The organism is Lysobacter enzymogenes (assembly GCF_017355525.1).
GTDB classification, from domain to species: Bacteria; Pseudomonadota; Gammaproteobacteria; order Xanthomonadales; family Xanthomonadaceae; genus Lysobacter; species Lysobacter enzymogenes_C.
The window spans coordinates 454,647-916,019 of the sequence record NZ_CP067395.1; the positions used below are offsets into that span (position 1 = coordinate 454,647).

Below are 461,373 nucleotides of genomic sequence, written 5' to 3' on the forward strand. Positions count from 1 at the left end.
ACCGGCCCTCGGGCCACGTGCGACGCGGCGCGGAGCGCGCGCGCGACACAACCATCCTCAGGTCGCTGGCGCCGGCGGCCGACCGGAGCGGGGCACGGGCCCCGACCGGAACGCATAGATACCGAAGGAAACCCACCGTGGCAAAAATTACCAAGACCTTCCAGTACGGCAACCATCAGGTGACCCTGGAGACCGGCGAGATCGCCCGTCAGGCCGGCGGCGCAGTGATCGTCAAGTTTGAAGACACCGTACTGCTGGTGACGGCCGTGGCCGCCAAGAGCGCGCGCGAGGGGCAGGATTTCTTCCCGCTCACCGTCGACTACCAGGAGAAGTTCTACGCCGGTGGCCGCATCCCGGGCGGCTTCTTCAAGCGTGAGGGCCGCGCGACCGAGAAGGAAACCCTGATCTCGCGCCTGATCGACCGCCCGATCCGTCCGCTGTTCCCGGAAGACTACAAGAACGAAGTCCAGATCATCGCGACCGTCATGTCGTTGAATCCGGAAATCGACGGCGACATCCCGGCCCTGATCGGCGCTTCGGCGGCGATGGCGCTGGCCGGCACCCCGTTCCAGGGCCCGATCGGCGCGGCCAAGGTCGGCTACAAGAACGGCCAGTACCTGCTGAACCCGACCGCGACCGAACTGGCCGACTCCGAGCTCGAGCTCGTCGTCGCCGGCACCTCGAACGCGGTGCTGATGGTCGAATCCGAAGCCAAGATGCTGTCCGAGGACGTCATGCTCGGCGCGGTGATGTTCGGCCATCGCGAAATGCAGAAGGTCATCAACATCATCAACGAGCTCGTCGTCGAAGCCGGCACCAAGCCGTCGACGTGGGAAGCTCCGGCCAAGAACGACGCGCTGATCGGCGCGCTCAAGGAAGCCGTCGGCAGCCAGCTCGCCGGCGCCTTCCAGGTGCGCGACAAGCTGCAGCGCCGCGACGCCATCTCGGCGATCAAGAAGGACGTGCTGCTGTCGCTGGCCGGCCGCGCCGAATCCGAAGGCTGGGCCGCGGGCGAACTGTCGAAGGAATTCGGCGAGCTCGAATACCAGACCATGCGCAGCTCGGTGCTCGACACCAAGGTCCGCATCGACGGCCGCGCGCTCGACACCGTGCGCCCGATCGCCTCCAAGGTCGGCGTGCTGCCGCGCACCCACGGCTCCTCGCTGTTCACCCGCGGCGAGACCCAGGCGATCGTGGTCGCCACCCTCGGCACCGCGCGCGACGGCCAGATCATCGACGCCGTCTCGGGCGAGTACAAGGAACACTTCCTGTTCCACTACAACTTCCCGCCCTTCTCGGTCGGCGAATGCGGCCGCATGATGGGCCCGAAGCGTCGCGAAATCGGCCACGGCCGCCTCGCCAAGCGCGGCGTGCTGGCGGTGATGCCGACGATGGAAGAATTCCCGTACACCATCCGCGTCGTCTCGGAAATCACCGAGTCGAACGGCTCGTCCTCGATGGCTTCGGTCTGCGGCAGCTCGCTGGCGCTGATGGACGCCGGCGTGCCGATCAAGGCGCCGGTCGCCGGCATCGCGATGGGCCTGGTCAAGGAAGGCGACAACTTCGTCGTCCTGTCCGACATCCTCGGCGACGAAGACCACCTCGGCGACATGGACTTCAAGGTCGCCGGCACGTCGGAAGGCATCTCGGCGCTGCAGATGGACATCAAAATCCAGGGCATCACCGAGGAGATCATGAAGGTCGCGCTGCAGCAGGCCAAGGCCGGCCGCCTGCACATCCTCGGCGAGATGGCCCACGCCATCACCCAGTCGCGCACCGAGCTGTCCGAGTACGCGCCGCGCCTGCTGACGATGAAGATCCACCCGGACAAGATCCGCGAAGTGATCGGCAAGGGCGGCTCGACCATCCAGGCGATCACCAAGGAAACCGGCACCCAGATCGACATCCAGGACGACGGCACCATCGTCATCGCCTCGGTCAACGCCGCCGCCGCGCAGGCCGCCAAGGCGCGCATCGACCAGATCGTCTCCGACGTCGAGCCGGGCCGCATCTACGAAGGCAAGGTCGCCAAGATCATGGACTTCGGCGCGTTCGTGACGATCCTGCCGGGCAAGGACGGTCTGGTCCACGTGTCGCAGATCTCCAGCGAGCGCGTCGAGAAGGTCAGCGACAAGCTCAAGGAAGGCGACGTGGTCAAGGTCAAGGTGCTGGAAGTCGACAAGCAGGGCCGCATCCGCCTGTCGATCAAGGCCGTGGAAGAAGGCGAGGGCGTGCCGGCGGCGTAAGCCCCGCGCGACATCGCGAATTACGGAGAAAGCGGGCTTCGGCCCGCTTTTTTCGTTTGCGCGGCGGCGCCGTCGTATTCAGATTGTCCGCCGCCGCCTGACGCGGGCGGCGGTCTTGGGAGGCCGCCTCGATGGGCCCTGGCTCGCCGGCGGTCCCGGCGACCTCACAGCGGCCGCGCCCCGCGCCGGGTCCGCGGCGGGCCGGCGCTGGGCGAGCGGCCGCGACATTGCCGTGTCCGTCTGCCGGACCGCGCGGGGGCAGGAGGGCGGAACGTGGATTGTGCGTGTCCTGATTCGGCCATCCCCAACGATTGGGGATAGTCGAAGCCGCCAAATCCGGCGGTTCAGGGGAATCGATCCGATGAGTGTGGCCCTCTTGCCCATAGCCGAGCCTCAGCTTGGGTGCGCAGCAGAATCCGTTGCGGGCGATGGACGGCGGCAGCCCGAAGCCGTCCAGGTCGTCCGCAGTGCAGCCGGCACGGGGGCCGCAAGGCGGATCGGCCGGCGCATTGCCTTGGCGCAGCCGGCCGGACCGGAGCTCGGCGACCTCCTCGCCTGCGATACCGCCGCGACGGCCCAGGGGAGTGCAGACCCATGATCAAGGCAACTGTGTTCCTGGCCGGCTCGCGGATCGGACAGCGCGCGATGTCCTGGTTGAACGGCGCCGGCGCGATCGGGCGCGGCGGCGACTCGGTCGTTTCGTCCGCATCCGCCGCAGCCGCCCAGCCCGAGCGGGCGCCGGCGCTGTCTCGCGCCGTTGCCGCGTGCCTGGCGATTCTTTGCATCTCCTCGCTTCCGATCGCGGCCGCTCAAGCGCAAGTCAACATCTTCACCGAGAACTTCAACAACGGAAACGCGACGTCCACCGGCGCGGTGCGGCAAGCGGCGCCGGGCGGCGGGCGGCCCACGTACATCGGCCCCGCGTCCAACGGCAGCATGACCTATACGGCGGATGCCGGCTGGGTTACGGGCTGCAACGATCTGGTCATTTCCTGGAGCTCGCCGATCGCCGACGCGAACGCGGTCGCATCGTGCGGGTCGCAGTCGTCCTACAACTACGCGCAACAGTTGGTCTATGGCGTCGGCGCGTACAACGCGAACATCGCCACCGGGACCGTGCTCGGCGCCGGCGGCTCAGGCAGCATGGACCTGGGATTGACCGCCTATACCTCGACCAGCACGCCCGGCCCGAACACCCTGATCCTGCAAAATGCAGTGCCGATCGCGCTGCCGACAGCGAATATTCCCGTCGGCGGATCCGGCCGGTTCGTCACGTTCCGCTTCGTCGCCGGCGCGACCAGCTGCCCGGGCATGCCGAACGGCACCGGTGCGCTGTCTCCGGTGGTCCAGTTCCTTTTGAACGGTTCGGCGCTGGGCGCGGGCAACATCAACATCTGCACCGGCGGCGTCGCAGCGCGGACCTATACGTCCAGGCCGCGGGAGAACCTCACGATCGGTCCGGTTCAAGTGCGCGCGGCTACGTTCTATGCGCCGGGCGCCGACCTGGAAACGACCAACCTGACGTTCCGCATCGTCAATCAACAGGGCGCCGGTGGCGGCAACGACTGGTCTTACGACAATCTCGCGCTGCTGGACGTCACCCCGAGCATCACCAAGGCCGCCAGCACCGCGACTTTGAATGTCGGCGCCACGCGCCGGATCACCTTCACCATCACCAATACCAGCGGCGACAACCTGCGCAAGCAGGGATGGGACTTCACCGACACCTTGCCCGGTTCGGTGGTGATCGCGGCGACGCCCAACGTGGCCAATGCTTGCGGCGGCACCGTCACCGCAGCAGCGGGCTCCGGCACCTTCACGCTGACCGATGGCGATCTGCCTGCCGGCACGCCGGGCGGGACTGCCACGACTTGCACCGTCGCGGTCGATGTCGTCAGCAACCGCTCGGGTACGTTCACCAACGATCAGGCCAGCTACACGTCTTCTTCGGGGCTGAACATTCCCGTCCAGAGCGTCGCGATGCCGTGGAGCGGCAACACGCTGACCGTGGTCAAGGTCTCCAGCAACGGTACGGCGAGTTTTTCGTTTACCGGCAACAACGGCATCAACAACCACAACATCACGACGACGGCTTCGGGTGTCCCGGGAACTGCCGGCGCGACTCAAATCCTGACCGGCGCAAGCACGACGAGCCCGACCACCGTTTCCGAGTCGGCCTTGTCCGGTTGGGCCGTTTCGGGCACTCCTTCCTGCACAGGCATGCCCGCGGGGGTATCGAGCACATACACGGCCGCGACCCGAACCATCACGATCGGCGCGATGCCGCTGGGCGCGGGCACCGGCAGCAATGTGACATGCACGTTCACCAATCGTCCTGTGGCGACGGTGACGGTGACCAAGATTTCCAACGGCGGCACCGGCACGTTCGACTTCACCGGCAGCAACGGCATTCAGAACCACAGCATCACCACGACCGCGTCGGGCGGAACCGGCACGGTCGGCGCGCAGCAGACGCTGACCGCTACCGGGACGCAGACGACGGTCACCGAAAGCACGCCGCCGACGGGCTATGCGTTGAGCAACATCCAATGCACCGGCTTGGGAGCGGGCGGCACGGCGACGCCGGACTTGCCGACACGTACCGTAACGCTGAATGCGGCGGCGACGGCGGTGGGCAGCAATATCGCCTGTACGTTCACCAATCAGGCGTCGGCGGGCGTGACGCTTAAGAAGTCTTGGACCAATGGCAAGGCCAACGATGCGGTGAGCTTGAGCATCACCGGCGGCAGCGGCGCGGTCGGTGGCAGCTCGATCGCCGGCGGCACGTCGACCGACGCGACCGCGACGGCGAACGTGGGCGCGACGGTGACTTTGACCGAAGCGTTCACGACCGGCGCGGCGGGGAACTACACGACGACGCTGGCGTGCGTGGATGCGAACAGCGCCACCGTGGCGGTGACGGGCACCGGCCTGTCGCGGACGATTACGATGCCGTCGACGGCGGTGACGTGCACCTACGCGAACAGCCGCATCGCGCAGCAGCTGAATCTGGCCAAGAGCTGGAGCGCGGGCGCGACCAGCGGCCACACCGCCACGGCGACGACGACCGGGGGCACCAACAACGCGACGTTCAACTCGACGGCGCCTTCGACCGGCCTGACGGGTACAGCGGTGACGGTGTATGCCGGCGATTCGGTGACGCTGCCGGCGGAAACCTTCGGCGGCGGCGCGACGGCGGCGAACTACGGCGCCGCGGTGGCCTGTACGGGCGGTACCACGCTGGCGTCGACGACGACGTTGCCGCAGACGATCACGGTGGCGGCGAACACGACGGCGACGACGTGCACGTACACCAATACGGTGGCGACGGCGGGCGTGACGCTTAAGAAGTCTTGGACCAATGGCAAGGCCAACGATGCGGTCAGCCTGAGCATCACCGGCGGCAGCGGTGCGGTCGGCGGCAGCTCGATCGCCGGCGGCACCTCGACCGACGCGACCGCGACGGCGAACGTGGGCGCGACGGTGACTTTGACCGAAGCGTTCACGACCGGCGCGGCGGGGAATTACACGACGACGCTGGCGTGCGTGGATGCGAACAGCGCCACGGTAGCGGTGACGGGCACGGGCCTGTCGCGGACGATCACGATGCCGGCCACGGCGGTGACGTGCACCTACGCGAACAGCCGCATCGCGCAGCAGCTGAATCTGGCCAAGAGCTGGGGCGCTGGCGCGACCAGCGGCCATACCGCCGCGGCGACGACGACCGGCGGCACCAACAACGCAACGTTCAGCTCGACGGCACCGTCCACCGGCCTCACGGGCACGGCGGTGACGATGTACGCCGGCGACGTGGTGACGCTGCCGGCGGAAACCTTCGGCGGCGGCGCGACGGCGTCGAACTACAGCGTCGCGGTGGCGTGTACGGGCGGCAGCCCCTTGGCCAGCGGTGCGGCCGGTCGGCAGGTCACGATCGCCGCGAACACGACAGCTACGACGTGCACGTACACCAATACGGTGGCGACAGCGGGCGTGACGCTGAAGAAGTCCTGGACCAACGGCAAGGCCAACGATGCGGTGAGCTTGAGCATCACCGGCGGCAGCGGTGCGGTCGGTGGCAGCTCGACCGCCGGCGGCACGTCGACCGACGCGACCGCGACGGCGAACGTGGGCGCGACGGTGACTTTGACCGAAGCGTTCACGACCGGCGCGGCGGGTAACTACACGTCGACCTTGGCCTGCGTGGACGCGAACAGCGCCACCGTGACAGTGACGGGCACGGGCCTGTCGCGGACGATCACGATGCCGTCGACGGCGGTGACGTGCACCTACACGAACAGCCGCATCGCGCAGCAGCTGAATCTGGCCAAGAGCTGGGGCGCTGGCGCGACCAGCGGCCATACCGCCGCGGCGACGACGACCGGCGGCACCAACAACGCAACGTTCAGCTCGACGGCACCGTCCACCGGCCTCACGGGCACGGCGGTGACGATGTACGCCGGCGACGTGGTGACGCTGCCGGCGGAAACCTTCGGCGGCGGCGCGACGGCGTCGAACTACAGCGTCGCGGTGGCGTGTACGGGCGGCAGCCTCTTGGCCAGCGGTGCGGCCGGTCGGCAGGTCACGATCGCCGCGAACACGACAGCTACGACGTGCACGTACACCAATACGGTGGCGACAGCGGGCGTGACGCTGAAGAAGTCCTGGACCAACGGCAAGGCCAACGATGCGGTGAGCTTGAGCATCACCGGCGGCAGCGGTGCGGTCGGCGGCAACTCGATCGCCGGCGGCACGTCGACCGACGCGACCGCGACGGCGAACGTGGGCGCGACGGTGACTTTGACCGAAGCGTTCACGACCGGCGCGGCGGGGAACTACACGACGACGCTGGCGTGCGTAGATGCGAACAGCGCCACGGTGGCGGTGACGGGCACGGGCCTGTCGCGGACGATCACGATGCCGGCCACGGCAGTGACGTGTACCTACACGAACAGCCGTATCGCCCAGCAGCTGAACCTGGCCAAGAGTTGGGGGTCGGGCGCGACAAGCGGTCACACCGCCACAGCGACGACGACCGGCGGCACCAACAACGCAACGTTCAACTCGACTGCGCCGTCGACCGGTCTCACGGGTACGGCCGTGACGGTGTATGCGGGCGATTCGGTGACGCTGCCGGCGGAAACCTTCGGCGGCGGCGCAACTGCGGCGAACTACAGCGCAGCGGTGGCCTGTACGGGCGGTACGACGTTGGCCTCGACGGCGACGTTGCCGCAGACGGTGACGGTGACAGCGAGCGCAACGGCGACGACGTGCACGTACACCAACACGGTGGCGACGACCGGCGTAACGCTGAAGAAGACCTGGACCAATGGCAAGGCCAGCGATGCGGTCAGCCTGAGCATCACCGGCGGCAGCGGTGCGGTCGGCGGCAGCTCGATTGCCGGCGGCACCTCGACCGACGCGACCGCGACGGCGAACGTCGGCGCGACCATCACCTTGGTCGAGTCGTTCACAACCGGCGCGGCGGCCAACTACACCACGACCCTGGCCTGTGTGGACGCGAACAGCGCCACGGTGACGGTGACGGGCACGGGCCTGTCGCGGACGATCACGATGCCGGCCACCGCGGTGACGTGTACCTACACGAACAGCCGCATCGCGCAGCAGCTGAATCTGGCCAAGAGCTGGGGCGCCGGTGCGATCAGCGGCCATACCGCTGGTGCGACGACAAGCGGTGGCAGCAACAACGCGACGTTCAACTCGACGGCGCCGTCCACTGGGCTGACGGGTACGGCGGTGACGATGTACGCCGGCGACGTGGTGACGCTGCCGGTCGAAACCTTCGGCGGCGGCGCGACGGCGGCGAACTACGGCGCCGCGGTCGCGTGCACCGGCGGCACCACGCTGGCGTCGACGACGACGTTGCCGCAGACGATCACGGTGGCGGCGAGCGCGGCGGCGACGACCTGTACCTACACCAATACGCTCAATTCGGCCGATCTGTCGGTGACCAAGACCAACGATGCGGCTTCGGTGATCGGCGGCGGCACGACGACGTACTCGGTCGTCGTGACCAACCACGGCGGCAATGCGGTCGTCGGGGCCGTGGTGCGCGATACGCCGGTCGCGGGACTGAGCGCTTGCCAGGTCACGGCGTGCACGCCCGGCGGGGCGTGTCCGGCGCAGCCGTCCGACCTGCTCTCGGCGGGCGGCGCGACCCTGGGAGCGCTCGCGGCCGGCGCGCAAGCGAAGTTCACCGTCACCTGCAACGTGGATCCGTAGAAACGCCTCGGGCGGCGGCGTCGGTCAGACGCCGTCGCCCGGCGACGGTGCGGCGGGATCGAACGCTGTGGCGACACGGCAGGCGGGCCCGCCCGATCGGCGTGCGGCGATTGCGCGCGCCCGGTGCGTCAGCCTGCGGCCAAACCGGGCAGCCGCAGCTTCAATTCGCGCCGCAACAGCCACAACACCGTCAATGCCTGCAGCACCGTGGTGGCCACCGACAGTAACCACAACCGATGCAGTTCGAACCCCGGATGCTGCGACAGCCAGACCGCGGGCACGGCGAAAGTCAGCAGGCGCGAGGCGCTGGCGTACAGCGACGGCCGGGTGTTGCCGAGCGCCTGGAACATGCCCGAGCAGGTGAAGATCAGGCCCGAGGCGACGAAGTTCCACGACACGATGCGCAGGAAACCGACCGCGACTTCGGCGGCCTGGGCGTTGTCGGCGAACGGCCGCATGAACCATTGCGGCTGCCATTGGCACAGCAGGGTCAGCGCGAACATCGCCGCGCTGCCGATCAGCGCCGCGCTGTGGAACGTCGCCAGCACGCGTTCGCCGCGACCGGCGCCGACGTTCTGCCCGGCCACCGGCGCGACCGCGAAGGCGATCGCCATCACCGGCAGGAAGATCGCCTGCATCACCCGCATGCCGATGCCGTAGCCGGCCTGGGCGTCGGTGCCGAGGCCGCGCAGGCACCAGTAGGTGACGCCCATGAACACGAACATCAGCGCGAACTCGCCGCCCGGCGGCAGGCCGATGCTCAGGATCCGCCGCCACACCGGCGGCTGCGGCCGCAGTTCGCGCGCGTCGACGCCGACGAAATGTTCCAGGCGCGCGAAGTACAGCAGCATCAGCGCGACGCCGGCCGCGATCGAAATCGAACTGGCCCAGCCGGCGCCGGCGACGCCGAAGGCGCGGCCGGTCAGCCAGCCGGCGATCAGCACCGGCGCCAGCAGCGCGTTGAGCAGCACGGTGACGATCTGCACCAGCATGGTCGGCTTGGAAATGCCGGTGCCGCGCAAGGCCGCGCCGAGCGTGGCCAAGGCGAACTGCAACGCGAGGCCGGGCAGGAACGCATGCAGGTAGGCGACGCCGGCCGCGGCGCTGGCCGCGTCGGCGGCGATGAGGCGCATGTAGGCGCCGCTGAAGGCATAGCCGGCGATCAAGGTGGCGACCGCGGCCAGCAACGCCAACAGCAGGCTCTGGTTGAACACCCGGTTGGCGTCGGCGGCGTCCTTGCGGCCGCAGGCCTGGGCGATCAGGGCCATGCCGCCGACCGCGAGCACCTGGCTCATCGCCATGACCAGGAATTGCAGATTGCCGGCCGCGCCGACGCCGGCGATGGCCGCATCGCCCAGGCGCGAGACGAAGTACAGATCGATCAGCACGTACAGCATCTGGAACAGCATGCCGACGCCGATCGGGACGGCCAGCGAGATCAGGTGTTTGGGAATCGATCCTTGGGTGAGGTCGCGCATGGCGGGTCCTGGGGTAGGGAAGGGGGGAGGGCGGGGCGCCGCGGCGGTCCGATGCCGCGGCGATGGATCCGACAGCGGGCGCCGCGCGGGACGAGGCGGGTTTCGTTGTCTCGATGGAACCTGCCGCTACGCAGCGCGCGGATGCCCGGTGGAGGACGTGGAATCCGAGCGGGTACGGCGATCGCGGTGCAACGACGCAATCCAGGCAGGCGCGGCGGAGCGCGACGCGTCCGCGCGGATCCGAACGCCGCCTGTTAGCGCAATGCGGCATCCGGCCACGCCGAGCCCGATGCAGCGCGGCCTGCAGGCGAGCCGAACCGTAGCCAGCACGCGGGCGCAGGCGAACGATTCAACGCAAGACAACGCACCCGCGCGCCGGCGCGGGCCGCGCCGCCCGCCGCCGAAGCCCGCGCGCTGCGTTCAGGCCTCGAACGCGTCGCCGGCCAGCGCGTGCAGGTAATCGCGCACGTCGGCCGGCCAGGCGCCGATGCGGCGGGCGAAGCCGTCGCGGTCGCCGGCGAACAATGCGCGGGTGGCGTCCTCGGCGCCCGGCGCGTCGCCGGCCAGGGCGTTGAGGCAACGGTAGGCGGCCTCGCGCGACAGCCGTTGGCGCTGGCCGGCGTCGCCGTGCTTGCGCGCCTGCTCGATCAGCTTGCGCAAGGTCACCGAGGCGCCGCCGGGCTGCGCGGCGAGCCAGTCCCAGTGCCGCGGCAACAAGGTCACCTCGCGCGCGGTCACGCCCAGGCGCGGCCGGCCGCGGCCGCGCGGGGCGTCCTCCGCGGGCGGTTGCGCTTCGGCGTCCTCGCGCGCCGGATCGCCCGGCGCTGGGCGATAACGCTCGGCCACCGCCGCCGCGTCGCCGCCCAGATGCAGGTCGATCTGCTGGCCGTTGCGGTCGTCGAACACCAGCAACTGCGCGTTGCCGCCGCGTTCGGCGGCCGCGTGCGCCGCCACCGCGACCTCGGCGAGGCCGCCGCGGGCGAGCAGGCGCTGGCCGACGAAGGCGGTGTAACCAGGGGTGGGGACAGCGCTCATGGCAGACGGTCGTTGGGCGAGGTAGTAATTATTACCCGGGTATAATTTGGGCCGCAAGTGCCCGTCGCGATTCTCCGGCCCGGTCGTTCGCCGGCCGGTCCAATGCGGCGGCGATCGGCGCGCCCGTCGCTGCGGCCCGTCCGCGTCGCCGCCGCCCGCCGGCGCCGCGGCGAGGTCGCCGCGAACGCACCTTGCGGTAGCGCCCGGCTAGACCCGCCCGGCGGCGCATCGGCGTCGTTGCCGCAGGCTTCCTCGCGCGGCTAGAGTCGGCCGGTCTTCCCACGGAGCGGCGAGCATGGCGGCGGGCATTTCGGCCTTGGAACGGTTCGTCCACGAGGCCTTGTCGAACGGACATTCGCGCCAGGCCACCGAACGCGCGCTGATCGAGGCGGGCTGGAGCGAGGCGCAGGTGCGCGGCGCGCTCGGCGCCTACGCCGACAGCGGCTTCGCCGTGCCGGTGCCGAAGCCGCGGGTCTCGGTGTCGGCGCGCGAGACCTTCGTCTATCTGCTGACCTTCAGCGCGCTGTACGTGGTCGCCTTCCATCTGTGCGACCTGTGGTTCGACCTGATCGGGTTCTATCTGCCCGACGCGATCGAAAACAACGCGTACTGGAGCCAGCGCCTGGACGCGTCGCTGCGTTGGTCGGTGGCATCGCTGGCGGTAGCGTTTCCGCTGTTCGCCTGGCTGTGCCACGTCATCGACGCCGACGTGCGCCGCAATCCCGGCAAACGGCTGTCGCCGGTACGGCGCTGGCTGACCTATCTGACCTTGTTCCTGGCCGCGACCGCGCTGATCTGCGACGCCACCGCGCTGCTGTACCAGTGGCTCGGCGGCGAACTGAGCCTGCGCTTCGCGCTCAAGGCGCTGGCGGTGGCGACCGTCGCCGGCAGCGCGTTCTGCTACTACATCCGCGATCTGCGGCGCGAGGAGACGCAGGCATGACCCCGGGCTTCGGACGCATCCTGATCTTCGCCGCCGGCGCGGCGATCCTGGCCAGCTCGGCGCTGGCGGTCAGCATCATCGGCGGGCCGGGCGATCAGCGCGCGGCGCGCGTGGACCTGCGCCGCACTCGCGACCTGAGCCGGATCGAGGACGAGATCGCGCTGTTCAAGCGCAAGCACAAACGCCTGCCGGCGGACCTGACCGAACTGGCCGCGCAGCCGGGCCTGAACCTGACCGTCGCCGATCCGCTGACCGGCGCGCAGTATCGCTATCTGCCGCTGCGCAGTCAGCCCGATCGCGACGTATCGGAGCGCAAGCCGTCCGCGCCGCAGCGCGCTTACCGGCTGTGCGCGCGTTTCGACACCGACAGCGGCCAACGCGACGCCGCGCGCCGTTCCGACAGCGCGCTCGACCCGCAGTGGCGTCATCCCGTGGGCGAATTCTGCTTCGACCGCGAAGCTCCCGAGGTCGACTGAGCGCGAGCGTCAGAACCCGCGCGGGCACTCTGCAGGAGCGGCGTCCCACGGGATTTGCTTCGGTCACAAGCCGCGACGCGCCACTCCGGACGCCGGCGCTATCCGCACTCGAACGACCGCGAATACGCTAACGGCGGGCGAACGAACCGGGCCGCACCGCCACGCTGCGAAACCCTCGCGCTCAGTTCGCCCCTTCGCACTCCTGCCGCTGCGCATCGGGCACGAAACCGCCCTGCATCACGAACATCGACGACATGTTCGCGCCGGCGTTCGCGCCCGCGGGCGTCGGCATCGACGGCCGCGTCCACTCCTGCGCGCGCTGCGCTGCGCGCTCGCGCGCCTGGCTGGCCTGCTCGGGCGAAAGATCGCGCGACAGCGAACGGATCTGCGCATCGATCATTTCGCGCGAATTGAATTCGCCGCGGCCGCGCGGGCCGCGGCCCGGACCGGTCGGCGCGGCGCCGCCGGCGTCCTGCGCCGGCAGCGAGTCGCGCAATTGCAGGAACAGCGCCAGCGATTCCACCGGATCGGTCTGCACCGACTGGCCGAGGAAATTGCGCCGCATGCCCTCGCGCTGCGGCGAATAGGCGTAGGCCAGCGACGCCAGCATGCGCGCGTCGCCGCGCTGGGCGGCGGCGCGGGCGATGGATTCGGCTTCGCCGCGATACGTCGCCAGCCCGGGCAGATTGTCGAGCACGTCCTGATAGCGGAACGCATTGCCGCTGGCGTAGTGGCGCATCGCCGCCGGCACCCCGGCCAGCGCGGCGCGGCGCCAATACGCGGCGCGTTGTTCGGCGCTGATCGGCGGCACCTGCGCGCAGTGCTCGGACTGGGTCAGCAGACGCTCGGTCATGCCCTGATAGCTCTCGGCCATGCGCTGGCGCTGGTCGCGCTGCTGCTGGGTGTCCTGCGGCATGCTCTCGAGCTGGCGTTCGAACATGTCCAGATTGTTCTCGGCGCCGGCCAGGCGCGTGCGCAGGCCCTCGCAGTACTCCATTTCGGCGGCGAGGCGGCAGGCGGCGGCGGGTTCGCTGGCGGCGCGGCGTTGCAGTTCCGGCAGGATCAGCCGCAGCGGCGTTTCGGTCGACGGCAGCGGCCGCGCGGTGCCGGCGTCGTAGCGCGGAATCGTCGCGGCCGCGCGCGGCGCGGCGCCCGCTGCAGGCTTGGACGCTTCGGCCGCGGGCGCGACGGCGGCCTGCGCGGGCGGCGGCGTATCGGCGCCGCTGCGGCGGCCCCAGTAGTACATGCCGGCGCCGGTCGCGGCGAGCGCGACCAGCCAGATCAGCGAGCGTCCATGCTTGAGCGTTGCGGTCATCGTTGCGCTATGGCTGCGGCCGGGGTTCCGAATCATAAGCAGATTCGGCCTTGCGTGCGGGGCGCTGCGTACGGGGCGGGGCGCGCGCGGCCGGCGGCGCGCGCGGCCGCGGCGGGACTGCGCTTTCTGACAGGTCCCATTGGCAGCGCCGGCGGACGCGGCCAAGCTGCGCGACGAACCTCCCTCTGCCGGCGGCGGCCAGGACGGCCGTCGCCGGTTTTATCTGCGCAGTGGCGCATGGTTTTGGCTGCGTTGCGGGTTTCGCCGTAGTCGGGGTGGCGCGGTCGCGGCTTGTGACCGAAGGAAATCCCGTGGGACGCCGCTCCTACAGGAGGGGCCGGAAGCATCGGGGCTGAGGCGCAACCGGTACTGAAAGGCCGAAGGCTCCGCCGATACCGCGGCGATCAGAAGATGTAGCCGCCGTTGACGCGCAGCACTTGCGAGTTCACCCACTGGCCGTCGGGCCCGACCAGGAACGCGACCGCGGCGGCGATTTCCTCCGGCGTGCCGAGCCGCTCCAGCGGCGCCAGCGACTGGAAATGGGCGATCTGCTCCGCGGTCTTGCCGTTGAGGAACAACTCGGTGGCGACCGGGCCCGGCGCGACCGCGTTGACGGTGATGTTGCGTCCGCGCAGTTCGTTGGCGAGCACGTGCACCAGTCCTTCGACGCCGGCCTTGGACGCGATGTACGGGCCGTAGTTGGGAAAGGCCTTGCCGATCACGCTGGTCGACAGCGCGACGATGCGGCCGCCGTCGCCGAGGTGTTCCGACGCCAGCCCCAACACGATGAAGCTGCCGCGCAGGTTGGTGGCGATGACGCGGTCGAATTCGGCCAGATCGCCGCCGTGGACCGGCACGTACGGCATCACCCCGGCGCTGTTGACCACCGCGTCGAGACGGCCGAACGCGGCCTTGGCGGTGGCGAACACGCGGCGCATGCCGTCGGCGTCGGCGACGTCGCCTTGCAGCGCGACGGCGCGGCCGCCGGCGGCTTCGATCTGCGCCACGACCGCGTCGGCCGCGGCGACGTTGCCGGCGTAGTTCACCGCGACGGCGTAACCGTCGGCGGCCAGGCGCAGGGCGATGGCGCGGCCGATGCCGCGCGAGGCGCCGGTGACGAGCGCGGCCGGGGTGGGGGCGGTGGTGGGGGCGGACATGGCGGACTCCGGTTCGGATGGGAGGAGGAAGCCCCGGTCTGGCGGGGTTGGACGCAGTGTGCGCGTTGGTCTGGGCTGGATAAATCGGCTTGGATTGGCAATACAATTCAAGAATCGCCAACAATCGAGCCGCCGGAGCCCGCCGATGGACCGCCTCGACACCCTGCGCCTGTTCGTCCGCATCGTCGAACTCGGCAGCTTCAGCCGCGCCGCCGCGGTGCTCGACCTGCCGCGCGCCAGCGCCACCCATGCGATCAAGCAGCTCGAAGCGCGGCTCGGCGTGCGCCTGCTCGAACGCACCACCCGGCAAGTGCGGCCCACGCTCGACGGGCAGGCGTATTACGAACGCTGCGTGCACGTGCTGGCCGAGCTCGACGATGCCGACGCCGCGCTGGCCCAGGCGGCCGGCGATCCGCGCGGCACCTTGCGCATCGACCTGCACGGCATCCATGCCACCGGCATCGTGTTGCCGCGCATCGACGAGTTCCATGCGCGCTATCCGCGCATCGCGCTGGAAGTCAGCAGTGGCGACCGCCTCGTCGATCTGGTGCGCGAGGGCATCGACTGCGTGGTGCGTTCGGGCGTGCCGCGCGATTCGAGCCTGGTGGCGCGCCGGATCGCGACCATGCCCGAGGTGGTGTGCGCGAGCCCGGAGTATCTGCAACGCTACGGCGCGCCGCAGCACCCGGACGAACTGAGCGGACACCGCGCGGTCGGCTTCTTCGCCAGCGACCGCGACCTGCGCTATCCGTTCGAACTGACCGTCGACGGCGCGCTGCGCGAATACCAACTGGACAGCTGGATCAACGTCAACGACGCAGGCTGCTACGTCGCCGCCGCGTTGCGCGGCTGCGGGCTGATCCAGCTGCCGCGTCATGGCGTGCAGGCGCATCTGGACGACGGCCGGCTGATCGAAGTACTCGGCGCTTACGCGAGTCCCGGCGTGTCGGCGTGGGCGATGTACCCGCAGCACCGGCAACTGTCGCCGCGGGTGCGCGCGTTCGTCGATTGGGTCGCGGGCGTGTTCGCCGACAAGTTCGGCGCGACGGATTCGGCGCGCGCGGCTGGCGCGGCTACGGGCTGAACTGCGCGTGCGTGGCGCGTCGGTTCGCGCCGACGCGGCCGCAACCGGGCTGCTGGCTCAGGCCGACGCGCCGACCGCGGCCGACAGCCGCGGCCGCTGTTCGCTCAGCGCATCGATCAGCGCGCGCAGCCCCGGCGACACATGGCGATGGCCCGGGTAGTACAGGCACAGCCCCGGCGACGGCGGGCACCAGTCCTGCAGCACCCGTTCGAGCCGGCCGTCGCGCAGCGCATCGGCGGCGAGGTGGTCGGACACGAAGGCGATGCCGATGCCGTCGATCGCCGCCTCGACCATCAGCGGCTGGTCGGTCAGGGTCAGCGGGCCGGCGACGTTGATCCGCTCGACCGCGCCGTGGCGTTCGAATTCCCAGCGATAGATCGCGCCGCTTTCGAAGCGGAAGCGGATGCAGTCGTGACCATGCAGGTCCTGCGGCACCTGCGGCCGGCCGCGCGCGGCCAGGTAGGCCGGCGAGGCGAGGGCGGCGAAGCGCACCTGGTCGAGCACGCTGACCGCGACCATGTCCTGGGCGACCGCTTCGGCCAGGCGGATGCCGGCGTCGAAGCCGTCGCCGACGATGTCGCTGAGGCGGCCGTCGCTGACGATGTCCAGATGCAACTGCGGGTGCTCGCGCAGGAAGCGCGCCAGCATCGGCTTGAGCACCAGCCGGATCGCGCCTTCGCTGGCGTTGATCCGGACCGTGCCGCGCGGGGTGCCGCGGTGGTCCTCGATGTCCAGCACCGCGTCCTCGATCGCCGCCATCGCCGGACGCAGCCGGGCCAGCAGGCGTTCGCCGGCGTCGGTCAGCGCCATGCTGCGGGTGGTGCGGTTGAACAGGCGCACGCCCAGGCGCTGCTCCAGCGCCTTGACCGAATGGCTGATCGCCGACGGCGTGAGTTCGAGTTCGGCCGCCGCGGCGCGGAAGCTGCGCTGGTTCGCGACCGCCAGGAACACGCTGTAGGCGGCGAGGTCGCTGCTCTTGGATTGGTGAGTGGTTTTCATCTTGGCATCCAGGATTGGCGAGATTGTCTCGCCAGTCAACGCTGCCTAGGCTGACCGGGTCCGTCCTTCCCCCTATGCCCAGGAGCGAACCCATGAAGATGAAAGCAGTCGTGATGACCGGCGCCGGCCGTCCCTGGGAAGTCCGCGAGGTGCCGGTGCCCGCGCTCGAAGCGGGGCAGGTGCTGGTGCGCGTGCACGCCTCGGGCATGTGCTACACCGACGTGTGGGCGACCCAGGGCTACGGCGGCGACATTTATCCGCAAACCCCGGGGCACGAAGTCGTCGGCGAAGTGGTCGAGGTCGGCGCCGGCGTGCGCAGCCGGCAAGTCGGCGACCGGGTCGGCACGACCTGGGTGCAATCGGCCTGCGGGCGCTGCCCGTATTGCCGGCAGAACCGGCCGCTGAGCGGCCAGACCGCGGTCAACTGCGCGGCGCCGCGCACCACCGGCTTCGCCGCCCAGGGCGGCCACGCCGAGTACATCGCCATCGCCGCCGAAGGCACGGTGTTGTTGCCGGACGGTCTGGCCTACACCGACGCCGCGCCGATGATGTGCGCCGGCTACACCACCTGGAGCGGCCTGCGCGACGCGCAACCGCAGCCGCACGAGCGCATCGCCGTGCTCGGCATCGGCGGCCTCGGGCATGTCGCGCTGCAGCTGTCCAAGGCCTGCGGCTACGAGACCGTCGCGTTGACCCATTCGCCGGACAAGCACGCGCTGGCGAAGGAACTCGGCGCCGACCACGTCGTCGCCGACGGCAAACAGCTGCGCGAGATCGGCGGCGCCGACGTGCTGCTGGTCGCCAGCAACGATTTCGATTCCGCGCAGGAAGCCGTGGCCGGCGTGCGCGTGGACGGGCGCATCGTGCTGTGCGGACTCGACTTCAGCAAACCGTTTTCGATTTCGTCGGAAGGCGTGCCGTTCCACATGATGCGCCAGCGCGTGATCGGCTCGACCCACGGCGGCCAGCGCTATCTGAGCGAAGTGCTGGAGCTGGCCGCGGAGGGCAAGGTCAAGCCGATCGTCGAGACCTTCAGCCTGGATCGCGCCAACGAGGCTTACGACCGGCTCGCGTCCGGCAAGATGCGTTTCCGCGGCGTGTTCACGCCGTCGCAGAACGCCTGAAGCGCAGTCGGCGCCGTCCGCTGCGGCGGGCGGCGCCGTGCGCGGTTCAGTCGACCAGCTCCTGCACGTAGCGCATCAGCCGCTCCATCAGGTCGGGCTCGTGCGCAGCCGGCGCAGGCGCCGCGCCGAAGCGGCGCACGCCGGGCGCGGGCTTCGGTGCGAGCGTGCCGAAGTCGCGCACCACTCCAAGCGGTGCATACCCGGAGTACCCAGGAAACACATTGGCCAGGTTGCTGTTCCCCATACGCTTGACCAACAGCTCCGACAACACCCGCCGATGATCCGTGGTCACCGGCACGTCGCCGAAATGCGGCGACAGGATTTCCGGATCCAGCCCCGACCACGAACCGTAGAAGCGCCGCCCGTTCACCGCGCCGCCGAGCACCAGCACCGGGTTGCCGTAGCCGTGGTCGGTGCCGCCGTTGGCGTTGGCGCGCACGCGCCGGCCGAATTCGGACTGCACCACCACGGTCACGCGGCCGATGTGGCCGCTGGCTTCGAGCGCGGCGTAGAACGCCGACAAGCCCTGCGAGAGTTCGGCGATCTTGTTCTGGTAGTAGTGATAGCCGCTGCCGGCGGTGCCCTGGCCGTCGTGGGTGTCCCAGCCGCCGACGTCGAGGGTGGCGTAGTGCAGGCCGAGGCCGAACTGGATCGACTGGGCGATGGTCCACAGCTGCTGGGCGAAGCCGGTGGTCGGCCAGCCGGCCGGCACCGCGCTGTAGCTCTGCGTGGCGATCACCTGCAGCGCGCGGTCGGCGCGCTGGCCGCCGAGTTCCAGCGGCGACGCGCCGGTCCACAGGCTGGCCAGGGTTTCGTTGACGCCGCGGAAACCCGCCGGCGCGCCGCTGCGCGCCATCTGCCACGACCATGCGCCGGCGTTGAGGGCGAAGTCCGACGGGCTGGCCATGGTCAGCGCCTGCACCGACGACAGCAGCCCGGCCGGCTGGCGCGCGCCGACGCCGAGCGCGGGCAATCGCTCGCTGCCGTTGAGGTTCGGCTGGGTGTTCATCGCCCGCGCCATCCAGCCGCTGCCGATGCCTTGCGCGCCGGGCGTGCCGAGGTCGATGTAGAGCTGCGCGTCGAAGTGGCTGCGGGTGACGCTGGTCAGCAGGCCGCAGGCGTGGACGATGCCCAGGTGTCCCGCGTTCCACAGGTCGCGCAGGCCGCTCGCGGACGGATGCAGGCCGAAGCCGGTGCCGGCGCCGCTGGCGAGCGTCAGCGGCAGCGCGCCGTACGCGCCGGTCGCGGCGATGGCTAGATTCGGCCGCGCCTGTTCGTAGAACGTGCGGTCGGCGCCGTCGATCGGCACGACCAGGTTGAGGCCGTCGAGGCCGCCGCGCAGGAACAGGTGCACGACGGTGTCGTGGCCGTTGGCCGCGGCGAGGGCGGGATTGGCGAACAGCAGCGACGGGCCGGCGACCGCGGTCGCGGCGGCGGTGGCGCAGGTGCCCTTGAGGAATTCGCGTCGGGTGGTCATGTCGGCACCTGCTCAGCGGGTAAGGAATTCGGGCGACATCAGGATCAGCGAGACCATGCTGCGCAGCCGTTCCTGGTTGTAGTGGCGCTTGAGGTCGGTCGCGGCCCAGGCGTTGGTGTCGGCGACGACGTACGTCGCCGGATCGCCGTTCTGGGCCATGAACGCCACCAGCGTCTGCTTGCGCGCCGCGGTCGGCTGATAGCCGAGGATGCGCTGGCACCAGAAGTCGACCAGCGCATTGGCGGTCCACGACGGCACCTTGCTGCGCGTGGTCGCCAGGATCGGCGCCAGCGGCGCGCCGTTGTCCTGGGTTTCGGTGAACCAGTTGAGGATCTTCCAGGTCATCGCATAGCTGCTGGAACCCGACCAGGCTTCGCGCGTGTCCGGATAGCCGTTCGGCGCCGGCCAGTCGTACGGCGCGTGGCCGGTGAAGCCCATGCGCCAGGCGAATTCGTCGCTCTTGGCGTTGCCGACCGCAATGGTCCAGTCGCTGCCGAGCGTGCGCATCGCCGCCGCCATCGCTTCGAACGGACGCCGCGCTTTCGCCGCCCACACGTTGATGAAGGCGTCGTTGTTGAGGATGTGGCGCAAGGTCTTGGCGATCTGGTCCGGCGCCTGCCAGTTCTGCCGGAACACCGCCGCCGCGCTCGCCACCAGCGCCGGGTCGGGCGTGTCGGACATGAAGCGGCGGACCAGCTTCTTGCAGATGAAGCGGGCCACGCCGGGATGGCTGGCGAGGCGGTCGAGCACGTCGCGTCCGTCCTTCAGCGCCGGCTGCTCGGGATAGAGCATGCGCCCGAGCAGGAACTTCGGCCCGGCGTCGTGCCAGGCCTGGCGATAGACGAAGCTGCCGTCGTTGTCGTTGGGATACTGCCAATGCCCGTTCTTGACCGACCAGCCGGTGAAGGCCGAAGCGGTTTCGTACACGTCGATGTCGGTGTAGCCGGACGGGTAGTTGGGATCGTCGGCGTCCGGCGGCACCTGGAACGGATCCATGAAGCCCAGGTAATGCTCGGCGCCGAGCGTGTGCAGTTCGAGCAGTTCGCGGGCGAAGTTCTCGTTCGGGCCGGCGCGGGTGTTGGCGGCGTTGTCGAGGTAGTAGAGCATCGAGGTGCTCTTGGCCACTTCCTCGAGCATGGCGCGGAAGTTGCCGAACGCGTGCGGGCGCAGCACGTCGCGCTGGTAGTGCACGTAGACCGGGCCGGCGTCGTAGTCGCCGACGGTGACGTTGAAGTGGTCGTGCCAGAAATTGACCATCACCTCGCGCAGCTGGCGCTTGGAGTGGACCGCGCGCACCAGCGCGCCGCGCTGGATTTCCCAGGCCGGGCGCATGCGGATTTCGTAGGCGGGGTTGGGCTTGACGTGGTCTTCCCACAACTGGGTCAGGGTCTTGCCCAGGGTGGTGTAGCCGGCGCTGGCCAGGCGCGCGTCGAGCGCGCTGTCGTCGATGTTCGACCAATCCAGCTGCCAGTCGATCCAGTTGGCCAGGCGCTGCGCGCCGGTCGTGCCGAGCGCGTTGAACTCGGCCACGCTCTGCGCGGTGGCGCCGTAGCTGAGGTTGTTGAGCGCGCGCACCGCGAACGGCGCTTTCGGCAGGTCTTTGGGAATCGCCAACACCGGTGCGGCGCGCAGGTCCGGCGCCGCCGACGCGGCGCCGGCCAGTTTGGCCCGCGCGGCCGGCGACGGCGTGGCGCGGCCGAGCGCGCCGTAGCGCTGCAGCAAGTGGCGGCGCAGCGCGTCGCGTTCGGAATTCGACAACAGACTGGACATGGCGCACTCCGGTTGGGCTGGCGTCGACGCGGCGTGACGACGGCGGGCGAACGGGGGCGCGAGCTTAGGGCGCGGGCAAGCGGCAAAGTCCGGGGCGGGTCACAGAACGCCGTGAACGCGGATGCGCGGCGTCACTGTTTGCGCGCGACTCTCGGCGGCTCGCCGCGCAGCCGCGCAATCGGTGGCGGCTCGCGCGTGATCGCGGCCACGCGGGTTGCGCTTAGCGCGTGTCGCGACGCTCGTGCGCTTTGCCGCACTTGTCGTTTCGAGCCTGTCGCGGCGCGGCTCGCGCGGCTTCGCGATCCGTGCGCGGCGGCACAGGCCGCGTGCAGCGCAGCCGGCAGACTTGCCGGCGAAGAAGCAAATGCCGGCGCGACATAAGCAGATGCGTCCGCTTCATTTCTGCATATGTTGCGCAGCAACAAAGATGCTCCAACGCCGCGGCGCGCATAAGGGGATTCCACCAAGCGCGCTCGCCGGGCCTTCCATTCGCAGAGGATTTCCCCCATGCAAGCCGTGTTCCGGCCGCAGCGTCGGCCGCTGTCCGTTTTTCTCGCGCTCGCGCTGTCGGCGCTGGCCGCGCCCGCCGCGGCGCAAACCGTCGCCGCCGCAGCCGATGCCGATACGCCGCAGAGCGAGCGCCCGGCGACGCTGCTCGATCAAGTCGTGGTCACCGGCTCGCGCATCCCGCGCGCGAGCCTGGAAGGCCCGTCGCCGGTCACCGTCATCGACGCCGCGGAGATCGACAAGCAGGGCTATCGCAACGCCTTCGACGCGCTCGCATCGCTGAGCCAGAACACCGGCTCGGTGCAGGGCGAAGACTTCGGCAACACCTTCACGCCCGCGGCGAACGTGGTCAACCTGCGCGGCCTCGGCCCCAACCACACCTTGGTGCTGATCAACGGCCGGCGCCAGGCCGACTATCCGCTGGCCTACGAAGGCTCGGTCAACGTCGTCAATCTCGCCAACATCCCCAGCGCGCTGATCGAACGCATCGAAGTGCTCGGCGGCGGCGCTTCGGCGGTGTACGGCTCCGACGCGGTCGCCGGCGTGGTCAACTTCATCCTCAAGAAGAAGTTCGACGGCACCCAGGTCAACGTGCGCGTCGGCGGCACCGAGCAGGGCGGCGGGCAGAACCAGCGCCTGCAAGTGGTCAGCGGGCATTCCTGGGACCGTCTCGACGCGGTCTACGGCGTCGAGCTTTCGCACCGGCAGGCGATCTGGGGCGATCAGCGCGACTTCATGGATTCGCTGCTCGACAATCCCACCGGCGCGCGCATCAACCCGACCCAGGTCGGCTATCGCCGCGACGCCACGAGCAACAACTACATCGATCCGGGCGCGGCCTGCGCCGGTTTGTCCGGGCTGTACCACGGCTCGACCTTGCGCTCGAACAACCCGCGCCAGGGCTGGTACTGCGGCAGCAACGAAGCGCCGCCGGCGTTCTGGACCGTGCAGACGCAGAAGAAGAACGCCGACGCCTACGGCCTGCTGACCTGGCACCTGAGCGACCGCACCGAGCTGTTCGCCGACGTGCAGCTGGGCATCGCCAGCATCGAGAACAACACCCGCGCGCCGAGCTGGACCTCGGACAACAACTACTTCTTCAACCAGGCCAGCGGCCTCAACGAAATCTGGTACCGGCGCATCGCGCCGGAGGAAATCGGCTCGGCCCACGCCAACAACAACCGCTTCCTGGAGCGTTCGTGGGCGTTCTCGGTCGGCGCGCGCGGCGCGCTCGGCGACAGCGACTGGAACTACGAGCTGGCCTACAACCACGGCCGCAACGAGAACCGGACCAAGCGCCGCCAGTTCCTGGCCGGCATCAACGAGTTCTACCTCGGCCCGCGCCTGGGCACGACCGCGTCCGGCATCGGCATCTACAACCCCGATCCGGCGCGCCTGTACACCGCGCTGACGCCGGCCGACTACCAGCGCCTGACCGGCTTCTACGAAGGCGTCAACGCCGCCTGGATCCAGAACCTGAGCTTCAGCGTCAACGGCAACCTGTTCGACCTGCCGGCCGGCACGGTCGGTTTCGCCGGCGTGATCGAAGCCGGCACTCAAGGCTATAGCAACCGCCCCGATCCGCGCCTGGGCGACGGCACCTTCTGGAACACCAGCGCCGGCTCGCGTTCCAGCGGCGACCGCGACCGCTACGCGATCGGCGCCGAGCTCAACGTGCCGATCTTCAAGACCCTGACCGCGTCGGCCGCCGCGCGCTACGACGAGTTCCGCTTCGCCGGGCGCAAGTCGGGCAAGGCGACCTGGAACGCCGGCCTGGAATACCGCCCGACCGACACCCTGCTGGTGCGCGCCACCGCCGCGACCAGCTTCCGCGCGCCGGACATGAACTACATCTTCGCCGCCGAAACCCGCGGCTATAACCCGGGCATGACCGACTACTGGCGCTGCCGCACCGCCGGGCAGGCGTACGACGACTGCGATTACTCCGGCCTGGCGATCGACTACACCAGCACCGGCAACACCAACCTCAAGCCCGAGAACGGCAAGTCGTACGGTCTCGGCGTGGTGTGGTCGCCGTCGGAGCACTTCGACCTGTCGGTGGACTACTACTCGATCCGCCTGGAAGACGAGCTCACCAACCTCGACAGCAGCCGCATCCTGCGCGAGGAGGCCGACTGCCGCCTGGGCCGCACCATCGGCGGCGAGCCGCGCGACATCAACTCGCCGAACTGCCGCGAAGTGCTGAGCCGGGTGATCCGCAACCCGTCCGACGCGCCGGTGCAGCCCGACCAGGTGCGGCGCGTGTTGGTCAACGCGATCAACGCCGCGTCCGAACGCAGCGACGGCGTCGACCTCAAGAGCAACGTGCGCTGGAGCGCGGGCCGTTTCGGCGACTTCGCCGCGCGCGTGGCCTACACCCTGGTGATCAAGCGCGAGTACCAGCAGTTCTCCGACGACCCGCGCATCGACCTGCGCAACACGCTCGATCCGCAGCTGGCCGGCGACTGGCGCAGCAAGGTCAACGCCGGCCTGACCTGGAGCATCGGCCCGTGGACCACCAGCCTCACCGCGCTGCGCTACGGCAGCCTGCCCAAGAGCGACGGCAGCGGCCGCTACGGCCCGTACACCAAGTACAACGGCAGCGTGTCGTACCAGTTCGGCGACCGCTCCTCGCTGTCGCTGATCGTCAACAACCTGCGCGATTCGAATCCGCCGCAGGACCGCAACAACGGCGGCTGGCCGTTCTATCCGGTCGGCAACTACGATCCGTACGGTCGCCAGTTCTGGCTGGAGTACGACGTCAAGTTCGATTGAGCCGGCTCGCTCGAACCGGCTGCGGCACCGCGCGAACGCGCACGGAAAAGCGGGCCCATGCGGCCCGCTTTTGTTTGCGCGACAGTTGCGGATCGAGCGGCCCGGTCAGGTCGGCCGCGCGCATTCGCGGTTCAGATCGGCCCGCCGATCGCGACCGTGCGGCCCAGCGTCTTGGCTTCGCCGGTGGCCAGGTTGGTGTAGGTCACCGAGACCAGGTCGACGATGCCGCTGCCGTTGCGGTAGGTGACGTTGCAACGGTTGCTCGTGCACGGCAGGACCATGCCGACTTCGTTGGTCCACACATAGCTGTAGTTGCCGGCCGGCAGGTTGCGCACTTCGAAATCGGCGCGGTAGCTGCTGGCCGGATAGAACGAGGTGCAGCGGCCGAGCGGGCCGTTGCCGGGCTGGTCGTTGGGGCCGACGAAGCACCACAGCAGCGGGTTGCTGCCGATCTGCGCCTGCGCGGTGGCCGGCACCACGGCCGAGCCGACCGAAGCCAGCGCCAGCGCGCCGACCAGGGCCGCGTTGGCCAGCGTCCATCCAATCGTTTTCATGAGGTCCATTCCTGTGTATCGCCAGTCCATTCCTGGCTGAGCGAGCTTAGGACGCCGCCGGCGCGCGTGCGGCCGACTGTCGTTACTGACAGGCGCGCGGGCCGATCCGGGCCGCGCCAGCGCGCGCGAATGCGGCATCGGTGCGGTTCCGCGCCGCGCCGCAGCATGGCCGCGCGCGGCTTCGCGGCGCCCGGGCCGGCGCCGGCGCAGCCGCGCCACCGCGGCGGGTTGCCGCAGCCGCCTTCGCGCAGGCGATGCGATAATCGAGCGTTCCGCCGTCGAGACCCGCCCGTGCTGCAACTGCTGATCTACCTGCGCTACATGTCGGTGGCCGGCCAGATGCTGACCGTGGTGTTCGTCGCCCAGCGCCTGAACCTGCCGATCCCGGCGCAGGCGCTGCTGTCGATCTCGTGCGCGCTGCTGTTGTTCAACGTGCTCAGCCACTGGTGGTGGCTGGCCCACCGCGACGCCGGCCCGCGCGCGCTGGCGCTGCAGTTGCTGGTCGACCTGCTGGCGCTGACCGCGCTGCTGTATTTCTCCGGCGGCCCGGCCAATCCCTTCGTCTCGCTGTACCTGGTGCCGGTGGCGCTGGCGGCGATCGGCCTGGACATCGCGCCGATGCTGGGCCTGACCGTGCTGACCGCGGCGCTGTACACCTGGCTGATGGGCCACCACATCGAACTGCCGCACCTGCACGGCAGCGATTTCCAACTGCACGTCACCGGCATGTGGGTCAACTTCCTGCTCTCGGCCGGGATCATGGTGGTGGTGCTGAGCCGGTTCATGACCATCGTGCGCGAACAGCGCCGGCGTCTGTCGGAAGCGCGCGAACGCGCGATCCGCGACGAGTCGCTGTCGGCGCTGGGCTCGCTCGCCGCCGGCACCGCGCACGAGCTCAACACGCCGTTGGCGACGATGGGGCTGCTGGTCGACGACTGGCTCGGCGGCGAGCAGCCGCCGGCGCGCGAGGACATCGAACTGCTGCGTTCGCAACTGGCGCACTGCCGCGATCACGTGCGCGCGCTGGCCGACATGGCCCGCCGCGGCGCGGCCGGCGAAACCAGCGTGGAAGCGGCCGACGCTTTCGTCCACGCCTGCGTCGACCGCTGGCGGCTGCTGCGGCCCAACGCCACCGCGCGCTTCTTCGGCGCCGCTGCGCCGCGCCGGATCCGGGTCGACGCCGGCTTGCAGCAGGCGCTGATCAACCTCATCAACAACGCCGCCGACGCCAACGCCGCGGCCGGCGTCGACGAACCGGTCGAGGTCGAAACCGCGCTGCGCGAAGGCCGTTTGAACATCGCCATCCGCGACCGCGGCGCCGGGCCCGCGCGCATCGCCCGCCCGCGCCGCGACGGCGAAGGCACCGGCCTGGGCATTGGCCTGATGATTTCCAAATCCAGCATCGAACGCAGCCGCGGCACGGTCAAACTGAGCGAGCGCGAAGGCGGCGGCTGCGTCACCGAAGTCGAGCTGCCGCTGGCGGCGGAGGGCGCGGCATGAGCCTGCCGGCGCGGATCCTGCTGATCGACGACGACCTGGCGTTCTGCCAGGTGCTGGCGCGGATGCTGGCGCGGCGCGGGGTGCAGGCGCAGGCGCGCCACGACGCGGCCAGCGCGCTGGCGCTGCTGGACGAGTTCGCTCCGGACGGCATCGTGCTCGACCTCAAGCTCGGCGCCGACAACGGCCTGCTGATGATCGGCGAACTGCGCCGGCGCTGCCCGCAGGCGCGCATCGTCCTGGCCACCGGCTACGCCAGCATCGCCACCGCGGTCGACGCGATGCGCCGCGGCGCCTGGAACTATCTGCCCAAGCCGTTCGACATCGACGCGCTGGCGCAGGCGTTCGAAGCGCAGGGCGAGGACGCCGCGCCGCCGCCGGCGGCGCCGGTGTCGCTGCGCCGGCAGGGTTGGGAGCATATGCAGCGGGTGCTGGCCGAGTGCGGCGGCAACGTCTCGCAGGCCGCGCGCGTGCTCGGCGTCGACCGGCGCACCTTGCAGCGCAAGCTGGCCAAGCGGCCGGTCAAGGAGCGACCGGAGTAGGGCGTTCGGGATCTCGTCGGAATCCGGCTGAAGCCGGCGGATCGGCCGCCAACGAAAAGACCCCGCGATGGGTTGCGGGGTCTTCGGTGTTCGCGATGCTTCGGCAGGTTCCGCCTGCGCTAAAGCCTTTTGCTGCGCCGATGGACGCTTACGGAATGTCGCACTGCAAGGTCGCGTCGACGTAGTGCTGGCCGTTGCTCAGCGGCTTGTCGAAGGTGACCTTGAACGAGCCTTCGACGATCTTGCCGCTGCGCGAGGTGCAGGCTTCTTCCAGATTCTTCTTGGCCTTGGCTTCGGCATCGGCCTTGCTCGGCCCGGTGCCGTTGTTGCTGAGGTTGCCGACTTCCGCGAGCGCGGGGGCGCTGGCGGCGAGGAACGCGACAAGCGCGAGGCAGGGGAGCTTGTTCATGAACGGGGTCCTTGTGTTCGTTGCGTTCGGGCATCCTAGCGGCGGCGAAATGCGTGCGGGTTAAATCCGGGTTAGTGCGCAACGTTCGAAGCGCGGTAGACGCGCACGGTCACGCGAGTTCGTCGGAATGCCGTGCGTTCGGGCCGGGCGAGGGCGACCCACTGCGCTTGGCTCCCTCTCCCGCTTGCGGGAGAGGGTTGGGGTGAGGGCGCTCCTCAATGAAAATCGCGCGAACTCGTCGCCAACGACCCCAACAACGAAGTCAGATCCTCCATCCGCGCAGCGACGATATGCTGCACGCCGTCGACCCGCTCGAGCTTGCCGTCGATCGCCATCAGCCGCGCTTCCACCAGCACCCGCCGCTGACGCTGGGCCAGATCGCGCCAGACCACCGCATTGACCATGCCGTCCTCGTCCTCCAGGCTCAGAAAGGTCACCCCGCTCGCGGTTTCCGGATGCTGGCGCACCGTCACCAGGCCGGCGAAGCGCACGCGCTGGCCATGCTCGACGTGCTTGAGCTGCGAAGAACGCCGGCAGCGCCGCGCATGCAGCGCGCTGCGCAGCAGCGCCAGCGGATGCGGGCCCAAGGTGGTGCCGAGCATGTCGTAATCGGCGCGCACGTCCTCGCCCGCGCTCGGCAACGGCAGCGCCACCTGCGCTTCGGCGCGGGCGACGCCGGCGAACAACGGCAACTGGGTGTCCACGCCGGCGACCGCCCAGCGCGCGCGATGGCGGTGCCCGACCAGCGCGCGCAGCGCGCCCGCGTCGGCGAGCACGGCGCGCAGGCGCGGGTCCAGCGCGGCGCGCTCGCACAGATCGTCGATATCGCGCCACGGCGCCTGCGCGCGCGCGTCGCTGATGCGGTCGGCGGCGGCTTCGTCGAAGCCGGCAATCAGGCGCAGCCCCATCCGGATCGCGTGCGGATGCTTGCGCTCGCCGCGCCCGGGCAGGGCTTCCAGGGTGCAGTCCCAATCGCTGTAGCGTACGTCCACCGGCAGGATCGTCACGCCGTGGCGGCGCACGTCGTGCAGGATCTGGCCGTGGGTGTAGAAGCCCATCGGCATCGAGTTGATGATGCCGCAGGCGAAGGCGGCGGGGTGGTAGTGCTTGAGCCAGCAGCTGACGTAGGCGATGAGAGCGAAGCTGGCGGCGTGTGACTCAGGGAATCCGTAACTGCCGAACCCTTTTATCTGTTCGAAAATTCGGTTGATGAATTCGATTTCGTATCCGTTCGCAAGCATTCGCTCCGTCAGTTTCTTGCGATGAGGCTCCAGCCCGCCGTGACGTTTCCATGCGGCCATAGACCTGCGAAGCGCATCGGCTTCATCGGCGCTGAATTTGCCTGCGATCATGGCGATCTGCATCACCTGTTCTTGGAAAAGCGGAACTCCGAGCGTGCGCCCGAGCGCGGCTTTTAGTTCTTCTTTCGGATATTCGATCTCGTGGGGTTCTTTCTTTCGGGCAAGGAGATAGGGGTTGACCATGTCTCCCTGGATCGGGCCGGGACGGACGATCGCGATCTGGACGACCAAGTCATAGAACTTCGTCGGCTTGAGGCGGGGCAGCATCGACATCTGCGCCCGCGATTCGATCTGAAACGCACCGATGGTGTCGGCTCTGCAGATCATCTCGTAGACCTTCTTGTCGTCGCCAAGCTCTAGGATTCCCGACATAGCCATGTCGCCGTGCCCTTGGGACTTGAGCAGTTTGAATATCTTGTGGACTGCGGTCAGCATGCCGAGCGCGAGGCAGTCGACCTTGAGTATTCCGAGCTCGTCCAGATCGTCCTTGTCCCATTGCACTATCGTTCGCTTTTCCATCGCCGCGTTCTCGACAGGGACCAATGTGTGAAGCGCGTGTTCGGAAATGACGAAGCCGCCGGGATGCTGGGATAGATGTCTTGGGAAGTTGTTTTCGACCAGAAGATTGCTCAGTTCGACCACTTTTGTGAGTACCGGCGATTCGGGGTCGAAGCCTCGTTCGCTCAGTTCTTGGATCAACAGGGTGCCGTCGCTCCAGCGATCCAAGGTTTTGGATAGCTCGCTAATTTGATCTTGTGGCATACCCAGTGCAGTGGCTACATCGCGTACAGCGCTGCGACCGCGATAACTGATGGCCACCGCCGTCAAGGCGGCGCGATCCCGGCCGTAGTGTTCGAAGACATATTGAAGTACCTCTTCCCGCCGCTCATGTTCGAAATCGACGTCGATGTCGGGTGGTTCTTTCCGCTCACGCGACATGAACCGCTCAAACAGAAGTTTCTGTTTGATCGGATCGATCTCGGTTATGCCGAGGGCATAGCAGACTACCGAGTTGGCTGCCGACCCTCGTCCCTGACAAAGGATGTCTTTGGATCGGGCGAAATTCACGATGTCATGGACGGTGAGGAAGTAAGCCTCGTACCCGTGATAGGCGATGATGGAAAGTTCGCTGTCGATTTGATCGAGCGCGCGTAGGGAAACACCCTCGGTCCATCGCCTTGCGGCGCCTTTTTCAACCAGCTTGCGAAGCCAAGAGGTCGGAGTTTCCTCCCGGGGGACCAACTCGCGGGGATATTCGTATTTCAGATCCCGTTTCAGATCGAAATTGCACTGTGCGGCGATCCGTAACGTTTCGGTCAGCATGTCCCGCGGATAGATCGCCGCCAGTGCTTTACGGATCCGTAGATGCCTTTCGCCGTTGGGGAAGAGTCGCTCTCCGGCCGCATTTACGGTAGTCCGATGTCGAACGGCCGTCAGCGTGTCTTGAAGCTCACGCCGGCCTCGTTCGTGCATGTGCGCATCACCCGCGGCAACGCAAGGGAGGTTGTGGCGGGCGGCCAGTGCCTTCAGATCAGCCAATTGCATGTCGTCGTCGGAGCCGCGGTGCAGTTCGACTGCGATCCATAGCCGGTCGCCGAATTTTCCTTTCAGCCAAGAAGCATGCAGATCGTCGAGTTCGTCGCGTCGAGGTATCCATAAGGCGAGCAAGCCGCCGCAGCGATCGTCGAAATCATCGCGTAAAGACAGGTATTCGCCTTTCTCGGCGCGCATTCTCGCTTCGGTGATGAGGCCGCAAAGCGACGCATAACCGGTCCGATCCTTCACCAACAATACTATTTTGGGGCCGTCGGCTATTTGGATTTCGCTACCCACGATCAGATTCATGCCGGTTTCGCGAGCGGCTTGGAGCGCACGGACGATGCCAGCCAGCGTGCATTCGTCTGTGATCGCAAGAGCGCTGTATCCAAGCAGTTTGGCCCGCTTGAACAGTTCCATGGCGGTGGACGCCCCACGCTGAAAACTGAAAGCCGACAGGCAATGCAGCTCGGCATACTCCGGCAGCGGATCCTGCGCGCCGATGCGGGCGGGCAGGGCGCTCATGCGAACCAGCCGTGCACGATCAGCGCGCCGTCGCCGCCGGCGTCGCGGTAGGCCCAGGCGCGCTGGCCGCGCGCGGTTTCGACCAGGTAATAGTCGCGGCGCACGTCGTCCTGGTCCCACCAGCCCGATTCGATCCGCTCGGGCCCGGCGAGGATGCGCGCGACCGGCTCGCGCAGCGGTTCGGGCTCGCTCAGCAGCCAGCCGGGCCGGGTCGCGGCGGGCGCGGGCGCCGGGTCTTGCTCAGCGCGCGCTCTGGGCGCATCGCCGGGCAGCGCCTTCCACGCGCGTTCGGGCCGATGGTCGGGGTGCGCGGCGAGTCCGTGCACGCGTTCGTCGCCGAGCCGCGCGCGCAGGCGTTCGCGCAGTTGCGCCCACGGCAGCGCTTGCTGCGGGCGCGGGTCGAACAGGTCGCGCGCGGCCGGCACGAACGGCGGCAGTTCCTCGGCCAATAAGCGCAGCGCCACCACCGGCGCCGGCAGTTGCGCGTGCTGCAGGCGGCCGCGCGCGAGTTCGAACAGCATCGCCGCCTCGCGCTCGGGCGCGAGCAGGCCGACCGCGACCTCGCTCGGCGGGTGTTGCAGGCGATGGCTGTGGCGCTCGTGTTCGAGCAGCAGCTTGAACCGCGCCACGCCGCCGTCGCGGCCCGACAGGTACGCGGCCAGGTCGGCGGTGAGGCGGCGCAGCGGGAACAGCAACGCCTGGCTGGATTCGGCTTCGTGGCCGAGCTCGATGCGCGCGTCGAACATATCGGGCGGTTGGTAGAAGCCCAGCGGCGGTTCGGCCTGACCGCGCAGCGCGTCCAGGCGCAGCAGCAGGTCGGGGCCGAAGCGGCGCGCCAGCGGCGCGCGCGGCAGCGCGAACACCGCGCCGAGCCGGCGCAGGCCCATGCGTTGCAACGCCTGCACGGTGGACGCATCCAGGCCGCTGCGTTCGATCGGCAGCTTGGCCAAGGCCGGCAGCAGGATCTCGTCGTCGAAGAACAAGCCGTCGCCGATGTTGGTCAGCGCGCGCGCGGCGAACGGATTCGGCGCGGCGGCCATGCGGTGGCGGAAGCCCAGTTCGGCCAGTTCCGCGGCCAGGCGCCGGCGCAACTGCGGCCAGGCGCCGAACAGGCGGCGGCTGCCGGCGATTTCCAGCACCACGGCGTGGGCGAAATCGGTGCTGACCTGCGAGCTGTAGCGATAAGCCCACGCCGCCAGCAGCTGGCGCGCGCGTTCGGCCGCCTGCGGGTCGTATTCGGCGGTCTGGAAGCCGTCGACGATGGCCTGCGCGGCGACCAGCGACAGCCCGGGCCGCAAACCGAGCGCGCGCGCGGCGGCGTTGACCGAATGCAGGCGGCGGCGCGCGTGCGGGCCTTCGACCAGCGCCAGCGGACGGTCGGGTTCGGGATGTTGGCGAAGGACGACGTCCATCGCCAGTTGCGGCAGCAGCAGGCAGGCCCAGCGCATGGCGCGGCGTCAGCGTTGCGGGGTTGGCAGCGGCTGGGACAAAGGCGTCGGGACGGACGTTCCTCCCGCAAAAGCCGGTGCGGGAAGGATTTCGGTCCCGGCGGCTGCCTGTGCGGGAGTGACTTCCGTCGCGCCGCTCCTGGTGCCGATGGCGGCGAGAGACCCGAGCGACTGCGGCCGCAAGCGGATCACCTCCGCGCTGCGCGTTTCCTGCGCGACGGCCGTTGCGGCCTCGACGCTGCGCGGCGCCCGCAGTTCGCTGTTCTTCAAGCTCTCGCCGCGCGAAGCGGACAGGCGCGCATCGTCGTGGCCGAACGCGATCGGCCGCGTCGGCGCATTGCCGCCGCGGCACTTGAGCACGCGCAACTGCCGCGGCGCGGCGTCGATGGCGATGCGCAGCGCGGCCGGCGAGGGGTTCAACGCCGCGCGCATCTCGCGCAGCGCGAAGCCGAGGCATTGGCCGCTTTCGGCCGCCACCTGCAGGCGCCGCAGGGCGCGGTCGTCGGCGCGCTGCGGCCAGCACAGCACCGCCGCGCACGCGCCCGAACGCAGGCATTGCTCGGCCGCCCACAGCGCGTCGCGCCCGCTCGCGCGCACCACCTGCAAGCGCGACAGGACCACGCCGGCGTCGCGCCAGGCCGGCGCATACGGCAGCAACGGCGGATCGACCAGCACGATCATGCCGGCCTCGTGCCCCGCCGCCGCGCGCGACAGCCGCGCCAGCGCCGGCCACAGCAGCTGCAATTCGCCGACGCCGGCCTGCGCCAGCAGCAGTTCGGTCAGCGCCGCCTCGGGCCAGCCGCCGGTCGGCAGCGCCGCGTCGAGCGCGGCGTGGCCGGTGGGCTGCGCCGACGGCGCGATCTGCGCGTTCTGCCCGCGCCACAGCCGGCGCGAACCGATCAGGCCTTCCAGCGATACGGGCGTGGTGCTCATGCAGGCGTGCTCATGGCCGGCCGCTCAGGCGCTGCGCACCAGGCCGCAGTACAGGCCTTCGATCGCGAAGTCGGCATCGGCCGGCACCCGAATCGGCGCGTAATCGGGATTGCGCGGCAGCAGGGCGATGCCGTCGGCGTCGATGCGCAGGCGCTTGATCGTGACTTCGTCGCCGAGCCGCGCCACCACCACCTGGCCGCTGCGCGCGTCGCGAGTGCGGTGCACCGCGACCAGATCGCCGTCGAAGATGCCGTCTTCGCGCATCGAATCGCCTTTGACCCGCAACAGGTAGTCCGGCCGCGGCGTGAACAGCGTGCGGTCGATCAGCACCTGCGCCTCGACGTCGGCATCGGCGCCGATCGGCGCGCCGGCGGCGACCCGGCCGAGGATCGGCAAGGGCGCGCGCGCGTCGTCGTTGCCGGCGGATGCCGGCCACGCCAGCGCGTCGGCCGGCGCGTCCAGCCCTTCGCGCTCCGCACGCCAGGCCACGGCCTCGCGCACGCCGGCCGCGCGCAGGCGGATGCCGCGCGCGCGGCCCGGCAGCAGCTCGATCAGGCCGTCCTCGTGCAAGGCCTGCAGGTGATAGCCGGCCGAGCGGTTCTGGCGGAAGCCGAACCGCGCGCAGATTTCCTGCTGCGACGGCGGTAGGCCGTCGGCGGCGAGGCGTTCGTGCAGGAAGGCGAGCAGGGCGCGGCGGAGGTCGGTAAGGCTCATGTACTAATTTTAGTAATAACCGGGGCACGCGGATAGTGCAGGGCGGGCATGGCCGACGGATGGGAGGCGACGGATCGGCGCAGAGTGGATCCGCCCGGTCGCAGCCGTTGCGACGGGACCTCCCTGTAGGAGCGGCGCGAGCCGCGACCGCGGACCCGCACGCTCGCCGCGCCAGCAGGAAGCCTGAAACGCAGCTTTCGCCGCGAATCCGTTACCCCGCAGTCGCGGCTCGCGCCGCTCCTACAGGAAGGAAACGGGGCAGCGCTCGCGCGAGGGAGCAGACAGGAAACCGACCAACGGTCGCTGCGGCGTATTGACGCCGTCCTGTTGCTTCATTAATTTCTGTCTAAACAGAAATTAGAGAATTCCCATGCCCCTCAGCCCCCTGCAAGAACGCTTTGTCCTCCATTGGGGCGAGATGGGCAGCCGCTGGGGCGTCAACCGCACCGTCGCCCAGATCCACGCGCTACTGTTCCTGTCCGAGCGCGCGATCACCGCCGACGAGATCTGCGAAACCCTCAACCTGGCGCGCTCCAACGTCAGCACCAGCCTGCGCGAGTTGCAGTCCTGGAACCTGGCCCGGGTCACCCACGTCCTCGGCGACCGCCGCGACCATTTCGAGACCTACAAGGATGTGTGGGACATCTTCCGCGCCGTGGTCCAGGAGCGGCGCCGGCGCGAGATCGAACCGACCCTGAGCATGCTGCGCACCGCCGTGCTCGACGGCGACAACGCCGCGGTCGCGCCCGATCCGGCCGACCCGCGCGACCGCCTGACCCTGGCGCGCATGCGCGAAGTGCTGGAGTTCATGGAGACCGGCACCAGTTGGATCGACGAGATGAACCGGCTCGACCCCAAGACCCTGATCAAGCTGCTGAAGATGGGCGCGCGCATCCAGCAGTTCGTGCGCGGGCCGGTCAAGCCGCTGCCCGAACCGCAGGCGCAGGCCGCCGGCGTGCTGTTCGCCGACGAAGACGCGGCGGGCGAGGGCGGTGCGCACAAAGACCCAGCCGGCGAAGGCGAGGCACGCGACGACGCGGCCGCCGCGCCGCCGGGCGTGCGCTCGTCCTGAGCCCGCGCCCCTTTTTTGCCTGCAAATTTCTGTAATTACCGAAATAACCGTAGGAGTCGATCATGAAGAACGATCCCGCACCACGCCCGCCCACCGAACAGGTCGTCGCGCTGTACGACCGCGCCTGCCCGCTGTGCCGCACCGAGATGCACCGGCTCAAGGCCGGCGACCGCTACGACCGCCTGCGTCTGGTCGACATCGCCGCACCGGATTTCGATCCCGCGCAGTGGGGCTTCGAACTCGAAGCGCTGCGCAACGCGTTGCACGTGCGCGGCGCGGACGGCCAATGGCGGATCGGCGTGCCCGGCATCGCCGAGGCCTATCGCGCGGTCGGCCTGGGCTGGCTGACCTGGCCGCTGCGCGTGCCCGGCGCCGGCCGCGCCGCCGCGCGCGCCTACCGCTGGATCGCGCCGAACCGCCACCGCGTCTCGCGCTGGCTCGGCTATCGCGAAGCCGGCGAAGAACCCGCGCCGCGCTGCGACGACGGCCATTGCCCCACTCACTACTGAGGATGCGGTCATGGACCTGCACACCTTGTTTCTGACGTTGTTGCTGTTGCAGATCGCGATGGGCGCGCTGGACACGATCGCCCACCACGAAGTGATGGAGAAGCTCGCCAACCGCCGCAGCGCGGCGCTGGAACTGAAGCTGCATGCGGCGCGGGGCTTCGTCTACGGCTTCCTGTTCCTGGTGTTCGCCTGGATCCGCCCGCAAGGCCTGTGGCTGGCGGCGGTGTGGGCGCTGGTGCTGGTGGAAGTCGCGATCACCCTGTGGGACTTCGTGGTCGAGGACGCGACCCGCTTGCTGCCGAACACCGAGCGCGTGCTGCACACGATTCTCGCGGTCAACGGCGGCGCGATGTTCGCGGTGTACGCGCTGGCCACGCGCGCCGACTGGGCGCTGCCGAGCGCGCTGGCGCCGGCGGCGCACGGGTGGATGTCGTGGGCGCTCAGCGCCGCCGCGCTCGGCATCGGCGTCAGCGCGGTGCGCGACGGACTGGCCGCGCGCGCCAACGCCGCCGAACCGGCGCCGCGGCCGCTGCTGGCGCAGCATCCGCAGCAGCATTTCCTGGTCAGCGGCGGCACCGGCTTCATCGGCACCGCGCTGGTCGAAGGCCTGCTCGCCGGCGGCCACCGCATCACCGTGCTGAGCCGCGATCCGCGCCGCGCCGCGCTGCGTTTCGGCGGCCGCGCGCGCTGCATCGTCGACACCGCCGAACTGCGCGACGACGAAACCATCGATGTGGTCGTCAACCTCGCCGGCGCGCCGGTGGTCGGCCCGCGCTGGACGCCGCAGCGCAAGCGCGCGCTGCTCGCCAGCCGCATCGGCACCACCGATGCGCTGCGCGCCTGGTGCGACCGCGCCACCCGCAAGCCGGCGCTGTGGCTGCAGGCCAGCGCGGTCGGCCTGTACGGCGCGCACGCGCGCAGCGGCCCGGAACTGCGCGACGTCGCGCCGGTGCGCGGCGATTTCCCCAGCGAACTGTGCGCGGCCTGGGAACGCGCGGCCGCGCCGGTGGCCGAGCGCGGCGTGCGCCTGACCACGCTGCGGTTGGGCCTGGTCCTGCACCGCAGCGGCGGCCTGCTGCCGATGCTGTCGCTGGCGGCCGCGCTCGGCGCCGGCGCGCGCCTGGGCGACGGCAAGCAGTGGTTCGCCTGGATCCACCTCGACGACGTGCTGCGCTTCGTCGAACACGCGGTCGCGCACGCCGGCGTGCGCGGCCCCTACAACCTGGTCGCGCCGGGCGGCTGCACCCAGGCCGGGTTCACCCGCGAGCTGGCGCGTGCGCTGCATCGTCCCGCCTGGCTGGCGATGCCGGCCGCGCCGCTGCGGCTCGCGCTCGGCGAGATGGCGACGATGCTGCTCGACGGCCCCGTCGTCGAACCGCAGCGCCTGACCGACCAGCGTTTCGTCTTCGTCCATCCCGTGCTCGCCAGCGCCCTGGGCGCCGCGCCCGCCGCGGTGGCCGCCGAACTTCGTTTCGACTATGTGGGTGAAGGACACCCGGGTGAGGAACATGGACCTGTTGCAACGCATTGACCTGCCGACGCACGCCGCCGCTGCCGGCGCCCGCGCCGTCGCTCCCGCGGCGGCCGAGCCGCCCGCCACCCACGCGAACGGCGCACGGCCGGCCGCGCACGACCTGGCCGAACTGCTCAAGGCCGCGCTGGGCCCGCGTTGGGCGCTGCTGCATCCGCATATCCAGGCGCGCTTCGCGCTCGCCCAGGGCCAGGCCCGGGCCGAGTACGTCGGCGACATGGACCAGGTGCGCTGCACCCGCCTGGGCGCGCTGTTCGCGCGGCTGATCCGCTACGCGCGGGTGCTGCCGCACCACAACGCCGACGACGTGCCGTTCCGCTTCGATATCGAACCGCTGCAACGCGGGCTGGGTTGGATCAAGACCCGCACCTACCACTTCGCCGAGGAAATCTTCAGCTTCCGCTCGCGCATGACCCTGGGCGCCGACGGCGGACTGCTGGAACACTTCGGCGGCGGCCTGGGCATGCGCGTGCGCCTGGAAGTGCTGCCGAACCGGCTGGTGTTCGTCGACGACGGCTTCTTCCTGCACTGGCGCGGCTTGCGCCTGCCGCTGCCCAGGCCGCTGTGGCCGGGCCGGTTCGTGCTGGTGCACCGCGACCTCGACGCCGAGCAGTTCGAAGTCAGCATCGACGTCGTCCACCCCTGGTTCGGCCCGTTGTTCCACCAGGAAGGCCGCTTCCAGCGCATGCGCGGTTGAGCCGCGAGCGGCCGCGCACTCCGCGGCCGCTCTACCTGTAGGAGCGGCGCAAGCCGCGACCGCGCAGTCGCAAGGTTGCGCCGCGAGCCCGATGCATCGCGTTCGCGGCTCGCGCCGCCCCTACAAAAAGCCCGCGCAGCTCGGAACCGCATCGACTGCGAATCTGCGCCCGCTCCCTGTAGGAGCGGCGCAAGTCGCGACCGCGGAGCCGCAAGATCGCGCCGCAAACGCGACGCGACCGCATTCCAGCCGCCTCAAGGCGCGCGAAACACCACGTTGTACTGAAACTTCCGCCCCGCCGTAGCGCGCAGCTTCTTCGCGTCGCGATGCTCGGGATTGATCAGCGCGTTGTACTCCTCCGGCACGATCACCGAAGGCACCAGCAAGATCGCCGAGTCGCCGCCGCGCAGCCACTGCGCGCCGATGCGCACGCTGGCCAGGCCGGCCGGCACCGCGTCCCAGCCGCCGGGCAGGTCGGCGACGGCGAGCTGGATGCGCGCCTTCCACACCGACGCCGGCACTTCGATCGACACCACATGCCGGTTCAGCGGCAGGCCGTGGGCATCGACATAGGCCGCAGTCTCCAGCGCCGCCAGCGCCAGCGAGGTGGCGGTGTACAGCACGCGCTGGCCTTCGTCGTTCCAGCGCCCGGGGAATTTGGCCGCGCCCGCGCCGCTCATGTCTTCGGCGCGGTAGGCGCGGGTCTCGCCGGCGATACGCCACAGTTTCGTCATCGCGGCGGCCTCGTCCTGGCGCCGTGGCGGCGGGTCATTGGTAGGCGCCGCTGGCCAGCGCGCCGAGCAGGCGCGCGACCACGCTCAAGCCGGTCGGCGTATCCAGCAGGTCGGCCGGCTTCTGCCCGCCGAGCGCCGCCTGCGGCTGCTCGATCCATTGCCCCAGCCAGCGCGCCGCGTCGAACTCGGCCGCGGCCGGATCGGTGCTGTCGTCGACGATGTCGCGGGCGATGCCGAGCAACTGGATCAATCCCAGCGCGGCCTGGCCGCTGGCGCCGGTGATGTGCGCCTGCTGCGCGGCCTTGGCCTCGGCGGTGGCCTTGGCGATGCCGAGGATGTCGAACATGCGCACCGCCGGCAGGTCCATGTCGCTGGCCATGTGTTTGACCATGCGCGCCGGCACGCCTTCGCGCTCGGCCTCGACCCGTTGCAGCGGAGTGGCTTCGCGCAGATACGCGACGTAGCTGTTGAGGGTGGCCGGCGCGGCGGAATAGGCGGGTGCGGCGGAATGCTCGCGCACGCTCAGGCCGCGTTTGGCGGCGGGCGCGGGGTAGGCGCCGTCGCGGACGGCGCGCTGCCCTTCGCGGGCGTTGGCGCGGCTGCGCGCGGGCGGCTTGGCGGCGGCGGTCTTGGCGGCGCTCTTGGCCGCGGCGGGGGGCTTGCTGGCTTTGCTCACGGCGGTCGGCTCGTCTGGATCTGGACGGATCATAGCTCAATATTGTACGAAAATGGCAGGCCGGCTCGCCCGGGTTCAGCTTGGCCGGGCAGGGTCGCGGGCCGTGCGACCGCGGTGCGGGACACTGCCTGGGCGGCGACCCGTCAGAGCTGGCAGTCGACACGAAATCTCACACTTCTGGTTGCTATGCTGCACGGCTGAACGGCCTGCGGCCCGGCGGCCGACGCCCGCGCCGGCCGTTCCGCGTCCCTACGTTTCGTTTCCGGAGTCGTCATGAATTGCAAGTCGCGCATCCTCGGATCTCGCCTGCTCGGACCGGGCCTGCTCGGATCCAGCCTGGGCTTGTTGCTCATCCTCGCCCCGCATGCCGATGCGCAGAAGCGCCGCGCGGCGGCGCCGGCGAAAGACAACGCGGCCCACGCCGCCGCGATGGCGCGTTCGGCCGAGACCTGCCCGGAGCATTCCGACGCCCGCACCCGTCCGGGCGTCGCCGCGGTGCCGGCGGCCGCGCTGAAGGTGTTGGAGTCGCACGGTTACGCGTTGTGCCCGGACACGCGCCTGGACACCACCACCCCGGTGGTCTGGTACGGCAAGCAGGGCGTGTTCGCCTGGAACCCGGCCAACGGCGCGGCGACCAAGGTGCTCGCCGCGCAAGCGGCGGCGTACGCGCGCAGCGACGAGTTCCCGTCGGCGACGGTGGTGTGGAAGGCCAACGGCAAGCTCGCCGAAGGCGCGCTGGTGCCGGCGTTCCGCAAGCGCTGAGCCGCGGAGGCGACGAGGCGCATCCGCGCGCGTCGTTCGCGACCCGAACAACAATACGTGCGCGCACGCTGACACAACAGCGTGCGCGTTTTTATTTGCAGCTGCATTCCTCAGGCGCCGATCGCAAGCGCCGAGCCCTTGCTGCGCTGATTCGCAGCATCGCCCGCTCGTTGCGACTCGAACGACATTGCGTTCGCGCGCGCCGCGATGCGGCATTGCGAGCGATCTTGTACACAGTGCTCACGATGCGAAAAAACACACGAGGCGTGGTAGGGAGCACGCGCGTTGCATGCGTTTAGGTCAGGGATGCGCGTCGGCGGCCTCGTGGTTCCGCCGTCCGCAGCTTTGCCCGCCGCAGCCAGGAATCCCCCATGCCCCGCGTTCCGAACCGTAAGCGTCCCTCGTCCGCTCGCCCGCGTCGCCGCTCGCTCGCCCCGCTGTCCGTCGCCATCCTCTCGGCCCTGCTCGCCGTGCCCGGACTCAGCGCCGCGCAAACGACGAGCGGCCTTCCCGGCGACGCCGACAGCTGGCGCAGCGAGGAATTCGAACGCGATTGGGGCCTGGGCGCGATCAACGCGCACTACGCGTATGCACGCGGCCTCACCGGCGCAGGGGTCGCGATCGGCCAGTACGACACCGGCGTCGGCCTGGACCATCCCGAGTTCGCCGGCCGCGGCCATGTCGCGCTGACCCTGGCCGAACCCGGCTGCTCCGTCGATCCGTCGCTGGCGGTGATGCGCGGGCCGGGCCGTTGCTTCGCCACCCGCGGCGACGTCCCGATCATCGGCACCGAGTACGTCTATCCGTTCAACGGCGCGAACTACAACTACACCGAGTACGGCAACCACGGCACCCACGTCGCCGGCACCATGGTCGCGCAGCGCGACGGGCAGGGCATGCACGGCGTCGCCTTCGGCTCGCGCCTGGTCACCGCGCGCTTCTTCGGCGACACGGTGTATCGCTGGGATCAGGACTCCAGCGGCAAATGGCAGCACAACTACATCGCCGGCAGCGCTTACGGCAGCGAAAAGCCGATCATCGACGATCTTTACGCGCAGATGGGCGCCAACGGCGTGCGCGCGGTCAACATCGAAATCTGGCTGCCGGTGAAGGCCGGCGAGGCCAACACCCGCGCGGCGATCGAGCGCGAGTACCGCAGCGGCCAGGACTATTACGACGCCTACATGAACGGCGCCATCGCCCACGGCATCGTCAACGTGGTCGCGCTCGGCAACGACTCGGGCAACATCGCCAACATCTATCCGGGCATGCCGACGTTCCGGCCGGAAGCGCAGCCGTATTGGCTCAGCGTGGCCAACGTCGCGCGCAACGACGACGGCAGCTACGCGATCGCGCCGAGTTCGAGCATCTGCGCCTACAGCAAGGACTGGTGCGTGTCCGCGCCGGGCACCGACATCTATTCGGCCAAGATCGGCGGCCGGGTCAAAACGACGATGCAGGGCACGCTCGACGGCGACGATCCCCTGGCCATCCTGCTCGACCGCTCCAAGCCGCAGTGGAGCTACGAGAACCTCACCGGCACCTCGATGGCCGCGCCGCACGCGATCGGCGCGCTGAGCCTGTTGTTCGAACGCTATCCGTATTTGAACGGCCCGCAGGTGCGCGACGTGCTGCTGACCACCGCCACCGACCTCGGCGCGCCCGGCGTCGACGAAATCTACGGCTGGGGCCTGATCGACCTGCGCAAAGCCATCGACGGCCCCGGCCAGATCCGCGTCGACACCGACGTGGTCATGGACCGCGCGGCCGGCGGCGCGAAAGTGTGGGACGGGCCGGCCTGGGACGATTGGCGCAACGACATCGGCGGCCCGGGCGTGCTGACCAAGTCCGGCGCGGGTTGGTTGCGGCTCAGCGGCAACAACGCGTTCGGCGGCTTGCGCGTCGCCGGCGGCGTGATGGAACTGACCGGCCGCAACGCCTACGCCGCGCAGGTCGACGGCGGCGCGCTGGTCGTCAACGGCACGCTCGACAGCGCGCAGCTGCCGGTGCATGCCGGCGGCGTGCTCGCCGGCAGCGGCCGCATCGTCGGCGATGTGCGCATGGAAGGCACGCTGTCGCCCGGCAATTCCATCGGAACGTTGAGCGTGCAGGGCGACTACACCCAGGCCGCGGGCTCGACCTATGTCGCCGAAGTCGCGGCCGACGGCCGCGCCGACCGCATCGACGTCGCCGGCAAGGCGCTGCTGCAAGGCGGCACGGTGCAGGTGCTGTACGCGCCGGGGCGCTACGTGCTCGGCCAGAACTTCAATCTGCTCAACGCCGCCGGCGGCGTCAGCGGCCGCTTCGCCGGCGTCGACCAGGGCGCGCTGTCGCCGTTCCTGCAGTTCGGCCTGAGCTATGCGGCGAACGCGGTCGCGCTGGACGTGGTGCGCGGCGCGTCGCTGGCCTCGGCCGCGACCACGCCGAACCAGCGCGCCGCGGCCGCCGCGGCCGATGCGCTGGCGGTCGGGCAGGGGCTGCCGCAAGTGTTGACCCAATTGTTCCCCGCGCAGGCGCCGGCCGCGCTCGATGCGCTCAGCGGCGAAGGCCACGCCAGCCTGCGTTCGATCGCCGTCGACGACAGCCGCCATGTGCGCGACGCCGCGCTGGCGCGCGCGCGCAGCGGCCGCGGCGGGTTCGCCGCGGACGGCGACGGCGCTTCGCAGGGCGCCTGGGTGCAGGCGCTGAAATCCGGCGGCACGCTCGACGGCGACGGCAACGCCGCGCGCAACGAGTACAACGGCTCGGCGACGCTGGTCGGCTACGATTACCGCTTCGCCAACGGTTGGCGGATCGGCGCGCTCGGCGGCGGCGGCCGCATCGACAACAATAACGACCGCCTCGACAAGGGCCGGATCAAGAGCATCCAGATCGGCGTGTACGCAGGCCAGAACTGGGGCCGTTTCGGCCTCAGCGCCGGCTATACGCAAGCCAGCCAAGACCTGACCCTGGAACGCCGCATCGGCTTCGACGGCTTCGCCGACCGCACCCGCGCGGCCTACGACGGCAAGACCCGCCAGGGTTTCGTCGAAGGCGCTTACCGCTTCGGCGGCGCGGCCTGGGGCGTGGAGCCGTACCTGCAGTTCGCGCAGGTGCGGGTCAAGACCGATGCGTTCCAGGAAACCGGCGGCGCCGCTGCGTTGAGCGGTCGCTCGGCGCAGAGCAAGGTCGATGTCTCGACCCTGGGCGTGCGCTTCAATCTCGACCTGAAAGGTTCGCAGCAGGACCAGAGCTGGCTGAGCCTGCGCGGCGGTCTCGGCCGTCGCCATGCCAGCGGCGACCTGACGCCGGTCGCCCAGGTCGCCTGGCGCGGCGGCGCCGCGTTCGACACGGCCGGCGCGCCGCTGGCCGACGACGCCACCGTGCTCGAAGCCGGCGTGGCCGCGCGCCTGAGCGCGAACGGTTTGCTCGAGCTGAACTACAGCGGGCAGTTCGGCGACGAAGCCGACGACCACGGCGTCAACGCGCGCTACTCGCTGCGGTTCTGAACGACCGAGTCACCGGCGCCTCCCGGGGCGCCGCGGGGCCGCAACGGCGCGAGGCCGTTGCGGCCTTTTTCGTTTGCGCGATCCGCAGCGGCCGACGCAGGCGCTGAGCTCGCAGCGATGCACCGTCGCCGGTTCGTGAACGCGAGCTACACCGATCTCGCCGCAACGGCGCGAACAACGGAAATTTAATTCTCCCGCGACCACGCTCCTCGCTATCGTCGCCCCGTTCCGATCTGCGCGCCTCGCGCTGCCCGTATCGCCGCTGCGGTCCCGCCGGCCGCGGCCGCGAGCCGTGGCAGCGCGCATCGGCAGCGCCGGTTCCGCGTTCGCGCCGCGACGCCGGGCGAACGCCGCAGACGCATCGCGCAAACACCGATCTTCGCAACCGAGGCGCCATGCATCACGAGCCATCGCAGGAACTGCCGCTACGGCTCAGCGCGATCGCCATCGCCCTGGCGTCGACGGCGTTCATGGTCTGGCTGCTGATGACGGTGCCGACGCCGTTGCCGCGGGCGACGCAGCTGGACGTGGTCTGGATCGAACGCGTCGCGCCGGCCGACGCGCCCGCAGTCTCGCCCGAACCGCCGCCGCAACGCAGCCAGGCGGCGGCCGCAGCGTCGCCGCGCGCGGCGCGCTCCGCATCGGCCGCGCCAACGCCGCCCACCGCGCCGTCCGCGAGCGCGCCCAAGCTCGCGCCCGCCGCACCGGCCAAGGCCGCGCCGTCCACGCAGCTGTACACCGTCGAAGGCCGCGTCGCGCTCGCCGCGAATCCCGAATTCGATCCGATGAAGCGCAAGACCTACATCCCGGGCAGCGACGAGGACCCGGCGGCGAACAAGGTCCGCAACGCCTTCCAACGCCCCAATCCGTTGCCGCCGGAACCCGCCGGTTTCGCCATGGGCACCGACGGCACCTTGGGCGAGGCCTTGATGGAAAAGCTCGACAATCGCCTGAAGAAAATCGCCGAGAAGCTGCCGGGCCGCAAACAGATTCAAGAAGTGACCGCACGGCCGCCGCCGCCGGTGCGCTTCAACCCGGCCTTGCACGAGCGCCCGTCCGATCTCGGCAGCGAGGCCACCGGCGACGCTTACAAGGCCGCGCCGATCGCGTTCGAACGCGCGCCGGGCCTGAAGGGCGAGGCCAGCGCGCGCATCCGCGCAGCCATCGGCGAACTGGAAACGCGCCGCCGCGAATGCGGCCTGGACCGCTTGCGGCAGTGGCTGGCGCCGGCGCTGGCGGGCCTGGACGAGTTGCAGCGCATCGAATACGCCTACGGCCACGGCGCCGACCCGATCAGCGCCCGGCAGTTGCTGCCGCGTTCGGCCGACATGGCCTACGACCGCGCGCGGCGGGCGATCTGGTACGCGGACAAGCAGGGCGAGAGCTGCGCGAAGTCGTAGCCGCGCGGCGTCGCCGATCTCGTCGCGCTGCCGCGTGGCGCCCGACGCCTTACCCCGCGCCGCCGCCTGCCGTATGCTTCGCGCTCCCACCCAGGAGCGAAAGACACGTGGATCTGGAAACGATCGGTGAAGTGGTGCAAATCGACGACGTGCAGGAAGTGAACCAGCGCCTGCAGGACGGCTGGGTCGTCCTGGCCGTGGCCACCGGCACCAAGAGCGGCGGCGAGCCGTGGCTGCGCTACTCGATGGGCCTGCCCTACGAGGACGAAGACGAGGAAGACGAGGACGAAGAAGAAGGCGACGAGGACGAGGAAGAAGACGAATAAGTCCGCTTCTGTCGCACCGTCTTCGAACCGCGAAGGCCGGCGCAAGCCGGCCTTCGCGTTTTTTGCGTCGAGGCCGCACGCCGCCGCTCAGGGCAGATGGCTGGAGCTGTTGTCCACCATCAACCGCGAGCAAACGCCGTTGGCGTCCGCGGAGAACGCTACGAACGAGGACGGCGAAATGGTCCGGGCGATGTCGACGACGGCCGGATCCACCGAGATGCAATACAGGCTCCCTTGCTAGTTCAGCGCGCGGCAGCTCACGTACACCTGGGTGAGGCCGGGGTAGGGATAGGACGAGTCGGGAATGCCGTATTTGACCGCGCAGCCGATTTCCGCGCGCGGATCGGCGCTGCGCCGCGCCGCGTTGAGCCCGCCCGAGGCCCCGCGCCCCGGCAGGTTGAGCGACACATCGCCGCCGAAGTATTGGTTTCCCGCATGCGCCGCCGGGCAACACGCCAGCGCCGCCGCCAGCGCCAACAGCGCCGATCCGATTTTCATGATGTCTTCCTTTGCGGCGCGCCGGATCGCGATCGGGCGCGCGCTTGCGCGGACCTCGGCCGCAGCCGGGATCGGATGCGGCGGTCCGATGGCTGACTCGGAAAACGCGGCGAAACCGGCTCATGCCGGCGGCGCGAAATCGGCGATCGCTGCTGCGTATAAAGCTCGTTCACGATGCGCGCCCGGCGCGGCAGTAGAGTGCGGCGACGCCGATCGGCGCGACGGTTCGGGCCGATCATCACGACGGGGTTTCACCAGGGAGAGTCGCCTTATGTTCAAGCATCTTGCAGCCGCGTTGTTTCTCGCAAGCTTGGCCCTCGGCACCGCCGCGGCCGCTCAGCCGCAGGCCGTTCGCGTCGACGCGACGAGCAAGCAGACGGCCGAAGCGTCGTACAAGGTCATGATGGACGGCCGCTCCGAAGACGAGCGGCGAAAGCTGTCCTTGGCGATATTGGTGCTGAACCTGGAAGACGTAGGCAGTGCCCGGGACGCGATGCAGAACCCGGAACTCGATGCGCCGTCGATCGGCCGCATCAAGGACAAGGTCGCGGGCCTGACCGCGGACGAGATCATTGCGCTGGCGGCGCGCAGCACCGCGATCCACGTCGAAACCCCGGCGCAGTAGGCGCCGCTGCGATTGCGCAGAGGATGAAACAAGGCCCCGCGATGCGGGGCCTTTCGTTGTCGCGCTGCGGCCGGACCTTTGCGGCGGTCTGGCCGAAGCGGAGTTTACGCCGCGGGCCCGCGGCCCCTGAAGAACGAAATCACCGCCAGAATCAAGAACACCACGAACAGGATCCAGGCGATCTGGCTGGCGGCGCCGGCGATGCCGGTGAAGCCCAGGACGCCGGCGATGAGGGCGATGACTAGGAAAATTACGGCGTAGTGAAGCATGTCGGATCTCCGGAAGTCGTCGACGCGGACGCGTCGGCCAAAAAGAGGGCCCGACGGGGCCCTCTTTGTTGTGTCGATCAGGCGGATGGTTCAACGCTGCGGATTCTGTCCGCCGCCCTGCTGTCCGTCGCGATCCTGATCGCCCTGCTTTTTCTCGCCCGGATTCTGCTCGCGGCGCTCGCGATCCTTCTGGTCGTGTTGATCCTGCTGGCCTTGTTGGCCCTGCTGTCCGGGTTGGCCTTGCTGTTGGTTGCCCATGTCTGCACCTCGCTGATGGATCCGAGCCGGAGTCGATTCGGATGCATCGAAGCTGCGCGTTGCAGGGTTAACGACGGATCGCCGATGCAGGCCGATTGCCTCACCTTGCGGGAACATGCGCCTAACAAGCGAAGCGAAGGCCGGGCGCGTTCTCGGTTCGGCGCTGAATCGTTCAGAAGAAAAATGCGGGCGGCTCGTTCAACGCGCGCGCAGACCGAGCGAGATGCGGCCGAGATGGATGAATTCGGCCGGCGCATCCGCCCGGCATTTCCGGTTCTGCTCCCACACCCGCACCCACACCGCCGCGACCACTTCGCGGGCCTGGTTCCACTCCAGCCGCGACTCGCTCGCCGTGCGGCGATAGCGCACCATCAACTCGTCGAGCATTTCGGTGATGTCGCGGCCATTGGCCTTGAGGCAGGCGTCGATGCCGAGTTTCAGCGCGGGCTTCACATCGTCCCAGCGCACGTGCTTGCAGTGGGGAAGCTCGCGGAAGTTCGCTCTCCAGTGGCTGAGTTCCGCGTCGGAATCGACGACCAATCCGACATCGCGTGCATCGGTTTCGAAAGCGTGCATTCCCATTGGCGATTTCCTTTTGAAGTCTTGCGGGTGTCCCCTGAAGGGGCTGAACCTAGGTAAGCGCGTGTCGCCGATGCGTGAATTTCGCGCAGTCGATAAGTGGAATCCGCGTATGCGTCGTTTCATCTGAACTGTTCAGTTCGTGCGAGTGCGTTGTGTCGGGAAATTCGCGGCGCCGGCGCGTGGCCGCGGCATGTTCACTTCGTCCGAAGCGTCGGCGCGTTAGCTTGGGGCCACGTCAGATTTCGCGAGGCAACTATGGCCAGCAAGTCCAAGCGTGCATCCGTCGACGGCGGCAGCGGCAAGTCCGCATCGACGGATTTCCTCGTCGCGGCAACGCAGACCGCGACGCGGCAGAAGAAGATCCAGTCCAAGGTCGACGCCGTCGACGCGCGCAAGGCCAAGAAAAAGCAAGACGTCAAGCCTGCCGTCCAAGCAGGAGCGCGGCCTCAGCCCAGCAATCCGCTGCCGAAGCAGCATCAGCAAAAGCCCGGACAGGAAAGCCAGCTGAGCCCCGCGCCGCGCTTCAGGGCGCCCGACTACCTGGGCAGCGGCAAGCTGGCGGGAAAAGTCGCGCTGGTGACCGGCGGAGATTCCGGAATCGGCCGCGCGGTCGCGGTGCTGTTCGCGCGCGAAGGCGCCGACGTGGCCATCGCTTACCTGAGCGAGCACCAGGACGCGCACGATACGCGCGGCCTGATCGAAGACGAAGGCCGGCGCAGCCTGGCGATCTGCGGCGACGTGCGCGATTCGAAATTCTGCGACAGCGCCGTGGCCGAAGTGCTGGCCGCGTTCGGCGGCCTCGACATCCTGGTCAACAACGCCGCGTTCCAGCAGCACAGCGATGCGCTGGAGGACCTCAGCGACGAACACCTGCGCGAGACGCTGGAGACCAACATCGCCGGCTACTTCCACATGGCGCGCGCCGCGTTGCCGCATCTGAAGCAAGGTTCGGCGATCATCAACACCGGCTCGGAAACCGGCTTGTTCGGCAACAAGCGCCTGCTCGATTACTCGGCGACCAAAGGCGCGATCCATGCGTTCACCCTGTCGCTGGCCAGCCAGTTGCTGCCGCGCGGCATCCGCGTCAACGCCGTCGCGCCCGGGCCGGTGTGGACGCCGCTGAATCCGGCGGACCGGCCGGCCGAGGAGGTCGCGGATTTCGGCAAGGACAGCGACATGGGGCGGCCGGCGCAGCCGGAGGAAATCTCGCCGGCGTACGTGTTCCTCGCCTCGCCGGTGATGTCGTCCTACGTCAACGGCGTGGTGTTGCCGGTGATGGGCGGGCCGCGCGGCTGAAGCGCCCGTCTGCCGATCCGCGTCCGCGCGCGGCCGCATTGCGCGAACGCGCGCCGGGCTATTGTTCGTCCAGGCGGAAAACGGGGCGTCCGGTGTGGCGCCTGTGCTGGACACCGACCTTCACCCGGCGTCCGGATTCGAACAGCTCGGGGGACCACAGCGACAGTTCCGAGCCGTCGTCCAGGCGCACGACGCAACTGGCGACCGCGTTGGTCGCGTAGCGGCCGACCGGCTTTCGGCAATCGACGATGCGGCCTTCGACGAACGAGACCGGACCCTGCGGCGCGTCTTGTTCCAGCCAGGACAACTGGACCAGCACGATCATCGCCGCGCTGATGCAGACCGCGATCGCTATCGTCGTGGAGATCTTCATCGCGAAAGCTTTGGGCAGCGGGCGGCCGGACGGACGTCAAGTGTAGATGCTACGAGACTGGGCGCAGTGTATCGGCCGCCGCGGCGGGTGCAGGCGGCCGCGTAACAGCCGCGAGCGCCGACGGCGCCGCCCGATCGCCGCAGGCACAAAATAGGCCGGAAACCCTAGAAGGTATTCCGGCCTGTCTTGTCGGATCCTCGCGGATCCGTTTGATGGTGGAGGTGGGCGGAATCGAACCGCCGTCCGAAGGCACTCCATCCCCGGCACTACATGCTTAGCGCTCCGTTGGATCTCGTCCCGGGACAGCACGGCGCGCAAAGCGCATCCAAGGACCAGCCTGCTATAGGTTGACCGGGAGCTGGCAGGCGGCGGCTCCCGGCGATTCCGTGATAGTGACCCTACGCTGCGAGCACGGACACAAGCAGTTTCGGGGCTTACGCCTTAAGCGGCGAGAGCGTAGTTGTCGTCGTTGGCAACTAGAGTTTTGCAGCTGGATTTACGAGGAAAGCTACCCCCTCGGCATGCGCCAAGCGATTTCGCGACCCCCGTCGAAGCCAGTGCACCCCCGGGGAAACTGCGTTACTGCGTTGACCCGTTCAGTATAGGGGCTGCGGGGCGGTTCTCAAGTCCGGCGTGGACGGCGGTGGGGCGGCGCTCAGGCGCAAGCATCGCAGCAAGGCCTTGCGGCCCGAGGCGGTCGGCGCCGGCCAAAGTCGGCGGGCGCGGCGGCATCGGGCCTGAAGGCCCTTCCACAGACGCTTTTACCGATCCGCCGTACCGCGGGCTCAGTTGCCGTCGAGCAACTCGATCAGCGCGCGGCGCTTCTTGCGCGACAGCTTGCGCATCAGGCCCATCAGCCGCAGCTCGTCGGGATCGCTGTACTTGGCGGCGTTTTCGCGCACCGACAGCGACTTGCCTTCGATGGTGCCGCGGCCGGTCGCCAGCCATTCGAAGCTGACGTGCTGCTGCACGGCGATCTGCAGCATCCGCTCCAGTTCGGGCAGGGCCAGGCCGACCAGCCATTTGCGCGCGGTTTCGCGGCTGACGTCGTAGTAGGCGGAGAGGGCGCCGGTGCGGGCGCGGCCCTTGGCGAAGCCGGAGAAATCCAGGGCCTGGTGCAGCCGGTTGGCGAATTCTTGGTGAGGCGCGTTGGTCATAGGTCTCGCCGGAGCATCCTGCAGGGCTAGAACGTGGGGCGCCGGTTGGCGGCCCGGCCGCATGGGGCGGGGCGCGGAACGCGGAGCGCAACTCATTGTTGCGTATTCTCGCGTAAAAACATCACTCTTTTTGCTTGTTGAAAAGAGCAATTTCAAATGGTAATTTTTCCCGGCACGGATGCAGGCAAGGACAGGGCCATGGAACGGCTGAATCGCAGCAACGGCAATACCTGGGCGGACGGGTGCGACGATCGCGCATGCCAAACCGGCATGGCTTCGCGACAGGATCCGCAAAACGGAAGCGGCGTCACGAACCCGCTCGAATCGCAGGTCGAATGTGTGGTGGAAAACGGCTCGCGCGGTGATAACGGGCGCGACCGACGGCGGGCGCCGCCGAGTGCGCGGCCGAATCCGATCGAACGCTATATCGCGTGTTTCGTCACCGTACGCGCGGCCGCGGATGCGGCCGGGGTGTCGACGGCGATGCTGCGGCGGATGCGCGCGCGCGGCTATGTGTCGACCCGGCAGCGGGCGCTGAGGATGGCGCGGGCTTGCGGGTTCCGGCTGCAGGCGGCGGAGCTGCTGGCCTTGCACCTGGGGGCGCCATGAACCCCGGGGTGGCGCAGGCCGCGCAGGCGTTGCCGCCCGGCGCGTGGCTGTGGCTGGCGGCGTTGGCCGCGGTGGCGTTCGCGGCGGCGGTGCTCGGCGGTTGGTTGTGGGGTGCGCGCTGCGCCTCGCGCGCGCGTCTGGTCGAGCGCGCCGACCGCAACGGCCGGGCGCTGCTGGAGCTGGCCGATGAGATCGAGCTGTACCTGTGGCAGCAACGCGCCGCCGGCACGCCGGTGCTGGTGCAGCAGCACTGGCCGCGCATGTGTCGACGGGCGGCGCTGGCGCATCTGGAGTGCATCAACGAGTTGATGCTCGAGCGGCCGATCCGCGATTAGCGTCGACGCGCGTGCTGCTGCGTTGAGCTTGGGGCGGGCCTGCTTCGAGGGGCTTGCTTCGACGGGCAGGCTTCGATGGACCTGCCTCGATGGACGTGCTTCTGCGGGCGCGCCGCTACGGACGCCTCGGCGCGGCCCGCTTCGACGAACCGCGCCGGATCGGGCCTGTCTCGCCTGGCGTGTCCGATGCCCATCCGCGATCCGGCCGCGCGCATCGCCGCGCCGGCCTGCGGTCGACGCGGCCCGCCGCCGCGATGGGCCTGTCCGAGCGCGGCTTGTATGCTTGGGCCGATGACGACGAACGATCCGGCCGCCCGCGCCGCTCCGCCGAACGAACCGGACTCCACGCCGGATTTTGCCGATGTCTCCGGGCTGATGCCGCGGCGCGGCTATGTGCTCGCATTCATTGTGTTCATCGTCGCCCTGGTGCTGGTGTTCACCGCCTGGCGGGTCGCGCGCGACCGCGAGCAGCGCTCGGCCCAGGTCGAGTTCATCGGCCGCACCACCCAGGTCACCGAACTGCTGCAGCAGCGGCTGGTCAACTACGAACTGGTCGCGCGCGGCGGCGTGTCGCTGTTCGCCTCGGTGCAGCGGCCGACCGCGGCGCAGTGGAAGGCCTATGTCGAAGGCATGAACCTGCAGCGCCGGTTTCCCTCGACCCTGGGGCTGGGCTTCACCGGCTACGTGCCGCAGCGGCTGCTGGTGCAGTTGCAGAACGAGTGGCGCGACGCCGGCTACGGCCTGCTGACGGTGCGCCCGTTCGGCCAGCGCGAGGTGTACGGGCCGATCCTGTACCTGGAGCCGAAGACCGCGGCCAATGTCGAGGTGATCGGCTACGACATGTTCGCCGAGCCGGTGCGCCACGCGGCGATGGAGGCGGCGCTGGAGTCGGGGCAGGCGCGGCTGTCGGGCAAGATCGCGCTGCTGCAGGACCGCCACGACGGGATCGAAAGCACCGGGCTGCTGCTGGTGCTGCCGGTGTACCTCGGCGGCGGCCGGCCGCAGAGCCCGAGCCTGCGCCGGGCCGAAATGCAGGGCTGGGTGTACGTGCCGTTCCGCCTGCAGAAGTTCGTCGACACTTCGCTGGCCGAGGGCCACAAGGGCCTGCGTTTCCGCATCTACGACGAGAGCGGCGGCGGCAACGCCTTGCTGTTCGAGACCGCCGGGCCGAAGCCGGCGCAGCCGGCGGCGTTCCTGCACAAGACCACGTTCGAGGTCTACGGCCGCACCTGGCGGATCGAATACGAATCGCCGCCGATCGAGCAGGCGGTGCCGCGCATGGAAGGCCTGCGCAACATGTTCGCGCTGGGCATCTTCACCGCGCTGCTGCTGTACGGCATCGCCCTGGTGCTGGCGCACACCGAATCGCGCGCGCGCCAGATCGCGATGCGCATGACCGAGGACTTCCGCCGCTCCGAGGCGCGCTTCCGCAGCGCCATGCAGTATTCGGCGATCGGCAAGGCGCTGCTGGACAGCGAAGGGCGCATCGTCGACGCCAATCCGGCCCTGGCCAACATCGTCGGCCTGCCGCGCGCGCAGTTGCTGGACCAGCGTTTCGACAGCCTGCTGGAAGACGAGGAAGCCGAGACCCCGGCGACGAACGCCGAGCGCAGCGACGAGGACGGCGTGCACCGCGCGACCCGCCGGCTGCTGCGCCAGCACGGCGTGGCCCGGCAGGTGCAGCTGACCTATTCGCCGGTGCCGGGCAAGGTCGGCCAGGACATCACCGGCCTGGTCCAGGTCGAGGACGTGACCGAACGGCTGCGCGCGGAGGCGCGCGTGCACGCGCTCAACCGCACGCTGGAAGCGCGGGTGGCGCTGCGCACGCGCGAGCTGAGCCAGGCCAACCAGGAGCTGGAAGCGTTCGCCTACAGCGTCTCGCACGACCTGCGCGCGCCGTTGCGGGCGATCGACGGGTTCAGCCGGATCATCGGCGAGAAATACGGCGACCGCTTCGACGAATCCGGCCGCGGCTATCTGGCGCGGGTGCGCAAGGCCGCCGCGCGCATGGGCGACCTGATCGACGCCTTGCTGAAGATGTCGCGCCTGACCCGCAGCGAGCTCAAGCACGAGAACGTCGACCTGAGCCGTTTCGCCGGCGAACTGGTCGAGGAGCTGCGCATGGGCGAGCCGCAGCGCGCGGTCGAGGTGCGGATCGCGCCGGGCCTGCAGGTGGTCGGCGATGCGCCGTTGCTGCGCAACCTGCTCGGCAATCTGCTCGGCAACGCCTGGAAGTTCACCCGCGACCGCGATCCGGCCCGGATCGAGTTCGGCGCCGCCGAGCTGCCCGGCGGCGGGCGCGAGTTCTACGTGCGCGACAACGGCACCGGTTTCCCGCAGGCCTATGTCGACAAGCTGTTCCGGCCGTTCCAGCGGCTGCACAGCGTCGAGGATTTCGCCGGGCACGGGATCGGGCTGGCGTCGGTGAAGCGCATCGTCGAGCGGCACGGCGGGACGATCCGCGCCGAGGGCAGCGAAGGCGAGGGCGCGGCGTTCTATTTCACCTTGCCGGGTGGCGGGCACGGGGGTTGAGGTTTCGCGGTCGCGGCTCGCGCCGCTCCTACAGGTAGCCCATGTAGGAGCGGCGCGAGCCGCGACCGCGCCAATTCGCCAACCGCGAACCTGTCGCCACAGGCGCACGCGAACGCGGCCGGCGCGTCCCCGCGCCAGCCGCCGCATGTTCGATCCGATTGGCCCGGCTACCGCGCCGCCGCCGCAACGAGCCTCACGCGTCGCGGTTGTGCCGCCGCATGACCCGCTGCTTCTCGCGCTCCCAGTCGCGCTCCTTGCTGGCTTCGCGCTTGTCGTGGCTCTGCTTGCCCTTGGCCAGCGACAGCCCGGCCTTGACCTTGTTGCCCTTCCAGTACAGCGCGGTCGGAATCACGGTGTAGCCGTCGCGCTGGACCCGGCCGATCAGGTTGTCGATCTCCTTGCGGTGCAGCAGCAGCTTGCGGCTGCGGCGTTCGTCGGCGACGACGTGGGTCGAGGCGGAGATCAGCGGGACGATCTGGGCGCCGATCAGATAGATCTCGCCGTGCAGCACCACCGCGTAGGCGTCGGTGATGTTGGCGCGCCCGGCGCGGATGGATTTGAGCTCCCAGCCCTGCAGCGACAGGCCGGCCTCGAAGTTCTCCTCCAGGTGGTATTCGTGGCGGGCGCGCTTGTTCTGCGCGATCGTGCCGCCAGCGCCGCCCTTTCCTTTATCCTTGGCGGTCTTGTTGTTTGTCTTAGCCATGCGGCGATTGTCTCCGATCCGGAGGCGGTTTGAGTAGCCGGTCGGCGGGCGGCAGCGGCGCGGGGCGCGTTTTCGCGGCCGGTTGCGGCTGCTTTAACCTGTTGCGGCCCGCTTGCGCCTTGCCCGAGCGGGCGGTCCGTCCCGAACCGGTTGAAACCCGCGCTGCGATCCCAATTAGCGAACACGATGCCTACCATCCGCCGCTCCGCCTTGGTCGAACACTCCGCCGCGCGCATGTTCGCGCTGGTCAACGACGTCGCCGCCTATCCGCGCCGCTTCGATTGGTGCGAGGCGGCGCAGGTGCTGGAGGCCGACGACGCGCACATGGTCGCGCGGCTGGACCTGGGCCTGGGCGCGTTGCGGACCTGGTTCACCACCCACAACACGCTGTCGCCGCCGCACCACATCGAGCTGAAGCTGGTCGACGGGCCGTTCCGCAAGCTCGGAGGGCGCTGGGAGTTCCACGCCCTCGACGAGTCGGCGTGCAAGGTCACCCTGACCCTGGAGTTCGAGCCGGCGGTGAAGCTGCTCGGGCCGGCGATGGCGCTGGGCTTCCAGAGCCTCGCCGACCGCATGGTCGACGATTTCGTCCGCGTCGCCGACCGCGGCGCCGAACCGGCGGTGCCGGTGGCGCCAGCGGGCGCGGGCCAGGGCGGCGGCGGGACGCCTGCGTGAAGATCGAGGTGGTCCGCGCCTGGCCGCGCCGGTTCGAGGCGGTCGCGCTGGAGCTCGACGAGGGCGCCACGCTGGCCCAGGCGCTGGCCGCGGCCGGGTTCGACGGCGACGCCGGCATCGTCGGCTACGCCGTGTTCGGCGTGCGCGCGGACGCCGGCACGGTGCTGCGCGACGGCGACCGGGTCGAGTTGCTGCGCGGCTTGCAGATCGATCCGAAGGAAGCGCGGCGGCGGCGGGCCGAGGAGCGGCCGCTCAAGAAGAAGTGATCGTCCCGGCTGGGGCGGGTCGTCTTTGGCGCTCAGGGAAGGCCTTCAGGTCCGAGGCTGTCGTTCCCGATCACCGCGACCCGAGGCAAGGGCATTGAACCCGAAGGCCCTCCCACAAAGGCGCAGAGCCTCGCGCCTGCAGGCCTCCACGAACGCAAAAGCTTCGGGCTTGTGGGTCTCGCGCAAACGAAACAGCCGCCTTTCGGCGGCTGTTTTCGCTGGACCCGGAGCGCGCCTCAGCGGCGCTTCTTCTTCGCGTCCTTGTCCTTGGCCAGGTTGCGGCCGAACTGCTTGACCGACGCAGCGGCGATTTCCTTGTCCTGCTCGGGGAAGTAGTCGCCTTCCCACTTGGTCAGGGCGTCGTTCTCGAACCACAGGGTCAGGTTCTTGCGCGAGGTGTGGCCGAGGCGGTCGACGCGCTGGGTCGAGGTGTAGTCCCAGCGGTTCTGGTGGAACGGGTCCTCGATCGACGGCGTGCCGATCAGGGTCTGCACCTGCTGCTTGCTCATGCCGGCCTGGAGCTGGTCGACCGCGGTCTTCTCCAGCAGATTGCCCTGATAGATGGGCTGCTTGTAGATGATGCCGCAGCCGGAAGTGACCAGGGCGAGCGAGAGAACGAGCAGGACTTTACGCATCGGATAGGAGTGTCGGCGGCAGTCGAAGGCAACGGGCCCGATGATACACTGAAGGGCGACCCCACCAAGGGCGGATCGCAGCGCGGGGCGGCCCCTCGCGTTCATCCGCCATTCCGGCCCGCCCGCCCAGTACGCCCTTCGCGGCGACGGCCAGCCGGTCTCCACCCGGGCCGGTTGGTTCCGGCCCATCGTCATCGAAGGGAACGCCCTATGGAATCTCAGGACCTGCGCAACGCCGGACTCAAGGTCACCCATCCGCGCATGCGGATCCTCGAGTTGCTGGAAGGCGCCAAGCCGCGCCACATGACCGCGGAAGACATCTACCGGATGCTGCTGGAAAAGGGCGAGGACATCGGCCTGGCCACGGTCTACCGGGTGTTGACCCAGTTCGAGTCGGCCGGCCTGGTGCTCAAGCACAACTTCGAGGCCGGCCAGTCGGTCTACGAGCTCGATCGCGGCCATCACCACGACCACATGGTCGACATCGACAGCGGCAAGATCATCGAGTTCGAAAGCAGCGAGATCGAGGAGCTGCAGCGCAAGATCGCGGCCGAGCACGGCTACCTGATCGAGGAGCATTCGCTGGTGCTGTACGTGCGCAAGAAGCGGTGAAGCGGGGTTGGGGGATGGGGAACTGAAGGCTCGTCCTCTATTTGCGGTTCGACGTTTCGATGCGAAAAAGCCCGCGAATGCGGGCTTTTTTGTGGGCGGCCGGCGCGGCGGTGCGGCTCAGGAGAAGATCGAGCCGCGTTCGTAGCCGAGCGCGCGCAGTTGCCAGTCGACGTAGAACGCCGCCGCCAGGCCCGCGACGAGGCTCAGGCCGAGCAGGACCGCGTTCAACTTGCTGAGCTTGCCGGTGCCCGGGGCGTCGAGCAGGTTGATGCCCTCCGGGCCGCGGATCAGGATGTTGAAGCCGGCGAACGCGAACGCCGGCGCGAGGATGGTGAACTTGCCGTTGTAGAACATCGCATCGGCGTGGCGCGCGGCCGATTCCAGCGCCTCGTACGCCAGCCACGCGCCGAGCGCGCCGGCGCCGATGGCGAGCAGGCCGGCGGTGCAGGACAGCCCGTCGCGCGGCGCGGGCTTGTACGGTTTCGGCGAGGTTGCGCTCATTCGATGTCCCCCTGTGGACACAGCCGGCGACGCGGGTGGCGCCGCGCTCAGATCACATCGGCCAGCAGCCGTCGCGCCGCCGCCCGCACTTCCTTGGTCAGCTCGACGCCGCCGAGCATGCGCGCGAGTTCCTCCTCGCGCTGCTTGGCCGCCAGCACCTGCACCGCGCTCTGGGTGACGCCTTCGCTGGCGGCCTTGGCGACGCGGTAGTGGGCGTGGCCCTGCGCCGCGACCTGGGCCAGGTGGGTCACGCACAGCACCTGGCGGCTGCCGCCGAGCGCGCGCAGCTTTTGCCCGACGATCTCCGCGACCGCGCCGCCGATGCCGGTGTCGACTTCGTCGAACACCATCGTCGGCACCGCGTCGAGGCCGAACGCGGCGACTTCGATCGCCAGCGAGATGCGCGAGAGTTCGCCGCCGGAGGCGACCTTGCGCAGCGGCCGCGGCGGTTGCCCGGGGTTGGCGGCGACCATGAATTCGACCCGCTCGGCGCCGTTCGGGTCGGGCCGGTCTTCGTCCAGCGGCTCGATCTCGACGGCGAAGCGTCCGCCGCCCATGCCGAGTTCGCCGATCAGTTCGGTGGTGCGCGCCGACAGCGAGGCGGCGGCGTTGCGGCGGGCGCGGCCGAGCGCGTCGGCGGCCGCGCGCCAGCGCTTGCGCGCGTCGGCGATTTCGCCGTCGAGCGTGTCCAGGCGCTCGCCGGCGCCGCGCAGTTGTTCCAGTTCGGCGCCGACGCCGTCGCGGGTGGCGGCGAGCTGTTCCGGCGCGACCCGGTGCTTGCGCGCCAGTTCGTGCAGGCGGCCGAGCTTGGCCTCGATGCGCTCGAACTCGGACGGGTCCAGGTCGAGGTCGTCGCGCACGCGTTCGAGCAGCGACAGCGCTTCGTCGATCTGGATCGCGGCGTTGTCGAGCATGGCGTCGACTTCGCTCAGGCGCGGTTCGTGCTCGGCGACGCGTTGCAGGTCGCCGCGCACCTGCTGCAGGTTGCGGGTCAGCGACGGGCCTTCGTCGCCGCCGATGCGCGCGAACGCGCTTTCGCAGGCGGCGATCAGGCCGGCGGCGTGGGCGTGGCGGCGGTGGTCGGCGTTGAGCTTGGCGATCGCCTCGGACTCCAGCGCCTCGCGTTCGAGTTCGGCGTGCTGGTGTTCGAGCCAGCCGATCCGGTCGGAGACGTCGCCCTGGGCGACCAGTCCGTCGCGTTCGCGCAGCAGCGCGCTCCACGCGCGCGCGGCCTGGACGACCGGTTCGCGCGCGCTTTCGTGACGGCCGTACGCGTCGAGCAGGTCGAGCTGGCTGGCGCGGGTCAGCAGCGCCTGGTGTTCGTGCTGGCCGTGGATTTCGACGAGGCGCGAAGCCAGTTCGCCGAGCTGGCCGAGGGTGACCGGGCGGCCGTTGACCCAGGCCCGCGAGCCGCCGTCGGCGCGGATCACCCGGCGGATCTGGCAGACCGGGGCGTCGCCGTCGCCGGTTTCGTCGAGTTCGTTGTCGCCGAGCCAGGCCGCAGCGAGCGGGGCGTCGTCGAGGGTGAAGTCGGCGACCAGCTCGGCGCGGTCGGCGCCGTGGCGGACCACGCCGCTGTCGGCGCGCAGGCCGCCGAGCAGGCCGAGCGCATCGACCAGCAGCGACTTGCCGGCGCCGGTTTCGCCGGAGATGACGGTGAGGCCGGGACCGAAGCTGAGTTCGGCGGCGGTGACGACGGCGAATTGCTTGAGCGATAGATGGGCGAGCATGCGGCGGCGATTGTGCCTGGGCGGGGCGGCGCCTGGGAATGGGCGCGCGGCGTGGGCGAGCGTAAGGGGAGGGCGGATCAGGGGCTGAGACGCGCGGCGGCGTCGATGGGGCATCAGTATGGTGGCGTTGGATGACGGGCGCGGGCGGAGGTTGCCCCGGTCGCGCTTGCGCAGGGCGGCAGGGCTTGGATCCAGGGCTTCGGCCGAAGCTGAGGCATCGAGGAGCCCGCGCATTTTCCCGCCGTCATCCCCGCGAACGCGGGGATCCAGGGCTTCGCCGGGACAATGCGCTGAAGTCTCTGGATCCCCGCCTTCGCGGGGATGACGGCAACAGGCTGGCGCGGCGACAGGTGCGTTGCCGGTCGCCGGCCCGCCCGTAGAGGGCGCACGCCGGCGGCCTTTTTGTATTGCCGGCCTCGGTTCCCGACCGCGCCTCATTCCCCTTTCCCGATCCCGCGCTTGCGCCCAGCCCCCGCCGCGCATATATCGGCGGCATGAACCGCCGAGCCAACGACCCCGCCCTCGACCCGCGCGCGCGCCAGCTGCTGCGCGCGCTGATCGGCCGCTACATCCACAGCGGCGAGCCGGTCGGCTCGCAGACCCTGGCCCGCCACGCCGGGCTCGACGTCAGCGCGGCGACGATCCGCAACATCCTGTCCGACCTGGAGGAGGCCGGCCTGCTCAGCGCGCCGCACACCTCGGCCGGGCGCATCCCGACCGCCCAGGGCTACCGCCTGTTCGTCGATTCGCTGCTGCAGGTGCGCCCGCTGCCGGAAGGCGAGGTGGCGCGGCTGCGCAGCGAACTGCCGTCCGGCTCGGGCACCCAGGCCCTGCTCGGCAGCGCTTCGGAGCTGCTGTCGGCGATGACCCACTTCGTCGGCGTGGTCAGCGTGCCCAAGCGCGAGCAGTTCGCGTTCCGCAAGATCGAGTTCGTGCCGCTGGACGCGCAGCGGGTGCTGGCGATCCTGGTGTTCGCCGATCAGGAGGTGCAGAACCGCATCATCCAGACCCGCCGCCCGTTCGAGACCGGCGAGCTGGAGCGCGTGGGCAACTACCTCAATGCCCACTTCGCCGGCCGCCCGGTCGCCGAGATCCGCGCCACCTTGCTGCTGGAACTGCGCAACGCCCAGTCGGAGATGCAGGCGCTGCTGGCGCAGTCGGTGGAACTGGCCGAGCAGGCGCTGGCCCCCGACAACGACGACATGGTCCTGGCCGGGCAGACCCGGCTGATGGGCGTGCAGGAACTGGCCGACCTGGACCGGCTGCGCGAGCTGTTCGACGCCTTCGCCCGCAAGCGCGAGATCCTGCAGCTGCTCGAACGCACGGTGCGCGCGCCCGGCGTGCGCATCTTCATCGGCGAGGAAACCGGGCTGGCGCCGCTGGAGGGCGTGTCGCTGGTGACCGCGCCGTACACCGCCGGCGGGCGGGTGCTCGGCGTGCTCGGGGTGATCGGGCCGACCCGGATGGCGTACGACCGGGTCATTCCGGTGGTGCAGGCCGCCGCCGATGCGCTCGGCGAGGCGTTTGGTCCAACCGAAGTGGACTAAGCCCCGCCGTCCCCTCCGAAGCCCGGCCCCCCAAGCCCCGCTTTTGCAGCTTCGGCTTTTGCACAAGGCCGTCAGCCCCCGGCCGTTGCGGCAAGCCCCTAGACCCTCCCGCCCAGGCCGACCAGGCCTCGCAAGCCGGCCCCGATTGTCCCAAAACCGCCCCCGAACCCCGACGCTCCCCGCCGATCCCGCACGATCGGCGCAGATGCGCGCCGTTTTGCGCCGCACGCCACTTGAATGCCGCCCCCCCGGCCCCATAGCTGGCCGTGTCGCGGACCACCGCAAGGAACCAGCATGAATCAACACGACCCGAACCCCGATCCGAACCTCGAGACCCAGGACCCGGCCGCCGCCGGCGCCGGCCTGTCCGAGGCCGATGCCCTGCGCGCCGAATTGAACAAGCTGCGCGAGGATTCGCTGCGCGAGCGCGCCGAACTCGACAACCAGCGCAAGCGCGTGGTCCGCGATATCGAAATGGCGCGCAAGTTCGCCAACGAACGCCTGCTCGGCGACCTGCTGCCGGTGATCGACAGCCTCGAAGCCGGCCTGTCCGCTGCCGGCGGCGATGCCGGCGCGCTGCGCGAGGGCATGGAGCTGACCCTGCGCCAGTTGCTCAAGGTCGCCGCCGACAACGGCCTGGTCGCGGTCGACCCGACCGGCCAGCCGTTCAATCCCGAACACCACCAGGCCATGAGCATGGTGCCGGCGCCCGGCGTGGCGCCGAACCATGTGGTCCAGGTCTACCAGAAGGGCTGGCTGCTCAACGAGCGCCTGCTGCGCCCGGCCCTGGTCGTGGTCGCCCAGGACGCCTGAACCGCGCCGCGCGGGCGCCGCGGCGGGGGCCGCGCGCAAGGCGTCCGCAACGGCGGTTTTACGGCTTGTCGGGGGCAGGGCACGGGCGCTTGAACTGCCCGGCACCGGGCCCCAAATAACGAACATCGGCGGCCTGCAGCGTTCCGCGCCGCCCCATACATTCCAGCATTGAGAGAGGGAGCAACAACATGGGCAAGATCATCGGCATCGACCTGGGCACGACCAATTCCTGCGTCGCCATCATGGAAGGCGGCAAGGCCAAGGTCATCGAGAATTCGGAAGGCGACCGCACCACGCCGTCCATCGTCGCCTTCACCAAGGACAGCGAAGTCCTGGTCGGCGCCTCGGCCAAGCGCCAGGCGGTGACCAACCCGAAGAACACCTTCTACGCGGTCAAGCGCCTGATCGGCCGCAAGATGACCGACGCCGAAGTGCAGAAGGACCTGGGCCTGGTGCCGTACGCGATCGTCCCGCACGAGAACGGCGACGCCTGGGTCGCGACCGCCGACGGCAAGAAGATGGCGCCGCAGCAGATCTCGGCCGAAGTGCTCGGCAAGATGAAGAAGACCGCCGAAGCCTACCTCGGCGAGCCGGTCACCGAAGCGGTCATCACCGTGCCGGCCTACTTCAACGACAGCCAGCGCCAGGCGACCAAGGACGCCGGCAAGATCGCGGGCCTTGAGGTCAAGCGCATCATCAACGAGCCGACCGCGGCCGCGCTGGCCTACGGCATGGACAAGAAGGGCGGCGACCGCAAGGTGGCCGTGTACGACCTCGGCGGCGGCACCTTCGACGTGTCGATCATCGAGATCGCCTCGGTCGACGGCGAAATGCAGGTCGAAGTGCTGTCGACCAACGGCGACACCTTCCTCGGCGGCGAAGACTTCGACAAGCGCGTCATCGACTACTTGGTCGACGAGTTCAACAAGGACCAGGGCATCGACCTGCGCAAGGACCCGCTGGCCCTGCAGCGCCTGAAGGACGCGGCCGAGCGCGCCAAGATCGAGCTGTCGTCCTCGCAGCAGACCGAAGTCAACCTGCCGTACGTGACCGCCGACGCCTCGGGCCCGAAGCACCTCAACATCAAGCTGACCCGGGCCAAGCTCGAGTCGCTGGTCGAGGACCTGATCAAGAAGACCATCGAGCCGTGCCGCATCGCGCTCAACGACGCCGGCCTGCGCGCCAGCGACGTGGCCGAAGTGATCTTGGTCGGCGGCCAGACCCGCATGCCCAAGGTCAGCCAGGCCGTGGCCGAGTTCTTCGGCAAGGAACCGCGCAAGGACGTCAACCCGGACGAAGCCGTCGCCGTCGGCGCGGCGATCCAGGGCGGCGTGCTGGCCGGCGAGGTCAAGGACGTGCTGCTGCTCGACGTGACCCCGCTGAGCCTGGGCATCGAAACCCTCGGCGGCGTGTTCACCAAGATCATCGAGAAGAACACCACCGTTCCGACCAAGGCCTCGCAGACCTTCTCCACCGCCGAGGACAACCAGTCGGCCGTGACCGTGCACGTGCTGCAGGGCGAGCGCGAGCAGGCCCGCTTCAACAAGTCGCTGGCGCGCTTCGACCTGTCCGGCATCGAGCCGTCGCCGCGCGGTATGCCGCAGGTGGAAGTGTCGTTCGACATCGACGCCAACGGCATCCTGCACGTCAGCGCCAAGGACAAGAAGACCAACAAGGAACAGAAGGTCGAGATCAAGGCCGGTTCGGGCCTGTCCGAGGAGGAGATCGCCAAGATGGTCGCCGACGCGGAAGCCAACCGCGAGGAAGACCAGAAGTTCCATGAGCTGGTGCAGGCGCGCAACCACGCCGACGCGCTGATCCACAGCACCCGCAGCGCGATCAAGGAGCACGGCGAGAAGATCCCGGGCGAGGCCATCGGCCGCGCCGAGGCGGCGATCGCCGAGCTCGAGACCGCGATGAAGGGCGACGACAAGGGCCAGATCGAGGCCAAGTCGCGCGCGCTGGAAGAAGCCGCGCAGTCGGTGCTGGCCGCGGCCGGCGCCGGTCACGCGGGCGGCGACGCCCCGGCCGGCGACGCCGGCGCCTCGGCCAAGTCCGACGATGTGGTCGACGCCGAGTTCACCGAAGTGAAGGACGACAAGAAGTAAGACGGGATTCGGGATCAGGGATTCGGGATTGGAAAGCGCCGCTTTCCGCCCGAGTCCCTCTCCGATCTGACGACTGCGCTGTTACGAATCCCCAATCCCGAATCCCGAATCCCGGTCAATGAGCAAACGCGATTACTACGAAGTGCTGGGCGTTCAACGCAACGCCGGCGACGAAGACCTGAAGAAGGCCTATCGCCGCTGCGCGATGAAGTTCCATCCGGACCGCAATCCCGGCGACCAGGCCGCCGAAGCCTCGTTCAAGGAATGCAAGGAGGCCTACGAGGTCCTGTCCGATGCGAGCAAGCGCCGCCTGTACGACCAGCACGGCCACGCCGCGTTCGAGCACGGCATGGGCGGCGGTGGCGGCGGCCCCGGCCCCGGTTTCGCCGACATGGGCGACATCTTCGGCGACATTTTCGGCAACATCTTCGGCGGCGGCGGAGCCGGCGGCGCGCGCGGTCCGCGCCGCGGCGCCGACATCGGCTATGTCATGGAGCTGTCGCTGGAAGAAGCGGTCGGCGGGATCGAAAAGCAGATCGAAATCCCGACCCTGGACGAGTGCGAGACCTGCAAGGGCTCGGGCTCGGCCGACGGCAAGATCGAAACCTGCACCACCTGCAACGGCCGCGGCCAGGTCCGGTTCCAGCGCGGCATCTTCTCGATGCAGCAGGCCTGCCCGCATTGCAACGGCCGCGGCCAGACCATCGCCAACCCGTGCGGCGACTGCCACGGCCAGGGCCGGATCGAGCGGACCAAGACCTTGCAGGTCAAGATTCCCGCCGGCGTCGACAACGGCGACCGCATCCGCCTGACCGGCGAAGGCGAAGCCGGCCCGGCCGGTTCGCCGCCGGGCGACCTGTACGTGGAAGTGCGCGTGCGCGAGCACGAGATCTTCCAGCGCGACGGCGACGACCTGCACTGCGAAGTGCCGATCCGCATTTCCCAGGCCGCGCTCGGCGACATCGTGCGGGTGCCCACGCTCGGCGGCGAAGTCGAGCTGCGCATTCCGGCCGAGACCCAGAGCGGCAAGCTGTTCCGCCTGCGCGACAAGGGCGTCAAGTCGGTGCGCAGCCGCAAGCCCGGCGACCTGTATTGCCGGGTCGCGGTGGAAACCCCGGTCAACCTGACCCCCGAGCAGCGCGAGCTGCTGGAAAAGTTCGAGGCGACCTTCGTCGGCGAGGGCGCGCGCAAGCATTCGCCGCGGTCTTCGACGTTCATCGACGGGGTCAAGGGGTTTTGGGACCGGATGACGTCCTGAGCCGCATCGCGCGGCCTGCGCGCGAGTTGCAAACAAAAAGGAGCTTCGGCTCCTTTTTTGTTTGCGCGCGCGCACGGTTGCCGCGGCTATGTGCTAAAAATCGCGCGCGGACGCCGCATCGGCGGCGTCCTTCGTATCGTCATCGCCAATCAAGGATTCGGGAGAAGAAAGGATGCGCATCGCCATGCCGCGGCGCCCGGCCGCACTGTGTCTGGCGCTGGTGGCGGCCCTCGCCGCCAACGCCGCTGCCGCTCAGGACAAATCCGCTCAAGACGCGCCGGCGCGCAGCGCCGCGGCGGCCGCCGCGCCATCGGCCGCGAGCGCCGAGCAACCGTCCGCGCGGCTGGAACGGGTCGATTTCACCTATACCGTGCAGCCCAACGGCGCGTACGTCGAACAACGCGAGTCGGCGTTGAAGATCCTGCGTGAAGAGGCGGTGGAGCGCGCTAAGTATGAATCCATCGACTACAGCGCCAGCCTGCAGACGCTGGAAGTGATCGAGGCCTACACGCTCAAGGCCGACGGCCGCCGCGTCGTCGTGCCCAAGTCCAACTACCAGGTCCAGACCAACGACGGCCGCGGCGACGGCGCGCCGGCGTTTTCCGATATCGCCACCACCCAATTGGTGTTCCCCGACGTCGCGGTCGGCGACACCGTGGTGCTGAATTACCGTCTGCTCGGCAAGCAGCCGATGTTCGAAGGCCAGTTCTCCGACACCGGCAGCTACAGCGATTACGCCTATCTCGGCGAGATGACGCTCAAGTACGACCTGCCGGTGTCGATGAAGATCCGCAAGGAGTCCTACGGCAAGTTCAAGACCGTGCGCGACGAAGTCGTCGGCGACCGCCGCATCGTCGAATGGCGTTTCAGCAATCGCGAGCCGAAGCAGGCGGTGCCGAGCTATACCGCGCCGTTCGACCTGACCCGCAGCAACGGCGCCTCGGTCTCGACCTTCGCCAGCTACGGCGACATCGCCCGCGTCTACGGCGAGCGCGCGCTGCCCAAGGCGGTGCCGGGCGCGCGCGTGCGCAAGCTCGCCGACGAAATCGCCGCCGGCAAGACCGGCCAGCGCGAGATCGCCCAGGCGCTGTACGAATGGGTGTCGCTGAACATCAACTACGCCGGCAACTGCATCGGCCTGGGCGCGGTGGTGCCGCGCGATCAGGACTTCGTCCTCGACAACCGCATCGGCGACTGCAAGGACCACGCCACCTTGCTGCAGGCGCTGCTCGCGGCCAAGGGCATCGAAGCGACCCAGGCGCTGATCAACTCCGGCACCGCGTATACGCTGGCGCCGGTGCCGGTCGCGTCTGCGGTCAATCACGTGCTGAACTATCTGCCGGGCCTGGATCTGTACCTGGACGCCACCGCCAAGGGCATCGCCTTCGGCGAACTGCCGTACTCGATCGCCGGCAAGCCGGTGTTGCGGGTGGATCGCCCGGACCTGCCGGCGCGCACCCCGACGCCGGCCAAACTGGCCAATCGTCAGCGCATGGAGACCCAGGTCGTGATCGCCGAGGACGGCAGCCTCAAGGGCACGATGAAGGTCGAGCTCGCCGGCCGCCCGGCGATGGAGTTCCGCTCCGGCTCGCGCGATCTGACCGAGAAGGACGCCGGCGAAATGGTCAAGAAAGTGTTCGAGCGCATGGGTGTGCGCGCCAGCGGCAGCTTCCGCCAGGACGATCCCAAGCCGCTGCGCAGCCAGCACGCGTATTACGTCGAGATCGACGCCAAGCAGGCCGTGCCGATGCCCGGCGCGTTCGCGCTCGGCGCGTTCTTCGTCACGCCGCAGCCGGTGTTCGCCCTGGTCGGCAGCGCCAACGCGCCGGAAGACATCGCCGACGAAGGCGAGGGCCTGTGCCTCGGCGGCCGTTCGGAGGAGAGCTACCGGATCGAATTCCCCAAGACCGTGAAGGTGTTGGCCAAGCCGCAGGACCTGAAACTGGAATCCAACGGCTCGCGCTACGAGGCGACCTATCGGCTGGAAGGCAATGTGCTGTACGCGCACCGGGTGATCGAGGACGCGACCACGGGACCTGTGTGCAGCATCGCGTACAACAAGGCCTATTCCGATTTCGCCCGCAAGGTGGTGCCGAATCTGAAGGCGCAGGTGGTTTACCAGTAAGCGCGCCGCGCGCGGACCCGCAGCGGACCGGCCCAGCGCCGGTCCGCTTGTTTTCGCCGGGCCGCAGCGGCTAGCCTGCGCGCATGAGCGAATCCCCCAAGACCCCGATCCGTCTCCTGATCCACGGCGCCAGCGGGCGCATGGGCCAGGCCCTGTTGCGACTGGCCGGCGAACGCGACGACGTTCGGGTGGTCGCGGCGTACTCGCGTTCGCAGCCCTCGCAGCGGGTCATCGACAACGTCCCGCACTTCGCCTCGGCCGAACTGGCCGGCGCGCCGGAGTTCGACGTGGCGATCGACTTCAGCCTGCCGGAAGGCTTCGATCCGGTGCTGGCGCTGTGCGCGCAGCGCGGCAAGGGCCTGGTGTCGGGCACCACCGGGCTGAGCTCGGCGCAGAACGCGCAGATCAACGAAGCCGCGGCCGCGATCGCGGTGGTGTGGGCGGCCAACTACAGCCTCGGCGTGGCGGTGCTGACCGAACTGGTGCGCCAGGCCGCCGCGGCGTTGCCGGAGTGGGACTGCGATGTGATCGAGGCGCACCACACCCGCAAGCTCGACGCGCCGTCGGGCACCGCGCTGCACCTGGGCGCGGCCGCGGCGATCGGCCGCGGCCGCGAGCCGCATTACGCCAGCCTGCGCGCCGGCGACATCGTCGGCGAACACACCGTGCAGTTCGCCACCGCCGGCGAACGCATCGAACTGATCCACCGCGCCACCAACCGCGACATTTTCGCCCGCGGCGCGCTGCACGCGGCCGTGCGTCTGGCCGAACGCGCGCCGGGGATGTATCAGTTGCGCGATCTGCTCGGCTGACGGCCTTCGCCGGCGCGCCGCAAGCGCCGTGGCCGCCGGGTCGGACTGAATCCGGCGGCGCCGGCGACTGCGGCTCGACGCGCTCCGGCGGCGGGTCGATCCGGCGCGGCGTTCAGCCCACGGCCGGCTGCGGCCGGCCGGCGCTCGCGCGGGCAGGGCGGCGGCGCGGCTCGGCAACCACGGCGCAAACGGCGGGAAATCGCTGCGGGCGCCTCGCGGACGGCCGCGGCCTGCGCTTCGGCGCCCGCCTCGATGCCTTGTTCAGCAAGTTGCATGCGCCCGGCCGGCCGCACGCCGCCGCCGCACCGAGGCCAGATTGAGACTGGCGCCGACGGCCCTTCGCCGCTAGAATTCCGGCTCGCCTGAATCCCGCACGCCGGACCGGTCCCGCACCGCGTCCGTGTTTTGCTGCAAGTCGGTTTTGCCGATGTCGCGCACGGGATCAGATCCTTCGGCAGCCAAGGCGACCCCCGTGACCCAACCCGCAATCCTCGCTCTCGAAGACGGCACCGTGTTCGAGGGCGTTTCCGTAGGCGCGCCCGGCCTGAGCGTCGGCGAAGTCGTATTCAACACCGCCATCACCGGCTACCAGGAAATCCTCACCGACCCCTCGTATGCGCGCCAGCTGGTGACGCTGACCTATCCGCACGTCGGCAACACCGGCGTGACCGATCAGGACGACGAGGCGCGCCAGGTCTGGGCCAGCGGCCTGATCGTGCGCGACGTGCCGCGCCGCCCCAGCAACTGGCGCAGCCAGATCGCGCTGCCGCAGTGGCTCGCCGACCGCGGCGTGGTCGCCATCGCCGGCATCGACACGCGCAAGCTGACCCGCCTGCTGCGCGACACCGGCGCGCAGAACGGCGCGCTGATGGCCGGCGAGATCGACGCCGACCAGGCGATCGAAGCCGCGCGCAAGTTCCCCGGCCTCAAGGGCATGGACCTGGCCAAGGAAGTCTGCACACGCGAGCGCTACCAGTGGACCGAAGGCCAGCTCGACCTGGACCGCAACGCCTTCGTCAGCGTCGAGCCGCGCTTCCATGTCGTCGCCTACGACTTCGGGGTCAAGCTCAACATCCTGCGCATGCTCGCCGAGCGCGGCTGCCGCATCACCGTGGTGCCGGCGCAGACTTCGGCCGCCGAGGTGCTGGCGCTGCAACCCGACGGCGTGTTCCTGTCCAACGGCCCCGGCGACCCGGAACCCTGCGATTACGCGATCGCCGCGATCAAGGAATTCGTCGCCCGCAAGATCCCGACCTTCGGCATCTGCCTGGGCCACCAGCTGCTCGGCCTCGCCGCCGGCGCCAAGACCCTGAAGATGAAGTTCGGCCACCACGGCGCCAACCATCCGGTCCAGGACCTCGACGGCGGCCGGGTCATGATCACCTCGCAGAACCACGGCTTCGCGGTCGACGAAGCGAGCCTGCCGGCGAACGTGCGGGTCACCCACCGCTCGCTGTTCGACGGCAGCAACCAGGGCATCGCGCTGACCGACGCGCCGGCCTTCAGCTTCCAGGGCCACCCGGAAGCCAGCCCGGGCCCGCATGACGTATCGCCGCTGTTCGACCGCTTCGTGAGCATGCTCGAGCAGGCCAAGGCCTGATGAGCGCCGCGCCGGCCCCGCCGTCGCGCCGACGCCGCTGGCGTCGGCGCGTATTGGCGGCGCTGGTGTTGCTCGGCGCGTACCCCGCGTTCGTGCTGATCGCGGTGTACTCGCAATGGTTCGCCGCGGGCCTGCCGGGCGGACGCAACGGCCCGGCCGATGCGTACCGCCACAGCCTCGCCAGCGCGGTCGTCGCCTACACCTCGTCGCCGCGCTGCGTCGACTGGGTGACCGCGGTGATGGAGCGCGACGGCGCAGGCAACCCGAGCCGGGCGATGGACGCCCACAACAACCGGATCGGCGCGCGCATCGGCGCCGCCGCCGCCACCTGGACCGCGATGCAGCGCGAGGTTCGCGCCGCGGTCGACCACGGCGCGATCGACGCCCGATCGCCCGAGCAAATCACCTGGCTCGCCCCCGCGGCGTGGCAGGACCGACTTTACTGAGGACCTCATGCCCAAGCGTACCGACATCAAAACCGTCCTGATCATCGGCGCCGGCCCGATCGTGATCGGCCAGGCCTGCGAGTTCGACTACTCCGGCGCGCAGGCGTGCAAGGCGCTGCGCGACGAGGGCTACCGCGTGGTCCTGGTCAATTCGAACCCGGCCACGATCATGACCGACCCGAACATGGCCGACGCCGTGTACATCGAGCCGATCAACTGGCAGACGGTCGAGAAGATCATCGCCAAGGAAAAGCCCGACGCGCTGCTGCCGACGATGGGCGGCCAGACCGCGCTGAACTGCGCGCTCGACCTGGCCGACAACGGCGTGCTGGAGAAGTACAACGTCGAGCTGATCGGCGCCAAGCGCGATGCGATCCGCATGGCCGAAGACCGCGAGCTGTTCCGCGTGGCGATGAGCGAGATCGGCCTGGAGTGCCCGCGCGCCGCGGTCGCGCGCACGCTGGAGGAGGCGATCGAGATCCAGGCCACGGTCGGCTACCCGACCATCATTCGCCCCAGCTTCACCCTCGGCGGCAGCGGCGGCGGCATCGCCTACAACCGCGAGGAGCTGATCGAGATCGTCACCCGCGGCCTGGAACTGTCGCCGACCACCGAAGTGCTGGTCGAGGAATCGGTGCTGGGCTGGAAGGAATTCGAGATGGAAGTGGTCCGCGACACCGCGGACAACTGCATCATCGTCTGCTCGATCGAGAACTTCGACGCGATGGGCGTGCACACCGGCGACTCGATCACCGTCGCTCCGGCGCAGACCCTGACCGACAAGGAATACCAGCGCCTGCGCGACGCCTCGATCGCGGTGCTGCGCAAGATCGGCGTCGACACCGGCGGCTCCAACGTGCAGTTCGGCATCAACGCGCAGAACGGCCGCGTGGTGGTGATCGAGATGAACCCGCGCGTGTCGCGCTCCTCGGCGCTGGCGTCGAAGGCCACCGGCTTCCCGATCGCCAAGATCGCGGCCAAGCTCGCGGTCGGCTACACCCTGGACGAACTGCGCAACGAGATCACCGGCGGCGCCACCCCGGCCTCGTTCGAGCCGTCGATCGATTACGTGGTCACCAAGATCCCGCGCTTCGCGTTCGAGAAGTTCCCGCAGGCCGACGCGCGCCTGACCACGCAGATGAAGTCGGTCGGCGAAGTCATGGCGATGGGCCGCACCTTCCAGGAATCGCTGCACAAGGCGCTGCGCGGGCTGGAGACCGGCAAGGTCGGCCTCGACCCGACCGGCCTGGACCTGTCCAGCGACAGCGATCTGGCCGTGCTCAAGCGCGAGCTCAAGGAACCGGGCCCGGAGCGCATGTTCTACATCGGCGACGCGTTCCGCGCCGGCCTCAGCGTCGAGGACGTGCACGCGATGTCGTTCGTCGACCCGTGGTTCCTCGACCAGATCGAGGAACTGATCGCGGCCGAGCGCGAAGTCGCCGACGCCGGCCTGGCCGCGCTCGACAAGGAGCGCATGCGCGAACTCAAGCGCATGGGTTTCTCCGACGCGCGCCTGGCCCAGCTGACCGGCACCGACGAAACCGCCGTGCGCACCCTGCGTCGCGCGTTCGGCGTGCGCCCGGTGTACAAGCGCGTCGACTCGTGCGCGGCCGAGTTCGCCACCACCACCGCCTACATGTACTCGACCTACGAGGACGAGTGCGAAGCCAACCCGAGCAACCGCGACAAGATCGTCGTGCTCGGCGGCGGCCCCAACCGCATCGGCCAGGGCATCGAGTTCGACTACTGCTGCGTGCACGCCGCGCTGGCCCTGCGCGAGGACGGCTATGAAACCATCATGGTCAACTGCAATCCGGAGACCGTGTCGACCGACTACGACACCTCCGACCGCCTGTACTTCGAGCCGCTGACGCTCGAGGACGTGCTCGAGATCGCCGACCTGGAAAAGCCCAAGGGCGTGATCGTGCAGTACGGCGGCCAGACCCCGCTGAAGCTGGCGCGCGCGCTGGAAGCCAACGGCGTGCCGATCATCGGCACCACCCCGGACAGCATCGACCTGGCCGAAGACCGCGAGCGCTTCCAGAAGCTGGTGCAGGAGCTCGGGCTGGCCCAGCCGATCAACCGCACCGCGCGCAACCCCGACGAGGCGCTGGCCCTGGCCAACCAGATCGGCTACCCGATGGTGGTGCGCCCGAGCTACGTGCTCGGCGGCCGGGCGATGGAGATCGTCTACTCCGACGCCGACCTGACCCGCTACATCCGCGACGCGGTCAAGGTCTCCAACGATTCGCCGGTGCTGCTCGACCGCTTCCTCGACAACGCGGTGGAGGTCGACGTCGACGTGATCGCCGACCGCGAAGGCCGGGTGCTGATCGGCGGCGTCATGGAGCATATCGAAGAAGCCGGCGTGCACTCGGGCGACTCCTCGTGCTCGCTGCCGCCGTACTCGCTGTCGCCGGCGACGCAGGAAAAGCTGCGCGAACAGGTCACCGCGCTGGCCAAGGCGCTCAAGGTCGTCGGCCTGATGAACACCCAGTTCGCGATCCAGACCGACGCCGACGGCAACGAAACGATCTACCTGATCGAAGTGAACCCGCGCGCCTCGCGCACCGTGCCGTTCGTGTCCAAGGCCACCGGCATGGCGCTGGCCAAGATCGCCGCGCGCTGCATGGTCGGCCAGACCCTGACCTCGCAGGACGCGGTCGACGAGATCGTGCCGGACTACTACTCGGTCAAGGAAGCGATCTTCCCGTTCGCCAAGTTCCAGGGCGTCGACCCGATCCTCGGGCCGGAGATGCGCTCCACCGGCGAGGTGATGGGCGTGGGCCAGAACTTCGGCGCGGCGATGGCGCGCGCGCAGGAAGCCGGCGGCATCAAGGCGCCGCCGGTCGGCAAGGTGTTCATCTCGGTGCGCGATCCGGACAAGCAGCGCGTGCTGCCGGTCGCGCAGGAACTGCTGCGCCGCGGCTACAGCCTGGTCGCCACCCGCGGCACCCAGGCCTTCTTCGCCGGCCACGGCGTCGCCTGCGAAGTCATCAACAAGGTCACCGACGGCCGTCCGCACATCGTCGACCTGATCAAGAACGGCGAGATCGTCTACATCATCAACACCACCGAAGGCCGCCAGGCGATCTCGGACTCGTTCTCGATCCGGCGCGAGGCCTTGCAGCAGCGGGTGACCTATTCGACCACCGTGTCGGGCGCGCGCGCGCTGGTCAACTCGCTCGACTACCGCGGCCAGGGCCCGGTGTGGTCGCTGCAGGAACTGCACGCGCAGATCGGCGCGCGTTGACCTGAGCCGAGCGGATCGATCGGCCCGCGCCGATCGGTCCCGCCCGGCGCGGCCCGGGCGCGCCGCTGCGGCAGGGCCGTCAGGCCCGACGCTCTGCGCTCGGATCGCGCCGATCTGTGACCGAAGCAGCGGGCCCGAAGGCTCTCCCGCAAGGTTTTCAAGGGGTGTCTTCCGCCGGGCTTCCCCGGCACAATGCCCCCTGGACACATCTTCGAAACATTCGCGCCGGGCCCCACGGACCCGCCCGGCGTCGCACCGCAGAGGAACCAAGGAATGAGAGCACCCATTACCGCCAAGGGCGCGCTGCGCCTGCGCGCCGAACTGGAAGAACTCAAGTCGGTCAAGCGCCCGGCCGTGATCAACGCGATCGCCGAAGCGCGCGCCCACGGCGATCTCAAGGAAAACGCGGAGTACCACGCCGCGCGCGAGCAGCAGGGCTTCATCGAAGGCCGCATCAAGCAGCTCGAAGCCGAGCTGTCGCACGCGCAGATCATCGACACCAGCACCCTCAACGCCGGTTCCAAGGTCGTGTTCGGCGCCAACGTCGAGCTGGCCGACACCGAAACCGACGAGGAGAAGCGCTACCAGATCGTCGGCGACCTGGAAGCGGACATCAAACTCGGCCTGATCGCGATCTCCTCGCCGGTCGCGCGCGCGCTGATCGGCAAGAACGAAGGCGACACCGTCGTCATCGAAGCGCCGGGCGGCACCCGCGAGTACGAAATCGTCGGCGTCAGCTACGACGGCTGAGCCGTCGCAGCCGACCGGACCGCCCGGCATGAACCGCGTCGACCTGCTGCTGCCCGCGCGCGAACGCTTCGGCGGCCAGCGCCTGGGCGAGGATCTGGCCCGCCGCTTCGGCCGCGCCGAGCGCACGGTCGAGGCCGCCGACTACGCCGCGCGCGTGTTCGACCTGCTGCCGCGCGGCTGGCCGGTGGCCGCGGCGACCCGCCAGCGCGACGCCGGCGACGCCGCCCACGGCGCCTGGCTGCGCGCCGATCCGGTGTACGTGCGGCCCGACATCAACGGCGCGCGCCTGCTCGCCTACGGCCGCGCGCTGAGCCTGAGCGAACGCGACAGCGCCGCGCTGCTGCCGGCGCTGAAGCCGCTGTTCGGCGACGCCGGCTTTCCGATCGACGCGCCGGCGCCGGAGCGCTGGTACATCGCGCTGCCGCGCGAAACCAAACTGCCGCGCTTCGTCTCGCCCGAGCAGGCGCTCGGCGAAGACCTGTTCCAGCACCTGCCGACCGGCGACGGCGCCGAAGGCCGCCGCTGGCGTGCCTTGCTCAGCGAAGCGCAGGTGGTGCTGCACAACCATCCGCACAACGCCGCGCGCGCCGCCGCCGGGCTGGCGCCGATCAATTCGCTGTGGTTCTGGGGCGCCGGCGCGCTGCCGGACCATGTGCGCTGCGACTACGCCGGCGTGCACAGCGACGACGAAGCGCTGACCGCGTTCGGCGCCCAGGCCGGCATCGCCGCGGGCGGCTTGCCGCCGCAGTGGGCCGCGCCGGCCGGCGAGGGCGCGTACTTGTACGACCTGCGCGCGCAACGCGACTTGGCGCTGATCCAGCGCGACTGGCTGCAACCGCTGGCCGCCGCGCTCGACCGCGGCGCGCTCGCGCGGGTCGCGGCGATCTGCGCCGACGGCGAACGTTTCGAACTCGCGCGTTCGCAGCGTTGGCGGTTCTGGCGCAAGCCGCTGCGTTCGTTGCTGGATTGAACGCGGCCATGCATCCGGCACTTTCGGCTGCCGATCCGGAGCGGCCGCGTTGAAGCCCGCCGCACGCCTGCGCCGGCGCGAAGCGGCCGCCGACGGGCACTGGCCCGACTCGGTGCCGCCGCTGCTGCGCCGCATCTACGCCGCGCGCGGCGCCGCCAGCCTGGAACAGGCCCAGCCCAAGCTCGCCCAGTTGCTGCCGCCCGACGGCATGCTCGGCCTGGAGCGCGCGACCGAGTTGTTGGCCGCGGCGATCGCCGAGGACCGCCACATCCTGGTGGTCGGCGATTTCGATTGCGACGGCGCCACCGCCTGCGCGGTCGGCGTGCGCGGCCTGCGCATGCTCGGGGCGAAGCGGGTGTCGCATGCGGTGCCGAACCGGATCGTGCATGGGTATGGGTTGTCACCGGCGTTGGTGGAAGAACTGGCGAAGCTGCAACCGTATCTGTTGGTCACCGTCGACCACGGCATCGCCTGCCACGCCGGCATCCGCGCTGCGCGCGAGCTCGGCTGGCAGGTGCTGGTCACCGATCACCATCTGCCCGGCGACGCCTTGCCGCCGGCCGACGCCATCGTCGATCCCAACCAACCCGGCGACGCCTTCCCGAGCAAGATGCTGGCCGGCGTCGGGGTGATGTTCTACGTGCTGCTGGCCTTGCGCCGGCGGCTACGCGAAGCCGGCGCGTTCGGCGCAGGCGGCAACGGTCCGGACCTGAGCCAACTGCTCGACCTGGTCGCGGTCGGCACCGTCGCCGACCTGGTGCCGCTCGACGCCAACAACCGCGCCCTGGTCGCCGCCGGCCTGCGCCGCTTGCGCGCCGGGCAGGGCGGCGCCGGCCTGCGCGCGCTGATCGAAGTCTCCAACCGCGACCACCGCCGGCTCACCGCCGCCGACATCGGCTACGCGCTGGCGCCGCGGCTCAACGCGGCCGGGCGCCTGGAAGACATGGCGCTCGGCATCGAGTGCCTGCTGACCGAAAACCCGGCGCAGGCGCGCGACATCGCCGCCACGCTCAACGACATCAACGCCGAGCGCCGCGCGGTGCAGCAGCAGATGACCGACGAAGCCGAGCGCGCGTTCGCGCGCGTGGCCTTCGACCCGGCCGCCGCGCCGCTGGCGCCGTGCCTGTTCGATCCGGACTGGCATCCCGGCGTGGTCGGCCTGGTCGCGTCGAAGATGAAGGAACGCCTGCACCGTCCGGTCGTCGCGTTCGCCCCGGGCGAGCCCGGCAGCGCGCAATTGCGCGGTTCGGCGCGTTCGATTCCCGGCTTCCACATCCGCGACGCGCTGGCCGATGTGGCCGCGCGCCATCCCGGCTTGATCGAACGCTTCGGCGGCCACGCGATGGCCGCCGGCCTGTCGCTGCACCGCGACGCGTTCGAACCGTTCCGCGACGCGTTCGACGCGGTCGCGCGCGCGGCGCTGACGCCGGAGCTGCTGCAGGCCGACGTGCTCAGCGACGGCGCCTTGCTGCCGGCCGAGTTCGACCGCCGCCACGCCGAATCGCTGCGCGACGGCGGGCCGTGGGGGCAGGGCTTCGCCGAGCCGCAGTTCGACGGCGAGTTCGAAGTGCTGGCGTGGCGGGTGGTCGGCGAGCGCCATCTCAAGCTCGAACTGGGCTGCGAAGGGCGGCGTCTGAACGCCATCGAGTTCGGCGGCTGGGACGGCAATCAGCCGCCGTCGTGGGTGCGCATCGCTTATCGCCTGGAGCCCGACGATTACCGCGGCGGCGATGCGGTGCAGTTGGTCGTGGTGCATCGGGAAGCGCTGTAGACGACGCGCAGGGAGGCGGCATGGCCGAATCGTTCGACCGACAGCTAGCGCGCGATGCGCTGACCCATCTGTTGCGCCACGGTTTGATCGAAATCCGCCTGCGCGCATCGGCGCCGCGGCGCGGCCGGCGCCTGCAGGCCGCGCTGGAGGAGTGGGCCGAGCTGTGCCACGGGATTCCGGCGATCCTGCTGAGCGACTGCGACGAGCGCGCCCTGCGCTGGTTCGTCGAGCGGCACGGCGCCGAGTTCGTGCGGCGCTACCCGAGCCGGGACAACGGCGCGTTTGCGGCCGTGCAAGCGCTGCTGGGCGAGCTGGCGGCGCTGCTGCCGCAAGAGCGGGAGTGATGCCCGCATTCGCGCCTGCCTGAATCGCTGGCCGCCCGCGTTGTCATACGCGCGAAACACAGGCCGCCCCTGCGGCGCTGCGCGCCGAGATTCGAATCCCGGCGCGGTTTTTTCGGCTTTTGAGCCGCGCTCCTACGCCGCGGCTTGTTGAACCGTTCGCTAACGATATGTGCCGGCGGTAGCGCCGTCGCGACGCAGTTCGCGACGAACGGGGAGGCCCCCGGCTAGACTGGCCGGCACTCTTCCCCCGGAGTTTTTCAGCATGTGTGGAATCGTAGGCGCGATCGCCGATCGCGATGTGGTGCCGGTTCTGATCGAAGGCTTGAAGCGATTGGAGTACCGCGGTTACGACTCGGCCGGCATCGCCGTGTTCGACGGACAGTCGCTGCGCCGGGTGCGGCGCACCGGGCGCGTGGCGGAGATGGAATCGGCGGCGCAGTCGGAACGCTTCAGCGCGCAGGTCGGCATCGGCCACACCCGTTGGGCCACGCATGGCGGCGTGACCGAGGCCAATGCGCATCCGCACATCAGCTTCGGCGAACTGGCGGTGGTGCACAACGGCATCATCGAGAACCACGACGAGCAGCGCGAGCGTCTGCGCGCGGCTGGGTATGCGTTCGAATCGCAGACCGACACCGAAGTCATCGCTCACCTGATCCATTCGCATCTCCAACAAGGTCACGACCTGCTGGCGGCGGTGCAGGCGGCGGTGCGCGAGCTGGTCGGCGCGTACGCGATCGCGGTGGTGAGCCTGAAGGAGCCCGGCCGCTTGATCGCCGCGCGCATGGGCTGCCCGCTGCTGGTCGGCCTCGGCGAGGGCGAGAACTTCGTCGCCAGCGACGTGTCGGCGATCGTGCAGGCCACGCGCCGGGTGATCTTCCTGGAAGAAGGCGACACCGCCGAAGTCACCCGCGCCGCGGTGCGGGTGTTCGACGCGCACGGCGCGGCGATCGAGCGCGAGGTGCATCTTTCGGACGTGTCGCTGGCGTCGCTGGAGCTGGGCCCGTACCGGCACTTCATGCAGAAGGAAATCCACGAGCAGCCGCGCGCGATCGCCGACACGATCGAGGCGGTGATGGACAACAACGGCTTCAGCGCCGAATTGTTCGGCGCCGATGCGGCAGCGGTGCTGGCCGACGTCGAAGGCGTGCAGATCCTGGCCTGCGGCACCAGCTATTACGCCGGCCTGACCGCGCGCTACTGGATCGAAGCCATCGCCGGGCTGCCGTGCCAGGTCGAGATCGCCAGCGAATACCGCTACCGCGCGGCGGTGGCGAACCCGAAGCAGCTGATCGTGACGATTTCGCAGTCGGGCGAAACCCTCGACACGATGGAAGCGCTGAAGTACGCCAAATCGCTCGGCCACGACAAGACCCTGTCGATCTGCAACGTGCCCGAGAGCGCGATCCCGCGCGCGAGCAAGCTGGTGTACTACACCCGCGCCGGCGCCGAGATCGGCGTGGCCTCGACCAAGGCGTTCACGACCCAGCTGGTCGCGCTGTTCACCCTGACCGCGACCCTGGCCAAGCTGCGCGGCGCGCTGAGCGCGGAACAAGAAGCCGAGTACGTCGACGCGCTGCGCCACCTGCCGGGCAGCGTGCAGCACGCGCTGAACCTGGAGCCGCAGGTGGCCGGCTGGGCCGAGCGCTTCGCGCCGAAGCACCACGCGCTGTTCCTGGGCCGCGGCGTGCATTACCCGATCGCGCTGGAAGGCGCGCTCAAGCTCAAGGAAATCTCGTACATCCACGCCGAAGCGTATCCGGCCGGCGAGCTCAAGCACGGCCCGCTGGCGCTGGTGGACGCGGCGATGCCGGTGGTGGTGATCGCGCCGAACGACAAGCTGCTGGAGAAGGTGAAGTCGAACATCCAGGAAGTGCGCGCGCGCGGCGGCGAGATGTTCGTGTTCGCCGACCTGGACAGCCACTTCGGCGAATCCGAGCAGGTGCACGTGATCCGCACGCCGCGCCACGTCGGCGTGCTGTCGCCGGTGGTGCATGCGATTCCGGTGCAGCTGCTGGCGTATCACGCGGCGTTGGCGCGCGGGACGGATGTCGACAAGCCGCGCAATCTGGCCAAGGCGGTGACGGTGGAGTAGGCCGCGCGCGTCGCGGCGCCTGAGGCGCAGGCGAATCGCTCACCGCAAGGGTTCCGGCGCGTGCCGGAACCCTTTTGTTTTGCGCGTCGCCCGCCCGTCGCCGCCGGCCGGTGGCGCGGTTCGCCGAAGCGATGCCGCGGCTATGCTGGCGCCGTACCCGCTCCGCCGCGGAGACGGGGCGCCCAGGAGATCGCCGGATGTCGTCTTACAACTGCGTCATGCCGGTCGATTGGCGACGGCTGTGGGGCGAACTCGTTCCCGCGTGGCTGGAGTTGCTGGCCGGGCGGATCGGGTCGATGGCCTTCCGTGCGCGGTATCTTCCGCACGGCAGCGAGTACCCGGAACCGATCGATCCGCAGGAAAGCTATGGCGTGCCCGCACGGTATCTGGCGCTGTTCGCGCAGCGCCCGCTGTCGCCGCCGTACGTGAGCGAAGAACTGCGGGCGTCGTGGGGCCGGGAGCCCATGCGCTGGCAGCTGCCGGCCGAGGTAAGCGAGTTTCTGTTGCTGGATGCGATCCGCCAGAGCGCGGCGGTCGATCTGCCGGGCGAGGACCGGTACGCCAGCGATATCCATGCCGTGTCGACCTACCACGGCGGCCGCAAGCAAGTGGCCGGCGTCAAGAATCTGTTCCCCTTCGTCAGGAGCGCGTACGAGCTGGACTGGCAGCGGGAGAAAACGCTCTATGAGTGCGTGCGTCGGCCGGGTGCAGGCCGCGAGCGCTTGTTCGAGTTGCTGGAGGACTTGTTGCTTTACCGACGGACCTTGCCCGGCGACCACATCGCCCTGCAATCGCCGAGTTGGCCCGCGCACGACTATTTGTCGTACGCAGGCTATCTGGCTCCGGCCGAGGTCGCCGAGCTCGACCTCGAGCTGCAGGGTTGGCAGTCGGCGGACAACGAGGGAGACCTGTCGCTCGCCCTGTTCGCGGATCGGGTCGGCCGCTCCGCCGACGCCGGCTATGGCCTGTTGACGATCCATGCGGGGTGGTAAGCGCGTCGTCGCCACGCCGCGCGGGCGCTGACGCGAGCCGCTCGACGGCGGCGACGAACAGCCTCGGCCCGGTTCGCGATTTACTCGCGTCGCGGGCCCACGCAACGGCGGGTTTATCGTCCGCACTGCAACGATGGCATTCGAGAGGCAGCCGATTCGCCCGCCGCGGACTCTGCGGATATTCACTCGCGCCGCGTATCGCAGGTCTCGGCGATATGCAGCGACGCCGGCGCGGATGGGCGCCAGTCACCGCAGAGACGTGAGCTGCCGCAATCGCGTTCGGTAACTGCGTCAAACAAATGAGCTCCCCGCGCGCGAAAATGCAGTTAGATCACATTTGTTCAGGCACGCGCGAGATTTATTGGTTTATCGTCTGCGCCAGTTCCGGCACAAGCGTTCTATATGCGCCGGAACCGTCAGATGACGATCGCGCCCGCATGGCGTTCGCATCGACGCGCGTTACTGTCACTTAGCCGACGTAAGCTGCGATCCGCGACACCGCGCGACCGGCAGCAGACGATCCGGTGGCGGTGGACGCCCAGGGGGAAATCCCGGAATCCGACAATAGTGTGATGCGATTCGCGCATCACGGGGCGGAGCCTGCCCGGGATCAACGCCGAAGCCGTCGCATTCGCGGCGGCGTTGCAGTTCCGCAACAAATCCCACCCGCAAACCCGGCGCGGCGCCCGATCCTATCAGGCGTCGCGGCGCGCAGTATTCCGCAGTATTCAGACCATTTTTTGTTATCGATGCCAGTTATCGATAGCAATGGCTTCGCCGTGCCTGCGTCTTTTAATCCCCGATTTAGTGGGATTTTCGCCGCCGGTTTTCGCGCGGTTCGAAGGGTATCCGCCCGGCACGATCCGCCCGCCGCAACGCGCGGCCGCGGCCCGCAACGCCTCCGATGTTCCGCTTCGCGCCGGCCCTCGCGGTCGCCGCCGCCACTGCCCGTCCGACATGCTCACTCACGAACAGCTGATCGAACGCACCGAGTCCTACCTCAAGTCCCTGATCGCCGAAGCCGCCGACGGCAACCGCGATGTGGACGTCGCTGCGCCGTTCGGCGAGCTGGGCATCGACTCGTTCCGCGTGCTCAAGATCATCAAGGCGCTGGAAGCGGACTTCGGCACGCTGCCGAAGACCTTGCTGTTCGAGCACTTCAACATCGAATCGCTGGCGCGCTATTTCGCCGACAAGCATGCGCCCACCGTCGCGACCCGACTCGCCGGCGCGGATGCGGCGCCGGCGCCGGCGCCGGCCGCCGCCGCGCCGCGCGCGCCTGCGCCTGTCGCCGTTGTCGCCGCCGCCGCGCCGCCGCGCGGGCCCGAGCCGGCGCGCCTGCTCGAAGCGCATCTGCCGCAGCATCCGCAGCTCGAAGCGCGAGTCGGCGAGTTGTTCGCCGCGCACAAGAACGAAGGCTGCGTCTCGCGCGGCACCCGCAACATCGCGCCGAATCTGTTCGTCGGCAGCGCGCAGGCAGGCTATTTCAACTACGCGCGCAGCGGAAATACCGTACTGGTATATGCATATACCGGCCCGGAAGCGTATTTCGACGAAATCGCCGGAGAAATGAGCGCCTACTGCGCCGGACGCGGCTTCCACCTCAACCTGTTCATCGACCGGCCGCTGGATCGCGTCGCCGGCGCGGCATTCACCGCCACCCCGTTCGGCGCGCTGCAGCGCGTGCACGGGCTGCAGCAGTTCAGCCTGGAAGGCAGCGCGATGAAGCGGCTGCGCTACCAGCTGTCGAAGTTCGAAAAGAGCGGCGAGTGCCGCACCGTCGAGTACGCCTGCGGCAGCGACGCTGCGACCGACCGCGAGATCGCCGCGGTCATCGACCGCTGGTGCGACGGCAAGACCATGGTCAATCCGCTGATCCACCTGGTCCGCGAGGAAATCCTCGCCGGCAAGCTGCATCCGCAGCACCGCCTGTTCCTGACCTACCTGGACGGCGTGTTGCAGAACGCGATCCTGATCTCGCGCATGTGCGACGCGCTCAACGGCTATCTGATGGACCTGGAGTTCTACCCGCGCGAGATGCCGCTGGGCGGGCTGGAATACGCCATCGTCAACATCATGCGCGCGCTGCGCGAGGAAGGCTGCGATCTGTTGAGCCTCGGCGGCACCTACGGCTGCCGCCTGGAGACTTCGGACAACGCCGACCCGGAGGTCGACCGCATCCTCGACGACCTGCATCGCCAGGGCATCTTCAACGACGAAGGCAATCTGCAGTTCAAGAACAAGTTCCGCCCGGAAAACCGCACGATCTTCCTGTGCCGACCGGCCGACGGCGGCGCCAACGACAACGTGCTCGATCTGATCATGATGATCGCCGATCCGGCGCGCGCGACCTCGGAGGAGGGCAATCACACTCATCTGGGCGACGGTACGGTGGCCGCGACGGCCGCTGCCGCCGCTGCGCCGGCTGCGGTCGCCGCGCCGGTCGCCGCCGCAGTCGTCGCCGACGACGCCGCGGCCGTGTGCATCGACGGCCTGCCGCGCTCCGCCGCGCTCGCGCGCAGCGGCTTCAATCCGCTCAACCTGATCGCCGGCGAAGTCGAGTTCGATCTCAAGACCGACTCCTGGGCGCAACTGGACACCGACTACGTGCAGCGGCAGATGAGCCAGTTGCGCGCGCAATGGCCGCAGACCGCCGATCCGATCGCGCAACTGGCCGATATCTTCGGTTTCGAGCACTGCCTGCTGACCGAATCCGGCCGCGCCGCCGAAGCGCTGCTGTGCAAGGCCTGGCCGCGCCGCGGCGTGGTCCTGCAGAACCTGCTGTTCCCCTCGGGCATCTTCCATCAGATCGACCAGGGCTTCGTCCCGCGCGAGATCCCGCATCCGCAGGCCTTGCAGCCGCAGTCCGACGAGCCGTACAAGGCCAACCTGGACCTGCCGGCCCTGCGCGCGCAGCTGGACGCGAACGCCGGCGATATCGCTTTCGTCTGCATCGAAGTCTGCGACAACGCCAGCGGCGGCCATCCGGTCTCGCTGGCGCATCTGCGCGAGGTCAAAGCCTTGCTGCGCGAGCGCGGCATCGCCCTGGTCGTCGATGCGACGCGCATGCTCGAGAACGCGCAGTACCTGATCGAACACGAAGCCGAACACGCCGGGCAGGACGTGTGGAGCGTGGCGCGCCAGATCCTGGACTGCGCCGACGCGGTCACCGCGGCCTTGGCCAAGGACTTCGGCATCGACACCGGCGGCGTGGTCGCGGTGCGCGACGCGGCTGTGTCCGCGCGCCTGCGCGAGCTGTGCGCGCAGGACGGCGGCGGCCTGGACGCGCTGGAAAAGCGTACGGTCGCGCTGGCGTTGTCGCAGCGCGCGCAGACCCAGGCGCGGGTGCGCCGGCGCATGCAGGCCGCGCGCCAGGTCTGGAGCGCGCTGCGCGAGCAGGGCGTCCCCGTGGTCGCGCCGGCCGGCGCGCATTGCGTGCTGATCGAGGTCAAGCGCCTGCCGCAGTTCGCCGGCTTCGCCCATCCGGTCGCCTCGTTCCTGGCTTGGCTGTACCTGCAGACCGGCGTTCGCGCCGGCGCGCACAGCGTCGGCATGCAGAAGGGCACGGCGATCAACGATCTGGTCCGGCTGGCGATTCCGCACGGTTTGAGCCAGGCCCAGGTCGGCGAGCTGTGTTCGCGCCTGCGCAGCGCGTTCGCGCAACCCAGCAATATTCCCGAGATCGCGCCGCTCGACGAGCGCCCCGGCGATCTGCACGGCCGTTACGCGCTGCTGCGCTATCACCTTCCCTCGGCCGGTCTGGTCGCGGCGGAAACGCGCCCCGCCGCGGTCGCGACGTCGGCCGTGCCCGTACCGTCCGCCGCGAACGCCGCGCTCGAACCGATGCGCGCGGACTGCGGCGATTTGGCCATCGTCGGCATGGCCGGCCGCTACCCCAAGGCCGATTCGCTGGCCCAGTTCTGGGACAACCTGCGCCAGGGCCGCGACTGCATCGGCGACCTGCCGGCCGAACGCCTGGCCCGGCGCGCGCGCGGCGCAGGGCTGCGCGAATACCGCGGCGGCTTCATCGACGCGGTCGACAGGTTCGATTCGCTGTTCTTCAACATCTCGCCACGCGAAGCGGAAATGCTCGATCCGCAGGAACGGCTGTTCCTGGAAGTGGCCTGGGAGGCGATCGAAGACGCCGGCTATTACCCGGAGATCCTCGGCGGCGACGACGGCCGCCGCGACGTCGGCGTGTTCGTCGGCGCGGTCTGGGCGATGTACCAGATCCTCGGCGTGGAGGAGAAGCTCGCCGGCCACGGCGTCAATCCCAACTCGTTCCTGTGGAGCATCGCCAACCGCGTTTCGTACTGGATGAACCTGCGCGGCCCGAGCCTGACCGTCGATACGGCCTGCTCGTCGAGCCTGACCGCGCTGCATCTGGCCTGCGAGGCGATCCGCAACGGCGACTGCCGCAGCGCGATCGTCGGCGGCGTCAACCTCGACCTGCACCAGCACAAGTTCGACATCAACTGGGCCGGCGGCGCCTTGTCGCCCGACGGCCTGTGCCGCACCTTCGGCGCCGGCGCCAACGGTTACGTGGCGGGCGAGGGCATCGGCGCGATCTTCATCAAGCCCTTGCGCGATGCGCTGCGCGACCGCGACCAGGTCTACGGCGTGATCAAGGGCGTCAGCGTCAACCACGGCGGCCGCACCAGCGGCTACACCGTGCCGAATCCGAAGGCGCAGGGCGAACTGGTCGCCGCGGCGCTGGCGCGCGCCGGCGTCGAGCCGGCCAGCATCGGCTACATCGAAGCGCACGGCACCGGCACCGAACTCGGCGATCCGGTCGAGATCGCCGGCCTCGACTACGCCTTCGGCGCCGACGCGGTCGCGCGCCAGTCGTGTCCGATCGGTTCGGTCAAGACCAATATCGGTCATCTTGAAGCGGCGGCCGGCCTGGTCGGCGTCAGCAAGGTGCTGTTGCAGATGAAGCACCGCGAGCTGGTGCCGTCGCTGCATTCGGCTGAGCTCAATCCGTACATCGACTTCGCCGGCTCCGCGTTCTACGTGCAGCAGGAGCTGCAAGCCTGGCAGCCGCAGCGCGTCGGCGAGCGCACGCTGCCGCTGCGCGCGGGCGTCAGCTCGTTCGGCGCCGGCGGCGCCAACGCGCATGTGGTGCTGGAACAGTATCTGGCCGAATCCGAGGAGCCGGCGCCGGCGGGCGATGCCGGCTTGCTGCTGTTCCCGCTGTCGGCGCGCAACCCCGAACAACTGCGCGAGATGGCCGCGCGCCTGCACGCGCACCTGCAGCGCGACGCGGCCGCGCCGCGCCTGGGCGACATCGCCTTCACCCTGCAGAACGGGCGCAAGTCGTTCGAGCACCGCCTGGTGGTGCTGGCCGCGAGCGCCGAACGCCTGCGCAGCGGCCTGGCCGCGTTCCTGGCCGCGACCGCCGACGCCGACGTGCTGACCGGCAACGCCAAGAACGCCGAAGGCATCACCAAGCTGCTGAGCCAGAAAGAGAAGGAACAGTTCGTCGAACTGCTGCGCGGCAGCCGCGACCCGCACAAGCTGGCGCAGCTGTGGCTGGACGGGCTGCTGTCGGATTGCCGCGGCTTCGGCCACGGCGGCCACCGGGTGTCGCTGCCGACCTATCCCTTCGCCGACAAGCGCCACTGGTTGGCCGGCGGCGACGCCGCCGCGCCGCTGCGCGCCGGCGCGCGCCTGCATCCCTTGCTCGACAGCAACGAGTCCACCTTCCAGCGCCAGCTGTTCAAGAAAACCTTCCGCGCCGACGAATTCGTGTTGCGCGATCATGTGGTGTCCGGCATCGCGACCTTGCCCGGCACGGCCTATCTGGACCCGGCGCGCAAGGCCGGCGAAATCGCCGCCGGCCGGCGCGTGCGCTGCATCCGCAACGTCACCTGGGCCAGCCCGCTGACGGTCGACGGCGCGGGCGCGACCGAGGCCTGGATCGAACTCAAGCCCAGCGGCGACAGCGCGCTGTTCGAGGTGTTCGGCGAAGACGGCAACGGCGGCAAGCGCCTGTACGCGCAAGGCCGTCTGGTCTACGCCGACGGCGACGAAACCGCGGCCGACGAATACATCGACCTCGCCGCGATCCGCGCGCGCTGCGCGCCGGTGGCGCGGGCCGATCAGGCTTATCCGCTGTTCGCCTCGGTCGGCATGCAGTACGGACCGAGCTTCCAGGTGTTGCGCGAAGTCGCCAAGAACGACGAAGAAGTGCTGGGCCTGCTCGAGCTGCCGCCGGTGCGCGGCGGCGACTTCGATCAATTCCAGCTGCACCCGTGTATGCTCGACGCCGCCATGCAGGCCGGCATCGCCGCCCAGCTCGGCGGCGGCCCGGGCGAGATGAAGGTGCCGTACTCGCTCGGTGAGGTGGAACTGCTGCATCCCTTGACCCGGGTCTGCTACAGCTACGTGACCCGCCAGCCCGGCGCGCGCGCCGGCGGCGTGTCGCGCGACGATGTCGCCATCGTCGACGAAAGCGGCAAGGTGCTGGCGCGTATCCGCGAGACGGTCGGCGTGCCGATCGCCAGCGTGCACGAGAAGCCCGCGGCGGCCGCGCCGGCGCAGGACGGCTTCGAGATGCTGCACTACGTACCGGCCTGGAACGCGGCGCCGCTCGCGCCGGCAGCCGCGCCGATGGCCGACTGGGTGTTGTTCGACCGCGACGCGCGCCTGCGCGACGCCTGCCTGCGCCGCGGCGTGCGCACCGCGCTGGTGCTGCCGGGCGAGGGGTTCCAGGACCGCGGCGAAGGCGTGTATTCGATCGATCCGGGCAATCCGGACGACTACCCGCGGTTGTTTGCGGCCTTGGCCGAGTCCGGCCTGGCGCTGGAGCGGATCTGCTACGGCTGGGGCGATGGCGAGGTCGAAGCCGACGCGCCGGATCACGGCAGCGCTGCGCTCGCCCAGGCGCTGGAGCGCGGCGTGTACGGCTTGCTCGGCGTGTGTCAGGCGCTGATCGAGCGCAAGCCCGCGGCGGCGCAACTGGTGTACCTGTATTCCGGCGCGGCCGACGGTCAGCAGCCGCACAACGAGGCGGTCGATGCGTTCGCGCGGACCCTGCAGCTGGAAAACCCGCGCTTCGCCTGCAAGACGCTGGCGCTGGGCGGGCAGGCGCGCGAGCCCGAGGCGCTGCTGGACCTGTTGTTCGCTGAATTCGCCGACGCCGAGCCGGCCGCGGCGGTGCGCTACCGCGACGGCGAGCGGCAGGTGCGCGGGCTGGCGAGCGTTTCGGCCGATGCCTCGCAGTCCGACAGCGAACTGGTGTTGAAGCACCACGGCGTCTATTTGATCACCGGCGGCGCCGGCGGCCTGGGGCTGATGTTCGCCGAGCATCTGGCGCGCCGCTGCCAGGCGCGGCTGGTGCTGACCGGCCGCTCGGCGCCGACGCCGCAGATGGATGCGCGCTTCGAGGAGCTGCGCGCAATCGGCGCGCAGGTGCTGTACGTGGCCGCGGACGTGTCGAACGCCGAGGATGCGCAGCGCACCATCGCGCAAGCCCGCGCCGAATTCGGCCGCATCGACGGCATCGTCCACGCCGCCGGCGTGCTGCGCGACTCGCTGCTGCGCAAGAAGACCCGCGCGGAAATGCAGGCGGTGTTCGCGCCGAAGCTGTTCGGCAGCCTGCACCTGGACGCGCTGACCCGCGACCAGGACCTCGACTTCTTCGTCCTGTTCTCCTCGTTGGCCGCGGTCGGCGGCAACGCCGGCCAATGCGATTACGCCTTCGCCAACCGCTACATGGACGCGTTCGCTGCGCGCCGCGAGCAGCTGCGCGCCGGCGGCCAGCGGCGCGGGCGCACGCTGAGCCTCAACTGGTCGCTGTGGGCCGAAGGCGGCATGAAGCTCGACGAGCCGACCGAGGCGTTCTTCCGCAAGACTCTCGGCATCCGTCCGCTCGCGACCGAACTGGGCCTGCAAGCGTTCGCTCATGCTTTGCGCAGCGATCACGCGCAGGTCGCGGTGCTCGACGGCGTGCGCGCCAAGATCGAGCTGGCCTGGGGCCTGACCAAGAAGGCGCCGGCCGCCGCGGTCGAAGCCGCGCCGGTGGCCGCGCCCGTGAGCGCGAACGGCGTGCAAGCAGCCGTGGTCGGCCGTCTGACCGACATCGTCACCGACCTGCTCAAGCTGCCGGCCGAAGACCTGGCGCTGGACAGCGTGCTGCTGGACCTGGGCTTCGATTCGATCGGGCTGGCGACCTTCGCCAACGTCATCAACGAGGCCTACGGGCTCGACATCAACCCGGTGCTGTTCTTCGAGTACCCCTCGATCAACGCCATCGCCGGCGCGCTGGTCGCCGAGCATGCGCAGGCGGTAGGCAAGGTCCACGCCGTCGGCAACGCCGCCGCCGCGGCGGCGCCGCAAGCGTCGAAAGCCGCGCCGGCGGCCGTCGCCGCAGAACCCGTCGCCGGCATCGACAAGAGCGGCGGCGAGCGTCGCGCTGCGGCCGCGCCGTCCACGGTGTCCGCGAGCATCGCGTTCTCGCGCGAACGCCGCTTCATCGACGAACCCATCGCCATCGTCGGCATCGCCGGCGTCATGCCGCAATCGCGCGACCTGAGCGAGTTCTGGCAGAACCTGCGCGACCAGCGCGATCTGGTCAGCGAAGTCCCGCGCGACCGCTGGCGCTGGGAGGACGTGCACGGCGATCCGACCAAGGACAAGAACAAGTCGTACTCGAAGTGGGGCGGCTTCATCCGCGACGTCGACTGCTTCGACCCGCTGTTCTTCGGCATCACCCCGCGCGAGGCGGAGATGATGGATCCGCAGCAGCGCATCTTCATCCAGACCGTATGGGCGGCGATCGAAGACGCCGGGCACAAGGTCTCCGACCTGTCCGGCACCCGTACCGGCCTGTTCGTCGGCGTGTCGGCCAAGGACTACATCGACGTGCTGGCGGAGAATGCTTCCGCGCTCGACGGCTACTCGGCCTCGGGCAATTCGCATTCGATCCTGGCCAACCGGGTCTCGTTCCTGTTCAACCTGCGCGGCCCGAGCGCGCCGCTCGACACCGCGTGTTCAAGTTCGCTGATCGCCCTGCACCGGGCGATCGAGTCGATCCACACCGGCAGCAGCGACATGGCCATCGTCGGCGGCGTGCAGGTGATGCTGACGCCGGTGGCGCACATCTCGCTGAGTTCGGCCGGCATGCTCAGCCCGGACGGCAAGTGCAAGACCTTCGACAAGGACGCCAACGGTTATGTGCGCGGCGAAGGCGCCGGCGCGATCCTGATCAAGCGCCTGTCGCAGGCGCAGGCGGACGGCAATCCGATCTATGCGGTGATCCGCTCCACCGCCGAGAACCACGGCGGCCGCGTCACCAACCTCACCGCGCCCAATCCCAAGGCCCAGGCCGAGTTGCTGGTCGAGGCCTACCAGAAGGCGGACGTGGATCCGGCCACGGTCGGCTACATCGAATGCCACGGCACCGGCACCAGCCTCGGCGATCCGATCGAGATCCAGGCGCTGAAGAAGTCCTTCGCCGACCTGTACCGCCAGCACGGCCACGCCGCACCGGCACAGCCGCACTGCGGGCTCAGCGCGGTCAAGACCAACATCGGCCACCTCGAACCGGCGGCCGGCATCGCCAGCCTGCTCAAGGTGCTGCTGGCGATGAAGCACAAGCAGATTCCGGCGCTGCTGCATTTCGACCAGCTCAATCCGTACATCGACCTGTCTTCCAGCCCGTTCTACATCGTCGACAAGACCGCGCCGTGGGACGCGCCGCGCGCCGCCGACGGCAGCGCGCTGCCGCGCCGCGCCGGGGTCAGTTCGTTCGGTTGGGGCGGCGCCAACGCGCATGTGGTGGTCGAGGAATACCCGCTCGCGTCGCGGCCCGCGGCCGCGCCGCACGGCCCGCAGCTGGTGCTGTTGTCGGCCAAGCGCGGCGAGCGCTTGCAGGCCTACGCTGCCGATTGGCTCGAACATCTGCGCCAGCATCCTTGCGACCTGGCCGATCTGGCGTACACCTCGCAGGTCGGCCGCGACGCGATGGACGAGCGGCTGGCGCTGGTCGCGGATTCGTTCGAACAGGTGCTGGCGCAGTTGCAGGCCTTCGTCGACGGCTCGACCGAGGTCGCCGGCCTGCATCGCGGCCGTATCGCACGCCGCCGCGAGGACTTGCTCGCCGCGGCGGTGGATGCGGATACCGCGACGCCGGCGCAACTGGCGCAAGCCTGGATCCTCGGCCATGAGATCGACTGGGCGCGCCTGCACGCCGGCGCCGGGCGCCGGCGCCTGAGCCTGCCGAGCTATCCGTTCGCGCAGGAACGCTACTGGATCGAGATCGCGCCGGCGCGCGAAGAAACCCGCGCCAGCGCTTCGGTGACCGAGCTGCACGCGCCGGAAGTCGGCAGCGTGCTGGCGCAGCCGGTGTGGCAAGCGGCCGTGCAGACGGCCGATACGGGCGAAGCCGTACAGCAGCGCGAAGTGATCCTGTGCGGCCTTGAGCGGTTCGACCTCGAGCGTTTGCGCTCGTCCTTGCCGGCCGGCGCGCAGGCCGCGCGCATGGAACTGCCGCACGGCGACGATCCGGCGCAACGTTATCGCGCCGCGGCGCTGGCCTGCTTCGAACGGCTGCAGGCATGGATGCAGCGCAAGCCGCAGGCGCCGGTGCTGTTGCAGATCGTCGCGGACGGCGAGGGCGGCGATGCGCTGATGGCCGGACTCAGCGGCCTGCTGCGCAGCGCGCGGCTGGAGAATCCGCGCGTGCTCGGCCAGTTGGTCCAGCTCGATGCGGACGGCGACGAGTCGCTGACCGCCCAGCGCCTGATCGCCTGCGGCGCGCTGCGCAGCGAGGCGCACGTCGTCTACGCGCAGGGCCGCGCGCAGGTGCAGCGCTGGCGCGAGGCGCCCGCGGCCGAGGCGGCCCCGGTCGCGTTCCGCGATCGCGGCGTCTACCTGGTGACCGGCGGGCTCGGCGGGCTGGGCCAGGTGTTCGCGCGCGACATCCTGCGCCAGTCGCCGACCGCGCGGGTCGTGCTGAGCGGGCGCGGCGAACTGGACGAGCGCCAGCGCGCCGGTCTGGAACAGCTGGCGGCGGACCTGTCGGTCGGCAGCGGGCAACTGATCTATCGCAAGCTCGATCTGGCCGATGCCGCCGCCGTCGAAACGCTGGTCGCCGAACTGATCGAACGCCACGGCGGCTTGAACGGCGTGCTGCACAGCGCCGGCATGACCCGCGACAGCCTGATCGTCAACAAGACCGCCGCCGATTTCGCCAGCGTGCTGGAACCCAAGGTGCTCGGCACCGCGCATCTGGACCGCGCCACCGCCGCCGTCGACCTCGACTTCTTCGTGCTGTTCTCCTCGGTCAGCGGCGCGCTCGGCAACGCCGGGCAGGCCGACTACGCCACGGCGAACGCGTTCATGGACCGCTTCGCGCACTACCGCAACGCCCAGGTCGACGCGGGCGCGCGCCGCGGCCGCACCGTGTCGCTGAACTGGCCGCTGTGGGAAGAAGGCGGCATGCAGCTCGACGCCAACGCGCGCGCGTGGCTGCTCAAGACCAGCGGCATGTTGCCGATGCGCACCGCCAGCGGCGTGCAGGCGCTGCATCGCGCGCTGGATCTGCACGCCGGGCAGGTGCTGGTGATGGAAGGGCAGGTCGAGCGCTTGCGCCGCTTCCTGGTGCCGGGCCCGGGCCAGGGCGGCGCGACGGCCGCATCCAAACCCGCCGCGGCCCACGCCGAGCGCCTGAAACAGCTGATCCTCGCCGACCTGCGCGGCTTCCAAGCCAAGGGGAACTGAGATGAGCAACGCGAACCCAGCCACCGTGCTCGAACGCTTGACCGCGGTGATCGCGGCGACGCTCAAGCTGCCCGCGCAGCGGATCGAAACCGATGCGCCGTTCGAGAGCCTGGGCATCGACTCGATCATCATGATGGAGCTGATCGCGGCGATCGAACGCGAGTTCGGGGCCGCGCTGACGCCGGCGCAGTTCACCACCGTGAGCACGCTGGACGAGCTGGCCGGGCTGTTGCAGGCGGTGCTGCCGCGCAGCGCCGAGACCGTCGCCGAGCCGGCGCCGGCCGCTGCGATGCCGCAGGCCGCGTCCGACCTGCTCGACTACGTCAGCCGCGAATACGCCATCGACCTGTCCGGCCGCGATTTCGCCTCGGCCGACGCGCTCGCCGACGCCCTGGTCGCCGAGCACGGCGAACGCCTGCTGCGCCATTACGGCCTGGCCGCGCCGGCGCCGGCGCCGGCCGCATCGGGCGATATCGCCATCGTCGGCCTGAGCTGCGCGCTGCCCGACGCGCCGGACGCGCGCGCGTTCTGGCGCAACCTGCTCGACGGCCGCAACAGCGTGCGCGAAATCCCGGACACGCGCTGGCGCTGGCAGGACCACCATGCGCCCGCGCGCGCGCCCGGCAAGACGGTGTCGCGCTGGGGCGCGCTGATCGACGGCGTCGACTGTTTCGACGCGGGCTTCTTCGGCATCGGCGCCGACGAGGCGCAGGCGATGGACCCGCAGCAGCGCCTGCTGCTGCAACAGACCTACCACGCGCTGGAAGACGCCGGCCTGGACGTCGCCGCGCTGGCCGGCAGCCGCACCGGCGTGTTCGTCGGCTACCAGTATTCCGAGTACGAGCAGCGCCTGCGCGCGCTCGGCCACCGCAGCCTCAGCGACGGCCCGGTGTTCAGCTCGTCGAGCCCGACCTATTACCTGTCCAACCGCATCTCCTTCGCCTTCGACCTGCGCGGCCCGAGCGAATCGATCAACGTCAATTGCGCGTCCTCGGCGGTGGCGATCAACCGCGCCTACTACTCGCTGGTCAACGGCGAAAGCGCGCTGGCGATCGCCGCGGGCGTGTCGCTGAACCTGTTCGCCGGCGACTACATCGCCTCCTCGCAGTACGGCCTGCTCTCGGCCGACGGCAGCAGCGGCGTGTTCGACGAGGACGCGGCCGGCTTCACCCGCGGCGAAGGCGTGGCGGCGGTGGTGCTCAAGCGCCTGGAGGATGCCGAGCGCGACGGCGACCGCATCTATGCGGTGATCAAGTCCTGCCACCAGAACTACCGCGGCGCCGCGCGCAGCCTGTCGGAGATCCGCCACGAGCCGATCGCCGACGCGCTGACCCAGTGCTACGGCAAGGCCGCGGTCGCCGCCGACACGGTGCGCTACATCGAAGTCGACGGCTTCGCCACCAAGTGGGCCGATTCGTTCGAGTTCGAAGCGATCAAGAACGCGCTCGGCGACGGCAGCGCCGGCAAGCGCTGCGCCCTGGGCAGCGTCAAGGGCAACATCGGCAACGTCGAGGCGGCCAGCGGCGTCACCAACCTGATCAAGCTGGCGCTGTCGCTGCATCACGGGCGCTTCCCGGCGACCATTTCCAAGCGCCGCATCAACAGCTTCATCGACATCGAGCACGCTGGCCATCCGCTGTACATCGCCGACCGCGCGATCGGTTTCGACGAGCTGCGCGAGGGCGACGCGCCGATCCGCGCCGGCATCAACTCCTGCGCCGACAGCGGCACCAACGTGCATATCCTGCTGGAGGAGTATCGCGGCAGTCGCGCGCCGAAGCCCGACGCCGCCGGCGAGCGCCTGTTCGTGCTGTCGGCGCGCGACGAAGCGCGCCTGCTGGCTTACGTGCGCGCCTACCTGGAGTTCCTCGACGGCGAAGCGCCGGCGGATTCCTTCGAACGGCTGATCTACACCGCGCAGACCGCACGCGCGGCGCTGGACGCGCGTCTGGCCATCGTCGCCGCCGACCGCGAAGACCTCGCGCGCAAGCTGCGCCTCGTCGCCGAAGCCGGCATCGCCGGCTGGAATCGCCTGGACGGGCAGGGCATCCACGTCGGCCACGCCGCGGCGGCGCGCAGCAATCCGCTGGCCGGCGCGATCGGCGCGGACATGGCGCAATTGCAACTGGAACAGGCGCAACGCAGCGGCCAGTGGCGGCAGGCGGCGTTGCTGTGGGTCAACGGCGTGAGCCTGCCGTGGCGGCGCCTGTGGCCGGCGCGCGCACCGCAGCCGGCTGCATTGCCGGGTTATCCGTTCGCGCGCGAGCGGCATTGGCTCGATTTCGCCGAAGACGCGCCGCGCGCCGGCGCCGAACCGGTCGCTGCGCAGGCCGAGCCCGCCGCCGCCGCGCCGGAGCCGGCGATGGCGTGGCGCTTCGTGCCCGCCTCCGAAGCCGGCGCGCGCAGCGCCGACGCGATGGCGATGGCGCCGCAGCGCAAGGCCGAGCTGTTGCTGGCGCAGGAAGTCGCGCGGCAGTTGCGCCGGCCGCAGGAACAGATCGACCGCGACGCCACCCTGATCGCCTTGGGCATGGAATCGGTCGGCGTCGCCCGGTTGATCCTGCTGCTGGACCGGTCGCTGGGTTGCCGCCTGTCGCCGCACGCGGTGTTCGAACATCCCAGCATCGGCGAACTCGCCGCGTACCTGGCCCGCGACCACGCCGAAGCGCTGGAAGAATTGCTGGCGCTGCCGGCCGCCGAAGACGACTCGGCCCAGCTCGATCCGTTCGCCGCGGCGCCCGCGAGCGAGCGCGCCGGCGATGCCGTCGCAGCGGCCAAGCCGCGCGTCGTGGCCTCGGCCGGCACGGTAGTGCCGATGCAGACCCGCGGCGACAAGCCCGCGCTGTTCGCCGTGCCGGGCGCCGGCGGCAGCGCGCTGTCGCTGCAACAGCTCAGCCATGCCTTGGGCCCGTCGCAACCGTTCTATTGCCTGGAACCGGCCGGCCTCGACGGCCGCAGCGCGCCGCACGAACGGGTCGAGGCGATGGCGCAGGAGCATCTGGCGGCGATGGCTTCGATCCAGCGCAAGGGCCCTTACCGCCTGATCGGCTATTCCAACGGCGGCGTGGTCGCGTTCGAAATGGCCCGCCAACTGCTCGAACGCGGCGAGGCCGTGGCCTCGCTGGTGCTGATCGACAGCCTGTGCCCGAACCTGCGCGAAGACGACATGGCCGAGATGACCGCGGCGGTGTTCCGCAACTTCGCCAAGTCGCTCGGCGCCAGCGCCGAGCTCGACGCGCGCCAGCTGCGCCAGATTCCGGAAGGCGAGCGCAGCGCGCATCTGTACGACTATCTCGCCCAACTCGGCGCGGCGGTGCCGCGCGCCCAGTTCATCGCCACCTTCGACGTCGCCACCGCCAGCGAACGCGCCTGCCGCGCGTACCGGCCGCGGCCGTTGCCGCAACCGGTCGACGCGCTGCTGCTGCGCGCCGGCGCCGGTTTCGCCGGCATGCCCGACGACTACGGCTGGGCGCCGTTGCTGTCCGGCGGGCTGCGGGTGAGCCCGATCACCGCCGACCATTTCTCGATCCTGGAGCGCGGCCCGGCGGCCGCGATCGCCAGGAAGCTGCAATCGCGGCCGGGCAAGGCACCGCGCAAGTCCGCGGCGGCGGACCTGGAAGCAGCGAGCCTCTGACCGGCACCGCCCGGGCCGGCAGCGCCGGCGCCGGCAATCGTTCCCTGGAGACAACGATGCGTCTGTTGAACTTGATGGCCGATTACTTCGAAGGCGTCCCCGACGCGCTGCGCAAGCGCAAGGCGCTGGTCTGGCTGTTCTTCGTCGTCGCGACCGCGTTCATGATCGCCGGCTTCGGCCGGGCCAAATTCGACACTTCGATCGAAGGCTGGTTCGACCGCGACGATCCGACCATCGTCGCCTTCGACTGGTTCCATCACGAGTTCGGCAGCGACGACCACCTGTACATCGTCTACAAGCCCAAGGACGGCGACGTCTTCTCGCAGGCCTCGCTGAAGACCTTGCAGGCGCTGCAGCGCGACATCCTCGATCGCGCCGGGCGCGCGCCGGAGACCTCGCCGCTCAAGCACGTGGTCAAGATCACTTCGCTGATCAACGCGCCGGTGCTGCGCGCCGAGGGCGACGTGCTGTACTCGCGCAAGCTGGTCGGCGACACGGTGCCGTCCGATGCGGGCTCGCGCGAGGAACTGCGCCGCATCGCCCAGTCGCAGAAAGCCTTCCCGCTGCTGTACTTCTCCAAGGACTACCGCTACGGCGGGATGCTGATCGAGACCGACTTCGGCGCGATTCCGCTCGACGCTCCGGCCGCGGCGGCGGGCGCCGCGGCGACGAAGCCCGACGCCGAAATCGACTTCGGCGACGTGCGCCTGGACGAACCGGTGACCCAGGGCTACGCCGGCGACCGCCCGCGCTTCAAGCCGACCGACCTGGCCGACTACGTCGCCCTGATGAACGAAATCAAGGCGGTCATGAACAAGCCTGAGTACGCCGGGCAGTTCCAGTACTACCCGGTCGGCGCGACCGCGCTGGCCGAGCACAACCTGGCGATGATCACCGAGATGGGCCTGCTGAACCTGGCCGCGCTGCTGGTGATCGTGGTGATGCTGTGGTTCCTGTTCCGCTCGCTCAGCGCGGTGGTGTGGTCGGTGGCGATCGTGCTGCTGAGCGTGATCTGGACGGTCGGCATCGTGTCCTGGGTCGGCTTGCCGATCACCTCGTTCGTGATGATCAGCACCATGCTGACCCTGGCCATCGGCGTCGCCGACGCGGTCCACGTGATGAGCGATTACATGAGCACGCGCAGCGAGGGCAGCGACCATGCCTCGGCGATGCGCCATGTGTTCCGCCATGTGGCCGCGGCCTGCCTGCTGACCACGGTCACCAACGTGGTCGCGGTGCTGGCGCTGAGCATCACCCCGATCGTGCCGATCCAGGTGTTCGCGGTGATGTGCTCGCTCGGCGTGGCGCTGCCGCTGCTGTTCACCATCTACCTGTTACCGGTGATGCTCGACCTGTGGGCCCCGCAGGGCACGGCCAACGCCGCCCAGCGCGGCTTCAGCGCGCGGGTCGCGCGCTGGATCCCGAACGTCAACCGCTGGCTGGCGCGCAAGCTCGATGCGGTTCTGCCGCTGGTGCAGAAGAACCCGGTCGCGATCATCTGCGTGTTCGGCCTGATGTTCGCCGCCTGCGTCTACGGCGCGACCCAGACCCGGGTCGATACCGATCCGGTCGGCTCGTTCCCGAAGGATTCTTCGATCCGCGAAAGCGTGCGCGTCGTCGACGGAAACATGATGGGCGCGCAAAGTATGGAGATCTTCATCGACCTGGGCCAGGAAAACGCCTTCCTCGACCCGGCGGTGCTGCACGAGATCGAGAAGCTGCAGGACAAGATCGAGCGCGATCATCCGGAACTGGTGGTGCGCACCACCTCGCTGGTGGAGACGGTCAAGAAGTCCTACAAGACCCTCAACGCCGACCGCGAAGACCGCTACGTGATCCCGGCGAACCGGGACGCGGTGTCGCAGACCCTGTTCCTGTTCAACCAGTCCAACCCGGACGACCGCCGCAAGCTGGTGTCGGACAACTACGACAAGTCGCACATCAGCGTGCGCCTGTACAACCACGGCTCGTACGAGTACATCCAGGCCTGGAACGAGATGCAGGCCGACATCGACCGCACCGTGCAGACGCTGCGCCGCACCTATCCCGACGCCAAGGTCTCGATCACCGGCTCGCTGGCGCTGATGATGCAGGGCGCCGACTACCTGAGCCGCTCGGAACTGCAGAGCTTCGCCCTGGCGCTGGTGCTGGTCAGCGTGATCTTCCTGCTGATCTTCGGCACGGTGAAGGCCGGCTTGATCGCGCTGGTGCCGAACCTGATCCCGGCCATGCTCGGTTTCGGCGGGCTCGGGCTGATGGGCATCCCGATGGACATCACCACGATGATGATCGCGCCGGTCATCATCGGCATCGCGGTCGACGACACCGTGCACTTCATCACCCGCTACCGCTTCGAGGTCGAGCGCGACGGCGACATCGAGCGCGCGCTGCGCGACACCATCAGCGGCGCCGGCCAGCCGGTGGTGTTCGCGACCCTGATCCTGGGCCTGGGCTTCGGAATCATGGGCCTGTCTTCGAACGCCGGCACCGCCAACCTGGGCATCTTCGGCTTCCTCGCCATCGCGATCGGCCTGCTCAACGACCTGTTCCTGCTGCCCGCGCTGATCCTGACCTTCAAGCTGCGCTTCGCCCGCAAGGTCGCGGCGCAGCCCGCGTTCGCCTGAGCGCCGCAGTCCCTCTCCGTTCCGATCCCACCTTTACGAGACCGATGACCATGCAGTCGATCAACATGCAGTCGATCAAGCCGAAGTTGCAGGTACTGGCGCTGGCCGCCGCGCTGATTCCGGCCGCCGCGCTGTTCGCGCAGTCCAAACCGGCCGCTGCGCCCGCAGCGCCGGCCGCCGCTGGCGCCGAGACGGCCGACCAGATCATGGTCAAGGTCGACCGCGCCACGCGCCGCGCCTACGACACCCAGGTGGCGACGGTGAAGATCACCACCTGCAAGTACACGCTGAAGGACGGCGCGGTGCGTTGCTCGGAGAAGCCGCGCATCGTCCAGGCCGAGAACGTCAAGAAGAACAACTACGACAACAACCAGTACCACGTGAAGTCGCTGCTGCTGGTGCGCGAGCCGGCCAGCGACCGCGGCACCGGCCTGCTGGTGTACGAATACCCCGAGCGCGGCCGCGACAACGACAACTGGCTGTATCTGCCGGCGCTCGGCAAGGTCAACCGGGTCATCGCCAACAACGACGAAGGCGGCAGCGTGTTCGGCTCGGAGTTCTCGGTGGAAACCTCGGAGAACCCGGAAGCGCGCAAGCTCGAGGACTGGACCTACAAGATCCTCGAGAGCAGCACCTACCAGAACCGCCCGGTGTGGGTGATCGAACTCACCCCGACCGCCGAGAAGGCGCGCAAGACCAGCTACAAGAAGGTCGTGGCCTGGATCGACAAGGAGTACTACCTGGCGGTCAAGGAAGACCTGTATCGCGGCAACAAGATCCACAAGACCCGCACCCAGAGCGACATCAAGAAGATCGACGGGGTGACGGTGGTGACCAAGACCGTGGTCAACAACCGCACCACCTCGCGGGTCAGCCAGATGGACATGCCGGCGATCGCGCACAACCGCGCGGTGCCCGAGGACTTCGTGACCCAGCGCGCGCTGACCGATTTCCCGTACCGCGAACGCAACCTGGCCGTGTTCCGCTCCTACCTCGGTCAGGCGGCGGTCAATTGATGAAACGCGGCCAAGGACTGGCGGGGTTGTTGTGTTGCCTGGCGGCCGCCTCTGCGGCCGCGCAGGCGCCGGTCGAGCCGCCGGCTGCGACAGGCGATGCCGGTGCGGCCGCCGATGCGACCGACATTTCCGACATCGGCGCGGCCGACGCGCCGGCGCCCGAACCCGCGCCGGCCGGCGCGGGGCAGGGGCCGGCCGACGCCTTCGACAACATCGACCTGTCGGAAAAACAGCACTCGCAAGGCTCGGCCCAGACCACTCGCTTCACCTTCAGCCACGAACTGGCGGCGCGCGACAACGCTCCCAGCAGCATGGTCTACAACCGCAGCCGCTTCCGCTTCGAATACTCGCGGTTCTTCATGGAGAACTTCTTCGTCCGCATCGACACCCGGCTCAACGCGTATTGGGGCAGCGACAACCGCGCCCGCGCGCGCGACCGGTCGCTGCTGACCCACACCAACACCCCCGAAGCCTTTGTGCAGTACTCGGTGCCGGGCAAGTCGATGAGTTTCGGCCTCGGCGTGCAGCGGGTGATTTGGGGCGAGTCGCAGGGCGGCGCGATCACCGACGAAGTCAGCCCGCGCAACTTCTCCGAGCTGTTCTTCATTCCGCTGGAGGAATCGCGCGTCGGCCAGTTCATGCTGACCATGGACCGCTTCACCGACGGCGGCGACTACAGCTTCTTCTACGTGCCCGACGCCAAGTACAACGTGCTGCCGGACCCGGGCACCGCGTACTACCTGGACCGCTTCGGCCCGTTCACCCGCGCGGTCAAGCGGCCGGGCGACCTCAACGAGCGCGAGTTCGGCGGGCGCTGGAAACGCGCCTTCGGGCGGTCCGACATCAGCATCATGGCCGCCAGCCTCATCAACAACGACTACTCCTTCACCGACAGCGGGCTGTTCGAAGGCGGAAGAAAGCTCCTGTACCGCGGGCCCAACCGCTTCGCCATGATCGGCACCGCCTTCAACTACGTGAAGGGCGTGCGCCAGTGGACCGGCGAGATCGCCTACAAGAAGGGCAAGGCCTACAACGATCCGCAGTTCAATGTGCTCGAACGCGATTCCATCGACGCCTCGCTGGGCCTGACCTATTCGCTCGGCGAGTCGAACACGGTCGCGGTCGAACTGGTCAACAGCACCATCCTCGACTGGGATTCGCGCATCGGCGCGGCGCCGCGCAACGCTTCGGCGGTCGTGCTCAACGCGAACTTCTTCTTCCTCAACAACGATCTGTCGGTCAACTGGCTGACCATCTACAACAAGCCTTACACCAGCTATCAGTCGTCGCTGCGCACCTCGTACAAGTGGAACGACCGGCTCAGCTTCGGCCTGGACCTGCACGTGATGGATGCCTCGGACCGGCGCACGCCGCTGTACCCGTTCAACAACCAGAACCAGATCATCGTGCGCGCGCAGTACCAATTCTGATCCAGCCCTTTCCGGAACGAACATGAGCACAACCGCCCAGGCGCGCGAATACGACGCCATCGTGATCGGCTCGGGAACTTGCGGAGCGACCGTCGCCCGCGAGCTCAGCCGCCGCAACAAGAAGGTGCTGTTGCTGGAACGCGGCGGCGACGCGCCGCTGAAGGAGACCCTGGGCGGCCTGATCGCGATCGCCGATCAGGTCAAGCTCGGCGAAGGCAAGCTGGCGACGGCGCGCGCGTTGACCGTCGGCGGCTCGACCGCGATGTACTTCGGCGTGGTCAACGAGCCGCCGCTGCACACCTTCCGCGGCCTCGGCATCGAACTCGACGCCGATCTGGCCGCGGTGCGCGCGGAACTGCCGATCGCGCCGCTGCCGGCGCCGCTGCTCGGCCCGCAGGCGCAGCGCCTGCGCGACAGCGCGCAGGCGCTGGGTTACGACTGGAAGGCCAACGAGATGCTGGTCGACGCCGCGCGCTGCGGTTCCGGCTATGCCTACGAAGCCAAATGGAAGGCGCGCCGCTACGTCGAGGACGCGGTCGGCCACGGCGCGACCCTGGTGACCCGCGCCACCGCCGGCAAGATCCTGCGCGAGGGCGACCGCGCCATCGGCGTGGAGTACTCGCACAAGCCCGGCAAGTTCGGCGCGCGCACGCAGCAGGCGTTCGCCAGCCGCATCGTGCTGGCCGCCGGCGAGACCGCGACGCCGAAGATCCTGCGCGACAACGGCATCGGCGGTATCGGCGCGCAAGGTTTTTACTGCAATCCGGGCTATGCGCTGTACGGCCTGGTGCCGGGGCTCGGCGGCACCGAGGGCTTCGTCGGCAATGCCGGCTGCACCCTGGAGGAGGGCATCGAGCTCGGCGACGCGAATGTCGGCCGCGCGATGCACCGGCCGCTGATGCTCAGCGGCCTGCGCCTGCGTCACATGTTCTCGTTCCCGCAGAGCCTCGGCGTCGGCGTCAAGGTCAAGGACGAACTCGGCGGGCGCATGAGCGACGACGGCCGCTTCCACAAGACCTTCAGCGCGCAGGACCAGCGCCGGCTCGACACCGGACGCAAGGCCGCGGTGCGCCTGCTGGAGAAAGCCGGCGCGCAGCGCATCGTCGATTTCGGCCTCACCGCCGCCGGCCGCGTCGGCGGGCTGGTGCGCATCGGCGAGCATGTCGACGCGCAGCTGGAGAGCTCGCTGCGCAACCTGCACGTCTGCGACGGCTCGGTGATTCCCGACGAAATGCGCGGCACGCCGACGCTGACCCTGCTGTGCATGGCGCGTTATCTGTCGCGGCAGTTGTTGACCCGCCTGTAAGCCGCGCGCGACTGCGCGCCATCTCAATTACGGAGAGACCTCATGAATTCGATCGTCATGGATCCGCCCGAGGCCGTCGCGGCCGCGGCCGGCACGCCGCGCGCCAAGCCCCGGCGCCGCTGGCTCAAGCGCCTGGGCTATGTGGCGCTCGCGTTGGCGGGATTGGCGCTGATCTCGCACTTCGTCTGGGTCGGCTCCGGCGACAACCAGTGGAAGCTGGCGCGCGAGCACGACGGGATCAAGGTGTATACGCGTAAGGCGCCCGGCGCGGCGCTGCTGCAGGTGCGCGGCGAAACGCGCTTGAAGTCGCGGCTCGCGCCGATGGTGGATCTGCTGGAGAACGTCAGCAATTGCAGCGATGCCTATTGCTACGATGCGGCGGTGATCGATCGCGTGCCGAGCGTGCCGAACCACTTCGCGTCGTACGTCACCTACAAGTTCAAGATGCCGGGCCTGGCGCCGCGCCAGTACGTGCTGTTCGTGCAGCATGCGCAGGATCCGGTCAGCAAGGAAATGACCCTGAGCCTGACCGCCGCGCCGAACCGGGTGCCGCGCGATCCGTGCTGCGTGCGCGTGACCCACCTCAACAACTTCTGGACCTTCGTTCCGCACCCCGACGGCGCGCTCGACGTCAGCCTGACCCAGGACACCGACCTCGGCGGCCTGCCGTACCCGATGGCCAATCTCGGCCTGATCGAATCCACCGACCTTTTCATGAAGATGCTTCCCGAGCTGATGGCCAAGGACAAGTTCCGCAACGTCCAGGTCGACGGCGTGCTCGAAGCCACGCAAGGCAATCCCTGAGGCCCGCCATGAACACCCAGACCTACGATTCCTCGCTCGCCGCGGCCGGCGCCGCCGCCAAGCCCAAGCCGCGCCGTTCGCGCCTGCGCCGGCTGCTGGTCGCTTTGCTGTACGCGATTCCGCTGTTGGCTTTGATCGTCGCCGGCGCCAACCAGGCCTGGCTGATGTCCGGCTCCAACACCTGGGAGCTCAAGATCGACAAGGACGGCACCCAGGTCTACACGATGAAGACGCCGGGCGCGTACGGCCTGAAGATCCGCGGCGTGACCCAGACCAAGGAGTTCAGCCTCAGCAACCACATCGCCCCACTGCTCGACGAGAGCATCCAGAACGATTGCGGCAAGTGGGTCGAAGGCTGCCTGAGCTACAAGATCGTCCAGCCCTGGAACCCGCGTACCCAAAGCAACGTGACTATGTGGACGGTCAAGCTGCCGCCGCCGTTCTCGCCGCGGCAGATGCTGCTGCAAGGCCAGCTGACTCAAGACCCGGTCACCAAGGTCGTGACGCTCGAGAACGTCGCCGTTCCGAACAAGCTGCCGCCGGATCCTTGCTGCGTGCGCGTGCAGCAGCTGCACAACGTCTGGCATTACACGCCGATGGCCGACGGCAACATCAAGATCGAGCTGCTGTACGACCTGAGCATGGGCGGCGGCTTCCCGCAGCTGCTGCTGAACCTCGGCGCGCCGGCGGCGGTGCACAAGATGCTGACCGAGCAGAACCCGGCGTTGCTGCGCAAGCCGCAGTACCGCAACGCGCGCCTGGACTTCCTGGACGAGACCGCGCCGGCGCCGGGCGCCGCCGCGCCGCAACCGTAAACCGGCGCCGGCCGCGCCGGCGCGATACACCCCGGAACACCCTGAAAACCGCGCGTCCTGCGCGCGGCGACGGCGCTATTTTCCCTGAGGACCCCGTGATGAGCTGGATCAAGGAACGCTTCGAGCGATTCGGCGAGCGCCCGATCGCGATCAACGAAACCGGCACGGTCACCTACGCTCAGTTCGCCGCCAACCTGCAACAGTGGACGCAAGCCCTGGACGGCTGGGGCATCGCGCCCGGCGAACGCGTCGGCCTGGTGTCGGAGTACCACATCGATGCGGTGGCTTTGCTGCAGGCCTTGCTCGAGCGCGGCTGCATCGTGGTGCCGCTGTCCGAGGACGACCGCGCGCTGTTCGGCGAGCGCCTGGCCACGACCAGCGCGACCCGCCTGATCGAAGTGGCGTCGGAAGGCCCGGTGACGCCGCAGACCACGGTCTGCCGCGATCTCTCGGCCAGCGCGCCGCCGCCGCATGAACTCATGGCGCCGATGGTGGAGCAGGGCAGGCCGGGCTTCGTGATCTTCACCTCCGGCAGCACCGGCAAGGGCAAGGCGGTGCTGCTCGACCACGAGCGCATGGTGAGCAAGTACCGCGAGCGCGTGCGCGACTCCTTCCGCACCCTGCTGTTCCTCAAGCTCGACCACATCGGCGGGCTCAACACCCTGTTCGCGGTGATCTTCAACGGCGGCACCATCGTCACCTGCCGCTCGCGCGCGGCGCGCGACATCTGCGCCTGCATCGAGCGCTACAAGGTCGAGCTGCTGCCGACCACGCCGTCGTTCCTGACCATGCTGCTGATGTCGCGCGTGCACGGCGATTTCGATCTGTCCTCGCTGAAGATCGTCACCTACGGCACCGAAGTCATGCCGAACTCGACCTTGACCGGCATGCACCGCACGTTCCCGCAGATCCAGCTCAAGCAGACCTACGGCCTGTCCGAGCTCGGCATCCTCGCGACCCAGTCCAAGGACTCCTCGTCCAAGTGGATGAAGATCGGCGGCCACGGCTTCGAACTCGACGTGCGCGAGGGCGTGCTGTGGATCCGCAGCCGGCAGGCGATGCTCGGCTACCTCAACGCGCCGAGTCCGTTCGACAGCGAGGGTTGGTACAACACCGGCGACCGCGTCGAGACCGACGGCGAGTACTTCCAGATCCTCGGCCGCGAGTCGGAAATCATCAACGTCGCCGGCGAGAAGGTGTTCCCGATCGAGGTCGAGAGCTTCCTGCTGACCCTGGACAACGTGCGCGACGTGCTGGTGCGCGAAAAGCGCAGCCCGGTGGTCGGGCAGATGGTCTGGGCCGAGTTCGTGCTCGAGCGCGAGGAAGACCCGGCCGCGTTCAAGCGCCGCATCGTCGCCGAGTGCCAGGGCCGGCTGAGCCCGTACAAGGTGCCCGGCCACATCACCATCGCGCGCGACGACAGCCTGGTCGGCACGCGCTTCAAGAAGATCCGCAAGGCGCCGGGCGCGGACCCGAGCGCATCGGCGCCGCGCGGCGACACTCAACCGGAAGAGACGAGCGTATGAGCAGTGCGATTGGAATGGATCGAGTCGAGTCCGGGCAGGCGCCCGGCCGCGTCGTCGTCGTCAGCGGCGGCAGCAAGGGCCTGGGCCTGGCCATCTGCGTTTCTCTGCTGGCCGCCGGCTACCGCGTGGCGACCTTCAGCCGCAAGAGCACGCCGGAGCTGGAGCGCGCGATCGCCCACAGCGACGGCCGCCTGTACTGGGAATCGGTCGACATCGCCGACGACGAACAGCTGGCCGGGTTCCTGCGCAACGTGCGCACGCTGTTCGGCCGCGTCGGCTATCTGGTCAACAGCGCCGGCATGGCCAACGAAGGCCTGCTGACGATGATGAAGGGGCGCGACATCGCGCGCATGATCGAGGTCAACCTCGGCGGCGCGATCAGCCTGTCGCAGGCCTGCGTCAAGCAGATGATGGTCGGCGGCGCCGGCGTCATCGTCAACGTGTCCTCGATCGTCGGCGTGCGCGGCTACAAGGGCGTCGGCGCCTACAGCGCGACCAAGGCCGCGCTCGACGGGCTCACCCGCAGCCTGTCCAAGGAACTGGGCTCGATGGGCATCCGGGTCAATTCGGTCGCGCCCGGTTTCATGGAAACCGAGATGACCTCCGAGCTCACCGAGCAGCAGAAGAACCGCATCGTGCGGCAAACCCCGATGGGCCGGCTCGGCACGGTCGAGGACGTATCCTCGGTGGTGAAGTTCCTGCTTTCGGACGAATCCAGATTCATCACCGGCCAGACCTTCGTGGTCGACGGCGGCCTCACCGCCTGACAGGGAAACGACATGAGCCAGGAAGTCAAGAACATCATCGAACGCGCGATCCGCGCCGTGGCCGAGCAGCGCGGCCTGAACCTGCCGGCCTTGCGCGACGACAGCGAGATCGTCGACGAGCTCGGCTTCACCTCGCTGGCGGTGGCGGCTTTGATCGCCAGCCTGGAGGAAGAACTCGGCGTCGATCCGTTCCAGGAGGAGGACGTGATGATCACCGACGTGCGCACGGTCGGCGACCTGCGCCGGGTCTACGCCGGCTGCCTGGAACGCAGCGTGTGAGCTGAGCGGGTTTCGCGGTCGCCGACAGGCGGCCGCTGGTGGTGGACGAGCACGCAGCGCCGGTCGAAGTCTTTCTAGAGATCCAAGACGCATGAACATCAAGGGCGATATCGCGATCATCGGCATGTCCGGCAGGTTTCCGGGCGCCGACGACGTGTCCGGCTTCTGGGACAACCTGCGCGCCGGGCGCGACAGCATCCGCACGCTGTCCGACCAGGAACTGCGCGCGGCCGGCGTGAGCGAGGCCGAGCTGGCCGATCCGGACTACGTCAAGGCGGCGGCGACGTTGAACGGCGTGGACCGCTTCGACCCGGCGTTCTTCCGCATCTCGCCGCGCGAAGCCGAGCTGATCGACCCGCAGATCCGGCTGCTGCTGCAATGCGCCTGGGAAACCCTGGAAGACGCCGGCCGCGCCGGCAAGGGCCCGCAGAACATCGGCGTGTTCGCCGGCGCCGGCGGCGTGGCGACCAGCTACTTCGCCCAGTACATCAACCTGCACGAGCGCTTCGACAAGCTCACCGCCGGCGCGACCCACCTGGGCAACGACAAGGATTTCCTGTCGACCTATCTGTCGTACAAGCTCAACCTGACCGGCCCGAGCATGACCGTACAGACGGCGTGCTCGACCTCGCTGGTCGCGTTGCACCAGGCGCGCCTGAGCCTGCTCAGCGGCGAATGCGACATGGCCCTGGCCGGCGGCGTCAGCGTGCGCGTGCCGCACGGCCACGGCTATCAGTACAAGGACGGCTACATCTTCTCGCGCGGCGGCCGCGTGCGCAGCTTCGACGCCGACGCCGACGGCGTGGTGTTCGGCAGCGGCCTCGGCCTGGTGCTGATCAAGCGCCTGGAGGACGCGCTGCGCGACGGCGATGCGATCCACGCCCTGGTCAAGGGCAGCGCGATCGGCAACGACGGCAAGGGCAAGATGAGCTACGCCGCCAGCAGCGCGAAGGGGCAGATCGCCTGCATCCGCGCCGCGCTGGCGAATGCCGGCGTCGACGCGGCCAGCATCGGGCTGGTCGAGACCCACGGCACCGGCACCGCGATGGGCGACCCGGAGGAGGTCAAGGCGCTGGCCGCGGCGTTCAAGGAACACACCGACGCCAAGGGGTATTGCGCGCTCGGCGCGGTCAAGGCCAACGTCGGCCATCTGGAAGCCGCCGCCGGCGTGGTCGGCCTGATCAAGGCCGCGCTTGCGGTCAAGCACGGCGCGATCGTGCCGATGGCGCATTACCGCGCGCCGAATCCGCGCATCAAGTTCGACAACAGCCCGTTCTACATCGACCCGGCCGGGCGCGAATGGCGTCAGGGCAAGGGCCCGCGCCGCGCCGCGGTCAACAGCCTCGGCGTCGGCGGCACCAACGCTTTCGCGATTCTCGAACAGCACGTGCCGGCGCGGCGCGCGCGCGGCAAGGGCCGGGCGCAGGCGGCGATCGTTCCGCTTTCGGCGCGTACCGACGAGAGCTTGCGCGCGTATGCGCTCAAGCTGGCCGATTTCCTCGACGGGGCGGGCAGCGGGTTGGAGTTGGGCGACGTCGCCTTCACCCTGCAGGAAGGGCGCGAGGCGATGGAATGCCGCGCTGCGTTCGCGGCTTCGTCGTTGACCGAACTCAGCGCAGCGTTGCGCGCGTTCGGCGCCGGCGCGGAACCGCCGCAGGCGCAGGGCGCTGCAGCTTCGTGGTGCGCGCGCGAGGAACTGGACTGGAGCGCGCATCGCACCGGTCCTGCGCCGCGCCGCGTGCACCTGCCGACGTACGTCTTCGCCCGCGAGCGTTGCTGGATCGATCCCGCGCCCGCCGCGACGCCGGCCGCGGCGCAGCTGCATCCCTTGCTGCACACCAACACTTCCGACTTGCGCGAACACCGCTACAGCACCGCGCTGCGCGGCGACGAATTCTTCCTGCGCGACCACCGGCTGCGCACCGCTCCGGGCGCGACCGACGCGCGCAAGGTGCTGCCGGGCGTGGCTTATCTGGAAATGGCGCGCGCCGCGATGCAGCGCGCGCTGCCGGCGCCGGCCGAGGGCGGCGGCTGGCGCTTGCGCGACCTGGTCTGGGTGCAGCCGGTGGTGGTCGATGCGCCGCGCGCGATCGACATCGCCTTGCTCGCCGACGAGGACGACGGCGACACCCTCGCGTTCGAAGTGTTCAGCGACGAGGACACGGTCCATTGCCAGGGCCGCGGCCGCTGGGAGGCGCAGCCGCTTCCGGCGCCGCTCGATCTCGCCGCCATCGGCGCGGGACTGAGCGAGGGCTGGCAGGCCGACGCGCTGTATCCGGCGTTCGCCGCGATGGGCTTGGACTACGGCCCGGCGCATCGTCCGATCGTGTCGACCCGGCAAGACCGCGACCGCCTGTTGGCGACGATGCGCCTGCCTTCCGCGGCGCAGGCCGGCGCCGACGCTTACGTGCTGCATCCGAGCCTGCTCGACGGCGCACTGCAGGCCGCGACCGCATTGATCGCCGATCTGCGCGAGCCGCCGGCGCAGCCGCTGGTGCCGTTCGCGCTCGACGAGCTGCGGGTGTGGGCGGCATGCGAAACCGACATGGTCGCCTGGGTGCGGCGCGCGCCGGGCGCGCAGCGGCTGGCCAAGTTCGATATCGATCTGTGCGATGCGCAGGGACGCGTCTGCGCGCAACTGCGCGGCTTCGTCGCGCGCGCGATGGGCAAGGACTCCACGGCCGCGTTGCTCGCGACTCAGGTGTGGGAAACCGCGCCGGTCGCGACCGGCGCGGCGCCGGCCGGCGACCGCCGCGCGGTGCTGTTCGGGTTCCCGGGCATCGATCCGCAGGCGCTGCCGGGCCGCGCGTCCGCGCAGCCGCTGCCGCAGGGCGACGCGGCCGGGCGCTACGCGCAACTGGCCGCGACCTGCTTCGAAACCTTGCGCGAGGTGCTGCGCGAACGCCCCAGCGCACCGGTGCTGGTGCAGTTCGTGTTGCCCGCGCACGCCGAAAACGACGTGTTCGCGGGCTGCTCCGGCCTGCTCAAGACCGCGAGTCTGGAAAACCCGCTGCTGCGCGCCCAGTTGTTGTTCGTCGCGCCGGACATCGACGCGGCCGGCCTGTCGCGGCTGTTGGACGCCGAAGGCGACGCGCCCGGCGACGTGCTGGTGCGCCACAGCGGCGGCGAGCGCAGCGCCGCACGCTGGCGTTTGCTGGACGACGACAGCGCCGATGCCGCCGATACCGGCGGCGCGTTCAAGGACGACGGGGTCTACCTGATCACCGGCGGCCTCGGCGGCCTCGGCGCATTGTTCGCGCGCGAGATCCTGTCCGCGACCACCCGCGCGACGGTGCTGCTGAGCGGCCGCGCCAGCGCGGACGAGATAGCGACGGCGCCGGAAAAGCAGGCGCTGCTGGCGTCGCTGCGCGCGGCCGGCGGCCGCGTCGAATACCGCCAGATCGACTTGAGCGATGCCGCGAAGGTGCAAGAGGCGATCGACGCCATCGTGCGCGAACACGGCCGCCTCAACGGCATCCTGCACAGCGCCGGCATGGTCGCCGACGAGTTCATCCTCAAGAAATCGCCCGAGACCTTCGCTGCGGTGCTGGCGCCCAAGGTCGCCGGCAGCGCGCATCTGGACGCGGCCACGCGCGAGCTGGACCTGGATTTCATCGCCTTGTTCTCCTCGCTCGGTTCGGCCCTGGGCAACCTCGGTCAGGCCGATTACGCGGCCGCCAACGGCTTCCTCGACGAGTTCGCCGCGCAGCGCAACGCATTGGCCGCAGCCGGGCAGCGGCGCGGCCGCAGCGTGGCGATCCGCTGGCCGCTGTGGCGCGAAGGCGGCATGCAGCTGAGCGGCGACGATCTCGAACGTCTGCACGAGGCCACCGGCATCCGGCCGATGCGCACGCGCACCGGGCTGGCGATGTTCTATCGCAGCCTAGCGGGGCAGCACGATCAGACCGTGGTCATGGAAGGCGATCCGGCGCGCATGCGCATCGCCCTGGGGCTGGAGCGCGCGGCCGCCGCGCCGGCGCCGGCCGCGGCGACCGCGGCGAACCCCGTCGCCACGGGCGATCTGCGCGAACGCACCGAGGACTACCTGCGCCGGCAATTGTCGGCCCTGCTCAAGCTGCCGGCGGGAAAAGTCGATCCGGCCGCGCCGCTGGAGGACTACGGGATCGATTCGATCCTGGCGCTGGACCTGACCAAGGCGCTCGAACGCAGCTTCGGTCCGCTGGCCAAGACCCTGTTCTTCGAATACCTGAGCCTGCGCGAACTGGCCGGCTATTTCGTCGCCGCCCACGCGCCGCGCTTGCACGAGCTGTTCGCCGATACCGGCGCCGCCGTCGCCGCGCCCGCGCCATCGCAGGCGGCCGCGGCCATCGACGACGGCGGCACCGGCCGCCGTCGCCTGCGCGCCGCCGCCGCGCGCCGCGCCGAACCCGCGCGCAGTTTCGCCGGCGAACCCATCGCCATCGTCGGCCTCAGCGGCCGCTATCCGCAGGCGCGCGACATCGACGCCTACTGGGAGGTGCTGCGCGAAGGCCGCGACTGCATCGTCGAAATCCCGCCGGAGCGCTGGGACTGGCGCGAGTACTACAGCGAAGACCGCAGCCAGCCCGGCCGCCACTACAGCAAGTGGGGCGGCTTCATCGAAGGCGTGGACGAGTTCGACGCGCGCTTCTTCAACATCTCGCCGCGCGAGGCCGACACCATCGACCCGCAGGAGCGGCTGTTCCTGCAGCAGGCGTGGATGGCGATCGAAGACGCCGGCTACACCCGCCAATCCCTGCAGACGCCGGGCCCCGGCGGCCTGCCGGCGCCGGTCGGCGTTTACGCCGGCGTGATGTACGGCGAGTATCAGTTGCTCGGCGCCGAAGCGAGTCTGCTCGGCCAGCCGATGGGCTTCGCCAGCAATCCGGCCAGCATCGCCAACCGCGTGTCGTACGCGCTGAACCTGCACGGCCCGAGCATGGTGGTCGATACCATGTGCTCGTCGTCGCTGACCGCGATCCACGTCGCCTGCCAGGACCTCAAGCTCGGGCGCACCTCGCTGGCCATCGCCGGCGGCGTCAACGTCACCATTCACCCCAACAAGTACCTGATGCTCAGCGCCGGGCAGTTCATCTCCGGCGACGGCCATTGCCAGAGCTTCGGCGAAGGCGGCGACGGCTACATTCCGGGCGAGGGCGTCGGCGCGGTGGTGCTCAAGCGCCTGTCCGACGCGCAACGCGACGGCGACCGCATCTACGGCGTGATCCGCGGCAGCGCGCTGAGTCATGGCGGCAAGACCAACGGCTACACCGTGCCGAACCCGCAGGCGCAGGCTGGCGCGATCCGCCAGGCATTGATCGATGCGGGCGTCGACGCGCGCCAGGTCAGCTACCTGGAAGCGCACGGCACCGGCACCAAGCTCGGCGATCCGATCGAGATCGCCGCGCTGACCAAGGTGTTCCGCGAGCACACCGACGCCAGCGGCTACTGCCTGATCGGCTCGGCCAAGTCCAACATCGGCCATTGCGAAGCCGCGGCCGGCATCGCCGGCCTGACCAAGGTGCTGTTGCAGCTCAAGCACCGCGCGATCGTGCCGTCGCTGCATTCGGCCCGGCTCAATCCGCATATCGACTTCGACGCCACGCCGTTCGTGGTCAACCAGCGCCTGCGCGCCTGGGACGCGCCGCGCGTGGACGGCCGCGAGCTGCCGCGCATCGCCGGCATTTCCTCGTTCGGCGCGGGCGGGTCCAACGCGCATCTGCTGATCGAGGAGTACGTGCCGGCGGCGGCGGTCGAACCGGCGGACGAAGCCTGGATCGTGCCGCTGTCGGCGCGCACCGCCGAGCAACTGCACGAGAAGGCGCGCGATCTGCTCGCCTGGTTGCGCGCGGACGCGGGCGCGGCGTCGCTGGCTTCGATCGCGCAGACCTTGCAGGTCGGGCGCGAGGCGATGAACGAGCGCTTGGGCGTGCTGGCGGCGTCGACCGAGGCGTTGAGCGCAGCCTTGCAGGCTTTCGTCGAAGGCCGCGAGCAGGCCGATGTCCGCCGCGGACAAGCGCGCAGCGCGTCGCCGGCACCGTCTGCCGCGGACATGGAAGCCTGGACCGCCGCGCGCGATCTGGCTTCGCTGCTGGCCGCGTGGGTCGACGGGCAGGCGCTGGACTGGGCGCGTTTGTATCCGCAAGCGCAGCCGCGCCTGAGCCTGCCGGCGTATCCGTTCGCGCGCCAGCGGCATTGGATCGACGTGCGCGCCGGCGCGCGCGGCGCGGCCAAGCGCGCCGCGGCCTTGCATCCGCTGCTGCACCGCAACGGCAGCGATCTGCTGCAACACAGCTATACCGCCGACTTCGCCGGCGACGAGTGGTTCCTCGACGGCGAGCCCGGCGCGCGCAGCCTGTCCGCGGCGGCGTGCCTGGAAATGGCGCGCGCCGCGTTCGCCGCGGCGCTGCCGGAGCAGGGCGAGCCGGGCGTGCTGGAACTGCGCGAGATCGCCTGGGCGCGGCCCGGCGTCGCCGCCGCGGGCCAGACCCTGGCGATTTCGCTGTTCGACCGCCGCGGCGATGCATTGCGCTTCGAGATTCACGCGGCCGGAGCGGACGCGGCGGTGCATTGCCAAGGCTTGGTGGAACGCGTGCGTGCGGCGATCGCGCCGCGCGTGGATGTCCAGACGATCCGCCGCGATGCGCCTGCGACGCTGATCCGCTTGCAGCTGGCGGCGGAGCAGGGCGACGAACGCGGCGCTTACGGCCTGCATCCGGCGCTGGCGCAGGCGGCCTTGTCTGCCGCCGGCGCAGGGCTGGCGCCGGTCGCCGTGGCCGTGGCGCGGATCGCGTCCGGCGTCGGCCAGCCGGTCTGGGCGTGGGTGCGGCCTGCGGTTGGCGGCGGTTTCGATATCGATCTGTGCGACGAAAGCGGCGCGGTGAGCGCGCAGTTGCACGGCGTACGTTTTGCGCTGGCCGCTGCGCCGGTGCGCAGCGCGCCGGCGACGCATTCGGATCCGGCCGCCGCGGCGACGCAGGCCGCGTTGCCGCCGGCGATCGCTGCCGGACCGCGGCGCGTGGCCTACGCAATGGCGCGCAGCGCAGCGGGCGGGCCGGCTGCGTTCGCGCCGGCGGCGCTGAAGAAGCCCGATTCGGTCGCGCTGGTTGCGCAAGCCGCGGAACTCCCGGCGCGATCCGCCGCGCAGGCCAAGCCGACCGTGGCGCTGGCGCCGCGCACCGATGCGGACGTGCCGACCGCCGTCGCGCCGGGAGCCGAATCGGCCGACGACGTGCAAGTGTTCGATCACGGGAATGGCGTGTTCGCGATCCGGATCGAATCGAACGAGGGCACCGAGACGTTGACGCCGCAGCGCATCGAGCGGCTGCTCGCGGCGCTGCGCGCGGTCGAAGCGCTGCCGGCCGCGCGCGCGCTGGTGTTGTGCGGCACCTCCGAGCGGTTCCTGGCCGGCGGCCGCGACGCGCACAACGCGGCGACCGCGCAGGGCTTGTACGGCGCCATCGCCGGGTTCGCCTATCCGGTGATCGCCGCGGTGCGCGGCGCGGCGCGCGGCGCCGGCTTCCTCGCCGCGGCGCTGTGCGACTTCATGCTGGTCGGCGAAACCGCGCAGTGCGGGTTCACCGACGCGGACGGCGGCCTGCTGCCGGCCGCGGCCGAATCGTTCCTGCGCCAGCGCTTCGGTACCGCCCGCGCCGACGATCTGCTGTATCTCGACCGCGTCGCCAGCGGCGCCGACTTGCGCGCCAAGGGCTGGCGCTGCCCGGTGGCGCCGTGCGATGAAATCGAAGCGCGCGCGTTCGCGCTGGCCGCCGAGCTGGCGGCCAAGCCGCAGGAGTCGTTGCGGCTGCTCAAGCGCCACCTCGCGCGCGAGTTGATCGACGCGGCTGCCGGCATCGCCGGATCGCCGCCGGCGGTTGCGGTCGCGGCGCCGGCGATGCCGCAGTTCGCGCTGGCTTCGCCGCATCTGGCGCTGCGCGCGGCTGCCCCGGGTGTCGCCATCGCGACCTTGCGCGCCGGCGACAACGGATTCGACCCAGACGCCACGCTCGCCGCGCTGCACGACCTGGCCGCGGAACTCGCCGCTTCGGCGCAGTGCCGCAGCCTGGTGTTGACCAGCGAACATCCCGGTTTCCTGCCTTTGGCCGCGGACCAGGGCGACCTCGCGCTGGCCTGGCGCCAGGCCGTGAGCGCGCTGCCGTGCGCGGTGACGACCGTGCTCGACGGCGACGCCTCCGCCCTCGGCTGGTTCGCCGCGTGGTGCGGCGAGGTCTGCGTGCATCGGGCCGATGCGCGTTATTCGGCGCTGGGTCTGTCCGGCGCAGGCGCGTTGGCCGAGGCGGCCGCGAATGCGCTGTCGCGTCATCTCGACGCCGATGAGGCCGCGCAGGTTCTGCTCGGCATCGACTGCGGCGGCGACGAACTGCGCAGCCGTTTCGGCGCGTTGCGCGTGGCCGAGGCCGGTCGGGAGCTGGACTCGGCATTGCGCGCGGCCGAGGCGCTGGCGGCGTTGCCCGCCGAGACGCTGGTCGAGTGGAAGCGCGTCGCGGCCGCCAGCGCGGATGCGCCTTCCGAAGCCGATGAGTTCCCCGCGGCGGCGACGGCGCTGGTGCCCGGTCCGGTGGCGCTGGATTCGGCCGTGGTTTCCGCGACCGCGCACGCCGACGGCGTGCTCGAACTGCGGCTCGCCGACCGCGACGCGCGCAACCTGTTCTCCGACGCGTTCTCGCACGGGCTGCGCGCGGCGTTCGCCCACGTCGAGGCCAGCGGCGCGTACAAGGCCGTGGTCGTGACCGGCTACGACAACTACTTCTCCACCGGCGGCACCCGCGACACGCTGCTGGCGATCCACCAGGGACGGGCGAAATTCACCGACAACCTGCTGTTCCGCCTGCCGCTGGACTGCGCGGTGCCGGTGGTCGCGGCGATCCAGGGCCACGCCATCGGCGCCGGCTGGGCGCTCGGCATGTTCGCCGATGTGGCGATCCTGGCCGAAGAAAGCCATTACGCCAGCCCGTACATGGGCTACGGCTTCACTCCGGGCGCGGGCGCCACGCTGGCGTTCCCGCACGCGGTCGGCCACGATCTGGCCCGCGAAACCCTGCTGAGCGCACGCGAGTACACCGGCGCCGATCTCGCCGCGCGCGGCTTGCGCCAGCAGGTGCTGCCGCGCGAACGCGTGTTCGCCGCGGCGCTGACGACGGCGCAGGCGATCGCGCGCAACCCGCGCGAGCGCCTGCTCGCGCTGAAGCGGCGGCGCATGCGCGCGTTGCAGCCGCGGCTCGAGGAGACGCTGGCACGCGAGCTGGCGATGCACGAGATCACCTTCGTCGGCCAGGCCGAAACCCTGGCGCGGATCGAAGGCCGGTTCGGCGCGGAATCGGCCGGCGCAGCGTCAGCCAGCGCCGCCGTCGCCGTCGCGGCGCGGATCGACTTGCCCGCGGTCAGCGCGCGCCTGCGCCAGATGCTGTCGCATGAGTTGCGTCTGGCCGAGCACGAAATCGGCGCGGACGAACTGTTCGTCGATCTCGGCCTGGATTCGATCACCGGCGTGACCTGGGTGCGGCGGATCAACGAGGCCTACGGCACCGCGATCGAGGCGATCAAGGTCTACAGCTACCCGACCCTGGCCAAGCTCGCGCAGCATGTGCTCGACGAAGCCGGCGCACACGCGCCGGTGGCCGATGCGGCCTTCGCCGCGACTGCGGCCGCAGCGGCCGCGCCGGCCGCAGCCGCAACCGCAGCGCCCGCGCTCGACGGCGTCGTCGCGCGCCTGCGCGCCACGCTCGCGCACGAGCTGCGCCTGGGCGAGAACGAGATCGGCGCGGACGAGCTGTTCGTCGACCTGGGCCTGGATTCGATCACCGGCGTGACCTGGGTGCGGCGGATCAACGAGGCCTACGGCACCGCGATCGAGGCGATCAAGGTCTACAGCTATCCGACTCTGGGCCAGCTCGCGCGCTACGTCGCGGAGGAAGCGGCTCAGGTCGCTGCGTCCGCGCCCGCAGCGCCGGCAGCTGAACTCGCCGTACCCGCTATCGCCACGGCGGCCGCGGACGACAGCGTCGTCGTGCTGCGCTCCTGGCGCAGCCGCGCCTCGACGCCATCCGCGGGCCGCGGGCAGTCCGCCGATCCGCGCATCGCCGTGATCGGCATGACCGGCCGTTTCGCCGGCGCCGACGATCTGCAGGCGTTCTGGCGCAACCTCGCCGAAGGTCGCGACAGCGTCGGCGAAATCCCGGCCGACCGCTGGGACGTGGACGCCTATTTCCAGGCCGGCGACATCGCGCCGGGCAAGAGCTACAGCAAGTGGATGGGCGCGCTCGACGGCTACGACCGTTTCGACGCGGCGTTCTTCAACATTTCGCCGCGCGAGGCGCGCAGCATGGATCCGCAGCAGCGCCTGTTCCTGCAGGCGTGCTGGCACGGCATCGAGCACGCCGGTTACGACCCGCGCGCGCTGGCCGGCAGCCGCTGCGGCGTGTTCGCCGGCTGCGCGGCCAACGACTACCACCAACTGTCGCAGCGCGAGCGGCTCAGCGGGCAGGGCTTCACCGGCGCGGCGCCGTCGATCCTGGCCGCGCGCATCTCCTATTTCCTCGACCTGCACGGGCCCAGCCTGTCGATCGACACCGCCTGTTCGTCCTCGCTGGTCGCCATCGCCAACGCCTGCGACAGTCTGAGCTCAGGTGCCTGCGATCTGGCCCTGGCCGGCGGCGTCAACGTCATGGCCGGCCCGTCGATGCACATCATGACCGCGCAGGTCGGCATGCTGTCGCCGCGCGGCCGCTGCTTCGCTTTCGACGAACGCGCCGACGGCATCGCCCCGGGCGAGGGTGTCGGCGTGGTCGTGCTCAAGCGCCTGGCCGATGCCGAGCGCGACGGCGACTGCATCTATGGCGTGGTCGAAGGCTGGGGCGCGAACCAGGACGGCAAGACCAACGGCATCACCGCGCCCAACGCCGATTCGCAGGCGCGCTTGCAGCGCGAGGTCTACCGGCGCTTCGGCATCGATCCGGCCGGCATCGGCCTAATCGAAGCGCACGGCACCGGCACCGCGCTGGGCGACCCGATCGAGGTCGCCGGGCTCAAGGCCTCGTTCGCCGATTTCACCCAGCGCCGCGATTACTGCGCGCTGGGTTCGGTCAAGAGCAACATCGGTCACTGCCTGGCCGCGGCCGGCGTGTCCGGCTTCATCAAGGCGCTGCTGGCGCTGCGCCACGCGCAGCTGCCGCCGGCGGCGCAGTTCGAGCGGCTCAATCCGCACATCGCGCTGCAGGGTTCGCCGTTCTACGTCAACCAGCGCTTGCGCGATTGGCCGAGCGAGGGCGGGGCGCCGCGCCGCGCGGCGATCAACTCGTTCGGATTCAGCGGCACCAACGCGCATGCGGTGGTGGCCGAGTATGTAGAAGCCGCGGCAGCCGCGGCAGCCGCCGGCGAGGTGTTGCTGCCGTTGTCGGCGCGCACTGCGGCGCAGTTGCAGCAGCGCGTGCGCGACCTGCTCGCGTTCGTCGCAGCCGATCCGGCGGTCGACCTGCGCCGCGTCGCCCACACCCTGCAGACCGGCCGCGAAGCGATGAGCGAGCGGCTGGCGGTGGTCGCGGGTTCGGTCGCCGAGTTGCGCGAACGCCTGCACGCCTGGCTGGACCGCAGCGACTCGGGCGCGGCGATCGCCGGCGTCTGGCGCGGCGATGCGCTGGCCGACAAGAGCACGCTGACCGCGCTGGCGGCCGAGGCCGACTTCCAGGCGATGATCGACAAATGGTTCGCCCAGCAGGCCTTGCCGCGTCTGGCCGACCTGTGGGCCAAGGGGCTGGCGCTGGATTGGCGGCGTCTGTACCCGGCCGGCGGCGCGCCGCGGCGCATCGGCTTGCCGGTGTATCCGTTCGCGCGCGAACGTTTCTGGATCGACGCCGAGGCCGACGGGGCCGAGGCGGCGCCGGTTGCGAGCGCCGAGCTGCATCCGCTGCTGCACGTCAATATTTCCGACCTGCGCCGTCAGGCCTACCGCACCGTGGTGCGCGGCAACGAGCGCCGCCTGGCCGGCGCGCAGGCGACGCGCCTGCCGGAGCAGACCTATCTGGACATGGCCCGCGCCGCGGTCGCCGACGCGCTGCCGGAACTGCGCGGCGACGGCGGCGCTGCGCTGCGCCTGAGCGCGATCGAATGGTCGCTGCCGGATGGTTTCGCCGATCTGGTCACCACCGTGGCGCCGCTGCGCGGCGGCGCGGTTGCCTTCGAGATCGCCGAGGACGGCGACGACGGACGCGTGCATTGCCGCGGCGTAGCCGACGCCGGCGCCGAGATGGCGATGCCGATAGCCGATCCGGCGACGCCGGAACCCATCGGCGCGGCGCAACCGCCGGCTGCCACCGCTGCGCCCGCGTCTTCGGCCCTGCCGCTGGAACGCCTGCAACGCGAACTGCGCGAGAGCCTGGCCGAAGCGCTGTTGATGCAGGCGTCCGACGTCAACCTCGACAAGTCCTTCACCGAACTCGGCCTGGACTCGATCCTCGGGGTCGAATGGGTCAAGCAGATCAACCGCAGCTACGGCACTGAGCTGGCGGCGACGCGGGTCTACGACTACCCGAGCGTGCGCGCGCTGGCGGCGTACCTGCACACGCAGGTGCGCGGCGACGAGACCACGGTTGCGGCCGCGCCGGTCGCGGCGGCGCCCTTCGCGGCGGCGCAAGCGCCGGCGCCGAGCGGTTCGGTCTCGCGCGAAGCCGTACAGGCCGAACTGCGCGCCAGCCTCGCCGAAGCGCTGCTGATGCAGGTGTCCGACGTCAATATCGACAAGTCGTTCACCGAACTCGGCCTGGATTCGATCCTCGGTGTCGAGTGGGTCAAGCAGATCAACCGCAGCTTTGGCACCGAGCTGGCGGCGACGCGGGTCTACGACTACCCGAGCGTGCGCGCGCTGGCGGCGTATCTGCATCCGCAGGTGCGCGGGGACGAGGCGGAGGTCGCGGCGCCGCAGGCGGCGGCCGTTGCGGCCGCACCGGCCGCGCCGACTGCGGCTGCGCGCGTGTCGGTATCGCGCGAGGCCATCCAGGCCGAACTGCGCGCCAGCCTCGCCGAAGCGCTGCTGATGCAGGTGTCGGACGTCAATCTCGACAAGTCCTTCACCGAACTCGGCCTGGATTCGATCCTCGGGGTCGAATGGGTCAAGCAGATCAACCGTCGCTACGGCACCGAATTGGCGGCGACGCGGGTCTACGACTACCCGAGCGTGCGCGCGCTGGCGGCGTACCTGCATCCGCAGGTGCACGCCGACGCCGAGGCGGTCGCTCCTGCCGTCGTCGCGGCTCCGGTTCTTGTACCGGCGCAACCCGCCCCGATGCCCGCGCCGCGCGCGGCGGCCGCCCGCGCCACGAGCAGCCACCGCTTCGCTCCGCGCGGCGGCTTCGCCTTCGCGCCCAAGTACGACGCGCGCTCCCGCCAGCTGTACTTCTACAGCCCGCACGCCGAAGGCGATTTCGACGCCGACGGCGAGTTCGCCGTGGTCTACCGCCTGAGCCCCGACGACAACGTCTGCCTGCGCGAGCACGTCGTGTTCGGCGAACACCTGCTGCCGACCGACGCCTACATCGACCTGGTGCTCAGCGCCTGCCGCAGCTATTTCGACGCGCCGTCGCCGAGCCTGCGCCAGATCGCCATCGCCAACCCCTTGCTCGGCCGGCCCGGCGAGCAGCGCCCGGTGCGGGTGGTGTTCCGCCGCAGCGGCGAGGAACTGCAGTTCTTCGTCAAGTCGCGCAGCGGCGCCGACGGCGACGACGAAACCTTGCACATGCAGGGCTTCCTGACCGCCGCCGCCGCGCCCGCCGCGCCGCGCTTCGATACGGTCGACGCCGACGCCGGCCTGGAACGCGCGCAGATCCCGACCAACGCCGGCCGCTATTACGCGCCGCTGGAACGTTTGCAGTTCGGCGCGTCCGCGGCGGTCGGCACGGTCCGGCCGCGCGCGCACGAGTTCGCCTTCGCCGCCGATCCGTTCGCGCTCTACGGCGGGCTGTGCACCGTCATCAACTACGCCGCGCATCTGGCCGCGCGCCATTACGGCGCCAGCGACGACCAGTTCCTGCCGCACCGGATCGGCCGGATCGACCTCGTCGGCGAACTCGGCGGCCGCGACTATCGCTGCCTGGCCGAGCTGACCGCGATGCAGCCGGACGCGTTCGAGTTCCGCTTCAGCCTCGTCGACGGCGACGGCCATACCGCGCTGACGGTCGAGGACATCGTGCTGCGCCGGGTCGCCGCCGCCGGCCTGCGCCGGAACGCGCAAGCCGCGCCGCGCGCAATATCGGTCGTCAAGCCGCGCGCAACGGGCGGCGAGGGCGACCAGGTCGCGATCATCGGCATGTCCTGCCGCTATCCGATGAGCGAGAACCTCGACGCGTTCTGGGACAACCTGCTGCACGGCCGCGACTGCGTCGGCGAAGTGCCGCCGGGCCGCTGGTTCGGCGACGCCGACTGGTTCCACAGCGATCCGCGCCACCCGCACACCTCGTACTCGAAGTGGGCCGGCCTGCTCGACCGCATCGACGCCTTCGACCCGCTGTTCTTCGGCATCTCGCCGGCCGAGGCCGAGCTGATCGATCCGCAGCAGCGGATCTTCCTCGAGGAATGCTGGAAGGCGATCGAACACGCCGGCTACGCGCCCGGCGCGCTGTCCGGCGAGGCCTGCGGCGTCTACGTCGGCTGCGCCGCCGGCGACTACGCCCGGGTGTTGAACGGCGCGGGCCAGGACACCGCCGGCGCGGCGTTCATGGGCACCTCCAGCGCGATCCTCGCCGCGCGCATCGCGTACTACCTCAACCTCAAGGGCCCGGCGCTGGCGATCGACACCGCCTGTTCGTCTTCGCTGGTGGCGGTGCATCTGGCCTGCGACAGCATCCGCAACGGCGAGAACCGCATGGCCCTGGTCGGCGGCATCAATCTGCTGACCACGCCGATCGGCCACATCCTGACCTCGCAGGTCGGCATGCCGTCGCGCGACGGCCGCTGCGCCGCGTTCGACGCCTCCGCCAACGGCATCGTGTTCTCCGAAGGCTGCGGCGTGCTGCTGCTGAAGTCGCTGGCGCAGGCGCAGCGCGACGGCGACGACATCCTCGGCGTGATCGAAGGCTCGGGCATCAACCAGGACGGCAAGACCAACGGCATCACCGCGCCGAGTTCGAACGCGCAGGAGCGGCTGCTGCGCCAGGTCTACGACCGCTTCGGCATCGATCCGCGCCGGATTGGCTACGTCGAAGCCCACGGCACCGCGACCGCGCTCGGCGACCCGATCGAAGTCAACGCGCTGAGCGCGGTGTTCGGCGCCGCCGGCGCGCAAAACCGCGCCTGCGTGCTCGGCTCGGTCAAGAGCAACATCGGCCACACCGGCTTCGCCGCCGGCGTCGCCGGCATGATCAAGGCGCTGCTGTGCCTGCGCCAGCGCACCCTGGTGCCGTCGATCCATTACGCCACGCCGAATCCGCATATCGATTTCGTCGCGTCGCCGTTCTACGTCGGCACCGAACGGCGCGACTGGGACAGCGCGCAGCCGCGCGTGGCGACGGTGAGTTCGTTCGGTTTCAGCGGCACCAACGCGCATGTGGTGGTCGCCGAGTATCCCGCGGCCGCCGCGGCCGCGCCGTCGGCGCCGCCGCCGCGGATCGCGGTGCCACTGTCGGCGCGCGCCGCGCCGCAGCTGCGCCAGCGCGCGGTCGATCTGCTCGCGTTCGTGCGCGCGGCTGGGCCGGAGCTGGACCTGGCCCGGCTGGCCGGCACCTTGCAGCTAGGCCGCGATGCGATGGAGCACCGCGCCGGCTTCGTCGCCGTCTCGGCCGAGGATCTCGCCGCCAAGCTGCAGGATTACCTCGACGGCGAGCGCCGCAGCGACGGCGTGTACCGCGGCCCCGCGGTGCGCGACGAGGACGCGCTGGCGATGTTCGCCGGCGACGACGACATGGGCGCGGTGATCGCGCAATGGTTCGCGCGCGGCAACCTCGGCAAGCTGATGGACTTGTGGGTGCGCGGGCTGGACCTGGACTGGAGCGCGCTGTACCCGGGTTCGCGGCCGAAGCCGATGGCGTTGCCGACCTATCCGTTCGCGCGCGAACGCTGCTGGCCCGATGCCGTCGCGCCGGCGCGCACGGCGGCGGCCGCGGCTTCGCTGCACCCGCTGCTGCACCGCAACGCCTCCGATCTTGAACAGCAGCGCTATCTGAGCCGCTTCGACGGCAGCGAGTTCTTCCTCGCCGATCATCGGGTGCAGGGCGTGCCGGTGTTGCCGGCGGTGGCCTATCTGGAAATGGCGCGCGCCGCGATCCTCGATGCGGTGCCCGGCGCGGCCGATCCGAGCCAGCTGCATCTGCGCCATATCGCCTGGCAGCAGCCGATCGCGGTCGCGGGCGAACGCGAGGTCGAACTGGCGCTGTCCGCCGACGACAGCGGAAAGATCCAGTTCGAAGTCCTCAGCGCCGACGGCGAAGGCGAGCGCCTGCATTGCCTCGGCCATGCCGCATGGGAGCCGGCGGCGCCGCCGGCCGCGCTGGATCTGGCCGAGCTGCGCCGGCGCATGACCCGCGGCCGGCTCGACGCGGCCGCGCTGTATCCGCGCTTCGCCGCGATGGGCCTGGGCTACGGGCCGGCGCTGCAAGGCATCCTCGCGGTCGAACACGGCGACGGCGAAGCGCTGCTGGAACTGCGCTTGCCCGACGCCGCCGGCGATCACGGCGCCTACGTGCTGCATCCCAGCGCGATGGACAGCGCCTTGCAGGGCTCCATCGGCCTGATCGCCGATGCGGTCGGCCACGATGCGCCGGCGCTGCCGTTCGCGCTGGAATCGCTGCGCGTGCTGGCGCCGTGCGCGCCGCGCATGCAGGCCTGGGTGCGCTACGCGCCCGGCGGAGTGTCGCCGCAATTGGTCAAGGTCGATATCGACCTGTGCGGCGACGACGGCCGGGTCTGCGTGCAGATGCGCGGATTCTCCTCGCGCCCGATCGACGCCGGCGGCCGCGCCGCCGCGGCGCCGGTCGCGGCCGTGCCCGACGAAAACGAAAACCGCTACCTGTCGATCATCCAGCGCGTGCTCGACCGCGAGCTGTCCATCGACGAAGCCGTGGAGCTGGGTTGAGCTATGAAGCAGGGACTGGAATTCGTTTACCGCGAACTGGCCGCCGGCCGGCTGTCGCAACCCGAAGCGCTGAGCCGGATCCGCGCCTTGCAGCGCGCCGGCCAGGAGCCCGACGACGCCACGCTGCTGGCCGCGCCGCAGTGGCGGCTCGCAGAGCTGACGCCGGCGCCGGCTTCAGCGGCGGATACGCAATGGCTGGTGTTGCTGTACGGCATCGAAGCGGCGACCGCGCAGGCCTTGGCGCCGGCGCTGGCGCCGGCCGAGGTGCGCGCGCTCGCGCGGCCGGCGCAGGCCGCGCCGGGCGAGGCCTACGCGCAGTTGGCGCTGGAGGTGTTCGCCGCGGTGCGCGAAGCGCTGCGTTCGAAACCGCAGACGCCGGTGCGGATACAACTGGCGGTCGCCGGCCAGGACGGCGACGAGTGGGCGGCCGGGCTGGCCGGCCTGTTCGAAACCGCGCAGTTGGAAAATCCGCAGGTCAGCGGCCAGGTCGTGTTCGTGCCGGCCGATGCCTGCGTCGAATCGCTGACGCCGCTGCTGCGCGGCGAGCGCAAGCGCCCGCGCGACCTGCTGGTGCGCCATGACGCGCGCGGCCGCTGGCTGCGCGGCTGGAGCGTGCTGGAACCGGCCGCGCAGGCCGCGCGCGAGCCGTTCAAGGAAGACGGCGTCTATCTGATCACCGGCGGGCTCGGCGGGCTGGGCCGTTTGTTCGCCCAGGACATCCTCGGCCGCACCACGCGCGCCAAGGTGGTCCTCGCCGGCCGCCGCGAAGCCGACGAGGCCGCGCGCGGACAACTGCGCGCGCTGCACGCAGGCGACGACGGCCGGCTGGCCTATCGCGCCTTCGACGTCGCCGACGCGGAACAGGTCGAACGCGCGGTCGCGGACATCGTCGCCGAACACGGGCGCCTCGACGGCATCGTCCACAGCGCCGGCGTGCTGCGCGACGACTTCATCATCAAGAAGGAAGCGCAGGCGTTCGCCGAAGTGCTGGCGGCCAAGGTCGCCGGCAGCGTCAACCTCGACCGCGCCAGCCGCGCGCTGGACCTGGATTTCCTGCTGCTGTTCTCGTCCATCGCGTCGTGGGCGGGCAATCTGGGGCAGGCCGATTACGCCGCCGCCAACGGTTTCATGGAACGCTTCGCCGAGCACCGCAACGCGCAGGTCGCCGCCGGCGAGCGGCGCGGGCGCACCCTGGCGATCGCCTGGCCGCACTGGCGCGACGGCGGCATGCACGTCGACGCCGGCAGCATGGCCGCGCTGGAACGCCGCACCGGCCTGCGCTCGATGCACACCGCCGCGGGCATGCAGGCGCTGTACCTCGCCCTGGCCGGCGACAGCGCGCACGTGCTGGCGCTGCACGGCGATGCAGCGGCGATCCGGCGCGCGCTCGACGGCGACACGGCGGCCGCGCCGGCGCCGGTCGCGAATGCCGCGCCGGCCGCGGCCGCCGCCGCGCCCGTCGAGGACTTGCCCGCGCGCGTGCGCGAGTTCCTGCGCGGCGAGTTCGCCGCGGTGCTGAAGCTGCCGGCCGAGCGCATCGAAGCGCGCGCGCCGCTGGAGAAGTACGGCATCGACTCGATCCTGGCGATGAGCCTGACCGACCGGCTCGAAGCCAGCTTCGGCGCGCTGCCCAAGACCCTGTTCTTCGAATACCTCAGCATCGAGGAACTCGCGCAGTACTTCCTGCGTTCGCATGCGGCGGCGCTGGCGGGACTGTTCGCCGAATCCGCGGCCGCGCCCGTGGCCGCCGCAGCGCAGGTCCCGAGCGCCGCGCCGATACAAGCCGTTCCGCAGCCCGCATCGTCGCGTCGCCGTCAGCGTTTCGCCGCGCCCGCGACCGCATCCGCGCCGGCAGCGGCCGCCAACGAACCCATCGCCATCGTCGGCCTCAGCGGCCGCTATCCCGAAGCGCGCGATCTGCACGCGTACTGGACCAACCTGCGCGAAGGCCGCGACTGCATCGTCGAAGTGCCGGCCTCGCGCTGGAACTGGCGCGAGCACTACAGCGACGACCGCACCCGCGAAGGCGCCCACTACAGCAAGTGGGGCGGCTTCATCGAAGGCGTGGACGAGTTCGATCCGCGCTTCTTCAACATCTCCCCGCGCGAGGCGCGCAGCATCGATCCGCAGGAGCGGCTGTTCCTGCAGCACGCGTGGATGGCGATCGAAGACGCCGGCTACACCCGCGCCAGCCTGCAGATTCCGCACGACGGGCGCCCGGACGGGCAGGTCGGCGTCTACGCCGGGGTGATGTACGGCGAGTACAACCTGTCGGGAAGTCTGGCCAGCATCGCCAACCGCGTGTCGTACGTGCTGAACCTGCACGGGCCCAGCCTGACCCTGGACACGATGTGTTCCTCGTCGCTGACCGCGCTGCATCTGGCCTGCCAGGACCTGCGTTCGGGCCGCACCAGCCTGGCCCTGGCCGGCGGCGTCAACGTCAGCATCCATCCGAACAAGTACGCCATGCTCAGCGGCGGACAGTTCATTTCCGGCGACGGCCATTGCCAGAGCTTCGGCGAAGGCGGCGACGGCTACATCCCGGGCGAGGGCGTCGGCGTGGCCGTGCTCAAGCGCCTGGCCGACGCGCAGCGCGACGGCAACCACATCTACGCGGTGATCCGCGGCAGCGCGCTCAACCACGGCGGCAAGACCAACGGCTACACCGTGCCGAATCCGCAGGCGCAGGCCGACGCGATCCGGCAGGCGCTCAGCGAGGCCGGCATCGACCCGCGCGACGTCAGCTACATCGAGGCGCACGGCACCGGCACCAAGCTCGGCGACCCGATCGAGATCGCCGCGCTGACCAAGGCCTTCCACGACGGATTGCCGGCGCCGCAGCGCGCCACCGGCTACTGCCGGATCGGTTCGGCCAAGTCCAACATCGGCCATTGCGAATCTGCCGCCGGCATCGCCGGGGTCAGCAAGGTGCTGTTGCAGATGAAGCACGGCGCGATCGCGCCGTCGCTGCACTCGGCCCGGCTCAATCCGCACATCGATTTCGCCGCCACGCCGTTCGTGGTCAACCAGCGCCTGAGCCCGTGGCAGGCGCCGTCGCGCGACGGCCGCACGCTGCCGCGCATCGCCGGGGTGTCGTCGTTCGGCGCCGGCGGTTCCAACGCGCATGTGGTGATCGAGGAATACGCCGCGCCGGCGCGGCCGCCGCGAGCGGCCGCCGCGATGCTGGTGCCGCTGTCGGCGCGCACCGCCGAACAACTGGCCCAGCGCGTGGCCGATCTGCTGGCCTGGATCGAACGCGGCGAGCGCTTCGAGCCGGCCGATCTGGCGTTCACCCTGCAGGTCGGCCGCGAGTCGATGGAAGAACGCGTGGCGTTCGTCGCCGAGACGCCGGAACGGCTGTGCGATCAGCTGCGTGCGGTGCTGAGCGGGGGCTCGTTGCCCGCCGGCGCGCATCGCGGCCAGGTCAAGCCGCATCGCGATCTGTTGGACGTGGATTGCGGGACGATCGACGCCTGGTTGAGCCAGGCGCGGCTGGAAGAACTGGCGCAGGCCTGGGTGAAGGGCGCCGCGCCGCAATGGCGGCAGCTGTACCCGGCCGCCGCGATGCCGCGGCTGATGAGCCTGCCGACGTATCCGTTCGCGCGCGAACGCTACTGGGTCGCCCCGCTGGCGTCGCAGCCCGCGGCTGCGACCGCGGCCGCGACGCTGCATCCGTTGGTGCACGCCAACACCTCGGGTCTGGACGGGCTCGGCTACGCTTCCGCGTTCGGCGGCGACGAAGCCTTCCTGGGCGGCGCGCCGGCCGAGCTGCCGCCGTTGCTGGCGCTGGAAATGGTCCGTTTCGCCGCGGCCAACGCGCGTGCGGCGTCTGCGGGCGTGTGGGAGATCAGCGGGCTGGCGTGGGACGAGCCGATGTCCGTCGGCGAGGGACGCGGCCTGCGGGTGGCGGTGTATCCAGTCGCGGAAGACGCGGTCGATATCGAAATCCGCGCCGACGACGATTCCGGCGGTGCGGTGCATGCGCAGGCGCACGCGGCCTGGGTCGGCGACGATGCCCTCGCGTCGCTGGATGCGGCGCAGTTGCGCAGCAACCTGCAGCGCATCGACGGCGCCTTGCCGGCCGGCATCGCCGAAGCGTTCGCCGGGCAGGGCGAATGGCTGCTGCGCTGGTCGCCGTCGGCGCCGCCGGCGGCTGCGGTCGCTTTGCCGCCCGGGTTGCTGGCGGCGCTGTCGGCGTGGTTGCGCGACGCGTTCGGGGCCGTGCAGTTCGAAACGCTGGCGCGGGCGCGCGTGCTGCGCGCTTGCGGCGGCGAAGCCTGGATCCAGATCCGGCGGGCCGCGGCCGATAGCGTCGATATCGAGGTGTGCGATACGCAAGGCGCGGTCTGCGCGCAGTTGCATGGACTGCGCTATCGGACGCTGGCGGCTGCGGCGGCGCCGGTCGCGTCGTTGCCAGCGGCCGCAATCGTGCCCGTGCCCGTGCCCGCGCCTGCGCCCGCGCCGGCAACGGTCGCGCCGCGGGAAATCGATCTTGGCCTCGCGCCTTCGCGCGAAGCATCCGCCGCGCCGGCGATGCCGCCCGCGCGCGGCAAGCCCACCGGCATCGTTCTGGCCGCCAGCGTCGAGGTGCCGCGCGCGCCCGCGGCGGCCAAGGGCAAAGTCGTGTTGAGCCATGCCGCGGTCGCCGATGCCGGCGCGCCCGTCGCCGCCGGCGACGTGCGTCTGTTCGATCTGGGCGAGGGCGTGCTGCGCTTGGAATGGTCCGGTCGCGATCTGGCCGCGCAAGCCGGCGCGCTCGCGCATGCGTTGCGCCGCGCCGCTCAGGAGCCGTCGCTCAAGGCGCTGGTGTTGTCCGGCGCCTCGGCGCAGGCTTGGCGCGGCGACCGCGCCGCCTGCAATGCGGCCGTCGCGCAGAACCTGTTCGCGGCGCTCGCGGCATTCCCGTATCCGGTCGTCGCGGCGTTGCCGACGCAAGCGACCGGCGCCGGCTGGCTGCTCGGCGCGGTCTGCGATTTCATGCTGCTGGCCGGGCAAGGCCGTTACGGTTTCACCGACGCCGAACGCGGCCTGCTGCCGGACGCGCACGAAGACGCGCTGGTGCGCGAGCGCCTCGGCGAACGGTTGGCCGACGATTTCCTCTACGCCGGCCGCGAATTCAGCGGCGCCGAGTTGCGCCGCCGCGGCTGGTCGTGCCGCATCGTCGACGCGGCGCAAGTCGCGAGCGACGCCGAAGCGCTGGCGATGGAACTGGCGCGCAAGCCGCAGTTGGCGCTGCGTCTGCTCAAGGCGCATCTGGCCGAGCGGACGATCGGCCTGGCGGAAGCGCTGGCCGAAGTCGCGCCGCCGGCCGCCCAGCTCCCGCGCGAGGCCGGTCTGGTCGAACTCGATCCGGACGCGGCCGGCGGCGCGGACGTTTTGGCGCAGACGCTGGCCGACGCGATCGAACGCGCGGGCGCCGGGCACAGCGCCCTGGTCGTATCGATTGCGGCGCGCGCCTCTTGGTCGGCGGTCGCGACCGGGACCGCGCAGTCGCTCGCGCAGGCGCTGTCGGCCAGCTGCGTGCCGCTGATCGCCGCCTTCGAAGGCCCGGCCGACGGCGTGGACGCGTTGCTGGGGCTGTGCTGCGACGCGGCCGTCTACCGCGACGACGCGGCTTACGGCGTAGCCGGGCTGACCCTGGATCCCGAACTGGACCGTCAGGCCGCAGTCCTGGCCGAACTGCGCTTCGGCCCGGCGCTCGCGCGCGACCTGTGCCTGAGCGCGCAGGCGCGCAGCGGCGCCGAGCTGCAAGCGCGTTGCGCGACGCTGATCGCCGCAGCGCACGGCGAGACCCTGGCCGCGGCGCAGGCGCTGGCCGGCGCATGGAGCCGCTGGCCGCAGGCGCAGCTGAGCGATTGGGCGCAGGCGCGCCGCGCGCGCGTGCGCGCTGCGCTCGAGGCCGCGCCGCGCTGGTCCACCGAACAGACCGAAGCCTCGTCCGCAGCGCCGGCTGCGCCGACGCCGATCGCGCTGCGCTCCGCCGTCGTCACCGCGACCGCACACCCCGACGGCGTGGTGCTGATCGAGCTGCACGACCGCGATGCCAAGAACATGTTCTCGCCGGCGCTGGTCGACGGCCTCAAGCAAGCCTTCGACTACGTCGCCGCGACGCCGTCCTGCAAGGCGGTGGTGCTGAGCGGCTACGACAACTACTTCGCCACCGGCGGTACCCGCGACACCTTGCTGGCGATCCAGCAAGGCCAGGCGCGCTTCACCGACGAAACCGTGTTCCAGTCGCCGATGGACTGCCCGCTGCCGGTGATCGCGGCCTTGCAGGGCCACGCCGTCGGCGGCGGCTGGTCGTTCGGCATGTTCGCCGACCTCGCGCTGTTCGCCGAGGAAAGCCGCTATCTGAGCCCGTACATGGGCTACGGCTTCACCCCGGGCGCGGGCTCGACCCTGATGTTCCCGCGCCAGCTCGGCCACGACCTTGCGCGCGAATCGCTGCTGACCGCGCAGGAACTGTCCGGCCGCGCGCTGCGCGAACGCGCGCTGGCCTGGCCGGTGTTGCCGCGCCGCGAGCTCGTCGCCGCGGCCCTGGCCCAGGCCAGCGCGATCGCGCGCCAGCCGCGCGGCCGCCTGCAGGCGCTCAAGCGGGTGTGGACGCAGGCGCCGCAGGCCGCGCGCGAGGCGATGTACCGCCGCGAAGTGGCGATGCACGAACGCACCTTCGTCGGCGATGCCGAGACCTTGCAACGCATCCAGAGCCAGTTCGCCGCGCCGCAGGAAGCCGCGCCGGCACCGGCCGCAGCGGCGCCGGCCGGCGACGCGCTGGTGTTGGAGCAAATCCGCCAGATGCTCGCGCAGGAGCTGTTCCTGCAAGCGGAGGAAATCGACGACGACGCCCAGTTCATCGACCTGGGCCTGGATTCGATCACCGGCGTGACCTGGATCCGCCGGATCAACGCGCGCTACGGCATCGAGATCGAAGCGACCAAGGTCTACAGCCTACCGACGCTGACCCGGTTGGGGCGGCACATCGCCGAAGTGGCCGGGCAGGGCGCGCAAGCCGCGCCGGCCGCGGCTGCGCCGGCCGTAGCCGCGGCCGCGCCCGTAGCGGTTGCGGCCGCGACTTCTTCCGCGTCCGACGACGGCGCTGGCCTGGCCGAAGTCGCCGCGGTCCTGCGCGACCTGCTCGCGCGCGAACTGCATCTGCAAGCGCAGGAGATCGACGACGCCACCCAGTTCATCGACCTCGGCCTGGATTCGATCACCGGCGTCACTTGGGTGCGCAAGATCAACGAGCGCTACCGGCTCGACGTCGAGGCGACCAAGGTCTACAGCCATCCGACCCTGACGGCGATGGCGCGGCTGGTGCGCGAGGAAGCCGTGCGCGCGGGCAGTCTGGCGGCGCCGACTGCGCCGGCGCCCGCGCTGTCGGCAGTCGCGGCTGCGCAGCAAGCGGCTGCGTCGGACGCCGCACCCGTGCCCGTGCGCGAACGCGCGAAGCTGGTGTCGTGGCGCCATCGCGCAGCGGCCCCGATGCGCGCTTCGACGTCCGCATCCGCGTCGGCGACCGCTGCGCCGGCGCCGGCATCCGCGCAAGCGTTCGAACCCATCGCCGTGATCGGCATGGCCGGCCGTTTCCCCAAGGCGCCGGATCTGGAAACCTTCTGGCAGAACCTGGTCGAAGGCCGCGACTGCATCGACGAGGTGCCCGAGTCGCGCTGGCGTCTGCGCGACTACTATCAGGCCGGCGCACCCGCGCCGGGCCGCACCAACTGCCGCTGGCTCGGCGCGATGGAAGACGCGGACCGTTTCGATCCGCTGTTCTTCAACATCTCGCCGACCGAAGCCGAGTGCATGGACCCGCAGCAGCGCGTGTTCCTGCAGACCAGCTGGCATTGCCTGGAAAACGCCGGCTACGACCCGCAGGCGCTGTCGGGCAAGCAATGCGGCGTGTTCGTCGGCTGCGGCCCCAGCGATTACCTGCAGGCGGCCGGCGAGCGCCGGCTCAGCGCGCAGGGCTTCACCGGCGCGGCGACCTCGATCCTGGCCGCGCGCATCGCCTATTTCCTCAACCTGCGCGGCCCGTGCGTGTCGATCGACACCGCCTGTTCGTCGTCGCTGGTCGCCATCGCCAACGCCTGCGACAGCCTCAACGCCGGCCACAGCGATCTGGCCCTGGCCGGCGGCGTGTACGTGATGGCCGGACCGTCCATGCACGTGATGACCGCGCAGGCCGGCATGCTCTCGGCCGACGGGCGCTGCCACACCTTCGATCAAGACGCCAACGGCTTCGTCCCCGGCGAAGCGGTCGGCGTGCTGATGCTCAAGCGCCTGCGCGACGCCGAACGCGACGGCGACCGCATCGATGCGGTGATCCAGGGCTGGGGCGTCAACCAGGACGGCAAGACCAACGGCATCACCGCGCCGAACGAAGACGCGCAGAGCGAGCTGCTGCGCTCGGTGTACCGCCGCTTCGGCATCGACCCGGCCGGCATCGGCCTGGTCGAAGCGCACGGCACCGGCACCAAGCTCGGCGATCCGATCGAGATCGCCGGGCTCAAGGCCGCGTTCGCGCCGTTCACCCAAGCCGAGAGTTTCTGCGCGCTGGGTTCGGTCAAGAGCAACATCGGCCATTGCCTGACCGGCGCCGGCGCCGCCGGCGTGATCAAGCTGGCGCTGGCGCTGCGGCACCGGCAGCGGCCGCCGACGATCCACTTCCGCAAGCGCAACGAGCACATCCAGCTCGACGGCAGCCCGTTCTACGTCAACGACCGGCTCGGCGAGTGGCCGGCGCCGGCCGGCGGCGAGCGCCGCGGCGCGATCAGTTCCTTCGGTTTCAGCGGCACAAACGCGCATCTGGTGCTCGGCGAATACCTCGCCCCGCCGCGCGCCGAGGCGGTCGCGATGCGCGCGCCGGACGGCCGCATCGCGGTGCCGCTGTCGGCGCGCAACGAAGAACGGCTGCGCGAACAGGCGCAGCAGCTGCTGGATTTCCTGCGGCGTCATCCGCGCACCGACCTCACCGAACTCGCCTACACGCTGCAAAGCGGGCGCGAGGCGATGGGCGAACGGCTCGGATTGCTGGTCGCTTCCACCGAAGAACTGGCGGCCAGGCTCGAAGCCTTCCTGGCCGGCGACAGCGCCCAGGACGGCGTCTACGTCGGCCAGGTCAAGCGCCATCGCGAAGGCATGCGCCTGATCGGCCAAGACCCGGAAGTGCGCGCGCTGATCGTGGAGAAGTGGCTCGGCCAGCGCCGCCTCGGCAAGTTGCTGGAGCTGTGGAGCAAGGGGCTGGAGCTGGACTGGAACCTGATGTACGGCGCCGACAAGCCGCGGCGCATCGCGTTGCCGGGCTATCCGTTCGCGCGCCAGCGTTACTGGATCGAGGCCGAAGCGGCGGCGGACACGGCGCCGCAGGACGCGCCGCATCCGCTGCTGCATCGCAACGTCTCGTTGCTGAGCGGGCAGCGCTATCGCTCCGATTTCCGCGGCGACGAGTTCTTCTTCCAGCCGGATGCGGACGGCCGTCCGGTCGTGGCCACGGGCGCCTTGCTGGAAATGGCGCGCGGCGCGGTCGCGGCGGCCAGCGCCGACCAGCCGGCGGCGCCGGCGGTGGAACTGCGCGGGCTGAGCCTGGGCGCAGCGGCGACCGCGGGCGAGCTGGCGGTCGAACTGGCGGCGAACGAGCGAGGCGGGATCGACTGGCGCATCTGCGGCGCCGATCCGGCCGCGTCCGCGCATGCCGAAGGCGAAGCCTGGTTGGTCGCGCCCGAGGATGACGACCGCATCGACGTCGCCGCGTTGCGCGCGCGTTGCGCCGATCCGCGTGCGTTGAACGAAGAACAGGCTTACGCGCGTCTGGCGGACGCGGGCTGGCGGCCGGGCGCGGCCCTGCGCGGTCTGCGCCGGTTCGAACGCGGCGACGCCGAAGCGCTGGCGCAACTGGCCGTGCCGGCCTGCGCGCGCGAACGGCAGGACGGCTACGGCGTGCACCCGAGCCTGCTCGAAGCCGCGCTGCACGCCGCCGCGCTGTTCGCCGACGGCGCGCCGATGCAGCCGCTGGCGCTGGATTCGATCGCGTCGAACGGCGGCGGCGAATCCGAACTCTCGGCCTGGGTGCGTTACGCCGAAGCCGGCGCGGAAACGCCGCGGCTCGACATCGACCTGTTCGACGCCGAAGGCCGCGTCCATGCGCGCCTGCGCGGGCTGGAGCTGGCGCAGGCCGAGCAGCGCGCGGCGCTGAGCATCGCCACGCCGGTCTGGGACCGCGTGGACGATCGCGGCGCGCCGGCGCGCGTCGCCGCCAACGAACGCGTGCTGGTCGTCGGCGCCGAGCCGGCGCAGGCCGAAGCCTTGCGCAGGCATTATGCGGATGCGGCGCTGAGCTTCGTCGACTCCGGCGCTGAAGCGTCCGAGACTTTCGCTGGGTCGTTCCGCGATGCTGCGTTCGACCGCCTGCTGTGGGTCGTCAACGCGCAGGCCGCGCCGCAACTGAACGAGGAATCCATCGTCGCCGACCAGGAGCGCGGCCTGATGCGCATGCTGCGCATCGCCCGCGGCCTCGCCGCCGCCGGCCTGGAGCAGCGCCCGCTGCACTGGGACGTGGTCAGCCTCAATGCGCTGGCGCCGCGCCGCGGCGATCTCGCCGAGCCGGTCCACGCCGGCCTGCAGGGGCTGTGCGGCAGCATGGCCGAGGCGTATCCGCACTGGACCCTGCGTCTGCTCGATCTGCCGGCGCTGTCGGCCGCAGCGCTCGCCGCATTGCGCGCCTTGCCCGCGCGCCGCAGCGGCAGCTGCCTGGCCTGGCGCGACGGCGAATGGTTCGCGCAATCCTTGATCGGGGTGCGCGGACTCGACGCCGCGGCGGTGTCGCCGTACCGCTCGCAAGGCGTGTACGTGGTCGTCGGCGGCGCCGGCGGCATCGGCGAGCTGTGGACCCGCCACGTCATCGAGCAGTGCCAGGCCAATGTGATCTGGATCGGCCGCCGTCCGCTCGACGCGAGCATCCGCGCCAAGCTCGAAGCGATGCGCGCGCTCGGCAAGGCGCCCGAGTACATCCAGGCCGACGCGTCCTCGCGCGAGCAACTGCAAGCGGCGTATGAGCGGATCAAGCGCGATCACCCGGCCATCCATGGCGTGATCCACTCCGCCGTCGGCGCCTTCGACCAGAGCCTCAAGAGCGTCGGCGAAGCCGACTTCCGCGCGATCCTGTCGGTCAAGATCGACGCCAGCGTGCGCATCGCCCAGGTGTTCGCCGGCGAGGCGCTGGATTTCGCCGCGTTCTTCTCGTCCAACGCCGCGTTCGTGCGCGGCGCGGGCATGGCCGGCTACTCGGCCGGCTGCACGTTCAAGGACGCCTACGCGCAGCGCCTGGACCGGCAGTGGCCGTGCGCGGTCAAGGTCGTCAACTGGGGCTATTGGAGCGTCGGCGCCGGCGAGGCCCTGACCGACGCGATGAAGACGTACTTCCAGCAGACCGGCCACCGGCCGCTGGCGCCGGAGGAGGGCATGCGCGCGCTCGACGCGTTCCTGGCCAGCGACCTGCGCCAGGTGTCGATCGCCAAGTCGACCCGGCCGGGCGCGCAGGAATGGACGGCGCAGTACCCGCCGGCCGCCGCGGCGCAAGCCGAAGCGCTGGCCGCGTTGCGGGTTCCGGCCGCGGCCGCCGCGGCGACCGCCGCGGGCAAGGCCGGCGCGCAGATGGAGCCGCTGCTGCGGCGCTGGCTGCGCGCGATCGTCGACACCACCGCCGCGCCGGCGCCGGCGTACGCGCGCTGGCTGGCCGAGAGCCGCAAGCTGGCGGCTTCGTTCGGCCTCGAAGGCGGTGAAGACCCGGCGGAACTGCGTCGCGAGTGGGACGCGGCGATGGAGTTGTGGCTGCGCGATGCGGGCCGCAGCGAACTGTGCCGCCTGGTCGACCGCTGCATCGGCGCGCTGCCGCAGATCCTCAGCGGGCAGCGCAAGGCCACCGACGTGCTGTTCCCCGAGTCGTCGCTGACCCTGGTCGAGAACGTCTACAAGACCGACGTCACCTCGCTGGCGTACAACGGCGCCCTGCGCGACAGCCTGGTCGCCGCGGTGCGCGCGCGACTGGCCGCCGAGCCCGGCGCGCGCCTGCGCCTGCTCGAGATCGGCGCCGGCACCGGCGCGACCACGGTCGGCCTGCTGCAGGCCTTGAACGAGCATCGCGAGCACATCGCCGAGTATTGCTACACCGACATCTCGCGCGCGTTCCTGCTGCACGCGCAGGAGGTCTATGCGCCGGATGCGCCGTACCTGCGCACGCAGCTGTTCAACGCCGAGCTGCCGCTGGCCGGGCAGGGCATCGACGCCGGCGCTTACGACTTCGTGATCGCCGCGAACGTCATCCACGCCACCGGCAACATCCGCAACACCCTGCGCAACGCCAAGGCGGTGCTGCGCGCGGGCGGCGCGTTGCTGATGAACGAGATCAGCGAACACTCGCTGTGCGGCCACCTGACCTTCGGCCTGCTCGACGGCTGGTGGTTGAACGAAGACGAGGCGGTGCGCATTCCCGGTTCGCCGGGTCTGTATCCGGCGGCGTGGCAGCGGGTGCTGGAGGAAGAAGGGTTCGGCCCGGTCGCGTTCCCGTGCGCGGACGCGCACGCCGCCGGCCAGCAGATCGTGCTGGCGGTCAGCGACGGCGCGGTGCGGCAGCGGTCGCCGGTGGCGCCGGTGGCCGCGCCGGCGGCGGCCAGCATGCCGCGCGTCGCGTCGACCGCGGCGCCGCTGGCGGTCGTTGCCGCGCCGCAGGCCGACGCGGCGCCCGACCTGCGCGGCAAGACCGCGCAACTGTGCCGGCAGCTGATCGGCGCGGCGCTGAAGATCGAGCCCGCGCAGATCGATCCGGCCGAGCCGCTGGAAAGCTACGGCATCGACTCGATCGTGATCGGTCTCGTCAACCAGAAGCTGCAACAGCACTTCGACGACATCGGCGCGACCTTGCTGTACGAGCACCGCACGGTCGACGCCTTGGCCGGGCATCTGTTGCGGACCCAGGAAGCGCGGCTGCGGCAGATGTTCGGCGCGCAGCTCGCGGCCGAGCCGGCGCAGGCGCCCGCCGCATCGTTGGTGCCGGCCGCGGCGATCCAGCCGCAGGCGCAGGAAGAGGACGCGCTGCGCGAGCAGACCCTGCGCCTGTGCACGCGCCTGTTCGCCGACGCGCTCAAGCTCGACGCCGCCCAGATCGATCCGGCCGAGCCGCTGGAGCGTTACGGCATCGACTCGATCATCGTCGGCACGGTCAACCAGCAGCTGCAGCAGCGTTTCGGCGACATCGGCAGCACCGTGCTGTTCCAGTGCCGCAGCGTCGAGGCGCTGGTCCAGCATCTGCTCGACCATCAACGCGGGGCGTTGCAGCGCATGTTCCGCGTCGCCGCGCCGGCGGCCCGCGCCGTTGCGTCCGCCGCCCCCGCGCGGCGCGCGCCCCAGCGAATCGGCCTGCGTTCGCCCGCGCCCGCGCACGCCGCGCCGCGCGACGCGCGGCCGCAGCCGATCGCGGTGATCGGCCTCAGCGGCACCTATCCGCAGGCCGGCAACCTCGACGAGTTCTGGCAGAACCTCAAGTCCGGGCGCGACAGCGTCGGCGAGATCCCGGCCCGGCGCTGGTCGCTGGACGGTTTCTACGAAGCCGACGAGCAGCGCGCGGTCGAGGCCAGCAAGAGCTATTGCAAGTGGGGCGGTTTCGTCGACCAGTTCGCCCAGTTCGACAGCCTGTTCTTCGGCATCCCGCCGCGCGAGGCGCTGAACATGGACCCGCAGGAGCGCATGTTCCTGCAGGCGGCCTGGGGCGCGCTGGAAGACGCCGGCTACACCCGCGCCGCGCTGCGCGAACGCTACGGCCGCAAGGTCGGCGTGTTCGCCGGCATCACCCGCGCCGGCTACAACCTGTATCGAACCACGCACGGCCGCCAGCAGGACAAGTTCTGGCCGCGCACCTCGTTCGGTTCGGTCGCCAACCGGCTGTCGTACTTCCTCGACATCAACGGGCCGAGCCTGCCGGTCGATACCATGTGCTCGTCCTCGCTGACCGCGATCCACGAGGCCTGCGAGCACATCCACAACGGCGATTGCGAACTGGCCTTCGCCGGCGGCGTCAACCTGTACCTGCATCCGACCAGCTACGTCGACATGTCCTCGCAGCACATGCTGTCGCCGGACGGGCGCTGCAAGAGCTTCGGCGCCGGCGGCAACGGCTTCGTGCCGGGCGAGGGCGTCGGCGTGGTCCTGCTCAAGCGCCTGGACCGCGCCATCGCCGACGGCGACTGCGTGCACGGCGTGATCCTGGCGACCCACGTCAATCACGGCGGCAAGACCAACGGCTTCACCGTGCCGAACCCGACCGCGCAGGCGGAACTGGTGCGGCGCGCGCTCGACAAGGCCGGCCTGGACGCGCGCGAGGTCAGCTACATCGAAGCCCACGGCACCGGCACCGAGCTCGGCGATCCGATCGAAGTCGCCGGCCTGCAACAGGCCTTCGCCCAGGACAGCCAAGACACCGGCTACTGCCGGCTGGGTTCGGCCAAGTCCAACATCGGCCACCTGGAAGCGGCGGCCGGCATCGCCGGCCTGACCAAGGTGCTGTTGCAGCTGCGCCACGGGCAGATCGCGCCGACCCTGCATGCGGCCACGACCAACCCGCACATCGCCTTCGCCAAGACCGCGTTCGAAGTGAACCAGACCCTGGTGCCGTGGCAGCGGCCGCGGGTCGACGGACGCGAGCGGCCGCGCATCGCCGGCATTTCCTCGTTCGGCGCCGGCGGCGCCAACGCCCACGTGATCGTGCAGGAGTTCGTCGCGCCCGCGGCCGCCGCGTACGCGCACAGCGGGCCGTACCTGGTGCCGCTGTCGGCGCGCACGCCCGAGCAGTTGCAGCAGAAGGCCAGCGATCTGCTCGACTTCCTGCAAGGCCAGGGCGCGCACGCCGATCTGGCGGCGATCGCCTACAGCCTGCAGACCGGGCGCGAGGCGATGGAAGAACGCCTGGGCTGGGTCGTGGATTCGGCCGAACAACTGGCGGCCCGGCTCAGCGCCTGCGTGTACGGCGAAAGCGGCGAAGGCGCGCACCGCGGCCAGGCGCAGCGCAACAGTCCCGGCCTGGGCTTGTTCGCCCAGGACGACGAGCTGCGCGAGGCGATCGACAAGTGGATCGCGCGCGGCAAGTACGACCGCCTGCTCGAGCTGTGGGTCAAGGGCCTGGAACTGGACTGGAACCGCCTGTACGGCGCGCAGCGGCCGCGGCGCGTGGCGCTGCCGACGTATCCGTTCGCGCGCGACGAGTACTGGATCGACAGCGTCGAAGCGGCGGCGCCGGTGCGCGCGGCCGAACCGGCGGCGGGCGGCGAGGTCGCCGACATCGACCGGATCGAGCAGGTCATCGGAATGATCGACACCGCGGCGATCGACGCGCGCGAAGGCGTGGAACTGCTCAAGCGCCTGGTGTGACGCACCTGGTATAGCGCACGCGACTCCTCCCAACGAACACCCGGCGCCGCCGCCCAGCGACGGCGCCGCAACGAACGAGCCGGACCCCATGGATTTCATCGAATTCGTCGTCGACCAACTCAAGCTCGGGCGGCTCTCGCGCGAGGACGTGCTGGACCTGATCCGGCAGTTCTCCACGCGTCCGGCCGGCGCGTCGCCGCGGCTGCATCCGCTGCTGCACCGCAATGCTTCGGATCTGCACCGGCAGTGCTACGGCAGCTCGTTCGACGGCAGCGAGCCGTTCCTGGCCGATCATCAGGTCGTCGCCGACGGCGTCGCCGCCAAGGTGCTGCCCGGCGTGGCCTACCTGGAGATGGCGCGCGCCGCGGTCGCCGATGCGCTGCCGGAGCTGGAAGGCGCGCAGCGCGTGCGTCTGCGCGATGTGGTCTGGCTCAAGCCGATCGAAGTGGCGCAGCGCCGCGACGTGTTCGTGGTGCTGTGGGCGGGCGAAGGCGAGGGCGAACAGGGCGCGCTGGCCGGCTTCGAGATCATCAGCGTCGCCGACGGCGACGGCGACGACGGCGCGGCGCAGGAAACCGTGCATTGCCGCGGCGAGGCCTGCCTGGCCGACGACGCGCCGCAGGCGCTCGATCTGGCGGCGCTGCGCGCGCGCATGGCCGGCGGCCGGCTCGATGCCGCAGCGATCTATCCGGCGTACCGCCGCATGGGCATGGCCTTCGGGCCGGCTCACCAAGCGGTCGCGCAGGTGCTGCAAGGCGAGCGCGAACTGCTCGCGACCCTGGTCCTGCCCGAGAGCGTGCGCGCGAGCCTGTCCGACTATCGCCTGCACCCGAGTCTGCTCGACGGCGCCTTGCAGGCGGCGATCGGTCTGCTCGGCGATCTGGACGAGTTGCCGCAGCGTCCGTCGCTGCCGTTCGCGCTGGATTCGCTGACGGTGTGGGCGCCGTGCGCGGCGCGCATGCAGGCCTGGATCCGTCCTTCGCAGGGCAGCGCCGCGGGCGATAAAGTCAGCCGCCTGGACATCGACCTGTGCGACGAAGACGGGCGGTTGTGCGCGCAGTTGCGCGGCTTCGCCTCGCGCACCTTCCACGGCGCGGTGGGCGCGAGCGCACCCGCGGGCGAAATGGTGGTGGCGACGCCGGTGTGGCGGGCCAGCGCGCTGCCGGCGCAGGCGGCCGCGTTCGCGGGCGAACATCAGGTGTGGTCGTGCGGGCTCGACGAGGCGGCCGTGCAGGCGCTGCAAGCGCAGTTGCCGACGGCGGTGTGCCGGGCCTTGCCGATGGACGCGGACGACGCGGCGACGGACTACGCGGCATGCGCACAGGCCGTTCTGGAACGGCTCAAGTCGATGCTCGCCGGTCTGGCCGGCAAGCAGGCGTTCGTCCATCTGGTGCTGGCCGACTCCGAGGCCGCGCGCATGCAGGCCGGCCTGTCTGGCCTGCTCAAGTCCGCCGCGCTGGAGCACCCGGGACTGCATGCGCAGGTGCTGTGGCTTGCGCACGAAGCGTCCGCGCAAGCGTTGTCGGCGCAACTGAGCGCGGAAGTCCGCGCCAACCCCGAGCCGAACGTGCGTTACCGCGACGGCGTGCGCGAAGCCTTGGCCTGGGAAGAATTGGCCGCCAGCGCGGCCGCGCCGCAGGCGTTCCGCGACAACGGCGTCTACCTCATCAGCGGCGGCCTCGGCGGCCTCGGCGGCCTGTTCGCGCGCGAGATCCTCGCCCAGACCGCGCAGGCGCGGGTGGTGCTGTCGGGCCGCGCCGAAGCCTCGTCCGAGATCGACGGCCGGCTGGATGCGCTGGCGGACGATGCCGCGGCGCGCGCGCGGCTGTCGTACCTGCGCCTGGATCTCGCCGACGCCGCGCACGTCGAGGCCGGCATCGCTGCGATCCTCGCCGCGCACGGCCGCCTCGACGGCATCGTGCACAGCGCCGGCCTGGTCCGCGACGGCCTGATCGCGCACAAGCGCAGCGAAGATCTCGCCGAGGTGCTGGCGCCGAAGGTCGCCGGCAGCGTGCATCTGGACCGCGCCAGCCGCGCGCTGGACCTGGATTTCTTCGCCCTGTTCTCGTCCGGCGCGGCGGCGATCGGCAACGTCGGGCAAGGCGACTACGCCGCCGCCAACGGTTTCCTCGACCGCTACGCCGCGCACCGGCAGGCCTTGGTCGCGGTCGGGCAGCGCCGCGGCCGCAGCCTGGCGATCGACTGGCCGCTGTGGCGCGACGGCGGCATGCGCATGCCGGCGGCCGCGCAGGCGGCGATGCAGGCCGGCACCGGCATGCGGCCGATGGCGACCGCCAACGGCATGGCCGCGTTCCAGCGCAGCCTCGCCGGCGGCGCGGCGCAGACGCTGGTGATCGAAGGCGAGCCGGCCAGGATCCGCGCCGCCGTGTTCGGCGCCGATGCGCAGGACGACGCCGAGGTTGCGGACGAGCCGTCCGCCGCCGTTGCGGTCGTCGCGCCCGCCGCTGCGGACGCGCCCGCCGACCGCGCCGCGCGCCTCGCCGATTTCCTGCGCAAGCAGTTCGCCGAGCACTTCAAGCTGCCGTACCGCAAGATCGACCCGCGCGCGCCGTTCGACAAGTACGGCATGGACTCGATCCTGGCGATGGACCTGACCCGGCAGCTGGAAAAGAGCTTCGGCGCCTTGTCGAAGACGCTGTTCTTCGAACATCAGACCCTGCAGGAACTGACCGAGCACCTGCTCGTCGCGCATGCGGCAACCGTCGCCAAGCTGTTCGCAGAGTCCGCACCGTCGCCCGCGCCGCCCGTCGCCGTCGCGGTCCAAGCGCGTACCGCCGTTCCCGCCGCGCGCTCGCGCGGCCCGCGTTCGCCTTCGCCTTCGCTGCCGGCGCGCGCACGCGCCCAAACCGGCGGCGCGCAGGCGCCGACCGCCGAACCCATCGCCATCGTCGGCCTCAGCGGCCGCTACCCGCAGTCGCCCGACCTCGACGCGTTCTGGCGCAACCTCAGCGGCGGCGTGGACTGCGTCACCGAGGTCCCGCCCGAGCGCTGGGACTGGCGCGAGTACTACAGCGCCGACCGCAGCGTCGACGGCGCGCACTACAGCAAGTGGGGCGGCTTCATCGAAGGCGTGGACGAGTTCGATCCGCTGTTCTTCAACATCCCGCCGGTCGACGCCGAGTTCATCGACCCGCAGGAACGCCTGTTCCTGCAACACGCGTGGATGGCGGTCGAGGACGCCGGCTACACCCGCGCCGCGCTGCAGATTCCGTCCGACACCGGCCTGCCCGGCGAAGTCGGCGTCTACGTCGGCGTGATGTACGGCGAGTACCAGCTGTTCGGCGCCGAAGCCAGCCTGCAAGGGCCGCGCGTCGGCGTGCCGGTCAGCTACGCCAGCATCGCCAACCGGGTCTCGTACCTGCTGAACCTGCACGGCCCGAGCATGACCCTGGACAGCATGTGCTCGTCCTCGCTGACCGCGATCCATCTGGCCTGCCAGGATCTGCGCTCCGGCCGCACCGCGCTGGCCATCGCCGGCGGCGTCAACGTCAGCATCCACCCGAACAAGTACCTGATCCTCAGCGCCGGCCAGTACATTTCCGGCGACGGCCATTGCCAGAGCTTCGGCGAAGGCGGCGACGGCTATATTCCGGGCGAGGGCGTCGGTGCGGTGGTGCTCAAGCGCCTGTCCGAAGCGCAGCGCGACGGCAATCCGATCTACGGTCTGCTGCGCGGCAGCGCGCTGAACCACGGCGGCCGCACCCACGGCTATTCGGTGCCCAACCCCAAGGCCCAGGCCAGCGTGATCCGCCGCGCCCTGCGCGAATGCGGCACCGATGCGCGCCACGTCAGCTATGTGGAAGCGCACGGCACCGGCACCAAGCTCGGCGACCCGATCGAGATCGCGGCGCTGACCGACGTGTTCCGCCAGTACACCCAGGACCGGCAGTACTGCGCGATCGGTTCGGCCAAGTCGAACATCGGCCACTGCGAATCGGCGGCCGGCATCGCCGGGCTGACCAAGGTGCTGCTGCAGATGAAGCACGCGCAGATCGCGCCGTCGCTGCATTCGGCGGCGTTGAACCCGCATATCGATTTCGCCTCGTCGCCGTTCGAGGTCAACCAGCGCCTGCGGCCGTGGGACGCGCCGACGCTCGACGGGCGGCGGCTGCCGCGCATCGCCGGCATTTCCTCGTTCGGCGCGGGCGGCTCCAATGCGCACCTGATCGTCGAGGAATACCTCGCGCCGGCGCAGACCGAGCCCGCGCCGCACGCAACCTGCGTGGTGCCGCTGTCGGCGCGCACAGTGCGGCAGCTGCGGCAGAAGGTCGCCGACCTGGCGGCGGTCGTCGAACGCGCGATCGACGCGGACGCGGCGCCGCTGGATCTGGCCGCGCTCGCCTACACCTGCCAGCTCGGCCGCGAGCCGATGGACGCGCGGGTCGCGTTCCTGGCCGATTCGCCGGCGGCGCTGGCGGCGAAGCTCGGCGCTTATCTGCGCGACGAGACGGGCATCGAAGATTGCTACAGCGGCCCGGCCGAAGCCGGGCTCGACAGTCTCGGCGCGCTGGCCGACGACGAGGAAATGCAGGCCACGGTCGAGCGCTGGATCGCGCGCGGCGCGCTCGCGCGGGTCGCCGAGCTGTGGGCGCGCGGGCTGGCGGTGGACTGGAGCAAGCTGCACGGCGGGCGCGCGCCGCGGCTGATGTCGCTGCCGGCGTATCCGTTCGCTCGCGACCGCTACTGGATCGCCCAGCCGGACCGCAGCCGCGGCCAGGCTGCGACGCGGCTGCATCCGCTGCTGCACGCCAACACCTCGGATATCTACCAGCAGCGTTACGCCAGCCGCTTCGACGGCAGCGAGTTCTTCCTCGCCGATCACCGCATCGACAGCGGCGACGGCGTCCGCCGCAAGCTGCTGCCGGCCGCCGCGTACCTGGAAATGCTGCGCGCCGCGGCCGAACTGGCGGTGCCCGCCGAGGCCGCGCCGCGCAAGCTGAGCGTGCACGATCTGATCTGGGAACGGCCGCTGATCGTGGACGGCGCGAACGCAGTGTCGACGTCGCTGCAGGTCGGCGACGACGGCGCCATCGAGATGGAAATCGCCAGCGACGCTGCGGACGGCGCTGAGGACGAGCCCGTCGTGCATTGCCGCGCCCGCGCGCAGTGGGCGCCGGCGCAGGCGGTCGAGGCGCTGCACCTCGCCGAGCTGCGGGCGCGCATGGGCGGCGGCCGGCTCGAGCCGGCGCATATCTACGCCGCGTTCGAAGGCATGGGCATCCACTACGGCGGCAGCTTCCGCGGCATCGCCGCGATCGCGCGCGGCGAAGCGGAATTGTTGGCCGAACTGCACGTTCCCGCGGCCGGACAAGGCGGCTATGCGCTGCATCCGGCGCTGCTGGACTGCGCGCTGCAAGCCTGCGTCGGCCTGCTCGGCGATCCCGCCGCGCTCGCTGCGCCGGCGGTGCCGTTCGCGCTGGACGCCGCGGAGATCCACGGCGCCTGCGCGGCGCGCATGTTCGCCTGGGTGCGCCGCGGCGAAGGCGAGGGGATCGACATCGATCTGTGCGACGGCGCCGGCGCGGTCTGCCTGCGCCTGCGCGGCCTGATGCTGCGCGAGCTGCGCGGCGACGAGCGCAACGGCGCGTTGATCGCGCAGCCGGTCTGGGAAGCCGCGGCGGCCGATGCCGCGGCGGATGCGGCGCCGGGCGAGACCTGGGTGACCTTGTGCAATCCCGACTCGATCGCGCCGGCGCAACTGGCTGCGGCGATGCCGGCGGCGCGGATCGCGGCCTGGAACTTGCCGACCGGCAACGGCGAACCGGCCGCGCTGGCCGACCGCTATCGCGCGGCCGCGCTGGCCTGCTTCGCGCAGGCGCAGGAACTTTCTGCGCGGGCGGGCGGCGAGCCCGTCGACTGCCAGTGGGTGGTCGCGCACGATGGCGACGATGCGATCCTCGCGGGCCTCGCGGGCCTGCTCGACACGCTGCGGCAGGAACAGCCGCAGGTGCGCGCGCAGCTGCTGCTGACCGAGCCCGGGCTCGACGCCGAAACGCTGGCCGCGCAACTGCGCGCTGCGCGCGGCCTCGGCGATACGCTGCTCAAGGTCGAAGCCGGCCGTCTGCTGGCGCGCGCCTGGAACAGCGCGGCGCTGACGCAGGCCGCGTCGCCGGAGTCGCCGTTCAAGGACGAGGGCGTGTACCTGATCAGCGGCGGCCTCGGCGGGCTCGGCAAACTGTTCGCGCGCGAAATCCTCGCCGCGACCGCCGCCGCGACCGTCGTGCTGACCGGCCGCGCCGAAGCCGGCGCCGCGCAACACTCCGAATTGCAGGGCTTGAGCGAAGCCTGGGCGATCGCGCCGCAGCGCCTCGCGTACCGCCGGCTGGATCTGGCGGACCGCGCCGCCGCGACCGCCGCGGTCGCGGCCATCGCCGTCGAATTCGGCGGCTTGAACGGCGTGATCCACAGCGCCGGCATGCTCGACGACGGCCTGATCCGCAGCAAGAGCGCCGAGCGCTTCGCGCGCGTGCTCGAACCCAAGGTCGCCGGCAGCGTCCATCTCGATCTGGCCACCGCTGGGCACGAGCTCGATTTCTTCGTCCTGTGTTCCTCGCTGGCCGGTGCGCTCGGCAATGCCGGCCAGGCCGACTATGCGGCGGCCAACGCGTTCATGGACCGCTACGCCGCGCAGCGCAACGCGTGGGCGCGCGCGGGACTGCGCCGCGGCCATAGCCTGTCGGTCGGCTGGCCGCTGTGGCGTGACGGCGGCATGCACATGGACGAACAGGCGCTGGCCGCGCTGACCCGCGCCTCGGGCATGACCGCGATGGGCACCGACACCGGCCTGCGCGCGTTGGCGCAGCTGCTGTCGCTGCGCGCCGATCATGCGCTGGTGCTGGAAGGCGAGACCGCGCGTCTTCGCCGTTCGCTGCAGCGCCGCGCGGCCGCGCCTGCGGCGCCGCTCGAAGCGCCCGCGCCAGCGCCGGCCGGCGCCGACGGCGAACGGCTGCTGGCGGCTGCGCAGCGCTGGGTCGCCGGCGAATTCGCCAGCCTGCTCAAGCTGCCGGCGCACGAAGTCGACCCCAAGGCGCCGCTGGAGAAGTACGGCATCGACTCGGTGCTGACGATGAAGCTGACCCAGCAGCTGGAGCGCAGCTTCGGCCCGCTGTCGAAGACGCTGCTGTTCGAATACCAGACCGTCGCGAGCCTGGCCGCCTACCTGGCCGGCGCCTTCGCCGCGGCGATGCGCGAAAAGACCGGCCTCGGCGCCGCCGCCCCGGCGCCCGCTGCGGCGATGGCGCCGGTGGCCGCCGCGCCCGCGCGCAGCCGCGTCGCCGCACGCATGCAGCGCGCCGGCGCGTTCGCGCGCGAAGCCGGCGAGGACGACATCGCCATCGTCGGCGTCGCCGGCCGCTATCCGCAGGCCGCCGACCTGGAGCAGTTCTGGGACAACCTGCGCAGCGGCCGCGACAGCGTCACCGAGGTGCCGGCCGAGCGCTGGGACCACGCGCGCCTGTTCGACCCGCAGCGCAACCGCGCCGGCAAGACCTACAGCAAGTGGGGCGGCTTCCTCGACGGCGTCGACCGCTTCGATCCCTTGTTCTTCAGCATCTCGCCGCGCGAAGCGGAACTGATGGATCCGCAGGAGCGGCTGTTCATCGAGACCGTGTGGGAGACCCTGGAAGACGCGGGTTACGCCAAGGACGGACTGGCGCAGCGCCGCGTCGGCGTCTACGTCGGCGCGATGTGGGGCCAGTACGAGCTGTACGGCGTCGGCGCCGAACACGCCGGCGTGCCGAGCTCCTCGTTCGCCTCGATCGCCAACCGGGTGTCGTATTTCTTCGATTTCCACGGCCCCAGCCTGGCCCTGGATACGATGTGCTCGTCCTCGCTGACCGCGATCCACCTGGCCTGCGAGGACTTGCGCAAGGGCACGGTCGAGGCCGCCATCGCCGGCGGCGTCAATCTGTCCCTGCATCCGAGCAAGTACCTGAGCCTGAGCCAGGGCAACTTCGCCTCCAGCGACGGCCGCTGCCGCAGCTTCGGCGCCGACGGCGACGGCTACGTGCCGGGCGAGGGCGTCGGCGCGGTGCTGCTCAAGCCGCTGCGCCGCGCGCTCGCCGACGGCGACCGCATCCATGCGACGATCAAGGCCAGCGCGATCAATCACGGCGGCAAGACCAACGGCTACACCGTGCCCAATCCGGTCGCGCAGGGGCAGTTGATCCGCGAAACCCTGCAGCGCGGCGGCATCGACGCGGCCAGCATCGGCTACATCGAAACCCACGGCACCGGCACCTCGCTCGGCGATCCGATCGAGATCGCCGGTTTGAGCCGCGCGTTCGCCGGCGACGGCGGCGCGCCGGGCTCGTGTCCGATCGGTTCGGTCAAGTCCAATATCGGCCACCTTGAAGCGGCCGCCGGCATCGCCGCGGTCAGCAAGGTGCTGCTGCAGTTCCGCCACGGCGAGCTGGCGCCGTCGCTGCATGCGCAACCGCGCAACCCGCATATCGACTTCGACGCCACCCCGTTCCGGGTGCAGACCGAGCTGCAGGCCTGGGCGCGCCGCGGCGACGCCGCGCACCGCGCCTGCGTGAGCTCGTTCGGCGCCGGCGGCTCCAACGCGCATCTGGTGCTGGAAGAATTCCGCGAGCGCCGCATCGAGGCCGCGCCGCGGCCGGAGCTGTTCCTGCTCTCGGCCAAGAGCCGCGAGGCCTTGCGCACCTATGCGGCGAAGACGGTTGCGGAACTGGAGCGCAGCGACGCGGCCTGGGCCGATATCGCCTTCACTTCGCAGGTCGGCCGCACGCCGATGAGCGAGCGGCTGGCGGTCGTCGCCGGCGATCTCGCCGGCCTGCGCCAGCGCCTGCGCGACTGGCTCGATGCCGACGGCGCCGCCGCCGGCGCCGATATCCAGCAGGGCAGCACCCGCGACGCGGCGGCGGGCGCGGCGGCGTTGATCGAAGGCGAGGCCGGTGCGGCGTTCCTGCAACTGGTGCTGGAACGGCGCGATCTGGAGCGCCTGGCCAAGCTGTGGATCGCCGGGGTCGAGATCGACTGGGCGCAGTTGCATCGCGGCGCGCAGGTACGGCGCGTGCGGCTGCCGACGTATCCGTTCTCGCGCGAACGCTACTGGATCCGCGCGGCGGCGCCGATCGACGCGGTCGCGACGCAGCCCGCCGCGGCGGCGCCGCAGCCGGCCGCATCGCAGCCGGCCGCGCCGGCGCAACGGCTGCATTACCGCAGCGCATGGCGCGCCGCACCGATGCCGTCGGCGCAAGCCGACGCGCCCATCGCCGGTCCGCTGTTGCTGCTCGACGCGGGCGAGGCGCTGTCCGCCGAGTTGGGCGGGCGCTGCGACGGCGAAACGATCGCGGTCGAGTTCGGCGCCGGGTTCGCCGAATCCAGCCGCAACCGCTTCACAGTCGATCCGTCCTGCGATGCCGACTTCGACCGCTTGGCCGAGGCGCTGGAAGCCGCCGGCGCCTTGCCGCGTGCGCTGGTGCATCGCGTCGCCGGCGACGGCGCCACCGAGGCGCAGCTCGAGCGCGGCGTGTTCGCCCTGCATGCGCTGTGCCGCGCGCTGATGCGGCGCAAGCCCGGTCACGCCCTGCGCATCGTCGCGCTGCGCGCCGGCGCCGAAGCGGCGCCGGCGCATCTGGCGCTGGGCGCGTACCTCGGCAGCCTCGCGCTGGAACACGCCAAGTTCTCCGGCAAGACGCTCGCGCTCGGCGCCGATGCCGGCGACGCCGAAATCGCCGCGCGCGTTGGCGCCGAACTGACCGAGCCGGAATGGCGCGGCGCCGACGTGCGCTACACCGCGGCCGGACGCGAAATCCGCCGGATCGAGCGCCACGCCGCGCAGGCGGCGACGGCTTCGATGAGCAAGCAGGACGGCGTCTATCTGATTACCGGCGGCCTCGGCGGCCTCGGCTATCTGTTCGCCGAGCACCTGGCCCGCAGCTGCCGCGCGCGCCTGGCGCTGAGCGGCCGCTCGCCGCTCGACGCGGCGCTGGAACAGCGCCTGCAGCGACTGCGCGCGCACGGCGGCGAAGCGATCTACGTGCAGGCCGACGTCGCCGACCCGGCCCAGGCCGAAGCGCTCGCCGCCGCCGCGCGGTCGCGGTTCGGCCGCATCGACGGGGTGATCCACAGCGCCGGCGTGCACCGCGACGCGTTCGCGCTGAACAAGGACCGCGCGGCGATGCGCGAGGTGTTCGCGGCCAAGATCCACGGCAGCGAGAACCTCGACCGCGCGACCCGCGCCGACGCGCTCGATGCGTTCGTGCTGTTCTCGTCGGTGGCCGGCATCGCCGGCAACGCCGGGCAGTGCGATTACGCCTACGCCAACCGCTTCCTCGACGGTTTCGCCGAACAGCGCCAGGCGCTGGCGGCGGCGGGCGAACGCAGCGGCCGCAGCGTGTCGATCGCCTGGCCGTTCTGGCAGGACGGCGGCATGCGCATGGCCGAGGCCGATCTGGCGCTGTTGCGCGCGCGCGCCGGCATCCAGCCGCTGCCGACCGAGGCCGGGCTGCGCTATTGGGACGAGTTCCTGGCCACCGACCTGAGCCATGCCGTCGCGATGTACGGCGCGGCACCGCTGATCGACGCGCACTTGATGCCGTCGGCCGCGGCCCGGCCGGCCGCTGCGTCGCCTGCGCCCGCCATCGACGGCGCGGATCTGCGTGAAGCCTCCGAGCAGTACCTCAAGGGCTTGCTCAGCGAGGAGATCCGCCTGCCGGTGGAGCGCATCGACGCGCAGGAGCGGTTCGAAGCCTACGGCGTGGATTCGATGATGATCGGCCGCCTCAATCTGGCGCTGGAGCGCGATCTCGGCGAGCTGCCGAAGACGCTGTTCTACCAGTACGCGAGCATCGAGGAGCTGGCCGCGTACCTGCGCCAGGACGCCGCGGCCGCGCTGGGCCGGTTGCTGATGCCGGCCGCCGCCGCGGCGCCCGCGCAATCCGCAGCGCCCGCCGCGGCGCCGGCGCCTGCGATAACGATGCCCGCACCGGCATTCGCGAACGCCGCCGCGGACGAACGCATCGCGATCATCGGCCTGCACGGCCAGTTCCCCGGATCGCCGGACCTCGACGCGTTCTGGGATCGGCTCAGCCAAGGCCGCGACCTGCTCGGCGAGGTCCCGGCCGAACGCTGGGACGCGCAGGCCTGGTTCGACGCCGATCCGGACAAGGCCCGCGACGGCAAGATCTATTGCAAACGCGGCGGCTTCCTCGACGACTTCGACAAGTTCGACGCCGCGTTCTTCGGCATCGCCGCCGAAGACGCGCGCAGCATCGATCCGCAGGAGCGCCTGTTCCTGCAATCGGCATGGTCGGCGCTGGAAGACGCCGGCTACACCCGCGAGCGGATCAAGCGCCGGTTCCCGAAGGCGCGCAGCGCAGACGTGGGCGTGTTCGCCGGCGTGACCACCAACTCCTACCACCTGCTCGCACCGGAGCAGGCGCTGCGCGGCAACAGCGTGGCGCCGGCGGCGATGCCGTGGTCGATCGCCAACCGGGTCTCGTACTTCTTCGACCTGCAAGGCCCGAGCCTGCCGGTCGACACCGCCTGCTCGTCGTCGCTGGTGGCGCTGCACCAGGCCTGCGAAAGCCTGCGCCGCGGCGAATGCCAGTTGGCCATCGCCGGCGGCGTCAACCTCTACCTGCACCCGTCCAAATACCAGTCGCTGTGCCGCCGGCGCATGCTCGCCACCGGCGAAGCCTGCCGCAGCTACGGCGCCGGCGACGACGGCTTCATCCCCAGCGAAGCGGTCGGCAGCGCGGTGCTCAAGCCGCTGAGCCGCGCGATCGCCGACGACGACCGCATCCTCGGCGTGATCGCCGCCAGCGCCTGCGAACACGGCGGCCGCGCCAACGGTTACGCGGCGCCGAACCCGAACTCGCAGGCGGCGCTGATCGCGCAGACCCTGCGCAAGGCGGGCCTGCGCGCGGATGCTATCGGCTATGTCGAAGGCCACGGCACCGGCACCCAGCTCGGCGACAGCCTCGAAGTCGCGGCGCTGAGCCAGGCGTTCCAGGCCGACGGCGTGGGCGTCCAGTCGTGCGCGCTCGGCTCGGTCAAGTCCAACCTCGGCCATTCCGAATCGGCCGCCGGCATCACCGGCGTGGCCAAGGTGCTGTTGCAGTTCCGCCACCGCCGGATCGCGCCGAGCCTGCATGCGCGCGAGGCCAATCCGAACATCGATTTCGCCGCGACGCCGTTCCGCGTGCAGCACGAACTCGGCGACTGGAGCGCGGCCGACGGACAGCCGCGCCGGGCCCTGATCAATTCGTTCGGCGCGGGCGGCGTCAACGCCTGTCTGGTGCTGGAGGAGTATCAGGCGCCGCTGGCGGCGGTCGCCGATGCGCGGCCGCGGCTGTTCCTGCTGTCGGCCAGGGACGATTCGCGCCTGCGCGAGAGCGCGGCGCGGCTGCATAAGCGCATCGCCGGCGACAGCGCGATCGATCCGGCTGCGCTGGCCTACACCTTGCAGACCGGTCGGGAAGCGATGGAGTCGCGTCTGGCCATCGTCGCCGCCGACGCGGATGGCTTGTTGCGCGAACTCGAACTGTACGCCCGCGGCGAAGCCTCGGCCGCGGCCCTGCGCGGCCGCGTCGAAGCGCACCAGCGCCAGCGCTCGCTGAAGCCGGAGCAGCGCGAGCGCCTGTTGGCCGCGCGAGCGCAAGACGACTGGGCGGCGCTGGCGCAGGCCTGGATCGAAGGGCAGGCGCTGGACTGGGACGAACTGCAGGACCCGCAGCCGCCGCGTCCGCTGTCGTTGCCCGCGTATCCGTTCGCGCGCGAACGCCATTGGGTCGCCGACGATGCGCCCGCTTCGCCGGTCGTCGCGCAAGCCGCCCAGGCGCAGCCGGCCGCGCTGCATCCCTTGGTCGCGACCAACGCGTCCACGCTCAAGGAAGTCTGCTTCGCCTCGTGGCTGTCGGGCGAGGCCTACTACGCCCGCGACCACCGCGTCGACGGCGCGATGTTCTTCCCGGGCGCGGGCATGCTCGAAATCGCCTGCGTCGCCGGCAGCCTCGCCGGCGAGCACAGCGTAATCGCGCTGGAGGACGTGGTCTGGAACCAGCCGCTGCGGCTCGCGCCGGGTCGGCGCCTGGTCAAGACCTTGCTCAAGGCCGGCCAGGACGGCGCCGATTACCTGATCGTGTCGCTGGACGAAGACAACGAGCGGGTCGTGCACAGCGAAGGCCGGATCGGCTACGGCCATCCGCGCGCGCACGGGCGTTCGGCGCCGGCGCCGGTCGCGCTCGCGCCGCTGGTCGCGGGCGCGCGCCGCACGCTGCAAGGCGCCGACTGCTACCGCGAACTCGAACGCGCCGGTTTCCAGTACGGCCCGAGCTTCCGCACCATCCGCCAGCTGCACATCGGCGACGGCTATGCGCTGTCGGCGCTGAAGCTCGACGACGCGCTGCTCGGCGAATTCGATCAGTACCTGCTGCATCCCAGCCTGATCGACGGCGCCTTGCAGACCGTGCTCGGCGTGGTCGGCGACGGCGAGGCCGCGGCGCCGCACCTGCCGTTCGCGCTCGGCAGCCTGCGCCGCCTGCGTCCGCTGACGCCGTCGTGCTACGCGCTGGCGCGGCCGTCGGCGACGGCCGCCGGCGGTCCGGCGGACGTCAAGCAGTTCGACATCCAGTTGCTCAGCGAGTCGGGCGAAGTGCTGGCGGCGTTGAACAAGTTCTACGTGCGCGCCTTGCGCGGCGCCGCGGCCGATGCCGACGGCAGTGCCGGGCGCGTGGCGGTGGCCGAATGACCGCGGGACAGGCCGCCGGAAAGATTCCGCCGCCGCCGTTCGCGTCGGCCGCATCCGCCGTCGCCCAGCCGGAAGTCGTCGTGCTGCACGTCGCCCGCGGCTTCATGAAGAACAACAACTACCTGGTGATCGACCCGGCGACGCGCCAGGCGGTGCTGGTCGACCCGGCCTGGGAAATCGAGGTCGTCGAAGCCGCGCTGGCCGAACACCGCGCGCAACTGCGCGGCATCCTGCTGACCCACGCGCATTTCGACCACATCGATCTGGCCCGGCCGCTGTCGCAGAAGTACGCCTGCCCGGTGTGGATGTCGTGGCGCGAGATCGCCGCGTCGGGCTTCCAGGCCGAACGTTTGATCGGCATCGACGAGACGCCGTGGTCGCTGGGGCGGCTGACGATCGAGCCGATCTCCACGCCGGGCCATACCCCGGGCTGCGTGTGCTACCTGATCGGCGATCACCTGTTCTGCGGCGACGTTCTGTTCGCCGAAGGCTGCGGCATCTGCAAGGACGTCGACGCCGCGCACGCGATGTACGACAGCCTGTGCCTGCTCAAGCGGCGCCTGTCCGCGCACACCCGCATCTATCCCGGCCACACCTATGTGCGGCCGCCGGGCCGCAGTTTCGCCGAAGTGCTCGGCTGCAACCTGTACCTGCAGTTCCGCGATCGCGACAGCTTCGCCGCTTACCGCCTGCGCAAGGGCCAGAGCGAACGCAAGCTGTTGGATTTCAAATGACCCATCCGGCCGCGCCGGCCCGCGCCGTCGCCGCCGCTCCTTGAACGTGAGAGGTAGAACGTGAGCATTGTGGGAATCGAAGCGATGAACGTCTTCGCCGGCACCGCCTGCCTGGACGTGACCAAACTGGCCCAGCACCGCGGCCTGGACATGAGCCGGTTCGAGAACCTGCTGATGAAGCAGAAGACCGTGGCCATGCCGTACGAAGACCCGGTGACCTTCGCCGTCAACGCGGCCAAGCCGCTGATCGATGCGCTGACGCCGGAGGAGAAGGACCGCATCGAGATGGTCATCACCTGCACCGAGTCGGCGTTCGACTTCGGCAAGTCGATGAGCACCTACTGCCACGACCTGCTCGGGCTGAACCGCAACTGCCGTCTGTTCGAGCTCAAGAACGCCTGCTACTCGGGCGTGGCGGGTCTGCAGATGGCGGTCAACTTCGTGCTCTCGCAGACCTCGCCGGGCGGCAAGGTGCTGGTGCTGGCGACCGACGTGTCGCGCTTCATGGTCGAGGAGGGCGGCGAAGCGCTGTCGGCGGACTGGTCGTTCGCCGAACCCAGCGGCGGCTCGGGCGCGGTGGCGATGCTGATCAGCGACCGCCCGCACGTATTCCAGATCGACGTCGGCGCCAACGGCTACTACGGCTACGAAGTGATGGACACCTGCCGGCCGTCGCCGGACACCGACGCCGGCGACACCGACCTGTCGCTGCTGTCGTATCTGAACTGCTGCGAGAACGCGTATCTGGAATACCAGAAGCGAGTGACCGGCGCCGACTTCGGCGCGACCTTCGACTATCTGTCGTACCACACCCCGTTCGGCGGCATGGTCAAGGGCGCGCACCGCAACATGATGCGCAAGCTGGTCAAGGCCAAGCCGGCCGACATCGAGAACGACTTCCAGCGCCGGGTCACGCCGGGCCTGATCCACTGCCAGCGGGTCGGCAACATCATGGGCGCGACCGCCGCGCTGTCGCTGGCCAGCACCATCGACCACGGCGACTTCGTCGTGCCGCAGCGCATCGGCGTGTTCTCGTACGGCTCGGGTTGCTGCTCGGAATTCTTCAGCGGCATGGCCCGCCAGGAAGGCCAGCAGCGGTTGCGCGAGATGAAGATCGGCGAGCGCCTGGACAAGCGCTACGAGCTGAGCATGGAGCAGTACGACCGCCTGCTCGAACGCAGCCGCGAGATGAAGTTCGGCACCCGCAACCTGCAGGCCGACGCCGAGTTCATCCCGCAGGCGCGCGCCGCGCTCGGCGCGCCGACCCTGTTCCTGAAGCAGATCAAGGAATTCCACCGGGAATACGAATGGGTATCCTGAGCGAGCCTTACCGGACCGTGCAGGTCCGCTTCGACGAGGACCTCTGCTTCGCGCAGATCCATCGTCCGCAGGCCAACAACGCGATCGACGATACGCTGATCGCCGAGCTGACCCAGGTGTTGGCGCGCTGCGAGGACGCGGCCAAGATCGTGGTGCTGGAAGGGCTGCCGGAGGTGTTCTGCTCCGGCGCCGATTTCCAGCAGATCCAGGCGCGCCACGCCAGCGGCGCGGCGCAGGAGCAGGACCCCGGTCCGCTCTACGATCTGTGGCACCAGCTCGCCGCCGGTCCGTACCTGACGATCGCCCATGTACGCGGGCGCGCGAATGCCGGCGGCATCGGCTTCGTCGCCGCCTGCGATATGGTGCTCAGCGACGAGAAGGCGACCTACAGCCTGTCGGAACTGCTGTTCGGGCTGATGCCGGCCTGCGTGATGCCGTTCCTGATCCGGCGCATGGGCTACGCCAAGGCCAACTACCTGACCTTGCTGACCCAGCCGATTGCGGCGCGGCAGGCGCTGGAATGGGGGCTGGTCGACGCGGTCGAGGACAACAGCGAGAACCTGCTGCGCAAGCACCTGCTGCGCCTGCGCCGGCTCAACAAGCAGGCGCTGGTGCGCTACAAGCGCTACGCGCTGTCGCTCGACGACAGCCTCAGCGCGGCGCGGCCGCTGGCGCTGGCGGCCAATCGCGAGGTGTTCGCCGATCCGCAGAACGTCGAGAAGATCGCGCGCTACGTCAGCACCGGCCGATTTCCGTGGGAGGCGGCGTGATGAGCGAGCCCATCGTCGCGGTCGAGCATCCCGCGCCCGGCGTCGCCCTGGTGCGCATGCAGGACCGCGCGCACAAGAACACCTTCACCAACGAACTGATCGCCGCGCTGTCGGCCGCGTTCGCCGCCGTCGCCGCCAACCGCGACTGCCGGGTCGTGGTGCTGACCGGCTACGACAGCTATTTCTCCAGCGGCGGCACCCAGGACGGTTTGCGCGACCTGTTCGACGGCAAGTTCAAGTTCACCGACCGCGATCTGTACAGCCTGTCGTTGAACTGCCCGGTGCCGGTGATCGCGGCGATGCAGGGCCACGGCATCGGCGGCGGCTTCGTCATGGGCCTGTTCGCCGACATCGTGGTGCTGGCGCGCGAAGCGGTCTACACGGCGAATTTCATGAAGTACGGATTCACCCCGGGCATGGGCTCGACCTTCATCCTGCCCAAGAAGCTCGGCCTGGCCCTGGCCGAGGAAATGATGCTGACCGCCGCGACCTACCGCGGCGAGGAACTGCAGCGGCGCGGCGCGCCGTTCGCGGTGCTGCCGCGCGAGCAGGTGCTGGCGCACGCGCTGCAGGTCGCCGCCGAGCTGGCCGACAAGCCGCGCGCTTCGCTGGTCACGCTCAAGGATCACCTGGTCGGCCCGCTGCGCGAAGCGCTGCCGCGGTTCATCGACCAGGAAGTGGCGATGCACGAACTGACCTTCCACCAACCGGAAGTCAAGGACCGCATCGAAGCGTTTTTCGGACAGTGAACCACCCGCGGCCGCAAAGGGCCGCACTCAAACAAACCGGAGAGAGAAGCCATGAACCAGGACCAAGTGTTCGAAATCATCGTCGGCCACACCAAGGAAGTGCTGCCGAACCTGGAGAAGCACCCGTTCCAGCAGGACGACTCGCTGCGCGCGCTCGGCGCCAACTCGATCGACCGCGCCGACATCATCATCATGACCCTGGAGTCGCTGTCGTTGAACGTGTCGCTGACCGAGATGGCCAAGGCGGAGAACATCGGCCAGCTGGCGGGCATCATCCATGCCAAGATCTGAGCCGCCGGCCGTTCTGGCCACCGGCGTCGGCGTGGTGTCGGCCATCGGCCAGGGGCGCGCGGCGTTCGCCGACGCCCTGCTCGAAGGCAGGCACCGCTTCGACGCGATGCGCCGGCCCGGACGGCAGCGGCCGCAGGACGACGGCGCGCCGGCGTTCCTCGGCGCCGAGATCGAACAGCTGAACGTGCCCGAGGCGATTCCGCGCGCGTTGTTGCGCACCGCGTCGCTGTCGGGGCAGGCCGCGCTGACCGCGTTGCACGAAGCCTGGCACGACGCGCGCCTGGACGAGGTCGCGCCCGAACGCATCGGCCTGGTCATCGGCGGCTCCAACGTGCAGCAGCGCGAGCTGACCCAGGTCCACGACGCGTACCGCGAGCGGGTCGCGTTCCTGCGCCCGACCTATGCGATGTCGTTCATGGACAGCGATCTGTGCGGGCTGTGCACCGAAGCCTTTCCGATCCGCGGCTTCGCCCAGACCTTGGGCGGCGCGTCGGCGAGCGGGCAGGCGGCGACGATCCAGGCGATCGAATCGGTGGCGTCCGGCCGGGTCGACGTGTGCATCGCGATCGGCGCGCTGATGGACCTGTCGTACTGGGAATGCCAGGGGTTCCGCTCGCTCGGCGCGATGGGCTCGGACCGCTACGGCGACGATCCCGCGCGCGCCTGCCGCCCGTTCGACCGCGACCGCGACGGTTTCATCTACGGCGAGTCCTGCGCGGCGATCGTGATCGAGCGCGCCGACGCCTGCGGCCGCGCCGGCGTCGCGCCGTACGCGCGCATCGCCGGCTGGGCGATGGCGATGGACGGCAACCGTAATCCGAATCCTTCCTTGCAGGGCGAGACCGCCGCGATCCGCGGCGCGCTCGACCGCGCCGGCTGGTCGGCGCGCGAGATCGACTACGTGAATCCGCACGGCACCGGCTCGGCGATCGGCGACGTCACCGAACTGCAGGCGCTGCGCGACTGCGGGCTCGACCATGCCTGGATCAACGCGACCAAGTCGGTGGTCGGCCACGGCCTCAGCGCCGCCGGCGCGACCGAGCTGGCGGCGATCCTGTTGCAGATGCGCGCCGGCCGCCTGCATCCGACCCGCAACCTCGACGACCCGATCGAACCCGGCTTCAACTGGGTGCGCGAACGCGCGGTGCCGCACGCCATCGCCAACGCGATCAACCTCAGCATGGGCTTCGGCGGCATCAACACCGCGATCTGCTTGAGCAAGTGCTAATCAACGAACGAATCAGTGGAGGCACGACCATGAAGACCTACATGTTCCCCGGGCAAGGCTCGCAATCCAAGGGCATGGGCGAGGCCCTGTTCGAACGCTTCAAAGAGCGCACCGCGCAGGCCGACGAGGTGCTCGGCTATTCGATCCGCGAGCTGTGCGTGGACGACCCGCGCGGCGAACTCGGCAATACCCGCTTCACCCAGCCGGCGCTGTACGTGGTCAACGCGCTGAGTTACTACGCCCGGGTCGAAGACAGCGGCGAAACCCCGGACTTCGTCGCCGGCCACAGCCTCGGCGAGTTCGACGCGCTGCTGGCGGCGGGCTGCTTCGATTTCCAGACCGGCCTGAAGCTGGTCAAGAAGCGCGGCGAGCTGATGAGCCAGGTTTCCGGCGGCGCGATGGCGGCGGTGATGAACGCCAGCCGCGAGGAGATCGAGCGCATCCTCGCCGACAATGGTCTGGGCAATATCGATCTGGCCAACTACAACACTCCGTCGCAGATCGTGATCTCCGGCGACGCCGACGAGATCGCCAAGGCCGAACCGCTGCTGCGTCAGGGCCGGGTGCGATTCTATCCGCTGGCCACCAGCGGCGCCTTCCATTCGCGCTTCATGCGCGGCTCGAAGGACAAGTTCGCTAAGTTCCTCAAGGGCTTCAAGTTCGACGAACCGAAGGTACCGGTGATCGCCAACGTCACCGCGCGCGAGTACGAAGGCAAGAAGATCGCCGAGACTCTTGCCAACCAGATCGCCAGCACCGTGCGCTGGTCCGACAGCGTGCAGTACCTGCTGGCGCTGGCGGCCGAGCGCGGCCAGGAGATGGAGTTCGTCGAGCTCGGCCACGGCGACGTGCTGACCCGCCTGGTGCACACCATCAAGCTGCAGACCCAGCCCGCCGCCGAGGCGCCGGCGGCCGCGCCGGCGCAGCCCGTTGCCGCATCTGCGCCCGCGCCGGCCGCGCAAAGCGCCGCGCCCGCCAGCGGCAGCGCCGCGGACAAGGTCGCGGCCTGGAACCGCCGCCATCCGGTCGGCACCAAGGTCAAGTCGACCGTCAGCGACTACCCGGACCTGGAGACCCGCACCGAAGCGGTGGTGCTGTTCGGCCATCGCGCCGCGGTCTACATGAAGGGCTACAACGGCTACTTCGATCTGGAAGAGCTGGAAGCGGCCTGAGCGCATGCGCGTTTTCGCCCTGTCCGACCTGCACGTCGACTATCCGGACAACGCGCGCTGGCTGCGCGCGCTGTCCGCGCAGGACTATCGCGAGGATCTGCTGATCCTGGCCGGCGATCTGACCCATCGCCGGCCGCTGCTGGCGTGGTGCCTCGGCGAATTCGTGCGGCGCTTCGCCACCGTGCTGTTCGTCCCGGGCAACCACGATGTCTGGGTGGCCGGCGAGGCGGCGCCGAAGACCTCGCTGGACAAGTTCGCCGAAGTCGCTTCGACTGCGTTCGAGTGCGGGGTGTCGATGAAGCCGCATCTCGCCGGACGCACCCTGTTCGCGCCGCTGCTGGGCTGGTACGACTATTCCTTCGGCGAGCCGGGCGAGGAGCTGCGGCGCAGCTGGAGCGATTTCGTCGCCTGCCGCTGGCCGCCGGGCTACGGCCCGGCGCAGGTGTGCGCGCATTTCCTGTCGATGAACGCGCTCGAGGTTCCGCGCGGGGTCGAACGGGTCATCAGCTTCTCGCACTTCCTGCCGCGGATCGATCTGGTGCCGCCGTACGTGCCGGCGCGCCACCGCATGCTCGATCCGGTGCTCGGCAGCGCCGGGCTCGACGCCCAGCTGCGCCGGCTCGGTTCCAGCCTGCACGTGTACGGGCACAGCCACATCAACCGCAGCGTGCGCATCGACGGCGTCGACTACGTCAACAACGCCTTCGGCTATCCGAACGAAGACGCGATCGCGGCCAAGCGGCTGCTGTGCATCGGGGAGGTGTGAGATGAATTACGTGCATGCGGCGCAGGCGGCAGCCGGGCCGGCGCTGGCGGAGCCGGAGCGGATCGAAGCCGGGCGCGGCGCCATCACACGCGCCGTGCCGGCGCGCGCCGGCGACGAGGTCGAGCTGTGGCTGGCGTTCTATCACGACCCGGTCTACGCGACCCTGCTGCCGCGCCTGCGCGGCCTGCTCAGCGCCGACGAGCGCCAGCGCGAAACGCGCTTCCATTTCAGCGACGACCGCAAGCGCTACCTGGTGACCCGCGCGCTGGTGCGCAGCGTGCTGTCGCGCTACGCGGCGATGGCGCCGGAGCGGTGGCGCTTCGCCGCCAACGCCTACGGCCGCCCCGAAATCGACGGCGCGCCCGCGGACGCGGCCGATCTGCGCTTCAACGTCTCGCACACGCGCGGGCTGATCGCGATGGCGGTCGGGCGCGGCCGCGAGCTCGGCGTCGACGTGGAGCACCTGTCGCTGCGCGAAGTCTCGCAGGCCGTCGCCGAGCGCTGCTTCGCCGGCGAGGAACTGGCCGACCTGGCGCGGATCGAACCGTGCCGGCGCCAGGACCGCTTCTTCGAGTACTGGACCTTCAAGGAGGCCTACATCAAGGCGCGCGGCATGGGTTTGTCGCTGCCGCTGGAGCAGTTCAGTTTCCACTACCCGCAGGCGGACGCGGTGCGCCTGGCGATCCGGCCCGAACTCGGCGACGACGCGCAGCGCTGGAGCCTATGGCAGTACCGGCCGACCCCCGACTACCTGCTCGCGCTGTGCGCCGAGCGCGGGCACGGCGCGGCCGCGCCGCGCATCCGCAGCATCGTGCCGACCCTGCACGAGCGCGAGCTGCACCTGCCGCTGCTGAAGTCGTCCGAGCGCGCCGCGGCCTGAGCGCCGCGGCGGCGGCCGCTACGCCGCGCGCAGCGCGGCGAGGTGTTTCGAATCCTGGCCGTACGGCGTCAGCACCGCATGCGCGGTCGAGCGGCTGTCCGCGGGCAGCGCGTACTTGGCGAAGGTGGCCATCGTGCCGGATGCGCCGACGTCGATGTAGCGGTGCGGCCCGAGCCGTTCCAGCGCCGCCAGGGTGTCGCGCAGCAGGATCGGCCGGCGCACCACCCGCCAGAAGAAATCGGCCGGCAGCTCGGTCAGCACCGCGGCCTGTTCGCAGCACGCCAGCGGCACGGCGCCGCGGCCGAGCGGAATGCCGCGCATGAAGGTTTCGAACGGCGCCTGCGCCGGATCGATCCAGCGCGAATGGAACGCGAACGACACCGCCAGCCGCTGATGGGCGATGCCGCGTTCGCGCAGCTGCGCTTCGATCGCGTCGAGCCGGGCCTGCGGCGCGGCGACGGCGAAGTGCTGGGCGAAGTTGTCGGCGGCCAGTTCGGCGTATTCGCCGAGCCAGCCCGCGTCGACCAGTTCGCGCCCGGCCAGCACCGCGATCATGCCGCCGCGCTCGCAGGTGTCTTCGAACGCGGCGGCCTGGCGGATCGTCGCGTCGAGCGCGTCCTCGACGTCGAGATGCCCGGCGACCGCGGCGGCGACGAACGAGCCCAGGCTTGCGCCGAGCACCCGATCGGGGCGGATGCCTTCTTCGATCAGGCACTGGGCCAGGGAATACCCGAGGATGAATATCGCCGGATGGGTGATCGCGGTGCGGTCGAAGGTTTCTCCGCGGCCGTAGCCGTATACCGTATCGATAATCCGCAGGCCGGAGTTTTCCTGGACGAATCTGTCCAGACGCGTCATCCAGTGACGGAACACGTCATGCGATTCGAACAGCTGTTTTCCCATTTGAAAGTATTGGGAACCCTGGCCGGAAAACATGAATACGGTTTTTGCGGGGGTCACGGGATAGCCTCGCGAACGGGGCGCGCAGCGGCCCGTGTATCGAATCGGAAACATGCGGCGAACGCATTCGCGCGGCAGGCGTAGTCGTAAAATAGAAACATGTGATTTATGTGCGATCCAACACTTGTGTTCAGTGCCAATTGTGACGAAGTGGCCCAACCGGATTCGTGATTCTGATTAACTTTAATCAAGCCGCATGCGATATCGAATCGGCGATTGGTTTCACGGTTTTTTTGCAACTCCGCTACTGAGTGAACAGGGGGCAGCCTCGCTTCGCGATGCGCCGGCATGCGTTCGATTCGCGCCGGCGGGCGTGTTGGCGCCTGCTCGAAGGGGCTCAACGCACTTACGACCGAACGCCGGCGCACGCCGCGCGGGCGGCGGGGCATTGCGTGGGCAAAGGCATCGGTTATCGGTAAGGGCCGTTGAATGATCGAGCAGCGAGTTCGTCCGTGGTATGTACTGCGTACCAGAAGCCGTCATGAGAAAGTCGTCGTGGATTGCTTGCGCGAACGCAGCATCAATGCGTATCTGCCCAAGCGCTCGGTGGTGAGGCGCCGCGACGACCGCCGCAGCGTCGTCGAGCTGCCGGTGTTTCCGGGCTATGTGTTCGTCCAGCCCGATGAGGAGCAACACGCGCACATCCGCTACATCCGCGGTTCCTGCGGCCTGGTCATGACCGGCGCGACGCCGGCGGTGATGCCGCAAAGCGAACTGGAAGCGGTCAAGGCGCTGGTCGACAGCAGCGCGGAGCTGCAGTCCAGCGCGAGCCTGATGCCGGGACAGCGGGTCAAGGTCACCGGCGGGCCGTTCGCCGGGATCCACGGAGAGCTGGTCCGGGCCAAGGGTCAGGAGCATCTGGTCATCAACGTGCAGCTGCTGTGCAGCAGCATCAGCGTGGTGGTCGATTCCGACATGGTGTCCGCGCTCTAGCCCGCGCATCGGCGCGGCGCTTCGCCGCCGCGCGCGGCGCCGTTTCTCGCGATGCCCGACCGCGCTCCTGCGCCGTACCGCTGCACGCAGCGGTACGGCGCAGCGCCAGCGCGGTTTTCAGCTGCCTGTGGCCGGCGCAGCCTGCGCGCCCTCGGCGCGGCTCAGCCGGCTCCAGTAGTCGACTTCCTGGATGTCGTCGACGTGGGCGTTGCGGTAGATGTCCTTCTTCAGCAGGCCCGGCAGTTCGTACATGTACTGATAGGTGATCTTGGTCAGCAGCAGGTTCGCCAACGGGTAGGGCAGCTCGCCCATGTCGGTGTCCTGGGTCAGCTCGACGTAGAGATCGCCGTTGGCCTTGGGATCGAAGCGCCAGGTGTTGTGCAGATGGCTGACCCGCACGCAGCACGGATCGCGCGGCAGGCGGTTCGGCGCGGCGTTGAGGTCGACCACCGCGACTTTGCTGGCCGGGTCCTGCCAATGCTGCTGCAGCAGCACGTACTGGCGGGTCATCGCGCCCGGGATGTCGTACTTGAACTTGAAATAGGCGGCGTAGTGGCCGGGCACCGAGGGCATCTTGTCGATCACGTCGGCGTCGTAGCAGTAGGCGTCCTTGCAGCCGACGCTGACCGATTCGAGCATCCAGATCATGCTGGCGATGCGGGTCTTCTCGACCTGCACGCCGCCGCGCACGAGCAGGCGCGCCTGGCCCGGCGCCTTCAGCGACCACACCTTGACGCCGTTCTCGTCGCGCACGAGCTGCCACTCGCCCGAGCCCGAGCGCACCCACAGCACGTGCGCGGCCAGCGCCACCGCGAGCGAGCCGAGCGCGGCGTATCCGAGGTATTTGAGCAGTTTCTTGCGCCGCTTCGGCTTGACCGCCGGCGCGGCGGCGACGCTGTCGTCGTGGGGAATGCTTGCCATGTAGGGTTTCTCCATGAAGGCGGCGCGCGCCCGGTGTCGCCGGTGGCGCCGTTGAGAGTGAAACCGCGCGTCGCGCTTGCGCCGGGCGCAGGCGTGCCCGCACCGCGGCGTCGCCGCCGCGGTGGAAGGGGAAAGCGCAGAGAGGCCGCGCGCGGCTAAGAGGCGGCGGCGGGCGGCGCGCGGGCGCGCGCGGCGAAGGTCAGGCCGGCTGCTTTTCCAGGCGGCACAGCAGGAATTCGCAGGCGCGGTCGATGACTTCGCGCTGCACGGCCGCGTCCGGCGGCGGCGCCCACAGGATGATCGAGACCCAGTAGTGCGGGGTCTTGAGCATGCCGGTGAAGGTGTCGGCGGCGACGTTCGGCGCCAGATCGCCGAGCTGGCCGTCGGCGGCGGCGTCGACGAACCAGCGCTGGATGCTGCCTTCCTTGTCGGCGAAGCGCATCAGCAGTTCCATGCCGCGGCCCGGCGCGCGCATCGCTTCGCCCTGCACGATGCGGCTCAGCGGGATCTTCTTCGGATCGAAGATCAGTTCCATCTCCAGTTCCGCCAGTTCGCGCAACTGCTGGGCGAACGGACGCGCCGGGTCGTAGCGCAGCTGCGCCATCGGCGAAACGCTTTCGACCATCCAGCCCACCACTTCGTCGAGCAGCGCCTGCTTGTTCGGCAGGTAGGCGTCGACGGCGTCTTGCGGCACCGTGGCGCGGGTCGCGATCGAGGCCATGCTGGCGCCGTCGAGGCCGTGTTCGGAGATTTCGGCGATGCCGGCTTCGAGTATCGCGCTGCGGTCGTGTTCGAGCTGGTCCATGAGTAAGCCCTGTGGCGAAAGTGTCGAGGGAAAGCGCGCCCGCGGCGCGGGCGTCGCGTCGTTGCTGTTGCGGTGCGGTTGCGCAGGAACTCGCGCTGCCGGCGGCGCGGGCCGCGGCGGCGGTTCGTGTCGAGTGGGTCGCGCAGCCGCTGGCCCGCCCTGTACGGCTTGCGGGTCGGATCGCGCTGGGTGACCGGGCGGCGCGGCCACCAGAGCCGGCGCCTCCGCTCAGGAAGCGAGCGGGGTCGGTGCGGACGCAACGCGTGCAGATCGAGCCGGCACGCAGGTGTTCCGCCGTCGGTCCGGCCGCGGAAGGCGAACGCCGCTCCGCGCTCGGAACCGAGCCGGATCTTGGCCCATCGCGATGACGAAATGACTTCTCGTCGTCTCAGTCTGGCGCTCGTGCGCGGCCGTATTTCCGGTTTGTTGACCGGATTCGCCAAGATTTTCCGCCGCGGGTCGCACAAAGCGCGGACCGCGCGCGACCGGTTTCCGCACCGGTGCGTTCGCGCTCGCATGCGGCCGCCGCGACGCGCGGCGGCGGCTCAGCCGAAGGTGGCGAGCAACAGCCCGGCGTATTCGCGCAGCGCCTGCGCGCTGTCGTCGAGCGCCTGTTGCGACGGCGACCAGGGTTCGCCGGCCGCCGCGGCCGGCGCCTGCGGCGCCAGCGGCAGCGCCGGCAGTCCGGCGCGCTGGAACCATTGCAGCGCGCGCGGCATGTGCAGCGCCGAAGTCACCAGGATCGCGCGCCGCCAGCCGCGTTCAACCGCGATGCGCGCGCTGAGTTCGGCGTTGCCGCGGGTGTCGCGGCTGGCTTCTTCCAGGGTCAGCGCATCGCGCGGCACGCCGAGCCGAACCAGGGCGTCGGCCATGATCCGCGCTTCGCTGACGCCGCGGGTGCTGGCGCTGGGCCCGCCGCTGAGCAGGATCGCAGGCGCGCGGCCGGCGTGCCACGCGCGCGCGGCCGCGGCGACGCGGTTGCCGGCCAGTTCCGGCGCGTCGGCGTCGCCGCCGTCGAAGCCGCTGACCCGGCCGATGCCGCCGCCGAGCACTACGATGACGTCGGCCTGCGGCAAGCCTTCGGCGCTTTGGCCCAGATAAGCGCCTTGCAGCGAATCGCGCAGCGCCGCCGCGGCGGCCGGCATCGACCACAGCAACGACCACGCCAGCGCCAGCGCGGCCAGCGCGAACGCGCTGCGGCGCCAGCGCAGCAGCCACACCAGCGCGGCCAGCGCCAGCGCGACGGCGCTGGCGTGCACGGGTTCGGTCAACCAGGCCGCGGACACGGCGGCCTCACTCCGACGAGCGCAGCAGGCCGCGCGCGCCGTCGTCGCCGGTCAGCCGCGCCAGCGCGTCGCTCATCAACCGCGCCTGGCGGTCGCGCGAGTACGCCGGCGCCGCGGCCAGGCTGGCTTCGCGCAGGCGCCGCATGCGCTCGGGATCGCCGGCCAGGGCGGCGATTTCGGCGGCCATCGCGGCCGCGTCCTCGGGCGCTACGCAGACGCCGCAGCCGGTGGTTTCGACGATCCGCACCGCCTCGCCGCGCGGCAGCGACATCAGCGCCGGAATGCCCATGCCCATGCCTTCGAACAACTTGGACGGGATCACCGAGGCGAACACCGGCGTGTCGCGCAGCGGGATCAGCGACAGATCGCACAGGCCCCACAGCTTGGGCATCATCTCCTTGGGCTGGCGCGGGATCATGCGCACGTTCGGCAGCGCGCGTTCGGCCGCCATCCGCTCGACCTGCGCGCGCTGCGCGCCGCTGCCGGCGAAGAAGAACACGATGCGCGGGTCGTCGCGCAGCAGCTCGGCCGCGGCGATCACGTTCTCCAGCCCGTGCGCCATGCCGTGGGTGCCCAGATAACCGACCACGAAACGGCCGTCGAGGTCGTACTGGCGCGCCATCACCGGGTCGCGCGCGGCCGGCTTGTAGCGCTGCAGGTCGACGCCGTTGAGCACGACGTGGATCTTGCCGGGGTCGACGCCGCGGTGGATCAGCTCCTCGCGGAACGACTGGGTCACCGGCACGATCGCGTCGGCGCTGCGATAGAGGAACATCTCGAGCTTTTCCAGCGCCCGGATCGCCGCGCTGCGCTGCATCGCGCCGACCGCGGTGATCGAGGCCGGCCACAGGTCGCGCAGTTCGAACACGAACGGCCGGCGCTTGAGCCGCGCCAGCGCCCAGCCGCCGAGCGCGCAGAAGAACTGCGGCGAGGTCGCCACGACCACGTCGGGGCGGCGCTCGAACAGGCCGGCGATGCCGCCGGCGGCCATGAAACTGAGGTAGTCGAGGGTGCGCTTGAGAAAGCCTTCGTTCGCGGTGATGTAGGTCTTGACCCGGACCACGCGGATGCCGTCGAGGGTCTCGACGCTGCGCCACGCGTTGCGGTAGCCGGGGAACAGCTTGCCCTCGGGGAAGTTCGGCGCGCAGGTGACCACGGTGACCTCGTGGCCGGCGCGCACCCAGCGCACCGCGTGCTCGTAGGTGCGGGTCGCCGGGGCGTTGCCTTCGGGCGGGAAATTGTCGGTCAGAAACAGAATACGCATGGCTTCAGCGTCCCCAGTCCAGCGCCAGCGTGGCGGTGCCCACGCGCGGGTCGAGCGCGGTTTCGATCACGCTGCACGGCCGGCTCAGGCCGAAGCCCGGGTAATAGCGGCTCAGCGCGAGGGTGTCGCCGGCGGCTTCGCTGCGCCAGCGCAGGCGCACGTCGCCGCTTTCGCAGGCGCCGGGCTCGCAGCGTATTTCGTGGCCGTCGACGGCGAAATCCGGATGCACGCGCAGGCGCGCGACCGCGTCGCCGAAGCGGCCTTCGATGCGGTCTTCGATGCGCAGGCCGCGCGGGGTCAGCACCCAGCGCCGGCGGTGCAGCGGCCGGCCCTTGAGCCGGCGGTAGCCGTCGTGCGCGGCGCTGAGCCACAGCGACTCGCCCTCGCGGCCGTGGGCGACCGCGCGCGGGCGGGCGCGGCGGGCGACGCGGAAGCTGCTCCACACTTCGGAGGAATCCTCGCCGTCGATCTCGACCGTGTTGTGCGCGGCGGTGCCGCGCTGCCACAGGCGTTCGGGGTCGATGTCGTAGCGCGAGATGCCGGCGTTGACCAGCACCCGCTTGCCGCGCAGCGACAGTTCGAAGCTCAGCGTGTCGGCGTGGGCGTGGCCGGGCAGGTAGTCCGGGCCGATTTCGCCGACGTCGCAGATCAGCACCGCCTCGCCGCATTGCAGCCGCGCATAGCCCGACTGCGGCAGCATCTGCAGCGGTTCGCGCGAGGCCGGCGGCGGTTCGACGCCGAGCGCGCGCGCATAGGCCTGCAACTGCGCCAGGGTCGCGGCGATGCCGTGGGCGGCGTCGTTGAAGAAGGCGATGTCGCCGTCGGGGTGGGTCATCACCGCCAGCCACGACAGCATCGCCCGCGCCTTGTCGCGCCAGCTCTGCACGTCGCGCTCGGGGAACGCGCCGGGGTAGACCAGGGCCAGCTGGACCAGATCGAGCAGATCCTCGAGCAGGATCGCGTGGTACATCGGGCTGCGTTCGAAATGGCCGCCGTCGGCGAGGATCTGCTCGGCGATTTCGCCGCGCAGGCCGGACAGGCCGAGTTCGCGCCAGCGCTGCGCCTCGACGCCTTCGAAGAACGCGCCGGCGAACAGCAGCGCCTTGTAGTTGGCCCACAGGTGGTTGCCGAGCAGATGCCGCTCCAGCCGTCCGCGCAGGAACCGCACCTGCACGGCGAGGCTGTCGAGCGCGGCGCGCGCGCGGGTCGCGTCGCCGAACAACTGGCCGCCGCAGCGCCACTTGATCCAGTTGACGATGCGCAGCGACAGGCAGTACGGCTCCCAGCCGTTGCCGGCCGGCGGCGGGTTGTCGGCGATCCAGCGCGCGATCAGGTCGCGGTGCCAATGTTCGCGCGACGCCGACCCAATGGCGTTGAGATCGTCGAAGTAGTGCAGGTTGTACAGCCACAGCTTCGCCAGCCGCGCGCTGTTCCAGTCGTTGGCGCCGATCTCGTGCTCGTCGTTGAGGAAGCGGAAGCGGGTCGGCCCCAGCATCGAGGCGGCGCGCTCGCAGGCGATCCAGCCGCGCTCGAACGCGGCCATCTGCGGCGCCGGCGCGTGCGCGACCCGCGGCCGGTGCAGCCGGTGCCAGGCGCGGCCGTAGATCTGCACCGGGCGCAGATGGCGCACGGTATGCCACAGCCGCGGCAGGCGCGTGGCCAGACTCATGCGGCGCGCTCCGGGCAGCGGCGCGCGCTCATACCGATGCGTCCAGTTCGAGGGTGACGCGCGCGACCTCGAAGATTTCCTCGGCCGGAATCGGCGCCGGCGCCTCGCCGCGCGCGGCGCGCATGAACGCCTGCGCGCATGCGGCCTGGCCCTTGTCCTGGCTCCACAGATTCATCTTGTTGAAACCCGGCCAGCCGTAGCCGCGCAGCTTGCGGAAGTTGTCCAGCGCCAGCACCCGGCCGGCGGCGAACACTTCCAGGCGTTCCTTGGGGAAGCTCTTGTGGCCGTTGGCGAGGTAATGCACGGTGCCGAAGGAACCGTCGGCGAAGCTCAGGGCGAAGCTGACCCGGTCGCTGCGGATGCCGACGCCGGGCACGTTGCCGACCGCGGTGAGCTGGTGGCCGACGATCGGCGAACCGGCGAGGAAGCGCAGCAGGTCGACGAAGTGGCAGGCCTCGCCGATCAGGCGGCCGCCGCCGGCCTGCGGGTCCTGGGTCCAGTGCTCGGCCGGAATCGCGCCGGCGTTGACGGTCATGACGAAGCTCTTGGGCTCGCGCACGCCGGCCAGCAGCTGATGGATCTTCTGCACCTGCGGGGCGAAGCGGCGGTTGAAGCCGACCATCAGCACCGGCGGCGGGCCGTACACGGCCTGCTCGGCGTGGGCTTTCTCGATGGTCTGCAATTCCTCCAGGGTCAGGCACAGCGGCTTTTCCACGAACACGTGCTTGCCGCGGCGCAGCGCCTTGAAGGTCAGCTCGGCGTGGCTGGCGTGCTGGGTCGCGATCACCACCGAGCCCACGGCCGGATCGCGCAGCACCGCGCTGGTGTCGGTGCTGGCGTGGGAGAAACCGAACTTCTTGCCGAAGTGGACGCTGCCGACGCCGTTGGCGGTCACCACCGTGTGCAGGCGCGCGCCGGCCTTGGCGAAGGCCGGGATCAGCACGCGTCCGGCGTAGTTGCCGGCGCCGATGAAGGCGACCGCGTTGCGGTCGAGCGCTTCGCTGTCCTCGCGCACCGTGGTCGCGACCGGCAACGGGATGTGGCGGCGGATCAGATGGTCGGCCATCTCGCCGCCGCGGCCGTAGTCGAGCACGATGCCGAGCGAGGGCTGGCCGCCGCCGAGCACGCCGTAGGCGGCCTCGGCGTCGGCGATGGGATAGCGGTGCGACACCAGCGGCTGCACCTGCAGGGCGCCGGCGGCCATCATGTCCAGCACCGCTTCGAAGTTGCGCTGTTCGGTCCAGCGCACGAAGCCGACCGGGTAGTCGTTGCCGCGCTCCTCGTAGGACGGGTCGTAGCGGCCCGGGCCGTACGAGCACGAGACCTGGAACGACAGTTCCTTCTCGTAGAAATCCGCGCGCGACAACTCCAGGCCGGTCACCCCGACCAAGACGATGCGGCCGCGCTTGCGGCACATGTGCGCGGCCTGCGAGACCGGCTCGTTGCTCTTGCTCGAGGCGGTGATCAGCACCGCGTCGACGCCGCGCCCGCGCGAGAAAGCGTGCGCCGCGGCGACCGGATCCTCGCCCTTGGACAGGTCGACGGTCTCGGCGCCGTAGCTGCGCGCCAGCGCTAGCTTGGCCGGATCGAAATCGATGCCGAGCACGCGGCAGCCGTGCGCGCGCAGCAACTGCACGGTGATCAGGCCGATCAGGCCCAGGCCGGTGACCACGACGGTTTCGCCGAGGCTCGGCTGGACCAGGCGGATGCCTTGCAGGCCGATCGCGGCGAGCACGGTGAACGCCGCGGCTTCGTCGCCGACTTCATCGGGAATCTTGGCGCACAGGTTGACCGGCACCGCGACCACTTCGGCGTGCTTGCCGTTGCTGGCGACGCGGTCGCCGAGCTGGAAACCGCTCACGCCGGGGCCGACGCCGATGACCGTGCCGACGTTGCAATAGCCCAGCGCCAGCGGCTGATCGAGCTTGCTGCGGACCGCGTCGAGAGTGGTGGCGAGGCCGTCGGTGCGGACCTTCTCCAGCACCATGCGCACCTTGTCCGGCTGCTGGCGCGCCTTCTGCAGCATGTTGGCCTTGCCGAACTCGACCAGCATGCGCTCGGTGCCGGCCGAAACCAGGGTGACGTGGCTGCGGATCAGCAATTGCCCGCGGCGCAGCGCGGGGGCGGGGACGTCGGCGACTTCGGTGCTGCCGTCGCGCAGGTTTTGCAGGACTTGTTGCATGGCGGTTCCGGACTTCGATGCGGGGGAAGGGGGCGGCTCAGGGGCGCTGCGCGGGGCGGCGGCCGGATGCGGCGGGGGCCGATTGGATCCGGCTGGACTGGATGAAACTGCGGGTGACCGGCACCCAGTCGCGTTCGCCGCCGCCGACGCGCTTGCTCCAGATGACCGCGCCGTCGGCGGCGCGGTGCAGCTGGTCGAGCTGGAATTTCCAGTAATCGGAGGCGACGAACTCGCCGTCGCGCGGGGTCTTGTCGTGGTACTGCGGCCACACGAACGGCAGCACCGGCTTGGCCGGGTCGAGCTTGCGCGAGGCGGCGACCATGTTGTCCAGGCGCCGGCGCCAGCGGTCGCGGTCGTCGTCGACGGTGTACAGCGAGGGGAAGAACAGGTCGACCGATTTCGCCAGCTCCTTGCCGCGCACCGGATCGTTCTTGTCGATCGAGCCGGGGAAACCGTAGTAACCGATCTGCCGTCCCGGCGCGGCTTCGCGCGTCCAGCGCGCCAGGGTCTGCAGCTTGTCGAGGTTGGTCGCCGACAGCTGCGGGTCCTTGGCCAGGTTGATGTGCTCGAAATCCAGGACCAAGGGGCCGGGATTGGCGAGGCTGGCGCGCACCGCGTCCTTGTAGCGCTTCTCGTCGGGCATCACGCCCTTGGCCAGTTCCGGCAACTGCGGCTCGCCGAGCAGGTTGGAACGGGCGATGTCGAGGTTGCGGTCGTTGCCGTCGGTGTACTTGGTGTTGTTGTAGAGCCTGAAGTCGCGCGCCGATGCCGGCGCGGCGAGCGCCAGCGCGAGCAGCGCGGCGGCCGCGGGAAGGATTCGCAGTCTCATGATTTCAGCTCCGCGCATTCGGCGATCACCCGCGCCATCGCCGTGTCCCAGGCCTCGTAGCGCAACTGGCGCAGGCCGGCGCGGCGCGCGTCCAGCAGCGAACGGTCGGCGTCGATGCGCAGCAGTTCGCGCGCGAGCTGGGCGCCGTCGCCGTAGTCGGCCAGGAAGCAGGCGTGGCGCTGTTCGAACGGCGCCGAGGTGAACAAGCCGGGGTTGGTGAAGAACGGGATTTCCAGCGCCGCGCAGTCGAACCACTTGTTCGGTTCGGCCAGCCGGTTGATCTCCAGCGCCGGGTCGTAGAAGGCCAGCACCACGTCGGCGCCGAGCAGCATCGCCAGCGCCTCCTCGTTGCTGACGATGCCGCGATAGCGCTCGCCGAGCAGGCCGGCCAGGCGCTGCGCGTCGTCGCCGAGCAGGCGGCCGGCGCCGACGAAGTCGATCCGGCCGGCGCAGGCTTCGATCGCCTCGCGCATCATTCCGGCGCCGCGCTCGGGCGAGATCAGGCCGCTGATCAGCACGCGCAGGCGGCGGTCGCGCGGCGGCTGCGCCGCGACCAGGGCGCGCGCGCGGGCGATGGTGTCGGTGTGCGGGGTGTTGCGCACCACCCGCACGTTGTCGCTGTCGTTGCCTTCAGTGCGCGAATCGCCCGGCACCACGTGCAGCGCGGCGCGGCGGCCGACGAAGCGTTCCAGCCATTCGATGCCGCGCTTGACCGGCGCCGGCCAGGCGTAGCTCTTGGACAGCTTGTCGCGGTCTAGGAACACGTAGCGGCAGCGGCGCAGGCACGAGACCAGGGCGCAGGGCAGGGCGGCGTCCAGGCGCGAGCAGAAGTACACCCCGGCGCGCGGCTGCGCGAACACCCGCACGGTCAGCCACAGCACCCACAGCGCGTAGCCGAGCGCGTTGACCGCGCCGCCGCCCCAGGAGCCGAAGCTCAGCAGCACCCGCACCTTGGGCAGGTCGCGGGCTTGCTTGTCGCGGCTCCAGATCCAGAACTCGTACGGCACCTGCGCGCTGTCGAGCACCTTCGACAGTTTCGCCAGGTACGGGTTCTTCAGATAGGGATTGCCTTGGCCGAGGATGATCGCTTGCATGTTCGGGATTCGGGATTCGGGATTCGGGATTCGGATGGAGCTGTCAGTGGGCGGGAGAGTGCGGGGCGGCGAAGCGGCGCGCGGGAACCGGCGCGGCGCGCATCACGAACGCGGTCGACAGCGCGTAGAACACGCACAGGTACAGTTCCTTGGGGCTGGTGATGTCGCCGCTGAACATGGCGTTGGCCAGCGAGTACAGCGACAGCGCGCACAGGAAGGTCGCGACCAGGTCGCGGCCCTGGCTGCGCTTGGCGCTGCGGTACAGGCGCACGATCGCGTAGCCGATCAGGGCGAAGAAGAACACGGTGAAGATCAGGCCGGGTTCGATCAGGGTTTCGATCAGCAGGTTGTGCGGATACGGCTGCAGCGCGCCGCTGGCTTCGAACGCGCCGAAGCCTTGGCCGAACACGGTGTCGCGCAGCATCGCGAACGACACTTCGTACAGGTTCATGCGCAGCACGTCGCTGCCGCTGTAGTTGCTGACGACCAGGCTGGCGAGGCGGTCCTTGATCCCGTCCGGCGCCAGCACCGCCGCGGCGACCGCGAGCAGCACCACCGCCAGCCCGGCCGCCCACACCTTGCGCGACAGCAGCAGCGCGCCGCGGTTGGTCAGCACCAGCAGCACGCCGAGGCCGAGCAGCAGCGACAGGATCGGGCCGCGCGAGCCGGCCAGCACCAGCGCCGCCACGCACGGCAGGATCAGGGCGATGCGCAATGCGCGCCGGCGGGTGTCGGTCAGCAGGCGCCAGGCCAGGAACATGATCGTGGTGCCGGCCGCGCGCGCAATCCAGATCGGATTGCCGTCGCCCTGCATCAATCGCTGCGCGCCGGTGTCGGCGCCCTTGTTCATCGCCAACGCGGCCACGCTGAGCACGAAGCACAGCGCCACGTAGATCTTGACGAACTGCTCGGCCGCCGCGCCGCGCAGCACGAAGCAGGCGCAATAGGCGCAGAACACCAGGATCAGATAGAACTTCAGTTCCTTCGGCCGGTGGCCGATGTGGGTGTCGAGGTAAGCGATCTGGGCGAACGCGATCAAACATACGATCGCCGGCAGCAGGCAGGCGAAGCGGTTGAGCCCGCTGTACGACAGCGACAGGCCGCCGAGCACGATGGTCGCGGCGATCGCCGCGTACTGCACCAGGTCGGTGTCGACGGCGAAGAACACCGAGGCCCAGCCCGACAACAGGAACAGCCCCAGACAGGCCGGGGCCAGCAACAGCTTGGGCGCGGGGATGCGCATCGCCGGTCCGTCGTGCTCAGCCCGCGCGCGCGCCGGCCGCGGCGGCGTGGTGGGCGAGCGCGGCCTGCTTCAGCGCGGCCTGTTCGACCGGGCTCACGCCGGCGCCGCGGGTCGCGCGTTCGACGTATTCGGCGACCGAACCGACGACCTGCCCGGGATTGCCGATCACGATGCTCAGCGGCGGGATCGTGCCGCGCACCACCGCGCCGGCGCCGACGATGCAGCCCGCGCCGATGTCGGCGCCCGGCATGATGATCGAGCCGGTGCCGATGAAGGCGTGGCGGCCGATCGAGATCGGCTTGATCCGACCTTGCGGCTGGTCGAACTTCAGCCCCAGCTCCTTGGCCACGGTATGGATCGCCCAGTCGTGGGTCAGGATGCGCACGTTGCTGGAGATGGTGCAGCCCTTGCCGAGGCGGATCAGCGAGTAGTCGGTGCCGTCGAACCAGATCTTGGCCGACAGATAGTTCGGCCGCTCCTCGATCTGTGCGCCTTCCGAACGCAGGAACCACACGTACAGGCGCGTGACCAGGCCGGGTTTGATGAACCAGCCCAGGCGGATCAGGCTCAGCACGACGGCCTTCTTGAGCAGGCGGAAGATTTTCATGGGCATGCTCCTATCGGGTATTGCTCGGCGCCGCGGACCAACGCAGCTCGCGGCGGTTGCAGGTGGCGAAAACGATCAATTGCACGGTCGAGGCGACCGCGTAGGCGACGGCGACGCCGGTCGCGCCGGCGCCGAGACTGAGCGCCAGCGCCGCCGCGCCGATCAGGCTGACGGCGAAGACGGCATTGCCGATCAGCAGCACGGCCGGGCGGCCGTCGGCGGTGGCCTTGCGCATCAGGATCGTGGTCGGCGCGGTCGCCACCGCCGACAGCAGCAGCCATTGCAGCGGCACGATCGCCTCGGCGTAGGCCGGGGCGAAGCGCGCCACCGCGATCGGCGCGGCCATCGCCAGCACGCCGGCGATCGCGGCGGTGACCACTACCAGCAGCGCGATGGACTGGCGCAAGGTCGAGGCGGCTTCCTCGCGCGCGCCGCGCACGATCGCCGCCGACAGCATCGGCAGCGCCGCGTTGGCGACCACGCCCATGCCGAACAGCAGGATCGAGCGGGCCTGATTGCCGAGGGCGAAATGGCCGAGTTCGGCGTCGCCGTGCGCGCTGTGCGCCAGCATCGCCATCGACAGCCAGATCGCCGGCATGGTCAGCAGGCCCGACAACGACGACGGCAGGCCCAGGCGCCAGACCACGGCCCAGTCCTCGCGCGTCGCCGCCGACCACGCCAGGCGCTCGCCGTGTTCGCGCCGGTAGCGGCGCAGCACCCGTTCCTGGCCGAGCACGATCAGCCATTGCGCGGCGATCGAACCGTACACCGCCCAGCCGATGTCGCGCTGGGTCGCCGCGCCCCACATGATCGCGAACACCACCGGCGCGGTCAGCAGATTGGCCGCGGCCTGTTGCTTGACCTTGTGCAGCGCCAGGGCGACGCCGTTCTGGATCGCGCCGACGAAGCCGGTCAAAACCAGCAGCGAGGAACTGGCGTAGACCACCGCCAGATCCGCCGAACCGCCGAGCTTGACCGCGAGCGGATACGAGCACGCCAGCAGCAGCGCCGAGAACGCCAGCGAGGCCAGCACCGCCGAGCCGTAGGACACGGTCAGCGCCGCCGACACGCGGCCGCCGCCGGCGACCGCTTCGGCGACGATCTTGGTCGCCATCTGGCCCAGGCTCAACGCGCAGAAGGTGGTGAACAGCAGCGCGGTGGTCTGGATCAGGGTGAACTGGCCGAACGCGGCCGGGCCGAGGTAATGCGCGGCCGCCAGCACGCCGGCGAACAGCGCGCCGCGCGAGGCCAGCGCGCTGACCGCCGACAGGCTGGCGGTGCCGATCAGACGCCGCATCATCGGGTCTGGCTTCCGGTTCTGGTCCTGGACGCTCGCGCGCTCAGGTCCAGATGCCCTTGGTGTCGACGATCTTGATGTGCGCGGGCATGGCGTGCTCCTTGAAGGGCTTGTGGTCGACCAGCAGCACCGCGATGTCGGCCTCGCGGCTGGCGGTCGGCAGGTCGGAGAGAATCACGTTCGGCGCGTTGAGCTTGGCCGGCAGGACTTCGATATGCGGCTCCACCGCCAGCACCGTGCCGGCGTGGCGCTGCGCCAGCTCGACCGCGATGCCGAGCGCCGGGCTTTCGCGCAGGTCGTCGATGTCGGGCTTGAACGACAGGCCGAACACCGCGATCTTCAGGTCCTTGTCCTGCTTGCCGGCGGCCTTGGCCTCGCCGATGGCGGCGTCGATCTTGTCCATGACCCAGCCCGGCTTGCCGTTGTTGACCTCGCGCGCGGTGCGGATCAGCCGCGCCTCTTTCGGCGCGCTGTCGACGATGAACCACGGATCCACCGCGATGCAGTGGCCGCCGACGCCCGGGCCGGGCTGCAGGATGTTGACGCGCGGGTGGCGGTTGGCCAGGCCGACCAGCTCCCACACGTTGATGCCGAGCTTGTCGCAGATGATCGACAGCTCGTTGGCGAAGGCGATGTTGACGTCGCGGAACGCGTTTTCGGTCAGCTTGCACATCTCGGCGGTGCGCGCGTTGGTCACGATGCATTGGCCGCGCACGAAGCTCTGGTAGAGCTCGGCGGCGCGCTGCGAGCAGCGCGGGGTCATGCCGCCGATGACCCGGTCGTTCTCGATCAGCTCGCGCATCACCTGGCCCGGCAGCACGCGCTCGGGGCAGTGGGCGACGTTGACGTCGGCGGCTTCGCCCGCTTGTTGCGGGAAGCTCAGGTCGGGGCGCGCGTCGGCTAACCACTGCGCCAGCTGCTCGGTGGCGCCGACCGGCGAGGTCGATTCCAGCACCACCAGGTCGCCTTTCTGCAGCACCGGCGCCAGCGCCTTCGCGGCCGATTCGATATAGGCCAGGTCGGGCTGATGGTCGCCCTTGAACGGCGTCGGCACCGCGATCAGGTAGGCGTCGGCGTGCTCGGGCGCGGTGCTGGCGCGCAGGAAGCCGCCGGACACCGCGGCGCGCACGGCCACGTCGAGGTCGGGTTCGACGATATGGATTTCGCCGCGGTTGATCGTGTCGACCACGGACGCGTTGACGTCCACGCCGATCACGCGCTTGCGCACGGCGGCGAACGCGGCGGCGGTGGGAAGGCCGATGTAACCCAGGCCGATGACCGAGACGGTGTCGAAACTCATAGAGGCTCCAGTGGTCCTGCGTGGGGCAGGCATTGCTCAGGGGTGCGTGGATGCGTAGCCGCGGGAAGGCATGAACCCGCGCCGCCGCGCCGCGAACGGCGCCGGCGACGCGGGTGGGGGAGGTCAGGCCGCCAGCAGCGAGTCTTCGCGGCGGAACTGCGCCAGCGCGGCGACGATGCGCTCGCAGGCCAGCCCGTCGCCGTACGGGTTGTGGGCGAAGCTCATGGCTTCGTAGGCGGCGCGGTCGTTCAGCAGCTGGCTGATGCCGTCGCAGATCAGCTCCCGGTCGGTGCCGACGAGCCGGACCGTGCCGGCGGCGACCGCTTCCGGACGCTCGGTGGTGTCGCGCATCACCAGCACCGGCTTGCCCAGCGACGGCGCTTCTTCCTGGATGCCGCCGGAGTCGGTCAGGATGATGTGCGCGCGGTTCATCAGGAACACGAACGGCAGGTAGTCCAGCGGCTCGATCAGATGGATGTTGGCGATTCCGCTCAGCAGCCGGTTGACCGGCTCGCGCACCTGCGGATTGAGGTGCACCGGATAGACGATGTCGATTTCCGGATGGCGCAGCGCGGTGTCGCGCAGCGCCTCGCAGATGCGCTCGAAGCCGCCGCCGAAGCTTTCGCGGCGATGGCCGGTGACCAAGACCACTTTGCGCTCATCGCGCAGGAACTCGAACTTCGCCTCGATCTCCCGGCGCAGTTCCGGCGTGCGCTCGATCCGCACCAGCACGTCCTTGAGCGCGTCGATCACGGTGTTGCCGGTGATCGCGATGCGCTCGTCGGGAATGCCTTCCTCGCGCAGGTTGCCGCGCGACAGCTCGGTCGGAGCGAAGTGGATCGCGGCGAGCGCGCCGGTGAGCTTGCGGTTGGCTTCCTCCGGCCACGGCGAGTACAGGTTGCCGGTGCGCAGGCCGGCCTCGACGTGGGCGACCGGAATCTGCTGGTAGTAGGCGGCCAGGGTCGCCGCCATCGTCGTCGACGTATCGCCGTGGACCAGCACCACATCGGGCTTGAGCTCGGCCAGCACCGTCTTCATCCCGGTCAGGATCGCGGTGGTGACGTCGGTCAGGTCCTGCTTGGGCTTCATGATGTTGAGGTCGAAGTCCGGCTGGATCTCGAACAGCTGCAACACCTGGTCGAGCATCTGCCGGTGCTGGCCGGTCACGCACACGCGCGCGTCGAAGCGCGGGTCCTGCGCGAGCATCTTGGCCAGCGGCGCCATCTTGATCGCCTCGGGGCGGGTGCCGAACACGCACAGCGTCTTGATCGCGGGGCCGCCGAGCTGGACCGACGCGGCCGCAGGCAGCGGCGGCAGCGGGGCGAAGCCGCCGGCGCCGGCGGCGTTGCCGAGCGCGGCTTCGCCCAGGCCCTTGCGCGCATAGGCCGCGCCGCCGGCGCTGGCGGGCGCGCTGTCGCGCGCGCCGCGGCCGTCGCCGAGCGGGCCTTGTTGCGCGAACGCGAGCTGGCGCGGCGGGCGCGGCAGCCAGCCCGGCAGCTTGTTGCGGTCGCCGCTGCTCAGGGTCAGCGAGTACACGCCGAGCATGGCGAAGAACGCGATCAGCCCGAGCATCGTCGGCAGGTTGCGCAGCGCGTAGCCGATCGCGACGAAGGCGCAGGCCAGCCCGATGATGGTCAGCAGCGCGGTCTTGGCCGAGCGTTCGCGGTCGAGCAGCAGGTAGTGCAGGTGCTGGCGGTCGGGCTTGAACGGCGACAGGCCGCGGCGCATGCGCCGGTACATCAGGTTCAAGGTCTCCAGCAGCGGCAGGGCGATGCACCACACCGCATCGGCGGCGTCGATCCGGGTCGGGCCGCGCTGGCTCAGGTAGATCAGGCTCCAGGCCATGACGTAGCCGATCAGCATGCTGCCGGCGTCGCCCATGAACACCTTGCGCCCGTTGATGCCGCCGAGATTGAAGAACAGGAACGGCAGCAGGGCGACGAACAGCAGCGCCAGGCTCGGCAGCGCGCCCTTGTCGAGCACGTTGCTGCGGTCGAACAGGAAGATCGCGCCGATGCAGACCAGGGCGATGCTGGCGGCGAGCCCGTCGATGCCGTCGAGCATGTTGAAGGCGTTGATGGTGCCGACCACGGCGATGACCGTGACCGGTACGCCGAGCCAGCCCAGATGGATCGGGCCGGTGCCGAACAGATCGCCCAGATCGTTGAGCCAGACCCCGCTGCCGGTGATCATCAGCCCGACCGCGGCCGACTGCACCAGCAGGCGCGAGCGCACGCTGAGGTCGCGCGCGTCGTCGAACGCGCCCAGCGCCACCACCAGGCCGGCGGTGGCCAACAGGCTCATCGTGTAGCGGTCGCCGAGCTGCAGGTACAGCGCGCCGGCGAGCAGGCCGAGGAAGAAGCTGATGCCGCCGATGACCGGGACGTTGCCCTTATGCTGCTTGCGCGCGTTCGGGCGGTCGACCAGGCCGAGCCTGGCGGCGCCGGGATACAGCGCGCTCATCGACAACACAGTGACTGCGACGCTGAGCGCGCCCGCAATGACGAATTGTTCTTTCATCATGACCGTCGTTTCCAAGGTAAGTCTTCGGTAGACCCATCCGACGACCGCCCCCTTCGGTCAATACGTGTGCCGCTGCGCCCGACGCGCGTTCCGCCGCGTCCTGCGCGCGTCCGCCGCGCCGGCCGGACGTCGCGATGCGCCGTCAGCCGGCGCGCCGCCTGCGCGTTCGCTGGTGTATCGCGATCGCGCCGCTTGCGTTGTCGCTGCCCGCCGCCGCGCCGTCCCACGACGCGGCGGTCTTGCATGTTGCGGACGCGGAAAAAATCTTCGCCGTCGTTCGCCGCATGTCCGTCGATGCGCTGTCGCATGTTCGGCGGACGGCATCGTGCCACTCTTGCGTCGCGAAATACTGTGCGCCCGTAAGTCGTTTCTCGATGGGATTCAGGAAACGTGAGTGGTTGCGCATCTGCAACGAATCGGAAACTTTCCGCTGTCGACGCGAACGCTTGACATCGCATTGCGCATTCGACGCAAACGGCAAAATTCCCGAGAATTTAGGTGATTTCGCGTGATGCTTCGGGCGCAGCGGAGCGCCCGCGCGAATGCATGCGCAATGCATGCCGCGTACGGATCCGCGTCCGTTGCGGATGGTTGCGATGGAAATCATCAGGTTCTTTCTTCTCGCGAAAACGAAACTTGTTTCAGCGCGCGCTTGCGCGCCCGGACGTCGGCGCTCACGCGCCGGAGCGGTACTCGTAGCCGTAGGCGTAGTGGGTGTCGTGGCGGCGCTCGACCGCGTTGAACACCGCGCCCTTGAGGTCGATGCCGTTCTGCTCGAAGCGCTGCATCGCCAGCGCCAGCTCCTTGGCCGGGTTCAGGCCGAAGCGCACCACCATCAGCGCGGTGCCGGCATGGCGGCCGATGATCGCCGAGTCGGTCACCGCCAGGATCGGCGGCGTGTCGACGATGACCAGGTCGTACTGCAGCGACGCGGTCTTCAGCAGCGCGCCGAGTTCCGGCCGCATCAGCAGTTCGGACGGATTCGGCGGCGCTTCGCCGCGCGGGATGAAATACAGGTTCTCGATCGGCGTGCGCCGGGTCGCCGCGGCCACGTCGATGCGGCCGGCGAGCAGGTCCGACAGGCCGTTGCGCGGATCCTGGCCGAGCACCTTGTGCAGGCTGCTGCGGCGCAGGTCGCCGTCGATCAGCAGCACCCGCTGGCCGCCCTGGGCGATGGTCGCGGCGAGGTTGGTCGAGACGAAGGTCTTGCCGGCGCCGGGGCTGGAGCCGCAGATCATCAATACGTTGTTGCTGGCTTCCAGGCGGGCGAAGTGCAGCGCGGTGCGCAGGCTGCGCATGGCTTCGATGGCCAGGTCGTTGGGCGCGTCCAGCGCCAGCAGATGCGGCTTGCCGTTGCCGGCACCGGCGCGCAGCTTGCGTCCGGCCTTCTCGTGGTCGCGCTGGTAGGCGCTCATCGGAATCGACGACAGCACCGGCAGGCCGATCTGCTCGATCTCCTGCACGTGCTCGACGCCGCGGTTGAGCATCTTGCGCAGGAACACGTAGGCCACGGCGAGGAAACCGGCGAGGAAGGTGCCGATGGCGACCGCCAGCGCGCGCTTGGGCTTGACCGGCTGGCTGGTGTCGACCACCGCGCGGTCGACCACGCGCGCGTTGCCGACGGTGCCGGCGCGGGCGATGTTGAGCTGCTGCGCCTGGTTGAGCATGTTGGTGTAGGTCAGGGTGCTGACCTGCACTTCGCGGGTCAGCCCGATCAGTTCCTGCTGGGTCTGCGGCAGGGTGCCGATGCGGTCGTTGATCTTCTGCTTGCTCGCTTCCAGCTCGCCGATCTGCGCCATCAGCGCCTTGTAGGCCGGGTGCGCGGGGGTGTAGCGGCGGGTCACCTCGGCCTGCTGCAGGCGCAGCTGCGAGATGCTGGTGTCGAGCGAGACGATCTGGTCGAGCAGCGACTTGGCGTCGAGGGTGATGTCGACGGTGTGCGCCTGCGACTGGTACTGGGCCAGGGTGTGCTCGGCCTTTTCCAGGTCGCGGCGCACGTTGGGCAGTTGCTTGTTGACGAACTCCAGGCTGTTGGCGGCCTCGGCGGAGTTGCGCTCGATGTTCTGGCGGATGTACTGGCGGGTGATCGATTCCAGCGTGGCCTGGGCCAGATCGGGATCGCGCAGTTCGTAGCTCAGCAGGATGATGCCGGAGTCCTTGGCCTTCTCGCTCGCGGTCAGGTTGTTCTGTAGCGAGGCGATGATGCCCAGGCGCGACAGCTTGACGACTTCGAAGCGCATGCCTGGATTGGCCAGCAGGCGCTCGACCTTGAGCCGCGCGCCGCCGCCGACCGCGATCGCGCCGGCGTCGCCGCCGAGCAGGCGCTGGTCCTGGTCGTCGAGCAGCTCGAAGCTGCCGTTGGGGCCGGCGATCAGGGTCAGCGGCTTGCCGAGCAGGTCGTCGGGCACCTCGAGTTCGGCGATGTCCAGGGTTTCGCCGCCCCAGCCGTAACGGCTGAGGCCGAACCACGGCGAGGCGATCTCGTTGCCGGTCGAGGGCTGGAAGCGGCGCGCGATCGCCGCGCCGATCAGCGGGAAGTGCGCGGGTTCGACCTGCAGGTCGAGCTTGAGGTCCTCGACCGCCTTGTCGAGCACGGTGCGCGAAGTCAGCAGCGAAATCTCGGTGACCGCCTGCGGCGCCGAATCGGTCAGCGCCTGCGACACCGCGGTGAGGCCGGGCAGGGTCGGGGTCTTGGATTCCACCTGCACCATCGCATTGGCCTGGTACACCGGCGCGGCCAGCAGCGCGTAGGCCGCGCTGAGGGCGAAGCCGAGCGCGGTCACCGCGCCGATCAGCCATTTGTGATCGGACAGGGTGCCCAGCAGCGCCGCCAGGTCGATTTCGTCGTTCGCGGCGGCGTCCTGGCGCGCGCCGTGCGGGGTGGAAACTGCCGCCATTGGGGGGAAGGCCTTGAAAGGAGTGGAACGAAGCGCGCGCCTGGACGAAACCTGCTCGTCGCGGCGCAACGCTCAACGGCGCGCGCTCAGAAGTACGGCTTCCAGCGGCTCACGCCCGAATCGATCAATTGGTAGGCGCGCTCGAAGGTCTCGCGCGATTGCCGGTACGGGTCCGGAATGCTGGTGTTGTCCAGCCATTTGCCTAGCAAGTAGGTTTTTCCTCTCGCGTGTGGGTACGAACGGAGCACGGCCTCGCTGTGCCAAGGCTCCATCGTGAGTACCAGGTCGGCCGCGTCGATCATCGAGCGGTCCAACTGGCGTGCGACATGGGATTGCCCACTCAATCCATGTCCGGACAGCACGGCCTGTGCTGTGGCGTCGATCGGATGTCCGGCCAGGGCCTTGAGCCCGGCGGATGCGACCGTTACGTTTTTCAACTCGTGGCGCAGCAGCACTTCCGCGGTTGGACTGCGGCAAATGTTGCCGACGCATACGACCAGAACATTTCGGAACACACGTACAACCTGTCGTTTGAGCCGGTTCGCGTCGCGTTGCGCTGCGTAATTCGCCTTGTTGCGGCTCCGCCCCCCGACGGGTCCGCGACGAGGCGGCAATGTATAGAGCAGGTCGTGACACGGTCAACACGAACGCCGCACGCATCGGCCAAGTCGTGACGAGGGTCACCCCGCCGCTTTTCGTTTTGTTCAAGCGCGCAGCGTTTTTAGCGCGATTTCGACGCGAACGTTAAACATTCGTTCGCGGTTTTCGCGTTGGCATCGTTCCTGCATTGGCGCGAAGCAGTTGTTCGAACGACAGCTGTATCGCAGCGCCGCCATCGGCGAAACGTGATGCGATTCCGCTCTGCGCGTATGAAGCGATGCGCGCGAGGTGGCTATACTGCGCGGCACGGGGGCTCTGCCATTACTGACTGCGACGCTCACAGCCCCATGCCGCGATTCCGCACCGATTCTTTCCGATCCGCCGCCGTCGGCCACGCCGTCGACCGCGTCGTCGGTTGGGCGCAGCCGCGCCGATATGCGCGCTGCGCGGCGGTTGCGCACGAAACCATTTCTTCTCCGCAGGCGCCGTGCGCGCCGTCCGCGCCCGCGCGCGCCTGCTTCGCGTTTCCGCTTTAGAGACTCTTTCCGCATGATCAAGATTTCGGGCGTCGCGGCCTTGGCCGCCATCGTCGGACTCGGCGGCTGCGCGCTCGCGCCGGGCCAGTACATCTCGCCGGGACAGTTCGCCGGCAGCGAGCTGGCGCGCGACGGGCACATCGAGATGGTGTCGATCACGCCCGAGTTCCTGTCCGCGCAGCAGCGGGTGGAGACCTCGATCCCGATCGAGCTGATGTCGTACCAGCCCGAGGCCTACCGCATCGGCCGCGGCGACACCTTGTACATCACCATCTGGGACCATCCCGAACTGACTTCGCCGGCCGGTACCCAGCAGCAGACCGCGGCCAACGGCCGCTTGGTGCGGCCCGACGGCACCTTGTTCTATCCCTATGTCGGCATGATCCGCGCCGAGGGCCTGACCATCGAGGAACTGCGCGCGCAGATCACTTCGCGCATCGCCCATTACGTGCAGAGCCCGCAGGTCGACGTCAGCATCATCGACTACGGCAGCCAGCGGGTGACCTTGCAGGGCGCCTTCGTCAAGACCGAGCGCCAGTCGATCACCGCCACGCCCTTGACCCTGGCCCAGGCGATCGGCGCGGCCACGGTCGATCCGATCCGCGCCGACCTGGCCGGCTTCGTGCTGACCCGCGACGGCCGCCAGTACCACCTCGACCTCGACGAGCTCAACCGCGGCGGTTCGGTCGCCAAGGACATCTACCTCAAGGCCGGCGATCACCTGTTCCTGCCGTACAACGACCGCAAGGAAGTGTATGTGGTCGGCGAAGTGGTGCGGCCGCAGGCGATGACCTTCAAGACCACCGACCTGACCCTGACCCAGGCGCTGGGCCGCGCCGGCGGGCTCAATCCGCTGACCGCCAAGGGCGATTCGGTCTACGTCATCCGCGGCGTCGAGACCCAGGACAAAGAGCCGGCGAAGATCTTCCACCTCAGCGCCAAGTCGCCGGCGGCGTTCGCGCTCGGCAGCCGGTTCCACGTGCGCGCCGGCGACGTGGTGTTCGTCGGTCCGGCCGGGGTGACCCGCTGGAACCGCTTCGTCAACCAGTTGCTGCCGCTGTCCAACATCGTCAACAACGCCGCCAACACCCAGGACCTGCTGGATCGCTGAGCGCGCGGCCGCGGCCGCGGCTTTGCGCCATTTGTCGTCCCGCGCCGGCGGCGCCCGCGGCGCCGTCCGGCGGCGACGCGCGCGCTGCTGCGGCGCGCGCTTGTCTGCTAACTTGGCCGCCTTGCGCCGGAATCGGACGCGAAAGGGAGCGGCGGCACTTGGAAGGGGATTCGCAAGGCAATTACGCGCAGCTGCGCACCGCCGGGGTCGACCTGGGCGGGCTGATGACCGTGCTGGGCCAGCATCTGTATTCGACCCCGCTGGTGGCGCTGCGCGAACTGGTGCAGAACGCGCACGACTCGATCGTGCGGCGGCGGCTGGAAGACCCGCAGGCGCCGGCGGCGCCGCGCATCGTCGTCGCCGGCGACATCGCCGCGCGCACGGTGCGGGTGACCGACACCGGCACCGGCCTCACCGACGACGAGATCCATCAGTACCTGGCCACGGTCGGCGTCGGCTACACCCGCGGCCTGCGCCAGGCCGGCGCCGGCGAGGACGAACTGATCGGCATGTTCGGCCTGGGCTTTCTGTCGGCGTTCGTGATCGCCGAGCGGGTCACCGTGCACACCACCTCGTACCAGCAGCCGCAGCGCGGCTGGCGCTACCAGTCCAGCAACGGCGAGCAGTACACGCTGAGCCCGGCGCCGGCGCGCGAGGTCGGCACCACGGTCGAGCTGCTGCTGCGTCCGGAACATGCGCGGCTGGCCGGCGAGGACTATCTGGCGCGGGTGCTCGGCCGCTATTGCGCGCTGCTGCGGGTGCCGATCTTCGTCGGCGCCGGCGCTGCGGCGGTCAATCCCGAACCGCCGCCGTGGCGCGACCCCGAGGCCGGCGCCAGCGAGCATCCGGTGCAGGCGCGCAAGCGCCAGCTCAGTTTCGCCAGCCGCTTCGAATCGCAGTTCGAGCCGATCTGCGCGCTGCCGGTGGCGTCGCCCGAGAACGACCTGCGCGGCCTGCTGTGGGTGCAGGACGGCGGCACCTACGGCAACAGCGACAACCGCAACCTGTCGGTGTTCGTGCGCGGCATGCTGCTCGACGACGATGCTCGCGAGCTGTTGCCGAGCTGGGCCGGTTTCGCCGGCGGCGTGGTCGAATCCAGCCGGCTGATGCCGACCGCCAGCCGCGAGGACCTGCAACGCAACGAGGCCTACCGCGCGGCCCAGCACGCCATCGCCGAGGCGCTGATCACCGGCCTGGCCAGCCTGGCGCGCGAACAGCCCGAGGCGTGGCGGCGGATCCTGGCGCGGCACAACGAATCATTGCTCGGCGCGGCGCTGTGCGATGCGCGCCTGTTCGAACTGCTGGCCGCCGAGGTGCGCATTCCCAGTTCGCACGGCGAACTGCGCGCCGGCGCGCTGCGCCGCGAGGGCGTGATCCATGTCGGCCTCGGCAGCGGCGGCTTCGAGGACATGCTGTTCCGCATGCTCGGCGTCCCGGTCGCGCGCGGCGACCGTTATGCGGTGCTGCCGTTCCTGCGCCAGTGGGTGCAGCGCCACGGCGGGCGCCTGATCGAGATCGGCACCGAGCAGGGCAACCGCCAGCTGTTCACCGAGCAGACCTTGCCGGCGCAGGAGCTGGAATGGTTGCGCGAGGTGCTCGGCGACGGCGAGCGGCTGGTGCCGGCGCGCTTCGCCCCGACCGAGCTGCCGCTGATGGCGGTGCCCGACCGCGAGGCCGAGCTCAAGCGCCGGCTGGAGAGCGACGAAGCCGACAAGCGCATCTCGATGACCGCGCTGCGGCTGGTGCGCGGCTTCACCGCCGGCATCGACGGCTCGGCGCCGGCGCGCCTGTACGTCAACCTCGACAATCCGGCGATGGCAGCCTTGCTCGACACCGCGCGGCGCGATCCGGACGCGGCCCTGCCGGCCGCGCGGCTGCTGCGCGCGGTCAAGCAATTGATGGACAGCCACAGCGAGGCCGACGGCCAGGGCCCGCGCCTCAACGGCGCGCTCGCGGCCATCGGCGAGAGCGCGCTGCGGCTGTTGCCGCCGGCGCCCTGAGCTTTCGCGCCGGCCTTGCCGAGGAGACGGCGGCCGGCGCGACGCGCGCGCGACCGGCGCGCGCACGAGTTTCCTACCACCCATTCGCCAAAGCGGCACAGCCAAACGGGGACCCCGATATGGACATCTTCCAGTGGATCGAAGACCTCAGCGATGAGCTCAACGAGGCCGGCCAATACCGGCTGGTCGAACTGATCAACCGCATTCCGCACGAACTGCACGACAACCATCCCGAACGGGTCGAGGCGATGCTGCCGGAGGCGCTGGCCGCCGCGCGCGCCTTGCAGCATCCGTGGCTGGAAGTGTTCTTCCGCCACTGGGGCCTGCAGAACCGCATGCGCAACCTCGCCGAAGGCGAGAAGGCGCTGCCCGAGGCGGTGTCTTTGCTGGAGTTCGCCCACCGCGACCAGACCCAGCAATGCCCGCAGTCGGTGTGCGTGACCCAGGACATCGCGATCTGCTACGGCAACGTCGACGGCCCGGGCTGGGTGCCCGAGCGGCTCGCGGTCAGCGAGGAAACGCTGGCGCGGATCGAGCCCAGCCGCGCCTGCTACGACTGCATCAGCCGCGAGTACGCGCTGGCGCTGATGGACGACGGCCGCGCCGGCGAGGCCATCGGCTACCTGCAGACGCAGGAGCAGAACATGCGCCGCGACGGCGCCGAGCCGGGCGTGGCCTATCGCGAAACCCAGGCCGCGGCGCTGTTCCGCGCCGGCCGTTACGACGAGGCGCTGGCCGGGCTCGCTTCGATCGACGCCGACGACATGCTCGACGACGACGACGGCGACCGGCTCAGCCGGCAGACCTTCCGCGCGCTGATCCTGGCCCGGCAGGGACGCATCGACGAGGCCTGGGAGGCCTTGCCCGAGTACGGCCCGCTGATCGTGCCGCTGCTGTATCCGCGCTGGTCCGAGGCGGTCGCGCTGATCGCGCAGGCGCGGCCGGAGCACAACCACTGGCGCCTGGGCCGCCTGCTGATGTCGATGGCCGCGCACATGGACCAGGGCGGCGCGCACCGGCGCTGCATCGAGCTGGCGCTGCGCCACGGCGAACTGGCGCTGCTGCGCAACGCGCCGTGGAGCGCGCGCCGCGCGCTCGAACTGGCGCGCCGCCATCAGCCCAAGCTGCGCGCCGATCTCGGCGCGGCCGCGCAGATCGACGCGTTCGCCACGCGCATCGACGCGCTCGCCGGCGCCGAGTTCGCGTTGCCGATGCCGGCCGAAGACGTGTACCTGCACGTGCGCGGCAACGAAGGCTCCGACCCGGAGCAGGACATGGAACTGCTGCAGGCCGCCTACGCCCAGCGCCGCGACGACGACGCCCTGGCCGGGCTGCTGGCCTCGGCGATGCTGGCCTGCGGCGCGCGCGAGGAAGCGCTGGCGCATCTGTGGGACTTCGTCGGCCGGCATCCCGAATCGGACGAATCGCCGCCGTCGCAATTGCTGGAACAACTGCTCGACGGCGACGACGCCAGCGTCCAGGTCGAACGCCTGGCCGCGCTGGTGCAGCCGCAGCGCGCGCCGTTCGCGCACTGGTGCCGGGCGCAGCTGGCGTTCCGCCATGCGCGCTGGCGCGAGGTCGGCGAGCACGTGCAGCGCCTGCTCGACGCCGCGCCCGAGTCGCTCGGCGCGCGCCGGCTGTGGGCGCGCGCGGCGATGGAGGCCAACGATTTCGCCCAGGCGGTCGATCTGTACGCGGATCTGGCCGAGCGCTCCGAGCAACCCGGCAGCGACGATTGGGACCTGATGACCGCGGCCAGCGCCGCCGGCGACTGGGCCGCGGTGCGGCGCAGCGCCGCGCGCCTGGGCATGGAACTCAGCGGCAGCGAAGGCCCGGTGCGCGAAACCTGGGGCTGGCTGCGGGTGCGCTACGAGCGCGACGGCGAAAGCTACGACTGCCTGGCCCGCCGCACCGGCCCGGTCACCGCGCAGGTGATGACGGTGGCGCCGCCGGGCCGCACCCAGCACGTGCGCGACGAGATCGTGTTCGACGCCGCGCCGCTGGAAGCCGCGCCGGAGGACGAGGCCGAACGCGAGCGCTGGCTGGCGCCGTTCCGGGTGGTGCACACCTCGCACCGCGCCGATTACCGCTGCTGGTTCGTCGACGGCGCGCATCCCGGCGAAGCGCCGTTCGAAGCGCTGCGCGAGGCGGCGGAGACGCTGGACTGGTCGCTGTGGGTGCGCAGCGGCGAGGACTACCGCGTGCGCGACCCGGCCAGCGAGGAAGACGAGGCGCTGCCCGGCGTGTACTTCTTCCTGGCCACGCCGCCGCAGCTGGCCCCGGCCGAGGTCGACCGGCGCCTGCACGAACTCACCGCCGGCTTCGAGCATCCGCTGAGCTGGCCGCAGTTGGCCGAACAGGCCGGCGCGGATGTGGCGCGGCATGAGGCGGTGATCGAGGCGTACGGGCTTTGATGCCCTGGATAGGGACGCGATGACCGGCGGGCGACAGCGCCGCGCCTGAGGCCGCTTGCGGGCGCTCGCCCGCATCCGGCTTGCCGCAGCGATCGCCTTCGGCGCGGCGCAGGACCGCGCTGCCGCCGGAGCGGGGCATCGCAGCGCCTGCGACCCGGGCGGCGCAGGCTGGCGCTCGCCGGCGGCCGCGGCGATTCTTGCTACATTCGCCTGCGCCTTTGCCGCGGTCGGGCGGCGCGGATCGAACGGGGAATGCAGCGGCCCGGTCCGCACGGCGGACGGCGGCGCCCGAAAACCAGTGTTCGCACAAGGAGCAGGAATGGAAGACCTGTACAGGGGCGACGCGTCCGCGTCGCCGGTCGAGTCGCCGGCGTTCGCGCCGTTGTTGCGCGAGGTGCTCGGCGCGCACGCCGTCGCCCGCGCCGGGTACGACAGCTTCGTCCAACTCGGCGGCGATTCGCTCGCCGCGATGACCCTGGCCGCGCGCGCGCAGCGCGAGCACGGCCTGGAACTCTCGCTCGTCGACCTGCTCGGCAGCGCGCCGCTGGCGGCGGCGTTCGCCGCCGCGCGTGTCGTGCCGGCGGCGCAGGCCGCCCCGGCTGCGCGCGCCGACGCCGACGACGCTGCGGTGCCCTTGGGCCAGGAAGCGATGTGGGTGTCGGAGCTGGCGCTGGATGGGCCGCCGCATCACCTGGTGTTCGTGGCCGCCATCGACGGCGCGGTCGACACCGAAGCGATGTCGCTCGCCGTGGATGCGCTGGTGCGCCGGCACGAAGCGCTGCGCACGGTACTGCGGCACACCTCCGCCGGCCTGCGCGCCGAACCCTTGCCCGGTCATCGCGGCAGCCTGCGCCTGCTGCGCGCCGAACTGGAGGAAGACAGCGAAGCCGCCGCGCTGGAGCGCGCGCACACGCTCGGCCGCGAACTGGCGGCGGCGCGTTTCGACCACGAACGCGAGCCCGCGCTGCGCCTGGCGCTGGCGCGGTTCTCGCCGCGCCGGCACGCGTTGCTGCTGTGCGCGCACCATCTGCTGCTCGACGGCTGGGCGATCGGCTTGCTGCTGCGCGAACTGTTCGCGCGTTACGACGCGGCTTTGCGCGGCGACCCGGCGCTGCAGGGCGACGAACGGCCGGCGCCGACCCTGCAAGCGCTGCTGCATTGGCAGCGCGGCGAGCGCGAGGCCGGCCGCGACCGCCGCCAGGCCGGGTTCTGGCGCGAACGCCTGCGGGACGTGCCGGCGCTGGTCGAACTGGCGTGCGCGCGGCCGCGTCCGCCGATCCAGAATTCCGCCGGCGAGCGATGGCGCTTCGATCTCGGCGCCGGGCTCAGCGAACGCGTGCGCGCGCTCGCCGCGGCGGCCGGCACCACCGAGTTCGCGCTGCTGCTGTCGGGCTTCGCCGTCGCGCTCAAGCGCCACACCGGCCTCAGCCGGTTTCCGATCGGGGTGCCGGCGCCGAACCGGCCGACGCCGGAACTGCAGAACCTGATCGGACTGTGCAACAACATCGTGCCCGTGGTGTTGGAGATCGATGAAGACCGCGACGCGGGGATGCACGCGCGTTCGGTGCAGGCCGCGCTGGCTGCGGCGCTGGCCCACGCCGGCCTGCCGTATGCGCAGATCCTGCAGGCCGCCGGCGCGGGCGGCGAGGCCGCGTTCAATCCCTACGTGCAGGTGGTGTTCTCGATGCACGACCGGCTGATCCCGAACCGGCTCAGCGCCGGCGGCGCGCGGGTCGCGGTCGAGGACGGCTTCGGCGGCCGCGCCGCGTTCGACCTGACCGTGTTCGTCGAACGCGCTGATCCGAGCTTCGCCGGCGAGATCGAATTCGCCAGCGCGATCTACGATGCCGCCGCGGTGGCCAACCTGTTCGAAAGCTGGCGCGCGGCGCTGGAGTCGCTGACCGCCGCGCCGCAACGCGCGCTGGAAGAAACGCGGGCGATTTCCGCAACGCAGCGCGCATTGCTGACGCGGCTCAACGACACTGCGCGGCCGTATCGCGACATCGCCATCGAGGCCGCGTTCGCGCAGCAGGCGCGCGCCACGCCCGACGCGGCGGCGGTCGAAGACGGCGCGCTGCTGCGCAGCTACCGCCAGCTCGAACGCGACAGCGCGCTGCAAGCCGCGCGCCTGCGCGCCGCCGGGGTCGGCGAGGGCGATCACGTGCTGCTGCGCCTGGAGCGCTCGTACGCGGAAATCGTCGCCTTGCTCGGGGTGTTGCGCTGCGGCGCGGCGTATGTCGCGCTGGAGTCCGACCCCGCGCCGGCGCGCTTGCAGGCGATGTGCGAGGCGCTGCGGCCGCGCGCGATCCTCGCCGTCGACGGCGACGCGGTCGCCGCGCAGGTCGCCGCGCCGCGCGTGCAGCCGTGGAGCGAGCGCTGGGACGGCGAAGCCGAGCCCGCCGCCGAAGCCGGCCTGGCCGGCGGCGAGCGCGTCGCCTATGTCGCCTTCACCTCCGGCACCACCGGCACCCCGCGCGGGGTGCGTGTGCCGCATCGCGGGGTGATGCGGCTGATCGAGCGGCCGGGCTACTGCGAGGCCGGACCGGGACAGCGCATGCTGCGTTTCGCGCCGCTGGCGTTCGACGCCTCCACCTTCGAAGCGTTCGCGCCGTTGGTCGCCGGTGGCTGCATCGTGGTGCATCCGCCCGGCCTGCCGACGCCGCAGCAACTGGGCGCGTTCCTGAGCGAGCGCGCAGTGACCGCGGCCTGGTTGACCGCCGGCTTGTTCCGGCTGGTCGCCGACTTCGCCGCCGACCGCCTCGGCAGCCTGCGCTGGCTGCTGGCCGGCGGCGATGTGGTGCCGGCCGCGCAAAGCCGGCGCGTGCTGCGGCTCAATCCCGGCCTGCGTCTGGTCAACGGCTACGGCCCGACCGAGAACAGCACGTTCACCACCGTGCATTGCCTGGACGACGCGGACGCAGTCGCCGACCCGCTGCCGATCGGCGTACCGCTGGCCAATACCACGGTATGCGTGCTGGACGAACGCGACCGCGAGTTGCCGCCCGGCGCGATCGGCGAACTGCACACCGGCGGCGCCGGACTGGCGTTGGATTATCTGCGCGATCCGGCCCACACCGCCGCGCGTTTCGGCCGCTTCTGCCGCGATCTGCCCGAGCGGCTGTACCGCACCGGCGATCTGGCCCGGATCGGAGCGGACGGCGTGGTCTATTTCCACGGCCGTCGCGACGGCCAGGTCAAGATCCGCGGCCACCGGGTGGAGTTGGAAGACCTGCGCCGCGCGATCCTCGAACTCGCCGGCGTGCGCGACGCCGCGGTGTGCGCGCAAACCGGCGACAGCGGCGACAAGCGCTTGCTCGCCGCGGTGCTGCCGGCCGCCGGCGCGGCCGCCGACGCCGGGTTCGTCGAAGGCTTGCGCACGCAGTTGAAGCTGAGCCTGCCCGGTTACATGCAGCCGGCGCGCTGGGTCGTGCTGGAGACGCTGCCGGTGACCCGCAACGGCAAGGTCGATTGGCGCGCGATCGAAGCGCAGGCGCCGGCGCCGGCCGCCGCCGGCGCGCGCGCGCCCGAGGCCGATGCGCGCGCGCCCGAGCGCCGCGGCTGGCGCGCCGAGCTGGCGCAGATTTTCGCCGAGGTGCTGGAGCTGGAGCGGGCCGAGGACAGCGACGATTTCTTCGACCTCGGCGGCGACTCGCTGCGCGCCGCGCGCCTGTTGGCGCGCATCCGCGAGACCTGGGAGGCGCAGATCAGCCTGCGCGAGTTCTATCCGACCCCGACCTTGGCGCACCTGACCGAGCTGCTGGCGCGGCGCATGGAGGTGGCGGCATGAGCGCGGCCCTGCAACGCTGGCGCCGCGACGGCGTCGCGCCGCGCGCGCGCCTGTACGCCTTCGCCCACGCGGGCGCAGGCGCCGCCGACCTGCGCGAGTTCGCTGCGCAGGCGCCGGACTGGCTCGATACGGCCGCGGTGCGTCTGCCTGGGCGCGAGCGGCGCATCGCCGAGCCGTTGCCGCAGTCGCTGCGCGCGGTGGTCGAGGAAGCGGCGGCGGCGATCGCCGCCGAATGGCGGCCGCACTGGCCGGCGTTCCTGTTCGGCCAATGCGCGGGCGGGCTGATCGCGTTCGAAACCGCGCGCCGCCTGTGCGCGCTGGGCCTGGCGCCGGCCGGACTGATCCTGTCGGCGCCGCCAAGCCCGGACCAGGATTTCGCCGGCGCCGCGCAGATCGCCGCGTCCGCCGATTTCGCCGCGAACATGCACGCGATGGGCGCGTTGCCGGACGCGGTGATGGCCGATCCGGCGCTGCTGGATGTGGTGCTGCCGGCGTTGCGCGCCGACTTCGCCTTGTTCGAAGGCTATCGCAATCCGGCCGACGCGCCGCTGCCGCTGCCCGTGCTGGCGGTGGCCGGAGACCGCGACGCGCTGTCGCCGTTCGCCGCGTTGGCGCAGTGGCGGCCGCGCAGCGGCGGCGGCTTGCGCGCTTGCGAGGTGGCCGGCGGACACCTGCTCGCTGCGGAAACGCCGCAGGCGCTGATGGCGCTGGCGGCGCAGTTCGTTCGCGAGCGTCTGCCCGCGCAGGCGCCGGCGCCCGCGTCGGCATGAGCGAGGCCGCCGCGCCGCGTGCGGTTGCGCGCGCGCGGCGCGGCGGCTAGCGTGTCGCCGGTCCGCGCCGCGCGCGCCTTCCGCGAACCCTGCGAGTCCGCCATGACCTCACGCCGCCGTTTCCTGCAAAGCTCGCTGATCGCCGCGGGCGCCGCCGCCTTGCCTGCGCTGGCCGCCGAGACGAAGGCCGCGCCGCCGCCGGCGCCGAAGGCCATCGACGGCGCGCGCGTGGTCTCGACCTGGGACTTCGGCGTGGGCGCCAACCAGGCGGCGTGGAAGGTGTTGGGCGAAGGCGGGGCGGCGCTCGACGCGGTCGAGGCCGGCGCGCGCTGGGCCGAGGCCGATCTGTGCAACAGCACGGTCGGGCGCTGCGGCAATCCCGACCGCGACGGCGTGCTGACCCTCGACGCCAGCCTCATGGACGGCGACGGCCGCTGCGGCGCGGTCGCCGCGCTGGAGGACATCGCCCATCCGGTCAGCGTCGCGCGCCGGGTCATGGAGCGCACGCCGCACGTATTGCTGGTCGGCGCCGGCGCGCAGCAGTTCGCGGTCGAGCAGGGGTTCCCGAAAGAACCGCTGCTGACCGACAAGGCGCGCGCGGCCTGGAACGAGTGGCGCAAGACTTCGAAGTACCAGCCGGTCATCAACGCCGAGCGCCTCGACCAGGGCAAGCCCGGCGACAAGCACAATCACGACACCCTCGGCATCCTCGCCATCGACCGCAGCGGCAAGCTCGCCGGCGCCTGCACCACCAGCGGCATGGCCTGGAAGCTGCACGGGCGGGTCGGCGACAGCCCCATCGTCGGCGCCGGCCTGTACGTCGACAACGAAGTCGGCGCCGCCACCGCCTCGGGCGTGGGCGAGGAAATGCTGCGCAACGCCGCGAGTTTCCTGGTGGTGGAGCTGATGCGCCAGGGCCGCAGCCCCGACGAGGCCTGCCGCGAGGCGATCGAGCGGGTGGTGCGCAAGCGCCCGCAGGCGAGCAAGACCTTGCAGGTGTGCTTCCTGGCGATCAACAAGCACGGCGAGGTCGGCGCGCACGCGCTGCACCGCGGCTTCGTCTATGCGGTGTGCGATGCGGGCAAGCGCGATGCGCTGCTGGATGCGCGGTCGGTGTATGCGACCGAGCAGACATGAAGGATTTGAACGGCTTGATGCGGGCGCCAGGCGACAGCGCAGCGATCTGAGGCAAAGTCCATGAACGCGATCGATGAACCTGTACTGGAAATTTCTGCCGGCTCTTTAGCTTCCGCGCTGGCCGCGCAGGACGGCGGCGCCGACCGCGTCGAGCTGTGCGACAACCTCGCCGAAGGCGGCACCACGCCGTCGTACGGCGCGCTGGCGGTCGCGCGCGACAGGCTGCGCATTCCGCTGTACGTGCTGATCCGCCCGCGCGGCGGCGACTTCCTCTACGACGAGGCCGAGCGCGCGGCGATGGTCGCCGACATCGAAGCCTGCGTGCGGTTGGGTTGCGACGGCGTAGTGATCGGCGCGCTCGACGCCGACGGCGAGGTCGACGCGGCGGTGTGCCGCGAACAGATCGCCGCGGCCGGATCGCTCGGCATCACTTTCCACCGTGCGTTCGACGCCGCGCGCGACCAGGGCAGGGCGCTGGAAGCGGCGGTCGCGCTGGGCTGCGAGCGCATCCTGACCTCCGGCGGCGCCGCCGACGCGTTCGCCGGCGCGGACCGCATCGCCGCGTTGGTCGCGCAGGCGGCCGGACGCGTCGCGCTGATGGCCGGCGCCGGGGTGACCCCGCAGAACATCGCCGCACTGGCGCGCCGCGCCGGCGTGCGCGAGCTGCACGCCTCGGCCAAGGCGCCGCGGCGTTCGGCGATGCGCTACCGCAACGAGGCCCTGGCCGGGCTGTCGCCGGACTGGAGCCAGAGCGACGCGCAACGCGTGCGCGAGCTGGTCGCGGCCCTGCGCGGCTGAGGCGCGCGTGGGCTACGAGTACGACGCGCTGCCGGACGACCCGGCCGATTACCGGCGCCGCCGCGCGGCGCTGGTCGACGCTGCCGAAGCCTTGCCGAGTTTTCGCCGCCGCGTCGGCGCCGGCGAACTCTGGCTGTGCGATCCCGGCCGCGCGGGCGAGGGCTGGGACGAGGCGCAGCTGGTGTTCGGCGAAGCCGGCGTGCGGCTGGCGTGCATGACCCCGCTGAGCGCGGCGGTGCGCGCCGACTTGCGCGCGTTGCCGGCCTTGCTCGGCGGCGCGCGCTATGTCGACGACGACGGCGAGCCTGCCGGGTTCTGAGCCGGCATCGCGGCACCCGGCCGCAGCGATGAAGGCCCGATCGGGCGAAAAACGAAAGCTGCCTGTCGCTACACCTTTCGTTTGCGCAGCGAGCCCGGCACCGCTTGTTGCGCTGCACGAACTCACCACCCGCTGCCGTCGGTCGCGACCCCGCATCGGCCCTCCGGCAGGCCAGTCTCGGCAAAACAATTACTTAGCTTCAGCACAGTGCCTGAGGCCCGCCCGGACGCCGCCTAACACAGCCATGTTGCTGCGCCGCGTCATGCAACCGGCGGCGAGGTCGTGCTTAATTTAGATCGATCCAATGTGGGGATTGGATAGGCCGGGGCGCTCATTCGAGCCGTCCTGGCGCGTGGTCTTAGATCGATAGAAAAGACGCAATAGCCGGGTTTCGGACCAAGGACGGGTCGTTCATTGCAGTCCACTTCATGGGGAGCACCGCCACGATGAGCCATTCCACCCACAGACGCAGCGCATTGACCTGCGCCCTGCTGTCGGTCCTGTGCGCGCCGGTCGCCGCACAGGCGCAAGCCGCCCAATCGCCCGACGGCGCCGCCGCCGGCAAGCCCACCGAGATCGACAAGGTCACCGTGACCGGCTCGCGCATCAAGCGCGCCGAGATCGAAGGCCCGGCGCCGGTGTTCACCATCACCGCCGCGCAGATCGAGAAGGAAGGTTTCAACACCGTCTACGACGCGCTGACCACGCTGACCGAAGCGATGGGCACGGTGGAATCGGACATCGCCTGGGGCCAGCACACCGTCAACGCCAGCCCGCTGAACCTGCGCAACATGGGCCCGGGCCGCAGCCTGCTGCTGATCAACGGCCGGCGCGTGGTCGACTACCCGCTGCCGTACCAGGGCAAGAGCAACTTCGCCAACTTCAACAACATTCCCACCGCGATCGTCGAGCGCATCGAGGTGCTGGCCAGCGGCGCGTCGGCGATCTACGGCTCCGACGCGGTCGCCGGCGTCATCAACGTGATCCTGAAGAAGGAATACCAGGGCGACCAGATCAAGGTCCGCGGCGGCACTTCCACGCGAGGCGGCCGCGACGCCATCGACCTGTCCTGGGCCGGCGGCCGCAGCGGCGACCACTGGAGCGTCACCTACGCCTTGCAGTACTTCAAGCGCGAAGCGCTGCCGGCCGGCGAACGCGACTACATGGACTCGGATTTCGACGCGCCGCCGCTGTCGCTCAATCCGCAGGACCGCGCGGTCGGCATCCTGCCCTCGGTCGGCATCCGCATGTTCAACGCCGGCACCGGCCAGCGCCTGATGCCGCCGGCCGGCGCCTGCGACCAATACAACGGCGAGTTCTTCCTGCAGAACCGCCGCACCTTCAACCGCAACACCGGCGCGATCGCCGACACCGGCTGGCAATGCGGCCAGAGCGCGGTGTTCCAGCACTGGACCCTGCGCAACGGCAGCGAAGACCGCTCCGGCTACGTCTACGGCAACTACGACTTCGACAACGGCATGAAGGGCTGGGCCAGCGTCGGCGTGTGGTCCTCGCGCGGCGAGAACATGACCTTCATGCCGGGCTGGAGCTCCAACGGCGTCTACCACGACAACGGCCTCAACGCCGATCTCGACCTGGTCAAGAGCTTCACCCCGCAGGAAATCGGCGGGGCCAAAAGCGGCTACACCCATTCCGACGAACTGTCGTGGGACGTCGCGGTCGGCCTCAGCGGCAAGTTCGGTTCGCGCTTCGACTGGGATTTCAGCATCGGCCGCGCCGAGTACCGGGTCGACGAGAAATTCCCGGCGATCCTGATCGCCGAGGGCGACCGCTTCTTCCTCGGCCCGAACCGCGACCGGCTCGACCAGAACCGGTTCTGGAACCCGATCTCGCCGCAGGATTACGCCTCGATCAGCACCCGCGGCAAGAACCGCGCCGAGTCGTGGCTGACCTCGGCCAACTTCGTCGTCAGCGGCGACCTGTTCGAAGGCTGGGCCGGCCCGATCGGCTTCGCCGGCCAGTTGGAAGCGGCCAAGCAGGGCTATCGCCTGGCGCCGGACCCCAACACCATCGGCGACGACCGCCTGTACGACCAGACCGCCAATCTCGACCGCGGCGAAGGCACGCGCAACCACTACGCCGTCGGCGTCGAATTCAAGATCCCGCTGCACCGCACCCTGACCGCGTCGCTCGCCGGCCGCTACGACAAGTACGACGCGGTCTCCGGCGACGCCGCCACGACCTACAACGCCGGCCTGGAATGGCGTCCGTTCTCGAACCTGCTGGTGCGCGGCACCTATGCCACCAGCTTCCGCGCGCCGGACATGCACTTCGTCTACGCGACCCCGAGCACCTCGGTCGCCGACCAGACCGATTACCTCAACTGCCTGCGCGCCGGACAGCAGGGCAACTGCACCTGGGACGCCGGCTTCAAGGTCGAGGACGCGCAGATCGCGCGCGAAGGCACGCCGGACCTGAAGTACGAAACCGGCAGTTCGTGGACCGCCGGCTTCGTCTGGGACATCGCCGACGGCCTGTCGGTGTCGACCGACTACTGGCGGATCGAGCTGGAGGACGAGATCGACGACATCGGCGCCAACGACGTGCTGCTCGACGAGGCCTACTGCCTGACCGGCAAGACCCCGAGCGGCGAGCCGCGCGTCGGCGCGCCGAGCGCCGACCGCTGCCGCCTGCAGATCGGCCGGGTCACCCGCGGCCCGGATCCCGACGGCGCCGGCCCGCTGCTCGGCCCGGTCACCGACATCCGCACCGGCCCGATCAACCGCGCCGCGCGCAACGTGCAGGGCATCGACGCCTCGCTGAAGTACCGCTTCAGCACCGCGCGCTTCGGCGATTTCAGCCTCGGCCTGAACTACACCAACCTGCTCAAGCTCGAGACCCGCACCGACGACAGCGAGCAGATGCAGAACAAGCGCACCGACGAGCCGCGCAGCAAGTTCCGCGGCAGCGTCAACTGGCAGAAGGACCGCTGGAACGCGACCGTCTACGCCGACCGCGTCGGCAGCGTGCCGAGCGTGCGTTTCCGCGGCTGCCGCGGTTTCGCCGACGGCTACGCGCCGAGCTCGGACAACTGCGTGGACACCGATCCGGCCAGCCCGACCTTCGGCCAGAAGACCGAGAAGTACTGGGGCCGAGTGGGACCGGCGATCACCTGGAACGTCAGCGCCGGCTACCGCATCACCGACAACGCCAAGGTCAACGTCTACGTCAGCAACCTGTTCGACGAGGTCAACGAAGACAAGGATCCGTACAAGCGCGACTTCGCCTTCATCGCCGACCGCATCTTCAGCCCGGTCGGGCGCGAGATCGCGGTGGAGTACGTGCTGGACCTGAAGTAAGGCAACCGCAGCCGCGGCGGCGCGTCCGCCGCCGCGGCTTTCACCGACATTACGAGGGATAGACCAACGATGGCTCGCACACCGGTTCGGCATACGCGCAGTTCGGCATTCACGGCGGCAGCGGCGCTGCGGCCCTTGGCCGCGGCGGTGTGCCTGACCTTGAGCGCGGGGTTCGCCAGCGCGGCCGCGCCCGCGGGCGATCCGGTGCGCGAGGTCAACACCTTCATCGGCAGCAAGGACGACGGCAACACCTTTCCGGGCGCGTCGGCGCCGTTCGGCCTGATCCAGGTCAGCCCGATCGGCGAGCACTACACCGGCTGGCGCTACGACGATCCCAAGATCCGCGGCTTCGGCCACTCTTTCCTGTCCGGCGCCGGTTGCTGGGAGCAGGGCGGGCAGTTGTCGGTGCTGCCGACCACCGGCGAGATCGGCGAGGGCAAGCGCTTCGACACCAAGGAGCCCAAGTCCTTCGACCACAAGCTGTACGGCTCGGCCTACAGCCACGACGGCGAAGTCGGCGAAGCCGGCTACTACAAGGTGCGTTTGACCGGCGAAGCGGCCGGCCCGATCGAGGCCGAAGCCACCGCGCTGACGCGCGCGGCGGCCGAACGCTACACGTTCCCGGCCGGCGCGAAGCAAGGCACGATCCTGGTCAACACCGGGCAGGCCAACGAGCGCCATCTGGTCGTCGGCAGCACCGTCGAGGTGGTCGGCGACCGCGCGGTCGAAGGCCGCATCACCACCAAGAGCTTCTGCGGCGGCCAGCAGTACACCACCTGGTTCCGCATGGAATTCGACCGTCCCTTCGCCAGCCACGGCACCTGGGACGAGGCCGGCGGCCATCCGGGCGGCCAATCGAGCATGCAGGGCGACACCCGCCCGCACGGCGCCTGGTTCACCTTCGACACCGCCGGCAACCGCGCGGTGACCGCGGTCAGCGCGATCTCGCACGTCGACCTGGACGGCGCGCGCCGCAACCTGCGCGACGAAGGCGCGCGCGGCGGCAAGCCGCTGGCGTTCGACGCGATGCGCAAGCAGGCGCAGGACGCCTGGCGCAAGGAACTGAACTCGGTGCGGATCAGCGGCGGCAGCGGCGACGACCGCACCGTGTTCTACACCGCGCTGTACCACTCGCTGTTGCAGCCGCTGACCGGCAGCGACAGCGACGGCCGCTACCGCGGCTACGACACCGAGATACACAAGGCCGAGGGCTGGACCTATTACGAGTATTTCTCGCTGTGGGACACCTACCGCTCGCAGAACCAGCTGCTGGCGATGCTGCGGCCGCAGCGCGCGCGCGACATCGGCCAGTCGCTGCTGAAGATCCACGAGCAGAACGGCTGGTTGCCGCGCTGGGGCTATGCCAACTTCGACAGCAACGTGATGACCGGCGATCCGGTCACGCCGTTCATGGTCGACCTGTGGCGCTTCGGCGCGCTCGAAGGCCGCGAGCAACAGGCCTACGCAGCGCTGCGCGAGAACGCGTACGGCATTCCGCCGGCGTTGGTGCGCAGCCAGGGCCGCGCCGGCAATCCGAGCTATCTCAAGGACGGCTTCGTCCAGTACGATCGCGGCTTCCCGGCCAAGAGCATGGACGTGGATCCGCACCACGGCGGTTCGTCGACGCTGGAATACGCGCTCGGCGATTGCGCGTTGTCGCAGATGGCGCAGGCGCTCGGCAAGAACGACGACGCCGCCACGCTGCGCGAGCGCGGCCGCAACTGGACCCGGGTGTGGGACAAGGACGCGACCGATCCCGAACTGGGCTTCCGCGGCTTCCCGCGTCCGCGCGTCGACGGCGGCGCGTTCTATTCGGAAACCGACGGCAGCTACAGCCCGCGCTCGCACCACGGTTTCCACGAAGGCACCGCCTGGCAGTACCAGTGGCTGACCCAGCAGGACGTGCCCGGCGTGGTCGCGGCGATGGGCGGCGCCGAGCAGGCCGGCAAGCGCCTGGACGCGTTCTTCGCCTACGACGCGTTGCTGGCCGATCCGGCCAACGCCGCGCGCAAGCAGTGGGTGGTCGGGCCGTACAGCTACTACAACCAGTATCGCTACAACCCGAACAACGAGCCCGATCTGCACAGCCCGTGGATGTACACGCTGATCGGCCAGCCGTGGAAGACCGCGACGGTGCTGCGCGCGGCGCAGACGCTGTTCACCAACGCGCCCAACGGCGTCACCGGCAACGACGACCTCGGCACCATGTCGGCCTGGTATCTGTTCAGCGCGGTCGGCCTGTATCCGGCGGTGCCGGGCAGCGGCGAGCTGCTGCTGCACGCGCCGCGTTTCGAGAAGGTCGAGATGGACCTGGGCAACGGCAAGACCCTGCGCATCGAAGCGCCCGGCGCGAGCGGGCAGGGCGTGCAGTACGTGCGCGGCGCGAGCTTCGACGGCAAGGCCCAGGACAAGGTCTGGCTGGACTGGAGCGCGTTGCGCGGCGGCGGCACGCTGCGCTTCGAACTCGGCAAGGAACCGGCTACGGGCGGGTGGGGCACGCAGGCGGCAGCGCTGCCGGTGTCGGCCTGCGCGGCGCCGAAGTGAATCGATGACGCGATGAAGAACCGATAACGCGATGAAGCCCCGGGCCGCCGACGTCCCCGCCAGCCGTCATCCCCGCGAAAGCGGGGATCCAGGGCTTCATCGCGACACCGCCGCACCGCCGTCTTCCTCCGCACCCCACGGAGCTCCAGCGCACGATGAAACCCACCCTCGCCAACAGCCGCATCCTCGCCAGACTGACCCGCGCGCGCCTGCCGCTGGCGCTGTTCGGCATGGTCGGCGCCGCCATCGGCGTGGCGCCCGCAGCGAACGCGGCGACGCCCGCGACGCAAGCCGCGACGCTCGCGCCGGAACTGGTCCCGCTGCCCGCGCACGTGCAGCGCGGCGAGGGCGCGTTCGCGCTCGACGCTTCGACCACGATCTACGCCAACAACGCCGAAGCCCGCGCCGTCGCGCAACTGCTGCGCGACGAACTGGCGAGCCAGCAAGGCCTGACCCTGACCGTGCGCAGCGGCGCGCCGAAGCCGAACCAGGGCGAGGACGAGCCCTCGCGCTACGTGCAGTTCGTCGCCGAACCCGCGTCGGCCAAGCCCGGCGCCGGCGCCAACGAGCGCTACCGGCTCGAAGTGACCGCGCGCGGCATCCGCCTCGCCGGCCCGCCGGCCGGTTTGTTCTACGGCTACCAGACCTTGCGCCAGCTGTTGCCGGCCGCGCGCGTCGCGCCGCCGCTGCGGGTGGGCGCGACGACCATCGACGACGCGCCGCGCTTCGCCTACCGCGGCATGCACCTGGACGTCGGCCGGCATCTGTTCCCGCTGGACTTCATCAAGCGCTATCTCGACCAGATGGCGCGCTACAAGCTCAACACCTTCCACTGGCACCTCACCGACGACCAGGGCTGGCGCCTGGAAATCAAGCGCTATCCCAAGCTCACCGCGGTCGGCGCGCAGCGCAAGGAAACCGTGGTCGGCCGCAACATCGATCCCTATGTCGGCGACGGCCAGCCGTACGGCGGTTTCTACACCCAGGAACAGGCGCGCGAAGTGGTCGCGTATGCGCGCGCCCGCCACATCACCGTGATTCCGGAAATCGAGATGCCGGGCCACGCGCTGGCGGCGTTGGCGGCGTATCCGGAACTGGCGTGCACGCCGGGCCCGTTCGCGGTCGGCACCAACTGGGGCGTGTACGACGACATCTTTTGCCCGAAGGAAGCAACCTTCAAGTTCCTGGAGAACGTGCTCGACGAAGTCGTCGCGATCTTCCCCGCGCCGTACCTGCACATCGGCGGCGACGAAGCGCCGAAGACGCGCTGGAAGGCCAGCGCCGAGGCGCAGGCGGTGATGCGCCGCGAAGGCTTGAAGGACGAGCACGAGCTGCAGAGCTATTTCATCCGCCGCATGGAGAAGTTCCTGCATTCGCGCGGCAAGCGCATCATCGGCTGGGACGAGATCCTCGAAGGCGGCCTGGCGCCGGACGCGACGGTGATGTCGTGGCGCGGCGAGGCCGGCGGGATCGCGGCCGCGCAGCAGGGCCACGACGTCGTCATGACTCCGACCCAGTGCTGCTATTTCGATTACGGCCAGGGCCCGGCCGCGCAGGAACAGTGGAACCTCGGCGGCGAGCTGAGCCTGGACAAGGTCTACGCCTACGACCCGGTGCCGGCGGCGCTGACCGCGGCGCAGGCGCGGCATGTGCTCGGCGTGCAGGGCAACGTCTGGACCGAACACCTCAAGACCCCGGCGATGGTCGAGTACATGGTGTTCCCGCGCCTGCTGGCGCTGGCCGAAGTCGCGTGGACGCCGCAGGCGCAGCGCGCGTGGCCGGACTTCCAGCGCCGGCTGCGCGGCCAGTTCGCCTTGCTCGAACGCGACGCGGTCGGCTATCGGATTCCCGCGCCGCAAGGGCTGGACGACGCGCTGATCGTCCAGCACGGCGATGCGCGCACGCACCGCTACACGGCGACGCTGACGCCGGCGGTGCCCGGCGCGACGATCCGCTACACCCTCGACGGCAGCGAGCCGGGCGAGGGCGCGGCGGTGTATGCCGCGCCGTTCGAGGTCGTTCTGGAACTGGACAAGCCGGTGCGGCTGCGCGCCGTCAGCGTCCTCGCCGACGGGCGGCGCAGTGGGGTGCACGAGGCCTTGCTGCGTTATCGCAGTTATCTGCCTGCGGTCGCCAAGCCGGCGAACCCGAAACCCGGACTGGAATACCGCGTGTTCGACTCGATGTTCTCGGACCTGACGATGCTGCACGCCAGCGCGCGCGCGCCGGCGCAGGCCGGCGCCGCCGATTCGCTGGACCTGGCGCGCTTCGGCCGCAGCCGCGCGTTCGGCGTGCAGTTCGACGGCTACGTGCAGGTGCCGGCCGACGGCGTCTACCGCTTCGCCCTGCAGGGCGACGACCGCAGCGCGCTGTATCTCGACGGCGAACAGGCGATCGCCAACGAGACCTACGACCGCACGCAGCAGACCGAAGTGCCGCTGCGCCGCGGCTGGCACCGGCTGCAGCTGGACTGGTACCAGCGCGAGGGCGGCATGAGCCTGAGCCTGCGCATGGCCGCGCCGGGCGGCGAGTTGCAAGCGCTGGACCTGCGCGAGGCGGTGCATTGAACGCCGCGTCCGCACGCGCGGCGGCGGTGGCCGGGCCGTGCGCACCTGCGGCGCACACGGCTCGGATGCACGGCGGCAATGCACCGGTGGCCGACACCGGCCGCCCATCTGCCGAGCCGGTCCGCGATTTTTTTTGTTGATGTTTTAGATCGATCCAAATAAAAGGTTCCACCGCAACGCCGCAACCGCGGCCCGCGTCACCACAAAAAACACAAACCTGGGCCGTCGAATCCGGCCGCGATTGGGAGGGGTAGCCAAATGACTCAGCAACACGACCGCACGTCGCAACGCCGCCGGTACGATGCACGCCGCAACGCGCTGTGCGCCGCCATGCTCGCCGCCTTGTACCTGCCGCTGGCCGCGCAGGCGCAGGACGCCGCGCCCGCCGGCGAAGCCAAGACCGTCGACAAGATCACCGTGACCGGCTCGCGCATCAAGCGCGCCGAACTCGAAGGCCCGGCGCCGGTGACGGTGATCACCACCGAGCAGATCAAGCGCGAAGGCTTCGCCAACGTGTACGAGGCGCTGAGCTCGCTGACCGAAGTCACCGGCTCGGTGCAGGCCGACGTCAACAAGGGCCCCACGCCGAACGCCAGTCCGCTGAACCTGCGCAACCTCGGCCCCGGCCGCACCCTGCTGCTGATCGACGGCCGCCGCGTCGCCGACTACCCGCTGCCGTACGAAGGGCGCGGCAACTTCGCCAACTTCAACAACATCCCGATGTCGGCGGTGGAGCGGATCGAAGTGCTCGCCAGCGGCGGCTCGGCGATCTACGGCTCCGACGCGATGGCCGGCGTCATCAACATCATCATGAAGAAGAACTTCAATGGCGATGAGGTGCGGATCAAGGGCGGCACCACCACCCGCGGCGGCGGCGATTCCTACGACCTGTCGTGGACCGGCGGCCGCACCGGCGACAAGTGGAGCGCGACCTACGGCGTGCAGTTCAGCGGCCGCGAAACCATTTTCGCCGGCCAGCGCGGCTTCCTCGCGTCCGATCTGGAACCCGCGGCGACGGTCAAGCCGCTGGTCAACGACCCGTGGCCGTGGGTGTGGGGCGTGGAGCTGATCGACACCGCGGCCAAGCGCCGGGTCACTCCGCCGGCCGGCGCCTGCGACCGCTTCCAGGATCTGCCGCTGCACAACTTCCTCGGCAACGACGGCAACGCGCCCGAGTTCCCGGGTTCGAGCTGTTCGCAGTCGCGCGGCAACGCGCTGTGGAGCCTGCGCAACGGTTCCGACAACCGGTCCGGCTTCGGCAACTTCAACTACGACTTCGACAACGGCATGCAGGCCTGGGTCAGCGCCTCGGTCTGGGACAGCACCGGCGAGTCGCGCCAGGACGAAGCGCTGCGCTTCGAACTCAACCGCGGCGGCGCGTTCTACGACCAGAACACCGGCCGCAGCTATCAGGCGCGCCGCGCGTTCACCGTGCCCGAGGCGGGCAGCCGCGATCCGTTCCTGTTCGAAACCAAGGAGCGTTCCTGGGACCTGGCCGCCGGCCTGCGCGGCCGCTTCGGCGAGCGCTTCAACTGGGACGCCACCGTCGGCCGCACCGAGTACAAGGTCGACTTCAGTTTCCCGGGCGTGCTGCAGGGCGCGGTCGACAATTATTTCCTCGGGCCGCAGCTCGGCACCAACAACGGCCTGCCGGTGTACGCGCTGGACCAGAACAAGTTCTGGAACCCGATGGGCCCGGAGACCTTCCGCCAGCTCACCACCCGCGGCAAGAGCAGCGCCGAGTCGTGGATGAACCAGGCCCAGTTCTCGGTCAACGGCGACCTGTTCGAGCTGCCGGCCGGCCCGGTCGGTTTCGCCGGCGTGATCGAGGCCGGTTCGCAGGGGTATCGCCTGACCCCCGATCCGCTGACCTTCGGCGCGAACAAGCTCTACGACCAGCCCGGCGGCACCAACCAGGGCGGCGGCGACCGCAAGCGCTACGCGGTCGGCGTCGAATTCAAGGTGCCGGTGTTCAAGACCCTCGACGTGACCGGCGCCGGCCGCTTCGACCGCTACGACGACGACGCGCGCAAGGAAAGCAACTTCACCTGGAACGCCGGCATCGAATGGCGTCCGATCGAAAGCCTACTGGTGCGCGGCGCCTACAACACCACCTTCCGCGCGCCGGACATGCACTACCTGTTCGCCACCAGCGGCACCGGCACCCAGGAAGACTCCGACGTGGCCACCTGCATCAACCGCGGCCTCGGCCCGGATTGCAGCTCGCAGGCGCTGTACTACCGCCACAACATCGCCCGCACCGGCAACCTCAAGCTGGAAAGCGAGACCGGCAAGTCGTGGAGCGCCGGCCTGGTCTGGGACGCGGCCGAAAACCTGTCGTTCAGCGCCGACTACTGGCGCATGACCATCGACAACCAGGTCCGCGATTTCGACATCGCCGACATCCTCGACCTGGAAAGCCAGTGCCGCAACGGCCGCACCCGCCGCGCCAGCGACCGCATGCAGGTCACCCCGGGCTCGTCGACCTGTTCCGACATCGTCTCGCGCGTGACCCGCAGCGCGCCGGGCACCAACGCGTTCGGCGTGGCCGATCCGAACTATCCGATCGGGCAGGTGGTGTCGGTGTTCAGCGGCCCGATCAACATCGCCTACCGCGAAGTCGCCGGCGTCGACTTCACCGCGCGCTACAAGCTGCCGGCGACGCGCTTCGGCGATTTCAGCTTCCAGTTCAACTACACCAACCAGCTCAAGAACAACGAGCAGCGCGACCCGGGTTCGCCGATGCAGGAGAACCGCGACAAGGAAGTGCGCACCTTCGCCCGCGCCAGCGCCAGCTGGAGCCGCGGCCCGTGGAACGCGACCTTGTTCGCCAACCGCATCGGCCACGTCAACGGCGACAACTACAACGAGTGCGCGCCGATCCTGCCGGGCCAGACCGACACCAGCTGCCACATGGTCGGCAAGCTCAAGGCGCCGGTGTACTTCAACCTGACCGCGGGCTACCAGCTGACCGAACAGGCGCGGGTCAACCTGTACATCGACAACCTGCTCGACGAAGCCGATTACAAGGACCCGTACAAGAAGTTCTTCGCCTACGCCAACGAAAGAGTGTTTTCGCGCGTGGGCCGTGAAATCTCGGCCGAATTCGTTTACAAGTTCGATTGATCCTTCGCAGCCGGTGTTCCGGCGCCGAATCGGACGCGCGGGCCGCCCGGGCCCGCGCGGACGGCAGCACCCCGCGTTCGGGCCGGTGCGCGTCAGTTCGACGACGCGCGCCGGTGCGGCCGCGGAACCTCCCGGGCAAGGCGGTGTACACCCTCGCGGCCACCCTCGGAATGCGTGCCGCGAGGTCTTGTCCGGAACTCGGAACGGGAGCGCGGGACTCGCGCTCCCGTCTTTTTCCGGCGCCGCGTCCGCGCCGCCCGGACGCCCCGACGACGCTGGATTCCAGCGACGACCTTTACCGGTTGCGGCGTTCGCCGCGACCCGCTGCAGACAGGTGATTGCATGCCCCAGACCGCACGGTTCCCGTCCTCCTGGCGGATGCTCGCCGCCGTGGCGCTGCTGCTGTTCGCCGCCGCCGTCCAGGCCGCCCCGCTCGGCAGCCGCGAGCTGCACCAGGGCTGGCAGTTCCGCCTGCTGCCCGACGACCCCGAAGCCGCCGCGCACCGCGACGCGACCCAGTGGCACGGCGCGCGCGTGCCCGGCCACGTCCACACCGACCTGTTCGCGGCGGGACTGATCGTCGATCCCTACGTCGGCGCGGCCGAAGCGCAGTTGCAATGGATCGGCCTGGCCGGCTGGGAATACCGCACCTCGTTCGACGTCGACGCCGCGACCCTGGCGCGCACCCGCAACGAACTGGTGTTCGACGGCCTCGACACCTACGCCACCGTCTACCTCAACGGCCGCGAGCTGCTGCGCGCCGACAACTTCTTCCGCACCTGGCGGGTGCCGGTCGACGGCCGCCTGCGCGAGCGCGGCAACGAGTTGCGGGTGGTGTTCGAATCGCCGATCCGCAAGCTGTTGCCGCGGGTGTTGGCGATGCCGAATAAAATCGCCGGCAATTACCCCTCGCCGTATGGCGACGAACCCAAGGACGCGATGACCGGCAACTTCGCGCGCAAGCCGGGCTACCACTACGGCTGGGACTGGGGCCCGCGCTACGTCACCGCCGGCCTGTGGCGCGGCGTGCGCCTGGACAGCTGGGACCGCGCGCGCATCGCCGACCTGCACGTGCAGCCGCATAGCGTCAGCCGCGAGCGCGCGAAAGGCGAGGTGGCGGTCGAAGTGGAGAGCGCCGCCGCCGGCACCGCCACGCTGGAAGTCGAGTACGCCGGCCCCGACGGCCGGCCGGGCAAGCTGCAACAGCCGGTGAAGCTGCAAGCCGGCAGCAACCGTTACGCGCTGGCGCTGGCGATCGAACGGCCGCGCCTGTGGTATCCGGTCGGCTACGGCGAGCAGGCCCTGTACACCTTCAAGGCGACCCTGCGCGACGCCGACGGCGTGCAGGCCCAGGCCCAGCGCCGCACCGGTTTGCGCCGGGTCGAACTCAAGCGCGAGAAGGACGCGACGGGGCAGGGCTTCGCCTTCGTCGTCAACGGCATCGAGATCTTCGCCAAGGGCGCCAACGCGATTCCGTTCGACGCGTTCCCCGCGCGGGTGACCCGCGAGCGCCTGCGCCGCGACCTGCAATCCGCGCGCGACGCCAACATGAACATGCTGCGCAACTGGGGCGGCGGTTACTACGAGTCCGACGACTTCTTCGATCTCGCCGACGAACTCGGCCTGATGGTGTGGCAGGACTTCATGTTCGGCGGCGGCATGCCGCCGGGCTTCGACCCGCAGTTCCGCGCCAGCGTCGTCGCCGAGGCGCGCGACAACGTGCGCCGGCTGCGCAACCACCCCAGCATCGTGCTGTGGTGCGGCAACAACGAGGAAGAAACCGCCTGGAAGGACTGGGGCCACGGCAAGAAGCTCAAGGAAGCCGATCCGAAGTTCGCCGAAGAAGTCTGGAACGGCTACGTCGCCCTGTTCGGCAAGGACCTGCGCGAAGTCGTCGCGCAGGAAGGCGCCGGCGTGCCGTACTGGTCGAGCTCGCCGAGCAACGACCTGGGCGAGAAGGCCAACGATTCCAACAACGGCGACAAGCACTACTGGGACGTGTGGGGCGGCCCGGCGCTGCCGGCGACGGCCTATCTCGACGAAACCCCGCGCTTCATGTCCGAGTACGGCCTGCAGGGCTGGCCGTCGCTGCGCACCATCGGCGCGTTCGCCAAGCCTGAGGAGCAGGGGGTCGACACGCCGACGATCCGCGCGCATCAGAAATTCCTCGCCGGCGACGGCAATACCCGCTTGCTCAAGTACGTGCGCGGCGAATACGGCGAGCCGCGCGATTTCGCCGACTTCGTCTACCTCAGCCAGCAGGTCCAGGCCGAGGGCATCGAACTGGCCGCGCTGCACCACCGCGCCTCGCGTCCGCGCACGATGGGTTCGCTGTACTGGCAGTTGAACGATGTCTGGCCGGGCGCGTCGTGGGCCAGCCTGGATTATTTCGGCCGCTGGAAGCCGCTGCATTTCCACGCCAAGCGCTTCTTCGCGCCGCTCGCAGTGGCGGCGCTGCGGCGGCCGGCGCAGCAGCGCACCGAGCTGAGCCTGATCTCGGATCGCCAGCAGGCGGTGCAGGGCGAGTGGCGGCTGCAGGTCATCGATTTCGACGGCACGCTGCGCCACGAGCAGCGCGAGAAAGCGACCCTGGCCCCGCTCAGCGCGACCCGCGCCGGCAGTTGGAGCGACGCCGAGCTGCTGCGCGGCGCCGACCCGACCCGCACCGCGGCGGTGTTCGAGCTGATCGTCGGCGGGCGCACGCTGTCGCGCAACGTGGTCTATTTCGGCGAATCCAGGACCTTGGCCTGGACCGACCCGAAGCTGCAGGCGACGCTGCGCCGCGACGGCGACGGCTATCGCTTGCAACTGCACGCCGACACGCTGGCGCGCGCGGTGTGGATCGACTTCGGCGACCGCGACGTCGAGCTCGCCGACAACGCGCTGACCCTGTTGCCGAGCGAGACGGTCGAGATCGCGCTGAAATCGCCGGCCGACCTCGACAGCCTGCAGCGCGCGCTGAGCCTGCGTTCGTTGTACCGCCGCTGAGGCGGCGAGGGCGGCGGCGCGCTCGCGCCGTCGCCCGTTCGCGAGCGCTGTGGCCGGCGCGCCCGGCCCGCAGCGCTCGATCCGCGCGCCCGGCGTCGCCGGCGAAACCGCGCGGGTTCCCGCGCCGTCGTTCCGGCGCAAGCCGCAACCCACCCGACCTTTGTTCTCTCCGGCGTGCGGCCCGCGCCTCGCGCCTCGCGTCCGCCCCCGGCGCGCCCGCCCGCGCGCGACGCTTGTACGCCGCGAAGGATTCTCCCAGTCTGTGCCCAGGACCGGCCGACCCCATCGCGCCGGCTCGCGCGTTGACAGCCTCATCGCATACGACAAGGACGCAATCCGGTGACTTCCCGCCTCTCCGCCACCTTCGCCGGCCTGCTGCTGGCCCTGCCCACCGGACTGGCCGCGATCGGCCAACCCCACATCCGCCGCGACCTGATCGCGCCGCCGCTGCCGCCGCTGTTGCTCGCGCGCGAGGCCGAAACCCCGATCCGGCTCGAATCCGCGCGCATCGACGCCGAACTGACCGGCGGCCTGGCCCACACCGCGATCGAGCTGGTGTTCCGCAATCCCAACAACCGCGTGCTCGAAGGCGAATTGCAGTTCCCACTGAGCGAGGGCCAGCAGGTCGACGGCTTCGCCCTCGACATCGACGGCAAGCTGCGTCCGGCGGTGCCGGTGCCCAAGGACAAGGGCCGCGCGGTGTTCGAGGCGATCGAGCGCCGCGGCGCCGACCCGGCGCTGCTGGAGCGCACCGCCGGCAATCAATTCAAGCTGCGCATCTATCCGATCCCGGCCCAGGGCACGCGCCGGGTGCGGCTGGAACTGCGCGAGGCGCTGCGCCGCCACGACGGCCGCTGGCGCTTCGACCTGCCGCTGGCGTTCGCCGCCTATGCCGGCCGTTTCGAGCTGCAACTGCGCAGCGCCGAACAGCCGCGGGTGGAAGGGCTGGGCGGCGACGCGCGCATCGACAAAGCCGCCGGCGGCTATCGCCTGAGCCTGGCGCGGGTGCCGGCCGGCGCTGCGCTGGCAGTCAGCACAGCGGCCGCGACGCAGCCGCGCGCGTATGTCCAGGACTACGCCGGCGAACGCTATTTCCTCGCCGAAGTGCCGATGCCCGGCGCCGCCGCGCCGCGCACGCTGCCGGCGTCGGTCGGCTTGCTGTGGGACAGCTCGGCCTCGGGCCGCAAGCGCGACCACGCCAGCGAACTGGCCTTGCTGGATCGCTATTTCCGCCGCGCCGGCCGCGTAGACGTCAGCCTGATCCGACTGCGCGAACGCGCCGAGGCGCCGCGTGCGTTCCGGATCGAGAACGGCGACTGGTCGGCGCTGCGCCGCGAACTGCAAAGCACGGTCTACGACGGCGCCAGCGCGCCCGGCGGCTGGACGCCGCGCGCCGATATCGGCGAGTACCTGCTGTTCGGCGACGGGCTGTTCAATTTCGGCAGCGAAGGCTTCCCCGCGTTCCAACACCGGCAGCGGCTGTACGCGTTGAATTCGGCCGGCGCCCACGTCGACGCCGGACGCCTGCGCGCCTTGGCCCAGATCAGCGGCGGACGCTTCATCAGCTGGCAGCGCGCCGGCGAGCTCGACCGCGTCGCCGCGGAACTGTTGCAGGAGCCGCCGAGGGTACTCGGCGTGGAAGCGCTCGGCGCCGACGAGCTGACCCTGGCCGCGCCGTTCGCCGAAGACGGCATGCTGCGCGTCGCCGGCCGCCTGCGCGACGCGCGCGCCGAGTTGAAACTGAGCCTGCTCGACGGCGAGGCGCGGCGCAGCCTCAGCGTCGCCATCGACGCTGACGCGCCGGCCAGCGCATTCCCGGCGCGGCTGTGGGCGAACTGGCAGATCGGCAAGCTCGAAGCCGAGCCCGAGCTCAACCGCGCCGCGATCGCCCGGCTCGGCCAGCGCTTCGGCGTGGTCACCGGCGAAACCTCGCTGATCGTGCTCGACGAGCTCGCCGACTACGTGCGCTACGACATCCTGCCGCCTGAGCGCCAGGACGAGTTCCAGCGGCTCAAGGCCGCGCAGGCGGCCGAGCGCGACGGCACCCGCAAGGCCAGCCTGGACCGCGTCGCCGGCCTGTACGCGCGGCGGATGGAATGGTGGCAGCGCGACTGGCCCAAGGGCGCGCTGCCACCGCCGCCCACGCCGGCCAAGGTCGGCGGTGCGGTCGCCGGGCAGTTGGCCCGCACCCGCACGCAGAACAACCTCGGCTACGCGCCGGCCGCGGTGGCCGACGCGGCGGCCTCGTTGCCCGACGCGCCGGTGGCGGCGGCCCCGCCGGCGCCGGCGGCCGAACCGATGATGCAGGAGGCTGCGGCTCCGGCGCTGGACGCGATCGTCGTCACCGGCAGCAGAATCGAGCGCGAAGCCAAGGCCGGCGGCGACGATGGCCGCGGCGCCAGCATCGCCCTGCAGCCGTGGCAGCCCGATTCGCCGTATGCCCGCCGCCTGCGCGCGGCCCCGGCCGATCAGGTCTACCGGCTGTACCTGGACGAGCGCGATTCGCACGCCGCCAGCACTGCGTTCTACCTCGACGTCGCCGACGTGCTGGAAGAAAAGGGCCAGCGCGCGCTGGCGCTGCGGGTGCTGTCGAACCTGGCCGAGCTGGAGCTGGAGAACCGCCAGGTGCTGCGCGTGCTCGGCTACCGCCTGCTGCAGGCCGGCGAGCCGGCGCTGGCGGTGCCGGTGTTCGAGCGCGTGCTGCGCCTGGCCGAAGACGAGCCGCAGAGCTTCCGCGACCTCGGCCTGGCCCTGGCCGCGGCCGGCCAGTACCAGCGTGCGGTCGACACTCTGTATGAAGTGGCCGAGCGCCAGTGGGATTCGCGCTTCCCGGGGATCGAGGAAATCGCCCTGGCCGAGCTCAACGCCATCGCCGCCGCGCATCCGTCCCAGGTCGATCTGAGCCGGGTCGACGAACGCCTGCGCCGCAACCTGCCGCTGGGCCTGCGCGCGGTGCTGAGCTGGGACAGCGACAACTCCGACATGGACCTGTGGGTCACCGACCCCAACGGCGAGAAGTGCTTCTACAGCCACAAGCTGACCTACCAGGGCGGCCGCATCACCGACGACTTCACCGGCGGCTACGGCCCCGAGGAGTTCTCGCTGCGCAAGCCCAAGCCCGGCAAGTACAAGGTCGAAGCCAACTTCTTCGGCGACCGCCAGCAACTGGTGACCGGCGCGACCACCGTGCAGCTGTGGCTCAGCACTGGCTTCGGCGGGGCGGGGCAGCAGGACCGCAAGATCGCCCTGCGCCTGAAGAACGCCAAGGACACCGTGCTGGTCGGCGAGTTCGAAGTGAAGTAGCCGGTCTCGACGCGGCGGCGGTGGCTCCCTGTAGGAGCGGCGCAAGCCGCGACCGCGCCCCCGCCCGCCGCGCCGAACGCACGAAGCCCGACCCTCCCGCGTCCCCGCGGCCCGCCGCCGCGCGGGCCGCGGCCGGTGGCGCCGCAGCGGGCGAGGGCGTTGTCGCGGCTCGCGCCGCTCCTACAGGGGGCGGCCGGACCCGCGAACGACCTGCTAGAATCGCCGGTTCATCCGCACAACCACACACCCGGACATGATCGAACTCAATCCCGTCCGCCAGCGAATCGCCGACCTCAAGGGCCGGCTGGATTCGCTCAGGGGGTATCTTTGACTACGACGCCAAAGTCGAGCGCCTGGAAGAAGTAAACCGCGAGCTGGAAAGCCCCGACGTCTGGAACGACGCCGAACGGGCGCAGAATCTCGGCCGCGAGCGCGCTGCGCTGGAAAAGGTCGTCAACGGCATCCACACCCTCACCGAGGGTCTGGTCGGCGGCCTGGAGCTGCTGGAACTGGCCGAGATGGAAGACGACGAGTCCACCGCGCAGGCGGTGGTCGACGACGTCGACCGCTACGCCAAGGAAGTCGAGAAGCTCGAGTTCCGCCGCATGTTCTCCGGGCAGATGGACAGCGCGTTCGCGTTCGTCGACATCCAGGCCGGCGCCGGCGGCACCGAGGCCCAGGACTGGGCCGAAATCCTGCTGCGCATGTACCTGCGCTGGGCCGAGTCGCGCGGCTGGAAGGCCGAGCTGATGGAAGTCAGCGGCGGCGACGTCGCCGGGATCAAGTCGGCCACGTTCCGCGTCGAAGGCGATTTCGCCTACGGTTGGCTCAAGACCGAAACCGGCGTGCACCGGCTGGTGCGCAAGTCGCCGTTCGACTCCGACAACCGCCGCCACACCAGCTTCACCTCGGTGTTCGTGTCGCCGGAAGTCGACGACAAGATCGACATCGAGATCAATCCGGCCGACCTGAAGACCGACGTGTACCGCTCCTCGGGCGCCGGCGGCCAGCACGTCAACAAGACCGAATCGGCGGTGCGCATCACCCACGTCCCCAGCGGGATCGTGGTGGCGTGCCAGACCGAGCGCAGCCAGCACGCCAACCGCGACCGCGCGATGAAGATGCTGGCGGCGAAGTTGTACGAGCTGGAAATCCAGAAGCGCAACGCCGAGCGCGACGCGGTCGAGGCGACCAAGTCCGACATCGGCTGGGGCAGCCAGATTCGCAACTACGTGCTCGACCAGAGCCGGATCAAGGACCTGCGCACCGGCATCGAGCGCAGCGACACCCAGAAAGTGCTCGACGGCGATCTCGACGAGTTCGTCGAGGCCAGCCTCAAGGCCGGCCTGCAAGTGGGTTCGAAACGCTCCGACGCGGTGTAAGCCGCGCGGCCGCAGGCGGCGACGCCGTCTGCGGCCCGGCCCCGGGCGCCACAGCGCGTCCGCGGCGTTCTCCGGCTTCCCGCGTCCGCCCCGCGTCCGTTCCGTTGGCTCGCGCTGTTGCGCGCCCTGCATGTCCCTCCCACCGCCGTTCCCGCGAAAGCGGGAACCCAGGGCTTCACCGCGGCATCCTTTCGACGCAGATTCCCGATCCCGGCCCGGCCGGATCGCCCGCCGTCCGCGACCGGCCTTTCGCGCAAGCGCCGCCGGACTTCAGTAATCTGCCCCCTCACGCATCCCCCATCCGCATCGCCAAGACCATGACCGACGATACCCAGCTGCCGCCCATCGACGAGAACCACCTGATCGCCGAGCGCCGGGCGAAACTCACGGCGCTGCGCGGCGAGGGGATCGCGTTTCCGAACGATTTCCGCCGCGGCGATTACGTCGGCGACCTGCATGAGCGCTACGCCGACGCCGAGCAGTGGACTCAGGACGCGCTCGACGCGCAGGCCCATCGCGTCGCCGTCGCCGGCCGCATCCTGCTCAAGCGGGTCATGGGCAAGGCCAGCTTCGTCCAGATCCAGGACGAGTCCGGGCGCATCCAGCTGTTCCTGCAGTCCAACGCGCTCGGCGAAACCTACGACAAGTTCAAGGGCTGGGACGTCGGCGACATCGTCGCCGCCGAAGGCCCGCTGACCCGGACCAAGACCGGCGAACTGTCGGTCAAGGCCGAATCGCTGCGCCTGCTGACCAAGGCGCTGCGCCCGCTGCCGGACAAGTTCCACGGCCTGGCCGACGTCGAACAACGCTACCGCCAGCGCTACGTCGACCTGATCGTCTCGCCCGAATCGCGCGACGTGTTCGTCAAGCGCTCCAAGATCATCCGCGCGATCCGCGCCTGGCTCGACGCGCGCCGCTTCCTGGAAGTGGAAACGCCGATGATGCATTACATCCCCGGCGGCGCCGCGGCCAAGCCGTTCACGACCCACCACAACGCGCTCGACCTGCAGCTGTACCTGCGCGTGGCGCCGGAGCTCTACCTCAAGCGCCTGACCGTCGGCGGCCTGGAGCGGGTCTACGAGATCAACCGCAACTTCCGCAACGAGGGCGTGTCGACCCGGCACAACCCCGAATTCACCATGCTCGAACTGTACGAGGCCTACGCCACCTACAACGAGATCATGGACCTGACCGAGTCGGTGATCCGCGACGCCGCGCAGGAAGTGCTGGGCACCACGCAGGTCGAGTGGGACGGCAACGCCATCGACCTGGGCCCGGCGTTCCGGCGTTGGTCGATGACCGATGCGGTGCTCGAGCACAACCCCGAGATCAAGCGCGAGGACCTGCGCGACCTGGACGCGATGCGCGCCCACGGCGCGCGCCTGAAGGTCGCGGTCAAGCCGTCCTACGGCTGGGGCAAGCTGCTGCTGGAAATCTTCGAGAAGACCGTCGAGCACACCCTGATCCAGCCGACCTTCATCACCGACCACCCGGTCGAAGTCAGCCCGCTGGCGCGCGCCAACGACCTGGATCCGGAACTGACCGACCGGTTCGAACTGTTCGTCGGCGGCAAGGAACTGGCGAACGGCTTCTCCGAGCTCAACGACCCCGAAGACCAGGCCGCGCGCTTCCAGGCGCAGGTGGCGCAGAAGGAAGGCGGCGACGACGAAGCCATGCACTTCGACGCCGACTACATCCGCGCGCTCGAAGTCGGGCTGCCGCCGACCGGCGGCCTCGGCGTCGGCATCGACCGGCTGGTGATGCTGCTGACCGGCTCGTCCTCGATCCGCGACGTGCTGCTGTTCCCGTACATGCGTCCGGAAACGGGCGGCTGAAAACCACCGGCGCCGGGCTCGGAACCTGCCGATCCCGGCGCCGCCGGTCCGCAGCGCAGGCGGGCCGCGCAAGGCATCGCAGGGCCTGAGACCCGGCCGCCGCACACTGCGCTCAACACACCGGTCGCGCGGCCGCACTGAGCCGGCTCGGCCCAGGGCGTTGCGCCACAACGTCGTGCATCATCGGCAGCGGCCAGTTCGCGCTGGCCGTTACCTATTCCGGTTTGCGTACAAAACGTGATGAACGCCGCGCATTGAGCGCAGCGTTCACGTGAATGCCGGCTCACACTGGGTGCGCCGGGACTTTCGGCGGCTGCCCCGGGGCGACGCGGCAGAGTATGCTCGCAGGTCGGCAGCCGCAGGGGGCGGCCTCACTACGGATACCGCTGAGTGAACGTCGTTATCGTCGATGACCAAGCGTCCGCCAGGACGATGCTGCGCCACATCATCGAGGACATTGCGTCCGAGCTGCAGGTGCACGACTTCGGCGAGCCCGAAGCCGCGCTGGCCTGGTGCGAAAGCCACCAGCCCGACCTGTTGCTGCTCGACTACCGCATGCCCGGCATCGACGGCCTGGAATTCGCCCGCCGCTTCCGCCGCCTGCCGATGCACCGCGACATCCCCATCATCCTGGTCACCGTGGTCGGCGACGAACCGGTGCGGCAGGCCGCGCTCGAGGCCGGGGTCATCGACTTCCTGGTCAAGCCGGTGCGCCCGCGCGAACTGCGCGCGCGTTGCCGCAACCTGCTGGCGCTGCGCCAGCAGTCCGAGAACGTCAAGCAGCGCGCGCTGTCGCTGGAGCAGCGGCTGCTGTCGAGCATGCACGAGGTCGAGGAGCGCGAGCGCGAGACCCTCTCAAGGCTGGCGCGGGCGATCGAGTTCCGCGACGCCGGCACCAGCGCCTACCTGGAGCGGATGGCCCACATCGCCGGCCTGATCGCCGAGCAGCTGGGCATGTTCGAGGACGAGATCCGGGTCATCGAGATGGCCGCGCCGCTGCACGACATCGGCAAGATCGCGATCCCCGACGCGGTGCTGATGAAGCCCGGCCCGCTGACCGAGGAGGAGACCGCGATCATGCGCCGCCACCCCAAGATCGGCTACGAACTGCTCAGCGGCAGCCAGAACCGCTTCATCCAGGCCGGCGCGCTGATCGCCTTGCGCCACCATGAGCGCTACGATGGTTCCGGCTACCCGGACGGGCTGGTCGGCGAGGAAATTCCGCTGGAAGCGCGTATCGTGGCGGTAGCCGACGTGTTCGACGCGCTGATCTCGCCGCGTCCGTACAAGAAGGCGTGGGACGTGGACGCGGCGCTGGGTTACCTGTACGCCCAGCGCGGCCGCCTGTTCGACCCGCGCTGCGTGGACGCGTTGATCCGCAGCCGCACCCGCCTGGACGAGTTGTGCACCCGGTATTCCACGGTACCGAACAGGCCCGGCCTGGAGTAAATCCCCCATGATCCGCCTGCTGAACTGGTTCCGGTCGACGTTGTCGCAACGCGGCGACAGCGAGCACGGCCAGGCCTTCGTCCGCATCGCCGTGCTGTTCGTGGTGCTGGCCTACATGCTGGCGCGCGGCAGCGGCGGCAGCATGCCGGTCTATCAGTACAACAACGTGCTGCTGATGGTCGTCACCGGTTTCTCGGTCGGGCTGGCGCTGATCGGCTGGATCCTGGCCGCGCCGGGCCGCTCGCACCTGCGCCGGATCATCGGCATGTGCTCGGACTACGGCCTGATGGCCGCGGCGATGATCCACATCGGCGAGCCGCTGGCCTGGGTCTACGTGATCCTGATGTGGGTGACCATCGGCAACGGCCTGCGCTTCGGCTCCGGCTATCTTTTCGGCGCGGTCGCGATGGCCCTGGCCAGCTTCGGTTCGGTGATCGTGCTCAACGACTACTGGCGCGCCAACCCGGTGCTCGGCATCGGTCTGGCCCTGGGGCTGGCGGCGATTCCGCTGTATTTGACCGGCCTGCTGCGCGCGCTGACCCGCGCTACCGACGAGGCCAAGCGCGCCAACGAGGCCAAGAGCCGGTTCCTGGCCAACATGAGCCACGAGTTCCGCACCCCGCTCAACGGCCTGGCCGGCATGTCCGAACTGCTGGCGACCACGCGCCTGGACGCCGAGCAGCGCGAATGCCTCAACACCATCCAGGCCTCGACCCGCAGCCTGCTGGCGCTGGTCGAGGACGTGCTCGACATCTCGGCGATCGAGGCCGGCAAGCTCAAGCTGAACCTGGCCGAGTTCTCGCCGCGCGAGCTGCTCGACAGCATCGGCCTGATCCTGCAGCCGCAGGCCCGGGCCAAGCAACTGCGCTACGAAACCAGCGTGTCCGCCGACGTGCCGGCGCTGCTGCGCGGCGATGTCGGCCATCTGCGCCAGGTCCTGCTGAACCTGACCGGCAACGCGGTCAAGTTCACCGACCACGGCAGCGTGCGCCTGGAACTCGGGGTGATCGCGCAGGCCGACGGCGGGGTGCGGCTGCGCTTCACCGTGACCGACACCGGCATCGGCATTCCGATGGCGATGCGCCAGCGCCTGTTCGAAGCCTTCGAGCAGGCCGACGTGAGCCTGGCGCGCCGTTACGGCGGCACCGGCCTGGGCACCACCATCGCCAAGGGCCTGACCGAGGCGATGGGCGGCAGCATCGGCTTCGAAAGCACCGAGCAGCGCGGCAGCCGGTTCTGGGTGGAACTGCCGTTCCAGCGCGTGGCGATGCCGCCGGAGCCGGCGCTGGCCGAGGCCGACGCGGTCGAGGCCACGCCGCGCAACGACCCGGAAAACGTCATCGCCTTCTCCGATCCGTTCCTGCGCCATCGCGCGCGGGTGCGCAGCCTGCAGGTGCTGGTCGCCGACGACCACTCGGCCAACCGCATGGTGCTGCAGCGCCTGTTGCAGAAGGCCGGCCATCGCGCGGTCTGCGTGGAAGGCGGCGAGGAAGTGCTCAACGCGCTGGCGGTCAGCGATTACGACGCGGTGATCGCCGACCTGCACATGCCCGGCATCAGCGGCCTGGACCTGCTGCGCGAGCTGCGGGTCATGGAAGCCGGCGGCGGCCGGCGTACGCCGGTGGTGGTGCTCAGCGCCGACGTCACGCCCGATTCGATTCAGGCCTGCCAGCAGGCCGGGGCGCGCGCGTTCCTGGCCAAGCCGGTGTCGACCGTGCGCTTGCTCGACATCCTGGCGGACATCGCCGCCAATGCGCGCATCGCCGCGGTCCCGGTCGCGCCGCAGCGGCCGGAGTCGGCCGCGGGAACCGCGATCGCGGCGGACGGCGCGTTCGATCCTTCGGTGCTCGACGAGCTCGGCAGCCTCGGCATGGGCGAGGGCTTCGAGCGCGAATTCATCGCCCAGTGCCTGCGCGACGCCGACGGCTGCATCGTCGCCCTGGCCGACGCGGGCGAACGCGGCCAGTGGGAACGCGTGCGCGAACACGCCCACGCACTCAAGGGCGTGGCGAGCAACCTGGGGTTGGTCAAGCTCGCGACCGCGGCCGGCGAGCTGATGCGGGCGCCGGACTGGCAGGTCGCCGCCGAATGGCGGACCCGGCAGGCTGCGCTGAACGAACGGCTGGCCCAGGGCAGGGAAGCGCTCGATGCACGCGAGCGGCAAAGCCACGCGCGCGAAGGCGACGAGCGCTCCCCCTGAAACGCCGTCGAGGGGGGCATGGCGGTCAGGCGGCCACGGCACGACGCTCCTGCGCCCGCACGATCCGGTCCATCGTTCGCAGCGCCTTGTCCGGCAGGGCCAGCGCGGTGTCGACCCACAGCTCGGTGATCGCCATCAGTTCCTGGTAGCTGGCCGGCTGCGCGATCTGGCGCATCTGATTCATCGCCAGGTGCGAGTGCGGCGAACGCTGCTGGCGGCGGATCAGGTCGGCCACCGCCGCCTCGCCCTGGCCGCGCGGCACCAGAATGTCGACCACGCCGAGCCGGTGCATTTCCTCGCTGCTGAGCATGGCGCCTTCCATGATGAGCCGCTCGGCCACGCGCGGGCTGACCCGCTTGCACAGGAACGTGTACGCGCCCATGCCCGGGAACAGGTCGAACACCACTTCCGGCAGGCCCATGTCGACGCCTTCCTCGGCGACGATGGTGTGGCACGACAGCGCCAGTTCCAGGCCGCCGCCGAGCGCGTCGCCCTGGACCAGGGCGATGGTGTGCACGTCGCCGCCGAGCCCGCCGTGGATGTGGTGCACGCCGTCGACGCAGCGGCGCGCGTAAGCCAGCAGGCTGTCGCGGTCCTGGTTGCGGATCAGTTGCGAGAACAGTTCCAGGTCGCCGCCCAGGTTGAACGCCGGCGCCGACGAGGCCAGCACGGCATGGCGCAAACGCCCGGGTTCGCGCTGTCCTTCGCGCAGGCTGATCGAGGACAGGAACGCCCACATGTCTTCCATGAGTTCGGTGCGGAAGCACGGCCTGACGCCGAGGCGGATGTCCTCGTGCATGTACAGCCAGTGCGCGAGTCCGTCCGCGGAGGATTCCAGGCGCAGGGTGGGGTAGGCGCGTACGCGATGGAGTTTTTCGATAGAGCTCATGGATGCGGTCCTCGGCGATGGCCGCCCGCAGGGCTGGGTGCGGTGGGCCGCGAGCGGCGATTTTGGGAGCCCACGCATCGATGCTACACCCCGTTCACTCCGCAAAAATAAAAGCCCCTCCGGAGAGGGGCTTGCACGGGATCGGGTGCGTCGCGGCGGGCATTTTACCCTGCGCCGGGACTACCCATGCTCACGCGTCTTCACGCCGCCGCGGGCGGGTCGCGCAGCTCGCGGCGCAGGATCTTGCCCACGTTGGTCTTGGGCAGCTCCTTGCGGAACTCGACGAACTTGGGATGCTTGTAGCCGGTGAGGTTGGCGCGGGCGTGCGCCTTGACGTCCTCGGCGGTCAGCGCCGGATCCTTCTTGACGATCACCACCTTGACCGCTTCGCCGGATTTGTCGTCCGGAACGCCGACCGCGGCGACTTCCAGCACGCCGGGCATCAGCGCGATCACGTCCTCGATCTCGTTGGGATACACGTTGAAGCCGGAGACCAGGATCATGTCCTTCTTGCGGTCGACGATGTAGAAGAAACCGTTCTCGTCCATCCGCGCCATGTCGCCGGTGTGCAGCCAGCCGTCGTCGTCGATGACCTTGGCGGTTTCCTCGGGCTTCTGCCAATAGCCCTTCATGACCTGCGGGCCCTGGATGCACAGTTCGCCGACTTCGCCCATCGGCAGGATCCGGCCTTCCTCGTCCTTGACGCAGGCGTCGGTCGAGGAGATCGGCAGGCCGATCGAGCCGTTGTACTCGGCTAGGTCCATCGGATTGATGCACGCGGCCGGCGAGGTTTCGGTCAGGCCGTAGGCTTCCACCAGGGTCACGCCGGTGACCTGCTTCCAGCGCTCGGCGACCGAGCGCTGCACCGCCATGCCGCCGCCGAGGGTCAGGTGCAGCTGCGAGAAATCGACCTCGTCGAAGCCCGGCGTGTTGAGCAGGCCGTTGAACAGCGTGTTGACGCCGGTGATCGCGGTGAAGCGGTTGTTCTTCAGTTCCTTCACGAACGCCGGCATGTCGCGCGGGTTGGTGATCATGTGGTTGAGGCCGCCGAACTTCATGAACACCAGGCCGTTCGCGGTCAGCGCGAAAATGTGGTACAGCGGCAGCGCGGTGATGATGATTTCCTCGCCCATGCGCGCGTTGGTGCCGATCCACGCGGCGGCCTGCTGCATGTTGGCGACCAGGTTGCGATGGGTCAGCATCGCGCCCTTGGCGACGCCGGTGGTGCCGCCGGTGTACTGCAGGAACGCGATGTCGGCCGGCGCGATGTCGATCTTCGGCAGCTGCTGCATCTGCCCCAGGGTCAGCGCATCGCGGAAGCGCACCGAGCCCGGGATGTCGTAGTCGGGCACCATCTTCTTCACGTACTTCAGCGCGAAGTTCATGATCGGGCCCCGGAGCCCGCCGACCATGTCGCCCAGGCCGGTGGTGACGACCTTCTGCACCTGGGTGCCGGCGACGACGTCCTGCACGGTCTTGGCGAAGTTGTCGAGCACGAACACGACCTTCGTGCCGGAGTCCTCCAACTGATGCCGCAGCTCGCGCGTGGTGTACATCGGATTGGTGTTGACCACGGTCAGGCCGGCGCGCAGCACGCCGAAGGTCGCGATCGGGTACTGCAGGCAGTTGGGCATCATGATCGCGACGCGATCGCCCTTCTTGAGCTTGAGCTCTCCGAGCAGGTAGGCGGCGAACTGGGCGCTGAGCCGGTCGATCTCGCCGTAGGTCAGTGTCTTGCCGAAGTTGCGGAAGGCGGGGCGGTCGCGGAACTTTTCGATCGCGTTTTCCAGCACCGAGACCACGGACGGGAATTCCTCCACGTCGATCTGTGCGGGCACGCCTTGCGGATAGTGGGCAAGCCACGGACGGTTCAAACTCATCGCGATCCCCTCGTTAATCGCTCGTCGATTCTGTCCGCTAGCCGCGCAAGTGCGCCGGCGTACGGTGTGTTTTCTCGATTGGAGCATAGGCTCTAGCGGGTGGCAAGGCGGTGCCCCGCGGCGTTGCCGGGGACGCCGCGGACCTGTCAGGATCGAGTGCGCGCGGCCGGGCGAACGGTCGTGCGAATCCGCCCGCTCGGCGTTTTCGAAGGCATACCCATGAGGTTCGCGCCTATGAGTCCGGTAACGATGGCGTCCGCAGCGACGAAGTCCGCAGTCATGTTCGATCGCTCGACGAAGGCAGCGGCGCACGCCGCGGCGGCGCCGCGCCGGCGCGGCGGTTGGTGGCTGGCGGGGTTGCTGGTCCTGGCCGGCTGCGGCGGCGGCTCGCCGGAACAGCGCCTGCGCGCATCGATGGAGCAGTTGCAAGGCGCGATCCAGGCGCGCGACGCCAAGGCGGTGCAGGCGCAGCTGGCCGAAGATTTCGTCGGCCCCGAAGGCCTCGACCGCGACGGCGCGCGGCGGCTGGCGGCCGGCAGCTTCCTGCGTTACCGCGACGTGTGGCTGCAGATCGCGGCGCTGGACTACCAGGTGCAGGGCGACCGCGCCACGGTCGCGTTCGAAGCCGCGCTCGGCGGCGGCTCCGGTCGCGCCTTGCCCGACGCGGCGCAGCTCTACCAGGTGCGCACCGGCTGGCGTTTGCGCGACGGCGAGTGGCGGATGATTTCGGCGGAGTGGAAGCCGCGGCTTTGAAGCAGGAGATGGCGAGTAGGAGTTAGGAGATAGCGAAAGCGGCAGATAGCCTTGAGCTGTTTTCGCTATCTCCTAACTCCTATTCGCTATCTCCTGCGCAAGCTATGCTTGCGGCTTACGCAAGGATGAAGCCGTAAGCGATGGAATCAGTCCTGACCGCCGAGCAGGCGCTCGCGCTCGCGCCCGACGGCGCTTCGGCCAAGGCCGCTACCGGCCTGGCGTCCGACCGCCACTGGGTTTCGCTCGGCCGCGACGCCGATGCGTTGTGGGGCGAATGCAAGGGCAGCGGCGCCAAGCCGTACCAGGCGCAGGTCGATCTGGCCGCGCTGGTGACCCGCTGTTCCTGCCCCAGCCGCAAGTTTCCGTGCAAGCACGCGCTGGCGCTGTTGCTGATGCAGGCGCGCGGCGGCATCGCCGCGGCGGCGCGGCCGGGCTGGGTCGAGGAATGGCTGAACTCGCGCCGCGACCGCGCCGAGAAGAAGGAACAGGCCGCGGCCAAAACCGCCGCCGCGCAAGCGGCCGACCCGGACGCCGCCGCGGCCGCTGCGGCCAAGCGCGAAGCCGCGCGCTGGAAACGCATCGACCAGGGCAGCGCCGAATTGCAGCGCTGGATCGGCGACCAGTTGCGCCGCGGGCTGGCCTCGTTCGGCCCGCAGCAACGCGCCGAATGGACGGCGATGGCCGCGCGCATGGTCGACGCGCAGGCGCCGGCGCTGTCGGCGCAGGTGCTGGCCGCGGCCGAGGCGATGGCCGCGGGCGTGGCCGGGGCGCCGGCGGTGGTCGAGCGCTTCGGCCTGATCTGGCTGCTGCGCGAGGCGCTGGTCCGGCGCGACGCGCTGTCGCCGCAGCGCCTGGCCGATGTGCGCACCGCGCTGGGCTGGGTCTACGACAAGGACGATCTGGCCACGCTCGGCGAAAGCCTGCGCGATCGCTGGACCGTGCAGGGCCAGCGCATCGACGAACGCGACGACCGCTTGTTCGAACGCCGCGTATGGCTGCGCGGGCAGGCCAGCGGTCGCGACGCGCTGCTGCACGATTACGCCTACGGCGGGCGCGGCTGGGAACATCAGTGGCTGGACGGCCGCAGCGTCGAGGCGACGCTGCGCTTCTTTCCCGGCAGCGTGCCGTTGCGCGCACTGGCGTTGGAGCAGGGCGCGGCGCAGCCGGCGCCGCGTTGGTCGCAGCCGGCAGTCGAGGCGATCGAGCGCGCATCGCTGGCGTTCGCCGCGAATCCGTGGCTGCAGTGGTGGCCGCTGAGCATCGCCGACGCGGTGCCGGTGCGCGCCGACGCGCGCTGGTGGCTGCACACGCCGGCCGGCCGCTTGCCGCTGGCCTTGGGCGAGGCGGCCGGCTGGAATCTGCTCGCCCACAGCGGCGGCCGCGCGCTGCAGGTGATGGGCGAATGGGACGGCCGCGAGCTGCGGCCGCTGAGCGCATGGCGCGGCGAAGACGCCGCGCAGCAATGGAGTCTGGCGGCATGAGCGCTGCGGGAGTGGCGGTCGCAGCGGCGGCGCACGCCGATTGGATCAAGCCGGCCCTGATCGGCGTCGACGACGCGCGCATGCCGGCGTTTCCCGCGCCGGTCGCCGCGCTGCTGGAGCAGGCGGCGCAAGCGCAAGCCGGCGACGACGACGCGCCGGCCCGCTACGCGCGCGGCGCCGCAGCGATGGCCGCGTGCCGCCTGGCCGCGGTCGAACTGACGCCGGCCGCGGCCGAACCGCCGCCGGCCGCGCCCGAGGATGCGCGCATGCTCGGCGAAGGCGAGCCGCTGGCGGCAGCGCTGCGCGCGATCTTCCGCGGCGACAGCGAGCGCCTGCATCACGAAGCCTGCCAGCGTCTGGCCGAACTCGGCCGGGCGCTGCCGGCGGGCGCGCTGGCGTCCGCGCTCGACGCCGGCCGGCAACGCGCGCGCCTGCGCGCGCCGCTGCTGCCGGTGCTCGGCGAACGCGGGCTGTGGCTGGCCCGGCTCAATCCCGACTGGCGCTACGCCGACCGCGGCGTGGCCGGTGAGGGCGAAGGCGAGGCAACCGGCGATGCCGCCGCCGAGTCCGAACGCATCTGGCAGGAAGGCAGTTTCGAGCAGCGCCTGGCCTGGTTCGCGCAACTGCGCGCCACCGACCCGGCGCGCGCACGCGAGCGACTGCAAGCGCAACTCGGCGAATTGCCGGCGAAAGAGCGCGCCGCCTTCGTCGCCGAATTCGACGCCGGCCTGAGCGCGGACGACGAGCCGCTGCTCGCCGGTTTGCTCAAGGACCGCGGCCGCGACGTGCGCCGGCTCGCCGCCGCCGCGCTGGCGCGGCTGCCGCAATCGGCGCACGCGCAGCGGCTGCACGCGTGGCTGGCGCCGCTGCTGACCCAGGAACGCGCGCTGCTGGTCAAGCGCTGGACCCTCGACGCGCCGCAGGCCGCCGACCCCGACTGGGCCAACGCCGGCATCGACGCCGCGCGCCCGCAGAACGACGCGCTAGGCGAACGCGCCTGGTGGCTGTACCAACTGACCCGGCAGATGCCCCTGCGCTGGTGGTGCGAGCGCACCGGCATGGACGCCGCCGCGCTGCTGGCCTGGGCGGCCAAGAGCGACTGGAAGGACGCCTTGCACCGCGGCTGGCTCGAACGCATCCACCGCGACGACGCCGATTGGGCCGCGGCGATGCTCGACGCGCCCGGCCGCGCCTTCGGCAACCACCACGCCGAACTGCTGGCGCTGCTGCCGCCGGCGCAGCGTGTGCGGCATTGGCCGCGCAGCTTCCAGGAGCTGTGCCGCAGCGGCCGCTTCGACGAAGTCGTCGGCTCGTGCGCGCCGGGCCAGTGGCTGCCGCCGGATTATTCGCGCCTGCTCGCCGCCGGCCTGGCCGAGGCCGGCGAAACGCTGCGCCAGGACTGGAGCCTGCGCCAGAACGCCCAGGCCCTGGTCGAAGTGCTGCACCCGCAGGCCCTGCGCGACTGGCATGCGCCGGCGCGCGGGCCCGACGACACCCCGGCCCTGGCCGACTGCCTCGCCGCGCTGGAACGCACCGCGCACGCGCGGCGCGTGCTGCACGCCTGAGTCCGCCGTGGCCACGCCCTGATTTCGAATCGAACACATCTCTACACGGAGTTCCGATGACCGCCGCCGTCCTGCGCCAACACGCCGAAATCCAGTTCGCCGAGGAGCTAGAACAACTGGCCAAGGCCGACGACCGCCAGCGCCCCGCCAACTGGAAACTGTCGCCGTGGGCGGTGGTGACCTATCTGCTCGGCGGCAAGCTCGACAACGGCTTCGAGGTCAGCGCCAAGTACATCGGCAACCGCCGGCTGATGGAAATCGCGGTCGCCACCGTCGCCACCGACCGCGCCTTGCTGCTGTTCGGCGTGCCCGGCACGGCCAAGTCGTGGGTGTCCGAGCATCTGAGCGCGGCGATCAGCGGCGATTCGACCCTGCTGATCCAGGGCACCGCCGGCACCAGCGAGGAACAGATCCGCTACGGCTGGAACTACGCGCAGTTGCTGGCGCACGGCCCGAGCGAGAACGCGCTGGTGCCGAGCCCGATGATGAACGCGATGAAGCTCGGCAAGATCGCCCGGGTCGAGGAACTGACCCGCATTCCCGCCGACGTCCAGGACACCCTCATCACCGTGCTGTCGGAAAAGACCTTGCCGGTGCCGGAGCTCGGCAGCGAGGTGCTGGCCGCGCGCGGCTTCAGCGTGATCGCGACCGCCAACAACCGCGACAAGGGCGTCAACGAGCTGTCCAGCGCGCTCAAGCGCCGCTTCAACACGGTGATTCTGCCGGTGCCTTCGAGCGAGGACGAGGAAGTCTCGATCGTGGTCAAGCGCGTGCGCGAACTCGGGCGCGCCCTGGAGCTGCCGGCCGAGCCGCCGGCGTTGAAGGAAGTGGCGCGGATCGTGCGGATCTTCCGCGAACTGCGCAACGGCCAGACCGAGGACGGCAAGTCCAAGCTCAAGACGCCGAGCTCGACCCTGTCCACCGCCGAGGCGATCTCGGTCATCAACAACGGCATGGCCCTGGCCGGCCACTTCGGCGACGGCGTGCTGCGCCCGGCCGACATGGCCGCCGGCATGATCGGCGCGGTGGTCAAGGATCCGGTCCAGGACCAAGTGGTGTGGACGGAGTATCTGGAGACGGTAGTCAAGGAACGCGCCGAGTGGAAAGACCTCTACCGCGCGTTCCGCGAGCAGCTGTGATCCACGCATGAGCGCCACGCTCAGTTACTTCGGCATCCGCCACCACGGGCCCGGCTGCGCGCGCAGCCTGCGCAAGGCGCTGGACGCGTTGCGGCCCGATTGCGTGCTGATCGAAGGCCCGGCCGGCGCGGAAGCGCTGGTGTCCACGCACCTGCACGATGCGCAGTTGCAGCCGCCGGTCGCGCTGCTGTCGTACGGCGCCGACGATCCGCAGCTGGCCGTGTTCCATCCCTACGCCGAGTTCTCGCCGGAATGGCAGGCGATGCGCTGGGCGGTCGAGCACGGCGCGGCGGTGCGTTTCATCGACGTGCCGGCCGGCGCCAGCCTGGCCTGGCAGCGCGCGCGGCGCGACGGCGCGCCGGGCGGCGAAGCCGCGGCGGGCGAGGGCGGGGCGGCGGCGCCGGAAGAACTCGCCGACGATGCGGCGAGCCTGGATGCGTTGCCCGATACCGATACCGAAACCGAAACCGTCGCCGAAGACGCGGCCGAGCGCCGCGACCCGCACCGCGATCCGCTCGACTGGCTCGCCCACGCCGCCGGCTACGCCGACGGCGAGAGCTGGTGGAACCACATGGTCGAAGAACGCGGCGACGGCGAAGGCCTGTTCGAAGCGATCGCTGCCGCCATGAGCGAACTGCGCGACAACGCCGAGCTGCGCAACGGCCTCGACCCGGGCGAAGAAGCCCTGCGCGAAGCGCATATGCGCAGCGCGATCCGCGACGCGGCCAGGCAGGAATTCGAGCGCATCGCCGTGGTCTGCGGCGCCTGGCACGTGCCGGCGCTGACCGCCAAGGCCAGCGTCGCGGCCGACAAGGCCTTGCTGAAAGACCTCCCCAAACTCAAAGCCGCGGCGACCTGGGTGCCGTGGACCTACCGCCACCTCAGCAGCGCCAGCGGCTACGGCGCCGGCATCGATTCGCCGGGCTGGTACGAGCATTTGTGGCGGCACGGCAGCGGCCAGTCGCGCAGCGTCGGCTGGTTCGCGCGGGTCGCGCGGGTGCTGCGCGAGCACGCGCTGGACTGCTCGTCCGCGCACCTGATCGAAGCCGCGCGCCTGGCCGACACGTTGGCCGCGCTGCGCGAACGCCCGGCGCCGAGCCTGGACGAGCTCAACGAAGCGACCCTGAGCATCCTGTGCAACGGCGACGACGCGCCGATGCGGCTGATCGAGCAGGCGCTGATGATCGGCGAGCGCACCGGCTCGGTCCCCGAGTCGGTGCCGACGGTGCCGCTGCAACGCGACCTGGAAGCCCAGCGCAAGCGCCTGCGGCTCAAACCCGAGGCGCTGAGCAAGCCGCTGGAACTGGACCTGCGCAACGACACCGACCTGCAGCGCAGCCAACTGCTGCACCGCCTGTTGCTGCTCGACATCGGCTGGGGCCGGCTCGGCGGCGCCGGCCGTTCGCGCGGCAGTTTCCGCGAAGTGTGGGAACTGGCGTGGCAGCCGGCGTTCGAGATCGAACTGATCGTCGCCAGCCGCTACGGCCAGACCGTCGAGCAGGCGGCGACCGCACGCGCGATCGAAACCGCGCGCCGCAGCGAGCGCTTGCCGGACCTCTCGCGGCTGATCGACCGCGTGCTGCTGGCGAACCTGCCCGGCGCGGTCGAGGCGGTCGCCGCCGAACTGCAGGCGCGCGCCGCGGTCGACGCCGACCCGCTGTCGCTGCTGGCCGCGTTGCCGGCGCTGGCCAACGTGCAGCGCTACGGCAACGTGCGCAACACCGATGCGGCGCAGGTGCGGCATCTGTTCGACGGCATGCTCGCGCGCGCCTGCATCGGCCTCACGATCGCGTTGGGCGGGCTCGACGAAGCCGCCGCCGGCGACGCGCGCGAGACCCTGCTGGCCGCCGACCGCGCGGTGGAGCTGCGCGAAGACGAGGCCCAGACCGCCGCCTGGCGCGGCGCCTTGCGCCAGATCGCGCTGGCCCTGAGCGCCACGCCGCTGCTGCGCGGCCTGGCCACGCGCCTGCTGTTCGACGCCGGCGCGTTCGACGGCGAAGCGGTGGCGCGCGAGCTGAGCCTGAACCTCTCGTCCGGCGCCGAACCGCTGCAAGCGGCGCAGTGGCTGGACGGCTTCCTCAACCGCAACGCCGCGGTGCTGCTGCACGACGACGCGGTGTGGGCGCTGATCGACGCCTGGATCACCCACCTGGGCCACGAGCACTTCCTGCGCGTGGTGCCGCTGCTGCGGCGCAGTTTCGCCGAATTCGAAGCCGCCGACCGACGTGATCTCGGCCTGCGGGTCAAGCGCCCGGCCGGCGCCGCGCCGGCGCTGGTCGCGCAGTCGGCCTGGGACGAAAACCGCGCCGCGCGCGCCTTGCCGCTGCTGCGCGAACTGTTCGGCCTGAGCGCCGCGGGAGACGCACGATGAGCGTGGATACGAACCCGGCCGACGGCGCGGCCGTGCCGAGCACGCGCGAGGAGCGCTGGCGCATGGTCCTGGGCAGCGAAGCCCAGAACAGCTGCGGCGGCCTCGGCGCGGGCCTGTCGCCGATGGACGCGGCGCTGGCCGCGCTGTACGAACCCAGCGGCCCCGGCGGCCTGTCGCGGCGCGGCGGCCGCGGCGGCTCGGCGCCGAACGTGGCGCGCTGGCTCGGCGACATCCGCAAGTACTTCCCGACCAGCGTGGTCCAGGTCATGCAGCGCGACGCCCTGCAGCGTCTGGACCTGCGCCAGATGCTGCTGGAAAAGGAGATGCTCGAAGGCCTCCAGCCCGACGTGCACATGGTCGCCAACCTGGTTTCGCTGTCGGGAGTGATTCCGGCCGAGACCAAGGAGACCGCGCGCCTGGTGGTGCGGCGCGTGGTCGAGGAACTGATGCGCAAGCTCGAAGAGCCGATGCGTTCGGCGGTGACCGGCGCGCTCGACCGCGCCCGCCGCACGCGCCGGCCGCGGCATGCCGAGATCGACTGGAACCGCACCATCCGCGCCAACCTCAAGCATTGGCAGGCCGACTACCGCACCGTCATTCCGCAGCAGCTGATCGGCTTCGGGCGCAAGTCGCGGCGGCCGCAGCGCGAGATCACTCTATGCATCGACCAGAGCGGCTCGATGGCCGCTTCGGTGGTGTACTCGAGCATCTTCGGCGCGGTAATGGCCTCGCTGCCGGCGGTGGCGACGCGGCTGGTGGTGTTCGACACCGCGGTGGTCGACATGACCGAGCAGCTCGACGATCCGGTCGACCTGCTGTTCGGGGTGCAGCTCGGCGGCGGCACCGACATCCACGGCGCGGTGGCTTATTGCCAGGGGCTCATCCGCGAGCCGCGCAACAGCATCCTGGTGTTGATCTCGGATCTTTACGAAGGCGGCGTGGAAGCCAAGCTGCTGGCGCGCGCGCAGGAGCTGGTCGAGGCGGGCGTGCAGTTCATCGTGTTGCTGGCGCTCAGCGACGAGGGGCGGCCGGCGTACGACCAATCGTTGGCGGCGAAACTCGCGGCGCTGGGGGTGCCTTCGTTCGCGTGTACGCCGGATGCGTTTCCGGGGTTGATGGCGGCGGCGATTCGGCGCGATGACGTCAATCAGTGGGCGGCGGGGAATGGGTTGGTGCCTACGCGGGCGGAGGGGTAGGGCGGGCGCAGCCCGTTGTTCCAACAAAGCCGAAACCAACTGCGGAGCACCCCCTGTAGGAGCGACGCAAGTCGCGACCACGACAACGCACCTACGCCGAACCCAGCGCAATGGTTGCGTTGTCGCGGTCGCGACTCGCGTCGCTCCTACAGTCGGATACGAAACTTCCGCTGCCCCCAAAACGCAAAAGGCCCAGGCAACCGCCCGGGCCTTTCGCGAAACCGACGAACCTCAGCCCGCCTTCTTCGCCGCCAGCTGCCGCAGCACGTAATGCAGGATGCCGCCATGGCGGAAGTACTCCGCTTCCTTCGGCGTCAGCAACAGCACCTTGGCCTCGAACGCGATCTCGCTGCCATCGGCCTTCTTCGCCGTCACCTTGGCCGTCCTGGCCTTGCCGTCGTCCAGCCCGGTCACGCTGACTACTTCGGAACCGTCCAGCCCCAGGCTCTGCGCGTTCTCGCCGTCCTTGAACTGCAGCGGCAGCACGCCCATGCCGACCAGGTTCGAGCGATGGATGCGCTCGAAGCTCTCGGCGATCACCGCCTTGACCCCGAGCAGGTTGGTGCCCTTGGCCGCCCAATCGCGCGAGGAGCCGGTGCCGTATTCCTTGCCGGCGAACACCACCAGCGGCACGCCGTCGGCCTTGTACTTCATCGCCGCGTCGTAGATCGCCAGCTTCTCCGGCGCGGCGCCGTTCTTGCCGTAGTACAGCGTGTTGCCGCCTTCCTCGCCGCCGAACATCAGGTTCTTGATGCGGATGTTGGCGAAGGTGCCGCGCACCATCACATCGTCGTTGCCGCGGCGCGAGCCGTAGCTGTTGAAGTCCGCCGGCTGCACGCCGCGCGAGATCAGGAAGCGGCCCGCGGGCGAGTCCTTCTTGATGTTGCCGGCCGGCGAGATGTGGTCGGTGGTGATCGAATCGCCGAACAGGCCCATGACCCGCGCGTCGTGCACGTCGTCGATGCTGCCGACGTCCATCGTCATGCCGTCGAAGTAGGGCGGGTTCTTGATGTAGGTCGAGGACTCGTCCCACTGGAACGACTCGCCGTCCGGCGAGGCGATCTGGTTCCAGCGGGTGTCGCCCTTGAACACGTCGGCGTAGTTCTGCGCGAACAGCTCCGGGCCAACCGTTGCCGCGATCGTATCGCCGATCTCTTTGTTCGACGGCCAGATGTCGCGCAGGAACACGTCTTTCCCGTCGCTGCTCTTGCCGATCGGTTCCTTGGTCAGGTCGATATTGACCGTGCCGGCGATCGCGTACGCCACCACCAGCGGCGGCGAGGCGAGGTAGTTGGCCTTCACTTCCGGATGCACGCGGCCTTCGAAATTGCGGTTGCCCGACAGCACCGAGGCGACCACCAGTTCGTTCTCGGCGATGCCCTTGGACACTTCGTCCGGCAGCGGGCCGGAGTTGCCGATGCAGGTGGTGCAGCCGTAGCCGACCACATAGAAGCCGAGCTTCTCCAGGTCGTCGAGCACGCCGGCCTTCTTGAGGTAGTCGGTCACCACCAGCGAGCCCGGCCCGAGCGAGGTCTTGACCCACGGCTTGGACTTCAGCCCGAGCTTGGCCGCGTTGCGCGCGAGCAGGCCGGCGCCGAGCATCACCGCGGGATTGGAGGTGTTGGTGCAGGAGGTGATCGCGGCGATCACCACCGAGCCGTCGGACAGTTCGGCGTCCTGCTCCTGGATGCGGATCTTCGACACCGGCTTGGCCGCGAGCTCGCTGGCCTGCGGCTGGTCGCCGCCCTCGCCGTTGAGCTCCTCGATCGCGCAGCCGACGCCCTTGGGCTTGCGGTTGGCGACCAAGGGGCCGAGGTTTTCCTGGAAGTTGGAATGCACGTTCTCGAGCAGCACCCGGTCCTGCGGCCGCTTGGGGCCGGCCAGCGACGGCTTGACGTCGCCGAGGTCGAGCGCGAGCGTGGCCGAATATTCGGCGTGCGGCTGGCCCGGCTCGTGCCACAGGCCCTGGGCCTTGGCGTAGGCCTCGACCAGCGCGATCTGCTCGTCGCTGCGGCCGGACAAACGCAGGTAGTTCAGCGATTCGGCGTCGATCGGGAAGATGCCGCAGGTCGCGCCGTACTCGGGCGCCATGTTGGCGATGGTGGCGCGGTCGGCCAGCGGCAGGTGCTGCAGGCCGTCGCCGTAGAACTCGACGAACTTGCCGACCACGCCGTGCTTGCGCAGCATCTGGGTCACGGTCAGCACCAGGTCGGTCGCGGTGCTGCCTTCGGGCAGCTTGCCGGTCAGCTTGAAGCCGACCACCTGCGGAATCAGCATCGACGAGGGCTGGCCGAGCATCGCCGCCTCGGCTTCGATGCCGCCCACGCCCCAGCCGAGCACGCCGATGCCGTTGATCATCGTGGTGTGGCTGTCGGTGCCGAACACGGTGTCGGGGAAGGCCTGCAGCTGGCCGTCGACCTCGCGGCCCATGACCACGCGGGCGAGGTTTTCCAGGTTGACCTGATGGACGATGCCGGTGTTCGGCGGCACCACCTTGAAATTCTCGAACGACTTCTGGCCCCAGCGCAGGAAGCTGTAGCGCTCCTTGTTGCGTTCGAACTCGATCTTGCCGTTGAGATCGAGCGCGTCCGGGCGGCCGAACACGTCGACCTGTACGGAGTGGTCGATGACCAGCTCGGACGGAATCAGCGGATTGATTTGCTTCGCATTGCCGCCGAGCTTGCCGACCGCATCGCGCATCGCGGCCAGGTCGACCACGCAGGGCACGCCGGTGAAGTCCTGCAGCACCACGCGCGCCGGCATGAATGCGATCTCGGTGTCGGGTTCCTTCTTCGCGTCCCAGTGCGCGACCGCCTCGATGTGCTCCTTGCCGACCGTGGCGCCGCCGTCTTCGTGACGCAGCAGGTTCTCCAGCAGGATCTTCATCGAATACGGCAGGCGGGCGATGTCGAAGCGCTCGCCCAGCACCGGCAGGCTGAAGTAGGTGTAGTCGCGGCCGTTGACGGACAACTGGCGGCGGGTCGAAAACGAGTCGCTCATTCGATGAACTCCTTTAGAAGTGCTGGCTCGCGCCTCGCGCGCGGCGAGGATCTGCTTGCGGTGGACCTGGCGACGCGGTGCGTGGCGGGGTCGGTGCCCGGATTATCCACCAGTTGCGTAGCGGCGGATGTGCAGGCGGTGTCGACAAGGGCGGGCCGCGGCGGCGGCTGGCGTCCGTCGGCGTTCGCGCTGGACCCGCATTTTGTCGCGCGTTTTGCGCAGCCTTGCGGCGTTTGCGCAATTGCTGCGGCGCCGCGCACAACGCAGCGTTGCGCGGGGAGGCGATATCGGCGCGCCGGGCATCCTGGCGTGCGACGCAGGCGGGTTGTCGTTCGCGTTCGAGGCGCGTCGGCCGTAAGTCGGCGGCGTCGGCGTGACAGTGCAGCGTCGGCGGCGTGCGCAAGCATCGGGCCGGTTCGTTGCAAGCGCACGACGGTCGCCGGCTGCGCGCGTCCGCTCCATACAGAGCGCCGACAGGCTTCGATGGGAAGCCGGGCTGCGATGACGATGACAAGGCGATCGCATGGCCGGCGAGGGTGGCTCGGTGGTCGCCGCGGCGGTCGCGCGCGCCGATGTTGGCCGCGATGGGACCGGCCAAACTCCTCGCCACTGGGCCCTTGCCCCTGGAGAAGCGAGGCGTCGTCGCAGCACCGGCGTCGTCGGGCGTCCCCTAGAACGGCGCCGCGTGCCGACTGAGGCCTGAACGATACGGCCCAGACCCTGGAATCCGACGAGCGGGCGTCGCTCATCGGGGACGGGGAAAATAAGATAAGTGTCTGTAATAAATAAGAATTATCTTGAGTTCACGGCGCAAGCCCCGGTCGCAGGCCCGCGCAGTCCAGCCGCGCGGCGGGTTCGGTACGCCCGTCCAGGTATGTATAATGCGCGCATACTTTCCGGAGCGTACCCATGGAAGCCACTGTCGCCGAGCGGGGCCAGATCACCCTTCCCAAGGCGGTGCGCGACGCTCTCGGCCTGACCAAGGGCACCTTGCTGAAGGTCGAGCTCGACGGCAGCCGCATCATCCTGCGCAAGAGCGTCGACGACGCGATCTCCAAGGCGCGCGGCAAGTTCGCCCTGGACGGCTTCGATTCCAGCGAAGACGCCGCCCGCGCGGTGCGCGACGAGGAATGAGCCGGTGATCGCGGTCGATGCGCCGGTCCTGATCGAACTGCTGAGCGACGGCCCGCAGGCCGACGCGGTCGAGTCCTGCCTGCGCCAGAGCCTGGTCGGCGGCCGCGTGGTGGTGTGCGACATCAGTCTGGCGCAGATCTGCGCGGCGCTGCGCGGCGGCGCCGAGGTGCAGGAAGCGCTGGAGGAAATGGGCATCCATTTCAACGCGCTGGAAGCCAAGTCGGCGTTGCGCGCCGGCGAGATGCACCGGCGCCAGCGCCAGCGCGGCGGCGGACCGCGCGGCCTCGGCGATTTTCTGGTCGGCGCCCACGCCTTGCTGCAATGCGACGGGCTGATCACCTGGAACGACGCTTTTTATCGCGACTACTTCAAAGGGCTGAAGCTGATCGTGCCGCAAGCCTAGCCCTGTTCGACACCGCTGCACCCCTGTCTCTTACCACCCGTCACAACCCCGGATCCACTCGGATCCACGCGGAGAATTTTATGTTGGAAGCCTATCGCCACCACGTTGCCGAGCGCGCCGCGCTGGGCATTCCGCCGCTGCCCCTGACCGCCCAGCAGACCGCCGAGGTCATCGAACTGCTGAAGGCCCCGCCGGCCGGCGAGGGCGAGTTCCTGCTGGACCTGATCACCAACCGCGTCCCCGCCGGCGTCGACGACGCCGCTAAGGTCAAGGCCTCGTACCTGGCCGCGGTCGCGTTCGGCACGGAGAAGAACGCGCTGATCTCGCGCGCCCGCGCCACCGAACTGCTGGGCACCATGCTCGGCGGCTACAACATCCATCCGCTGATCGAGCTGCTCGACGACGCCGAAGTCGGCGCGGTCGCGGCCGAAGCGCTCAAGCACACCCTGCTGATGTTCGACGCGTTCCACGACGTGCAGGAAAAGGCCCAATCCAACAGCGCGCCGGGCAACGCCAACGCCCAGGCCGTGCTGCAGAGCTGGGCCGACGCCGAGTGGTTCACCAGCAAGCCCGAAGTGCCGCAGTCGATGACCGTCACCGTGTTCAAGGTGACCGGCGAAACCAACACCGACGACCTGTCGCCGGCGCCGGACGCGACCACCCGCCCGGACATCCCGCTGCACGCGCTGGCGATGCTGAAGAACAAGCGCGACGGCATCGAGCCGGAAGAAGACGGCAAGCGCGGCCCGATCGCCTTCATCGAATCGCTGAAGGACCAGGGCCACCTCGTGGCTTACGTCGGCGACGTGGTCGGCACCGGCTCCAGCCGCAAGTCGGCGACCAACTCGGTGCTGTGGTTCACCGGCGAGGACATTCCCTTCATCCCGAACAAGCGCTTCGGCGGCGTGTGCCTGGGTTCGAAGATCGCGCCGATCTTCTACAACACGATGGAAGACGCCGGCGCGCTGCCGATCGAACTCGACGTGTCGCAGATGAACATGGGCGACGTGGTCGAGCTGCGTCCGTACGAAGGCAAGGCGTTCAAGAACGGCGAGCTGATCGCCGAATTCGCGCTGAAGTCCGACGTGCTGCTCGACGAAGTCCGCGCCGGCGGCCGCATCCCGCTGATCGTCGGCCGCGGCCTCACCGCCAAGGCGCGCGAAGCGCTGGGCCTGGCGCCGTCGAGCCTGTTCCGCCTGCCGCAGAACCCGGCCGACAGCGGCAAGGGCTATTCGCTGGCGCAGAAGATGGTCGGCCGCGCCTGCGGTCTGGCCGAAGTCGACGGCGCGCAGCCGGGCATCCGCCCGGGCACCTACTGCGAGCCGAAGATGACCTCGGTGGGTTCGCAGGACACCACCGGCCCGATGACCCGCGACGAGCTCAAGGATCTGGCCTGCCTGGGCTTCTCGGCCGATCTGGTGATGCAGTCGTTCTGCCACACCGCCGCGTATCCGAAGCCGGTCGACGTCAAGACCCACCACGAGCTGCCGGCCTTCATCAGCAACCGCGGCGGCATCGCCCTGCGTCCCGGCGACGGCGTGATCCACTCGTGGCTCAACCGCATGCTGATGCCCGACACCGTCGGCACCGGCGGCGACTCGCACACCCGCTTCCCGGTCGGCATCTCGTTCCCGGCCGGCTCCGGCCTGGTCGCGTTCGCCGCGGCCACCGGCGTGATGCCGCTGGACATGCCCGAGTCGGTGCTGGTCCGCTTCAAGGGCGAAATGCAGCCCGGCGTGACCCTGCGCGACCTGGTCAACGCGATTCCGCTGGCCGCGATCAAGAGCGGTCTGCTGACCGTCGCCAAGCAGGGCAAGAAGAACATCTTCTCCGGCCGCATCCTCGAAATCGAAGGCTTGCCGCAGCTCAAGGTCGAGCAGGCGTTCGAGCTGTCCGACGCCTCGGCCGAACGTTCGGCCGCGGGCTGCACGGTGAAGCTGGACAAGGAACCGATCATCGAGTACCTGACCAGCAACATCACCCTGCTGAAGTGGATGATCGCCGAAGGCTACGCCGACCCGCGTTCGCTGCAGCGCCGGATCAAGGCGATGGAAGGCTGGCTGGCCAATCCGCAGTTGCTGGAAGGCGACGCCGATGCCGAGTACGCCGCGGTGATCGAGATCGACCTCAACGAAATCGTCGAGCCGATCGTGGCCTGCCCGAACGATCCCGACGACGTCAAGACCTTGTCCGACGTGGCCGGCGCGGTCATCGACGAAGTGTTCATCGGCTCGTGCATGACCAACATCGGTCACTTCCGCGCGGCCGCGAAGCTGCTGGAAGGCAAGCGCGACATCCCGACCCGTCTGTGGGTCGCGCCGCCGACCAAGATGGACGCGTCCGAGCTCACCAAGGAAGGCCACTACGGCACCTTCGGCACCGCTGGCGCGCGCATGGAAATGCCGGGCTGCTCGCTGTGCATGGGCAACCAGGCGCAGGCGCGCGAGGGCGCGACCGTGTTCTCGACCTCGACCCGCAACTTCCCGAACCGTCTGGGCCGCAACACCAACGTGTACCTGGGTTCGGCCGAGCTGGCCGCGATCTGCTCGCGTCTGGGCCGCATCCCGACCCGCGAGGAATACATGGCCGATGTCGGCGTGCTCAACGCCAACGGCGACAAGATCTATCGCTACATGAACTTCGATCAGATCGAAGACTACAAGCAGGTCGCCGACACCGTCGCCGCCTAAGCGGCTGCGCGCCGTCCGCGGCGGAGCGAGAAAACCCCGGCTTCGCGCCGGGGTTTTTCTTTGTCGGCGGCCGCGTGGAATGTTTTACCCTGGCCGTGCAAGCATCCGCGCTGCGCCGGGCGAGTAGGGGATCCCACGCCTTCGCTCGTCTTCACTACTTCCCCCCCGATAAGGATTTCGCCATGAACCCTTCGCCGTTGCGCTTCGCATCGATCACCGCCTCCGTCCTGGCGCTGGCCCTGCCGCTGGCCGCCGTCGCCGCCGAGGAGCCCTACAAGGACGGCGCGCAAGCGCTCGCCGACGTGGCCAAGATCGTGACCTGCGAGGCCAAGCGCGAACAGTTCATGCGCATGGGCGACGCGCTGACCCCGCTGTACTACGACAAGCCGGCGCAGCCGGCGCTGGCGGGCTGGCGCAAGGTCGAGGACAAGAACACGTTCGTGGTCATGTTCGACATGCCCGAGCCGATCAAGGTGTACGGCCACTCGACAAAGCGCTTGATGATGGTCAGCGAAAGCCTGTTCGCCGTGCTCGACGGCGACTTCGCCGACGCGTTGTCCAAGCAGCTCAAGCTGGTCGCCAGCGACGAGCCGCTGGCCCGGCACATCCGCACGCGCGAACTGCGGCGCGAGGCGCTCGGCGACGGGATCGACGCGACGGTCACGCAGACGATCAGCACGCTGACCACCCATCCGGGCAAGACGATGGTGGGGTGCGAGTACAAGATGGTGTGGTGAGGCGGGTGGGGCGCTCGGCCTGGGAGGCGAAGGCATCCAGGCGGGCGTCGTCGTTCGATCGGCGCAGGCGGCACCCGCAGCCGCGCACCGTCATGGAGCTCCTGTAGGAGCGGCGCAAGCCGCGACCGCGCAACCTCATGCCCCGGCGCAAGCGCGACGCCGGCTGGATCAATCCAGCCGCGCGTCGATCGAATCCACCATCGCCCGCTTGCGCAGCACGAAATCCCAGTAACTGCCGCCCAACTGCCGCCACAGCACCGCCGAACGCACCGCCGCCAGCAGCACCGCGCGCACTTCGGCGACCACGCCGGGCTGGCCGAGGTAATGCGGATTGCCCTGCACCAGCACGCGCGGGCGCAGGTGGCTCAAGGTGTCGGCGTACAGCGTGCCGAGCGCGGCGATCACGTCGGGATGGGCGCTGCCCAGGCGCTGGGCGTTGTCGGCCTGCTCGCGGATGCCGCGCAGCACCTTGTCGGTCATCTCGGCGTCGCGGACGAAGCGCCGCTCCAGTTGCAGCACCGCCAGGCCCAGCCGCGGCAGGTGTTCGTCCTTGATCCGGCTGCTGAAATAGTCTTGGGTCAGCACCAGCCCCGGGCGCAGCTGCGCGGTGCTGCCGTAGACCGCCGACGGCGAGGAGGCGTCGATGCGGAACACCGAGTCCAGCGCGGTCTGCAGCACGCTGGCGTTGGCCTGGCCGGTGTCGGCGATGCGCCGCACCTGGGCCAGGGCCTGGGCGAGGCCGGCGAGGGCGAGGACGCGTTCGGAAAGTTCGGCCATTACGGATTCGTCGTCATAGAAAGGGAAAGCGCGCCGGCGCCCGGCGCCGGCGCGTCGGTCGCGGCGATCACCGCGCCGCCGAGGCATTCGTCGCCGGCGTACAGCACCAGCGACTGGCCCGGGGTCACCGCGCGCTGCGGCTCGGCGAAGCGCACCGACAGGGTACCGTCCTGGCCGACTTCGACCTCGCACGACTGGTCGCTCTGGCGGTAGCGGGTCTGCGCGGCGCAGGCGAAGCGGCGCGCGGGCGGGCTGCCGGCGATCCAGTGCGCGGTCTCGGTGGTCAGCGTCTGCGAGCGCAGCCACGGCGTATCGCTGCCCTGGTCGACGTACAGCACATTGCCGGCGACGTCCTTGCCGACCACGTACCACGGCGCCTGTTCGAAGCCGCGCACGCCGCCGATGTTCAGGCCTTCGCGCTGGCCGAGGGTGAAATAGAACACGCCCGGGTGGCGGCCGACGCTGCGGCCGTCGGGGGTGCGGATCTCGCCGTCGCGCGCCGGCAGGTAGCGCGACAGGAACTCGCGGAAGTCGCGCTCGCCGATGAAGCAGATGCCGGTCGAGTCCTTCTTGGCCGCGGTCGGCAGCTGCGCGGCGCGCGCCATCTCGCGCACGTCGCGCTTGAGCAGCTCGCCGAGCGGGAAGCGGGTCGCGCCGAGCTGGGCCTGGCCGAGCTGGTGCAGGAAGTAACTCTGGTCCTTGCTCCGGTCCAGCGCCTTGAGCAAACGGAAGCGGCCGTCGACCTCGTCGACCCGGGCGTAATGGCCGGTCGCGATGTAGTCGGCGCCGAGTTCGCGCGCGGCGTCGAGGAAATGCTTGAACTTGATCTCGCGGTTGCACAGCACGTCGGGATTCGGCGTGCGCCCGGCCGCATATTCGGCGACGAAGTGCTCGAACACCCCGTCCCAGTACTGGCCGGAGAAATCGCGGAAGTGGATCGGCAGGCCGAGCCGCCCGGACACCGCGACCGCGTCGCGGCGGTCGTTCTCGGCGCGGCAGTCGCCGCTGCCGTCGTCGGCCCAGTTCTGCATGAACAAACCCGACAGGGCCTGCCCGGCATCGCGCAACAGCAAGGCCGCGACCGAGGAATCGACCCCGCCCGACATGCCCACGATGGTGTCCGCCGACCTCGTCATGACCGTCAAACCGAGGCGGCGCCGTCCGCGAAGTGCTGGACCAGGTCGAGCGAATGGCGGCGTCCGGCGAGGAAATCGGCGGCGACCTGCCACACCAGCGGGCTGCGGTGCTGGCCGGCGCGCGCCTGCAGCTCGGCCGGGGTCATCCACACCGCCTGCACGATGCCCTCGTCGAGCGGGCGCTGCGGGTCGTGGCTGACCGGCTCGGCGGCGAACGCGAAGCGCAAGTAGTGGCGGCCGCTGCCGCCGGCGGAGTCGTCGGGCGCCTTCCACTGGTAGGCGCCGACGAACGCGGTCAGGCGCACCTGCCAGCCGGTTTCCTCGAGCGTCTCGCGCAGCGCGGCCTCGATCAGGCTCTCGTCCGGCTCCAGATGGCCGGCCGGCTGGTTCAGCACCAGGCGTCCGCCGACGGTCTCCTCGACCATCAGCAGGCGGCCGCCGTCGACCACCACGGTGGCCACGGTGACGTCGGGTTGCCAGAAACGGCCTTCGCGGTAGCTCACGTCAGAATTCGTCCTGGTCGGGGGTGAGTTCGGCTTCCATCTGGTCGGCCGCGCGCACGGCGTAGTCGATCGCGTCGTCCAGGCTCTGGCCGGACGCGCCGGCGTCGAGCTTGACCACGAACACCGCGACCCCGTCCTGGCTGGTCCAGCCGCCGAGCTTGCTCAGCTGGCCGTCCTCGAGCAGGCGGTTGGCGACGGCCGCCGACAGCGCGCCGCCGTCGGCGGTGCGATAGGCCGGCGACCAGATCTCGCGCACCTTCAGCGAACCGAAGCGCTGGGTGCGCGACAGCACGTAGGCCATCTGGCTGCGCTTGTCGTCCAGAGCGAAGGTGAGCACGAAGTCGCCGTCGCCGTCGACCTGATATTTGTAACCCAGCGCGTCGAGCTGGGCGCGGACCAGCGGATCGCCGTCCTTGGAGACGGCGCCGGCGCTGTCGCCGTCGCGACCGGGCTTGGCCGTCTGCTTGTCGGCATTGGCCGGTTTGGATTCGGCCGGTTTAAGCGGGCCCGGCTTGAGTGCGGCGCCGCCGGCTTCGGCCGCGGGCGGTGCTGTCGCGGCCGGCTTCGCGTCGGCGGCCCACGCGGGCGCGGCCGCGAGCGCGGCGAGCAGCAGCGCGGCGCGGGCCGGACGGAACGTGGAGCCGGTCGGAAAGCCGGAAGTGGGGCGCATGCGGGTCCTTGAATTCTGCGACGGCGGCGCAATCTGCACCGACGGCACCGCTACAGATGGCGGCGCTGCGGCATTTTGCAATGCGCTCGCGCACGCGTCCACGCCGCGCCGCGACCGTTCCACGCCTCCGTACGGAGGCCGCGCCCCGCAGGGGCAGGGGTCTATAATCCACGCATGGCCAAACAGACCGATCACGAACACAGCCACGGGGTGCTGGTGGAAGCCGGCAAGCCCGAGCTGGCCCGCCCTCCGCTCTACTCCGTCATGCTGCTCAACGACGACTACACCCCGATGGACTTCGTGGTCGAGGTGTTGCTGCGCTTTTTTCCGATGAACGTCGAAAAAGCCACCCAGATCATGCTGCACGTGCATACCCGCGGCCGCGGCGTATGCGGCGTCTTCACGCGCGAAGTTGCCGAATCGAAGGTAGCGCAAGTGAACGAATTTTCAAGGATGCATCAGCACCCCTTGCTGTGCACGATGGAAAAGGCCTAAAAGGGAGCTGAAGCATCCCCCTGGGGCGGGGCATGGAAAAGCCGGCGAGCGCCCCCACGTAGCGTGCATACGTCCTGGAGGCTCCGCCCCATGTTCAGCAAGGATCTCGAATACAGCATCGGCCAGTGCTACAAGCGCGCCCGCGAGGCGCGCCACGAGTACATGACGGTCGAACACCTGCTGCTCGCACTACTCGACAACCCGTCCGCCGAGGCCGTACTCAAGGCGACCGGGGTCGACTTCGCGCGATTGCGCAGCGACCTGGAACAGGCCATCGCGACCTCGGTCCAGGTCCTGCCCGACGACGTCGACCGCGACACCCAGCCGACCCTCGGCTTCCAGCGCGTGCTGCAGCGCGCGGTCTACCACGTCCAGTCCTCGGGCAAGAAGGAAGTCACCGGCGCCAACGTGCTGGTCGCGATCTTCGGCGAAAAGGACTCGCACGCGGTCTACTTCCTCAACCAGCAGGACGTGGCCCGCCTCGACGTGGTCAACTACCTGTCCCACGGCATCGTCAAGCACAACGGCGAGGACGGCCACGGGCACCACGAGGAGGAGGCCAAGCCGCCGGAGGGCATGGAGGGCGAGAGCAAGTCCGACGCCCTGGCCGAGTTCGCCAGCAACCTCAACCAGCTCGCCCGCGAGGGCAAGATCGACCCGCTGGTCGGCCGCGGCGACGAAGTCGAGCGCACCATCCAGGTGCTGTGCCGCCGGCGCAAGAACAACCCGCTCTACGTCGGCGAGGCCGGCGTCGGCAAGACCGCGATCGCCGAAGGCCTGGCCAAGCGCATCGTCGACGGCGAGGTGCCCGAGGTGTTGCGCAACGCGACCATCTTCGCCCTCGACCTGGGCGCGCTGGTCGCCGGCACCAAGTACCGCGGCGATTTCGAGAAGCGCCTCAAGGCGGTGCTGGCCCAGCTCAAGAAGCAGCCCGATTCGATCCTGTTCGTCGATGAGATCCACACCATCATCGGCGCCGGCTCGGCCAGCGGCGGCACCATGGACGCCAGCAACCTGATCAAGCCGGCGCTGTCGTCGGGCGAGCTGCGCTGCATCGGCTCGACCACGTTCCAGGAATACCGCGGCATCTTCGAGAAGGACCGCGCGCTGGCGCGGCGCTTCCAGAAGATCGACATCGTCGAGCCCACCGTCGGCGAGACCTACCAGATCCTGCAGGGCCTCAAGCCGCGCTACGAGTCGCACCACGGCGTGACCTACGCCGACGAAGCGCTGCAGGCGGCGGTCGACCTGTCGGTCAAGCACATCGGCGACCGGCTGCTGCCCGACAAGGCCATCGACGTCATCGACGAGGCCGGCGCGCGCCAGCGGCTGCTGCCGGAAAGCGTGCGCAAGAGTCTGATCGACATCGAGGAAATCGAGACGATCGTGGCCAAGATGGCGCGCATCCCGACCAAGCAGGTCTCGGCCAGCGACAAGGACGTGCTCAAGAACCTCGAGCGCAACCTCAAGATGGTGATCTTCGGCCAGGATCCGGCGATCGAGACCCTGGCCTCGGCGATCAAGCTGGCGCGCTCGGGCCTCGGCAATCCGGACAAGCCGATCGGCAACTTCCTGTTCGCCGGCCCGACCGGCGTCGGCAAGACCGAGGTGACCAAGCAGCTCGCGCTGCAACTGGGCATCGAGCTGGTCCGCTTCGACATGTCCGAGTACATGGAGCCGCATTCGGTCAGCCGCCTGATCGGCGCGCCTCCGGGCTACGTCGGTTTCGACCAGGGCGGCCTGCTGACCGAGAAGATCGTCAAGACCCCGCACTGCGTACTGCTGCTGGACGAGGTCGAGAAGGCGCATCCGGACATCTTCAACATCCTGTTGCAGGTGATGGACCGCGGCACGCTGACCGACACCAACGGCCGCGAGGCCAACTTCAAGAACGTGATCGTGGTGATGACCACCAACGCCGGCGCGGCCCAGGCCGCGCGCCGCTCGATCGGCTTCACCAAGCAGGACCATGCCACCGATGCGATGGAAGTGATCCGCAAGAGCTTCTCGCCGGAGTTCCGCAACCGCCTCGACGCGGTCGTGCAGTTCCAGGCGCTCGGCTTCGACCACATCCTGCGCGTGGTGGACAAGTTCCTGATCGAGCTGGAGACCCAGCTGCACGAGAAGAACGTGTCGCTGTCGGCCACCCCGGCCGCGCGCGACTGGCTGGCCCAGCACGGCTTCGACCCGCTGATGGGCGCGCGGCCGATGGCGCGGGTGATCCAGGACCAGATCAAGCGTCCGCTCGCCGACGAACTGCTGTTCGGCAAGCTGGTCGGCGGCGGCCGGGTCAGCATCGACGTGCGCGACGACCGCTTGGTCGTCGAAGCGCAGGCCGAGCCGGAGCGGTTGTTGCCGGCGACGGTGTGAGTCCTGCGGCCGCTTGCGCGGCATGAGAAAGGCGGCCTTCGGGCCGCCTTTTTCTTTGCCGGGTATCGAGTTCCTTGGATTGCGCGGTGAGCGCGGTGTCGCGGTCGCGGCTTGCGCCGCTCCTACAGGGCGAGTCCGATATCGCGCTGCCGACTTGTAGGAGCGGCGCAAGCCGCGACCGCGATACCTAGACTACGGCGCAACCTTGCACTCAGCGCGTGGCTGCGGCCTGAAGCCTTTCATTTCCGTCAGAAGCGAGAAAGCCGCATGCGAAACCCTCCGCATGCGGTACAGCGGCACCCGCCTCGCCGCAGGCGCGGGGGGCGCGTGCGGCGGCAACGAATCCGGCCCAAGCGGACGCCGTGAGCGAACGGCGACCGCGATCGACGGTTCAGCGCTTGATGTAGCGCTTGAAGGCTTGCTCGTCGATCTTTTCCACCCGAGAAATCGAGCAGTAGTCGCGCTGCGTGGCGAGCTTGGAGCCCTGCGGGCACAAGCGGCCTTCCTGCTTGTCGGTCGAGATCTTGAGCTTGGCCGAATAGCCCAGGTCGTTGCAGCCGTAGCGCATTTCCGCGCGATAGAACGAAGCGCCGTCCTGGACCGCCACGGCGCTGTCGCCGGCGCGGCGCACGACGTGGGACGCGCTCAGGTCGACGCACTCCTGCAACGGATCGGCGGCGAGCGCGGGCGCGGCGGTAACGGTAAGCGCGGCGGCGACAACGATGGCGGACAACAGCTTCATGCTTGCATCCTCGAACGTGGGTAGGGGCGGGGCGTGTGCGCAAATCTAGCGTTGCGCGCGCGCGGCCAAATCTGGAGAAAGTCGCGGTGACCTTCGTCATGGCATGACTTGGGTCATGCCATGACCTCCGGCATACACGTGACAAGACCGTGCCTTCGCTGCGCTTTCGCGCAGCGTTGCAAGTTCGATCCGATGCATGGATGCCGCAGCGTGCGAAAGGGTTGCAGCGCGATCGTGCGCGGCGATGCGATGACGGGTGCGGCCGGTCGGTCCGGATATGCGCGCAGTTGCGTTCGCTGTCGCGAGAGCGAAGTCGCGTCGCGCGGTACGCGTGCGCGGCTTCGTGCATTCGCGCAGTAGTGTCGGTGCGCGGTCGCGGCTTGCGCCGCTCCTACAGGAACTCCATGCCGATTCGCAGCGACGACCGCTACCTGTAGGAGCGGCGCAAGCCGCGACCGCGCCAATCGAACGACCGCGCCAATCGAACGACCGCGCCAATCGAACGACCGCGCCAATCGAACGACCGCGCCAATCGAACGACCGCGCCAATCGAACGACCGCGCCGGCCCGGACGAGCGCCCATGACGAACCCGCGCACACCAGTCGCGAACCGCTCACATGCTGCGTCGCGCAACGCAACCGCCGCGAAACGCGCGCTGCGTCGCAAGCGCGACCCGCTCTGCGACATACAGACTGTCGGTTTTGCCAGTGCGCGCCGCAGCGGTGCGATGGCCGGTGCTAGCGTCGCTGCGCTCGCGGATCGCGGGCGGCGGCGGTCGAAGCCGCCTTCATCAGCAACAGGAGTTCGATTCGATGAAGAAACGTTCTCTCGCGGCCGTGGCCGCGTTCGTGTTCGGCTGCGCCGTGGTCACCACGGCGATGGCGGCCGATGCCTGCCAGACCTGTTGGGTGCGCTACAACAAATGCGTCGGCGCGCTCGACGTGCAGACCTGCGATTACCAGGTCGAAGTGTGCCTGGCCCAGAACGGGTGCCCGCGTCCGCCGTGGTGAGCGGCGCTGCGTTCGCCGCCGTCCCGCGCGAGCGGGGCGGCGGCCGGTCCCCGAATCGTCGACAAGGAGTCCCAATGAACACTCGCCACATCCTGCTCGCGGCATCGGCCGCGTTCGCGTTTTCGGCCGCGGCGGTCGCGATGGCCGGTCCGATCGGCCCGGGCGGCTCGTGCAAGCAGTGCCGGACCGCGTACCAGATCTGCCAGGCCAACGGCGGCGAAGCCGGCACCCGCGATTGCGAAACGCCGTTCAGCCAATGCCTGATCGCCGCGGGCTGCCCGCTGGAATGAAGCCCCGGGCGTGCGGGCGCGAGGGCTGAAGCGCTCCGGCCCGTGCGGCCCGGCCGGCGTTTCCAACCCACCCAGGACCGGGTAAGGCGCCGGAACGGATCGTGCGGGCCACCGCCCGCGACAATCGTACGGACACAAAAAAGGCGGCCAATGGCCGCCTTTTCAGTGAGTTGCCGCGATTACTTCATGCGGTAAGTGATGCGGCCCTTGGTCAGATCGTAGGGCGTCATCTCGACCTTGACCTTGTCGCCGGTCAGGATCCGGATGTAGTTCTTGCGCATGCGACCCGAGATGTGGGCGATGATTTCGTGCCCGTTTTCGAGACGCACGCGGAACATGGTGTTCGGAAGAGTTTCCGCCACCGTGCCCTCGAATTCGATCACGTCGTCTTTTGCCATGTGCTTCCCAGGAAGGTGGACTCGCAGAGGAGTCCTGGAGTCGGGTGTAGGGCGTCGCGCGCCCGCGAAGCCGAGCATTTTGCCACGGCGGAGGCTCAGGAGCAAAAAAATCGTTAACGAGGCTCGCGATCCGCCGCTGCGCGCGTCCCGGCCGGGCCCGCGCCGGCGTCCTCCGGGGCTTCGATCCGCTCGGCCTCGGCCCGCTCGACGTCGGCCAGTTCGGCCGCGGCCAGTTCGCCGAAGCGCCCGGTCCACGGGCCGGGAGCGAAGCCGGGCGCGGCCGCGAGCTCGGCGGCCGCGGCCAGGAACTGCGCCCGCGGCAGCGAGACCGCGCCCAGGCTCAGCAGATGCGGGTTTTCGACCTGGGCGTCGAGCCAAGGCCAGCCCCAGCCGTGCAGGCGCCGGGCCAGCGCCGCGAGCGCGACCTTGGAGCCGCCGGAGGCTGCGCTGAACATGCTTTCGCCGTAGAACATGCGGCCGATGGCTACGCCGTAGATGCCGCCGACCAGTGCCTCGCCGTCGAACACCTCGACCGAATGGGCATGCCCGAGCCGGTACAGGCGGGTATAGGCCTCGCGCATCGCCGGCAGGATCCAGGTGCCGTCCTGGCCCGGCCGCGGCGCCGCGGCGCAGGCGCCGATGACCGCCTCGAACGCGGTGTCGGCGCGCACCGTCCAGCGGCTGCGGCGCAGGCCGCGGCGGAATTTGGACGGCAGGCGCACGCCGTCGCTGCGGAACACCGTGCGCGGGTCCGGGCACCACCACAGCAGCGCGTAGTCCTCGCTCGGCCACGGGAACACGCCGCTGCGGTAGGCGTTGAGCAGCCGCGCCGGGCTGAGGTCGCCGCCGACCGCGAGCAGGCCGGCGGGCTTCTTCAGCGCGCGCTCGCCCGGCGGGAACGGCGCCTCGGGGTCGCTCGGCAGCAGGAACGGCAGGCGCTGTTTCTTCATGCGTCCGACGATGGCGAATCCGCCGCGGCCGCGCCGTGACCGCCGTCGGCGCCGGCGACCGCCTTGAACGGCGAATGCGCAAGCAGGGTTCGGGCGTAGCGCCGCACCGAGGCCGCTTCTTCGCGGCACCACGGCCGCAGCGCGTCGCGGAACGAGGGATGGGCGATCCAGTGGCGGCTGCGCACTTCGGTCGGCAGGAAGCCGCGCGCGATCTTGTGCTCGCCCTGGGCGCCGGGCTCGAACGCATGCAGGCCTTCGCGCAGGCAGTACTCGATGCCCTGGTAGTAGCAGGTTTCGAAATGCAGGCCCGGCAGCTCGGCGCGCGCGCCCCAGTAGCGGCCGTAGAGGGTGTCGGCGCCGCGCAGGCACAGTGCGCCGGCGACCGGCTCGCCTTCGTAGTCGGCCAGGAACATCACCAGCGCTTGCGGCAGTTCGCGGGCGAGGTGATGCAGGAACTCCAGGGTCAGCGCGGCGTGGTTGCCGTACTGGTCGAAGGTGCTGCGGTAGAAGCCGTACATCGTCGCCAGGTCGGCCGCGCTGGCCTGCGCGCCTTCGACCACGCGCATGCGCACGCCGGCGCGCGCGACCTTGGCCCGCTCCTGGCGGATGTTCTTGCGGTGCTTGTGGTCGAACGCGGCCAGGAACTGGTCGAAGTCCTGCCAGCAGCGGCCGTCGGCGTCGGGCCGGTTGCGCCAGTGGTATTGCACGTCCACGCGCTCGAGCCAGTCGGCGTCGCCTTCGGCGGCGAAATCGGCGGCTTCCTCATGGGCGTGGAAGTTGACGTGCGCCGAGGACAGCTCCTGGCGTTCGCACAGCTGCGCCATCGCGCGCAGCAGCAGGCGCCGGTGTCCGGGCTCGCGCGCGAGCAGGCGCGGGCCGGTCACCGGCGAGTACGGCACCGCCGACAGCCATTTGGGGAAGTAGTCCAGGCCATGCTGGGCGTAGGCGCGCGCCCAGGCGTGGTCGAACACGAACTCGCCGTGCGAGTTCTCCTTCAGATACGCCGGCATCGCCGCGACCAGTTCGTCGCCGCGCCACAGGCTCAAGTGATGCGGGGTCCAGCCCCAGTCTTCGCGCAGGCAGCCGGTGGCTTCCAGGCCGCGCAGGAAGGCGTGGGCGACGAACGGGTGGGCGCCGTCGTGCAGCGCGTCCCATTGCGCCGCCGATACTTCGTCGAGCGAGGCCAGCAGGCGGACCGAGACGGCGTCGCTCACGGCGCGGGCGAGGGCGCGGCCGCGCGCAGGTACACGTCGGGATCGTGCTTCTGCATGTGCTGCTCGGGCTTGGGCAGCGCGGTGAAGCCGAGCTTGGCGTACAGCGGCTGCATGTCGCTGGTGACCAGCAGCCAGCGGCGCAGGCCCTGCACGCGCGGGTCGGCCATCAGGGCTTCCACGACCGCGCGGCCGTAGCCGTGGCCGCGTCGCTGCGGCGCGACGAACACGTCGGCCAGATAGGCGAAGGTGGCCTGGTCGGTGATCGCGCGGGCGAAGGCGACGAGTTCGCCGTCGACATAGCCGCGATAGCACAGCGAGCCGTCGAGCGCGCGGCGCAGGGTGGCGGCGGGAATGCCCGCGGCCCAGTAGGTCTGCGAGAGGAAGCCGTGGACGACGGCGAAATCGGCGTCGGACAGCGGATCGTCGCGGAAGCTCAGCATCGTGGCGGCACCGGTGCGGGAGCGAAGGCGGGACGTTGCGGGAGCGCCCGCCGCCTTCGCCGCTGCGGGACGGCCGTGGCGCGCGGGTCCGGGCGGAGCGTTCCGCCCGGGCCGTGCGCGGCAGGCGCGATCAAGCGTCCTTGTCGAGGTACTTCTCGGCGTCCAGCGCGGCCATGCAGCCGAAGCCGGCCGAGGTGATCGCCTGGCGGTAGACCTGGTCGGCGACGTCGCCGGCGGCGAACACGCCTTCCACCGAGGTCTGGGTGGCGTTGCCGTCCAGGCCGGTGCGGATGGTCAGGTAGCCGTTCTTCATCTCCAACTGGCCTTCGAACAGGCTGGTGTTGGGGGTGTGGCCGATGGCGACGAACAGGCCGTGGATGGCCAGCTCGCGGCTGGAGCCGTCCTGCACCGACTGCAGCTTCAGGCCGGTCACGCCGGCGTCGTTGCCGAGCACTTCCTCGACGGTGTGGTGCCACACCGGCTCGATCTTGCCGGCCTGGATCTTGGCCTGCAGCTTGTCCTGCATGATCTTCTCGGCGCGCAGCGTGTCGCGGCGATGCACCAGATAGACCTTGCGCGCGATGTTGGACAGGTACAGCGCTTCCTCGACCGCGGTGTTGCCGCCGCCGACCACCGCCACGTCCTGGTCCTTGTAGAAGAAGCCGTCGCAGGTCGCGCAGGCCGACACGCCGCGGCCCTTGTACTCGTCTTCCGACGGCAGGCCGAGGTACTTGGCGGTGGCGCCGGTGGCGATGATGAGCGCGTCGGCGGTGTACTCGCCGCTGTCGCCGATCAGCCGGAACGGACGCTTGGACAGGTCGGCGGTGTGGATGTGGTCGAACTGCACTTCGGTGTCGAAGCGTTCGGCGTGGGCCTGCATGCGCGCCATCAGGTCCGGGCCCATCAGGCCGTGCGCGTCGCCGGGCCAGTTGTCGACTTCGGTGGTGGTCATCAGCTGGCCGCCCTGTTGCAGGCCCGTGATCACCAGCGGCTTGAGGTTGGCGCGGGCGGCATAGACGGCGGCGGTCCAGCCGGCCGGGCCGGAACCGAGGATGACGACGCGGGAGTGCTTGGTTGGGCTCATGTATATAATCGCGGGCTGTTGGAATGCGCTGTGCGCAGCAGGGAATCGGCGGGATTTTGCGCAGCGCCGGGCTTTGTAATCGGTTTATCGCCCCATACGCCGGCGTGTAGAAAATCCCGGGGCAGGGCATAGCTTGGAGGCGCCGACCCGGCAAAACAAGGCATCGCGCGCGGACGCAACGTTGCGCGGCGCGGCCGCAGGCGCGAACCGCCAAACCGTAGCTGGCATTGCGGCGGTGGTGAGAGTAAAAAGCCGCGTGTGCGGGCCGGCCGCGCCGGAGGCAGCCGCGTCGCGGGTGCGCTGCGCACGGCATCGATCGGACGGCGCGGCGCCGCACTTCGCCACGCAGCACCTCGCAAACGTTCCACCCCACACCGCTCACAAAAAACACAACCTGGCTCGTCGCGCCGCCTATGCGGCGTTTTTTCTGGGCCGCACTGGAGACAGCAATGCGTATCGGCGTACCGAAGGAAACCAAGACTCTCGAAGGGCGCGTCGCGCTCGTCCCCGCCGCCGCGGGCGATCTGGTCAAGCGCGGCCACGAGGTCTGGCTGGAACAGGACGCGGGCGTCAAGAGCGGCTTCAAGGACGCCGACTACACCCGTCTGGGCGTGAAGATCGCGCCGGACGCGGCCGGCCTGTACGAAAAGGGCGAGCTGATCGTCAAGGTCAAGGAGCCGATCGCCGGCGACCTGCAGCACCTGCGCAAGGACCACCTGCTGTTCTGCTACCTGCACCTGGCCGCCGAACCGGCGCTGACCAAGCGCCTGCTCGACATCGGCCTGACCGGCGTCGCCTTCGAGACCGTCGAGCTGCCCAACGGCGACCTGCCGCTGCTGGCGCCGATGTCGGTCATCGCCGGCAAGATCGGCGTCCAGGTCGGCACCCACCTGCTGCACCAGCCGATGTCGGGCAAGGGCAAGCTGCTCGGCGGCCTGCCGTCGACCGAGCGCGGCAAGGTCGTGGTGTTCGGCGCGGGCAAGGCCGGCGGCGCGTCGGCCGCGCTGGCCGCCGCGGCCGGCGCCAACGTCACCGTGTTCGAAATGCGCCAGGACCGCATGGACGAGATGATGCGCCTGGGCAACAACGTCACCGCGCTGTACCCGTACCACGACGTGGTCGCGCGCGAAGTCGCGCAGGCCGACCTGGTGATCGGCGCGGTGCTGATCACCGGCGCCAAGGCCCCGCACGTGATGACCCGCGAGATGCTGCGCGAGATGGAAGACGGCAGCGTCGTGGTCGACATCGCGATCGACCAGGGCGGCTGCTTCGAGACCTCGCGCCCGACCACCTGGAAGGAGCCGACCTACGTGGAGGAGGGCATCACCCACTTCTGCGTGACCAACATGCCCGGCGCGGTGCCGCAGACCTCGTCGCAGGCGATCTGCGCGGCGATCCTGCCGTGGGTCAACAAGCTCGCCGCCGGCAGCGACTGGCGCAACAACCCGGCGCTGGTGCGCGGCATCAACGTCGAGGGCGGCAAGATCGTGCACCCGGCGTTGCAGGACATGAAGCTGTAAAGCGGGAAGGCAAAAGCGGGATTGGGGGTTGGGGAACTGAGGGGGCGCGGTGGTTTGGCGCTTTTTCGGGGCCCAGCCCCACGAGGCGGTGGGGTGGACGGGCGCTTTGGGTGCTACCGTTCGCCCCATCGCCTTTTGTTTTGCCCAAAACCATCCAAAACCGGCGAAACGCCCCTCAAGCGCGAACCCCCAGTTCCCCAACCCCGCCCCATCATTCCCCGCTCCCCGCTTTTACCGTATATTCAAGCACTAACGAAACCATCCTAAGGCAGCACATCACGGTGGCGTCCGCTCCCACAGCCAGTCGCAAGAAGGCCAAGGCTTCGGCCGAGGCCCCGTCGCGCGCGGCCGCCGCGCCGCCGTCGCCGAAGCGGCAGCGCCTGATGCGCGACATCTCGCTGATCGTGATCGCGCCGCTGCTGCTGTATCTGCTGGCGAGCTTGTTCACGTTCTCGCCGACCGATCCGGGCTGGTCGCATTCGGGCTCGATCACTGCGCCGCTGCACAACCTCGGCGGCCGGGTCGGCGCCTGGATCGCCGACGTGCTGCTGTACCTGTGCGGCTTCGTCGCGTTCCTGCTGCCGTTCATGCTCGGCGCGATCGCCTGGATCGCGCTGTTCGGCATGGACACCGACGGCGATGGCGAGGCCGACCTCGGCCCGGCGCTGCGGCTGGTCGGCATCGTCGGTTTCCTGGTGTCCCTGGCCGGCCTGCTGCAGTTGCGCGTCGGCACCGTCGACAACTTCTCGGCCGGCGCGGGCGGCATCCTCGGCCAACTAGTCGGGCGTTCGTTGTACTCGGGCTTCGGCCCGGTCGGCGGCAACCTGTTCCTGGCGGCGCTGCTGCTGATCTCCTTCACCCTGGCCACCGGGGTGTCCTGGTTCGCGTTCATGGACTGGATCGGCAAGCGCGTGCTGGCGCTGGGTCCGAGCCTGAGCAAGCTGTTCCGCCGCGGCAGCCAGCAGGCCACCGAATGGCGCCAGACCCAGGTCATGCGCGAGGAGCGCGAGGAAGCGCGCAAGGTCGACACCGAACTGCGCGCCAAGCGCGAGAAGGTCAAGATCGAACCGCCGCCGGCGCCGATGGTGGAAAAGAGCGAACGCGCCAAGCGCGAGACCCAGATCCCGCTGTTCCACACCGGCGACGGCACCGGCCTGCCGCCGCTGGCGCTGCTCGACGATCCCAAGCCGCAGCCCAAGGGCTACAGCGAAGAAACCCTGGAAACCCTGTCGCGGCAGATCGAGTTCAAGCTCAAGGACTTCCGCATCGACGCGCAGGTGGTCGGCGCCTATCCGGGCCCGGTCATCACCCGTTTCGAAATCGAGCCCGCGCCGGGCGTCAAGGTCAGCCAGATCTCCTCACTCGACAAGGACATCGCGCGCGGCCTATCGGTCAAGTCGGTGCGCGTGGTCGACGTGATCCCGGGCAAGTCGGTGATCGGCCTGGAAACGCCGAACACCTCGCGCGAGATGATCTTCCTGTCCGAACTGCTGCGTTCGAAGGAATACGACAAGTCCGGCAGCCCGCTGACCCTGGCGCTGGGCAAGGACATCGCCGGGCGGCCGACCGTGGCCGATCTGGCGCGCATGCCGCACCTGCTCGTCGCCGGCACCACCGGCTCGGGCAAGTCGGTCGCGGTCAACGCGATGGTGCTGAGCCTGCTGTACAAGGCCTCCGCGAAAGACCTGCGGATGCTGATGATCGACCCGAAGATGCTCGAACTGTCGGTCTACGAGGGCATCCCGCACCTGCTGGCGCCGGTGGTCACCGACATGAAGGAAGCCGCCAACGGCCTGCGCTGGTGCGTGGCCGAGATGGAGCGGCGCTACAAGCTGATGTCGACCGTCGGCGTGCGCAACCTGGCCGGCTTCAACAAGAAGGTCAAGGACGCGCAGGACGCCGGCCAGCCGCTGATGGACCCGCTGTTCAAGCCCAACGCCGAACTCGGCGAGGTGCCGATCGCGCTGGAGACGCTGCCGTTCATCGTCATCTTCATCGACGAATTCGCCGACATGATGATGATCGTCGGCAAGAAGGTCGAAGAACTGATCGCGCGGCTGGCGCAGAAGGCGCGCGCCGCCGGCATCCATCTGATCCTGGCCACCCAGCGCCCGTCGGTCGACGTCATCACCGGCCTGATCAAGGCCAATATCCCGACCCGCATCGCGTTCCAGGTGTCGAGCAAGATCGACTCGCGCACGATCCTGGACCAGTCCGGCGCCGAGACCCTGCTCGGCCACGGCGACATGCTGTACCTGCCGCCGGGCACCGCGATGCCCGAGCGCGTGCACGGCGCGTTCGTGTCCGACGAGGAAGTGCATCGCGTGGTCGAGCACCTCAAGCAGATCGGCGGCGCGCCGGACTACATCGAAGGCGTGCTCGACGAAACCCAGACCATGGGCGACGGCACCGTGATCGGCGCGACCGGCCTGCCGGAAGCGCCGAGCTCCGGCGGCGACGAGTCCGATCCGCTCTACGACGAGGCGGTGCGCATCGTCACCGAAACCCGCCGCGCCTCGATTTCGGGCGTGCAGCGCCGGCTCAAGATCGGCTACAACCGCGCCGCGCGCCTGATCGAGGCGATGGAAGCGGCCGGCGTGGTCACTCCGCCGGAGCACAACGGCGACCGCAGCGTGCTGGCGCCGCCGCCGCCGAAATAAGCGGCGCCGTCTTTCGTTCGCGCTGCGGCTGCGGCTGCGGCTGCGGCGTTGCGCAGCGCGGATCCGCGCTCGCGCTTAGTCGACATTGGCCTTTCGAATCCGCAGCGCCGGCCGGCGCTGCGCAGCCGCGCGCGCAGGCTTGCCGGCGTCGCGAACCGATCATCGTCGTAGTCGGACGCCGCCGCCCGAGCGTGGTACTGCGAACGACGAGCGCACGATCGATACAGCAAAAGCAATCACGCCAAGTCGTGAGTGCGCAAACACCGTGTCTTTTTGATGTTCGAGTGCTTTGCGCAAGCAAAAAAGCCGCTGCGATGACCGCCAAAACCGCTCTGCGTCGATAGCTTGATGTGCGCCGAACGCAGGGCGACGCGCGCGGCGCCGCGAGCGGCCGGCACGGCCGCAGCGGCGAATCGCGAACGCGTCCGGCGCGCCATTCCATCCACTGCCAGGGAGACAGATCGCATGCAAGCTACCGAAGGCGCGGCCCAGGTCGTCCCGAAGTTCTGGAGAACGCCGTACGGCGTCATCAACGCGGTGCCGGAAGACAATGTGGTCACCGAGTCGCTCGCCCGGCACGGCCGCTGGGTCGAATCCGAACTCGATTTTCTCGGCGAGCTGCTGCCCGAAGGCGCCACGGTGGTCGAAGTCGGCGGCGAATACGGCGCGCATGCGCTGTGCCTGTCCCGGGTGGTCGGCGCGACCGGCGAGGTGCACGTGCTGGAACAGGACCGCCTGCTGCACTTGCAGACCTGCGCCAACATCGCGCTCAACGGGGTCGTGAACGTCTACGCGCACCTGCCGGCGAAGGGCCGGCGTGCGTATTCGAGCCTGCGCGACCTGGACCTGACCGCCCTGCATTGCATCAAGGTCAACCCGACCGGCGTGCTCGACGGCCTGCTCGCCGAGGTCAAGGATCTGGTCCGCCAGCACAAGCCCTATCTGTATTTCCGGCTCGGTTCGCCGCATGCGGCGCGCGAGGAGATCCGCGCGGTCAAGGCGCTGGGCTATCGCTGCTGGTCGCACATCGCCTATCTGCACGCGGCGGCCGATCCCGCGGCCGCGCCCGACGCCGTGGCGTTTCCGGGCTGGGCGCACCAGAACGTCATCGCTGCGCCGCAGGAGTCCGGGTTGGATGCCGACTTCAGCCATCTGCGGGAAATCTGAGCGATCGATGCGCATAGGCTGGGTGCTGGCGCTCAGCGTATGCGGGATGGCGGCGTGCGCCTCGGTCCAGGAGCCTCGCGATCGCGCCGTCGCGGCCGCGCCGGCGCGCGTGGCCGCGCCAGCGCCCAAGGCGACCGCCCGGCGCGTCGCCGTGTCCGGCGGCCGCCAGACGCCCTGCCGCGACGGGCGCGGCCAGGCCTGCCGCAGCCACTGGCAAGACGTGCGCAGCGGCCACGGCTCGTATGCGCCGCCGGTGCTGCTGACGCCTTATCGGGAAATGGCGATGAGGTTGCGCGACGGCGGCGTCATGACCGCGCATGTGCCTGCGCCGTCGGCGGGGCCGGCGCGCGCGGCCGCGGCCGGCGGCGACGGCGCTGGCTCGGTCGTCGCAGGCGGCGGTTCCGCAGCGCCTGCGGTGGCCGTCGTGTCCGGACGCGTCGCGCCGGCGGGCGCGGCGCGGACAGGGCTGGCGGCCGCGGTCGCGTTGCTGGGGCTGGCGCTGCTGGCGATCGCGCTGTGGCGGATGCTGCGCCGGCATCGCGGCGGACGCAGCGTCGCCGGCGCGGCCACGGACGCTGGGGGCCCGCTGTCGGGCGCGCCGATACGCGAAGCCCCGCCGATACCGGTGCCGGTCGCGCCCGCGCGCGCGCCGGCGGCCGCCGGCGGCGCGGAAGACGCAAGCGCCGCCCCGGCGCGCACGCAAGCCGACGCGCCCGGCGGCGCGCAGGAGAATCAGATGCTCTACGTCACGGCCGAACAGGCGCAGGCGCAGCTGCGCGAAGCCCTGGCCATCGCCCGCAACCGGCTCGCGGCGGACGACCCGGAACGCGCGCTCGAGGTGCTGCTGCCGTATGCCGAGCTGAGCGACACGCCGCCGGTGGTGCTGCTGACCCTGGCGAGCGCGTGGAAACTGCTCGGCGAGGCGAGCGACAGCGTCGACTGCTTCGGCAACAGCGCCGATGCGCTGGTGCGGATCAAGCGCAGCGTTGCGGCGGAAAAGATCCCGGGTCTGGCGCACGGCATCGGCCGCTGCCGGCTCGAGCAGGCGCGGCGCTTGTCCGGCTCCGCGCAAAGGCAGGCGCTGGACCGGGCGGTCGAGCAGCTCAACGAAGCCGCCGCCGGCGACGAGCCCGCTAACCCGCACGCGCTGATGGACCAGGGCGCGGCGCTGCTGCTGCGCGCGGCGATGACCGAAGGCGACCGGGTCGCCGATCTGGAAGCGGCGGAAGCGGCGTTCCGCCGCGTATTGCAGGCCGAAGCCGTGGCCGATTCCGGCGTGGCCTGGTGGCTGCAACTGACCCTGCGCCAGCTCGCCGATGCGCAGTCCGGCGAGCGCGCGGCCGCGCGCCGCGCCCAGGCGCGCGCGATCGTCGCAGACGCCTTGGCGCGCGACAGCGCGGACGCGGCCTGGAAAGCGGTCTGGCAAGCCAGCGCGATCCAGTTGGCGATCGACGAGGTGCGCGCGGACAAGGCCGCCGGCGTGGCCAAGCGCCTGCGCTTGAAGGAGATCCAGCGCCAGCACCGCGCGTTGTTGGCGCCGGGCGCGGCCACGCCGGTGGTGTTCGCCTGGGTCAAGCTGTTGGCGGAGGAGGGCAAGGAACTGATCGGGCGCGCGCGCCGCGAGACGTTCGTCGAAGCCAAGCGCGCGCTGGACATGGCCGGCGCGCCGGCCAATCCGCGCGAGGAGATGGAGCTGCGCCTGCTGACCGCGTTCGTCGCGCGCCAACGCGGCAGCGCGGAGAGCAAGCCGGCGCGCGCGACGTTCCTGGCCGAGGCCGAAAAGGCGCTGGAGCCGTACCTGCCGCTCGCCGGCGCCGCGCCGCTGCGGATGGAAGCGGCGATGGTCGCGCTGGAGCAGGCCGGCCTGATGCGTCCGGCCGCGGCGCGGCTGGCGGCGAAAAAGGCGATGGCGCTGGCCGAGCCGTTGTTCGCGATGTTCGAATTCGAGGCCGAGGCGCTGCGCTGCTATTTGAAGGCGTCGTTGCTGCTGGACGACGAAGAAGGCGTCGAGCTGCGGCGGGCCGCGCGGCCGCGGATCGAGCGCCTGATCCAACTGGCGCCGGCGGACGCGCAGAGCTGGTTGCTGGCGGCGCGCCATGCGCTGGCCGGCGGCGACTCCGCGCAGGCCGCGCGGCATTGCGAGGCGGCGGCGCGGTCGGGAGCGTCCGAGGACGTGCTGCGGCCGTTGCGCCAGCAGATCGGCGCGGCTCAGGAAGCGGCCGCGGCTGCGGAGGCGGACGGGTTGCTGTCGCGGGCCGTGCGGCCGGCTGTTGCCGCTGGCGGCGAGGGGTAAGCGCAGCGAACCCGCGAGCGCGAGGCGGCCGCTGTCGGCGATGTCGCGATGCCGTGGCGGCATCGCGCAGCGCGACGCGCCGGTGCCGATGGAGCCGGCAAGAGCCGTCGCTGTCGCTGAAGCTACGGCATCGGCAATCGGCAATCGGCACCGGCACCGGCACCGGCACCGGCAGTGCGCGGCACGCAGCACGCTCCGCTTCGGTTTGCGCAGCGGCTTCAGCCGCGCGGACCGGCCGCACATCGCAGCCGGCCCGGGTCGTGCCGCACGCGCAGCGCTCAGGGCTCCGGACAGGCGCGGCGGGTCACTTCCAGGCGGCCGTTGCGGCTGCCCCAGGTCTCGCGGCGGCCGTCGCAGGTCCAATGCACATAGCCGACGAGCTGGCCGCCGGCGTCGAACCATTCCTCGAACTGCTCGGTGCCGTACGGCGGCGCGTCGGCGACGCTGGTGCCGGCGATCGCCAGGCCGGCGACGATCGCGGCCGCGGTCAGTACGCTCTTGATGCGCATGCGAACTCCTTGTTCTGGGCGGGAAGGACGCGGCGGCGACGCCGCCGGGCGAAAGTAGCTCCGGCCGGCGTGGCAAAATGTGCCGTGAACCCGTATTCGGCTGTCGCGAGCGCGTTCAGTTTCGGCCCAGCACACTGCCGTCCTCTCATTCAGGAGTCGCCCCCGTGAACCGTTTCGTCCGCCAAGCCGCTCTCGCGTTGTCGCTGTCGGCGACCCTGTTCGCCGGCGCCGCCAGCGCCGGCGCGCGCGACGACCTCAACGCCTTCACCCGCGGCCTCAAGGGCCTGGACGGCCAGTTCGCGCAGCAGGTCTACGACCCCAACGGCAAGCTCAAGGAGTCCTCGACCGGCCAGGTCGCGCTGTCGGCGCCGCGGCTGTTCCGCTGGGAATACGCCAAGCCGTATCCGCAGCTGATCGTCGCCGACGGCAAGAAGGTGTGGGTGTACGAGCCGGACCTGCAGCAGGTCAGCGTGCGTCCGCAGGGCGCGGAGGAGCAGAACAGCCCGCTCGCGGCGCTGATCGACCCGAGCAAGCTCGATGCGATGTTCGCGGTCCGCGAGCTCAGCGACAGCGGCGGCCTGAGCTGGCTGCTGCTGACGCCCAAGAGCCAGGGCGAGGCCAGTTTCCGCAGCGCGCGCCTGGGCTTCGGCGGCGGCACGCTGAGCAAGATGGAGATCGTCGACGCGCTGGGCCAGAAGACCGAGATCAGCTTCTCCGGCTGGAAGCGCAATCCGAGCTTCCCCGCGAGCACCTTCAAGTACGCGCCGGGCAAGGGCGTGGATGTGATCGGCGAAGGCTGAGCATCGGCGTTGGCGGTATTGGAAAAGCGGGCCCGTCGGGCCCGCTTTTCGTTTGCAGGGTCCGCGCCTGACAGCGTCCGCGCCTCGCTCGACGACATCCGCACTCAGTTGCAGAACGAGATCCTGTAGTTGTGGTCGTTGAGCATCGCCCAGGCTTTGATCATGACGTTGTCGCCGCGCTTGTGGAAATCGCTGTGGCCGGGGATGAAGGAATCGCTCCAGCGGCCGTCGGACCACTGGATTCGGTAGGCGATGATGTCGCAGCTGTGGGTGCCCGAGCACTTGGCCGGGCGGATGTTCTGCATGAGTGCGTTGTCGGTCCGCAACGAGAAATCGTCAGACGATGCCGTCGAGGCCGACGCCCCAGCGCACATCGCCGATGGGGGCGGGCGCGTTGCGCATGCACGGCCAAACAAGCGGATCGGGCGTGCCCGGCGTTTTGTGGGCGCGGCCGCGGTTCTCTGCGCATCCCCACATTGTAGGGGCGACGCAAGTCGCGACCGCGCCACTGCGGCTGACGACGAAACCCGCCATGCCGCATTTCGAACGGCTCAAACCTTCGACGCGAACGGAAGCTTCGTGGTCGCGACTTGCGTCGCTCCTACAGGGGGGCTTGGTGGCGGAATCGCGGTCTTGCGGGCCGCGCGGCTACAACGGTTTTTCGTAACGGATCGTGGTCAGCCCGCTGTTCCATTCTTCGTCCGGATAACGCGCCGTCTCGCGATAGCCCAGGGCCAGGTACAGCGCCTGGCTGCCGGTGTTGAAGGTGTCGGTCTCCAGGCTCGCCAGCGCCAGCCCTTCGCTGCGCATCGCGGTTTCCAGCGCCTGCATCAGCGCGCGGGCGATGCCGCGGCGGCGGCCGCGCGCGCCGACGTGCAGCGAGTCGACGAAACCGCCGTCGCGGCCGGCGAAGCCGAGCACGGCGCCGTCGAGTTCGGCGACCAGCAACTGCGCCAGCTGCGCGTCGACATAGCGCTCGGCCACCCGGTTGTCGTGGTAGTCGGCGATGGCCTGCGCGGTGAGTTGCGGACGCCAGGTGTCGGCGAAGGTTTCCGCCAGCAAAGCCAGCACCGCGGCGCGGTCGTCGGGCTGGGCGGGGCGGATTACGGGGGCGTCGGACATGGCGGAGGAGACGAGGCGAAGGACTGCGCGCATTGTCGGCGTCGCGACCGACGCCGGCAACGCAAGCGCGTGCGCTTGCGTCCGCGCTTGCGCGGGAAACCACTCGGCGCGCCGCAGCCGGCCGGCCAGACAGCGCCGCAGCGCGGGATGGGCCCGGGCCAGATCGGTGTAGTAATCGATCCGGCCCTGGCGATAGCGCTGGTACAACGCCGGCTGGCCGGCCTCGCGCAGCGCCTTGAGCGTGTCCGGGCCGAACACGCCGTCGGCCGCCAGCGGCGGGCCGAGCAGGCGCTGCAGCAGCGCGATCGCGTGGAAGCCGGCGTCGACGTAGAAGTCGAACACGATCTCGGCCAGCGCCTGCAGCGCGATCGCATCGCCGTCGATGCGGTCCCAGTACAGCGCCTTGTACAGCGCGGCGGCCTGCGGTTCGCTCAGCGCGCGCAGGTTGCGCAAGGTCGGCGCCACGCCGAGCACGGCGCGGGCGTGGGCCTGGAACACGGGCAGGGCGATGCCGCGGTTGCTCGCGCCGCCGGGGTCGGCGGGGTCGTCGACGTAGCCGCCTTCGAAGGCCAGCAACTGCGGGAAATAGGCGGCGAAGTCGGCCATGACGCGGGCGCGGGCGCGGACCGGGCGCCGCGCCGGTACCAACGCCGGGACGCGGGCGCTTGTGACGGCGCGGGCGCGCCCGCCGCCGCCGCCCCGGCCCGCAGCGACTTTGCCCGCCGCCGCCGCAATCCCGCACCGCGGCCGCCGTCGGCTCGCGCCCGGGCGGATCTTGCTATCGTGTCGCTCCGACCCCCGAGCGTTTCCCGTTTTGGCCCGCCGCACCGCTCCCCAGGCCGAATCCGGCCGCGATCTGCTCAGCGCCTCCGCCGCCGACGCTTCCGCCGCGGCCGAGTCCGTCGCCGCGCTGCGCCCGCTGGCCGAGCGCATGCGTCCGCGCACCCTCGACGAGATGGTCGGCCAGCGCCGCCTGCTCTCGCCGGGTTCGGCGCTGCGCCGCGCGGTCGAGTCCGGGCGCGTGCATTCGATGATCCTGTGGGGCCCGCCGGGCTGCGGCAAGACCACCCTGGCGCTGCTGCTGGCGCATTACGCCGACGCCGAATTCAAGGCCATCTCCGCGGTGCTGTCGGGCTTGCCGGAGGTGCGCCAGGTGCTGGCCGCGGCCGCGCTGCGCTTCGAGCAGGGCCGGCGCACCGTGCTGTTCGTCGACGAGGTGCACCGCTTCAACAAGACCCAGCAGGACGCGTTCCTGCCGCACATCGAGCGCGGCAGCATCATTTTCGTCGGCGCCACCACCGAAAACCCTTCGTTCGAACTCAACTCGGCCTTGCTGTCGCGCTGCCGCGTGCACGTGATGGAAGCGGTCTCGCCCGAAGACGTACGGGTGACCCTGCGCCGCGCGCTCGAGGACGAGGCGCGCGGCCTCGGCGCCCAGCACGTGCGCGCCGACGACGAACTGCTGCTGCAGATCGCCACCGCCGCCGACGGCGACGTGCGGCGCGCGCTGACCTTGCTGGAAATCGCCGCCGAACTGGCCCAGGACGAGGACGGCGAGATCACCGCCGCGACCCTGGCCCAGGTGCTGGCCGACCGCACCCGCCGCTTCGACAAGGGCGGCGAGCAGTTCTACGACCAGATCTCGGCGCTGCACAAATCCGTGCGCAGCTCCAATCCCGACTCGGCGCTGTACTGGTTCGCGCGCATGCTCGACGGCGGCTGCGACCCGCATTACCTGGCGCGGCGGCTGACCCGGATGGCGGTCGAAGACATCGGCCTGGCCGATCCGCGGGCGCTGCAGATGGCGGTCGACGCCTGGGAGACCTACGACCGCCTCGGCAGCCCCGAGGGCGACCTGGCCCTGGCCCAGGTGGTGATCTATCTGGCCAGCACCGCCAAGTCCAACGCCGCCTACGCCGCGTTCAACCAGGCCAAGCGCGACGTGGTCGAGTACGGCACCCAGGACGTTCCGCTGCACCTGCGCAACGCGCCGACCAAGTTGATGAAGCAGCTCGGCTATTCCAAGGGCTATCAGTACGACCACGATGCCGACGGCGGCGTGGCCCTGGATCAGACCGGCTTCCCCGACGCGATGGGCGAGCGGGTGTACTACCAGCCGGTCGCGCGCGGGCTGGAGATCAAGCTTGGCGAGAAGCTGCAGCGGCTGCGGGCGCAGCGCGCGCAGGCGCGCGGCGAGGGCGAAGGCGAAGCGGCGGAGGACGAAGAATGAGCGCTGGCCACGATCGCGGAGCCGCGGCATGACCCGCGCCGCGCTGCTGCAACTGCTCGCCGTCGCCCTCGGCGGCGCGCTCGGCACCTTGCTGCGCCACAGCGCCAACCTGCTGCTGCCGCGGCTGCCGGCGCCGTGGCCGACCCTGTCGACCTTGACCGTCAACCTCGCCGGCTGTTTCTGCGCCGGCCTGCTGCTGGTGTGGCTGGGCCAGCGCCAGGACGCCGACTTCTGGCGCGCGGTGCTGCTGACCGGCGTGCTCGGCGGCCTGACCACGTTCTCGGCGTTCGGCGTCGACCTGCTGGCGATGCTGCGCGCGGCGCGCTACGAATGGCTGGCGCTGACCGTGCTGCTGCACGTCGGGCTCGGGCTGGCGGCGATCGCGCTGGGCTGGAAGCTGGGGCAGGGGCTGTGGCCCGCCCGCGCCTGAGCGACGGTCGCTTCCTGTAGGAGCGGCGCGAGCCGCGACCGCGACAACGCGACCACTGCGCAGGTTTCGGCGTAGGTGCGTTGTCGCGGTCGCGGCTCGCGCCGCTCCTACAGGGGGTTATCGGTACGGCGGCTCGTCCGAACCGGCCGCCGCCGGCAGCCGCGTCATCCGCAACACCTCGTCGCTCGGCGCCGCGGACTTGTTCGCCAGCACCTGCTGCAGCGATTCGACCTCAGCCCAGACCATATGCTGCAAGGCCTGCAGCAGGGTCTGGCCGGCGTCGGACAGGCTCAGCCGGCCGTCCGCGCTGAGCGCCAGCCCGTCCTCGATCAAGGCATGCTTCATATGACTGGTTTCCGGCTGCACCCCGCGCTGCAGGCCGACCAGGACGCTCAACAGAGCGTGTTCTCGCAACGACACTTTGAACAAAACGCCACTCCCCATCGCACCCGGCACCCGGCACGTAGTGCTTTGCATGTGCCGGGAATCACGATATGGGAACGCATGTGATGACATTTTTGACTGGCGCAGGCGCAGGTGAAAGTGGCGTTCACGCCCGCGCCGGAGTACGGTAGCGCCGCGCGCCGGGCCGCCCGGCGGCCGGACGCGTTGTAACTGTCACGCCGATGGCGCATCTTCGCCGCTCACGCCGGCCGCTTTGGGCCGGCCGCCGCCACCAGGAATCGGAACTCCATGCTGATCTACGACCGCGTCGTCCCGCTCAACCGCGACACCCATCGCCGCCTGCGCATCCGTACCTCGGAGCACAACGCCCGTTTCGCCGCCAGCCTCAACTCGGTGCCGGTGGCCACGGTCGAGTTCCCCAGCGCGGCCAACGAGTACGCGATCGTGTTCGCCAAGTTGGCCAACGGCGACTTCCTGCCGGCGGTGCTGGTCGGCCTGCGCAATCAGCAGAACCTGTACGTCGACGACAGCGCGCGCTGGCGCCGCGGCTACGTGCCGGCGTTCCTGCGCCAGTACCCGTTCGTGCTGGCCGAGGACCGCGACAGCGGCACGGTCACGGTCTGCGTGGACATGGCCTACGACGGCCTGTCGGAAGACGAGGGCGAGCCGCTGTTCGGCGACGACGGCGCCGACACCGAGAACCTGACCCGGGCGATGGGTTTCCTGCAAGACCTGCACAACGAGTTCAAGCGCACCGCGATGTTCGCCGCCAAGCTCAAGGAGCTGGACCTGCTGGAAGAACGGGTGATCCGCTTCGGCAACGGCGAGCAGCCGCAGGCCGAATTGAACGGCGTGTACGCGGTGTCGGAAGAAAAGCTGATGAAGCTCGACGACGCCCAGCTGCCCGAGCTGTTCCGCACCGGCGCGCTGGGCCTGATCTACACCCACCTGCTGTCGATGCGCAATCTGGAGCGCCTGTCGGAACTGGCGGTGCAGGCCGAAGGCCAGGGCGAAGCGGGCGGCGCGGTGAACTGAGCCGGCGCGGGCCGCAGCGATGGAACACCCAGGAGCGGCCTTCGGGCCGCTTCTTTTTTGGCCTGGCGATACCGGCAGGAGAGACTTCCGTCCCGACGCTTGCGTTTCCGGTCGCCGCGATCCGGGAGAAAGCGGCGGGACTGAAGTCGTTCCCGCAAGGCCGGGATTTTGCGATGGCAGCGCGGACGCTGTTTTCGATCAGCAACATCGTCGCGGCGACGCAAGTGCGATAGCGGTCGCGGCTCTTCTCAAAAATATGCGCGATAGCTCCCGGTCCATCGCCGCGCTGTCATCCTCCGCCTGCACTGCCGGCGCGAATTCGACGTGTACGTGCGTGCGCAGCCGCTACCCGCAAGCGCGGCTCGTCGCCGGCCGCGCGCACTCGATCGCGTCGCAAGCTTCTGCGCGCAACGCCGTCTGCGTTTTCGTAATGGATGGCGGCTGCTTTGCATCTCTGCGCCTTGCACCGCACCGACAACGAATCCTTCCTCGCTGAGACTGCGCGATCGAACCGATGCGTTCACCGACGCAACCGCAAGTCGCGACATTTCTCACCTGTGTGATACAGATCAAATGCGCATGAGATGTCGTGTGATCGAGCGCGTAGTTCGCTCGTAACGCACCGGACTTGTGATCGCTGCGTTGCATGCGAGATACATGTGTGACGTATTCCGCGTGCCTTGTCATGTAGCAGTTCAAACATCGTCACATAGCGAACCTAACTTGGCGCGGTCTGCCGTCCCCCTCCGCTGGGCCGGCGCAACAGGGATGGTTTCGGGTCGATGCCTCTACGCCTCATCGCAGCCGTCGGTCTGACCATGCTCGGGCCGGCGGTTCTCCATGCGCAGGAAAAACCGGCCCGCGCGGACGCCGCGACGGCGGCCGCGGCGCACTTCGACATCCTGGCGTATCAGGTGGTCGGCAACAGCAAGCTGAGCAACCTGGACATCGAGAAGGTGGTGTACCCGCACCTGGGCCCGCAGCGCAGCGAGCAGGACGTGGAGAACGCGCGCGCCGCGCTGCAGTCGCTGTACGACAGCCGCGGCTATCCCACCGTCAGCGTGGCGATTCCCGAACAGGACGTGGCGACCGGGCTGGTGACGCTGCAGGTCAGCGAACAGAAGGTCGGCCGCCTGCGCGTCAACGGCGCCGAGTATTTCTCGCCCGACGACATCGAACGCGCCGCGCCGTCGCTGGCGCAGGGCTCGGTGCCGAACTTCAAGGACGTGCAGCGCGACATCGTCGCCTTGAACCAGCTGCCCGACCGGCGCGTGACCCCGGAAATCAAGGCCGGCGCGACCCCGAACACGGTCGACGTCGACCTCAACGTCGAGGACAAGCTGCCGCTGCACGGTTCGCTCGAACTCAACAACCGCAACAGCGCCAACACCAGCGACCAGCGCCTGTCGGCGAGCGTGCGCTACGACAATCTGTGGCAGCTCGGCCACAGCGTCAGCCTGTCGGCGCAGGTCGCGCCGCAGCGCAGTTCCGACGCGAAGGTGGTTTCGGCCTCGTACCTGGCGCGGTTCGGCGCCTCGCCGTGGTCGCTGCTGGGCTATGCGGTGCGCAGCAAGAGCGATATCGCCGTGGTCGGCGACCTCAACGTGATCGGCAACGGCACCCTGGCCGGCGTGCGCCTGATGCGCTCGTTCGCCGCGGGCGAGGGCTTCTACCATTCGCTCAGCGTCGGCGTGGACTACAAGGACTTCACCGAATCGCTGATCCAGGGCGCCGACCGCGGCGCGGTGCCGATCGAGTACCTCCCGCTCAGCGTCAGCTACAACGCCGACTGGGTCAAGGAACGCTCGGTCGCCGATCTGGCGCTGTCGGCGGTGTTCAACCTGCGCGGCGTCGGCGACGGGCGCGCGGCGTTCGACGCCAAGCGCTACCAGGCCCAGCCCAATTTCTTCTATCTGCGCGCCGGAGGCTCCTATACCTGGAAGTCGGCCGGCGACGCGCAGCTGATGCTGCGCCTGCAGACCCAGTTCGCCGGCGAGCCGCTGATCAGCAACGAGCAATTCAGCATCGGCGGCCTCGACAGCGTGCGCGGCTATTACGAATCCGAAGCGCTCGGCGATCTCGGCGGCGCGGCGACGCTGGAAGCGCGCACGCCGTCGTTCGCCGACAAGCTCGGCGACGCGTTCCAGGAACTGCGCCTGCGCGCGTTCGTCGACGCCGGCTACGCCCGCATCAACGACCCGCTGCCCGAGCAGTTGCGCAGCGAGACCCTGGTCAGCGCCGGCGTCGGCGCGACGGTCAAAGCCTTCGGCCATCTCAACGGTTCCATCGATGTGGCCCACCCGTTGTCCAGCCCCAACGGACGCGAACGCAAGCCCGACTCGGTCGAGGTCGGCGTGCGGCTGTGGGGCGAGTTCTGACGAAGTCCGAAATCTGAAGTCTGGAGTGTGGGAGGGGCTTGCGCCCCGACGCTTTCGTCCCAGATCGCCGGCAGCGCGCATCGCCGCCGGAGCGGAAGGCATCGGGCCTCAAGGCCCTCCCACCGGTACCGAACATCTCTTGGGGAAAGTGTCGTGACTCAATTGCGCGTGCTGTTGGCCTGTTCGCTGTTGCTCCTGCTGTCGCTGCTGTCGGCTCCGGCCGCGGCGGCCTCGTGGTGGGACGGCAAGTGGAACTACCGGGCCAAGATCGATCTCAACACCACCTCGACCGGCGCCGCGGCGACCGAGCCGGGCGGCCGCGCGCAAGTGCTGGTGCGCCTGCACTCGGGCAACTTCAACTTCGCCGACGCCAAGGAAGACGGCAGCGACGTGCGCTTCATCGCCGCCGACGACCGCACGCCGCTGAAGTACCACTTCGAGAAATACGACGGCCTGGTCGATCAGGTCGCGCTGGCGTGGGTCGACGTGCCCAAGCTCGACCCCAACGCGTCGGCGTCGGTCTACGTCTATTTCGGCAATCCCGAAGCGACGCCGGGCAGCGATCCGAAGGGCAGCTACGACGCCGACAGCATCGCGGTGTTCCACTTCGCCAACCAGGGCGCGGCCGGCAGCGACACCACCGCTTACGGCAACAACGCGCAGGCGCCGCTGACCCTGGCCGAGACCGCGCTGATCGGTTCGGGCCTGCAGCTCGACGGCAAGGCGCCGGTCAAGGTGCCGGCGTCGCCGTCGCTGAATCTCGCCGCCGCGCAGCCGCTGACCCTGAGCGCGTGGATCAAGCCGGCCGGCGCCAACGCCAGCGGCGTGATCGCCTCGCTGCCGGGCGCGTTGACGGTGGGCATCGAACAAGGCGTGGTCTACGCCGAAAGCGCCGGCGTGCGCACCGCCGCCGGCGCGCCGCTGGTCGGCGAGGGCTGGGCGCACGTGGCCGCGCGCTTCGACGCCGGCAAGCTCGCGGTCTACGTCAACGGCGCGCCGGCCGGCGACGCCGCGGTGGCGCTGCCGGCCGCGGCCGCGGGCCTGCTGATCGGCGGCGAAGACGGCGCCGCGCGGCCGAACTTCATCGGCCAGATCGACGAACTGCAAGTGTCCAAGAGCGCGCGTGGGCTCGGCCTGATCCAGGTCGCCGCGCACAGCCAGGGCCTGGACGCCAAGCTGCTGACCTTCCAGCCGGTCGAGCAGCGTTCCGGCGACGGCGGCCACAACTACTTCGGCATCTTGTTCAGCGCGCTGACCGTCGACGCCTGGATCGTGATCGTGATCCTCGGCTTCATGGCCGCGATCTCGTGGTGGGTGATGATCGGCAAGGGCCTGTTCGTCAGCGCCACCGCCAAGGCCAACGAGCGCTTCCTGCTGGCGTTCCGCAAGCAGGCCGGCGAGTACCCGCTGCACGACGCCTCGTGGGTGCGCGCGGCCGAGAACGGCGGGCCGTTGAACGGCGACAAGTCCAACCTCGCGCGCCTGCTCGCGATCGGCCTGGACGAGCTGCGCAACCGCGTCGCCGCCGGCGGCGGGCGTTCGGTGGTGCGGCCGCAGTCGATCGCCGCGATCCGCTCGGCGCTCGACGCCGCCGCGGTGCGCGAAGGCCAGCGCCTCAACAAGCTGATGGTGCTGCTGACCATCGCGATTTCCGGCGGCCCGTTCCTCGGCCTGCTCGGCACCGTGGTCGGCGTGATGATCACCTTCGCCGCGGTCGCCGCGGCCGGCGACGTCAACATCAACGCGATCGCGCCCGGCATCGCCGCGGCGCTGCTGGCGACCGTCGCCGGCCTCGCCGTCGCGATCCCGGCGCTGTTCGGCTACAACTACCTGCTGAGCCGCACCGAAGCCATCGGCGCGGACATGCAGGTGTTCGTCGACGAACTGGAAAAGCGCATCGCCGAGGATTACGCCGGCGACGCGCCGCTGCCGGCGCACGTCGCCCGCAGCGTGTCGACGGAGACGCTGCCGTGAAGGTCCAGGGCAAGAAGCCGTACGACGACATCAACATCACGCCGATGCTGGACCTGGCGTACGTGCTGCTGGTGATCTTCATCATCATGTGCACCGCGGCGGTGCAGGGCATCAAGGTCGACCTGCCCAAGGCCAGCGCGTCGCAGCCGCTGTCGCAGCCCAAGACCAAGGTCATCGCGATCGACAACGCCGGCCAGGTCAGCATCGACGCGATCCCGGTCAGCATGAGCGAGCTGGAGCAGCAACTGCGCAACGCGCTGGCCAACGACGCCGAGCTGCCGGTGATCCTGCGCGGCGACCGCGCCGTGCAGTACGACAAGGTCATGGCCGTGCTCGACCTGTGCAGCAAGCTCGGCATCTCCTCCATCGGCCTGGCCTCGCAGCGCCAGGGCCAGAGCTGAGGCGCGGACGTGTCGGAAACCTACGGCCGCGGTTCCTTTATGTCGCGCGCGCTCGGCGTGATCGGCGTCGTCGGCGTGCTCGCGGTGATGGCGTGGCTGGTGTGGTCGCTGATGCAGGGCGCTGGCCCGACGACCAAGCGCCAGCCGCCGCGCATTACCCAGGTGATCCTGCCGCCGCCCCCTCCGCCGCCGCCGCCGCCGGAACCGGAAAAGACCACCGACGAGCCCAAGCCGGTGGAGAACACGCCGTTCGAATCGATCGAGCCGCCGAAGGAGGAATCGGCCGAGCCGCCCGGCGATCCGCTGACCGCCGACGCCGGCCCGGGCAACAACGAATTCGGCCTGCAGGCCGGCACCGGTGGCGGCGGCACCCGCATCGGCGGCGGCAACGGCGGCGGAAATCCGTACGCCGGCTACGCCGCGATGGTGCAGCGGACCGTGCAGCAGTACCTGCAGCAGGGCGAGAAGACCCGCAAGGGCCGCTACAGCGCCACGGTGGCGATGTGGCTGGCGCCGGACGGGACGATCCAGCGCTCGCAGGTGATCGCCGGCACCGGCAAGCCCGAACTCGATGCGGCGATCGTCGCGGCGCTGCAGGGACGTTCCTTGCCGCAGGCGCCGCCGGCGGAAATGCCGCAACCGATCAATTTGCGCATCGGCGCGATCTCGCCGGGCTGACCGCGGCGCGCCCGATACGACTTCAACTTCCAGGAAGGCCACGCATGACCGCTACGACCCAACCGTTCCGCCGTCTCCGTCTCCACGCGCTGGCCGTGGCGCTGCTGTCGGCCTGCGCCGTGCCTGCGCTGGCGGCGCCGGTGGACGCGGCGAAGATCAGCCCGGAAGTGACGCTGAAACTGATCGACCTGCTGGTCGCCAAGGGCGTGCTGACGCGCGGCCAGGCCGACGATTTGATCGCCGAAGCCAAAGCCAGCGCCGCGTCCGCGCCCGCGACCGCCGTCGCCGCGCAGCCGGCGTACCAGACCGTTCCGGGCGCCGTGGTCGTGCCGTACGTGCCCGAAGTGGTGCGCCAGCAGATCAAGGACGAACTGCGCGCCGAAGTGGTGCAGCAGGCCAAGAGCGAAGGCTGGGCGGCGCCGAACGCGCTGCCGGAGTGGACCCAGCGCATCAGCTTCTACGGCGACCTGCGCGCGCGCGCCGAGGACGTGCTCAACGACAAGGAGAACTACCGCGAGTTCCCCAACTTCGCCACGCTCAACAGCGGCAGCGGCTACGACATCGCCGACCCGGTCGGCAACCCGGTGCCGTACGTCAACACCACCAAGAACCGCGGCCGCATGCGCCTGCGCGCGCGGCTCGGCATGCACGCGCAGATCGCCGACTGGATCGAGGCCGATATGCGCCTGGCCACCGGCAGCGACCGCAGCCCGGTGTCGACCAACCAGAGCCTCGGCGCCGGCGGCAACCTGTCCAAGTATTCGCTGTGGCTGGACCGCGCCTACATCCGGCTCAAGCCGACCAGCTGGCTCAGCGCCGACATCGGCCGCACGCCCAATCCGTTCTGGACCAGCGAACTGCTGTTCGACAACGACCTCAACTTCGACGGCGTCGCCGCCCAGGCCAGCTTCCGCCACAGCCCGGACTTCAAGACCTTCGTCAACGTCGGCGCGTTCCCGGTGTTCAACACCGATTTCGATTTCGGCTCGACCCAGGAACTGGACAAGGAGTCCAGCCGCGACAAGTGGCTGTACGGCGCGCAGGCCGGGCTGGAGTGGGGCTTCGCCGATGCGATGTCGCTGAAGCTCGGCCTGGGCTATTTCGAGTTCGACAAGCTCAACGGCCAGTTCTCCTCGCCGTGCCTGGCGCCGACCTCCAAGGACGTGTGCGATACCGATCTGTCGCGTCCGCAGTTCCAGCAGTTCGGCAACACTATGTTCGCGATCCGCAACATCGTGCCGGCGCAGGGCGCGCCGAACGGGCCGCAGTTGCAGTACTTCGGTTACGCCAGCGAGTTCGGCGTGGCCAACCTGCACGCCGCGCTGGAGATCGCGCGCTTCGACCCGGTCAAGATCGTGCTCGAAGCCGACGTGGTCAAGAACACCAAGTACGACGCCAAGCGCATCCGCGCGCTCGGCCCGCTCAACAACTTCAAGCCGAATCTCGACCCGGCCGACACCCGCGCGGTCTTCGACGGCGGCGACATGGGCTATTACCTGAACCTGCTGGTCGGCCAGCCGAAGATCGAAAAGGCCTGGGACTGGAACGCCAGCATCGGCTACAAGCGGGTCGAATCCGACGCGGTGCCGGACGCGTTCACCGATTCGGACTTCCATCTGGGCGGCACCAACGCGCGCGGCTTCATCGTCGGCGGCTCGCTCGGCCTGGCCCGCAACACCTGGCTGGGCCTGCGTTGGCTCAGCGCCAACGAGGTCACCGGCCAGCCGTATTCGGTCGATGTGGTCCAGCTCGATCTCAACACTCAGTTCTGACCGGGGACAACGCGCATGAGCCTGCCGCTTCCTTCGATCCGCCACGCCGCGCTGCGCAGCGCGCCGCTGCTGGCCGCCCTGTGGTTCGCCGCCTCCGCCGCGCACGCGCAGAGCGGCAACGAAACCCGCTTGCGCGATGCGCTGCGCGACACCGCTTCGCGCCTGCGCACGACCGAGGCCGCGCTGGCCCAGCAGCAGGCCGCCACCGCCGCGGCCGAGCGCGAGCGCGACGAACTCAAGAGCCGCGCGGCCAAGCCGGCGCCGGCCGCGGACGGCGCGCAACTGGCGGCGTTGCAGCAACGCCTCGGCCAGGCCTCGGCGTCGGCCGGGCAGGCGCGCGAGGAAGCGCTGAAGTGGCGCAGCGCGCAGGAGCAGGCGGCGCACAGCGCGCAGCAGAAGGAGCGCGAGCGCGCGGAGCTGGCGAAACGGCTCGACGCGGCGCAGGCCCGCGCGGCCGAATGCGCCGCCGGCAGCGAGGCCTTGTATCAGGCCGGGCGCGAACTGGCCCAGCTGTATCGCGATCCCGCCTATGCCAAGGGCAAGCGGGTGACCTTGCTCGGCTTCGGTCAGGTCGAACGCGAGAACCGCGCGCGCGAACTCGAGAACAAGCTCGAGGACGAACGCGCCAAGACCGCCCAGTGCGGCGCCGGCGACGCCGCCGCGCGCACCGCCGGCACGGCGTCGAACGGCTGATGCCTGCGCCGCGCGCCCGCGCTGTCGTCGCCCGCCGCGCGGTTTCGCGCGCGGCGGACGTTCGCGCGCGCGGCGTTGATGCTGGCGCTGTGCGGCGTCGTCGCGGCGCTGCCGGCGCAGCGGCGGATTCTGCCGGCCTCGCGACCGGCGCCGCCGCCGTGCGTGCAGGTGCGCATCGGCCACGACGAGGCCGGGCGCTGGGATTGCATCAATGCTGCGATCAAGACCGAAGTCGAAAAAACCGCGCCGGTGAACGCCGCCGATTCGCCGGGCGAGCGCCTGGCGCCGATCGGGCAGGGCCTGGCGGTGCCGGCGGCGACGCGGCAACGGCTCGGCGACCAGTACGGCAAGTCGATCGCGCCGCAACGGCCCGAACGCAGTTTTCCGACCACGCCGCTGGCGCGGCCGCCGGTGCGCTGAGATGCGCGCGCGTGCGGCCAACGACGGCGAGTACAGCGACACAGCGGCCGGCGCGTGCGCGCGGCCGCGCGTCGTGTTCTACCCGTACGTCCCGCATCGCAGTCCAGGCTTGCATCGCAGTCGCCGTAGCCCGGCCCGCGCGCTTCGCACCGCGCACGGGCGCCACCTCCCATCCCACTGCGTCGCCGCGCCGCGCGACGCCTCCGCGCCCACGCCGCCCGCGCAAAGGAAGCCGTCATGACCCGCAAGCCCCTCGCCGGTAACGATTCTGGCCGTCCTTCGCCCGCGCGGCTGCGCCTGTTGGCGCTGAGCGCGGCGATCTCGCTGGCCCTGGTCGGCGGCGTCGCCCACGCCGATCCCAATCCGTTCGCGCGCCGCGGCGCCGACCCGGCCGCGCAGGCCGCGCGCAGCGTGCAGCAGCAGGGTCTGCAATCGGCGCAGGCGCAGCGCATGGCGCAGCGCTCGCTCGACGCGTTCGCCCAGGCCGCGCGCGTGCGCTCCGCGCTCGACGCCGCGCAGGTCGCCGCGCGCGCCGCGGCGGCAGCGTCGGCGGCGGCCAATCAAGTCCCCGACGGTCTGGTCCAGGGCGGGCTCAAGGTCGCCGCGGGCGTGCGCTTCGAACCCGGCGCCATCGCGGTCGAAGACCCGCGCCTCAACCAGTCCAAGCTGTGGCTCGGCGCCAAGGGCCCGACCCAGAACAACGATGCCGGCGGCAACGTCACCGTCACCATCGAGCAGACCCAGAAAAAGGCGATCCTGAGCTGGGAAAGCTTCAACATCGGCCGCCGCACCACGGTCTATTTCGACCAGCGCGGCGGCAACCAGAGCGGCGGCGGCAACGACTGGATCGCGCTGAACCGGGTCGACGATCCCAGCGGCCGGCCGAGCCAGATCTTCGGCCAGATCAAGGCCGAAGGCAGCGTGTACCTGCTCAACCGCAACGGCGTGGTGTTCGGCGGCACCAGCCAGGTCAATACGCGTTCGCTGCTGGCGTCGTCGCTCAATTTGTTCAGCAACGACATCGCCCAGAGCAACCGCATCTTCATCGGCGAAGGCGTGCGCCGGGCCAAGGCCGACGTGGCGGTGCTGACTTCCGAGCTGGCCGAATTCGGCGGCGGCGCCGCGGCGCGGCCGCAGGCGTCCGGCGACATCCGCATCGACGCCGGCGCGCAGATCAAGACCGGTTCCGGCGGCTTCGCCCTGATCGCCGCGCCGAACCTCAGCAACGCCGGCAGCGTGATCGCCGAAGACGGCCACGCGCAGCTGGCCGCGGTGGTCGGCGCGTTCTCGACCCCGGCGCCGGCCGGCGCCAGCAACGAACTGAGCCTGCGCTACAGCGGCGTGGCCCCGCAGGCGAGCGCGCCGAACGCCGGCTACGGGCGCCTGGACAACACCGGCATCGTCGCCAGCAAGCGCGGCACGGTCACGCTGACCGGCTACGACCTGCATCAGGACGGCTATGTCGGCACGACCACGTCGGTCAGCCGGCCGGGACGGATCTCTATAGTGGCTGCCAACCATTCGCGTTCGGCCGGCGTCGACAAGCCGGCCGACCTCAGCGGCAGCACCGGCGGCAAGCTCAGCTTCGGCAGCGCTTCGGTCACCGCGATCCTGCCCGAGCGCGACGGCGAGACCACCACCTCGGCGGCGACCGCGGACAAGGCGTTCCAGGCGCCCAACGCGGTGCTGGCCGCGGCGCAGATGCGCCTGCAGGAAAACGCGCTGGTGCTGATGCCCGGCGCCAAGCTCGATCTGGTCGGCATGGAACCGCTGCGCGACGGCACCAGCAAGCCCGAGGTCGCGCGCATCCAGATCGACCGCGGCGCGCAGATCAACGTCGCCGGCCTGGCCGACGTGCTGCGGCCGATGTCCGACAACTTCATCACCATCGAACGCATCGGCGAGAACGAACTGGCCGACTCGCCGCTGCTGCGCGGCGGCGCGTTCTACCGCAAGAAGGTCGTGCTCGACGCGCGCGCGCGCGGCGTCACCGACGACGGCCGCGCCTGGGTCGGCAGCCCGCTGTTCAACGCCGCCGGCTACGCCGACCAGCGTCCGCGCGGGATCGACCAATTGCTGGTCGACGGCGGCACCATCAACGTCAGCGTGCGCGAATTCGTCGCCCGCGGCGGCTCGGTGATCGACGTCAGCGGCGGCTTCCTGCATTACCAGGGCGGCATGGTCGAAACCCCGCGGGTCATCGGCGCGGACGGGCGCACCTATCGCCTGGCCGGGGCCGACCCGTCGCAGTCCTACCTCGGCTTCGCCGGCCAGTTCTCGCTCGACCACCAGCGCTGGAACGTGCGCGAGTATTTCTATTCGGCGTTCGCGCGTTCGGATCGTTACTACGAGTCCGACTACGTGCAGGGCGGCGACGGCGGCGAACTCAACATCGTGCTGCGCCAGGACGCCGGCGCCGACGCGAGCCGGGTCGACACCGGGCTGGTGCTGGCCGGCGAGCTGCGCGCCAACGCCGAATCCGGCCGCGACCAGCGCGAGCGCGGCACGCCGGCGCTCGGCGGCAAGCTCAGCGTGTCGGTCAGCGGCGCCGGTTATGGCCAGTGGACCTTGCAGAACGGCGCGGTGCCCGACGTGGCCGCGGACTTCTCGATGCAGCAGCGCCTGACCCAGGGGCAGGGCGGCACGCTGTCGGCGCAGGCGTTGAACCAGGCCGGCTTCGGCACGGTCGAGCTCAGCGACAAGCTCTCGCGCATCGACGTGGCCGGCGACGCGCACCTGCAGGTCGACGCCGGCGGCCGCATCGCCCTGAGCGGCGCGCGGGTGAACGTGGCCGGCACCTTGCAAGCCGACTCGGGCGAGATCGCGCTCAGCGCGACCAGCGAAAACGATCCGAATCCCGAAGCCGGCGCGCGCCGCGGCATCACCGTGCAATCCGGCGGCCGCCTGCTCGCGCGCGGGCAGTGGGTCAACGACCGCGACCGCGTCGCCGACCAGCGCCAGGGCGGCGCGCACATCGACGCCGGCCGCATCAGCCTCAGCGTCTCGGAATATCCGCTCTTGAACGGCGCCGGCGGCGGCCGCGACGCCAGCGGCTCGATCGTGCTCGACCCGGGCGCTTTGCTCGACGTGTCCGGCGGCGGCCGGATCCTGCCGAACGGCCAGCTCGCGGCCAAGGACGGCGTGCCGCTCGGCCGCGGCGGCGATATCGCCTTGAAGCTGTACCAGCCGCGCGAAGGCACCCAGTCGCTGAATCCGTTCCTGCCCGCGTCGGCGTTCGCCGCCGAGCCCGGCGCCGGCGAGCTGCGCTTCAGCGCGCAGAACCTGCGCGGCGGCGGCCTCGCCGGCGGCGGCACGCTGAGCCTGTACGCGCGCGACATCCTGATCGGCGCGGCGGCGGCCGACCCGCTCGCCGGCGATGCGCGCACGCTGCGCCTCGACGCCGGTTTCTTCCGCGACGGCGATTTCGGCGCCTACGATCTGGTCGCGCGCCACGACGCGCGCATCCTTGCCGGCACCCAGCTGAGCGTGTCGCAGCGCAATTTCCTGCCGAACCTCGACGCGTTGCGCGGACTGGCCAGCGGCGGCGATCTCTACGCCGGGCTGGATGCCGCCGGTGCGGGCCGGTACGGCGCGTTCGGCCGCCTCGACGACTACCACCGCGACGCCGCCGACTTCTTCCTCGAAGCCGGCGCGGCCACCGGCCGCACCCTGCCGAACGTGGCCGGGCTCGATCAGGTCCGCGACACGCTGACGCTGGAACGCGGCGCGCAGGTGCAGGTCGACGCCGGCGGCGCGGTGCGCCTGGGTTCGCGCGGCCAGCTGACCGTGCTGGGTTCGGTGATCGCGCACGGCGGCAGCATCGATCTGTCCGGCGACACCTCGAGCACGGCCTTGTCGCCGTCGCACAGCCCATCGCAGGTGGATTACTGGCGCGCGGACAAATCGGTGTGGGTCGGCAAGGACGCGGTGCTGGATGTCTCCGGCGTGGCGCTGCTCGACCCGTTCAAGGCGCCGCTGCCGAACGGCGGCGCGGTGCCGCGCGACGGCAAGCTGCTCGACGGCGGCCGCATCCGCCTGAGCAACGACGGCGGTTATGTGGTGGTCGAGCAGGGCGTGCGCCTGGATCTGTCCGGCGCGCGCGCGATCTTCGACCTGCCGGCCGACAGCGGCGCGATCGGCCAGGCGCCGCTGCAGGCGCGCGCGGTGTGGAGCGACGGCGGCGAGCTGGTGCTGGCCGCGGCCGGCGGCCTGTTCTTCGACGGCCGCATCCAGGCCGCCGGCGGCGACGCGCAGGCGCGCGGCGGCAGCGTGCAGCTGCTGACCGCGCAAAGCGTGCGGCCGCTCGACGTCAGCGGCGGCCGCGCGCCGCTGGCGACGTCGCAGATCGTGTTCCACCAAAGCGGCAGCCGGCTCGATGCGTCCGCGCGCGCGGGCGGGGCGATCGAGCCGGGCCGCGACACGCCTTCGGGCACGATGCATTTCCAGGCCGACTCGCTCGACGGTTCCGGAGTCGACACGCTGCTGGTCGGGATCGGCGAAGACGGCCTGATCCGCGGCCCCGGCATCGCGCCGGTGCTGTTCGACGGCGACGTGACCCTGTCGCCGGCGCGCGCGCTGATGATCAACGCGCGTGCGTTCCAGGCCGGCGGCGAACGCGGCGCGGCGACGCTGCGTTCGGCCTACGTATCGCTGCAAGGCCTCGGCGACGACCCCGCGACGGCGCTGCCGGAACCCGGCAAGCCCGGCGCGGCGACGCTGAAGGTCGAGGCCGGCTTCATCGACATCGGCGGACGCGTGGCGCTGCGCAACTTCGCCGACGCCGCCTTCGACAGCCGCGGCGACATCCGCTTCCACACGCCGAGCCTCTACCAGAGCGCGACGATCAACAACGAAGTGCAGCTGGTGCCGGGCGAACTGCTGAGCGGCGGCAACCTGTCGTTCCGCGCCGCGCAGCTGTATCCGGCCAGCGGCGAGACCTTCATCGTGCGCGCGCTCGGCGCCAAGGACGCGGCCGGCGTCCGCGCCGACACCGCGATCCGCATCGCCGGCAACGGCGCGGCCGCGCCGCTGCCGCTGTCGGCCGGCGGCAAGCTGCTGCTGGACGCCACCGACATCGAACAGGCCGGTACGTTGCGCGCGCCGGCCGGGCAGATCGTGCTCGGCGCGGCCAACGCCGACGACCCGGCGACCCGCGCGCTGTTCAACCAGCTCGCGCTGACGTCGACGCGCACGGTGACGCTGGCGCCGGGCAGCCTGACTTCGGTCTCGCTCGACGGCCGCGTGCTGCCGTACGGCAAGACCGTGGATTCGCTGCAATGGGACGGCAACGAGGTCGAGCAGCGCCTGACCGCGCCGCCGCTCAAGCGCATCTCGCTCGACGGCGCGCAGCTGTCGTTGCAGGACGGCGCGCGCGTCGACCTGTCCGGCGGCGGCGATCTGCAGGCGTTCGAATGGATCGCCGGCACCGGCGGCAGCCGCGACGTGCTGTCGAGCTTCGCGGTGAACTACGCCGACGGCGGCAGCGGCACGCGCGCGCCGCTGTATGCCGACGGCCGCGAGGTCTATGCGATCGTGCCGGGCGCGCAGTCGCCGCTGGCGGCGAGCGACCCGCTGTTGAGCCAGGGCGCCGGCGCCAGCCAGGTCGGCAAGTCGGTGTATCTGTCCGGCGTGCCGGGGCTGGCCGACGGCGTCTACACCTTGCTGCCGGGCCGCTACGCGACCTTGCCGGGCGCGTTCCGCGTGGTCCAGCGCAGCGGCGGCCAGGACGCGTTGTCGAGCCAGAATCTGACCGCGCCGGACGGCACCCACCGCGTCGCCGGTTACTACGTCGACTCGCTCAGCGGCGCGCGCGATGCGCGTTCGCAGTCGTTCGACGTGCAGTCGGCGGCGGTGTGGGGCCAGTACTCGCAATACCAGCTCAGCCGCGCCAACAAGTTCTTCTCCGAACAGGCGGCCAAGGCCGGTCGTTTCGCCCCGCAGCTGCCGCGCGACGGCGGCCAGCTGGTGCTCAGCGCGCAGCGCGCGCTGGAACTGGCCGCGCGCCTGGACGTGGCCGCCGCCGACGGCGGCGCGGCCGCGCAGATCGACGTGGTCGCCGACGCGATCCAGATCCGCGGCCGCAACCAGGCCGCGCGCGAAGGCTATGTGCAGCTCGACGCCGGCCAGCTCAGCGCGCTCGGCGCCGGCAGCCTGCTGATCGGCGGCGTGCGCGAGCGCGGCAGCGACGGCACCGCGATCTCGGCGCGCGCGCGCGACGTGCTGGTGTCCAACGACGCCGCCTCGCCGCTGCAAGGTCCCGAGATCGTGCTGGTGGCCAAGGCCGGCGACGGCAGCCAGGGCGTGCGCATCGAGGACGGCAGCGTGATCCAGGCGCGCGGCACCCTGGCCGGCGCCGGCGATCTGCAGTTGGTGATCGGCCAGAACGCCGACAGCGCCAGCAACCGCCCCGCGATCAGCGGCGACGGCGCGCTGCTGCGGGTGTCCAACGCCGGCGCGGCGACCCTGCAACGGCGCGGCCTGCCGGCGTTCGAGCAATCGCACGGCCTGCTCGACGTCGGCGCCGGCGCGCGCCTGGACGGCGGCGCGGCGCTGATGCTCGACGCCTCCGGCAACGCCCGCGTCGACGCCAGCGCGGTGCTGGCCGGGCGCGACATCCAGGCCAGCAGCGGGCGGGTGGTGTTCAGCGCCGACCCGGATGCGCGCTACGACGGCTTCGTGGTCGGCCGCAACACCCTCGCGCAGTTCGGCCAGGCCCAGCGGGTGAGCCTGCGCAGCTACGGCGAAATGGCGTTCTACGGCGACATCGAAGTCGACAGCGACCGCGAACTCAACCTCAGTGCGCGCCGCTTCGGCGGCGACGGCGGCGCGGTGCGGCTGAGCGCGCAGCGCCTGAGCCTGGGCAACGAACTCGGCGTGCGGGGCGGCCCCGCCGGCGACGCGCCGGCCGGGCCCGGCACGCTGCAATTGCGCGGCGATACGGTCGCCTTCAGCGGCGGCGATTCGCAGTTCGCCGGTTTCGCCAAGGTGTCGGTCGACGCGGCCAAGCAGATTTCCGCCGGCGGCCGCGGCAGCGTCGATTTCGGCGCGGCGGATCTGCGCCTGCAAGCGCCGGTGATCCAGGCCGATGGCGGCGCCGACCAGAGCCTGCGCAGCAGCGGCGCGATCACGTTGGCTCGCGTCGGCGACGCCGCGGCCGACGCGGCGCGGCCGCAGGGCGGCGCGCTGGAACTGCGCGGCGCCAGCATCGCCGGCAGCGCGCTGATCCGGGCAAATTCCGGCCGCGCGACCCTGGTCGCGACCCAGGGCGACGTGCGCCTGGACGCGGGCAGCGCGATCGACGTGTCGGCGTTGCCGAAGGCGATCTTCGACCAACCGGTGTACGCGCCGGGCGGGCGGATCGAACTGCGCGCCGAGCGCGGCTCGATTGCATTGGCCAACGGCGCGCAGCTGGACGTGTCGGCCGCGGCCGGCGGCGGCGACGCCGGCGAGCTGCGCCTGCTCGCGCCGCAGGGCGCGATCGCGCTCGACGGCGCGCTCAAGGGCGCGGCGCCGAAGGGGCAGGGCGGCCGCATCGAACTCGACAGCGGCGCGGCGCTGGACCTGGACACGCTGGCGCAGCGGCTGGCGCAAAGCGGCATCGACCGCAGCATCGCGGTGCGCAGCCGCAGCGGCGACCTGCAACTCAGCGCCGGCCAGAGCCTGAAGGCGCGCGAGGTCAGCCTGATCGCCGACGGCGGCAGCGACGTGCTGCTGCGCGACGCGGCCAACGGCAACGTGCGCATCCTCGGCGACATCGACGCCTCCGGCAGCGCCGGCGGCCGGATCGAGCTGTACGGCCGCCACGGCGTCGACCTGCAAGGCCGCCTGCTCGCCAACGGCAGCGCCGCCGGCAAGCGCGGCGGCACCGTGCGCATCGGCACCAGCGGCCGCAGCGACGGCACCCTCAACGAGTCGTTCGGCTATCAGAACGTCGCCAGCGACGCGGCCGGCGTCATCCGCATCGGCCGCGACGCGCTGATCGACGTGCGCGGCGGCAGCGCCGGCGGTTTGTCCGGCGGCAAGGTCGAACTGCGCGCGCCGCTGCTGGTCGGCGGCGACGTCAACGTCGCGGTCGACAATCCTGCGTCGATCGTCGGCGCGCGCGAGGTCGGGCTGGAAGCGTACGCGGTGTGGAGCGCCGGCGACGCGGTCAATCCCGAGCATCCCGAGCGCCATTTCGACGGCATCGTCGATCCGGCCGGCTGGTACGGTTCCGACGGCCAGCTCGTCGCCGGCAAGTGGCGCGACGCCAGCGGCGCCGAACTGGCCGCGCCGCAGACGCCGGAGCAGCTCGCGCTCTACCTCAAGACCCACTACTTCACGCCCGACGCGGCCAACGCGGCGCACCAGGGTTTCTACGGCTACCTCAACGGCGACAGCGTCGAGCACACGCCCGGCACCCTGATGCGTTTCGCCCAGGCCCCGGGCTTCGCCTTCGGCGAGCGCTTCGCCGGCATTGCGAATTTCCGCGCGCGTCCCGGCATCGAGCTGCAAAATCCCGACGCGAGCCGCGACGGCGGCGCGATCCGGGTGTTGACCAACTGGAACCTCAACTCCGGCGACCGCAACGCGCCGGACTTCCGCTACCAGGGCGCCGCGCCGGTGCTGACCCTGCGCGCGGCCGGCGACGTGCAGGTCAACGCCAGCATCAGCGACGGCTTCTACAACTACAACGCCGCCGGCAGCGGCGCGGTCGGCAACTACGACGGCTCGGTCGCCGCGCGCATGACCTGGCTGCAGAACAATCCGCTGAGCATGCCCGACAGCGAACAGTTCCTGCCCGCGCCGCAGCCGTACGATCCGAACGACGAATCCGGCCAGTACTACGGCCAGTACGACGAACTGTTCGGCATGATGACCAAGCCCGACAGCGCGCTCGACAACATCGTCGGCCCCGGCACCTCGCTGATGGGCTTCATCGACCTGCTGATCTCGATCGCCGGCACCGGCGACGCCGGCATCGCCGAGCCCGCGCCGCCGACCGGCCCCGGCGACTACGCCGGTTATCTGGACCGTTACCGCAGCTACGTGCTCGACCTGGCCAACCGCGTCGCCAACGGCGAAGTGCCGCCGATGACCTGGGTGCCGCGTCTGCCGGTGCTCGGCCCGGTGCCGCCGGCCGCCGACCGCACGCCGATGCTGCAGGCCAGCGCCGAACGGCCGACGCCGTGGCTGGAGCAACAGCTCGCCGGCGGCGACAGCAGCCGCTACCGCTTCGTCGCCGGCGCCGATTTCACCAGCGTCGCGCCCGACCGCGCCGGCAGCGGCGCGGCCGACATCGTGTTCGACGGCCACACCACTTTGCGCAAGAACGGCCAGAGCGATCTGTTGTTGCCGAACGTGCTGCGCACCGGCACCGGCGAGATCGAACTGGTCGCCGCGCGCGACGTGCGCTTCGCCGACCGCGACGCGCCGGCCAGCGTCTACACCGCCGGCCGCCCGGGCGAGGGCACCCGCGCCGACACCTCGCGGCCGCGGGTCGAAGGCGCAAGCTCGCCGCAGAACCTGGGCGGCCCGCTGGTCGCGGTCACCGGCGCGGTCAATCCGGAAGCCGCCGGCGACCTCAGCCTGCGCGCCGGCCGCGACATCGTCGGCAACCGCCAGATCCGCGACAGCGACGGCCGCCGCAGCGGCGTCGCCGGCAGCTATCTGGTCCAGTACTGGTGGCCGTGGATGCAGACCGGCAACGTCGCCGACGCCGACGGCCGCCTGATCTCGACCTCGATCAACTTCGGCGGCTTCGCCCAGGGCCTGCTCAGCGTCGGCGGCGACATCCGCCTCGACGCCGGCCGCGATCTGGTCGAAGTGTCGGCGTCCTCGCCGACCACGTGGCTGCGCGACGGCGCCGGCGGCCTGCGCCGTTTCGGCGGCGGCGACCTGCGCGCCAGCGCCGGCCGCGACGTGCTCGGCGGCGATTTCTTCGTCTCCCAGGGCGAGGGCTCGCTCAACGCCGGCGGCCGCATCGGTTCGGCCTACGACCTGAACGTGCCGGTGTTTATCGAGAACGTCAGCAGCCAGACCACGACGATGAGCTCCGGCGTGGCGCCGATCCTGGCGATGCAGGACGCGCGCTGGAACGTCGGCGCCAGCGGCGACGTCGACATCGGCCGGGTGCTCAATCCCTCGTACGCGCGCCTGAGCGAGCGCGAGGTCGATTCGCAGAGCTTCGGCGCCGATGCCGCGCTCAACGCGGTCTCGACCACCGGCGACGTGCAGCTCGGCAGCCTGCTGCTCGGCGATGCGCTGTTCGCTTACGGCGGCCGCGACCCGAACCGCCCGCAGGCGCCGTACAACATCGGCAGCAGCTCGCTGTTCGCGCAGGTGCTGCCGGGTTCGCTGAGCCTGACCGCGATCGCCGGAGACGTGCGCGTGCGCAACGGCGGCCAGCTGTTCCCGTCCGTGCGCGGCGGCCTGAGCCTGCTCGCCGGCGGCGACGTGCTGCTGTACGCCGACGCGTTCCCGCGCCTGGACACGCTGCGCCTGCTCGACATCGACCCGGCCTGGATGCCGTCGCCGCTGCAACCGCTGTCGAGCCTGCCGGAACAGACCGCGTTCGACTTCTCGCGCCTGGACGTGTTCATCCCCAGCCGCGACCAGCGCGCCAACCTGCACCGCGACGACCGCGAGCCGGCGCGGGTGTACGCGCTCGGCGACATCGTCAACGGCCAGCCGGACCAGCGCCAGAGCTTCAACACCCTGACCCTGGAACTGCCGAAGCCGGCGACGATCCGCGCCGGCCGCGACATCGTCGACCTCGACCTGCGCGGACAGAACTACCGCGCCAGCGACGCCACCCGCGTGCTGGCCGGACGCGATCTGTACTACCGTCCGCTCGGCCGCAGCATCAGCGGCCGGGTCAGCCGCTACAACTGGATGGAACTCGGCGGGCCGGGCAGCTTCGAAATCCAGGCCGGGCGCGATCTGGGCCCGTTCACGTCGGCCAACGAGGCCTACGCGTTCAACCAACTGCGCGCCGAAGGCGGCGGCATCCGCACCATCGGCAACCGCGACAACGCCGGGCTGGGCTACGACGGCGCCGATCTGGTCGTGCGCTTCGGCGTCGCGCCGGGCATCGACACGCGCGCGTTCGCCGCGCGCTATCTCGATCCGGCCGGCGAAGAATCCGCGGCGTACGCGGGCTGGCTCGCCGCCTACGTGCGCCAGCAGCGCCGCGACGCCGGCGGCAACGGCGACGCCGAGCTGTCGCCGCAGCAGGCCTGGGCCGAGTTCGCGCAACTGCCCGAAGCGGCGCAGCAGCGTCTGGTCGACAAGGTGTTCCTGGACCTGCTCGAACGCGCCGGCCGCGACAACAAGAACCCGGCCAGCCCCGAGTTCGGCAAGTACGCCGCCGGCTACCGCGCGATCAACACCTTGTTCCCGTCGGCGCTGGGCTACACCGCCAACCGCCTCGACGGCGGCGCCAACGGCGCCGACGCGCCGGTCGCGACCGGACGCATGGACATGCGCGGCTCGACCGTGCAGACCCAGCAGGGCGGCGACGTGCGCATCCTCGGCCCCGGCGGCGAAGTGCTGGTCGGCAGCGTGGCCGCGCCGCCGCTGGTGACCAACAACCGCGGCGAGACCGTGATCGGCCCGAACCAGCAAGGCGTGCTGACGTTGGATGTCGGCGACATCGGCATCTTCACCGACCGCAGCGTGCTGCTGGCGCAGAGCCGCATCTTCACCCAGCGCGGCGGCGACCTGACGATCTGGAGTTCGAACGGCGACATCAACGCCGGCAAGGGCGCCAAGACCTCGTCGGACAAGCCGCCGGTGCGTTACGTCTGCGACGTCGACCAGTACTGCCGGATCGACGCGCGCGGCCTGGTCACCGGCGCCGGCATCGCCACCTTGCAGACCGCCGCGGCCGGCAAGGCCGGCGACGCGGTACTGATCGCCCCGCGCGGCACCATCGACGCCGGCGACGCCGGCATCCGCATCGGCGGCAATCTGATCGTCGCCGCGCAGACCATCGCCAACGCCGACAACATCCAGGTCGACGGCAACTCCATCGGCATCCCGGTCGCGCGCAACGTCGACACCGGCGCGCTCAGCGCGGCCTCGTCGGCCAGTTCCGGCGTCAACGCGGTCGCCGAGCAGATGGCGGAAAAGCGTCCGGCGATGGGCGGCCGCGATTTGCCGGCGGTGATCTCGGTGCAGGTGATCGGCTTCGGCCAATGCGAGGCCAACAACCCGCGCTGCGCGAACTCGCCGTAACGACTGGCGCCGACGCCTCGGCGCGAGGGCAGGGCAACGAAACGGGGCGGCCGACAGGCCGCCCTTCTTTTTTCTGCAAGCGCCGCACCTGCGTGTCAGCCAGCCTGGACGCAACGCCCACGCCCTCCCTGTAGGAGCTGCGCAAGCTGCGACCGCGAAAACTGAACAACGCCGTAACCTCCAGCTCCCTCCCTGTAGGAGCTGCGCAAGCTGCGACCACGAAAACCAAACAACGCCGCAATTTTCATCACTGCGTTGCCGAAAGAACGATGACTGTTCGACTGTCGTTCCCGCACAAACACTCGCGCGACATCGCAGCGCATCATCCCGTCGCGAACCCGGCAAGCGCTGCGAACCGCGCACGCAGACAGCAACGCCGCATCCGCACACGCCGCCGCCACGATCTCCATCGCCAGCGAGTCTCCACGCCACTGCGAATCGCTGAGAACCTCGCCCGGTTTTCGCAACGCCGATTGCGAGCCAGGAAACCCGCGCAAACCAACACACCCGCAGCGCCGATTCCCACGCAGATGACAGTTGATCCGCGTCGCAATCGCACTCTGGACTCATCGCTCATGACCGTGACGCAGTGCGCGCACAAGCTGTCATCTACGTAACCGCGTCGTCGCGCGCAGACACAAAACCTTCGCATCGACTACGAAAACACGATTTAGATCGCGCTAAATCTCGGCCGATTAGTCACTTGAAGCATGTAATAAATACTTACCCGCATGGTCGCTGCGCTTGCACACGCCGCACCCATTCTGTCGCCGCGCCAACGCAGCCCGTCAGAGGCGAAGCGTCGGCGCCCTGCAACGAATCGATACGGATTGATCCGCGGGCATTCGGCCCGCACCCTCAAAAGGAGACGTCTCGTGCATCGCAACAAGCTTCATGTCGGCCTGCTGGCCGCTACCGCTGTCCTGGTCTTCGCTGGTTCGGCCAACGCGGCCGATCTGTACGGCGGCGGCGCCACCTTCCCGGCCCCGGCTTACGTCGGCGACCTGTACAACGGCACCTCGCCGGTCGCCAAGCTGTCGCGCGATTCCGCCATCACCCTGCCGGCCGTGACCTTCAGCGTCGCCGGCCTGGGCAACTCCACGGGCACCAAGGTTCCGGTGTTCAAGGACTACCACACCCGTTACTCGGCCGACGCCGTGTCGTACTGCCAGACCGGCAGCGGCACCGGCAAGAAGATCCTCAACAACGACGGCATCTTCGCCAACGGCGCCTGCTCGCCGGCCGGCATCACCGGCTTCAGCTCGGTCTCGGGCCAGTCGGCTCCGGACTTCATCGGCACCGACGCGCCGATCGCGACCGCCGACTACAACACCTTCATCACCAACATGGCGTCCACCCGCACCGCGATCGTGCAGATCCCGGTCCTGGCCGGCGCCATCGCCCTGCCGTTCAAGGACACCGCCGGCGGCCTGACCTCGGTCGCGCTGAACACCGAGCAGGTGTGCCGCATCTTCGCCGGCGACATCAAGAACTGGAACGACTCGCGCCTGACCTCGCCGGTGGCCGGCTCGCACCCGATCACCATCGTCTACCGTTCGGAAGGCAGCGGCACCTCGTTCGCCTTCACCAGCTACCTCGCCGCGCAGTGCAACGGCAAGTTCGGCCTGGCCACCGACTTCTTCAAGCCGAACCAGAGCTTCGCCACCGCCGCCGCCCTGGCGCTGCCGAACTACTCGGCGTCCTCGGCCCAGGCCGGCAACAACGGCGTGGTCTCCAAGGTCAAGTCGACCACCGACGCGTTCGGCTACGCCGACATCGCCGAAGTGCTGAGCCAGGGCGTGATGTACGCCTCGGTCAACGGCAACGACCCGGCCCTGTTCGGTTCGACCGGTCCGGTCAGCCTGGCTCCGGCCGCGCTGCTGTCGGCCAAGGTGCTCGACGGCGCCACCGTCGGCGACGTGCCGGCCAGCGTCGCCGCTCCGGCGCGCAACTGCACCCGTCTGGTCAACCCGACCGCCGTGATCTCGGGCGCTTATCCGATCGCCGCGGTGACCTACCTGGCCGCCTACTACGCCGGCAACGGCGCCAAGGCGACCCCGATCAAGAACCTGTTCAAGCAGTTCTACGGCCCGACCACCGCCGGCGCTCCGGACCCGCGCGTCGCGCTGCCGACCGGTTATGCCTACATCGACGGCAACACCCTGTTCCGCAGCTCGGCGGTCGGTTCGATCAACAGCTGCATCAACTGATCGCGGGCGCGGCGGCGGCAGGGATTGCCGCCGCCGCGCATGGCGGCAGGTTCGAAACGATGCTGTGAAGCAACCTCGCAGCGAGCCGCACCGCAAAAGCGATCGCGCAAAAAAGAAAAGCTCCCCGGTCGCATCGGGGAGCTTTTTTCTTGCCCGTCCGCCTGGCGGCGGTGCCTCGGGTCAGGCGTGGATCGGTCTTGCGCGGCTCGATCTTGCTTGGATCAATCCTGCTCGGATCAGGATCGGCTACGGATCAAGTACCGCAGAAGCAGGTCGCGTTGGCGCCGACGCGCGCGCCGGCCGGGCTTTCGGCGTAGACCGAGCAGGCCGAGGTGTCGGCGGTGCCCTTGTTGGCCGGCGCCTGGGCCTTGGCGTTGCAGGTGCTGACCGAGACGCGCTTGCCGTTGCCGACCACGGTGGTGATGCAGTTCGACGACACCTGCTCGCCGCTGCTGAGGTTGGCGGTGTTGTCGACCGCGATGACCGCGTCGCGGGTGGTGGCCAGCGCGGTGCCGAACACTTCGACCTTGGTCGAGCCGGTCGGGCAGGCGAAGTCGGCGGTGCAGAACGCGCTGTCGCCGGCGGCGGCGCCGTCGACCGTGGCGTAGACCTGCACCACGCCCGGCAGCAGCTTGAGCGTCTTGCACTGGCTGGCGGCATCGGCGTGCGGGGCGGCGAGCAGGCCGAGGCCGAGCGCGGCGACGGCCGCGAACAGCTTGGCGCGGATTGCGTAGTCCATGAGTTGTCTCCTTGAAGGTTGGATGGAACCGGCGCGGATGCGCAGCATCCGGGGGACGCGGACTTGCGTGCTGACGAAGGGCGTACGGCAGCGGCCGCATCGCGCGGCCGCGAGGAGAATGCAGGTGAAAGGCCAAAGGCCGGATCGCGCCGGTGGGCGTCGGCCGGTAGTGCGCAGCGTCGTGGGCGTGCGTGTCCCCGCGCGCTAGGAGAGCAAAGCCACGTGTCGGCGCGGTTGCACGGATGTGAACGCGTGCATGAATGCGCGTGCCGCCGCGCACACGGCGCGGCGGCCGGCGAGTCTCAGTTCTGGCTGCGCGCGAGCTTGCGTTCGCGCCGGTGCATCAGCACGCCGGCGACGCTGACGCCGATCGCCACCAACACCACGATGATCGAGGTCAGCGCGTTGATCTCCGGGGTGACGCCGAGCTTGACCTTGGAATAGACCAGCATCGGCAGCGTGGTCGAGCCCGGGCCGGAGGTGAAGCTGGCGATGACCAGATCGTCCAGCGAAAGCGTGAAGGCGAGCAGCCAACCGGCCAACAGCGCAGGCGCAATCAACGGAAGCGTAATGACGAAGAACACCCGCCACGGCTTGGCGCCGAGGTCCATCGCCGCTTCTTCCAGGCTGGCGTCCATCGAGGTCATGCGCGAGCGCACCACCACGGTGACGTAGCACGCGGTCAGGGTGATGTGGGCCAGGGTGATCGTGGTCATGCCGCGCTCGGGCCAACCGAACACCTGCTGCAGGCCGACGAACAGCAGCAGCGAGGACAGGCCGAGCATCACGTCGGGCATCACCATCGGCGCCGAGTTCATCAGGCTGAGGATGCCGCGCCCGGGGAAGCGGCCGAAGCGCGACAGCGCCAGGCCGCTGGCGGTGCCGAGCGCGACCGCGGCGGTCGCCGAGATCGCGGCGATGATGAGGCTGCGCTGCGCCGCCTCCAGGATCTGCTCGTTCTGCGCCAGCGCGGCGTACCACTTCAGCGAGAACCCGCCCCAGGTGGTGGCGCGGTCGGAGCCGCTGAAGGAATAGACGATCACCGACACGATCGGCAGGTACAAGAACGCATAGCCCAGCGCCATCATCGTGTACAGCGCGAACGGCCGCCGCTTCACGACTGGGCCTCGCGCGCGACGCGACGGTTTTCGATGTATTCGAACAGCAGCGTCGGCAACACGATCAGCAGCAGCATCGCCACCGCGATCGCCGCCGACAGCGGCCAGTCGCGGTTGGTGAAGAACTCGGTCCACAGCACCCGGCCGATGGTCAGCGCGTCCGGGCCGCCGAGCACGTCGGGGATCACGAACTCGCCGACCGCCGGAATGAACACCAGCAGGCTGCCGGCGAGGATGCCGGGGAACGACAGCGGCAGGGTGATTCGCCGGAACGCCTGCCACGGCTTGGCGCCGAGGTCGGCGGCGGCTTCCAGCAGGGTGAAGTCCAGGCGGATCAGGGTCGCCGCCAGCGGCAGGATCATGAAGGGCAGGTAGTTGTAGGTGATGCCGATGTACACGGCGAGGTTGGTGTGCAGCACCGCCTGGCCGGGTTCGAGCAGGCCCAGGCCGACCAGCGACTGGCTCAGCCAGCCGTTGGCGCGCAGCAGGCCGATCAGCGCATAGGTGCGCAGCAGCGAACTGGTCCAGAACGGCAGGATCACCAGCACCAACAGCAGCAGCCGCCACAGCCGCGGCGCGCGGGCGATGCCGTAGGCGATCGGATAGCCGAGCAGCAGGCAGCACAGGGTCGAGACGCTGGCGAACAGCAGCGACTTCAGGTACGCCGCGATGTACAGCGGGTCGGCCAGCAGCGCGGCGTAGTTGGCTGCGTGCAGGCGCAGTGTGGTGGCGCCGTTCTCGGCGGTTTCCAGCAGCGGCGTGTACGGCGGCACCTGGCCGAACACCGACTCGGCGAAGCTGATCTTCAGCACGATCAGGAACGGCACGCAGAAGAACAGCGCCAGCCACAGCATCGGGACCGCGGTGACCAAGAGCCGCCCGCGTCGTGTGCGGAATTCGTCGCCTACGGCGCGGAACCAACCGAAGAGGTTATAAACGACCTCCGCCCAGAAACCCCAAATCCCCGAGCCGCGCTTTTGCTGTTGCGCGCTCATGCCCGCGCTCCCGTCGCCGCTGCGGCCGCGAAACCCGAATGCGAAAGTCCGCCGCTCACGACGTCAGCACCACCGCGCTGGCCGCATCCCACGACAGCCACAGCGTATCGTCCCAGTCGTAATGCGGCTCCGAACTGCGCGCCACATGCGTCTCCTGCACGCGCAGCACCGCGCCGGCCTCGGTCTGCACGTGATAGATCGACACATCGCCCAGGTAAGCGATATCGCGCACCTTGCCCATCACCGCGTTGTCGAAGCCCTCGGGCTTGCTCTCGTGCACGTCGATCTTCTCCGGCCGCACCGCGATGCCGACCGCGGTGCCTTCCGGCAACGGATCGGGATGGCGCGCGAGCAGTTGGCCGCCGACGCCGTCGCACTGGATGCGCAGATCGCCGTCGCCGTCCTGGCCGAGCACGCGGCCTTCGAGCAGGTTAATGCCGCCGATGAATTCGGCGACGAAGCGCGTCGATGGGTATTCGTACAGCACCGCGGGCGTTGAGACCTGGACGATGCGGCCGGCGTCCATGACCGCGATACGCGAGGACATGGTCATGGCTTCTTCCTGGTCGTGGGTGACCATGATGAAGGTGGTGCCGACGCGTTCCTGGATGCTGACCAACTCGAACTGGGTGTGTTCGCGCAGCTTCTTGTCGAGCGCGCCGAGCGGCTCGTCGAGCAGCAGCAGCTTGGGCTGCTTGGCCAGCGCGCGCGCCAGCGCCACGCGCTGGCGCTGGCCGCCGGACAGCTGGTCGGGCTTGCGGTTGCCGAGCTGCGGCATGCGCACCAGCTCCAGCATCTGCTGCACGCGGTCGCGGATCTCGCCGGCGCCGGGCTTGGCGCCGCCGCTGGAATGCTTGAGGCCGAAGGCGATGTTCTGCGCCACGCTCATGTGCGGGAACAGCGCATAGCTCTGGAACATCATGTTGACCGGCCGCTGGTACGGCGGCAGGTCGGTGACGTCGATGCCGTCGATCAGCACCCGGCCGCGGTCGGGCGATTCGAACCCGGCCAGCACCCGCAGCAAGGTGCTCTTGCCCGAGCCCGAGCCGCCGAGCAGGGCGAAGAACTCGCCGCGGTACACGTCCAGCGAGATGTCGTCGCAAGCGTAGACCTTGCCGAAGGTCTTGGTGACGCCCTCGATGCGCACGAACGGCTGCGCGGCGGGATCGCGCCAGGGCTCCAGCGCGGGGCTGCGGACGGGGACGCTCACGCGCTCAGTGCCCGCTCTTGATGCTGGTCCAGGCGCGCACGCGCTGGCGCTGCACGTCCTCGGGCAGCGAGCGCGGATCGACCAGCTTGGCGCGCACCGCTTCGGGCGGGTACACGCCCTGGTCCTGGGCGATCGCCGGATCGACCAGCGGCGCGGCGTCCTTGTTGGCGCTGGCGTAGGCGACGTGGTTGCTGATCGCCGCGGCGACCTTGGGGTCGAGCAGGTAATCGATGAAAGCGTGGGCGTTGCCGAGGTGCTTGCTGTCCTTGGGGATCGCGATCACGTCGACCCAGCGGATCGCGCCTTCCTTCGGAATTACGAAGCGCAGGTTCGGCGCCGGCTTGCCGGCCTTCTTGGCCGCGTCGAACGCGGCGGTGCTGGCCTGGGCGATGTCGCCGGAATAGCCCATCACGATGCAGGCGTCGCCGTTGGCGAAGGCGTCCTTGTACTCGGCGTTGTTGAAGGTGCGCACGTACGGGCGGATCGCGGCGTAGACCTTCTTGACCGCGTCGATCTCGTCGGCGGCGCCGGCGTTGGGATCGCGGCCGAGCCAGATCAGCGCCGCGCCGAAGGCCTCCTGATCGTCATCGAGCACGGTGATGCCGCACTTGCCGAGCTTGGCCGCGTTGGCCGGATCGAACAGCAACGACCACGAATCCAACGGCGCGTTCTCGCCGAGCGCCTGCTTGATCTTGTCGACGTTGAGGCCCAGGCCGGTGGTGCCCCACATGTACGGCACCAGATGCTCGTTGCCCGGGTCGATCGAGGCCAGGTTCTGCAGCAGCTGCGGGTCCAGGTGGCTCCAGTTCGGCAGCTTGCTCTTGTCGAGCTTGGCGTACATGCCGGCCTTGACCTGGCGCTGGGCGAACGGGCGCGCCGACGGGAACACCGCGTCGTAGCCCGAAGCGCCGGCGCTGAGCTTGCTTTCCAGGGTTTCGTTGGCGTCGTAGACGTCGTAGTTGACCTTGACGCCGGTGGCGGCCTCGAAGTTCTTGACCGTGTCGTCGGCGACGTAGTCCGACCAGTTGTAGACGTTGAGCACCTTCTCCTCGGCGCCGGGCTTGGCGGCGGGGGCGTTGGCGTCGGCGGCGGGCTTGCCGCCGCAGGCGGCGAGCATGAGGACGGCGCAGGCGAGCGGGGCGAGGCGCAGGGTCACGGCGTCGTATCTCACAGTGTTCTCCAGGAAGACGGGCCCGCCGGGGCGGAGCGCAGGCGGGGCGTTGGCGGGGATGTTCGGAAACGGGCCGCGCGGTGTCAACGAATTATCGGGTCTGGCGAGTCTAGGGCGCGTTTGCGCGCGGTCGGCGCCGCGATGCGAGGCGAGCGCCGGTGTGCGCGCGACGGGCCGCGCCTTCGGCAGCGGCGGCGACGTGGCGGCTCAGGGCTGCGCCGGACATGCACCGGGCCGGGACCGGCGCGTGCGCTTGCGACCGGCTCCTCGCGCGCCGCGCCGCCGCCTGCTGTATCGTCGCGCTCCGGCCGCCGGCCCGCGCCGCCGCCGCAGGGCTCGGCCGCTGCCGCCGGTATACGTTTTCGCCGCTTCGTTCCGCCGCTGCGCGGGCCATCAGGGAGATTCCGCATGTCCGACCGCCGCCTCCATGCGCGCCTGCGCGCCCCGCAACTGCTGCTGGCCGCCGCCCTGGCCGCGGCCGCGCCCTGGGCCTGCGCGCAGGAATCCGGCCAAGGCGAAGGCGACAGCGAGCGCGACTGGAACCTGCGCGGCGGCGTCACCGCGATGAGCGACTACGTCTGGCGCGGCGTATCGCAGACCCAGGAAGACCCGGCGCTGCAGGCCGAGATCAACCTCGAACACCGCAGCGGCTTCTACGCCGGCCTGTGGGCCTCGAGCATCGACTTCACCGCCCCGGGCGAGGAACACGACGGCGTGCGCTACGAACTCGACGGCTACGTGGGCTGGTCGGGCGAACTGCGCCCCGGCCTGGAACTCGACGTGGTCCTGACCCGCGCCGCCTACCCGGGCGCCAAGCGCGGCTTCGACTACGACTACACCGAGTTGGAAGGCACCTTGAGCTTCGCCGAGCACTACCACGTCGGCCTGGCCTATTCGCCGGATATCTTCGGCCTCGGCGGCAAGGGCTATTACTGCAACGCCGGCGGCGAATGGCCGCTCGGCGAGAGCGGCTTCGGGCTCAAGGCGCAGATCGGTTATTACGACCTGCAGGATCCGCTCGGCGACAGCTACAACGACTATCTGTTGGCGCTGACGCGCGAGTTCGGGCCGGTCCATGCCGAGCTGCAATACACCACGACTTCCAGTTACGGCCCGAAGATTTCCGAGGGGCTGGACGACAAGAAGCTGGCCGACGGAAAAGTCGCGGTGTTGGTGGGCTGGAAGTTCTGAGTCGTCGCGGCGATGCCGCCGACCTGAGTCGGGCAAGACAACGCGAAATCAAAATGGGTTCCGGCAAAAGCCGGAATCCGTTTTTGCCGTTGCTTTTGGCTCCCCCCGCCGCCCCGAACTCGCCACAGACAAAAGTAGACCCGAAGGGCGCGCGCATGGATGCGCGCGTGCGGGACCGGGGCAGGATGCCCCTCGTCCCGCATCCCTGCGCAGGCATCGAAACATAGTGGCTCTTGATTCGAAGAACAGGGAAGCGCCTTTCTTTGGTTGGCGGTTTCTAAGCTCAAGTGCATCACCCACCCAAGGGTTCTGTACATGGGCCAGCAGTACGCGCACCTCAGTCCAGAAGAACGTGGCGCCATCATGGCCTGGGTCCGCCAAGGCCTCAGCGTCCGTCAAATCGCCCGTGAATTGCAGCGGGCGCAAAGCACCATCACCCGCGAACTACGCCGCAACGGCCATCGTCCGCGCAACGGCCGGGCGTTGACCGGGCGGCCGCGCAAGGTCCAGGGCTACGATGCGGCCCTGGCCCAGCAACGAGCGGTCGGGCTGCGGCAGCGGCCTCGTCGGCCGCGCAAGTTGCGAGTCGGCGCCACGCTGTGGCCCGAGGTGCTGATCCTGCTTCGCGCCGGCTGGTCGCCGCAGCAGGCCTCGCTCAAACTGCGTCGACTGCACCCCGACGACCCGGCTTGGCACGTGTCCCACGAAACCATCTACACCGCCTTGTACGCGATGCCGCGCGGCGAACTGCGTCGCCAGATCCTGTTGCGACACAAGCGCGCGGCACGGCGACCGCAGCCTCGCACGCCCGATGCCCGCGGCCGAATGACCGATCTGCCCAGCATTCACGACCGTCCACGGGAGGTCGAGGAACGGCTCCTGCCCGGCCACTGGGAAGGCGACCTGATCAAGGGCGCCCGCAACCAATCGTCGGTGGGGGTGCTGGTCTGCCGGCAAAGCCTGTTCGTGATGCTGGTGCGGCTGCCCGACGCCACCGCCCAAGGCGTGCTGGAGGGCTTCACCCAGGCCTTCGCACGGCTGCCGCCACGACTGCGCAAAACGCTGACCTACGATCAAGGCAAGGAAATGGCCTTGCACCGTCAGCTCAGCAAGGGGGTGGGGCTGAAAGTCTACTTCGCCGATCCGCACAGCCCCTGGCAACGCGGCCGCTGCGAGAACATCAATGGCCTGCTGCGCCAATATCTGCCCAAAGGCACGGACCTGTCGGTACACAGTCAGCGCGATCTGGATCGCATCGCCTGGCGCCTGAACATGCGACCGCGAGTGAGCATGGACGTGCGCATGCCGGCTGAGGTGTTTTTGGAAAAGCTGTACGGCCGGCCCGTGAACTTTTCCATTGAGGATGTGATTGCGGTGGGGTGATGCACTTGGATATTGACTCCGCCGTTACTTTCTTTGGCAAGACAAAGAAAGTGACCCGGCCGCTTGCGGACGGAAGCTGTTGATCATTGCTTGTCCTCACTCGTCACAACGAGGCCCGCTAAAGGTTCGTACCCGACTGTAGGAGCGACGCGAGTCGCGACCGCGCCCTCGCAGCCATTGCGCAGGTTTCGTCGTAGTTGTGTTTTCGCGGTCGCGACTCGCGTCGCTCCTACAGCGGGGGCGGTGTTCCGCGGTGGCTTTCGTCGTTGTCTTCATGGCGGATGATGACAAGCCACAATCCAGAGCTTTCGTCCGCAAGCGGCCGAGTTACTTTCTTTGTCTTGCCAAAGAAAGTAACCAAAGAAAGGCGCTTTCCTTGTTTTCGAATCAAGAGCCACTATCGTTCGATGCCTGCGCAGGGATGCGGGACAAGGGCCATCCTGGCCCGGTCCCGCACGCGCGCATCCATGCGCGCGCCCTTCGGGTCTCTGTTTGCCTGCGGCGAGTTCGGGGCGGCGGGGGGAGCGAAAAGCAACGGCAACGGCAACAGCTTGTGGATTCCGGCTTTCGCCGGAACGCCGGATACGGAGCAGACAGGGAGCGCCGCGTTTTTACCCACCTGTCGCGCGTCCGCACACCGTCTCCACCAATCCGCGCAGCCACGCATTCGCCGGATCGCCTTCGCGATTGGCATGCCAGTACAAATGCACCTGCGCCGCCGGCAGCGCGAAGGGCAGCTTCACTCGCGCCAAGCCGCTTTCCGGCGCGATCCGCGCCGCCACGCTCTCCGGCAAGGTCAGCAACGCATCCGACTGCGCCGCGACCGCGCACGCGGCGTGGTAGCTGCGGCAGCGCAGCGCGATGCTGCGCTGATGGCCCAGATTGAGCAGGGCCAAGTCCTCGATCACCTGTCCGGTCGCGCGCGCGGACACCGCCACGTGCTGCGCCTGCAAGTACTGCTTCAGGCTCAGCCGCCGCGCCAGCGCATGGCCGGCGCGCAGCACCACGCAGAAACCGTCCTGGAACAAGGGCCGGTGGCGGACCGGGTCGCGCACCGGCAAGGCCACGTCGACCGCCAGATCGACTTGCCCGGCGGCCAGTTCGCGGCCGAGGTCGCGGCGCGGCAAGGCCACGCTGGCCAGGGTCGCGCCCGGCGCCTGCGCGCGCAGCGCCTGCATCAGCGCCGGCAGCAGCACGCTCTCGGTCGCTTCGGGCAGGCCGATGCGGAAGCCCTGGCGGCTCGCGGCCGGGTCGAAACGGTCGCGGTGGCTCAGCAGTTCGCGCAGCCGCGCCAGAGTGTCGAGCAGCGGCGGCGCCAGCCGCTGGCAGGCCGCGGTCGGGCTCATGCGGCGGCCGTCGCGCACGAACAGCGGGTCGTCGAACTGGCGCCGCAGCCGCGCCAGCGCATGGCTGACCGCCGACGGGGTCAGGAACAGCGCCTGCGCCGCGAGGCTCAGATTGCGTTCGCGGTACACGGCCTCGAACACCTTGAGCAGGTTGAGGTCGAGCTGCTCGCTGCGCGGCTGAATCTGATTCATAACAGTACGTTAGCAAAGATCACTTCATTCATTCCGGCCGCGGGCCTAGGATTCGTTGCGGCCGGAGCGTTCCGGCATCCGGAACTCTCGCCATGGATTTCGCCCCCAGCGCGCGCAGCCAGGACTATCTGCAGCGCCTGCAAGCTTTCCTCGACCGCCACGTGGCCCCGTTCGACGCGGTCTACCGGCGCGAGAACGCCGAACTCAACGCCGGCGCCGACTGGCGCCGCTGGCGCGTGCATCCGCGCATCGCCGAACTCAAGGCGCTGGCGCGCGAGGCCGGCCTGTGGAACCTGTTCCTGCCCGATCCCGAACTCGGCGCCGGCCTGTCGGTGCTCGACTACGCGCCGCTGGCCGAGGCGATGGGCCGCTACGAGTTCTGCGCCGAGATCTTCAACTGCAACGCGCCGGACACCGGCAACATGGAAGTGCTGTACCACTACGGCAGCCCGGCGCAGAAACAACGCTGGCTGCGGCCCTTGCTGGACGGCGCGATCCGCTCGGTGTTCTGCATGACCGAGCCGGACGTGGCGTCGTCGGATGCGACCAACATGCGCGCGCAGATCCGCATCGAAGGCGACGAGGTGGTCGTCGAAGGACGCAAGTGGTGGTCCACCGGCATCGGCCATCCCGATGCGCGGGTCGCGATCTTCATGGGCCTGACCGATCCGGACGCCGCGCCGCATGCGCGTCACGGCATGGTGCTGGTGCCGCTGGATGCGGCGGGCGTAACGATCGAACGCATGCTGCCGACCTTCGGCGAATACGACCCGCCGTACGGCCACGGCGAGGTCAGTTTCGACCGGGTGCGGCTGCCGCTCGACCACTTGATCCAGGGCCCGGGGCAGGGCTTCGCCATCGCCCAGGGCCGGCTCGGCCCGGGCCGCATCCACCACTGCATGCGCGCGATCGGCGCGGCCGAACGCGCGCTGGAGCTGCTGATCCGCCGCGGCGCGCAGCGCGAGGCGTTCGGCCAGCCGATCCTGCGCCTGGGCGGCAATCTGGAACGGGTGGCGCAAGCGCGCATGGCCATCGACCAGGCCCGCCTGCTGACCCTGTACGCTGCCTGGAAGATCGAACGCTTCGGGGTCAAGCAGGCGATGAGCGAAATCTCCGCGATCAAGGTGGTCGCGCCGAACATGCTGCAGCAGATCGTCGACGAGGCGATCCAGATCCACGGCGGCGCCGGCGTCAGCCACGACACGCCGCTGACCGGCCTGTACGCGCTGGCGCGCGCGCTGCGCATCGCCGACGGCCCCGACGAAGTGCATCGGGCGATGGTGGCGCGGGTCGAACTGGCCAAGTACGGCTTCGGCCGCAAGCAGGAGGCGGCATGAGCGCGGGCTTGCGGGTCTTCATCACCGGCGGCGCTTCCGGCCTCGGCCGCGCGCTGGCCGAAGGCTATGCGCGCGACGGCGCGCGCGTGCTGATCGGCGACGTCAACGCCGCGCGCGGCGAGGAAACCCTGGCGGCGCTGCGCGCCTTGCAGCCGCAAGCGCATTACCTGCACTGCGACGTGACCCGCGAAGACGATCTGCACGCGGCGGCGCAGTGGATGCAGGCCAATTGGGGCGGCGCCGATCTGGTCGTCAACAACGCCGGCGTCGCCGACATGGGCCCGGTCGAGGCGATGCCGCTGGCCGACTGGGAATGGATGGTGCAGATCAACCTGCTCGGCGTGGTCCGCGGCTGCAAGGCGTTCATCCCGATGCTCAAGCGCCAGCGCGGCGGCGCCTTGCTCAACATCGCTTCGATGGCCGGGCTGGTGCATCCGCCGTTCGCCGGCGCCTACAACGCGACCAAGGCCGCGGTGGTGGCGCTGTCGGAAACGCTCAAGGCCGAGCTCGAACCCGACGGCGTGCGGGTCAGCGTCGCCTGTCCGGCGTTCTTCCGCACCAACCTCGGTGAGAGCCTGCGCACCCGCGATCCGCGTTATGCGCGCTGGATGAAGAAGCTGGTCGCCGATTCGACGATCGACGCCGACTCGATCGCCGCGCGCATCCGCGCGGGCGTGGCGCGCGGCGAGTTCCGCATCCTCACCCATCCGTCCGCCAAGCGCTTCTGGATGCTCAAGCGCCTGCTTCCCTACAACTGGTTCGAAGCGGCGATGCGCCGCGCCGGCGGTGGCGGCCGCGCGCGCTCGCAACCGGCGGACGGGCGCGCATGAGCGCGGACGCGGCGCCCGCGCGCGACGACGCGCGCCCGGTGCGCGCCGGCGAGGAACTCGACGCCGCCGCGGTCGACGCCTGGCTCAAGCCGCGCCTGCCGCATCTGCAAGGCCTGCCCGAGGTCGCCCAGTACGCCGGCGGCGCGTCGAACTGGACCTACCGCCTGCGTTACGCCAACGACGACCTGATCCTGCGCCGCCCGCCGGCCGGCAAGAAAGCCAAGTCCGCGCACGACATGGGCCGCGAGTTCCGCATCCAGCAGGCGCTGCGGCCGGTGTTCGCGTTCGTGCCGCGGATGTACGCGCACTGCGACGACGACAGCGTGATCGGCGCGGAGTTTTATGTGATGCAGCGCCTGGACGGGCTGATCCTGCGCAAGAATCCGCCGCCGGGTTTTGAGCTTTCGCGCGAACGCGTGGCGACGCTGGCGCACAACGTGCTCGACACCTTGATCGCGCTGCATCAAGTGGATTACCGCGCCGCCGGCCTCGACGGCCTGGCGCCCGGCGCCGGCTACGCGCACCGGCAGATCGCCGGCTGGAGCAAGCGCTACGGCGACGCGCGCACCTGGAACGTCCCGCGCGGTGGCAAGATCATGGCCTGGCTGGGCGAAAATCTGCCGCAGGACGAACTGATCCGCCTGACCCACAACGACTTCCGTTTCGACAACGTGGTGCTCGACCGCGCCGACCCGACCCGGGTCGTCGGCGTGCTCGACTGGGAACTGGCGACGCTAGGCGATCCGCTGATGGACGTAGGCAATCTGCTCGCCTATTGGGTCCAGGCCGACGACGACTTCATCGCCCGCGACACTCGCCGCCAGCCGACCCATCTGCCGGGCATGCCGAGCCGGCGCGAGGTCATGGACTACTACAGCGAGCGCACCGGCTGGCGCCCGCGCAGTTGGGCGTTCTACGAGGTCTACGGCCTGTTCCGGCTGTCGGCGATCGCCCAGCAGATCTATTACCGCTATCACCACGGCCAGACCCGCAACCCGGCGTTCAAGCGCTTCTGGCTGTCGGTGAACTACCTGCACTGGCGCTGCCATCGCGCGATCGCGCGCGCGAGGCGCGGCGCATGACGACTACGATCCACCTGATCCGCCACGGCCAGGCCGCGTTCGGCGCCGCCGACTACGATCAACTCAGCGAGCTGGGCCGCGAGCAATCGCGCCTGCTCGGCGCCGCGCTGGCGCCGCTGGCGGGCGAGGGCGACGTAGCGATCTGCGGCGGCATGCGCCGCCATCGCGAGACCGCGGAAGAATGCCTCGCCGCGATGTTCGCCGGCGACGATCCGTCCGCCGCCGCGCAAGCAAGCCCCTCTCCCGCTGGCGGGAGAGGAGTTGGGGCGAGGGCCCCCACCTGCGACGCACGCTGGAACGAATTCGACCACGTCCAGATCCTCGCCCGGCACCGCCCCGAGTACGCCGACCACGAACGCCTGCGCGCCGACCTCAAGACCGAAACCGACCCGCACCGCGCCTTCCAGAGCCTGTTCTCCGCGGCGATGCAGCGCTGGGCCGGCGGCGAATTCGACCACGACTACGACGAAGCCTGGCCCGCGTTCCGCGCGCGCTGCGTGGCCGCGGTGCAGGCCGCGGCCGCCGCCGCCGCCGGCGCGCGCAACGTCTGGGTGTTCACCTCCGGCGGCCCGATCGCGGCGATCGCCCAGCACCTGCTCGACGCGCCCGACGCGCAGGCGCTGCGCCTGAGCTGGACCCTGGTCAACGCCAGCCACACCCAGGTGCACGTCGCCCGCGGCGGCTTGCGCCTGTCCACCTTCAACGGCCACGCGCACCTGTATCCGCGCGACGGCCTGATCACCTACCGCTGAGGCCCACCGACATGCGCAAGCGCATCCTCATCACCGGCGCCAGTTCGGGCCTGGGCCGCGGCATGGCCCGCGAGTTCGCCCGCGCCGGCCGCGACCTCGCGCTGTGCGCGCGCCGGATCGACCGGCTCGACGCGCTCAAGGCCGAACTCGAAGCCGAGCACCCGGGCATCCGCGTCGCCGTGCGCAGCCTCGACGTCACCGACCACGACGCGGTGTTCCGCGTATTCGGCGAACTGCGCGACGAACTCGGCGGCCTCGACCGGGTCGTGGTTAACGCCGGCATCGGCCAGGGCGCGCCGGTCGGCAAGGGCCAGTTCGCCTTGAACCGCGCCATCGTCGAAACCAACTTCCTCGCCGCGCTGGCGCAGTGCGAAGCGGCGATGGAGATCTTTCGCGCCGCCGGCCAGGGCCATCTGGTGCTGATTTCCTCGATGAGCGCGATGCGCGGCCTGCGCGGCGGCCTGACCGCTTACGCCGCCAGCAAGGCCGGCGTGGCCGCGCTGGCCGAAGGCATCCGCACCGACATGCTGCGCAAGCCCTCGATCCGGGTCAGCACGATCTTTCCCGGCTACATCCGCACCGAAATGAACGACGGCGCGCCGGCGTCGCACACGCCCTTCATCATCGACGAGGCGACCGGCTGCCGTTTGCTCGCGCGCGCGATCGAAGGCGAAAAGAACAAGGCCTACGTGCCGTGGTGGCCGTGGGCGGCGGTGGGCTGGTGGATGAAGCGCGCGCCGCTGGCTTGGGTGGCCAAGCTCAACTGAATCTCGGCTTGCGTCGTAGGTGCGGCGACGCGGTCGCGGCTTGCGCCGCTACAGGAACAAACGAAGCCGGCCGCAATCCCTGTAGGAGCGGCGCAAGCCGCGACCGCACCACCGCAACTACGACCTATCATCCCGCGCGCCGGCAGCGCCGAAAGCCGCGATGAACCCCGAGGCAAGGCCGATCCACGAAAGACCGAGACGATTCCACCGCCGCCTCAGTCCCGCGCCGCCTTGCCGCTATCGCAGCACTCCGCCGCCAGATCCTGCAGGATCGGACAATCCGGCCGCTCGTCGCCGTGGCACTGGCGCGCCAGCTCCTCCAGCGTGCGCTGCATCGTCTGCATCTCGCGCACTTTCTCGGCCAGTTCCGCGGCGTGGTCCAGCGCCAGCCGCTTGACCTCGGCGCTCTCGCGCGAGCGGTTGTCCCACAGCCCCAGCAGGGTCTCGATCTGCTTGATCGAAAAACCCAGCGAGCGCGAGCGCTTGATGAAACGCAGCCGGTGCAGGTCGGCGTCGCTGTAGAGGCGGTAGCCGGCGACGCTGCGCCCGGCTTCGGGAATCAGGCGGATGCTCTCGTAGTGGCGGATCATCTTCGCGCTGACCCCGCTGAGCTGCGCGGCCTCGCCGATGTTGTGCAGGCCTTCGGCCTTGGCCTGGGCCAGTTCGGGCGCGGACAGGTGGCGGTTCATCGGTTGCGGACTCCTCAACGAAAACGGGCGCGCGGCGGCGTTCATGCCGACGGCTTCCAGCGGCGCAGCAGCAAGGTGTTGGCGAGCACGCTGACGCTGGAGAACGCCATCGCCGCGGCGGCGAACACCGGGTCGAGCAGGCCGAACGCGGCCAGCGGAATGCCGACGACGTTGTAGCCGAAGGCCCAGAACAGATTTTGGCGGATCTTGCGGGTGGTGCGACGGGAAATGGCGATGGCGTCGGCGACCAGCGCCGGTTCGGCGCGCATCAGGGTGATGCCGGCGGCCTGCATCGCCACGTCGGTGCCGCTGCCCATGGCGATGCCGACGTCGGCCGCGGCCAGCGCCGGCGCGTCGTTGACGCCGTCGCCGACCATCGCCACCGCGCCGCCTTTGGCGAGGTCGGTGACGGCCGCGGCTTTCTGTTCCGGCAGCACGTCGGAACGCACGTCGTCGATGCCGAGCTGCTGCGCGACCGCGTTGGCGGCGCCGGCGTGGTCGCCGGAGATCATCGCCGTGCGCAGGCCCAGCGCGTGCAGCCGCGCGATCGCCGCGCGCGCGCCGGGACGCGGCGCGTCGCGGAACGCGAGCAAGCCGAGCACCTGCGGCGCGGCGCCAAGGCGCTCGCGCGCGAGCCACGAGACGCTGTGGCCGCGGTCGGCCAGGTCGCGCGCCTGCGCGCGCAAGCCGCCGAGTTCGGCGCCGGCTTCTTCGAGCATGCGGGTGCTGCCGAGCGCCAGCGCTTCGCCGGCGACCACGCCGCGCACGCCGCGGCCCGGCACCGCGCGCAGTTGCGCGGCCTGGGCGACGGCGACGCGTTCGCTGGCCGCGGCGTTCAGCACCGCCCGCGCCAGCGGATGTTCGCTGCCCGATTGCAGCGCCGCCGCGCGCGTCAGCAGCGCGTTGCGGTCGCCGTCGGCGGCGATCCATTCGGCCAGCACCGGCTTGCCTTCGGTCAGGGTGCCGGTCTTGTCGAACGCGACGATGCCGATGCGGTGCGCGCTTTCCAGCGCTTCGGCGTCCTTGATCAGGATGCCGTGGCGCGCGGCGACGCCGGTGCCGGCCATGATCGCGGTCGGCGTGGCCAGGCCCAGCGCGCACGGGCAGGCGATCACCAGCACCGCGACCGCGTGCAGCAGCGCCTGGCTCCAGTCGCCGCTGTACGCGCCCCAGCCGATCAGGGTCAGCACGGCCAGCGCGATCACCACCGGCACGAACACCGCGCTGACCCGGTCGACCAGGCGCTGGATCGGCGCTTTCTTGGCCTGCGCGTCCTCGACCATGCGGATGATCCGCGCCAGCGCGCTTTCCGCGCCGACCGCCAGGGTTTCCACCACGATCCGGCCTTCGCCGTTGACCGCGCCGCCGGTGACCTTGTCGCCTTCGCCGCGCGCGACCGGCAGCGATTCGCCGGTGATCAGCGATTCGTCGGCATGGGTGCGGCCTTCGACGATGCGGCCGTCGGCGGCGATGCGTTCGCCGGGCAGGACCACGACGCGGTCGCCGACCTGCAGCTGGGCGATCGCGATCTCGCGTTCGACCCCGTCCTTGAGCACCCGCGCGCGCGCCGGCCGCAGCGCCTGCAAGGCGCGGATCGCCGCGGTGGTCTGGCGCTTGGCCCGCGCTTCCAGCCACTTGCCGAGCAGGATCAGGGTGACGATCGCGGCCGAGGTCTCGAAGTACAGCGCCATCGTTTCGCCGCGCAGCAGGTGGTACAGGCTCAGGCCGTAACCGGCGCTGGTGCCGAGCGCGACCAGCAGGTCCATGTTGCCGCTGCCGGCGCGCAGCGCGGCCCAGCCGGCGCGGTAGAAGCGCGCGCCGAGCCAGAACTGCACCGGCGTGGCCAGGGCGAACTGGACCCAGCCCGGCAGCATCCAGTGTTCGCCGAACAGCAGGCCGAGCATCGGCGCGACCAGGGGCAGGGTCAGCGCCGCGGCCAGCAGCAGATGGTGGGTCTGGCGGCGAAGCGCCGCCTGGGCCTGGGCTTCGCGCGCATCGATGTGGCCGGCGGGGGCGGGATCGGCCGCGCCGACGGCCTCGTGCGCGGGCGCGCCGCCGCCGGAGCCGTCGCCCGGGCCGTCGCCGCCCGGCAGGCGGGCCTGATAGCCGGCGCGGGCGACCGCCTCGATCAGCGCGGCCGGCTCGACCGAACCCAGCGCCTCGACCCGGGCGCGCTCGGTGGCCAGATTGACCGTGGCCGCGAGCACCCCGGGCACCGCACGCAGCGCCTTCTCGATCCGGCCCACGCAGGAGCCGCAGGTCATCCCGCTCACGTCCAGGGTGGTTTCGCGCGCCGGCACGGCGTAGCCGGCGGCGCGCACCGCGGCGACCAGCTCGGCCGGGCTGAGCGACGGCTCGTAGGCGACCTCGGCGCTCTCGGTGGCCAGGTTGACCGTGGCCTCGGCGACCCCGGGCAGGGCGCGCAAGGCCTTTTCGATCCGGCCCACGCAGGAGCCGCAGGTCATGCCGGCCACCTCGAAACGCAGGCGTTGCAGGGCGGGGTTGGGTACGGCGGTAGCGCTCATGGGGGACTCCCGATTGGCTCGATGCCGCACAGGCTGGGGGTTCCCATGATAGTAAGGTCAAGGTTGGCCGCGGCGGGTGAGACCGGGCCGGTGAATCGTTCAGTCGCACCCGCTGAGACGCGCCGCCGCCAGGCTGGCCGATGCCACAATCGCCCCCATCTCGGGACTCTCCCCGCATCGCCGCCGCCGGCAGGCCGCCGCTCATGCCGCTAGACGACTTCCATCCCGCCGTCGCCGCCTGGTTCCGCGGCGCGTTTCCGGCGCCGACCCGGGCGCAGGAACTGGCCTGGCCGAACATCCGCGCCGGGCGCAACACCCTGGTCGCCGCACCGACCGGTTCGGGCAAGACCCTGACCGCGTTCCTGGCCGCGATCGACGCGCTGGTGCGCGAAGGGCTCGAACACGGCCTGGGCGACGAAACCCAGGTGGTCTACGTCTCGCCGCTGAAGGCGCTGTCCAACGACATCCATCTGAACCTGGAAGCGCCGCTGGCCGGCATCGCCGAACAGTTGCGGCGAATGGGGCTGGCCGACCCGGGCATCCGCACCGCGGTGCGCACCGGCGACACCCCGGCCGGCGAGCGCACGGCGATGCGCAAGCGCCCGCCGCACATCCTGGTGACCACGCCCGAATCGCTGTACGTGCTGCTCGGCTCCGAATCGGGGCGGGCGATGCTGGCGACGGTGCGTTCGGTCATCGTCGACGAAATCCACGCGGTCGCCGACGACAAGCGCGGCAGCCACCTCAGCCTCAGCCTGGAGCGTTTGCGCGAACTGTGCGCGGCGCCGCCGGTGCGGATCGGCCTGTCGGCGACGCAGAAGCCGATCTACGCGGTCGCGCGCTTCCTGGTCGGCAGCGACGCGGTCGCCGCCGACGGCACGCCCGACTGCGCCATCGTCGACATCGGTTACGACAAACGCCGCGATCTGGCTCTGGAGCTGCCCGGCTCGCCGCTGAGCGCGGTGATGTCGCACGACCAGTGGGACGAGGTCTATGCGCGTCTGGCCGAACTGGTCGAGCAGCACCGCACGACCTTGGTGTTCGTCAACACCCGGCGCATGGCCGAGCGCGCGGCCAAACATCTGGCCGACAAGCTCGGCAAGGACGCGGTCGCCGCGCACCACGGCAGCCTGTCGCGCGAGCTGCGCCTGGACGCCGAACAGCGGCTCAAGCGCGGGCAACTGCGGGTGCTGGTGGCGACCGCGTCGCTGGAACTGGGCATCGACATCGGCGATGTCGATCTGGTCTGCCAACTCGGTTCGCCGCGCGCGATCGCCGCGTTCCTGCAACGCGTCGGCCGCGCCGGCCATCACGTCGGCGGCGTGCCCAAGGGCCGGCTGTTCCCGTCCACGCGCGAGGATCTGGTCGAATGCGCGGCGCTGCTCGACAGCGTGCGCCGCGGCGAACTCGACGCGCTGCGCATCCCGCCGGCGCCGCTGGACGTGCTGGCCCAGCAGATCGTCGCCGAGGCGGCGATGCGCGACTGCGGCGAGGACGAACTGTTCGCCTGCGTGCGCCGCGCCTGGCCTTACGCGCAACTCGAACGCAAGCAATTCGACGAGATCGTGCGCATGCTCGGCGACGGCTTCACCACCCGGCGCGGGCCGCGCGCGGCGTACCTGCATCGCGACGCGGTGAACAAGCGGCTGCGCGCCCGGCGCGGCGCGCGCATGACCGCGGTGATGTCGGGCGGCACCATTCCCGACACCGGCGACTACGCGGTGGTGCTGGAGCCCGAGGCGCAGATCATCGGCAGCGTCAACGAGGATTTCGCGGTCGAAAGCCTCGGCGGCGACGTGTTCCAGCTCGGCAACGCCAGCTACCGCATCCTGCGGGTGGAGCCGGGCAAGGTGCGGGTCGAGGACGCGCAAGGCCAGCCGCCGAACATCCCGTTCTGGCTCGGCGAAGCGCCGGGACGCACGGACGAACTCTCGCACAGCGTCTCGCGCCTGCGCGCGGCCGCGGACGCGGCGTTCGCGCGCGCCGCCGACAGCGCCGGCGCGGCGCGCCTGCTCGCCGACGAGTTCGCGCTGGATTCCGCCAGCGCGCTGCAACTGGCCGATTATCTCGGCCGCACCCGCCATGCGCTGGGCTTGGTGCCGACCCAGGAAACCCTGGTGTTCGAACGTTTCTTCGACGAATCCGGCGGCACCCAGCTGGTCATCCATTCGCCCTACGGCAGCCGCATCAACAAGGCCTGGGGGCTGGCGCTGCGCAAGCGCTTCTGCCGCAAGTTCAACTTCGAACTGCAGGCGGCCGCGACCGAGGACGCGATCGTGCTGTCGCTGTCGACCAGCCACAGCTTCCCGCTCGAAGACGTGGCGCGCTACCTGCATTCGGCCTCGGCGCTGGACGTGCTGACCCAGGCCTTGCTCGACGCGCCGCTGTTCGGCGCGCGCTGGCGCTGGGTCGCGACCACCGCGCTGGCGTTGCCGCGCTTCGTCGGCGGCAAGAAGGTCGCGCCGCAGTTGCAGCGGATGAAAAGCGAGGATCTGCTGGCGACCGTGTTTCCCGATCAGGTCGCCTGCGCCGAGAATCTGGCCGGCGAGCGCGAGGTGCCCGATCATCCGCTGGTCGCGCAGACCTTGCACGATTGCCTTTACGAAGCGATGGACAGCGAAGGCTGGCTGCGCATGCTGCGGCGGCTGGAGGCCGGCGAGATCCGCGTGCTCGGCCGCGACGTCACCGGCCCGTCGCCGATCGCCGCCGAAGCGCTCAGCGCCAAGCCTTACGCCTTCCTCGACGATGCGCCGATCGAAGAACGCCGCACCCAGGCGGTGATGGCACGGCGCCACGGCGATGCCGACAGCGCCGACGATCTGGGCCGGCTCGACCCGCAGGCGATCGCGGCGGTGCGCGAGGAAGCTTGGCCGGAAGTGCGCGACGCCGACGAAATGCACGAAGCGCTGATGGGCCTGGGTTTCGTCGCTGTGGGCGAGGCGCAAGCGCATGCCTGGGACGGTTGGTTGCAGGCGCTGGCCGAAGCCGGACGCGCCACCGCGCTGCGCCTGCGCGAAGGCGATGCGGCGCCTGCGTGGTGGGTCGCGACCGAAAACCTGCCGCAAGCGCGGGCGTTGTTCCCGCAAGCGCAGGCGCAGCCGGCGGTGACGGTGCCGGCGGAGTACGCGCAGGCGCAATGGAGCGAAGAAGCCGCGCTGATCGACGTGCTGCGCTCGCGCCTGACCGCGCTCGGCCCGACCACGGCCGCGGTCCTCGCCGCCGACGCGCAGCGCGAACCGGGCGAAGTGGAACTAGCCCTGCTGCGCCTGGAGTCCGAAGGCTACGTCATGCGCGGCCGTTTCGAACCCGACAGCCTGCTCGGCGGCGACGAACAATGGTGCGAGCGCCATCTGCTCGCGCGCATCCACCGCTACACGGTCGGGCGCCTGCGCCGCGAGATCGAACCGGTGGCGCCGCGCGACTACGCGCGTTTCCTGTTCGACTGGCAGAAGCTCGCGCGCCCCGCGCGCATGAGCGGGCCGCAGGCGCTGCGCGCGGTGCTCGAACAGCTCGAAGGCTTCGAAGCGCCGGCCTCGGTGTGGGAGAGCGAACTGCTGCCGGCGCGCATCGGCGACTACGAATCCGGCTGGCTCGACGAACTGTGCGCGGCCGGTCGGGTGACCTGGGCGCGGCTGCGCCCGCACAACCTCGCCGCCGGCGCCGAGCCGGCGCCGCCGCAGGGCGTGCCGAGCGTGCGCCAGACCCCGATCGTGCTGCTGCCGCGGCGCGCGCTGGCGGATTGGCAATGGGCCGCGGGCCGCAACGCCGATCCCGCGCCGGTGTCCTCGCGCGCGCAACGCGTGCTCGACGCGCTGGCCGCGCGCGGCGCCTCGTTCTTCGACGAACTCGAACGCTCCGCGCACCTGCTGCGCACCGAACTGGAGGAAGCGCTCGGCGAACTGGTGGTGCGCGGCCGCATCACCTGCGACAGCTACGCCGGCCTGCGCGCGCTGCTGGTGCCGCCGTCCAAGCGCGCCAGCAGCCACGGCCAGCGCCGCCGCCGGGCGATGCTGACCGACCTGCAGGACGCCGGGCGCTGGTCGCTGACGCGGCCGGAGCAAGCGCCCACGCCAGCCGGCGCGGCGCAAACCGACGCTGCGCAGGCGGCCGAATCGCTCGAACACATCGCCTGGCGCCTGCTGGAACGCTACGGCGTGGTGTTCTGGCGGCTGATCCAGCGCGAGGCGGCGTGGCTGCCGCCGTGGCGCGACCTGTTGCGGGTCTATCGGCGCCTGGAAGCGCGCGGCGAAATCCGCGGCGGCCGCTTCGTCAGCGGCATGGCCGGCGAACAGTACGCATTGCCCGACGCGGTCGCCGCGCTGCGCCAGGTGCGCCAGCGCGAACACGACGGCGAAGTGCTGTGCGTGTCCGCGGCCGATCCGCTGAACCTGACCGGCAGCGTGCTCGCCGGCGCCAAGGTGCCGCGCATTCCCGGCGCGCGCATCGCCTTCCGCGACGGCGTCGCGGTCGCGAGCCTGCTGGCGGGGCAGGTGGAGTGGATCGAAACGCTGCCGGCCGATGCGCAGCGCGAGGTCCAGCGCTTGCTGTTGCGGCGTCCCGACAGCGTCGCTGCGGCGGCGGACTCGCGCATCGACGAAGTCATGCGCAATCTCGGCCTCGGCGCGCGCTGAATCGGACGGCGCGCGGCGCTGAGCGGTTCAGCGCAAAAGCGCGACGCAGTTCCGACGAAACGAAAAATAACGTAAATCCGGATGCGCGCGGCGTGCGCAATCGCGCGCCGCATCGCCGTTTGTCGCATTCGCGTTCGAACACGCGTCGCGCATGTTCGCGCGAAACTGAACCCGAAAAAAATGCATCGGCGCCGCGTCGACGCGATCTTCGCGCCGAGCGGTGGCATGGTTGCCCGCGGGGGCCGTGAACGAGCGAATGCGCCAACCTGCACGTCTCGCCTACGAGACTTGCGATTTGATCGTTGCGCCGCATCCGCATCCTGCCACTGCGCGCCGGGTCGGTCCGTGCGCTGCAGCCTTCGAGGAAACGCAATGCGCCTGGACACCCCGCATAGCCCGCCGACCGCCCGCACCGCCGCCGCGAACGCGGACCGCGCGCCGAGCCGGTCGTCGCCCGACGCGCTCGACCTGGACTCGGAACTGAGCTACTGGCGCGCGCATTACCGCTTGCTGTTCGGCCGGCCCGGCCTGCGTTTCAGCGATTACGAGCCGGCGGTCAAGCTCGGCCTCGACGCGTACATGCGCGGCCAGATCGAAGACCGGCCGCTGGCGGAAGCCGAATTGCGCGACCGCTACCGTCGCGTACACGGCGCCTCGCGTCTGGACTGGAACGACGCGCGCGCGGTCGCCGCCGCGGCTTGCGAGCGCCTGCAACGCGAGCGCGGCCCGCGATGAACCTGGTGCGCCGCAGTTTCGAGCGCGGCGCCAAGGCCGCCGCGCGCTTCACCGGCCATCCGCTGTGCTTCGGCCTGGCGGTGGCGGTGGTGCTGGCCTGGGTGGTGTCGGGGCCGGTGTTCGGCTACAGCGACACTTGGCAGTTGGTCATCAACACCGGCACCACCATCGTCACCTTCCTGATGGTGTTCCTGATCCAGAACTCGCAGAACCGCGATTCCGCCGCGGTGCAGATCAAGCTCGACGAGTTGATCCGCGCGACCCGCGCGGCCGAGAACGCCTTGCTGGATCTGGAAGAACTCGACGAGGACGCGCTGGAGCGCTTCCGCAAGCGCTACGAAGATCTGGCGTGCAAGGCGCGCGACGAGGCTAAGCGGCGCGGCGGCGGCAAGCGCCATAGCTTTCGCGGCGAGGAACCGCGCGATGAGGCCTCGCGCGGCGAGGCAGCCGACGCCGACCGTTGACGCCTGCAGTTTCTTGGGAGGGCCTGCGCCCGACGCCTTGCCGGATTACGGTGATCCGCGCGAGGCGTCGGGCCGCAAGGCCGCGCGCATTCGCGCCTGTCGCCCGCGCCGGCCGTGACGCCGCGCGCATGAATCCGCCACTCGGCCTTAACGCCACGGTCCTCGGCGCTTAACCGCGTCGCCGTTAGCGTGGACACCGACAACGCGATGCGCCATTCGCGCCGTCCGTCGCCGAACACCGCCCACTGCGGCTTCGCCGACGACGCGATCGATCCACGCGGCCCGCCCCACGCGGTTCGCCCCAACGGAGATTCGAGCATGTCACGCGGCGACAAGTCGTCCTACACCGACAAGCAGAAACGTCAGGCCGAACACATCGAGGAAAGCTATCGCAAGGAAGGCGTGCCGAAGCAGGAAGCCGAAGAACGCGCCTGGCGCACCGTCAACAAACAGGATCACGGCGGCAAGAAATCGGGATCCGGACGCAAGGACTCTCACTGAGTCGTACCGACCATCGCAGCCGACCGGCTGTTCCGTAATCGTGCTCTTTCAGGAGACTGCCCCATGAAAACCATCTTCATCGCCACCGCTGCGCTGGGTCTGGCCTTCGCTTCCGGCGCTTACGCGCAATCGGCAGGCACCCGCGCCGACGCGGCCCAGGATCCGGCGGCTGCTACCGCCAACGCCGACTCGAAGCAGCCGGTCAGCGACACCTGGATCACCACCAAGGTCAAGACCGAATTGATGGCCACCAGCGGCGTGCCCGGCACCGACATCAAGGTCGAGACCGTCAACGGCGTGGTCAAGCTCAGCGGCAGCGTCGACAAGACCCAGGCCGACAAGGCCGCGTCGATCGCGCGCAATATCGACGGCGTCAAGAAAGTCGACACCAGCGGCCTGATGGCGTCGCATTCGCGCAAGTGAGCCGGGCGTCGCGCGGGCAGGCGTTCGAAGCATGCCCGCGCGACGCAGCCGCGCCCGTGCCGCCGCGGCCTGGCGGCATCGTCTCAGTCCGGGAGGCTCCGTGACCCAGCTCGCCGACCGCATTTATCGCGACGCCGCCGACATCGATCGGCTGGCGGCTTTGATCGCGCAATTGCCCGACGAAGGTTTGATCGATCTGCAGCTGATCGATGGCAGCTGGCGCGCCGCGGTCGTGACGGTGCGCCCGAGCTTGCAGACCTTTCTCGACCCCGACGGCCGCGAAGGCGTCAACGCGGTGCTGCGGATCGACGACCCGGCCAGCGGGCGCAGCGATTATCTGTGGATCGATGAAATCGCGCGGGTTCGGCCGGTGCGGTCGGCGGAGCGAGGTTTCACCGATTGATGGCGGTGCGTTGAAGCGGTGAGAGCCGCGGCTTGGAGGCTTCGCTCGTGGCGCGGGTTTCGTCGTGGTTCTGTTGGCGCGGTCGCGACTCGCGTCGCTCCTACAGTCGGCCAGCCGCGCCAAACGGTATCCATACACTATCGCGCTATAAGCGCAGGAGCGACCCCATGCCGACCTGCGATGTCTGCGGCAACGACTACGATAAAGCCTTCACCGTTTCCATGCCCGACCGTTCCGGCACCTTCGACTCGTTCGAATGCGCCATCCATGCGCTGGCGCCGCGCTGCGGCCACTGCGACTGCCGCATCGTCGGGCATGGCGTCGAGAACGACGGGCACTACTATTGCTGTGCGCATTGCGCCGAACACAGCGGCGTGCGCGGCGTGCGCGATCGGATCTGAGTTCTTGGGAGCGGCGTCTCCTGCAGATCGCGCCGTTCGTCGCTCCGGTCGTGAGCGAACGTGAACCAGGTCGCAGCGGTGCGCGATCCTGACGCGGCGTGCACACCGCGCTCGCAAAGGCTGGGGGATGATCGGGCCCATGTCCTTCTTGCGCAGCCGAGAACCCGACCGTCCCGCCGGCGCCAGCGAGGGCCGCTGCTACTTGTACGTGCTGCCTTGCGCGTACGAAGACCTGCTCAAGATCGGCCACTCGCGCAACCCGCTGCAACGCGCGCAATCGCTGCAACCGCGCTATTTCGAATTCTTCGATCTCGACCGCGCCTTCGCCGTGGAACTGGACAAGGTGCGCGAGGCGCGCACGCTCGAACAGGCGCTGCACCTGCGCTTGCGCGAGCACAACGCGCCGGCGCCGCTGACCGTGCGCGAGCAGGCGGCCGGGCTCGGCGAGTGGTATCGCGGCGCGTACGCGCAGCTGCAAGACGAAGCGGAGCGCTGGCGGGCCGACGGGCACGCCGTGCACCGGCCGCTGTCGGCCTGGCTGGCGCGCGAACTGGCGGCGCAGGGCGATGCCTTGTACGCGCGCGCCGAAGAACTGCTGGCGCAATTGCAGGGCGACACCAGCCTGCTCGACGACCCCGGGCTGGCGCCGCTGCGGCGCAACCTGCTCGATACGCTCGACGCGCATCGCGCGCTGACTCCCGATCTCGACCGGCACCTGCCGGCCAGTCTGCTCGACTGGTACCGCGGCGCCGGCCGCACCGTTCCCTAGGCCCAACGCTCAGGAGTGCACCATGACCAAACTCGACAAACCGCTGCGGCGCGAACTGGAGATCGACGGCAAGGCCTACACGCTGACCGTCGATCCCGATGGACTCAAGCTGACCGAGAAAGGCCGGCGCAACGGCGTGGAACTGCGCTGGGCGGCGCTGGCCGCCGGCGACGACGCCGCGCCGGCGCAATCGCCCGGCCAAGCGTAAGTTCGTGTCTCCCCTGTAGGAGCGGCGCGAGCCGCGACCGCGACAACGCAACTACGACGCAAGTTTCGGCGCAGTTGCGTTGTCGCGGTCGCGGCTCGCGCCGCTCCTACAGGGAGCTACCGCGCCTTACCCGAAACGCCGCGCTGATGCGCGGATCGACCACGCCGGGATCCTTCGGAATGCCGTGATCGTAGCGGTACTGCGAGGCATGGCTCATCACCAGCAGGCTGCCGGCCTCCAGTTCGATATGCCAGGTCGCGTGCGGTGCGCGCTTGGCGCGGACGGTCATGCGCCGGCTGGCGCCGAGCGAGAGCACGGCGATCGGTTGGCCTGGCGCCAGGTCGTGCAGCTTGTCGTTGTGCGGCGCGACGCTGTCGCGGCCGTCGCGGTACAGATTCAGGCCGACGCTGTCGAACGGCGCGCCTAGGGTCTCGCCGACCCGCGCGGCGGCGGCTTGCAGCAGCGGCGGCAGTTCGTCGCGGCCGATGCGGTACCGCGCGACCCGGCGCGGCACTTCGACCAGACGCTCGTACATCAGCCGCTGCTCGGAATTCCACGCGGCGTGCTCCCACAACTCGGCGAATAGCCGCTCGCAGAACTCGGGCGCGAACACGCCCGGCAGGTAACGCACGCCGCCCTCGGCGTCGAGGATCGGTTGCTGCGGTTGAGCGGCGAACAGCGAGGTCTGATGCATCCGCGCAGGCTACGCCGGCGCGGTCTCAGTCTGCGAGACCGCGCCGCGCGGCTCAGCCTTTCGCCTGTTTTTCCAGTTTCGGCAGGAACCACGCCAGCAACCCGATCGCCGGCAGGTACGCGCACAGGCGGTAGACCGCTTCGATGCCGACGTGATCGGCCAGTTGCCCCAGCGCGGCCGCGCCGAGGCCGCCCATGCCGAACGCGAAACCGAAGAACAGGCCGGCGATGACGCCGGTGCGGCCCGGCACCAGTTCCTGCGCGTAGACCAGGATCGCCGAGAACGCCGACGACAGGATCAGGCCGATGATCACCGTCAGCACCGTGGTCCAGGCGAGGTTGGCGTGCGGCAGCAGCAGGGTGAACGGCAGCACGCCGAGGATCGAGAACCAGATGACGTAGCGGCGGCCGATGCGGTCGCCGATCGGTCCGCCGGCCAGCGTGCCGAGCGCGACCGCGCCGAGGAACACGAACAGATGCACCTGCGCGCTCTGCGCGCTGACCCCGAACTTGTGCATCAGGTAGAAGGTGTAATAGCTCGACAGGCTGGCCATGTAGAAGTACTTGCTGAAGATCAGCAGGCCCAGCACCACCATCGTCGCGACGATGGTCTTGCGCGGCAGCTTCGGCGCCGCGGCGGCGCGCGCGCCGGCCTTGCGCTGCAGCGGGATCTGTTCGCGATACCACAGGCCGATGCGGCTCAGCAGCAGCATGGCCGCCAGCGCGGCGAACGCGAACCAGCCCACGCTGCCCTGGCCGCGCGGCATGACGATGTAGGCCGCGAGCAACGGCCCCAGCGCCGAACCCAGATTGCCGCCGACCTGGAACAACGACTGCGCCAGGCCGTGGCGGCCGCCGGAAGCCATACGCGCGACCCGCGAGGACTCGGGGTGGAACACCGACGAGCCCGAACCGACCAGCGCTGCGGCCAGCAGCAGCATCGGGAAGCTGGTCGCGCGCGACAGCAGCAACAGGCCGGTCAGGGTGAAGCCCATGCCGATCGCCAGCGACCACGGCATCGGCCGCTTGTCGGTGTAGATGCCGACCAGCGGCTGCAACAGCGAGGCGGTCACCTGGAAGGTCAGGGTGATCAGGCCGATCTGGCCGAAATCGAGCTGGAAGCTCTGCTTCAGCAGCGGATACAGCGCCGGCAGCAACGACTGGATCATGTCGTTGAGCAGGTGGCAGACGCTGAGCATGGTCAGGATCGGCAGGGCGATCTTGTTGGCGGTTTCGCCGGCGGGCGCGGGCGGGGCTTGGTACTCGGGAACCGGCGGCACGGCCGGGCTGTCGGCGGTAACGCTGGGCGTAGCGGTATCCAGGGAGGTCATGGCGTCAGGCGAGGCGGGGAGGGGGCGGCGGACCGGCGCGGACGGGACCGTCCAGGCGGGGCGGGCGCGGCGCATTCAGTAAACGCCTGCGCGGCCTTGCCCGCGTTATAGTTCGGGTCAACATTCTTCGAGATCGGGCCAATGCGCAATGTCCTGGCCGGTCAGGCCGACCACTTGCCGGGCCGGATCGTGGCGACGTCGAACGAGTACCCGACCGGGCACCGCATCGCCCGCCACAGCCATCGCCGCTCGCAGCTGCTGTACGGCGCGCACGGGATCATGGTGGTCGGCACCCAGGCGGGGCGCTGGATGGTGCCGCCCGAGCGCGCGGCGTGGATTCCGGCCGGCATGGCCCACGACGTGCACGTGCTGGCGCAGATCAGCACCCGCAGCATCTACGTCGAACCCGAAGTCAGCGCGGTGCTGCCGGGGGATTGCCGGGTCATCGGCGTGTCGGCGCTGATGCGCGAGCTGTTGCTGGAAACCCTGGATCTGCCGCTGCAGGCCGAGACCGACAGCGGTTCGCGGCCGGACCTGATCTATTCGCTGATCGTGCGCGAGATCGAGCGCGCGCCGGTGCTGCCGCTGGACATTCCGTTCCCGGCCGAACCGCGCCTGGCGCAACGCTGCCGCGCGTATCTGGCGCATCCCTCGCCGCACGACGGCATCGACGAATGGTGCCGCGACCTGGCGATGAGCCGGCGCACCTTCACCCGCCGCTTCCGCGCCCAGACCGGCACCAGCTTCGCCCAATGGTGCCGGCAGGCCGCGATCTTCGCCGCGCTGCCGCGGCTGGCGGCCGGCGAGGCGATCACGGCGTTGGCGCTGGACCTGGGGTACGAGAGCGCCTCGGCGTTCACGACGATGTTCAAGCGGCTGATCGGGATGCCGCCGAGCCGGTATCTGGCGACGGCGCGGGCGTATGCGCCGATTGGTTGAGCGGCGGCGTTGTTACGTTCTCTACCTGTAGGAGCGACGCGAGTCGCGACCGCGACACATCGCTTGCGGCGTTGGTTTCGTAGTAGTTGCGTCGTCGCGGTCGCGACTTGCGTCGCTCCTACAGGTAGTGCGCCGCTGCGACGTAGCGACTGTAGGAGCGGCGCGAGCCGCGACCGCGATACTTCGCTTGCGGCGCAGGCTTCGTCGTAGTCGCGTTGTCGCGGTCGCGACTTGCGTCGCTCCTACAGGTAGTACGCTGCTGTGATGCAGCGACTGTAGGAGCGGCGCGAGCCGCGACCGCGATACTTCGCATGCGGCGCAAGTTTCGTCGTAGTTGCGTTGTCGCGGTCGCGACTTGCGTCGCTCCTACAGGTAGTACGCCGCTGTGACGCCGCGACTGCGATGCTTCGCTTGCGGCGCAAGTTTCCGTTCGACCGCGACGCCGCCGACGTAGCGGACTCAGCCCAGCGCCTTCGCCGCCTCGTCGATCAGCGCCGCCACTTCGCCCGGGTGCGAGGCCAGCGAGGCGTGGCTGGCGTCGAGCGTGATCGTCTTCTTCGGATTCATCCGCGCCGACATGCGCTGCTGGTTTTCCGGCGCGATCATGCGGTCCTGGGCCGAGATCTGGTACCAGCTCGGCTTGGACTTCCACGCCGGCTTGGAAATCGTGTCGCCGAAGGTGCTGGCGAGCGGCGCCTTCTGGGTCACCGCCATCACCAGGCCTTCGTCGGCGCTGAGGTCCTGGCAGAAGCTTTCGTGGAACTTGTCGGCCTTCAGCCACAGATAGCCGTCGCTGTCGGGCGCGAGGTTCGGCGCGGCCGCGGGCAAGTGCTCCTGGGTGATGCCGCCGGGGCTTTCGCCGCTATCGGGCGCGAATGCGGCGATATAGACCAATCCGGCGACCTTATCGTGGGTGCCGGCTTCGGTGATGACCGCGCCGCCGTAGGAGTGGCCGACCAGCAGCACCGGGCCCGGCGCCTGTTCGATCATCTTGCGGGTGCGGGCGACGTCGTCGGCCAGCGAGGTCAGCGGCACTTCGACCGCCTTGAGGTCGCTGTAGCCCTTGCGCGAAAGCTCGACGATGGTCTTGGCCCAATGCGCCGCGCCGCCCCAGAAGCCGTGTACGAGAACGATGGTGGGTTTGCCGCTCATGATCGCGATTCCAGTCCGGATGAATGCGCCAACGAGGTTCGCGCGACAGCGCCGGTTGGCGTCGGCCCTGCGCGGCGGTCCCGTAGTCGGGCGCCGCGAAGGGCCGAGATTTTCATAAGCGCGAACTACGTTGCGTGAATTCGCATGTGACTTCTTTCAGCTGCCTGAAAGGCCGCGGACGCCGTCGCGGGCCGATGGCGGGTCACTTCGCGATCAACAGCAGCAACGAGCGGGCCTGCATTCCGTACACGACGTTCTCGCCGCCGATCAAGGTCTCGCTGCCCGGCAAGGCCACCGCGTTGGGGCCTTCGTTCCAGGTCGCGGTGTCGGTCACCCGATACCATTGCTTGCCGTTGCCGGGCCACGGCAGCACGAAGTTCACCGCACCCGACCAGCCGTTGTAGGCGACGTAGATCGCGCTGGCGCTGTCGCCGAACTCGCTGCCGTCGATGCGCCAGGCCAAGGCGTGGTTGTCGCTGGAATTGAAGTAGGCGCTGTCGGCCTGCGCGCCGTCGGGCTTGAACCAGCGCAACTGCTCCATGACGTTGCCGTTACCGTCGGAACCCGAATAGAACGCCGCCGGCCGCAACGCCGGATGCGCCTTGCGGAACGCGATCAAGCGCTTGGTGTAAGTCTCGTGGTCGGCTTCGACCGCGCTGCGGGTCCAGTACAGCCAGTTCGCGGCCGAATCCAGGTTGTAGGTGTTGTTGTTGCCGAACTGGGTGCGCAGCGCCTCGTCGCCGCCGGTCATCATCGGCACGCCGGCGCTGAGCATCAGCAGGCCCAGCCCGGTGCGCGCGGCCTTGCGCTGGTCGGCGACGATGCCGCCCTGGTTCCAGCTCAGATTGTGGTCCTCGCCGCCGTCGGAAGGGCCGTACGGCCAGGCCTGATTGTTCTGCTTGTCGTTGTAGGCGTACAGGTCGTTGAGGGTGAAGCCGTCGTGGGCGACCACGAAGTTGACCGAATGCCACGGCTTGCGGCCGTCGTCGCCGTACAGATCGCTGGAGCCGGCGAAGCGGCTGGCGAGGGTGCCCGTGGTGACGGTCTCCTGCCCGAGCTTGTTCTGCTTCTTGCGCACCGCGTCGCGGTAGAGGCCGTTCCACTCGGCCCAGCCGGACGGGAAATTGCCGACCTGGTACGAGTTGCCGCCGATGGCCCACGGCTCGGCGATCAGGTCCAGGCCGGCGCCGCCCGCGGCGGGGCGCGGCGGCAGTTCCGCGGCGATGCGGTTGAGCGCGTTGCCGCTGTCGTTTTTGTCGAAGTTGAAGCAGCCGTGCTGGCAGCTGTTGCCGAGCACCGAGGCCAGGTCGAAGCGGAAGCCGTCGACGCCGAGCGCGTCGCGCCAATAGGCCAGCGAGTCGACGATCAGGTTCTGCGCGACCGGATGGCGGGTGTTGTAGTTGCCGCCGACGCCGGTGTTGTCCCAAGGGTATTTGTAGTCGCTGCTGAGCGAATAATAGGCCGGATTGTCGAGGCCGCGGAACGACAGCAGGTTGTAGACCGTGAGCCCGTCGCTGCCGCCCCACGGCCCGCCTTCGCCGGTGTGGTTGTAGACCACGTCGATATAGACCTTGATGCCGGCGTCGTGGAAGGCCTTGACCATCGCCTTCCATTCGCGGGTCGGCCCGCCGGGCGTCTTGTCGTAGGCGTAGCGGCGGTCCGGGGCGAAATAGTTGAGGGTCATGTAGCCCCAGTAGTTGTCGCCCGTGGTCGAGTTCGGATCGACGTCGTTCTGGTCGTTCTGCGCTTCCTGCACCGGCAGGAACTCGACCGCGGTGACGCCCAGCGCGGCCAGCGCCGCGGCCTTGCGCGCGGCGCCCTTGTAGGTGCCGCGCTCGGCCGCGGGCACGCCGTCGTCGTTGCGGGTGAGGCCGCGCACGTGCACTTCGTAGACCACTTCGTCCTTGAGCGCGCGGGTCGGCTTGCTGCCGACGGACGAAGTGTCCGCCGCCAGCGCGATGCTCTTGCTCGCGCACAGGCCGCTGTCCTTGGCGCGGTGGGCGGCGCCGCTGGCGTAGATCGTGCCGTCGGCGCAGGCGGCGGTGTTGGGATCCTGGCTGATCTCGCGCGCGTACGGGTCGATCAGCAGCTTGTTCGGATTGAAGCGGTTGCCGGCGTTGTCGACGTCGCTGACGAAGCCGGTCGCGCTGCCCTTGGTCCAGGCGGCGTCGTAAGGCCAGTTCGGGCCCCAGGCGCGGTAGCCGTAATAGACCGTGCCGGTGATGCCGTAGGTGTTCTTGATCGTCGCGGTCGGCAGCGACAGCGACCAGACCTGGGTCGCGGCGTCCTTGCTCAGCGCCAGCCGCGCGACTTCCTGCGCGCCGGTCGGGTTCTTGTACAGGAACACTTCGATGCGGGTGGCGCGCGAGGAATAGACGCGGAAGGCGAGGTTGGCCTGGGCCGCGTCGTAGCGCGCGCCGAGTTGTTGCGCGTCGATCGCGGCATGCGCCGGGCTCAGCGCGCTGGCCAGCGCGGCCAGGGCGAGGGCGCGCAAGGTTTTGCCGGCGCGTCGCTGCTTGCTCGATCGGTGTTCGTCCATCGTCGCCGTTCTCCGTGATCGTGCGCGCCGCGAGGGCCGCGGGCATCGACAACGACTTTAGGAGCAAGACGCAGCGCAGCATGGCGGGCTGCAATCGTATTCAAGCGGAACGCGCCGATGCGTATCACAGCGCGCGAATCTCCATGCCGTCATCCCCGCGAAAGCGGGAATCCAGAGACTTCAGAGTGCTGCTGCGATAAAGCCCTGGATCCCCGCTTTCGCGGGGATGACGGTAGGTTTGGGTCGATTCCTCCACGCCGTCATTCCCGCGAAAGCGGGAATCCAGAGACTTCAGAGTGCTGTCGCGATAAAGCCCTGGATCCCCGCTTTCGCGGGGATGACGGTAGGGTGGGGTCGTTTCCTCCACGCCGTCATTCCCGCGAAAGCGGGAATCCAGAGACTTCAGAGTGTTGCCGCGATAAAGCCCTGGATCCCCGCTTTCGCGGGGATGACGGTAGGTTTGGGTCGTCTCCTCCACGCCGTCATTCCCGCGAAAGCGGGAATCCAGAGACTTCAGAGTGCTGCTGCGATAAAGCCCTGGATCCCCGCTTTCGCGGGGATGACGGTAGGGCCGGGCGCTGCGATTCGATCGGGCTCGACTCGATGCGCGCACCGGGCCGAAAGCGCGACCGCCTGCGCCGCGCCCGCAGCGGACTCACTTGATCCGATGCTTGCCCAGCTTGCGCGCCAGCGTCCGCCGGTGCATGCCCAGCCGCCGCGCGGTCTCGGAGATGTTGAAGTCGGTGGCGGCGAGCATCTCGTGGATGCGTTCCCACTCCAGGGTCTTGATCGAGGTCTGGCGCTCGGTCAGCTCGACGCTGGCGTCGCCTTCGGCGCGGCCGAACGCGGCTTCGATGTCGTCGGTGTTGGACGGCTTGGCCAGGTAGTGCAGGGCGCCGAGCTTGATCGCCTCGACCGCGGTGGCGATGCTGGCGTAGCCGGTCAGCACCACGATCAGCATGTCCTCGTCGTGGGCGTGCAGCGCCTGCACGCAGGCCAGGCCGGAATCGCCGCCGGCGAGCTTGAGGTCGACCACCGCGTAGCCCGGCGTGTGTTCGCGCAGCAGCGCCTGCACCTCGGCGAGATTGCTGGCGTTGTGCACGAGGTAGCCGCGGCGCTCGAACGAACGCGTCAGCGTGCGCGCGAACGCGGCGTCGTCCTCGACGATCAGCAGCCGGCGCGGTTCGTCGTCGTCGTCGTCGAATCCGGGCGGCAGCGGCGGCAGGTCCTCACTCATCGTCGGACTCCGGCGGCGTCAGCGCGGCCAGCGGCAGGCTCATGGTGACCACCGCGCCGCTGGGTTCGCGGTTGCGCGCGACCATGCTGCCGCCGAGCTGGCGGGCGACGTTGAGGGCGAGGAACAGGCCCAGGCCGCCGCCGGGGCGGCCCTTGCTGGACTGATACGGCTTGCCGAAATGCGACAGCATCGCCGCGGAGAAGCCCGGGCCGGCGTCGCTGACGCGCAGCACCAGCCGCTCCTCGTCGCGCCAGGATTCCAGCCCGACCCAGCCCGGCGAAGCCTCCAGCGCGTTGTCGAGGACGTTGCAGATCATCTGCTTGAGGCCCGAGTCGGAGATGATCGCGACATCCTCGCCGAAGCCGTTCTGGTAGTCGAATCCGCGCACCGGGCGGGTCGTGCGCCATTCGTCGACCAGGTCGTCGAGAAATTCGGTCACGGTCGTGATCGCAGGCGCTTCGCCGCGCGCTTCGCCGGCCGACAGCAAAATGCCGGTGACGATGCTCTTGCAGCGGGTCAGCTGGGTCTGCATCTCGTCGAGCTCCTGCAACAGCTCGGGTTGCTGGGTGAACGGCGGCATCCGCCGCCAGTCGCCGAGGATCACCGACAGCGTCGCCAGCGGCGTGCCGAGCTCGTGCGCGGCGCCGGAGGCGAGCAGGCCCATGCGCACGATGTGTTCTTCCTCGGCCGCGCGCTGGCGCAGATCGGCCAGGCGCTGGTCGCGCGCGCGCAGGTTGCGGCCGATGCGGGTGATGAACACCACCAGCAAGGTCGCGTTGAGGGTGAAGCACAGCAGCAGGCCCTGCACGTAGGGATCGCGCAGGCCGCGGGTCGGGTCGGCCGGTATCACCACCGGGCCGGCGAACGTGGTCAGGGCGATGAAGCAGGCGCTGGTCACCACCACCACCGCGCAGCTGGCCCAGGTGCGCAGCAGCACGCAGGCCAGCGCGACTTGCAGCAGGTACAGGAACACGAAGGGATTGGCCGCGCCGCCGCTGAGGTAGAGCTGCGCGGTCAGGGTCAGGATGTCGACCAGCAGGGCCAGGAACAGCGCGCCGTTGGTGACTTCCTCGCGCTTGCGCCAGCGCAGCGAGCTGACCAGGTTGAACGCGGCCAGGCAGGCCAGCACGATCGCCATCGGCATCAGCGGCAGCTTGATGCCGAAGCCGTAGTGGACGAAGACGATGGTGGCCACCTGGCCGATCACCGCGATCCAGCGCAGCTGGATCAGCTGGTGCATGTTCTTGACCCCGGTGCCGTCGCGCGAAGCCGGGAGGGGCTGGTCGGGCTGCATGCGTTTGGGCAGAAGCGAGTGGAGAGGGGGGAGGAACGAGTAAAGCACGGAGTGGACTGCGGCGTTGAAGCTTAAGGCGGGGAAGATGGAGCGGGGTTGGGGAACTGTGGGGGCGTCAGGGCGTCTTGTGCGCCGCGCGCCGCCGGGCTTCTTCCTTCCAGACCCGCCAAGCCGCCCAGGCCACCATCAGCGCCAGCGCGAACCACGTCAGCGCGTACTGCAAGTGATGGTCGGGGAATTTTATCACCGTGAGCCCGCCGACCGGCCATTGCGGCGCGGTGCGCAGGTCGCCGGGCAGCGGCGCGGCGCGTTCGGCGTCGACGAAGTACGGCGCGACCGCGCCGTCGAGGCGGTGCGCGGCGGCGATCGCGGCGACGTCGCGCGAGAACCAGCGCTGCTGCGCCGGCTGGTTCGTGCGCAGGAAACCGCCGCCGGGCTCGCTGAGCCGCAGCAGGCCGACGACCTCGGTTGCGCCGGCAGGCGCGACGACTGCGGCCGCGGCGCTGGCGTCGGGCACGTAGCCGCGGTTGACCAGCACGGTGTAGCCGGCGTCGGTGCGCAGCGGCGTCAGCAGCCAGAACCCCGGGCCCAGCTCGGTCACCGCCTGCACCCGGGTGTCGACGCCGGGCAGCCAGCGGCCGCGCAGCCGCACGTGCCGGTATTCGTCGCGCGCCGCGCTCACTTCGGGCCATTCGGACGGGCCCGGCGCGGCGGCCGGCGGCGCGTGCACGCGCGAGTCGACCCGCTGGATCAGGTCGCGCTTCCAGCCGAGCCGCTGCACCTGCCACGCGCCGAGCGCGATCAGCCCGGCGAACAGCGCCAGGAACACGGCGCCGATGAGCCCGAGGACGAAGGAACTGCGCGGCGGTTTGACGCTGGTCGCCATGATTGGCCTCGTGCGGAAGACGAGAGGGGCGAGCCGGTTGCGTGGGGATGATAGCCCTGCGTGGACCGGGGCGGGAGACCGCGCGATGGAGGCGCGGGTTGCCGGGAAACGGCCGGCTGAAGTCTCTGGATCCCCGCGTTCGCGGGGATGACGTGCTGGTAGCGGACGACGTCCTGGCAAGAGCGCGGCGAGTGCGAAACCGCACCCGCCGCCGAGAGACCGGCACAGGCAGAACCTCAGTTCCCCCATCCCGATTCCCTTCTTTTCCCGCTGTTACGGCATGTTCCGCATCTCATGCGGCATCGGCATCATGTTCACGTTCAAGTGATGCATGACCCACAACGAGCCGGCCAGCGTAATCACCACGATCACGATGGTGAAGATCAGCGCGAGCATGTTCCAGCCGCCTTCCGACTTCGTGTTCATGTGCAGGAAGTAGACCATGTGCACGACGATCTGGACCACGGCGAAGCCGAGGATCACCGCGGCGGTGACGCCGGAGGACGGCAGCACCTTGGCCATGACCAACCAGAACGGGATCGCGGTCAGCAGCACCGACAGCAGGAAGCCGACGGTGTAGCCCTTGACGGTGCCGTGGTAGTCATCGTGCTCCTCGTGATCGTGGCCGTCGTGGCCGTGATCGCCGTGAGCGTGTGCGTTGTCGTGGTGCGCGGACTGGGTCACGGCAGCACTCCCATCAGGTAGACGAAGGTGAAGACGCCGATCCAGACGACGTCGAGGAAGTGCCAGAACATTGACAGGCACAGCAGGCGGCGGCGGTTGGCGGCGGTGAGGCCGTGCTTGCTCAGCTGGGTCATCAGCACCACCAGCCAGACGATGCCGAAAGTGACATGCAGGCCGTGGGTCGCGACCAGGGCGAAGAACGAGGACAGGAACGCGCTGCGCTGCGGACCGGCGCCCTCGTGGATCAGGTGGGCGAACTCGTACAGCTCCAGGCCGATGAAGGCCAGGCCGAACAGGCCGGTGATCGCCAGCCAGCCCTGCACCGCGGCGAGCTTGCGCTTGGTCATCGCGATCATCGCGAAGCCGTAGGTGATCGACGACAGCAGCAGCATCGAGGTGTTGATCGCCACCAACTGCAGGTCGAACAGGTCCGCGCCCGACGGCCCGGCCGCGTAGCTGCGGCCAAGCACGCCGTAGGTGGCGAACAGCACCGCGAACACCAGGCAGTCGCTCATCAGGTAGAGCCAGAACCCGAGCAGGGTGCTGTTCTCCGGATGGTGCTTGCCCTTGAGGTCGAGGAAGTGCGCGGCCGAGGAAGCCGGCTGCGCCTGGGCGTGGGTCAGGATGGCGGTGGCGTCAGACATGGGCGGCGGCCAGTTGTTGCGTGCGCTTGCCTTCGGTGTCGGCCACTTCGTCGGCCGGAATGTAGAAGTCGCGCTTGTAGTTGAAGGTGTGGACGATGGTCGCGATCAGCATCGCCGCGAAGAACGCGCCGGCGACCAGCCACATCTGCCAGATCAACGCGAACGCGCAGACGGTGCTGAGCAGGGCGATGACCAGGCCGGCGGCGGTGTTCTTGGGCATGTGGATCGGGATGAAGCCCGAGGTCGGACGCTGGAAGCCGCGCTGCTTCATGTCGTGCCAGGCGTCGTTGTCGTGCACCACCGGGGTGAACGCGAAGTTGTACGCCGGCGGCGGCGACGAGGTCGACCACTCCAGGGTGCGGCCCTGCCACGGGTCGCCGGTCGGGTCGCGCAGCTTCTCGCGGTTGCGGATGCTGACGAAGATCTGGATCAGCATGCAGGCGATGCCGATCGCGATCAGCGCGGCGCCGAAGGCGGCGATGACGAACCAGATCTGGATCGAGGGATCGTCGAAGTGGCTCATGCGCCGGGTCACGCCCATCAGGCCGAGCACGTACAGCGGCATGAAGGCGAAGAAGAAGCCGATCTGCCAGAACCAGAACGAGCACTTGCCCCAGAACGGATCGAGCTTGAAGCCGAACGCCTTGGGCCACCAGAAGTTGATGCCGGCGAACAGGCCGAACAGCACGCCGCCGATGATGACGTTGTGGAAGTGGGCGATCAGGAACAGGCTGTTGTGCAGGACGAAGTCGGCCGGCGGCACCGCCAGCAGCACGCCGGTCATGCCGCCGATGGTGAAGGTGACCATGAAGCCCACCGTCCACAGCATCGGCACCTCGAAGCGGATGCGGCCGCGGTACATGGTGAACAGCCAGTTGAAGATCTTCGCGCCCGTCGGGATCGAGATGATCATCGTGGTGATGCCGAAGAACGAGTTGACGCTCGCGCCCGAGCCCATGGTGAAGAAGTGGTGCAGCCACACCAGGTAGGACAGGATCGTGATGACCACGGTCGCGTACACCATCGAGGCATAGCCGAACAGGCGCTTGCCGCTGTAGGTGGCGACGATCTCGGAGAAGATGCCGAAGCACGGCAGGATCAGGATGTAGACCTCCGGGTGGCCCCAGATCCAGATCAGGTTCACGTACATCATGGGGTTGCCGCCCAGATCGTTCGTGAAGAAGTTGGTGCCGGCGTAGCGGTCGAGCGAGAGCAGCACCAGCACTGCGGTCAGCACCGGGAACGCGGCCACGATCAGCACGTTGGTGCACAGCGAAGTCCAGGTGAACACCGGCATCTTCATCATGCTCATGCCCGGCGCGCGCATCTTGACGATGGTCGCGATCAGGTTGACGCCCGAGAGCAGGGTGCCAACGCCGGCGATCTGCAGCGCCCATATGTAGTAGTCGACGCCGACGCTGGGGCTGTAGGCGATGCCCGACAGCGGCGGGTAGGCCAGCCAGCCGGCGGTGGAGAACTCGCCGACGAACAGCGACACCATCACCAGGCCGGCGCCGCAGGCGGTCATCCAGAAGCTGAAGTTGTTGAGGAACGGGAACGCCACGTCGCGCGCGCCGATCTGCAGCGGCACCACGTAGTTCATGAAGCCCGTCACCAGCGGCATCGCCACGAAGAAGATCATGATCACGCCGTGGGCGGTGAAGATCTGGTCGTAGTGGTGCGGCGGCAGGAAGCCGGCGTTGTCGCCGAACGCCATCGCCTGCTGCATGCGCATCATGATCGCGTCGGCGAAGCCGCGCATCAGCATGATCAGCCCCAGCACGATGTACATGATGCCGATCTTCTTGTGGTCGATGCTGGTGAACCACTCGCTCCAGAGATAGCCCCAGAGCTTGTAGCGGGTCAGCAGCGCGAGCACGGCGATGCCGCCGATCGCGACCATGGCGAAGGTCGCGAGCAGGATCGGCTCGTGCAGCGGGATCGCGTCCCAGGTGAGCCGGCCGAAGATCAGCTTGGCGAGGTTGGATTGGTCAGACATCTTCGCTCCGGAGTCCGCGTACGGACCTGCGCGCGCGAGGCGCGCGGTTGAATGCTTGCGCTAAACGCTCAGGGGGCCAGGTTGGCCACGCCCCAGTTCGGGGTGGCGGACGGTTCGGTGACGCACATCGCCGAGAGCACCACCGGGCCGCCGCGCAGATCGCCGCGCCGGCGCGGCGCCAGCGCGTTGGCGCTGTTGCCGAGCCCGCCGTTGGCGTCGATCATCATCATCTCGTCCATGCACATCTTCGACGAGTCGACGCAGCGGTTGAGGATCGCGTGGTACAGGCCCGGCGCGACCGCAGCAAAGCGGCGCACCGGTTCCTTCTCGCTGGGCTTTTCCAGTTCCAGGTAGCCGGCGCGTTCCAGGGTCTGGCCGCTGGCGCGGTTGCTCTCGACCCACTTATCGAAGCCGGCCTGGTCCATGCCGTGGAACTTGAAGCGCATGTGCGAGAAGCCGTGGCCGCTGTAGTTGGCCGAGAAGCCGTCGTACTGGCCCGGGTGGTTCATGACCGCGTGCAGTTGGGTTTCCATGCCCGGCATGGCGTAGATCTGGCCGGCCAGGGCGGGGATGTAGAACGAGTTCATGACCGAGGAGGCGGTGATCTTGAACTTGATCGGACGGTCGACCGGCGCGGCGATCTCGTTGACCGTGGCGATGTTCTGCTCGGGATAGAGGAACAGCCACTTCCAGTCCAGCGCCACCACTTCGATCTCCAGCGGCTTGACGTCGGCGGCGACCGGCTGGCCGGCCTTGATCCGGTCGAGCGGGCGGTACGGATCCAGGGTGTGGGTGCTGACCCAGGTGATCGCGCCGAGCACGACGATGATCAGCAAGGGCGCGGCCCAAATCAGCAGCTCGAGCTGGGTCGAGTGGTCCCAGTCGGGCTTGTAGGTCGCCTCGGAGTTCGACGCGCGGTAGCGCCAGGCGAAGAACAGCGTCAGCGCGATCACCGGCACGATGATCAGCAGCATCAGCACGGTGGAGACGATGATCAGATCGCCTTGCTGGCGCGCGACGTCGCCGGGCGCGTTCAGAAGGAGCGTGTTGCAGCCGGCCAGCGGCAGCAGCGCGCAGGCCAGGAGCAGCGGACGGAGTAGGGACTTGATTGCGTTCATCAACCTGACGCTTAAGCACGACAAGGCCGCGAGGCTCGCGGCGACCGCGCAATTGTGCGCCGCAGCGATGACCGGGACGATTGGACGTTTTGTCCTATGGCAGTGCAGCAATCGCGGTGGGAAGCTTACGCCGTCCCGGTCTTCGGGGCGCTGGCTTATGCGCGGAGTTTTGCCGCGTCTGGCCGCAGCGGGCGCGTCGGGTAATGCGGAAAAACCGGGGTTTTCGGGCGTTTTCGCCCGTTCGTCGGGAGTTTCCGCCGTTTCCCGAACGGCGCGGCGTCGCGGTCAGGAGTAAGGTATCGGCAGCGGCGGATGAACGATTCCGCCCGTTCCGGCACAACCGCCGCGCGCCCCGCGACGCCCTTCGCAACCGCACCGAGCTGCAACCGACGATGCAAACGCCCAATCACGCACATCCCCACGCTTCCGGGCCCGATTCCTCGACCGTCTCGGTGCACGGCACCGACTCGCACGCCGAGGTCGCGCCGGGCGACATCGCGGTCGGCGTGGTCATCGGCCGCGCTTCGGAATACTTCGACTTCTTCGTCTACGGCATCGCCTCGGCGCTGGTGTTCCCGTCGGTGTTCTTCCCGCACCTGGGCAAGCTCGAAGGCACGCTATGGTCGTTCGCGATCTTCGCCCTGGCCTTCATCTCGCGTCCGTTCGGCACCGTGTTGTTCATGTGGATCCAGCGCCGCTGGGACCGCAGCACCAAGCTGACCGTCGCGCTGTTCCTGCTCGGCACCTGCACCGCCGGCATCGCCTTCCTGCCGGGCTTCGCCAAGATCGGCGCGCTGTCGCTGGTGCTGCTGTCGGTGTTCCGGCTCGGCCAGGGCATCGCCCTGGGCGGCAGCTGGGACGGCCTGCCGTCGCTGCTGGCGCTGAACGCGCCGAAGGAACGCCGCGGCTGGTACGCGATGCTCGGCCAGCTCGGCGCGCCGGTCGGCTTCATCATCGCCGCGGCGCTGTTCGCTTATCTGAGCACCGCGCTGTCGCGCGCCGACTTCCTCGACTGGGGCTGGCGCTATCCGTTCTTCGCCGCGTTCGCGCTGAACGTGGTGGCGCTGTTCGCGCGCCTGCGCCTGGTGGTCACCCACGAATACGAGCGCGAGCTCGGCGAGCAGCAGCTCGAGCCGACGCCGGTGCTGGAACTGTTCAGCGCCAAGGGCCGCCACGTCGTCATCGGCGCGTTCGCCGCGCTCGCCAGCTATGCGCTGTTCCATATCGTCACGATCTTCCCGCTGTCGTGGATCGTGCTGTATTCCGACCAGTCGGTGACCCAGTTCCTGGTCGTGCAGATCGTCGGCGCGACCCTGGCCGCCGGCGCGGTGGTCGCGTCGGGCTGGATCGCCGACAAGTTCGGCCGTCCGCGCACCCTGGCCGCGCTGGCCGCGGCGATCGCGATGTTCAGCGGTTTCGCGCCGACCCTGCTGGGTTCGGGCGAGGTCGGGCAGGACGTCTTCATCCTGGTCGGTTTCGTCCTGCTCGGCCTGTCGTACGGCCAGGCGGCCGGTTCGGTGACCGCCAACTTCGGCGCCAAGTACCGCTACACCGGCGCCGCACTGACCTCCGACCTGGCTTGGCTGATCGGCGCCGCGTTCGCGCCGCTGGTGGCGCTGGGCCTGTGCGCGCACTTCGGCCTGGCCTTCGTCGGCGTGTACCTGCTGTCCGGCGCGGTGTGCACGATGGTCGCGCTGGGCGTGAACCGAGCCCTTAAGCTCAGAAGCTGAGAGCCAGGAGATAGCGGTTAGGAGCTAGGAGCTAGCCAGAAGCCGAAAACCGGAAGCGAGGCGTGAGCGAAGCTCACCCTCGCTTCTTGCGTTTCAGCGTCCCGCTTTTGCTATCTCCCAACTCCTATCTCCTGTCCTCGCTAGTTCCGAGCTACCAGCACGCACCGCGCCAGATCGTCCAGATACGCTTCTACCGCCTGATCGTGCACCGGCGTCACCGTCATGTGCAGCGCGGCCGGCGCGGCCAGACGGCTGATGTGCCAGCCGCGCGCCTGCATCGCATCGCCGATGCCGTGGATGTCGAATTCGTCGGAACCGAACGCGATCACGCTGAGGTCCGGCTGGCCGAGCACGTGCAGGCCGCCGATGCGCTCGATCCCTTCCAGGTAGCGGTCGCGCAGGTGCATGACCCGCTGCGCCAGGGTGCGGTAGCCGGTTTCGCCTAGGTAGTGCATGACCGCCCAGGCCGAGGCGACCGCGCCGCCGGCGAGGGTGCCGGACAGGGTCTGGCTGCGCCACAGACCCTTGGGCCACTGGTCGTATTCGAACAACTGGTGGGCCTGGTCGTCGGCGTCGGCGTACAGCAGCACCGACACGCCGTTGGCGGCGTAGCCGAACTTGTGCAGGTCGGCGGCGAGCGAGCGCACGCCCGGCAGGCTCAGGTCGAAGCGCGGCACCGCCGGCACGATCCGCGCCACGTGCGGCGCCAGGAAACCGCCGATGCAGGCGTCCACGTGCAGCCACACGTCGCGGTCGCGGGCGATCCGGCCCAGCGCCTCGATCGGATCGATCGTGCCGAACGGCAGCGACGGCGCCGAGGCCACGATCATCATCGTCTCCGCCTCGATGCACTGGCTGATGGTCTGCACGCTGGCGCGGTAATCGCCGCCGATGGCGACCCGGATCAGCTCCAGCCCCATCATGTCGGCGGCCTGTTCGTACACCGGATGCACGCTGGCCGGCACCAGCAGGTGCGGCCGGCGCACCTGCGGCCGGCGCGCGCGGAACGCGCGGTAGGCGCTGCGCACCGCCAGCAACGCGCTCTCGGCGCCGCCGATGGTGACGGTGCCGGCGGCCTCGCGGCCGCCGCCGAGCAGCGACAGCGAGATCTGCAGCAGATCCTCCTGCATCCGTTGCAGGCTCGGAAACTGCGGCGCGCGCGCGTTCTCGCTGATGAACATCGCGTAGGCGCGGCGGGCGACGTCGAGCACGTCCTCGCCGGCGTAGTAGACGTCCAGCGAATCGCGGCCGTGGCGCCAGTCGGTGTCGGCGCTGCGCAGCGCCGACAGGGTGTCGTGCAGTTCGCTCCAGGGTTGGCCGCGGGCGGGCAGGGTCTTGCGTCCTGGCGAAGGGGGCGAGGACATCGAGGACATCATCGGCGCGGTACTCATGACGGGGGGAATGGGAACGGCGACGCGGCGCGCGAGTGCGCGGCGTCCGCTTTCGCGCGCGCACGCGGTCGCGCGCTCGCGCGGCGCGGGCGCAATGCGCCGCGGTGCGCCGGGCGCTGTGACGGTGCGCGCATGGCGAGTGCTTCAGCGCGCGCGAACCGCGCGCGACGCAGTGCCGTCGGCGCGCGCGGCCGGCGACGGCGGCGCAGGGGCGAGGCGGCGCGACGCGGCGCGCGGCGGAATGGGGTTCTTCAAGGGACTGGCTCCGTGTCGCGAAGAAGCGGGTCGTACGAAAACGCGCCGTGCGATGGGCTGCGAAAGCGCGTGTCGCGCGAAAAAGGTTGCGGCGGCCGGAAGGCGCGCCGCGCCGGTGGTGCTTGTCGTGTTCTTCTGGCGTTTCTTGTCGTGTCGCTGTCGTCCGCAAGCGCGCGGCGCCGGTGCGGCGCAGCGCGCTCGGCGAAAGCGCGCGACAGTGTTACGTCGCGGTGTCGGCGCGGTCAACGCTCACGCGCATTGCGCTGTCCAAGTAGCGATGTCTATCGCACTGCGTCACGGGGACGATCACAGATTCGCGCGAATGCGCTGCGCGCGCGCCGGCCGATCGCGGAAATTCCCGTGCGCCGCGGAAAAAACCGGACGTTATTCGATTGCATGGAATCCGCACGCGCAGCGTGCGTGTGCGTGCTGCTTTTGGCGCGAGTATCGAATCGATCGGCGACGGCGCGTGAACCCGATGAACGAAATGCCGGCGTCAGGTTGCCGACAGGGTTTTGGCGAACACGCTACGTCCGTCGGGATCGCGCAGGTCCACGCTGAGCGCGCGGCTGTCGGGATCGATGTTGACCTCGCCGAAGAACTGGAACCCGGCCAGCGGCGAGGCGTTGGGTTTCGGCGGCGCTTTCTGGAACACCACTTGCGGGCCGAAGGTCGCGTCCAGCGGATTGGGGCCGAACGAGCCGGCATTCAGCGGGCCGGCGACGAATTCCCAGAACGGCGAGAACTCCTGGAACGCGGCGCGGTTGGGGTCGTAGTAATGCGCGGCGCAGTAGTGCACGTCGGCGGTCAGCCAGACCACATTGGCGACGCCGCGGATCGCCCGCAGCAGTTCGGCGAACTCCAGTTCGCGCCCGCGCGGCAGGCCGGGGTCGCCGTTGGCGACCGCTTCCCAGCGCGCGCGGCCGTGCGCGTCGGTGCCGTCGGGGACTTGCAGGCCCAGCGGCATGTCGGCGGCGACGACCTTCCACAGCGCGCGCGAACGGCGCAGGTTGTCGGCCAGTTCGCGCAGCTGGCGGCGGCCGAGGAAGCCGGTATCGATGTCAGGCGCAGTTTGCAGGTTGTCGCTGTTGGCGCCGCGGTAGCTGCGCATGTCGAGCACGAACACGTCCAGCAGCGGGCCGTAGCGCACGACCCGGTCGATGCGCGCGCGCTGCGGATCGCAGCCGCGGCGCTGCGGCGAATATTCCAGGAACGCCTGGCGCGCGCGCCGCACCAGGGTATCGATGTCCTTGACCGTGTAGCGCGGATCGGCCGCGAGATCCTTGCCCGGCGACCAATTGTTGACGACTTCGTGGTCGTCCCATTGCCAGATCTGCGGCACCTGCGCGGCGAAGCGGCGCAGGTTGTCGTCGAGCAGGTTGTAGCGGTAGCGGCCGCGGTATTCGTCGAGGGTTTCGGCGACCTTGTGCACGCCCTCGGCGACCCGGTTGCGCCACACCCGGCCGTCCTCGGCCGCGGCTTCGGCGGCGATCGGGCCGTCGGCGTAGATGGTGTCGCCCGAGTGCAGGAAGAAATCGGGATCGCGCTGGCGCATGGCTTCGAAGATGCGCATGCCGCCGATCTCGGGATTGATGCCCCAGCCCTGTCCGGCGACGTCGCCGCCCCAGACGAAGCGCACCGGCCGCGCGTGCGCGAGCGGGCCGGACGGCGCCGGCCGCAGCCGGCCTTCGCACCAGTCGCTGCGCACGCCGCTGCGCGCGTCTTCGAACGCGACCCGCACCCGCCGCGCGGCGCCGGGCGGCAGCGGCAGGTCCAGGCGCGCGGTGAAGTCGCTGGCCGCGGTCGCCCACGGACCGCGCAGGCGCAGCGCGCGGCGGAAGCCGTCTTCGTCGCCGAGTTCGACCCACATCCGCGCGGCGCGGTCGGCGCGCGCCCAGACCGTGGCGCGGCCGTCGCCGACATCGCCGAACTGCAGGCCGTACGGCAGGGTCGGCCGCGCCGATTCGCTGGCGATCAGCGCCGGCGCCGCCAGCGCGGGCAGGGCGCCGCCGAGCGCGCCGAGGCTCAGGGCGCCGCCGGATTGCAGCAGGAAGCGGCGGCGGGACGCGTCGTGGTCGGGCATGGCGATGGCTCTGCGCGCGGGGACGCCCGAGCCTAACCCGCGTCCGTGGCAGCGGTGTGGCCGCGACGGCCGGCGCGGTTTGGCGTGGCGGGTGCGGATTGCGGATGCGGCCGCGTTTGCGCGAGCGAACCGGGTTCCGATGCGATTCGGCCGAGCGCAGTCGCCGGTACGAACGAAGAAGCGTCTGCGCAACACAGACATTCTTCTCTTGAGAAACAGGACGACCGGTCCGCGCCAGCCCCGGCGCGGCGTCCGTTCCGGCTCAAACGGCACAGCCTGCCACCACATCGCGTTCACGCCGGCGGCCGAAGATGGTCGCGGGATTACGGTCTTGTAATGCGGACAACCGCGCGCCGCCGGGCGCGTTAGCGTTAACCGACTCCCCCTCCGATCGGATGCAGGCCATGGGCTCGACGCCGAACGCCAGTCCCGCACCGCCGCCGCCTGCCGCCGCTGTGCGCGACTCCTGGCCGCGCCGCCATCGCGGCGTGTTGCTGACCTTGCTCGGCGTCGCCGCGCTGCTGGCGCTGGCGTGGTGGCTGGTGCACGGCCGCGCCGCGAACGAGCGCGGCAACCGCCGGCCCACCGCGACCGTCGGCATCGCCGTGGCCCGCGCCGGTTCGATCCCGATCACCCTGGAGGCCCTGGGCACGGTCACGCCGCTGGCGACCGCGACGGTGCGCCCGCAGGTGTCGGGCAACATCGTCGAGATCGCGTTCAAGGAAGGGCAGACGGTGCGCCAGGGCGAGGTGCTGCTGCGGATCGATCCGCGGCCGTTCCAGCTCGCGCTGGACCAGGCGCGCGGCGCGCTGGCGCGCGACGAGGCGCAGTTGCAGGTGGCGCGTCTGACCCTGAAACGCTACGCGCCGCTGGCCCACGACCAGACCATCGCGCAACAGGACTACGACACCCAGGCGGCGACGGTGCAACAGCTCACCGGCGTGGTCGCCGCCGACCGCGCGGCGATCGGCACCGCGTCGCTGAATCTCGATTACACCCAGGTGCGCGCGCCGATCGCCGGCCGGGTCGGCCTGCGCGTGGTCGATCTGGGCAACTACGTGACGCCCGGCGACGCCGCGGGCGTGGCGGTGATTTCCGCGGTGAGTCCGATCGATGTCGAGTTCACCGCGCCGCAGGACGATCTGCCGCGGATCCAGGCGCGGCTGGCGCGCGGCGATCCGCCGGCGGCGACCGTGCTCGACCGCACCCGCACCCAGGTGCTGGGTCAGGGCCGTTTCCTGACCCTCGACAACGCGATCGACCCCGGCACCGGCACGGTCAAGGCCAAGGCGCGTTTCGGCAACGACGACGCGCGTTTGTTCCCGAGCCAGTTCGTCAACGTGCGGGTGCTGCTGGACACCTTGCCCGATGCGGTGACCGTGCCGGCCGCAGCGCTGCGCACCGGGCCGAACGGCGATTTCGTCTACGTCGTCGGCGCCGACCGCAAGGCGCAGCTGCGCAAAGTGACGCGCGGTCCCGCGGCCGGCGACACGGTGGCGGTGACGCAGGGGCTCAAGCTCGGCGAGCAGGTGGTGATCTCCGGCGGCGACCAGCTCAGCGACGGCGCCGCGGTGCGCCTGCCGGGCGACGCCGGCGCGAGCGGCGCGAACGGTGCAGGCAAAGCGGCCGGCGGCGAAGGCCGCGGCCACCGCCGCGCGCACGGCGCAGCGGGCGAGGGCGGCGCAAGCCAGCGCGGCGAGGGGCAATGAATCCCTCGCGCCCCTTCATCCTGCGCCCGGTCGCCACCTCGCTGCTGATGGCGGCGATCGTGCTGGCCGGGCTGGCCGGGTTCCGCCTGCTGCCGCTGTCGGCGCTGCCGGAAGTCGATTACCCGACCATCCAGGTGCAGACCGCCTATCCCGGCGCCAGCCCGGAAGTGATGGCGCATACCGTCACCGCGCCGCTGGAGCGCCAGTTCGGCCAGATGTCGGGCCTGCGCCGGATGAGTTCGACCAGCGCCGCCGGCGCCTCGGTCATCACCTTGCAGTTCGACCTCGACCAGACCCTGGACGTGGCCGAACAGGAAGTGCAGGCGGCGATCAACGCCGGCGGCAACCTGCTGCCGGCCGACCTGCCGGCGCCGCCGGTGTACGCCAAGGTCAATCCGGCCGATGCGCCGGTGCTGACGCTCGCGGTGACCTCCGACACCTTGCCGCTGACCAAGGTCCAGGACCTGGTCAACACGCGTCTGGCCCAGGGCATTTCCCAGGTCGGCGGCGTCGGCCTGGTCTCGCTCAGCGGCGGCAACCGGCCGGCGGTGCGGATCCAGGCCGATCCGCAGTTGCTGGCCTCGTACGGCCTGGGCATCGACAGCCTGCGATCGGTCATCGCCAGCGGCAACGCCAGCGGCGCCAAGGGCAGCTTCGACGGGCCCAGCCGTTCCTACGCGATCGACGCCAACGATCAGCTGACCAGCGCTGCGCAATACCAGGACCTCATCGTCGCCTGGCGCGACAACGCGCCGATCCGTCTGCGCGATGTCGCCCACGTGGTCGAAAGCGCCGAGAACGTGCGCCTCGGCGCGTGGTCGGGGCTGACCCCGGCGATCATCGTCAACGTCCAGCGCCAGCCCGGCGCCAACGTCATCGCCACCGTCGATGCGATCAAGCAACGCCTGCCCGAATTGCAGGCGGGCCTGCCGGCCGGGCTCAAGGTCGAACTGCTCAGCGACCGCACCGCCGGCATCCGCGCCTCGGTGCGCGACGTCGAATTCGAGCTGCTGCTGGCGATCGCGCTGGTGGTCGCGGTGATCCTGGCGTTCCTGCGCAGCGTCGCGGCCACGGTCATCGCGAGCCTGGCGGTGCCGATCTCGCTGATCGGCACGTTCGGGGCGATGTACCTGCTCGGTTTCAGCCTCGACAACCTCAGCCTGATGGCGCTGACCATCGCCACCGGCTTCGTGGTCGACGACGCGATCGTGATGATCGAGAACATCTCGCGCTACATCGAGCGCGGCGAGCCGCCGTTCCAGGCCGCGCTGAAGGGCGCGCGCCAGATCGGCTTCACCATCATCTCGCTGACGGTGTCGCTGATCGCGGTGCTGATCCCGCTGCTGTTCATGGGCGACGTGGTCGGGCGGCTGTTCCGCGAGTTCGCGATCACCCTGGCGATCACCATCGTGATCTCGGCGGTGGTGTCGCTGACCCTGACCCCGATGCTGGCGGCGCGCTGGCTCAAGCCGGGCGGACACGACGAGCACGACGGCTTCATCGCCCGCGCGATCGAACGCTACGGCGTCGCCCTGGACTGGGTGCTGGCGCGGCAGGGCGCGACCCTGCTGGTCGCGGCGGCGACGCTGGCGCTGACGGTGCTGCTGTACATCGTCATTCCCAAGGGCCTGTTCCCGGTCCAGGATACCGGCCAGCTGCAGGCGCAGGTGCGCTACAACCGCGAGGTGTCCTACGCCGGCATGGCGCAAGCGCAGCAGGCGGTGGCCAAGGCGCTGCTGGCCGATCCCGACGTGGCCTCGCTGAGTTCCTACATCGGCGTGGACGGCGCCAACACCACGCTGCTGTCGGCCGGGCGCATGCTGATCGACCTCAAGGACGCGCGCAGTTCTTCGCAGGAAGCGATCATGCAGCGCCTGCGCGAACGCGCCGCCGCGGTGCCCGGCGCGAGCCTGTACGTGCAGCCGGTGCAGGACCTGACGATCGATGCCGAAACCGGGCCGACCCAGAACCGCTTTTCGATCCAGGGTTCCGACCAGGCCGCGGTCGACCGCACCGCGCAGACCTTGGTCGCGAAGCTGCGCGACCTGCCGCAACTGCGCCACGTCGTCACCGACGCCGGCGCCACCGGCACCGCCGCCTACGTGGCGATCGACCGCGACAGCGCCGCGCGCATGAACATCAGCGCCTCGACCGTCGATGAGGCGCTGTACAGCGCGTTCGGCCAGCGCATCGTCTCGACCATCTTCAACGAGACCTCGCAGTACCGGGTGATCCTGGAAGCGGCGCCGGGCCTGGCGACCAGCCCGGCCGACCTCGGCCGCCTGCACCTGCCGACCGCGACCGCGCCGACGCCGCTGTCGGCGATCGCCAGCGTCGGCGAACGGCCCGCGCCGTTGCAGGTCGATCACGTCGCCCAGTTCCCCGCGGCGACGGTCGGCTTCGACACCGCGCCGGGCGTGTCGCTCGGCAGCGCGGTCGACGCGATCCGCGCGGTCGCCGCGCAGGCGAACCTGCCGGCCGGGGTCAGCCTGTCGTTCCTCGGCGCCGCCAACGCCTACGAGGCCTCGCTGCAGAACGAGCTGTGGCTGATCCTGGCCGCGGTGGTGTGCGTGTACATCGTGCTCGGCGTGTTGTACGAGAGCTACATTCATCCGCTGACGATCCTGTCGACGCTGCCCTCGGCCGGCGTCGGCGCGCTGCTGGCGCTGATGCTGAGCGGCTCGGACCTCGGCGTGATCGGGATCATCGGCATCATCCTGCTGATCGGCATCGTCAAGAAGAACGCGATCATGATGATCGACTTCGCGATCGAGGCCGAACGCGAGCAGGGCATGGCGCCGCTGGCGGCGATCCGGCAGGCGGCGCTGCTGCGGTTCCGGCCGATCCTGATGACCACGCTGGCGGCGCTGTTCGCCGCGGTGCCGCTGATGCTCGGCTGGGGCGAGGGCTCGGAGCTGCGCCGGCCGCTGGGCATCGCGATCTTCGGCGGCCTGATCCTGAGCCAGATCCTGACCTTGTTCACCACGCCGGTGGTGTATCTGGCGTTCGACCGGCTCGGCAAGCGCGGCGCGCGCGCGGCGGGCGGCGCCGCGGCCAGCGCGGCCCCGGCGCCGGGAACGGAACCGCGCGCATGAACCTGTCGGCGCCGTTCGTGCGCAGGCCGATCGGCACCGTGCTGCTGACCGCGGGCCTGGCGCTGAGCGGCATCGCCGCGTTCTTCAGCCTGCCGGTGTCGCCGTTGCCGCAGGTGGATTTCCCGACCGTCTCGGTCAGCGCCAACCTGCCCGGCGCGAGTCCCGAAACGATGGCTTCGAACGTCGCCACGCCGCTGGAACGGCGCCTGGGCACGATCGCCGACGTCACCGAAATGACCTCGCAAAGCTCGACCGGGCAGGCGCGGGTGACCTTGCAGTTCGACCTCAGCCGCAGCATCGACGGCGCCGCGCGCGACGTGATGGCGGCGATCAACGCCGCGCGCGGCGACCTGCCGGCTACGCTCAAGAGCAATCCCAGCTACCGCAAGGTCAACCCGGCCGACGCGCCGATCATGATCGTGGCGATGACCTCGGCCAGCCGCACGCCGGGGCAGATCTACGAAGCGGCGACCAACATCGTCCAGCAGACCCTGTCGCAGGTCGACGGCGTCGGCGACGTCGAGATCGGCGGCGGTTCGCTGCCGGCGGTGCGGGTGGAGATCAATCCTTACGCGCTGAACCGCTACGGCATCGGCCTGGAGGACGTGCGCGCGGCGATTTCGGCGGCCAACGCGAACCGGCCCAAGGGCGTGGTCGAAGACGGCGAGCGCGCGCTGCAGATCTACACCAACGACACCGGCCAGAGCGCGGCCGACTTCCGCGACCTGGTGGTGGCCTGGCGCGACAACGCCGCGGTGCGGCTGCGCGACGTGGCGCGGGTGATCGACAGCGTCGAGGACGTGCACACCATGGGCCTGTTCAACGGCCGGCCCGCGGTGGTCGCGGTGATCAGCCGCCAGCCCGGCGCCAACATCATCCGCACCGTCGACGGCGTGCGCGCGGCGCTGCCGACCTTGAAGAAGCAACTGCCGGCCGACATCGAACTGTCGATCGCCTCCGACCGCACCAACACCATCCGCGCCTCGCTCGACGAAGTCGGCGCGACCCTGGCGATCGCCCTGGTGCTGGTGATCCTGGTGGTCGGCGCGTTCCTGCGCAGCTGGCGCGCGACCCTGGTGCCGGGCGTGGCGGTGACCGTGTCGATCCTCGGCGCGGTCGCGGTCATGTACCTGCTCGGTTTCAGCCTCAACAACCTCAGCCTGATGGCGTTGACCATCGCCACCGGCTTCGTCGTCGACGACGCCATCGTGGTGGTGGAGAACACCAGCCGCCATCTGGAACGCGGCATGGACCGGTTCCAGGCCGCGCTGCTCGGCGCGCGCGAGGTCGGCTTCACCGTGGTCTCGATCAGCCTGTCGCTGGTCGCGGTGTTCATCCCCTTGCTGTTCATGGGCGGCATCGTCGGCCGGCTGTTCCGCGAGTTCGCGGTGACCCTGTCGGCGGCGGTGCTGATCTCGCTGCTGGTGTCGCTGACCACCACCCCGATGATGTGCGCGTGGCTGCTGCGGCCGCAGGCGCAGGAAAAGCCGCCGGGGCGCGTGGGCGCATGGCTGGAGCGCAGCCTGGAGCGGGTGCGCCAGACCTACGGCGCCAGCTTGCGCTGGGCGCTGGCGCATACCGGCACGATGCTGGCTTTGCTGGCGCTGACCGTGGTCCTCAACGGCTATTTGTTCGTCAAGATTCCCAAGGGCTTCTTTCCCGAGCAGGACACCGGCCAGATGACCGGCGGCCTGCGCGCGGACCAGAGCATTTCGTTCCAGGCGATGCAGGGCAAGCTCAAGGAAATCGTCGACTTGGTGCGGCGCGACCCCGCGGTGGCGAGCGTGGTCGGCTTCACCGGCGGCTCGCGCGCCGGCGGCGGTTTCGTGTTCCTGACCCTCAAGCCCAAGCCCGCGCGCAAGGACAGCAGCGAGCAGGTGATCGCGCGGCTGCGCCCGCAGCTGATGCGGATCAGCGGCGCGACCTTGTTCCTCAACCCGGTCCAGGACGTGCGCCTGGGCGGGCGCTCGAGCAACTCGACCTACCAGTACACGCTCAAGAGCGACAACAGCGGCGACCTGCGGGTCTGGGCCGACAAGCTGACCGCGGCGATGAAGCAGCAGCCGGAGCTGACCGACGTGGATTCCGACACCCAGCCGCACGGGGTCGAAAGCTACGTCAGCATCGACCGCGCCACCGCCTCGCGCCTCGGCATCGCTCCGGTCGACATCGACAACGCGCTGTACGACGCGTTCGGCCAGCGCCAGGTCTCGACCATCTACAAGAACCTCAACCAGTACCACGTGATCCAGGAAGTCGATCCGGCCTATGCGCGCGATCCTTCCGCGTTGAACGATCTGTACGTGCCCGCACACGCCACCCCGGCGGTGACCCAGGTCCAGTCCGGCCCGACCGCCGCGCCGGTGCGCGGCGCCTCGCAAGGCAATGCGCTGACCCAGAGCCCGCGGCAGATGGTGCCGCTGTCGGCGATCGCGCGCTTCGCCGATGCGGCCGCGCCGACTTCGATCAACCACCAGGACGCGCAGCTGGCGACCACGGTCTCGTTCAACCTCGCGCCCGGCCGCTCGCTCAGCGACGCCCAGGACGCGATCGCCCGCGCGCAGGCGCAGATCGGCCTGCCGGCCAACGTGCACGGCAGTTTCCAGGGCACCGCCAAGGCCTTCCAGGACACCGCCAAGAGCCAGCCGCTGCTGATCCTGGCGGCGATCGTGGCGATCTACATCGTGCTCGGCATCCTCTACGAAAGCCTGATCCACCCCTTGACCGTGCTGTCGACGCTGCCCTCGGCCGGGATCGGCGCGGTGCTGGCGCTGATGCTGCTGCGCATGGAGTTCTCGGTGATCGCGCTGATCGGGCTGGTGCTGCTGATCGGCATCGTCAAGAAGAACGCGATCCTGATCATCGACTTCGCCCTCGACGCGGAACGCGCGCGCGGGCTGGACGCGCGCAAGGCGATCTTTGAGGCCTCGATGCTGCGTTTCCGTCCGATCCTGATGACCACCCTGGCCGCCGCGCTCGGCGCGCTGCCGCTGGCGATCGGATTCGGCGAAGGCGCCGAACTGCGCCAGCCGCTCGGCGTGGCGATCATCGGCGGCTTGATGGCGAGCCAGGTGCTGACCTTGCTGACCACGCCGGTGGTGTACTGCTGCCTCGACAAACTGCGTCGGCCCGGCAAGAACGAGGCGTGGCTGGCGCGGGCGGGCGATGCGGGCGAGGCAGAGCAGCCGGCTTGAACGTCGGCGGGCCGCCGCGGGCGCAACCCGGCTACTGCACGAGCTGTTCGGCCTCGACCGAAAACAACTGCCAGCGGCCGTCGAGCTTCTGGTACGACAGCCCGGCGTTGCGCGGTTCGCAGCCGCGGCCCGGATCGCCGACCGGCAGGCAGAAATAGACCTCGACATCGGCGCCGTCGCGGCGGCCGTCGGTGAATTCGATGCGTTCGAGCCGGGCCTTGGCCGGAATCGCGCCGGTGGTCTGCAAGGTCGCGAAGTCTTCGCGGATCTGCCGGTCCGGCACGGTCGAGGTGCAGGCGGCCAACGCCGTCGCGGCCAGTACGGCGGCGGCGATGCGGGCGAAACGGCGCAGGGCGCGGGCGGAACGACGGTCCATGTCGGTGAGGGCGCTGGCGGCCTCCTTGGCCGCGGGAGTGGCGATGATTCGCGATGCCCGCCGCGAACGCAAGCACCGAAGCGCACCGCGACGGCCGCACCGAAGCGCGAACGGGTTGGCGCTTTCGAGGACGACAACGGCGCAACGGCGCGGCGGCGGCCGCTACGACAGGCAGGCGACAGCCGCCGCGCCTAAGGTCGCGCCCCTTCTCCGCGACACAGACAGAACCGATGAGACTCCCGCTGTTCGCCGCCGCCGCCGCCGCGGCGCTGCTGGCGCTGGCCGCGCCCGCGCAGGCCCAGACCTATCTGTTCCAGGACGAGTTCGACGGTCCCGCCGGCGCCCAGCCCGATCCGGCCAAGTGGCAGCAGCAGACCGGCTGCGAATGGGGCAACGGCGCCGAAGACCAGTGCTACACCGACGGCGGCCGCAACGCCGCGCTGAACGGCAGCGGCCAACTGGTGATCCGCGCCCGCCGCGAGGACTACCACGGCTATCGCTACACCTCGGCGCGGCTGATGAGCCGCGCGAGCCATCGCGGCGGCCGGGTGCAGGTGCGCGCGCGCATGTCGCGCTGGCAATCCGGCGCGTGGCCGGCGATCTGGACCCTGGGCCAGCCCGAAGCGCTGTGGCCGCGCCACGGCGAGCTGGACCTGATGGAGAACGGCCTCAACGGCTCGCGCTGGCGTCCCGAATACCACGTGCACAGCGACAGTTCGGGCGAGGGCGGCGAGTTCGCGGTCGATGCGACCCAGTGGCACGTCTACGAAGCGCGCTGGCGTCCCGGCGCGCAGGGCGCGGCCGAGTTCTACGTCGACGGTCGGCGCGTGCGCAGCCTGCCGTTCGCCGTGCCCGAGGCGTCGCCGGCGACGGTGCTGCTGAACATCGCGGTCGGCTCGTTCGCCGGCGCGCCGGATGCGGCGCTCGACAGCACCCTGACCGTCGACTACGTGCGCGTGTCGGCATGGCCGTGAACCGCGACGCCGCGCGCACGACCGCGCGCATTCCTCCCACCGACGCCAGGACCCGCATGCACGCTCACGTTCGCTCACGCCCCTTGAACATCGTGGTGTCGGCCGTCGCCGCCGCGGCCATCGCCGCGCTGGCGTTCGCCGCCCAGGTCGCGATCGCCGCGCCCGCGGCCAACGCCAGCGTCGATTTCGGCGCCCGCGGCCGGCCGACCTCGGCCTATTCGCTCGGCTCCACCGTGTCCACCTTCGCCGACGGCGGCAGCAATCTGATCAAGGGGCCGGCACGCGCGCAGTGGCGGCAGTACTTGCACGATCTCGGGCCGCTGGTGTGGCGCATTCCGCTGTTCCACCACGACGGCCAGGTCGGTTCGGCCGCCGGCGGCATCCACGGAGGCAACGAGGGCGAGGCCTACATCCGCGCGATCAAGGACATCGACGGCATCCCGATGATCGCGGTCGGCGGCAGCACCGGCGACAACGACATCCGCGCCGCCGACGCCGCGGCCCTGGTGCGTTACTTCAACGACGGCGGCGGCCAGCGCGGCGGGCCGGTGCTGGACTACATCGTCGGCAACGAACCCGACAACGGCTTCGGCCTGGACCCCTACCTCAACGGCGGCAACGGCAGCGACGGCTTCCACGCCATCGCCGCCGCGATGCGCGCGGCCAGCGCGCAGCCGCTGTCGTTGGCGGGGCCGTCGCTGGTGACCTGGGCGGACTACAAATACGCCGACTTCCGCAAGTTCTTCGCCGCCGCCCACGCCGACACCGACGTGGTCGACTTCCACAAGTACGGCAAGGGCGAGCCGCTCGACAACCTGCGCGCCACCGGCGATTACGGCGCCGCCATCGCCTGGCTGCGCGCGGAGATCGACCGCAGCTTCGGCGCGCGCGCGCCGGGCATCGCGATCCAGCTCGGCGAGTTCAACTACAACTCGTGGTACGGCGCGCAGTGGCGCGGCGCGTTCTACACCTCGCGCAACACCGTGCACACCGCTTCGCTGATCGGCCATGTGCTGCGCGCCGGCGGCAACGCGTACCAGTATTCGGACAACAACGGCCCGCTCGGCCTCATCACCGACGGCAGCGGCAACAACGACCAGCCCAACGGGCGCCAGCTGCGGCTGCCGGCGTATTGGGGCGTGTCGGCGTGGAGCGGCGGCGCGTGGTCGCGGCGCTACGGCGAAGTCATGGTCGCGGCGGCGACGCAGCTGCCGGACATGGAGGTGTTCGCGACCGAGCGCCCGCGCAAGATCGTGCTGATCAACAAGTCCGAAAGCGTGGACCGGCAGGTCGAGCTGGCGCTGACCGGCGCGGTGGCGGGCCGCTACAGCGCGTGGCGCTACGGCCGCGGCATGAATCCGGCCGACTTCGCCGGCGCCCAGTTCCAGCCGCCGCAGCGCATCGCCGACGGCGCGGCGTACGCGCAGGGACGGCTGTCGCTGGCGGTGCCGTGGATGAGCGTGGTGTTGGCCGACCTGGACTGAGCGTAGCGCGCGGGCGCCGGCCCAACTGCGGCTGAAGCGCCGGCGCGGCGCAGCCGGGGTTGGTGACAAACGGCAGGGGACGCGGTCGCGGGCTTGGACGAAGCTCGCGTTCGCCCGCTACCGCCCGTTTCTTCCGCACGGAACCGCCGCATGCTGCGCCGCCTGTTCGCGTTCGCCTTCGTCCTCGCTGCCGCGTCCGCGTCGGCGGCGCCGGTGGACACGCTCGACCTCAACGTGCCGCTGGCGCCCGCGCCGGTGGTGGTGCAGGGCCGCGAGCGCCTGCTGTACGAACTGCACCTGACCAACTTCGGCGCGGCGCCGTTGCGCCTGGACGGCCTGAGCGTGCTCGACGCCGACAGCGGCGCGGCGCTGGCGGGCTGGCGCGGCGACGCGCTGGCCGCGCGCGCGCGGGTGATCGGCGCGCAGAACGCGACCCTCGACGGCGCCTTGCAGCCGGGCGAGCGCGCGGTGCTGTACGTGGAACTGGACCTGCCGGCGCGCGCGCCGCGCGCGTTGCGGCACAAGGTCGAATTTTCCGCCGCCGACGCCGAGCCGGGCCAGGTCGAAGGCGCGCAGACGGTCCCGCGCGCGGCCGCGAAACTGCAACTGGCGCCGCCGCTGCGCGGCGGTCCGTGGGCGGCGATCTACGCGCCGCAGTGGCCGCGCGGGCACCGGCGGGTGTTCTACGCCCTCGACGGACGCGCGCGCCTGCCGGGGCGCTACGCCATCGACTTCGTCCGCCTCGACGCGGACGGACGCAGCGCCCGCGGCGACGCCGACGTGGCGGCGAACGCGCTGGGTTACGGCGAGCCGGTGCTCGCGGTCGCCGACGGCACGATCGCCGCCGCGCGCGACGGCATCGCCGAGAACGAGCGGGTCTCGCAGCAGACCCGCAATGACTTCGACCGTGCCGCCGGCAACTATGTCGCGCTGGCGCTCGGCGACGGCCGTTACGCGGTGTACGAGCACCTGCGTCCGGGCAGCCTGAAAGTGAAGCAGGGCCAGCGCGTGCGCCGCGGCCAAGCGATCGCCGAGCTCGGCTTCACCGGCGATTCGACCGGGCCGCACCTGCATTTCCACGTCGCCGACGCGGCGGTGCCGTTGCTCGGCGAAGGCGTGGGCTACGGCTTCGAAGGCTTCCGCCTGCTCGGCGCTTACCCGGACGCGAAAGGCATGGGCCAGCAGCCGTGGCAGCCGCGCGCCGACGAAGTCGCGGCGCAGCGCCGCAACGAATTGCCCGAGGCCAACTCGGTGATCGAATTTCCGCCTTGAACGGTCGGTGCGTCGATCGGGCTCGCTGTCGATCGGCTTGCGCAGCGATCGGGCTGCGCCTGGACCGGTTCCAGGGCGAGCGGAACGGATGAGGAATGCGCTGTTGCGGGAGGGGCTTCAGAGCCGAAGTTTCCGCTTCGACTCGTGCAAGCGGACTGCGGCGCCCGGATCGCGGTGACCTGAGCCAACCGCGTCGGAGCTGAAGCTCCTCCCACAAAAGCGCAAGCGCGCCGCGCCCGCGGCGCGCTCAGGCCACGGCCACCTCGTCCGCGCGCGCCGCCGCGCTGCCCGGCACCGGCAAGCGGCCGGCGAGCAGATCGCGCCCGCGTTGCCCCGGCGCCATGACGATGCCGGAACACACCAGGAAGAACCGCTCCAGCGGCAGCGACACCACGTTGACCACGCAGAAACGCCCGGGCTCGTCGTGGTTGATCGCGTAATGCAGGTCGATCCCGCGCGCGCGCAGACGTTCGATCATCCGCTCCAGCAGCGCCGCCGGCGGCAGCGGCGGCGGCGCCGGATGCTCCCAGCGGCCGCGGCGCAGGCGCGCGCGGTCGACCGCGAACACCGCGCAGTCGCGCAGTTTCGGATACGCCGACAAGGCGTCGAGCACGGCCTGCGAATAGCCGGCCAGCCGCGGCTGCATGCGCGGCAGTTCCAGCGACTGCACCAGCTCGGTGATCGCGCGGGTCGCGGCGTGTTCGGGATACAGCGAGGCGCCGTAACCGCAGGGATGGATCAGTTCGCCGTCGCGCAGATCGGTCGCGGTGGCGATGTAGCACGGCACGCCGAGGTCGCTGGTGGCGTCGATCAGCAGGATCTCGCGCTGCAGCTGCGCGCTGGCCGCGCGCAGGCGCTGGGCCAGCGGCGCGGGCAGGTCGTCCGGTTCCAGGCGGTAGCCGTGCGCGGCGGGGTCGCCGAGGTAGTGCGCGGTCAGGAACAGCGACCATGCGTCGCGTTCGACCAGTTCGCCGATCGCGTGCACCGCAGCCTCGGCCAGACTGCTGCCGATCGCGGTGCCGTTGTTGGAGCCGAAGCGCAGCGCGGCGGCGTAATCGAAATCGTCGTCGGGACCGCGCCAGTCGAGATAGGTGGGATAGGACAGGAACAGCGGCAAGGCGATGTCCGGCTCGCCTTCGACGAAGGAGCGATAGGCGCGGCAGGCGAGCCGGCGCTGCGGCTGCGCGGCGAAGGTGGCGCGGAACGGCAGCGCGGCCAGGCGCGGATCGGCCAGGCAATCGGCGCCGCTGCGCAGGATCGGTTCGGCCTGCGCCGGCGCCTTGCCGGTGAACAGATGCTCGACCGCTTCGAACAACGCGCCGACCCGCGACGGCGCGGCTTCGCCCTTGCCGAAGCCGTTGCCGAGCAGGCGGCCGTCGGCGTCGTCGTACAGCGAGCAGATCGTCGCCGCGAACGGTTCGCCGATGCGTTGCAGATCCGCGCGCCAGCCTTGCGCGTCGAGAAAGCCGCGCAGCGAGCGTTCGGCCTCGTCGAGGCTGCGTTCTCGTTCCAGGGGAATCATCGGCTGCGCTCTCCCTTGCGCTGGGCGACCGAATCGGAGGGTTCGGACGGATCGGCACCGCGGCCGCGGCAGGCGGCGGGTGCGGAGCACGGACACGACGGCACGGAGGCGGCCTCCGTGCCGTCGCCGCGCCGGCTCGCGCCGGGCGCGTTCGTGCTGCCTTACTTGGCGTGCGCTTCCAGGAAATCCAGCTCGTCGACGGTCACTTCCTGCTGGACCTGATGGGCTTCCAGGGTCGACGTCGGTTCGATCAAACGCGGGCCGCTCTTCACGATCAGCGGCATATCGATCGTCTTCTTCATATAGTCCCTCATATGGTTTTTTGTGGACGTGCGATGTCGCAGCGGACCGTTGCGGGCCAGCGCCCTCCCGGCGGCTGCCGCTCCTCTATACCAAACGCGCGCCGCTGTCGTGGCCGACTTCGTTTGGATTTGTGATGTAGCGACGGAGCGCGTGAACGCGGCGCGCATTCAGCCGCTCGCTGATTGCGATGTCAGTCGCGGCGGCGCCCGAACGCGGCGTAGGCCAGCACCCCGGTCAGCACGCACAGGCCCAGCACCACGCTCCAGAACCCGTGCGGGTTCTCGGCCAGCGGCATGCCGCCGACGTTCATGCCGAACAGGCCGGCGACGAGGTTGATCGGCAGCGCGACCACGGTGACCACGGTCAGCACGAACAGGGTGCGGCCGGTCTGCTCGTTGACCAGCGCGGCCAGTTCTTCCTGGATCAGCTTGACCCGTTCGACCAGCGCGGCCGAGTCGCCGATCGAGGTCGAGAATTCCTCGGCGGCCTGTTGCAGGTCGCCGATGTCGTCGCGGCCGATCCAGTCCGGCGGGCGGTTGAGCAGGCGGAACAGCGCGGTCGGTTCCGGCGCCAGCAGCCGCTGCAGGCGCACCAGGCTGCGGCGCAGCGAACCCAGCTGGGTACGGTCGCTGGCGATGCGGTTGTCGAGCAGGCGGTCTTCGATGCGGTCGACCTGCTGGGTGCACTTGCGCAGGATCTCGCCGAGCACGCTGGCCTGGTCGCGCAGCAGGTGCGCGAGCAGTTCCACCGGCGAGCGGAACGACTGGCCCGAACGCACCGCCGCGCGCAGCTGGTCGACCGAGCGCAGCGGGCGCAGGCGCGCGCTGACCAGCAGGCGCGGGCCGATGCACAAGGTAGTGGTGCCGACTTCCGAGGCGTCGAAGCTGGAGTCGAACAGCACGTCGTGGATCACCGCGATCAGGGCGTTGTCGTCGAGTTCCAGCCGGGTCGAGCCGACCTCGCTGCGCAGGCTGTCGTAGAACGCGTCGGGCAGTTGCAGGGCGCGGCGCAGGTAGCGCTCGCTGCCGGTGTTGGACAGGGAGAAATGCAGCCACAGGAAGCCGCGGCCGTCGTCGCCGTCGGCGGGCGCGGCCAGGAACGCGGCGACCGCGTCGGTGCTGATCGCCTGCGCCGGCTGGCCGGGCACGAAGCGATAGCCCCAGATCAGGCCGTCTTCGTTGGAACCGTAGCTGGCGTCGACGATGCGCATCGGAGCGGCGATCCGGGCGGTGCGGGAGGGCGTGCGGAATGCGTTGCGGGTGCAGCAAGCCGCATACGCTAGCTCAAAGGCGTGGCGGCGTCATGGCGGGGTTGCGCGGCTGCGCCGGGCGGCGCGGTTGGCCGCGCGGGAATGCGCGGGCGGGCGGTTGCGCCGAACCGGTCGGGCCGGCCGGCGGCGCGGCTCAGCAGCGGCCGTCGCTGGAATAGCTGCTGCCTTGCTTGCGCACGCGCAGGCCGTCGACGCAGCGGAACTCGACCGGTTCGGGCGCCGGCGCCGGCGTCGCCGCGTTGCCGGCGGCGGCCGGGATGGCGTGGGCCGCCGCCGCGGCGGGCCCGGGCGCTGCGCCACCGCGGACCAGGTACAGCACCGCCAGCGCCGCGGCGATCAGCGCCAGGGCCAGGCTGATCAGCACGCTCGGGCTTAGCAGCGCGCGCAGGCCGGGCGAATCCAGGGGCGGTGCGCGGTGGGCGTCCATGCGGGGTTTCCGTAAGCGGGACGTCGAGCATAGCGCCGCGGCGCGGGCGGCGGGATCGTCCGAACGGCGGCCGGGTCGGGCCGCCGTCGGCGGTTCAGCGCGCCGGGTCGGTCGCCGCCGGTTTCGGCCGGCGCCAACGCAGCACCGCGGTCGCGAGCACGCCGGCGACCATGCCCCAGAACACCGAACCGATCTGCCACGCGGTAAAGCCTGAGGCGGTGACCAGGAAGGTGATCAGCGCCGGCTCGCGTTCGCCCGGATCGTGCAGCGCCGCGGCCAACCCGTTGCCGATGGTCGCGAGCAGGGCGATGCCGGCGATGGCCATCACCAGCGCCTGCGGGAACGCCGCGAACGCGGCCGCGACGGTGGCGCCGAACACGCCGGTGATCAGATAGAACACGCCGGCCGCGACCGCGGCCATGTAGCGCCGGCGCGGGTCTTCGTGCGCGTCCTCGCCCATGCAGATCGCCGCGGTGATCGCCGCCAGACACAGCGAATAAGCGCCGAACGGCGCCAGCGCCAGGGTCGCCAGGCCGGTCCAGCCGACCAGCGGCGAGACCGGGGTGTCGCGATAGCCGTGCGCGCGCAGGATCGCGATGCCGGGCACGTTCTGCGACGCCATCGTCACCACGAACAACGGGATCGCCACGCCGACGGTCGCGGCCAGCGAGAACTGCGGCGTGGTCCACACCGGCACCGCCAGCGCCAGTTCGAGCTTGTCCAGGTGCAAGCCGCCTTGCGCCGCCGCCACCGCGATGCCGGCGGCGAGCGCGATCAGCACCGCGTAGCGCGGCAGCCAGCGCCGCGCCAGCAGGAAGCACAGCAGCATCGCGAACACCAGGGCGAAGCTGCTCTGCATCGAGGTGAACACGTTCAGGCCGAAGCGCAGCAGCACGCCGGCGAGCATGCCGGCGGCCAGGCTCGCCGGCAGCCGCGCCAGCGCGCGTTCGAGCCAGCCGCTGAAGCCCAGCGCCACGGTCAGCGCCGCGGCGATCGCGAACGCGCCGATCGCCTCGGCCAACGGCACCCCGGCCGCGCCGGTGATCAGCATCGCCGCGCCCGGCGTCGACCACGCCGTCACCACCGGCACCTTGTAGCGCAGCGACAGGCCGATGCAGGTCAGCCCCATGCCCAGCCCCAGCGCCCACATCCACGACGCGATTTCGGCCTGATCGGCGCCGGCGGCCTTGGCCGCGGAGAACACGATCGCGGCCGAACTGGTGAAGCCGACCAGGACCGCGACGAACCCGGCGACGACGGCGGAGAGAGACAGATCGCGCAAGTGCGGCATGCGGGCACGGGGCAGGGGCGAAGCCGACATCATGCGGCATCGGCGGCGGCGCGGGCTGTGCGCGGGGCGGGCTTTGCGCGCAGCCGGTCCGCAACTCGTCGCCCTCAAGCGGTCATCCCCGCGGTCGCGGGAATCCAGAGACTTCGGAGCCATGTCTGGGTGAAGCCCTGGATGCCCGCCTTCGCGGGCATGACGATCGGTGGGGTTCGTCTCGTCCTCCTCAAGCCGTCATCCCCGCGGACGCGGGGATCCAGAGGCTTCAGAGTCATGCCTGGATGAAGCCCTGGATGCCCGCCTTCGCGGGCATGACGATGGGTAGGTTTCGTCTCGTCCTCCTTAAGCCGTCATCCCCGCGGACGCGGGGATCCAGAGGCTTCAGAGTCATGCCTGGATGAAGCCCTGGATGCCCGCCTTCGCGGGCATGACGAGGGGGGCTTCGTTTCGTCGCCCTCAAGCCGTCCTCCCGACGTCGGTCGAGCGGCCGCTGCGGCTGGCCTGTGCCCAAGCCTTTAAGCGTTGTTGCAGGCATTCAACGCGAGACGGAGCAGGGCATGGGCATCGAAAATCAGCGCTTGAGCGGCGGCGGGCGGGTGCAGTTGGCGAGCTGGGACGAACTGCGCCCGACCGCGCACGGCCCGGAACTGCAGGGGCGGGCCTGGAACCCCAACGCCAGCCGCACCGGCCTGGCGTTCTACGATTCCACCGTGCACTACATGCGCAACGACTGGGCCAGCCAGCACATGGACGTGGTGCCGGCGACGATGGGCGAGAAAAGCCTGCTGCTGTACCGCAACCGCGACTCGGACACCTGGCACAGCGCCGAAGCGCTCGACATCGACCACGTGCAGCCGTGGAAGCAGCACCTGACCGCGCTGGGCACGCGCTCGCAGGCCGACGCGCACATGGCCTACAACGATGTCGGCAACCTGCGCGCGCTGCCGAGCGCGATCAACCGCGGCCGCGCCGCGGCCGAACGCGCGCTCGAGGCCGGCACCGATTCGCAGGCGTGGCAGACCTGGTCGCGCGGCCATTTCCACTACGACCACGGCGCGGCGCATCCGCCGTTCGACCCGGCCCGCGACGGCGCCCGCCGCACCACCACGCGCTTCCAGGACTGGACCCTCGACGACGGCCGCGCCTCGTTGAGCTTCGACACCCGGGTCGAAGGCAAGTGGTTCGAGCACCAACTGTCGCAGCAGTACCGCGGCAGCTTTACGATCACCTCCGACCAGGGCTACCACCGCGAGGTGCCGCTGTTCGAATGCCCGGCGACCGGGCAGCTGGTGACCCGCGACGCGTTCGACATCGACCATATCCGTCCGTTCGAAGAAGTCGCGCGCGCGGCGCTGGCCGAGCGCGGCGGGCCGATCAGCAAGGCCGAGGCGCTGGATCTGTACAACGACACCGCGAATCTGCGCCTGGTCAGCCGTTCGGCCAACTGTTCGCACGAATGGGAGCTCGACGCGCAGGGCGAGTACCTCGACCGCGGCGACCGCGAGCACGAGGAGCCGGAAAACGACCTCGACCGCGCGTTCGTCGAATTCGGCCCGGACACGCCGGAGGACCATCGCGCGTTCGGCGAGGTGCGGCGGTGGTTCGACCATCAGCCGCCGCCGCAGCCGGTGCAGGACGACGCGCAGTCGGTGCACGTGTTGCAGCCGCGTTATGCGCTCGGCCATGCGCGCAATCCCGACACCCCGCTGTACGACAAGCTGCACGGGCAGGTCGCCGGCCAGAACCTGCATCACGGCCTCGGGCTGACCCCGACCGAGACCGCCAACGTCGCCGCGGCGCTGACCCTGGCGGTGCGCAACCAGGGTTGGCCGGACGCGACCGGCGCGGTCTACAACCAGGGCCACTTCCACGCCTACACCGGCCAGCCCGACGCGATGGTGCACACCAGCGTCGAGCTGCAGGCCGCGCGCGCGACGCCGGCCAACGACAGCGGCCGGCAACTGCACCAGCTGCAGCAGAACCCGCAGCAGGTCCAGGACGACCCCGGCGTGCAGGCGATGGACGTGCAGCAGCACCACGGCCGGGTGTAAGCGCCGGCGCCGCCGGCGCGGCCGGGATCGCTAAAGATTCCGACAGCGCCGGCGCGGCCGCGGCGGTGTACTGGCGCCTCCTTCGCCAGACGCCGCCGCCATGTCCCCTCCGTTCCCGCCGCGCACCCGCCGCCGCCTCGCCCTGGCGCTGTCGATCGCGCTCGCCGCCGCGCTGCTGCCGGCGCGCGCGTCCGATCACCTGGATTCGCCGACCGTCATCGCCGACCCGCGCGCCGACATCGGCGATCTCTACGCCTGGATGCAGCCCGACGGCCGCCATCTGAACCTGGCCATGACCGTGGTCGGCCATACCTTCTCCGACCGCCTGCGCTACGTGTTCCGCATCGACAGCGCGCACCGCTTCGGCGGCGCCGAACGCAGCCTCGCCATCGTCTGCCGCTTCGCCGCCGCCGACCGCGCCGAATGCGTCGCCGACGGAGTCGACGCCGCGCGCGGCGACGCCCGCGGCGAAGCCGGACTGTGGGGCGACCAGCATCGTCTGCGCGTGTTCGCCGGCTTGCGCGACGACCCGTTCTTCAACAACGTGCGCGGCACCCGCGCCGCCTACAACGTCGCCGACGCCGCCCTGCGCGCCGGCGCGCCGGTCGACGCGGCCGGTTGCGCGAGCCTGCCCGCGGCGGCGGTGCAGGGCATCGACGAACAATGGCGCCACACCGACGGCGGCCCGGCGCGCAACTTCCTCGCCGGCTGGACCCCGGCCGCGCTGGTGGTGCAGATCGACCTCAAAGCGGTGAATCGCGGCGGCCCGCTGCTGGCGGTGTGGGCGGCGACCGAATCGGGCGAAGGCCGGATCGACCGCGCCGGCCGCGTGCTGACCGGCAATGCGCTGCTCGGCACGCTCGACGGCGAGGACGTCAGCAACCGGTTGAAGGAACGTTACAACGCGATCGAGCCGAAAGACGGCGCCGAGTTCGTGCCGGAAATCGAGAAAGGATTGGCGCTGTACGACGGTTTCGACGGCCGTTGCGGCAACTCGCTGCTGGCCGCGCCGGAGCCTGCGCGGCGCTACCGCGCATTGGCGCAGTTGCTGGCCGACGACCGCCTGTGGATCGACAGCCGCCGGCGCCGCTGCGAACAGCCGTTCGCGGTGGAACTGGCGCAGGCCGCCGGCCGCAGCCAGTACCGCCGCGACTGCGGCGGGCGCACGCCGTTGCAGACCGCGATCAACGTCTATCGCTCGTTGCTGGTGGATGCGAGCATCGACGGTATCAGCGACGGTCTGCTGCGCGACGAGAAGACGCCGTCGGTGTCGGAGTTTCCGTTCCTGGTGCCGGCGGAGAAGGAGTATTCGCCGTGAGTCGTGCGCTGGGTCGTGGCCTGGATCGCGTCGCCCGGACGACGCACTGGACGTTCGGCTTCGCCGAAGTACAAGCGGAGCCCGCGTCCGCGGGAACGACAGCAATTGGGTTTTGTCGCGTCTCTCCCAACCGTCATTCCCGCGAACGCTGGAATTCAGAGACTTCAGCGCCATCTCTGGCGCTGAGCCGCGGCCCGGATCGCGTCGCTTGGACGACGCCCTTGACTCCTGCTTCGGCGGGAACGACAGCCGTTGGGTTCCGTCGCGTCTTTCCCAGCCGTCATTCCCGCGAACGCGGGAATCCAGAGACTTCAGCGCCATGCTTTGCCATCCGCATTGCAAGCCTCGGCCCCGTGCGCGCATCCGCCGCGCTGTCGCTTTGCTTGTACGCCGGTACAGCCGCCGCGCACTCCAGCACCGGACTCAGCGGCGGCTTCGGCGCCGGCTTCGCGCATCCGTTCGGCGGCGGCGATCACCTGCTGGCGATGGTCTGCGTCGGCGCCTGGGGCGCGCAACTCGGCGCGCCGCTGCGGTTGGCGCTGCCGCTCACCTTCCCGCTGACGATGGTCGTCGGCGCGGCGCTGGCCTTGTGGGGCTTGCCGATGGCCGCGGTGGAAAGCGGCATCGCGCTGTCGGTGCTGGCGCTGGGCGCGTGCATCGCTTGCCGCTGGCGCGCGCCGGTGTGGGCGGCGTGCGCGCTGGTCGCCGGGTTCGCGCTGCTGCACGGCTACGCGCATGGGCGCGAGTTGCCGGTCGCGGCCGATCCGGCCGGCTACAGCCTGGGTTTCGTGCTCGCCACCGGCCTGCTGCACGTGCTCGGCATCGGCATCGGCGAACTCGGCGTGCGTTTGAGCGGCGCGGCCTTGTGCGGCTTCGGCGCGGCGGTCGCGGCGGTCGGCGCCGGCTTCCTGTATTCGGCGCTGGTTGCATGAGCGGCGCGGCCTGGGCGCCGGCGGTGCTGTGCGCGGCGCTGGGCCTGCTGCTCGGGTCGTTGCCGACGCGGGCGGGGTGGGGCGCTGCGCTGGCGTTCGTCGCGGCGTGGATTGCAACGACAGGGGCGGTGGCGGCCGCGCCGTCGTTCGCCGCGTGGACGTGCGCGCATGCGGCGCAGTCGAGCGCGGCCTGCTGGATCGCCGCGCTGGCGACCGCGGGCGCGCAGTACGCGCCCGAGCGCGGCCGCGCGCGAGCGGCGGGGTGGCGCGCGCTCGCCGCCGGCATCTGCGTCGCCGCGGCCGCGTCGCCTTGCGCCGCTGCGTCCTCGCCGTGGTCGCCGGCCGGGATCGCGCTGGCGCTGCCGGCGCGTTGGTTGGTCTCGCGCGGCGCCGGCGTCGCGCTGAAAGTCGCCGCCAGTTGGCTGCTGGCGGTGGCGCTGCTGAGTCTGGTCTTGTCCGCACGGCCGGCGCTGCCCGGCGATGTGCCCGATCATCTGGAATAGGGGATAGCGCAATGCCGCTTCGTGTTTCGATCTTCGCCCTGGCGTTGGCCGCGCTGTGCTGCGCGCCGGCCGCCGCCCACGATTTCTGGATCCAGCCGGAGCCTTATCGCCCCGAACCGCAGGCTGTCACCGCACTGACCTTGCAGGTCGGGCACGGCCGCGACCGCCAGCGTTCGGCGATCCCGCTGCGGCGGATCCAGCGTTTCGAAGCGCTCGCCAGCGACGGCCGCCGGGTCGACCTGCGCCCGCAGCTGCAACCCGACCCGCGCGCGCCGGCCGATGCGCGCTTCGCCATGCCTGCCGGCGCGTGGGTGCTGGTGCTGGAAACCGACGCCGGCGCGCAAAGCCGCCTGCCGGCGCCGCGCTTCAACGATTACCTGCGCGCCGAAGGCCTGACCCCGGCGTTGGAACAGCGCCGCCTGCAAGGCCGCGACGGCGCCGAGGGTTCGGAGCGCTACAGCCGCCGCAGCAAGGCGCTGCTGCGCGTCGGCGCGGGCGCGGCGCCGGTCGAGGTCGCGGCGCTGCTCGCGCGGCCCGTCGGCCTGCCGCTGGAAATACTGCTCGACGCCGATCCGCACGCGCGCGGCGCGCGGCTGTCGGTGCGGGTGCTGTGGCAGGGCCGGCCGCTGCCGGGCGCATTGGTCAAGCTGACCCGGCTGGAGAACGACGCCGAGCCGCTCGACGCGCGCCGCACCGACGCCGGCGGGCGCGCCGAATTCGCCGCGCCCGGCGCCGGCACCTGGCTGTTGAACGCGATCTGGACGCGGCCGCTGCCGGCCGATGCGGAAGTGGATTTCGAAACTACTTTCAGCAGTTTGAGCTTCGAGATTCCGGCGCCCGCGCCGCACTAGCGGGCCCAGGTTCGGCCGCCGCCCAGGTCAGCGCTGGGCGTCGGCGCTCAATCCGAGCTCGATCCAGTAGTGCCCGGCATCCGCACCCGGCTGCGAGCTCAGGCTCAGCCGCCAGCGCCGGCCTTCGCGTTCGCTGCGCCAGCGCAGCTCGCCGGGCGCGCGGGTCCAGCCGTCCTGGCGATCCATGCCCGCGCCGATGCGCTGCAGCAGTTCCGCCGCCGGCGTCGCGCTGGCGACGCGATAGCGCTTGCGCCACTGGCGTTCGTCGCCGATCGAAAACTCGGTGCGGGCGTCGAGGTCCTTGGGCCAGTCGACCGCCTTTTCCAGTTGGGCGGGCAGATGGCGGTCGGCGAGGCGCGAGCGCACGAAGCCGCCATCGGGTTTCCAGTCGTACTCCAGATGCAGCGCGACCGAGCGCGCCTGTTCGACGCCGCGGAGCTTGGCCACCACATGCAGCGCCGCATCCAGGCCCGAGGACAGCCCGGCGGAGGTGACGATGCGTTCGTTGTCGGCCCAACGCACGTCGCGCACGACCTTGACCTTGGGAAAACGCCGCGCCAGCTCGTCGATGCGCGGGGTGAAGGTGGTCGCCTCCAGGCCGTCGAGCAGGCCGGCCGAGGCGAGCACGAACGCGCCGGTGCACACCGACAGCAGTTCGCGGCCGGCGCCGGTCTGGCGGCGCAGGAAGTCGAGGATGCGCGGGTCCTGTTCGGCCTGTCCGACATCGCCGCCGGGCATCAGGATCACGTCGAACGGCGGCGCCTCGGCGAGCGACGCGTCGGGCGTCACCTTAAGCCCCATTTCCGTGGTCACCGGCTTGCCGTCGGGCGACAGCGTGGTCACGCCGAAACCGGCGTTGCCGAACACCTCGTAGGGGCCGGCGAAATCGATGATCTCGACGCCGTCGAACAGGACGATGCCGACCCGCACCGGCGGCTGGCTGTGCGGCGCATGTGCGGCGGCCGCGGCCGCCGGCCACAGCGCGGCGCACAGCGATACGAGCAGGACGAAACGGTGCAGCGTGCGGCGCAGTCGCATGGCGATAGAAGTCGTGAGGGGATGCGCGCCACGATAGGCAGCCGCGGCGCGCATAAACGGACGCGCAGCGGGCCATTGCGGACAGATCGCGCGCCGCGCCGCGCGCGTCCGGCGCGGCGACCTCAGTCGGCGCGAAAGCGCTGGCGGTAGTCGCTCGGCGCGACGCCGAGCGTGCGCGCGAACGCGCGGCGCATCGCTTCGGCGCTGCCGAAGCCGCATTCCAGCGCGATCCGGGCGATGTCCTTGGCGGTGGATTCCAGCAGCGGCTTGGCCGCTTCGATGCGCAAGCCCTCGACGTACTTGTGCGGGGTGGCGGCGAACGCGGCGCTGAAGCGGCGGGCGAACTGGCGCGGGCTCATGTGCACGCGCGCGGCGAGCCGGGCCACGTCGAGGCGCTGGCGCAGGTGCGCGCGCATCCACGCGTCGAGCGCGGCGAACGGGTCGGGCAGGTCCAGCGCCTGCAATTCGCCGCTGAACTGGCTTTGCCCGCCCGAGCGCTTGCTGGCCATGACCATGCGCTTGGCCACCTGCAGCGCCAGCGCCTGGCCGTGATCGGCGGCGACCATCGCCAGGGCCAGGTCCATGCCGGCGGTGATGCCGGCCGAGGTCCAGGTCTCGCCGTCGCGGGTGTAGATGGCGTCGGCCTGCACGCGCACGCGCGGATAGCGCGCGCGCAGCTCGGCCACGTCGAGCCAGTGGGTGCTGGCCTGACGTCCGTCGAGCGCGCCGGATTCGGCCAGCAGCAGCGCGCCGCTGCACACCGAGGCGACCCGCCGCACCCGCGTCGCGGCGAGGCGCAGCCAGTCGACCAGGGCGCGGTCGGCGCGGGCGAGATCGAGCGCGTCGCCCATGCCGCCGCAGACCATGAGCGTGTCCGTATCGGCCGGCATCTGCGTGTAGTGCGCGTCTGGGCTCAAGCGCAGCCCGGCGGCCAGCGGCACCGGCGCCAGATCGGCGGCGAGCAGTTGCAGCCGGTACAGCGGCGGCCGTTGCGGCGATTGTTCCTGCGCCTGCCGGCTCGCGAGCGCGAACACTTCCAGCGGCCCGCAAATGTCCAGCGACTGCGCGCCGGGGTAGATCAGCATGCAGACGGTGAGGGTGGCTTGCGCCGGCGCAGCGGCGCTCGGGGCGGGCGTCGGCAAGGCGGAACGCGGTCGGGCGTTGGCGGAGCGGGGCATGCGCAGGCTGGGCGGGTCGGGCGGGGGACGTGGCCATGATGCGCATGCGCAGGCCGGCGCGACAGTGGCGCGGGCGATGCGGTCCGGGTGGGCGATGCGGGAATCCAGGGATGTCAGCGTCATGCCTGGATGAAGCCCTGGGTTCCCGCGTTCGCGGGAACGACGATAGGTGGGTTTCACTGCGTCTCTCCCGACCGTCATTCCCGCGAAAGCGGGAATCCAGAGACTTCAGCGCTATGTCTCGATGAAGCCCTGGGTTCCCGCTTTCGCGGGAACGACGATAGGTGGGCTTCGCCGCGCCTTTTCCAGCCGTCATTCCCGCGATCGCGGGCTCCGCTCTTACTTCGGCGAAGCCGAACATCCAGAGACTTCAGCGCCATCCCGCACTGATCGCTTTCAGCAAACGTCGATCTCACATTTGTCACCTCCATCGCGACCGCGTTTGCCGCACTATCGACGTTCCTTCAGGAGAAACCCGCATGGCCGCCGCCAGCAAAGCCAAGACGCCCGCCGCCAAGACTGTCGCCAAGAAAGCCGTCAAGAAAGCCGCGCCGGCGAAGGCGCCTGCGAAAAAAGCCGCGGCCAAGACCGCCGCGGCAAAACCCGCTGCGAAGACGCCCGCCGCGAGCAAAGCCCCGGCGAAAAACGCCAATAAGCCCGCCGCCGCAAGCGCGGACAAAGTGCAAGGCCCGGCCTCGTACTTTCCCTCGATCGAAAAGACCTACGGCAAGCCGGTCGCGCACTGGTTCGCACTCATCGACGCGCTCGGCGCGCGCAAGCACATGGAACTGGTGGCCGAACTCAAGAGCGCGCACGGCATCGGCCACGGCCATGCCAACGCCCTGGTCGCCTATCGCCTCGCCGGCAAGCGCTGAAGCTCAGCCTTCGCCGAGGAACGAGCGCGTTTCGGCCCACAGCGCGCGCCGCTGCGGTTGCAGGTGCAGCCAGTGGTTGCCGCCGGCGATCTTGACCTCGCGCCGGTCGGCCGCGCCGGTCAGCGCGGCGAATAGGCGCGCGGCGTCGGCATCGGTGGTGACGTGGTCCCATTCGCCGCGCACGATCAAAGTCGGCTGGCGGATGCGAGCGCTGTCGACCAAGGCCTCGCCGCGGTCGCTGGCGAGGATGTCGGCGATCGGCCCGCCCGGGACCTGGACCGCGCGCGGCGTGCGCTGCGCCGATTGCGGATCGCTGTCGAGGTACGCGGCGATCCAGCGCTCCAGTTCGGCGTCCGAGACCGGCGTGGGCCGGTCGGCCGGCATCCCGGTGCGTTGGCGCGGGCGTTGGTCGGCGGCGGTCACCCACTGCCATGCGGGCGCCGCGGCGGACTCCGCGCCGGCCGTCGCGGCCGCCACCACCGGGCCGAACAACACCAGCCGCGCGATCAGTTCCGGCCGCAGGATCGCCGCGCGCTGCGCCGGCAGGGTGCCCCAGGAATGCGCGATCACATGCACCGGCGCGGCGTCGCCGCGTTCGGCGCGGATGCGTTCGAGCACCGCGACGATCTGCGCCGCGGCCGCCGGCGCGCGCCCGAACGGCGCGGCCGCGTCGGCGGCGCCGGCGAACGCGGTCGGGCGTTGCGAGCGGCCGTAGCCGGCGAAATCGAAGGCCCAGGCGTCGAAGCCCGCGGCTTGCAGGTCGTCGAGCCACGACACGCCCTGCATGCGCCAGTCCGCCGACAGCGCGGCCGGAAAGGTCGCGCCGTGCACGTACAGCACGGCCGGGCCCGCGCCGCGGCGGCGGATCGCGGCCAGGCGCAGGCGTTCGCCGTCGTCGCCGGTCCACGGCACCCAGACGGTTTGCGGATCGTCGCTGCGCGCTGTGTTCGACACACCGCAGCCGCCGTCGCCGGACTGGCCGGGCTCGTTCGCAGCAGCGGCGGACGCAGGCCTGAGTCCGTCGCCTGCATCGGCGCGGGCCGCCGCACTGCCGAACCAAGCCGCGCCGACCGCGGCGGCACCGAGAAAATCGCGTCTGCGCATCGCCGCGCTCCGACAGAAAGGAGCGCGCAGTGTGCTGAGCGCCGCGGCCGCGACGCTTCGGCCCGCGCCGAAGCATGCCGGCGGCGCTTGCGTCATCATCGGCGCATGGACGATACCGGCCCGCCTTTGTCCCGCATCGCCGCCGCGATCGGCGATCCCGCCCGCGCGCTGATGCTGGCCGCGCTGATGGACGGCCGCAGCCGCACCGCCGGCGAGCTCGCGCGCTGCGCCAGCATCGCGCCGCCGACCGCGAGCGGGCATCTGGCCCGGCTGGTCGACGCGGGTCTGCTCGCGGTCGAACGGCAAGGGCGCCATCGCTATCACCGCTTGGCCTCGGCGCAGGTGTCGCAGGCGCTGGAAGCGCTGATGGCGATCGCGCCGCTGCCGCCGCCGCGCTCGCCGCAGTTGGGCCCGCGCGACGCGGCGCTGCGCCACGCCCGCACCTGTTACGACCATCTGGCCGGGCGGGTCGCGGTGGAGCTGGCCGAGGCCTGGCTGGCGGCGGGCTGGATCCGCGCCGACGACGGCCTGTGGCGGTTGAGCGAGGCCGGCGAACGCGAGCTGCAGCGGCTCGGCATCGCCGCGCCGGACCCGGCCGCGCGCCGGCCGCCGCTGCGGCCGTGCCTGGACTGGAGCGAACGCCGGCCGCACATCGGCGGCCAGCTCGGCGCGGCCTTGCTCGACCGCTTGCTCGCCGACGCCTGGGTGCGGCGCCAGCGCCAGTCGCGGGCCTTGTCGATCAGCGCCGAGGGCGAACGCGGCCTGCGCCGCTGGCGCGGCGGCTGAGCGGCGCTCAGACCCGCAGGCGCGACAGCCTGCGCACGCGCAGCGCGACGAACACCTGCAACAGCCCGAAGACCAGCGCGCCGAAGCCGATCCACCACACCAGACCGACCACCGCCACGCGCGGATACAGCAGCAACAGCGCGCCCAGGCCCAGCACCAGCAGCCCGCTCAGCGCCAGCGACCATTCGTTGCCGATCGCTTTGCGCAGCGCGACCGACCAGAAGATGCGCAGCACACCGCCGACGACCAGCCACAGCCCGAGCAGCAGGATCAGCGCATCGGCGATCGCCAGCGGCCGCGCCAGCGCCAGCGCGCCGAACGCCAGCGACGCCAGCGCGTAAAGCGCCAGCCAGGCCTTGCCGAATCCGGACGGGCCCGAGAACAGCGCGACCGCGCTCAACGCGCCTTCGAACAAGGCCATCAGCCCGAACGACCACACCAGCGCGACCACGCTCGCGCCGGGCGCGACGAAGCAGGCCACGCCGAAGCCGAGGCCGATCAGGCCGTACACCAGCAGCACCCACCAATGGCGGGCGAAATGAGCGATCAGCGGGGCGTTCATGCGCGGCAGTCTCCGGCGTAGCGTGGGATCGCGGCAGCGCCGGACCGCACGCTGCGCGGCCCGGCGCTGGCGATGCCGGTTACGGCCGCCGCGGCGGCAGGGTCCACTGCCGCGCCGCGGCCGGCGAATCCACCAGCACCGCATCGGCCCCGAGCATGGCCGCGCGACGGTAGTCGTCGGATGAATTCACCCCGATCACCAGGATGCCGACCGCCGCGCTGCGTTCGCGGAAGCAGGCCACCGCCTGCGGCGTCCACAGGCTGGCCGCGGCCAGATCGGTAACGCCCTGGCCGAGCGTGAAGGTCTCGCTGACCTCGAGCCGGCGGCGCAGCTCGAACGCGGTCCACACCGGCGCCGGCGGCGGTTCGCAGCGCTGTTCCAGCGCCACTTGCAACAAGCGGCCGCGGGTGGCGTCGCGGGTCTCGAAGCGGCGCGCCTTGGGATGGCGCGCCAGCATCGCGTCGAAGCCGGCCTCGGTCGAATAGAACTGGGTGTTGCGCCAGGCCTGGCGGCGTTCCAGCACCTGCGCGACCGCGTCGACCACGCGCTGGTCCGGCGCGGTCTTCAGATCGAGCATCACCGGCACCCGGCCGCCGATCAGTTGCAGCGCCGCGTCCAGGCTCGGCAGCGGCTGCGGCCGCGCCCGGTACGGATAGGGCACGGCCGCGTTCGGATCGGGATCGCGGAACTGGTAGCCGGCGTTGAACCCGGCCAGCTGCGCGGCGGTGTACTGCGACACCGGACCGCTGGTTTCGGTCAGCGCCGACAGGTCCTGCGGGCGGTACAGCACCGGCACGCCGTCGGCGCTGAGCTGCACGCTCAGCCACATCGCGCCGGCGCGGTTGCCGAGCGCGCCGCGGATCGCCAGCAAGGTGTTCTCGGGGTAGTCGGCGGTGCCGCCGCGGTGGGCGACGATCAGCGGCCGGTTGCCGGCGCAGGCGGTCGCGGCCGGCAGCAGCGCCGCCGCGAGCAGGGCGGCGAGCACAGGGGTGTGCGACTTCATCGATGGAGCTCCTGGGGGAGGGGGCGCGGCGATCGCAACGCCCGAACGCGCGGACGACTGCAATCGCTACGTCACGAGTACAGCGCGGCGGCTGCCCTCAGGGCGCAACGGCCGCGCCCCGGAGGCGCGGCTTTTTCGTGATCGGCTGCGTGCTTCACGCGCCCCGCCAGACTCGGTGGGATGCGCGCCGGCGCGGCCTCAAGGCAGGACCAGGATGTCGTTCCAATCCGACGAAGTCTGCGCGCGCAGCGCCGTGCCCAGGCTCGGGAACGGATCGACGAAGGCGCGGCGCTTGAGCTCGTTCAGCGAAATCAGCGAGCAGCTCGACGCGTCGGTGTTGACGCACCAATAGGCGCCGGCGACGTTCGCCGAGGGCACGTACACCGCTTTCCAGGTCTGGGTCGGCACGACCACCGCGCCGCCGGCGATGGTGGTGTCCATGTCGTCGAAGTCCGGGCCGGTGACGATGTAGGCCTCGTCCCATTCCTTGGCCACGGTGCGGGTCAGGTTCTCGATCTTGGCCCAGGTGCCGCGGTTGAGCTTGGGCGCCTGCGGCACGATGTTGGCGACCGAGAAGGTTTCCTTCTGCGCCGGCGTGGTCGAGGCGTCGCCGGCCGGCATCATGTGGCCGCGGTCGTAGCCGCTGTTGGTGTAGCTCTTGTGCGTGGTCGGGAAGCCCGATTCGCTGAAGAAGGTCGAATCGATGCGCTTGATCGATTCGGCGCCGATGACCTTGGCCCGGGTCAGGTGCTGGGCCGACCACAGATTGGTGCCGGTGACCTTCGACGCGTACAGGTTGTAGTCCTGGTAGCAGATCGACACGGTCTGCTCGTTCAGGTCGGCAATGCTGAGCACCGGCTTGCGGCCGCTGGGGTATTGCTCGTTGTTGGCGCTGGTGCAGGCGCCGGCGAACGCGGCGGGGGCGGCGAGGGCGAGGCCCAGGGCGGCGAGGCGGGCGATCGGTTTCATGGATCCGGTTCCGGTCGGGGGGCGGGAAGGCGGACACGATTCCAGCTGGATCGAACGGTTTTATGACAATAGAAGTGCCTCCAAGATGTTTAGCGACGCGGTAGAGGTTTTTCGTCGGCATTCTTCTTGCTGACTTTGTCGGCAGCGACGGTCTCATCCGATGTTCATCGCGGCATTCTTAGCCTGCAGCGCCGTACGCGAAGAATCCTCATGCGCCTGCCGTCGCTGCCGACCCTGGCCCTGTCCCTCGCCCTGGCCGCGCCGCTGCCGGCCGCGGCCGCCGACCTGATCGGCTTCTGGGACGCGCCGCGCCACGGCGGCAACAGCTTCAACCGGCTGCCGCCGGACGCCGCGTACTTCCAGGCGCTGCGCGGCTACGGCGCGAGCTGGGTGCGGCTGTCCTACGACAAATGGAAGCCCGAACGCCGCGACTTCCTGATCGGCGACGCCGACGATTACCGGCAACTGTCGGCGCCCGACCTGAAGACGCTGAAGGCGGCGCTGGCGCGCGCCGACGCGGCCGGGCTCAAGACCGTGGTCGCGCCGCTGTCGCTGCCGTACTCGCGCTGGGCGCAGAACAACGGCGGCCGCTTCGACGACCGGCTGTGGCAGGACCGCGAGCGCTGGGACGCGGCGGCGCGGTTCTGGCGCGACCTGGCGCGCGAGCTCAAGGACCAGCCCGGCATCGCCGCCTACAACCTCATCAACGAGCCGGCGCCGGAGAAGCAAGGCGGACTCAGCGAGTACGCCAGCGCCGGCGAGCGCCGCGACTGGTACGCGCGCCAGCGCGGCGGCGCGCGCGACCTGCCGGCGTTCTACCAGCACATCGTGCGCGCGATCCGCGAGGTCGACCCCGACACGCCGATCATGCTCGACGCCGGCTGGTACGCCTCCGCCGGCGGCTTCGCCTACTGGCCGGCGCCGCTGGACGACGCCAAGGCGCTCTACAGCGTGCACATGTACGAGCCGTACCAGGTCACCAGCGCGCCGAACCTCAAGCGCGCCAAACCCTATGTCTATCCCGGCCCGGCCCCGTACGGCGGCCGCGACGAAATCTGGAACCGCGAACGCGTCGGCGCGCACTTGGCCCAGGCCTTCGACTGGGCCAAGGCGCGCGGCGTGCCGGCCGCGCGCATGGTCGCCGGCGAATTCGGCTGCGTGCGCCAGCTCGACGATTGCGCGCGCTACCTCGACGACGTGCTGACCGCGCTCGACCGCGCCGGCGCGCACTGGGCGTTCTACGCCTTCCGCGAAGACGCGTGGGATGCGATGGACTACGAACTGGGCAAGAAGAAGGTCGACTGGCGTTACTGGGACGCGATGGAGCAGGGCAAGCCCGATCCGGTGACGCGCAATGCCGGTCCTGAGTTCGAGCCGATCCGCAAGCGTTTGGCCGCAGGCCGCGAGTAAGGCCGCGGTTTGCGACTGCAGGAGCGACGCGAGTCGCGACCGGGACAATCGGCCTGCGATGCAAGCGAGGTTTCGCGGTCGCGACTCGCGTCGCTCCTACAAGACCTGCGTCGCGACATTCCCGACTGTAGGAGCGACGCAAGTCGCGACCGCGACAATCGGCCTGCGACGCAACCGCGCAGTCACGCCCCAACCGCGAATAACCGCTGCAACGCCCGCTGCTTCCCAAGCAGATCCGCCACCGTATAACCGTCCAGCACCGCGAAAAACGCCCGCGTCGCCTCGGCCAGGATCGGCGGCAGACCGCAGGCCGGCGCGATCAGGCAGTCGCTGCAATCGACCAGATCGAAATGCGCTTCGGTGTGGCGCACCACCTCGCCCAGGCCGATCTTGCCGGCCGCGCGGCCGAGGCGGATGCCGCCGTTGCGTCCGCGCACGGTCTCGATAAAGCCGGCCGCGCCGAGGTCCTGCACCACCTTGGTCAGATGGCTGTGGGAAATGCCGTAGGACTGGGCGATCTGCGCGATCGAGACCAGTTCGCCCTCGTGCGTGCCGAGATGGATCAGCACGCGCAGGGAATAGTCGGTGTACAGGCTCAGCTTCATCGGCGGGCGGCTTAAGCGGGTGCGACATCGGGTCGCGGCATCATAACAGTCATTTCTTTTGCATGTTTTAGCGGCGCGCGATATCATGCATTCGTGATGAATGTTTAAGAGGGCGCGATGCGCAGCCTCGATGGATTGGACGAAGCCGCCTTGGCGGCGCTGGTGCGCCGCTTCTACGCGGCGGTGCGCGCGGACCCGCAGCTCGGTCCGGTGTTCGCCGCCGCGGTCGACGACTGGGACGAACACGAGCGCCGGTTGGTCGACTTCTGGACCTCGCTGATGCTCGGCAGCGGCCGTTACCGCGGCAATCCGGCGCAGCTGCATCTGCGCCATGCCGCGCACATCCGCCCCGAGCTGTTCGCGCGCTGGCTGGCGCTGTGGCGCCGTTGCAGCGAACAGTCGCTGCCGCCGGCGCACGCCGCCGCCGTGCAGGCGCGCGCCGGGCGCATCGCCGAACACTTGCAGCGCCTGCTCGCGCAGGCGCGCGCCGATCACTGACCGACAGGAAACCCCGCCATGACCACCGCATTGAACGAGGCCACCGTGGCCGTCGTCCGCGCCACCGTGCCCGCACTGGCCGCGCACGGCCACGCCATCACCACCGCGATGTACCGCCGGCTGTTTCGCGACGAATCGATCGCCGCCTTGTTCAACCACGCCAACCAGGGCGGCGACAACGCCCAGGCGCATGCGCTGGCCAGCGCGATCCTGGCCTACGCCCAGCACATCGACGACCTGCCGGCGCTGGCCGGCGCGGTCGAGCGCATCGCCCAGAAGCACATCGGCTACCACATCCTGCCCGAGCACTATCCCTTCGTCGCGCGCGCCTTGCTCGGCGCGATCGAGGAAGTGCTCGGCGCCGTCGCCACGCCGCAAGTGCTGGCCGCGTGGGGCGAGGCGTACTGGTTCCTGGCCGATCTGCTGATGCGCCGCGAGGCCGAACTGCGCGGCGAACTGGCCGCTGCGGCCGGCGGCTGGAGCGGCTGGCGCGAGTTCCTGATCGCCGGCAGGCGCGTCGAGAACGCCGCTACGGACGCGCCGATCGTCTCCTTCGACCTGCGCCCGGCCGACCGCGGCGCGGTGATCGCGCACCGGCCCGGGCAGTACCTGACCCTGCGCTACGCAGTGCCGGGGCAGGGCGCGGTCAAGCGCAACTACTCGATTTCCTGCGCGCCCAATCGCGAGGGCTACCGCATCACGGTCAAGCGCGAGGCGCGCGGGCACGGCGGCTCGCGCTACCTGCACGACGCGCTCGGCGTTGGCGCGCGGATCGAACTGACCCCGCCGGCCGGCGACTTCTTCCTGTCCGACGCGCCGCCGCGGCCGGTGGTGCTGCTGTCCGGCGGCGTCGGCCTGACCCCGATGGTCAGCATGCTCGAAACCATCGTCGCGCGGCATCCGCAGCTGGAGACCCATTACGTGCACGGCACTGCCGACCGCGCCAGCCATGCGATGGCCGCGCATGTCGCGGCGCTGGCCGCGTCGCACGGACGCACCCGGGTCAGCACGTTCTACGCGCAACCCTCGGCCGGCGGCGATCATCGTCATGGCCTGATCGACATCGACTGGCTGCGCGCGAACGTGCCGCTGCTGGACGCGGACGTGTACCTGTGCGGCCCGCGCCCGTTCCTGCGCGCGCTGGTGCCGGCGCTGGCGCGCGCGGGCGTGGCGGGGGAGCGGGTGCATTACGAGTTCTTCGGGCCGAGCGACGAGCAGTTGGCGGCTTGAGCGCTCGGTAACGGGGCTGGCGACGTAGGCGGGGTTTCGCGGTCGCGACTTGCGTCGCTCCTACAGGGGGCTACGTCGCCGCGTTTCAGACTGTAGGTGCTGCGAGCTGCGACCGCGACATCCGGCTTGCGACGCAAGCCAAGTTTCGCGGTCGCGACTCGCGTCGCTCCTACAGGGGGCTGTGCAGCTGCGTTCCCGACTGCAGGCGCGACCGCGACCTCCGCCGTGCGACGCAACCCCCATCCCGCGCCGGCGAACCGTATACCCCCGCGCCGCCCGCCCTGGGGCGGCCCCGGGCAGCGTCGCCCCCGCGAATCGTCTACTCTCCGCTCCCCGGTGCGGCCCCGAGGCCGCGCCGGCGCGCGGCTTTCGCGCGTTCGGCGGGTAGGCCCGGGATGGGCCGGCAGGGCGCGCGTTGACACTCATGTAATCGGTTACATATGATGAACAGAGATTATTTCCATGCAGGGCAGCGTTACTAAATGACCGGCCGCGTTGATATCGAGGCACTGATCGATCGGATGACGCTGGAGGAGAAGATCGGTCAGCTGTCGATCCTCGCCGACTCCATCCGCCCCTTCGCTTTCGACGTCAATCCGGACTCGTTCCAGTGGGGGCCCGAGCGCACCCGCGAGATGATCCGGGCCGGGCAGGTCGGCGCGCTGTTCAACGGCGTCGGCGCCAAGGAAGGCCGCGAACTGCAGCAGATCGCGGTCGAGCAAAGCCGCCTCGGCATCCCGATCCTGCTCGGCGCCGACGTCATCCACGGCATGCGCACCGTGTTCCCGATTCCGCTCGGCGAAGCGGCCAGCTTCGAGCCCGAGCTGGCCGAGCGCACCGCGCGCGCGGCGGCGGTGGAAGCGACCCGCGAAGGCCTGCATTGGACCTTCGCTCCGGTCGTCGACATCGCCCGCGACCAGCGCTGGGGCCGGGTCGCCGAAACCACCGGCGAGGACACCGTGCTGGCCTGCGCGTTCGCGCGCGCGCGCGTGCGCGGCTTCCAGGGCCCGGACCTGACCGCCGACGATTCGCTGTTGGCCACCCCCAAGCATTTCGCCGCCTACGGCGCGGTCAGCGCTGGGCTGGACTACAACACCGTCGACCTGTCGCCGCAGACCCTGTTCGATGTGCACCTGCCGCCGTTCAAGGCCGCGATCGAAGCCGGCGCGCTGACGGTGATGAGCTCGTTCAACGACATCAACGGCGTGCCCGCGACCGCCAACCGCGACCTGCTGACCGGCGTGCTGCGCGAGCAATGGGGCTTCGAAGGCTTCGTCGTTTCCGACTACACCTCCGATTTCGAGCTGATCGCGCACGGCTACGCCGCCGACGAGAAGCACGCGGCCGAGCTGAGCATCCGCGCCGGCCTCGACATGAGCATGCAGAGCGGTGTGTTCATGGATCACCTGCACGCGCTGGTCGACGAGGGCAAGGTGTCGCTGCAGGCCATCGACACCGCGGTGCGCCGCATCCTCACGGTCAAGGCGCGGATGGGCTTGTTCGAGAATCCGTACCGCTCCTTGAACGAAGCGCCGCCGGGCCCGGCGCCGTACCTGGCCGCGCACGACGCGCTCGCGCGCGAGGCCGCGCGGCGCAGCGTGGTGATGCTGAAGAACGAGAACGCCGCGCTGCCGCTGCGCAAGTCCGGCCAGCGCATCGCCCTGATCGGCCCGTTCGCGCGCGACCGCGCCAACCTCGCCGGTTGCTGGAACATCTTCGGCGACGCCAGCCGCGAGATCGACCTGGAAACCGGCCTGCGCGCCGCGCTCGCCGACCCGTCCGCGCTGGACGTGGTCGAAGGCAGCGGCTTCGTCGACGCCATCGACGGCGGCATCGACGCCGCGGTTGCCGCGGCGCGCGGCGCCGACGCGGTGCTGCTCGCGGTCGGCGAGCCCAGCGATTTTTCCGGCGAAGCGCAGTCGCGCACCCAGATCGTGCTGCCGGCCGCGCAACAGGCGCTGGCCGAGGCGGTGTTGGCCGCGGGCACGCCGGTGATCGTGCTGCTGCGTTGCGGCCGCGCGCTGGCGCTGGGCCCGCTGCAAGCCGCCGATGCGGTGCTGGTGACCTGGTTCCTCGGCAGCCAGACCGGCCATGCCGTGGCCGATCTGCTGTTCGGCGCGCACGGCCCCAGCGGCCGCCTGCCGGTGAGCTTTCCGCGGGATTCGGGCCAGCAGCCGTACTACTACAACCATCCGTCGACCGGCCGGCCTTACATTCCGGGCGGCCTGGAGGCGTTCCGCACGCGCTGGCGCGAAGTCGATCACGCGGCGCTGTATCCGTTCGGCCACGGCCTGACCTACGGCCGCATCGAGTACGGCGCGGCGCAGTTGGACGCGCCGACGCTGGCCTGGGACGGCGAACTGCGCGCGCGCGTGCAGGTGCGCAACATCGGCGAACGCGCGGCCGAAGAAGTGGTGCAGCTGTACCTGCGCGACCGCGTCGCCAGCCGGGTGCGCCCGGTGCGCGAGCTCAAGCGCTTCGCCAAGATCGCGCTGGCGCCGGGCGAAAGCCGCGAGGTCGAGTTCGCGCTGAGCCGCGCCGACCTGGAATTCCGCGGCACCGACAACCTGGCCGTGGCCGAGCCGGGCCTGTTCGACCTGTGGCTGGCGCCGTCGGCGACGGCGGGCGAGGCGGTGCAGTTCGAACTGCTGGCGCCGTAACGCGCCCGATCCGTCGCGCTGCGTCGCCTGAGCGAGGCAGCGCTGCGCTTGGGCATGGCGATGCGGCCTTGGCGGCGGGCCGCACGCGGCTCGTCTGTCGGCGTGCGGTCGCGCCGCCGCCCGCCGATTGCTGAGGCAGGCACGGCCCGGGCGCCGCCCGCGGTTCCGGCCTATACTGCGACCGCTCGCACCTTCTCCGCGCAGCACCCCGTCGCCTCCAGCCGCCGCCAGAGGAATCTCCATCTCCTCTGTGAGGCGTTCGCCGTGCCCGTCGATTTCTCCGTTGCTGTTGCCGTGCCGCCGTCGCGCGGCCTCGCCCGCGCGCCGCTGGCGCTCGCCCTGACCGCGGCGCTCGCGTGCGCCGCACCGGCGGCTGCGCTGGCGCAAACCGCCGCGCCCGCAACCCAGGCCGCGCAGGCCAGCCCGACCGACCTGGACGCGGTCGAAGTCAAGGCCAACCAACTCGGCACGATCACCGAAGGCAGCGGTTCGTACACCCCCGGCACCATCGCCACCGCGACCCGGCTGGTGCTGACGCCGCGGCAGACGCCGCAGTCGATCAGCGTGATCGGCCGCCAGGAGATGGACGACTTCGGCCTCACCGGCATCGACGATGTCATGCGGGTCACCCCCGGCATCAGCATCGTCACCTACGACAGCGAGCGCACCGAATACTACGCGCGCGGCTTCGCGATCCAGAACTTCCAGTACGACGGCATTCCGATGCAGCGCGATTCGGCGTACTCCGCCGGCAACACGCTCAGCGACACCGCCATCTACGACCGCATCGAAGTGCTCAAGGGCGCCACCGGCCTGCTGACCGGCATCGGCGATCCGGGCGCGACCATCAATTTGATCCGCAAGAAGCCGACCCGCCAGTGGCAAGGCCACGTCGGCCTGGGCGCGGGCTCGTGGGACGAGCACCGCGCCGAAGTCGACGTGTCCGGCCCGCTCAGCGACAGCGGCCGGGTGCGCGGCCGCGCGGTCGCGGTCGGCCAGGACAAGAACGGCTACAGCGACCGCTACCGGCGCAGCACCCGCGTGTTCTACGGCATCGTCGAAGCCGACCTCGGCGAGAGCACGCTGCTGACGGTCGGCGCCGATTACCAGGACAGCGATCCGCGCGGCTCCAGTTGGGGCGGCATTCCCTTGCTCGATGCCGACGGCAAGTTCTACAAGGTCGCGCGTTCGTTCAACAACGGCGCCGACTGGAGCCGCTGGCGCCAGTACACCCGCACCGGCTTCGCGACCCTGGAACACCGCTTCGGCGACGGCTGGGTCGCGAAAGTGCAGCTCAACCATCAGGTCAACGGCTACGACGCCGCGCTCGGCGCGGCCGCATCGGGCCATCCGGATCCGCGCGACGGCAGCGGGGTCGGGCTGTGGCTCGGCAAGTACGTCGGCGAGACCGTGTCGAACGCGCTCGACGCCTACGTCAGCGGCCACTTCGCCTGGTTCGGACGCGAGCACGAACTGGTGTTCGGCGCCAGCGCCTCGCGCAAGCGCTGGACCGGCACCGGCTACTTCGCGCCGGCCGACTATCCGGCGACGGTGGCCGATTACCGCCGCTGGAACGGCGACATCCCCGAGCCGGCCTGGCAGCACGGCTTCGACAACGATGAGGTCACCCGCGAAAGCGGCGCCTACGTGGTCGGCCGCTTCGACCTCGCCGATCCGCTCAAGCTGATCCTCGGCAGCCGCATCGCCAACTACAAGACCACCGACATCCGCGAGAGCGGGGTGATCGTGCCGTACGCCGGTGCGGTCTACGACCTCAACCGTTTCCTGTCCGCGTACGCGAGCTACAGCACCATCTTCAAGCCGCAGACCGAGCAGGACGAACGCGGCCGCGCGCTGGATCCGCGCGAAGGCGAAAACTACGAACTCGGCCTGAAGGGCGAGTTCTTCGACGGCCGCCTCAACGCCAGCGCCGCGGTGTTCCGTTTGAACCAGGACAACTACCCGGTGCTCAGCGGCGGCAGGACGCCCACCGGCGGCGACGCGTACCGCGCCTTGCAGGGCGTGCGCACCGAAGGCTACGAACTGGAACTGTCCGGCCAGTTGCGGCCGGGCTGGCAGATCCAGGGCGGCTACGCGCACAAGGTCGCGCGCCAGAACGGCAACAAGGTCTCGACGCTGGAGCCGGAAGACCAGTTCAGCGTGCACACCACGTACCGGTTCGAAGGCGCGCTGAGCGGCTGGACCCTCGGCGCCGGCGCGCGCTGGCAGAGCAGCAGCTTCGGCCCGGTCGGCGCGCCCGGCGGCGCCAGCGTGCAGCACCGCACCGAGCCGTACTGGCTGCTGGACGCGATGGTCGGCTATCGCTTCGACGAACGCCTCTCGGCGACGCTCAACGTCGACAACCTGCTCGACAAGCGCTACTACACGATCTTCGACGCCTACAGCACCTACACCTGGGGCGAGCCGCGCAGCGTGCGCGCGGCGCTGACTTGGCGGTTCTGAGCGCGGCGCTCGGCGACGGCGCTCAGGGCGCGACCGCCAGTTCGGCCTCGGCCGGGCGCCGGAACTGGCGCTCGACCAGCCGCGCGTAATGCGGATGGGTGGCCAGCAGCTCGACGTGGCTGCCCATGCCGGAGATGCGCCCGGCATCGAGGAAGCAGATGCGGTCGGCGTGCATCACCGTCGACAGGCGGTGGGCGACGATGATGTTGGTGCGCCCGCGCATCAGCTCGTCGAGCGCCAGCTTGACCTGATGCTCGGTCTCGCTGTCGAGCGCGGAGGTGGCCTCGTCGAGGATCAGGATGTCGGGGTCGCGCAGGAACATGCGCGCGATCGCGATGCGCTGGCGCTGGCCGCCGGACAGGTTGTTGCCTTGTTCGATCAGCACGGTGTCGAAGCCTTGCGGCATCTTCTCGATGAAGTCCAGCGCGCCGGCGCGGCGCGCGGCCGAGCGCAGCTGTTCGTCGCTGAACTCGCTGTCGAGGCCGTAAGCGATGTTGTCGCGCACCGTGCCGGGCATCACCGGCGCGCTCTGGGCGACGTAGCCGATGCTGCCGCGCCACTGGCGCAGATCGAACTCGCCGATCGGGCGGCCGCCGTAGAGGATGCGGCCGCCGCTGGGTTCGTAGAAGCGCTCGATCAGCGACAGCAAGGTGGTCTTGCCGCTGCCGCTGGTGCCGACCAGGGCCACGGTGCGGCCGGGTTCGAACCGCAGGTCGATGCCGCGCAGCACGGCGGCGTCGCGGTCGGCGTAGGCGAAGGACACCTGCTCGAATTCCAGGGTCTGGCCCGGCGTGCGCGCGACGGTGCCGGGGCGGGTTTCTTCTTCGTCTTCGAGCAGGATCGCCGCGATCCGCGCCGAAGCGCCCTTGGCCTTCTGCAACTCGGCGGTGAAGTGGGTCAGCTGCATCAGCGGCGTGGCGACGTTGAAGATGTACAGGATGAAGGCGGTCAAAGTGCCGACGGTGATTTCGCCGGCGGCGACGCGGGCGGCGCCGTAGACCAGGATGATGATGATCGCCAGGGTCATCGCCAGGCTCATCAGCGGTTCCAGCAGCACGTTGACCCGCGCCACCTTCAGCCCCAGCCGCTTGAGCCCGTCGATCTCCTCGCGGCTGCGCTCGCGTTCGCGCGGCTCGGCGGTGAACGCCTTGACCAGGCGGATTTCCTGGAAGATGTGGGTGAGGATGCCGCTGAAGCGCGCGGTGCGGTCCTGGATCTTGCGCGACAGGCCGTCGAGCAGGAACGCGATCGGGATCATGATCGCGAACGCCGCGCCGATCGAGCCGATCAGGGTCAGGGTCAGGCGCACGTCCAGCAACAGCAGCACCACGATCGAACCGACCAGCAGCAACACGCCGGTCAGCAGGTTGACGGTCTGGCGCGCGATCAGTTCGGAAATGGATTCGCAGTCGCGGACCACGCGGCTGACCCGTTCGCCGCTGCTTTCGCGGTCGAACGAGGCCACCGGCAGACGCAGCAGCTTGTCGATCAAGGTCTGGCGCAGGCGCGCGACCAGCTGATAGCCGACCCGCGCCAGCAGATACGCCGAGGCGGCGTTGAGCAGGGCCGCGGCGGCGAGGATCGCGACCAGTCCGGCCATCGCCCACAGATCGACTTCGCCGCGGCCGAAGCCATCGATCATCTGCTTGGTCTGGACCGGGAACCATAGCGTGCCGGCGACCGAGGCGATCGCCGCGAACGCGGCCGCCGACAGCGCGACCGGCGAGGGCCGGCCGGTGCGGATCAGCCGCCACAGGTCGCGCGAGGACGAAGCGCGGCTCATGCGCGGCCGCCGTGCTGCGGCACCGGCGCGGCGCCGGGGAGGAGGGGGTTGCGCCTGTTCACTGCGGGCGGCTCCGGATCGCTGGAATGAGGGGCCGGCGCGACGGGCCGCGGTGCGCGCGGACGGGATCCGGCGCGACCTGCGGGCGCGCGGACCGGCCGATGGAAACGCAAGGATTGCGGCGGCGGTTGCAGCCTGGATGCGCGCGACAAGCTGGCAAGACAGTGTTACGTCGTGTTGTCGGCGCGGTCAACGCGGCCGTGGCGCGGCGGCTCGAAGTAGCGATGCGCTTCGCATCCATGCGCGCGCTGCATCACAGATGGGCGCGGTTTTTCGCGGCGACGGCGCAAACCGCGCGGATCGCGGGAAATCCGGATGTGTGATCGGGTTCGCCGCGACGGCGCCGACGCGTTCCGCCGCATCCGTGCGCGCGGCCGGGTTTGCGGCCGGGTTCGCGCGCAGGCGCGGTAGCGTTGCGCCCGTCGCGCCGCGCGACGGCGCGACGGGCGCACGGGTTCACATCGCCTGCAATTCCGGATTCTGCTGGCGCGCGTTCTTGGCCGGCGGCGCTTGCGGCGCAGCGGCCGGTGCGGCGGCCGGTGGCGCACCGGCGACGGGAACTTCCAGATACGGCAGCCCCAGCGTCTGGCTGGTCATGCGCCGGATCTCGTTGGTCAGCGCCGGGTCCTCGTTGAGCTTGCGCCCGTACGAAGGCACGATCTGCCGCAGCTTCTCGCCCCAGCCAGCCGCGACCTGCTGCGGGAAGGCCTTGGCCATCAGGTCGAGCATGATCGGCGGCGACGTCGACGCGCCCGGCGAAGCGCCGAGCAGCGCGGCGATGCTGCGGTCCTTGTCGATCACGATCTCGGTACCGAACTGCAACACCGGGCCCTTGACCGGATCGCGCTTGATCACCTGCACGCGCTGGCCGGCGGTGACCAGGGTCCAGTCGCTGCGCTTGGCGGTCGGGAAGTACTTCAACAGCTCGGCATGGCGGTCGTCGTCGTTCAACTGCGCCTGGCTCATCAGATACTTCACCAGGTCCAGGTTCTCGGAACCGACGCTGAGCATCTCGCCGACGTTGTCGTGGTTGACCGAGGAATACAGGTCGAACCACGAGCCGTGCTTGAGGAACTTGGTGCTGTACAGCGCGAACGGGCCGAACAGGATCACCGGCTTGCCGTCGAGCTTGCGCGCGTCCAGGTGCGGCACCGACATCGGCGGCGAACCGGTTTCGGCCATGCCGTAGGCCTTGACGTGGTGGCGGTCGGCGATCGCCGGCGCGGTGAAGGCGAGGAACTGGCCGCCGACCGGGAAGCCAGCGTAGTCCTTGGCCTCGGGAATGCCCGACAGCTGCAGCAGCTTGAGCGCGGCGCCGCCGGCGCCGATGAACACGAAGCGGCTCTTGACCGTGCTTTCCTGGCCGGACTTGAGGTCCTTGACGGTGACGCTCCAGGTCTTGTCGGCGTTGCGGCGCAACGCGGTGACTTCGTGGCCGAGGTTCAGGGCGAAGTTCGGGCTGCGCTGCAAGCCTTGGGTCAGCTGGCGGGTGATGACGCCGAAATTGACGTCCGTGCCGAGCGGCATGTAGGTCGCGGCGACGTGCTGCTTGGGGTCGCGGCCTTCCATCAGCAGCGGCGCCCATTGCTTGATCTGGCCCGCGTCGTCGGAGAACTGCATGCCGTAGAACAGCGGATTCTTGACCAGCGCCTCGCGGCGCTTGCGCAGGTAATCGATGTTGTCCTCGCCCCAGACGAAACTCATGTGCGGGGTCGGGTTGATGAAGTCGCTCGGCGCGCCCAGGCGCCCTTCGCGCACCTGATGCGACCAGAACTGGCGCGAGATCTCGAATTGTTCGGCGATCTCGACCGCGCGCTTGGTCTCGACGCTGCCGTCGGCCAGCTGCGGGGTGTAGTTGAGCTCGGCGAAGCCGGAGTGGCCGGTGCCGGCGTTGTTCCAGCCGTCCGAGCTTTCCTCGGCGACGCCGTCGCGGCGCTCGTAGATGCGCAGCTTCCAGTCCGGCTGCAATTCCTGCAGGTACGTCGCCAGGGTCACGCTCATGATGCCGGCGCCGACCAGCACCACATCGACCGGCGGCTCGTCGCCGGCCGGCGGCACCGAACGCTGGTACAGCGGCCAGTACAGGAACAGCACGCCGCCGATGGCCGCGAAGGCGATCAGCAGCAACAGGAATTTGCGGAATTTTTTCATGGCGGGGGAGGCATCGCGGTGAGGCGATGCGCGGCGGCCGTCGGATCCTTCCGTATGACGCCATCCTGGGCGCGCCGGGCATCGGGCCAAAGGGACGGGCAGGATAGGGCAGCGGCGGTGGAGGCCGCGTGGTGCCGGCCCGAGGGCAGGGCGCCGCGCCGATGCGCCGTTTGTACAAGCGCGGGGCGCAGGGCCGGCGCCATCCTGCGCCCCGTCCATCCTCCGGCGCCGCGCATGTCCGCATTGTTCAAGAGCCTGTACGCCCCCGTGTTCTTCTTCGGTTTCATCGGCGCGGCGCTGTTCGCCGTCGGCGGCCTCGGCCTGCCTGCGCATTGGGCGTTGCCGCCATTGCTGGCGTTGGCGCTGGCGGTGTCGTTCCTGAGCGAACGCGCGGCGCCGTACCGGCGCGAGTGGAACCGCGGCGAAGGCGAGCGCGGCCGCGACGCGATCCACTTCGTCGTCAACGAAGGCCTGAACGCCGCCGGGCTGGCGCTGCTGCCGCTGGCCGCGCTGTGGCGGCCGTGGCCGGCGCTGTGGCCGCAGTCCTGGCCGCTGCCGTTGCAGGTCGCCGCGGCGATCGTCGTCGCCGACCTCGGCCTGACCCTGGCCCATTACGCCAGCCACCGCTCGGCCTGGCTGTGGCGCTTCCATGCCGTGCACCACAGCGTAACCCGCATGTACGGCTTCAACGGGCTGATGAAGCACCCGCTGCATCAGCTGATCGAAGCGGCGGCCGGGGTCGGCCCGCTGATCGCGCTGGGCCTGCCGCTGGACGCGGCTTGCGTGCTCGCCTTCGCCATCGCGATCCAGCTGCAATTGCAGCATTCCAACGTCGACATGCGCATCGGCCCGCTGCGCCACGCGTTCGCCTGGGCGCCGGTGCATCGCCTGCATCATCTGCGCTACGGCCGCGCCGGCGACGTCAATTTCGCCCTGTTTTTCAGCGTCTGGGACCGCTTGCTCGGAACCGCGGCGCGGGCGCCGGGCTACCGCGTCGGCAGCGCCGACCTGGGCATCGGCAGCCGTCCGGACTATCCGCAGGACTATGCCGGGCAGTTGCTGGAGCCGTTCCGCACGCAAGCCTGCGTCGCTTCGCCGACGCCGCCGCCGGCGTTGCGCGCGGCGCTGGCTCAGGACTGAAGCCGCATCCCGCGCAGCAAGTCGCTGCCGCGCACGCCGAAGAACTGGCGGAACGCGCGCGACAGATGCGCGGAGTCGGCGAAACCGGCGGCGTGCGCGGCCACGGTCAGGCTGCGCTCGCGCAGCGCTTCGGCCGCGGCCAGGCGCAGCCGCCGCCACAGGATCAGGCGCCGCACCGACAGGTTCAGCTGCGCGCCGAACAGCCGCTCCAGCTGGCTCAGCGACAACTGCACGGCGGCGGCCAGCGACGCGGCGGGAATCTTCTCGGCGAGCAAGCCGTCGATGCGTCGCAGCGTCTGCTCGACGCGCGGATCCAGGGCGCGCGGCATGCGGCACGCGGCGGCGGCCTGCGCGAGCGCATCCGCATCGGCGGGCGCCTGCGCCAAAGCATCGCGCAAGCCCGCCAGCTCGAAGCTCATCGGCTCGGCGAACAGCAGGAAGCACGGCGTCTCGTCGGCTTGCAGCGCATGCTCGCATTGCGAGGCGATCGCCAGCACGCGCTCGTTGCGCCAGTGTCCGTCGATGCGCGCGGCGACCGTGCCGCTGCGCGCGAGCACGACCTGATGGCAATAGTGCCGATGCGGCGCCGCATCGCCGGGCGCGGCATGCACCAGGGCGAACTCCTCGCGGATGCGGATGGTTCCGGTCCAGGACGGCATGGGCGCGCGGCGGCGGGGTGGGATCGGCTACAGAGTTTCCAGGAATGCGGCCAGCGCTTCCAGTTCGGTGTGCTGCAGGTCCAGCGGATCCAGCTCAGCGCGGTTCGCGTTCGAACGAGAACAAGCGCGCCAGAGGGTGGCTGCGCCGCTCGATCCGCGCCCGCAGCAGTTCCGCGCCGATCATGCTGTAGGTGATGCCGTTGCCGCCGTAGGCCATCGCGAACAGCACGCGCGGCCCGTACTGCGGGTGCGCGCCGAACCACGGCAGGCCGTCGGCGGTTTCGGCGAAGGTGCCGGCCCAGGCGAAGGCGGGTTGCAGTCGCAGGCGCGGGAAACGCTTTTGCACTTGCCGTACCAGCCGGTCGGCGCGCGATTGCACGCGACGGTCGCGCCGTGCCGGCAGGTCGACGGCGTCGTCGCAGCCGCCGACCACCAGCCGGCCGTCGCCGGTGCTGCGCAGGTACAGATACGGCCGCGCCGATTCCCACACCACGGTCTCGCGCAGCGCCTGCAAGTCGTCGGCCGGCAGCGGATCGGTGACGAAGGCGTAGCTGCTGCGGTTGCGCGCCAGCCGTTGCTTGATCCATTGCTGGCCGGCGTAACCGGCGGCGACGATGACGTGATCCGCGCGCACGCGCACGCCGTCGGCGGTGCGCAGTTCGACGCTGCGGGCGCCGGCGTCGACCGCTTCGACGCAGGTACGGTCGTAGACCTGGCCGCCGCGCCGGCGCAGCCGCGCGAGCAAGCGCGAGGCCATGCGGTAAGGGTCGACCGAAGCCGCGCATTCGCTGAGGATCGCGCCGGGCGCCTGCAGGCCGTAGTCGGCCGCGAGTTCGTCTTGCGCCAACCAGCGCACCTGCAAACCGTGGCGCGCGCGCAGCGCGGCCTCCTCGCGCAGCAAGGGCAGGTGGCCGCTACGGCTGGCGTAGTAGAGGCTGCGCTGGCGGCGGTAATCCACATCGCGCAGGCGCGAGGCGACCTCGCCCAGTCGCGTCACCGCGTCGGCGCAGGCGCGGTAGGCCAGGGCGGCGCGGCGTTCGCCGTACATGCGCGTCAGCTCGATCAGATGGGTGTCGATCTCGTATTGCAGCAGCGCCGTGCTCGCCGCGGTGCTGCCCCAGGCGACGTCGCGTTGCTCCAGCACCGCCACATCGAAGCCGTGCGCGGCGAGTTCGTCGGCGATCAGCGCGCCGCTGATGCCGCCGCCGACGATCGCGACCTCGCAGCGCAGGTCTTGGCGCAGTTGCGGGAAGGCGTGCATCAGGCCGTTGCGGACGGCCCAGAACGGATAGCCGCTTTTCAGGTCCATGTGCGGTTCGGCGAGGAGGGACGCGTCCAGCAAAACCGCTGGCGCGTTTGCATAAGGTGATCGACGCCCGCGGCAGCGCGCTTTTCGCGACGCCGGCCCGGCGCCCGCGGGCGCGCGATCTGCGATCATCGGCGCGGGCGCGGCGACGATCCGGGAGGACGCATGAAACTGTTGTTGGCGGGCGCAAGCGGTCTGGTCGGCGGCCATGTCTTGCGATTGGCGCTGGCGGACCCGGCGGTGGAACGGGTGACCGCACCGACCCGGCGGCCGCTGCCGCCGCACCCCAAGCTGGACGCGCCGCTGCTGGACTGGAACGCGCTGCCAACGGATGCGCCGTGGTGGCGCGCCGACGCGGCGGTCTGCGCGCTCGGCACTACGATGCGCGCGGCCGGTTCGCGCGCGGCCTTCCGCAAGGTCGATTACGACTATCCGCTGGCGTTCGCGCAGGCGGCCCGCCGCGGCGGCGTGCGCGCGTACGCGCTGAACTCGGCGCTGGGCGCCGATGCGGGGTCGATGTTCTTCTACAATCGGGTCAAGGGCGAGCTGGAGGCGGCGCTGGCCGGGATCGGGTTCGAGTCGCTGACCTATGTGCGGCCGGGCCTGATCGAAGGCGAGCGCGAGCAGCCGCGGCCCGGCGAAGTCGTGGCGACGAAGGTGTTGCGCATCGCCGCGCCGCTGCTGCCGCAACGCTGGCGGCTCAATCCGGCGCCGCGCATCGCGCAGGCCTTGTTGCAAGCGGCGTTGCGCGCCGAACCCGGCGTGCATGCGGTGGGTTCCGAACGCCTGGTCTGAGCGCCGGCGCTTACGACCCCTCGCGCACCAGCGCGACGAAATTGCGCACCGGCGCCGAATCGAGTTCCGGCAGTTGCGCCAAGGCCAGCCGCGCGATCGGCTGCAAGCCGGCGATGTCGCGGTAGACGATGCCGGGCAGGGCGAAGCGGCGCATCGCCTCGGGCACGATCGCCACGCCGAGTTCGGCCGCCACCAGCGCCAGCGACGAGGCCAGCTGCGGCGCGTACTGGCCGATGCGCGGCTCGAAGCCGGCGCGGCGGCAGGCGCCGAGGATGGCTTCGTGCAGGGTCGGGCCGACGTGGCGCGGGGTCAGGATCAGCGCGTCCTCGCGCAGTTGCTCCAGCCGGATCGACTTGCGCCGGCCGTCGCGCACCGCCGCATGCCCGACCGGCAGCGCGGCGATCATCGCTTCCTCCAGCAGCGGATGCAGCAGCACGCCTTCGTTCTCGCTGCCGTCGTGGCGCAGGAAGGCCAGATCCAGGCTGCCGTCGCGCAGCTTGGCCGACAGGTGCGCGCTGTTGTCTTCCTCCAAGGTCAGTTCCACCTGCGGATAGCGGCGGCGGAAGTCGCGGATCGCCTGGGTCGTGAGCGGCGTCAGGATCGCCGAGGAGGTGAAGCCCAGGCGCAGCGCGCCGGTTTCGCCGCGCGCGGCGCGCTGGGCCTGGCGCACCGCGGCGCCGGCCAGTTCGGGCAGGGCGCGCGCGCGTTCGAGGAAGGCGCGGCCGGCCTCGGTCAGCTCGGCGCCGTGCGGCACGCGATGGAACAGGCGCGCGCCGATTTCGTTTTCGAGGTCGCGGATCTGCTGGCTCAGCGGCGGCTGGCCGATGCCGAGGCGTTCGGCCGCGCGGGTGAAATTGGCTTCCTCAGCGACGGCGAGGAAGTAGCGGATATGGCGCAGTTCCATCGATGCTCTCCCGCAAGACTTCGATATCTGTAAAAGATATCGACAGCTACTGTTTCATATATTGGACGAATGAAGCCGACGGCGCCATCCTGCCGCCATGAGCACGACTCCTGTCCTGGCCGGCGGTCCCGCGGCGGCGCCGCATCCCGGCATCGAACGCGGCACCGCCGCGTACCGGCGGGCGAATTTCGCCCTGTTCCTCGCCGGTTGTTCGACCTTCTCGCTGCTGTACTGCGTGCAGCCGCTGCTGCCGGAGTTCGCGCGCGACTTCGGCTTGAGCCCGGCGACCAGTTCGCTGGCGCTGTCGCTGAGCACCGCCGCGCTGGCGCTGGCGATCTTCGCCGCCGGCGCCTTGTCGCAGCAGGTCGCGCGGCGCCGGCTGATGTTCGCCTCGATGGCGCTGGCCGCGGCCTGCAACCTGCTCGCCGCGTTCGCGCCGAACTGGTCGCTGCTGTTGCTGGCGCGGCTGGCCGAAGGCGCCTTGCTCGGCGGCGTGCCGGCGGTGGCGATGGCGTATCTGGCCGAGGAAATGGACGCGCGCCATCTCAACGGCGCGATGGGGCTGTACGTGGCCGGCACCGCGTTCGGCGGCATGATGGGCCGGGTCGGCATGGGCGTGCTGGTCGAACTCGGCGACTGGCGCACGGCGATGGCGGCGATCGGCGCCGTCGGCCTGGCCGCGGCGTTCGGCTTCGCCGCGCTGCTGCCGCCGTCGCGGCGGTTCGTGCCGCAGCGCGGGTTCGTGTTGCAGCGGCATCTGCGCGCCTGGGCCGCGCACCTGCGCCATCCGGGCTTGCTGCGGTTGTTCGCGGTCGGCTTCGTGCTGACCAGCGTGTTCGTGGCGCTGTTCAACTACGTTGGTTTCCGTTTGGCCGCCGCGCCGTATCTGCTCGGTCCCGGCAAGATCAGCCTGATCTTCCTGGCCTACGTGTTCGGCATGTTCTCCTCGCCGCTGGCCGGGCGCATGGCCGACCGTTACGGCGGGCGTTGGCCGCTCGCCGCCGGCATGGCGCTGATGGGCGTGGGTGCGGTGGTTACGCTGGGCCAGTCGATGGCGGCGATCGTCGCCGGCATCAGTCTGGTCACCTTCGGCTTCTTCGTCGGCCATTCGGTCGCCAGCGCCTGGGTCGGTCGCCTGGCGGGCAACGACAAGAGCCATGCCTCGTCCTTGTATCTGCTGTTCTATTACTTCGGTTCCAGCATCACCGGTCCGCTCGGCGGCTGGGCCTGGCAGCATGGCGGCTGGGGCGGCGAGGTCGCGTTGACCGCGAGCCTGGCGGCGGCGGGTATCGTGTTGGCGTTGCAGGTCGAAGGCAGAGGTCGGGCGCGTGTCGGATGAGCGGAACGAAAAGCAGGCCTTGCTGTTGCTGCCGGGCCTGCTGTGCGACGAGCGGCTGTGGCGCGATCAGATCCGCGATTTGAACGATCTGGCCGAGATCGCGGTGGCCGATCTGACCCAGGACGACAGCGTCGCCGCGATGGCGGCGCGGGTGTTGGCCGCCGCGCCGCCGCGCTTCGCCTTGGCGGGTTTGTCGATGGGCGGCTATGTCGCGTTCGAAATCCTGCGCCAGCAGCCCGAACGGGTCGCCAGGCTGGCCTTGCTCGACACCAGCGCCGCGCCGGATTCGCCGCTGCGGGCGATGCAGCGCCGCGCCGGTTTGCGCCTGCTCGACCGCGGCCGCTTCGCCGGCGTGACCCGGCAATTGCTGCCGACCCTGGTTCATGCGCAACACGTGGACGGCCCGGTCGGCCGCGAGGTGCAGGCGATGGCGCAGCGCGTCGGCGCGCAGGCGTACCGGCGCCAGCAGACCGCGATCCTGGAGCGGCCGGATTCGCGGCCGTTGCTGGCGTCGATCGCGGTGCCGACCCTGATCGTGGTCGGCGAAGACGATCAACTGACGCCGCCGGCCGCGGCCGAGGAAATGCATCGCGGCATCGCCGCCTCGACGCTCGAACGCATCGCCCGATGCGGGCACTTGCCGACGATGGAACAGCCGCAACTCGCCAGCGACTTGTTGCGGCGCTGGCTGCAAGAGTGAGATGTTGGCCGGACGACACCGACGCGGACGTACGGAGAATGCGATGCGAGTTGTGGGATTGGATGCGGCCGAACTGGACGCGATGCTGCGCTTGAACCGCTTGCGCGGCGAAGCCGCGGGCGGCGACGAACGCGCCGCACTGGAAGCGCATTTCGCGCAGCACCAAGGCGCCGACCGCCGCCTGGCGGTGTACGGCACGCTGGCGCCCGGCGAGCCCAACCACCATCACCTCAGCGCGGTGCCCGGCGTTTGGCGCGCCGGTACGGTCAACGGCCGGCTGGAGCAGGTCGGTTGGGGCGCGGACATGGGCTATCCGGCGCTGGTGTGGTCGCCCGATGGCGAGCCGGTGGCGGTGCAGGCCTTCGCCAGCGAGGAACTGCCCGCGCACTGGCCGCGGCTGGACGAGTTCGAGGGCGCGCAGTACCTACGCATCCTGGTGCCGGTGCGCTTCGACGACGGCGCGGTCGCGGTCGCCAACCTGTACGCGGCGCATCCGGCGCCGCCCGGCTGATCCGGGGCGTTCGTTATCGCCCGATCAACGATCCGCGCCGAGGCGACGACTCGCCGCTAGCGATCGCCGTCCTAGCCTGGAGGCCGACTGCCGGCGCGTATCGCGCCAGAGGAGGCCGGGTGCGGCAGAGTGTCCCGATCGTCATCGCCATCGTTGCGGCGGCTGTGGACCGCGTTGCGCGATGAGCCTGCACGAATACCGGCGCAAGCGCCGCTTCGACCGCACCCGCGAGCCCGAGCCCGGCGCGCCGCCGCGCGGCCGGCGGCCGATCTTCGTGGTCCAACTGCACCACGCCAGCCGCCGCCATTACGACTTCCGCCTGCAGGTCGGCGACGCGCTCAAGAGCTGGGCGGTGCCGAAGGGGCCGTCCTACGACCCGGCGGTCAAGCGCATGGCGGTCGAGGTCGAGGACCATCCGCTCGATTACGCCTCGTTCGAAGGCGATATTCCGCACGGCGAATACGGCGGCGGCCATGTCGCCCGGTTCGACAGCGGCGTGTGGACGACCGACGGCGATCCTGAGGCGCAATTGGCCAAGGGCCACCTGCGCTTCGAACTGTTCGGCGACAAGCTCAAGGGCGGCTGGCATCTGGTGCGGTCGGGCAAGCCGACGCGGCAGCCGCAATGGCTGTTGTTCAAGGACCGCGACGGTTATGCCGGCACGCTCGAAGCCGACGACCTGCTCGCCGATGTCGCGCCGCCGTCGGACGCGGATGCGCGCCGCGCGGGGCGCGGCAAGCAGGGCAAGAAAAAACTCAACGAGCCGCCGCCGCCGCGTGCGCGCCGGCGCGACTGGGGAGCCGCGGCGCGCAAACTGACGGGCGCGCGCAAGGCGAGCCTCGGCGGCGGCGCGTTCGAACTGCAACTGGCGCGGCTCGCCGACGGCCCGCCGGCGGGCGGGCAGTGGCTGCACGAGATCAAATGGGACGGTTACCGCATCGCGGCCGCGGTGGCCGGCGGCAAGGCGCGGCTGTGGTCGCGCAATGCGCTGGAGTGGACCGGCAAGATTCCCGAGATCGCCGCCGCGGTGGAATCGCTCGGCCTGCGCAGCGCCGCGCTCGACGGCGAGCTGATCGCCGGGCGCGGCGCGCGCGAGGATTTCAATCTGCTCCAGGCCACGCTGTCGGGCGAGAAACACGGCGCGTTGACGCTGGTGCTGTTCGACCTGCTGCACCTCGACGGCTGGGACCTCAGCGCCGCGCCGCTGACGCAGCGCAAGGCCTTGCTCGAAGCGTTGCTGGAAAACGCCGGCCCGCATCTGCGCTACAGCTCGCACGTCGTTGCAGAGGGCGGGCAGGCGTTCGCGCTGGCCGGCGAACAGGGCTTCGAAGGCATCGTGTCCAAGCGCGGCGACCGTCCGCACCATCCGGGCCGCAGCGACGAATGGCGCAAGAGCAAGCGCCTGAGCAGCGACGAGTTCGCGGTGGTCGGCTACACGCCGCCGAAGGGCGCGCGCAGCGGCTTCGGTTCGCTGTTGCTGGCGCGGCCGGATGCGCGCGGCGAGTGGGTCTATGCCGGCCGCGTCGGCACCGGCTTTTCCGCGGAGTCGCTGGAGCGGATCGCCGCGCGCCTGCCAAAGGGCACGGCGGCCGAATCGGTGCGCGTGCCGGCGCACGACACCGATCTGCGCGCGGCGCGCTGGTTCGCGCCGAAGTTCGTGATCGAAGCGTTCTATCGTGGCATCGGCGGCAACGGGCTGCTGCGGCAGGCGTCGCTGAAGACCCTGCGTCCGGACAAGAAACCCGCCGATCTGTTCGACAGCGACCGCGCGCCGGCGCGGCGCGGCGCCGCGTCGAAAGCCGGCCGGGACAAAGCCGGCGACACGAAAGCCGCCTCTCCCAAATCGTCCAGGCGCCCCGCCATGACCGCCAAATCCACGCGCGCCCAACCGGCCGCCCTCGAAGACATCCGCCTGACCAGTCCGACCCGCGTCGTCTATCCCGACATCGGCGCGACCAAGCACGACGTCGCCGCCTACTATTTCGCGATGGCCGACTGGCTCCTGCCGGAAATCGCCGGCCGGCCCTTGTCGATCGTGCGCTGCACGCAGGGCGCGGCGCGGCCGTGCTTCTTCCAGAAACACCACACCGCCGGGCTCGACGAGGTCGACAGCGTCGCGCTGCAGGAGGACTCGGGCCAGCACGCCGATTATCTGGTGGTTCGCGATCTGCGCGGCCTGATGAATCTGGTCCAGTTCAACGCGCTGGAGTTCCACCCCTGGGGCGCCAGCGCCGCGCGGCCCGACCGCGCCGACCGGATCGTGTTCGACCTGGATCCGGGGCCCGGCGTGGCGTGGCCGGAAGTCGTGGCCGCGGCGCGTCAGCTGCGCTCGTTGCTGAAGTCGCTGCAACTGGTCTCGTTCGTGCGCACCTCGGGCGGCAAGGGCCTGCATGTGGTGGTGCCGGTCGCGCCGGCCTGCGGTTGGGACCAGGCCAAGGCCTTCGCCCACGGCTTCGCCGAGAGCCTGGCGACGATGGAACCGCTGAAGTACATCGCCACCGCAAGCAAGAAATTCCGCAAGAACAAGATCTTCGTCGACTACCTGCGCAACGGGCGCGGCGCCACCAGCGTCGCCTCGTTCTCGCTGCGCGCGCGCGAAGGCGCGCCGGTGGCGATGCCGCTGCGCTGGGAAGAACTGGGACGGATCAAGAGCGGCCATGCCTTCGACATCGATTCGGCGCAGGCGCGGGTCAAGCGCCTGCGCCGGCATCCGTGGGCGGGGATCGACGATGTCCGCCAGAACCTCGACCGGGTGATGGAACGGCTGCAGGCGCGCGGCGAAGGCTAGCGGCGACGCTCAGGATCGCCCGATCCGGCGCCAGGCCGATACGCCCAGCGCCACGGCCGCGGCCACGAACGCGAGGCGGGTCGCAGCGACCGCGTGCGCGCGACGCGGCGGCAGATAGGTCGGCGCGCGCGGGCGCGGGGACAGGCTTTCCAGCAAGCCCGGCGCGGGGCTGGCGAGGTCTACGGTGGCGACGTTGCGCGCGCCGTGGGCGCGATCGTCGGTGGGCGTGGCGGGCGCTGGCGTGGGGGCGGGCATAAGACGGGGCCGGGTAGCGGATCCAGCCAGGACCTTAAGCGCGCGCGGATTCGGCCGCGGCGACGCCGGCGTGAACGTCGCGCTAAGCGGCGCCGGGATCGCGTCCCGCAGCGGCCGCGGCGCGGCCTTTCACCGCCGTTGAACCCGGCGCGTAGCACAGTCCCCGACCACGTCATCAGGAGTCCGCACCATGGCGCGCCCGATCTGGACCGGCACGATTTCCTTCGGCCTGCTCAACATCCCGGTCAAGCTGATGACCGGCGAACGCCGGGTCGACCTGCATTTCCGCATGCTCGACAGCCGGAACAAGGCGCCGATCCGCTACGAGCGGGTCAACGAGGAGACCGGCGAGGAGGTGCCGTGGAAGGAGATCGTCAAGGCCTTCGAGTACGACAAGGGCAGTTATGTGGTGCTGGAATCGTCGGACATCGCCGCCGCGGCGCCGGACAACAACGAGACTGTGGACATCGACGCCTTCGTCGACGCGGCCGCGATCGGCAGCGAGTACTACGAGAAGCCCTATGTGCTGGAGCCCGGAAAAAAGGCCGAGAAAGGCTATGTGCTGCTGCGCGAGGTGCTGGAGAAGACCGGCAAGGTCGGCATCGGCCGCGTGGTCATCCGCACCCGCGAGTACCTGGCCGCGGTGGCGCCGCGCGGCGATGCGCTGATCCTGTTGATCCTGCGCTACGCCCAGGAACTGGTCGACCCGGACGATTACAAGCTGCCGGTCGGCGGGTTGGCGAAATGGAAGATCTCGGCGCGCGAGGTCGAGATGGCGCAGCAGCTGATCGAATCGATGAGCTCGGCATGGAAGCCGGAGTCGTACAAGGACGATTTCCGCGACCGCCTGCACAAGGTGATCCAGCAGCGGGTCAAGGCCAAGAAGGTGGTGCGCGGCAAGCAGGCCGAGGAAGCCAAGCTGCCGGAGAACGCCGCGACCAATGTCATCGACTTCGCCGACCTGCTCAAGCGCAGCCTGTCGAAAAAGAGCGCAGCGGCGCCGGCGAAGAAAGCAGCGACCAAAAAAGCGCCGGCGAAGAAAGCCGCCAAGCGCACGCGGGCGAAGAAGCGGGCCTGAGCCCGCGCGCGCCGCGCCGCCGGCGCGAGCCGGGGCGCGGCGGTCCGGATAAGAAAACGCCGGCGCAAGGCCGGCGTTTTCTTCGCTGCGCGTCGAGCGGATCAGTGTTTCATGGCGTGCTTGCGCTGGCTCATCTCGCGATGGCTCTCGCGCACCTGCGGCAGCAGGCGCTCGACCGCGGCGCGCGCCGACGGGGCGACGTTGGGGTCGCCGTGGACTTCGTTGAAGGCCTTCAGCAAGCGGTCCTCGGATTCTTCCAGCTCGGCCACGTAGCCGTAGCGGGTGTCGCCGAGCGTGGCGCGCACACGGCCGTACATTTCCTGCATCGAGCCGACGAAGGTGCCGCTCGAGGCCGGCTCGCCGCCGGCGGCGGCGACTTCGGCGCTGAGCTGCTCGACGATCGCGCTCTTGGAGGTCGACATGCGCAGGAACGTGCCGGCCAGTTCGGTGTCGCCGACCTTCTTCGCGGCTTCGGAATAGAAGTGCTCGCCGTCGCGGGCGATCTGGATCAGGTCGTTGAGGCTGTGCTCGGTCTTTTTATCCGTCATGGTGCTCTCCTGCGGGGCAGTGAAAACTGCGGGGAAGTTGCCGGCGCTGCTTGCGCCGGTTGCAGACGACTATCGACGCGGCGGCATTAAACAGCCGTGACCCGCGGGTGAGGACGTCGCGGACGCGCTCGCGCCGGCATCACCGCGCGCTAACGCGCCGCTTACATCGCCTGCACGTCGCTGCGCGCATCACCCACGGCTTACGCGCATGCCGCTAAATACGAAGCGAACCCGAACGCGAGCGCAGGCATGCACTGGATGGATCAACTGTGGGTGGTCGGCGGCGCGGCCTATGCGATGTTGCTCGGCGGCGCCATCGGCTTCGAACGCGAACTGAAGAACCGGCCCGCGGGTTTCCGCACCCACATGCTGGTGGCCGGCGCCTCGTCGCTGCTGATCGGCATGGGGCTGCTGGCGCTCGAAGATCCGCGCTTCCGGCTGCCGTTCCTCGTCAACATGGACCCGATGCGGCTGGTCGAAGCGGTGATCGCGGGCGTGTCGTTCATCGGCGCCGGCACCATCTTCGCCTGGCGCGGCGGCCGCGATATCGCCGGCATCACCACCGCGGCCTCGCTGCTGATGGCGGCGGTGATCGGCGCCTGCGCCGGCTTGCGTTATCACGTGCTGGCCTTGGCCGCCGCGGCGCTGACGCTGTTGGTATTGGCGGCGCTGAAGTCGGCCGAGCGCCGGTTCGGCTTCAAGGCCGCCGGTGGCGACAAGCGCTGAGCCTCAGCGCCAGCGGCGCAGGAAGCGCAGCGTCGCGCGTTCCCATTGGCCGTGCGTGGACGGCCGCCGCGCGGGCTGCGGCAGGCGTTGTCGCCGCCACGCTTCCAGCACCGCCGGATGGATGTAGGACTTGCGGCAGACCGTAGGCGTGTTGCGCAGCATTTGCGCGACCGCGGCGACGGCTTGGTTCTCGACCCGCGCCAGCGCGCGCTGGGTGGGATGCCCGTCGCGGCCCGGCGGCGGCGTCTCGGCGCGCATCAGCCAGCGGAACGCGGCTGCGGTCGCGCCCCAGGTGCGCAGGTCCTTGGCGCTGAAATCGCCGTCCATCGCCGCGCGCAGATAGTCGTTGACGTCGCCCGAGCCCACGGCCTGACGGCGGCCGTCCTCGTCCAGATATTGGAACAAAGCCTGGCCCGGCAGATGTTGGCAGCGCTGCACCAGCCGCACCAGGCGCGCGTCGTCGAGTTCGATCCGCTGGCGCTGTCCGCCCTTGCCGCGGAAATCCAGTTCGGCGCGGCCGCCGCGCAGGAAACGGATATGGCGGTTGCGCAGCGTGGTCAGGCCGAACGAGCCGTTGCTGCGCTGGTACTCGTCGTTGCCGACGCGCATCAGCGTGCGCGCCATCACCGCGACCGCGATCGCCAGCACTTTCTCGCGCGGCAGGCCGGGGCGGGCGAGGTCGGCGCGCACGCGCCGGCGCAGCGCGGGCAGGGCGGCGGCGAAACCGATCATGCGGTCGAACTTGCTTTCCTCGCGCTGGGCGCGCCACTGCGGGTGATAGCGGTATTGCTTGCGCCCGCGCGCATCGCGCCCGGTGGCTTGCAGGTGGCCGCGCGCGTCGGCGCAGATCCACACGTCGGTGTAGGCCGGCGGAATCGCCAGCGCGCGGATGCGTTCGAGCTGCCGCGGCGCACGCAACGGCCGCCCGCGCGCATCGCGATAGACGAAGCCGCGGCCGGCGCGGCGGCGGCTGAAGCCGGCTTCGCCGTCGTCGACGTAACGCAGGCCGCGGCGGGAGCGGGGAGGGGATGGATTGGATGGCTTCATGCGCCGGTGATAACCGCAGGCATGTCAACGCCGCAGCAAGAAACGGCTCGAAACCAAGAAATCTTCGGGGCCCGGCTGGCGACCATCCACGGTTGCGTTCATCGCCTGCCAGCGCCTTGTCGCCGCACGCGCCGAGCCGTCTCTATTGCGATCCGTTCTCATTTGCTACCATACGCCGGCCAGCCGCTGCGCGTGCAGTCAGCCAAACCCTTCCATTGGGCCGACTCTCGTGTACGCAGAAGGATCTCTGCGCGCTTTCGCGCGCTCGCCGCTTTCCCTTTCCCTCGCTCTGGTCCTGGCGCTGCCGTTCGCGGCGCTGGCCGACGAGCCCGCGCCGGCCGAAGCGGCCGATGCGCAGACCCTGGACACCGTGCGGGTCAACGCCTACCGCACCACCACCCATTCGCAGGGCGCGACCAAGACCGACACGCCGATCGCCCAGACCCCGCAGTCGATCGCGGTGATCGCGCGCGAGGAACTCGACGCGCGCGGCGTGCGCAACCTCAACGACGCCATGCGCTACGTCGCCGGCGTGTCGCTGGAAAGCAGCGGCATCGACAACCGCGTCGACGATTTCCGCATCCGCGGCTACGACGCCGGCAGCTGGAGCAACAACGTCACCCTCGACGGCCTGCGCGCGCCGCAGGGCGGGCAGTGGAACCGGACCATGTTCGACACCTGGAACCTGGAACGGGTCGAGGTGCTCAAGGGGCCGTCGGCGGTGATGTACGGACAGGTCGCGCCGGGCGGCATGGTCAATCAGGTCAGCAAGACCCCGACGCCGGACCAGCAACAGGTGCTGCAATTGAGCCTGGACGGCCACGGCCAGTACAGCGCGGCGTTCGACGTCGGCAGCGGCAGCGCCGACGACGCGCATCTGTTCCGGCTGGTCGGCCTGTACCGCGACGGCGACACCCAGATCAAGCACACCGAGCAGAAGCATTGGTTCCTCGCGCCGAGCTACACCTGGCAGATCGCCGAGCGCACGCGGCTGACGCTGCTCGGCCTGTACCAGAAGGACGACGGCGGCTCGACCTATCAGTTCCTGCCGATGGACGGCACGCTCAAGCCGACCCGCTACGGGCGGATGAAGAATACGACCTTCATCGGCGAGCCGACCTGGAACACCTTTGATCGCACCGTGTGGACCGCGGGCTGGCTGTTCGAGCACGGCTTCAACGAAAACTGGACGCTGAGCCAGAGCGGCCGCCGCACCCATGTGGACTCGCTGTACCGCGGCGTGATCACCCTCGGCGCGCTGAGCGCGGACGGGCGCACCCAGAACCGCCGCGCGACATACGGCGACGGCGACTCCGACGGCGACACCCTCGACACCCGCATCCAGGGCAAGTTCGTCACCGGCGCGGTCGCGCACACGCTGTTGTTCGGCGTGGACTGGCAGAAGGCCGATTGGGTTGGTGGCCGCGGCGCGATGAGCAATCCGGCGCTGATCGACATCTTCCATCCGGTCTACACCGGCTACGTCCCGGTGGTGCGCTCGGTCGGCCTGTCGCGCGGCACCAACGAGCAGACCGGCGTCTACCTGCAGGACCAGATGGCGGTCGGCAACTGGCGCTTGCTGCTCGGCGGCCGCTACGACCGCACCGACGACGACACCGCCACCGCGACCTACACGCCGGCCACCGGCCGGACCACGCCGTGGGTGCGCACGCGCCTGAAGAACGAGGCCTTCACCGGCCGCGCCGGCGTGCTGTACGCCGCACCGGGCGGCTGGTCGCCGTACCTGAGCTACGCCGAATCGTTCCAGCCGCCGACCACCGACATCAACCAAAGCTTCACCCGCACGCCGTTCGACCCGATCAAGGGCAAGCAGTGGGAAGGCGGGGTGAAGTTCCAGCCGTCGAGCTTCGACGGTTTGATCACGCTGTCGGCCTACGACCTGCGCCAGCAGAACATCCTGGTCGACGATCCCGATCCGACCCACGTCAACTGCGGCGCCAGCGGCGCGCTGCGCTGCCAGACCCAGAGCGGCGAAGGCCGCGTGCGCGGGCTCGAACTGGAAGCGCGGGTGACGCCGCTGGAAGGCTTCAGCGTGATCGGCGCGGCCTCGCGCATGGATTCGGAAGTGACCCGCGGCGAAGCCGCGCTGCGCGGCAAGCAGCTGGCGCAGGTGCCGGAATGGACCGCGACCGGCTGGCTGGACTACACCTTCCACCAGGGCGCGCTGGAAGGCCTGGGGCTGGCCGCGGGCGTGCGCTACAACGGCGAGAGCTACGGCGACAGCGCGAATCTGTACAAGATCCCGTCCTACACCGTGTTCGATGCGGCGATCCGCTACCGCGTCGACAGCGGCGAAGGCCCGGCGACCCAGTTCGCGCTGAACATCGGCAACCTCAGCGACAAGACCTATATCTCGACCTGCGGCAGCGTGGCTTCGTGCTACTACGGCAGCGGCCGCAGCGTGGTCGCGAGCGTGCGGTTGAGCTGGTGACAGCGCCCTGTAGGAGCGACGCGAGTCGCGACCGCGGGGCATCCGTTCGCGCCGCACGCCCCGCCACGCGCCGGCCGCAACGCCGGCCCGCGTGCCTTTCCTCGGCTGCCGACACGGCCGCGTCGCGGCTCGCGCCGCTCCTACAGGCAGCGAGCCGATGAATGCGTGGTTGGTAGGGCCGGCGATGGCGTTCGGCGTGCTGAGCGGCTGGTGGTTCTATCTGGCGTCGCCGCAACAACAATGGCGCGCGGCCGGGCCTTGGCCCGGTCGCGGCGGCGCGTGGCCGGCGCTGGCATGCGCCGCGATCTCGCTCGCGTTGCTGTGCGCCGACCTCGGCACCGCCGCGGCGATCGCGATGTGGCTGACCCTGCTGATGCTCAGCGCGACCCTGGCGCCGTTCCTCGGCGCCTGGCGCGCGCGCCGGCGCGAGCGCGCGCGATGAGCGGCGAGCGCCTGCAAAGCCGGCACTGGTTCGGCAAAGGCTCGGCCGGGCTGATACTCGGTTTCGCGCTGGCGTTGGCATTGTCGGGACTGTTCGCCTGGTGGGGGCCCGGAGCGGTCGACGGCGACGGCGGCCGCATCCAGTTCGTGATGTGGCTGATCGCGCCGTTGTGGTGCGCGGCGTTCTCGCTGGTGTTCCTGTTCCGCAGCAGCCTGCGCGCGTGGCTGTGGCTGGGGGCGGCGAACCTGCTGGCGTTCGCCGCGCTGGCGCTGACCCGGATGGCGGCGGCATGAAGGTCCGCAGCGACATCGTCAAGGTCTACAAGGACCTGCACATCTGGGCCGGCATCCTCGCCGGGCTGATGCTGTTCGTCGCGTTCTACGCCGGCGCCATCACCATGTTCGAAAAACCGCTGGAGCGCTGGGCGACGCCGCCGTCGACGCTGGCCGCACCGGTGCCGCTGGCGCGCGCGGACGAACTGGTGCGGGCGACGATCGCGGCGCATCCGCAGGCGGGCAAGCATTATCTGGTGATGGTCGAACCCGAAGCCGATGCGCCGGCGCGGGTGATCTGGCGCGAACCCGGCGCCAAGCGCCGCGAGTACGTCGAGCACGGCGCCAGCTTCGGCGCCGACGGCGAACTGCAGACCCAGCGGCTGCGCAAGGCGCCGGTGGCGCAGTGGATCGACACGCTGCACCAGCGCGTCGGCCTGCCGTTCGCCGATCCGCTGGCGCGCTGGATCATGGGCGCGGTATCGCTGCTGTACGCGCTGGCCTTGGTGTCGGGCCTGATCGTGGTGCTGCCGACCCTGGCCAAGGACCTGTTCGCGCTGCGCATCGGCAAGAACATCAAGCGCCTGTGGCTGGACACGCACAACGCGCTCGGCATCGTCAGCCTGCCGTTCCATCTGGTCATGGCGTTGACCTGCGTGGTGTTCGCCTTCCACGACGAGTTCTACGACGCGCAGGGCAAGGCGGTGTATGCGCAAGGCATCCAGTGGGGCCGCGAGGAGGCCGCGCCGCCGCCGGCGCCGGGCGCCGCACCGCTGCCGGTCGAACAACTGCTGCAACGGGTGCAGCAGCAATTGCCGGGCTTCCGCGTGTTCGGCTTCGCGTTCGAGCAGCGCGACGGGCGGCTGGAAGCCACCGTCACCGGCCTGGACACGCGTTACGGGACCCGCGCGCGCACCTACGCGTCGACCCATCTGGACCCGTACACCGGCGCAGTCGATCCGCACGATCTGCCCGGCCGCATGGGCGGCTGGGACGCGGCGGTCAATACCTTCTTCATGCTTCACTTCGGCAGCTTCGGCGGCAACACCGTGCGCTGGATGTATCTGCTGCTCGGCCTGGCCGGCGCGGCGCTGTTCTACACCGGCAACCTGTTGTGGATCGAGTCGCGGCGCAAGAAGGACCGCGGCCACGGCGCAGCGGTACAGACCCGCGCGGCGCGCGCGCTGGGCTGCCTCACCGTCGGCGCGAGCCTGGGCTGCGTGGCCGGCATCTCGGCGACCCTGGCGGCGACCAAGTGGCTGCCGGCCCGGGTCGAGGACGTGGCGACGTGGCATCAGGGCATTTACTACGCGGTGTTTCTGGCCGCGTTGGGTTGGGCGTTCGCGCGCGGCGCCGCGCGCGCTGCGGTCGAACTGGCAGGGTCGTGCGCGGCGCTTACGCTGGCGATTCCGCTGTCCAGCCTGGCCGGCGTCTGGGGCCTCGGCGGCGCCTGGAACCATGGCGGCGCCGGCGCGATCGTCGACGGCGCGGCCTTGGCCGCGGTGCCGGCGTTCGCGCTGATCGCGCTGCGCACGCGGCGGCGCATGCTGCGCGGCCATGTCGACAGCGTGTGGTCGGCGGGCGAGGGCGCGGCGGTCGCGCCGACGCCGGTTCGGGCGCATGGCGCAGGAGTTTGATCCGATGTCTTATCCGATCGCGGTCGCCGACCGGCCCGTCATTCGCCGCTGCGCGATCCATCTGCATGCGTTGACCGTCGCCGCGCTGGCGCTGTGCGCGATCCTCGCCCCTGCGCACGCGCAGCCCGATCCGAACCAGCGCACCGGCGCGACCGTCGCCGACGCGCCGTCGCGGCATTACCGTTTCCAACGCTTCGTCGTGGCCTCGGCCGACGGGCTGCGGCGCTGGCGGATCCAGCTCGCGATCCCTAAACAGGGCGCGCCCAAGCGCGGCTACGCAGCGCTCTACATGCTCGACGGCAACGCCGCGTTGATGGAGTTCGACGACGCGCTGCTGGCGCAGCTGGCGCAAGGCCGGGCGCCGGTACTGGCGTTCGTCGGCTACGACAACGACCTGCGCATCGACGCGGCCCAGCGCCGCGACGACTACACGCCCAGCGCGGTCGACGACGGCGCGGGGCAGGGCGCGCGCGGCGGCGGCGCCGAGGCGTTCGCGCGGGTGTTGGTCGAACGGATCCAGCCGCAGGTACGCCGGCGCGCGCGCATCGACCGCTCGCGCGAAGCCTTGTGGGGCCATTCGCTGGGCGGTTTGTTCGCGCTCGATCTGCTCTATCGACGCAGCGACGCGTTCGCGCAGTGGTTCGCGGCCAGCCCGTCGCTGTGGTGGGACCGCGGCGCGATCCTCGGCGCGCCGGAGCGCGGGTTTCTCGAACGCCAACTCGCGCGTCCGGCCAGCGTCGCGATCCTGCAAGGCGAACGCGAGCGCGAACCGCGCGACGGCGCGCGCGCTGCGGCCGCGCCCGCCGACCCGCGCGTGGCCGCGCATCGCGCGCGCATCGCCGCGGTGCCGGCCGACGCCGCGCGCCAGCTCGCGCAACGCTTGCAGAACAAACCCGGACTGAGCGCGTGCTATCGCGAGTTCGCCGGGCTCGGCCACGGCCCGATGCTGCGCGCTTCGGTGCGCGCGGCAGCGCAGGCGATGGCGGACGAGGCCTCGCCGTGCGCCGGCCAGGACGAAGACGCCGGCGCATCGGCGCGCTGACGCCAACGCCTTCGCAGCGACATCGATGGAACGCTGCATGCGCCGCGATGACGGCGCGCGCCGGCTTGTTGGCTCCGCGCCGCAGGCATAAGCTCGCCCGGTTCGCCGGCGGTCGCGGATCGCGCCCGCCGGCGTTTTCGGCCGACTTGGCCCTCCCACCGGAACCCCCCATGACCCGTCGCCCGCTTTCCCTGCTCATCGCCGCGCTGCTGGCCGGCGCCGCCGTTTCGGCCTGCTCGCGTCCGCCGGCCGCCGATCAGGCCGCCGCGCCCGCGCCGGCCGCCGCGACGCCTGCGCCCGCCGAGGCCAAGCCCGCCGACGCCGCGCCGGCGCAGAACGCCGACGTGTTCGCGTTCCGCATCGGCGCGCTGCAAGCCTTCGCGCTCAAGGACGGCGACATCGAGGTCGCCAACGACGGCAAGACCCTCGGCGTCGGCCGGCCGCCGGCCGAGGTCGCCGCGCTGCTCAGCGCCGCCGGCCAGCCGACCGACGTGCTGCACCTGAGCATCCAGCCGCTGCTGGTGCGCGCCGGCGAGCGCACCCTGCTGTTCGACACCGGCGCCGCCGACGCCTCGTTCGCCAAGGCCGGCCGTCTGCCGGCCTCGCTGCGCGCCGCCGGCGCCGAGCCGGGGCAGGTCACCGACATCTTCATTTCCCACGGCCATCCCGACCACGTCGGCGGCCTGCTCGACCGCGCCGGCGCGCTGGCGTTTCCGAACGCGACCATCCACCTGACCTCGGCCGAATGGGCCTCGCTGAAGGCCGGCGCCGACAACGCCAAGCTGGTCGCGGCGATCGCGCCCAAGGTCCAGACCTTCGAACCCAACGCCGAGCTGGTGCCGGGCGTGGTCGCCGCGGTCGCGGTCGACGGCCACACCCCGGGCCACAGCGCCTACCGGATCGGCTCCGGCGCCGACGCTCTGCTCTACATCGGCGATTCGGCGCACCATTCCATCGTCTCGGTGCAGCGCCCGGACTGGACCATCCAGTACGACGGCGACGCGCCCAAGGCCCAGGCCAGCCGCCGCGCCCTGCTCAAGCGCGCCGCGGCCGAGAACCTGCACGTCTACGCCGTGCACTTCCCGTTCCCGGGCCTGGGCCGGTTCAAGGCCGAAGGCGACAGCTTCGTGTGGGTGCCTGACCGCTCAGGCGGCTGAACGCAAACCCGTACTCAACGCCGTTTGCCGCACCGCCCGCACACACCGGGCGGCGCGCAGCGGCGACACTGGGCGCCGCGTCCGCTATCGTCGGCGGCCGCGCGTTCCAGGCCAGGAGATCGAAGATGTCAGGGACCCCATCGAGGCCGCGCTCGACGCGGCGGCGGTTGACCACGACGCTGGCCGTCGCCGCGCTGGCCGCGTCGCTCTCGTCGTGCGGGACGGCGGGCGCGCACAATGGCGCGTTGGCCCGCGACGGAACCAAGAAGGAAGCACCCATGAAAACAGGAGTTTCGCAGATGCTGGAAGAAATCTATTCGTCCCGGAAGCCGGTGCGCTTCGAACAGCTCGACGTCAGCGACGTGGTGCTGCGGCATATTCCGCTGGGCACCGACAAGGCCGCGGTGACGCGCCTGTTCGCGGCTTCGGACAGCTCCAAGATCGTCGAGGACAGCGCCGACAAGCTGGTGGTGCGCGACAACAAGGGCCAGGCCATGCTCGACCCCGACGCGCGTTCGGTGGTGATGACCTTTTCCTTCGACCCCGCCGGCAAGCTCGCCAAAGTCGCCGCCGTCCATCTGAAGAACCAATAAGGAGCCGCACCGCACATGGACGAGAAGATCGAAGTCGGCTACCGCAACATCGGTTCGATCGCGGGCAAGGACTACCACCACAAGTTCCTGCTTTACACCGACAAGAACGGCGAGCAGCACACCATCAGCGGCTGGACCGGCGAGGCCAAGCCCGACCTGCCGTACGGGCGGATGCACGTCGAGGCGCCGTTGCCGTACAACAGCAGCAACCCCGACCATCCCGACAACGCCAACGCGACCGGGCAGAAGCAGTACCGCGAGCAGATCGCGACCGGTCCGGACCTGTCCGCGACCTGGAACAAGATGGTCGCCGACGCCCAGAGCAAGAGCGACAAGTACCCGTACGACCCGCAGGTGCAGAACTCCAACACCCTGGCCGACAGTGTGCTGCGCGACGCGAAACTGCCGGAGCCGAAGAACGACGGCTTCTTCGGCCATTGGGCGCCGGCCTCGGGCCGGGCGCTGGACGAGTCGATCAAGCCCAGCGAGCCGGGCCTCGGCAATTCCGGCCGCACCTTCAGCACCAGCGACGCCAAGCCCGATCCCGACCGCGAAGCGCAGCTGCGCGGCGACCCGTACTTCAAGCAGGCGCTGGCCGGCCTCGACAAGCTCGGTCCCGACGCCGGCGTCTACGGCAATCAGCAGGACAAGGAGCGCATCGCCGGCGCGCTGGCGGTCGAGGCGCGCGCGGCCAAGCTGCCGGAAATCCAGGAGGTCGTGCCGAGCCAGACCAACGGCAACGTGTTCGCGGTGTGGAAGAACCCGGGCAACGACGGCGATGTACTGCGCGCCCACGTCGACAAGAACGAGGCGGCGAAGCAGCCGCTGGCGCCGAATCTGGAGAAGCTCGAGACGGCGGCGCAGCAACAGCAACAACAGCCGCAGGCGCCGGCGCAGGAACAGGCGCAGCAGCAGCAAAGCAGCGGGCAGGAAGCGCCCAGCCGCGGCGCGTTGTCGCGCTGATCGCTGTGCGGATGCGGCGGCGCGAACCGCCGCTGCATCCGGTCTCGCGGCTTCGGCGCGGCGCTCGCGGGACGGCGGATCGCGGCCCAGCGAGCCGGCGTCAACCCAGCGAGCGCACCCGCGGCGCCGGCCGCGACAGCACGTAGCCGGCGCTGGCGGCGAACACCAGCCCGACCCACAGCGCGAGTTTCCACGACGGATGCGCGCCCCACCAGAACAGGGCGAAACCCAGCGCCATGCCGGCGCCGGCGAAGCACTTGCCCTTGCGCGAGATCGCGCCTTGCTCGCGCCACAGCCGCAGGGTCGGGCCGTAGCGCGGGTGCGCGAGCAGGCGCTGCTCCAGCCGCGGCGAACTGCGCGCGAAGCAGGCCACCGCGAGGATCAGGAAGATCGTCGTCGGCATCACCGGCAGCAGCGCGCCGATGAAGCCGAGCGCGAGCATCAGCCAGCCCAGGGCGAACCACAGCCAGCGCATCAGCGCCGGTCCGGGCGGGCAGCGCGGGCCGGCCGGTTCATGCGAATTCTTCCTCGACATGGCCGCGCACGCGCCGGAACGCGGCCTCGGCGCCGGCGATCACGTCGCCTTCCTGCCGCGCGTCCAGCGCCGCGCCGTCGAGCGCGGCGGTGAACTGGCGCCAGTGCCGGGCCACGCCGTCGGGATGCGCGGCCAGGTGGCGGGCGCCGAAGCCGCGGTCCAGGCCGAGCTTCGCCGCGAGCTTGTACAGCACGCTGCCGCCGAGATTCGAGCCCTCGGCCACGTACAGCCAGCCCAGCGCCTGCGCCAGCGGCAGGGCTGCGGCGGCCGGCGCGGCCGCCGGCGGCAGCGGATGGCCGAGATCGCCGAGGTCGCTGGCGATCTGGCCCAGCCGCCGGCGCGCGTCCAGTTCGGGCAGCAGCGCGTCCAGCGCTGGGTCGGCGTAGAGCGCGTCGATATCGCGGTGGAAGCGGTATTGCACGCGCACGAAGCGGGCGAACCGCTCGCGGCTGGCGAAGATGTCGCCGGCCATGATGCGTCGGTCGAGGCGGTCGTGGGTGGCGCGGGTCGCGGCCTTGAGGCGTTGGCTGCGGGTCGCGGCGAGCGGTTCTGACAGGGCGTCGGGCGCGTTCATTCGGTCGGGTCGGGCGGGCGCGGGGCAGGGGTGTCACAGGTAAGGACGCCTGTCGCGACCGCGCTCCCAACCCGGGCTTCGCGGTGGCGCATGCGCCGGCCGATTGCGCAAAAGCGGCCATCGGGCCCGACAGGCAAACCGCGCGGGCGGATCCATCGGGCAGACTCGCCGGATCGGCGTGTCGGGCAAACTCGCCGCCAGGGCGCCGTCCGCAAGGGTCGCTTGCGCGCCGCCCGCACGAACGCCGCACCAGCGGCCGCGCCAGCCGGCCGCGCGACTCCCACGCCCCTTCGCCGCCAGGACCTCGCCATGAACACCAACGAACCGCGCATGACCAACCTGTTCCTGCAACTGGGCCTGGACGCGGGCGACGAGGCGATCCGCGCGTTCATCCGCGATCACCAACTGCCCGCCGACGTCGCCCTGGCCGAAGCGCCGTACTGGAGCGCCGCCCAGCGCCAGTTGCTGAGCGAGCAGCTCTACGCCGACGCCGCCTGGGCCATCGTCGTCGACCAGCTCAACGAATCGCTGCACGAGGACGCGGTCGCGCGCCGCTGAGCGCCCGTCGCCGCCGCGCAGCGCCGTCGCCGCGAACCGCCGGCGTTCGCGCGTTCGCCTGCGCGCGTCACGCTTCGTCACATGAACGCCATCGCGGTTACGCCGCCGCAAGCTACGCGCAAGCTTCGCCGCCGCGGACTTGCGACAATGGCCGGCGTTGCCGCGGACGTCGCGAGTCGCGAAGCGTGAAGCGCGTCACCCGCGGTTGCGGACCCAGCTAACGGCGAGGTGAACTTCCGGCCCGTCCGGGTTCGCCGCCGCGCGTCATGCTGTAGTCCGCCGTGGCTATGATGGCGAGCCACCGATGGGCCGGCGCGGAGCGCCCGCGCCATCGGCTGGGTCGACACACTATCGTCTCAAAGGAATTGGCCGGATGCGTAGTTGGGTGAAGGTGGGTTTGTGGTTGCTCGCAGCGGTGCTCGTGGTGGGCCTGGCGGTCGCGCTGCTCGGACGCGGCAAAGGCCGCAAGCAAGACAAGGACCCCGGCGCCGATGCGCCGGTGCCGGTCACCGTGGTCGCCGCCGGCGTGCAGTCGGTGCCGGTGTTCGTCAACGCGCTGGGTACGGTCAACGCGCTGAACAAAGTCACGGTGGCGCCGCAGATCGGCGGCGAACTGCTCAGCATCGATTTCCGCGAAGGCCAGGAAGTGAAGCAGGGCGACCTGCTGGCGCGGATCGATCCGCGCACCGCCCAGGCCAGCTACGACCAGGCCGCCGCGTCCAAGCGCCAGAACCAGGCCCAGCTGGCCACCGCGCGTTCCAACTACCAGCGCTCCAACGCGCCGGAATATCGCCAGTACGTGTCCAAGACCGACCTGGACACCCAGCGCAACCAGGTCGCGCAGCTGGAAAGCGCGGTCGCCGCCAACGACGCGGCGATGCGCCAGGCCCAGGTGCAGTTGCAGTACACCCGCGTCACCGCGCCGATTTCCGGCATCGCCGGCCTGCGCAGCGTCGACGTCGGCAACGTGCTCAACGCCGGCACCGCGCTGGTCACGCTGACCCAGGTGCACCCGATCCACGTGCTGTTCAATCTGCCCGAACGCCAGCTGCAGGGCGTGCGCGAGGCGCAGCGGGCCGGGCCGGTCATGGTCGGCGCGCTCGACCGCGGCGACGCGCACGCGCTGACCGCCGACGGCCGCCTCGACGTGGTCGACAACCAGATCAGCGCCGACAGCGGCACCTTCCGCGCCCGCGCCGTGTTCGACAACGCCGACAACGCGCTGTGGCCGGGCCAGTTCGTCAACGTGCGCCTGCGCCTGCGCACGATCGAAAGCGGGCTGGTGGTGCCGGTGCAGGCGGTGATGCGCGGCACCGACAGCGAATACGTCTACGTCGTGCAGGCCGACAACACGGTGGCGATGCGCACGGTCAAGACCGGGGTGGAGGCCGACGACAACCGGATCCTGGTCGTCTCGGGCCTCAAGGCCGGCGAGCGCGTGGTCACCGAAGGCCAATTCCGGCTCAAGCCCGGCAGCAAGGTCACCGCGCTGGCGCCGGGCGACGCCGGCAAGCCGGCGCCGGCCAAGGCCGACGCCAAGCCGTCCGACACTCCCGCCGCCAAGGCGCCGTCGGCCGCGCGCTGAGCGCCGGCCGACGCCTGAGCAAGGACCCGCCCGTGGGCTTTTCGACCCTTTTCATCCGCCGCCCGGTCGCCACCGCCCTGTTGATGGCGGGGCTGCTGCTGCTCGGCATCCTCGGTTACCGCCAGTTGCCGGTGGCGGCGCTGCCGGAGATCGACGCGCCGAGCCTGGTGGTGACCACCCAGTACCCCGGCGCCAACGCCACCACCATGGCGGCGCTGGTGACCACGCCGCTGGAGCGCCAGTTCGGGCAGATTTCCGGGCTGGAGCTGATGACCTCGGATTCGTCGGCGGGCCTGTCGACGATCACCCTGCAGTTCGCGATGGACCGCGACATCGACATCGCCGCGCAGGACGTGCAGGCGGCGATCCGCCAGGCCACCTTGCCGCAGTCGCTGCCGTACCAGCCGGTCTACAACCGGGTCAATCCGGCCGACGCGGCCATCGTCACCCTGAAGCTGACCTCCGACACGCGGCCGCTGCGCGAGGTCAACAACTTCGCCGATTCGATCCTGGCCCAGCGCTTGGCCCAGGTGAAGGGCGTGGGCCTGGTGTCGATCGCCGGCAACCTGCGGCCGGCGGTGCGGATCCAGGTCAATCCGGCGCAGCTGTCGAACATGGGCATGACCCTGGAAGACCTGCGCAGCGCGCTGACCCGGGCCAACGTCAACGCGCCGAAGGGCTCGCTCAACGGCAAGACCCAGTCCTACAGCATCGGCACCAACGACCAGCTCGCCGACGCCGCCGAATACCGCCAGACCATCGTCAGCTACAAGGACGGCGCGCCGGTGCGGCTGTCGGACGTGGCCGAGGTCATCGACGGCATCGAGAACGACCAGCTCGCCGCCTGGGCCGACGGCAAATCGGCGGTGCTGCTGGAAGTGCGGCGCCAGCCCGGCGCCAACATCGTCCAGACCGTCGCTGCGATCCGCGACCTGCTGCCGCAACTGCGCAGCGTGCTGCCGGCCGACGTGCACCTGGACATCTTCTCCGACCGCACCGAAACCATCCGCGCCTCGGTCCACGAGGTCCAGTTCACCCTGCTGCTGACCATCGGCCTGGTGGTCGCGGTGATCTTCGTGTTCTTGCGCCGCTTGTGGGCGACGGTGATTCCCTCGGTCGCGGTGCCGCTGTCGCTGGCCGGCACCTTCGCGGTGATGGCCTTCGCCGGCATGTCGCTCGACAACCTGTCGCTGATGGCGCTGGTGGTGGCGACCGGTTTCGTGGTCGACGATGCGATCGTGATGATCGAGAACATCGTGCGCTACATCGAGCAGGGCAAGAGCGGCAAGGAAGCGGCCGAGATCGGCGCGCGCCAGATCGGCTTCACCGTGCTGTCGCTGACCGTGTCGCTGGTGGCGGTGTTCCTGCCGCTGCTGCTGATGCCCGGCGTCACCGGCCGCCTGTTCCACGAGTTCGCCTGGGTGCTGAGCACCGCGGTGGTGCTGTCGATGCTGGTGTCGCTGACCCTGACGCCGATGATGTGCGCCTACCTGCTCAAGCCCGACGCGCTGCCGGAGAGCGAGGACGCGCACGAGCGCGGCGACGGCAAGCGCACCTTGTGGGCGCGCACGGTCGGCCTGTACGAGCGCAGCCTGGACTGGGTGCTGGCGCGGCAGGCGCTGACCCTGGCGGTGGCCGCGGCGGCGGTGGCGCTGACCGTGGTGCTGTACATCGCCATTCCCAAGGGCCTGCTGCCCGAGCAGGACACCGGCCTGATCACCGGCGTGGTCCAGGCCGACCAGAGCGTGGCGTTCCCGCAGATGCAGCAGCGCACCCTGGCGGTGGCCGAGGCGCTGCGCCACGACCCGGCGGTGACCGGCGTGTCGGCCTTCATCGGCGCCGGCAGCATGAACCCGACCTTGAACCAGGGCCAGCTGTCGATCGTGCTGAAGACGCGCGGCGACCGCGACGGCCTCGACGAGATCCTGCCGCGTTTGCAGAAGGCCGCCGCCGGCATTCCGGGCGTCGCGCTGTACCTCAAGCCGGTGCAGGACGTGACCCTGGACACCCGCGTCGCCGCGACCGAATACCAGTACTCGCTGTCCGGCGTCGACGCGGCCCAGGTCGCGGCGCAGGCGGCGCGCATGACCGCGGCGCTGCGCGAGCTGCCGGAACTGGTCGACGTCGACAACAACCTGTCGAGCCAGGGCCGCGCCCTGCAGCTGAGCATCGACCGCGACAAGGCCAGCGTGCTCGGGGTGCCGATGCAGACCATCGACGACACCCTCTACGACGCGTTCGGCCAGCGCCAGATCTCGACCATCTTCACCGAGATCAACCAGTACCGGGTGGTGCTGGAAGTGGCGCCGCAGTTCCGCACCAAGGACGCGCTGCTGGAACAGCTCGCGGTGGCCTCGAACGGTTCCGGCGCGCTGACCGGCAGCAACGCCACCGGCTTCGGCCAGGTCGCGTCGAGCAACTCGGCCACCTCCACCGGCATCGGCAACCGCGACACCGGCATCCGCGTCGGCGCCGCTGGCATCATTCCGCTGTCGACCCTGGCCGAGGCCAAGGTGGTCAACACGCCGCTGGTGGTCAGCCACCAGCAGCAGCTGCCGGCGGCGACGATCCTGTTCAACGTCGCGCCCGGCTATTCGCTGTCGCAGGCGGTCGAAGCGATCGAGCGCGCGCGCGACGAACTGCAGCTGCCGACCCAGGTGCGCGGCCAATTCGTCGGCAAGGCGGCCGAGTTCACCGGCAGCCAGACCGACGTGGTGTGGCTGCTGCTGGCGTCGCTGGTGGTGATCTACATCGTGCTCGGCGTGCTGTACGAGAGCTACATCCACCCGATCACGATCATCTCGACCCTGCCGCCGGCCGGGGTCGGCGCGTTGCTGGCGCTGATGGCGTGCGGGCTGAGCCTGTCGGTCGACGGCATCGTCGGCATCGTGCTGCTGATCGGCATCGTCAAGAAGAACGGCATCATGATGGTCGACTTCGCGATCGAGGCGCAGCGCGCCGGCGCCAGCGCGCACGAGGCGATCCGCCGCGCCTGCCTGCTGCGCTTCCGCCCGATCATGATGACCACCCTGGCCGCGTTGCTCGGCGCGCTGCCGCTGGCGCTGGGCACCGGCATCGGTTCGGAACTGCGCCGGCCGCTGGGCCTGTCGATCGTCGGCGGCCTGCTGCTGTCGCAGCTGGTCACGCTGTACACCACGCCGGTGATCTACCTGTATATGGAGCGCTACCAGGAATGGCTGCGGCGCCGGCGCGAAGCGCGCGAGGCGCGCGCCGCGGTGGCGCAGGCATGAGCGCCGCGGGCGAGGGCGGCCACGGCGAAGGCGCGGACGGCCGTCCCGGCGGGCGCGAGGACGCCGGCGGCTGGAACCTGTTCGCGCCGGTGATCCGCCGCCCGATCGGCGCCTCGCTGATGGGCCTGGGCCTGGTCCTGGCCGGGCTGTGGTCGTTCGTCATGCTCGGCGTGGCCGCGCTGCCGCAGCTGGATTTCCCGGCGGTGGTGGTGTTCGCGCAGATGCCCGGCGCCAGCGCGCAGACCATGGCGGCGACGGTGATGACGCCGCTGGAGCGGCACCTGGGGCGCATCCCCGGGGTCAAGGACATTTCCGGCACCGCCAACGAAAACAGCGCGCAGGTGCAGATCATGTTCGAGTTCGGCATCAACGCCGACTCGGCCGCGCGCGACGTGCAGGCGGCGATCAACGCCGCGATGTCGGACCTGCCCGCGGGCATGCCGTCGCCGCCGCAGTACTTCAAGTTCGACACCTCGCAGCTGCCGGTGCTGCTGGTGACGATGACCTCCAAGACGCTGTCGTCCGACCAGTTGTACGAAGTCGCCGACAGCCTCGCCAAGCCGGTCATCGCGCGGGTTTCCGGCGTGGCCACGGTGCAGCTGTCCGGCGGTTCGCCGCGCGCGGTGCGGGTCGAACTCGACGACCGCGCGCTCGCCGCCAAGGGCCTGACCGCGAACGAAGTGCAGAACGCGCTGACCGCGGCCAACGTGACCTCGGCGCTCGGCGAAGTGCGCGACGGCCCGCAGCGGCTGCTGCTGACCACGACCACCTCGCTGCACCGCGCCGCCGATTTCGCCGGCCTGGTGGTCGCGGTGCGCGACCGCGCGCCGATCCGGCTCAGCGACGTGGCGCGGATCTTCGACGGCCAGGAAGACGAGCACCAGGGCGCCTGGTTCAACGGCGAGCGCACCGTGGTGCTGCAGATCAGCAAACGCCCCGACGCCAACGCGGTGGCGACGGTCGAGGCGATCCGCGCCGCGCTGCCGGGCCTGGGCCGGATCGTCCCGGCCGACGTCGGCATCCATCCGATCTTCGACCTCACCGAAACCACCAAGTCGGCGCTGCACGAAGTCGAGTTCACCCTGATGCTCAGCGTGGTCATGGTGGCGCTGGTGATGCTGCTGTTCCTGCGCCGGGTCGGCCCGACCCTGATCGCGATGGCGAGCGTGCCGCTGTCGCTGGCCGGCGCCTTCATCGCCATGTATTTCCTCGACTTCTCGCTCAACACCTTCTCGCTGATCGCGCTGGTGCTGGCGATCGGCTTCGTCGTCGACGACGCCATCGTGGTCATCGAGAACGTGGTGCGGCACATGGAGTTCGGGCAGAAGCCGCTCGAGGCCTCGCTCAACGGCACCCGCGAGATCGGCTTCACCGTGGTCTCGATCACCTTGTCGCTGGTCGCGGTGTTCGCGCCGATGGTGTTCGGCAACAACATGTTCGTGACCCTGGTGCGCGAGTTCGCGGTGACCCTGGTGGTGGCGATCGTGGTCAGCGCGGTGGTGTCGCTGACGGTGACGCCGGCGCTGTGCGGCAAGTACCTGCGCCACGATCCGGGCCCGACGGCGGACGATCCGCGCTTCTTCGCCCGGCTCGAACGCCGCTTGCACCGCTGGGACGACGCGGCGCTGGAGCTGTACCGGCGCATGCTGGTGTGGTCGATGCGCCACCGCCGGCTGATGCGCTGGCAGCCGATCAGCCTGATCGTGCTGACCGGCGCGCTGGCCGCGGCGGTGGCGATGACCGCCGGCGGTTCGGTCATGCCGGACGAAGACCTCGGCATGATGGACGTGTCGGTGCGCACCGACGCCAACGTCGCGCCGGAACTGTTCGCCGCGCGCGTGCGCGAAGTCGCCGCCGTGGTCCAGGCCGACCCGGCCGTGGCCGACGTCACCACGATCCTCGGCGGCGGCGACCTCGGCGCGGGCGAGAGCGGCACCGCCAGCCTGTTCGTCGACCTGAAGCCGGCGCGCGAGCGCAAGGTCGGGGTCAACGCGGTGGTCGAGCGGCTCAACAAACGCTTCAAGCCGGTCGCCGATGTCGAGGTGGTGCTGAACTCGGTGCAGTTCTTCGGCGGCGGCGACGGCGGGCGCGGCGGCAGCGGCGGGCAATACAAGCTGCAACTGACCAGTTCCAGCGGCAGCAGCCTGCAGGACGTGACCCTGCGCCTGGCCCAGCGCCTGCGCGCATTGCCGCAGCTGCGCGACGTCGGCACCAGCTTCGACAACGTCGGCAAGCAGCAGTCGATCACCGTCGACCGCCAGGCCGCCGCGCGCCTGGGCCTGTCGGTGGCCGACGTCGACGACGCGCTGTACAACGCCTTCGGCCAGCGCCCGGTGTCGCTGATCTATTCGGACATCAACCAGTACCGGGTGGTGCTGACCTCGGCGCGCGCGCGCGGGTCGGGCCCGGAACAACTGCTCGACACCTATGTGCGCACCGGGCAGGGCGGCATGGTGCCGCTGTCGGCGATCGCCACCATCGCCCCGACGATCACCCCGACCAAGGTCTCGCACTACAACCAGCTCGAAGCCTCGACCATCAGCTACAACCTCAAGCCCGGGGTCAGCCAGGTCGACGGCATCCGCGCGGTCGACGACCTGATCGGGCGCACGCCGCTGCCGCCGGGCGTGCAGAAGGAATATTCCGGCTCCAACCAGAAACTGATCGAAGCCGCCGGCGGCGCCGCGCTGATGCTGGTCAGCGTGATCGTGCTGATGTACGTGCTGCTCGGCATCCTCTACAACAGCCTGTTCCACCCGCTGGTGATCCTGTCGACCCTGCCGGCGGCGGGCATGGGCGCGTTCCTGGCGATGCTGGTGACCCAGACCCAGCTGACCCTGATGTCGGTGATCGCGGTGCTGATGCTGATCGGCATCGTCAAGAAGAACGCGATCATGATGGTCGACTTCGCCCTGGTCGCCGAACGCGAGCGCGGCATGAACGCGGTCGATGCGATCATCGAGGCGGCGCTGGTGCGGTTCCGGCCGATCGTCATGACCACGATGGCGGCGATGGGCGCGGCGCTGCCGCTGGCGATCGGCTTCGGCGCGGGGTCGGAAATGCGCCAGCCGCTCGGCATCGCGATTCTCGGCGGGCTGCTGGTGTCGCAGTTGCTGACCTTGCTGAGCACGCCGGCGATCTACCTGTGGCTGCACGACCGCACCCAGCGCAAGGCCGGCAAGCGCGCGCGGCGCGCGAACGCCGCCGCGAATCCGGCGCGGCCGGGCCGAGGCTGGTTCGCGCGGCTGCGGCCGTGGCGGCGGGCGTAGGCCGCGCGGCCGGCGCCGGTTCGCCGGCGCCGGGGCGTCGCTGAAGCGGGCGCGCGATGCGCGCCCGGGCTACTGCGGCTGCGGTCCGTCGAAGGCGTTGCGCGAACGCAGGGCTTCGATGCTGTCCGGCGCCAGCCACAGCAAGGTATTGAGGTAGTCGTCGAGACAGTCGATCAAGGCCTGCCGCGGCCCTTGTCGCCACGCGTCGGAGCCGTAGAAGGCGTCCTGCTGCGCGGCCAGCTCGGTGCGGTCGGCATAGGCGCGGATCAGGCAGAAACTTTCGTGCTCGTGGTCGCTGCGCCCGAACGCGACCACGTCCATGCCGCTGGCGCGCACCATCGGCAGCGCGGCGGCCATCGCCGCGACGAAGCGTTCGGCGTGGCCGGGCTTGAGCTTGTAGGTGCGGATTTCGACGAGGCGGGCGTTGGGTTCGGTCGGCGGCATGGCGAGGCGCTCGGGCGGGAGAGGGGGATCCGGTTGCGGGCCGGGCTGGCACTATACGTCGCGGCGACGGCGGGATCTTCGTTGCGGCCGGTCGCCGGCTGCGCATCGCGCGGTCGCGGCGCGCATCGCAAAAACCGATGGCGCTCACAGTTCATTTGCGTCGCGCTGCGCGCATCGCAATCTCCACACAGTTCCGCGCGGCATCGGGTTTCATGTACTGCGAACGCAGCGGTGTATCGTGCGCCCGCGGCAACAGCGCCGCGCATATGTCGAAGGAGAGTTCGATGCACCGCATCAAGCTGATCGCGTTGGGCGTCCTGCTGGCCGCGTCCGCCAGCACCGGCGCCGCCACCCAATCGCAGGGTTGCTTCTGCTCGACCATCTACTACAACGACGCCGGCGCCGTGGTCGGCGTGCGCCAGCCCGCCAGCTGCGGCGACACGGGCTATGGCGAGGTGACCAAGAAGTACAAGGTGGTCGCCGGCTGCGTCATGTAGTTCGCGCCTGCCGCAAAGCAGCGAATTCGTTTCGCCACCCCCGCAGCCGCCCGGTCCGTCCGGGCGGCTGCGTCGTTTCGGCGCCGCGTTCGCCGCGGCGTCGTCATTGGTACAACGCCACCGACTGCCGTCCCGCCATCACGCGCTGGCCGGATTCGTCCCAGATCTCCATGTCCTGCACCGAGCAGCCGTGCGCGGCGTGCTGGCTGAAGGAGCGCAGCAGGAACCAGCGCCGCGCGCTCGGCGGCGCCAGCATCTCGAAACTCCAGGCAATCGAACTGACCGGCGCCATCTCGGTGAAGCTGGCCAATGCCGCCGGCGGCAGCGCGTCGGCGAGCGCGACCAGCGCCACTTCCGGCTCCACGCCGTTGTCGTCGAGGTGGCGCACCCAGGCGACGAACTCGGGATTCGCCGCGCCCGACACCGGCGCCGAGCCGCCGGCCAGGCGCACGTCGAAATTGCCGAGGAAGCGCGGCGCCAGTTCGTGCATCGGCAGGCGCGGGCACTCGGCCGGCGGGCGCACCGCCGGGCGTTGCGAGAAATCGTGGGCGATGCGGCTCGCGCGCGGCTGCGCGAACACGAACAAGGCGCGCAGCGCGGCCTCGCCGTCGCTGCTGGCCTCCACGTCCGCCGACAGCGAGGACTTGCCCTGGCGCAGCACCCGCGCCTGAAAGCGCAGCGCACCGGACGCGGGGCCGACGAAGGCCACCTGCGCGGCGCGCAGCGGCGGCAGCCCCAGCGGCGCGGCGCGGATCGCGGCGCGCAGCGCCAGCGCGGCGGTGAGCCCGCCGTAGACCGTGCGGCCCTGGAACCAGTGCGGCGGCGGCAGGATCTCGGTGTCGGGCTCGAAGGTTTCGATCAATTCGGAGAACGTGGACATCGTGCAACTCCGCTAGGGCTCGGCGTCGTGAGGGGGCGATGCCGCATCGCGCGGCGCCGCCATCGCCAGCATATCGCTGTCGCAGCGGTGCGGCTGCGCGCTGCGCGATTGTGCGTTCGCAATATCGCCGCGCACGACGGCGAGTTGCCGACTTTGGCGTCGGGCGCCGGCTGCGCGCGGCGTCGCGTATCGGCGCATCCGCGCGCGCAGCCGCAGCGTTGCGCATGACTACAGCGATTTGACAGCGTGTCGAACGCCTGTCTAGAGTGCGGCGGTGGTCTCTCCGGCAATGCAACGCGGTGCGGATCCTCCGCGCGGACGGCCACGCCTCAGCGACAAGCAACACAGGCAAGCGTTGGAAATCAGTGCCCGGGTGCGGCGGGATTTCGAAACAGGGAACGGCCGTGGGCTGGGCGACATCCAGTAATCAGGGAGGACACACCATGCAAGACAACGATCTGATCAAGGGCTGGCTGACCGGCTCGGCCAACGTCGGCGGCTTCGACAATCCGGCCGGCCCGCTGTTCCTGGAAGGCGAAAACGCGGTCGAAGACGCGATGCGGGCGCCCATCACCCACTCCACGTCGGTTTCCACCTGCCCCAGCGGCCGTTGCATCTGCTGCATCTGATGCGGCCCCGCGGCAGGCGGCGCACGCGTCGCCTGCCGCGATCGCTGCGGCGCATCGCGCCGTACGCTCCCACACCTTCTCCCGCGCCATCGACGCCGCCCGCGGCGCATCGAGCGCAAGCCCGTAGCCGAGACCGCACACGATGGCCGCAAGCCGCATGGACGAGGGCTTCGGCCCGATCATCGATCATTTCGTCGCCGCCGAAAGCGCCGCGTTCGCCGCGCGCCTGGCCGCGTACGACTGGGACGCCGACGAAGCCGCGCTGATCCGCGCGACCGCCGCGCAGGCGCTGTACGCCAACGCGCGGCTCAAGCTCAACCGGGTGCTGTTGCTGGAACTGCATGCGGCGCAGCACAGCGGCGAACTCGAAGGCGACGACGCGCAGCGCTTCGCCCAGTTCGTCGCGCGCGCGCAGACGCCGGAATTCGCCGTCCATCTCGAACGCCGCTATCCGCCGCTGCTGGCGCGGCTGCGGCGCACCCTGGAGCTGCAAAGCGCGGCGATCCAGAGCCTGGTCGCGCGCATCCGCGCCGACCGCGCGCTGCTGTCGCAATGGAGCGGCCGCGAGCTCGGCCGCCTGCTGCGCATCGGCCTGGGCGAGGGCGACCTGCACGACGGCGGCCAGACCGTGGCCAAGCTCGCGTTCGCGGGCGGGCAACTGATGTACAAGCCGCGTTCGCTGCGCATCGACGCGGTGCTCGACGGTTTCCTCGCGCGAATTTTCGGCGGAGCGCAGCGCATCCGCGTGCCCGACGTGCTCGATCGCGGCGACTACGGCTGGGCCGCGTTCGTCGAGCACCGCTATTGCGACGGCGAAGCCGAGCTGCGCGACTTCTACCGCCGCCTCGGCCATTGGCTGGCGGTGCTGCGGGTGCTCGGCGGCACCGACATCCATCTGGAGAACCTGGTCGCGTCGGGCCCGGTGCCGTACGTGGTCGACGTCGAAAGCCTGTTCGCGCCGGTGCGTCCGGCCGCGCCGTCGAAGTTCGGCCCGGCCTACGATCAGGCCCAGGAGCTGATCCAGAACTCGGTGCTGCGCACCGGCATCGTGCCGTTCCGCTCGCCGGTGCTCGGCTTCGGCCGCGCCGACCTGTCCGCGGCCGGCTCGCTGCCGGGCGAACAGCCGCAGTTGCAGGTGCCGGTGATCGTCGGCGACGGCACCACCCAGGCGCGGGTGCAGATGATGGAGGCGGAGCTGTCGGCGTCGCAGAACCATCCCAGCGCGAACCCCGACGTGTCGCGTTACTGGGACCAGATCAGCGACGGCTTCCTCGACGCGTCGCGGCACTTGCGCGCGCTCGACGCCGAAGGCGCGCTGGCGCCGCTGCTGGCCGCGTTCGAAGGCAGCCGCGCGCGCGACGTGCGCCGGCCGACCCAGGTCTATGTCGAAGTCGGGCGCATGCTCTGGCATCCGGCCTCGCTGCACGAGGAGGACAAGGCGATCGAACGCGCGCAGGCGCTGTTCTCGCGCAGCCCGTCGGCGGTCGCGCCGTCGCCGCAGCAGATCGGCGAGGAAATCGACGCGCTGCGGTTCGGCGACATTCCGGCCTTCGTCGAACCGCTGAACGCGGCGCGCATCGGCGAGACCCTCGACGAGTGGCGGCGCATGCGCATCGAGCTCGAGGAAATGATCATCCGCAGCTCGCTGGTGGTCACCCAGCTCAACAGCGAGACCGACGGGCCGAGCGAGCGCGACAGCCGCTCGCATTACGCGCGCCGGCCGCACCGCGAGAATCTCGACGCGCGCCGGCGCGCGCTCGCCGCCGACACCATGCAGCGCTTGCTGCGATTGTCGGTGCATGCCGCCGATGGTTCGGCCACCTGGATTTCGCCGGAGAGCTTCGGCGGCGAAGGCTGGCACGTGCAGCCGCTCGGCGCGGACGCGTATTTCGGCCTCGGCGGCGTCGCGGTGGCCTTGGCCGGCTATCGGCACGAAGTCGCGCACGGCCGCGCCGACGCGGTCGACGGCGTCGACGCCGCGCTGGAAGGCGCGTTGCTGGCGATGCGCCGGCAGACCCGCGCCGAAGCCGCGGCGGTGGTCGGCGGCTTCAACGGCGACGGCAGCCGGATCTGGGCCTGGCTGGTCCTGCACGACCTGCTCGGCCGGCCGCAGTTGCTCGACGACGCGGTCGCCTGCGCGCAGCAGCTCGAACGCATCGGCTTCGCCGAAGAACCGTTCCTCGACATCACCGGCGGCAGCGCCGGCGCGATCGTGCCCTTGCTGGAACTGTCCCGCGCCAGCGGCGATCCGCGTTGGTCGGCGTTGGCCGCCGACGCGGCGCGGCGGCTGGAAGCGACCGCGCTGCGCGACGAACGCGGCGCGTACTGGCTGTCGCCGGCATTTCCCGATCCGATCGGCGGCTTCGGCCATGGCGGTTACGGCATGGGCTGGGCGCTGGCGCGGCTGGCCGACAGCGATGCCGGTAACGCAGACGAACGCCGGCGCTGGAGCGATCTGGCCGCGGCGGCGTTCGCGTTCCAGGACGCCTCGTTCGATCCGGCCAGCGGCAACTGGCACGACGTACGCATGGTCGACAGCGTCAACTTCCCGACCTGGTGCAACGGCGGGGTCGGCATCGGACTGGCCGCGGCCGACGTGTATGCGCGCAGCGGCGACGCGGCCGCGTTGCGCGACCTGCGCCGCGCGGCGGCATTGACGCGCGGGCAGTGGGGCCTGACCCACACCCTCTGCCACGGCGACTTCTCGCAATGGGAATTGCTGGTGCGCGCGGCCGCGCTGGATCCGCAGGGTTGCGCCGGCGATCGCGAAGCGTGCACCGCCGAGGTGGTGTCCGGAATCGAGGAGCACGGCATCGTCGGCGGCGTCACCCGCAAGGCGTTCACGCCGGGCCTGATGACCGGACTGGCCGGCGCGGTGCACGGCCTGATCCGCATGCACCCGCACTGCGACCTGGCGTCGCCGCTGTTGCTCGAATGCCGGCGCCAGGCGCCGCTGCGCGCCGTGGCCGCGCCCGACGCGCAGGCGCTCGCGCTCTCGTAATCGCGGCCGCGCAGGGCAGGGCGCGCGGTCGCGCGCCGCCCCTGTGTTCGGCAAGCGCGCGCCGCCGCCGCGATCGCACGGCGGCGCATTGCGCGAGTCGGTGGCGCCCACTCGCGCACGGCACCGCGAACCCAGCGACCGCCATCGCGGCCCGGCGCGCAACGATGCGCGGCAGCGCGCGATGCGAACCGACGCCGACGCAGCGCCAGCACGGCCGCCCGCCGCAACGCAAGCCGACGCGTCGGCGTATGCGAACGCGACAACGCTTCAAACGCAATCGCCGTCGCACAACCGCCGATTTGTCTCCGGATCGTAAAAATTTTTCCGCATCGATAAACCCGGCTGCGATTAACGCGACGCGCTGTGCGGAACGGTCCGCGAATGACAAACATCAGTTGACGGGGAAACCCCGGTTGAATGGTATCGGCAGCCTGTCGAAACCCGCCGCATATTCGCGTTCATCCGATTCATTTGAATCGCGGATTGCCATCGCGATGCATCGATCGCGAAACACTTTCGCAACATGACAAACATCATGGCGCGTTTGAATGCAGCGTTTCGTCGCGCGCGTGTATCGCATTTTTTCCCTGAAAAACAGGGTTATTTCATTACATCTAAGCGCGCGTGAATCGGGTCGGATGCGCATCGGCGCGCGTGTCGGCTCGCGCCGATTGTGCAGACGATGCGAACTTGATTGACTCCTTGACCGCAATCACACGCGCACTTCGAGTGGAAGAAACAAACCGGAGAGAGATCACACAACAGTCGCTGCCATCTCTTTATATTTAATTCCGACGAGCGCAAGGTTCCGCATAGAAATACATCCGTCGGACGGGAATTCGCCGACGCACTCGCCGTCTCCACCGCGCTCCGGGCGATGCGTTGCTCCGTCATAACAAGCACTAGATAGACGTCTCATCTTCCGGGGCGCTTTTTCCGGGCCCGCGGTTGTTTTCATGCGCGCCGCGCTCATGCGCGGATTTATCACGGACCGATCGCCTGCATTCGCATGCTTTATGCACAAGACACTGTCATGTAGCCCTCCACATCATTGACGCCACGCGTTCGCGCGGCTGTCGCATATCCATCGCCATCGAACCGGGGGCATCGCCTCCTGGATTCGTGCGCGCGATTTTCGGCTGAACGGCCTTTTTTGCCGAAAAACGCGGCGCATTCCGCATTCCCGAACAGATCGACCACCCGTCGCAGCCCGTGCTACTCGCCAGTGCGGCAATGCGGCGCGACCACATGAAGGGACACCGATGAGAACGGACCACACCCGTCGCAGCGACAACGCTCCGGCCGCCCCGATCGTCAACCGTCACTCCCTGGACGCGCATCTGTGCGCGCACGAACTGTTCGAACGGCGCGCCGCGCTGGCGCCGTCGAGCGCGGCGATCCGCCAGGACGGATGCGAACTCAGCTACGGCGAACTCAACGCGCGCGCCAATCGCCTGGCGCGGCATCTGCGCGCGCTCGGCGTCGGCGCCGACGACCGCGTCGCGCTGCGCATGCCGCGCGGCGCCGAGCTGATCGTGGCGATGCTGGCGGCCGCGAAAGCCGGCGCGGCGTATCTGCCGCTGGATCCGGCCTATCCGCCGGAACGGCAGAGCTACATGCTCGCCGACAGCGGCGCCAAGCTGCTGCTGACGCTGGGCGAGGACGACGACGCGGGCGCGTCGCCGCCGCGGATCGCGCTCGACGCCGCGCAGCGTCCGTGGGAGCGCCTCGACGGCAGCGACCTGTCCCGCGCCGAAACCGGTCTGGCCGCCGAGCATCTGGCCTATGTGATCTACACCTCCGGCTCGACCGGCCAGCCCAAGGGCGTGATGGTCGAGCACCGCAACCTGCGCAACCTGATCGACTGGCATTGCGATGCGTTCCCGCTCGAAGCCGGCGAGCGCAGCGCGTGCGCGGCGGGTCTGGCGTTCGACGCCTGCACCTGGGAAATCTGGCCGCCGCTGTGCATGGGCGCGACCTTGGTGCTGGCGCCGGCGTCGGCATCCGCCGACCCGATGCAGTTGCTGCAATGGTGGGAATCGCAAGAGCTGCACAGCGGCTTCCTGGTCACCGCGCTGGCCGAGATCGCGCTCAAGCGCGGCGCCGCGAGCGGGCCGCTGCGCCGGCTGCTGACCGGCGGCGACCGTCTGAGCCGGCTGCCCGATGCGCATCTGCCGTTCGAACTGATCAACAACTACGGCCCGACCGAAACCACGGTGGTCGCGACCTCCGGCGCGTTGCGCGCCGACGACGCGGCCCTGCACATCGGCCGGCCCATCGCCAACACCTCGGTGTATCTGCTCGACGAGGACGGCAAGCCGGTGGCGCAGGGTGCGCCCGGCGAAATCCATATCGGCGGCGCCAGCGTCGCGCGCGGTTACCTCAACCGTCCCGAGCTGACCGCCGAGCGCTTCCTCGCCGATCCGTTCGCCGGCAACGAAGGCGCGCGCATGTACCGCACCGGCGATCTCGCGCGCTGGCTGCCCGACGGCAATCTCGAATTCCTCGGCCGCAACGACCACCAGCTCAAGATCCGCGGCTTCCGCATCGAACCCGGCGAGATCGAGGCGCTGCTGCGCGCGCTGCCGGGCGTCGACGAAGCGGTGGTGCACGCGCGCGAAGTGGGTCCCGGCGACAAGCGCCTGGTCGCTTACCTGACCGGCGCCGGCATCGCGCCGGCCGCGGAGCTGCGCGGCGCGCTGGCCGCGCAATTGCCCGAATACATGGTGCCGGCGGCGTTCGTGATCCTGGAGCGTTTGCCGCTGACGCCGAACGGCAAGCTCGACCGTCAGGCGCTGCCGGCGCCGGCGCAGGACGCGTACGTCCAGCGCGCCTACGCGCCGCCGCAAGGCGAGACCGAAACCGCGCTGGCGCAGATCTGGGCCGAGTTGCTGCAAGTCGAGCGGGTCGGCCGCGACGACCACTTCTTCGAGTCCGGCGGCCACTCGCTGCTGGCCGTGCAGTTGATGGAGCGCATGCGCGACCGCGGCCTCTACGCCGACGTGCGCAGCCTGTTCGCCGAGCCGACCCTGGCCGCGCTGGCGCGCGCGGTCGAGCGGGCGCGCCAGCGCGACTGGCGCGAAGTCGAAGTGCCGGCGAACCGGATTCCGGCCGGCTGCACCGAACTGACCCCGGACATGCTGCCGCTGGTCGCGCTGGACGAGGCGCAACTGGCGCGCATCGTCGAAACCGTCGACGGCGGCGCCGCCAACGTCCAAGACATTTATCCGCTGGCGCCGTTGCAGGAAGGCATCCTGTTCCATCACCTGCTGAACGAGCAGGGCGATCCCTACCTGCTGTCGACCACGCTCGCGTTCGACTCGCGCGAACGCCTGGACGGGTTCGTGCGCGCGATGCAGACCGCGATCGACCGCCACGACATCCTGCGCACCGCGGTGCTGTGGGAAGGCTTGAGCGAGCCGGTGCAGGTGGTGTGGCGCAAGGCGACGTTCGCGGTCGACACGCTGGCCTTCGACGGCGCCGATGTCGAAGCGCAGCTGCACGCGCACACCGACCCGGCGCGGTACCGCCTGGACGTGCGCAGCGCCCCGCAGATGCGCGGTTTCGCCGCGTTCGACGCCGCCGGCGAGCGCTGGCTGTTGGTGCTGCTGCAGCACCACCTGATCATGGACCACGTCACCAGCGACCTGCTGATGCAGGAGCTGGCCTGGATCCAGGGCGGCCGCGAAAGCGAGCTGCCCGAACCGGTGCCGTTCCGCGACTTCGTCGCCCAGGCGCGCCTCGGCGTCGGCGTGCAGGAGCACGAAGACTACTTCCGCCGCATGCTCGGCGAGGTCGAAGAACCGACTGCGCCGTTCGGCCTCAAGGACGTGCAGGGCGGCGGCCAGGACATCCGCGAAACCCAGCGTTCGCTCGGCCCGGTTCTGTCGCAGCGCATCCGCGCGCAGGCCAAGGCGCTCGGCGTCAGCGCCGCGAGCCTGTTCCACTGGGCCTGGGGCCAGGTGCTGGCCAAGACCACCGGCCAGGACGAAGCGGTGTTCGGCACGGTGCTGTTCGGCCGCATGCACGGCGGTTCGCGCGCGGACCGCGCGATGGGCTTGTTCATCAATACCTTGCCGGTGCGCGTGCGCCTCGGCGAGATCGGCGTGCGCGACGGCGTGCTGGCGACCCACGCCAGCCTGTCGCAGTTGGTCTGGCACGAGCACGCGCCGCTGGCGCTGGCGCAGCGCTGCAGCGCGCTGCCGGCGTCGACGCCGCTGTTCTCGGCGCTGCTGAACTATCACTACAGCGCCGGCGCGCTCGGCATCGATGTGGCGCTGGGCTGGGGCGAGGGCGTGGAACTGCTCGCGTTCAAGGAGCGGACCAACTACGCCTTCAATCTGTCGGTCGACGATCCGGGGCACGGCGCGGAGTTCGGCCTCGGCCTGCAAATCGTCGCCGGCGTCGACGCCGAGCGCATCTGCGATTACCTGCAACGCGTGCTGGAACAGGCGGTCGATGCGCTGGAACAGGCGCCGGACACCGAGGCCTGGAAGATCGACCCGGTCCAGCCCGCCGAGCGCGAGCGCTTGCTGCGCGAGCGCAACGCGACCGCGCGCGAGTACCCGCGCCACGACGGCGCGCACCGCGCGTTCGAACGTTGGGCCGCGCGAACGCCGGACGCGGTGGCGCTGGAGCAGGACGGCCGGGCGCTGAGCTACGCCGGGCTGGATGCGCGCGCGCAGCGGCTGGCGCGGCGTTTGCGCGCGCTGGGCGTCAGCACGAACGATCGGGTCGCGCTGGTGCTGCCGCGCAGCGCCGAGCTGGTGACGGGCATGCTCGCCGCGCTCAAGGCCGGCGGCGCCTACGTGCCGATGGATCCGGCCTATCCGCCGGACCGGCTGAGCTATCTGCTCGCCGACAGCGCGCCCAAGGCGGTGCTGACCCTGAGCGGATTGCGCGCGCAGCTCGCGCTGGATGCAGCGGTGCCGGTGCTGGAACTCGACCGCGACGACACCGGTGACGAAGCCAGCGACGCCGTCGGTGTCGACGGCGCCGACCTGGCCTACGTGATCTACACCTCGGGCTCCACCGGCCAGCCCAAGGGCGTGATGGTCGAACACGACCAACTCGCCAATCTGGTCGGCTGGCATTGCGAGACCTTCCCGCTGCAACCCGGCGAGCGCACCGCCAGCATGGCCGGCGTGGCGTTCGACGCCTGCACCTGGGAAGTGTGGCCGGCGCTGAGCATGGGCGCGACCCTGGCGCTGCCGCCGCAGGCCGCGGCCGGCGACCCGATGCAACTGCTGCAGTGGTGGGAATCGCAGCAGGTGCACAGCGGCTTCCTGGTCACCGCGCTGGCCGAAATCGCGCTGAGCCGGCTGCAACCCGGCCAGGCGCTGCGCAGCCTGCTGACCGGCGGCGACCGCCTGAGCCGCCTGCCCGAAGCCGATCTGCCGTTCGCGCTGATCAACAACTACGGCCCGACCGAAACCACGGTGGTGGCGACCTCCGGCCGCCTGCGCAGCGACGATGCGACGATCCACATCGGCCGCCCGATCGCCAACACCGCGATCTATCTGCTCGACGCGCACGGGCTGCCGGTGCCCGACGGCGTCGCCGGCGAAATCTGGATCGGCGGCGCCAGCGTCGCGCGCGGCTACCTCAACCGCCCCGAGCTGACCGCCGAACGCTTCCTCGCCGATCCGTTCGCCGGCCGCGCCGGCGCGCGCATGTACCGCAGCGGCGACCTCGGCCGCTGGCTGCCCGACGGCAACCTCGAATTCCTCGGCCGCAACGACCATCAGATCAAGCTGCGCGGCTTCCGCATCGAACTCGGCGAGATCGAAGCGCAGCTGGCGCGCCTGCCCGGGGTCGGCGAAGTCGCTGCGCACGTGCGCGAGGACGCCGCCGGCGACAAGCGCCTGGTCGCTTATCTGGTCGGCGAGTCGCTGCCCGCGGCCGCGCAACTGCGCGACGCGCTGGCGCGCGAGCTGCCCGACTACATGGTGCCGACCGCGTTCGTGACCCTGGAACGCCTGCCGCTGACCGCCAACGGCAAGCTCGACCGCCGCGCCTTGCCGGCGCCGCAGGACGAGAACTACGCGCACCGCGCTTATGAAGCGCCGCAAGGCGAAATCGAAAGCGAGCTGGCGCGGATCTGGGCCGAACTGCTGCGGGTCGAACGGGTCGGGCGTCGCGACGACTTCTTCGACCTCGGCGGCCATTCGCTGCTGGCGATGCGGCTGCTGTCGCGGATCGGCCAGCGCCTGAACCTCGAAGCCTCGCTGCCGCAGTTGTTCGCGACGCCGGTGCTGGCCGACTTCGCCGCGACGCTGGCCTCGTCGCAGGCCGGCGCGTTGCCGGCGCTGAGCGCGGGCCCGCGGCCGGACGCGCTGCCGCTGTCGTTCGCCCAGCAGCGGCTGTGGTTCGTCGCCCAGATGGGCGAGGAGGCCAACGCCGCGCACAACATCCCGCTCGGCCTGCGCCTGCGCGGCGGATTGAACGAAGCCGCGCTCGACGCGGCGCTGAGCCGGATCGTGCAGCGCCACGAAGCGCTGCGCACGCGCTACGAGCGCGTCGACGGCCAGCCGGTGCAGCGCATCGAAGCGGCCGGCGGGTTCGCGCTGAGCCGGCACGACCTGTCCGGCGCCGCCGATCCGCAGGCCGAACTGCAACGCCACGCGCTGGAAGAAGCGCGCGCGCCGTTCGACCTGGAACGCGCCGCGCCGGTGCGCGGCCGGCTGCTGCGGCTCGGCGCGCACGACCACGCCTTGCTGCTGACCCAGCACCACATCGCCTCCGACGGCTGGTCGATGGGCGTGCTGATCGACGAGCTCGGCGCGCTGTACCGCGCCTACGCCGACGGCGTCGCCGCGCACGAAGACCCGCTGCCGCCGCTGCCGGTGCAGTACGCCGACTACGCGCTGTGGCAGCGCGGCTGGCTCGACGGCGATCTGTTGCAGCACCAGCAGGATTACTGGCGCGAGCACTTGCGCGCCGCGCCGGACCTGCTGGAACTGCCGACCGACCGGCCGCGCCCGGCGGTGCAGGAACACGCCGGCGACCGCCGCCGCTTCAGCCTCGACCCGGCGCTGACCCGCGAGCTGCACGCCTTCAGCCATCGCCACGGCACGACCTTGTACATGACCCTGCTCGCGGCCTGGGCGGCGCTGCTGGGGCGTTTGTCGGGGCAGCAGGACCTGGTCGTCGGCACGCCGATGGTCAACCGCAACCGCACCGAGCTGGAACCGCTGATCGGCCTGTTCCTCAACACCCTGGCGCTGCGCTTCGATCTGTCCGGCGACCCCAGCGTGGCCGCGTTCCTGGCCCAGGTGCGCGACACCGCGCTGGCCGCGCAGGCGAACAAGGACCTGCCGTTCGAGCAGGTCGTGGAAACGCTCAAGCCGGTGCGCAGCCTGGCCTACACGGCGCTGTACCAGGTCGTGTTCGTGATGCAGAACCAGACCGATCCCGCGCCGCAGCTGCCGGGTTTGCAGGTCGAAGCGATGGACGCGCCGCAGACGCGCGCGCAGACCGACCTGTGGTGGTCGATCAGCGAAGAAGGCGAGCGCCTGCACGGCGAGGTGGTGTTCGCGACCGCCTTGTTCGACGCCGACACCATCGAACGCTGGATCGGCCACTGGCAGGTGCTGCTGCGTTCGATGATCGCCGACGACGCGCAGGCGCTGAGCCGCCTGCCGTTGCTGACGCCGGCGCAGCGCGAGCGCGAGCTGCGCGAGTGGAACCGCAGCGAACGTCCGTTGCCGCCGCAGCGCCACGTGCACGCCTGGATCGAAGCGCAGGCCGCGCAGGCCGGCGACGTGGTCGCGTTGGTGCACGAAGACGAACGCCTGAGCTACGCCGAACTCAACGCCCGCGCGAACCGTCTGGCGCATCACCTGATCGCGCTCGGCGTGCGTCCGGATCATCGCGTCGCCCTGGCGCTGGAACGCGGCGCCGGCTTCGTCGTCGCGATGCTGGCCACGCTCAAGGCCGGCGCGGCGTACGTGCCGCTGGATCCGCAGTATCCGTCCGAACGCCTGGCCTTCATGCTCGACGACAGCCGGCCGAAGGTGGTGCTGACCCAGAGCGCGGTGCAGGAACGCCTGCCGGCCAGCCGCGCGCTGATGACCGCGAGCGTGGTCGAACTCGACGACCCGGCCGCGCCGTGGGCGGCGCTGTCCGACGCTAATCCGGATGCGCAGGCGCTCGGCCTGACTCCGGACCACCTGGCCTATGTGATCTACACCTCCGGCTCGACCGGCAAGCCCAAGGGCGTGATGGTGCCGCACCGCGGCCTGTGCAATCTGGTCGCCGCGCAGACCGACGCGCTCGCGGTCGAACCCGGCAGCCGCGTGTTGCAGTGCGCGTCCTTCAGCTTCGACGCCAGCGTGTTCGAAATGGTCATGGCGCTCTGCCACGCCTCGACCTTGGTCGTGCCCGCGGCCGGCGCGCTGCTGGCCGGCACGACCCTGGCCGAAGCGGTGCAGCGCCACGCCATCACCCACCTCACCCTGACGCCGGCGGTGCTGACGAGCGTCGACGACGTGGCCAGCTTCGCCAGCGTGCGCACCCTGGTCGTCGCCGGCGACGCCTGCGCGCAGGCGCTGGTGCAGCGCTGGGCGCGCGGGCGCCGCTTCGTCAACGCCTACGGCCCGACCGAATCGACGATCTGGGCGACGTGGCAGCTGTGCGACGCCGACGCCGCCAGCGCGCCGGCGATCGGCCGGCCGATCGCCAACACCGCGATCTATCTGCTCGACGCGCACGGCGAGCCGGTGCCGCAGGGCGTCGCCGGCGAAATCCACATCGGCGGCGCCGGCGTGGCGCGCGGCTATCTCAACCGCGCCGAGCTGACCCGCGAACGCTTCCTCGACGACCCGTTCGCGGGCGGCGAGGGCGCGCGCATGTACCGCACCGGCGATCTGGCCCGGCGCCGCGCCGACGGTAGCCTGGAATTCCAGGGCCGCAACGATGCGCAGGTCAAGCTGCGCGGGTTCCGCATCGAACTGGGCGAAATCGAAAGCCAGCTGACCCGCCAGCCGGGCGTGCAGGAAGCGCTGGTGACGCTGCGCGAGGACGCGGCCGGCGAACGCCGTCTGGTCGCGTATCTGGTCGGTCCGCAGATTCCCGAAGCGCAGCACTTGCGCGCGGCGCTGGCCAAGGCGCTGCCGGAATTCATGCTGCCGGCGGCGTTCGTGACCCTGGCGGCGTGGCCGCTGACCCCGAACGGCAAGCTCGACCGCCGCGCCTTGCCGTCGCCGGACGGCGACGCCTTCGTGCAGCGCGAATACCAGCCGCCGCAAGGCCCGGTGGAGCAGGCGCTGGCCGAGATCTGGGCCGAACTGCTGCGCATCGAGCGGGTCGGCCGGCGCGATCATTTCTTCGAAATCGGCGGCCATTCGCTGCTGGCGATGCAGGTCACCTCGCGCGTGCGCCAGCGCCTGGGCCAGGAACTCGAACTGGCCAGCGTGTTCGCCTGCCCGGTGCTGTGCGACCTGGCCGAACGCGTGGCCCAGGCCGAAGCCAGCACCTTGCCGCCGATCCGCACCGGCCAGCGTCCGGCCGCGCTGCCGCTGTCGTTCGCCCAGCAGCGCCTGTGGTTCCTCGCGCAGATGGGCGAGGAGGCCAACGCGGCCTATCACGTGCCCGGCGGCCTGCGCCTGCGCGGCGCGCTCGACGAGACCGCGTTGCAGGCCGCGCTCGACCGCATCGCCCAGCGCCACGAAGTGCTGCGCACCTGCTTCGGCCTGGAACAAGGGCAACCGGTGCAGTTGATCCAGCCCGAAGGCCGCTTCGCGCTGCACAAGCACGACCTCAGCGGCGCCGCCGATATCGACGCCGAAGTCGAACGCTGGACCCTGGCCGAAGCCGACGAAACCTTCGACCTCGGCACCGGCCCGCTGATCCGCGGCCGGCTGCTGCGGCTGGCCGCGCAGGACCACATCCTGCTGCTGACCGTGCATCACGTCGTCTCCGACGGCTGGTCGATGAGCGTGCTGATGCGCGAGCTCGGCGAGCTGTACCGCGCCTACGCGGTCGACGGCCTGTCGCCGGACCAGGATCCGCTGCCGCCGCTGCCGGTGCAGTACGCCGACTACGCGCTGTGGCAGCGCCAGTGGCTCGACGGCGCGGTGTTGCAGCGCCAACTGGATTTCTGGCGCGGGCATCTGCTCGGCGCGCCGGCGGTGCTGGAACTGCCCGGCGACCGCGCGCGCCCGCCGGTGCAGGACCTCACCGGCGGCACCCTGACCTTCGACATCGACGCCGAACTCAGCCGCGGCCTGCGCGCGCTGAGCCAGCGCCACGGCACCACCTTGTACATGACCCTGCTGGCCGGCTGGGCCGCGCTGCTGAGCCGGCTGTCGGGCCAGGACGATCTGGTCGTCGGCACCGCCGGCGTCAACCGCAGCCACGCCGAGGTCGAGCCGCTGATCGGCTTCTTCGTCAACACCCTGGCGCTGCGCATCGACCTGTCCGGCGAGCCCGACACCGCCGAACTGCTGGCGCGCGTGCGCGCCACCGCGCTGGCCGCGCAGCAGCACAACGACGTGCCGTTCCAACAGGTGGTCGAAGCGGTCAAGCCGCCGCGCAGCCGCGCGCACACGCCGCTGTACCAGGTCGCCTTCGTCATGCAGAACACGCCGGACGACACTTTGCGCCTGCCGCAGATGGAGATCGAACCGATCCTGCCGGAAACCACCTCGGCGCAGATCGACCTGTGGTGGTCGGCGACCGAAGTCGGCGAGCGCATCGAATGCTCGGTGGTGTTCGCCAAGGCCTTGTTCGACGCCGAAACGATCCAGCGCTGGAGCCGCCACTGGCAGACCCTGCTGGCGGCGATGGTCGCCAACGAGACGCGGCCGGTGCAGCGCCTGCCGCTGCTGTCCTCGCCGGAGCGGCGCCAGGTGCTGGAGACCTGGAACGCGACCCGGCGCCCGTATCCGCGCGAACTCAGCGTGGTGCGGCGGGTGCAGCAGCAGGCGCGCAGCGCCGGCGCAGTTGCGGCGGTGAGCCACGAAGGCGAAAACCTGAGCTACGCCGAACTCAACGCCCGCGCCAACCGGTTGGCGCATCAGCTGATCGCGCTCGGCGTGCGTCCGGACCAGCGCGTGGCGCTGCTGCTGGAACGCGGCCCGCACCTGGTCGTGGCGATGCTGGCCGCGCTCAAGGCCGGCGGCGCCTACGTGCCGCTGGATCCGAACTATCCGTCCGAACGCCTGGCGTTCATGCTCGACGACAGCAAGCCCAAGGTCGTGCTGACCCAGGCTTCGCTCGAAGACTCGCTGCCGTCGAGCCGCGCGCTGATGACCGCGGGCGTGGTCGTGGTCGACGCGCCCGACGCCGCCTGGCAACGCCTGTCCGACAGCGATCCGGACCCGGCCGCGCTGGGCCTGGACGAGCATCATCTGGCCTACGTCATCTACACCTCCGGCTCGACCGGCCAGCCCAAGGGCGTCATGGTCGAGCGCGCCAATCTGGCCAATCTGGTCGGCTGGCATTGCGAAACCTTCCCGCTGCAAGCCGGCGAACGCACCGCCAGCATGGCCGGCGTCGCGTTCGACGCCTGCACCTGGGAAATCTGGCCGGCGCTGAGCATGGGCGCGACCCTGGCGCTGCCGCCGCGCGCGGCCGCCGGCGACCCGGCGCAGTTGCTGCAGTGGTGGCAGGCGCAGGAGCTGCACAGCGGTTTCCTGGTCACCGCGCTGGCCGAAATCGCGTTGGCCAACGCCAGCCTCGGCCGCGCCGGGCAGGGCACGGCGCTGCGCAGCCTGCTGACCGGCGGCGACCGCCTCAACCGCCTGCCGGACGAGGATCTGCCGTTCGACGTGGTCAACAACTACGGCCCGACCGAAACCACGGTGGTCGCGACTTCCGGCACGCTGCGCCGCGGCGACGGCGCGATCCACATCGGCCGCCCGATCGCCAACACCGCGATCTATCTGCTCGACGCGCACGGCGAACCGGTGCCGCAGGGCGTCGCCGGCGAGATCCACATCGGCGGCGCCAGCGTCGCGCGCGGCTATCTCAACCGCGCCGAGCTGACCCGCGAACGCTTCCTCGACGATCCGTTCGCCGGCCGCGAGGGCGCGCGCATGTACCGCAGCGGCGACCTCGGCCGCTGGCGCGGCGACGGCACCATCGAGTTCCTCGGCCGCAACGACCATCAGGTCAAGCTGCGCGGCTTCCGCATCGAACTCGGCGAGATCGAAGCGCGCCTGGCCAAACAGTCCGGCGTCGCCGAGGCGCTGGTGCACGCACGCGAGGACAGCCCGGGCGACGTGCGCCTGGTCGCCTACCTCGTCGGCGCGCACGCGCCGGCGGCGGAACTGCGCGAGGCGCTGGCGCGGGAACTGCCGGAGTACATGCTGCCGGCCGCGTTCGTGACCCTGGACCGGCTGCCGCTGACGCCGAACGGCAAGCTCGACCGCCGCGCCTTGCCGGCGCCCGAGGGCGACGCCTATGCGCAACAGACCTACGAAGAACCGCAGGGCGAGATCGAGAACGTGCTGGCCGCGGTGTGGATGGAACTGCTCAAGCTGCCGCGGATCGGCCGCCACGACCACTTCTTCGAAATCGGCGGCCATTCGCTGATGGCGACGCAGCTGGTCTCGCGCATCCGCCGCGAGTGGGAGCTGGACATTCCGCTGGCCGAGGTGTTCTCGAATCCGACCCTGGCCGCGCTGTCGGGCGTGATCGTCGACTACGAACTGTCGGCGTTCGATCCGCAGGACATCGCTTCCCTTCTTTCCGAGCAAGATCTGGTCAAAGGCTCCGCCTGATGAATACGTCTTCGATGGATGGTTTGAGCCGCAGCGAACGCGAGGCCCTGCTGGCCCGCGCCAAGGCGGCGAAGTTGGCCAAGAGCCAGAGCGCCCGCAGCGACGCCGAGCGCATCGCGCGCCGCGCCGGCGCGGCCGCGCACTGGCCGGCCTCGTTCGCCCAGCAGCGGCTGTGGCTGATCGCCAACATGGGCGAGCAGGCCAGCGCGGCCTATCACGTGCCGCTGCGCTTCGCCCTGTACGGCGCGCTGAGCGAGACCGCGCTGCGCGCGGCGCTGGACCGGATCGTGCAGCGCCACGAAGCGCTGCGCACCGGCTTCGACTGGGTCGACGGGCAGCCGGTGCAGCGCATCGGCGAGCGCGCGTCGTTCGATCTGCAAGTTCATGACCTGAGCCAGTCCGGCGATACCGACGCCGAAGTCGAACGCTGGAGCCGCATCGAAGAAGACGCGCCGTTCGACCTCGGCGCCGGCCCGCTCGCGCGCGGGCGCCTGTTGCGCCTGGACGAAGACCGCCACGTGCTGCTGTTGACCCTGCACCACATCGTCTCCGACGGCTGGTCGATGGGCGTGCTGGTGCGCGAGTTGACCGAGCTGTACCGCGCCTACGCCGTCGACGGCGTGCCGACCGATACCGATCCCTTGCCCGAACTGCCGGTGCAGTACGCCGATTACGCGCTGTGGCAGCGCGAATGGCTCAGCGGCGAAGTCCAGCTCAAACAGCAGGCCTATTGGCGCGAGCAACTCGACGGCGCGCCGGCGCTGATCGAACTGCCGAGCGACCGCCCGCGTCCGGCGGTGCAGGACTACGCCGGCGCCAGCGTCGAGCTGGAACTCGACGAAGAACTCAGCGAAGCGCTGCGCGCCTTGGCGCGCAAGCACGGCACCACCTTGTACATGACCCTGCTCGCGGCCTGGGCGGCGCTGGCCGCGCGCCTGTCGAACCAGGACGAGGTGGTGATCGGCACGCCGGTCGCCAACCGCACCCGGGTCGAGGTCGAGCCGCTGATCGGCTTCTTCGTCAACACCCTGGCGCTGCGCCTGGACCTCAGCGGCGCGCCGGACACCGGCGAGCTGCTCAAGCGCGTGCGCGAACAGGTGCTGCAGGCGCAGGCGCACCAGGACGTGCCGTTCGAGCAAGTGGTCGAAGCGGTCAAGCCGGCGCGTTCGCTCGCGCATACGCCGCTGTTCCAGCTCATGTTCACCTGGCACAACGCCGACGAAGCGCAGGCGCTGGAAACCGGCGGGCTGCGTTTCGAAGCGATGCCCGAAGGCGAGCGCCGCAGCGCCCAGTTCGACCTGTCGCTGGGCCTGCAGGACAGCGGCGGCCGCATCAACGGCAGCCTCGGCTTCGCCACCGCGCTGTTCGACCGCGCGACGATGGTGCGGCATCTGGATTACCTCAAGACCTTGCTGCGCGGCATGGCCGCCGACGAACATCAGTCGGTCGCGCGCATCGCCTTGCTCGATGCGCCGCAGCGTCGCAGCGCGCTGCAACGCGGCGTGCCGGAACGGCGTGCGTATCGTCAAGGCCTGTGCATGCAGCAGCTGTTCGAGGAACAGGCGCAGCGCACGCCCGATGCGGTCGCGCTGGAGCAGGACGGACAGCGGCTGAGCTACGCCGAACTGAACGCGCGCGCCAATCGGCTCGCCGCGCACCTGCGCGAACTCGGCGTCGGCCCGGACCGGCGCGTGGCGCTGCTGCTGGAACGCAGCCCCGAACTCGTGGTGGCGATGCTGGCCACGCTGAAGGCCGGCGGCGCGTACGTGCCGATGGATCCGGCGTATCCGGCGCAACGCCTGGACTATCTGCTCGCCGACAGCGCGCCGAAGGCGCTGCTGACCCACGGCGACCTGCACGCCGGGTTGACGCTCGCCGAGACCACCGCGGTGGTGCGGCTCGAAGACGCAGCGGCCTGGGCGCAGGCGTCCGGCGAGGACGTCTATCCCGGTGCGCTCGGCCTCAGCGCGGTCAATCTGGCCTATGTCATCTACACCTCCGGTTCGACCGGCGAGCCCAAGGGCGTGATGGTCGAACACGCCAACTTGGCCAATCTGGTCGGCTGGCATTGCGAGCGCTTCCCGCTGCAACCGGGCGAACGCACCGCGGCGCTGGCCGGCGTCGCGTTCGACGCCAGCACCTGGGAAATCTGGCCGGCGCTGAGCATGGGCGCGACCCTGGCGCTGCCGCCGAAGGCCGCCAGCGGCGATCCGATGCAGTTGCTGCATTGGTGGCAGGCGCAGGCGCTGCACAACGGCTTCCTGGTCACCGCGCTGGCCGAGATCGTGCTGGGGCAGGGCGTACCCGCGAACGGCGGAACGCTGCGCAGCCTGCTGACCGGCGGCGACCGTCTGAGCCGATTGCCGGCAGCCGAGCTGCCGTTCGAAGTGGTCAACAACTACGGCCCGACCGAAACCACGGTGGTCGCGACCTCCGGTCGCGTGCGCGCCGACGACGCCCGCCTGCACATCGGCCGGCCGATCGCCAACGCCGCGATCTACCTGCTCGACGCGTTCGGCGAACCGGTGCCCGAAGGCGTCGCCGGCGAGATCTACATCGGCGGCGCGGGCGTCGCCAGCGGCTATCTCAACCGCCCCGAACTGACCCGCGAGCGCTTCCTCGACGACCCCTTCGCCGGCCGCGTCGGCGCGCGCATGTACCGCAGCGGCGACCTCGGCCGCTGGCTGCCCGACGGCAACCTCGAATTCCTCGGCCGCAACGACCAGCAGCTCAAGATCCGCGGTTTCCGCATCGAACTCGGCGAGATCGACGCGCGCCTGGCGCGCCTGCCGGGCGTGGTCGAAGCGGCCACCGTCGCGCGCGAGGACGCCGCCGGCGACAAGCGCCTGGTCGCGTATCTGGTCGGCAGCGAGCTGGCCGCGGCCGCGCAACTGCGCGACGCGCTGGCGCGCGAACTGCCCGAATACATGCTGCCGTCGGCGTTCGTGACGCTGGACCGGCTGCCGCTGACCGCCAACGGCAAGCTCGACCGCCGCGCCTTGCCGGCGCCGCAGGACGAGAATTTCGCCCATCGCGTCTATGAGGCGCCGCAAGGCGAGACCGAAACCGCGCTGGCGCAGATCTGGGCCGAACTGCTGCAGGTCGAGCGGGTCGGACGCCGCGATCATTTCTTCGACCTCGGCGGCCATTCGCTGCTGGCGCTGCAGGCCACCGCGCGCCTGCAACAGCGCCTGGGCCTCAACGTGGCCTTGTCGCTGCTGTTCGCCCATCCGGTGCTGGAAGACTTCGCCCGCGCCGCTTCGGCGCAGCGCGGCGAAACCCTGCCGGCGATCGTCGCGGCGCCGCGTCCGCAGGCCGTGCCGATGTCGTTCGCGCAGCAGCGGCTGTGGTTCCTGGCGCAGATGGACGAAGCCGCCAGCGCCGCCTACCACATGGCCGGCGGGCTGCGCCTGCGCGGGCCGCTGGACGTCGCGGCGCTGCAGGCCGCGCTCGACCGCATCGTCCGGCGCCACGAGGCGCTGCGCACCGTGTTCGTCTCGCGCGAGGGCCAGCCGGTGCAGCTGATCGGCGAGGCCGCCGGCTTCGCCTTGCTGCATCAGGACTTGAGCGGCGCCGAAGACCGCGACGCCGAACTGGCGCGCTGGGCGCGGATCGAGAAGCAGGCGCCGTTCGACCTCGCCGCGGGCCCGCTCGCGCGCGGCCGCCTGCTGCGCTTCGGCGACGACGACCACGCCCTGCTGCTGACCCTGCACCATATCGTCTCCGACGGCTGGTCGGTCGGCGTGCTGGTGCGCGAACTCAGCGAGCTGTACCGCGCCTACGCCGGCGACGGCGTGTCGGCGCAGCTCGACCCCTTGCCGGCGCTGCCGGTGCAATACGCCGATTACGCGCTGTGGCAACGCGACTGGCTCGGCGACGAGGCCCAGCGCGGCCAACTGGCGTATTGGCGCGACACGCTCGACGGTGCGCCGGCGCTGGTGGAACTGCCGACCGACCGTCCGCGCCCGCCGGTGCAGGACTACGCCGGCGCCGCGTTCGATCTGGAACTCGATCAAGAGATCAGCGACGCGCTGCGGGCGCTGTCGCGCAAGCACGGCACCACCTTGTACATGACCCTGCTCGCGGCCTGGAGCGCGCTGACCGCGCGCCTGGCCGGGCAGGACGAAGTGGTGATCGGCACGCCGGTCGCCAACCGCGCCCGGCTCGAGCTGGAACCGCTGATCGGTTTCTTCGTCAACACCCTCGCGCTGCGATTGGACCTCAGCGGCGACCCCGGCGTCGGCGAGCTGCTGGCGCGGGTGCGCGAGCGGGTGCTGCAAGCGCAGGCGCACCAGGACGTGCCGTTCGAGCAAGTGGTCGAGGCGGTCAAGCCGGAACGCTCGCTCGCCCACAGCCCGCTGTTCCAGCTGATGTTCAGCTGGCAGAACACGCCGCAGACGCCGTTGCAGCTCGGCGCGTTGCGATTGAGCGAACTCGGCCCCGGCGATCACCGCAGCGCGCAGTTCGATCTGTCGCTGGCGATGCAGGAAGTCGACGGCCGCATCGTCGGCCAGCTCGAATACGCGACCGCGCTGTTCGACCGCGCCACCATCGCCCGCCATGTCGACTACTTCAAGGCGCTGCTGCGCGGCATGATCGGCGACGACGGCCGCGCGGTCGCGCGCATCGCCATCCTCGGCCGCGACGAGCGCCGGCGCGTGCTGCAAGACCGCAACGCGACCGCGCGCGCGGTGCCGCAGGTCGGCGGGATCCATCGTCTGTTCGAACAGCAGGCCGCGCGTACGCCGGCCGCGGTGGCGGTGGAACAGGCCGGGCAGGGGCTCAGCTATGCCGAACTCAATGCGCGCGCCAACCGTCTGGCGCGGCATCTGCGCGCGCTCGGCGTCGGCCGCGACGACACCGTGGCGGTCGCGCTGCCGCGCAGCGCCGAACTGCTGGTCGCGCTGCTGGCGACGCTGAAGGCCGGCGGCGCCTATGTGCCGCTGGACCCGGCGTATCCGCCCGAGCGCCTGAGCTATCTGCTCGGCGACAGCGCGCCGAAGGCGCTGCTGACCCGGCGCGAACTGCGCGCCGGCCTGCCCGACAGCGCGGCGGCCGTCGTCGAAATCGACGCCGACGCCGCAGCGTGGGCGTCGCTGTCGGACGACGACCTCGAAGCGAGCGCGTCGGAAGCCGATGCGCTGGCCTACGTGATCTACACCTCCGGCTCGACCGGCCAGCCCAAGGGCGTGATGGTCGAGCACGCCAGCCTCATCAACCAGATCGCGGCGCTGCAGGCGCATTACGCGCTGACCGCGGCCGACCGCGTGCTCCAGTTCGTCGCGCCGACCTTCGACGTGTCGCTCGAGGAAATCTTCACCGCCTTGCTCAGCGGCGCCACCCTGGTGTTGCGCACCGACGAGTGGATCGCCACGCCCGCGCGTTGGTGCGAGCTGTGCGAGCAGCACGCGCTGACCGTCGCCAACCTGCCGACCCTGTTCTGGCAGCAGCTCGCGCAGAGCGCGGACGCCGCGATTCCGGCCGGCCTGCGCCAGATCGTCATCGGCGGCGACGCGGTCAGCCCGGCCGCGCTGGCGGCGTGGTGGGCGCGCGGCGGCCACCGCCCGGCGCTGTCCAACGCCTACGGCCCGACCGAAACCACCATCAACGCCAGCGTCGCCGACTGTGCGCCGCAGGCCTGGCCGCACAGCGTCGGCCGGCCCTTGGCCAATACCTCGATCTATCTGCTCGACGCGCACGGCGAGCCGGTACCGGAAGGCTCGCCCGGCGAGATCTGCATCGGCGGCGCCGGTGTGGCGCGCGGTTACCTCAATCGCCCTGAGCTGACCGCCGAGCGTTTCCTCGCCGATCCGTTCGCCGGCCGCGACGGCGCGCGCATGTACCGCAGCGGCGACCTCGGTCGCTGGCTGCCCGACGGCACGGTCGAATTCCTCGGCCGCAACGACCATCAGCTCAAGATCCGCGGTTTCCGCATCGAGCCGGGCGAAATCGAAGCGCTGCTGCGCGGCTTGCCGGGCATCGCCGAAGCGGTGGTGCACGCCCGCGAGGATCGTCTCGGCGACAAGCGCCTGGTCGCTTACCTGACCGGCGCCGACATCGCGCCGATCGCGCAGCTGCGCGCCGCCGTGGCCGAACGGCTGCCCGAGTACATGGTGCCGGCGGCGTTCGTCGCCCTCGACCGCCTGCCGCTGACGCCGAGCGGCAAGCTCGACCGCCGCGCCTTGCCGGCGCCGGACCAGGACGCCTACGCGCAACGCGGCTTCGAAGAACCGCAAGGGGAGATCGAAACCGCGCTGGCGCAGATCTGGGAGGAGCTGCTGCAGGTCGAACGCATCGGCCGCCACGACCATTTCTTCGAATCCGGCGGCCACTCGCTGCTGGCCGTGCAACTGATGGAGCGCCTGCGCGGTCGCGGCCTGTACGCCGACATCCGCACCTTGTTCGCCCAACCGACCCTGGCCGCGCTGGCGCGGGCGGTGGAGAGCGCGCGTCAGCGCGAATGGCGCGAAGTCGAGGTGCCGCCGAACCGGATTCCGGCCGGCTGCACGCAGCTGACGCCCGACATGTTGCCGCTGGTGACGCTGGACGAGGCGCAACTGGCGCGCATCGTCGAAACCGTCGACGGCGGCGCCGCCAACGTCCAGGACATCTACCCGCTGGCGCCGCTGCAGGAAGGCATCCTGTTCCACCATCTGCTGCAAGCGCAGGGCGATCCCTACCTGTTGTCGACCACCTTGGCGTTCGACTCGCGCGAGCGTCTGGACGGATTCGTGCGCGCGATGCAGATCGCCATCGACCGCCACGACGTGCTGCGCACCGCGGTGCTGTGGGAAGGCCTCAGCGAACCGGTGCAGGTGGTCTGGCGCCAGGCCACGCTCGAAGTCGAAACCCTGGTGTTCGACGGCCCCGCGGTCGAACAGCAGCTGCGCGACTACAGCGACCCGGCGCACTACCGGCTGGACGTGCGCTCGGCGCCGCTGATGCGCGGCTTCGCCGCGTTCGACGCCGCCGGCCAGCGTTGGCTGCTGGCGCTGCTGCAGCATCACCTGATCATGGACCACATCACCAGCGACCTGCTGATGCAGGAGCTGGCGCTGATCCAGAGCGGCCGCGCGAGCGAGCTGGCCGAGCCGGTGCCGTTCCGCGACTTCGTCGCCCAGGCGCGCCTCGGCGTCAGCGTGCAGGAGCACGAGGAGTACTTCCGCCGCATGCTCGGCGACGTCGAAGAACCGACCGCGCCGTTCGGCCTCAAGGACGTGCAGAACGCCGGCCACGACGTACGCGAGACCCAGCGCCTGCTCGATGCCGCGCTGTCGCAGCGCATCCGCGCGCAGGCCAAGGCGCTCGGCGTCAGCGCCGCGAGCCTGTTCCACTGGGCCTGGGGCCAGGTGCTGGCCAAGACCACCGGCCAGGACGAAGCGGTGTTCGGCACGGTGCTGTTCGGTCGCATGCACGGCGGTTCGCGCGCCGACCGCGCGATGGGCTTGTTCATCAACACCTTGCCGGTGCGCGTGCGTCTCGGCAAGGCGAGCGTGCGCGACGGCGTGCTGGCGACCCACGCCAGCCTGTCGCAGCTGGTCTGGCACGAACACGCGCCGCTGGCGCTGGCGCAGCGCTGCAGCGCGCTGCCGGCGTCGACGCCGCTGTTCTCGGCGCTGCTCAACTATCGCCACAGCTCGCTGGAAACTACCGACGGCGAACTGCCCGGCGACGATGCCGCCGCGCTCGGCGACGGCATCCAGGTGCTGGCCGCGCAGGAACGCCACAACTATCCGCTGAGCCTGTCGGTCGACGACCTCGGCGGCGACTTTCACCTCGGTCTGCAGAGCGTGGCCGAGGTCGACGGCGGCCGCGTCTGCGATTACCTGCAACGCGTGCTGGAACAGGCGGTGCAGGCGCTGGAACAGGCGCCGCACACGCCGGCCTGGCGCATCGACGCGCTGGCCCCGGCCGAACGCCAGCGGCTGCTGCGCACCTGGGGCGCCGCCGGCGCCGAGTACGCGCAGAAGGCCTGTATCCACGAACTGTTCGAACGCCAGGCCGCGCGCACGCCCGATGCGGTGGCGATCGTGCACGGCAGCCGCCGGATCGGTTACGACGAACTCAACCGTTCGGCCAACCGCCTGGCGCATCATCTCGCCGCCGCCGGGGTCAATCCGGGCGACGCGGTCGCGGTGTTGCTGGAGCGTTCGATCGATCTGGTCGCGGCGCAGATCGCGATCCTCAAATGCGGCGCGTTCTTCGTCCCGATCGACCAGAACGCGCCGGCCGAGCGTCAGGCTTTCCTGCTCGCCGACAGCGCGGCGGCGATCGTGCTGAGCCGCCAAGGCCTGGCCGCGCCGGCCTTGCAGCATGCGCGCCGCATCGACCTGGACGCGCTCGACCTGCGTTCGCAGCCCGAGCACGACCCGGAGCGCCGCGTGGACAGCGAGGCCGTCGCCTACGTCATGTACACCTCCGGCTCGACCGGACAGCCCAAGGGCGTGATGGTGCCGCACCGCGCCATCGGCCGGGTGGTGCGCGACAACGGCTACGCGCCGTTCGACGCCAGCGACCGGATCGCGTTCGCCTCCAATCCGGCGTTCGACGCGACCACGATGGAAGTGTGGGGCGCGCTGCTCAACGGCGGCGTGCTGGTGGTCATCGACGCCGACGTGCTGATCTCGCCGCAGCGGCTGGCGCAGGCGCTGGACGAGCAGCAGGTGACGGCGATGTTCGTCACCACCGCGCTGTTCAATCAATACGCGCTGGCGATTCCCGAAGCGCTGGCGGGCCTGCGCTACCTGCTGTGCGGCGGCGAACGCGCCGACCCGGCGCGCTTCGCCGCGGTGCTGGCCCAGGGCGGGCCGCGCCATCTGATCCATTGCTACGGCCCGACCGAGACCACCACTTACGCGACCACCTGCGAAATCGTGCGCATCGCCGCGGATGCGGCGTCGGTGCCGATCGGCCGGCCGATCGCCGGCACCTCGGTGTATCTGCTCGATGCGCACGGCCAGCCGGTTCCGGCCGGCGTGCCGGGCGAGATCCATATCGGCGGCGCCGGCGTGGCGCGCGGTTATCTCAACCGTCCCGAGCTGAGCCGCGAGCGTTTCGTCGACGACCCGTTCGCGGGCCGCGACGGCGCGCGCATGTACCGCACCGGCGACCTCGGCCGCTGGCGCGCGGACGGCACGGTCGAATTCATCGGCCGCAACGACCAGCAGGTCAAGATCCGCGGTTTCCGCATCGAGCCGGGCGAGATCGAGGCGCAACTGAGCCGCGTGCCCGGCGTCGACGAGGCGGTGGTGCACGTGCGCGAGGACAGCCCGGGCGACAAGCGCCTGGTCGCCTACGTGGTCGGCGCGCAGTTGCCCGACAGCGCCGCGCTGCGTGCTGCCCTGGCGCTGGAACTGCCCGAATACATGGTGCCGGCCGCTTACGTCGCGCTGGAACGGCTGCCGCTGACCCGCAACGGCAAGCTCGACCGCCGCGCGCTGCCGGCGCCGGAAGGCGAGGCGTACGCGCAGCGCGCTTACGAGGCGCCGCAAGGCGAGACCGAAACCGCGCTGGCGCGGATCTGGTCGGAACTGCTGCAAGTCGAGCGGGTCGGGCGCCAGGACCATTTCTTCGAACTCGGCGGCCATTCGCTGCTGGCGGTGCAGATGAGCTCGCGGGTGCGCGAGCGGCTTGGCATCGAGATCGCGCTGTCGGACCTGTTCGCCCAGCCGGTGCTGAGCGACTTCGCCGCGCTGGCCGCGCGTCCGGGCGGCGCCGCCGCGCCGGCGCCGTTGCGCGCCGGCGAGCGTCCGCAGGCCCTGCCGCTGTCGTTCGCGCAGCAGCGCATGTGGATGATCGCGCAGATGGGCGCGCAGGCCAGCGTGGCCTACCACATCCCCGGCGGCCTGCGGCTGCTCGGGCCGCTCGACGTGGCCGCGTTGCAGGCCGCGCTGGACCGGATCGTGCAGCGGCATGAGGCGCTGCGCACCCACTTCGCCGTGATCGACGGCCAGCCGCTGCAGCGCATCGGCGCGGCCGCCGGCTTCGCCCTGTTGCGTCAGGACATTTCCAGCGCGGCCGACAGCGCCGCGGAAATCGAGTACTGGAGCGAGATCGAAGCCGAACAGCCGTTCGACCTGACCGCCGGTCCGCTGGTGCGCGGCCGTTTGCTGCGCGTGAGCGACGAGGAACACGCGCTGCTGCTGACCATGCACCACATCGTCTCCGACGGTTGGTCGATGGGCGTGCTGATCCACGAACTCGGCGAGCTGTACCGCGCCTACGCCGCCGAAGGCGTGGCTTATGCGCACGACCCGCTGCCGCCGCTGCCGCTGCAGTACGCCGACTACGCGCTGGCCCAGCGCGGCTGGATGGACGCCGACAACGAGCGCCGCCAGCTGGATTACTGGCGCTCGCAGCTGGCCGGCGCGCCGGCGACCTCGGCGCTGCCGATCGACAAGCCGCGCCCGGCCGAGCAGAACTTCAAGGGCGCGATGTTCGAGGCGACGCTGCCGGCGTCGGTGCGCGACGCGCTGGCCGAGCTGGCCCGGCGCGAACACGCCACGCCGTTCATGGTGCTGACCGCGGCGCTGAGCGTACTGCTGTCGCGCTACAACGCGCAGAGCGACATCTGTTTGGGCACGGTGGTGGCCAACCGCGACCGCGCCGAACTCGAGCCGATGATCGGCCTGTTCCTCGACACCCTGGCGATCCGCACCCGGGTCGAACCGCAGCAACGCTTCGAGCAACTGCTGCGCCAGGTGCGCGCCAACCTGCTCGGCGCTTATGCCCACCAGGGCCTGCCGTTCGAGCGCGTGCTCGATGCGGTCAAGCCGGCGCGCAAGGCCGGCATGCCGCCGCTGTTCCAGGTCATGCTGCTGATGCAGAACATGCCGATGCAGCGGCTGGAGCTGTCCGGGTTGGCGATGGCGGCGCTGCCGGCGCCGGAGCACACCGCCAAGTTCGACCTCACCGTGTACGTCACCGAGCGCGACGGCGGCCTGCATCTGGCCTACGAATACGCCGAAGCGCTGTTCCACGCCGACACCATCGAGCGGCTGGCCGCACACTTCAACGCCTTGGTCGCCGAACTGGTCGCGGCCCCGCAGACGCGCCTGGACGAGCTGGCGCTGCCGGGCACCCAGGCGATGGCCGTGGCGGTGCCGGCCGCGGCCGAAACGGCCGGCGAACGCCGCGCCTTGTCGTACCACCAGAACCGCCTGTGGTTCATCGATGCGTTCGAAACCGGCAAGGTCTATGCGCACTCGCCGGTCTACCACAACCTGCCGCTGCTGCTGGAGTTCGCCCCGGCGCTGTCGCCGCGCACCATCGAAGCCGCGCTCAACGCGGTGATCGCCCGCCACCAGGCGCTGCGCACCGCGATCCGCAGCGACGGCAGCGCGGTGTGGAGCCAGCCCGAACGCGATGCCGCGATCGCGCTGGACTGCATCGACCTGCGCGAACAGGACCCGACCGAGGCCGCGCTGGCCGAAGCGGCGCTGCCGTTCGCGCTCGGCCGCGACCGCCTGGTCCGCGCCGCGCTGTGGCGCGGCGCCGGCCGCTCGCTGCTGTGCGTGACGGTGCACCACATCGTCGCCGACCGCGCCTCGCTGCAGATCCTCGCCGACGAACTGGTCGAGGCCTGCGCCGCGCTCAGCGCGGGCCGCGCGCCCGCGTTGGCCGAGGTCGCCGCGCAGTACGACGACTTCGCCCGCTGGCAGGCCGCGCAACCGGCCGAGTTCGTCGACGCCGGCCTGCGCTACTGGAAGCAGCAACTGCACGACCGCCTGCAGGCGATGGAGCTGCCGTTGAACCGGCCGCGCCCGGCGGTGCACACCTACACCGCGGCGCGCCATGCCTTCGCCATCGACGGCGAGCTGGGCCAGCGCCTGCGCACGCTAGCCGACAGCCGCGGCATCGCCGCGCAGGACGTGCTGCTGGCGGGCTTCCACGCCTTCCTGCACCGCTATACCGATCACGAAGAACTGGTCGTCGGCCTCAGCGCCGACGGCCGCGACCGCGCCGGTTTCGAAGGCGTGGTCGGGCCGCTGGCCAACCTGCTGGTGCTGCGCACCCGGGTCGGCGCGCACAGCGACTTCGACGGTCTGCTGCGCGGGCTGGCGCATTCGCGCCGGCGCGCCCGGCAGCACCAGGACCTGCCGTTCGAACGCCTGACCCTGGCGCTGGACCCGGTCAAGGACATGAGCCGCACCGCGCTGTTCGACGTGCTGTTCCAGTACGACGAACGCAGCGGCCGCACGATCCGCTCGGGTTCGGTCGCCGCGACCGCGCTGGAAACCAATCTCGGCCACGGCAAGTACGACCTGCACCTGCAGCTGTATCCGCACGGCGAGGGCTTCCAGGCGCGGTTGGCCTACAACGCCGACTTCTTCGATCCGTGGCTGGTCGAGCAGATGATGCGCCACTACGTGCGGCTGCTGGACGCCGGCGTGAACGATCCGGCCGCGCGCATCGACGATGCGGCGCTGCTCGACGCGCAGGAACGCGAGCGTCTGCTGGCCTGGAACCGCACCGACGCGGCGTACCCCGAGGCCAAGACCGTGCCGCAGCTGTTCGAGGAGCAGGCCGCGCGCACGCCCGAACGCATCGCGGTCAACCTCGGCGACGAAGGCCTGAGCTACGCCGAACTCAACCGCCGCGCCAACCGCCTCGCGCACCTGCTGCGCGAGCGCGGGATCGCGCCGCGCGAACGCGTCGCGCTGTGCCTGGACCGCGATCCGGGCATGATCGTGGCGATGCTGGCGGTGGCCAAGGCCGGCGCGGCGTACGTGCCGATCGACCCGGATTACCCGGCCGACCGCATCCGTTTCACCCTGGAAGACAGCGGCTGCCGTTTCGTGCTGACCACGTCGGCGCGGATCGGCGAGCTGCCCGATTGCGGCGCCGCCGCGATCGCGCTGGACCGCGAAACCGCGGCGCTGGCCGCCATGTCCGACGCCGACCCGGCGCCGCTGACCGGCGCCGACGATCCGCTGTACGTGATCTACACCTCCGGCTCGACCGGCCGGCCGAAGGGCGCGCTGCTGAGCCACCGCAACGTGGTCCGCCTGCTCATCAACGACCGCCTGCAGTTCCGCTTCGACGAGCGCGACGTGTGGTCGATGTTCCACTCCTACGCGTTCGACTTCACCGTATGGGAGATCTACGGCGCGCTGCTGTACGGCGGCCGTCTGGCGATCGTGCCGCAGCCCGAGCGCAAGGATCCGCAGCGCTTCCTGGCGCTGCTGGAGCGCGAAGGCGTGACCGTGCTGAACCAGACCCCGAGCGCGTTCTACCACCTCGCCGACGCGGCGCTGCGCCGCGACGAGCCCGGCCTGCGCGCGCTGCGTTACGTGGTGTTCGGCGGCGAAGCGCTGAGCCCGTCGCGGCTGTCGGCGTTCGCCGACGCGCATCCGCAGGTCGCGCTGGTCAACATGTACGGCATCACCGAAACCTGCGTGCACGTCACCTTCAAACACCTGCAGCCGGCCGATCTCGAAAGCGGCGCCTGCAACATCGGCGTGCCGATCCCGACCACCCGCACCTATGTGCTCGACGAACGCCAGCGGCTGCTGCCGCCGGGCGTGCCGGGCGAGCTCTACGTCGGCGGCCTCGGCGTCGGCCAGGGCTATTTGAACCGCGACGAGCTGACCCGCCAGCGCTTCCTGCCCGATCCGTTCGAACCCGGCGCCCGCCTGTACCGCTCCGGCGATCTGGCCAAGCAGCTGGATACGGGCGAGCTGATCTATCTGGGCCGCATCGACAACCAGGTGCAGCTGCGCGGCTTCCGCGTCGAACTCGGCGAGATCGAAGCGCAGCTGGCGCGGCTGCCGGGCGTGCGCGAAGCGGCGGTCATCGCACGCGAAGATACGCCGGGCGATCAGCGTCTCGTCGCCTACTTGGTCGGCGACGACGTGCCCGACACGCCGGAACTGCGCGCCGCGCTGGCGCGCGAACTGCCCGATTACATGGTGCCGGCCGCCTACGTCATGCTCGCGCGGCTGCCGCTGACCTCCAACGGCAAGCTCGACCGCAACGCCTTGCCGGCGCCGGAAGGCGACGCCTACGGCCAGCGCGGCTATGAAGCGCCGCAGGGCGGGGTGGAGAGCGAACTGGCGCAGATCTGGGCCGAGCTGCTGCAGGTCGAGCGGGTCGGCCGCCAGGATCACTTCTTCGAGCTCGGCGGCCATTCGCTGCTGGCCTTGCAGATGACCGCGCGGCTGCAACAGCGCTTGGGCCTGGACGTGGCCCTGGCCGATCTGTTCGCGCAGCCGGTGTTGAAGGATTTCGCCCGCGCCGCCGCGCTCAAGCAGGGCGATGCGCTGCCGCCGATCAGCGCCGGCGAACGCCCGCAGCCGCTGCCGCTGTCGTTCGCGCAGCAGCGCCTGTGGTTCCTGGCGCAGATGGATTCGGCCGCCAGCGCCGCGTATCACATGACCGGCGGGCTGCGCCTGCACGGGCCGCTCGACGCCGCCGCGCTGCAAGCGGCGCTGCGCCGGATCGCGCAGCGGCACGAGGCGCTGCGTACGCGTTTCGACCTGGTCGACGGTCAACCGGCGCAGTTCATCGATGCCGAAGGTCGCTTCGAACTGCAGCATCACGCGCTCGACCCGGCCGACGCCGCGGCGCAGATCGCGCACTGGACCCGGGTCGAAGCCGACACCGCGTTCGACCTGGCCGCCGGCCCGCTCGCGCGCGGCCGCCTGCTGCGCGTGGCCGAGCACGAGCATGTGCTGCTGCTGACCGTGCACCACATCGTCTCCGACGGCTGGTCGATGGGCGTGCTGGTGCGCGAGCTCAGCGAGCTGTACCGCGCCTACGCGCTCGATGGCGTGGCGCTGGAGATCGATCCGTTGCCGGCGCTGCCGGTGCAGTACGCCGACTACGCGCTGTGGCAGCGCCGCTGGCTCAGCGGCGAAGTGCAGCAGCGTCAGCTCGATTACTGGCGCGGCCAGCTGAGCGGCGCGCCGGCGCTGATCGCGCTGCCAAGCGACCGCCCGCGTCCGCCGGTGCAGGACTACGCCGGCGCCAGCCTCGACCTGGAGTTCGACGCCGAACTCAGCGACGCGCTGCGGGCGCTGTCGCGCAAGCACGGCACCACGCTGTACATGACCGTGCTGGCGGCGTGGAGCGCGCTGGCCGCGCGTCTGGCCGGGCAGGACGAGGTGGTCATCGGCACCCCGGTCGCCAACCGCGCCCGGGTCGAGGTCGAGCCGCTGATCGGTTTCTTCGTCAACACGCTGGCGCTGCGTCTGGACCTCAGCGGGCAGCCGACGGTCGGCGAACTGCTGGCGCGGGTGCGCGAGCAGGTGCTGCAGGCTCAGGCGCACCAGGACGTGCCGTTCGAGCAGGTCGTGGAGACCCTGCGGCCGACCCGTTCGCTGGCGCACAGTCCGCTGTTCCAGCTGATGTTCAGCTGGCAGAACACGCCGCAGTCGCAACTGGCGCTCGGCGAACTGCAATTGCTCGACCTCGACGAAGGAGAGCATCGCAGCTCGCAGTTCGATCTGTCGCTGGGCCTGCGCGAAGCCGACGGCCGCATCGTCGGCAGCCTGGAATACGCGACCGCCTTGTTCGACCGCGCCACGCTCGACCGCCATGTCGGCTATCTGAAGGCGCTGCTGCGCGGCATGAGCGAGGACGACGGCCGCGTGGTCGAGCGCATCGCCGTGCTCGACGAGGCCGAGCGTCGACAGCAGTTGCACGCCTGGAACGACACCGCCCGCGAGTTCGCAGGCAACGACTGCGTGCACCGCCAGTTCGAACGGCAGGCGGCGCTGACGCCCGACGCCGTGGCGGTGGAGCAGGGCGCGCAGCGCCTGACCTACGCCGAACTCGACGCCCGCGCCGAAGCCTTGGCGCACCGCCTGCGCGCGCTCGGCGTCGGCGCCGACGACCGCGTCGCCATCGCGACGCCGCGCGAGCCGGCGATGCTGGTCGGCCTGCTGGCGATCTGGAAGGCCGGCGGCGCTTACGTGCCGCTGGATCCGGCGTATCCGGCCGAACGTCTGGCGTACATGCTGGAGGACAGCGCGCCGAAGGCGCTGCTGACCACGAGCGCGGTGCGCGCCCAGCTGCCGTCGGACGCCGCATTGGCGGTGCTGGAGATCGATCGCGAGGACGCCGGCGAAGCCGTTGCGTCCGCTGTGGTCCGTACCGACGCGACATCCGCGCAGCTGGCCTACGTCATCTACACCTCCGGTTCGACCGGCCGCCCCAAGGGCGTGATGATCGAACACGGCACGCTGGCCAATTTCCTCGCCAGCATGAGCGAGGCGCCCGGGCTGGATGCGGGCGACCGCTTGGTCGCGGTGACGACGCTGAGCTTCGACATCGCCGCATTGGAACTGTGGCTGCCGCTGATCCGCGGCGCGCGCGTGGTCCTGGCCGAGCGCGAGCAGGCCGTCGACGGCGCCCGCCTCAAGCAGCTGATCGAAACCAGCGGCGCCACGATCCTGCAAGCGACTCCCGCTACGTGGCGGCTGCTGGTCGAGGCCGGCTGGAACGGCGGCGCGCAGTTCAAGGCCTTGATCGGCGGCGAAGCGCTGCCGGCCGATCTGTCCGCGCAGCTGCTGCCGCGCGTCGGCGAGCTGTGGAACATGTACGGCCCGACCGAGACCACGGTCTGGTCGATGATCGACCGGGTCCGCGCCGATGCGGCGCCGGGCGGCATCGGCCATCCGATCGCCAACACCGCGATCTATCTGCTCGACGCGCACGGCGAACCGGTGCCGCAAGGCGTCGCCGGCGAGATCCATATCGGCGGCGACGGCGTGGCGCGCGGTTATCTCGACCGCGAAGAACTCACGCGCGAGCGTTTCCTCGCCGACCCGTTCGCCGGCCGCGAGGGTGCGCGCATGTACCGCACCGGCGACCTCGGCCGCCGCCGCGCCGACGGCAGCGTCGAGTTCCTCGGCCGCAACGACCATCAGGTCAAGATCCGCGGCTTCCGCATCGAACTCGGCGAAATCCAGGCGCGTCTGGCGCAACTGCCCGGCGTCGCCGAAGCGGTGGCGCATGCGCGCGAGGACCAGCCGGGCGAGCCGCGACTGGTCGCCTATCTGGTCGGCAGCGAGCTGCCGCCGGCGGCCGAGCTGCGCGCCGCGCTGGCGCGCGAGCTGCCCGACTACATGCTGCCGTCCGCGTACGTGACCCTGGAACGCTTGCCGTTGACGCCGAACGGCAAGCTCGATCGCGCCGCATTGCCGGCGCCGGACGGCGAAGCTTTCGCCCAGCGCAGCTACGAAGCCCCGCAAGGCGAAGTCGAAAAGACCCTCGCGCAGATCTGGGCCGAACTGCTGCAGGTCGAACGGGTCGGCCGCCAGGACCACTTCTTCGAACTCGGCGGCCATTCGCTGCTGGCGGTGCAGATGGGCTCGCGCCTGCGCGAGCGCCTCGGCGTGGAGGTGCCGCTGGCGGCGCTGTTCCTCGATCCGGTGCTGGCCGCGTTCGCCGGCCACATCGCCGATGCCGCGCAAGCCGCGCTGCCGGCGTTGAGCGCCGGTCAGCGTCCGGCCGAGCTGCCGCTGTCGTTCGCCCAGCAGCGCCTGTGGTTCATCGCCCAGATGGGCCAGGAATCCAGCGGCGCCTACCACATGGCCGGCGGCCTGCGGCTGCGCGGCGCGCTCGACGCCGAGGCCTTGCAGGCGGCGCTGGACCGGATCGTGCAACGCCACGAGGCGCTGCGCACGCGCTTCGACACGGTCGAAGGGCAGCCGGTGCAGCGCATCCTCGACGCCGCCGGTTTCGCGCTGGCGCACGAAGACCTCAGCGACCGCGCCGACCCGCAAGCCGAACTCGCCGCGATCGGCGAACGCGAAGCGCGCGCGCCGTTCGACCTCAGCCGCGGCCCGCTGATCCGCGGGCGCCTGTTGCGGCTGGGTGCGGACGATCACGCGCTGTTGCTGACCATGCACCACATCGTCTCCGACGGTTGGTCGATGGGCGTGCTGGTCGAGGAACTCGGCGCGCTGTACCGCGCCTACGCGGTCGACGGCATCGCCCGCGACGCCGATCCGCTGCCGCCGCTGCCGGTGCAGTACGCCGACTACGCGCTGTGGCAGCGCCGCTGGCTCGACGGCGCGCTGCTGCAAAGCCAGCAGGCGCACTGGAGCGAGCACCTGCGCGGCGCGCCTGCCTTGCTGGAACTGCCGACCGACCGGCCGCGCCCGGCGGTGCAGGAACACGCCGGCGAGCGCCGCCGCTTCACCCTCGACGCCGAACTCGCGCGCGCCTTGCGCGGCCTCGGCCAGCGCCACGGCACCACCTTGTACATGACCCTGCTCGGGTCGTGGGCGGCGCTGCTGTCGCGCCTGTCCGGACAGTCCGAGGTGGTGATCGGTACGCCGATGGTCAATCGCAACCACACCGAGCTGGAACCGCTGATCGGCTTGTTCATCAACAACGTCGCGCTGCGTTTCGATCTCGGCGGCGACCCGGGCGTGGCCGAATTCCTCGGCCGCGTGCGCGAAGTCGCGCTCGCCGCGCAGACCCACAAGGACCTGCCGTTCGAGCAAGTCGTCGAAGCGCTCAAGCCGGTGCGCAGCCTCGCCTACACGCCGCTGTACCAGGTCGTGTTCGTGATGCACAACATGGCCGACGCCGGCCTGTCGCTGCCGGGGCTGGAGATCGACACGCTGCCGGTGGAGGAAGCGGTCGCGCAGCAGGACCTGTGGTGGTCGGTCGCCGAAACCGAGGACCGGCTGGAATGCGAAGTGGTGTTCGCGACCTCGCTGTTCGACGGCGCGACCATCGAGCGCTGGATCGGGCATTGGGAAACCCTGCTGCGCGCGCTGGTCGCCGAAGACGCCGCCAGCGTCGGCCGGTTGCCGCTGCTGTCGCCGCCGCAGCGCGAGCGCGTGCTGCGCGAGTGGAACGCCACCGCGCAGCCGGCGCCGGCGCAGCCGCTGGTGCAGTCGTGGTTCGAGCGCCAGGCCGCGGCCGCGCCGGACGTGATCGCGTTGACCTGGGACGATGAAGCCGCAGGCGAGGGCGAGCTCAGCTACGCCGAACTCAACGCGCGCGCCAACCGTCTGGCCCATCACCTGATCGCCTTGGGCGTGCGTCCGGACCAGCGCGTCGCGCTGCTGCTCGAACGCGGCCCGCAGCTGATCGTGGCGATGTTGGCCACGCTGAAGGCCGGCGGCGCCTACGTGCCGCTGGATCCGCAATACCCCGGCGAGCGTCTGGCGTTCATGCTCGACGACAGCAAGCCCAAGGTCGTGCTGACCCAGGCCTCGTTGGAAGAAACGCTGCCGCAGAGCCGCGCGCTGATGACCGCCAGCGTGGTGCTGGTCGACGAGGCCGATGCGGGTTGGCTGCGCTTGTCCGATGCCGACCCCGATCCGGCCGCGCTGAAGCTGCACGAGCGCCATCTGGCTTACGTCATCTACACCTCCGGCTCGACCGGCAAGCCCAAGGGCGTGCTGGTCGAACACGCCGGGCTCGCGCATTACCTGGATTGGGCGTGGCGCTACTACGCGTCGGGTTCGCGCATCGACTCGGTGGTGTCGTCGCCGGTCGCGTTCGACGCCACCGTCACCAGCGTCTATCTGCCGCTGATCGGCGGCGGCCGCGCGCACCTGCTGCGCGAAGGCGACGAGCTGGCCGGGCTGGAGCAGTGGATCGTCGCGGCCGCGCCGGGGCATCTGGTCAAGATCACGCCGTCGCATCTGCGCGCGCTCGGCGAGCGTCTGGAGCAAACCGGCCAGCGCTGCGCCGGCCAGGTGTTCGTGGTCGGCGGCGAAGCGCTGCCGGCCTCGACCGTGGCGCTGTGGCGGCGGATCAGCGCGGATCCGCGTCTGGTCAACGAGTACGGCCCGACCGAGACCGTGGTCGGCTGCGTGGTCCACGAGGCCTCGCACTGCACCGACGATGCGGGCTACTGCGCGATCGGCAAGCCGATCGCGAATACCCGCATCTACCTGCTCGACGCGCACGGCGAACCGGTGCCGCAAGGCGCGACCGGCGAGCTGTACATCGCCGGCGCCGGCGTCGCCCGCGGCTATCACGGCCGCGCCGAACTGACCGCCGAGCGTTTCCTGGCCGACCCGTTCGCAGGCGATCCGCAGGCGCGCATGTACAAGAGCGGCGATCTGGCCCGCTGGCGCGCCGACGGCACGCTCGACTACCTCGGCCGCAACGACGATCAAGTCAAGATCCGCGGCTTCCGCATCGAACTCGGCGAAGTCGAAGCCAAACTGGCGCAATGCCACGGCGTACGCGAAGCGGCCGTGACCGCGCGCGAAGACGTGCCGGGCCACAAGCGCCTGGTCGCGTACTTCGTCGCCGGCGACGGCGCGCCCGACGCGCAGTCGCTGCGGGCCAAGCTGCTGGCGTCGTTGCCGGAGTACATGGTGCCGGCGGCCTATATGGCGCTGGATCGCCTGCCGCTGACCGTCAACGGCAAGCTCGACCGCCGCGCCTTACCGGCGCCGGAAGGCGACGCGTTCGGCGAGCGCGTGTACGAAGCGCCGCAAGGCGCGGTCGAAACCGCATTGGCGCAGATCTGGGCCGAATTGCTGCAAGTCGAGCAGGTCGGCCGCGGCGACCAGTTCTTCGACCTCGGCGGGCATTCGCTGCTGGCCTTGCAGATGACCGCGCGCCTGCGCCAGCGGCTCGGCCTCGACGTGGCCCTGCCGGAACTGTTCGCCCATCCGGTGCTGCGCGATTTCGCCGCGGTCGCGGCGCAACAGACCGCTGGCGCGGCATTGCCGGCGATCGTCGCCGGCGCGCGTCCGCAGCCGCTGCCGCTGTCGTTCGCGCAGCAGCGCCTGTGGTTCATCGCCGAACTCGACCCGGCCGCCAGCGCGGCCTACCACATGGCCGGCGGCTTGCGCCTGCACGGCGCGCTCGACGTCGCCGCGTTGCGCGCGGCGCTGGACCGGATCGCGCAACGGCACGAATCGCTGCGCACCCGCTTCGAGCGCAGCGACGGGCAGCCGGTGCAGGTCATCGATCCCGCCGCGGGCTTCGCCCTGCGCAGCGACGACCTGCGCGAGGCCGGCGGCCGCGACGCGGTCGCGCGCCTGAGCCAGGAGGAATTCGACGCGCCATTCGATCTGGCCGCCGGCCCGCTGGCGCGCGGCCGCCTGCTGCGGGTGGCCGACGACGAGCACGTGCTGCTGCTGACCGTGCACCACATCGTCTCCGACGGCTGGTCGATGGGCGTGCTGATGCGCGAGCTGTCCGCGCTGTACCGCGCCTACGCCGTCGACGGCGTGGCGCTGGCGATCGATCCGCTGCCGGCGCTGCCGGTGCAGTACGCCGATTACTCGCTGTGGCAGCGGCAACGCTTCGACGGCGACGCCCAGCAGGCGCAGCTCGATTACTGGCGCCGCACGCTCAGCGGGGCGCCGGCGCTGATCGCGCTGCCGACCGACCGTCCGCGTCCGCCGGTGCAGGAGTACGCCGGCGCCAGCGTCGACCTGGAACTCGACGAGACCCTCAGCGAGGCCTTGCGCGCGCTGTCGCGCAAGCACGGCACCACCGTGTACATGACCGTGCTCGCGGCCTGGGCGGCCTTGACCGCGCGGCTGGCCGGGCAGGACGAGGTGGTCATCGGCACGCCGGTCGCCAACCGCGGCCAGCTCGAGGTCGAGCCGTTGATCGGCCTGTTCGTCAACACCCTGGCGCTGCGCCTGGACCTCAGCGGCGAGCCCAGCGTCGGCGAGCTGCTGGCGCGGGTGCGCGAGCAGGTGCTGCAGGCGCAGGCGCACCAGGAGCTGCCGTTCGAGCAGGTGGTCGACGCGGTCAAGCCGCTGCGCTCGCTCGCCCACAGCCCGCTGTTCCAACTGATGTTCACCTGGCAGAACACGCCGCAGGCCGACGACGGCACGGCGGCGTTCGGAAACCTGGAGGTGCGCGACCTGGACGCCGGCGAACGCCGCGTCGCCCAGTTCGACCTGTCGCTGGGCCTGCAGGACAGCGGCGGCCGCATCAACGGCAACCTCGAGTACGCGACCGCGCTGTACGACCGCGAGACCCTGCAGCGCCACGTCGGTTACCTGCGGGCGCTGCTGCGCGGCATGGTCGCCGACGATGCGCAGGCGGTGGAGCGCATCGCGATCCTGCCGCCGGCCGAGCGCACGCTCGCGCTGGAGACCTGGAACGCGAGCGAACGCGCGTATCCGCAGGGCGAATGCGTGCACCAACTGTTCGAGCAACAGGTGGCGCGCACACCCGACGCGGTCGCAGTGGAGGAGGACGGCCGCGCCTTGCGCTACGCCGAACTCAACGCCCAGGCCAACCGGCTCGCGCGGCATCTTCGCACGCTCGGCGTCGGCCCGGACCGGCGCGTCGCCATCGCCATGCCGCGCGGCGTGGAGATGATGGTCGCGCTGCTGGCGGTGCTGAAGGCCGGCGGCGCCTACGTGCCGCTGGATCCGGCCTATCCGGCCGAGCGCCTGGGCTACATGCTCGAAGACAGCCAGCCGCAGGCGCTGCTGACCCACAGCGCGGTGCGCGCGGGCTTGCCCGTGGGCGTGTCGTTGCCGGTGCTCGAAGTCGATACCGGCGCGGACGCGTGGGCGGGGTACGCCGACAACGATCTCGATGCGGCCGAAACCGGCCTCGACGACTCGCATCTGGCCTACGTCATCTACACCTCCGGTTCGACCGGGCGCCCCAAGGGCGCGATGAACGAGCACGTCGGCGTGGTCAACCGCCTGCGCTGGATGCAGGAGGCCTACGGCCTCGACGCCGGCGATGCGGTGCTGCAGAAGACGCCGTCGAGCTTCGACGTGTCGGTGTGGGAGTTCTTCTGGCCGCTGACGACCGGCGCGCGCTTGTTCATGGCGCGACCGGAAGGCCACAAGGACCCGCAGTACCTCGCCCAGGTCGTGCAAAGCGCCGGCATCACCACGCTGCACTTCGTGCCGTCGATGCTGCAGGCCTTCCTCGAACACCTCGGCTCGGAACTGGCCGACCCGGCGCAATGCCGCGGGCTGGTGCGGTTGATGTGCAGCGGCGAAGCCTTGCCGGGCGCGCTGGCGCGGCGTTTCCGCCAACTTCTGCCGCGGACCGAGCTGCACAACCTGTACGGCCCGACCGAAGCCGCGGTCGACGTCACCGCATGGCATTGCGACGGCGACGATCTGCCGGACAACATCCCGATCGGCCGGCCGATCGCCAACACCGCGATCTATCTGCTCGACCGTCACGGCCAGCCGGTGCCGAACGGCAGCGCCGGCGAGCTGCACATCGGCGGCGTGCAGGTCGGTCGCGGTTATCTCAACCGCGCCGAACTGACCGCCGAACGCTTCGTCGCCGATCCGTTCTCGCCGCGGCCGAACGCGCGCATGTACAAGACCGGCGATCTGGCGCGCTGGCAGCCCGACGGCAGCCTGCTGTACCTCGGCCGCAACGACCATCAGGTCAAGATCCGCGGCCAGCGCATCGAGCTCGGCGAGATCGAGGCGCAGTTGCTGAAGCAGCCCGGCGTGCGCGAAGCCGTGGTGCTGGCGCGCGAAGACGTCGCCGGCGACCGCCGTCTGGTCGCGTACCTGGCCGGCGACGGCATCGCCGCGACCGCCGAACTGCGCGCCGCGCTGGCGCGCGAGCTGCCCGAGCACATGGTGCCGGCGGCCTGCGTGACGCTGGACGCGCTGCCGCTGTCGCCGAACGGCAAACTCGACCGCGCGGCGCTGCCGGCGCCGGACGGCGAGGCGTATGCGCAGCGGCCGTTCGAAGCGCCGCAGGGCGAGGTCGAGCGGACGCTGGCGCAGATCTGGAGCGAGTTGCTGCATACGCCGCAAGTCGGCCGCCACGACAGCTTCTTCGACCTCGGCGGGCATTCGCTGCTGGTGGTGCAGGTGGTCGAGCGCTTGCGCAAGGCCGGCTGGCAGGTCGAGATGCGCAGCATCCTGGAAACGCCGACCCTGCAAGCGGTGGCGGCGCGCGTCCAGCGCATCGGCCGGGCGCCGCTGTCGCAGCATCTGGTGCCGATCCGCTTCGGCGACGCTTCGCGCCGTCCGCTGTTCTTCATCCATGAGCCGACCGGCGAAGTGCTGTCGTACGAACGCTTGTCGCGCCACTTCGAAGACGGCTTGCCGGTTTACGGCGTGCAGGCCGACCGCGCCGACGCGCAGCGCGAGGTCGATGCGGAAGGGCTGGCGCGGCGCTATGTCGAAGTGATCCGCAGCGTGCAGCCGCAAGGGCCGTACCGTCTCGCCGGTTGGTCCGGCGGCGGCCATCTGGCGTACGAGATGGCCGAGCAGTTGCTGGCCGAAGACGAGCAGGTCGAGTTCCTCGGCCTGATCGACAGCGGCAAGCCCGGCAATCTGCGGCCGGAAGACATGCCGCAGGACGAGCAGCGCTTCCGCTGGGATTTCCTGTTCAGCCATATCCGTTACCTCGACCCGAGCCTGGACGAGGACGCGGTGGAAGCGCTGGAGCAGCGCGGCAGCCTCGAGGCGGCGATGGCGCATGCGCGCAGCCTCGGCTGGTTGCCGGCGAGCTTCGGCGCCGACGAGCTGACCTGGCGCGCGGCGCTGATGAAGCGGCTGTCGGTGGCCTGCCTGAGCTACCGCCCGCGGCCGTTGCCGATCCCGGTGCATCTGTTCACCGCCGACATCGCCGCGGACAAGGACGCCTCGCACGGCTGGGCCGAGTTGCTCGGCGACAACCTGCGCATCCGCCGCATCGGCGGCACCCACAAGTCGATCATGGAGGAACCGCTGGCGGCCACGCTCGCCGCCGCGATCGCCGCGCTGCTCGACGACGGCGAACGCGATCCGCCGCCGCAACCGCCCGCGCACCAGGCCGCGATCACCGTGCAGGCCGGTCAGGCCGGCGCCGCGCCGCTGTTCTGCATTCCCGGCGCGGGCGCGAACGTCGGTTGCTTCCTGCCGCTGACCCAGGCCTGCGGTTCGCGCGTGGCCATCGTCGGGCTGCAGGCGCGCGGGCACGACGGCCGCAGCGTGCCGCACGCCAGCGTCGAGGCCGCGGCCGCGGCCTTGCTGCCGGAAGTGCGGGCGCTGGGGCAGGGCGGGCCTTACCGCCTGCTCGGCCATTCGTTCGGCGGCTGGATCGCGTTCGAACTGGCGCGGCAGCTGCATCGCGCCGGCGAAACGGTCGCGCCGCTGATCCTGGTCGACTGCGAACCGCCGCAGCGGGTGCGCCGCTCCGATCATCTGGAGGTGCTGAGCCAGTTCGTCGAGCTGCTGGAGATGGACCTCGGCCGGCGCCTGCCGCTCGACGTGCCCGCGCTGGCCGACGAACTCGGCGACGAACGCGACCGCCGCACGTTGGCGGCGATGGTCGCGGCCGGGCTGATGCCGGCGCGCGCCACGCTCGCCCAGTTCCAGGCCTTGCTGCGGGTGTTCGCCGCCAACTTGAACGCCAGCTACCAGCCCGCCGCCGACTACCCCGGCGAGGTGCTGCTGTTGAACGCGCAAGCCGAAGTCAAGGCGCCGACGGTGCGGCGTTCGCTGATGACGCCGGCCGAAGCCGCCGAAGGCTGGAGCCGCTACGCCCGCCGCCTCAGCGAACGCACGCTGCAAGGCGACCACATGAGCATCCTGAAGTCCCCGCACGTCACCCAGATCGCCGCCGCCGCGGCCGCGGTCTGGCCCACGCACGCCTTGGCCGGCACCGCTCCGCAAAACTCCGGCGCACACCCCGCCGGGCCGCAGGCCAAAGACCTTTCCACCCAAGCCGAGTCGCCATGAATACCACTCAGTCTCTGTCCGCCGATGTGCGCAGCGTTCCGCTGGTCAACAACTGGTTCGCCCACATCTACCTGATGTCGCCGCTGACCCTGGGCCTCTACACCAAGCACGCGCACCTGGCGATGCTGGATTCGTTCATCGACGATCCCGAGCAGCACCTGGTGTCGTCGAACACGCCCGAGCTGCTCGGCGGCCCCTTCATCAACTACACCGGCGATCCGGCCGACATGGCCCGGTTCCGCGACGAAACCATGGAGCGTTGCGCGTTGCACCTGCGCTGCGCCGATGCGATCAACGACATGTACCAGATGCTGTTCAGCCAGGCCAAGGGCAGCGGCGTGCCGGCGCTGTACTCGCAGGTCGACGAGCTGATCCGCTACGGCGTCGACATCGCCTACGACGTCAGCAAGCAGCCGGGCGCGCGCTTCATCGAGTCGATCTTCTACAACAGCCCGCTCAACGCGCCGCAGCTGCAGACCGTGGTGCTGGAGAAGGCCAGCTACGAGCCGCGCACCTTCGTGCTGAGCACGCCGCAGATCAAGAACGACAAGACCGCGGTGACCCTGAGCCTGCCGTTCGGCGACCCGCTGTGGGACGAACTGTACGCCGGCACCCGCGATCCCGACGGCTTGGCCGAGCGCCTGCGCCCGTACATGCAGGAACCCGAGCGCGAGATCCCGCTGCTCAAGGGCATGCTGGAACCGCCCAAGCAGGCCGCCGCCGATGCCGAGTGGACCAAGGACACGCCGCGCATCCGCTACTTCGGCCACGCCTGCGCGATGATCCAGTGCGCCGGCGTCAGCATCCTGATCGATCCGCTGATCAGCTATCCGAACGAAGCCGAAATCCCGCACTTCACCTTCGACGACCTGCCGGCGCATATCGACTACGTGCTGATCACCCATCCGCACCAGGACCACGTGGTGTTCGAGACCCTGCTGCGCCTGCGCCACAAGGTCGGGCAGGTGGTGGTCGGCCGCGCCGGCGGCGGCGGGCTGGCCGACGTCTCGCTGAAGCTGATGCTGGAAAGCTGCGGCTTCGAGAACGTGGTCGAACTCAGCGAGTACGAGAGCGTGAGCTTCGAAGGCGGGCGCATCCTCGGCGCGCCGTTCTACGGCGAGCACGCCGACCTCGACATCCGCGCCAAACTGGTGTTCGCGATCGAGATGAACCAGTCGGTCAACCTGTTCTTCGCCGACTCCAACCCGCCGGCGCCGGAGTTCTACGCGCCGCTGAAGGCGATGTTCCCGAAGATCGACTGCCTGTTCCTCGGCATGGAATGCGTCGGCGCGCCGGCGACCTGGCTGTACGGCCCGCTGCTGCAGAAGATGCTGACCCGCGGCGAAGACCAGTCGCGGCGCCTGGACGGTTGCGACTCGGGCAAGGCCCTGGCCATGCACGAGTACTTCAATCCCGAACGTCTGTTCATCTACGCGATGGGCGCCGAGCCGTGGCTGACCCACATCACCAGCATCCTGTACTCGGAGGAGACCACCCAGTTCAAGGAAGCGCGCGTGGTCGAGAAGGCGCTGCGCGAACGCGGCCGCGAAGCCGAGTTGCTGTTCGGCAAGATGGAACTGCTTCTGTGAAGCGCGGCGGCCCGAAACGAGGGCTGTTCGGCGGCCCGCTGGCCCAGCTGGTCCGCGCGGCCGGGCCGCCGCGGCTGATGCTGGCGGCGGCCGCCGCCAGTTCGATAGTCGCGGTGGCCAGCACGCTGGCGTTTCCGATGCTGACCAAGCAGGTCGTCGACCAGATCCCGGCCGGCGGCGTCGACCCGGTCAGCATCGCGCTGCTCGGCGCGTCGCTGACCGGCGCCGCGCTGGCCTCGGCGCTGACCGCCTACCTGTTGTCGCGGGTCGGCTACGGCGTGGTCGCCAACCTGCGCAAGCTGCTGGTGCGCAAGGTGGTCGGCCTGCCGATCGCCGCGTTCGACCGCAGCAGCAGCGGCGACTGGGTCAGCCGGGTGTTGAACGACTGCCAGTCGATCTCCGATCTGGTCACCCGCGAGGCGATCAACCTGCTGACCAGCGCCTTGCTGCTGGTCGGTTCGGTCACGGTGCTGTTCCTGCTCGACCTGCGCTTGACCCTGATGCTGCTCGGCAGCCTAGGCGCCGCGTTCTTGCTGGTGATTCCGCTCGGCATGCTGCTGGAAGGACTGGCGCGCGGCACCCAGGACCGCACCGCGCGGCTCGGCGGGATCCTCACCCACGTGTTCGCCGAGATCCGTCTGGTCAAGGCCTTCACCGCCGAGGCGCGCGAGCACGGGCGCAGCGACGAGGAGATCGAGGGCATCCGCCGGATCGGCTTGAAGCAGGCGCGCATCAACGTCTGGATCGAACCGCTGATGACCCTGGCGCTGATGGCCGCGGTGATCGCGATCCTGGTCTACGGCGCGACCCGGGTCAGCCGCGGCGACATCACCATCGGCACCCTGACCGCGTTCGTGCTGTACATCCTCAACGTCGCCACCCCGGTGGTGCAGCTGACCCACTTCACCGCCGAATTCCACAAGGCCAAGGGCGCGTCGACGCGCATCGCCAGCCTGTTGCAGGAACCGGCCGAAGACCCGGGGCAGGGCGCCGACGCCGCGCAGCGCGAGCGCGGCACGCTGGCGTTCCGCGACGTGTCGTTCGCCTATCCCGGCGGCGAGGAGATGCCGGTGCTGCGCGACATCGACTTGATCTTCCGGCCGGGCACGACCACGGCCCTGGTCGGCGCCAGCGGCAACGGCAAGACCACGATCCTGTCGTTGATCGAACGCTTCTACCAGCCCAGCGGCGGCACGATCGAATACGACGGCGAACCGATCGAGTCGTTCAGCCTGTCGTCGTGGCGCGGCCGCATCGGCTACGTCGCCCAGGGCGCGCCGGTGATGCCCGGCAGCGTGCGCGACAACATCACCTACGGCCTCAGCGGCCAGTACAGCGACGCGATGGTGTGGGAAGCGGCGCAGCGCGCCGGCGCGGCCGACTTCATCGAGCGCATGCCCGAAGGGCTCAACACCGCGTTGATCGAGCAGGGCAACAATCTCTCCGGCGGCCAGCGCCAGCGCATCGCGATCGCGCGCATGTTCCTGCGCAATCCCGACATCCTGATCCTGGACGAGGCGACCTCGGCGCTGGACAGCGAGACCGAGCATCAGGTCAAGCTGGCCCTGACCGAGCTGATGAAGGGCCGTACCAACATCGTCGTCGCCCACAACCTGACCACGGTGATGCAGGCCGACTGCATCTACTTCCTGGAGAGCGGCCGGATCTCGGGCATGGGCAACCACGAGGAACTCAACCGCACCCATCCGTACTACGCACGGCTGGTCGCGCGGTATTTCCAGAAGACGCCGGAGCCGGTGCCGGTCGCCGAACTCGCGGGCAGCGCCGGTGGCTGAGATGCCGCAGCGCAGGCGCGCCGCCCGGTCGCGGGCGGCGCGCGCGGACGGGCGCGGCGGCCTGGCGTTGTTCGACGCTACGCTGTTCGGCGCGATGATCCGTCGCCCGATCGGTCTGTCCTTGCTCGGCATCGGACTGGTGCTGGCCGGATTGTGGACTTACGCGCTGCTCGGCGTGGCCGCGCTGCCGTCGCTGGAATTCCCCGGCGTGACCGTGCTGTCGCAACTGCCCGGCGCCAGCGCGCAGACCATGGCGACGACGGTGGCCGCGCCGCTGGAACGCAGGCTCGGGCGCATCGCCGGGCTGCAATCGATGGAAGCGCAGATCAGCGAAGGCTCGGTGCTGATCCAGTTGTCGTTCGCGTACGGCCGCAGCGCCGACAAGGCCGCGCGCGACGTGCAGGCGGCGATCAACGACGCCGCGCCGGACCTGCCGGCCGACATGCCGCTGCCGCCGCAGTACTTCAAGGCCAACACCAACGCGATTCCGGTGCTGATGCTGGCGCTGACTTCGGACTCGCAGCCGCCGGAGCGGCTGTACGATCTGGCCGACCGCACGCTCAAGCCGGCGATCGCGCAGATTCCGGGCGTCGCTCAGGTCCAGGTCTCCGGCGGCGCGCCGCACGCGGTGCGGATCGAGCTCGACAACGCCTCGCTGGCGGCCAAGGGGCTGGTCGCCAACGACGTCGCCAACGCGCTGATCGCGGCCAACGTGACCTCGCCGCTGGGCCTGCTCAGCGACGGCCGCCAGCGCATTAGCGTGGCGGTCAACGGCGGCCTGCGCGACCCGCGCGAATTCGCCGACCTGCTGATCGCGGTGCGCCACGGCGCCTCGGTGCGCCTCGGCGACGTGGCCCGGGTCGACAGCGGCCAGCAGGACCGCTACCAGGCCGCGTGGTTCGGCGCGCAGCGCGCGGTGACGATGCAGATCGGCAAGCGCGCGGAGGCCAATGCGGTGGCGACGGTCGCGGAAATCCGTTCGCGACTGCCGGCCTTGCGCGCGTCGCTGCCGGCCGATGTCCGGGTCGCGCCGATGTTCGACCTGACCCAGACCGTGCGCTCGGGCCTGCACGAAGTCGAAGTCGCGCTGCTGCTGAGCGTGGTCATGGTCGCGGCGGTGATGCTGGCGTTCCTGCGCCGGCTGCGCCCGACCCTGATCGCCATGCTCAGCGTGCCGCTGGCGCTGGCCGGCGCGTTCGTGGCGATGTGGGCGTTGGGTTACTCGCTGAACACCTTGTCGCTGGTCGCGCTGGTGCTGTGCATCGGCTTCGTCGTCGACGATGCCATCGTGGTCATCGAGAACATCGTCCGCCACATGGAACATGGCCTGCCGCCGGCGCGGGCGGCGGCCGCGGCGGTCGGCGAGATCGGCTTCACCATCGTCTCGATCACCCTGTCGCTGCTGGCGGTGTTCGCGCCGCTGCTGCTCGGCAACAACGAACTGGTGATCCTGCTGCGCGAATTCTCCGCGACCCTGGCCGCGGCCGTGGCGATCTCGGCGATCGTGTCGCTGAGCCTGACCCCGGCGCTGTGCGCGCGCTACCTGACCCCGGAACCGTCGCCGCCGCCGCAACCCACGCGGCTGGAAGCGGCGCTGCAAGGATTCGACCGGGCGCTGCACCAGCGTTACGAGCGCGCCCTGGACTGGTCGCTGCGCCATCGCCGGCTGATGCGCTGGCAGCCGCCAATGCTGCTGATCGCAACCGTCGCGGTGGCCTGGGCCGCGCTGACCAGCGCCGGCGCCGGGTTCATGCCCGACGAAGACACCGGCATGCTGCAGGCGAGTTTCCGCGCCGACACCAACGTCTCGCCCTCGCGCCTGTCCGAACACGCGCAACGGCTGATCCGGATCATGCGCGACGACCCGGCGGTGTTGAACGTCACCACCATCCTCGGCGCCGACAGCGGCGGCGCGGTCGGCAGCACCGGCAACATGTTCGTCGACCTCAAGCCCAAGGGCAGCGGGCCCGGGGAGCGCGCCGAAAGCCTCAAGCAAGTGATCGCGCGTCTCGACGAGCGTTACAGGCAGCTCGCCGGCGTGTCGATCGCGCTGAGCCCGCTGCAACTGCTCGGCGGCGACGAAGGCCGCAGCGGCGGGCTGTTCTCGTTCCAGTTGGTCAACGGCCTCGGCGGCGACGAATTGCAGCCCGCGGCGCTGAAAGTGGTCGAGGCGCTGCGGCGCATGCCGCAGTTCCGCGACGTCGCCAGCAACTACGACGCGCTCGGCAAGCAGCAGATGCTGCGCGTCGACCGCGCCCTGGCCGCGCGCCTGGGCGTCAACATGGGCGACGTCGACTCGGCCCTGGCCAGCGCGTTCGGCCAGCGCACGGTGTCGGTGATCTATGCCGACATCAGCCAGTACTGGGTGGTGCTGACCTCGTCCGACGAAGGCCGGCTCGGCGTCGACGGCCTGCTGCAGACGCGGGTGCGCGCCGCCGGCGGGGCGATGGTGCCGCTGGCGGCGCTGGCGCGGGTCGAGCCGCATCTGGCGCCGGCCAACATCAGCCATTACAACCAGCTCGAATCGGCCAAGATCGGCTACAACCTCGCCGGCGACACCACGCCCGACCGCGCCGCGGCGCTGATCCGCGAAGCGGTCGAGCAGGCCGGCGTGCCCGCGGGCATCCGACTCAACCTCGACGGCGACGCCCAGCGCCTGCAATCGGCGCAGTCCAACGGTTTGATCCTGCTGCTCGCGGCGGTCGCGGCGATGTACATCGTGCTCGGCGTCCTGTACGAGAGCCTGCTGCATCCGCTGACGATCCTGTCGACCTTGCCGGCCGCGGCGCTCGGCGCGTTCGCGGCGATGCTGGTCACCGGCACGCCGCTGACCCTGATGACGGTGATCGCGGTGCTGCTGCTGATCGGCATCGTCAAGAAGAACGCGATCCTGATGGTCGACTTCGCCCTGACCGCCGAACGCCGGCGCGGCGCCACGCCGGTGCAGGCGATCCGCGAAGCCGCGCTGGTGCGCTTCCGCCCGATCCTGATGACCACGCTGGCGGCGATCGGCGCGGCGCTGCCGCTGGCGATCGGCTTCGGCGTCGGCGCGGAGATGCGCCAGCCGCTCGGCATCGCCATCGTCGGCGGGCTGTTGGTGTCGCAGTTGCTGACCTTGCTGAGCACGCCGGCGATCTATCTGTGGAATCACGACCGTCTGCTGCGCAAGGCCGCGCGCCGGGAAAAACGCGCGATGCGCAGCGCGCTAGCCGTCGCCGGGAGCGCGGCATGAACGCCGCGAGAACGCGTCGTTGCGCGTTGTGCCGAACCGGTCCGACTTCGCCGACGCAGCGACGGCGGATGCGAAAAGTTGTAGCAAGCCGCCGCTAAGAAGAACCCATCGACGAGCCGGCTTCGCCAGCCGCCCACGTATTCCAGGAGCGTTGCATGTCGCGTTTTCGCAAGATCGCGTTGGTCGCCGTCGCGGCGGTGGTGTTGGGCGGCGCGGGACTGGCGGCGTTGAGCCAGGCGCCGGCCGACCCGAACGCAGCCCCCGGCGCTGACAAAGGCGAGGGCGGTGCCGGCGGCGGCGACGCGCAGGCGCCGGTGCCGGTCGCGCTGGCCGCGGTCGCGCGCCAGGACGTGCCGGTGTACCTGACCGCGCAAGGCACGGTGCAGGCGCGCAACAGCGTCACCGTCAATCCGCAGATCGGCGGCGTGCGCCTGATCGAACTGCATTTCAAGGAAGGCCAGGAGGTCAAGCGCGGCGATCTGCTCGCCCAGCTCGACCCGCGCAACGCCCAGGCCAGTTACGACGAAGCGGTCGCCAAGCTGCGCCAGGACCAGGCCGCGCTGGCGACCGCGCGCAGCAACTACCGGCGTTCGTCGGACCCGCAGTATCGCCAGTACGTGTCCAAGCTCGACCTCGACACCCAACGCAACGCCGTCGCCCAGAACGAGGCGCTGATCGCCGCCGACGAAGCGGCGATCCACAACGCGCGGGTGCAGTTGGACTACACCCGGGTGCTGGCGCCGATCGACGGCGTCGCCGGACTGCGCGGGGTCGATCCCGGCAACGTGGTGACGACCAGCACCAACCTCGTCACCCTCACCCAGGTGCGGCCGATCTATGTCGCCTTCAGCCTGCCGGAACAGAATCTCGACACCGTGTACCGCGCCGCGCAGGCCGGCGCCGCGCAAGCCGCGCCGCTCGAGGTCGAAGCGCTGGACCGGGTCGACGCCCACACCGTCGCCGCCGGCGGACGCCTCGACGTCATCGACAACGCCGTGGATTCGGCCACCGGCACCTTCAGGCTGCGTTCGCTGTTCGACAACGACCCGCGCGCCTTGTGGCCGGGGCAGTTCGTCAACGTGCGGCTGAAGGTGCGCACCGTCGCCGGCGGTCTGGTGATTCCGGCGCAGGCGCTGCAACGCAGCCCGCAGGGCGACTACGTGTATCTGCTGCAGGCCGACCAAACGGTCGCGATGCAGCCGGTGAAAGTCGCCGGCGAAGTCGGCGACAGCCAGGTCATGATCGGCGCGGGCTTGAAAGAGGGCGGCCGCGTCGTGATCGAAGGCCAGTTCCGGCTCAAGCCCGGCAGCAAGGTCAAGCCGGTCGCCGCGACCGCCACGGTCGCCGCAGCCGCGGCGGCCGGCGGCGCGTCGCATGCGGCGTCGGCGCGCTGATCGCGTCATGGCCTTCTCGACGCTGTTCATCCGCCGCCCGGTCGCCACCTGCCTGCTGATGGCGGCGGTGGTGTTGCTGGGCCTGCTCGGCTATCGCCAGTTGCCGGTGTCGGCATTGCCGGAAATCGACGCGCCGAGCCTGATCGTCACCACCCAATACCCCGGCGCCAGCGCGCCGACGATGGCGGCATTGGTCACGACACCGCTGGAGCGCCAGTTCGGCCAGATCGCCGGGCTGGCGATGATGACGTCGGATTCCTCGGCCGGTTTATCGACGGTGGTTCTGCGCTTCGACATGGGCCGCGACATCGACGTGGCCGCGCAGGACGTGCAGGCGGCGATCAATCAGGCCAAGGGCGTGCTGCCGGCCAACCTGCCGTATCCACCGGTCTACAACCGGGTCAACCTGGCCGATGCGCCGATCCTGACCCTGAAACTGACGTCCGACAGCCTGCCGCTGCGCGAGGTCAACAACTACGCCGATTCGATCCTGGCGCAGAAGCTCTCGCAGGTGCAGGGCGTGGGGCTGGTGTCGATCGCCGGCAACGTGCGGCCGGCGGTGCGGGTGCAGGTCGATCCGGCGCA

Annotated in this window: 285 protein-coding genes, 1 other RNA gene and 4 pseudogenes (1 of these 290 cut by a window edge); 180 read left to right on the plus strand and 110 right to left on the minus strand. The window is 70.3% G+C overall.

All coding sequences use genetic code 11. The features are described 5' to 3' along the window. Positions 1–137 precede the first annotated feature (137 nt). Positions 138–2,246, plus strand: coding sequence for a polyribonucleotide nucleotidyltransferase (pnp, locus tag JHW38_RS02210; RefSeq protein ID WP_207524405.1), 2,109 nt, complete (start codon positions 138–140; stop codon positions 2,244–2,246). Positions 2,247–2,840: 594 nt separating this feature from the next. After that, positions 2,841–8,486 carry a prealbumin-like fold domain-containing protein gene (locus JHW38_RS02215; protein WP_207524406.1) on the plus strand — a complete coding sequence of 1,882 codons (5,646 nt, stop codon included), beginning with the start codon at positions 2,841–2,843 and terminating at the stop codon, positions 8,484–8,486. A 128-nt stretch (positions 8,487–8,614) separates the two neighbouring features. Here the strand turns inward: JHW38_RS02215 and JHW38_RS02220 are convergent, their stop codons facing one another. After that, positions 8,615–9,964, minus strand: a complete 1,350-nt coding sequence (locus tag JHW38_RS02220; RefSeq protein WP_207524407.1) for an MATE family efflux transporter — start codon at positions 9,962–9,964, stop codon at positions 8,615–8,617. A 420-nt stretch (positions 9,965–10,384) separates the two neighbouring features. Beyond that, positions 10,385–10,999 (minus strand): DUF2239 family protein, encoded by a 615-nt coding sequence (locus JHW38_RS02225; protein WP_207524408.1) that lies wholly within the window; start codon positions 10,997–10,999, stop codon positions 10,385–10,387. A 295-nt stretch (positions 11,000–11,294) separates the two neighbouring features. Between JHW38_RS02225 and JHW38_RS02230 the strand changes: the two genes are divergently transcribed. Further along, positions 11,295–11,942, plus strand: a complete 648-nt coding sequence (locus JHW38_RS02230) for a DUF5671 domain-containing protein (RefSeq protein ID WP_207524409.1) — start codon at positions 11,295–11,297, stop codon at positions 11,940–11,942. Beyond that, on the plus strand, positions 11,939–12,418 hold the full coding sequence (locus JHW38_RS02235) for a hypothetical protein (RefSeq protein WP_207524410.1): 480 nt from the start codon (positions 11,939–11,941) through the stop codon (positions 12,416–12,418). Before JHW38_RS02230 ends, JHW38_RS02235 begins: the two co-directional genes overlap by 4 nt. A gap of 181 nt (positions 12,419–12,599) precedes the next feature. On the opposite strand, the gene JHW38_RS02240 is transcribed toward JHW38_RS02235, so the two are convergent. Next, positions 12,600–13,733 (minus strand): hypothetical protein, encoded by a 1,134-nt coding sequence (locus JHW38_RS02240; protein ID WP_207524411.1) that lies wholly within the window; start codon positions 13,731–13,733, stop codon positions 12,600–12,602. 404 nt (positions 13,734–14,137) lie between these two features. Continuing rightward, on the minus strand, positions 14,138–14,890 hold the full coding sequence (locus JHW38_RS02245) for an SDR family oxidoreductase (protein WP_207524412.1): 753 nt from the start codon (positions 14,888–14,890) through the stop codon (positions 14,138–14,140). A gap of 145 nt (positions 14,891–15,035) precedes the next feature. On the opposite strand from JHW38_RS02245, the gene JHW38_RS02250 reads away from it, so the two are divergent. After that, positions 15,036–15,974, plus strand: a complete 939-nt coding sequence (locus JHW38_RS02250; RefSeq protein WP_207524413.1) for a LysR family transcriptional regulator — start codon at positions 15,036–15,038, stop codon at positions 15,972–15,974. Positions 15,975–16,031: 57 nt separating this feature from the next. Here JHW38_RS02250 and JHW38_RS02255 read toward each other — a convergent pair whose 3' ends face one another. After that, positions 16,032–16,973 carry a LysR family transcriptional regulator gene (locus JHW38_RS02255; protein WP_207524414.1) on the minus strand — a complete coding sequence of 314 codons (942 nt, stop codon included), beginning with the start codon at positions 16,971–16,973 and terminating at the stop codon, positions 16,032–16,034. A 92-nt stretch (positions 16,974–17,065) separates the two neighbouring features. Between JHW38_RS02255 and JHW38_RS02260 the strand changes: the two genes are divergently transcribed. Continuing rightward, positions 17,066–18,097: an alcohol dehydrogenase catalytic domain-containing protein gene (locus JHW38_RS02260; RefSeq protein ID WP_207524415.1), complete on the plus strand. Its 1,032-nt coding sequence runs from the start codon at positions 17,066–17,068 to the stop codon at positions 18,095–18,097. A 46-nt stretch (positions 18,098–18,143) separates the two neighbouring features. Here JHW38_RS02260 and JHW38_RS02265 read toward each other — a convergent pair whose 3' ends face one another. Together JHW38_RS02265 and JHW38_RS02270 are read right to left on the minus strand one after the other, a co-directional pair. Beyond that, entirely contained in the window at positions 18,144–19,574 is a 1,431-nt protein-coding gene (locus JHW38_RS02265; RefSeq protein ID WP_207526218.1) for a DUF1501 domain-containing protein, read from the minus strand. 12 nt (positions 19,575–19,586) lie between these two features. Next, positions 19,587–21,344 (minus strand): DUF1800 domain-containing protein, encoded by a 1,758-nt coding sequence (locus tag JHW38_RS02270; RefSeq protein ID WP_207524416.1) that lies wholly within the window; start codon positions 21,342–21,344, stop codon positions 19,587–19,589. A 507-nt stretch (positions 21,345–21,851) separates the two neighbouring features. Between JHW38_RS02270 and JHW38_RS02275 the strand changes: the two genes are divergently transcribed. After that, the gene (locus JHW38_RS02275; protein ID WP_207524417.1) at positions 21,852–24,626 is read left to right on the plus strand and encodes a TonB-dependent receptor plug domain-containing protein; all 2,775 of its coding nucleotides are present in this window, start codon (positions 21,852–21,854) and stop codon (positions 24,624–24,626) included. Between the two features lie 131 nt (positions 24,627–24,757). Here the strand turns inward: JHW38_RS02275 and JHW38_RS02280 are convergent, their stop codons facing one another. Next, complete coding sequence (locus tag JHW38_RS02280) at positions 24,758–25,180, minus strand: hypothetical protein (protein ID WP_207524418.1); 423 nt, start codon at positions 25,178–25,180, stop codon at positions 24,758–24,760. A gap of 291 nt (positions 25,181–25,471) precedes the next feature. On the opposite strand from JHW38_RS02280, the gene JHW38_RS02285 reads away from it, so the two are divergent. Further along, positions 25,472–26,680: an ATP-binding protein gene (locus tag JHW38_RS02285; RefSeq protein ID WP_207524419.1), complete on the plus strand. Its 1,209-nt coding sequence runs from the start codon at positions 25,472–25,474 to the stop codon at positions 26,678–26,680. Continuing rightward, positions 26,677–27,219, plus strand: a complete 543-nt coding sequence (locus tag JHW38_RS02290; RefSeq protein WP_207524420.1) for a response regulator transcription factor — start codon at positions 26,677–26,679, stop codon at positions 27,217–27,219. Before JHW38_RS02285 ends, JHW38_RS02290 begins: the two co-directional genes overlap by 4 nt. 148 nt (positions 27,220–27,367) lie before the next feature. Here the strand turns inward: JHW38_RS02290 and JHW38_RS02295 are convergent, their stop codons facing one another. From JHW38_RS02295 to lexA, 5 genes and pseudogenes are all read right to left on the minus strand, one after another. Then, a complete protein-coding gene (locus JHW38_RS02295; RefSeq protein ID WP_207524421.1) occupies positions 27,368–27,628 on the minus strand; it encodes a hypothetical protein in 261 nt (86 codons plus the stop codon). A gap of 215 nt (positions 27,629–27,843) precedes the next feature. Then, positions 27,844–30,990 carry an error-prone DNA polymerase gene (locus JHW38_RS02300; RefSeq protein WP_207524422.1) on the minus strand — a complete coding sequence of 1,049 codons (3,147 nt, stop codon included), beginning with the start codon at positions 30,988–30,990 and terminating at the stop codon, positions 27,844–27,846. Continuing rightward, the gene (locus tag JHW38_RS02305) at positions 30,987–32,438 is read right to left on the minus strand and encodes a Y-family DNA polymerase (RefSeq protein WP_207524423.1); all 1,452 of its coding nucleotides are present in this window, start codon (positions 32,436–32,438) and stop codon (positions 30,987–30,989) included. The genes JHW38_RS02300 and JHW38_RS02305 overlap by 4 nt, the downstream gene beginning before the upstream one ends. A gap of 318 nt (positions 32,439–32,756) precedes the next feature. Further along, a pseudogene (gene imuA / locus JHW38_RS02310) lies at positions 32,757–33,371 on the minus strand (translesion DNA synthesis-associated protein ImuA); the annotation flags it as partial. A 24-nt stretch (positions 33,372–33,395) separates the two neighbouring features. Continuing rightward, positions 33,396–34,085, minus strand: coding sequence for a transcriptional repressor LexA (gene lexA / locus JHW38_RS02315; protein ID WP_207524425.1), 690 nt, complete (start codon positions 34,083–34,085; stop codon positions 33,396–33,398). 370 nt (positions 34,086–34,455) lie between these two features. Here lexA and JHW38_RS02320 point away from each other — a divergent pair, with 370 nt between their 5' ends. The 4 genes from JHW38_RS02320 (at position 34,456) to JHW38_RS02335 (ending at position 37,894) form a co-directional block, all read left to right on the plus strand. Beyond that, on the plus strand, positions 34,456–35,157 hold the full coding sequence (locus JHW38_RS02320; protein WP_207524426.1) for a GbsR/MarR family transcriptional regulator: 702 nt from the start codon (positions 34,456–34,458) through the stop codon (positions 35,155–35,157). Between the two features lie 62 nt (positions 35,158–35,219). After that, on the plus strand, positions 35,220–35,666 hold the full coding sequence (locus tag JHW38_RS02325; protein ID WP_207524427.1) for a thiol-disulfide oxidoreductase DCC family protein: 447 nt from the start codon (positions 35,220–35,222) through the stop codon (positions 35,664–35,666). 10 nt (positions 35,667–35,676) lie between these two features. Next, complete coding sequence (locus JHW38_RS02330) at positions 35,677–37,197, plus strand: TIGR01777 family oxidoreductase (RefSeq protein ID WP_207524428.1); 1,521 nt, start codon at positions 35,677–35,679, stop codon at positions 37,195–37,197. Further along, on the plus strand, positions 37,175–37,894 hold the full coding sequence (locus JHW38_RS02335; RefSeq protein ID WP_207524429.1) for a DUF4166 domain-containing protein: 720 nt from the start codon (positions 37,175–37,177) through the stop codon (positions 37,892–37,894). The genes JHW38_RS02330 and JHW38_RS02335 overlap by 23 nt, the downstream gene beginning before the upstream one ends. Before the next feature lie 254 nt (positions 37,895–38,148). Here the strand turns inward: JHW38_RS02335 and JHW38_RS02340 are convergent, their stop codons facing one another. Beyond that, complete coding sequence (locus JHW38_RS02340) at positions 38,149–38,628, minus strand: RES family NAD+ phosphorylase (protein WP_207524430.1); 480 nt, start codon at positions 38,626–38,628, stop codon at positions 38,149–38,151. A gap of 34 nt (positions 38,629–38,662) precedes the next feature. Further along, positions 38,663–39,304: an antitoxin Xre/MbcA/ParS toxin-binding domain-containing protein gene (locus tag JHW38_RS02345; RefSeq protein ID WP_207524431.1), complete on the minus strand. Its 642-nt coding sequence runs from the start codon at positions 39,302–39,304 to the stop codon at positions 38,663–38,665. A 273-nt stretch (positions 39,305–39,577) separates the two neighbouring features. On the opposite strand from JHW38_RS02345, the gene JHW38_RS02350 reads away from it, so the two are divergent. The 4 genes from JHW38_RS02350 to JHW38_RS02365 all read left to right on the plus strand — a co-directional run bounded on the left by JHW38_RS02350 (position 39,578) and on the right by JHW38_RS02365 (position 45,280). After that, entirely contained in the window at positions 39,578–40,066 is a 489-nt protein-coding gene (locus tag JHW38_RS02350; protein ID WP_207524432.1) for a hypothetical protein, read from the plus strand. Between the two features lie 371 nt (positions 40,067–40,437). Continuing rightward, positions 40,438–43,554 carry an autotransporter domain-containing protein gene (locus tag JHW38_RS02355; protein ID WP_207524433.1) on the plus strand — a complete coding sequence of 1,039 codons (3,117 nt, stop codon included), beginning with the start codon at positions 40,438–40,440 and terminating at the stop codon, positions 43,552–43,554. 395 nt (positions 43,555–43,949) lie between these two features. Then, a complete protein-coding gene (locus JHW38_RS02360) occupies positions 43,950–44,954 on the plus strand; it encodes a hypothetical protein (protein WP_207524434.1) in 1,005 nt (334 codons plus the stop codon). A gap of 107 nt (positions 44,955–45,061) precedes the next feature. Next, positions 45,062–45,280 (plus strand): hypothetical protein, encoded by a 219-nt coding sequence (locus tag JHW38_RS02365; protein WP_207524435.1) that lies wholly within the window; start codon positions 45,062–45,064, stop codon positions 45,278–45,280. 237 nt (positions 45,281–45,517) lie between these two features. Here JHW38_RS02365 and JHW38_RS02370 read toward each other — a convergent pair whose 3' ends face one another. Then, positions 45,518–45,778, minus strand: coding sequence for a hypothetical protein (locus JHW38_RS02370; RefSeq protein WP_207524436.1), 261 nt, complete (start codon positions 45,776–45,778; stop codon positions 45,518–45,520). Between JHW38_RS02370 and JHW38_RS02375 the strand changes: the two genes are divergently transcribed. Then, positions 45,777–46,403 carry a hypothetical protein gene (locus JHW38_RS02375; RefSeq protein ID WP_207524437.1) on the plus strand — a complete coding sequence of 209 codons (627 nt, stop codon included), beginning with the start codon at positions 45,777–45,779 and terminating at the stop codon, positions 46,401–46,403. The genes JHW38_RS02370 and JHW38_RS02375 overlap by 2 nt on opposite strands. Before the next feature lie 104 nt (positions 46,404–46,507). On the opposite strand, the gene JHW38_RS02380 is transcribed toward JHW38_RS02375, so the two are convergent. From JHW38_RS02380 to JHW38_RS02390, 3 genes are all read right to left on the minus strand, one after another. Beyond that, a complete protein-coding gene (locus tag JHW38_RS02380; RefSeq protein WP_207524438.1) occupies positions 46,508–46,672 on the minus strand; it encodes a DUF1328 domain-containing protein in 165 nt (54 codons plus the stop codon). A gap of 90 nt (positions 46,673–46,762) precedes the next feature. After that, positions 46,763–46,930: a hypothetical protein gene (locus JHW38_RS02385; protein WP_207524439.1), complete on the minus strand. Its 168-nt coding sequence runs from the start codon at positions 46,928–46,930 to the stop codon at positions 46,763–46,765. 198 nt (positions 46,931–47,128) lie between these two features. Then, positions 47,129–47,506, minus strand: a complete 378-nt coding sequence (locus tag JHW38_RS02390; RefSeq protein ID WP_207524440.1) for a hypothetical protein — start codon at positions 47,504–47,506, stop codon at positions 47,129–47,131. A 261-nt stretch (positions 47,507–47,767) separates the two neighbouring features. Between JHW38_RS02390 and JHW38_RS02395 the strand changes: the two genes are divergently transcribed. Beyond that, positions 47,768–48,808: an SDR family oxidoreductase gene (locus tag JHW38_RS02395; RefSeq protein WP_207524441.1), complete on the plus strand. Its 1,041-nt coding sequence runs from the start codon at positions 47,768–47,770 to the stop codon at positions 48,806–48,808. A gap of 58 nt (positions 48,809–48,866) precedes the next feature. On the opposite strand, the gene JHW38_RS02400 is transcribed toward JHW38_RS02395, so the two are convergent. The 3 genes from JHW38_RS02400 to JHW38_RS02410 form a co-directional block, all read right to left on the minus strand. Beyond that, complete coding sequence (locus JHW38_RS02400; protein ID WP_207524442.1) at positions 48,867–49,181, minus strand: hypothetical protein; 315 nt, start codon at positions 49,179–49,181, stop codon at positions 48,867–48,869. A gap of 213 nt (positions 49,182–49,394) precedes the next feature. Then, positions 49,395–49,748, minus strand: a transfer-messenger RNA (tmRNA) gene (gene ssrA / locus JHW38_RS02405). A gap of 218 nt (positions 49,749–49,966) precedes the next feature. Then, on the minus strand, positions 49,967–50,338 hold the full coding sequence (locus JHW38_RS02410; RefSeq protein ID WP_031373591.1) for a helix-turn-helix domain-containing protein: 372 nt from the start codon (positions 50,336–50,338) through the stop codon (positions 49,967–49,969). 198 nt (positions 50,339–50,536) lie between these two features. Between JHW38_RS02410 and JHW38_RS02415 the strand changes: the two genes are divergently transcribed. The 3 genes from JHW38_RS02415 to JHW38_RS02425 all read left to right on the plus strand — a co-directional run bounded on the left by JHW38_RS02415 (position 50,537) and on the right by JHW38_RS02425 (position 53,814). Continuing rightward, positions 50,537–50,947, plus strand: a complete 411-nt coding sequence (locus JHW38_RS02415) for a hypothetical protein (RefSeq protein WP_207524443.1) — start codon at positions 50,537–50,539, stop codon at positions 50,945–50,947. Continuing rightward, entirely contained in the window at positions 50,944–51,282 is a 339-nt protein-coding gene (locus JHW38_RS02420; RefSeq protein ID WP_207524444.1) for a hypothetical protein, read from the plus strand. Before JHW38_RS02415 ends, JHW38_RS02420 begins: the two co-directional genes overlap by 4 nt. A 393-nt stretch (positions 51,283–51,675) precedes the next feature. Beyond that, a complete protein-coding gene (locus tag JHW38_RS02425; RefSeq protein ID WP_207524445.1) occupies positions 51,676–53,814 on the plus strand; it encodes a CHASE domain-containing protein in 2,139 nt (712 codons plus the stop codon). A gap of 193 nt (positions 53,815–54,007) precedes the next feature. Here the strand turns inward: JHW38_RS02425 and smpB are convergent, their stop codons facing one another. Further along, positions 54,008–54,517, minus strand: a complete 510-nt coding sequence (gene smpB / locus JHW38_RS02430; RefSeq protein WP_207524446.1) for an SsrA-binding protein SmpB — start codon at positions 54,515–54,517, stop codon at positions 54,008–54,010. Between the two features lie 186 nt (positions 54,518–54,703). On the opposite strand from smpB, the pseudogene JHW38_RS02435 reads away from it, so the two are divergent. Both JHW38_RS02435 and JHW38_RS02440 read left to right on the plus strand, forming a co-directional pair. Continuing rightward, positions 54,704–55,126: pseudogene (locus JHW38_RS02435) on the plus strand (type II toxin-antitoxin system RatA family toxin); the annotation flags it as partial. A gap of 62 nt (positions 55,127–55,188) precedes the next feature. Further along, the gene (locus JHW38_RS02440) at positions 55,189–55,458 is read left to right on the plus strand and encodes an RnfH family protein (protein WP_207524448.1); all 270 of its coding nucleotides are present in this window, start codon (positions 55,189–55,191) and stop codon (positions 55,456–55,458) included. Positions 55,459–55,490: 32 nt separating this feature from the next. Here the strand turns inward: JHW38_RS02440 and JHW38_RS25860 are convergent, their stop codons facing one another. Together JHW38_RS25860 and JHW38_RS02445 are read right to left on the minus strand one after the other, a co-directional pair. Continuing rightward, positions 55,491–55,574, minus strand: coding sequence for a DUF6053 domain-containing protein (locus JHW38_RS25860; protein ID WP_428995304.1), 84 nt, complete (start codon positions 55,572–55,574; stop codon positions 55,491–55,493). A gap of 120 nt (positions 55,575–55,694) precedes the next feature. Beyond that, positions 55,695–56,093 carry an outer membrane protein assembly factor BamE gene (locus tag JHW38_RS02445; protein ID WP_207524449.1) on the minus strand — a complete coding sequence of 133 codons (399 nt, stop codon included), beginning with the start codon at positions 56,091–56,093 and terminating at the stop codon, positions 55,695–55,697. A 210-nt stretch (positions 56,094–56,303) separates the two neighbouring features. Between JHW38_RS02445 and fur the strand changes: the two genes are divergently transcribed. Continuing rightward, positions 56,304–56,705 (plus strand): ferric iron uptake transcriptional regulator, encoded by a 402-nt coding sequence (fur, locus tag JHW38_RS02450; protein ID WP_123647909.1) that lies wholly within the window; start codon positions 56,304–56,306, stop codon positions 56,703–56,705. Between the two features lie 117 nt (positions 56,706–56,822). Here fur and JHW38_RS02455 read toward each other — a convergent pair whose 3' ends face one another. Next, entirely contained in the window at positions 56,823–57,206 is a 384-nt protein-coding gene (locus JHW38_RS02455) for a hypothetical protein (protein ID WP_207524450.1), read from the minus strand. A gap of 47 nt (positions 57,207–57,253) precedes the next feature. Then, complete coding sequence (gene recN / locus JHW38_RS02460; protein WP_207524451.1) at positions 57,254–58,936, minus strand: DNA repair protein RecN; 1,683 nt, start codon at positions 58,934–58,936, stop codon at positions 57,254–57,256. A 494-nt stretch (positions 58,937–59,430) separates the two neighbouring features. Between recN and hrcA the strand changes: the two genes are divergently transcribed. The 39 genes from hrcA (at position 59,431) to JHW38_RS02650 (ending at position 159,863) form a co-directional block, all read left to right on the plus strand. Then, positions 59,431–60,483: a heat-inducible transcriptional repressor HrcA gene (gene hrcA / locus JHW38_RS02465; RefSeq protein ID WP_207524452.1), complete on the plus strand. Its 1,053-nt coding sequence runs from the start codon at positions 59,431–59,433 to the stop codon at positions 60,481–60,483. A 294-nt stretch (positions 60,484–60,777) separates the two neighbouring features. After that, a complete protein-coding gene (grpE, locus tag JHW38_RS02470) occupies positions 60,778–61,296 on the plus strand; it encodes a nucleotide exchange factor GrpE (protein WP_207524453.1) in 519 nt (172 codons plus the stop codon). A 188-nt stretch (positions 61,297–61,484) separates the two neighbouring features. Then, positions 61,485–63,404 (plus strand): molecular chaperone DnaK, encoded by a 1,920-nt coding sequence (dnaK, locus tag JHW38_RS02475; protein ID WP_207524454.1) that lies wholly within the window; start codon positions 61,485–61,487, stop codon positions 63,402–63,404. Positions 63,405–63,522: 118 nt separating this feature from the next. Next, positions 63,523–64,662, plus strand: a complete 1,140-nt coding sequence (dnaJ, locus tag JHW38_RS02480; protein ID WP_207524455.1) for a molecular chaperone DnaJ — start codon at positions 63,523–63,525, stop codon at positions 64,660–64,662. Positions 64,663–64,834: 172 nt separating this feature from the next. Then, positions 64,835–66,787 carry a DUF3857 domain-containing protein gene (locus JHW38_RS02485; RefSeq protein WP_207524456.1) on the plus strand — a complete coding sequence of 651 codons (1,953 nt, stop codon included), beginning with the start codon at positions 64,835–64,837 and terminating at the stop codon, positions 66,785–66,787. An 83-nt stretch (positions 66,788–66,870) separates the two neighbouring features. Then, positions 66,871–67,599, plus strand: coding sequence for a 4-hydroxy-tetrahydrodipicolinate reductase (gene dapB, locus JHW38_RS02490; protein WP_207524457.1), 729 nt, complete (start codon positions 66,871–66,873; stop codon positions 67,597–67,599). Between the two features lie 472 nt (positions 67,600–68,071). Next, positions 68,072–69,199 (plus strand): glutamine-hydrolyzing carbamoyl-phosphate synthase small subunit, encoded by a 1,128-nt coding sequence (gene carA / locus JHW38_RS02495; protein ID WP_207524458.1) that lies wholly within the window; start codon positions 68,072–68,074, stop codon positions 69,197–69,199. After that, positions 69,199–69,645: a DUF6973 domain-containing protein gene (locus JHW38_RS02500; protein ID WP_207524459.1), complete on the plus strand. Its 447-nt coding sequence runs from the start codon at positions 69,199–69,201 to the stop codon at positions 69,643–69,645. Before carA ends, JHW38_RS02500 begins: the two co-directional genes overlap by 1 nt. 7 nt (positions 69,646–69,652) lie before the next feature. Continuing rightward, entirely contained in the window at positions 69,653–72,898 is a 3,246-nt protein-coding gene (gene carB / locus JHW38_RS02505; protein WP_207524460.1) for a carbamoyl-phosphate synthase large subunit, read from the plus strand. 1 nt (position 72,899) lies between these two features. Beyond that, complete coding sequence (locus JHW38_RS25865) at positions 72,900–73,175, plus strand: DUF6053 domain-containing protein (RefSeq protein ID WP_428995305.1); 276 nt, start codon at positions 72,900–72,902, stop codon at positions 73,173–73,175. Further along, entirely contained in the window at positions 73,172–73,648 is a 477-nt protein-coding gene (greA, locus tag JHW38_RS02510) for a transcription elongation factor GreA (protein WP_207524461.1), read from the plus strand. Before JHW38_RS25865 ends, greA begins: the two co-directional genes overlap by 4 nt. A 28-nt stretch (positions 73,649–73,676) precedes the next feature. Continuing rightward, positions 73,677–74,618 (plus strand): phosphoglycerate mutase, encoded by a 942-nt coding sequence (locus JHW38_RS02515; RefSeq protein WP_207524462.1) that lies wholly within the window; start codon positions 73,677–73,679, stop codon positions 74,616–74,618. Between the two features lie 49 nt (positions 74,619–74,667). Then, the gene (gene recJ, locus JHW38_RS02520) at positions 74,668–76,389 is read left to right on the plus strand and encodes a single-stranded-DNA-specific exonuclease RecJ (RefSeq protein ID WP_207524463.1); all 1,722 of its coding nucleotides are present in this window, start codon (positions 74,668–74,670) and stop codon (positions 76,387–76,389) included. Between the two features lie 20 nt (positions 76,390–76,409). Further along, on the plus strand, positions 76,410–76,733 hold the full coding sequence (locus tag JHW38_RS02525; protein WP_207524464.1) for a hypothetical protein: 324 nt from the start codon (positions 76,410–76,412) through the stop codon (positions 76,731–76,733). 262 nt (positions 76,734–76,995) lie between these two features. Continuing rightward, positions 76,996–78,828 (plus strand): glutamine--fructose-6-phosphate transaminase (isomerizing), encoded by a 1,833-nt coding sequence (glmS, locus tag JHW38_RS02530; protein WP_207524465.1) that lies wholly within the window; start codon positions 76,996–76,998, stop codon positions 78,826–78,828. 197 nt (positions 78,829–79,025) lie between these two features. Beyond that, on the plus strand, positions 79,026–79,820 hold the full coding sequence (locus JHW38_RS02535; RefSeq protein WP_207524466.1) for a hypothetical protein: 795 nt from the start codon (positions 79,026–79,028) through the stop codon (positions 79,818–79,820). Between the two features lie 957 nt (positions 79,821–80,777). After that, positions 80,778–91,544, plus strand: coding sequence for an SDR family NAD(P)-dependent oxidoreductase (locus tag JHW38_RS02540; RefSeq protein WP_207524467.1), 10,767 nt, complete (start codon positions 80,778–80,780; stop codon positions 91,542–91,544). A 1-nt stretch (position 91,545) separates the two neighbouring features. Further along, positions 91,546–95,178: a beta-ketoacyl synthase N-terminal-like domain-containing protein gene (locus JHW38_RS02545; protein WP_207524468.1), complete on the plus strand. Its 3,633-nt coding sequence runs from the start codon at positions 91,546–91,548 to the stop codon at positions 95,176–95,178. Positions 95,179–95,234: 56 nt separating this feature from the next. Then, positions 95,235–97,802 (plus strand): efflux RND transporter permease subunit, encoded by a 2,568-nt coding sequence (locus JHW38_RS02550; RefSeq protein ID WP_207524469.1) that lies wholly within the window; start codon positions 95,235–95,237, stop codon positions 97,800–97,802. A gap of 50 nt (positions 97,803–97,852) precedes the next feature. Continuing rightward, positions 97,853–98,818, plus strand: a complete 966-nt coding sequence (locus JHW38_RS02555) for an outer membrane lipoprotein-sorting protein (RefSeq protein ID WP_207524470.1) — start codon at positions 97,853–97,855, stop codon at positions 98,816–98,818. After that, positions 98,818–100,248, plus strand: coding sequence for a hypothetical protein (locus tag JHW38_RS02560; protein WP_207524471.1), 1,431 nt, complete (start codon positions 98,818–98,820; stop codon positions 100,246–100,248). Before JHW38_RS02555 ends, JHW38_RS02560 begins: the two co-directional genes overlap by 1 nt. Positions 100,249–100,270: 22 nt before the next feature. Next, a complete protein-coding gene (locus JHW38_RS02565) occupies positions 100,271–101,554 on the plus strand; it encodes a GMC family oxidoreductase N-terminal domain-containing protein (protein ID WP_207524472.1) in 1,284 nt (427 codons plus the stop codon). 42 nt (positions 101,555–101,596) lie between these two features. Next, positions 101,597–102,358 carry a hypothetical protein gene (locus tag JHW38_RS02570; RefSeq protein WP_207524473.1) on the plus strand — a complete coding sequence of 254 codons (762 nt, stop codon included), beginning with the start codon at positions 101,597–101,599 and terminating at the stop codon, positions 102,356–102,358. 8 nt (positions 102,359–102,366) lie between these two features. Then, positions 102,367–103,173 carry a hypothetical protein gene (locus JHW38_RS02575; protein WP_207524474.1) on the plus strand — a complete coding sequence of 269 codons (807 nt, stop codon included), beginning with the start codon at positions 102,367–102,369 and terminating at the stop codon, positions 103,171–103,173. Between the two features lie 98 nt (positions 103,174–103,271). Next, entirely contained in the window at positions 103,272–104,699 is a 1,428-nt protein-coding gene (locus JHW38_RS02580; RefSeq protein WP_207524475.1) for a class I adenylate-forming enzyme family protein, read from the plus strand. 14 nt (positions 104,700–104,713) lie between these two features. Beyond that, the gene (locus tag JHW38_RS02585) at positions 104,714–105,466 is read left to right on the plus strand and encodes an SDR family NAD(P)-dependent oxidoreductase (RefSeq protein WP_207524476.1); all 753 of its coding nucleotides are present in this window, start codon (positions 104,714–104,716) and stop codon (positions 105,464–105,466) included. A 12-nt stretch (positions 105,467–105,478) separates the two neighbouring features. Next, a complete protein-coding gene (locus JHW38_RS02590; protein WP_207524477.1) occupies positions 105,479–105,745 on the plus strand; it encodes an acyl carrier protein in 267 nt (88 codons plus the stop codon). A gap of 91 nt (positions 105,746–105,836) precedes the next feature. After that, entirely contained in the window at positions 105,837–122,801 is a 16,965-nt protein-coding gene (locus tag JHW38_RS02595) for an SDR family NAD(P)-dependent oxidoreductase (protein WP_207524478.1), read from the plus strand. Positions 122,802–122,804: 3 nt separating this feature from the next. Next, the gene (locus JHW38_RS02600) at positions 122,805–138,215 is read left to right on the plus strand and encodes an SDR family NAD(P)-dependent oxidoreductase (RefSeq protein WP_207524479.1); all 15,411 of its coding nucleotides are present in this window, start codon (positions 122,805–122,807) and stop codon (positions 138,213–138,215) included. A gap of 88 nt (positions 138,216–138,303) precedes the next feature. Beyond that, positions 138,304–151,953 carry an SDR family NAD(P)-dependent oxidoreductase gene (locus tag JHW38_RS02605; RefSeq protein WP_207524480.1) on the plus strand — a complete coding sequence of 4,550 codons (13,650 nt, stop codon included), beginning with the start codon at positions 138,304–138,306 and terminating at the stop codon, positions 151,951–151,953. Next, positions 151,950–152,687, plus strand: a complete 738-nt coding sequence (locus JHW38_RS02610; RefSeq protein ID WP_207524481.1) for an MBL fold metallo-hydrolase — start codon at positions 151,950–151,952, stop codon at positions 152,685–152,687. Before JHW38_RS02605 ends, JHW38_RS02610 begins: the two co-directional genes overlap by 4 nt. Positions 152,688–152,747: 60 nt before the next feature. Then, positions 152,748–154,007 (plus strand): hydroxymethylglutaryl-CoA synthase family protein, encoded by a 1,260-nt coding sequence (locus tag JHW38_RS02615; RefSeq protein WP_207524482.1) that lies wholly within the window; start codon positions 152,748–152,750, stop codon positions 154,005–154,007. Next, positions 153,995–154,777: an enoyl-CoA hydratase/isomerase gene (locus JHW38_RS02620; protein ID WP_207524483.1), complete on the plus strand. Its 783-nt coding sequence runs from the start codon at positions 153,995–153,997 to the stop codon at positions 154,775–154,777. Before JHW38_RS02615 ends, JHW38_RS02620 begins: the two co-directional genes overlap by 13 nt. Then, complete coding sequence (locus JHW38_RS02625; RefSeq protein WP_207524484.1) at positions 154,777–155,526, plus strand: polyketide synthase; 750 nt, start codon at positions 154,777–154,779, stop codon at positions 155,524–155,526. The genes JHW38_RS02620 and JHW38_RS02625 overlap by 1 nt, the downstream gene beginning before the upstream one ends. A gap of 51 nt (positions 155,527–155,577) precedes the next feature. After that, positions 155,578–155,817, plus strand: coding sequence for an acyl carrier protein (locus JHW38_RS02630; protein WP_207524485.1), 240 nt, complete (start codon positions 155,578–155,580; stop codon positions 155,815–155,817). After that, complete coding sequence (locus JHW38_RS02635) at positions 155,804–157,045, plus strand: beta-ketoacyl synthase N-terminal-like domain-containing protein (protein WP_207524486.1); 1,242 nt, start codon at positions 155,804–155,806, stop codon at positions 157,043–157,045. Before JHW38_RS02630 ends, JHW38_RS02635 begins: the two co-directional genes overlap by 14 nt. Before the next feature lie 29 nt (positions 157,046–157,074). Beyond that, a complete protein-coding gene (gene fabD, locus JHW38_RS02640) occupies positions 157,075–158,217 on the plus strand; it encodes an ACP S-malonyltransferase (protein ID WP_207524487.1) in 1,143 nt (380 codons plus the stop codon). 4 nt (positions 158,218–158,221) lie between these two features. Further along, the gene (locus JHW38_RS02645; RefSeq protein ID WP_207524488.1) at positions 158,222–158,983 is read left to right on the plus strand and encodes a metallophosphoesterase family protein; all 762 of its coding nucleotides are present in this window, start codon (positions 158,222–158,224) and stop codon (positions 158,981–158,983) included. Position 158,984: 1 nt separating this feature from the next. Further along, entirely contained in the window at positions 158,985–159,863 is an 879-nt protein-coding gene (locus JHW38_RS02650; protein WP_207524489.1) for a 4'-phosphopantetheinyl transferase family protein, read from the plus strand. A gap of 18 nt (positions 159,864–159,881) precedes the next feature. Here the strand turns inward: JHW38_RS02650 and JHW38_RS02655 are convergent, their stop codons facing one another. Then, positions 159,882–160,877, minus strand: a complete 996-nt coding sequence (locus tag JHW38_RS02655) for an acyltransferase domain-containing protein (protein ID WP_343225449.1) — start codon at positions 160,875–160,877, stop codon at positions 159,882–159,884. 375 nt (positions 160,878–161,252) lie between these two features. Between JHW38_RS02655 and JHW38_RS02660 the strand changes: the two genes are divergently transcribed. Continuing rightward, positions 161,253–161,756 (plus strand): UpxY family transcription antiterminator, encoded by a 504-nt coding sequence (locus JHW38_RS02660; protein WP_207524491.1) that lies wholly within the window; start codon positions 161,253–161,255, stop codon positions 161,754–161,756. 117 nt (positions 161,757–161,873) lie between these two features. On the opposite strand, the gene JHW38_RS02665 is transcribed toward JHW38_RS02660, so the two are convergent. The 17 genes from JHW38_RS02665 to JHW38_RS02745 all read right to left on the minus strand — a co-directional run bounded on the left by JHW38_RS02665 (position 161,874) and on the right by JHW38_RS02745 (position 182,734). Beyond that, positions 161,874–162,677, minus strand: coding sequence for a hypothetical protein (locus tag JHW38_RS02665; RefSeq protein WP_207524492.1), 804 nt, complete (start codon positions 162,675–162,677; stop codon positions 161,874–161,876). 199 nt (positions 162,678–162,876) lie between these two features. Beyond that, positions 162,877–163,482, minus strand: a complete 606-nt coding sequence (locus JHW38_RS02670) for a TetR/AcrR family transcriptional regulator (RefSeq protein WP_207524493.1) — start codon at positions 163,480–163,482, stop codon at positions 162,877–162,879. A gap of 545 nt (positions 163,483–164,027) precedes the next feature. Continuing rightward, complete coding sequence (locus JHW38_RS02675) at positions 164,028–164,768, minus strand: YdcF family protein (protein ID WP_207524494.1); 741 nt, start codon at positions 164,766–164,768, stop codon at positions 164,028–164,030. Between the two features lie 7 nt (positions 164,769–164,775). Continuing rightward, a complete protein-coding gene (locus tag JHW38_RS02680) occupies positions 164,776–166,032 on the minus strand; it encodes a glycosyltransferase family 4 protein (RefSeq protein ID WP_207524495.1) in 1,257 nt (418 codons plus the stop codon). 4 nt (positions 166,033–166,036) lie between these two features. Next, complete coding sequence (locus JHW38_RS02685; protein WP_207524496.1) at positions 166,037–167,701, minus strand: heparinase II/III family protein; 1,665 nt, start codon at positions 167,699–167,701, stop codon at positions 166,037–166,039. 28 nt (positions 167,702–167,729) lie between these two features. Next, on the minus strand, positions 167,730–169,883 hold the full coding sequence (locus JHW38_RS02690) for a bi-domain-containing oxidoreductase (protein ID WP_207524497.1): 2,154 nt from the start codon (positions 169,881–169,883) through the stop codon (positions 167,730–167,732). 37 nt (positions 169,884–169,920) lie between these two features. Further along, positions 169,921–170,712: a hypothetical protein gene (locus tag JHW38_RS02695; RefSeq protein ID WP_207524498.1), complete on the minus strand. Its 792-nt coding sequence runs from the start codon at positions 170,710–170,712 to the stop codon at positions 169,921–169,923. Continuing rightward, positions 170,709–171,806, minus strand: coding sequence for a hypothetical protein (locus tag JHW38_RS02700; protein WP_207524499.1), 1,098 nt, complete (start codon positions 171,804–171,806; stop codon positions 170,709–170,711). Before JHW38_RS02700 ends, JHW38_RS02695 begins: the two co-directional genes overlap by 4 nt. Positions 171,807–171,849: 43 nt before the next feature. Beyond that, positions 171,850–173,049 carry an O-antigen ligase family protein gene (locus tag JHW38_RS02705; protein ID WP_207524500.1) on the minus strand — a complete coding sequence of 400 codons (1,200 nt, stop codon included), beginning with the start codon at positions 173,047–173,049 and terminating at the stop codon, positions 171,850–171,852. 16 nt (positions 173,050–173,065) lie between these two features. Further along, entirely contained in the window at positions 173,066–173,656 is a 591-nt protein-coding gene (locus tag JHW38_RS02710) for an acyltransferase (protein ID WP_207524501.1), read from the minus strand. Between the two features lie 10 nt (positions 173,657–173,666). Further along, positions 173,667–174,956 (minus strand): oligosaccharide flippase family protein, encoded by a 1,290-nt coding sequence (locus tag JHW38_RS02715; protein ID WP_207524502.1) that lies wholly within the window; start codon positions 174,954–174,956, stop codon positions 173,667–173,669. 40 nt (positions 174,957–174,996) lie between these two features. Beyond that, the gene (wecC, locus tag JHW38_RS02720; protein WP_207524503.1) at positions 174,997–176,253 is read right to left on the minus strand and encodes a UDP-N-acetyl-D-mannosamine dehydrogenase; all 1,257 of its coding nucleotides are present in this window, start codon (positions 176,251–176,253) and stop codon (positions 174,997–174,999) included. Between the two features lie 123 nt (positions 176,254–176,376). Next, the gene (gene wecB / locus JHW38_RS25745; protein ID WP_207524504.1) at positions 176,377–178,776 is read right to left on the minus strand and encodes a non-hydrolyzing UDP-N-acetylglucosamine 2-epimerase; all 2,400 of its coding nucleotides are present in this window, start codon (positions 178,774–178,776) and stop codon (positions 176,377–176,379) included. A gap of 142 nt (positions 178,777–178,918) precedes the next feature. Beyond that, positions 178,919–179,383 (minus strand): hypothetical protein, encoded by a 465-nt coding sequence (locus JHW38_RS02730; protein ID WP_207524505.1) that lies wholly within the window; start codon positions 179,381–179,383, stop codon positions 178,919–178,921. Positions 179,384–179,450: 67 nt separating this feature from the next. Then, on the minus strand, positions 179,451–181,673 hold the full coding sequence (locus tag JHW38_RS02735) for a polysaccharide biosynthesis tyrosine autokinase (RefSeq protein WP_207524506.1): 2,223 nt from the start codon (positions 181,671–181,673) through the stop codon (positions 179,451–179,453). Between the two features lie 86 nt (positions 181,674–181,759). After that, on the minus strand, positions 181,760–182,188 hold the full coding sequence (locus JHW38_RS02740) for a low molecular weight protein-tyrosine-phosphatase (RefSeq protein WP_207524507.1): 429 nt from the start codon (positions 182,186–182,188) through the stop codon (positions 181,760–181,762). A 189-nt stretch (positions 182,189–182,377) separates the two neighbouring features. Then, entirely contained in the window at positions 182,378–182,734 is a 357-nt protein-coding gene (locus tag JHW38_RS02745) for a hypothetical protein (protein ID WP_207524508.1), read from the minus strand. An 88-nt stretch (positions 182,735–182,822) separates the two neighbouring features. Between JHW38_RS02745 and JHW38_RS02750 the strand changes: the two genes are divergently transcribed. From JHW38_RS02750 to JHW38_RS02835, 18 genes are all read left to right on the plus strand, one after another. Beyond that, entirely contained in the window at positions 182,823–183,920 is a 1,098-nt protein-coding gene (locus JHW38_RS02750; RefSeq protein ID WP_207524509.1) for a polysaccharide biosynthesis/export family protein, read from the plus strand. Between the two features lie 158 nt (positions 183,921–184,078). After that, complete coding sequence (locus JHW38_RS02755; protein WP_242691149.1) at positions 184,079–185,920, plus strand: ATP-binding protein; 1,842 nt, start codon at positions 184,079–184,081, stop codon at positions 185,918–185,920. A 119-nt stretch (positions 185,921–186,039) separates the two neighbouring features. Next, on the plus strand, positions 186,040–188,334 hold the full coding sequence (locus tag JHW38_RS02760) for a hypothetical protein (RefSeq protein WP_207524510.1): 2,295 nt from the start codon (positions 186,040–186,042) through the stop codon (positions 188,332–188,334). 319 nt (positions 188,335–188,653) lie between these two features. Continuing rightward, positions 188,654–192,121: a non-ribosomal peptide synthetase gene (locus tag JHW38_RS02765; RefSeq protein ID WP_207524511.1), complete on the plus strand. Its 3,468-nt coding sequence runs from the start codon at positions 188,654–188,656 to the stop codon at positions 192,119–192,121. Continuing rightward, a complete protein-coding gene (locus tag JHW38_RS02770; protein ID WP_207524512.1) occupies positions 192,118–192,891 on the plus strand; it encodes a thioesterase II family protein in 774 nt (257 codons plus the stop codon). Before JHW38_RS02765 ends, JHW38_RS02770 begins: the two co-directional genes overlap by 4 nt. A gap of 102 nt (positions 192,892–192,993) precedes the next feature. After that, positions 192,994–194,028: a N(4)-(beta-N-acetylglucosaminyl)-L-asparaginase gene (locus JHW38_RS02775; RefSeq protein WP_207524513.1), complete on the plus strand. Its 1,035-nt coding sequence runs from the start codon at positions 192,994–192,996 to the stop codon at positions 194,026–194,028. 60 nt (positions 194,029–194,088) lie between these two features. Further along, the gene (locus tag JHW38_RS02780) at positions 194,089–194,826 is read left to right on the plus strand and encodes a copper homeostasis protein CutC (protein WP_207524514.1); all 738 of its coding nucleotides are present in this window, start codon (positions 194,089–194,091) and stop codon (positions 194,824–194,826) included. Between the two features lie 7 nt (positions 194,827–194,833). Then, positions 194,834–195,145 carry a hypothetical protein gene (locus tag JHW38_RS02785; protein ID WP_207524515.1) on the plus strand — a complete coding sequence of 104 codons (312 nt, stop codon included), beginning with the start codon at positions 194,834–194,836 and terminating at the stop codon, positions 195,143–195,145. 446 nt (positions 195,146–195,591) lie between these two features. Further along, the gene (locus tag JHW38_RS02790) at positions 195,592–198,465 is read left to right on the plus strand and encodes a TonB-dependent receptor plug domain-containing protein (protein ID WP_207524516.1); all 2,874 of its coding nucleotides are present in this window, start codon (positions 195,592–195,594) and stop codon (positions 198,463–198,465) included. Positions 198,466–198,534: 69 nt separating this feature from the next. Beyond that, the gene (locus JHW38_RS02795; RefSeq protein ID WP_207524517.1) at positions 198,535–201,009 is read left to right on the plus strand and encodes a GH92 family glycosyl hydrolase; all 2,475 of its coding nucleotides are present in this window, start codon (positions 198,535–198,537) and stop codon (positions 201,007–201,009) included. A 155-nt stretch (positions 201,010–201,164) separates the two neighbouring features. Then, positions 201,165–203,576: a family 20 glycosylhydrolase gene (locus tag JHW38_RS02800; protein ID WP_207524518.1), complete on the plus strand. Its 2,412-nt coding sequence runs from the start codon at positions 201,165–201,167 to the stop codon at positions 203,574–203,576. Between the two features lie 258 nt (positions 203,577–203,834). Continuing rightward, positions 203,835–206,702 carry a TonB-dependent receptor plug domain-containing protein gene (locus JHW38_RS02805; RefSeq protein ID WP_207524519.1) on the plus strand — a complete coding sequence of 956 codons (2,868 nt, stop codon included), beginning with the start codon at positions 203,835–203,837 and terminating at the stop codon, positions 206,700–206,702. Positions 206,703–207,044: 342 nt separating this feature from the next. Then, positions 207,045–209,690, plus strand: coding sequence for a beta-mannosidase (locus JHW38_RS02810; protein ID WP_242691151.1), 2,646 nt, complete (start codon positions 207,045–207,047; stop codon positions 209,688–209,690). A gap of 339 nt (positions 209,691–210,029) precedes the next feature. Continuing rightward, positions 210,030–212,993, plus strand: coding sequence for a VIT domain-containing protein (locus JHW38_RS02815; RefSeq protein ID WP_242691153.1), 2,964 nt, complete (start codon positions 210,030–210,032; stop codon positions 212,991–212,993). A gap of 253 nt (positions 212,994–213,246) precedes the next feature. Next, a protein-coding gene (gene prfB, locus JHW38_RS02820; RefSeq protein WP_207524520.1) for a peptide chain release factor 2 occupies positions 213,247–214,375 on the plus strand; the annotation gives its coding sequence in 2 pieces (ribosomal slippage) (positions 213,247–213,321 and positions 213,323–214,375; 1,128 coding nt in all). Positions 214,376–214,692: 317 nt separating this feature from the next. Beyond that, entirely contained in the window at positions 214,693–216,210 is a 1,518-nt protein-coding gene (gene lysS, locus JHW38_RS02825; RefSeq protein ID WP_207524521.1) for a lysine--tRNA ligase, read from the plus strand. 390 nt (positions 216,211–216,600) lie between these two features. Further along, positions 216,601–217,659, plus strand: coding sequence for a response regulator (locus JHW38_RS02830; RefSeq protein WP_207524522.1), 1,059 nt, complete (start codon positions 216,601–216,603; stop codon positions 217,657–217,659). Positions 217,660–217,666: 7 nt separating this feature from the next. Next, positions 217,667–219,859 carry an ATP-binding protein gene (locus tag JHW38_RS02835; protein WP_207524523.1) on the plus strand — a complete coding sequence of 731 codons (2,193 nt, stop codon included), beginning with the start codon at positions 217,667–217,669 and terminating at the stop codon, positions 219,857–219,859. A 25-nt stretch (positions 219,860–219,884) separates the two neighbouring features. Here JHW38_RS02835 and JHW38_RS02840 read toward each other — a convergent pair whose 3' ends face one another. Together JHW38_RS02840 and JHW38_RS02845 are read right to left on the minus strand one after the other, a co-directional pair. Then, positions 219,885–220,748, minus strand: a complete 864-nt coding sequence (locus JHW38_RS02840; RefSeq protein ID WP_207524524.1) for a crotonase/enoyl-CoA hydratase family protein — start codon at positions 220,746–220,748, stop codon at positions 219,885–219,887. Positions 220,749–220,948: 200 nt separating this feature from the next. Next, a complete protein-coding gene (locus JHW38_RS02845) occupies positions 220,949–222,628 on the minus strand; it encodes a long-chain fatty acid--CoA ligase (RefSeq protein WP_207524525.1) in 1,680 nt (559 codons plus the stop codon). 279 nt (positions 222,629–222,907) lie between these two features. Between JHW38_RS02845 and JHW38_RS02850 the strand changes: the two genes are divergently transcribed. The 6 genes from JHW38_RS02850 to JHW38_RS02875 all read left to right on the plus strand — a co-directional run bounded on the left by JHW38_RS02850 (position 222,908) and on the right by JHW38_RS02875 (position 231,133). Beyond that, positions 222,908–223,381, plus strand: coding sequence for a nuclear transport factor 2 family protein (locus JHW38_RS02850; protein WP_242691154.1), 474 nt, complete (start codon positions 222,908–222,910; stop codon positions 223,379–223,381). A 140-nt stretch (positions 223,382–223,521) separates the two neighbouring features. Further along, entirely contained in the window at positions 223,522–224,862 is a 1,341-nt protein-coding gene (locus JHW38_RS02855; protein ID WP_207524526.1) for an SWIM zinc finger family protein, read from the plus strand. Continuing rightward, entirely contained in the window at positions 224,859–226,427 is a 1,569-nt protein-coding gene (locus tag JHW38_RS02860) for a DUF5691 domain-containing protein (RefSeq protein ID WP_207524527.1), read from the plus strand. Before JHW38_RS02855 ends, JHW38_RS02860 begins: the two co-directional genes overlap by 4 nt. A 56-nt stretch (positions 226,428–226,483) precedes the next feature. Then, positions 226,484–227,566, plus strand: a complete 1,083-nt coding sequence (locus tag JHW38_RS02865) for an ATP-binding protein (protein WP_207524528.1) — start codon at positions 226,484–226,486, stop codon at positions 227,564–227,566. A 7-nt stretch (positions 227,567–227,573) separates the two neighbouring features. After that, positions 227,574–229,937 (plus strand): DUF5682 family protein, encoded by a 2,364-nt coding sequence (locus JHW38_RS02870; RefSeq protein WP_207524529.1) that lies wholly within the window; start codon positions 227,574–227,576, stop codon positions 229,935–229,937. Next, on the plus strand, positions 229,934–231,133 hold the full coding sequence (locus tag JHW38_RS02875) for a VWA domain-containing protein (protein WP_207524530.1): 1,200 nt from the start codon (positions 229,934–229,936) through the stop codon (positions 231,131–231,133). The genes JHW38_RS02870 and JHW38_RS02875 overlap by 4 nt, the downstream gene beginning before the upstream one ends. Positions 231,134–231,364: 231 nt before the next feature. On the opposite strand, the gene acnA is transcribed toward JHW38_RS02875, so the two are convergent. Further along, positions 231,365–234,133, minus strand: coding sequence for an aconitate hydratase AcnA (acnA, locus tag JHW38_RS02880; RefSeq protein WP_207524531.1), 2,769 nt, complete (start codon positions 234,131–234,133; stop codon positions 231,365–231,367). 909 nt (positions 234,134–235,042) lie between these two features. Between acnA and JHW38_RS02885 the strand changes: the two genes are divergently transcribed. The 4 genes from JHW38_RS02885 (at position 235,043) to JHW38_RS02900 (ending at position 239,097) form a co-directional block, all read left to right on the plus strand. Then, positions 235,043–235,267: an AbrB/MazE/SpoVT family DNA-binding domain-containing protein gene (locus JHW38_RS02885; RefSeq protein ID WP_207524532.1), complete on the plus strand. Its 225-nt coding sequence runs from the start codon at positions 235,043–235,045 to the stop codon at positions 235,265–235,267. 4 nt (positions 235,268–235,271) lie between these two features. Beyond that, entirely contained in the window at positions 235,272–235,670 is a 399-nt protein-coding gene (locus JHW38_RS02890) for a type II toxin-antitoxin system VapC family toxin (protein ID WP_207524533.1), read from the plus strand. An 80-nt stretch (positions 235,671–235,750) separates the two neighbouring features. Then, a complete protein-coding gene (acnB, locus tag JHW38_RS02895) occupies positions 235,751–238,360 on the plus strand; it encodes a bifunctional aconitate hydratase 2/2-methylisocitrate dehydratase (protein ID WP_207524534.1) in 2,610 nt (869 codons plus the stop codon). A gap of 182 nt (positions 238,361–238,542) precedes the next feature. Beyond that, a complete protein-coding gene (locus JHW38_RS02900) occupies positions 238,543–239,097 on the plus strand; it encodes a hypothetical protein (protein ID WP_207524535.1) in 555 nt (184 codons plus the stop codon). Positions 239,098–239,265: 168 nt separating this feature from the next. On the opposite strand, the gene hflD is transcribed toward JHW38_RS02900, so the two are convergent. From hflD to JHW38_RS02920, 4 genes are read right to left on the minus strand one after another with little or no spacing between them, the layout of a single operon-like run. Continuing rightward, positions 239,266–239,874: a high frequency lysogenization protein HflD gene (hflD, locus tag JHW38_RS02905; protein WP_207524536.1), complete on the minus strand. Its 609-nt coding sequence runs from the start codon at positions 239,872–239,874 to the stop codon at positions 239,266–239,268. Continuing rightward, complete coding sequence (mnmA, locus tag JHW38_RS02910) at positions 239,874–241,010, minus strand: tRNA 2-thiouridine(34) synthase MnmA (protein ID WP_207524537.1); 1,137 nt, start codon at positions 241,008–241,010, stop codon at positions 239,874–239,876. Before mnmA ends, hflD begins: the two co-directional genes overlap by 1 nt. A gap of 5 nt (positions 241,011–241,015) precedes the next feature. Next, positions 241,016–241,513: an NUDIX hydrolase gene (locus tag JHW38_RS02915; RefSeq protein ID WP_207524538.1), complete on the minus strand. Its 498-nt coding sequence runs from the start codon at positions 241,511–241,513 to the stop codon at positions 241,016–241,018. 1 nt (position 241,514) lies between these two features. After that, positions 241,515–242,183 carry a hypothetical protein gene (locus JHW38_RS02920; protein ID WP_207524539.1) on the minus strand — a complete coding sequence of 223 codons (669 nt, stop codon included), beginning with the start codon at positions 242,181–242,183 and terminating at the stop codon, positions 241,515–241,517. A 174-nt stretch (positions 242,184–242,357) separates the two neighbouring features. On the opposite strand from JHW38_RS02920, the gene clpS reads away from it, so the two are divergent. Further along, the gene (clpS, locus tag JHW38_RS02925) at positions 242,358–242,678 is read left to right on the plus strand and encodes an ATP-dependent Clp protease adapter ClpS (protein ID WP_207524540.1); all 321 of its coding nucleotides are present in this window, start codon (positions 242,358–242,360) and stop codon (positions 242,676–242,678) included. Positions 242,679–242,768: 90 nt separating this feature from the next. Next, the gene (gene clpA / locus JHW38_RS02930; protein WP_207524541.1) at positions 242,769–245,048 is read left to right on the plus strand and encodes an ATP-dependent Clp protease ATP-binding subunit ClpA; all 2,280 of its coding nucleotides are present in this window, start codon (positions 242,769–242,771) and stop codon (positions 245,046–245,048) included. Between the two features lie 391 nt (positions 245,049–245,439). Here clpA and JHW38_RS02935 read toward each other — a convergent pair whose 3' ends face one another. Next, positions 245,440–245,790, minus strand: coding sequence for a DUF6491 family protein (locus JHW38_RS02935; RefSeq protein ID WP_207524542.1), 351 nt, complete (start codon positions 245,788–245,790; stop codon positions 245,440–245,442). Between the two features lie 813 nt (positions 245,791–246,603). On the opposite strand from JHW38_RS02935, the gene JHW38_RS02940 reads away from it, so the two are divergent. After that, on the plus strand, positions 246,604–246,801 hold the full coding sequence (locus tag JHW38_RS02940) for a hypothetical protein (RefSeq protein WP_207524543.1): 198 nt from the start codon (positions 246,604–246,606) through the stop codon (positions 246,799–246,801). Positions 246,802–246,875: 74 nt separating this feature from the next. Next, positions 246,876–247,091, plus strand: a complete 216-nt coding sequence (locus JHW38_RS02945; RefSeq protein WP_207524544.1) for a hypothetical protein — start codon at positions 246,876–246,878, stop codon at positions 247,089–247,091. Between the two features lie 179 nt (positions 247,092–247,270). Here the strand turns inward: JHW38_RS02945 and infA are convergent, their stop codons facing one another. The 5 genes from infA to trxB all read right to left on the minus strand — a co-directional run bounded on the left by infA (position 247,271) and on the right by trxB (position 251,177). Then, positions 247,271–247,489 (minus strand): translation initiation factor IF-1, encoded by a 219-nt coding sequence (gene infA, locus JHW38_RS02950; RefSeq protein ID WP_031372296.1) that lies wholly within the window; start codon positions 247,487–247,489, stop codon positions 247,271–247,273. Positions 247,490–247,602: 113 nt separating this feature from the next. Next, on the minus strand, positions 247,603–248,439 hold the full coding sequence (gene aat / locus JHW38_RS02955) for a leucyl/phenylalanyl-tRNA--protein transferase (RefSeq protein WP_207524545.1): 837 nt from the start codon (positions 248,437–248,439) through the stop codon (positions 247,603–247,605). Continuing rightward, on the minus strand, positions 248,436–249,653 hold the full coding sequence (locus JHW38_RS02960; RefSeq protein ID WP_242691155.1) for a GNAT family N-acetyltransferase: 1,218 nt from the start codon (positions 249,651–249,653) through the stop codon (positions 248,436–248,438). The genes aat and JHW38_RS02960 overlap by 4 nt, the downstream gene beginning before the upstream one ends. Next, positions 249,650–250,093, minus strand: coding sequence for a GNAT family N-acetyltransferase (locus JHW38_RS02965; protein ID WP_207524546.1), 444 nt, complete (start codon positions 250,091–250,093; stop codon positions 249,650–249,652). The genes JHW38_RS02960 and JHW38_RS02965 overlap by 4 nt, the downstream gene beginning before the upstream one ends. Before the next feature lie 130 nt (positions 250,094–250,223). Then, positions 250,224–251,177, minus strand: a complete 954-nt coding sequence (trxB, locus tag JHW38_RS02970; protein WP_207524547.1) for a thioredoxin-disulfide reductase — start codon at positions 251,175–251,177, stop codon at positions 250,224–250,226. 449 nt (positions 251,178–251,626) lie between these two features. On the opposite strand from trxB, the gene JHW38_RS02975 reads away from it, so the two are divergent. The 3 genes from JHW38_RS02975 to JHW38_RS25750 all read left to right on the plus strand — a co-directional run bounded on the left by JHW38_RS02975 (position 251,627) and on the right by JHW38_RS25750 (position 258,817). Beyond that, positions 251,627–252,697 (plus strand): alanine dehydrogenase, encoded by a 1,071-nt coding sequence (locus tag JHW38_RS02975; protein WP_207524548.1) that lies wholly within the window; start codon positions 251,627–251,629, stop codon positions 252,695–252,697. A gap of 281 nt (positions 252,698–252,978) precedes the next feature. Continuing rightward, complete coding sequence (locus JHW38_RS02980; protein ID WP_242691156.1) at positions 252,979–255,357, plus strand: DNA translocase FtsK; 2,379 nt, start codon at positions 252,979–252,981, stop codon at positions 255,355–255,357. A gap of 967 nt (positions 255,358–256,324) precedes the next feature. Continuing rightward, on the plus strand, positions 256,325–258,817 hold the full coding sequence (locus JHW38_RS25750) for a hypothetical protein (protein ID WP_343225441.1): 2,493 nt from the start codon (positions 256,325–256,327) through the stop codon (positions 258,815–258,817). Positions 258,818–259,095: 278 nt separating this feature from the next. Here JHW38_RS25750 and JHW38_RS02990 read toward each other — a convergent pair whose 3' ends face one another. Continuing rightward, positions 259,096–259,326, minus strand: coding sequence for a DUF6289 family protein (locus JHW38_RS02990; RefSeq protein WP_207524551.1), 231 nt, complete (start codon positions 259,324–259,326; stop codon positions 259,096–259,098). Positions 259,327–259,490: 164 nt separating this feature from the next. Between JHW38_RS02990 and lolA the strand changes: the two genes are divergently transcribed. Then, positions 259,491–260,126, plus strand: coding sequence for an outer membrane lipoprotein chaperone LolA (gene lolA / locus JHW38_RS02995; protein WP_242691159.1), 636 nt, complete (start codon positions 259,491–259,493; stop codon positions 260,124–260,126). Between the two features lie 104 nt (positions 260,127–260,230). Here lolA and JHW38_RS03000 read toward each other — a convergent pair whose 3' ends face one another. The 3 genes and pseudogenes from JHW38_RS03000 to JHW38_RS25390 form a co-directional block, all read right to left on the minus strand. Next, positions 260,231–260,431, minus strand: coding sequence for a hypothetical protein (locus JHW38_RS03000; protein WP_207524553.1), 201 nt, complete (start codon positions 260,429–260,431; stop codon positions 260,231–260,233). A gap of 343 nt (positions 260,432–260,774) precedes the next feature. Next, complete coding sequence (locus tag JHW38_RS25385; RefSeq protein ID WP_343225450.1) at positions 260,775–261,281, minus strand: GNAT family N-acetyltransferase; 507 nt, start codon at positions 261,279–261,281, stop codon at positions 260,775–260,777. Positions 261,282–261,341: 60 nt separating this feature from the next. After that, positions 261,342–261,854 (minus strand): annotated as a pseudogene (locus JHW38_RS25390) (glycoside hydrolase family 108 protein); the annotation flags it as partial. A 304-nt stretch (positions 261,855–262,158) separates the two neighbouring features. On the opposite strand from JHW38_RS25390, the gene JHW38_RS03010 reads away from it, so the two are divergent. Together JHW38_RS03010 and JHW38_RS03015 are read left to right on the plus strand one after the other, a co-directional pair. Continuing rightward, positions 262,159–263,478 (plus strand): replication-associated recombination protein A, encoded by a 1,320-nt coding sequence (locus tag JHW38_RS03010; RefSeq protein ID WP_278249817.1) that lies wholly within the window; start codon positions 262,159–262,161, stop codon positions 263,476–263,478. A gap of 28 nt (positions 263,479–263,506) precedes the next feature. Beyond that, positions 263,507–263,908 (plus strand): fluoride efflux transporter FluC, encoded by a 402-nt coding sequence (locus tag JHW38_RS03015; protein WP_207524555.1) that lies wholly within the window; start codon positions 263,507–263,509, stop codon positions 263,906–263,908. A 117-nt stretch (positions 263,909–264,025) separates the two neighbouring features. Here JHW38_RS03015 and JHW38_RS03020 read toward each other — a convergent pair whose 3' ends face one another. Beyond that, positions 264,026–264,304: a hypothetical protein gene (locus tag JHW38_RS03020; protein ID WP_207524556.1), complete on the minus strand. Its 279-nt coding sequence runs from the start codon at positions 264,302–264,304 to the stop codon at positions 264,026–264,028. 297 nt (positions 264,305–264,601) lie between these two features. Here JHW38_RS03020 and JHW38_RS03025 point away from each other — a divergent pair, with 297 nt between their 5' ends. The 10 genes from JHW38_RS03025 to JHW38_RS03070 all read left to right on the plus strand — a co-directional run bounded on the left by JHW38_RS03025 (position 264,602) and on the right by JHW38_RS03070 (position 288,090). Next, positions 264,602–265,348: a SapC family protein gene (locus JHW38_RS03025; RefSeq protein WP_207524557.1), complete on the plus strand. Its 747-nt coding sequence runs from the start codon at positions 264,602–264,604 to the stop codon at positions 265,346–265,348. Between the two features lie 782 nt (positions 265,349–266,130). After that, positions 266,131–267,726 (plus strand): ShlB/FhaC/HecB family hemolysin secretion/activation protein, encoded by a 1,596-nt coding sequence (locus JHW38_RS03030; protein ID WP_242691161.1) that lies wholly within the window; start codon positions 266,131–266,133, stop codon positions 267,724–267,726. A gap of 153 nt (positions 267,727–267,879) precedes the next feature. Next, complete coding sequence (locus JHW38_RS03035; protein ID WP_207524558.1) at positions 267,880–269,700, plus strand: DUF2341 domain-containing protein; 1,821 nt, start codon at positions 267,880–267,882, stop codon at positions 269,698–269,700. Beyond that, positions 269,697–270,101, plus strand: coding sequence for an ExbD/TolR family protein (locus JHW38_RS03040; RefSeq protein ID WP_207524559.1), 405 nt, complete (start codon positions 269,697–269,699; stop codon positions 270,099–270,101). Before JHW38_RS03035 ends, JHW38_RS03040 begins: the two co-directional genes overlap by 4 nt. Positions 270,102–270,140: 39 nt before the next feature. Then, a complete protein-coding gene (locus JHW38_RS03045) occupies positions 270,141–270,779 on the plus strand; it encodes a TonB C-terminal domain-containing protein (RefSeq protein WP_207524560.1) in 639 nt (212 codons plus the stop codon). A gap of 44 nt (positions 270,780–270,823) precedes the next feature. Beyond that, entirely contained in the window at positions 270,824–272,551 is a 1,728-nt protein-coding gene (locus JHW38_RS03050) for a putative porin (RefSeq protein ID WP_207524561.1), read from the plus strand. A 15-nt stretch (positions 272,552–272,566) separates the two neighbouring features. Continuing rightward, entirely contained in the window at positions 272,567–273,244 is a 678-nt protein-coding gene (locus JHW38_RS03055) for a hypothetical protein (RefSeq protein WP_207524562.1), read from the plus strand. A gap of 78 nt (positions 273,245–273,322) precedes the next feature. Then, the gene (locus tag JHW38_RS03060) at positions 273,323–273,664 is read left to right on the plus strand and encodes a hypothetical protein (protein WP_207524563.1); all 342 of its coding nucleotides are present in this window, start codon (positions 273,323–273,325) and stop codon (positions 273,662–273,664) included. A gap of 237 nt (positions 273,665–273,901) precedes the next feature. Continuing rightward, the gene (locus JHW38_RS03065) at positions 273,902–285,880 is read left to right on the plus strand and encodes a filamentous haemagglutinin family protein (protein ID WP_207524564.1); all 11,979 of its coding nucleotides are present in this window, start codon (positions 273,902–273,904) and stop codon (positions 285,878–285,880) included. An 875-nt stretch (positions 285,881–286,755) separates the two neighbouring features. After that, entirely contained in the window at positions 286,756–288,090 is a 1,335-nt protein-coding gene (locus tag JHW38_RS03070) for a PstS family phosphate ABC transporter substrate-binding protein (RefSeq protein WP_207524565.1), read from the plus strand. Positions 288,091–288,343: 253 nt separating this feature from the next. On the opposite strand, the gene JHW38_RS03075 is transcribed toward JHW38_RS03070, so the two are convergent. From JHW38_RS03075 to JHW38_RS03095, 5 genes are all read right to left on the minus strand, one after another. Next, a complete protein-coding gene (locus JHW38_RS03075) occupies positions 288,344–288,829 on the minus strand; it encodes a hypothetical protein (protein ID WP_207524566.1) in 486 nt (161 codons plus the stop codon). 302 nt (positions 288,830–289,131) lie between these two features. Next, on the minus strand, positions 289,132–289,917 hold the full coding sequence (locus JHW38_RS03080) for an ABC transporter permease subunit (RefSeq protein WP_428995306.1): 786 nt from the start codon (positions 289,915–289,917) through the stop codon (positions 289,132–289,134). Positions 289,918–289,943: 26 nt separating this feature from the next. After that, a complete protein-coding gene (locus JHW38_RS03085) occupies positions 289,944–290,801 on the minus strand; it encodes an ABC transporter permease subunit (protein ID WP_242691345.1) in 858 nt (285 codons plus the stop codon). Positions 290,802–290,997: 196 nt separating this feature from the next. Beyond that, entirely contained in the window at positions 290,998–292,152 is a 1,155-nt protein-coding gene (locus JHW38_RS03090; protein ID WP_207524569.1) for an ABC transporter ATP-binding protein, read from the minus strand. A 4-nt stretch (positions 292,153–292,156) separates the two neighbouring features. Beyond that, positions 292,157–293,323, minus strand: a complete 1,167-nt coding sequence (locus JHW38_RS03095; RefSeq protein WP_207524570.1) for a polyamine ABC transporter substrate-binding protein — start codon at positions 293,321–293,323, stop codon at positions 292,157–292,159. A gap of 408 nt (positions 293,324–293,731) precedes the next feature. On the opposite strand from JHW38_RS03095, the gene JHW38_RS03100 reads away from it, so the two are divergent. Together JHW38_RS03100 and JHW38_RS03105 are read left to right on the plus strand one after the other, a co-directional pair. Further along, positions 293,732–294,514: a TorF family putative porin gene (locus JHW38_RS03100; protein WP_207524571.1), complete on the plus strand. Its 783-nt coding sequence runs from the start codon at positions 293,732–293,734 to the stop codon at positions 294,512–294,514. A 315-nt stretch (positions 294,515–294,829) separates the two neighbouring features. Beyond that, complete coding sequence (locus JHW38_RS03105) at positions 294,830–295,897, plus strand: IS30 family transposase (protein ID WP_207524572.1); 1,068 nt, start codon at positions 294,830–294,832, stop codon at positions 295,895–295,897. 611 nt (positions 295,898–296,508) lie between these two features. Here JHW38_RS03105 and JHW38_RS03110 read toward each other — a convergent pair. Continuing rightward, positions 296,509–297,435, minus strand: a complete 927-nt coding sequence (locus JHW38_RS03110; RefSeq protein ID WP_207524573.1) for a LysR family transcriptional regulator — start codon at positions 297,433–297,435, stop codon at positions 296,509–296,511. A 92-nt stretch (positions 297,436–297,527) separates the two neighbouring features. Here JHW38_RS03110 and JHW38_RS03115 point away from each other — a divergent pair, with 92 nt between their 5' ends. The 5 genes from JHW38_RS03115 to JHW38_RS03135 are packed head-to-tail and all read left to right on the plus strand — an operon-like array spanning position 297,528 to position 302,203. Next, positions 297,528–298,772 (plus strand): acyl-CoA dehydrogenase family protein, encoded by a 1,245-nt coding sequence (locus JHW38_RS03115; protein WP_207524574.1) that lies wholly within the window; start codon positions 297,528–297,530, stop codon positions 298,770–298,772. Next, positions 298,769–299,602 carry an SDR family oxidoreductase gene (locus JHW38_RS03120; protein WP_207524575.1) on the plus strand — a complete coding sequence of 278 codons (834 nt, stop codon included), beginning with the start codon at positions 298,769–298,771 and terminating at the stop codon, positions 299,600–299,602. Before JHW38_RS03115 ends, JHW38_RS03120 begins: the two co-directional genes overlap by 4 nt. After that, positions 299,599–300,684, plus strand: a complete 1,086-nt coding sequence (locus JHW38_RS03125) for a phosphotransferase family protein (RefSeq protein ID WP_207524576.1) — start codon at positions 299,599–299,601, stop codon at positions 300,682–300,684. Before JHW38_RS03120 ends, JHW38_RS03125 begins: the two co-directional genes overlap by 4 nt. Further along, positions 300,681–301,436: a histidine phosphatase family protein gene (locus tag JHW38_RS03130; protein WP_207524577.1), complete on the plus strand. Its 756-nt coding sequence runs from the start codon at positions 300,681–300,683 to the stop codon at positions 301,434–301,436. The genes JHW38_RS03125 and JHW38_RS03130 overlap by 4 nt, the downstream gene beginning before the upstream one ends. An 11-nt stretch (positions 301,437–301,447) precedes the next feature. Next, complete coding sequence (locus JHW38_RS03135; RefSeq protein WP_207524578.1) at positions 301,448–302,203, plus strand: SDR family oxidoreductase; 756 nt, start codon at positions 301,448–301,450, stop codon at positions 302,201–302,203. Between the two features lie 215 nt (positions 302,204–302,418). Here JHW38_RS03135 and cueR read toward each other — a convergent pair whose 3' ends face one another. Next, positions 302,419–302,892, minus strand: a complete 474-nt coding sequence (gene cueR, locus JHW38_RS03140) for a Cu(I)-responsive transcriptional regulator (RefSeq protein ID WP_207524579.1) — start codon at positions 302,890–302,892, stop codon at positions 302,419–302,421. Between the two features lie 41 nt (positions 302,893–302,933). Continuing rightward, entirely contained in the window at positions 302,934–305,417 is a 2,484-nt protein-coding gene (locus JHW38_RS03145) for a heavy metal translocating P-type ATPase (protein ID WP_207524580.1), read from the minus strand. Between the two features lie 203 nt (positions 305,418–305,620). On the opposite strand from JHW38_RS03145, the gene JHW38_RS03150 reads away from it, so the two are divergent. The 9 genes and pseudogenes from JHW38_RS03150 (at position 305,621) to JHW38_RS03190 (ending at position 313,952) form a co-directional block, all read left to right on the plus strand. After that, positions 305,621–310,048, plus strand: coding sequence for a DEAD/DEAH box helicase (locus tag JHW38_RS03150; protein ID WP_207524581.1), 4,428 nt, complete (start codon positions 305,621–305,623; stop codon positions 310,046–310,048). A gap of 372 nt (positions 310,049–310,420) precedes the next feature. Next, positions 310,421–310,783: a hypothetical protein gene (locus JHW38_RS03155; RefSeq protein ID WP_242691163.1), complete on the plus strand. Its 363-nt coding sequence runs from the start codon at positions 310,421–310,423 to the stop codon at positions 310,781–310,783. Next, complete coding sequence (locus JHW38_RS03160; protein ID WP_207524582.1) at positions 310,780–311,247, plus strand: low affinity iron permease family protein; 468 nt, start codon at positions 310,780–310,782, stop codon at positions 311,245–311,247. Before JHW38_RS03155 ends, JHW38_RS03160 begins: the two co-directional genes overlap by 4 nt. A gap of 318 nt (positions 311,248–311,565) precedes the next feature. Further along, positions 311,566–311,736, plus strand: a pseudogene (locus JHW38_RS03165) (HupB); the annotation flags it as partial. Between the two features lie 75 nt (positions 311,737–311,811). Further along, entirely contained in the window at positions 311,812–312,171 is a 360-nt protein-coding gene (locus JHW38_RS03170) for a BON domain-containing protein (RefSeq protein ID WP_207524583.1), read from the plus strand. A gap of 100 nt (positions 312,172–312,271) precedes the next feature. Then, positions 312,272–312,574, plus strand: a complete 303-nt coding sequence (locus JHW38_RS03175; RefSeq protein WP_207524584.1) for a DUF3247 family protein — start codon at positions 312,272–312,274, stop codon at positions 312,572–312,574. A 167-nt stretch (positions 312,575–312,741) separates the two neighbouring features. Then, complete coding sequence (locus JHW38_RS03180) at positions 312,742–312,975, plus strand: hypothetical protein (RefSeq protein ID WP_207524585.1); 234 nt, start codon at positions 312,742–312,744, stop codon at positions 312,973–312,975. Positions 312,976–313,114: 139 nt separating this feature from the next. After that, positions 313,115–313,744 carry a GIY-YIG nuclease family protein gene (locus JHW38_RS03185; protein WP_207524586.1) on the plus strand — a complete coding sequence of 210 codons (630 nt, stop codon included), beginning with the start codon at positions 313,115–313,117 and terminating at the stop codon, positions 313,742–313,744. Between the two features lie 22 nt (positions 313,745–313,766). Further along, positions 313,767–313,952: a hypothetical protein gene (locus JHW38_RS03190; protein ID WP_207524587.1), complete on the plus strand. Its 186-nt coding sequence runs from the start codon at positions 313,767–313,769 to the stop codon at positions 313,950–313,952. Between the two features lie 106 nt (positions 313,953–314,058). Here JHW38_RS03190 and JHW38_RS03195 read toward each other — a convergent pair whose 3' ends face one another. Continuing rightward, on the minus strand, positions 314,059–314,646 hold the full coding sequence (locus JHW38_RS03195; RefSeq protein WP_207524588.1) for an alpha-ketoglutarate-dependent dioxygenase AlkB: 588 nt from the start codon (positions 314,644–314,646) through the stop codon (positions 314,059–314,061). Positions 314,647–314,698: 52 nt separating this feature from the next. Beyond that, entirely contained in the window at positions 314,699–315,976 is a 1,278-nt protein-coding gene (locus JHW38_RS03200; protein WP_207524589.1) for an MFS transporter, read from the minus strand. 141 nt (positions 315,977–316,117) lie between these two features. Here JHW38_RS03200 and JHW38_RS03205 point away from each other — a divergent pair, with 141 nt between their 5' ends. Beyond that, positions 316,118–316,915, plus strand: a complete 798-nt coding sequence (locus JHW38_RS03205; protein ID WP_207524590.1) for an AraC family transcriptional regulator — start codon at positions 316,118–316,120, stop codon at positions 316,913–316,915. 459 nt (positions 316,916–317,374) lie between these two features. Here JHW38_RS03205 and JHW38_RS03210 read toward each other — a convergent pair whose 3' ends face one another. From JHW38_RS03210 to cyoA, 10 genes are all read right to left on the minus strand, one after another. Next, a complete protein-coding gene (locus JHW38_RS03210; protein ID WP_207524591.1) occupies positions 317,375–318,067 on the minus strand; it encodes an alpha/beta hydrolase in 693 nt (230 codons plus the stop codon). Between the two features lie 202 nt (positions 318,068–318,269). After that, complete coding sequence (locus tag JHW38_RS03215) at positions 318,270–320,606, minus strand: glycogen debranching protein (protein ID WP_207524592.1); 2,337 nt, start codon at positions 320,604–320,606, stop codon at positions 318,270–318,272. Between the two features lie 124 nt (positions 320,607–320,730). Then, complete coding sequence (locus tag JHW38_RS03220) at positions 320,731–321,084, minus strand: hypothetical protein (protein WP_207524593.1); 354 nt, start codon at positions 321,082–321,084, stop codon at positions 320,731–320,733. Positions 321,085–321,261: 177 nt separating this feature from the next. Next, on the minus strand, positions 321,262–321,843 hold the full coding sequence (locus JHW38_RS03225; protein ID WP_207524594.1) for a response regulator transcription factor: 582 nt from the start codon (positions 321,841–321,843) through the stop codon (positions 321,262–321,264). Continuing rightward, a complete protein-coding gene (locus JHW38_RS03230) occupies positions 321,836–323,083 on the minus strand; it encodes an ATP-binding protein (protein WP_242691165.1) in 1,248 nt (415 codons plus the stop codon). The genes JHW38_RS03225 and JHW38_RS03230 overlap by 8 nt, the downstream gene beginning before the upstream one ends. Positions 323,084–323,252: 169 nt before the next feature. After that, positions 323,253–324,023 carry an SURF1 family protein gene (locus JHW38_RS03235; RefSeq protein WP_207524596.1) on the minus strand — a complete coding sequence of 257 codons (771 nt, stop codon included), beginning with the start codon at positions 324,021–324,023 and terminating at the stop codon, positions 323,253–323,255. 273 nt (positions 324,024–324,296) lie between these two features. Beyond that, a complete protein-coding gene (gene cyoD, locus JHW38_RS03240) occupies positions 324,297–324,707 on the minus strand; it encodes a cytochrome o ubiquinol oxidase subunit IV (RefSeq protein ID WP_207524597.1) in 411 nt (136 codons plus the stop codon). Then, positions 324,704–325,330, minus strand: a complete 627-nt coding sequence (cyoC, locus tag JHW38_RS03245; protein WP_428995307.1) for a cytochrome o ubiquinol oxidase subunit III — start codon at positions 325,328–325,330, stop codon at positions 324,704–324,706. The genes cyoD and cyoC overlap by 4 nt, the downstream gene beginning before the upstream one ends. Before the next feature lie 13 nt (positions 325,331–325,343). Further along, positions 325,344–327,350 carry a cytochrome o ubiquinol oxidase subunit I gene (gene cyoB, locus JHW38_RS03250; RefSeq protein WP_242691167.1) on the minus strand — a complete coding sequence of 669 codons (2,007 nt, stop codon included), beginning with the start codon at positions 327,348–327,350 and terminating at the stop codon, positions 325,344–325,346. Positions 327,351–327,418: 68 nt separating this feature from the next. Continuing rightward, entirely contained in the window at positions 327,419–328,468 is a 1,050-nt protein-coding gene (gene cyoA, locus JHW38_RS03255) for a ubiquinol oxidase subunit II (RefSeq protein ID WP_207524599.1), read from the minus strand. 392 nt (positions 328,469–328,860) lie between these two features. Here cyoA and JHW38_RS03260 point away from each other — a divergent pair, with 392 nt between their 5' ends. After that, a complete protein-coding gene (locus JHW38_RS03260) occupies positions 328,861–330,198 on the plus strand; it encodes an MFS transporter (protein ID WP_207524600.1) in 1,338 nt (445 codons plus the stop codon). A gap of 140 nt (positions 330,199–330,338) precedes the next feature. Here JHW38_RS03260 and JHW38_RS03265 read toward each other — a convergent pair whose 3' ends face one another. Together JHW38_RS03265 and JHW38_RS03270 are read right to left on the minus strand one after the other, a co-directional pair. Further along, positions 330,339–331,562, minus strand: coding sequence for a pyridoxal phosphate-dependent decarboxylase family protein (locus JHW38_RS03265; protein ID WP_207524601.1), 1,224 nt, complete (start codon positions 331,560–331,562; stop codon positions 330,339–330,341). Positions 331,563–332,340: 778 nt separating this feature from the next. Continuing rightward, on the minus strand, positions 332,341–333,927 hold the full coding sequence (locus tag JHW38_RS03270; protein ID WP_207524602.1) for an alkaline phosphatase D family protein: 1,587 nt from the start codon (positions 333,925–333,927) through the stop codon (positions 332,341–332,343). A gap of 404 nt (positions 333,928–334,331) precedes the next feature. On the opposite strand from JHW38_RS03270, the gene JHW38_RS03275 reads away from it, so the two are divergent. From JHW38_RS03275 to JHW38_RS03285, 3 genes are read left to right on the plus strand one after another with little or no spacing between them, the layout of a single operon-like run. Beyond that, complete coding sequence (locus JHW38_RS03275) at positions 334,332–335,636, plus strand: efflux RND transporter periplasmic adaptor subunit (protein WP_207524603.1); 1,305 nt, start codon at positions 334,332–334,334, stop codon at positions 335,634–335,636. Next, positions 335,633–338,731, plus strand: coding sequence for an efflux RND transporter permease subunit (locus tag JHW38_RS03280; RefSeq protein ID WP_207524604.1), 3,099 nt, complete (start codon positions 335,633–335,635; stop codon positions 338,729–338,731). The genes JHW38_RS03275 and JHW38_RS03280 overlap by 4 nt, the downstream gene beginning before the upstream one ends. Continuing rightward, positions 338,728–341,925: an efflux RND transporter permease subunit gene (locus tag JHW38_RS03285; protein WP_207524605.1), complete on the plus strand. Its 3,198-nt coding sequence runs from the start codon at positions 338,728–338,730 to the stop codon at positions 341,923–341,925. The genes JHW38_RS03280 and JHW38_RS03285 overlap by 4 nt, the downstream gene beginning before the upstream one ends. Positions 341,926–341,956: 31 nt before the next feature. On the opposite strand, the gene JHW38_RS03290 is transcribed toward JHW38_RS03285, so the two are convergent. Then, on the minus strand, positions 341,957–342,301 hold the full coding sequence (locus JHW38_RS03290) for a hypothetical protein (protein WP_207524606.1): 345 nt from the start codon (positions 342,299–342,301) through the stop codon (positions 341,957–341,959). Positions 342,302–342,531: 230 nt separating this feature from the next. Between JHW38_RS03290 and JHW38_RS03295 the strand changes: the two genes are divergently transcribed. The 3 genes from JHW38_RS03295 to JHW38_RS03305 all read left to right on the plus strand — a co-directional run bounded on the left by JHW38_RS03295 (position 342,532) and on the right by JHW38_RS03305 (position 346,031). Continuing rightward, positions 342,532–343,275 (plus strand): glycoside hydrolase family 16 protein, encoded by a 744-nt coding sequence (locus JHW38_RS03295; protein WP_207524607.1) that lies wholly within the window; start codon positions 342,532–342,534, stop codon positions 343,273–343,275. A 56-nt stretch (positions 343,276–343,331) separates the two neighbouring features. Next, entirely contained in the window at positions 343,332–344,759 is a 1,428-nt protein-coding gene (locus JHW38_RS03300; protein WP_207524608.1) for a hypothetical protein, read from the plus strand. Positions 344,760–344,909: 150 nt separating this feature from the next. Then, positions 344,910–346,031 carry a M23 family metallopeptidase gene (locus JHW38_RS03305; RefSeq protein WP_207524609.1) on the plus strand — a complete coding sequence of 374 codons (1,122 nt, stop codon included), beginning with the start codon at positions 344,910–344,912 and terminating at the stop codon, positions 346,029–346,031. 247 nt (positions 346,032–346,278) lie between these two features. On the opposite strand, the gene JHW38_RS03310 is transcribed toward JHW38_RS03305, so the two are convergent. From JHW38_RS03310 to JHW38_RS03330, 5 genes are all read right to left on the minus strand, one after another. Then, positions 346,279–347,553 carry a YcaO-like family protein gene (locus JHW38_RS03310; protein WP_207524610.1) on the minus strand — a complete coding sequence of 425 codons (1,275 nt, stop codon included), beginning with the start codon at positions 347,551–347,553 and terminating at the stop codon, positions 346,279–346,281. Between the two features lie 161 nt (positions 347,554–347,714). Further along, positions 347,715–347,855: a hypothetical protein gene (locus tag JHW38_RS03315; protein WP_207524611.1), complete on the minus strand. Its 141-nt coding sequence runs from the start codon at positions 347,853–347,855 to the stop codon at positions 347,715–347,717. Between the two features lie 191 nt (positions 347,856–348,046). Beyond that, on the minus strand, positions 348,047–349,066 hold the full coding sequence (locus JHW38_RS03320; RefSeq protein WP_207524612.1) for a transporter: 1,020 nt from the start codon (positions 349,064–349,066) through the stop codon (positions 348,047–348,049). A gap of 193 nt (positions 349,067–349,259) precedes the next feature. After that, positions 349,260–349,553 carry a hypothetical protein gene (locus tag JHW38_RS03325; protein ID WP_207524613.1) on the minus strand — a complete coding sequence of 98 codons (294 nt, stop codon included), beginning with the start codon at positions 349,551–349,553 and terminating at the stop codon, positions 349,260–349,262. Between the two features lie 94 nt (positions 349,554–349,647). Beyond that, positions 349,648–350,835 (minus strand): benzoate/H(+) symporter BenE family transporter, encoded by a 1,188-nt coding sequence (locus tag JHW38_RS03330; RefSeq protein WP_428995283.1) that lies wholly within the window; start codon positions 350,833–350,835, stop codon positions 349,648–349,650. Between the two features lie 560 nt (positions 350,836–351,395). Between JHW38_RS03330 and JHW38_RS03335 the strand changes: the two genes are divergently transcribed. The 5 genes from JHW38_RS03335 to JHW38_RS03355 all read left to right on the plus strand — a co-directional run bounded on the left by JHW38_RS03335 (position 351,396) and on the right by JHW38_RS03355 (position 356,493). Next, the gene (locus JHW38_RS03335; RefSeq protein ID WP_207524614.1) at positions 351,396–352,889 is read left to right on the plus strand and encodes a GH-E family nuclease; all 1,494 of its coding nucleotides are present in this window, start codon (positions 351,396–351,398) and stop codon (positions 352,887–352,889) included. A 100-nt stretch (positions 352,890–352,989) separates the two neighbouring features. Beyond that, on the plus strand, positions 352,990–354,207 hold the full coding sequence (locus JHW38_RS03340; RefSeq protein ID WP_207524615.1) for a hypothetical protein: 1,218 nt from the start codon (positions 352,990–352,992) through the stop codon (positions 354,205–354,207). Positions 354,208–354,560: 353 nt separating this feature from the next. After that, positions 354,561–355,139, plus strand: coding sequence for a HupE/UreJ family protein (locus JHW38_RS03345; protein WP_207524616.1), 579 nt, complete (start codon positions 354,561–354,563; stop codon positions 355,137–355,139). Then, positions 355,136–355,642: a hypothetical protein gene (locus tag JHW38_RS03350; protein ID WP_207524617.1), complete on the plus strand. Its 507-nt coding sequence runs from the start codon at positions 355,136–355,138 to the stop codon at positions 355,640–355,642. The genes JHW38_RS03345 and JHW38_RS03350 overlap by 4 nt, the downstream gene beginning before the upstream one ends. A gap of 11 nt (positions 355,643–355,653) precedes the next feature. After that, positions 355,654–356,493: a DUF4198 domain-containing protein gene (locus tag JHW38_RS03355; RefSeq protein ID WP_207524618.1), complete on the plus strand. Its 840-nt coding sequence runs from the start codon at positions 355,654–355,656 to the stop codon at positions 356,491–356,493. Positions 356,494–356,520: 27 nt separating this feature from the next. On the opposite strand, the gene JHW38_RS03360 is transcribed toward JHW38_RS03355, so the two are convergent. Together JHW38_RS03360 and JHW38_RS03365 are read right to left on the minus strand one after the other, a co-directional pair. Beyond that, positions 356,521–357,531 (minus strand): DJ-1/PfpI family protein, encoded by a 1,011-nt coding sequence (locus JHW38_RS03360; RefSeq protein WP_207524619.1) that lies wholly within the window; start codon positions 357,529–357,531, stop codon positions 356,521–356,523. A gap of 122 nt (positions 357,532–357,653) precedes the next feature. Then, positions 357,654–358,673: a GlxA family transcriptional regulator gene (locus JHW38_RS03365; protein WP_207524620.1), complete on the minus strand. Its 1,020-nt coding sequence runs from the start codon at positions 358,671–358,673 to the stop codon at positions 357,654–357,656. Between the two features lie 716 nt (positions 358,674–359,389). On the opposite strand from JHW38_RS03365, the gene JHW38_RS25395 reads away from it, so the two are divergent. Continuing rightward, a complete protein-coding gene (locus JHW38_RS25395) occupies positions 359,390–359,584 on the plus strand; it encodes a DUF4287 domain-containing protein (RefSeq protein ID WP_242691347.1) in 195 nt (64 codons plus the stop codon). Between the two features lie 3 nt (positions 359,585–359,587). Here the strand turns inward: JHW38_RS25395 and JHW38_RS03375 are convergent, their stop codons facing one another. After that, positions 359,588–360,538 (minus strand): alpha/beta hydrolase, encoded by a 951-nt coding sequence (locus JHW38_RS03375; protein ID WP_207524621.1) that lies wholly within the window; start codon positions 360,536–360,538, stop codon positions 359,588–359,590. A gap of 255 nt (positions 360,539–360,793) precedes the next feature. Here JHW38_RS03375 and JHW38_RS03380 point away from each other — a divergent pair, with 255 nt between their 5' ends. Next, complete coding sequence (locus JHW38_RS03380; protein ID WP_207524622.1) at positions 360,794–361,474, plus strand: ArsR/SmtB family transcription factor; 681 nt, start codon at positions 360,794–360,796, stop codon at positions 361,472–361,474. 7 nt (positions 361,475–361,481) lie between these two features. On the opposite strand, the gene JHW38_RS03385 is transcribed toward JHW38_RS03380, so the two are convergent. The 3 genes from JHW38_RS03385 to JHW38_RS03395 form a co-directional block, all read right to left on the minus strand. Further along, positions 361,482–362,036, minus strand: coding sequence for a DUF308 domain-containing protein (locus JHW38_RS03385; RefSeq protein ID WP_207524623.1), 555 nt, complete (start codon positions 362,034–362,036; stop codon positions 361,482–361,484). A 79-nt stretch (positions 362,037–362,115) separates the two neighbouring features. Further along, entirely contained in the window at positions 362,116–363,039 is a 924-nt protein-coding gene (locus JHW38_RS03390) for a glycerophosphodiester phosphodiesterase family protein (RefSeq protein WP_207524624.1), read from the minus strand. Between the two features lie 198 nt (positions 363,040–363,237). Continuing rightward, the gene (locus JHW38_RS03395) at positions 363,238–364,008 is read right to left on the minus strand and encodes a DNA/RNA non-specific endonuclease (RefSeq protein ID WP_207524625.1); all 771 of its coding nucleotides are present in this window, start codon (positions 364,006–364,008) and stop codon (positions 363,238–363,240) included. 210 nt (positions 364,009–364,218) lie between these two features. Here JHW38_RS03395 and JHW38_RS03400 point away from each other — a divergent pair, with 210 nt between their 5' ends. Next, a complete protein-coding gene (locus tag JHW38_RS03400; RefSeq protein WP_242691168.1) occupies positions 364,219–365,418 on the plus strand; it encodes a glycoside hydrolase family 5 protein in 1,200 nt (399 codons plus the stop codon). A 182-nt stretch (positions 365,419–365,600) separates the two neighbouring features. On the opposite strand, the gene JHW38_RS03405 is transcribed toward JHW38_RS03400, so the two are convergent. Beyond that, entirely contained in the window at positions 365,601–366,023 is a 423-nt protein-coding gene (locus tag JHW38_RS03405) for an Rrf2 family transcriptional regulator (protein ID WP_207524626.1), read from the minus strand. Positions 366,024–366,140: 117 nt separating this feature from the next. Here JHW38_RS03405 and JHW38_RS03410 point away from each other — a divergent pair, with 117 nt between their 5' ends. The 4 genes from JHW38_RS03410 to JHW38_RS03425 all read left to right on the plus strand — a co-directional run bounded on the left by JHW38_RS03410 (position 366,141) and on the right by JHW38_RS03425 (position 372,874). After that, positions 366,141–366,521, plus strand: coding sequence for a group III truncated hemoglobin (locus tag JHW38_RS03410; RefSeq protein WP_207524627.1), 381 nt, complete (start codon positions 366,141–366,143; stop codon positions 366,519–366,521). Positions 366,522–366,539: 18 nt separating this feature from the next. Beyond that, entirely contained in the window at positions 366,540–367,751 is a 1,212-nt protein-coding gene (gene hmpA / locus JHW38_RS03415) for an NO-inducible flavohemoprotein (RefSeq protein ID WP_207524628.1), read from the plus strand. Between the two features lie 482 nt (positions 367,752–368,233). After that, the gene (gene bglX / locus JHW38_RS03420; protein ID WP_207524629.1) at positions 368,234–370,411 is read left to right on the plus strand and encodes a beta-glucosidase BglX; all 2,178 of its coding nucleotides are present in this window, start codon (positions 368,234–368,236) and stop codon (positions 370,409–370,411) included. 264 nt (positions 370,412–370,675) lie between these two features. Beyond that, a complete protein-coding gene (locus JHW38_RS03425; RefSeq protein ID WP_428995284.1) occupies positions 370,676–372,874 on the plus strand; it encodes a TonB-dependent siderophore receptor in 2,199 nt (732 codons plus the stop codon). A gap of 22 nt (positions 372,875–372,896) precedes the next feature. Here JHW38_RS03425 and JHW38_RS03430 read toward each other — a convergent pair whose 3' ends face one another. Continuing rightward, positions 372,897–374,657 carry an ABC transporter ATP-binding protein gene (locus JHW38_RS03430; RefSeq protein ID WP_207524630.1) on the minus strand — a complete coding sequence of 587 codons (1,761 nt, stop codon included), beginning with the start codon at positions 374,655–374,657 and terminating at the stop codon, positions 372,897–372,899. A 161-nt stretch (positions 374,658–374,818) separates the two neighbouring features. Between JHW38_RS03430 and JHW38_RS03435 the strand changes: the two genes are divergently transcribed. Beyond that, positions 374,819–375,040, plus strand: coding sequence for a hypothetical protein (locus JHW38_RS03435; RefSeq protein WP_207524631.1), 222 nt, complete (start codon positions 374,819–374,821; stop codon positions 375,038–375,040). 133 nt (positions 375,041–375,173) lie between these two features. Here the strand turns inward: JHW38_RS03435 and mqo are convergent, their stop codons facing one another. Further along, positions 375,174–376,868, minus strand: coding sequence for a malate dehydrogenase (quinone) (gene mqo / locus JHW38_RS03440; protein ID WP_207524632.1), 1,695 nt, complete (start codon positions 376,866–376,868; stop codon positions 375,174–375,176). 234 nt (positions 376,869–377,102) lie between these two features. Between mqo and JHW38_RS03445 the strand changes: the two genes are divergently transcribed. Beyond that, the gene (locus JHW38_RS03445; RefSeq protein WP_207524633.1) at positions 377,103–378,008 is read left to right on the plus strand and encodes a sterol desaturase family protein; all 906 of its coding nucleotides are present in this window, start codon (positions 377,103–377,105) and stop codon (positions 378,006–378,008) included. Here JHW38_RS03445 and JHW38_RS03450 read toward each other — a convergent pair. Together JHW38_RS03450 and JHW38_RS03455 are read right to left on the minus strand one after the other, a co-directional pair. Further along, complete coding sequence (locus tag JHW38_RS03450; protein WP_207524634.1) at positions 377,999–378,667, minus strand: AraC family transcriptional regulator; 669 nt, start codon at positions 378,665–378,667, stop codon at positions 377,999–378,001. The two genes, JHW38_RS03445 and JHW38_RS03450, sit on opposite strands and share 10 nt — an antisense overlap. A 94-nt stretch (positions 378,668–378,761) precedes the next feature. Next, positions 378,762–379,976, minus strand: a complete 1,215-nt coding sequence (locus JHW38_RS03455; protein ID WP_207524635.1) for an NAD(P)/FAD-dependent oxidoreductase — start codon at positions 379,974–379,976, stop codon at positions 378,762–378,764. A gap of 162 nt (positions 379,977–380,138) precedes the next feature. Here JHW38_RS03455 and JHW38_RS03460 point away from each other — a divergent pair, with 162 nt between their 5' ends. Beyond that, positions 380,139–380,768 carry an NAD-dependent dehydratase gene (locus JHW38_RS03460; RefSeq protein ID WP_207524636.1) on the plus strand — a complete coding sequence of 210 codons (630 nt, stop codon included), beginning with the start codon at positions 380,139–380,141 and terminating at the stop codon, positions 380,766–380,768. Positions 380,769–380,778: 10 nt separating this feature from the next. Here JHW38_RS03460 and JHW38_RS03465 read toward each other — a convergent pair whose 3' ends face one another. Continuing rightward, positions 380,779–381,672 carry a LysR family transcriptional regulator gene (locus JHW38_RS03465; protein WP_207524637.1) on the minus strand — a complete coding sequence of 298 codons (894 nt, stop codon included), beginning with the start codon at positions 381,670–381,672 and terminating at the stop codon, positions 380,779–380,781. Between the two features lie 97 nt (positions 381,673–381,769). Here JHW38_RS03465 and JHW38_RS03470 point away from each other — a divergent pair, with 97 nt between their 5' ends. The 4 genes from JHW38_RS03470 (at position 381,770) to ligD (ending at position 387,010) form a co-directional block, all read left to right on the plus strand. Next, positions 381,770–383,011 (plus strand): MFS transporter, encoded by a 1,242-nt coding sequence (locus JHW38_RS03470; RefSeq protein WP_207524638.1) that lies wholly within the window; start codon positions 381,770–381,772, stop codon positions 383,009–383,011. Next, the gene (locus JHW38_RS03475) at positions 383,001–383,711 is read left to right on the plus strand and encodes an alpha/beta fold hydrolase (protein WP_242691170.1); all 711 of its coding nucleotides are present in this window, start codon (positions 383,001–383,003) and stop codon (positions 383,709–383,711) included. Before JHW38_RS03470 ends, JHW38_RS03475 begins: the two co-directional genes overlap by 11 nt. Positions 383,712–383,754: 43 nt before the next feature. Continuing rightward, complete coding sequence (locus JHW38_RS03480; protein ID WP_207524639.1) at positions 383,755–384,222, plus strand: gamma-glutamylcyclotransferase family protein; 468 nt, start codon at positions 383,755–383,757, stop codon at positions 384,220–384,222. Between the two features lie 181 nt (positions 384,223–384,403). Next, positions 384,404–387,010 (plus strand): DNA ligase D, encoded by a 2,607-nt coding sequence (ligD, locus tag JHW38_RS03485; RefSeq protein WP_207524640.1) that lies wholly within the window; start codon positions 384,404–384,406, stop codon positions 387,008–387,010. 9 nt (positions 387,011–387,019) lie between these two features. Here ligD and JHW38_RS03490 read toward each other — a convergent pair whose 3' ends face one another. After that, a complete protein-coding gene (locus JHW38_RS03490) occupies positions 387,020–387,265 on the minus strand; it encodes a hypothetical protein (RefSeq protein WP_207524641.1) in 246 nt (81 codons plus the stop codon). A 190-nt stretch (positions 387,266–387,455) separates the two neighbouring features. On the opposite strand from JHW38_RS03490, the gene JHW38_RS03495 reads away from it, so the two are divergent. After that, positions 387,456–388,343, plus strand: coding sequence for a Ku protein (locus JHW38_RS03495; protein ID WP_207524642.1), 888 nt, complete (start codon positions 387,456–387,458; stop codon positions 388,341–388,343). A 101-nt stretch (positions 388,344–388,444) separates the two neighbouring features. On the opposite strand, the gene JHW38_RS03500 is transcribed toward JHW38_RS03495, so the two are convergent. After that, positions 388,445–388,891: a PA2169 family four-helix-bundle protein gene (locus JHW38_RS03500; protein ID WP_207524643.1), complete on the minus strand. Its 447-nt coding sequence runs from the start codon at positions 388,889–388,891 to the stop codon at positions 388,445–388,447. A 249-nt stretch (positions 388,892–389,140) separates the two neighbouring features. Here JHW38_RS03500 and JHW38_RS03505 point away from each other — a divergent pair, with 249 nt between their 5' ends. Then, positions 389,141–389,617 carry an MgtC/SapB family protein gene (locus JHW38_RS03505; RefSeq protein WP_207524644.1) on the plus strand — a complete coding sequence of 159 codons (477 nt, stop codon included), beginning with the start codon at positions 389,141–389,143 and terminating at the stop codon, positions 389,615–389,617. 3 nt (positions 389,618–389,620) lie between these two features. Here the strand turns inward: JHW38_RS03505 and JHW38_RS03510 are convergent, their stop codons facing one another. Continuing rightward, positions 389,621–390,664 carry a DNA topoisomerase IB gene (locus JHW38_RS03510; RefSeq protein ID WP_207524645.1) on the minus strand — a complete coding sequence of 348 codons (1,044 nt, stop codon included), beginning with the start codon at positions 390,662–390,664 and terminating at the stop codon, positions 389,621–389,623. A gap of 229 nt (positions 390,665–390,893) precedes the next feature. Here JHW38_RS03510 and JHW38_RS03515 point away from each other — a divergent pair, with 229 nt between their 5' ends. From JHW38_RS03515 to JHW38_RS03550, 8 genes are all read left to right on the plus strand, one after another. Further along, complete coding sequence (locus JHW38_RS03515) at positions 390,894–393,116, plus strand: TonB-dependent siderophore receptor (RefSeq protein WP_242691171.1); 2,223 nt, start codon at positions 390,894–390,896, stop codon at positions 393,114–393,116. 157 nt (positions 393,117–393,273) lie between these two features. After that, positions 393,274–393,558, plus strand: coding sequence for a hypothetical protein (locus JHW38_RS03520; RefSeq protein WP_207524646.1), 285 nt, complete (start codon positions 393,274–393,276; stop codon positions 393,556–393,558). After that, positions 393,555–393,851: a hypothetical protein gene (locus tag JHW38_RS03525; protein ID WP_242691173.1), complete on the plus strand. Its 297-nt coding sequence runs from the start codon at positions 393,555–393,557 to the stop codon at positions 393,849–393,851. The genes JHW38_RS03520 and JHW38_RS03525 overlap by 4 nt, the downstream gene beginning before the upstream one ends. After that, a complete protein-coding gene (locus JHW38_RS03530; protein WP_207524647.1) occupies positions 393,848–395,467 on the plus strand; it encodes a PepSY-associated TM helix domain-containing protein in 1,620 nt (539 codons plus the stop codon). The genes JHW38_RS03525 and JHW38_RS03530 overlap by 4 nt, the downstream gene beginning before the upstream one ends. A 4-nt stretch (positions 395,468–395,471) precedes the next feature. Next, entirely contained in the window at positions 395,472–396,509 is a 1,038-nt protein-coding gene (locus JHW38_RS03535) for an alpha/beta hydrolase (RefSeq protein WP_207524648.1), read from the plus strand. A 170-nt stretch (positions 396,510–396,679) separates the two neighbouring features. Then, entirely contained in the window at positions 396,680–397,666 is a 987-nt protein-coding gene (locus JHW38_RS03540) for an MBL fold metallo-hydrolase (RefSeq protein WP_207524649.1), read from the plus strand. 167 nt (positions 397,667–397,833) lie between these two features. Next, the gene (locus JHW38_RS03545; protein WP_242691175.1) at positions 397,834–398,259 is read left to right on the plus strand and encodes a DUF6393 family protein; all 426 of its coding nucleotides are present in this window, start codon (positions 397,834–397,836) and stop codon (positions 398,257–398,259) included. A 15-nt stretch (positions 398,260–398,274) separates the two neighbouring features. After that, entirely contained in the window at positions 398,275–399,222 is a 948-nt protein-coding gene (locus JHW38_RS03550; RefSeq protein ID WP_242691177.1) for an XVIPCD domain-containing protein, read from the plus strand. Positions 399,223–399,322: 100 nt separating this feature from the next. Here JHW38_RS03550 and JHW38_RS03555 read toward each other — a convergent pair whose 3' ends face one another. Next, positions 399,323–399,697, minus strand: a complete 375-nt coding sequence (locus JHW38_RS03555; protein ID WP_207524650.1) for a YbaN family protein — start codon at positions 399,695–399,697, stop codon at positions 399,323–399,325. Between the two features lie 37 nt (positions 399,698–399,734). Continuing rightward, the gene (locus JHW38_RS03560) at positions 399,735–400,331 is read right to left on the minus strand and encodes a biliverdin-producing heme oxygenase (RefSeq protein WP_207524651.1); all 597 of its coding nucleotides are present in this window, start codon (positions 400,329–400,331) and stop codon (positions 399,735–399,737) included. 309 nt (positions 400,332–400,640) lie between these two features. Here JHW38_RS03560 and JHW38_RS03565 point away from each other — a divergent pair, with 309 nt between their 5' ends. From JHW38_RS03565 to JHW38_RS03580, 4 genes are all read left to right on the plus strand, one after another. Beyond that, a complete protein-coding gene (locus JHW38_RS03565) occupies positions 400,641–400,889 on the plus strand; it encodes a DUF2789 domain-containing protein (RefSeq protein WP_207524652.1) in 249 nt (82 codons plus the stop codon). A gap of 373 nt (positions 400,890–401,262) precedes the next feature. Beyond that, positions 401,263–402,474 (plus strand): efflux RND transporter periplasmic adaptor subunit, encoded by a 1,212-nt coding sequence (locus JHW38_RS03570; RefSeq protein ID WP_207524653.1) that lies wholly within the window; start codon positions 401,263–401,265, stop codon positions 402,472–402,474. Between the two features lie 32 nt (positions 402,475–402,506). Next, positions 402,507–405,725 carry an efflux RND transporter permease subunit gene (locus tag JHW38_RS03575; protein WP_207524654.1) on the plus strand — a complete coding sequence of 1,073 codons (3,219 nt, stop codon included), beginning with the start codon at positions 402,507–402,509 and terminating at the stop codon, positions 405,723–405,725. Beyond that, the gene (locus tag JHW38_RS03580) at positions 405,722–408,994 is read left to right on the plus strand and encodes an efflux RND transporter permease subunit (RefSeq protein ID WP_207524655.1); all 3,273 of its coding nucleotides are present in this window, start codon (positions 405,722–405,724) and stop codon (positions 408,992–408,994) included. The genes JHW38_RS03575 and JHW38_RS03580 overlap by 4 nt, the downstream gene beginning before the upstream one ends. 69 nt (positions 408,995–409,063) lie before the next feature. Here JHW38_RS03580 and JHW38_RS03585 read toward each other — a convergent pair whose 3' ends face one another. After that, complete coding sequence (locus JHW38_RS03585; RefSeq protein ID WP_207524656.1) at positions 409,064–409,438, minus strand: NIPSNAP family protein; 375 nt, start codon at positions 409,436–409,438, stop codon at positions 409,064–409,066. A 284-nt stretch (positions 409,439–409,722) separates the two neighbouring features. On the opposite strand from JHW38_RS03585, the gene JHW38_RS03590 reads away from it, so the two are divergent. Next, positions 409,723–409,935: a DUF6289 family protein gene (locus JHW38_RS03590; RefSeq protein WP_207524657.1), complete on the plus strand. Its 213-nt coding sequence runs from the start codon at positions 409,723–409,725 to the stop codon at positions 409,933–409,935. Positions 409,936–410,038: 103 nt separating this feature from the next. Here JHW38_RS03590 and JHW38_RS03595 read toward each other — a convergent pair whose 3' ends face one another. After that, positions 410,039–410,815, minus strand: a complete 777-nt coding sequence (locus JHW38_RS03595; protein ID WP_207524658.1) for a thioesterase family protein — start codon at positions 410,813–410,815, stop codon at positions 410,039–410,041. A gap of 443 nt (positions 410,816–411,258) precedes the next feature. Between JHW38_RS03595 and JHW38_RS03600 the strand changes: the two genes are divergently transcribed. The 9 genes from JHW38_RS03600 to JHW38_RS03640 all read left to right on the plus strand — a co-directional run. Continuing rightward, positions 411,259–411,444, plus strand: coding sequence for a DUF6229 family protein (locus tag JHW38_RS03600; protein ID WP_207524659.1), 186 nt, complete (start codon positions 411,259–411,261; stop codon positions 411,442–411,444). 142 nt (positions 411,445–411,586) lie between these two features. Then, positions 411,587–414,445 carry a type 2 lanthipeptide synthetase LanM family protein gene (locus JHW38_RS03605; RefSeq protein ID WP_207524660.1) on the plus strand — a complete coding sequence of 953 codons (2,859 nt, stop codon included), beginning with the start codon at positions 411,587–411,589 and terminating at the stop codon, positions 414,443–414,445. Positions 414,446–415,707: 1,262 nt separating this feature from the next. Further along, positions 415,708–427,170 carry a non-ribosomal peptide synthetase gene (locus JHW38_RS03610; protein ID WP_207524661.1) on the plus strand — a complete coding sequence of 3,821 codons (11,463 nt, stop codon included), beginning with the start codon at positions 415,708–415,710 and terminating at the stop codon, positions 427,168–427,170. Then, positions 427,170–452,777 (plus strand): non-ribosomal peptide synthetase, encoded by a 25,608-nt coding sequence (locus JHW38_RS03615; RefSeq protein ID WP_207524662.1) that lies wholly within the window; start codon positions 427,170–427,172, stop codon positions 452,775–452,777. The genes JHW38_RS03610 and JHW38_RS03615 overlap by 1 nt, the downstream gene beginning before the upstream one ends. Then, positions 452,774–454,366: an MBL fold metallo-hydrolase gene (locus tag JHW38_RS03620; protein WP_207524663.1), complete on the plus strand. Its 1,593-nt coding sequence runs from the start codon at positions 452,774–452,776 to the stop codon at positions 454,364–454,366. Before JHW38_RS03615 ends, JHW38_RS03620 begins: the two co-directional genes overlap by 4 nt. After that, a complete protein-coding gene (locus JHW38_RS03625; protein WP_207524664.1) occupies positions 454,363–456,162 on the plus strand; it encodes an ABC transporter ATP-binding protein in 1,800 nt (599 codons plus the stop codon). The genes JHW38_RS03620 and JHW38_RS03625 overlap by 4 nt, the downstream gene beginning before the upstream one ends. Before the next feature lie 94 nt (positions 456,163–456,256). Continuing rightward, on the plus strand, positions 456,257–459,394 hold the full coding sequence (locus tag JHW38_RS03630) for an efflux RND transporter permease subunit (protein ID WP_207526237.1): 3,138 nt from the start codon (positions 456,257–456,259) through the stop codon (positions 459,392–459,394). A gap of 155 nt (positions 459,395–459,549) precedes the next feature. Next, a complete protein-coding gene (locus JHW38_RS03635; RefSeq protein ID WP_207524665.1) occupies positions 459,550–460,788 on the plus strand; it encodes an efflux RND transporter periplasmic adaptor subunit in 1,239 nt (412 codons plus the stop codon). A 7-nt stretch (positions 460,789–460,795) separates the two neighbouring features. Then, positions 460,796–461,373, plus strand: partial view of an efflux RND transporter permease subunit gene (locus JHW38_RS03640; RefSeq protein ID WP_207524666.1) — the start only. The gene runs 2,635 nt beyond the window's last position; only the first 578 of its 3,213 coding nucleotides appear in the window; it begins with the start codon at positions 460,796–460,798; its stop codon lies off the right edge, out of view.

Coding starts and splice junctions, on each gene's coding strand:
- JHW38_RS02215 (WP_207524406.1), top strand. CDS start 2,841: ATGATCAAGGCAACTGTGTTCCTGGCCGGCTCGCGGATCGGACAGCGC.
- JHW38_RS02220 (WP_207524407.1), bottom strand. CDS start 9,964: ATGCGCGACCTCACCCAAGGATCGATTCCCAAACACCTGATCTCGCTG.
- JHW38_RS02225 (WP_207524408.1), bottom strand. CDS start 10,999: ATGAGCGCTGTCCCCACCCCTGGTTACACCGCCTTCGTCGGCCAGCGC.
- JHW38_RS02230 (WP_207524409.1), top strand. CDS start 11,295: ATGGCGGCGGGCATTTCGGCCTTGGAACGGTTCGTCCACGAGGCCTTG.
- JHW38_RS02235 (WP_207524410.1), top strand. CDS start 11,939: ATGACCCCGGGCTTCGGACGCATCCTGATCTTCGCCGCCGGCGCGGCG.
- JHW38_RS02240 (WP_207524411.1), bottom strand. CDS start 13,733: ATGACCGCAACGCTCAAGCATGGACGCTCGCTGATCTGGCTGGTCGCG.
- JHW38_RS02245 (WP_207524412.1), bottom strand. CDS start 14,890: ATGTCCGCCCCCACCACCGCCCCCACCCCGGCCGCGCTCGTCACCGGC.
- JHW38_RS02250 (WP_207524413.1), top strand. CDS start 15,036: ATGGACCGCCTCGACACCCTGCGCCTGTTCGTCCGCATCGTCGAACTC.
- JHW38_RS02255 (WP_207524414.1), bottom strand. CDS start 16,973: ATGAAAACCACTCACCAATCCAAGAGCAGCGACCTCGCCGCCTACAGC.
- JHW38_RS02260 (WP_207524415.1), top strand. CDS start 17,066: ATGAAGATGAAAGCAGTCGTGATGACCGGCGCCGGCCGTCCCTGGGAA.
- JHW38_RS02265 (WP_207526218.1), bottom strand. CDS start 19,574: ATGACCACCCGACGCGAATTCCTCAAGGGCACCTGCGCCACCGCCGCC.
- JHW38_RS02270 (WP_207524416.1), bottom strand. CDS start 21,344: ATGTCCAGTCTGTTGTCGAATTCCGAACGCGACGCGCTGCGCCGCCAC.
- JHW38_RS02275 (WP_207524417.1), top strand. CDS start 21,852: ATGCAAGCCGTGTTCCGGCCGCAGCGTCGGCCGCTGTCCGTTTTTCTC.
- JHW38_RS02280 (WP_207524418.1), bottom strand. CDS start 25,180: ATGAAAACGATTGGATGGACGCTGGCCAACGCGGCCCTGGTCGGCGCG.
- JHW38_RS02290 (WP_207524420.1), top strand. CDS start 26,677: ATGAGCCTGCCGGCGCGGATCCTGCTGATCGACGACGACCTGGCGTTC.
- JHW38_RS02295 (WP_207524421.1), bottom strand. CDS start 27,628: ATGAACAAGCTCCCCTGCCTCGCGCTTGTCGCGTTCCTCGCCGCCAGC.
- JHW38_RS02300 (WP_207524422.1), bottom strand. CDS start 30,990: ATGAGCGCCCTGCCCGCCCGCATCGGCGCGCAGGATCCGCTGCCGGAG.
- JHW38_RS02305 (WP_207524423.1), bottom strand. CDS start 32,438: ATGCGCTGGGCCTGCCTGCTGCTGCCGCAACTGGCGATGGACGTCGTC.
- lexA (WP_207524425.1), bottom strand. CDS start 34,085: ATGAGCCTTACCGACCTCCGCCGCGCCCTGCTCGCCTTCCTGCACGAA.
- JHW38_RS02320 (WP_207524426.1), top strand. CDS start 34,456: ATGCCCCTCAGCCCCCTGCAAGAACGCTTTGTCCTCCATTGGGGCGAG.
- JHW38_RS02325 (WP_207524427.1), top strand. CDS start 35,220: ATGAAGAACGATCCCGCACCACGCCCGCCCACCGAACAGGTCGTCGCG.
- JHW38_RS02330 (WP_207524428.1), top strand. CDS start 35,677: ATGGACCTGCACACCTTGTTTCTGACGTTGTTGCTGTTGCAGATCGCG.
- JHW38_RS02335 (WP_207524429.1), top strand. CDS start 37,175: ATGGACCTGTTGCAACGCATTGACCTGCCGACGCACGCCGCCGCTGCC.
- JHW38_RS02340 (WP_207524430.1), bottom strand. CDS start 38,628: ATGACGAAACTGTGGCGTATCGCCGGCGAGACCCGCGCCTACCGCGCC.
- JHW38_RS02350 (WP_207524432.1), top strand. CDS start 39,578: ATGAATTGCAAGTCGCGCATCCTCGGATCTCGCCTGCTCGGACCGGGC.
- JHW38_RS02355 (WP_207524433.1), top strand. CDS start 40,438: ATGCCCCGCGTTCCGAACCGTAAGCGTCCCTCGTCCGCTCGCCCGCGT.
- JHW38_RS02360 (WP_207524434.1), top strand. CDS start 43,950: ATGCATCACGAGCCATCGCAGGAACTGCCGCTACGGCTCAGCGCGATC.
- JHW38_RS02375 (WP_207524437.1), top strand. CDS start 45,777: ATGATGTCTTCCTTTGCGGCGCGCCGGATCGCGATCGGGCGCGCGCTT.
- JHW38_RS02370 (WP_207524436.1), bottom strand. CDS start 45,778: ATGAAAATCGGATCGGCGCTGTTGGCGCTGGCGGCGGCGCTGGCGTGT.
- JHW38_RS02380 (WP_207524438.1), bottom strand. CDS start 46,672: ATGCTTCACTACGCCGTAATTTTCCTAGTCATCGCCCTCATCGCCGGC.
- JHW38_RS02385 (WP_207524439.1), bottom strand. CDS start 46,930: ATGGGCAACCAACAGCAAGGCCAACCCGGACAGCAGGGCCAACAAGGC.
- JHW38_RS02390 (WP_207524440.1), bottom strand. CDS start 47,506: ATGCACGCTTTCGAAACCGATGCACGCGATGTCGGATTGGTCGTCGAT.
- JHW38_RS02395 (WP_207524441.1), top strand. CDS start 47,768: ATGGCCAGCAAGTCCAAGCGTGCATCCGTCGACGGCGGCAGCGGCAAG.
- JHW38_RS02400 (WP_207524442.1), bottom strand. CDS start 49,181: ATGAAGATCTCCACGACGATAGCGATCGCGGTCTGCATCAGCGCGGCG.
- JHW38_RS02410 (WP_031373591.1), bottom strand. CDS start 50,338: ATGACCAACGCGCCTCACCAAGAATTCGCCAACCGGCTGCACCAGGCC.
- JHW38_RS02415 (WP_207524443.1), top strand. CDS start 50,537: ATGGAACGGCTGAATCGCAGCAACGGCAATACCTGGGCGGACGGGTGC.
- JHW38_RS02420 (WP_207524444.1), top strand. CDS start 50,944: ATGAACCCCGGGGTGGCGCAGGCCGCGCAGGCGTTGCCGCCCGGCGCG.
- smpB (WP_207524446.1), bottom strand. CDS start 54,517: ATGGCTAAGACAAACAACAAGACCGCCAAGGATAAAGGAAAGGGCGGC.
- JHW38_RS02445 (WP_207524449.1), bottom strand. CDS start 56,093: ATGCGTAAAGTCCTGCTCGTTCTCTCGCTCGCCCTGGTCACTTCCGGC.
- fur (WP_123647909.1), top strand. CDS start 56,304: ATGGAATCTCAGGACCTGCGCAACGCCGGACTCAAGGTCACCCATCCG.
- JHW38_RS02455 (WP_207524450.1), bottom strand. CDS start 57,206: ATGAGCGCAACCTCGCCGAAACCGTACAAGCCCGCGCCGCGCGACGGG.
- recN (WP_207524451.1), bottom strand. CDS start 58,936: ATGCTCGCCCATCTATCGCTCAAGCAATTCGCCGTCGTCACCGCCGCC.
- hrcA (WP_207524452.1), top strand. CDS start 59,431: ATGAACCGCCGAGCCAACGACCCCGCCCTCGACCCGCGCGCGCGCCAG.
- grpE (WP_207524453.1), top strand. CDS start 60,778: ATGAATCAACACGACCCGAACCCCGATCCGAACCTCGAGACCCAGGAC.
- dnaK (WP_207524454.1), top strand. CDS start 61,485: ATGGGCAAGATCATCGGCATCGACCTGGGCACGACCAATTCCTGCGTC.
- dnaJ (WP_207524455.1), top strand. CDS start 63,523: ATGAGCAAACGCGATTACTACGAAGTGCTGGGCGTTCAACGCAACGCC.
- JHW38_RS02485 (WP_207524456.1), top strand. CDS start 64,835: ATGCGCATCGCCATGCCGCGGCGCCCGGCCGCACTGTGTCTGGCGCTG.
- dapB (WP_207524457.1), top strand. CDS start 66,871: ATGAGCGAATCCCCCAAGACCCCGATCCGTCTCCTGATCCACGGCGCC.
- JHW38_RS02500 (WP_207524459.1), top strand. CDS start 69,199: ATGAGCGCCGCGCCGGCCCCGCCGTCGCGCCGACGCCGCTGGCGTCGG.
- carB (WP_207524460.1), top strand. CDS start 69,653: ATGCCCAAGCGTACCGACATCAAAACCGTCCTGATCATCGGCGCCGGC.
- greA (WP_207524461.1), top strand. CDS start 73,172: ATGAGAGCACCCATTACCGCCAAGGGCGCGCTGCGCCTGCGCGCCGAA.
- JHW38_RS02515 (WP_207524462.1), top strand. CDS start 73,677: ATGAACCGCGTCGACCTGCTGCTGCCCGCGCGCGAACGCTTCGGCGGC.
- JHW38_RS02525 (WP_207524464.1), top strand. CDS start 76,410: ATGGCCGAATCGTTCGACCGACAGCTAGCGCGCGATGCGCTGACCCAT.
- glmS (WP_207524465.1), top strand. CDS start 76,996: ATGTGTGGAATCGTAGGCGCGATCGCCGATCGCGATGTGGTGCCGGTT.
- JHW38_RS02535 (WP_207524466.1), top strand. CDS start 79,026: ATGTCGTCTTACAACTGCGTCATGCCGGTCGATTGGCGACGGCTGTGG.
- JHW38_RS02540 (WP_207524467.1), top strand. CDS start 80,778: ATGCTCACTCACGAACAGCTGATCGAACGCACCGAGTCCTACCTCAAG.
- JHW38_RS02545 (WP_207524468.1), top strand. CDS start 91,546: ATGAGCAACGCGAACCCAGCCACCGTGCTCGAACGCTTGACCGCGGTG.
- JHW38_RS02550 (WP_207524469.1), top strand. CDS start 95,235: ATGCGTCTGTTGAACTTGATGGCCGATTACTTCGAAGGCGTCCCCGAC.
- JHW38_RS02555 (WP_207524470.1), top strand. CDS start 97,853: ATGCAGTCGATCAACATGCAGTCGATCAAGCCGAAGTTGCAGGTACTG.
- JHW38_RS02560 (WP_207524471.1), top strand. CDS start 98,818: ATGAAACGCGGCCAAGGACTGGCGGGGTTGTTGTGTTGCCTGGCGGCC.
- JHW38_RS02565 (WP_207524472.1), top strand. CDS start 100,271: ATGAGCACAACCGCCCAGGCGCGCGAATACGACGCCATCGTGATCGGC.
- JHW38_RS02570 (WP_207524473.1), top strand. CDS start 101,597: ATGAATTCGATCGTCATGGATCCGCCCGAGGCCGTCGCGGCCGCGGCC.
- JHW38_RS02575 (WP_207524474.1), top strand. CDS start 102,367: ATGAACACCCAGACCTACGATTCCTCGCTCGCCGCGGCCGGCGCCGCC.
- JHW38_RS02580 (WP_207524475.1), top strand. CDS start 103,272: ATGAGCTGGATCAAGGAACGCTTCGAGCGATTCGGCGAGCGCCCGATC.
- JHW38_RS02585 (WP_207524476.1), top strand. CDS start 104,714: ATGGATCGAGTCGAGTCCGGGCAGGCGCCCGGCCGCGTCGTCGTCGTC.
- JHW38_RS02590 (WP_207524477.1), top strand. CDS start 105,479: ATGAGCCAGGAAGTCAAGAACATCATCGAACGCGCGATCCGCGCCGTG.
- JHW38_RS02595 (WP_207524478.1), top strand. CDS start 105,837: ATGAACATCAAGGGCGATATCGCGATCATCGGCATGTCCGGCAGGTTT.
- JHW38_RS02600 (WP_207524479.1), top strand. CDS start 122,805: ATGAAGCAGGGACTGGAATTCGTTTACCGCGAACTGGCCGCCGGCCGG.
- JHW38_RS02605 (WP_207524480.1), top strand. CDS start 138,304: ATGGATTTCATCGAATTCGTCGTCGACCAACTCAAGCTCGGGCGGCTC.
- JHW38_RS02610 (WP_207524481.1), top strand. CDS start 151,950: ATGACCGCGGGACAGGCCGCCGGAAAGATTCCGCCGCCGCCGTTCGCG.
- JHW38_RS02620 (WP_207524483.1), top strand. CDS start 153,995: ATGGGTATCCTGAGCGAGCCTTACCGGACCGTGCAGGTCCGCTTCGAC.
- JHW38_RS02625 (WP_207524484.1), top strand. CDS start 154,777: ATGAGCGAGCCCATCGTCGCGGTCGAGCATCCCGCGCCCGGCGTCGCC.
- JHW38_RS02630 (WP_207524485.1), top strand. CDS start 155,578: ATGAACCAGGACCAAGTGTTCGAAATCATCGTCGGCCACACCAAGGAA.
- JHW38_RS02635 (WP_207524486.1), top strand. CDS start 155,804: ATGCCAAGATCTGAGCCGCCGGCCGTTCTGGCCACCGGCGTCGGCGTG.
- fabD (WP_207524487.1), top strand. CDS start 157,075: ATGAAGACCTACATGTTCCCCGGGCAAGGCTCGCAATCCAAGGGCATG.
- JHW38_RS02645 (WP_207524488.1), top strand. CDS start 158,222: ATGCGCGTTTTCGCCCTGTCCGACCTGCACGTCGACTATCCGGACAAC.
- JHW38_RS02650 (WP_207524489.1), top strand. CDS start 158,985: ATGAATTACGTGCATGCGGCGCAGGCGGCAGCCGGGCCGGCGCTGGCG.
- JHW38_RS02655 (WP_343225449.1), bottom strand. CDS start 160,877: ATGTTTCCGATTCGATACACGGGCCGCTGCGCGCCCCGTTCGCGAGGC.
- JHW38_RS02660 (WP_207524491.1), top strand. CDS start 161,253: ATGATCGAGCAGCGAGTTCGTCCGTGGTATGTACTGCGTACCAGAAGC.
- JHW38_RS02665 (WP_207524492.1), bottom strand. CDS start 162,677: ATGGCAAGCATTCCCCACGACGACAGCGTCGCCGCCGCGCCGGCGGTC.
- JHW38_RS02670 (WP_207524493.1), bottom strand. CDS start 163,482: ATGGACCAGCTCGAACACGACCGCAGCGCGATACTCGAAGCCGGCATC.
- JHW38_RS02680 (WP_207524495.1), bottom strand. CDS start 166,032: ATGCGTATTCTGTTTCTGACCGACAATTTCCCGCCCGAAGGCAACGCC.
- JHW38_RS02685 (WP_207524496.1), bottom strand. CDS start 167,701: ATGAGTCTGGCCACGCGCCTGCCGCGGCTGTGGCATACCGTGCGCCAT.
- JHW38_RS02690 (WP_207524497.1), bottom strand. CDS start 169,883: ATGCAACAAGTCCTGCAAAACCTGCGCGACGGCAGCACCGAAGTCGCC.
- JHW38_RS02695 (WP_207524498.1), bottom strand. CDS start 170,712: ATGAGACTGCGAATCCTTCCCGCGGCCGCCGCGCTGCTCGCGCTGGCG.
- JHW38_RS02700 (WP_207524499.1), bottom strand. CDS start 171,806: ATGCAAGCGATCATCCTCGGCCAAGGCAATCCCTATCTGAAGAACCCG.
- JHW38_RS02705 (WP_207524500.1), bottom strand. CDS start 173,049: ATGCGCATCCCCGCGCCCAAGCTGTTGCTGGCCCCGGCCTGTCTGGGG.
- JHW38_RS02710 (WP_207524501.1), bottom strand. CDS start 173,656: ATGAAAATCTTCCGCCTGCTCAAGAAGGCCGTCGTGCTGAGCCTGATC.
- JHW38_RS02715 (WP_207524502.1), bottom strand. CDS start 174,956: ATGATGCGGCGTCTGATCGGCACCGCCAGCCTGTCGGCGGTCAGCGCG.
- wecC (WP_207524503.1), bottom strand. CDS start 176,253: ATGAGTTTCGACACCGTCTCGGTCATCGGCCTGGGTTACATCGGCCTT.
- wecB (WP_207524504.1), bottom strand. CDS start 178,776: ATGATGAAAGAACAATTCGTCATTGCGGGCGCGCTCAGCGTCGCAGTC.
- JHW38_RS02730 (WP_207524505.1), bottom strand. CDS start 179,383: ATGATTTCCATCGCAACCATCCGCAACGGACGCGGATCCGTACGCGGC.
- JHW38_RS02735 (WP_207524506.1), bottom strand. CDS start 181,673: ATGGCGGCAGTTTCCACCCCGCACGGCGCGCGCCAGGACGCCGCCGCG.
- JHW38_RS02750 (WP_207524509.1), top strand. CDS start 182,823: ATGATCAAGATTTCGGGCGTCGCGGCCTTGGCCGCCATCGTCGGACTC.
- JHW38_RS02760 (WP_207524510.1), top strand. CDS start 186,040: ATGGACATCTTCCAGTGGATCGAAGACCTCAGCGATGAGCTCAACGAG.
- JHW38_RS02765 (WP_207524511.1), top strand. CDS start 188,654: ATGGAAGACCTGTACAGGGGCGACGCGTCCGCGTCGCCGGTCGAGTCG.
- JHW38_RS02770 (WP_207524512.1), top strand. CDS start 192,118: ATGAGCGCGGCCCTGCAACGCTGGCGCCGCGACGGCGTCGCGCCGCGC.
- JHW38_RS02775 (WP_207524513.1), top strand. CDS start 192,994: ATGACCTCACGCCGCCGTTTCCTGCAAAGCTCGCTGATCGCCGCGGGC.
- JHW38_RS02780 (WP_207524514.1), top strand. CDS start 194,089: ATGAACGCGATCGATGAACCTGTACTGGAAATTTCTGCCGGCTCTTTA.
- JHW38_RS02790 (WP_207524516.1), top strand. CDS start 195,592: ATGAGCCATTCCACCCACAGACGCAGCGCATTGACCTGCGCCCTGCTG.
- JHW38_RS02795 (WP_207524517.1), top strand. CDS start 198,535: ATGGCTCGCACACCGGTTCGGCATACGCGCAGTTCGGCATTCACGGCG.
- JHW38_RS02800 (WP_207524518.1), top strand. CDS start 201,165: ATGAAACCCACCCTCGCCAACAGCCGCATCCTCGCCAGACTGACCCGC.
- JHW38_RS02805 (WP_207524519.1), top strand. CDS start 203,835: ATGACTCAGCAACACGACCGCACGTCGCAACGCCGCCGGTACGATGCA.
- JHW38_RS02810 (WP_242691151.1), top strand. CDS start 207,045: ATGCCCCAGACCGCACGGTTCCCGTCCTCCTGGCGGATGCTCGCCGCC.
- lysS (WP_207524521.1), top strand. CDS start 214,693: ATGACCGACGATACCCAGCTGCCGCCCATCGACGAGAACCACCTGATC.
- JHW38_RS02835 (WP_207524523.1), top strand. CDS start 217,667: ATGATCCGCCTGCTGAACTGGTTCCGGTCGACGTTGTCGCAACGCGGC.
- JHW38_RS02840 (WP_207524524.1), bottom strand. CDS start 220,748: ATGAGCTCTATCGAAAAACTCCATCGCGTACGCGCCTACCCCACCCTG.
- JHW38_RS02845 (WP_207524525.1), bottom strand. CDS start 222,628: ATGAGTTTGAACCGTCCGTGGCTTGCCCACTATCCGCAAGGCGTGCCC.
- JHW38_RS02850 (WP_242691154.1), top strand. CDS start 222,908: ATGTTCGATCGCTCGACGAAGGCAGCGGCGCACGCCGCGGCGGCGCCG.
- JHW38_RS02855 (WP_207524526.1), top strand. CDS start 223,522: ATGGAATCAGTCCTGACCGCCGAGCAGGCGCTCGCGCTCGCGCCCGAC.
- JHW38_RS02860 (WP_207524527.1), top strand. CDS start 224,859: ATGAGCGCTGCGGGAGTGGCGGTCGCAGCGGCGGCGCACGCCGATTGG.
- JHW38_RS02865 (WP_207524528.1), top strand. CDS start 226,484: ATGACCGCCGCCGTCCTGCGCCAACACGCCGAAATCCAGTTCGCCGAG.
- JHW38_RS02870 (WP_207524529.1), top strand. CDS start 227,574: ATGAGCGCCACGCTCAGTTACTTCGGCATCCGCCACCACGGGCCCGGC.
- JHW38_RS02875 (WP_207524530.1), top strand. CDS start 229,934: ATGAGCGTGGATACGAACCCGGCCGACGGCGCGGCCGTGCCGAGCACG.
- acnA (WP_207524531.1), bottom strand. CDS start 234,133: ATGAGCGACTCGTTTTCGACCCGCCGCCAGTTGTCCGTCAACGGCCGC.
- JHW38_RS02885 (WP_207524532.1), top strand. CDS start 235,043: ATGGAAGCCACTGTCGCCGAGCGGGGCCAGATCACCCTTCCCAAGGCG.
- acnB (WP_207524534.1), top strand. CDS start 235,751: ATGTTGGAAGCCTATCGCCACCACGTTGCCGAGCGCGCCGCGCTGGGC.
- JHW38_RS02900 (WP_207524535.1), top strand. CDS start 238,543: ATGAACCCTTCGCCGTTGCGCTTCGCATCGATCACCGCCTCCGTCCTG.
- hflD (WP_207524536.1), bottom strand. CDS start 239,874: ATGGCCGAACTTTCCGAACGCGTCCTCGCCCTCGCCGGCCTCGCCCAG.
- mnmA (WP_207524537.1), bottom strand. CDS start 241,010: ATGACGAGGTCGGCGGACACCATCGTGGGCATGTCGGGCGGGGTCGAT.
- JHW38_RS02920 (WP_207524539.1), bottom strand. CDS start 242,183: ATGCGCCCCACTTCCGGCTTTCCGACCGGCTCCACGTTCCGTCCGGCC.
- clpS (WP_207524540.1), top strand. CDS start 242,358: ATGGCCAAACAGACCGATCACGAACACAGCCACGGGGTGCTGGTGGAA.
- clpA (WP_207524541.1), top strand. CDS start 242,769: ATGTTCAGCAAGGATCTCGAATACAGCATCGGCCAGTGCTACAAGCGC.
- JHW38_RS02935 (WP_207524542.1), bottom strand. CDS start 245,790: ATGAAGCTGTTGTCCGCCATCGTTGTCGCCGCCGCGCTTACCGTTACC.
- JHW38_RS02940 (WP_207524543.1), top strand. CDS start 246,604: ATGAAGAAACGTTCTCTCGCGGCCGTGGCCGCGTTCGTGTTCGGCTGC.
- JHW38_RS02945 (WP_207524544.1), top strand. CDS start 246,876: ATGAACACTCGCCACATCCTGCTCGCGGCATCGGCCGCGTTCGCGTTT.
- infA (WP_031372296.1), bottom strand. CDS start 247,489: ATGGCAAAAGACGACGTGATCGAATTCGAGGGCACGGTGGCGGAAACT.
- aat (WP_207524545.1), bottom strand. CDS start 248,439: ATGAAGAAACAGCGCCTGCCGTTCCTGCTGCCGAGCGACCCCGAGGCG.
- JHW38_RS02965 (WP_207524546.1), bottom strand. CDS start 250,093: ATGCTGAGCTTCCGCGACGATCCGCTGTCCGACGCCGATTTCGCCGTC.
- trxB (WP_207524547.1), bottom strand. CDS start 251,177: ATGAGCCCAACCAAGCACTCCCGCGTCGTCATCCTCGGTTCCGGCCCG.
- JHW38_RS02975 (WP_207524548.1), top strand. CDS start 251,627: ATGCGTATCGGCGTACCGAAGGAAACCAAGACTCTCGAAGGGCGCGTC.
- JHW38_RS25750 (WP_343225441.1), top strand. CDS start 256,325: ATGCGGCGCGCGAGGAGATCCGCGCGGTCAAGGCGCTGGGCTATCGCT.
- JHW38_RS02990 (WP_207524551.1), bottom strand. CDS start 259,326: ATGCGCATCAAGAGCGTACTGACCGCGGCCGCGATCGTCGCCGGCCTG.
- JHW38_RS03000 (WP_207524553.1), bottom strand. CDS start 260,431: ATGCAGAACATCCGCCCGGCCAAGTGCTCGGGCACCCACAGCTGCGAC.
- JHW38_RS25385 (WP_343225450.1), bottom strand. CDS start 261,281: ATGCGCGCAGTCCTTCGCCTCGTCTCCTCCGCCATGTCCGACGCCCCC.
- JHW38_RS03015 (WP_207524555.1), top strand. CDS start 263,507: ATGACCCGCGCCGCGCTGCTGCAACTGCTCGCCGTCGCCCTCGGCGGC.
- JHW38_RS03025 (WP_207524557.1), top strand. CDS start 264,602: ATGCTGATCTACGACCGCGTCGTCCCGCTCAACCGCGACACCCATCGC.
- JHW38_RS03030 (WP_242691161.1), top strand. CDS start 266,131: ATGCCTCTACGCCTCATCGCAGCCGTCGGTCTGACCATGCTCGGGCCG.
- JHW38_RS03045 (WP_207524560.1), top strand. CDS start 270,141: ATGTCGCGCGCGCTCGGCGTGATCGGCGTCGTCGGCGTGCTCGCGGTG.
- JHW38_RS03050 (WP_207524561.1), top strand. CDS start 270,824: ATGACCGCTACGACCCAACCGTTCCGCCGTCTCCGTCTCCACGCGCTG.
- JHW38_RS03055 (WP_207524562.1), top strand. CDS start 272,567: ATGAGCCTGCCGCTTCCTTCGATCCGCCACGCCGCGCTGCGCAGCGCG.
- JHW38_RS03060 (WP_207524563.1), top strand. CDS start 273,323: ATGCTGGCGCTGTGCGGCGTCGTCGCGGCGCTGCCGGCGCAGCGGCGG.
- JHW38_RS03065 (WP_207524564.1), top strand. CDS start 273,902: ATGACCCGCAAGCCCCTCGCCGGTAACGATTCTGGCCGTCCTTCGCCC.
- JHW38_RS03075 (WP_207524566.1), bottom strand. CDS start 288,829: ATGGACTACGCAATCCGCGCCAAGCTGTTCGCGGCCGTCGCCGCGCTC.
- JHW38_RS03080 (WP_428995306.1), bottom strand. CDS start 289,917: ATGATGGCGCTGGGCTATGCGTTCTTGTACCTGCCGATCGTGTCGGTG.
- JHW38_RS03085 (WP_242691345.1), bottom strand. CDS start 290,801: ATGCTGTGGCTGGCGCTGTTCTTCTGCGTGCCGTTCCTGATCGTGCTG.
- JHW38_RS03100 (WP_207524571.1), top strand. CDS start 293,732: ATGTCCGACCGCCGCCTCCATGCGCGCCTGCGCGCCCCGCAACTGCTG.
- JHW38_RS03105 (WP_207524572.1), top strand. CDS start 294,830: ATGGGCCAGCAGTACGCGCACCTCAGTCCAGAAGAACGTGGCGCCATC.
- JHW38_RS03110 (WP_207524573.1), bottom strand. CDS start 297,435: ATGAATCAGATTCAGCCGCGCAGCGAGCAGCTCGACCTCAACCTGCTC.
- JHW38_RS03115 (WP_207524574.1), top strand. CDS start 297,528: ATGGATTTCGCCCCCAGCGCGCGCAGCCAGGACTATCTGCAGCGCCTG.
- JHW38_RS03120 (WP_207524575.1), top strand. CDS start 298,769: ATGAGCGCGGGCTTGCGGGTCTTCATCACCGGCGGCGCTTCCGGCCTC.
- JHW38_RS03125 (WP_207524576.1), top strand. CDS start 299,599: ATGAGCGCGGACGCGGCGCCCGCGCGCGACGACGCGCGCCCGGTGCGC.
- JHW38_RS03130 (WP_207524577.1), top strand. CDS start 300,681: ATGACGACTACGATCCACCTGATCCGCCACGGCCAGGCCGCGTTCGGC.
- JHW38_RS03135 (WP_207524578.1), top strand. CDS start 301,448: ATGCGCAAGCGCATCCTCATCACCGGCGCCAGTTCGGGCCTGGGCCGC.
- cueR (WP_207524579.1), bottom strand. CDS start 302,892: ATGAACCGCCACCTGTCCGCGCCCGAACTGGCCCAGGCCAAGGCCGAA.
- JHW38_RS03145 (WP_207524580.1), bottom strand. CDS start 305,417: ATGAGCGCTACCGCCGTACCCAACCCCGCCCTGCAACGCCTGCGTTTC.
- JHW38_RS03150 (WP_207524581.1), top strand. CDS start 305,621: ATGCCGCTAGACGACTTCCATCCCGCCGTCGCCGCCTGGTTCCGCGGC.
- JHW38_RS03155 (WP_242691163.1), top strand. CDS start 310,421: ATGCGCCTGGACACCCCGCATAGCCCGCCGACCGCCCGCACCGCCGCC.
- JHW38_RS03160 (WP_207524582.1), top strand. CDS start 310,780: ATGAACCTGGTGCGCCGCAGTTTCGAGCGCGGCGCCAAGGCCGCCGCG.
- JHW38_RS03170 (WP_207524583.1), top strand. CDS start 311,812: ATGAAAACCATCTTCATCGCCACCGCTGCGCTGGGTCTGGCCTTCGCT.
- JHW38_RS03180 (WP_207524585.1), top strand. CDS start 312,742: ATGCCGACCTGCGATGTCTGCGGCAACGACTACGATAAAGCCTTCACC.
- JHW38_RS03185 (WP_207524586.1), top strand. CDS start 313,115: ATGTCCTTCTTGCGCAGCCGAGAACCCGACCGTCCCGCCGGCGCCAGC.
- JHW38_RS03190 (WP_207524587.1), top strand. CDS start 313,767: ATGACCAAACTCGACAAACCGCTGCGGCGCGAACTGGAGATCGACGGC.
- JHW38_RS03195 (WP_207524588.1), bottom strand. CDS start 314,646: ATGCATCAGACCTCGCTGTTCGCCGCTCAACCGCAGCAACCGATCCTC.
- JHW38_RS03200 (WP_207524589.1), bottom strand. CDS start 315,976: ATGACCTCCCTGGATACCGCTACGCCCAGCGTTACCGCCGACAGCCCG.
- JHW38_RS03205 (WP_207524590.1), top strand. CDS start 316,118: ATGCGCAATGTCCTGGCCGGTCAGGCCGACCACTTGCCGGGCCGGATC.
- JHW38_RS03210 (WP_207524591.1), bottom strand. CDS start 318,067: ATGAGCGGCAAACCCACCATCGTTCTCGTACACGGCTTCTGGGGCGGC.
- JHW38_RS03215 (WP_207524592.1), bottom strand. CDS start 320,606: ATGGACGAACACCGATCGAGCAAGCAGCGACGCGCCGGCAAAACCTTG.
- JHW38_RS03225 (WP_207524594.1), bottom strand. CDS start 321,843: ATGAGTGAGGACCTGCCGCCGCTGCCGCCCGGATTCGACGACGACGAC.
- JHW38_RS03230 (WP_242691165.1), bottom strand. CDS start 323,083: ATGCACCAGCTGATCCAGCTGCGCTGGATCGCGGTGATCGGCCAGGTG.
- JHW38_RS03235 (WP_207524596.1), bottom strand. CDS start 324,023: ATGGCGACCAGCGTCAAACCGCCGCGCAGTTCCTTCGTCCTCGGGCTC.
- cyoB (WP_242691167.1), bottom strand. CDS start 327,350: ATGTCTGACCAATCCAACCTCGCCAAGCTGATCTTCGGCCGGCTCACC.
- cyoA (WP_207524599.1), bottom strand. CDS start 328,468: ATGAACGCAATCAAGTCCCTACTCCGTCCGCTGCTCCTGGCCTGCGCG.
- JHW38_RS03260 (WP_207524600.1), top strand. CDS start 328,861: ATGCAAACGCCCAATCACGCACATCCCCACGCTTCCGGGCCCGATTCC.
- JHW38_RS03265 (WP_207524601.1), bottom strand. CDS start 331,562: ATGTCCTCGCCCCCTTCGCCAGGACGCAAGACCCTGCCCGCCCGCGGC.
- JHW38_RS03270 (WP_207524602.1), bottom strand. CDS start 333,927: ATGCCCGACCACGACGCGTCCCGCCGCCGCTTCCTGCTGCAATCCGGC.
- JHW38_RS03275 (WP_207524603.1), top strand. CDS start 334,332: ATGGGCTCGACGCCGAACGCCAGTCCCGCACCGCCGCCGCCTGCCGCC.
- JHW38_RS03280 (WP_207524604.1), top strand. CDS start 335,633: ATGAATCCCTCGCGCCCCTTCATCCTGCGCCCGGTCGCCACCTCGCTG.
- JHW38_RS03285 (WP_207524605.1), top strand. CDS start 338,728: ATGAACCTGTCGGCGCCGTTCGTGCGCAGGCCGATCGGCACCGTGCTG.
- JHW38_RS03290 (WP_207524606.1), bottom strand. CDS start 342,301: ATGGACCGTCGTTCCGCCCGCGCCCTGCGCCGTTTCGCCCGCATCGCC.
- JHW38_RS03295 (WP_207524607.1), top strand. CDS start 342,532: ATGAGACTCCCGCTGTTCGCCGCCGCCGCCGCCGCGGCGCTGCTGGCG.
- JHW38_RS03300 (WP_207524608.1), top strand. CDS start 343,332: ATGCACGCTCACGTTCGCTCACGCCCCTTGAACATCGTGGTGTCGGCC.
- JHW38_RS03305 (WP_207524609.1), top strand. CDS start 344,910: ATGCTGCGCCGCCTGTTCGCGTTCGCCTTCGTCCTCGCTGCCGCGTCC.
- JHW38_RS03310 (WP_207524610.1), bottom strand. CDS start 347,553: ATGATTCCCCTGGAACGAGAACGCAGCCTCGACGAGGCCGAACGCTCG.
- JHW38_RS03315 (WP_207524611.1), bottom strand. CDS start 347,855: ATGAAGAAGACGATCGATATGCCGCTGATCGTGAAGAGCGGCCCGCGT.
- JHW38_RS03320 (WP_207524612.1), bottom strand. CDS start 349,066: ATGCGCATCGTCGACGCCAGCTACGGTTCCAACGAAGACGGCCTGATC.
- JHW38_RS03325 (WP_207524613.1), bottom strand. CDS start 349,553: ATGGACGCCCACCGCGCACCGCCCCTGGATTCGCCCGGCCTGCGCGCG.
- JHW38_RS03335 (WP_207524614.1), top strand. CDS start 351,396: ATGGGCATCGAAAATCAGCGCTTGAGCGGCGGCGGGCGGGTGCAGTTG.
- JHW38_RS03340 (WP_207524615.1), top strand. CDS start 352,990: ATGTCCCCTCCGTTCCCGCCGCGCACCCGCCGCCGCCTCGCCCTGGCG.
- JHW38_RS03350 (WP_207524617.1), top strand. CDS start 355,136: ATGAGCGGCGCGGCCTGGGCGCCGGCGGTGCTGTGCGCGGCGCTGGGC.
- JHW38_RS03355 (WP_207524618.1), top strand. CDS start 355,654: ATGCCGCTTCGTGTTTCGATCTTCGCCCTGGCGTTGGCCGCGCTGTGC.
- JHW38_RS03360 (WP_207524619.1), bottom strand. CDS start 357,531: ATGCGACTGCGCCGCACGCTGCACCGTTTCGTCCTGCTCGTATCGCTG.
- JHW38_RS03380 (WP_207524622.1), top strand. CDS start 360,794: ATGGACGATACCGGCCCGCCTTTGTCCCGCATCGCCGCCGCGATCGGC.
- JHW38_RS03385 (WP_207524623.1), bottom strand. CDS start 362,036: ATGAACGCCCCGCTGATCGCTCATTTCGCCCGCCATTGGTGGGTGCTG.
- JHW38_RS03390 (WP_207524624.1), bottom strand. CDS start 363,039: ATGAAGTCGCACACCCCTGTGCTCGCCGCCCTGCTCGCGGCGGCGCTG.
- JHW38_RS03395 (WP_207524625.1), bottom strand. CDS start 364,008: ATGAAACCGATCGCCCGCCTCGCCGCCCTGGGCCTCGCCCTCGCCGCC.
- JHW38_RS03400 (WP_242691168.1), top strand. CDS start 364,219: ATGCGCCTGCCGTCGCTGCCGACCCTGGCCCTGTCCCTCGCCCTGGCC.
- JHW38_RS03405 (WP_207524626.1), bottom strand. CDS start 366,023: ATGAAGCTGAGCCTGTACACCGACTATTCCCTGCGCGTGCTGATCCAT.
- JHW38_RS03410 (WP_207524627.1), top strand. CDS start 366,141: ATGCGCAGCCTCGATGGATTGGACGAAGCCGCCTTGGCGGCGCTGGTG.
- hmpA (WP_207524628.1), top strand. CDS start 366,540: ATGACCACCGCATTGAACGAGGCCACCGTGGCCGTCGTCCGCGCCACC.
- bglX (WP_207524629.1), top strand. CDS start 368,234: ATGACCGGCCGCGTTGATATCGAGGCACTGATCGATCGGATGACGCTG.
- JHW38_RS03430 (WP_207524630.1), bottom strand. CDS start 374,657: ATGAGCCGCGCTTCGTCCTCGCGCGACCTGTGGCGGCTGATCCGCACC.
- JHW38_RS03435 (WP_207524631.1), top strand. CDS start 374,819: ATGGAAACGCAAGGATTGCGGCGGCGGTTGCAGCCTGGATGCGCGCGA.
- mqo (WP_207524632.1), bottom strand. CDS start 376,868: ATGAAAAAATTCCGCAAATTCCTGTTGCTGCTGATCGCCTTCGCGGCC.
- JHW38_RS03445 (WP_207524633.1), top strand. CDS start 377,103: ATGTCCGCATTGTTCAAGAGCCTGTACGCCCCCGTGTTCTTCTTCGGT.
- JHW38_RS03450 (WP_207524634.1), bottom strand. CDS start 378,667: ATGCCGTCCTGGACCGGAACCATCCGCATCCGCGAGGAGTTCGCCCTG.
- JHW38_RS03455 (WP_207524635.1), bottom strand. CDS start 379,976: ATGGACCTGAAAAGCGGCTATCCGTTCTGGGCCGTCCGCAACGGCCTG.
- JHW38_RS03460 (WP_207524636.1), top strand. CDS start 380,139: ATGAAACTGTTGTTGGCGGGCGCAAGCGGTCTGGTCGGCGGCCATGTC.
- JHW38_RS03465 (WP_207524637.1), bottom strand. CDS start 381,672: ATGGAACTGCGCCATATCCGCTACTTCCTCGCCGTCGCTGAGGAAGCC.
- JHW38_RS03470 (WP_207524638.1), top strand. CDS start 381,770: ATGAGCACGACTCCTGTCCTGGCCGGCGGTCCCGCGGCGGCGCCGCAT.
- JHW38_RS03480 (WP_207524639.1), top strand. CDS start 383,755: ATGCGAGTTGTGGGATTGGATGCGGCCGAACTGGACGCGATGCTGCGC.
- ligD (WP_207524640.1), top strand. CDS start 384,404: ATGAGCCTGCACGAATACCGGCGCAAGCGCCGCTTCGACCGCACCCGC.
- JHW38_RS03490 (WP_207524641.1), bottom strand. CDS start 387,265: ATGCCCGCCCCCACGCCAGCGCCCGCCACGCCCACCGACGATCGCGCC.
- JHW38_RS03495 (WP_207524642.1), top strand. CDS start 387,456: ATGGCGCGCCCGATCTGGACCGGCACGATTTCCTTCGGCCTGCTCAAC.
- JHW38_RS03500 (WP_207524643.1), bottom strand. CDS start 388,891: ATGACGGATAAAAAGACCGAGCACAGCCTCAACGACCTGATCCAGATC.
- JHW38_RS03505 (WP_207524644.1), top strand. CDS start 389,141: ATGCACTGGATGGATCAACTGTGGGTGGTCGGCGGCGCGGCCTATGCG.
- JHW38_RS03510 (WP_207524645.1), bottom strand. CDS start 390,664: ATGAAGCCATCCAATCCATCCCCTCCCCGCTCCCGCCGCGGCCTGCGT.
- JHW38_RS03520 (WP_207524646.1), top strand. CDS start 393,274: ATGAATGCGTGGTTGGTAGGGCCGGCGATGGCGTTCGGCGTGCTGAGC.
- JHW38_RS03525 (WP_242691173.1), top strand. CDS start 393,555: ATGAGCGGCGAGCGCCTGCAAAGCCGGCACTGGTTCGGCAAAGGCTCG.
- JHW38_RS03530 (WP_207524647.1), top strand. CDS start 393,848: ATGAAGGTCCGCAGCGACATCGTCAAGGTCTACAAGGACCTGCACATC.
- JHW38_RS03535 (WP_207524648.1), top strand. CDS start 395,472: ATGTCTTATCCGATCGCGGTCGCCGACCGGCCCGTCATTCGCCGCTGC.
- JHW38_RS03540 (WP_207524649.1), top strand. CDS start 396,680: ATGACCCGTCGCCCGCTTTCCCTGCTCATCGCCGCGCTGCTGGCCGGC.
- JHW38_RS03550 (WP_242691177.1), top strand. CDS start 398,275: ATGGACGAGAAGATCGAAGTCGGCTACCGCAACATCGGTTCGATCGCG.
- JHW38_RS03555 (WP_207524650.1), bottom strand. CDS start 399,697: ATGCGCTGGCTGTGGTTCGCCCTGGGCTGGCTGATGCTCGCGCTCGGC.
- JHW38_RS03560 (WP_207524651.1), bottom strand. CDS start 400,331: ATGAACGCGCCCGACGCCCTGTCAGAACCGCTCGCCGCGACCCGCAGC.
- JHW38_RS03565 (WP_207524652.1), top strand. CDS start 400,641: ATGAACACCAACGAACCGCGCATGACCAACCTGTTCCTGCAACTGGGC.
- JHW38_RS03570 (WP_207524653.1), top strand. CDS start 401,263: ATGCGTAGTTGGGTGAAGGTGGGTTTGTGGTTGCTCGCAGCGGTGCTC.
- JHW38_RS03580 (WP_207524655.1), top strand. CDS start 405,722: ATGAGCGCCGCGGGCGAGGGCGGCCACGGCGAAGGCGCGGACGGCCGT.
- JHW38_RS03585 (WP_207524656.1), bottom strand. CDS start 409,438: ATGCCGCCGACCGAACCCAACGCCCGCCTCGTCGAAATCCGCACCTAC.
- JHW38_RS03590 (WP_207524657.1), top strand. CDS start 409,723: ATGCACCGCATCAAGCTGATCGCGTTGGGCGTCCTGCTGGCCGCGTCC.
- JHW38_RS03595 (WP_207524658.1), bottom strand. CDS start 410,815: ATGTCCACGTTCTCCGAATTGATCGAAACCTTCGAGCCCGACACCGAG.
- JHW38_RS03600 (WP_207524659.1), top strand. CDS start 411,259: ATGCAAGACAACGATCTGATCAAGGGCTGGCTGACCGGCTCGGCCAAC.
- JHW38_RS03605 (WP_207524660.1), top strand. CDS start 411,587: ATGGCCGCAAGCCGCATGGACGAGGGCTTCGGCCCGATCATCGATCAT.
- JHW38_RS03610 (WP_207524661.1), top strand. CDS start 415,708: ATGAGAACGGACCACACCCGTCGCAGCGACAACGCTCCGGCCGCCCCG.
- JHW38_RS03615 (WP_207524662.1), top strand. CDS start 427,170: ATGAATACGTCTTCGATGGATGGTTTGAGCCGCAGCGAACGCGAGGCC.
- JHW38_RS03620 (WP_207524663.1), top strand. CDS start 452,774: ATGAATACCACTCAGTCTCTGTCCGCCGATGTGCGCAGCGTTCCGCTG.
- JHW38_RS03630 (WP_207526237.1), top strand. CDS start 456,257: ATGATCCGTCGCCCGATCGGTCTGTCCTTGCTCGGCATCGGACTGGTG.
- JHW38_RS03635 (WP_207524665.1), top strand. CDS start 459,550: ATGTCGCGTTTTCGCAAGATCGCGTTGGTCGCCGTCGCGGCGGTGGTG.